403 protein-coding genes, 6 tRNA genes, 1 pseudogene and 2 riboswitches (2 of these 412 running past the window's edge) are annotated in these 456855 nt (G+C 65.4%); of the genes and pseudogenes, 228 read left to right on the top strand and 182 right to left on the bottom strand.

Going from position 1 to position 456855, the window contains the following annotated elements; all coding sequences use genetic code 11:
- On the top strand, positions 1 to 15 hold the 3' portion of the coding sequence (locus G6P88_RS04190) for a hypothetical protein (protein ID WP_165321979.1). 306 nt of this gene lie to the left of the window's left edge; only the last 15 of its 321 coding nucleotides appear in the window; its start codon lies beyond the left edge, outside the window; the stop codon is at positions 13 to 15.
- A gap of 15 nt (positions 16 to 30) precedes the next feature.
- Here G6P88_RS04190 and bla read toward each other — a convergent pair whose 3' ends face one another.
- From bla to G6P88_RS04160, 6 genes are all read right to left on the bottom strand, one after another.
- Positions 31 to 930: a class A beta-lactamase gene (gene bla, locus G6P88_RS04185; RefSeq protein ID WP_165321978.1), complete on the bottom strand. Its 900-nt coding sequence runs from the start codon at positions 928 to 930 to the stop codon at positions 31 to 33.
- A gap of 87 nt (positions 931 to 1017) precedes the next feature.
- Positions 1018 to 1773 carry a hypothetical protein gene (locus G6P88_RS04180; RefSeq protein WP_165321977.1) on the bottom strand — a complete coding sequence of 252 codons (756 nt, stop codon included), beginning with the start codon at positions 1771 to 1773 and terminating at the stop codon, positions 1018 to 1020.
- A 13-nt stretch (positions 1774 to 1786) separates the two neighbouring features.
- Positions 1787 to 2386, bottom strand: a complete 600-nt coding sequence (locus G6P88_RS04175; protein ID WP_165321976.1) for a TIGR02466 family protein — start codon at positions 2384 to 2386, stop codon at positions 1787 to 1789.
- A 62-nt stretch (positions 2387 to 2448) separates the two neighbouring features.
- Entirely contained in the window at positions 2449 to 3372 is a 924-nt protein-coding gene (locus tag G6P88_RS04170) for a S41 family peptidase (protein WP_165321975.1), read from the bottom strand.
- Positions 3373 to 3376: 4 nt separating this feature from the next.
- A complete protein-coding gene (locus G6P88_RS04165) occupies positions 3377 to 4315 on the bottom strand; it encodes a hypothetical protein (protein ID WP_165321974.1) in 939 nt (312 codons plus the stop codon).
- Positions 4316 to 4328: 13 nt separating this feature from the next.
- On the bottom strand, positions 4329 to 4658 hold the full coding sequence (locus G6P88_RS04160; RefSeq protein WP_165321973.1) for a hypothetical protein: 330 nt from the start codon (positions 4656 to 4658) through the stop codon (positions 4329 to 4331).
- Positions 4659 to 4814: 156 nt separating this feature from the next.
- On the opposite strand from G6P88_RS04160, the gene G6P88_RS04155 reads away from it, so the two are divergent.
- On the top strand, positions 4815 to 5207 hold the full coding sequence (locus G6P88_RS04155) for a hypothetical protein (RefSeq protein WP_165321972.1): 393 nt from the start codon (positions 4815 to 4817) through the stop codon (positions 5205 to 5207).
- A 158-nt stretch (positions 5208 to 5365) separates the two neighbouring features.
- Here G6P88_RS04155 and G6P88_RS04150 read toward each other — a convergent pair whose 3' ends face one another.
- Entirely contained in the window at positions 5366 to 5620 is a 255-nt protein-coding gene (locus G6P88_RS04150; protein WP_165321971.1) for a hypothetical protein, read from the bottom strand.
- Between the two features lie 200 nt (positions 5621 to 5820).
- Between G6P88_RS04150 and G6P88_RS04145 the strand changes: the two genes are divergently transcribed.
- Positions 5821 to 7590 (top strand): acyltransferase family protein, encoded by a 1770-nt coding sequence (locus G6P88_RS04145; RefSeq protein ID WP_165321970.1) that lies wholly within the window; start codon positions 5821 to 5823, stop codon positions 7588 to 7590.
- 72 nt (positions 7591 to 7662) lie between these two features.
- Here the strand turns inward: G6P88_RS04145 and rpsI are convergent, their stop codons facing one another.
- From rpsI to G6P88_RS04130, 3 genes are all read right to left on the bottom strand, one after another.
- The gene (gene rpsI / locus G6P88_RS04140) at positions 7663 to 8226 is read right to left on the bottom strand and encodes a 30S ribosomal protein S9 (RefSeq protein WP_165321969.1); all 564 of its coding nucleotides are present in this window, start codon (positions 8224 to 8226) and stop codon (positions 7663 to 7665) included.
- A complete protein-coding gene (rplM, locus tag G6P88_RS04135; protein ID WP_165321968.1) occupies positions 8226 to 8705 on the bottom strand; it encodes a 50S ribosomal protein L13 in 480 nt (159 codons plus the stop codon). Before rplM ends, rpsI begins: the two co-directional genes overlap by 1 nt.
- Before the next feature lie 132 nt (positions 8706 to 8837).
- Entirely contained in the window at positions 8838 to 9905 is a 1068-nt protein-coding gene (locus tag G6P88_RS04130; protein WP_206335853.1) for a COX15/CtaA family protein, read from the bottom strand.
- Positions 9906 to 10004: 99 nt separating this feature from the next.
- On the opposite strand from G6P88_RS04130, the gene G6P88_RS04125 reads away from it, so the two are divergent.
- The 5 genes from G6P88_RS04125 to G6P88_RS04105 all read left to right on the top strand — a co-directional run bounded on the left by G6P88_RS04125 (position 10005) and on the right by G6P88_RS04105 (position 15353).
- The gene (locus G6P88_RS04125; RefSeq protein ID WP_226946718.1) at positions 10005 to 12263 is read left to right on the top strand and encodes a xanthine dehydrogenase family protein molybdopterin-binding subunit; all 2259 of its coding nucleotides are present in this window, start codon (positions 10005 to 10007) and stop codon (positions 12261 to 12263) included.
- Complete coding sequence (hemH, locus tag G6P88_RS04120; protein ID WP_165321965.1) at positions 12260 to 13276, top strand: ferrochelatase; 1017 nt, start codon at positions 12260 to 12262, stop codon at positions 13274 to 13276. Before G6P88_RS04125 ends, hemH begins: the two co-directional genes overlap by 4 nt.
- 97 nt (positions 13277 to 13373) lie before the next feature.
- Positions 13374 to 14096, top strand: coding sequence for an acetoacetyl-CoA reductase (gene phbB, locus G6P88_RS04115; protein ID WP_165321964.1), 723 nt, complete (start codon positions 13374 to 13376; stop codon positions 14094 to 14096).
- A gap of 10 nt (positions 14097 to 14106) precedes the next feature.
- A complete protein-coding gene (locus G6P88_RS04110) occupies positions 14107 to 14340 on the top strand; it encodes a ribbon-helix-helix domain-containing protein (protein WP_226946717.1) in 234 nt (77 codons plus the stop codon).
- 167 nt (positions 14341 to 14507) lie between these two features.
- Positions 14508 to 15353, top strand: coding sequence for an LLM class flavin-dependent oxidoreductase (locus G6P88_RS04105; protein ID WP_226946716.1), 846 nt, complete (start codon positions 14508 to 14510; stop codon positions 15351 to 15353).
- Between the two features lie 44 nt (positions 15354 to 15397).
- On the opposite strand, the gene G6P88_RS04100 is transcribed toward G6P88_RS04105, so the two are convergent.
- The 5 genes from G6P88_RS04100 to G6P88_RS04080 all read right to left on the bottom strand — a co-directional run bounded on the left by G6P88_RS04100 (position 15398) and on the right by G6P88_RS04080 (position 24894).
- On the bottom strand, positions 15398 to 16369 hold the full coding sequence (locus tag G6P88_RS04100) for a ferredoxin reductase domain-containing protein (RefSeq protein ID WP_165321961.1): 972 nt from the start codon (positions 16367 to 16369) through the stop codon (positions 15398 to 15400).
- 131 nt (positions 16370 to 16500) lie between these two features.
- Complete coding sequence (locus tag G6P88_RS04095) at positions 16501 to 21162, bottom strand: NAD-glutamate dehydrogenase (protein WP_165321960.1); 4662 nt, start codon at positions 21160 to 21162, stop codon at positions 16501 to 16503.
- A gap of 203 nt (positions 21163 to 21365) precedes the next feature.
- Positions 21366 to 21749 carry a response regulator gene (locus G6P88_RS04090; protein ID WP_165321959.1) on the bottom strand — a complete coding sequence of 128 codons (384 nt, stop codon included), beginning with the start codon at positions 21747 to 21749 and terminating at the stop codon, positions 21366 to 21368.
- Positions 21746 to 24235 (bottom strand): CHASE3 domain-containing protein, encoded by a 2490-nt coding sequence (locus G6P88_RS04085; RefSeq protein ID WP_165321958.1) that lies wholly within the window; start codon positions 24233 to 24235, stop codon positions 21746 to 21748. Before G6P88_RS04085 ends, G6P88_RS04090 begins: the two co-directional genes overlap by 4 nt.
- Positions 24232 to 24894 (bottom strand): response regulator transcription factor, encoded by a 663-nt coding sequence (locus G6P88_RS04080; protein WP_226946715.1) that lies wholly within the window; start codon positions 24892 to 24894, stop codon positions 24232 to 24234. Before G6P88_RS04080 ends, G6P88_RS04085 begins: the two co-directional genes overlap by 4 nt.
- Before the next feature lie 321 nt (positions 24895 to 25215).
- Between G6P88_RS04080 and G6P88_RS04075 the strand changes: the two genes are divergently transcribed.
- Together G6P88_RS04075 and purU are read left to right on the top strand one after the other, a co-directional pair.
- The gene (locus G6P88_RS04075; protein WP_165321957.1) at positions 25216 to 25641 is read left to right on the top strand and encodes a hypothetical protein; all 426 of its coding nucleotides are present in this window, start codon (positions 25216 to 25218) and stop codon (positions 25639 to 25641) included.
- Positions 25642 to 25701: 60 nt separating this feature from the next.
- On the top strand, positions 25702 to 26556 hold the full coding sequence (gene purU, locus G6P88_RS04070) for a formyltetrahydrofolate deformylase (RefSeq protein ID WP_165321956.1): 855 nt from the start codon (positions 25702 to 25704) through the stop codon (positions 26554 to 26556).
- An 18-nt stretch (positions 26557 to 26574) separates the two neighbouring features.
- Here purU and G6P88_RS04065 read toward each other — a convergent pair whose 3' ends face one another.
- Entirely contained in the window at positions 26575 to 29211 is a 2637-nt protein-coding gene (locus tag G6P88_RS04065) for a M1 family metallopeptidase (RefSeq protein ID WP_165321955.1), read from the bottom strand.
- A gap of 187 nt (positions 29212 to 29398) precedes the next feature.
- On the opposite strand from G6P88_RS04065, the gene G6P88_RS04060 reads away from it, so the two are divergent.
- A complete protein-coding gene (locus tag G6P88_RS04060) occupies positions 29399 to 30073 on the top strand; it encodes a hypothetical protein (RefSeq protein ID WP_165321954.1) in 675 nt (224 codons plus the stop codon).
- 9 nt (positions 30074 to 30082) lie between these two features.
- Here G6P88_RS04060 and G6P88_RS04055 read toward each other — a convergent pair whose 3' ends face one another.
- From G6P88_RS04055 to G6P88_RS04045, 3 genes are all read right to left on the bottom strand, one after another.
- Positions 30083 to 31255 (bottom strand): hypothetical protein, encoded by a 1173-nt coding sequence (locus G6P88_RS04055; RefSeq protein WP_165321953.1) that lies wholly within the window; start codon positions 31253 to 31255, stop codon positions 30083 to 30085.
- Positions 31256 to 31450: 195 nt separating this feature from the next.
- Positions 31451 to 33268 carry a sensor domain-containing diguanylate cyclase gene (locus G6P88_RS04050; protein WP_165321952.1) on the bottom strand — a complete coding sequence of 606 codons (1818 nt, stop codon included), beginning with the start codon at positions 33266 to 33268 and terminating at the stop codon, positions 31451 to 31453.
- 143 nt (positions 33269 to 33411) lie between these two features.
- Positions 33412 to 33960: a glutathione peroxidase gene (locus G6P88_RS04045; protein WP_165324886.1), complete on the bottom strand. Its 549-nt coding sequence runs from the start codon at positions 33958 to 33960 to the stop codon at positions 33412 to 33414.
- Positions 33961 to 34109: 149 nt separating this feature from the next.
- On the opposite strand from G6P88_RS04045, the gene metZ reads away from it, so the two are divergent.
- From metZ to G6P88_RS04030, 3 genes are read left to right on the top strand one after another with little or no spacing between them, the layout of a single operon-like run.
- Positions 34110 to 35318, top strand: a complete 1209-nt coding sequence (metZ, locus tag G6P88_RS04040) for an O-succinylhomoserine sulfhydrylase (protein WP_165321951.1) — start codon at positions 34110 to 34112, stop codon at positions 35316 to 35318.
- A gap of 2 nt (positions 35319 to 35320) precedes the next feature.
- A complete protein-coding gene (apaG, locus tag G6P88_RS04035) occupies positions 35321 to 35719 on the top strand; it encodes a Co2+/Mg2+ efflux protein ApaG (RefSeq protein ID WP_165321950.1) in 399 nt (132 codons plus the stop codon).
- A gap of 13 nt (positions 35720 to 35732) precedes the next feature.
- The gene (locus G6P88_RS04030) at positions 35733 to 36518 is read left to right on the top strand and encodes a LysR family transcriptional regulator (protein WP_165321949.1); all 786 of its coding nucleotides are present in this window, start codon (positions 35733 to 35735) and stop codon (positions 36516 to 36518) included.
- Between the two features lie 7 nt (positions 36519 to 36525).
- Here G6P88_RS04030 and G6P88_RS04025 read toward each other — a convergent pair whose 3' ends face one another.
- The 4 genes from G6P88_RS04025 to G6P88_RS04010 form a co-directional block, all read right to left on the bottom strand.
- Positions 36526 to 37644, bottom strand: a complete 1119-nt coding sequence (locus G6P88_RS04025) for an NAD(P)/FAD-dependent oxidoreductase (RefSeq protein WP_165321948.1) — start codon at positions 37642 to 37644, stop codon at positions 36526 to 36528.
- The gene (locus G6P88_RS04020; protein WP_165321947.1) at positions 37623 to 38336 is read right to left on the bottom strand and encodes a methyltransferase domain-containing protein; all 714 of its coding nucleotides are present in this window, start codon (positions 38334 to 38336) and stop codon (positions 37623 to 37625) included. The genes G6P88_RS04025 and G6P88_RS04020 overlap by 22 nt, the downstream gene beginning before the upstream one ends.
- Complete coding sequence (locus G6P88_RS04015) at positions 38336 to 39394, bottom strand: type III polyketide synthase (protein WP_165321946.1); 1059 nt, start codon at positions 39392 to 39394, stop codon at positions 38336 to 38338. Before G6P88_RS04015 ends, G6P88_RS04020 begins: the two co-directional genes overlap by 1 nt.
- A gap of 91 nt (positions 39395 to 39485) precedes the next feature.
- Positions 39486 to 40961, bottom strand: coding sequence for a sigma-54-dependent transcriptional regulator (locus G6P88_RS04010; RefSeq protein WP_165321945.1), 1476 nt, complete (start codon positions 40959 to 40961; stop codon positions 39486 to 39488).
- Positions 40962 to 41115: 154 nt separating this feature from the next.
- Here G6P88_RS04010 and G6P88_RS04005 point away from each other — a divergent pair, with 154 nt between their 5' ends.
- The 5 genes from G6P88_RS04005 to G6P88_RS03985 all read left to right on the top strand — a co-directional run bounded on the left by G6P88_RS04005 (position 41116) and on the right by G6P88_RS03985 (position 45065).
- Positions 41116 to 41259, top strand: a complete 144-nt coding sequence (locus G6P88_RS04005) for an aa3-type cytochrome c oxidase subunit IV (protein ID WP_165321944.1) — start codon at positions 41116 to 41118, stop codon at positions 41257 to 41259.
- 4 nt (positions 41260 to 41263) lie between these two features.
- The gene (locus G6P88_RS04000; RefSeq protein ID WP_165321943.1) at positions 41264 to 42385 is read left to right on the top strand and encodes an NAD(P) transhydrogenase subunit alpha; all 1122 of its coding nucleotides are present in this window, start codon (positions 41264 to 41266) and stop codon (positions 42383 to 42385) included.
- Positions 42386 to 42403: 18 nt separating this feature from the next.
- Positions 42404 to 42694 (top strand): proton-translocating transhydrogenase family protein, encoded by a 291-nt coding sequence (locus tag G6P88_RS03995; RefSeq protein ID WP_165321942.1) that lies wholly within the window; start codon positions 42404 to 42406, stop codon positions 42692 to 42694.
- 21 nt (positions 42695 to 42715) lie between these two features.
- Positions 42716 to 44131, top strand: a complete 1416-nt coding sequence (locus tag G6P88_RS03990; protein WP_165321941.1) for an NAD(P)(+) transhydrogenase (Re/Si-specific) subunit beta — start codon at positions 42716 to 42718, stop codon at positions 44129 to 44131.
- Positions 44132 to 44342: 211 nt separating this feature from the next.
- On the top strand, positions 44343 to 45065 hold the full coding sequence (locus tag G6P88_RS03985) for a hypothetical protein (RefSeq protein WP_165321940.1): 723 nt from the start codon (positions 44343 to 44345) through the stop codon (positions 45063 to 45065).
- Positions 45066 to 45206: 141 nt separating this feature from the next.
- On the opposite strand, the gene G6P88_RS03980 is transcribed toward G6P88_RS03985, so the two are convergent.
- Positions 45207 to 45698, bottom strand: a complete 492-nt coding sequence (locus G6P88_RS03980; protein ID WP_165321939.1) for a 2OG-Fe(II) oxygenase — start codon at positions 45696 to 45698, stop codon at positions 45207 to 45209.
- A gap of 45 nt (positions 45699 to 45743) precedes the next feature.
- Between G6P88_RS03980 and G6P88_RS03975 the strand changes: the two genes are divergently transcribed.
- Positions 45744 to 45902, top strand: a complete 159-nt coding sequence (locus G6P88_RS03975) for a hypothetical protein (protein WP_165321938.1) — start codon at positions 45744 to 45746, stop codon at positions 45900 to 45902.
- A gap of 740 nt (positions 45903 to 46642) precedes the next feature.
- On the top strand, positions 46643 to 46810 hold the full coding sequence (locus G6P88_RS03970) for a hypothetical protein (RefSeq protein ID WP_165321937.1): 168 nt from the start codon (positions 46643 to 46645) through the stop codon (positions 46808 to 46810).
- A gap of 77 nt (positions 46811 to 46887) precedes the next feature.
- On the opposite strand, the gene G6P88_RS03965 is transcribed toward G6P88_RS03970, so the two are convergent.
- Positions 46888 to 48612 (bottom strand): asparagine synthetase B family protein, encoded by a 1725-nt coding sequence (locus G6P88_RS03965; RefSeq protein ID WP_226946813.1) that lies wholly within the window; start codon positions 48610 to 48612, stop codon positions 46888 to 46890.
- Here G6P88_RS03965 and G6P88_RS20250 point away from each other — a divergent pair.
- Both G6P88_RS20250 and G6P88_RS03960 read left to right on the top strand, forming a co-directional pair.
- Complete coding sequence (locus G6P88_RS20250) at positions 48520 to 48921, top strand: hypothetical protein (RefSeq protein ID WP_226946860.1); 402 nt, start codon at positions 48520 to 48522, stop codon at positions 48919 to 48921. The two genes, G6P88_RS03965 and G6P88_RS20250, sit on opposite strands and share 93 nt — an antisense overlap.
- A 106-nt stretch (positions 48922 to 49027) precedes the next feature.
- A complete protein-coding gene (locus G6P88_RS03960) occupies positions 49028 to 50278 on the top strand; it encodes an MFS transporter (RefSeq protein WP_165321935.1) in 1251 nt (416 codons plus the stop codon).
- Positions 50279 to 50386: 108 nt separating this feature from the next.
- On the opposite strand, the gene G6P88_RS03955 is transcribed toward G6P88_RS03960, so the two are convergent.
- The 4 genes from G6P88_RS03955 to G6P88_RS03940 all read right to left on the bottom strand — a co-directional run bounded on the left by G6P88_RS03955 (position 50387) and on the right by G6P88_RS03940 (position 54894).
- A complete protein-coding gene (locus G6P88_RS03955) occupies positions 50387 to 51271 on the bottom strand; it encodes an OmpA family protein (protein WP_165321934.1) in 885 nt (294 codons plus the stop codon).
- 242 nt (positions 51272 to 51513) lie between these two features.
- Positions 51514 to 52800 (bottom strand): nucleotidyltransferase domain-containing protein, encoded by a 1287-nt coding sequence (locus G6P88_RS03950; RefSeq protein ID WP_165321933.1) that lies wholly within the window; start codon positions 52798 to 52800, stop codon positions 51514 to 51516.
- A gap of 125 nt (positions 52801 to 52925) precedes the next feature.
- Positions 52926 to 53762 carry an S-formylglutathione hydrolase gene (fghA, locus tag G6P88_RS03945; RefSeq protein WP_165324885.1) on the bottom strand — a complete coding sequence of 279 codons (837 nt, stop codon included), beginning with the start codon at positions 53760 to 53762 and terminating at the stop codon, positions 52926 to 52928.
- A 19-nt stretch (positions 53763 to 53781) separates the two neighbouring features.
- Entirely contained in the window at positions 53782 to 54894 is a 1113-nt protein-coding gene (locus G6P88_RS03940; protein WP_165321932.1) for an S-(hydroxymethyl)glutathione dehydrogenase/class III alcohol dehydrogenase, read from the bottom strand.
- Between the two features lie 93 nt (positions 54895 to 54987).
- Here G6P88_RS03940 and G6P88_RS03935 point away from each other — a divergent pair, with 93 nt between their 5' ends.
- Entirely contained in the window at positions 54988 to 55890 is a 903-nt protein-coding gene (locus G6P88_RS03935; protein WP_165321931.1) for a LysR family transcriptional regulator, read from the top strand.
- Between the two features lie 4 nt (positions 55891 to 55894).
- Here G6P88_RS03935 and G6P88_RS03930 read toward each other — a convergent pair whose 3' ends face one another.
- Together G6P88_RS03930 and G6P88_RS03925 are read right to left on the bottom strand one after the other, a co-directional pair.
- The gene (locus G6P88_RS03930; protein ID WP_206335852.1) at positions 55895 to 56209 is read right to left on the bottom strand and encodes a YMGG-like glycine zipper-containing protein; all 315 of its coding nucleotides are present in this window, start codon (positions 56207 to 56209) and stop codon (positions 55895 to 55897) included.
- 107 nt (positions 56210 to 56316) lie between these two features.
- Positions 56317 to 57822 (bottom strand): fatty acyl-CoA synthetase, encoded by a 1506-nt coding sequence (locus tag G6P88_RS03925; protein WP_247710566.1) that lies wholly within the window; start codon positions 57820 to 57822, stop codon positions 56317 to 56319.
- Positions 57823 to 58084: 262 nt separating this feature from the next.
- Between G6P88_RS03925 and G6P88_RS03920 the strand changes: the two genes are divergently transcribed.
- Positions 58085 to 59197 (top strand): sensor histidine kinase, encoded by a 1113-nt coding sequence (locus G6P88_RS03920; RefSeq protein ID WP_165321929.1) that lies wholly within the window; start codon positions 58085 to 58087, stop codon positions 59195 to 59197.
- A gap of 12 nt (positions 59198 to 59209) precedes the next feature.
- Here the strand turns inward: G6P88_RS03920 and G6P88_RS03915 are convergent, their stop codons facing one another.
- The gene (locus G6P88_RS03915; protein WP_165324883.1) at positions 59210 to 60331 is read right to left on the bottom strand and encodes a dipeptidase; all 1122 of its coding nucleotides are present in this window, start codon (positions 60329 to 60331) and stop codon (positions 59210 to 59212) included.
- Complete coding sequence (locus tag G6P88_RS03910) at positions 60321 to 61664, bottom strand: amidohydrolase family protein (protein WP_165321928.1); 1344 nt, start codon at positions 61662 to 61664, stop codon at positions 60321 to 60323. Before G6P88_RS03910 ends, G6P88_RS03915 begins: the two co-directional genes overlap by 11 nt.
- A gap of 236 nt (positions 61665 to 61900) precedes the next feature.
- Between G6P88_RS03910 and G6P88_RS03905 the strand changes: the two genes are divergently transcribed.
- Together G6P88_RS03905 and G6P88_RS03900 are read left to right on the top strand one after the other, a co-directional pair.
- Complete coding sequence (locus tag G6P88_RS03905; protein ID WP_226946812.1) at positions 61901 to 63571, top strand: DUF6311 domain-containing protein; 1671 nt, start codon at positions 61901 to 61903, stop codon at positions 63569 to 63571.
- The gene (locus G6P88_RS03900; protein WP_165321926.1) at positions 63568 to 64953 is read left to right on the top strand and encodes a serine hydrolase domain-containing protein; all 1386 of its coding nucleotides are present in this window, start codon (positions 63568 to 63570) and stop codon (positions 64951 to 64953) included. Before G6P88_RS03905 ends, G6P88_RS03900 begins: the two co-directional genes overlap by 4 nt.
- Positions 64954 to 64991: 38 nt before the next feature.
- Here G6P88_RS03900 and G6P88_RS03895 read toward each other — a convergent pair whose 3' ends face one another.
- The 6 genes from G6P88_RS03895 to G6P88_RS03870 form a co-directional block, all read right to left on the bottom strand.
- Positions 64992 to 66317, bottom strand: a complete 1326-nt coding sequence (locus tag G6P88_RS03895; protein WP_165321925.1) for an amidohydrolase family protein — start codon at positions 66315 to 66317, stop codon at positions 64992 to 64994.
- Positions 66318 to 66342: 25 nt separating this feature from the next.
- On the bottom strand, positions 66343 to 68160 hold the full coding sequence (locus tag G6P88_RS03890; protein WP_226946714.1) for a DUF885 domain-containing protein: 1818 nt from the start codon (positions 68158 to 68160) through the stop codon (positions 66343 to 66345).
- Between the two features lie 36 nt (positions 68161 to 68196).
- Entirely contained in the window at positions 68197 to 69708 is a 1512-nt protein-coding gene (locus tag G6P88_RS03885; protein WP_165321924.1) for a tannase/feruloyl esterase family alpha/beta hydrolase, read from the bottom strand.
- Positions 69709 to 69810: 102 nt separating this feature from the next.
- Positions 69811 to 72096 carry a TonB-dependent receptor gene (locus G6P88_RS03880; RefSeq protein ID WP_165321923.1) on the bottom strand — a complete coding sequence of 762 codons (2286 nt, stop codon included), beginning with the start codon at positions 72094 to 72096 and terminating at the stop codon, positions 69811 to 69813.
- A gap of 100 nt (positions 72097 to 72196) precedes the next feature.
- Entirely contained in the window at positions 72197 to 72685 is a 489-nt protein-coding gene (locus G6P88_RS03875) for a hypothetical protein (RefSeq protein WP_226946713.1), read from the bottom strand.
- A gap of 120 nt (positions 72686 to 72805) precedes the next feature.
- On the bottom strand, positions 72806 to 74068 hold the full coding sequence (locus G6P88_RS03870; protein ID WP_165321922.1) for an amidohydrolase family protein: 1263 nt from the start codon (positions 74066 to 74068) through the stop codon (positions 72806 to 72808).
- A 270-nt stretch (positions 74069 to 74338) separates the two neighbouring features.
- Between G6P88_RS03870 and G6P88_RS03865 the strand changes: the two genes are divergently transcribed.
- The 3 genes from G6P88_RS03865 to G6P88_RS03855 are packed head-to-tail and all read left to right on the top strand — an operon-like array spanning position 74339 to position 77843.
- On the top strand, positions 74339 to 76162 hold the full coding sequence (locus G6P88_RS03865; protein ID WP_226946712.1) for a DUF885 domain-containing protein: 1824 nt from the start codon (positions 74339 to 74341) through the stop codon (positions 76160 to 76162).
- Positions 76159 to 76410, top strand: coding sequence for a DUF3311 domain-containing protein (locus tag G6P88_RS03860; protein ID WP_165321921.1), 252 nt, complete (start codon positions 76159 to 76161; stop codon positions 76408 to 76410). Before G6P88_RS03865 ends, G6P88_RS03860 begins: the two co-directional genes overlap by 4 nt.
- Complete coding sequence (locus G6P88_RS03855; RefSeq protein WP_165321920.1) at positions 76407 to 77843, top strand: sodium:solute symporter family protein; 1437 nt, start codon at positions 76407 to 76409, stop codon at positions 77841 to 77843. The genes G6P88_RS03860 and G6P88_RS03855 overlap by 4 nt, the downstream gene beginning before the upstream one ends.
- Here G6P88_RS03855 and G6P88_RS03850 read toward each other — a convergent pair.
- Complete coding sequence (locus G6P88_RS03850) at positions 77826 to 78773, bottom strand: LysR family transcriptional regulator (protein ID WP_165321919.1); 948 nt, start codon at positions 78771 to 78773, stop codon at positions 77826 to 77828. The two genes, G6P88_RS03855 and G6P88_RS03850, sit on opposite strands and share 18 nt — an antisense overlap.
- A gap of 177 nt (positions 78774 to 78950) precedes the next feature.
- On the opposite strand from G6P88_RS03850, the gene G6P88_RS03845 reads away from it, so the two are divergent.
- From G6P88_RS03845 to trpA, 16 genes are all read left to right on the top strand, one after another.
- Positions 78951 to 79871 (top strand): dihydrodipicolinate synthase family protein, encoded by a 921-nt coding sequence (locus tag G6P88_RS03845; protein WP_165321918.1) that lies wholly within the window; start codon positions 78951 to 78953, stop codon positions 79869 to 79871.
- A 3-nt stretch (positions 79872 to 79874) separates the two neighbouring features.
- Complete coding sequence (locus tag G6P88_RS03840) at positions 79875 to 81053, top strand: NAD(P)/FAD-dependent oxidoreductase (protein WP_165321917.1); 1179 nt, start codon at positions 79875 to 79877, stop codon at positions 81051 to 81053.
- 2 nt (positions 81054 to 81055) lie between these two features.
- The gene (locus tag G6P88_RS03835) at positions 81056 to 81328 is read left to right on the top strand and encodes a (2Fe-2S)-binding protein (RefSeq protein ID WP_165321916.1); all 273 of its coding nucleotides are present in this window, start codon (positions 81056 to 81058) and stop codon (positions 81326 to 81328) included.
- A complete protein-coding gene (locus G6P88_RS03830) occupies positions 81321 to 82691 on the top strand; it encodes an FAD/NAD(P)-dependent oxidoreductase (protein ID WP_165321915.1) in 1371 nt (456 codons plus the stop codon). Before G6P88_RS03835 ends, G6P88_RS03830 begins: the two co-directional genes overlap by 8 nt.
- Positions 82692 to 82774: 83 nt before the next feature.
- Positions 82775 to 83263, top strand: a complete 489-nt coding sequence (locus G6P88_RS03825) for a VOC family protein (protein ID WP_165321914.1) — start codon at positions 82775 to 82777, stop codon at positions 83261 to 83263.
- A 21-nt stretch (positions 83264 to 83284) separates the two neighbouring features.
- Complete coding sequence (locus tag G6P88_RS03820) at positions 83285 to 83689, top strand: RidA family protein (RefSeq protein WP_165321913.1); 405 nt, start codon at positions 83285 to 83287, stop codon at positions 83687 to 83689.
- 101 nt (positions 83690 to 83790) lie between these two features.
- The gene (locus G6P88_RS03815; RefSeq protein ID WP_165321912.1) at positions 83791 to 84021 is read left to right on the top strand and encodes a hypothetical protein; all 231 of its coding nucleotides are present in this window, start codon (positions 83791 to 83793) and stop codon (positions 84019 to 84021) included.
- A 12-nt stretch (positions 84022 to 84033) separates the two neighbouring features.
- The gene (locus G6P88_RS03810; protein ID WP_165321911.1) at positions 84034 to 84729 is read left to right on the top strand and encodes an aspartate/glutamate racemase family protein; all 696 of its coding nucleotides are present in this window, start codon (positions 84034 to 84036) and stop codon (positions 84727 to 84729) included.
- 259 nt (positions 84730 to 84988) lie between these two features.
- A complete protein-coding gene (locus tag G6P88_RS03805) occupies positions 84989 to 85897 on the top strand; it encodes a hydrogen peroxide-inducible genes activator (RefSeq protein ID WP_165321910.1) in 909 nt (302 codons plus the stop codon).
- A 394-nt stretch (positions 85898 to 86291) separates the two neighbouring features.
- Complete coding sequence (locus G6P88_RS03800) at positions 86292 to 86465, top strand: HP1242/YdcH family protein (RefSeq protein WP_165321909.1); 174 nt, start codon at positions 86292 to 86294, stop codon at positions 86463 to 86465.
- Between the two features lie 137 nt (positions 86466 to 86602).
- On the top strand, positions 86603 to 88873 hold the full coding sequence (locus G6P88_RS03795; protein WP_165321908.1) for a TonB-dependent receptor: 2271 nt from the start codon (positions 86603 to 86605) through the stop codon (positions 88871 to 88873).
- A gap of 68 nt (positions 88874 to 88941) precedes the next feature.
- A complete protein-coding gene (locus G6P88_RS03790) occupies positions 88942 to 89676 on the top strand; it encodes a tryptophan synthase subunit alpha (RefSeq protein ID WP_165321907.1) in 735 nt (244 codons plus the stop codon).
- The gene (locus G6P88_RS03785) at positions 89669 to 91132 is read left to right on the top strand and encodes a xylulokinase (protein ID WP_165321906.1); all 1464 of its coding nucleotides are present in this window, start codon (positions 89669 to 89671) and stop codon (positions 91130 to 91132) included. Before G6P88_RS03790 ends, G6P88_RS03785 begins: the two co-directional genes overlap by 8 nt.
- An 89-nt stretch (positions 91133 to 91221) precedes the next feature.
- Complete coding sequence (locus G6P88_RS03780) at positions 91222 to 92199, top strand: AraC family transcriptional regulator (protein ID WP_206335851.1); 978 nt, start codon at positions 91222 to 91224, stop codon at positions 92197 to 92199.
- A gap of 105 nt (positions 92200 to 92304) precedes the next feature.
- Complete coding sequence (locus tag G6P88_RS03775; protein WP_165321904.1) at positions 92305 to 93489, top strand: pyridoxal-phosphate dependent enzyme; 1185 nt, start codon at positions 92305 to 92307, stop codon at positions 93487 to 93489.
- Positions 93486 to 94307 carry a tryptophan synthase subunit alpha gene (gene trpA, locus G6P88_RS03770; RefSeq protein ID WP_165321903.1) on the top strand — a complete coding sequence of 274 codons (822 nt, stop codon included), beginning with the start codon at positions 93486 to 93488 and terminating at the stop codon, positions 94305 to 94307. The genes G6P88_RS03775 and trpA overlap by 4 nt, the downstream gene beginning before the upstream one ends.
- On the opposite strand, the gene G6P88_RS03765 is transcribed toward trpA, so the two are convergent.
- Together G6P88_RS03765 and G6P88_RS03760 are read right to left on the bottom strand one after the other, a co-directional pair.
- A complete protein-coding gene (locus tag G6P88_RS03765; RefSeq protein ID WP_165321902.1) occupies positions 94282 to 95484 on the bottom strand; it encodes an MFS transporter in 1203 nt (400 codons plus the stop codon). The genes trpA and G6P88_RS03765 overlap by 26 nt on opposite strands.
- Before the next feature lie 112 nt (positions 95485 to 95596).
- The gene (locus tag G6P88_RS03760; RefSeq protein ID WP_226946711.1) at positions 95597 to 97705 is read right to left on the bottom strand and encodes a PQQ-dependent dehydrogenase, methanol/ethanol family; all 2109 of its coding nucleotides are present in this window, start codon (positions 97703 to 97705) and stop codon (positions 95597 to 95599) included.
- A gap of 312 nt (positions 97706 to 98017) precedes the next feature.
- Here G6P88_RS03760 and G6P88_RS03755 point away from each other — a divergent pair, with 312 nt between their 5' ends.
- Together G6P88_RS03755 and G6P88_RS03750 are read left to right on the top strand one after the other, a co-directional pair.
- Positions 98018 to 99157, top strand: a complete 1140-nt coding sequence (locus G6P88_RS03755; RefSeq protein WP_165321901.1) for an aminotransferase class I/II-fold pyridoxal phosphate-dependent enzyme — start codon at positions 98018 to 98020, stop codon at positions 99155 to 99157.
- Between the two features lie 43 nt (positions 99158 to 99200).
- On the top strand, positions 99201 to 100061 hold the full coding sequence (locus G6P88_RS03750) for a trypsin-like peptidase domain-containing protein (protein WP_226946710.1): 861 nt from the start codon (positions 99201 to 99203) through the stop codon (positions 100059 to 100061).
- A 24-nt stretch (positions 100062 to 100085) separates the two neighbouring features.
- Here the strand turns inward: G6P88_RS03750 and G6P88_RS03745 are convergent, their stop codons facing one another.
- Together G6P88_RS03745 and G6P88_RS03740 are read right to left on the bottom strand one after the other, a co-directional pair.
- Positions 100086 to 101369, bottom strand: a complete 1284-nt coding sequence (locus G6P88_RS03745) for a glycoside hydrolase family 130 protein (protein WP_165321900.1) — start codon at positions 101367 to 101369, stop codon at positions 100086 to 100088.
- Positions 101370 to 101418: 49 nt separating this feature from the next.
- On the bottom strand, positions 101419 to 103707 hold the full coding sequence (locus tag G6P88_RS03740; RefSeq protein ID WP_165321899.1) for a glycosyltransferase family 4 protein: 2289 nt from the start codon (positions 103705 to 103707) through the stop codon (positions 101419 to 101421).
- A gap of 215 nt (positions 103708 to 103922) precedes the next feature.
- Between G6P88_RS03740 and G6P88_RS03735 the strand changes: the two genes are divergently transcribed.
- Both G6P88_RS03735 and G6P88_RS03730 read left to right on the top strand, forming a co-directional pair.
- Entirely contained in the window at positions 103923 to 104810 is an 888-nt protein-coding gene (locus G6P88_RS03735) for a bestrophin family protein (RefSeq protein ID WP_165321898.1), read from the top strand.
- Positions 104811 to 104949: 139 nt separating this feature from the next.
- Complete coding sequence (locus tag G6P88_RS03730; protein ID WP_165321897.1) at positions 104950 to 105420, top strand: Dps family protein; 471 nt, start codon at positions 104950 to 104952, stop codon at positions 105418 to 105420.
- Between the two features lie 54 nt (positions 105421 to 105474).
- Here G6P88_RS03730 and G6P88_RS03725 read toward each other — a convergent pair whose 3' ends face one another.
- Positions 105475 to 106617 carry a glycoside hydrolase family 130 protein gene (locus G6P88_RS03725; protein WP_165321896.1) on the bottom strand — a complete coding sequence of 381 codons (1143 nt, stop codon included), beginning with the start codon at positions 106615 to 106617 and terminating at the stop codon, positions 105475 to 105477.
- Positions 106618 to 106842: 225 nt separating this feature from the next.
- On the opposite strand from G6P88_RS03725, the gene G6P88_RS03720 reads away from it, so the two are divergent.
- The 5 genes from G6P88_RS03720 to G6P88_RS03700 all read left to right on the top strand — a co-directional run bounded on the left by G6P88_RS03720 (position 106843) and on the right by G6P88_RS03700 (position 111170).
- The gene (locus G6P88_RS03720; protein ID WP_165321895.1) at positions 106843 to 107772 is read left to right on the top strand and encodes a hypothetical protein; all 930 of its coding nucleotides are present in this window, start codon (positions 106843 to 106845) and stop codon (positions 107770 to 107772) included.
- Between the two features lie 49 nt (positions 107773 to 107821).
- Positions 107822 to 108229, top strand: a complete 408-nt coding sequence (locus G6P88_RS03715; protein ID WP_165321894.1) for a very short patch repair endonuclease — start codon at positions 107822 to 107824, stop codon at positions 108227 to 108229.
- A gap of 31 nt (positions 108230 to 108260) precedes the next feature.
- Positions 108261 to 109634 (top strand): DNA cytosine methyltransferase, encoded by a 1374-nt coding sequence (locus G6P88_RS03710; protein WP_345719193.1) that lies wholly within the window; start codon positions 108261 to 108263, stop codon positions 109632 to 109634.
- The gene (locus tag G6P88_RS03705; protein WP_165321892.1) at positions 109627 to 110427 is read left to right on the top strand and encodes an endonuclease; all 801 of its coding nucleotides are present in this window, start codon (positions 109627 to 109629) and stop codon (positions 110425 to 110427) included. Before G6P88_RS03710 ends, G6P88_RS03705 begins: the two co-directional genes overlap by 8 nt.
- Positions 110428 to 110693: 266 nt before the next feature.
- The gene (locus G6P88_RS03700; protein WP_206335850.1) at positions 110694 to 111170 is read left to right on the top strand and encodes a hypothetical protein; all 477 of its coding nucleotides are present in this window, start codon (positions 110694 to 110696) and stop codon (positions 111168 to 111170) included.
- Positions 111171 to 111221: 51 nt separating this feature from the next.
- Here G6P88_RS03700 and G6P88_RS03695 read toward each other — a convergent pair whose 3' ends face one another.
- The 3 genes and pseudogenes from G6P88_RS03695 to G6P88_RS03685 all read right to left on the bottom strand — a co-directional run bounded on the left by G6P88_RS03695 (position 111222) and on the right by G6P88_RS03685 (position 112215).
- A complete protein-coding gene (locus tag G6P88_RS03695) occupies positions 111222 to 111398 on the bottom strand; it encodes a hypothetical protein (protein WP_247710564.1) in 177 nt (58 codons plus the stop codon).
- Between the two features lie 40 nt (positions 111399 to 111438).
- A pseudogene (locus G6P88_RS03690) lies at positions 111439 to 111855 on the bottom strand (glycoside hydrolase family 130 protein); the annotation flags it as partial.
- A gap of 273 nt (positions 111856 to 112128) precedes the next feature.
- Positions 112129 to 112215 (bottom strand) — tRNA-Leu (locus G6P88_RS03685).
- A 105-nt stretch (positions 112216 to 112320) separates the two neighbouring features.
- Between G6P88_RS03685 and G6P88_RS03680 the strand changes: the two genes are divergently transcribed.
- The 6 genes from G6P88_RS03680 to G6P88_RS03655 all read left to right on the top strand — a co-directional run bounded on the left by G6P88_RS03680 (position 112321) and on the right by G6P88_RS03655 (position 122583).
- Positions 112321 to 113256, top strand: coding sequence for a complex I NDUFA9 subunit family protein (locus G6P88_RS03680; RefSeq protein WP_165321889.1), 936 nt, complete (start codon positions 112321 to 112323; stop codon positions 113254 to 113256).
- 11 nt (positions 113257 to 113267) lie between these two features.
- Complete coding sequence (locus G6P88_RS03675; RefSeq protein WP_165321888.1) at positions 113268 to 114068, top strand: undecaprenyl-diphosphate phosphatase; 801 nt, start codon at positions 113268 to 113270, stop codon at positions 114066 to 114068.
- Positions 114069 to 114227: 159 nt separating this feature from the next.
- Positions 114228 to 115679, top strand: coding sequence for an NAD(P)-dependent oxidoreductase (locus tag G6P88_RS03670; protein ID WP_165321887.1), 1452 nt, complete (start codon positions 114228 to 114230; stop codon positions 115677 to 115679).
- Entirely contained in the window at positions 115676 to 116434 is a 759-nt protein-coding gene (locus G6P88_RS03665) for a DUF2059 domain-containing protein (RefSeq protein ID WP_165321886.1), read from the top strand. The genes G6P88_RS03670 and G6P88_RS03665 overlap by 4 nt, the downstream gene beginning before the upstream one ends.
- Positions 116434 to 120972 carry a glutamate synthase large subunit gene (gltB, locus tag G6P88_RS03660; RefSeq protein WP_165321885.1) on the top strand — a complete coding sequence of 1513 codons (4539 nt, stop codon included), beginning with the start codon at positions 116434 to 116436 and terminating at the stop codon, positions 120970 to 120972. The genes G6P88_RS03665 and gltB overlap by 1 nt, the downstream gene beginning before the upstream one ends.
- A 330-nt stretch (positions 120973 to 121302) precedes the next feature.
- On the top strand, positions 121303 to 122583 hold the full coding sequence (locus G6P88_RS03655; protein WP_165321884.1) for a TIR domain-containing protein: 1281 nt from the start codon (positions 121303 to 121305) through the stop codon (positions 122581 to 122583).
- A 38-nt stretch (positions 122584 to 122621) separates the two neighbouring features.
- On the opposite strand, the gene G6P88_RS03650 is transcribed toward G6P88_RS03655, so the two are convergent.
- Positions 122622 to 123566: a toll/interleukin-1 receptor domain-containing protein gene (locus tag G6P88_RS03650; protein ID WP_165321883.1), complete on the bottom strand. Its 945-nt coding sequence runs from the start codon at positions 123564 to 123566 to the stop codon at positions 122622 to 122624.
- Between the two features lie 500 nt (positions 123567 to 124066).
- A complete protein-coding gene (locus G6P88_RS03645) occupies positions 124067 to 124312 on the bottom strand; it encodes a hypothetical protein (protein ID WP_165321882.1) in 246 nt (81 codons plus the stop codon).
- Between the two features lie 248 nt (positions 124313 to 124560).
- Here G6P88_RS03645 and G6P88_RS03640 point away from each other — a divergent pair, with 248 nt between their 5' ends.
- Both G6P88_RS03640 and G6P88_RS03635 read left to right on the top strand, forming a co-directional pair.
- The gene (locus G6P88_RS03640; protein WP_165321881.1) at positions 124561 to 125232 is read left to right on the top strand and encodes a glutathione S-transferase family protein; all 672 of its coding nucleotides are present in this window, start codon (positions 124561 to 124563) and stop codon (positions 125230 to 125232) included.
- Positions 125233 to 125331: 99 nt separating this feature from the next.
- Entirely contained in the window at positions 125332 to 125709 is a 378-nt protein-coding gene (locus tag G6P88_RS03635) for a hypothetical protein (protein WP_165321880.1), read from the top strand.
- 63 nt (positions 125710 to 125772) lie between these two features.
- Here the strand turns inward: G6P88_RS03635 and G6P88_RS03630 are convergent, their stop codons facing one another.
- Both G6P88_RS03630 and G6P88_RS03625 read right to left on the bottom strand, forming a co-directional pair.
- The gene (locus G6P88_RS03630) at positions 125773 to 126252 is read right to left on the bottom strand and encodes a lyase (RefSeq protein WP_165321879.1); all 480 of its coding nucleotides are present in this window, start codon (positions 126250 to 126252) and stop codon (positions 125773 to 125775) included.
- Between the two features lie 119 nt (positions 126253 to 126371).
- Positions 126372 to 127697, bottom strand: a complete 1326-nt coding sequence (locus G6P88_RS03625; RefSeq protein WP_165321878.1) for a M20/M25/M40 family metallo-hydrolase — start codon at positions 127695 to 127697, stop codon at positions 126372 to 126374.
- 194 nt (positions 127698 to 127891) lie between these two features.
- Between G6P88_RS03625 and G6P88_RS03620 the strand changes: the two genes are divergently transcribed.
- Positions 127892 to 129259: a DEAD/DEAH box helicase gene (locus G6P88_RS03620; protein ID WP_165321877.1), complete on the top strand. Its 1368-nt coding sequence runs from the start codon at positions 127892 to 127894 to the stop codon at positions 129257 to 129259.
- A gap of 48 nt (positions 129260 to 129307) precedes the next feature.
- On the opposite strand, the gene G6P88_RS03615 is transcribed toward G6P88_RS03620, so the two are convergent.
- The 3 genes from G6P88_RS03615 to ligA form a co-directional block, all read right to left on the bottom strand.
- Positions 129308 to 130471: an aminotransferase gene (locus G6P88_RS03615; protein ID WP_165321876.1), complete on the bottom strand. Its 1164-nt coding sequence runs from the start codon at positions 130469 to 130471 to the stop codon at positions 129308 to 129310.
- Positions 130472 to 130476: 5 nt separating this feature from the next.
- Entirely contained in the window at positions 130477 to 132357 is a 1881-nt protein-coding gene (locus tag G6P88_RS03610) for a CHASE3 domain-containing protein (RefSeq protein ID WP_165321875.1), read from the bottom strand.
- A gap of 63 nt (positions 132358 to 132420) precedes the next feature.
- Positions 132421 to 134532 (bottom strand): NAD-dependent DNA ligase LigA, encoded by a 2112-nt coding sequence (gene ligA / locus G6P88_RS03605; RefSeq protein WP_165321874.1) that lies wholly within the window; start codon positions 134530 to 134532, stop codon positions 132421 to 132423.
- Between the two features lie 144 nt (positions 134533 to 134676).
- Here ligA and G6P88_RS03600 point away from each other — a divergent pair, with 144 nt between their 5' ends.
- Positions 134677 to 135087 (top strand): FKBP-type peptidyl-prolyl cis-trans isomerase, encoded by a 411-nt coding sequence (locus tag G6P88_RS03600; RefSeq protein ID WP_165321873.1) that lies wholly within the window; start codon positions 134677 to 134679, stop codon positions 135085 to 135087.
- A gap of 7 nt (positions 135088 to 135094) precedes the next feature.
- Here G6P88_RS03600 and recN read toward each other — a convergent pair whose 3' ends face one another.
- The gene (gene recN, locus G6P88_RS03595) at positions 135095 to 136756 is read right to left on the bottom strand and encodes a DNA repair protein RecN (RefSeq protein WP_165321872.1); all 1662 of its coding nucleotides are present in this window, start codon (positions 136754 to 136756) and stop codon (positions 135095 to 135097) included.
- A gap of 155 nt (positions 136757 to 136911) precedes the next feature.
- Between recN and G6P88_RS03590 the strand changes: the two genes are divergently transcribed.
- Together G6P88_RS03590 and G6P88_RS03585 are read left to right on the top strand one after the other, a co-directional pair.
- Positions 136912 to 138474: a hypothetical protein gene (locus G6P88_RS03590; protein WP_165321871.1), complete on the top strand. Its 1563-nt coding sequence runs from the start codon at positions 136912 to 136914 to the stop codon at positions 138472 to 138474.
- A 228-nt stretch (positions 138475 to 138702) separates the two neighbouring features.
- Positions 138703 to 140535, top strand: coding sequence for an alpha/beta fold hydrolase (locus G6P88_RS03585; protein WP_165321870.1), 1833 nt, complete (start codon positions 138703 to 138705; stop codon positions 140533 to 140535).
- 102 nt (positions 140536 to 140637) lie between these two features.
- On the opposite strand, the gene G6P88_RS03580 is transcribed toward G6P88_RS03585, so the two are convergent.
- Positions 140638 to 141510 (bottom strand): alpha/beta hydrolase, encoded by an 873-nt coding sequence (locus G6P88_RS03580; protein ID WP_165321869.1) that lies wholly within the window; start codon positions 141508 to 141510, stop codon positions 140638 to 140640.
- Between the two features lie 98 nt (positions 141511 to 141608).
- Here G6P88_RS03580 and G6P88_RS03575 point away from each other — a divergent pair, with 98 nt between their 5' ends.
- Positions 141609 to 142034 carry an OsmC family protein gene (locus G6P88_RS03575; RefSeq protein WP_165321868.1) on the top strand — a complete coding sequence of 142 codons (426 nt, stop codon included), beginning with the start codon at positions 141609 to 141611 and terminating at the stop codon, positions 142032 to 142034.
- 106 nt (positions 142035 to 142140) lie between these two features.
- Here the strand turns inward: G6P88_RS03575 and G6P88_RS03570 are convergent, their stop codons facing one another.
- Positions 142141 to 142359, bottom strand: coding sequence for a hypothetical protein (locus G6P88_RS03570; RefSeq protein ID WP_165321867.1), 219 nt, complete (start codon positions 142357 to 142359; stop codon positions 142141 to 142143).
- 195 nt (positions 142360 to 142554) lie between these two features.
- Here G6P88_RS03570 and G6P88_RS03565 point away from each other — a divergent pair, with 195 nt between their 5' ends.
- From G6P88_RS03565 to G6P88_RS03550, 4 genes are all read left to right on the top strand, one after another.
- On the top strand, positions 142555 to 143847 hold the full coding sequence (locus G6P88_RS03565) for a homoserine dehydrogenase (protein WP_165321866.1): 1293 nt from the start codon (positions 142555 to 142557) through the stop codon (positions 143845 to 143847).
- A 97-nt stretch (positions 143848 to 143944) separates the two neighbouring features.
- Positions 143945 to 144919 (top strand): class II fructose-bisphosphatase, encoded by a 975-nt coding sequence (gene glpX, locus G6P88_RS03560; protein WP_165321865.1) that lies wholly within the window; start codon positions 143945 to 143947, stop codon positions 144917 to 144919.
- Positions 144920 to 145011: 92 nt separating this feature from the next.
- Positions 145012 to 146778, top strand: coding sequence for a single-stranded-DNA-specific exonuclease RecJ (gene recJ, locus G6P88_RS03555; protein WP_165321864.1), 1767 nt, complete (start codon positions 145012 to 145014; stop codon positions 146776 to 146778).
- Positions 146779 to 146854: 76 nt separating this feature from the next.
- Positions 146855 to 146930 (top strand) — tRNA-Glu (locus G6P88_RS03550).
- A gap of 117 nt (positions 146931 to 147047) precedes the next feature.
- Here G6P88_RS03550 and G6P88_RS03545 read toward each other — a convergent pair.
- From G6P88_RS03545 to G6P88_RS03510, 8 genes are all read right to left on the bottom strand, one after another.
- The gene (locus G6P88_RS03545) at positions 147048 to 148877 is read right to left on the bottom strand and encodes an AsmA family protein (protein ID WP_165321863.1); all 1830 of its coding nucleotides are present in this window, start codon (positions 148875 to 148877) and stop codon (positions 147048 to 147050) included.
- Between the two features lie 55 nt (positions 148878 to 148932).
- Complete coding sequence (locus G6P88_RS03540; protein WP_165321862.1) at positions 148933 to 149418, bottom strand: pyridoxamine 5'-phosphate oxidase family protein; 486 nt, start codon at positions 149416 to 149418, stop codon at positions 148933 to 148935.
- 82 nt (positions 149419 to 149500) lie between these two features.
- On the bottom strand, positions 149501 to 151768 hold the full coding sequence (locus G6P88_RS03535) for a CHASE2 domain-containing protein (RefSeq protein WP_165321861.1): 2268 nt from the start codon (positions 151766 to 151768) through the stop codon (positions 149501 to 149503).
- Positions 151719 to 152885 carry a FecR family protein gene (locus tag G6P88_RS03530; RefSeq protein WP_165321860.1) on the bottom strand — a complete coding sequence of 389 codons (1167 nt, stop codon included), beginning with the start codon at positions 152883 to 152885 and terminating at the stop codon, positions 151719 to 151721. The genes G6P88_RS03535 and G6P88_RS03530 overlap by 50 nt, the downstream gene beginning before the upstream one ends.
- Before the next feature lie 10 nt (positions 152886 to 152895).
- Positions 152896 to 153645 (bottom strand): response regulator transcription factor, encoded by a 750-nt coding sequence (locus G6P88_RS03525; protein WP_226946709.1) that lies wholly within the window; start codon positions 153643 to 153645, stop codon positions 152896 to 152898.
- Between the two features lie 353 nt (positions 153646 to 153998).
- Positions 153999 to 155270, bottom strand: coding sequence for a DUF445 domain-containing protein (locus tag G6P88_RS03520; RefSeq protein WP_165321859.1), 1272 nt, complete (start codon positions 155268 to 155270; stop codon positions 153999 to 154001).
- 94 nt (positions 155271 to 155364) lie between these two features.
- Positions 155365 to 158451 carry an efflux RND transporter permease subunit gene (locus tag G6P88_RS03515; protein ID WP_165321858.1) on the bottom strand — a complete coding sequence of 1029 codons (3087 nt, stop codon included), beginning with the start codon at positions 158449 to 158451 and terminating at the stop codon, positions 155365 to 155367.
- 14 nt (positions 158452 to 158465) lie between these two features.
- Positions 158466 to 159638: an efflux RND transporter periplasmic adaptor subunit gene (locus tag G6P88_RS03510; RefSeq protein ID WP_425594468.1), complete on the bottom strand. Its 1173-nt coding sequence runs from the start codon at positions 159636 to 159638 to the stop codon at positions 158466 to 158468.
- A gap of 214 nt (positions 159639 to 159852) precedes the next feature.
- On the opposite strand from G6P88_RS03510, the gene G6P88_RS03505 reads away from it, so the two are divergent.
- Together G6P88_RS03505 and G6P88_RS03500 are read left to right on the top strand one after the other, a co-directional pair.
- The gene (locus tag G6P88_RS03505) at positions 159853 to 160593 is read left to right on the top strand and encodes an SIMPL domain-containing protein (RefSeq protein WP_226946708.1); all 741 of its coding nucleotides are present in this window, start codon (positions 159853 to 159855) and stop codon (positions 160591 to 160593) included.
- Positions 160594 to 161074: 481 nt separating this feature from the next.
- The gene (locus tag G6P88_RS03500) at positions 161075 to 161335 is read left to right on the top strand and encodes a hypothetical protein (protein WP_206335849.1); all 261 of its coding nucleotides are present in this window, start codon (positions 161075 to 161077) and stop codon (positions 161333 to 161335) included.
- Here the strand turns inward: G6P88_RS03500 and G6P88_RS03495 are convergent.
- The 4 genes from G6P88_RS03495 to G6P88_RS03480 form a co-directional block, all read right to left on the bottom strand.
- The gene (locus G6P88_RS03495) at positions 161332 to 162105 is read right to left on the bottom strand and encodes a DUF6065 family protein (RefSeq protein ID WP_165321855.1); all 774 of its coding nucleotides are present in this window, start codon (positions 162103 to 162105) and stop codon (positions 161332 to 161334) included. The two genes, G6P88_RS03500 and G6P88_RS03495, sit on opposite strands and share 4 nt — an antisense overlap.
- Positions 162106 to 162246: 141 nt before the next feature.
- Positions 162247 to 162495 (bottom strand): GlsB/YeaQ/YmgE family stress response membrane protein, encoded by a 249-nt coding sequence (locus G6P88_RS03490; protein ID WP_165324875.1) that lies wholly within the window; start codon positions 162493 to 162495, stop codon positions 162247 to 162249.
- Between the two features lie 173 nt (positions 162496 to 162668).
- Positions 162669 to 162968, bottom strand: coding sequence for a CtrA inhibitor SciP (sciP, locus tag G6P88_RS03485; RefSeq protein ID WP_165321854.1), 300 nt, complete (start codon positions 162966 to 162968; stop codon positions 162669 to 162671).
- Positions 162969 to 163079: 111 nt separating this feature from the next.
- A complete protein-coding gene (locus tag G6P88_RS03480) occupies positions 163080 to 163358 on the bottom strand; it encodes a hypothetical protein (RefSeq protein ID WP_165321853.1) in 279 nt (92 codons plus the stop codon).
- A 212-nt stretch (positions 163359 to 163570) separates the two neighbouring features.
- Between G6P88_RS03480 and mnmA the strand changes: the two genes are divergently transcribed.
- Positions 163571 to 164695, top strand: a complete 1125-nt coding sequence (gene mnmA / locus G6P88_RS03475) for a tRNA 2-thiouridine(34) synthase MnmA (protein ID WP_165321852.1) — start codon at positions 163571 to 163573, stop codon at positions 164693 to 164695.
- Between the two features lie 15 nt (positions 164696 to 164710).
- Here mnmA and G6P88_RS03470 read toward each other — a convergent pair whose 3' ends face one another.
- From G6P88_RS03470 to G6P88_RS03455, 4 genes are read right to left on the bottom strand one after another with little or no spacing between them, the layout of a single operon-like run.
- On the bottom strand, positions 164711 to 165505 hold the full coding sequence (locus G6P88_RS03470; protein WP_165321851.1) for a PhzF family phenazine biosynthesis protein: 795 nt from the start codon (positions 165503 to 165505) through the stop codon (positions 164711 to 164713).
- On the bottom strand, positions 165502 to 166392 hold the full coding sequence (locus G6P88_RS03465; RefSeq protein WP_165321850.1) for a cation diffusion facilitator family transporter: 891 nt from the start codon (positions 166390 to 166392) through the stop codon (positions 165502 to 165504). The genes G6P88_RS03470 and G6P88_RS03465 overlap by 4 nt, the downstream gene beginning before the upstream one ends.
- Before the next feature lie 10 nt (positions 166393 to 166402).
- Entirely contained in the window at positions 166403 to 166981 is a 579-nt protein-coding gene (pdxH, locus tag G6P88_RS03460) for a pyridoxamine 5'-phosphate oxidase (protein WP_165321849.1), read from the bottom strand.
- A gap of 37 nt (positions 166982 to 167018) precedes the next feature.
- Positions 167019 to 168398 carry an aminotransferase-like domain-containing protein gene (locus tag G6P88_RS03455; RefSeq protein WP_165321848.1) on the bottom strand — a complete coding sequence of 460 codons (1380 nt, stop codon included), beginning with the start codon at positions 168396 to 168398 and terminating at the stop codon, positions 167019 to 167021.
- Positions 168399 to 168514: 116 nt separating this feature from the next.
- On the opposite strand from G6P88_RS03455, the gene G6P88_RS03450 reads away from it, so the two are divergent.
- From G6P88_RS03450 to G6P88_RS03425, 6 genes are all read left to right on the top strand, one after another.
- Positions 168515 to 168682, top strand: coding sequence for a hypothetical protein (locus G6P88_RS03450; RefSeq protein ID WP_165321847.1), 168 nt, complete (start codon positions 168515 to 168517; stop codon positions 168680 to 168682).
- A 28-nt stretch (positions 168683 to 168710) separates the two neighbouring features.
- Entirely contained in the window at positions 168711 to 169295 is a 585-nt protein-coding gene (locus G6P88_RS03445; RefSeq protein ID WP_226946707.1) for a LysE family translocator, read from the top strand.
- Positions 169296 to 169347: 52 nt separating this feature from the next.
- The gene (locus tag G6P88_RS03440) at positions 169348 to 171456 is read left to right on the top strand and encodes a prolyl oligopeptidase family serine peptidase (protein ID WP_165321845.1); all 2109 of its coding nucleotides are present in this window, start codon (positions 169348 to 169350) and stop codon (positions 171454 to 171456) included.
- A gap of 80 nt (positions 171457 to 171536) precedes the next feature.
- The gene (locus G6P88_RS03435; RefSeq protein WP_165321844.1) at positions 171537 to 174848 is read left to right on the top strand and encodes a transglutaminase family protein; all 3312 of its coding nucleotides are present in this window, start codon (positions 171537 to 171539) and stop codon (positions 174846 to 174848) included.
- A gap of 8 nt (positions 174849 to 174856) precedes the next feature.
- Positions 174857 to 177394: a circularly permuted type 2 ATP-grasp protein gene (locus G6P88_RS03430; protein WP_165321843.1), complete on the top strand. Its 2538-nt coding sequence runs from the start codon at positions 174857 to 174859 to the stop codon at positions 177392 to 177394.
- Positions 177395 to 177417: 23 nt separating this feature from the next.
- A complete protein-coding gene (locus tag G6P88_RS03425; RefSeq protein WP_165324874.1) occupies positions 177418 to 178296 on the top strand; it encodes a transglutaminase family protein in 879 nt (292 codons plus the stop codon).
- Here the strand turns inward: G6P88_RS03425 and G6P88_RS03420 are convergent.
- Positions 178293 to 178739: a DUF3429 domain-containing protein gene (locus tag G6P88_RS03420; protein ID WP_165321842.1), complete on the bottom strand. Its 447-nt coding sequence runs from the start codon at positions 178737 to 178739 to the stop codon at positions 178293 to 178295. The genes G6P88_RS03425 and G6P88_RS03420 overlap by 4 nt on opposite strands.
- A 113-nt stretch (positions 178740 to 178852) precedes the next feature.
- Between G6P88_RS03420 and G6P88_RS03415 the strand changes: the two genes are divergently transcribed.
- The 3 genes from G6P88_RS03415 to G6P88_RS03405 are packed head-to-tail and all read left to right on the top strand — an operon-like array spanning position 178853 to position 181282.
- Positions 178853 to 179233, top strand: a complete 381-nt coding sequence (locus tag G6P88_RS03415) for a thiol-disulfide oxidoreductase DCC family protein (protein WP_165321841.1) — start codon at positions 178853 to 178855, stop codon at positions 179231 to 179233.
- Positions 179230 to 180552: an ABC1 kinase family protein gene (locus tag G6P88_RS03410; protein WP_165321840.1), complete on the top strand. Its 1323-nt coding sequence runs from the start codon at positions 179230 to 179232 to the stop codon at positions 180550 to 180552. Before G6P88_RS03415 ends, G6P88_RS03410 begins: the two co-directional genes overlap by 4 nt.
- The gene (locus G6P88_RS03405) at positions 180542 to 181282 is read left to right on the top strand and encodes an SDR family NAD(P)-dependent oxidoreductase (protein ID WP_165321839.1); all 741 of its coding nucleotides are present in this window, start codon (positions 180542 to 180544) and stop codon (positions 181280 to 181282) included. The genes G6P88_RS03410 and G6P88_RS03405 overlap by 11 nt, the downstream gene beginning before the upstream one ends.
- 36 nt (positions 181283 to 181318) lie before the next feature.
- On the opposite strand, the gene ilvD is transcribed toward G6P88_RS03405, so the two are convergent.
- Entirely contained in the window at positions 181319 to 183172 is a 1854-nt protein-coding gene (gene ilvD / locus G6P88_RS03400) for a dihydroxy-acid dehydratase (RefSeq protein ID WP_165321838.1), read from the bottom strand.
- Between the two features lie 101 nt (positions 183173 to 183273).
- On the opposite strand from ilvD, the gene G6P88_RS03395 reads away from it, so the two are divergent.
- Entirely contained in the window at positions 183274 to 184197 is a 924-nt protein-coding gene (locus G6P88_RS03395) for a LysR family transcriptional regulator (protein WP_165324873.1), read from the top strand.
- On the opposite strand, the gene G6P88_RS03390 is transcribed toward G6P88_RS03395, so the two are convergent.
- Positions 184166 to 184759 carry a hypothetical protein gene (locus G6P88_RS03390; protein WP_165321837.1) on the bottom strand — a complete coding sequence of 198 codons (594 nt, stop codon included), beginning with the start codon at positions 184757 to 184759 and terminating at the stop codon, positions 184166 to 184168. The genes G6P88_RS03395 and G6P88_RS03390 overlap by 32 nt on opposite strands.
- Positions 184760 to 184836: 77 nt before the next feature.
- Positions 184837 to 185052: a hypothetical protein gene (locus G6P88_RS03385; RefSeq protein WP_226946706.1), complete on the bottom strand. Its 216-nt coding sequence runs from the start codon at positions 185050 to 185052 to the stop codon at positions 184837 to 184839.
- A gap of 291 nt (positions 185053 to 185343) precedes the next feature.
- On the opposite strand from G6P88_RS03385, the gene G6P88_RS03380 reads away from it, so the two are divergent.
- Complete coding sequence (locus G6P88_RS03380; protein ID WP_165321836.1) at positions 185344 to 185517, top strand: hypothetical protein; 174 nt, start codon at positions 185344 to 185346, stop codon at positions 185515 to 185517.
- A gap of 9 nt (positions 185518 to 185526) precedes the next feature.
- On the opposite strand, the gene G6P88_RS03375 is transcribed toward G6P88_RS03380, so the two are convergent.
- Positions 185527 to 187038, bottom strand: coding sequence for an ABC1 kinase family protein (locus tag G6P88_RS03375; RefSeq protein WP_165321835.1), 1512 nt, complete (start codon positions 187036 to 187038; stop codon positions 185527 to 185529).
- 1 nt (position 187039) lies between these two features.
- Positions 187040 to 188128, bottom strand: coding sequence for a zinc-binding metallopeptidase family protein (locus G6P88_RS03370; protein WP_165321834.1), 1089 nt, complete (start codon positions 188126 to 188128; stop codon positions 187040 to 187042).
- Between the two features lie 170 nt (positions 188129 to 188298).
- On the opposite strand from G6P88_RS03370, the gene G6P88_RS03365 reads away from it, so the two are divergent.
- The 6 genes from G6P88_RS03365 (at position 188299) to pgeF (ending at position 193287) form a co-directional block, all read left to right on the top strand.
- Positions 188299 to 189258: a DnaJ C-terminal domain-containing protein gene (locus G6P88_RS03365; protein ID WP_206335921.1), complete on the top strand. Its 960-nt coding sequence runs from the start codon at positions 188299 to 188301 to the stop codon at positions 189256 to 189258.
- A 47-nt stretch (positions 189259 to 189305) separates the two neighbouring features.
- On the top strand, positions 189306 to 190229 hold the full coding sequence (locus G6P88_RS03360) for a YihY/virulence factor BrkB family protein (RefSeq protein WP_165321832.1): 924 nt from the start codon (positions 189306 to 189308) through the stop codon (positions 190227 to 190229).
- Positions 190230 to 190239: 10 nt separating this feature from the next.
- Positions 190240 to 191043 carry an enoyl-ACP reductase FabI gene (fabI, locus tag G6P88_RS03355; protein ID WP_165321831.1) on the top strand — a complete coding sequence of 268 codons (804 nt, stop codon included), beginning with the start codon at positions 190240 to 190242 and terminating at the stop codon, positions 191041 to 191043.
- Between the two features lie 113 nt (positions 191044 to 191156).
- Entirely contained in the window at positions 191157 to 192230 is a 1074-nt protein-coding gene (aroC, locus tag G6P88_RS03350) for a chorismate synthase (RefSeq protein ID WP_165321830.1), read from the top strand.
- A complete protein-coding gene (locus G6P88_RS03345; RefSeq protein WP_165321829.1) occupies positions 192227 to 192520 on the top strand; it encodes an acylphosphatase in 294 nt (97 codons plus the stop codon). Before aroC ends, G6P88_RS03345 begins: the two co-directional genes overlap by 4 nt.
- Complete coding sequence (gene pgeF, locus G6P88_RS03340; protein ID WP_165321828.1) at positions 192517 to 193287, top strand: peptidoglycan editing factor PgeF; 771 nt, start codon at positions 192517 to 192519, stop codon at positions 193285 to 193287. Before G6P88_RS03345 ends, pgeF begins: the two co-directional genes overlap by 4 nt.
- Positions 193288 to 193353: 66 nt before the next feature.
- Here the strand turns inward: pgeF and G6P88_RS03335 are convergent, their stop codons facing one another.
- The gene (locus G6P88_RS03335) at positions 193354 to 194130 is read right to left on the bottom strand and encodes a DUF1134 domain-containing protein (protein WP_165321827.1); all 777 of its coding nucleotides are present in this window, start codon (positions 194128 to 194130) and stop codon (positions 193354 to 193356) included.
- Positions 194131 to 194286: 156 nt separating this feature from the next.
- On the opposite strand from G6P88_RS03335, the gene G6P88_RS03330 reads away from it, so the two are divergent.
- From G6P88_RS03330 to G6P88_RS03300, 7 genes are all read left to right on the top strand, one after another.
- Positions 194287 to 194379, top strand: a tRNA-Ser gene (locus G6P88_RS03330).
- Positions 194380 to 194710: 331 nt separating this feature from the next.
- Positions 194711 to 195037, top strand: a complete 327-nt coding sequence (locus tag G6P88_RS03325) for a hypothetical protein (protein WP_165321826.1) — start codon at positions 194711 to 194713, stop codon at positions 195035 to 195037.
- Between the two features lie 304 nt (positions 195038 to 195341).
- Positions 195342 to 197738 carry a CaiB/BaiF CoA-transferase family protein gene (locus G6P88_RS03320; RefSeq protein ID WP_165321825.1) on the top strand — a complete coding sequence of 799 codons (2397 nt, stop codon included), beginning with the start codon at positions 195342 to 195344 and terminating at the stop codon, positions 197736 to 197738.
- 59 nt (positions 197739 to 197797) lie between these two features.
- On the top strand, positions 197798 to 199312 hold the full coding sequence (locus G6P88_RS03315; protein ID WP_165321824.1) for an acetyl-CoA acetyltransferase: 1515 nt from the start codon (positions 197798 to 197800) through the stop codon (positions 199310 to 199312).
- Positions 199313 to 199374: 62 nt separating this feature from the next.
- Entirely contained in the window at positions 199375 to 200307 is a 933-nt protein-coding gene (locus tag G6P88_RS03310; protein WP_165321823.1) for a LysR family transcriptional regulator, read from the top strand.
- Between the two features lie 225 nt (positions 200308 to 200532).
- Positions 200533 to 201321, top strand: a complete 789-nt coding sequence (locus tag G6P88_RS03305; protein ID WP_165321822.1) for an enoyl-CoA hydratase-related protein — start codon at positions 200533 to 200535, stop codon at positions 201319 to 201321.
- Positions 201322 to 201466: 145 nt separating this feature from the next.
- A complete protein-coding gene (locus G6P88_RS03300; protein WP_165321821.1) occupies positions 201467 to 203707 on the top strand; it encodes a TonB-dependent receptor in 2241 nt (746 codons plus the stop codon).
- Positions 203708 to 203777: 70 nt separating this feature from the next.
- On the opposite strand, the gene G6P88_RS03295 is transcribed toward G6P88_RS03300, so the two are convergent.
- The 3 genes from G6P88_RS03295 to G6P88_RS03285 are packed head-to-tail and all read right to left on the bottom strand — an operon-like array spanning position 203778 to position 206151.
- Positions 203778 to 204557, bottom strand: coding sequence for an SDR family NAD(P)-dependent oxidoreductase (locus tag G6P88_RS03295; protein WP_165321820.1), 780 nt, complete (start codon positions 204555 to 204557; stop codon positions 203778 to 203780).
- Positions 204554 to 205372: an SDR family NAD(P)-dependent oxidoreductase gene (locus G6P88_RS03290; RefSeq protein WP_165321819.1), complete on the bottom strand. Its 819-nt coding sequence runs from the start codon at positions 205370 to 205372 to the stop codon at positions 204554 to 204556. The genes G6P88_RS03295 and G6P88_RS03290 overlap by 4 nt, the downstream gene beginning before the upstream one ends.
- Positions 205369 to 206151 carry an SDR family NAD(P)-dependent oxidoreductase gene (locus G6P88_RS03285; protein WP_165321818.1) on the bottom strand — a complete coding sequence of 261 codons (783 nt, stop codon included), beginning with the start codon at positions 206149 to 206151 and terminating at the stop codon, positions 205369 to 205371. Before G6P88_RS03285 ends, G6P88_RS03290 begins: the two co-directional genes overlap by 4 nt.
- Positions 206152 to 206307: 156 nt before the next feature.
- Here G6P88_RS03285 and G6P88_RS03280 point away from each other — a divergent pair, with 156 nt between their 5' ends.
- Positions 206308 to 207726 carry an aromatic ring-hydroxylating oxygenase subunit alpha gene (locus G6P88_RS03280; protein WP_165321817.1) on the top strand — a complete coding sequence of 473 codons (1419 nt, stop codon included), beginning with the start codon at positions 206308 to 206310 and terminating at the stop codon, positions 207724 to 207726.
- A complete protein-coding gene (locus G6P88_RS03275; protein ID WP_165321816.1) occupies positions 207723 to 208493 on the top strand; it encodes a ThuA domain-containing protein in 771 nt (256 codons plus the stop codon). Before G6P88_RS03280 ends, G6P88_RS03275 begins: the two co-directional genes overlap by 4 nt.
- Positions 208494 to 208514: 21 nt before the next feature.
- Here the strand turns inward: G6P88_RS03275 and G6P88_RS03270 are convergent, their stop codons facing one another.
- The 3 genes from G6P88_RS03270 to G6P88_RS03260 all read right to left on the bottom strand — a co-directional run bounded on the left by G6P88_RS03270 (position 208515) and on the right by G6P88_RS03260 (position 211355).
- A complete protein-coding gene (locus tag G6P88_RS03270) occupies positions 208515 to 209279 on the bottom strand; it encodes an SDR family NAD(P)-dependent oxidoreductase (protein ID WP_165321815.1) in 765 nt (254 codons plus the stop codon).
- Positions 209276 to 210100, bottom strand: coding sequence for an SDR family NAD(P)-dependent oxidoreductase (locus tag G6P88_RS03265; protein WP_165321814.1), 825 nt, complete (start codon positions 210098 to 210100; stop codon positions 209276 to 209278). The genes G6P88_RS03270 and G6P88_RS03265 overlap by 4 nt, the downstream gene beginning before the upstream one ends.
- A 139-nt stretch (positions 210101 to 210239) precedes the next feature.
- A complete protein-coding gene (locus G6P88_RS03260) occupies positions 210240 to 211355 on the bottom strand; it encodes an acyl-CoA dehydrogenase family protein (protein ID WP_165321813.1) in 1116 nt (371 codons plus the stop codon).
- A 256-nt stretch (positions 211356 to 211611) separates the two neighbouring features.
- On the opposite strand from G6P88_RS03260, the gene G6P88_RS03255 reads away from it, so the two are divergent.
- Positions 211612 to 212277 (top strand): helix-turn-helix transcriptional regulator, encoded by a 666-nt coding sequence (locus G6P88_RS03255; protein WP_345719191.1) that lies wholly within the window; start codon positions 211612 to 211614, stop codon positions 212275 to 212277.
- Positions 212278 to 212289: 12 nt separating this feature from the next.
- On the opposite strand, the gene G6P88_RS03250 is transcribed toward G6P88_RS03255, so the two are convergent.
- Positions 212290 to 213909, bottom strand: a complete 1620-nt coding sequence (locus G6P88_RS03250; RefSeq protein WP_165321812.1) for a GMC family oxidoreductase — start codon at positions 213907 to 213909, stop codon at positions 212290 to 212292.
- Positions 213910 to 214038: 129 nt separating this feature from the next.
- Between G6P88_RS03250 and G6P88_RS03245 the strand changes: the two genes are divergently transcribed.
- From G6P88_RS03245 to G6P88_RS03215, 7 genes are read left to right on the top strand one after another with little or no spacing between them, the layout of a single operon-like run.
- Positions 214039 to 214434, top strand: a complete 396-nt coding sequence (locus G6P88_RS03245) for a Zn-ribbon domain-containing OB-fold protein (protein ID WP_165321811.1) — start codon at positions 214039 to 214041, stop codon at positions 214432 to 214434.
- Positions 214431 to 215576 carry a thiolase family protein gene (locus tag G6P88_RS03240; protein WP_165321810.1) on the top strand — a complete coding sequence of 382 codons (1146 nt, stop codon included), beginning with the start codon at positions 214431 to 214433 and terminating at the stop codon, positions 215574 to 215576. Before G6P88_RS03245 ends, G6P88_RS03240 begins: the two co-directional genes overlap by 4 nt.
- Entirely contained in the window at positions 215576 to 216784 is a 1209-nt protein-coding gene (locus G6P88_RS03235) for an acyl-CoA dehydrogenase family protein (protein WP_165321809.1), read from the top strand. Before G6P88_RS03240 ends, G6P88_RS03235 begins: the two co-directional genes overlap by 1 nt.
- 34 nt (positions 216785 to 216818) lie before the next feature.
- Positions 216819 to 217790: a thiamine pyrophosphate-dependent dehydrogenase E1 component subunit alpha gene (locus G6P88_RS03230; protein ID WP_165321808.1), complete on the top strand. Its 972-nt coding sequence runs from the start codon at positions 216819 to 216821 to the stop codon at positions 217788 to 217790.
- A gap of 16 nt (positions 217791 to 217806) precedes the next feature.
- On the top strand, positions 217807 to 218820 hold the full coding sequence (locus tag G6P88_RS03225) for an alpha-ketoacid dehydrogenase subunit beta (RefSeq protein ID WP_165321807.1): 1014 nt from the start codon (positions 217807 to 217809) through the stop codon (positions 218818 to 218820).
- An 11-nt stretch (positions 218821 to 218831) separates the two neighbouring features.
- A complete protein-coding gene (locus G6P88_RS03220; protein WP_165321806.1) occupies positions 218832 to 220277 on the top strand; it encodes a 2-oxo acid dehydrogenase subunit E2 in 1446 nt (481 codons plus the stop codon).
- Positions 220278 to 220293: 16 nt separating this feature from the next.
- Complete coding sequence (locus tag G6P88_RS03215) at positions 220294 to 220830, top strand: VOC family protein (RefSeq protein ID WP_165321805.1); 537 nt, start codon at positions 220294 to 220296, stop codon at positions 220828 to 220830.
- A gap of 50 nt (positions 220831 to 220880) precedes the next feature.
- On the opposite strand, the gene G6P88_RS03210 is transcribed toward G6P88_RS03215, so the two are convergent.
- Positions 220881 to 221306, bottom strand: coding sequence for a nuclear transport factor 2 family protein (locus G6P88_RS03210; RefSeq protein ID WP_345719190.1), 426 nt, complete (start codon positions 221304 to 221306; stop codon positions 220881 to 220883).
- Positions 221307 to 221407: 101 nt separating this feature from the next.
- Between G6P88_RS03210 and G6P88_RS03205 the strand changes: the two genes are divergently transcribed.
- The 6 genes from G6P88_RS03205 to G6P88_RS03180 all read left to right on the top strand — a co-directional run bounded on the left by G6P88_RS03205 (position 221408) and on the right by G6P88_RS03180 (position 225879).
- A complete protein-coding gene (locus G6P88_RS03205; RefSeq protein ID WP_226946705.1) occupies positions 221408 to 222418 on the top strand; it encodes an NADP-dependent oxidoreductase in 1011 nt (336 codons plus the stop codon).
- Positions 222419 to 222431: 13 nt separating this feature from the next.
- Positions 222432 to 223178: a glucose 1-dehydrogenase gene (locus G6P88_RS03200; RefSeq protein ID WP_165321804.1), complete on the top strand. Its 747-nt coding sequence runs from the start codon at positions 222432 to 222434 to the stop codon at positions 223176 to 223178.
- Positions 223179 to 223190: 12 nt separating this feature from the next.
- A complete protein-coding gene (locus G6P88_RS03195) occupies positions 223191 to 223541 on the top strand; it encodes a Rieske (2Fe-2S) protein (protein ID WP_165321803.1) in 351 nt (116 codons plus the stop codon).
- Between the two features lie 83 nt (positions 223542 to 223624).
- On the top strand, positions 223625 to 224053 hold the full coding sequence (locus tag G6P88_RS03190) for a nuclear transport factor 2 family protein (RefSeq protein WP_165321802.1): 429 nt from the start codon (positions 223625 to 223627) through the stop codon (positions 224051 to 224053).
- A gap of 6 nt (positions 224054 to 224059) precedes the next feature.
- Positions 224060 to 225073, top strand: a complete 1014-nt coding sequence (locus G6P88_RS03185) for an NADP-dependent oxidoreductase (protein WP_165321801.1) — start codon at positions 224060 to 224062, stop codon at positions 225071 to 225073.
- Positions 225073 to 225879 carry a ThuA domain-containing protein gene (locus tag G6P88_RS03180; protein ID WP_165321800.1) on the top strand — a complete coding sequence of 269 codons (807 nt, stop codon included), beginning with the start codon at positions 225073 to 225075 and terminating at the stop codon, positions 225877 to 225879. Before G6P88_RS03185 ends, G6P88_RS03180 begins: the two co-directional genes overlap by 1 nt.
- 27 nt (positions 225880 to 225906) lie before the next feature.
- Here G6P88_RS03180 and G6P88_RS03175 read toward each other — a convergent pair whose 3' ends face one another.
- Positions 225907 to 226671 carry an SDR family NAD(P)-dependent oxidoreductase gene (locus G6P88_RS03175; RefSeq protein ID WP_165321799.1) on the bottom strand — a complete coding sequence of 255 codons (765 nt, stop codon included), beginning with the start codon at positions 226669 to 226671 and terminating at the stop codon, positions 225907 to 225909.
- Positions 226672 to 226740: 69 nt separating this feature from the next.
- On the bottom strand, positions 226741 to 229008 hold the full coding sequence (locus G6P88_RS03170) for a TonB-dependent receptor (RefSeq protein ID WP_226946704.1): 2268 nt from the start codon (positions 229006 to 229008) through the stop codon (positions 226741 to 226743).
- A gap of 154 nt (positions 229009 to 229162) precedes the next feature.
- Here G6P88_RS03170 and G6P88_RS03165 point away from each other — a divergent pair, with 154 nt between their 5' ends.
- Both G6P88_RS03165 and G6P88_RS03160 read left to right on the top strand, forming a co-directional pair.
- Positions 229163 to 230176, top strand: coding sequence for an NADP-dependent oxidoreductase (locus G6P88_RS03165; protein WP_165321798.1), 1014 nt, complete (start codon positions 229163 to 229165; stop codon positions 230174 to 230176).
- Entirely contained in the window at positions 230173 to 230889 is a 717-nt protein-coding gene (locus G6P88_RS03160) for an SDR family NAD(P)-dependent oxidoreductase (protein WP_165321797.1), read from the top strand. Before G6P88_RS03165 ends, G6P88_RS03160 begins: the two co-directional genes overlap by 4 nt.
- A 36-nt stretch (positions 230890 to 230925) precedes the next feature.
- Here the strand turns inward: G6P88_RS03160 and G6P88_RS03155 are convergent, their stop codons facing one another.
- A complete protein-coding gene (locus G6P88_RS03155; protein ID WP_165321796.1) occupies positions 230926 to 231687 on the bottom strand; it encodes an SDR family NAD(P)-dependent oxidoreductase in 762 nt (253 codons plus the stop codon).
- A 140-nt stretch (positions 231688 to 231827) separates the two neighbouring features.
- Here G6P88_RS03155 and G6P88_RS03150 point away from each other — a divergent pair, with 140 nt between their 5' ends.
- Entirely contained in the window at positions 231828 to 232634 is an 807-nt protein-coding gene (locus tag G6P88_RS03150) for an SDR family NAD(P)-dependent oxidoreductase (RefSeq protein WP_165321795.1), read from the top strand.
- A gap of 25 nt (positions 232635 to 232659) precedes the next feature.
- On the opposite strand, the gene G6P88_RS03145 is transcribed toward G6P88_RS03150, so the two are convergent.
- The gene (locus G6P88_RS03145; RefSeq protein ID WP_165321794.1) at positions 232660 to 234288 is read right to left on the bottom strand and encodes an AMP-binding protein; all 1629 of its coding nucleotides are present in this window, start codon (positions 234286 to 234288) and stop codon (positions 232660 to 232662) included.
- Between the two features lie 134 nt (positions 234289 to 234422).
- Here G6P88_RS03145 and G6P88_RS03140 point away from each other — a divergent pair, with 134 nt between their 5' ends.
- The 5 genes from G6P88_RS03140 (at position 234423) to lpdA (ending at position 240253) form a co-directional block, all read left to right on the top strand.
- The gene (locus tag G6P88_RS03140; protein WP_226946703.1) at positions 234423 to 235601 is read left to right on the top strand and encodes an aromatic ring-hydroxylating oxygenase subunit alpha; all 1179 of its coding nucleotides are present in this window, start codon (positions 234423 to 234425) and stop codon (positions 235599 to 235601) included.
- Between the two features lie 111 nt (positions 235602 to 235712).
- Positions 235713 to 236915, top strand: a complete 1203-nt coding sequence (locus G6P88_RS03135) for a cytochrome P450 (RefSeq protein ID WP_165321793.1) — start codon at positions 235713 to 235715, stop codon at positions 236913 to 236915.
- 161 nt (positions 236916 to 237076) lie between these two features.
- Positions 237077 to 238396 (top strand): aromatic ring-hydroxylating oxygenase subunit alpha, encoded by a 1320-nt coding sequence (locus tag G6P88_RS03130; protein ID WP_165321792.1) that lies wholly within the window; start codon positions 237077 to 237079, stop codon positions 238394 to 238396.
- Positions 238397 to 238400: 4 nt separating this feature from the next.
- Positions 238401 to 238829 (top strand): nuclear transport factor 2 family protein, encoded by a 429-nt coding sequence (locus tag G6P88_RS03125; protein ID WP_165321791.1) that lies wholly within the window; start codon positions 238401 to 238403, stop codon positions 238827 to 238829.
- 11 nt (positions 238830 to 238840) lie between these two features.
- On the top strand, positions 238841 to 240253 hold the full coding sequence (gene lpdA / locus G6P88_RS03120; RefSeq protein WP_165321790.1) for a dihydrolipoyl dehydrogenase: 1413 nt from the start codon (positions 238841 to 238843) through the stop codon (positions 240251 to 240253).
- 688 nt (positions 240254 to 240941) lie between these two features.
- Here the strand turns inward: lpdA and G6P88_RS03115 are convergent.
- A complete protein-coding gene (locus G6P88_RS03115) occupies positions 240942 to 241850 on the bottom strand; it encodes a LysR family transcriptional regulator (RefSeq protein ID WP_165321789.1) in 909 nt (302 codons plus the stop codon).
- Positions 241851 to 241935: 85 nt separating this feature from the next.
- On the opposite strand from G6P88_RS03115, the gene G6P88_RS03110 reads away from it, so the two are divergent.
- The 5 genes from G6P88_RS03110 (at position 241936) to mmsB (ending at position 247465) form a co-directional block, all read left to right on the top strand.
- The gene (locus G6P88_RS03110; RefSeq protein WP_226946702.1) at positions 241936 to 243441 is read left to right on the top strand and encodes a CoA-acylating methylmalonate-semialdehyde dehydrogenase; all 1506 of its coding nucleotides are present in this window, start codon (positions 241936 to 241938) and stop codon (positions 243439 to 243441) included.
- A gap of 136 nt (positions 243442 to 243577) precedes the next feature.
- Positions 243578 to 244723: an acyl-CoA dehydrogenase family protein gene (locus G6P88_RS03105; RefSeq protein WP_165321788.1), complete on the top strand. Its 1146-nt coding sequence runs from the start codon at positions 243578 to 243580 to the stop codon at positions 244721 to 244723.
- Positions 244720 to 245784, top strand: coding sequence for an enoyl-CoA hydratase/isomerase family protein (locus tag G6P88_RS03100; protein ID WP_165321787.1), 1065 nt, complete (start codon positions 244720 to 244722; stop codon positions 245782 to 245784). The genes G6P88_RS03105 and G6P88_RS03100 overlap by 4 nt, the downstream gene beginning before the upstream one ends.
- Before the next feature lie 12 nt (positions 245785 to 245796).
- Complete coding sequence (locus G6P88_RS03095) at positions 245797 to 246570, top strand: enoyl-CoA hydratase-related protein (RefSeq protein ID WP_165321786.1); 774 nt, start codon at positions 245797 to 245799, stop codon at positions 246568 to 246570.
- 4 nt (positions 246571 to 246574) lie between these two features.
- Positions 246575 to 247465 carry a 3-hydroxyisobutyrate dehydrogenase gene (mmsB, locus tag G6P88_RS03090; RefSeq protein WP_165321785.1) on the top strand — a complete coding sequence of 297 codons (891 nt, stop codon included), beginning with the start codon at positions 246575 to 246577 and terminating at the stop codon, positions 247463 to 247465.
- A 70-nt stretch (positions 247466 to 247535) separates the two neighbouring features.
- On the opposite strand, the gene G6P88_RS03085 is transcribed toward mmsB, so the two are convergent.
- Positions 247536 to 249314: an ABC transporter transmembrane domain-containing protein gene (locus tag G6P88_RS03085; RefSeq protein ID WP_165321784.1), complete on the bottom strand. Its 1779-nt coding sequence runs from the start codon at positions 249312 to 249314 to the stop codon at positions 247536 to 247538.
- 194 nt (positions 249315 to 249508) lie between these two features.
- Here G6P88_RS03085 and G6P88_RS03080 point away from each other — a divergent pair, with 194 nt between their 5' ends.
- From G6P88_RS03080 to paoC, 6 genes are all read left to right on the top strand, one after another.
- Positions 249509 to 250729: a polyhydroxyalkanoate depolymerase gene (locus tag G6P88_RS03080; RefSeq protein WP_165321783.1), complete on the top strand. Its 1221-nt coding sequence runs from the start codon at positions 249509 to 249511 to the stop codon at positions 250727 to 250729.
- Complete coding sequence (locus G6P88_RS03075) at positions 250719 to 252284, top strand: tetratricopeptide repeat protein (RefSeq protein ID WP_165321782.1); 1566 nt, start codon at positions 250719 to 250721, stop codon at positions 252282 to 252284. Before G6P88_RS03080 ends, G6P88_RS03075 begins: the two co-directional genes overlap by 11 nt.
- Positions 252281 to 253282 (top strand): N-acetyl-D-Glu racemase DgcA, encoded by a 1002-nt coding sequence (gene dgcA / locus G6P88_RS03070; protein ID WP_165321781.1) that lies wholly within the window; start codon positions 252281 to 252283, stop codon positions 253280 to 253282. The genes G6P88_RS03075 and dgcA overlap by 4 nt, the downstream gene beginning before the upstream one ends.
- A gap of 184 nt (positions 253283 to 253466) precedes the next feature.
- Positions 253467 to 254021 (top strand): 2Fe-2S iron-sulfur cluster-binding protein, encoded by a 555-nt coding sequence (locus G6P88_RS03065; RefSeq protein WP_165321780.1) that lies wholly within the window; start codon positions 253467 to 253469, stop codon positions 254019 to 254021.
- The gene (locus G6P88_RS03060) at positions 254018 to 254959 is read left to right on the top strand and encodes an FAD binding domain-containing protein (protein ID WP_165321779.1); all 942 of its coding nucleotides are present in this window, start codon (positions 254018 to 254020) and stop codon (positions 254957 to 254959) included. Before G6P88_RS03065 ends, G6P88_RS03060 begins: the two co-directional genes overlap by 4 nt.
- A gap of 2 nt (positions 254960 to 254961) precedes the next feature.
- A complete protein-coding gene (gene paoC, locus G6P88_RS03055) occupies positions 254962 to 257169 on the top strand; it encodes an aldehyde oxidoreductase molybdenum-binding subunit PaoC (protein WP_165324865.1) in 2208 nt (735 codons plus the stop codon).
- Positions 257170 to 257186: 17 nt separating this feature from the next.
- Here the strand turns inward: paoC and rimO are convergent, their stop codons facing one another.
- Positions 257187 to 258524 carry a 30S ribosomal protein S12 methylthiotransferase RimO gene (gene rimO / locus G6P88_RS03050; RefSeq protein ID WP_165321778.1) on the bottom strand — a complete coding sequence of 446 codons (1338 nt, stop codon included), beginning with the start codon at positions 258522 to 258524 and terminating at the stop codon, positions 257187 to 257189.
- 56 nt (positions 258525 to 258580) lie between these two features.
- On the opposite strand from rimO, the gene G6P88_RS03045 reads away from it, so the two are divergent.
- On the top strand, positions 258581 to 259273 hold the full coding sequence (locus tag G6P88_RS03045) for a YoaK family protein (RefSeq protein WP_226946701.1): 693 nt from the start codon (positions 258581 to 258583) through the stop codon (positions 259271 to 259273).
- On the opposite strand, the gene G6P88_RS03040 is transcribed toward G6P88_RS03045, so the two are convergent.
- The 3 genes from G6P88_RS03040 to serS all read right to left on the bottom strand — a co-directional run bounded on the left by G6P88_RS03040 (position 259252) and on the right by serS (position 262528).
- Positions 259252 to 260379 (bottom strand): M23 family metallopeptidase, encoded by a 1128-nt coding sequence (locus tag G6P88_RS03040; RefSeq protein WP_165321777.1) that lies wholly within the window; start codon positions 260377 to 260379, stop codon positions 259252 to 259254. The genes G6P88_RS03045 and G6P88_RS03040 overlap by 22 nt on opposite strands.
- A gap of 110 nt (positions 260380 to 260489) precedes the next feature.
- The gene (gene surE / locus G6P88_RS03035; protein WP_165321776.1) at positions 260490 to 261254 is read right to left on the bottom strand and encodes a 5'/3'-nucleotidase SurE; all 765 of its coding nucleotides are present in this window, start codon (positions 261252 to 261254) and stop codon (positions 260490 to 260492) included.
- Positions 261251 to 262528, bottom strand: coding sequence for a serine--tRNA ligase (gene serS, locus G6P88_RS03030; protein ID WP_165321775.1), 1278 nt, complete (start codon positions 262526 to 262528; stop codon positions 261251 to 261253). The genes surE and serS overlap by 4 nt, the downstream gene beginning before the upstream one ends.
- 220 nt (positions 262529 to 262748) lie before the next feature.
- On the opposite strand from serS, the gene G6P88_RS03025 reads away from it, so the two are divergent.
- Both G6P88_RS03025 and dksA read left to right on the top strand, forming a co-directional pair.
- Entirely contained in the window at positions 262749 to 263294 is a 546-nt protein-coding gene (locus G6P88_RS03025; RefSeq protein WP_165321774.1) for a hypothetical protein, read from the top strand.
- Positions 263295 to 263544: 250 nt separating this feature from the next.
- Entirely contained in the window at positions 263545 to 263910 is a 366-nt protein-coding gene (dksA, locus tag G6P88_RS03020; RefSeq protein WP_226946700.1) for an RNA polymerase-binding protein DksA, read from the top strand.
- Positions 263911 to 264006: 96 nt separating this feature from the next.
- Here dksA and G6P88_RS03015 read toward each other — a convergent pair whose 3' ends face one another.
- Positions 264007 to 264204: a YdcH family protein gene (locus G6P88_RS03015; protein WP_165321772.1), complete on the bottom strand. Its 198-nt coding sequence runs from the start codon at positions 264202 to 264204 to the stop codon at positions 264007 to 264009.
- 220 nt (positions 264205 to 264424) lie between these two features.
- Between G6P88_RS03015 and G6P88_RS03010 the strand changes: the two genes are divergently transcribed.
- Positions 264425 to 264580 carry a YdcH family protein gene (locus G6P88_RS03010; protein ID WP_165321771.1) on the top strand — a complete coding sequence of 52 codons (156 nt, stop codon included), beginning with the start codon at positions 264425 to 264427 and terminating at the stop codon, positions 264578 to 264580.
- A gap of 20 nt (positions 264581 to 264600) precedes the next feature.
- Here G6P88_RS03010 and G6P88_RS03005 read toward each other — a convergent pair whose 3' ends face one another.
- From G6P88_RS03005 to G6P88_RS02995, 3 genes are all read right to left on the bottom strand, one after another.
- The gene (locus tag G6P88_RS03005; protein WP_226946699.1) at positions 264601 to 264981 is read right to left on the bottom strand and encodes a PilZ domain-containing protein; all 381 of its coding nucleotides are present in this window, start codon (positions 264979 to 264981) and stop codon (positions 264601 to 264603) included.
- A gap of 119 nt (positions 264982 to 265100) precedes the next feature.
- A complete protein-coding gene (locus G6P88_RS03000) occupies positions 265101 to 266273 on the bottom strand; it encodes an acetyl-CoA C-acetyltransferase (protein ID WP_165321769.1) in 1173 nt (390 codons plus the stop codon).
- A 91-nt stretch (positions 266274 to 266364) separates the two neighbouring features.
- On the bottom strand, positions 266365 to 267357 hold the full coding sequence (locus G6P88_RS02995) for an alpha/beta fold hydrolase (RefSeq protein ID WP_165321768.1): 993 nt from the start codon (positions 267355 to 267357) through the stop codon (positions 266365 to 266367).
- Positions 267358 to 267451: 94 nt separating this feature from the next.
- On the opposite strand from G6P88_RS02995, the gene phaR reads away from it, so the two are divergent.
- Positions 267452 to 268009, top strand: coding sequence for a polyhydroxyalkanoate synthesis repressor PhaR (gene phaR / locus G6P88_RS02990; protein ID WP_165321767.1), 558 nt, complete (start codon positions 267452 to 267454; stop codon positions 268007 to 268009).
- A 79-nt stretch (positions 268010 to 268088) separates the two neighbouring features.
- Here phaR and G6P88_RS02985 read toward each other — a convergent pair whose 3' ends face one another.
- Positions 268089 to 268889 (bottom strand): class I SAM-dependent methyltransferase, encoded by an 801-nt coding sequence (locus tag G6P88_RS02985; protein WP_165324863.1) that lies wholly within the window; start codon positions 268887 to 268889, stop codon positions 268089 to 268091.
- A 56-nt stretch (positions 268890 to 268945) separates the two neighbouring features.
- Between G6P88_RS02985 and G6P88_RS02980 the strand changes: the two genes are divergently transcribed.
- On the top strand, positions 268946 to 269146 hold the full coding sequence (locus G6P88_RS02980; protein WP_206335848.1) for a hypothetical protein: 201 nt from the start codon (positions 268946 to 268948) through the stop codon (positions 269144 to 269146).
- Positions 269147 to 269153: 7 nt separating this feature from the next.
- Here the strand turns inward: G6P88_RS02980 and G6P88_RS02975 are convergent, their stop codons facing one another.
- From G6P88_RS02975 to G6P88_RS02935, 9 genes are all read right to left on the bottom strand, one after another.
- Complete coding sequence (locus G6P88_RS02975; protein ID WP_206335847.1) at positions 269154 to 270713, bottom strand: TadA family conjugal transfer-associated ATPase; 1560 nt, start codon at positions 270711 to 270713, stop codon at positions 269154 to 269156.
- Positions 270714 to 270796: 83 nt separating this feature from the next.
- Positions 270797 to 272593, bottom strand: coding sequence for a M10 family metallopeptidase C-terminal domain-containing protein (locus G6P88_RS02970; protein ID WP_165321764.1), 1797 nt, complete (start codon positions 272591 to 272593; stop codon positions 270797 to 270799).
- Between the two features lie 189 nt (positions 272594 to 272782).
- Positions 272783 to 273046, bottom strand: a complete 264-nt coding sequence (locus G6P88_RS02965) for an ATP synthase F1 subunit epsilon (RefSeq protein ID WP_165321763.1) — start codon at positions 273044 to 273046, stop codon at positions 272783 to 272785.
- A gap of 3 nt (positions 273047 to 273049) precedes the next feature.
- Complete coding sequence (locus G6P88_RS02960) at positions 273050 to 273238, bottom strand: eL24 family ribosomal protein (protein ID WP_165321762.1); 189 nt, start codon at positions 273236 to 273238, stop codon at positions 273050 to 273052.
- A complete protein-coding gene (atpD, locus tag G6P88_RS02955) occupies positions 273238 to 274689 on the bottom strand; it encodes a F0F1 ATP synthase subunit beta (protein WP_165321761.1) in 1452 nt (483 codons plus the stop codon). Before atpD ends, G6P88_RS02960 begins: the two co-directional genes overlap by 1 nt.
- 27 nt (positions 274690 to 274716) lie before the next feature.
- Positions 274717 to 275601, bottom strand: coding sequence for a F0F1 ATP synthase subunit gamma (locus G6P88_RS02950; protein WP_165321760.1), 885 nt, complete (start codon positions 275599 to 275601; stop codon positions 274717 to 274719).
- Positions 275602 to 275657: 56 nt separating this feature from the next.
- Positions 275658 to 277187, bottom strand: coding sequence for a F0F1 ATP synthase subunit alpha (gene atpA, locus G6P88_RS02945; RefSeq protein WP_165321759.1), 1530 nt, complete (start codon positions 277185 to 277187; stop codon positions 275658 to 275660).
- Between the two features lie 2 nt (positions 277188 to 277189).
- Positions 277190 to 277744, bottom strand: a complete 555-nt coding sequence (locus tag G6P88_RS02940) for a F0F1 ATP synthase subunit delta (RefSeq protein ID WP_165321758.1) — start codon at positions 277742 to 277744, stop codon at positions 277190 to 277192.
- A 250-nt stretch (positions 277745 to 277994) separates the two neighbouring features.
- Positions 277995 to 278450, bottom strand: coding sequence for an Hsp20 family protein (locus tag G6P88_RS02935; protein ID WP_206335846.1), 456 nt, complete (start codon positions 278448 to 278450; stop codon positions 277995 to 277997).
- A 192-nt stretch (positions 278451 to 278642) separates the two neighbouring features.
- On the opposite strand from G6P88_RS02935, the gene G6P88_RS02930 reads away from it, so the two are divergent.
- Positions 278643 to 279584 (top strand): acetyl-CoA carboxylase carboxyltransferase subunit alpha, encoded by a 942-nt coding sequence (locus tag G6P88_RS02930; protein ID WP_165321756.1) that lies wholly within the window; start codon positions 278643 to 278645, stop codon positions 279582 to 279584.
- Positions 279585 to 279643: 59 nt separating this feature from the next.
- Complete coding sequence (locus G6P88_RS02925; protein WP_165321755.1) at positions 279644 to 281089, top strand: M48 family metalloprotease; 1446 nt, start codon at positions 279644 to 279646, stop codon at positions 281087 to 281089.
- A 115-nt stretch (positions 281090 to 281204) separates the two neighbouring features.
- Here the strand turns inward: G6P88_RS02925 and G6P88_RS02920 are convergent, their stop codons facing one another.
- The gene (locus tag G6P88_RS02920) at positions 281205 to 281372 is read right to left on the bottom strand and encodes a Flp family type IVb pilin (RefSeq protein WP_165321754.1); all 168 of its coding nucleotides are present in this window, start codon (positions 281370 to 281372) and stop codon (positions 281205 to 281207) included.
- Positions 281373 to 281504: 132 nt separating this feature from the next.
- Positions 281505 to 281705, bottom strand: a complete 201-nt coding sequence (locus tag G6P88_RS02915) for a Flp family type IVb pilin (RefSeq protein ID WP_165321753.1) — start codon at positions 281703 to 281705, stop codon at positions 281505 to 281507.
- A 94-nt stretch (positions 281706 to 281799) separates the two neighbouring features.
- Here G6P88_RS02915 and G6P88_RS02910 point away from each other — a divergent pair, with 94 nt between their 5' ends.
- Positions 281800 to 282207, top strand: a complete 408-nt coding sequence (locus G6P88_RS02910) for a (deoxy)nucleoside triphosphate pyrophosphohydrolase (RefSeq protein ID WP_165321752.1) — start codon at positions 281800 to 281802, stop codon at positions 282205 to 282207.
- Here the strand turns inward: G6P88_RS02910 and G6P88_RS02905 are convergent.
- From G6P88_RS02905 to miaA, 6 genes are all read right to left on the bottom strand, one after another.
- Complete coding sequence (locus G6P88_RS02905) at positions 282204 to 283277, bottom strand: hypothetical protein (RefSeq protein WP_165321751.1); 1074 nt, start codon at positions 283275 to 283277, stop codon at positions 282204 to 282206. The two genes, G6P88_RS02910 and G6P88_RS02905, sit on opposite strands and share 4 nt — an antisense overlap.
- Before the next feature lie 55 nt (positions 283278 to 283332).
- Positions 283333 to 283950: a YceI family protein gene (locus tag G6P88_RS02900; RefSeq protein WP_165321750.1), complete on the bottom strand. Its 618-nt coding sequence runs from the start codon at positions 283948 to 283950 to the stop codon at positions 283333 to 283335.
- A gap of 96 nt (positions 283951 to 284046) precedes the next feature.
- Positions 284047 to 285066, bottom strand: a complete 1020-nt coding sequence (gene ilvC / locus G6P88_RS02895; protein ID WP_165321749.1) for a ketol-acid reductoisomerase — start codon at positions 285064 to 285066, stop codon at positions 284047 to 284049.
- Between the two features lie 120 nt (positions 285067 to 285186).
- Positions 285187 to 285702 carry an acetolactate synthase small subunit gene (gene ilvN, locus G6P88_RS02890; RefSeq protein WP_165321748.1) on the bottom strand — a complete coding sequence of 172 codons (516 nt, stop codon included), beginning with the start codon at positions 285700 to 285702 and terminating at the stop codon, positions 285187 to 285189.
- A 33-nt stretch (positions 285703 to 285735) separates the two neighbouring features.
- Positions 285736 to 287490: an acetolactate synthase 3 large subunit gene (locus G6P88_RS02885; RefSeq protein WP_165321747.1), complete on the bottom strand. Its 1755-nt coding sequence runs from the start codon at positions 287488 to 287490 to the stop codon at positions 285736 to 285738.
- A 61-nt stretch (positions 287491 to 287551) separates the two neighbouring features.
- On the bottom strand, positions 287552 to 288499 hold the full coding sequence (miaA, locus tag G6P88_RS02880; protein ID WP_165321746.1) for a tRNA (adenosine(37)-N6)-dimethylallyltransferase MiaA: 948 nt from the start codon (positions 288497 to 288499) through the stop codon (positions 287552 to 287554).
- On the opposite strand from miaA, the gene serB reads away from it, so the two are divergent.
- Positions 288492 to 289370 (top strand): phosphoserine phosphatase SerB, encoded by an 879-nt coding sequence (serB, locus tag G6P88_RS02875; protein ID WP_165321745.1) that lies wholly within the window; start codon positions 288492 to 288494, stop codon positions 289368 to 289370. The two genes, miaA and serB, sit on opposite strands and share 8 nt — an antisense overlap.
- Before the next feature lie 9 nt (positions 289371 to 289379).
- Here the strand turns inward: serB and G6P88_RS02870 are convergent, their stop codons facing one another.
- On the bottom strand, positions 289380 to 290459 hold the full coding sequence (locus G6P88_RS02870; RefSeq protein WP_165321744.1) for an SPOR domain-containing protein: 1080 nt from the start codon (positions 290457 to 290459) through the stop codon (positions 289380 to 289382).
- Between the two features lie 175 nt (positions 290460 to 290634).
- On the opposite strand from G6P88_RS02870, the gene G6P88_RS02865 reads away from it, so the two are divergent.
- Positions 290635 to 291738, top strand: a complete 1104-nt coding sequence (locus tag G6P88_RS02865) for a tetratricopeptide repeat protein (protein ID WP_165321743.1) — start codon at positions 290635 to 290637, stop codon at positions 291736 to 291738.
- Here G6P88_RS02865 and G6P88_RS02860 read toward each other — a convergent pair.
- From G6P88_RS02860 to G6P88_RS02845, 4 genes are all read right to left on the bottom strand, one after another.
- Positions 291730 to 292959, bottom strand: a complete 1230-nt coding sequence (locus G6P88_RS02860; RefSeq protein WP_165321742.1) for a dihydroorotase — start codon at positions 292957 to 292959, stop codon at positions 291730 to 291732. The genes G6P88_RS02865 and G6P88_RS02860 overlap by 9 nt on opposite strands.
- Positions 292956 to 293906: an aspartate carbamoyltransferase catalytic subunit gene (locus tag G6P88_RS02855; RefSeq protein WP_165324862.1), complete on the bottom strand. Its 951-nt coding sequence runs from the start codon at positions 293904 to 293906 to the stop codon at positions 292956 to 292958. The genes G6P88_RS02860 and G6P88_RS02855 overlap by 4 nt, the downstream gene beginning before the upstream one ends.
- A gap of 63 nt (positions 293907 to 293969) precedes the next feature.
- Positions 293970 to 294425, bottom strand: a complete 456-nt coding sequence (gene ruvX, locus G6P88_RS02850; protein WP_165321741.1) for a Holliday junction resolvase RuvX — start codon at positions 294423 to 294425, stop codon at positions 293970 to 293972.
- Positions 294422 to 295537, bottom strand: coding sequence for a DUF3089 domain-containing protein (locus G6P88_RS02845; protein ID WP_165321740.1), 1116 nt, complete (start codon positions 295535 to 295537; stop codon positions 294422 to 294424). Before G6P88_RS02845 ends, ruvX begins: the two co-directional genes overlap by 4 nt.
- Before the next feature lie 180 nt (positions 295538 to 295717).
- Here G6P88_RS02845 and gatC point away from each other — a divergent pair, with 180 nt between their 5' ends.
- From gatC to tig, 6 genes are all read left to right on the top strand, one after another.
- Entirely contained in the window at positions 295718 to 296005 is a 288-nt protein-coding gene (gene gatC / locus G6P88_RS02840; RefSeq protein WP_165321739.1) for an Asp-tRNA(Asn)/Glu-tRNA(Gln) amidotransferase subunit GatC, read from the top strand.
- Entirely contained in the window at positions 296005 to 297492 is a 1488-nt protein-coding gene (gene gatA / locus G6P88_RS02835; protein ID WP_165321738.1) for an Asp-tRNA(Asn)/Glu-tRNA(Gln) amidotransferase subunit GatA, read from the top strand. The genes gatC and gatA overlap by 1 nt, the downstream gene beginning before the upstream one ends.
- The gene (gatB, locus tag G6P88_RS02830) at positions 297489 to 298973 is read left to right on the top strand and encodes an Asp-tRNA(Asn)/Glu-tRNA(Gln) amidotransferase subunit GatB (protein ID WP_165321737.1); all 1485 of its coding nucleotides are present in this window, start codon (positions 297489 to 297491) and stop codon (positions 298971 to 298973) included. The genes gatA and gatB overlap by 4 nt, the downstream gene beginning before the upstream one ends.
- Before the next feature lie 80 nt (positions 298974 to 299053).
- Complete coding sequence (locus tag G6P88_RS02825; RefSeq protein ID WP_165321736.1) at positions 299054 to 302194, top strand: hypothetical protein; 3141 nt, start codon at positions 299054 to 299056, stop codon at positions 302192 to 302194.
- A gap of 148 nt (positions 302195 to 302342) precedes the next feature.
- Positions 302343 to 302427, top strand: a tRNA-Leu gene (locus G6P88_RS02820).
- 69 nt (positions 302428 to 302496) lie between these two features.
- Positions 302497 to 304104, top strand: coding sequence for a trigger factor (gene tig, locus G6P88_RS02815; protein ID WP_165321735.1), 1608 nt, complete (start codon positions 302497 to 302499; stop codon positions 304102 to 304104).
- Between the two features lie 62 nt (positions 304105 to 304166).
- Here the strand turns inward: tig and G6P88_RS02810 are convergent, their stop codons facing one another.
- Positions 304167 to 305513, bottom strand: a complete 1347-nt coding sequence (locus G6P88_RS02810) for a hypothetical protein (protein ID WP_165321734.1) — start codon at positions 305511 to 305513, stop codon at positions 304167 to 304169.
- A 131-nt stretch (positions 305514 to 305644) separates the two neighbouring features.
- Here G6P88_RS02810 and clpP point away from each other — a divergent pair, with 131 nt between their 5' ends.
- Both clpP and clpX read left to right on the top strand, forming a co-directional pair.
- Positions 305645 to 306301, top strand: a complete 657-nt coding sequence (gene clpP / locus G6P88_RS02805; RefSeq protein ID WP_165321733.1) for an ATP-dependent Clp endopeptidase proteolytic subunit ClpP — start codon at positions 305645 to 305647, stop codon at positions 306299 to 306301.
- Between the two features lie 264 nt (positions 306302 to 306565).
- Positions 306566 to 307837 carry an ATP-dependent Clp protease ATP-binding subunit ClpX gene (clpX, locus tag G6P88_RS02800; protein WP_165321732.1) on the top strand — a complete coding sequence of 424 codons (1272 nt, stop codon included), beginning with the start codon at positions 306566 to 306568 and terminating at the stop codon, positions 307835 to 307837.
- Between the two features lie 73 nt (positions 307838 to 307910).
- Here the strand turns inward: clpX and G6P88_RS02795 are convergent, their stop codons facing one another.
- Entirely contained in the window at positions 307911 to 308894 is a 984-nt protein-coding gene (locus tag G6P88_RS02795; RefSeq protein WP_165321731.1) for a tetratricopeptide repeat protein, read from the bottom strand.
- 188 nt (positions 308895 to 309082) lie between these two features.
- Here G6P88_RS02795 and G6P88_RS02790 point away from each other — a divergent pair, with 188 nt between their 5' ends.
- From G6P88_RS02790 to G6P88_RS02775, 4 genes are all read left to right on the top strand, one after another.
- Entirely contained in the window at positions 309083 to 311536 is a 2454-nt protein-coding gene (locus G6P88_RS02790; RefSeq protein ID WP_165321730.1) for a cyclic nucleotide-binding domain-containing protein, read from the top strand.
- The gene (locus G6P88_RS02785) at positions 311536 to 312414 is read left to right on the top strand and encodes a hypothetical protein (RefSeq protein ID WP_165321729.1); all 879 of its coding nucleotides are present in this window, start codon (positions 311536 to 311538) and stop codon (positions 312412 to 312414) included. The genes G6P88_RS02790 and G6P88_RS02785 overlap by 1 nt, the downstream gene beginning before the upstream one ends.
- A gap of 10 nt (positions 312415 to 312424) precedes the next feature.
- Positions 312425 to 314248 carry a cytochrome c3 family protein gene (locus G6P88_RS02780; protein ID WP_165321728.1) on the top strand — a complete coding sequence of 608 codons (1824 nt, stop codon included), beginning with the start codon at positions 312425 to 312427 and terminating at the stop codon, positions 314246 to 314248.
- A 126-nt stretch (positions 314249 to 314374) separates the two neighbouring features.
- On the top strand, positions 314375 to 315244 hold the full coding sequence (locus tag G6P88_RS02775) for a phosphodiesterase (RefSeq protein WP_165321727.1): 870 nt from the start codon (positions 314375 to 314377) through the stop codon (positions 315242 to 315244).
- A 15-nt stretch (positions 315245 to 315259) separates the two neighbouring features.
- On the opposite strand, the gene G6P88_RS02770 is transcribed toward G6P88_RS02775, so the two are convergent.
- Positions 315260 to 316708, bottom strand: coding sequence for a glycosyltransferase family 2 protein (locus G6P88_RS02770; protein ID WP_165321726.1), 1449 nt, complete (start codon positions 316706 to 316708; stop codon positions 315260 to 315262).
- Between the two features lie 111 nt (positions 316709 to 316819).
- On the opposite strand from G6P88_RS02770, the gene G6P88_RS02765 reads away from it, so the two are divergent.
- The 5 genes from G6P88_RS02765 (at position 316820) to G6P88_RS02745 (ending at position 321329) form a co-directional block, all read left to right on the top strand.
- The gene (locus G6P88_RS02765) at positions 316820 to 317395 is read left to right on the top strand and encodes a cytochrome b (protein WP_165321725.1); all 576 of its coding nucleotides are present in this window, start codon (positions 316820 to 316822) and stop codon (positions 317393 to 317395) included.
- A gap of 63 nt (positions 317396 to 317458) precedes the next feature.
- On the top strand, positions 317459 to 318079 hold the full coding sequence (gene folE, locus G6P88_RS02760; protein ID WP_165321724.1) for a GTP cyclohydrolase I FolE: 621 nt from the start codon (positions 317459 to 317461) through the stop codon (positions 318077 to 318079).
- Between the two features lie 21 nt (positions 318080 to 318100).
- Positions 318101 to 318577, top strand: a complete 477-nt coding sequence (locus G6P88_RS02755) for a hypothetical protein (protein WP_165321723.1) — start codon at positions 318101 to 318103, stop codon at positions 318575 to 318577.
- The gene (locus G6P88_RS02750; RefSeq protein WP_165321722.1) at positions 318574 to 319944 is read left to right on the top strand and encodes a cryptochrome/photolyase family protein; all 1371 of its coding nucleotides are present in this window, start codon (positions 318574 to 318576) and stop codon (positions 319942 to 319944) included. Before G6P88_RS02755 ends, G6P88_RS02750 begins: the two co-directional genes overlap by 4 nt.
- Positions 319945 to 320048: 104 nt before the next feature.
- Positions 320049 to 321329 carry an SAM-dependent methyltransferase gene (locus tag G6P88_RS02745; protein WP_165321721.1) on the top strand — a complete coding sequence of 427 codons (1281 nt, stop codon included), beginning with the start codon at positions 320049 to 320051 and terminating at the stop codon, positions 321327 to 321329.
- Between the two features lie 45 nt (positions 321330 to 321374).
- On the opposite strand, the gene G6P88_RS02740 is transcribed toward G6P88_RS02745, so the two are convergent.
- On the bottom strand, positions 321375 to 322085 hold the full coding sequence (locus tag G6P88_RS02740; RefSeq protein WP_165321720.1) for an SDR family NAD(P)-dependent oxidoreductase: 711 nt from the start codon (positions 322083 to 322085) through the stop codon (positions 321375 to 321377).
- Positions 322086 to 322101: 16 nt separating this feature from the next.
- Complete coding sequence (gene purF / locus G6P88_RS02735) at positions 322102 to 323562, bottom strand: amidophosphoribosyltransferase (RefSeq protein WP_165321719.1); 1461 nt, start codon at positions 323560 to 323562, stop codon at positions 322102 to 322104.
- A 147-nt stretch (positions 323563 to 323709) separates the two neighbouring features.
- Here purF and hisI point away from each other — a divergent pair, with 147 nt between their 5' ends.
- The 4 genes from hisI (at position 323710) to G6P88_RS02715 (ending at position 326242) form a co-directional block, all read left to right on the top strand.
- The gene (hisI, locus tag G6P88_RS02730; RefSeq protein WP_165321718.1) at positions 323710 to 324090 is read left to right on the top strand and encodes a phosphoribosyl-AMP cyclohydrolase; all 381 of its coding nucleotides are present in this window, start codon (positions 323710 to 323712) and stop codon (positions 324088 to 324090) included.
- A gap of 99 nt (positions 324091 to 324189) precedes the next feature.
- A complete protein-coding gene (locus G6P88_RS02725; protein ID WP_282097778.1) occupies positions 324190 to 324603 on the top strand; it encodes a MerR family transcriptional regulator in 414 nt (137 codons plus the stop codon).
- Positions 324604 to 324695: 92 nt separating this feature from the next.
- Positions 324696 to 325160, top strand: coding sequence for a DUF1465 family protein (locus tag G6P88_RS02720; RefSeq protein ID WP_165321717.1), 465 nt, complete (start codon positions 324696 to 324698; stop codon positions 325158 to 325160).
- A 50-nt stretch (positions 325161 to 325210) separates the two neighbouring features.
- Positions 325211 to 326242 (top strand): LacI family DNA-binding transcriptional regulator, encoded by a 1032-nt coding sequence (locus tag G6P88_RS02715; RefSeq protein WP_165321716.1) that lies wholly within the window; start codon positions 325211 to 325213, stop codon positions 326240 to 326242.
- 10 nt (positions 326243 to 326252) lie between these two features.
- Here G6P88_RS02715 and G6P88_RS02710 read toward each other — a convergent pair whose 3' ends face one another.
- The 4 genes from G6P88_RS02710 to rsmI form a co-directional block, all read right to left on the bottom strand.
- Positions 326253 to 326852 carry a DedA family protein gene (locus G6P88_RS02710; protein WP_165321715.1) on the bottom strand — a complete coding sequence of 200 codons (600 nt, stop codon included), beginning with the start codon at positions 326850 to 326852 and terminating at the stop codon, positions 326253 to 326255.
- A 4-nt stretch (positions 326853 to 326856) separates the two neighbouring features.
- On the bottom strand, positions 326857 to 327810 hold the full coding sequence (gene gshB, locus G6P88_RS02705; RefSeq protein WP_165321714.1) for a glutathione synthase: 954 nt from the start codon (positions 327808 to 327810) through the stop codon (positions 326857 to 326859).
- Positions 327811 to 327878: 68 nt separating this feature from the next.
- Positions 327879 to 328229, bottom strand: coding sequence for a YraN family protein (locus G6P88_RS02700; RefSeq protein WP_165321713.1), 351 nt, complete (start codon positions 328227 to 328229; stop codon positions 327879 to 327881).
- Positions 328226 to 329110, bottom strand: a complete 885-nt coding sequence (gene rsmI / locus G6P88_RS02695) for a 16S rRNA (cytidine(1402)-2'-O)-methyltransferase (protein WP_165324860.1) — start codon at positions 329108 to 329110, stop codon at positions 328226 to 328228. Before rsmI ends, G6P88_RS02700 begins: the two co-directional genes overlap by 4 nt.
- Positions 329111 to 329122: 12 nt before the next feature.
- Here rsmI and G6P88_RS02690 point away from each other — a divergent pair, with 12 nt between their 5' ends.
- Entirely contained in the window at positions 329123 to 330307 is a 1185-nt protein-coding gene (locus G6P88_RS02690) for a penicillin-binding protein activator (RefSeq protein WP_165321712.1), read from the top strand.
- A 273-nt stretch (positions 330308 to 330580) separates the two neighbouring features.
- Here the strand turns inward: G6P88_RS02690 and hemW are convergent, their stop codons facing one another.
- The 3 genes from hemW to rph are packed head-to-tail and all read right to left on the bottom strand — an operon-like array spanning position 330581 to position 333115.
- Entirely contained in the window at positions 330581 to 331744 is a 1164-nt protein-coding gene (hemW, locus tag G6P88_RS02685; RefSeq protein WP_165321711.1) for a radical SAM family heme chaperone HemW, read from the bottom strand.
- A 25-nt stretch (positions 331745 to 331769) separates the two neighbouring features.
- Positions 331770 to 332402, bottom strand: coding sequence for an RdgB/HAM1 family non-canonical purine NTP pyrophosphatase (rdgB, locus tag G6P88_RS02680; RefSeq protein ID WP_165321710.1), 633 nt, complete (start codon positions 332400 to 332402; stop codon positions 331770 to 331772).
- The gene (rph, locus tag G6P88_RS02675; RefSeq protein WP_165321709.1) at positions 332399 to 333115 is read right to left on the bottom strand and encodes a ribonuclease PH; all 717 of its coding nucleotides are present in this window, start codon (positions 333113 to 333115) and stop codon (positions 332399 to 332401) included. The genes rdgB and rph overlap by 4 nt, the downstream gene beginning before the upstream one ends.
- Before the next feature lie 120 nt (positions 333116 to 333235).
- Between rph and hrcA the strand changes: the two genes are divergently transcribed.
- Positions 333236 to 334255 carry a heat-inducible transcriptional repressor HrcA gene (gene hrcA, locus G6P88_RS02670; protein ID WP_425594487.1) on the top strand — a complete coding sequence of 340 codons (1020 nt, stop codon included), beginning with the start codon at positions 333236 to 333238 and terminating at the stop codon, positions 334253 to 334255.
- A 25-nt stretch (positions 334256 to 334280) separates the two neighbouring features.
- On the opposite strand, the gene G6P88_RS02665 is transcribed toward hrcA, so the two are convergent.
- Positions 334281 to 334595: a PilZ domain-containing protein gene (locus G6P88_RS02665; RefSeq protein ID WP_165321707.1), complete on the bottom strand. Its 315-nt coding sequence runs from the start codon at positions 334593 to 334595 to the stop codon at positions 334281 to 334283.
- A 196-nt stretch (positions 334596 to 334791) separates the two neighbouring features.
- On the opposite strand from G6P88_RS02665, the gene G6P88_RS02660 reads away from it, so the two are divergent.
- Positions 334792 to 335592: a cytochrome b/b6 domain-containing protein gene (locus G6P88_RS02660; protein ID WP_165324859.1), complete on the top strand. Its 801-nt coding sequence runs from the start codon at positions 334792 to 334794 to the stop codon at positions 335590 to 335592.
- Positions 335589 to 336347, top strand: coding sequence for a molybdopterin-dependent oxidoreductase (locus tag G6P88_RS02655; protein WP_165321706.1), 759 nt, complete (start codon positions 335589 to 335591; stop codon positions 336345 to 336347). The genes G6P88_RS02660 and G6P88_RS02655 overlap by 4 nt, the downstream gene beginning before the upstream one ends.
- 8 nt (positions 336348 to 336355) lie before the next feature.
- Here the strand turns inward: G6P88_RS02655 and G6P88_RS02650 are convergent, their stop codons facing one another.
- From G6P88_RS02650 to G6P88_RS02635, 4 genes are all read right to left on the bottom strand, one after another.
- Entirely contained in the window at positions 336356 to 336928 is a 573-nt protein-coding gene (locus G6P88_RS02650; RefSeq protein ID WP_165321705.1) for a DUF1993 domain-containing protein, read from the bottom strand.
- A 49-nt stretch (positions 336929 to 336977) separates the two neighbouring features.
- Positions 336978 to 337916, bottom strand: coding sequence for a DMT family transporter (locus G6P88_RS02645; protein ID WP_165321704.1), 939 nt, complete (start codon positions 337914 to 337916; stop codon positions 336978 to 336980).
- A gap of 85 nt (positions 337917 to 338001) precedes the next feature.
- On the bottom strand, positions 338002 to 339543 hold the full coding sequence (locus G6P88_RS02640) for a 2-isopropylmalate synthase (protein WP_165321703.1): 1542 nt from the start codon (positions 339541 to 339543) through the stop codon (positions 338002 to 338004).
- A gap of 223 nt (positions 339544 to 339766) precedes the next feature.
- The gene (locus G6P88_RS02635) at positions 339767 to 340636 is read right to left on the bottom strand and encodes a methyltransferase domain-containing protein (protein ID WP_165321702.1); all 870 of its coding nucleotides are present in this window, start codon (positions 340634 to 340636) and stop codon (positions 339767 to 339769) included.
- An 87-nt stretch (positions 340637 to 340723) separates the two neighbouring features.
- On the opposite strand from G6P88_RS02635, the gene G6P88_RS02630 reads away from it, so the two are divergent.
- The 5 genes from G6P88_RS02630 (at position 340724) to G6P88_RS02610 (ending at position 343238) form a co-directional block, all read left to right on the top strand.
- Positions 340724 to 341458 (top strand): double zinc ribbon domain-containing protein, encoded by a 735-nt coding sequence (locus tag G6P88_RS02630; RefSeq protein ID WP_425594486.1) that lies wholly within the window; start codon positions 340724 to 340726, stop codon positions 341456 to 341458.
- A 51-nt stretch (positions 341459 to 341509) separates the two neighbouring features.
- The gene (grxC, locus tag G6P88_RS02625) at positions 341510 to 341767 is read left to right on the top strand and encodes a glutaredoxin 3 (RefSeq protein WP_165321701.1); all 258 of its coding nucleotides are present in this window, start codon (positions 341510 to 341512) and stop codon (positions 341765 to 341767) included.
- Positions 341767 to 342594: a carbon-nitrogen hydrolase family protein gene (locus G6P88_RS02620; RefSeq protein ID WP_165321700.1), complete on the top strand. Its 828-nt coding sequence runs from the start codon at positions 341767 to 341769 to the stop codon at positions 342592 to 342594. Before grxC ends, G6P88_RS02620 begins: the two co-directional genes overlap by 1 nt.
- Positions 342591 to 343091, top strand: coding sequence for a DUF1178 family protein (locus G6P88_RS02615; RefSeq protein WP_165321699.1), 501 nt, complete (start codon positions 342591 to 342593; stop codon positions 343089 to 343091). The genes G6P88_RS02620 and G6P88_RS02615 overlap by 4 nt, the downstream gene beginning before the upstream one ends.
- A gap of 70 nt (positions 343092 to 343161) precedes the next feature.
- Positions 343162 to 343238: transfer RNA gene (locus G6P88_RS02610), tRNA-Arg, on the top strand.
- A 6-nt stretch (positions 343239 to 343244) separates the two neighbouring features.
- On the opposite strand, the gene G6P88_RS02605 is transcribed toward G6P88_RS02610, so the two are convergent.
- Entirely contained in the window at positions 343245 to 344990 is a 1746-nt protein-coding gene (locus G6P88_RS02605; protein ID WP_165321698.1) for a hypothetical protein, read from the bottom strand.
- Between the two features lie 119 nt (positions 344991 to 345109).
- Here G6P88_RS02605 and G6P88_RS02600 point away from each other — a divergent pair, with 119 nt between their 5' ends.
- Together G6P88_RS02600 and G6P88_RS02595 are read left to right on the top strand one after the other, a co-directional pair.
- On the top strand, positions 345110 to 346423 hold the full coding sequence (locus G6P88_RS02600; RefSeq protein ID WP_226946698.1) for an NADH:flavin oxidoreductase/NADH oxidase family protein: 1314 nt from the start codon (positions 345110 to 345112) through the stop codon (positions 346421 to 346423).
- 158 nt (positions 346424 to 346581) lie between these two features.
- Positions 346582 to 348324: an N-acyl-D-amino-acid deacylase family protein gene (locus tag G6P88_RS02595; RefSeq protein WP_165321697.1), complete on the top strand. Its 1743-nt coding sequence runs from the start codon at positions 346582 to 346584 to the stop codon at positions 348322 to 348324.
- A gap of 172 nt (positions 348325 to 348496) precedes the next feature.
- Here G6P88_RS02595 and G6P88_RS20175 read toward each other — a convergent pair whose 3' ends face one another.
- The 4 genes from G6P88_RS20175 to G6P88_RS02575 all read right to left on the bottom strand — a co-directional run bounded on the left by G6P88_RS20175 (position 348497) and on the right by G6P88_RS02575 (position 353560).
- A complete protein-coding gene (locus tag G6P88_RS20175) occupies positions 348497 to 348706 on the bottom strand; it encodes a hypothetical protein (protein WP_206335844.1) in 210 nt (69 codons plus the stop codon).
- Positions 348707 to 348782: 76 nt separating this feature from the next.
- Positions 348783 to 351395 (bottom strand): DEAD/DEAH box helicase, encoded by a 2613-nt coding sequence (locus G6P88_RS02585; RefSeq protein ID WP_165321696.1) that lies wholly within the window; start codon positions 351393 to 351395, stop codon positions 348783 to 348785.
- 1 nt (position 351396) lies between these two features.
- On the bottom strand, positions 351397 to 352965 hold the full coding sequence (locus G6P88_RS02580; protein WP_165321695.1) for a site-specific DNA-methyltransferase: 1569 nt from the start codon (positions 352963 to 352965) through the stop codon (positions 351397 to 351399).
- Between the two features lie 521 nt (positions 352966 to 353486).
- Positions 353487 to 353560: transfer RNA gene (locus G6P88_RS02575), tRNA-Gly, on the bottom strand.
- Positions 353561 to 353656: 96 nt separating this feature from the next.
- Here G6P88_RS02575 and G6P88_RS02570 point away from each other — a divergent pair.
- The 4 genes from G6P88_RS02570 to G6P88_RS02555 all read left to right on the top strand — a co-directional run bounded on the left by G6P88_RS02570 (position 353657) and on the right by G6P88_RS02555 (position 357142).
- Positions 353657 to 354040, top strand: coding sequence for a DUF983 domain-containing protein (locus tag G6P88_RS02570; protein ID WP_165321694.1), 384 nt, complete (start codon positions 353657 to 353659; stop codon positions 354038 to 354040).
- A gap of 70 nt (positions 354041 to 354110) precedes the next feature.
- Positions 354111 to 354815, top strand: a complete 705-nt coding sequence (gspN, locus tag G6P88_RS02565; protein ID WP_165321693.1) for a type II secretion system protein N — start codon at positions 354111 to 354113, stop codon at positions 354813 to 354815.
- A 56-nt stretch (positions 354816 to 354871) separates the two neighbouring features.
- Positions 354872 to 356944: a protein-disulfide reductase DsbD family protein gene (locus tag G6P88_RS02560; RefSeq protein WP_165321692.1), complete on the top strand. Its 2073-nt coding sequence runs from the start codon at positions 354872 to 354874 to the stop codon at positions 356942 to 356944.
- Between the two features lie 9 nt (positions 356945 to 356953).
- On the top strand, positions 356954 to 357142 hold the full coding sequence (locus G6P88_RS02555) for a DUF1289 domain-containing protein (protein WP_165321691.1): 189 nt from the start codon (positions 356954 to 356956) through the stop codon (positions 357140 to 357142).
- Here the strand turns inward: G6P88_RS02555 and G6P88_RS02550 are convergent.
- The 3 genes from G6P88_RS02550 to G6P88_RS02540 all read right to left on the bottom strand — a co-directional run bounded on the left by G6P88_RS02550 (position 357129) and on the right by G6P88_RS02540 (position 362672).
- A complete protein-coding gene (locus tag G6P88_RS02550; RefSeq protein ID WP_165321690.1) occupies positions 357129 to 358676 on the bottom strand; it encodes an alkaline phosphatase D family protein in 1548 nt (515 codons plus the stop codon). The two genes, G6P88_RS02555 and G6P88_RS02550, sit on opposite strands and share 14 nt — an antisense overlap.
- A 136-nt stretch (positions 358677 to 358812) precedes the next feature.
- Entirely contained in the window at positions 358813 to 360921 is a 2109-nt protein-coding gene (locus G6P88_RS02545; protein ID WP_165321689.1) for a TonB-dependent receptor, read from the bottom strand.
- 347 nt (positions 360922 to 361268) lie between these two features.
- Positions 361269 to 362672 carry a methyl-accepting chemotaxis protein gene (locus G6P88_RS02540; protein ID WP_165321688.1) on the bottom strand — a complete coding sequence of 468 codons (1404 nt, stop codon included), beginning with the start codon at positions 362670 to 362672 and terminating at the stop codon, positions 361269 to 361271.
- 162 nt (positions 362673 to 362834) lie between these two features.
- Between G6P88_RS02540 and G6P88_RS02535 the strand changes: the two genes are divergently transcribed.
- Complete coding sequence (locus G6P88_RS02535) at positions 362835 to 363302, top strand: VOC family protein (protein WP_165321687.1); 468 nt, start codon at positions 362835 to 362837, stop codon at positions 363300 to 363302.
- 45 nt (positions 363303 to 363347) lie between these two features.
- Here G6P88_RS02535 and bglA read toward each other — a convergent pair whose 3' ends face one another.
- From bglA to G6P88_RS02490, 9 genes are all read right to left on the bottom strand, one after another.
- Positions 363348 to 364973 (bottom strand): beta-galactosidase BglA, encoded by a 1626-nt coding sequence (bglA, locus tag G6P88_RS02530; RefSeq protein WP_165321686.1) that lies wholly within the window; start codon positions 364971 to 364973, stop codon positions 363348 to 363350.
- Positions 364970 to 366940, bottom strand: a complete 1971-nt coding sequence (gene glgX / locus G6P88_RS02525; protein ID WP_165321685.1) for a glycogen debranching protein GlgX — start codon at positions 366938 to 366940, stop codon at positions 364970 to 364972. The genes bglA and glgX overlap by 4 nt, the downstream gene beginning before the upstream one ends.
- Entirely contained in the window at positions 366937 to 368400 is a 1464-nt protein-coding gene (gene glgA, locus G6P88_RS02520) for a glycogen synthase GlgA (RefSeq protein ID WP_165321684.1), read from the bottom strand. The genes glgX and glgA overlap by 4 nt, the downstream gene beginning before the upstream one ends.
- Positions 368401 to 368406: 6 nt before the next feature.
- Complete coding sequence (gene glgC, locus G6P88_RS02515) at positions 368407 to 369687, bottom strand: glucose-1-phosphate adenylyltransferase (protein ID WP_165321683.1); 1281 nt, start codon at positions 369685 to 369687, stop codon at positions 368407 to 368409.
- The gene (gene glgB, locus G6P88_RS02510) at positions 369687 to 371846 is read right to left on the bottom strand and encodes a 1,4-alpha-glucan branching protein GlgB (protein WP_165321682.1); all 2160 of its coding nucleotides are present in this window, start codon (positions 371844 to 371846) and stop codon (positions 369687 to 369689) included. Before glgB ends, glgC begins: the two co-directional genes overlap by 1 nt.
- 78 nt (positions 371847 to 371924) lie before the next feature.
- Entirely contained in the window at positions 371925 to 374393 is a 2469-nt protein-coding gene (locus G6P88_RS02505; RefSeq protein ID WP_165321681.1) for a glycogen/starch/alpha-glucan phosphorylase, read from the bottom strand.
- Between the two features lie 98 nt (positions 374394 to 374491).
- Positions 374492 to 375736 (bottom strand): amino acid permease, encoded by a 1245-nt coding sequence (locus G6P88_RS02500; protein ID WP_226946697.1) that lies wholly within the window; start codon positions 375734 to 375736, stop codon positions 374492 to 374494.
- A gap of 62 nt (positions 375737 to 375798) precedes the next feature.
- Entirely contained in the window at positions 375799 to 378156 is a 2358-nt protein-coding gene (locus tag G6P88_RS02495) for a TonB-dependent receptor (RefSeq protein ID WP_226946810.1), read from the bottom strand.
- 106 nt (positions 378157 to 378262) lie between these two features.
- Positions 378263 to 380173 carry a tetratricopeptide repeat-containing sulfotransferase family protein gene (locus tag G6P88_RS02490; protein WP_345719185.1) on the bottom strand — a complete coding sequence of 637 codons (1911 nt, stop codon included), beginning with the start codon at positions 380171 to 380173 and terminating at the stop codon, positions 378263 to 378265.
- A gap of 134 nt (positions 380174 to 380307) precedes the next feature.
- On the opposite strand from G6P88_RS02490, the gene G6P88_RS02485 reads away from it, so the two are divergent.
- The 3 genes from G6P88_RS02485 to G6P88_RS02475 all read left to right on the top strand — a co-directional run bounded on the left by G6P88_RS02485 (position 380308) and on the right by G6P88_RS02475 (position 385662).
- Positions 380308 to 381651: a Xaa-Pro dipeptidase gene (locus tag G6P88_RS02485; RefSeq protein ID WP_226946696.1), complete on the top strand. Its 1344-nt coding sequence runs from the start codon at positions 380308 to 380310 to the stop codon at positions 381649 to 381651.
- A gap of 133 nt (positions 381652 to 381784) precedes the next feature.
- Entirely contained in the window at positions 381785 to 384601 is a 2817-nt protein-coding gene (locus tag G6P88_RS02480) for a TonB-dependent receptor (protein ID WP_165321679.1), read from the top strand.
- A complete protein-coding gene (locus tag G6P88_RS02475) occupies positions 384601 to 385662 on the top strand; it encodes a phytase (RefSeq protein WP_165321678.1) in 1062 nt (353 codons plus the stop codon). The genes G6P88_RS02480 and G6P88_RS02475 overlap by 1 nt, the downstream gene beginning before the upstream one ends.
- A gap of 4 nt (positions 385663 to 385666) precedes the next feature.
- Here the strand turns inward: G6P88_RS02475 and G6P88_RS02470 are convergent, their stop codons facing one another.
- The 5 genes from G6P88_RS02470 to G6P88_RS02450 form a co-directional block, all read right to left on the bottom strand.
- On the bottom strand, positions 385667 to 386890 hold the full coding sequence (locus G6P88_RS02470) for a hydrolase (protein ID WP_165321677.1): 1224 nt from the start codon (positions 386888 to 386890) through the stop codon (positions 385667 to 385669).
- A complete protein-coding gene (gene astD, locus G6P88_RS02465) occupies positions 386887 to 388290 on the bottom strand; it encodes a succinylglutamate-semialdehyde dehydrogenase (RefSeq protein WP_165321676.1) in 1404 nt (467 codons plus the stop codon). The genes G6P88_RS02470 and astD overlap by 4 nt, the downstream gene beginning before the upstream one ends.
- Positions 388287 to 389291, bottom strand: coding sequence for an arginine N-succinyltransferase (locus G6P88_RS02460; protein ID WP_165321675.1), 1005 nt, complete (start codon positions 389289 to 389291; stop codon positions 388287 to 388289). The genes astD and G6P88_RS02460 overlap by 4 nt, the downstream gene beginning before the upstream one ends.
- Positions 389292 to 389357: 66 nt before the next feature.
- Complete coding sequence (locus G6P88_RS02455; RefSeq protein WP_165321674.1) at positions 389358 to 390632, bottom strand: N-succinylarginine dihydrolase; 1275 nt, start codon at positions 390630 to 390632, stop codon at positions 389358 to 389360.
- A complete protein-coding gene (locus G6P88_RS02450) occupies positions 390629 to 391642 on the bottom strand; it encodes an arginine N-succinyltransferase (protein ID WP_206335843.1) in 1014 nt (337 codons plus the stop codon). The genes G6P88_RS02455 and G6P88_RS02450 overlap by 4 nt, the downstream gene beginning before the upstream one ends.
- Before the next feature lie 94 nt (positions 391643 to 391736).
- Between G6P88_RS02450 and G6P88_RS02445 the strand changes: the two genes are divergently transcribed.
- Both G6P88_RS02445 and G6P88_RS02440 read left to right on the top strand, forming a co-directional pair.
- Complete coding sequence (locus G6P88_RS02445) at positions 391737 to 392363, top strand: trimeric intracellular cation channel family protein (RefSeq protein WP_165321673.1); 627 nt, start codon at positions 391737 to 391739, stop codon at positions 392361 to 392363.
- A gap of 81 nt (positions 392364 to 392444) precedes the next feature.
- The gene (locus G6P88_RS02440) at positions 392445 to 393089 is read left to right on the top strand and encodes a hypothetical protein (protein WP_165321672.1); all 645 of its coding nucleotides are present in this window, start codon (positions 392445 to 392447) and stop codon (positions 393087 to 393089) included.
- 20 nt (positions 393090 to 393109) lie between these two features.
- Here the strand turns inward: G6P88_RS02440 and sppA are convergent, their stop codons facing one another.
- The 5 genes from sppA to G6P88_RS02415 form a co-directional block, all read right to left on the bottom strand.
- Positions 393110 to 394990, bottom strand: coding sequence for a signal peptide peptidase SppA (sppA, locus tag G6P88_RS02435; RefSeq protein ID WP_165321671.1), 1881 nt, complete (start codon positions 394988 to 394990; stop codon positions 393110 to 393112).
- A 67-nt stretch (positions 394991 to 395057) separates the two neighbouring features.
- Complete coding sequence (locus tag G6P88_RS02430; protein WP_165321670.1) at positions 395058 to 395885, bottom strand: transglutaminase family protein; 828 nt, start codon at positions 395883 to 395885, stop codon at positions 395058 to 395060.
- 1 nt (position 395886) lies between these two features.
- Positions 395887 to 396822 (bottom strand): alpha-E domain-containing protein, encoded by a 936-nt coding sequence (locus G6P88_RS02425; RefSeq protein ID WP_165321669.1) that lies wholly within the window; start codon positions 396820 to 396822, stop codon positions 395887 to 395889.
- Complete coding sequence (locus G6P88_RS02420; protein WP_165321668.1) at positions 396822 to 398267, bottom strand: circularly permuted type 2 ATP-grasp protein; 1446 nt, start codon at positions 398265 to 398267, stop codon at positions 396822 to 396824. Before G6P88_RS02420 ends, G6P88_RS02425 begins: the two co-directional genes overlap by 1 nt.
- A gap of 187 nt (positions 398268 to 398454) precedes the next feature.
- Positions 398455 to 400503, bottom strand: coding sequence for a lytic transglycosylase domain-containing protein (locus G6P88_RS02415; RefSeq protein ID WP_165321667.1), 2049 nt, complete (start codon positions 400501 to 400503; stop codon positions 398455 to 398457).
- Between the two features lie 46 nt (positions 400504 to 400549).
- On the opposite strand from G6P88_RS02415, the gene dapA reads away from it, so the two are divergent.
- From dapA to G6P88_RS02375, 8 genes are all read left to right on the top strand, one after another.
- Positions 400550 to 401425: a 4-hydroxy-tetrahydrodipicolinate synthase gene (gene dapA / locus G6P88_RS02410; RefSeq protein WP_165321666.1), complete on the top strand. Its 876-nt coding sequence runs from the start codon at positions 400550 to 400552 to the stop codon at positions 401423 to 401425.
- A 151-nt stretch (positions 401426 to 401576) separates the two neighbouring features.
- Complete coding sequence (gene smpB, locus G6P88_RS02405) at positions 401577 to 402059, top strand: SsrA-binding protein SmpB (RefSeq protein WP_165321665.1); 483 nt, start codon at positions 401577 to 401579, stop codon at positions 402057 to 402059.
- 14 nt (positions 402060 to 402073) lie between these two features.
- Positions 402074 to 402646, top strand: coding sequence for a DUF2062 domain-containing protein (locus tag G6P88_RS02400; protein WP_165321664.1), 573 nt, complete (start codon positions 402074 to 402076; stop codon positions 402644 to 402646).
- A 57-nt stretch (positions 402647 to 402703) separates the two neighbouring features.
- Positions 402704 to 404725, top strand: coding sequence for a M13 family metallopeptidase (locus G6P88_RS02395; RefSeq protein ID WP_165321663.1), 2022 nt, complete (start codon positions 402704 to 402706; stop codon positions 404723 to 404725).
- A gap of 42 nt (positions 404726 to 404767) precedes the next feature.
- Positions 404768 to 407176, top strand: a complete 2409-nt coding sequence (locus G6P88_RS02390; RefSeq protein WP_165321662.1) for a hybrid sensor histidine kinase/response regulator — start codon at positions 404768 to 404770, stop codon at positions 407174 to 407176.
- 116 nt (positions 407177 to 407292) lie between these two features.
- Entirely contained in the window at positions 407293 to 408366 is a 1074-nt protein-coding gene (recA, locus tag G6P88_RS02385; protein WP_165321661.1) for a recombinase RecA, read from the top strand.
- Positions 408367 to 408383: 17 nt separating this feature from the next.
- A complete protein-coding gene (locus tag G6P88_RS02380; RefSeq protein ID WP_165321660.1) occupies positions 408384 to 408740 on the top strand; it encodes a VOC family protein in 357 nt (118 codons plus the stop codon).
- Between the two features lie 36 nt (positions 408741 to 408776).
- Positions 408777 to 409403: a glutathione S-transferase family protein gene (locus G6P88_RS02375; RefSeq protein WP_165321659.1), complete on the top strand. Its 627-nt coding sequence runs from the start codon at positions 408777 to 408779 to the stop codon at positions 409401 to 409403.
- Positions 409404 to 409427: 24 nt separating this feature from the next.
- Here the strand turns inward: G6P88_RS02375 and G6P88_RS02370 are convergent, their stop codons facing one another.
- Positions 409428 to 410264, bottom strand: coding sequence for an FkbM family methyltransferase (locus G6P88_RS02370; RefSeq protein ID WP_165321658.1), 837 nt, complete (start codon positions 410262 to 410264; stop codon positions 409428 to 409430).
- 363 nt (positions 410265 to 410627) lie between these two features.
- On the opposite strand from G6P88_RS02370, the gene G6P88_RS02365 reads away from it, so the two are divergent.
- The 22 genes from G6P88_RS02365 (at position 410628) to G6P88_RS02260 (ending at position 432819) form a co-directional block, all read left to right on the top strand.
- On the top strand, positions 410628 to 411326 hold the full coding sequence (locus tag G6P88_RS02365; RefSeq protein WP_206335842.1) for a LytTR family DNA-binding domain-containing protein: 699 nt from the start codon (positions 410628 to 410630) through the stop codon (positions 411324 to 411326).
- A 112-nt stretch (positions 411327 to 411438) separates the two neighbouring features.
- A complete protein-coding gene (alaS, locus tag G6P88_RS02360) occupies positions 411439 to 414102 on the top strand; it encodes an alanine--tRNA ligase (RefSeq protein WP_165321656.1) in 2664 nt (887 codons plus the stop codon).
- Between the two features lie 85 nt (positions 414103 to 414187).
- Positions 414188 to 414419: riboswitch (cobalamin riboswitch) on the top strand.
- 268 nt (positions 414420 to 414687) lie between these two features.
- On the top strand, positions 414688 to 415296 hold the full coding sequence (gene cobO / locus G6P88_RS02355; RefSeq protein ID WP_165321655.1) for a cob(I)yrinic acid a,c-diamide adenosyltransferase: 609 nt from the start codon (positions 414688 to 414690) through the stop codon (positions 415294 to 415296).
- Between the two features lie 2 nt (positions 415297 to 415298).
- Positions 415299 to 415937, top strand: a complete 639-nt coding sequence (gene bluB / locus G6P88_RS02350; RefSeq protein ID WP_165321654.1) for a 5,6-dimethylbenzimidazole synthase — start codon at positions 415299 to 415301, stop codon at positions 415935 to 415937.
- Between the two features lie 46 nt (positions 415938 to 415983).
- Positions 415984 to 416217 carry a hypothetical protein gene (locus G6P88_RS02345; RefSeq protein ID WP_165321653.1) on the top strand — a complete coding sequence of 78 codons (234 nt, stop codon included), beginning with the start codon at positions 415984 to 415986 and terminating at the stop codon, positions 416215 to 416217.
- Positions 416211 to 416984, top strand: a complete 774-nt coding sequence (locus G6P88_RS02340; RefSeq protein WP_165321652.1) for an ABC transporter ATP-binding protein — start codon at positions 416211 to 416213, stop codon at positions 416982 to 416984. Before G6P88_RS02345 ends, G6P88_RS02340 begins: the two co-directional genes overlap by 7 nt.
- A gap of 29 nt (positions 416985 to 417013) precedes the next feature.
- Positions 417014 to 417207: riboswitch (cobalamin riboswitch) on the top strand.
- Positions 417208 to 417334: 127 nt separating this feature from the next.
- Positions 417335 to 419308 (top strand): TonB-dependent receptor plug domain-containing protein, encoded by a 1974-nt coding sequence (locus tag G6P88_RS02335; protein WP_425594467.1) that lies wholly within the window; start codon positions 417335 to 417337, stop codon positions 419306 to 419308.
- Positions 419309 to 419425: 117 nt separating this feature from the next.
- Entirely contained in the window at positions 419426 to 419833 is a 408-nt protein-coding gene (locus G6P88_RS02330) for a DUF1636 domain-containing protein (protein WP_165324852.1), read from the top strand.
- Positions 419830 to 420843, top strand: a complete 1014-nt coding sequence (gene cobT, locus G6P88_RS02325) for a nicotinate-nucleotide--dimethylbenzimidazole phosphoribosyltransferase (RefSeq protein WP_165321650.1) — start codon at positions 419830 to 419832, stop codon at positions 420841 to 420843. Before G6P88_RS02330 ends, cobT begins: the two co-directional genes overlap by 4 nt.
- Positions 420840 to 421409: a histidine phosphatase family protein gene (locus G6P88_RS02320; RefSeq protein WP_165321649.1), complete on the top strand. Its 570-nt coding sequence runs from the start codon at positions 420840 to 420842 to the stop codon at positions 421407 to 421409. The genes cobT and G6P88_RS02320 overlap by 4 nt, the downstream gene beginning before the upstream one ends.
- 26 nt (positions 421410 to 421435) lie before the next feature.
- Positions 421436 to 422125: an adenosylcobinamide-GDP ribazoletransferase gene (locus G6P88_RS02315; protein ID WP_345719184.1), complete on the top strand. Its 690-nt coding sequence runs from the start codon at positions 421436 to 421438 to the stop codon at positions 422123 to 422125.
- Positions 422122 to 423117 (top strand): threonine-phosphate decarboxylase CobD, encoded by a 996-nt coding sequence (cobD, locus tag G6P88_RS02310; RefSeq protein WP_206335918.1) that lies wholly within the window; start codon positions 422122 to 422124, stop codon positions 423115 to 423117. Before G6P88_RS02315 ends, cobD begins: the two co-directional genes overlap by 4 nt.
- Positions 423110 to 424048 carry an adenosylcobinamide-phosphate synthase CbiB gene (gene cbiB, locus G6P88_RS02305; protein ID WP_165321647.1) on the top strand — a complete coding sequence of 313 codons (939 nt, stop codon included), beginning with the start codon at positions 423110 to 423112 and terminating at the stop codon, positions 424046 to 424048. Before cobD ends, cbiB begins: the two co-directional genes overlap by 8 nt.
- Entirely contained in the window at positions 424036 to 425508 is a 1473-nt protein-coding gene (locus G6P88_RS02300; RefSeq protein WP_165321646.1) for a cobyric acid synthase, read from the top strand. Before cbiB ends, G6P88_RS02300 begins: the two co-directional genes overlap by 13 nt.
- Positions 425505 to 426020, top strand: coding sequence for a bifunctional adenosylcobinamide kinase/adenosylcobinamide-phosphate guanylyltransferase (cobU, locus tag G6P88_RS02295; protein WP_206335841.1), 516 nt, complete (start codon positions 425505 to 425507; stop codon positions 426018 to 426020). Before G6P88_RS02300 ends, cobU begins: the two co-directional genes overlap by 4 nt.
- A 161-nt stretch (positions 426021 to 426181) precedes the next feature.
- A complete protein-coding gene (locus G6P88_RS02290; RefSeq protein ID WP_165324849.1) occupies positions 426182 to 426496 on the top strand; it encodes a DUF1330 domain-containing protein in 315 nt (104 codons plus the stop codon).
- A 90-nt stretch (positions 426497 to 426586) separates the two neighbouring features.
- A complete protein-coding gene (locus G6P88_RS02285) occupies positions 426587 to 427984 on the top strand; it encodes an MFS transporter (RefSeq protein ID WP_226946695.1) in 1398 nt (465 codons plus the stop codon).
- Positions 427981 to 428937, top strand: coding sequence for an alpha/beta hydrolase (locus tag G6P88_RS02280; RefSeq protein WP_165321645.1), 957 nt, complete (start codon positions 427981 to 427983; stop codon positions 428935 to 428937). The genes G6P88_RS02285 and G6P88_RS02280 overlap by 4 nt, the downstream gene beginning before the upstream one ends.
- Entirely contained in the window at positions 428934 to 430433 is a 1500-nt protein-coding gene (locus tag G6P88_RS02275) for a flavin monoamine oxidase family protein (RefSeq protein ID WP_165321644.1), read from the top strand. The genes G6P88_RS02280 and G6P88_RS02275 overlap by 4 nt, the downstream gene beginning before the upstream one ends.
- Positions 430434 to 430489: 56 nt before the next feature.
- Entirely contained in the window at positions 430490 to 431521 is a 1032-nt protein-coding gene (locus tag G6P88_RS02270) for a DUF3089 domain-containing protein (protein ID WP_165321643.1), read from the top strand.
- 18 nt (positions 431522 to 431539) lie between these two features.
- The gene (locus G6P88_RS02265; RefSeq protein WP_226946694.1) at positions 431540 to 431914 is read left to right on the top strand and encodes a c-type cytochrome; all 375 of its coding nucleotides are present in this window, start codon (positions 431540 to 431542) and stop codon (positions 431912 to 431914) included.
- An 8-nt stretch (positions 431915 to 431922) separates the two neighbouring features.
- Complete coding sequence (locus tag G6P88_RS02260; protein ID WP_226946693.1) at positions 431923 to 432819, top strand: alpha/beta hydrolase family protein; 897 nt, start codon at positions 431923 to 431925, stop codon at positions 432817 to 432819.
- A 76-nt stretch (positions 432820 to 432895) separates the two neighbouring features.
- Here G6P88_RS02260 and G6P88_RS02255 read toward each other — a convergent pair whose 3' ends face one another.
- Positions 432896 to 433273, bottom strand: a complete 378-nt coding sequence (locus G6P88_RS02255; protein ID WP_165321641.1) for a hypothetical protein — start codon at positions 433271 to 433273, stop codon at positions 432896 to 432898.
- Complete coding sequence (locus G6P88_RS02250; protein ID WP_165321640.1) at positions 433270 to 434499, bottom strand: class I SAM-dependent methyltransferase; 1230 nt, start codon at positions 434497 to 434499, stop codon at positions 433270 to 433272. The genes G6P88_RS02255 and G6P88_RS02250 overlap by 4 nt, the downstream gene beginning before the upstream one ends.
- Before the next feature lie 141 nt (positions 434500 to 434640).
- On the opposite strand from G6P88_RS02250, the gene G6P88_RS02245 reads away from it, so the two are divergent.
- Together G6P88_RS02245 and G6P88_RS02240 are read left to right on the top strand one after the other, a co-directional pair.
- Positions 434641 to 435735 carry a DUF1838 family protein gene (locus G6P88_RS02245; protein ID WP_226946692.1) on the top strand — a complete coding sequence of 365 codons (1095 nt, stop codon included), beginning with the start codon at positions 434641 to 434643 and terminating at the stop codon, positions 435733 to 435735.
- 106 nt (positions 435736 to 435841) lie between these two features.
- The gene (locus G6P88_RS02240) at positions 435842 to 437032 is read left to right on the top strand and encodes an MFS transporter (RefSeq protein WP_165321639.1); all 1191 of its coding nucleotides are present in this window, start codon (positions 435842 to 435844) and stop codon (positions 437030 to 437032) included.
- Between the two features lie 10 nt (positions 437033 to 437042).
- Here the strand turns inward: G6P88_RS02240 and G6P88_RS02235 are convergent, their stop codons facing one another.
- Positions 437043 to 438584: an FAD-binding oxidoreductase gene (locus G6P88_RS02235; RefSeq protein ID WP_165321638.1), complete on the bottom strand. Its 1542-nt coding sequence runs from the start codon at positions 438582 to 438584 to the stop codon at positions 437043 to 437045.
- A gap of 162 nt (positions 438585 to 438746) precedes the next feature.
- Here G6P88_RS02235 and G6P88_RS02230 point away from each other — a divergent pair, with 162 nt between their 5' ends.
- From G6P88_RS02230 to G6P88_RS02210, 5 genes are read left to right on the top strand one after another with little or no spacing between them, the layout of a single operon-like run.
- Positions 438747 to 439319, top strand: a complete 573-nt coding sequence (locus G6P88_RS02230; protein WP_165321637.1) for an ureidoglycolate lyase — start codon at positions 438747 to 438749, stop codon at positions 439317 to 439319.
- 4 nt (positions 439320 to 439323) lie between these two features.
- Complete coding sequence (locus G6P88_RS02225) at positions 439324 to 439680, top strand: hypothetical protein (RefSeq protein WP_165321636.1); 357 nt, start codon at positions 439324 to 439326, stop codon at positions 439678 to 439680.
- Positions 439681 to 439699: 19 nt separating this feature from the next.
- Positions 439700 to 440884, top strand: coding sequence for a class I SAM-dependent methyltransferase (locus G6P88_RS02220; RefSeq protein WP_165321635.1), 1185 nt, complete (start codon positions 439700 to 439702; stop codon positions 440882 to 440884).
- Position 440885: 1 nt separating this feature from the next.
- Positions 440886 to 441962, top strand: a complete 1077-nt coding sequence (locus G6P88_RS02215) for an LLM class flavin-dependent oxidoreductase (RefSeq protein ID WP_165321634.1) — start codon at positions 440886 to 440888, stop codon at positions 441960 to 441962.
- A 1-nt stretch (position 441963) separates the two neighbouring features.
- The gene (locus G6P88_RS02210; RefSeq protein ID WP_165321633.1) at positions 441964 to 442965 is read left to right on the top strand and encodes a DUF1838 family protein; all 1002 of its coding nucleotides are present in this window, start codon (positions 441964 to 441966) and stop codon (positions 442963 to 442965) included.
- A 4-nt stretch (positions 442966 to 442969) separates the two neighbouring features.
- Here the strand turns inward: G6P88_RS02210 and G6P88_RS02205 are convergent, their stop codons facing one another.
- From G6P88_RS02205 to G6P88_RS02195, 3 genes are all read right to left on the bottom strand, one after another.
- Complete coding sequence (locus tag G6P88_RS02205; protein WP_226946691.1) at positions 442970 to 443770, bottom strand: alpha/beta fold hydrolase; 801 nt, start codon at positions 443768 to 443770, stop codon at positions 442970 to 442972.
- A gap of 149 nt (positions 443771 to 443919) precedes the next feature.
- Positions 443920 to 444312, bottom strand: coding sequence for a Cap15 family cyclic dinucleotide receptor domain-containing protein (locus G6P88_RS02200; RefSeq protein WP_165321631.1), 393 nt, complete (start codon positions 444310 to 444312; stop codon positions 443920 to 443922).
- Positions 444309 to 445268: an alpha/beta fold hydrolase gene (locus G6P88_RS02195; protein ID WP_165321630.1), complete on the bottom strand. Its 960-nt coding sequence runs from the start codon at positions 445266 to 445268 to the stop codon at positions 444309 to 444311. Before G6P88_RS02195 ends, G6P88_RS02200 begins: the two co-directional genes overlap by 4 nt.
- Positions 445269 to 445437: 169 nt before the next feature.
- Between G6P88_RS02195 and G6P88_RS02190 the strand changes: the two genes are divergently transcribed.
- The gene (locus G6P88_RS02190; RefSeq protein WP_165321629.1) at positions 445438 to 446283 is read left to right on the top strand and encodes a DUF1838 family protein; all 846 of its coding nucleotides are present in this window, start codon (positions 445438 to 445440) and stop codon (positions 446281 to 446283) included.
- 45 nt (positions 446284 to 446328) lie between these two features.
- Here G6P88_RS02190 and G6P88_RS02185 read toward each other — a convergent pair whose 3' ends face one another.
- From G6P88_RS02185 to G6P88_RS02170, 4 genes are all read right to left on the bottom strand, one after another.
- Positions 446329 to 447645: an MFS transporter gene (locus G6P88_RS02185; protein ID WP_226946690.1), complete on the bottom strand. Its 1317-nt coding sequence runs from the start codon at positions 447643 to 447645 to the stop codon at positions 446329 to 446331.
- Positions 447642 to 448658, bottom strand: coding sequence for a phosphotransferase enzyme family protein (locus G6P88_RS02180; protein WP_165321628.1), 1017 nt, complete (start codon positions 448656 to 448658; stop codon positions 447642 to 447644). The genes G6P88_RS02185 and G6P88_RS02180 overlap by 4 nt, the downstream gene beginning before the upstream one ends.
- Positions 448633 to 449481, bottom strand: a complete 849-nt coding sequence (locus G6P88_RS02175; RefSeq protein WP_165321627.1) for an alpha/beta fold hydrolase — start codon at positions 449479 to 449481, stop codon at positions 448633 to 448635. The genes G6P88_RS02180 and G6P88_RS02175 overlap by 26 nt, the downstream gene beginning before the upstream one ends.
- 163 nt (positions 449482 to 449644) lie before the next feature.
- Complete coding sequence (locus tag G6P88_RS02170; protein ID WP_165321626.1) at positions 449645 to 452209, bottom strand: TonB-dependent receptor; 2565 nt, start codon at positions 452207 to 452209, stop codon at positions 449645 to 449647.
- Between the two features lie 359 nt (positions 452210 to 452568).
- Here G6P88_RS02170 and G6P88_RS02165 point away from each other — a divergent pair, with 359 nt between their 5' ends.
- The 3 genes from G6P88_RS02165 to G6P88_RS02155 are packed head-to-tail and all read left to right on the top strand — an operon-like array spanning position 452569 to position 455775.
- Positions 452569 to 453903 (top strand): MFS transporter, encoded by a 1335-nt coding sequence (locus tag G6P88_RS02165; RefSeq protein ID WP_165321625.1) that lies wholly within the window; start codon positions 452569 to 452571, stop codon positions 453901 to 453903.
- A 13-nt stretch (positions 453904 to 453916) separates the two neighbouring features.
- A complete protein-coding gene (locus G6P88_RS02160; RefSeq protein WP_247710562.1) occupies positions 453917 to 454921 on the top strand; it encodes a Gfo/Idh/MocA family protein in 1005 nt (334 codons plus the stop codon).
- Positions 454918 to 455775, top strand: coding sequence for a formylglycine-generating enzyme family protein (locus G6P88_RS02155; protein WP_206335840.1), 858 nt, complete (start codon positions 454918 to 454920; stop codon positions 455773 to 455775). The genes G6P88_RS02160 and G6P88_RS02155 overlap by 4 nt, the downstream gene beginning before the upstream one ends.
- 9 nt (positions 455776 to 455784) lie before the next feature.
- On the opposite strand, the gene G6P88_RS02150 is transcribed toward G6P88_RS02155, so the two are convergent.
- Positions 455785 to 456855: the 3' portion of a carboxylesterase/lipase family protein gene (locus G6P88_RS02150; RefSeq protein ID WP_165321622.1), read on the bottom strand. 480 nt of this gene lie beyond the right edge of the window; only the last 1071 of its 1551 coding nucleotides appear in the window; the start codon falls outside the window, past its right edge; it ends in the stop codon at positions 455785 to 455787.

Genomic DNA, 456855 nt, shown 5'->3' with positions numbered 1-456855 from the left:
GCCGACGGGAACTGAGACGCTCGCTGCCGGTCATCTTCGATCGACAGTTCGCGCAGCCAATCGCCCAACCTCCGCCAACACCCCCGCAGACGCACCACTCTCCCCCGCGAAGGGCGCCCGCGTCTCATGATAGGCGGCGACGATCAGCGGCACCGCGCCCGCCGGTCCCCCGAACGCCACGTCGACATAGATGCGCCGCTCGGGGCTGGTCCATGTGCCGGTCTTGTCGCCGGCGTCCCATCCGGCGGGGAAGCCGGCGCGGAGGCGGTCCAGGCCGGTGGCGCTTTCGCGCATCCAGCTTTTCAGCGTCTCGCGGCTGGCGGGGCTGAGTGCGGGGCCGAGCAGCAGGGTCGCCGCCGTCTGCGCCATCGCGCGCGGGGTGGTGCTGTCGAGTCGGCTGCCGGGGGGCACGTCGTTGAGCGCGGGTTCGGTGCGGTCGAGGCGGCTCATCCTGTCGCCGATCGAGCGCCAGAAGCGGGTCAGCGCCTCGGGACCGCCGAAGCGGCGGAGCAGGATGTTGGCGGCGGGATTGTCGCTGGTGACGAGCGTGCCGCGCGCCAGTGCCTCGACGGTCAGGCCCGTCTTCGTGGCGGGGCGGGTGACGGGGCTGTGGGAGAGGAGGTCGGCTTCGGTCCAGTGTAGCGTCTCGTTCAGATCGATCAGCCCGCGCTCGGCGCCCGCCAGGATCATCGCGGCGAGCGACAGCTTGAACGCGCTGCACTGCGCGAAATAGTCGTCGGCGCGCCAGCCGGTGCCGCGCCCCGTGGTCGGATCGAGGATATAGGCGCCCAGCCGTCCGCCCGCGCGGCGCTCGATCGCGGCCAGCGCCTCGCTTGTTGCTCTGCCTTCGCCGCGCGGCCGGTGGTGGGTGCAGCCCGCCAGCGACAGGGCCAGCCCGCCGCCGAGCATCGTCCGTCGATCGAAATCCATCAGGGCGCCCCCGCTGCGCTGTTCCGTCAGCGCGCAGCGAAGCCGAAAAGGGCGAGACTGTCGAGGGTATCGACCGGGTGGCGCCCTTCAAAGAGAGGCGGGCGGTGCGTCGATCGCGGCATAGTCGCGGTAGAGCGCGAGCAGGGCGGGGCTCACCGTTTCCGGTGGGCGGTACCAGCGCGTCGGCTCGATCGCCGTCACTTCGGCCGGCAGCCGATCGATCAGGGGCAGGACGCCGCGAAAGGCCTGCGTCTCGCTGCGGTCGCCGATCAGTTCCTCGAAGGCGTAGCGGTCCTCACGCTCCTCGACCGTCAGCCGGGCCATATGGCCCGCCTTGATCCAGAAGAGATTATACCAGCACCAGCCATAGCGTGAGGGAAAGAGGCCGGCGCGGGTCAGCGCGGGATCGCGGAGGAAGGCGTCGAGATCGGCGGCGAGGGCAACATGGCTGTGCAGGCGGAACAGCCCGTTCTTGGTCTGGGAGAGGTCGCCTATACCCTTGCTGTGGCAGTAGAAGATCGGCTCGTCGGGCGGCAGCGTTTCGGCCAGCGCCTTGAGCGCGCGGAAGCCCGGATATTCGAAGCGGTTGTGCCGGTCGGCCTCGACCGACAGCGGATCGACCGCGAAGCCGTGCGCGGCGATGCGCGCATGGACCGCCTCGTCCCATTTTCGGGGGGCGACATAGGGGACCAGCACGCGGGCGCCATCGGCCAGGCGCGCCACCAGCTGTTCCAGCCAGCGCATCTGCCCGTCCATATAGGCGAGCCGCTCAGCGACGATGGCGTCCTCGCTCGCCTCGTCACCGAGATAGCCGAAATAGACGATGTGGCGTCCGCTGGACATCGGCGGCGGGCCGTCAGCTATAGTTGAAGCTGATGCTGATCCGGTCGCCCTTGGCGCCATTGGGGGGCACCTCGTGGCGCAGCCAGCTTTCCCACAGCAGGATCATGCCCGGCTTCGGCTCGGCATAGACGAAGGCGCGGTCCTCCTCGGGCGCGTCGGGGCGGCGGGGCGGGGCGGCCATCATCAGCGGCAGCCGCGGATCCTCGAACTTCAGCCCGCCCGAGCCCTCGGGCACGGCGACGTAGAAGGTGCCGGAGATGGTGCTGTGCGGGTGGATATGCCCCGAATGGGTGCCGCCCGGCTTCATCAGGTTGACCCACAGGCTGTCGAGCCGGAGCTTGCGGCCGAGATCGAGGTGCAGATCCTCGGCAAAGCGCGCGACGTGGCGGTTCAATATCTTGGCGAGGTCGGCGAAGGCCGGGTCGCGTGCGGGCAGATCGTTGAGCGAGGCATAGGAGGTATAGCCGCGATAGCCCTTCTCCTTCGACCAGGCCTTGCCGGCGCGGTCCTCGGCGGCGAACGAGCGCACGGAATGGTCGAGCTCGGCGAGCAGGGTCTCGTCCTCGACAAGGGCGTCATAGATGCGGGTGACGAACAGCGATCGGATGGCCATGGCCCGCACAAGCACGGGCGTGCGGCCGGTTCAAGTCCCGTTGCGCCGCGCGGGGGCCAGGCTCAGCGCGGTGGGGTCGCCGCCAGCAGGGCTTTGGCCTTCTTCAGCGCGGCGTCGACCGGCTTGCGGTCGACGGGGACGATGTGGCGCGGGGTGAAGCCGCGCCCCTCCAGCCGGGTGCCGTTCGCGGTGCGGATGTCATATTCGGCGACCGTCAGCATGCCGCCGCCGGGGAGGCCATGCTCGACCCCGCCCGTGACTGCGCCCGCCGTCTTCTGCCCGATCGAGACGGCGCGCCCGCTTTCGGCTAGAAAATAGGCCAGGATCTCGGCGGCGCTCGCGGTGTCGGGGCCGACGATCACGGCGAGCGGGCCGCGATAGGCGCGGGGACCGGCGCCGCGCGTATATTCCTCGATCTCGCGGCGGCCATTGAGCCGGATCAGCAGCTGCTTGCGGTCGGTGAACAGGCCGGCGATCTTGTCGAGAATGTCGTCCCGCCCGCCCAGATTGTCGCGCAGGTCGAGGATGACGCCGCGCAGGGCCGGGGCACGCTCGATCTGGTCGCGCAGCCATTTGTCGTCGCCGCCGTCGAACTGGTTGAGCGTGACCAGCAATATCCCGCCGTCGAGCATGGCCGCCGCGCGCGCAGGGGGCAGGTCGCGCTCCTCGGGCGGCTCCTTCTCCCAGCGGATCTGGCCGGGGCTGGTCGCATAGACATGGCTGTCCTCGAGCTGGTCGAGCATGCGGTTTACGACGGCGTAGAGCTGCTGCTCGTCCTTAGCCGCCAGCGCCTGCGGGTAGAAGCGGTCCCGGATCGCGTCCCAGTCGTTGCCGCCCATCGAACGATCCCAATAGCGGTCGGCGACGATCGACCAGGCGCGGTCGAAGACCCGGGCGTTGAGATCGTCTCCACGGCCAAGCACGGGCGTCGAAGCGCTGGCGAGGCAGCAGAGCGCCAGGACGAGGCGGGACAGGCGGCTCTTCATCGTGTCAGTTCGCCGCGCAGCGCAGGCTGAGGCGGTTGGTGCGGCGGTCGATCTCCGCGCGGTCGCAGCGGTCGAGCCGGTCGCGCCCAATCAGGACGGCCGGCCACGCTTCCTGCTGTGGCACGCGGCGCTTGACCATGATGTCGCCGGCCTTGTCCGGGTCGCGCGGATATTCTTCGCCGCCGCCGAAGTCGGCGGTTCGTACGATCATATCTTGATATACGAAGCCCCCGACATTGGCCGGACTGTCGAACCGCAAGGTCGAGGCGGGGCGCTTGATGCCGAATGCGGCCTCGATCTCGCCGGCATCGTCGAGCCGACCGCCATGTGCGCGCGCGAGGATCGCGCCGGCCGAGCCGGTGGCAACCGTCCGTTCCTTCTCCAGCGAAAATTGAACGAAGATCGCATCGGCGCCCACTGTCTGACGCGCCTGGGGACCATGGATCATATTGTCGTCCAGCGTATAGTCGGTCACCAGCGTCGCGTCGCTGTGGCGGCTGCCTCTTTCCATCACGATGCTTTCATAAGGCAGGAGGCCCAGGCCGATCTCACCATCAACGTCTTTGCAGCACTCCCGGCCATGCGAGGCGAGGGTGACGATCATCTTGCGGCCGTTGATCCGAATCTTTGCGGCCGCCTGAAGCCCGCGCAGCCTTTCCCTGCCGACCAGCGCATCGAAACCGCTCTCGAACGCGAACCCGCGGCTCGGCGGGTCTGCTTCGATGCGGCGAACGGCGTCGGGATTGAGCTCGATCAGCCGCTTCTGGTTAAGCGACACGCGCAGCCTGAGGGGTACGTCTCCGACGGCGAGAGTGATGATCGGCGCATCCATGTCGAGCCGCAGTTCGCCAGACAGCGGCAACTTCTGGGCCGCATCGGCCGGCCGGAGGGGAATGGCCGCCGCCGCAACCGCGATAAATGCGGCAGCAGCAAGCGGCATCATGCCCGACTTTGCGTCAGTTGGCGCGGTACGACCGGTAGGCGGGGGCCGCCGGAGCCGCGCTGTAGGCCCGGCTCGTGCTGCTGCGCGGCGAACGGTAGCTGCGGCTGCGATAGGTCCGGCGCTCCTTGTTTATCAGCGTGTTATAAAGCACGCCGCCGGCACCGCCGACAAGCGCGCCTTCGCCGACCGAAAGACCGGGGATGACCGCGCCGGCGATCACGCCGCCCGCCGCGCCGATGCCGGCGCCGCGCAGGATGTGGTTGGCGCTCTGTGCCGAGGCGGGGGCAGCAGCGACGCCAAGCGAGAGCAAAGCGGCGCTGCCAATAAGTGCGAACCTGTTCATGGCAGTACTCCTTCTTCCATTTCCACCGCCAACGGACGAATTACTGACCGGTTCCCCCGTTCATCTAGGGGCAAGGAAAGAGCACGTCCGGTGCGTCTGCTCATTGAAGGTTCATTTGCTGAACCGCATATTGACCGCAGTCATGGAGGTATTTCGATGCGCGCTAAACTGTGTCTTATCGGCGTCGTGCTGATGGCTTCGGCCCTCCCCGTGCAGGCGGCGCGGCCCTCACCCGAGGCGAGGCTGGCGAAGACCCTCGAGGGCCGCGTGGCGGGCAAGCCCGTCACCTGCATCCCGCAGCGGCAGATCCAGTCGACCGAGATCTTCGAGCGGACCGCGATCGTCTACAAGATGGGCCGCACCTGGTACGTCAACCGGCCTGTGAACGGCGCCAATTTCCTCGATCGCAACGATGTGCTGGTGACCGACACGCGCAGTCCCGACCTGTGCAATGTGGATATCGTACGCCTGCTCGATCCCGGCACGCGTTTCCAGAGCGGTACGGTCGGGCTAGGCAATTTCGTGCCCTACAGCAAGCCGAAGTCCTGATCGGAAGACGGCAGGGCCTGGGCAGCGTCCGGGCCTGCACCGTCGCCGCAGCGGCGTCGCGCCTTTATCTGCCAGGTGACATCGGCTGACAGTTCAGAAAGCCGCGCAGCTCAACAAGATTGAGCGCTCAACCTGATGCAATCGGATCGAAAACCGCTTTAGTCGGCGTGCTCGGTCCGCGTCGCGGCGTGATAGGCGACCTCGCGCTGCACCTCGGCCATGTCGGACCCAGCGACGAGATTGATGTCGCTCGCCTTGCGAAAGCGGATGTGGACCGGGCCTTTCATTTGGCGGGGCGCCGCGCTCTCGGCCGATGCGGGAGGGGCGTCGATTGCGGACACCGGGCTCTCACCCTGCGCGAAGGCGGCCGTCGCTGTAGACGCCGCAATCAGGAACAGCACAACCCGCTTCATCGACTCACTCCGTACCGGCACCGCGAACACCCGGTGCTGCCTCCCGATAGTGCAGGGCTTGTCATCGGGGAAATGACGAAATGCTCTTACACTGATCGATTTAACAACTGTTGACGAATCCCATGGCAGATTGGCGTTCGGCGGGCACGACCGCTATTCGTCTAACCGCAGTTCGGCCCGGCCGGACCTGAGCGGGGGGCATGTTGGATCATCGCGGTGAGATAGACGGGCTTCGCGCGGTCGCCCTCCTGCCGGTGATGTTCTTCCACGCGGGGCAGAAAGCCTTTGCCGGGGGCTTTCTCGGCGTCGACGTCTTCTTCGTCATCAGCGGCTATCTGATCACATCGCTGCTCACCGACGAGAGCCGCCGCGACGCGCTGTCGCTGCGCCATTTCTATGAACGGCGCATCCGACGGATCGTGCCGATGCTCTATCTGGTCATGCTGCTCTGCGCGATCGGGGGATGGTTTCTCATGCTGCCCGACCAGCTGGAGAATTTGGGCCAGTCGCTGGTCGCCACGACATTGTTCTCGAACAATCTTCTGCTCGCGGCGACGACGGGCTATTGGGATATCTCGATCACGCTCAAGCCGCTCGTCCACAGCTGGTCGCTCGGGGTCGAGGAGCAGTTCTACCTGCTGCTGCCATGGCTGTTCGTGCTGGTCCGGCGGCGCGGCGCGATACTGGCCTGGCTGATCACGCTCGCGCTGGCGAGCCTGCTGCTCGCCCTTGTCCTCTCACGTCATTTTACGGTGGCTGCCTTCTATCTGTCTCCGCTGCGCTTCTGGGAGATCCTGGCGGGATCGCTCTGCGCCTGGCGTGGACGTGTGCCGTCCTCGGCCAGAAGCGACCTCGCCGCCATTCTCGGCCTGATGCTGATCGCGGCAGCCATGGCTGGGGCGGCGCGCAACATGGCTTTTCAACTGCTGTGGATGGTCCTGGCGGTGGCCGGCACGGCGCTCTTCCTGTGCGAGGCCTCCGCGCACCGGGGCGCGGGCAGGCTGCTGGCGTGGCGCCCGGTCGCTCTGCTCGGCCTGATCAGCTACAGCGCCTATCTGTGGCACCAGCCGGTCTTCGCCTTCACCCGGATGATAGTGCGCGAGCCGCCCTCGCCGGCGCTGCTTTCGGCTATGATGCCGGGCATCCTCCTGCTCTCCTATGCAAGCTGGCGCTGGATCGAGCGGCCCTTTCGTGCGGCGGACAGGGTGGCAACGCGGACGCTGCTGTGGGCGTTCGGCGGCACGAGCCTCCTGCTGCTCGGCGTCGGCGTGGCTCTGCATGTCGGACGCGGCTATCCGACGCGAATTTTTCCGCCCGAGCCGGGCATCATTGCCGACACCTATATCGAATATAACCGGCAGGCGTTCCGCTATCGCAAGGCGCGTTTCGACGGCGGTCGACCCGTGCGGCTGCTGGTCGTCGGCAACAGCTTTGGTCGCGACATCGTGAATATCGTGCGCGAGGGCTGGGGAGAGAAACGGATCGAGATCGTCTATCGAGACGACCTGGACGTCTGCAGCTTTCGCGATGGCGATGCCTGGGCCAGAAAGCTTGTAGCCAGCGCCGATGTGCTGCTGTTCAATGGTGTTGGCCGTCGCGAAGGCGAGGCGTGCGTGACCCAGAGTATCGGCTGGGCCCGACTGCACGGCAAGCAGCTTTTCTATGTCGGGACCAAGAGTTTCGGGACGAACATCAATTGGTTGGCGACAGTTCCGCAAGAGCGACGGTCATTGTTGCTCAACACGCCCGACCCGGTGGTCATGCTCAACGATGTTCGCTCGGAGGCGCTCGTCCCGCCAGCCTATTTCGTCAGCCTGATGCGGCCGATCATGATCGGCGCCAAGGTGCCTTTCACCGATGAGCACGGCCGGCTGCTGTCTGCGGACACAACGCATCTCACCCGGGCCGGCGCACGCTATCTTGCCCGGCATCTTCGGTCGGATCCCAGATTGAGAAGGGCGCTCGGCTGAACGAGAAGGGGCTGAACGAAAAAGGGGCCGCCGTTGCCGGCGACCCCCATATTCGGTTCCGGAAAGACCGGATCAGCGCTTCGAGAACTGGAAGCTGCGGCGGGCCTTCGCCTTACCGTACTTCTTACGCTCGACCGCGCGGCTGTCGCGGGTGAGGAAGCCGGCTGCCTTGACGGGCGCGCGCAGGACCGGCTCATACTTGGTGAGCGCCTGGCTGATGCCATGCTTGACCGCACCGGCCTGGCCGGAGAGGCCGCCGCCCTTGACGGTGGCGATGACATCATACTGACCTTCGCGGCCGGCGACCGAGAAAGGCTGGTTGATGACGAGACGCAGCGTCGGGCGAGCGAAATAGACTTCCTGGTCGCGACCGTTGACGGTGACCTTGCCGGTGCCCGGCTTCAGCCAAACGCGGGCAACGGCGTCCTTGCGGCGGCCGGTCGCATAAGCGCGGCCATAGGCGTCGAGTTCCTGCGCACGAAGCGGGGTGTTCGACTGGACGACGACCGGAGCGGCGGCTTCGCCGGTCTCGGCGGCGGGAGCCTCGGTGCCTGCGGCAGCGGCCGGAGCAGCCGGAGCGGCGGCCGCGCCGGTCAGCGCGGCGAGGTCGGAAAGCGACTGGCGGTTATCGGACATTATGCGCCCACCTTGTTCTTGCGGTTCAGCGAAGCAATGTCGAGAACCTCGGGATTCTGTGCGGCATGCGGGTGCTCACCGCCCTTGAAGATGCGCAGGTTGCGCATCTGCTGGCGACCGAGGGGACCGCGCGGGATCATCCGCTCGACGGCCTTCTCAAGGACGCGCTCGGGGAAGCGGCCGCCGAGGATCTTGTCCGCGCGGGCTTCCTTGATGCCGCCGGCATAGCCGGTGTGGCGATAATAGACCTTCTGCGTCAGCTTGCGGCCCGTGAAGCGGACCTTGTCCGCGTTGATCACGACGACATTGTCGCCGCAGTCGATGAACGGGGTGTAGCTCGGCTTGTGCTTGCCGCGCAGGATGTTGGCGATGATCGAGGCGACGCGGCCGACGACCAGCCCTTCCGCATCGATCAGATGCCACTTCTTTTCCACCGTGGCGGGAGTCGCCATCTTGGTGGTCTTCATGAGCGCCTTCATGGGCCTGGGACCTTCTGTTTCTTTCGTTCTGAAAATGAACGACGCCGCCCCGCGAAGAGACGGCGTTGACGGCGCGCTAATGCGCGGAGAGGCCAATTGAGTCAAGTAAATTGGGCCTGAATTAATGTGGTATTATGATACCTTCAGGCGGTCCAGGCCATGCGTGGCCCACAGCAGGCTGGCCAGCAGCAGCACCGCGACCCCCTGATGGGCGACAGCGACGACGATATCGACGCCGGTCATCAGCGTGGCGATGCCCAGCAGGATCTGGAGGACAAGGAAGGTGGCGATGGCATGGACCGCGCCCTTGGCGCCCGCTGCCTTGGCTTGTCGGGCGAGCAGCAGTGCGGCGAGTGCGGCGACCCAGGCCCACCAGCGGTGGATGAACTGGACGACGATCGGATTGTCCCAGAGATTGGCAAGGCCGAGCACGGAGTTCCAACCGCCCTGCGGGAACCAGTCGTCCCCCATTTTGGGCCAGGTCGAGAAGGCATAGCCGGCGCGCAGGCCCGCTACGAAGGCGCCGAGCATGATCTGCGTCGCGAGGATGCCGATCGCGAAGAGGCCGATCGCCGCCGGTCGCGCGGGACGGGCGGCGGGATTGCGCGCCAGCCGGAACAGATCGAGCGCGGTCCACACAAGCGCCGAGAAGATGGTGAGTGCGGCCAGGAGGTGGACCGCCAGACGCAGATGGCTGACCTCGGTCCGTTCGGACAGGCCCGAATAGACCATCCACCAGCCGATCGCGCCCTGCATGCCGCCCAGCGCGAAAATGCCGACCATGCGCCAGCCATAGCCGGCAGGGATGGCGCGCCGCCACCAGGCGACCAGAATAACCACCGCGAGCACCGCGCCGATGCCGCGCGCGAGCAGCCGGTGGACATATTCCCAGAAGAATATCTCCTTGAAGCCGTCCAGCGTCATGTGGAGGTTGAAGGCGGTATATTGGGGGATTTGCTTGTAGTTATCGAACTCGGCTGCCCACTCCGCGTCGTTGAGCGGGGGCAATATGCCGCTGATCGGCTTCCATTCGGTGATCGATAGACCGGATTCGGTGATGCGCGTGATCCCGCCGACGACCACGATCATGAAGACGAGGGTCGCCACGACGAGAAGCCAGGCGCCCAGGGCGCGCGGCTGCGGGTTGGAGGAGGCGGGGCGCGAAAGCATCGACATGCGCGCCCCATGCGCCAGCGTCATCGCCGGATCAAGCAGTCCCAAGGGGAAAAGCATGCGGGGCAGGCTGCCTGCCCCTTCATGAAGCTGGCATCGCGACGGCGGCCCGCCTATCGTGGGTCGATGCATGGAAGGACGGACCGCGAAGGCGAAGCGGTAAAAGCGCGACCGGGGATAACCCGCCGGAAGCTTCTGATCGGCGGCGGCGTCGCGGCGGGGCTGGTGGTCGGCTGGGCGATCTGGCCGCGCAACTATGCTCCCAATCTGCGTGCGGCGCCCGGCGAGACGATCTTCGACGCCTTTCTGAAGATCGGGGCCGACGGCCGCGTGACGGTCGTCGTGCCGCAGGCTGAGATGGGGCAGGGCGTCTATACGTCGCTGCCCCAGATCCTAGCCGACGAACTGGGAGCCGACTGGCGTACGGTGGCGGTCGAGCCGGCGCCGATCAATCCGATCTACGCCAATATCGGTGTCGTTCGCGAAGGCATGGAGCAGGCCCTGCCGGGGTGGTTGCACGGCGTAACCGCCTTTGCGGCGCGCGAGATCGCGATGCGCGCCAATCTGACGATGACGGCCGGATCCTCGTCGATCCGCAGCTTCGAGCCGCGGCTGCGCGAAGCGGGGGCGGCGGCGCGCAGCCTGTTGTGTAAGGCGGCCGCCGAACGATGGAAGATCGACTGGAAGGCCTGCGATACGGAAGCGGGCTTCGTGGTCCGCGGCAACGACCGGCTGCGCTTCGGCGAGCTAGCGGCTGCCGCTGCGCTGCTCGAACTGCCGAAGGAACTCCGGCTGCGGGAGCCGGATGAACGGACGCTGGTCGGCAAGGACGTTCCCCGTCTCGATCTGCCGTCCAAGGTCGATGGCAGCGCGCAGATGGGGGCGGACATCCGCCTGCCCGGAATGCTCTATGCCTCGATCGCGCATGGCCCCTATGGCGCCGTGCGTCCGGCGAAAATGATTACCGGCGATGCCGACGCGGTGCCCGGTGTTTCTGCGGTGCTCACCAATCCGGGCTGGGTCGCGGTGGTCGCAAACAACTGGTGGGCGGCGGACCGTGGTCTCCAGGCACTTGCGATAGAATGGGAGGCTGCCGGGCCGAAGCCCGACGACGCCTCGATCCGCAAGGCGCTGGCCGCCGCGCTCGACGGCAAGGAGCGCAAGCGCTTCGCCGAGCGCGAGAAGCCCGATGACGTCCTGGCCGGTGCCGGGGTGGTGACAGCCACCTATTCGGTGCCCATGATCCCGCAGGCGCCGCTGGAAACGCTGACCGCGACAGCGCGTGTCGGCGAAAGCGGGGTGGAAGTGTGGGTCCCGACCCAGTCGCTTCCCTTCACCCGCGCGGCGGTGGCCAAGGCGCTCGGCCGCGACGAGGCCAGCGTGACCGTCTATCCGACGCTCGTCGGCGGTGGCTTCGGTCGGAAGATCGAGGTCGATGCGGCGGTCGAGGCCGCGATCATCGCATCGAAACTGCGCAAGCCGGTGCAACTCGTTTGGCCCCGGCGCGAAGATATCCAGCACAGCCGCTTCCGACCGCCTGCGCTCGGACGGCTCCGCGCCAAATTGGGGCCGGCGGCGTCGATCGCCGGCTGGTCGGCGACGATCGCGACGCCCTCGTCCAATATGGAGATGATGGACCGTCTCGGCGGTAAGCCGCGCGCGGCGTCGTTCGATCCGGATCAGGGCGCGGTCGAGGGTGCCGTGCCGGCCTATGCGATCGCGGCGCTGGCGGTCGAGCATGCACCCGTCGATATCGGCGTCGGGACCGGCGCCTGGCGTTCGGTCGCTAACAGCTACACGGCCTTTTTCACCGAAAGTTTCATCGACGAACTCGCGCTGTCGGCCGGACTGGATCCGCTGTCTTTCCGCATGCAGGCCCTGACGAAACAGCCCCGGCTCGCACGCTGCTTGCAGACCGCTGCCGCGCTCGGCGGCTGGCAGGGCGGGGAAGCCGGAACGGGTCAGGGATTCGCGCTGCACAGCTGCTTTGGAAGCCATGTGGCGGTGATGGCCGAGGTGCGCGCCGAGGGGGGCGACATCCGCGTCACCAGCCTGACCATCGTCGCCGATGTGGGCAAGGTGATCCACCCCGACATCGTCCGTCAGCAGTTGGAGGGCGGTGCGACCTGGGGCTTGGCCAACGCATTCGGCGCGCCGGTTTCGCTGGCCGAAGGGATGGCTACGGCGCAGAATTTCGACGGCCTCAACCTGCCCACGCTCGCCACCACGCCCGAGATGCGGGTCGAAATCATCCCTTCGGAGGAGCGCGTCGGCGGTGCCGGTGAGATATCGGTCCCACCCGTCGCGCCCGCTATCGCCAATGCCGTCTTCGCTGCCACCGGCAAGCGACTTCGCCACCTTCCATTGAGCCTGTCCGACGCATGAGCCATCTTCCTTCAGACCATCCCCCCGTGCCGGCCCGCCGCGTCGGTGTCCTTCTCGTCAATCTGGGAACGCCGGACGCGCCGACACCGGCGGCCGTGAAGCGCTATCTGCTGGAGTTCCTGTCGGACCGCCGGGTGGTGGAGATACCGCCGGTTATCTGGCAGCCGATTCTTCGCGGGATCGTCCTGAACGTCCGGCCGCGCAAGTCCGCGCATGCCTATTCCCAGGTGTGGACCGAGGATGGCTCGCCGCTCGCGTCGATCACCCGCCGCCAGGCCGAAGCCCTCGCGGCCCGATTGGGCAACGAGGTGCTGGTCGATTATGCGATGCGCTACGGCAATCCCTCGATCGCATCGCGCCTCGAGGGGCTGAAGGCGCAAGGCTGCGACCGGATTTTGCTCGCGCCGCTCTATCCTCAATATAGTGGGGCCACGACAGGCAGCGTTGCCGACAAGGCGTTCGAAGCGCTTGGTACGATGCGCTGGCAGCCGGCGATCCGGACGCTGCCGCCCTATTACGACAAGTCCGTTCATATCGAGGCGCTGGCCGCCTCGGCGCGGGACGGCATCGCCGCGCTCGATTTCGAGCCCGACGCCATCCTTGCGACCTTCCACGGCATGCCGGAGCGGACGCTGCACCTCGGCGACCCCTATCACTGTCAGTGCCAGAAGACGGCGCGGCTTTTGGGCGGTGCGCTGGGCCGCGAACTGGTCGTATCCTTTCAGTCACGCTTTGGGGGCGGCAAATGGCTGGAACCCTCGACCGAGGACATGCTCGCGCGCTTGGCCCAGGACGGAAAGCGCAAAATCGCCCTGATCGCGCCCGGCTTTGCGGCGGATTGTCTCGAGACGCTCGAGGAACTGGCCATTCGCGGCAAGGAGCAGTTCGAGGCGGCCGGCGGCGAGCGTTTTGCCTTTCTGCCCTGCCTGAACGACACGCCGATCGGGATGACGATGCTCGAGCGCCTGGTGCGCGATGAACTGCAAGGGTGGGTGGCCTCGCCGGTAATTTGATTTACCCCTGAAAGGGGTTAATTTTCTTGTCGTTGCGCGCTTCCGCTCGTCATCTTCACGCTCTAGCATCGCCTTCGAATCTGTTGGGAGAAGCTATATGGCGCGTGTTGCGATCGTTACCGGAGGAACCAGGGGCATCGGCGAGGCGATCAGCCTCGCGCTCAGGGACGCGGGCGTCGTCGTCGCCGCCAATTATGCCGGCAATGACGAGCGTGCGCGCGCCTTCACCGAGCGTACCGGCATAAACAGCTACAAGTGGGACGTCGCCGATTATGACGCCTGCCATCGCGGTGTCGAGCAGGTCGAAGCGGAACTCGGCCCGGTCGACATCGTCGTCAACAATGCCGGCATCACCCGCGACGGCACGCTGCTGAAGATGACCTACCAGGATTGGAAAGAGGTCATGGACACCAATCTCGGCGGCTGCTTCAACATGGCCAAGGCGACCTTCCCCGGAATGCGCGCCCGCGGCTGGGGGCGGATCGTGAACATCGGCTCGATCAACGGTCAGGCCGGCCAATATGGCCAGGTCAACTATGCCGCCGCCAAGTCGGGCATCCACGGCTTCACCAAGGCGCTGGCGCAGGAAGGTGCGAAGTCGGGCGTGACCGTGAACGCGATCGCCCCCGGCTATATCGACACCGACATGGTCGCCGCCGTGCCGCAGGACGTGCTCGCCAAGATCGTCACCAAGATTCCGGTCGGCCGTCTCGGCCATGCCGAGGAAATCGCGCGCGGCGTCGCTTTCCTCTGCGCCGAGGATGCCGGCTTCGTCACCGGGTCGACGCTGTCGATCAACGGTGGCCAGCACATGTATTGATCGAAACAGGGTGGCGGGTCCGGTAAAGCGTTCGGTCAACATCGCCGGACACGCCACTTCGATCACCTTGGAGCCGATCTTCTGGGAAGCGCTGCTCGCAGCGGCCCGGGAAGACGGGCTTCCCCTCAATGCCCTGGTCGCACGCATCGATGCTGAACGCGTCCAGGATGACGATCTCCCCAATCTCGCCAGCGCCATCCGCGTCTGGCTGTTCCGCCGCGCGACCGCCGGCATCGCCGGCTGATACCCGGGCGCTCGCTCCGCTGACCCTTGTCGGCAATGGCCGGATGCCGGTCTTGACTAGGCGCCGGGCGCCCTCGACAAACGCGTAAACGGGAAGAGCCGAGGGGTCGCATAGGGCCATCGAGCGAACGGGAGAGCGGTGAGATGCGTTTCCATTTTGCGGAGTCCATGACCAATCCGGAATATTATATTCCGCTGGCCCGCGCTGCCGAGGAGGCCGGCTATTTCGGCTTCGTCATCCCGGACAGTCTCATCTACCCCAAGGCTTCGGATACGGCCTACGCCTATACCTCGGACGGCGGGCGGGAGTTTCTCGAAAACAAGCCCTTCCTCGAATCGTTCATCGCCGCCACGGCGATGGGGGCGGCAACGGAGACGCTGCACTTTACCACCAATGTGTTGAAGCTGCCGGTGCGGCCGCCGGTCTATTCGGCAAAGCTTGCCTCGTCGATCGCGGCGGTCACGCGCAATCGCTTCTCGCTGGGCGCGGGCCTGAGCGTATGGCCCGAGGACTATGCCGTGATGGGCGTTCCCTGGGAGAAGCGGGGCGAGCGCTTCGACGAGTGCATCGCCATCTTCCGGGGGCTGACTGCCGGCGGATATTTCGAGTTTCACGGCCAGCATTACGATCTGCCGCCGATCAAGTTGAACCCCATACCGACGCAACCGATAGAGGTTCTGATCGGCGGGCATAGCGATGCGGCGCTCAAGCGTGCCGCCAGGAACGACGGCTGGATGTATGCGGGGGGCGGCATCGATGCCCTGATCCCGCTGATCGAAAAATATCACGCCTTTCGCGAGCAGGCGGGTCGGGCCGACGCGCCCCACAAGATATTCGCCACCGACATGGGCAGTGTCACGATCGACACCATAAAGCGCTACCAGGATCTGGGTGTGACCGACCTCGCCGTGGCTTTCCGCAATCTCTACGCGGTCGAGGAAGACAGCCAGCCGCTACAGGACAAGCTGGACGATATGCGACGCTTCGCAGACGCGATCGTCGCGCAGTTCTGATCATAGGGCGGCGGCGGCACAGGGGGGCGGCCGTCCGCCAGCCATTAGTAGACCGACTGCTTGTACAGGCCGGCTTCGGCCATCGCGTCGAGGACGTCTCCGCCGAGGATGGCCGTCAGGGTCGCGTGCACGTCATCGCCCATAAGGCTGCTGCCGCAGACGTAGATGGCGCATCCCGCCAGCGCCCAGTCTATCACGGTCATCCGCGCATCCTCGATCTGGTCGGTGACGAGCCTCTGCTCCTCGCCATCTCCGGGGAAGACGAGGTCGCACCGCTCGAGATGGCCGGTCGAAACCCATTGGGTGATCTCTGCCGCGAGCACCTGGTCGTCGGCACTGTTGCGGTCGCCGAAAATCAGCCAGTTGCGCGAGCCGGCCGGGCGAGCCTTGATCTGGGCATGGAGGCCGGCGATCCCGGTCGCGTTGCCGATCAGGATCAGCGGGACATCGGCGGGCGGTGGCAGAAAGTCGGCGCTGTCGCTGATCGCGATCCGGACCTCGTCGCCAGGCTGGATCGACTCGCACAGCCAGCGCGACCGTCGCCCGCCCTGAGGTGCCTGGAGGGGAACAAGTCGCACGACCAGTTCGAGCATACCGTCCTCTGCCGGGGAGCCGATCATGTAGCTCCCGACCGGCGCGTCGGCCGGAGAGTCAGGGTCGTCAAGATTGCCGGCGGGGCCACAATAGACGCGGGCCACGGCGCCGGCGCGCCAGGAGGAACTAGGCGCATCCTGCGTGAACCGCAGCCGATATAGAGGGCCGCCGGCCGAATCCGGGTTCGCAAGCAGTCGCTCGGTGAGCCGCCATGAGTGAAAGGCGTCCCTGTCCAGAAGCGGTTGTGCGCGGACGTTGTCGAGGCCACGTTCGGCTGGCTTGCCGCCGTCGGCCGCAGGCCGCGGATCGGGAGGTTCGAGCCCCGAACCATGCGTGCGTTTCAGCACGGCGAAGGTGATGAACGCGAACAGAAGGACCGCAAGGGCCGCCGGTATCAGCAGGATCAGATTGAAACCGGTCAACGTGCTCTCTGCTCGAAGGGAAAGACAGGGCTGCGCCCCGCGACATTCGCCTAAACCGTAGGGACAGGCGAAGCGGGGTGCAAGCATCCTGCATCGGGATTATCGCTGGCCGCCGCGAGAGGCGGCCAGCGTCATCTCGCGAGCAGGGCGCGAGCCTGGGTCGCCAGCTGGGCGAGCATCGCCGCGCTCGGAGCCGCCGCCACGCGCGCCCGGGCGATCGTCCGGCGGAATTGGTCGACACGCGCGCCATGGCTGGCGAGCCATTGCGACACGGCCTCGGCTGGACCGCGGCTACCGTGGCGCGACAGGAAGTCGAGCCGGATCTGGCCGAACTCGCGCGTAAGGCCCGCGACAAGCAGACGCTCCCATGGATCCGCACTGCGGAAGCGGGCGGAGGCGACCTTCGCCCAGTCGAGCCCCAACTGCTCGCCCAACTGGACATAGGCGCGGGTCACCTCGACCTCATCGGCGGACAATGTGCTCGCGAGCGCAGCGGTTCCAATCGCGCCGTCCATCTCGGCGACGCGCATCAGCCCGTCGATGACGGCCGGCTCCACCCTGTCGGCGTCGATCCGCTGGCGCAACTGGTCGGACTGCTGGCGCGCTTCCGCTTTGAGCAGTTCGCCGCGCGATGCATCGAGGCGCTGAAGCCCCGGCTGCAACATCGCCACGACGGTCCCGATATCGGTTCCGGACGCGACGCTGCGCAACAGATCGGCGACATGCGAACGGGCGGCATCGGCGAGGGTCGTCAGAAGGGTCAGGCGAAGCTGCTCTTCGACCTCAGCCGTCTCGATACTCTCGAAAATCGCTTCCAGCCCGAACAGCGCATCGGCGGTGAAATAGGCGGTTGCGACCTGCGACAGGGCTACGCCTTCCTCCTCGGCGATCTCGAACGGAGCGACGATGCCGAGCCGGTTGATCACGCGGTTGGACATCTTCGTCGCCAAAATCTGCGGACGGAGGCGGTGCGCGCGGATCGCGTCGGCGAAATCCGAGCGCATCGCCTCGGGGAAGCTCGCGAGCAGCAGCGGTTCCAGCGCCGGATCGTCGGTGGCGTCGCTCGCCTCGATCGCATCCTGCAGCGCCAGCTTGCCGTGCGACAGGAGGATCGCCAGCTCGGAGCGGGTCAGACCCTGGGCATCCTGAGCGCGGCGGAGCAGCATGTCGTTTCCGTCAAGCCCGTCGACGGCGCGGTTGATGCGGCCCGCATCTTCGAGGATCTCGATCACGCGGAGTTGCGAGGGGAGGGCGTCAGCGCCGCCGCGCTCGGCAAGCGACAGGGCCAGCGTCTGAAGGCGATTGTCCTCCAGCACGATCCGCGCGACGTCGTCGGTCATGCGGCCGAGCAAGGCGTTGCGCGCGTCGAAGGGGAGGCGCCCCTCATTCATCTCGCGGTTGAGCGCAATCTTGATGTTGACCTCATTGTCCGAGCAGTCGACGCCCGCCGAATTGTCGATGAAGTCGGTGTTGATCCGGCCGCCCTTCAGCGCAAAGCCGATGCGGCCCGCCTGGGTCACGCCGAGGTTGGCGCCTTCGCCGATGACGCGTGCGCGGATGTCCTCGCCATTGACGCGATGCGCCTCGTTCGAACGGTCACCCACTTCGGCATTGGTTTCCGAGCGGGCCTTCACATAGGTGCCGATGCCGCCGAACCACAGAAGATCGACCGGGCTCTTCAATATCGCTGCGATCAGCGCAGAAGGGTCGAGCACGTCGTCCTGGATATCCAGGGCGGCCTTGACCTCGGCGGAGATCGGAATCTCCTTCTGGTCGCGCGGGAATATGCCGCCGCCCTTCGAAATCAGCTTCGCATCATAATCCATCCAGCTCGAGCGGGGCAGGGCGAACAGGCGCTGGCGCTCCGCGAAAGACTGCGCCGCGTCGGGATTGGGATCGAGGAAGATGTGACGGTGGTCGAACGCGGCAACAAGGCGGATCGACTCCGACAACAACATGCCGTTGCCGAAGACGTCGCCCGACATGTCGCCGCAACCCACGACGCGAACGGGGTCTTTCTGCACGTCGATGCCCATTTCGGCGAAGTGACGCTGGACCGATACCCAGGCGCCGCGCGCGGTGATGCCCATCGCCTTGTGGTCATAGCCATGGCTGCCGCCGCTCGCGAAGGCGTCCCCCAGCCAGAAGCCGCGCTCTACCGCGATCGCATTGGCGACGTCGGAGAAAGTCGCGGTGCCCTTGTCCGCCGCGACGACGAAATAGGGATCCTCGCCGTCGCGGATCACGACCTTGGCTGGATGGACGACCTTGCCATCGACGATATTGTCGGTGACCGACAGCAGTGAGCGGATGAAGATGCGGTAACTTTCGGTACCTTCGGCCAGCCAGGCGTCGCGATCGGAGGGCGCCGGCAATTGCTTCGCATAGAAGCCGCCCTTCGCGCCGGTCGGCACGATGACAGCATTCTTGACGACCTGCGCCTTCATCAGCCCGAGGATCTCGGTACGGAAATCGTCACGCCGGTCGGACCAACGCAGTCCGCCGCGAGCAATCGGGCCGCCGCGCAGGTGGATGCCCTCGACACGAGGGCTGTAGACCCAGATCTCGCGCCACGGAACCGGCGCAGGCAGGCCGGGAATGCCGCTGGAATCGATCTTGAAGGCGAGTGCTTCCTGAGCGGCGGGGGAGAAGGCGTTGGTCCGCAGCGTGGCGCGAACGACCGCCCTGAAGCGACGCAGCATGCGATCGTCGTCGATCGCGCTGACCTGCTTCAGGCCGGTTTCGATCGCGGCGTGCAGTCGTTCGGCCTGCTTGTCGTCGCGCTGGCCGGGTTGGTGGAGCGCGCGGAAATAGGCGATGATGTCGCGCGCAACCCCCGGCGCCTTCTTCAAAGCCTCCACGGCGGTGCCGAGGCCGTAGGAAAAGCCGGTCTGGCGCAGATAGCGGAACCAGGCGCGGAACAGCACGGTCTCTTCGGGCTGGAGGCCGACGGTCACGATCAGTTCGTTGAACAGGTCGTTTTCGGCGCGGCCCTCAAGCGTCGCGGCGATCGCCCCTTCGGCAATCTCGGCCCGCTCGAGCAACGGCCCGGTTCCGTCGGCATCGGCGACGTCGAGCAGGAAGTCATGGATATAGCCGATTTCGCCGCCGTTGAGCGGCGTCGGGATTTCCTCGAGTACCCGAAAGCCGAAATTCTCCAGCACGGGGACCGCTTCGGACAGAGGTATCAGCGCGCCCTTGCGATAGATCTTCAGCCGCAGGCGGCCGGCCGGATCGCGCTCCTTTCGATAAAGGCGGCATCCGCGGGCCTGTCCGTCGGGCAGCGCATTGAGGCGCAGAATGTCGATCGCCGCGTCTGCCGGCGTCGAATGGGTGCGATAGGTGCCCGGAAAGGCCGCCGCATAGTCGATCGCCAGCCGGGCCGCCCGGTTGGCGGGCTCGACCTCGGCAAGCTGCGCTTCGACCGCGGGCTCCCAGCCGCGCAACATCTCGGTCAGGCGGCGGTCGAGCGGCTCGCCATCGGGAACCTCCGCATGGGGCGGAAGGTCGAACATGTAGCGGATCTGCGCGATATCGCCTTCGCCGAGCTGCAACGACCAGTTGGCCAGCGTCGCGCCGGTCGCCTCGCCGAGCATGTCGGCTATGGCGGTGCGGCTGCCGGTGGTCAGCAGTTCGCGGGGCAGCCAGACGATGGCGACGAGATGCTCGCCGAGCGTCGTCCGCACCAGTTCGAGGCGCGGGCGGGGACGATCGACCAGCGACATGGCGCTGAGGACGACGCGCTCCAGCGCATCGGCGGGCAGGGCCAGGACGAGATCGGGCGGCAGTTCGGACAGCGCGTGGTGCAGCGCCTTGCCGGCATGGCCACGCGGGTCGAAGCCCAGCTTCTCTTCAAGCGCGGCCAGGCGCGTCCGCAGCACGGGGATCTCGTCGACCGGCGTGCGCAACGCAGCGCTGGTCCACAGCCCCGCGTGGACCGAAAGCCCCTTGATCGTCTTGCCCTCTCTGACCGGGCAGATGATCAGGTCGAGCGGCGCCCGGCGGTGAACGGTCGAACGGCAATCGGACTTCAGCACCAGCGGGGCACTGCCGCCTTCCTCGAACCAGGCGAGCGCGGCTTTCGCCGTATTCTCGCGCCAAAGTCGGGGCTCGCCGACCCGCATGATGCCGAGCGGCCGGCTGGCGCCGTCCTCGCCGGTTTCGACGCGATGGCCCAGCAGCGTCAGGTTGCCATCGAGGAGCCAGCGCAGCAGCGCGGCACCTTCCCCGTCGGGCAGCAGTTCGGCGTCGTCGCGCATCGCGACCTGCATCGCCTGCCAGTCGCGCACCGCTGCACGGACATCGGCGAGGACCGACCGGATTGTCTGGGCCAGCGCCTGGCGCTCGCGTGCGTCGACGCGGTCGGCTTCGAGATAGATGAGGGATTCCCGGCGCTCGCCCACGGTTCCATTCGGCAGCAGCGCGGTCAGTATCCCGTCTTCGTCGCGACGGACGGCCGTGACCGGGTGGAGCAGTCGCCTCACTTCGACATTGTGGTTGGCCATGGCGGCCGAAACGGAATCCACGAGGAATGGCATGTCGTCATTAACGATCGCGACCCGCATCAACCGCCGGCCGTCGCTGGTTCCGCCAATGCTCTGCACGAGGATGGCGGGGTGCCCGGGCTGACGCTTATGCGCTGTCTCCGCGACGAAGCGGGCAGCGGCATCGAGCTGGTCCTCGTCCATGCCGGCGAGTTCGCCCGGCAGAGCGCCGCTGGTCAGGACCTTGGCGAAGATTGCGGGGAAATCCTGGCTGTCCCGGTTGGAAAGATCAGCCGCTTCGATGTCCATTTAGTCCGCTCCTGCTCGCCGCGTCCGGTCTTGGCCGGATCACGAACGGGAAAACTCTCCCGGATATGGTCTCCTAGCCGAACAGTCTCAAGACATGGTTGCGATTGTTACGGAAAATGCAATCTCCATGCGGAGCCTGGGATAGCCTGCGCGCTTTTTCGCGTGCGGGCGCCGGATCGTGCAATTTTATGCCGTTTTCTGGATCAGTCGTTCAGCAGCTCATGCACCTGCGGGGCGAGCTGGAGCGGGTCGAAGGGCTTGGTGATCACCCCGAGCGCTCCCGCCGCCAGATAATCGTCGACGTCCTCGGGCCGCGCTCTGGCCGTGACGAACACGACCGGAATCGATGCGGTTCGCTCATCCTGCCGCATCGCGCGGAGAAGATCCGGGCCGCTCATTCCCGGCATCATGACGTCGATCATGGCAAGGTCGGGCCGCCAGTCGTCCGAGGCGAGCTGGCTCAGGGCCTCATCTCCGGACTCCGCCGCGCGCACTTCGAAACTGGGGTCGATCCGGAGCGCCATCTGCACGATCAACCGAATGTCGCTTTCGTCGTCCACATAGAGAATGCGGGTCGTGTCATTCATTGCGGACCTCCATGGCGGTCGACGATGTCGAGGACGGTCGTGGCGAGGCGAGACAGGGCACGGCGGGACTTTACGATCACCGCATCGGCGAGCCTGCGCGTCTCCTCGTCAATCTCCTGGGCGGAATAGACGATGATCGGCAGCGGTCTCTTCCAGCGCTTGACGTCGGTGAGCAGGCGCTTGCCCGATCCGTCGGGGAGACCCAGGTCGAGCACGATCGCGTCGGGCAGGCGTTCCGCCAGGATCTTGTCGGCAGAGCGCAGGCTGGTCGCGTTGAGCAGCAGGCCGCGCCCGGCCAGAGCTGTGGCGAACAACTCGCGCGTGTCGTCGTCGTCGTCGACGTGGAGGATGACCGCCTTGCGGTGGTCGGCGCGACGGATGGCCCGCTGCACGATCTGCACCATCCTTCGTGGATCGACCGGCCGCTGCAGCCAGGCCGCGATCGGGCGGTCGCTGCCATCCATCGGCGGCGGCCGATCGGTGATGACGATGATGGGGGTCGGATGCTTGGCCCGTGTTCGCGCGAGACCGAAGCGCCGCACTGCATCGATGCCCTCGATCTCGCCCATAGCCGGGTTGAGGATGACCGCCTCATAGGGCTGCGACCGGGCGTGGGCGATGCCGTCGCGCACCGTCATCACCAGATCGCTCGCATAGCCCTGGGCGTTGAGCATCGACTGGATCGATCGCCCATGCTCGGGCTCCTGCTCGCACACCAGCAGCCGGACGGCATTGTCGGACTCGGTCAGGCTGGCGGTATCCCGGGGTATGCTGAAGGCGAAGATCGCCCCCCCCTCGGCGCGATTCTCGAAGGATATGTCGCCGCCATGGCTCCGCACGATCTCGCGCGAGATGGCGAGGCCGAGTCCGGTGCCGCCCACCTTTCGGTTGGCCGGACGGTCGGCGCGGGCAAAGCGGTTGAAGATCGACCCGGCGAAGTCCGGCGCGATGCCCGGGCCGCTGTCCGTAACCTGGATAACATGGTCCTCGTCGCCGGGAAAAAGCTCGAACTTCACGGTCGAGCCTTCGGGCGAGAATTTGATCGCATTCGACAGGAGGTTGCCCGCTACCTGAACCAGCCGGTCCTGGTCGGCGCAGGCCATGACAGGATGGCTTGGCGCCCGGCAGTCGATCGTCACCGAACGGCGCCCGGCCAGACCCTGCATCGTCTCGACCGCCTTGTGCATCACGTCGCGCAGGTCGACCACCGCATAGTCGAAGGCCATCCGCCCTTTGCGAATCTGGTCGATGTCGAGAATGTCGTTGATCAGGCGGATCAGGCGCTGGCTGTTCGTCTCCGCGATCTCGGCGAGGCGTTGCGCATCTTCGGGCAGCACCCCGGCGGCACCGCTGCGCAGCAGCCCGAGCGAGCCGACGATCGACGTCAGCGGCGTCCGCAACTCATGGCTGACGGTGGATATGAAGTCGTCCTTGAGCTGGTCCACTTCCTTGCGGCTCGTCGCATCGCGCAGCGCGGCGACGATATGGACGCCGTCGGGCAATTCCATCGTCCCGAGGACGACGTCGAGGGCGATCGTCTCGCCCGCGCTGGTTCGCCCGACGACGTCGATCAGTTCGGTCTTGGTCAGCCGCCCGTCGCGCACGCCCAGCCGCGACAGGAACGAGCCTTCGCCCGGCGCGATGTCGATCAGCGTAGAGATGTCGCGGCGCAGCAGTTCGGCGGCATTGTAGAGGAACATGCGCTCTGCGGCCGGATTTATGGTTTCGATGCTGCCGCTCGGATTGATCAGGATGATCGCGTCGGTCGCGCTTTCGAAGATCGCCCGCTGGCGCGCGGCGATGTCGGCGCGCTCGCGGTTGAGCAGGTGGCGCATCCGCCGGTCGCGGCCGATCCAGATGCCGACGCTGCCGGCGAGCAGGGCGCTGATCAGCACCGAGGCGAGAACCTGAACCCGGATTTCGTCGTAGCGCCGCTCCTCCTCGTCCATCTTCCGGACAAGGGTTGCGTCGGTACGGCGGTTCATGGCTTCGACGAGCATCCGCATGCGGTCCATCAACCGCTTGCCTTCCCCGCGCTTCAGCGCTTCGGCCGCCGCCGCCATTCCCTCGCGGTCTCGCACGCTGATCACACGCTGCAATTCGCCAAGCTTGGCGGTGGTGAGTTGCGACAGCAGGGCAATATCTTCGGTTTCGCGAGGCGAAGCGGCAAGCGCCCGGACCTTCTCGATCTGGCGCGGCAGCCGCGCGCGTGCGTCGATATAGGGCCCGAGGAAGGCGCGATCGCCGCTGATCAGATAGCCGCGTTGCCCGGTCTCCGCATCCTTCAGCAGCGACAGGAGCTCGGTTACTTCGCGCTGATGGGACTGGGCCCGGTAGATGGTCAACCGCGTACTAATGTCGTGGCGCGCCTCGTGTTCGACCCAAAAGCTGAAGCCTGCGAGCGTCAGCGGGGCGAGCGCCGCGACACAGGCGATGGACAGCCAGCCTGGCTTGAGGTCGGAGCGGCGCCCCCGGGCTCGCGTCATTCAGGCTGCAGCAGCGGCCGCATCGCCAGGATCGCCTGGGTGCGGTTGGTGACTCCCAATTTCCGGAAGATCGCGGACAGATGCGCCTTGATCGTCGCTTCTGACACGCCCAGGTCACCAGCAATCTGCTTGTTGAGGTCGCCGCTCGCCAGCGCCAGCAACACGCGCCGCTGCGCACCCGAAAGCGATTCGAACCGCTTGCGAAGATCGTCGACGCTGGCATCGACCGAGCCGCTCTGGGGGAATACCCGGCCGCCATTCAGGATCATTTCGATCGAGGCCAAAGTCCGTTCCAGCGGCAGCCGTTTGGAGAGGAATGCCGATGCGCCGACCGCCTGCGCGGTCGACACCATCTGTTCGCCGTCATGCGAGGAGATGATCGCGATCGGCGTCCGGTCCAGCAGATGCTGGAGCCTAAAAAATCCACCGAAGCCGTTGGAATCGGGGAGTTCATAATCGAGAATCAGCAGCCGGTAATGACCGTTTCCACGGATCAGTTCCTCGGCTTCCGCGATCGAACCCGCCGTGTCCACGACCATGCCCGAGTGCCGCGCGCTCATCGAAAGCTGAATAGCTTCCCGAATGAGCGGATGATCGTCCGCTACCAAAATCCGCCCGTTAGGCACAGACCGTCCCCGATACGCATAACCGCCGAACAAGGAGCCGGCGATCCACTCCTCTCTGACTTTTCTCTCAGGCCCCACGCCACTGGAGAAAAGCTCCTAAGACTTTAGTATAACCATCAAGGCTGTCAGGGAAGAAGGCAAATCTAGGTGATTCTCCTAATCGATCCCGAAGAGCTGTTAACGCCGCTTCTGTCGGCTTGTCTGGCAAGTTCTGCGCCGGTCTTGCGAACGATTGCGGACCCTGATCCCGACGATTTGGATTTTTGCGATTGTGTCGCAATACTAATTGCAGGTCGGCTCGCGGAGCGCTGGATCGCGCCGCTTCGCCGCATAGCCGGCACCGGAGTGCCGGTTGTGCGCATCGATGAAGCACGGGAGGGGGGCGACCCTGGGAGCGAGGAGGGCTGGTATCACCGGCTTCCGTTTGCTTTTGACCTCGCGGCGCTCCGGCGCGTGCTTCCTGCGGCAGTGGGGGAACATCTGCGCGCAGATGACGGCGGCGCGATAGACCGTCTCGGCGTGCTGCTCGGCAAGGACGCGGCGGCCGACATGGTCGCTCGCTTCCACATCGGCCTCGCCGAGGGCGTCGCGGCGATCGAGGGCGGAGCGGACATGGCGCCGATCGGGCACCGGCTGGGCGGCATGGCGGGAATGCTCGGCTTCCCGTTGCTGTCGGCGGCCTGGCTGGGGCTGCAACGCGATCCGCGGCTCTGGCCTGCGGCACGGGCGATCACGGCGGAGGCCCTTCGCAAGGTGGGCATCGACCTCGCACAGGCTTGACCGCTGCCACGGGTGCCGCCAAGCGACAGGCGCGCAAAGCCGTTTCGCTGGGAAGCCCTGATGTCCGAGACTTATATCCTGACCCTGTCCTGCGTCGATCATCCGGGGATAGTGGCCGCCGTCTCCACCTCGCTCGCCCGCCATGGCGCCAACATCATCGAGGCGCAGCAGTTCGACGATCTGATGACGGGTCGTTTCTTCATGCGGGTCGAGTTCGCGCTGGTCGGGGGTGCCGATCTCGCCCAGGTCGAGGCGGGCTTCGCGCCGGTGGGTGCAGACCATGGCCTCGACTATCGTTTCCGCGCATCTTCGGCCCGCAAGCGCGTGCTGTTGCTGGCCAGCAAATTCGATCATTGTCTCGCCGACCTGCTCTACCGCTGGAAAATCGGCGAACTGGAGATGGAGCCGGTCGGCATCGTCTCGAACCACCCGCGCGAGACCTATGCCCATCTCGATTTCGGGACGATTCCCTTTCACCATCTGCCCATTAGCAAGGGTGACAAGCCGCAGCAGGAAGCGCGCATCAAGGCGATCGTCGAGGAGACGGGTGCCGATCTGGTGGTGCTCGCCCGCTATATGCAGATATTGAGCGACGACCTCGCCGCCTTCCTGACCGGGCGCTGCATCAACATCCACCACAGCTTCCTGCCTGGCTTCAAGGGCGCCAAGCCCTATCACCAGGCGCATGCGCGCGGGGTGAAGCTGATCGGGGCGACCGCCCATTATGTGACGGCCGACCTCGACGAGGGGCCGATCATCGAACAGGACACCGAGCGCGTCAGCCACCGCGACACGCCCGACGACCTGGTTCGCAAGGGCCGCGACATCGAGCGGCGCGTCCTCGCCAGCGCGGTCCGCGCCTTTCTCGAAGACCGGGTGCTGATGAACGGGGCGACGACCGTCGTCTTTTCCTGACGGCCGCCGCCCGATCGTTCAGCGGAAAGCGGCGAGGATTTCCGCGCCGCGCTTGTCGCGCAATATGCCGCAGCTGTGGATCTGCTCGACCGTCCGGTCGAGGCTCAGCGCTCCACGCTGGTGCTTTTCGACCTGCGGGCGGAAGTCCTTCTCGACCTTGGCGGCCTTGTCGACAGAGCAATAGCGGATCGGCAGGCTGGGCAGCCGGCCGGCGGCGAACAGCCCGGCATTCTTGACCAGATCGTCATAATGGGCTGCGACATAGGCGTAGCTCATCTCGACCGTTTCGGGCTCGAGCGCCAGATATTGCAGGATCGACAGGCGGTCCGGGTTGCGCAGCCGCTCGTCGTCGAGCTTGCCGAGCAGCCAGCGTCCGGTTTCTGCCTTGCCGGTCGATGCGAGCGCGCCGATCGCGCTGTCGCGGAACAGCGTGTCGTCGGTCTTGGCCGCCCGCTCGAACAGCGCTTCCGCCGCCGGCAGACCGCCCTTGGCGAGATAGGCGCCGAGCGCGGCACCGAGATAGGACTGGTCGAGCGCCTTCGCGTCGCCGGCCATCCAGTCGCTCGCAGCCTTGGCGAGCCGAGTCTGGAGCGCCGGATCCTCGGCCTCGCCTGCCAGCAGGCCCACCAGGTCCGACCTTAGCTTCTGCAGGTCCCCATCGTCGCTGGCATGGGCACCGGTCGCGGGATCGAAGCCGATCGCGGCGAGCCTGGGGCCATAGACATCGGTCAGGAAACGGCGATAGCCGGGCAGGGCATCACCCGCGATCAGCCCGCGCTGGCGCAGGCCCGCGAGACGCAAGCCGCCATCGACTGCGGCGACCGAATAGTCGTTGGCCGCCATCGCGCGGGCTGCGTCGAGCAGCAGCGACGGGGGCAATTCGCCCGCGCGGAAGCCCGCCCACAGGCTGTCGGTCAGCGCCAGCGCCTCGCCCGGCGGTAGCGTTCCTGCGCCTGCGATCATCGTCTTCCATTCCCCCTCGGGCAGCGAGAAGCGATAATAGCCCGTCCCGCCTGCATTGGGGATGATCATGCCCGGCGCGCTGATCGGCAGCACCGTCGAGGGCTTGTCGAGCAGCGAACATTGCCGCGTCTCGCCCACGCGTACGCACAGCGGGATGATCCAGCTCTGCGCCGGCAACTCGGTGCCGAGCAGGGCATAGCGCTTCTGGCTGACCGCGAGGCCGCCGCTCGTGCGCTCGACGCGGACGACGGGCACGCCCTGCTGGTCGACGAAGCTCTTGAGCGAGGCGAGCACGCGCGGGTCGTGCGCGGCATCGGCGAGCGAGCCGAAGAACTGGTCGGTGTTGGCCGTGCCATAGGCATAGCGCTTCAGGTGCAGCCGCACCCCGTCGCGGAATTTCTCGTCGCCCAGATAGGCGGCGATCATCGCGACGACCTGCCCGCCCTTGCCATAGGTCACTTGATCGAACGCGCTGTCGATGTCGCCATTGGTCGGGATCGGCTGGTGGATCGGTCGGCCCGCCTTCAGCGCATCGGTGTTCATTGCCGCGAAGGCCTCGTCGATCGCGCCCGCGCCGATCTTCAGGTCGGGGCGCCATTCGTCGCCGATGCGATAGCCCATCCAGTTGGCGAAGCTCTCGTTCAGCCACAGATCGTCCCACCAGGCGGGGGTGACGAGATCGCCGAACCACTGGTGCGCCAGTTCGTGGGCGACGACCATGCCGAAGGTCTTCTTCTGGTCGGTCGAAGCGCCGCGATCGAGCAGCAGGATCGTGTCGCCATAGATGTCGGCGCCCGCATTCTCCATCGCGCCTGGCATCACCGGCGAGCCGATCTGGTCGAGCTTGGGGAAGGGGAAGCCGGAGTCGAAATATTTTTCGAGCAGCGACACGATCGGCTTGGTGTTTTCCAGCGCGAAGTCGAGCTTGTCCTTATAGGGCTGGGTGCCGACGATGCGGATCGGTAGTGGTTCGGCGCGCTGCGCGGTCGCCGGCACCTCGCCCGACGCGGTCGAGAAGGGGCCGACCACGAACGCCATCAGATAGGTGGGCAGGGGCCGGGTCGCCACGAACTCATGGCGGATCAGATCGCCCGCCTTCACGCTGCGCGCGACCGGCGCGTTGCTGAGCGCGGTCAGTCCGGGCCGGGTGGTGATCGAAACGGTGAAGGGCGTCTTGTAGCCGGGCTGGTCGAAGCCGGGGAAGGCGGCGCGCGCGTCGATCGACTGGAACTGGGTCCAGGCATACCACTGGTCCGCGACCTTGATGCGGTACAGCCCCGCCGGGCCGTCGCCGAAGGGCGCATCATAATCGAAGCTCAGCACCGCCTTGCCGGCGGGCAGCGGGCTCGCGAAGTCGAGGCGCAGCACCCCCGACGGGTCGACCTCGGCATGGCGCGCGGCGATGGTCCTGCCGCCGACGCGGGCGACGACCTTGCTCATCTTCAGGTCGCGGGCGTGCAGGTAGAGGAAGCTCGACTGCGCCTTCAGCGTCACGTCGATTTCGGCATGGCCCGAAAAGCGCTCCTGATCGGGCAATATGGTGAGGTCGAGCCGATAGGCGGTCGGGGTAGCGGTATCGGACAGGATGCCGCGCGGAACGGAAGCGGTGGTTTCGGTCGGGGCCGCAACGGCGGCCTGGGCGAGCGGCAGCGACAAGGCGGTCAGGGCGACCGCGGCAAGCAGAGTCTTCATTCAGGCACCCTCTTGATCTACTGATCTGCTGCTATACCAAGATAATACAGTCGGCAAGCAGCCCCGAAAGGGCGCTCCGGCGCCCTATCGTTGCACAGGTGCAGAATCGTGCGGACAAGCGGTCCGGTCCGTGATTATGCTGGCGGCGGTGGGCTACTGGTTCCGAGTGTCTGGAGGTGGTCGCGCAATGGTGACGAAGGCGGTGATAGGCGCGCTGGCGCTGGCGGCGGGGCCGGTGCAGGCCGAGCCGGGCATCCGCACCGTGCCGGTGATCTTTTCGGGCGGCGCGACGCGGCAGGTGATCCACGGCACGATCCGCGGCTATGACGTGATCGACTATAGCCTGCGCGCCGCCGCCGGGCAGACGCTGAGCGTGCGCTTCAGTACCAGCAACCGGTCGAGCTATTTCAACGTCGGTGTGCAGGGCGCGCCCGAGGCGCTGTTCAACGGCGCGATCTCGGGCAACCGTTTCTCGTCGGTGCTGGCGGCGAACGGGACATATGCGGTGCGCGTCTATCTGATGCGCAATGCCGCCCGCCGCAACGAGACGGCCCGCTACACGCTCACCCTCGGTCTCGCCGGTACCGCGCCGGTCGCGACCGCCGGGCTTTGGCCGCCGGGCCGGGGCGGGACGATCGATCGCGCGGTCCGGCCCGCCTTTTGCCGGGGCGAGGTGTCGGGCATGTATGCGGTGCGCAGCGTGATGGTAAAGGCGGGCCCGATCGTCGTCGTGCCGGGGGAAGGCAGCGCGATCGACGGCAGCGTCGACAAGGGCGCCGAAGGCATCAGGCGCTTCCGCTGCCGTTTCGATGCGCGGGGCCGCTTCATCGACGTGATGGCGATGACCAGCGACGGCGAATGATCGTCACCGTCAGGCCGCAGCCGGAACCGGCCTGACCGATCCCAGCCGCGAGACGACCAGCAGCACTAGCGACAATGCAAGCCAGGCCAGCGCGGCCGTCGCCGCAGCGCCCGCGCCATGGCGCTCGACCAGCGGAGCCGCGCCGAGTGGGCCGATCACCGTGCCGCCAAGCTGTGCCGTGCCCACCAGCATCGCGCCGCGCCCGCTCGGATCAACCGCGAGGACGGCAGGCATCTGGAAGGGCGGAACGAAGATCCAGACGAAGCCGAAGGCCGCCGCCGCAGCGAGCATGACGATGCTCGATCCGCCCTGCGTCAGCAGCAGCACCGCAACGCCCGCAATGGCGATCCCGGCGATCCAGGCGGCCATCGCGCCCAGGCGCGGCGCCAGGATCGCGGCGAGCAGCCCGCCCGCGATCTGCGCGGCGATGCCGACCGACACCGCATGGCCCGCCGTCCGCGCATCGAACCCGGCGCCGCGCAGCACGGGCAGCAGATAGACCCACAGGGACATGATCCCCGCCAGGAAGGCGGCGATCGCGAACAGCGCGACGATCGCTCGACCGCCGGGCAGGCCGCGCGCCGCATGGCCCGCGCCGGGCAGCGCATCGGCGAGCCAGGGCAGCGCGAACAGCATTGCGATGTTCATCGCGACGAGGAGTCCATAGGCACCACCATGTCCGAAGGCGGGGGCGACGACCTCGCCGATCGCTTGCGACAGGGCGAGGGCCAGCACAGACTGCGCGGTGACATAGATGGCGAAGAGACGCGCGGGCTGCGCCGCGCGCGAGAACACCCCGATCAGAGCCCAAAGCAGCACGCCCGCGCCCGCGCCGTTGACGAAGCGCAGCGCGACGATGACGCCGCCTTCGGTCACGGTGGTCCCGCCATTGGCGATCAGCATCGCCGCGATGGCGAGCCCGGCCTTGGCGCGCAGGCGGGTAAGCGGCAGGCACAGCGCCGCGAGCGTGCTGGCGATCGCCATTCCCGCCGCCTCGGCGGTGGCGGCAAGGCCGATCTGCCCGATGTCGAGCTTGCCCGCCGCGCGCAGCAGTTCGAGCAGCAGCGGCTGAAGCGCCGAGATGCACCCCGCGCCGATGCCGAGCAGGACGAAGGGTAACCAGGCGACCTCGGGCGGCGCCGAAGCTTGCGCTGTGTCGGAAATCGTCCTGCCGTCGCTCATCGCCTCACCCCTCCGTCGCGCTGGACAGGCGGCCGCGACGTGGGCGCACGCGCGGTCCATCGACCGCCGGCCTTGCATCCCATCCTCGCCCCGCCTGTTCCTGCGGTGAGGGGGCAGCAAGCCAGATGTGGGCGGGGTCGTCAATCTTCTTACAGCTAGCTGTAAGAATAGGGGGTGGGTGTTGCGACGTGCCTGTCAGGCGGCGGCGTCGATGCGGTCGGGGTCGAAGGGCCGGGCGCCGCCCGCGACGACGACCCGGTCGCGGCCGGATGACTTGGCGGTCAGCAGTGCGCCGTCGGCGACGCGCAGCAGGCTGGCCGCGTCGGATTGTTCGGGAAAGGCGGCGACCCCGATCGACACGGTCACCGGGGGCAGCGAGCGGCCGCGATGGGCCAGTGCGACCTTGCGGATCGTCTGGCGGATCGCCTCGGCCCGTGCGGCGGCCTGTGCGGCATCGGCGCCGGGCATCAGCAGCGTGAACTCCTCGCCGCCATAGCGGCAAGCGAGATCGCCCTCGCCCGCATGGGCCATCAGCGCATGGGCGACATGCTGCATCACCAGATCGCCCGCATCATGACCATGGTCGTCGTTGAAGCGCTTGAAATGGTCGATGTCGATCATCAGTGCGGCGAGCAGCGTCCTGCGGCTTTCGGCCAGTGCGCGTTCGCGGTTGAAGCTCTCGTCGAGATGGCGGCGGTTGGCGAGGCCGGTCAGCGGGTCGCGGGTCGCCATCGCCGACAGCGTCGCGCGCAGCTGGATGTTGGCGAGCGACAGGCCGACATTCTCGCTGATCAGGTCGAGATAGAGCTGTCGGTCCGCGTAGCGGCCGTCGGGCTCCACCGATTCCAGATAGAGCATGCCCACCACGCCGCCCTGCGCGGTCAGCGGCAGGCACAGCGCGTCGGACCCTTCGGGATCGTCCAGATGCTGGCAGCAGACATCCTCGCCGCGCAGGTTGCTGCGATGTGGATGCCCGCGCCGCAGCGCCCAGCAAAAGGTCGGGTCGAAATCGGACAGGGTCAGCACCGGCTCCTGCCAGCGGCCGATCGACAGCAGCCGGCCATGAGTCTGGTCGTGCACGAACAGCTGCCCGGACAGGTCGGGAAAGGCCTGTGGCAGAAAACAGGCGACCACCTCGGCCAGTTCGCCCTCGCTGTCGCAACCCTGCATGCGGTGCATCATCCGCGCGATCAGGTCCTTGATCCGGCGGTCCTCGTCGCGCTCGCGTTCCAGCCGTTCGCGCTCGATACTGTCCTGACGGAACAGGCGGACGGCCCGCGTGACCTCGCCGATCTCGTCGCTTCGGCGATCGTCGGGAAGGTCGGCGGCATAGTCGCGCCGGGCGAGCCGGTTGACGACGGCGGTCATCTTCGTGAGCGGGCGTGCCACGCGCCGTGACAGGACGAAATAGAGCACGCCGAGGAACAGCAGGGCGGTGAGCAGCAGCAGCGCCTGCGCGACCGCGTCCCACCGGTCGGCGCGGGCGCGGGCGAGCGCGATCTGTCCATCGAGATCGGCGCGGACCGCCGCCATGAAGACGGCCGTGGCGCGCTCTATGCCCCGTTCGAGCGCCATATAGCGGGTGCCGTAGAGCAGCGCGCGGGCCTCGGCCGGCCGATCGGCCTCGACCGCCGCTATCGCCTGCCGCTCGAGCGCCTCGATCCGATCGAGATTGCGCTCCGCCTCTTCGAGCGCCGCGCGTGCCGGGGCCGGCATGGCGCGAAGCCGCAATTGCGCGACCACGGCATCGATCGCCGCCGCGCCCCGCAGGTCGTCGAGCCAGGCCTGCTTGTGCTCGGGCGCACGCCGGACGGCGTAGAGCCGCACTTCATCGCGCATCCTGTCATCGATGATCTGCAACTGGTCGGCGACGTGGCGATAGCTCTCGCGTTCCTCTATCGCGACCCGCTCGAGCCGGCCCGCGTCCGCCGCGACCATGAACGCCGCGCCCGACCCGAAGGTGAGCAGCAGCGTGGCGCCATAGGCCCAGTTGGTGATCGTCGCGATGCGCATGAGGCGTCCCTTAGTCCCAGGCTGCTTTACACCGCGCTAATGCAAGGCGCACGCCGCGGATTGTCCTAAGGGGGTAAGGCACTACCCGCCTAAAACGGGGACACCGCCTTTCCCGTGGGGAGCACGGGAAAGGCGTCCGACAATCACTTCGCGAGTTCGGCCTCGATCGCCTCGACGATGATCGCGTCGTCGGGGGCGATGTCGGGGGCGAAGCGGCCGGCGACGGTGCCGTCCTTGGCGATCAGGAATTTCTCGAAATTCCACAGCACGTCGGTGTCGTTTTCGGGAACGATGCCATAGCCGGCCAGACGCTCCTTGAAGCTCTGATCCTTGAACGTCTTGTCGGGCTTGGCCTCGACCAGCTTGGCGTAGAGCGGGTGCTGGTCGTCGCCCTTGACCGAAATCTTCGAGAACATCGGGAAGTCGACGCCATAATTGGTCGTGCAGAACTCCTGGATCTCCTCCTCGGTGCCCGGCTCCTGCGCGCCGAAATTATTGGCCGGGAAGCCCAGGACGACGAGGCCCTTGTCCTTATACTGCGCGTAGAGTTGCTCGAGCGCGGTATATTGCGGGGTCAGGCCGCACTTCGACGCGACGTTGACCGCGAGCAGCACCTTGCCGGCATAGTCGCCCAGCTTGGCGTCGTCGCCCTTGATCGTCTTCAGCGGGATTTCCTGGATATCGGTCGCCATCATCGACTCTCCTGCGATTTGAACCGGAGCGGTATCCATTTTGGTGTGGCCCGACGCAAGCGTCCTGTGGCCGAAATCGGCGTCCTTTTGCGGCCCACCGTGACAATGCTGCCGTTGACGGGGCGGGGCCGGGGCGGCAAAGCGGCGACATGAAGAAGCTCACCGGCCAGGACCGCTCGATCACCACCACATGGCGTCCCGCGACCCAGGCGGTCCGGGGCGGCACCGCGCGCTCGCATTTCGGCGAAACGAGCGAGGCGATCTTCCTCACCTCCGGCTTCACCTATGACTGTGCCGGCGATGCCGCCGCGCGCTTCGCGGGCGAGCAGCAGGGGATGACCTATTCCCGCCTGCAGAACCCGACGGTGGAGATGCTCGAGGAACGCATCGCCCTGATGGAGGGCGCCGAGGCCGCCCGCTGCATGGCGTCCGGCATGGCGGCGATGACCGCTGCGCTGCTTTGCCAGCTTTCGGCGGGTGACCATGTCGTCGCCGGACGCGCCGCCTTCGGTTCGTGCCGCTGGCTGACCGACACGCTGCTACCCCGTTTCGGGATCGAATCGACCATTGTCGACGGCACCGACAATGACGCGTGGAAGGCTGCGATCCGCCCGAACACCAGGTTGTTCTTCTTCGAGACCCCGGCCAATCCCACGCTCGACATCGTCGATCTGGAGGCGGTGTGCCGGATCGCGAAGGATGCCGGCGTGCTGACGATCGTCGACAACGCCTTCGCCACTCCGCTGCTGCAGCGGCCGCTCGACTATGGCGCCGACATCGTCGCCTATTCGGCGACCAAGATGATGGATGGGCAGGGCCGCGTCCTCGCCGGCGCCGTCTGCGGCACCAAGGAGTTCATCGACAATACGCTGCTGAGCTTCACCCGCAACACCGGGCCGACCCTGTCCGCGTTCAACGCCTGGGTGGTGCTCAAGGGGATGGAGACGCTCGACCTGCGCATCCGCCGGCAGAGCGAGAATGCGCTGCAGGTGGCACAGTTTCTGGAGAAGCGGGTGCCGCGCGCGCTCTATCCGGGCCTTGCCAGCCATCCGCAGCATGCGCTGGCGATGAAGCAGATGTCGGCGGGCGGCACGATCATCGCGGTCTATCTCGACGGCGGACGATCGCAGGCGCATGGTCTGCTCGACGCGCTCGAACTCATCGACATTTCGAACAATATCGGTGATTCCCGCTCGCTCATGACGCATCCGTCGTCTACCACTCATGCCGGTCTGTCGGCCGAGGTGCGGGCGGCCATGGGAGTCGAGGAAGGCATGCTGAGGCTCAACGTCGGACTGGAAGATCCGCTCGACCTGATCGACGATCTCGACCGCGCGCTGAAGGCCGTCGGCCTATGATCATGAAGGCGCTCTTCCCGCATGTCGCGCAGACCCGTGGCGTCGTGGTGCGGGTGGCCGTGTCTTTCATGCCCGAACAGTCGGAACCGGGGCGCGGCCGCTGGTTCTGGTCCTATCATATCCGCATCGAGAATGAGGGCGCGCAGGCGGTACAGCTGCTCACGCGCCACTGGCTTATCACCGACGGGCGCGGCGTGAAGCACGACGTGCGCGGCGAGGGCGTGGTCGGCGAACAGCCCGTGATCGAGCCGGGCCAGTCGTTCGATTATGTGTCGGGCTGTCCGCTGCAGACGCCGACGGGCTCGATGGAAGGCAGCTATCATATGGTCGCCGAGGATGGATCGACCTTCGAGGCGGCGATCCCGCGCTTCCCGCTGATCGGCCCGGCGGTGGCGCTCTGACGGGTACGGCACGATGAAGCGGACGCATCTTCCCCTCAACGGTCTGCGCGTTCTCGACGCGGCGGCGCGGCACCTGTCCTTCACCCGCGCGGCGGACGAACTGGCGGTGACGCCGGCGGCGGTCGGGCAGCAGATTCGTGCGCTGGAGGACACGCTGGGCGTCGTGCTGTTCCGGCGCACGGCCAAGGGCCTTGAACTGACGCCCGAGGGCGAGGCGGGGCTTGACGCGCTGCGGGCAGGCTTCCTTCAGTTCGAGGAAGCGGTGCGCGCGATGCAGGCGGGCCAGTCGTCGAAGACGCTGACCATCGCTGCGCCGCGCGACTTCACCGCCAAATGGCTCGCGCCGCGCCTCGCCGATTTCGGCCGCGACGATCCCGAGCTGCGCTTCGTCCTGCTGTCGGCGGACGAAGGGCTCGATTTCACCCAGGCCAATCTCGACCTTGCGATCGTCTATGCCGAGGGCCCCGGCGACCATGAGGGCGTGCGCCTGGCCGATGGCTCGCTGGTGCGCGTCGGCCTGGCCCAGGGCGCGCCGATCGCCTGGCCGGGCTGCCCGTCGCAGGATCGCGACGCGACGCTGGCTGTCGCCGATGCCGGGCTGGCGATCGATGCCGCCGCCGCCGGCTTCGGTACCGCCCACGTCCCTGCCTTGCTGGTCGAGCGGGACATCATCGAAGGCCGGGTCCGCGCCCATGGCGAGCCGATCCCGTCGCCGCGCGCCTACTGGCTCGTCGCCCCTACGCCGCAATGGCGCCAGAAGAAGGTCAAGGCGCTCGTCGCCACGCTGACCGGCGACTGAGCCGTCCTCAGGGTGATGCGACCTCTTCCCTATCGGTCCGTGTAAGCGCGGCAGCGCGGGTAATGAGGCCGGGGGCTTGGCCCAGAAGCGCCAGCAGTGCACCCGCCAGCATCGGCCGCTCGCCCGTGCGGCGCAGGCTTTCGGCGAGCAGGACGGGGCGGGCGGTCTGCCGCGCGAAGCCGGGCTGATAAGTGACAGCGCCCGCCGGTCCTTCGCGGAGATAGTCGCGGGCGGCGCGGGCGGCGCTAGCGAGCGCGATGGCCACCCCGTCTCCGGCCAGACTGGCGATGACTGCCGCCTGATCGCCCAGCCGGAACAGTCCGGGCGTGGTCTGTCGCGCCCGCCAGCCATAGGGCACGCGAGCTATGCTGACCCAGGGGCCGACCGAGGTTGCACCCGCGAAGCGGTCGCCCAGAACCGGTGTCTCGCAGGCGATCTCCTCGATCAGACGTGCGGGGTCGCCGCCTGCTGCCTTGAGGCGTGACTGCGCGACCGACAGGCAGAGATTGGCGCCGCCATCCTCCTGCAGCAGCAATCCGGCATAGCCGTGGCGGAACAGGTGGAGTTCGATCACGCCCGTCAGACCGTGGAGAAGCGCTTCGCCGGGTTCGAGCCGGGTCCGCAGCCCAAGCGCAGGATCGTTCCCCATGGCGACGGGCCGCGCGGCACCGCGCAGTTCATGCTTGCCCGTCGCGAGGAACAGCGCGTCGCCCGTAAGCGATGCGCCGTCCGCCAGATCGACCGTCAGTCGGTCGGGAAAGGCCTGCCGGATGGTCACGCCGCGTTCGATCCCGGCACCGGCCGCGGCGGCAAGCGTCAGCAGATGCTCGTCCAGACAGGCGCGCGACAGTCCTGCAGCCTGAAACGGCAGGGGGGCTTCGGCCACGCGGCGTCCGGCAAAGATGCGGGCGCGGGTGATCGGATGCGCCCCCAGCCCTTGAACGTCGATGCCGAGTGCGGCGAGCGACGCGATCGCGTCCCCGCCCATGAAACCGCCGCAGACCGGATCGGCCCGCTCGCGCTGGCGGTCGACGAGCAGCGGGCGCCGACCCGCCCGGGCGAGTTGCAGCGCGACGGCCGCTCCGGCCGGTCCGCCGCCCGCGATCAGCGCGTCCGGTCTAAGCATATCCGGAACGGGAAGCGGGTGTGGACGGTGGCACTTGCCGGCGGAAGCCCGGCTTCGTCGAGAATCGGCCGCCATTCGGCAGGCCGAAAGGCGCGCGCGATCGACAATTGGCCATCCTCGCGCACGATCCTGTGCCAGCCCATCGCCCGAGCGAGCAGCGGATAGCCGAGATAGGCGAAACGGTGCCGATGGAGGTCGTTGATGTGCCAGCCCAGCCGGGCATGGCGCTCCATTGCGCGCAGGAATTCGACGAGCTGATCGTGGCTCATATGGTGGGCGACCAGGCTGCTCACTATAAGGTCATAGCCTTCGCGCGCTTCGCCGGAGTCGAGATGCTCGCGATAGTCGCCGGTCAGAAACTCGATGTCATAGCGATCGGGTGTAGCCCTCCAGGCGATCCGGGCGCTCTTGGCGTTGAGGTCGATCCCGGTCATCACCGCGGTCTTGCCGCGCTTTTCCGCCCAGCGCGCGATCTTGCGCAGCAGGTCGCCATCGCCATAGCCCACGTCGAGCAGGGTGAAACGATCGCGCTCGCCGACCACGCGGGACACGAAGTCGAGCGTGGGACGCGCCGCCAGCGTCCAGCGGTTTACCCGCGCCAGATCGGTCAGAACGCGCGCATAGGTGGCCGGGTCGAGATCGGCGGCATCCATCTGCTCGCTTTCCTGCGCAGGGCTGGCGAGCGAGCGCATCAGGCGCTGCGCAACGCAAAACCCTCGGCGGCGAGGCCGGGCCCGAAAGCGACGGCCAGGCCATCGAGCGGCCTTTCCTGGGCCAGCATGTCGGCGAGGACGAACATCAATGTAGAGGACGACATATTGCCCCAGCGACGCAATATGTTCCGCGAGACAGTCAACGCGTCCGGGGCGAGCCCGAAGCCCGACTGGACCGCATCGAGGATCGATCGCCCGCCGGCATGGACCGCCCAGTCGGTTGGCGCATCCGGTGCCCGGTCGCCGAGGATCGCGCGGCGCAGCTGCGGGTCGGCGAGCGCGCCGGCGATGCGCGTCGGCACCTCGCCCGACAGATGCATGACGAAGCCCTCATTGCCGATGTCCCAGCGGATAAGCTCGCCGCTCTCGGGTAGGGTCGCCGCAAAGAAACGGTCGATCGCGATGCCGGCGGGTTGGGCCGAAACGATCGCGGCGGCCGCCCCGTCGGCGAATTGCAGTTGTGCCATCAGCGATCCGACGTCGCTGCTGTCCTGCATGTGGAGCGAGCAGAGTTCGACCGTGACGACCAATATGCGGGCGCTTTCGTCTGAGCGGGCGATGTGATGCGCGACGCGCAGCGCGGCGACCGCCGCATAGCAGCCCATGAAGCCGACAAGGGTGCGTTCGATCGAACCCGACAGGCCCAGACGCCGCGCGATGATCTGGTCGACCCCCGGCGCGACGAAGCCGGTGCAGCTTGCCACGACGAGATGGGTGATGTCGCCGAGCGGAACCCGTGTCGAGAGATCGTCGATCGCCCGCAGCGCGAGTGCGGGAGCTTCGTGCGCGTAGCAGGCCATGCGTTCGGCGGTGGAGGGCATCGCAGCGCCGTAGAAGCCGCCGGGGTCGACCTGCGATCCGCCAGCGGGCGAGGGGGGCAGCACCGTGTAGCGCTCGTCGATCGCGGATCGTGCCGCCATCCGCCGGAAAAGCGCCTGATCGCGCCCCTCGAGCCGACCTGCCGCCCAATCGACGAAGGTCTGGTGAATGGCGTACGGCGGTACGGCGGTGCCGATGGCGTGGATATGGGCGGTCATGGCAGGGCAACGCACGGCATCGGCGCTTTGTCCCACGTCATGGGAAGCGGCACAAGCGCCAGTCGCGGGCCGGTGATCGAACCGGGGCGGGTCAGCCGGCCTGTTCGATCCCCAGTTCGCCCAGCTTGCGGTAGAGCGTCGATCGCCCGATGCGCAGGCGCCGGGCCACCTCGGTCATGCGGCCACGATAATGGCCGATCGCCAGACGGATCAGGTCGGCCTCGATGTCCTCGATCGGTCGCACATGGCCGTCCGGTCCGAACAGGGGCAGGCTCGTCGGAACGGGCGCCGGTGCGCTGGACGCGAAGTTCGATGCTGCGGCGACCGGCATGTCGTCATTGGCGGGCGGGGCAGGGGGCGCCGCGCGTGCCTGCCGTATCTGGGGAAAGTCCCGTTCGCGCAATATCCCGTCCTGGCAGAATATTGCCGCCCGGAACAAGGCGTTGTGTAACTGCCGGACATTGCCCGGCCAGTCATGGTCGCGCAGCAGCGCGAGCGCTTCGCCATCGAGCGAGAGCGAGGGCAGGTCGAGTTGCCGCGCGATTCTCTCGAGCAGATGGACGGCCAGTGCACCGATATCCTCGCGCCGCTCACGGAGAGGCGGCAGCAGAACCGGCACGACGGCCAAGCGGTAGAACAGGTCTTCGCGGAATCGTCCCGCCACCACGTCCTCGGACAGGCGCCGATTGGTGGCCGCGACGACCCGGACGGTGATCCGCGTTGCGGTGGCGGCACCGATCGGCCGGATCTCGCCGGACTGGAGCACGCGCAGCAGCTTCGCCTGTGCATCGGCCGGCAACTCGCCGATCTCGTCGAGGAAGATCGTGCCGCCATCGGCTGCCGCGAACAGGCCGCGTCGCCGTTCGAAGGCGCCGGTGAAGGCCCCCCGTTCGTGCCCGAACAGCTCGGATTCGACGAGATTGGCGGGTATTGCTCCACAATTGACGGTTACGAGCGGGCCGTCGCGAACCGCCGACGCGCGGTGGATCGCCTGCGCCAGGACCTCTTTGCCTACGCCGCTCTCGCCTTCGATCAGGATTGCGGCGGGGGTGGCCGCCGCGCGCATCGCGGTGTCGAGCGCGCGCCGGAAACCGGCAGCGGTCCCGACGACGCCGTCGAAATCGAGCGGTTCGGACCATTTTTCCGCCAATGGGCGCAACTCGCCCTGCTGGCGTGTCGCGGCTGGCACCGATCCGTCGAGGGCGGCGATCAGGGTCGCCGAAGCCAGCGGCTTGATCAGCACGTCATGAGCACCGGCCCGCATGGCGCGCACAGCGAGATCGGCCGAATCTTGCGCGGTGATGACGATGAGCGGGAGCGAGGGCAGCGCCTGGCGCAGATCGGTGACGGAGGCCATGGCGTCACCATCCGGCGACCAGAGATCGACCAGCATGGCGTCGACCCGATGCCCGCCGGCTGCTGCATTCTCGGCCGATCGCTTGGCGGATTCCGTATCGACGGCACGGAAGACGCGCCACCCCGCACGTTGCGCGACAGCGCTCATCAGGCCGGCCTGGGCAGGCTCGGCATCGACCAGCAAGAGCCCCGGGGGACCGTCGCGACGCATCCGCTACTCCTTCTGGGCAGGGGCGTAGCAAAGAAAAGCTAAGCAAAATTAAACTGGTACAAATGGCGGGCGCCCCGACGGCATTTCTCCTTGAGGCGCTGTTGCCCTCGGACTAGAAGGACGCGGAAAATACCGTCTTTGCGAGGGGTGGAATATGTCTGACGATCATGGTGCGCCGATGGACTACAAGGCTCACAACAACACCTATTCGGGCTTTCTGGGCCTGCTGAAGTGGGGCACGATCCTCAGCGCGGCCACCGGACTGTTCGTTGTCTTCCTGATCGCGCCCAAGGGCTGATCCCTTGAGGATAGCGGTACTTAAGGAGGCGGCCGCTGGGGAAACCCGGGTATCCGCCACCCCCGAGACTGTGAAGAAATTCATTGCGCTCGGGGCCGAAGTCGCAGTCGAGGCCGGGGCCGGAGTCACCGCTTCCATCGCCGACAATGATTATGCCGCGGCCGGTGCCGTGGTCGGTGATCGCCCGTCGACGCTGGCCGGTGCGGACATCGTCCTGGGGATACAGGGGCCGGACCCGGATTCGCTCGGCGGCGCCAAGCCCGGTGCCTGGGTCGTCGCGGGGATGAACCCCTTCGGTGAGCGGGCACGGGTCGACGCCTACGCCGCCAAGGGCTTCGAGGCGCTGGCGATGGAGTTCATGCCGCGCATCACGCGTGCGCAGTCGATGGATATCCTGTCGTCACAGTCGAACCTCGCCGGCTATAAGGCCGTGCTCGTCGCGGCGAACGAATATGGCCGCGCCTTCCCGATGATGATGACGGCGGCGGGCACGGTTTCCGCCGCGCGCGCCTTCATCATGGGCGTCGGCGTTGCCGGCCTCCAGGCGATCGCGACCGCGCGGCGGCTTGGGGCGCAGGTCTCCGCGACCGACGTCCGCTCCGCGACCCGTGAACAGATCATGTCGCTCGGTGCCAAGCCGATCTTCGTCGAGAAGGTCGCCGGTATCGAGGGTGAAGGCGCCGGCGGCTATGCCACCGAAATGTCCGAGGAATATCAGAAGGCCCAGGCCGAACTGGTCTCCGCGCACATCGCCAAGCAGGACATCGTCATCACCACCGCGCTCATCCCGGGCCGTGCCGCGCCGCGCCTGATTTCCGACGCGCAGATCGCGACGATGCGGCCTGGCTCGGTGATCGTCGACCTCGCCGCCGAAAGCGGCGGCAATGTCGAAGGTTGCGTCGCGGGTGAAACGGTCGTGCGCCACGGCGTCAAGATCGTCGGCGCAAAGAACATGGCGGGCACGCTCGCGGCGGACTCGTCGGCGCTCTTCTCGCGCAACCTGTTCAACTTCCTCAGCGCCTTCTGGGACAAGGAAGCCAACAAGCCGATCCTCGACGAGGAGATCGGCGACGCGATCCGACTGACGCAGGGCGGCAAGGTCGTCAACGCCCGGCTGCTCGGCTGATCGGGGAAGGGGGAACATATGGACTTCATCTCGATCCTGTCGATCTTCGTCATGGCCTGCTTCGTCGGCTATTATGTCGTCTGGTCGGTCACGCCCGCGCTGCACACGCCGTTGATGGCGGTCACGAACGCCATTTCGTCGGTCATCATCGTCGGCGCGCTGATCGCAAGCGCGACCGCCTCGGGCGGCGCACTCGGCAAATATCTCGGCCTCGTGGCCGTAGTCTTCGCGAGCATCAACATCTTCGGCGGCTTCGCAGTCACCGAACGGATGCTGGCGATGTACAAGAAAAAAGACCGCAAGGGCTGAGTCGGGCAGGGGGATATAGACATGCATGAACTCGCTGCCACGCCCGCCTGGGCATCGCTCGCCTATCTGATATCGGGGGTATTGTTCATCCTCGCGCTGCGCGGACTTTCGAGCCCCGCCACCTCGCGCCGCGGCAACCGCTTCGGCATGATCGGCATGCTGATCGCCGTCGCCACGACGCTGATCCTGCATAACACCGGCCTCGTCGAGATCGGAATCGCCATCGCGATCGGTGGCGTCATCGGTTACGTGACCGCTCAGCGCATCGCCATGACGGCGATGCCCCAGCTCGTTGCCGCCTTCCACTCGCTGGTCGGCCTTGCGGCGGTGCTGGTCGCAGGTGCGGCGTTCCTGAACCCGGCCGATTTCGGCATCGTCGATCAGGTGACTGGGCACATCCTGCAGGTCAGCCGGATCGAGATGGGCCTTGGCGTCGCGATCGGTGCGATCACCTTTTCGGGATCGGTCATCGCCTTCCTGAAGCTCAACGGCAACATGTCGGGCTCGCCGATCATGCTGCCGGCGCGCCATGTGATCAACCTGGGCACGCTCGCCGCGATCCTGGGCCTGATCGGCTATTTCCTGACCGACGACTCCCAGTGGGTGTTCTTCACCATCACTGCGCTCAGCTTCGTCATCGGCTTCCTGCTGATCATCCCGATCGGCGGCGCGGACATGCCGGTCGTGGTGTCGATGCTGAACAGCTATTCGGGCTGGGCTGCTGCGGCGATGGGCTTCACCCTGCACAACACGGCGATGATCGTCACCGGCGCGCTGGTCGGCTCGTCTGGCGCGATCCTCAGCTACATCATGTGCAAGGCGATGAACCGCAGCTTCATCAGCGTCATCGCGGGCGGCTTCGGCGCGGCCCCCGAGGCGTCGGGCGGCGCGGCCAAGGTCGATCGCCCATGGAAGCGCGGTTCGGCCGACGATGCGGCCTTCCTCATGGGGCAGGCGGAGCAGGTCATCATCGTGCCCGGTTACGGCATGGCGGTCAGCCAGGCGCAGCACGTGCTGCGCGAAATGGGCGACGTGCTCAAGGGAGCGGGCGTTCGCGTGAAATATGCGATCCACCCGGTGGCGGGCCGCATGCCGGGGCACATGAACGTGCTGCTGGCGGAAGCGAACGTGCCTTATGACGAGGTGTTCGAGCTCGAGGACATCAACAGCGAGTTCTCGCAGACCGACGTTGCCTTCGTCATCGGCGCCAACGACGTGACCAATCCGGCAGCGAAGACCGACAAGAGCTCGCCGATCTACGGCATGCCGATCCTGGACGTCGAGAAGGCCAAGACCGTGCTGTTCGTGAAGCGCTCGATGGGCGGTGTCGGCTATGCCGGCGTCGACAACGACGTCTTCTACATGGACAATACGATGATGCTGCTCGGCGACGCCAAGAAGATGGTCGAAGAGATCGTCAAGGCGATGGCGCACTAAGTCCATCGTCACGGCAAGGACAGCGAGGCCCTCCTCCGCGACGCGGGGGAGGGCTTTCGCTTATTCGGCGCTCCACGATCGGCAGGCCAGTCGGCCGTTGCGGCTGAGACAATGAACCAGTCCATGCTGCGGAATTGAACCGCTGTCCTGCTTGGCCCATCCTTCGCCCCGCACGCATGCTGGCGTCGCCTAAGACGAAGAGGGGCCTGATATGTTTCGATCCTTTACGCGTACCGCCGCCATCGGGCTTGCCGCTCTCGGCCTTGCCGTATCGACTGCGGCACCGGCTGAAGAGACCAAGGCGGTCCGCGACGCGCAGGGGCTTTGGGCTTACACGCTGCTGAAAGCGGGGCGCAGCGGGCAGGAAATGCCGCTGACGGGCGTGATCCTCTACAAGGATGGCCTCTTCCTCCAGCAGGCAATCTTCGACGGCGAGCCGTTCGAGGCGCAGGGCGCGATGGCGCATGCCGGCACCTTCGGTCCGGGCGAGCGCGGCATCCACATGGTGGCCGAGCAGACGATCGGCATCGATCCGACCAAGCAGCCGGCCCTCAACTTCCGTCGCGACACCCAGCATGAGATCGCGGTCACGCGCGAGGGCGACGCCCTGACGCTCGTCTTCGGGTCGGGCACCGTACAGAAATTTCGGCAGATCGGCCCGGCCGATGGCGACATCTACAAGCTCGAGCAGGGCGCGCTGGCGCTGGTCGATGGATATTTCGTCCTGGTTTCAGGCGACGAGAAAGGTGTCGTGACGGGCTATGGCAAGGCGACCAAACAGGGCGACGGCTATGCGCTCGAGGTCATCCGCTGGTCGGAAGCCACCCCGGCCAAGGCCATCAACCGCAAGGCCGGCGTGATCAAGGCCCGCTTCGATGGCAAGAGCTTCACCCTGGCCGACGGACGCAGTTTCAAGGTGGTGCCAAAGAACTGAACGACGGTTTGGCCGCAGGACCGCCTCGCCGAGGCGTTCCTGAGCCTTAGCGGGCAGCGACGGCCGGCGAACGGATAGGTGCACCCCTTTCCGCTCGCTCCAGAGCCTTTCCGAGAGCCCTCTAATCTCGCACGGCTCCGGTCAGCGGAACCAGATCGAGAAGTTGAACCGCTGCCAGTCCCCGGCCACTTCGGATAGCGGTCTCACACTGTGATCGAGCCCGGTATTGACATCGAAGATGATCATGCGGTTCGGTAGCGGGTCGATGACTATGTCACCTTCGCGGCCATGCATGACGAACTCCCCGCCCATGGCCTGATGCCAGCCATCGCTGAAGTATAGCAGCGCGCAAATGGTGCGTCCGCCAATGGCATCATCATGCCGCCGCGCCAGGTCCCCGCGGACCATCCGGCGAATGAGCAGCTCTTGCAGCGCCGTGGGGCGGTGGCCGGTGATCAGGAGCGCCAGATCGAGAAATGCGGCGCTCGACAACAGGGCCTTGAACCGGACCAGGTCGAGTATGCCTGGGGAGAGTTCGCGTCCAGGAAGCGCTCGTTCATATGCCTGATGCTGGAAGAAGCGCTGCTCGGGTTCGGCCTCGGCAAAGCCATCGGCATCGACCCAGTCGACCACATTTGCGCGCCCTGAACCGCTTGCACCGCGAGACGGTATGACCCCGTGGCGCGCGCTCCAGTCAACATCCGACTGCAGTGCGTCGGCTATTCGACGATATCTCGACGGCAGGAGTACATCGTCGATCACTACCAGTCGGGCATCGCCCTGCGAAAACTTCAGGGCGGCGGCCCGGCAAGCTGGTCGATCGAAAGCAGAGAGTGATAACCAGCCGTCAAGGGGCGGAGCTAGTGCAATCAAATGAAGGCTATCTTTCAAGAGCGGCCGTTGTCAATTCAGGTTTCTAACTAGCATTTTCCCCTGAGCCGCAAAGTGATTATATGTCAAACATCGGGCATTGAAGCGATTCTGGCAGGGGTTTTCGAAAATGGTAAAGTCTGATCAGTCGCCGCAGGAACGGCCGTTGGCAGAGCACGGGCAGGATGACGCTCCTGCGAAGCAGGCATGGAGCGCGCCTTCGGTCACTCTGGTCGACTTGTCCGATTCGACCTTGGCCATGGGGCCGGGAGTTGCTGACGGCGGCTTTTTTAGCTGAGACCCCTCCGCGTTTGGAGGGCCCCGGCAGGAGGCGTTGGCGGTCCAGCCGAGTGGCATAGCTGCCGACGCTGTCTTCGGTTCGGCTTCACGGAAAGCCTATCGCGAATAGGTTTGAGCGTCCCAATCGCTAGGGGAGCTTCTCCCGACGAATTGAAACGTCGACAGCGGCGGATGTCCGCGTGGCCCCTGCCTGGTGCACGTAGGTTGTTGCTGCGATGGGCGATGCCCGAACAATCGCCTTGTCCAGCCGTGTCGGGATGGCGAGGCTCAGCGGCATGTAGAGACCTACAGGACAATCTCGGGCTTTCGCTCCCATTCCGCAATTGCCCTTATGTAATTTCAGATTTCATGTGCTAAACGAAGGGCTTGGCGACTATGGCCTCGATCGAGCGAATGGATATTGTGTAATGACCGAGCAGACCAAGAGCACGCGCGATTGCGATGAACTGGACCAGTTCCACGCTGGGTCCGCCGCAAGGCAGAATTGGCTGGCGCCGTCCTTGTCGGTGATCGATGTCTCCGATGCTACCTACGCTGGCGGCCCTGGCACCACCGATAGCACAATTCTGAGCTGAGGCATCCTATCGGCGAGGGGCAGGGCCAGCGCTCGCCGCAGCCGGACGGCGGGCACTGCGCTGCTCGCCCCCGTGTTTCAGCCATTTCTCCCCTCTACCTTTCGCAGAAAATGGGTCACCGAAAGCCCGCGGAGCAGGCGGTAGCGGTAGCTCGTTGCACGCGCTTCCAGATCGCCGCCTGCCATTTGTGGGATGGACTCCGCCAGTGCGACCAGCCCCGGCGTATCCACCAGTTTCTCTCCGACGGAACTGGATCCCGCGCGATGGGCTTCCTCGATGATAGACGATTGGGCCTCCAACAGGCGGCCGGCCCAGTCCGCGCCCTGCAGGCCTTTCGATCTTGCCAGCCTTATGTCGGCATCGACCCGGTCGGCAAAGGTCCTGTGGTAGAGTCCCTTCAGACGGCCCTGGTCCAGGTAGATCTCGTGCGGAAGGGACAGGCAGAGGTCGATCAGCCGGCGGTCGCTTGTGGGATCGCGCGTGTCGACCCCAAACCGGGCCAGCATTCCTTTGTTCGACAGGGTGACCAGTTCCTGCTGCCAGAATAGCGCCAGCATCTCTGTACGGCGGCCCCGCGACTGCTCCCGGAAAATGGTCTCTGCTTGCCTGGAAAGCGACGGTGCGTGTGCAACCGGCGCGTCGGCGATCTCGTCGGCGAGCGAACTAAACGCGCGCAGATCGCGATGGGGATGCCCGAACAACCGCCTTATCGCCTTATCCAGCCACGCCGGGATGGCGAAGCTCAGCGGCATGTAGAGGATCGTGCGAAAGGCAAGGCCTTTATGCCGTAGCAGCGCGGAGACCGTGCGGAGCCAGGTCCCGATCCGACCTTCTCGCAGGAGGTCGTTGAGCCCCTTGAGGCCGGAACTGCTGATCGTCATGTTGCCGAAGATCGCCATCAGCAGAACCGTTTTTGGAGTGACGCCAGCACGTCGGCAAATCTCGCTGATCCACACCTCGTTGCACAGGTTCAGCGCGGGCATCTCGGCGTAATGGAAGCGTTGGTCGAGATCGTCGCCGATGTGTCGATCCTCGGACGCGACGAGCAGGTGATCGATGTTGTCATGCCGCTGCGCCAGCTTCCGGGCGAGATCGCTCTCGTTTCCGGAGAAGCCTGGCGCGTCATTCAGGGGCAGGCCCGGTTTTGGGACATGGGTGTAGGCGGTGATGCGCTTTCCTGATCGGGCGAGCAAATCTGCGGCGGTGGCTGTCACCAGCGTGCTGTCGAGCCCACCGCTGAGCGTCGTAGTGATCCGCGACGTGCTGCGAAGGCGATCGGCGACGGCACGATCGAAAACCTCGCGAACCCGGTCCAGATAGGGTTGGGGATCAGCCAGAGGCGGAAGCGCCGGGGGAGGCTGGTACCATGTCGAGCTTTCCACTGATCCATCCGCACGGATCTGCACCATATGCCCTGGCTCGACCCGCTTGATGCCGGCGAAGAAGCTGCCTGATCCCTGCATCGGCAACAGCGCCAGATGCCGTGCGATCGTCGTCTCATCGGCGGCGAGAGGCACGTCGGGAAGGGCGTGCAGGCCCTTTGCCATGGACGCTAAGCCGATCCAGCCGTCGCCGCAGTGATAAAAGAGAGGACGACCGCCAGGAAAGTCCCGGACCAATGTCAGCTGGCGTAGATGGCTGTCCCAGATGGCGAAGGCGAAATCGCCGTAAAGCTGCGGAACGGCCTCGATGCCCCAGCGGCTCCAGGCGTGCAGCAGCAGGTCGGAATCGGCCATGAGGGCGAGCCGCTCGGGCGGGATACCGAGCGCGTCGCCGAGTTCCGGGCGGTTATCGAGCCGCAGATCGGCGACCAGCGTGAAACGACCGTCGGAGCTGTTCAGCGGTTGTCGGTCATGCAGGTCCTCGGGCAGCAGCCTCGCCAACTGGCAGGCCAGGGCGATCTCGCCTTCGTCGGCGGCACCGGCCCTGTCTTGGCCATAGATTGCCAGAGCCCGTTGCATCTTCGAGCATGCGGCCGCCGCACCGGCACGGCCATTGAGAGCCCAATAGCCGCAGATCCCCGTCATCGGCCCAGCTTCCGCATGGCAACTGTCCGAAGATCGCGTATCACCTCGATCGATGCCCCATGGAGCAGCTTATTGCCGGGGTGAGGTGTGGACAGGTTGTGCATCACGCTTCTTTAGAAATTCCCCCGCCATAAGTCATCGGCGATCGCCGGGCGTTGCCGTCGGCGCGTTTCGGATACATGGGCGTCGCGTGGACAGGGACCTCAGTCAGCTCGAATCGCTCGGCGATCTGCCGGAGCCGCCGGATGCACGGGACGATGGCGCAGTTGCCGGGATGCGGCGAGGCGAACCTGACTTTGCGAGGGCGCGTGCCGCGCTCTTTCTGGCCGGCTTCGCCACCTTTTCGTTGTTGTGGTGCACCCAGCCGCTCCTGCCTGCCTTTGCTGTTCATTTCGGACTGAGCGCGCCGACCAGCGCGCTGGCCCAGTCGGTTACGGCTGGCGCGATCGCCGGATCGAGCATGGCCGCTGCGGCTCTCTCTCAGCTGGTGACGCGACGGCGGCTGATGTTCGGAGCCATGTTCATCGCGGCCCTTCTGAACCTGGCGGCAGCCGTCGCGCCGGGCTGGTCAACCCTGCTGCTTGCGCGGTTTCTGCAGGGGGTCGCCCTGGGCGGCGTGCCCGTGGTGGCGATGGCCTATCTCGCCGAGGAGATCGACGGGAGGGACCTCGCTCGGGCGGTCGGCCTCTATGTTGCCGGGACAGCGTTCGGCGCGATGGTCGGCCGCGTTGCGGTTGGCGTCATCGCGGACCTGTTCGACTGGCAGGGCGCGATGGCCGTGGTGGGCGGCGTCGATCTGGCAGCGGCCGTTGGCTTCTATCTGCTCTTGCCAATATCCCGGCATTTCCGGCCATCGCGCGCTTTCGCGATTGCCGAACATCTTGGCCGCTGGCGCGAGCAGTTTCGCTCGCCGGCGCTCCGACGCTTGTTCGCAATCGGCTTCGTGCTGACCAGCGTCTTCGTCGTTCCGTTCAACTATGCGGGTTTTCGTCTTACGCGGCCGCCCTATTTGCTGGGCCAGGCCGAGATCAGTCTCATCTTCCTCACTTATGTGTTCGGCATCGCGTCATCAGCGCAGGCGGGCAACCTTACCGCGCGATTGGGAGCGCGTCGCGCGCTCGCCGCGAGCATCGCCGTGATGACCCTGGGCATGACGATCAGTCTTGCCGAGCCGCTTTGGTCCTTCATTGTGGGAATCGTCTTCGTGACGATGGGCTTCTTCGCCTCTCATGCCATTGCCAGCGGTGAAGTAGGACGACAGGCGGGGGGCGCCAAAGCCCATGCCGCGTCGCTTTACCTGCTCTTCTATTATGCCGGCGTGACCTTCACGGGCTGGGGAGCCGGATGGTTTTGGGAGCATGGGGGGTGGCTGGCCCTGACCGTTGCGACGGGCATCATCGGTACGCTCGGCGTATGGCTCAGTCTTGGACAGAGCGACTGAAGCAAGCCTAAGCTCGGCCGGGCCACTACCGCTGCAAAAGGAAAGCCGGAGACCATGGTTGATCTCCGGCTCATATTCAGATCCGGACATGTGGTCCGGAGGACACAATCAGAGATCGTCCACACTCTTGCTCACGAGAATGTTGACGGCAACGCGGCGGTTCTGCGCCTTGCCCTCGGGCGTGTCGTTCGGCGCCAGGGGATCGGCGGTCGCCATGCCGGTCGGGGTGAGCATCCGATAGGGCTTCCAACCGCAGGCCTGCTGCAGATAGTTGATCACCCGCGCGGCGCGCTTCTCGCTCAGCTGCTGGTTGACCTCTTCGGGACCGGTCGAATCCGTGTAGCCGACCACCAGCATCAGCGCGTTCTCGGTCGCCTCGGCCGTGCTCGCCGTCTGGCAGAGTTGCGCCTTGTCCTCGGCCGACAGCTCGGCCTTGCCGGTGTCGAAATGGACGTTGATCGTGTTCTTGATGTTGTACTTGTCGATGTCGCCGAGGCGGCCGCGCAGGGCCTCGGTCGCGGCGATCTGTTCCTCGAAGCGCTGGTCGGTGGCGTTGCGGATCATCGAGGCGGTCTTGAAATCGGCGTTCCGGAAATTGACCTGGCTCGCATAGAGCTCGTTGCCCATGCCGCCGGCGGGCTGCAGCGTCTTCACGGTCACCGGCAGGCCGTTGAGCAACGCGTCGAGGCCGAGCTTCTTGTTGCTGCCGAAGAGCCCGGACGCAGCCTTGACCCGCGTGGCATCACCGACGGCAATCACGGTGCTCGTGCCGTCCGACGACGTAACCTTCAGACGGTTGCCTGTCCGCGCAGAGATGACGCCCTTTATTTCAGGGCCTTCAGTCATCGTCGAAGGGTCTGGAAGAGGAACGCCATCGACGACAATATTCGAGTCGGCAGGACGTTGTTGTTGAGCAGACAAGCTGGCTGAAGCCGACAGGGCCAGCATCACCATCATGAAACGGACTCTCCGGTCCTTGGAATTGACACGCATAGAGCGACTCCTTTGTCTTCCCCCGTGCGCTTTGGGTGTCGATGACTAGCTGTCTGCCAGATTAACGCTGGATGCGGAGCGCGATAACTTGCCGCTGACGAGAGTGGATCGCGCGATGAAAGGAGCGGAATCGATCCCTGCCGACAGGCTGGCACATGTCGTGCCGGAAGGATTCCTACCCTCCTTTGGGGTCGCAATCCTTCGTGAAGGGACGGGATTCGCGGTTGCCTCCCGCGTTGAGATCAGTGCACCGCAGTCGCCGCGTCATGCTGTTCGAGCCAGTCGTGAACGGCCAGCATATGGTCGACGATGGCGCCATCGATATGCTCGACGGACCCGTTGGTGCGATCGAGGCGCTGGCCGATCAGGCCCGGTCTGCGCCTGGTCCCGATTTCCCAGAGCCTGCGCGCATAGAACAGCGGCATGCGCGGCGACGCGGGGTCGACCGGATACATGTTGGCCATCTCCAGCCGCGATGGAAAAAGGCGGCCGAGGAGAAAGGCCGGGAGATTGCCGCTGCGGCGCCGGAGCCGGGCTTGCAAGGATAGCTTGAGGTCTTTGCGCCGACTGGAGTCCTGGAGCATGATGATCCCGGTCGCATCGACCAGCGCAACGGGCACCGAAGACGAATCAGGACCATAATCCGGTTCGGCAATGTCGACGTCCGGCCAATAGCGGCGCGTCAGGGCGAAGCTCAGCAGGGCGCCATGGCGACAATGCGCCCGGTCGGCGAGTGACCAGAAGAGCGACCAGTCTACCCCGCCGCTTCGGATCAGCCAGGCGATGTCACTGAGCAGAAGCGGCCCGTTGTCGAAAGCGTGGCCATAGGCCGCATGTTCGATGAGGTGAAGCAGCGTGTCGGTAGGCGACGGATAAGCGATTTCGCGGCCCGGCTCTCCCAGCCGCACCAGCCTATCCCAGAAAAGAGGATCTTCGCTCGGTTCATAGCCCTCGCCGCGATCGCGATCGTGGAAGAGGCGGAAATGGACTTCCACTGCCATGCCGGTCGCAGGCGAGCGAGCCGGCGGCATCTGGTGCAGGAAGTCGAGCGCTGATTCCGGGCTGCCCTGGCTCTGCTCGATCTGGCTGTAGCCCTTCGACTCCAGCAGGCGCCATGCCTCGACCGCGCGATCGCGTGGGACGAGGATGTCGATGTCGCGCAGCGGCCGGAGTTCGGGCCGGGGATAGGCGGCCCTGCCGAGATAGGCGCCCTTCAATGCGGCGAAGGGTATGCCGGCCTCGAGGAAGAGTGTGCGCAGCCGTTCCAGCTCCGCTGCGGCGCGCAGTCCTGCCAAGGCCTGGGCTCGCCGCCGCTCGCCCATCCGATCGGCGATCAGGCGGGGAAAGCAGCCGGGGTCCTTTTCCAATCTTTGCCCGAGCAAGGGTTCGAGCCGATGCTGGCGTGCCATGCGCAGCACCTCGTTCCATGCCGTGTCATCGAGCGCATCGAATCTAGAAGCATCGATCGGCCGTTCAACCGCGATCAGGTCGAGCAGCAGCAACGCATGGGCCTGCATGCGATCGTTCACGGGCGATCCATGCAGCAAATAGGATGAGGGGCGCAGCGAGGCGTCATGCCTCTCTAGTGACGGCAAATGCCTGCCGGATAAAGGCGCAATTTCAATATCTCGTACCCTATGATCGGGCTATCCGATCATGCAAGACGTGCCGCGTGCCAGCGTAGATGGTCGTCCATGAAGCTCGAGATGAAATAATAGCTGTGGTCGTAGCCCGGCTGCAGCCGAAGCGTGAGGTCGATCCCCGCATCGGCGCAGGCGGCCGCCAGCAATTCGGGCTTGAGCTGATCGGCCAGGAAACCGTCGGCTTCGCCTTGGTCGACGAGCAGTTCCGCCACCCGTGCGCCATCCTCGATCAGGGCGACCGCATCGTGGCGCCGCCAGGCTGCCCGGTCATTCCCCAGATAGCCGGGAAGCGCCTTCTGGCCCCAGGGCACCTGCGACGGCGCCACGATCGGCGCGAAGGCCGAGATCGAGCGGAAGCGCTCGGGGAAGGTCAGGCCGATGGTCAGCGCGCCATGGCCGCCCATCGAATGGCCGGTGATCGCCTGCCGCGCCATATCGGCCGGGAAATGCGCGGCGATCAGCGCCGGCAGCTCCTCCGTCACATAGCTCCACATCCGATAATGCGGCGCGAAGGGCGGCTCGGTGGCGTCGACATAAAAGCCCGCGCCCAGTCCGAAATCATAGGCGCCGGCGGGATCGTCGGCCACGCCCTCGCCGCGCGGGCTCGTGTCTGGTGCGACGAAGATCAGGCCGAGCTCGGCGCAGGCCCGGCGGAACTCACCCTTCTCCGTTACATTGGCATGGGTGCAGGTGAGCCCCGACAGATACCAGACGACCGGCAGGCGCGCGCCCGGTTCGTGCGGCGGAACATAGACCGAGAAGGTCATGTCGGTGCCCGTGGCGGACGATGCATGGCGATAGACGCCCTGCACGCCGCCAAAGGCCCGGTTGGTCGAAAGGGTCTCGATGCTGCTCATGCCGGCGCGATCAGAAAACGACGACCGAGCGGATCGACTTGCCCGCGTGCATCAGGTCGAACGCGGTGTTGATCTCCTCGAGGCCCATGACGTGGGTGATCATCGGATCGATCTCGATCTTGCCGGTCATGTACATGTCGACGATCTTCGGCACGTCGGTGCGGCCCTTGGCGCCGCCGAAGGCCGTACCGCGCCAGTTGCGGCCGGTCACCAGCTGGAAGGGGCGGGTGGCGATCTCCTTGCCGGCTTCGGCCACGCCGATGATGATCGACGTTCCCCAGCCGCGGTGGCAGGCTTCGAGCGCGGTGCGCATCACTTCGGTATTACCGGTGGCGTCGAAGGTGTAGTCGGCGCCGCCGTCGGTCATCTCCACGACCTTGGCGACGACGTCCTCGCGGCTCATGCCCTTGCTGTTGAGGAAGGCGGTCATGCCGAACCGGCGGCCCCATTCCTCGCGGTCGGGGTTGATGTCGACGCCGATGATCTTGCCCGCGCCCGCCAGCTTCGCGCCCTGGATCACGTTGAGGCCGATGCCACCGAGACCGAAGACCACGACGTTGTCGCCGACCTGCACCTTGGCGGTGTTGATCACCGCGCCGACGCCCGTGGTAACGCCGCAGCCGATGTAGCAGCTCGTCTGGAACGGCGCGTCCTCGCGGATCTTGGCGACCGCGATCTCGGGCAGGACGGTGAAGTTGGAGAAGGTCGAGCAGCCCATATAGTGGAAGATCGGCTGGCCCTTGTAGCTGAAGCGGCTGGTGCCGTCGGGCATCAGGCCCTTGCCCTGGGTCGCGCGGATCGCCGTGCACAGGTTGGTCTTGCCGCTGAGGCAGCTTTTGCACTGGCGGCATTCGGGCGTGTAGAGCGGGATCACATGGTCGCCCGGCTTCACGCTGGTCACGCCCGGCCCGACTTCGCGCACCACGCCCGCGCCCTCATGGCCCAGGATCGAGGGGAAGATGCCCTCGCTGTCGAAGCCGTCGAGCGTGTAGGCGTCGGTGTGGCAGATGCCCGTCGCCATGATTTCCACCAGAACTTCGCCCGCCTTCGGTCCTTCGAGATCGACCTCGACGATTTCCAAAGGCTTCTTGGCTTCGAACGCGACGGCGGCACGGGTCTTCATGGCGTATCTCCTGATCTCCTTGCGACATATATTGGTGCAATTCGGCGCGAAATAGCTAATTTCGCAAGTGATTAATTCTGTGAGGCAATAATCATGTCGGACTGGGAGGGGCTGGAGGAAATCGTGGCGATCGCCGACACGGGAAGCTTCGTCGGCGCCGCCCGCAGGCTGAACGTCTCGCCGTCACAGGTGAGCCGGATCGTCCAGCGTCTCGAGGCGCGGCTGAAGGCAGAGCTGTTCGAACGCACCACGCGATCGGTGCGTCCCACCGAGCTTGGCCGGATGCTGGTCGACCAGAGCCGTCGCATCATCGATGAACGCGACGAAGCGCTGTCGATGGCGCGGGGCGAGAGCGAGATGCAGGGGGCGCTGAAGCTCACCTGCTCGACGGCCCTGGGCGAGCGTTTCGCGGCGCCGATCGTCGGTCGCTTCATCCGGGCGCATCCGCGCATTTCGGTGACGCTCGAACTGACCAACCGGGTCGTCGATCTCGTTGCCGAGGGCTTCGACATCGGCATACGAACGGGGCATCCGGTCGACCAGCGGCTCGATGCGCGTCAGATCGGCGCCCGATCGCTTGTCGTCTGTGCCGCACCTGCCTATTTGTCGCACAGGACTCCGCCGAAATCGCCATCCGACCTCGAGGCGCATGACTGCCTGATCGGTACGAGCGGAGTTTGGCATTTCAGCGAAAAGGGCACTCGGCGGACATGGGTGCCCACGGGCCGGTTTCGGTGCAACAGCGGTACCGCGCTTGTCTCGGCGGCACTGGATGGGCTCGGCTTATGCCAGCTTCCCGAGTTCTACGTCCGCGATCATCTTGCGACCGGGCGTCTCGTGCGGCTTCTAGATGGCTATCTCGATGCGCCGGAACCGATTTGGGCGGTCTACCCGCATAGGCGGCATGCTCTACCCAAGGTGCAGGCGATGCTCGCCGCCCTGGAAACCGAACTGAGCGTAGAAATGGCTTCCGGGGCGGCGGATCAGACGCCGTGACGGATCAGCAGCGGTTGCGATCGACGTAGTAGCGGCGGCCACCGTCCTTATAATAGCAATCGCCGCGGCGGTCGCGATAATAGCGGCGGTTCTTGGCGGTCAGCGCGCCGATCGCGCCACCAGCGGCAGCGCCGATCGCAGCGCCTTCACCGACGCCGACGCCGCCCACGACCGCTCCGAGTGCCGCACCGCCGGCCGCACCGATCGCCGCGCCACGCGCCAGGCCGCGTTCGGTGGGATTGCTCGACTGGCAGGCGGACAGGGCAAGCATCGCTGGAATAGCGCACAGCGCGATACGGGATTTGGTAAGCGCGGTCATGTCGAAAACTCCTTCACGACGGCCGGGGAGGGGCACGGCCATGACAGGACAACGTCGGCGGATCGCTTTGGTTCTTTTTCAAAATCTTGCCGGCGGATGGGCGGCGCTCACTCGGCCGCCATCTCACGCAGGTTGCGCTTCAATATCTTGCCGCTGGCGTTGCGCGGCAGATCGTCGACGAAGACGAAGCGCTTGGGTCGCTTGAACCCGGAAAGCCTCTGCGCGCAATGCGTTTCCAGCGCCTCGACGCTCGGTGTCGTTCCCGAGCGCACCACGACGAAAGCCGTCACGGCCTCGATCCAGCGCGGGTCGGGCAGGCCGATGACCGCGACCTCGGAAACATGCGGGTGGGCGTAGATCGCCTCCTCGACCTCGCGCGAAGAGACATTCTCGCCGCCGGTCTTGATCATGTCCTTCTTGCGGTCGACGACGGTGATGAAACCGTCCTCGTCGATCGTCGCCAGATCCCCGCTGTGAAACCAGCCGCCGGCAAAGACGGTCTCGGACAGCTCGGGCTGGCGCCAATAGCCCGATAGCAGCTGCGGGGATCGGTGGACGATCTCGCCCACCTCACCGGGGCCGACGTCGCGCATCTCGTCGTCGACGACGCGTGTCTGGACGTGAAGAGTCGGGCGTCCGGCCGAACCGCGCCGCGTCGCGTGATCCTCGGGCCGCAGCACGGTCGCGACTGGTGCGATCTCGGTCTGGCCGTAGAGGTTCCACAGGCGCAGCCCGGGGATGCGCTCGGAGAGTTCCTCGATCACCGCGACCGGCATGATCGACGCGCCATAATAGCCCTTGGCGAGAGAAGAGATGTCGTGCGCCTCGAATAGCGGCGAGCGCAGCAGGGAAATCCAGACTGTCGGCGGCGCGAAGAAGGCGGTGACGCGGTGTTGTTCGACCAGCGGGATGACCTGCTCGGGGGCGGCGGAAGCGCTGATGATGCTGGTGGCACCGGCCTGCAGGGCGGGCCCGGCCATCGCGTCGAGGGCGGCGCAGTGAAACAGCGGCAGGGCGTGGAGGATGACGGTGTCGGTGGTCCAGTCGCAATCGAACAGGCAGCTCTGATATTGCCAGAGGACGGCGGCATGGCTCAGCATTGCGCCCTTGGGCCGGCTTTCGGTCCCGCTCGTGTAGATGATCTGCAGCAGGTCGTCGGCGTCGGCGCGATCATCGATCGTGGCGCCGGGAATGCGCAGGCTGCTCCACCGCGCGATGGCGCCCGTGGCTTCGGCGCCTTCACCCTCGACGAGGAAGAAGCCTTCGATCCGACCGCCGGCTGCCGCCTGTCGGCCGAGCTCGACCAGCGACGCGTCGGCGAACAGGAAGCGCGCGCCCGAATGGTCGAGAATATAGGCGATGTCGGATGCGCCCAGCATGACGTTGACCGGCACCAGCACCGCGCCGATCCGCGCCACCGCGAAACGGATCGCCAGAAAGGCGTTGCTGTTCCGTGCGAGGATCGCGACGCGATCGCCCTTAGTGACGCCGAGGTCGTCGAGCCCTGCGGCCAGTTCGTCGACGATGGTATCGAAAGTCGAATAGCTCCAGCACTGGTCGCCGAAGACGAGTGCCGCCTTGGATCCGTGCCGCGCGGCCGAACGCCGCAGCATCAAAGACAGGGATTGGGCCTGCGGTGCGATCACGATCGAATCTCTCCCTTGCGGCGCGACCATGATGTCGCTTCCTGCGCGACATTAGCAGGATTGGCGCGGGCCGCGAGGGCCAGCTTGCGGCTGCCGCCTGGCCGGCAAAGCGGTGGCGTCAAAGAAACCCCTGCATTTTCACGATGTTGATCTGGATATTGGGCGAACTATGTTGGTGGGCGGGGGCAGCCGGCTGTTGCCGGTGTCGAACGCGAAGTGGAGTGACGTTATGCGTGGCCTGGTTGACCTCCAGCGCTCCGACATGTCGCGATTGGCGGCCCTGTCGGATTATCAGATCCTCGACACGCCGCCCGAGCAGAATTTCGACGACATCGTCCAGCTGGCTGCGCAATTATGCGGCACGCCGATTTCGCTGGTGAGCCTGGTCGAGACCGATCGTCAATGGTTCAAGGCGCGCGTCGGCCTCGAGCAGCGGGAAACACCGATCGATCAGTCGGTCTGCAGACTTGGTCTCGACAGCGCCGAGTTGCTGATCATCCCCGATCTGATGGCCGACCCGCGAACGGCGGGTAACAGTCTCGTGAATGTCGCGGACGGTGTGCGCTTTTATGCCGGGGCGCCGTTGATCGCGCCGCATGGCGAGGTGCTGGGCATGCTGTGCGTGATCGATCGCACGCCTCGGCCGCAGGGGCTGACGCCCGAGCAGAAGGGCATGCTGGCCACGCTTGCCCGCCAGGTGATCGCACAGCTCGAGCTGCGCCGCGCCATGCTGCGGCGCATGGAAGAGGACATCGAGCGGCGACAGCTCAACGAATTGCTGACCGAGCGGTTGAATCAGACGCTGGCGATGATCCATGGCCTCGCCAGCCAGACCCTTCGAAACGTGCCCAGCCGGGGTCCGGTGGAGTCCTTCCAGAATCGCCTGGATGCGCTGACCGAAGCGCATGAGTTGCTTCAGCGGCGGAAATGGGCAGACGCCGACATGCGGACCGTCGTTGCGAACAGCCTGTCACGCCACGCCTCTTCCGATCGGTTCATGGCTTCGGGCCCCTCTGTGCCGCTGGCTCCCAAAGGGGCAATCACGACCGCGATGCTGCTCCACGAACTGGGTAGTAACGCTGTGAAATATGGCGCGCTGTCCGTCCCTAGCGGCACGGTGCGGGTCGGCTGGGCTGTGTCGGGCGAAGGTGATGACGCTGTCCTCAGGCTGGGCTGGGCCGAGCTCGGAGGGCCGGCGGCCATCACCCCATCGCACCGCAGCTTCGGAGCCAAGCTTATCTCAATGGGGCTTGGCGGGGGCGGGGCCGTGAGCGAGGATTTTGGCGAAGCAGGCTATTGCGCTTCATTCGAGGCCCCTCTCTCCCATCTCCAGAAGGAGTGACGGGCTTCAGCATCAGGCCCCCCAGATGCTTTCCGCATAGCGCAGGAAATTGGCCCCCAAGACCTTCTCTATCCTTCGCGAGGTATAGCCTCGCGCCTCGAGCAGGCGGACGAGCTTGCGGAACTGATCGGGGCCACGGAGGTCGACGACGAAGGGATAGGTGTCCGGGCGTTCGCCCGCAGCGCTGATCCCGGCCGCCCTGCGCTTGGCGATCTCCTCGGCAAGCCGAGCCTCATAGACTTTGAGGTCGTCGATCTGGGTCACGTCGCCATCGGTGCCTACGCCGACATGATCTTCCCCGCAGACATTGATGGCATGGTCGATATGCGCAACCACGTCGTCGGCGCGGGCATGGCCGCTGGGATTCAGGAAGGGCATGAAATAGATGCCGACGAAGCCGCCCCGCTCGGCGACGAGCCGCAATTCCGCGTCGGTCTTGTTGCGCGGCAGATCGGTGAGTGCCCTGCAGCCGGTATGATTGATGGAAATCGGCGCCTTGGAAATCTGGGCGGCTTCCAGGCAGGTCCGCTCGCCGCTGTGCGACAGGTCGACCATCAGCCTCGCATGGTTGAGCCTTTCGACCACCTCCCGGCCGAACGGGGTCAGCCCCCGGTTCTGCGGTGCCATCGACCCGTCGCCCAGATCATTGGCGGGATTGTAGGTCAGTTGGACGATCCGCACGCCCATATCGGCGAATATGTCGACGCGCGAGGCGTCCTTGCCCATCATCGCCGCATTCTGGAAGCCGTAGATCACGCCGATCCTGCCCTCGGCCTTAGCCTTGCGGATGTCCCCGGCGGTCCAGACTTTCAGCAGGTCCCGGGGACGGTCGCGGATGTCCCGGTCCATGGCGGCGACATCGCGAACGCTGATCTCGAACGGATCCTCCGCGCCCGAGACATAGCCCAGCGTGACGTTGACGGCGCTAAGCCCCGAGCCGTGGGCTTCCTCCAGCACTCTCTTGTCGAAACCCCCACCGTTCACATTGGGGTTGCCGAGGCCACCCAGGGCGTTGACGACCACCCAGTTGCGAAGAGGATCGGAAGCCGCCTGGGCCGCCATGGCGGGGCTCACCGCCAGCGCCAGGGTCGTGCCCGCTGCGCCATACAGAAATCGCCGTCTGTCAATCATGATCGCCATGGTCCAGTTCGTCTGACGTGAGTGCGCGAAAGGCGGTGCGCTGGTAGCTGCGCCCGCGTTTGATGACGGCTTCGATCGTGCGGATATTGTCTATGTCCACCACGGGATCGGCTCGCAATATCAAGAAATTGGCCAGCTTCCCCGGCTGGATGGACCCCATGTCCGCTTCCCGTCCCGCCGCACGCGCGCCGACGAGCGTAGCGGCCTTTATGGCCTCGAGCGGCGGCATGCCGACATCCCGTACGAGGAAGATCAGCTCGTCATGAACTTCCGGCCAGGGGTGCGCCGCCTCGAAACTGGTATCGGTGCCGGTTGAGATCGCGACGCCGGCTTTCCAGGCCTGTCTGGTGAGACGGATCGCGGCATTGCCCGTGCAGCGCAGCTTCCGCCGGGTCGGGTCTTTCAGACGTTTCACATCCTCCGCGACGAACAGCGAGCCGGTGGCATCGAGAACGATGCCGCGGGCGCGCATATCGGAAAACAGGCGTGCCATCACGGGGTCGTCGCCATCCTTGGAAAGAAGCTCTTCCCGGATCGGTGTACGATCCTCATAGGCGGCGAGGTTCACCGGTTGCAGCTCGTAAGCCAGATAGCAGGCATGGCTGACACTGTCGGGGCCCGCCGAGATGACCTGCGACGGGCGGGCGGGAAACACCGAGCTGTGCGTCCACACCATCATCCCCTGCTTGTGGGCGGCTTCGGTGATCGCCTTCACGCGGCTTGCCGGAAGATCGGCGTAGATCTTGATCGCGCTGGCCGATGTGCCCCGCGCAAGCGTGACGGCCATGGCGATATCGGTGTCATCCGCTATCGACTGCATCCACGGCGCCTTGCCCAGCGGCACGCCCTTGCTGACCGCTTGTACCCGGTCGTCGCGGAAGAAATCCGGGCCCGCCATCAGCGCGGCATAGACGATGTCGGGCGCCTCGATCTCGCCGGCCAGCGATGCACGGGCCAGCTCCCCGACCGAGCGCAAGTCGTCGGCCATGTCGCGAACGGCGGTGACGCCGCCATAGAGATTGCGCCTGAGTATGGCCTCCGCGCGAATGCGATCGGGCGGCGTCGCGAGGTGGACATGGGTATCGATCAGCCCCGGCATCACGAATTTGCCCGAGAGGTCGATCCTTGGCGTGCCTTCGGGGACAGCGAGTGAGCCGGTGGCGCCGACCGCCATTATCCGATCGCCCTGCACGAGCAGATCCTGATGCGGCCGGGGCGGAGCGCCGGTTCCATCGATGATCGTCGCATCGCTATACAGATTGCCCTCGGCACGAAGTCGCTCGGCCGCCGCGGCGCTGCTTCCGAAGAGGCCCAAGCCGAGCATCATGAACAGGAGCTTCGCAGAGGCTCTGGCCAGTGCGTGCTTCGGATGGCATGCACCACTGGTAGCGGTGTCCGACGATGTCGGGTCCCGGTGCAGGGGGGAAGGGGGCATTTGCGGTACGATCCTATATGCCATCGGGCCCTTTTCATCCTTGTTGGACGCTGTGTGCGAACATTGGCGCATCGGCGTCCGCCTCGCCATGCGTTTTTCCTGATCGCTAGGAGACCGGCGTGAAACTCATGGTCTGGCGCTCCGATGCCTCCATCGTCCTGCTGTTCGCTGTGCTTGCCTTCCTGCTGATTTTCGGACCGGCCCCGCTCGATCCGACGAATATCGCCTGGCTCGCCGATCATGATGCGGCGACCAACTATCTCGGCTGGGCCTTCTATCGTGCCTCCCCGTGGGGCTGGCCGATCGCCGCCAATCCCGCCTATGGAATGGACATAGCCGGCAGCGTGATGATGGCGGACGCCAATCCGTTGCTGGCGATGCCGTTCAAGCTGCTGGGCCCGATGCTGCCAGAGCCTTTCCAATATTTCGGCTGGTGGCTGCTCGCCTGCTTCATACTGCAGGCCCTGTTCGCGCGGGCGATCGCCGTCAGGATCGGCGCCGATCCCGGGCAGCGGCTGGCGATGGTGCTGCTTTTCCTCTTCACGCCCTGCTTCCTTGCCCGGGCGGTCACGCCGGCCATCTTCCATCTGACGCTGTGCGGCCAATGGCTGATCCTCGCGGCGATCTGGCTTTATCTATCGCCGCAATGGCGGGGGAGGGCCTGGGGCTGGGGCGGGCTGCTGACGCTCTCGATCCTCATCCACCCCTATCTTCTGGCGATGGTCGCGGCGATCTGGGGAGGCGATCTCTGGCGCGGGATCGTCGGTGCAAGCGGGCCGGCGTTGCGGCGTCGCTTGATCGAGGCAGCGGCGAGCGTCGGACTTATGGCGTTGGTGGCCTGGCTGTCCGGCGTGCTCTGGTTGGCGCAGACGGGAGACGGTTCAGCCCATGCGATGAGCGTCGAATGGGGCTTCGGCATCTACAAGGCCAACCTGCTGTCGCCCGTCGATCCGCGCGGCTGGTCCTGGCTGTTGCCGGACCAGGCGACGACGGCGGAAGAGGTGGAGGGCTTCGCCTATCTCGGCGCGGGGGTTCTTGCCCTGCTCGTCGCGGCGCTGGTCGTCGCCCGCCATGTGCCGGCCTGGCCGCGGTGGCTGCCGCATCTCGGCCTCGGTCTCGCGCTTGCGTTGCTCGCCTTGCTTGCGATCACCCCCTATGTCGCCCTCGGCTCCCACGTGGTCCACGTCCCCTGGCCAGCGCCGCTGGAAGCGCTCGGGCACATGTTCCGCAGCAGCGGACGCTTCGCCTGGCCACTGGTCTACTGGCTGATGGTCGCCCTGTGCTGGATCGTCATCCGAGGGGCGCGGCCGAGGGTGGCGACGATCGTCCTTTGGGGGGCGGCGCTGGTGCAGATCGTCGATGGCAGCGCTGGCTGGTGGGGGCGGACCGACGCCTTTGCCCGGCACGGCGACCGCTGGCCGACCGCGTTGACGTCGCCCTTCTGGGGGGAGGCTGCCAGCCGTTACCGCTCGGTGCGGATGATCGTGCCGCGCAACCGCTATCCCTTCTATCGTGACATCAATGCCTGGGCCCTGCGCTACGGCTTGCAGACGGACGTCATCTATCTGGCCCGCTACGATGCCGGATCGTTCAATGCCCTCCTGCGCCGTCGGGCCGCGCAGTTGCGGACGCTGCGCCTGCCCGCCGACACGCTCTGGATAACCGACGGTGTCGCCGCTTCGGATCTGTCGCGTCTCGCGCGGTCCGGGCAGGGCAGGGTGGCGACGATCGACGGGGTTCCGGTCTTTGCGCCGGGTATGAAGGCGCAAAGATGGCAGCTGAAAGGGGACGAAGAGTGAAGGCTGGGCTTTCGGGGACGATGTTCGTCGGTTTTGCCGCGCTGGCGGCGGCTGCCTTCGCGCAGCCGGCGGCCAAGGCGGCGCCATCGATGGACGCCCTGCTTGAAGAATGGCGCGACGCCTTCAACGCGGGCGACCCTGCGAGGATCAAGGCCTTCTATGCCGCGCGCAACGACGATCCCAACCCGATGTTCGCGCTCGAGAGTGCAGAGGATAGCTGCGGCGTCAGCCTCGATAAGGTCGTCGAACGGTCCGACAAGGCCATGACGCTGTTGCTGCGGCAAAAATGCCTGCCCGGCCTGTTGCGGCTGAAGCTGGAGCGAGCCGATGCCGATCCGGCCAAGCTGAAGACCGTGGACTTGCGTCCGTTGCCGCTGCCGGGGAGGGGCGCCGTCGAGGCGGTCGCGTCGATCGCGCAAAGGCTGACCGCGCGCGACGCCTTTGCTGGCGCCGTCATCGTCCAGCGCGGCAAGGACAGGCTGCTGGCCCAGAGCTGGGGCATCGCCGATCGCAGCGACAATCGCGCGGTTACCCTCGACACGCCGATGTTTCTGGCCTCGGCGGGCAAGATGTTCACGGCTGTCGCCATCCTCCAGTTGGTCGAGGAGGGCAAGGTGGAGCTCGACGCTCCGCTGGGCCGCTACCTCACCGACTATCCCAATGCGGCGATGGCGAAGGTGACCATCCGCCAGTTGCTGACCCATCGGGGCGGGACCGGCGACATCGGCATATTGGAACGCGGCGAAGGAGCCGATCGGGCTAAAGTCCGCACCATTGCCGATATGATCCGGCTGAACGGGGATCGCGCACCGGCCTTTCCGCCGGGCAGCAAGGACGACTATTCGAACTATGGCTTCATCCTGCTCGGTGCGATCATCGAGAAGGTGACGGGGGAGGCCTATCAGGATCTTGTCGCGAGGCGGATATTCGCGCCGGCGGGAATGACCGTGAGCGGCTTTCCCGACCGCGATCATTTGCAGGGGGTCGCGGTCGGCTACACGACCTATTTCGGCGAGGAGAAGGTACTCCTCCCCAATCTCGACAGCCTTCCCTGGCGGGGGGCATCGGCAGGCGGCGGGGTCGCCAGCGCCAATGACATGTTGCGCTTCTTCGACGCCTTGCGCGCGGGAAAGCTGCTGGGGCCGGCGATGCTCAAGCTCGCCACGACCGCAGGTGCCACGCCCTGGTATGGCCTCGGCTTCGTCGTCAATCCCGACACGCCGCCGAGTTGGGGCCATGGCGGCACGTCCTATGGCATGGACGTGGCGACGCATCATTATCCGTCGGTCGACACGACCTTCATCTGCCTCGGCGCGCGCGACATGGTCTGCAACAGGCTGATCTTTGCCTGGTATTTGCGGACCTTCCCGCCGCAGGACTGAGCCGGACCCGCTTCCCGTCGCGGATCCGGCTTTCCGGATCAGTCGGCCAGCGTGCCGTGGGCGTCGTCGCGATAGATGCGGCCGTTCTTCATCACGAAGCTGATCGTGCGCAGCGCGGAGATATCGGCGGTCGGATCGCTGTCGACCGCGATGATGTCGGCGGCCATGCCGGGAGCCAGCCGGCCGACCTGGTCCTCGATGCCGAGCAATTTAGCGGTCTGGGTAGTGCCCGACTGCAGGGCCTGCAGCGGGGTCATGCCGGCCTTCACGTAAAGCTCGGCTTCGGCCACCGTTGCGGTGGTGCCGCCATTGGGTTCGAACGGAAACTGGTCGGTGCCGAGGCCGATATTCACGCCCAGGCGGATCGCCTTCTGGAGCATGGCCCAATGGTCCTTGCCGGTCGAATCCACCCGCTCGAGATACCATTCGGGCGAGCCGATCTTCTTGTAGAACTCCTTGGCGCCTTCCTGGGTGACGACGGCGGTGGGCACGAGCCAGACGCCCTTGGCCTTCATCTCCTTCAGATTCTCGTCGCTCAGATGATAGCCATGCTCGAAGCAGTTGATGCCCATGGCGAGCGACTGCTTGGCGGCCTCGGCCGAGCCGTTATGCGCGGTGACCTTGATGCCGTTGCGGTGCGCCACCTCGATCAGGGTCTTGAGCTCCTCGTCGGTCATCGGCGCGGCCGAGATGCTGCCATGGGTGTCGGCGATGCCGCCCGAAATGGCGATCTTGATCCAGTCGGCGCCTTGCTTGATCTGCTCGCGCACGGCGTGCGCCAGCGCATAGGGGCCGTCGGCCTCGAGCGAACCATGGCCGCCGGTCGGCACGATGATCTCGCCCGCCGTCTTGATGCGCGGGCCGATGATCTCGCCCTTCTCGATCGCGCGGCGGACGGCGAAGTCGACGCCATGATCCTCGCCGACGAGGCGGAGCGTGGTCACGCCTGCGAGCAGGGACTTGCGCGCATTGGCCGCCATGCGCAGCGCCAATTGCGGGTCGGTCTCGTTCGCCAGCGCCGCACCCTCGGCACCCGGCAGCTTGAGGCCGAGATGGACGTGCATGTTCATCAGGCCGGGGGCGAGCCACTTGCCACCCATGGAGACGATCTCGGCGCCTTCGGGGATCTTCACCGAAGCGGCGGTGCCGGTCGCGATGATCTTGCCGTCACGCACGATCAGGACGCCGTTGCGGATCGGCGCGCCGCCGTCGATCGACACGATATTGGCGTCGGTCAGGGCGATCGTCTTGCTGCTCGCCTGCGCCTTGACGGGTTCGGCGGAGGTTGCGGCATAGGCGGTGGCCGGCATGGCGATCCCCGCGAGGAGGGCAAGGACCGCAATTCGGAATGTCTTGGTCTTCATGTCGTCGATTGTCCTGGATGGAGTGTCAGGCGGAAGCCCACTGCGCGACGGCCTTTTCGAGGACCGCCATCGGCATCGGGCCGGAGGTTAGGATGAGGTCATGGAAGCCGCGCACGTCGAAGCGGTCACCCATTGTCGCGCGGGCGGCTTCACGGGCGGCAACGATGCGGTTGGCGCCGACCTTGAAGCTGCACGCCTGCCCCGGATAGACCGCGTAGCGCGTCACCTCACGCTCGGTCGCCAGTGGCTGTTCGCCGGCATTGTCGACCATCCAGGCGACCGCCTGGTCCTTCGTCCAGCGCTCGTGATGGATGCCGGTGTCGACGACGATCCGCGCCGCGCGGAACAGCTGCGACTGGAGTTCGCCGATGCGGCCGAAGGGGTCATTGTCGAAGATGCCCAGTTCCGCCGCGACCTGCTGCGCATAGAGCGCCCAGCCTTCGGTATAGGCGGAGAAGCGCACGACCTTGCGGAACAGCGGCAGGGCCGGGGCATGATTGAGCACGCTATATTGGAAATGATGGCCCGGCACCGCTTCGTGATGCGTCAGCGTGGGCAGGCGCCAGGTCGCATGTTCGCTCGGATGCTGGAGATTGAGCGAATAGACGCCCGGTTCGCCCGGAGCGCCCTCGCCATAGAAGGCGCCCGGCGCGCCGGCTTCGATCGCGGGTGGGATGCGGCGGACGATGACCGGATCGACCGTCGAGATGCCGAAGGCCTGCGGCAGCCGCGCGGTGATGTCCTTGATATAGCCGTTGGCGAGCGCGAGCAGCTTCTCGCGGCCGGCATCGTCGTCGCTGACCTTGAAGCGGGCGTCCTGGTTGAGTGCCCCGATGCGCGCGCCGACCGATCCCTGCGACATCCCCTGCGCCTTCAGCAGGCTGTCGATCTGCTCGATCAGCTGGCGGCACTGTTCGAGACCCAGCTTGTGGAGGTCGCCCGGCGCGATGTCGGCGGTGGTGTTGGAGCGGACCGCCGCCGCATAATAAGCGTCGCCATCGGGCAGGCGCCAGACACCGGCGGTATCGACAGCCTTGGGGGCGATCGCCTGGAACGCGGCGATCTGCCGGTCGAGCGCGGGGACGATCCGGTCGCGGAAGATGCTCTCGGCGCGGGCAGCGTCGCCCTGGCGGCCGAGCGCAGCGAGCTTCTTCAGCGCGGGGGCGAGCAGTGCGGATTCAAGCGGTTTGCCGTCGCGCAGGCCTTTGATCTGGTTGATCGTCTTGGCGATCACGAAGCTCGGCGGGATGATACCCATGGCGGCATCATGGCGGATGCGTTCGCTCTCCTGATCCAGCGCGGTGGCGAGTGCCGCCAGACGGCTGTACCAGGCGTCGGCATCGGCCGCGTCCTTGATCGGATGGCGCCCGCCGATGAAATCCGGCAGCCAGTAATAGGCGCCGTTCATCTGGCTCACCACATAGGGGCTCGGCCGCAGGTTCATGTCCATATAGCCATAGCGGCCGAGCATGTCGTCGAGCGTCTCATAGACATAGAGCGCGACGTCGCGGTCCAGCGCCGAGCGCGGCGAGAGCGTGTCGGCGGAGATGGCGCGCAGTTGTCGCAGGCCCTGCTTCACCGCGGCGCGGTCGCTTTCGCGTGCGGCGAGCGAGCGGTCGTCCAGCCGCGCGCGCAGATAGGCGTTGGCGCCCTGGTCATAATCATTGCCGGTGGCCTCTTCGGGCGAGCGCCGCAGAAAGGCTTCGGTGTGGCGCTGGAGCAGCGCCTGAAGCGCCGCATCGCCCGAACCGGTGGCCGCCCAGACGCCCTGCATCGGCCCGACGAGGCTGAGGGCGGTGGTGCCGGCGGCGGCATGAAGGAAGCGGCGACGATCGATCAACACGGGAACACTCCTCGGGAAACGGAAAACAGGATTATCTTATTGGACCTTGTAGGTCGGAAGCATCTCCACCGCGCTTTCGCTGCCGGCGGGTGCGGGGAAGCTCTGGATGAAGGTCGCGCCATCGGATGTGGTCGCGGGCGACCGATGCGCGGCGCGCAATGTGGCTGGCGCGACGTCGCGCTCCACCCAGTCCTCCATCGCCGCGATATAATCGATCGCGAAGCGGCCATCGCCACCCCAGCAATGCTCCATGCCGGGCACCATGACGAGCCGGGCAAAGGCTTCGGTGGAGGCGGGGCCGCCCATGGTGCGGGTGACGGCGCGATAATAATCGACGCTGTTCAGCGGGGCGACGCGGGCGTCGGCCCATCCATGATAGATCAACAGCTTGCCGCCGCGGCCGCGATAGGCGCGCAGGTCCGGATTGGACGCGGAGTAGAGAACCTCATACTCACGCAGCCGGTCGGGGTCGCGGTCGAAGTCGAACGCTTTCGCTTCCCAGCCTGGACCGAAATCCGACTGGATGTAGCGCGTCGTGTCGGTGCCTGAGCGGGTGGCTGAGGCGGGCCCGCCGATCGAGAGGAAGGCGCGCCAGCCCATCTCCGATCCCGGCAGGAAGCCGCCGCCGAAATAGACGGGCTGGCCTTTCGCGTTCACCGGGCCGGCATAGACTTTTCGCGCGGCCTCGACCTGCTCGGCGGTGAGGCAATCGCCTGCCTTGCTCTTGCAACCCAGCGTCGCAGGATCGAAGGCTGCAAGCGGGTTGCCGATGACGCCATCCTTCCGACCGTCGGCGGCATCCAGTGCCGCGACGGCGCCCCGGTGCAATGTCGCCAGACTGCGGTCGTCGAAGATCGGGCTGCCGTCGGCGCGGGCGAGGCTGTTCAGCGTCCAGACGAAGCTCATCGAGGTTCCCGCCTCGCTGATCACCGGTGCGCCGGCGATAATTCCGTCGAAATCCTCAGGGAAGCGCTGGGCCGAGACGAGCCCCTGGCGGCCGCCGGTCGAGCAGCCCATGAAATAGGAGCGTTTGGCAGGCTGCGCATAGAAAGCGCTGACGATCGCTTTGCCGGCCAGCGCGGTCCGGTGCGTGGCGCGATAGGCGAAGTCGAGCTTCGCCTCCAGGTTGCGCCAGGCCCATAGTCCGTCTCCGGCGCCGGACCTGTGGCCCATGTCGGACAATATGCAGGCATAGCCGCGCGCGGTCGGATAGTCGCATTCGCGCGCCCAAAGGGACTCGCCGGCCATGCCGCAGGACCCGGTGCAGCCCGCGTAGAAGAATTTCCCGTTCCAGCTCGAGGCGGGCAGGGTGATCTGGAAATGGGTGTTCGGCGACACATAGCCGCGCACGCGGCAGAGCTCGGTCGTCGACCCGCTCGGGGCGATCAATTCCGAAGAGAGAATATGGGCCGGCATTTCCGCCGGAAGATCGAGGGTTGCGGTCGGGAGTTTGGCGCAGGCGGCCTGGGCATCGGTCGTGATAGCGCTCGCGGGCGAGGCGCCAACTGCAAGGCAGGCGAGTAGCAAGACCATCAGCCAGTGCCGCATCGGCTTCCTCCCTGCCCAGACATCCTCGCCCCCACGAGGAAATTCGATCCTTGTCAGAAGAAGAGGGGCGGCGACCCGATGGCCGCCGCCCCTTCGTCATTGTCAGAACTTGTAGCCGACATTCACGCCGAACTGGCGGAAGGACGGTTCGACCTGAACGCCGCTGTAGAAGGCCTTTTCATAGGCGTTCGCGTAGTACTTCTCCTTGAAGAGGTTCTCGACGAACACGGTGGCGCGGAACTTCTCGGTCTCGACGCCGAGGCGGACGTTCACATTGTGGTAGCTCGGGCTGAGGAAAGGCTCACCCGCCACATTCTTGTACAGATAATAATAAGGGTTGGAGATCATGTTCGAACGATAGTTCCACTCGACGCGCGCGAAGGATTCGAGCTCGTCGGTGATCGGAAGGTTGTACTGGGTCTGCGCGCCCAGCGTCCATTCCGGAGCGTTCGTCAGCTGCTGGCCGCTGACATCGAGCACGATGCCGTCGATCAGGGCGTTCTTCCAGTCCTTATACTTCGACTTGTTGTAGCCGACTTGGCCGCTCAGCTTCCAGAAGTCGGTCAGCTTCGCGTCGAAGCTCGCCTCGATGCCGTAGCTTTCGGCTGCGGCGGCGTTGTCGATGCCGCTGACGCCGCGGAGCAGGCCGGTGACCGGATCGATGAACTGGAAGCGGATCGTCTGCTGAATGTCCTTCCAGTCCATGTAGAAGGCGGTGACGTCGACGCGGACGCGCTTGTCAAACAGATCGAACTTGGTGCCAAGTTCATAGTTCCACAGCGTTTCCGGATCGAACTCGTTGCGCAGCTGAGCCGCGTTCGCGGTCTGCGTTCCGCCCGACTTGAAGCCGCGCGACGCGGTCGCGAAGATCATCCAGTCGGTCTGCGGCTTGTAGCTGATCGTGAACTTGGGCGAGACGTCGTCGAACTTCGCCGAGCGGTCGTTGACGCCGGTCAGGATGGTGTTCGAGCGGGTCTGCGAGTCGTTGGTGACCTTCTCCTTCGAATAGCGGACGCCGGCGGTTGCGGCCCACTGGTCGGAGATGTTCCAGGTGCCCTGAGCGAACAGCGCGAAGTACTTCGACGTGCTGTAGCCATCTGCGCCGGTCACCTCGAGGCCGTTGCAGCGTCCGCCGGTCGAGGCCGGGCAGAGCGGGCTGTTGGCACCATGGAAGGTCGACTGGTCGCTCAGGCCGCTATCCTTGCCGACCACGGTGCCGATGCTCCAGTCGAGCGTCTGCTTGCCGTTCGAGGCGAGGCGGAGTTCGCCGCTGGTCGACTTGCGGGTAACCTTCAGGTCTTCGTAGAAGAAGTCGGGGCTGCCGCCGTCGACGTCGCCATAGTTGAACAGCGACGACTTGAGGTGGCCGAGGACGCTGGTCAGCGAGACGGGGCCCATGTCCCACACCGCGCGCGAGCTGATATAGTCGTACTTGGTTCCGACCTTCTGCGGGCGGTTGAAGTTCACGCGGTTGATATTGTTCGGATAGAAGCCGACGCCATCCGGATTGCCGATGACCCCGGCGGCCTTGCCGTAATAGACCGATGCCCAGGTGCGCGTGACGAAGCCGGTCGGCACGCCGTTGCGCATGCCGGTCGCCTCGTTCGAATAGCTGTACATCAGATCCCAGGTGAAGTTCTCGCTGGGGGTGAAGCGGCCCTGGATACGGCCGGTGTAGAATTTGCTGTCGTTGCCGCCGCCAATCGGGTTGATGTTCTTGATGTAGCCGTCGGACTTCTCATACTGGCCGGCGGCGCGGATCGCGAACAGGCCCGGCGAGATCGGCACGTTGATCACGGCCTGGGCGCGCTTGGTGTCGAAGCTCGAATAGCCGACTTCGACTTCGCCTTCCCAACGGTCCACCGGCTTCTTGGTGGTGACGTTGATGGCGCCGCCGACTGCGTTACGGCCGAAATAGGTGCCCTGCGGACCGCGCAGCACTTCGATACGCTCGAGGTCGACGATCTGCGGGTTGCTGGTGCCGGCGACGACGTTGAAATCGTCGATGTAGAAGGCATAGCTCGACTGGCGAACGTCGGCATAGGGGTTCAGCTGGTTCGAAATGCCGCGGATCGAGAGGTCCTTGCGATCGCGCGAGCCGTTGCTCTGGAAGGAGACGTTCGGGGTCATCGCGAAGAAGTCTTCGACGCCCTGCACGTTCTGGGCCTTCAGCTGCTCGGCCGTGACCGCGGTGATAGCGATTGGAACGTTCTGAATCGATTCCGCGCGGCGCTGCGCCGTCACGATGATTTCACCCTCGGACGCGGCAGCGTCCGCAGCGGACTGTGCATAGGCCGGAGCCGCACCCATGGCGACGGCAACCGACACAAGCGCGGTGCAGCCGCGCATGCGCCGACTGATCTTCGAGTAGAAAGAAGCGTCCATCATCTTACCCCTTTTTGATGAGCCCGCGATCTTTGATCTACGGTGCTCCGATCCTTGGTAGAAATCCCCTCTCGCCGGGCCCCACGCCCGGCTGAAGCTCAGTTCATTTCGTCCAGCATTGTGGGTCGACCGGCTGCTTCGCCGTGTCGACCGGTACGCGCACCAGCGTGATGGCGGCGATCTTGTCCCCGCGCAGATCGGCATGTCCGGCCGCGAGCATGCAGCCGACCTTGCCGTTCCGGCGCGAGCGAATGACATGATAGGTGTAAATGCGCCCGTCCTTCTCGAACACATCCTTGAAGGGCACGACGATCTCGACCAGCGCTCCGCTCGCCTGGATTGCCTGGAAATGCTTGGCCCAGTCGTCGAGGCCGTGGATCACCGTCTCGCCGTTCAGCGTGAGGGTGGCATCGGCCGTGAAATAGCGTGCGAAGTTGTCAGTCGTGTAGGCGCGCGGCGTCCTGAACGCCTGGTTCCACCAGGTGAACATTTGCGACAGCTTGTCGGTGGTCGGAGCGGCGGCCGCGAGCGGCGAGGCCGCTGCGAGCAGCGCGGCTGTCAGGGACGTCAGGATCGTCTTGGTCTTCACCATTTCCCCCATCTGCAGCCGGTACCTGACCAAACTGCTGGTTGAGTTTGTCCGTCAGTTACAAAGTTGTTGCAATGGCACCGAATAGGCGCGTTTGTTGCGCATCTTGCAAACTAGAGTGTTTCAATCCTTTGCAGGTCCGCTGACGATCGGCTTTCCGCCCTTCATCACGAAACTGATCGTGCGCAGCGCGCGAATGTCGCGGGTCGGATCGCCGTCCACCGCGACGATATCGGCGAGGTAGCCCGGCTTGAGCAGCCCCACCTCCTTGTCGACGCCCAGCATGCGCGCCGGCTCGATCGTCGCGGCGCGCAGCGACTGGAGCGGCGTCATGCCCGCATCGACATAGAGTTCGGCCTCGCGGATCGTGGCGGTCGTGCCCTCATTCGGCTCCCACGGATATTGGTCGCTGCCCAGCGCGATCGGCGTTCCGATCCTGATGGCGTTGCGCAGCGTTTCCCAATGCGCCTTGCCGACCGAATCCACACGGGCGAGATACCAGTCGGGCGAACCGATCTTGCGATAGAACTCCTTCGCCCCCTGCTGGCTGACGACGATCGTGGGGACGAGCCAAACGCCCTTCAGCTTCATCTTGGTGAGCACGGGCGGGGTGAGGAAATAGCCATGTTCGAAGCCGTCGATGCCCGCATCGAGCGCCGCCTCGGCCGCGAGAGGAGAGCCATTGTGTCCGGTCACCTTCACGCCGTTGCGATGCGCGACCTCGATCGCGGTCTTGAGTTCGTCGTCGGTGAAGGGCGACGCCGCGATTTCGCCATGGGTGTCGGAAATGCCGCCCGAGATGCCGAGCTTGATCCAGGTCGCTCCGCGCTTGACCTGCTCGCGCACCGCGCGGGAGAATTCGGCCGGGCCATTGACCTCGGTCGAACCATGTCCGCCCGTCGCGACTATCGAGGAGCCGGCGGTGTGGATGCGCGGACCATCGAAGGTGCCGCCGTCGATCATCTTCTTGACGGTGAAATCGACCCCGTCCTGCGCGCCGGTCAGACGGATCGTCGTAACGCCCGATCGCAGCGACTTCTGCGCATTGTCGAGCATCCGCAGCGCGATCGAATCCTTGCCCTCATCATAGACCCGCGCGGCGCCCGGCAGGTTGAGCGCGAGATGGACGTGCATGTTCATCAGCCCGGGAACCAGCCATTTTCCGTCGAGTGGGATGGTGCGCGTGCCGGCAGGAATCAGCGTCGTGGCGGCCGGGCCGATCGCCTTGATCCGTTCCCCGTCGATCAGCACCACGGCATTCTGGACGGGGGCCTTGCCGTCGAGGTCCACCACATTGGCGCCCGTCAACGCCACCATCTCGGCGATCGCAGGCGTGGCGAGGCCCAGGCTGGCGAAAAGGCAGATCGCTCCCATGCGTGGCGTCATTGCTGTGGCTCCCTCTGTTCCTGTGTTCGTGCGGCGGCAACAGGCCCGCCGGCCCATTTCGGCAGCATGCGCGCACGAACCGTGCAAACAATGCATCAATCTGCGATAGTTTGTTGCGATATCCGCAAAATCGACATTGCAATGTCATGGAAGTCACGGAAAACGGGCATATTTCCGTCATCCGGCCGGGTTGCGAGCTGCTTGCCGTGGGGGCGCGGATTTGCATTCTGCGCGCAGGGTTCCGACCGCATCATGCACGGGGGGATAAAGATGACCGTCTTCCAATCGATACAGCCTTCGCGGCGCGCGATGCTCGCCCTGCTCGGCGCAGGGGCTGCGGCCGCAGCCGTGCCGACCTGGGCTGCCGGCACTGGCGACGCCGGGCGCAAGCTGCGCGCGCTGCTCGAGAAGAGCGACGAGGCCGAGGCGTTGCTCGATCCCATCTCGGAATCGCGCAAGGCGAAGGCGGTTCGCGGTCCGCTCTTCGTCGATCCGCTCGGCGATTTCTATGCGTCCAGGCTCAAGGCGAACAAGACCGCCGAGCTGCGCGAGCTGCAGACGATCGACCGGGCCGCGCTCTCGCCGGTCGACCAGATCGCCTATGACGTCTTCGCCTATAAGACACGGCAGACGCTCGAACTTTTCGAGACGGGCCTGTTCGAGGTGCAGCGCAAGGCACCCTTCAACCCGTCCTTCGGCCTGCAGGTCGAGTTTCCCGACTTCGTATCGGGCGGCCCCGCGCCTTTCGCGACGGTCCAGGATTATCAAGCGGGCCTCGAACGGCTCGACGGCTTTGCCGGCTATCTCTCCAATTCGGTCGTGCAGGCGAAGCGCGGCCTCGACGCGGGCTATCGCCAGCCCCGGATCGTCATCGAAAATCTGCTGAAGCAGGTCGATGCCCTGCTGGCGACACCGGTCGAGAAAAGCCCTTTCTGGTCGGCGATCGATCGCATTCCGGCAGGTTTTTCGTCAGCCGACAAGGCACGCTTCACTGCCGCCTATCGCAAGGCGATCGATGAAAAGGTCTATCCGGGCTACCGCCTGTGGCAGAGCTTCCTGCGCGAGACCTATCTGCCGGTCGCGACGGCGGAGCCGGGGCGCTGGGCGATGAAGGACGGCGATCGCCTCTATGCGTGGGAGCTGGCCCGCCACACCACGACGCGCAAAACGCCGGACGAGATTCACGCGCTCGGCCTGTCCGAAGTCGCCCGTATCCGCGCGGAGATGGACCGGGTCCGCGAGAAGGTCGGTTTCTCCGGCGATCTCAAGGCGTTCTTCGAATATGTTCGGACCGATCCTAAATTCTACTGCAAGACGCCCGACGAATTGCTCGGCCGGTTCAAGGCGATCGAGGACCGTATCTGGCTGCGCATTCCGGAGCTGTTTCACGGCCGACCGAAAGCCCCGTTCAAGGTGGCCCCGCTGCCCGCTCTCGGCGACCAGCGCGGCACCGGCTATTATCGGCCGGGCCCGCCCGACGGGAAGAGCCCGGGCATCCTGTTCTTCAACATGTCGATGCTCAACACGCGACCGATCCCGACGCTGGAGACACTGACCCTGCACGAGGGCATTCCCGGGCACCATTTCCAGATCACGCTGGCGCGCGAGAATGAGGCTTTGCCGCCTTTGCTCCGCTACGGCTCGTCGACCGCCTATAGCGAGGGCTGGGGCCTCTACGCTGAATCGCTCGGACCGGAACTCGGCATGTTCGGCGATCCGATGCAGCTGTTCGGCCATCTCGACATGGAGATGCTGCGCGCGGTGCGGCTGGTGGTCGACACCGGTATCCACGCCATGCGTTGGGACCGTCAGAAGGCGATCGACTATATGCTCGACAACACCTCGATGGCGCCCCGCGACGTAGCAGTCGAGATCGACCGTTACATCGCCTATCCGGGCCAGGCCTGCGCTTACAAGATCGGCGAACTCAAGTTCCGCGAGCTGCGCAACCGTGCGACCGCCAAGCTTGGCAGCCGCTTCGATATCCGCGACTATCACCAGCAGGCGCTGGAAACCGGCAGCCTGCCGATGGACGTGCTCGAAGCGAAGGTCGACGGCTGGATTGCCGCTGGCGGGGGAAAGACAAGCGCATGACTACTGCAGGCTACGGACACCGCTGGCTGTTTCTGATACCCTTTCTTTGGCAGATCGCGGCTGTCCCGCTGGTCAACGACGTTGCGTGGCGGCCGCTGTCGCTGCCTTTCCCGATGGCGTGGCAGATGGTGGGCATCGTCATCACCACGATCGTCATCGCCATCGTGTTCCGCCTCGACGAGCGCATCGACGGGAACGAGGATGGCGCTGACGGCGAGGGGCTCCAGGGCGGGGACCACCACGCATGATCCTTGCTCTCACATTGGCGATCGTGCTCGGGACCGTGATCGGCGCGGTGCTCTACAGCCGGCGGCAGGCGCGCGCGAAGACGATGGCGGAATGGGCCGTCGGCGGCCGTCGCTTCGGCATCCTCATCTTCTGGTTCCTCAACGCCGGCGAGATCTACACGACCTTTGCGGTGCTTGGCATTTCGGGCTTCGCCTGGGCCTATGGCGCGCCCGCCTATCTGGCGCTGACCTCGGTCTCGCTGGCGGCGGTGATCGGCTATTGGCTGATGCCGCGCATCTGGGCGGCGGGGCACAAGGACAATCTGGTCACGCAGGCGGACTTTTTCGCCGCTCACTACAAGGCGACGTGGCTCGGCGTCGTCGTCGGTCTGGCCGGCATCGCCGCACTGATCGTCTATGTGCAGATCCAGATCACCGCGCTCGGTCTGATCCTGCGTCTGACGCTGGGGCAGGACGTGTCGCCCGCATTGGCCGCGATCATGGCGGCGGTCGTGATGGTCGCCTTCGTCTTTCTGGCTGGTCTGCGCTCGGCCGCCTTCGCGGCGGGCGTGAAGGACGTCCTGATGCTGGTCGTCGTCGTCGTGCTGTGCGGCGGCGCGGCCACGGCGGTCGGCGCGTCGTCGATCATGGACATCTATACCCGCGTGCAGGACAGTTTTCCCGCAGCCGGCAGTTTCCCTGGTCTGAAGCCCGAAGCGGGGCTCGACAGCGTCTGGCTGATGACCTCTGCGCTCAACGTGGCGATCGGCAACTGGATCCTGCCGCACCTCTTCCAGCTGTGCTTCTCGGCCGGCAGCCGCAAGACGATCCGGCGCAACGCGGTGCTGCAGCCGATCTATTCGCTCTCCTATTTCTTCATCATCCTGCTCGGCTTCGCCGCCCTGTTGGCGGGTACCCAGCCGCCGGACGGCGACAGCAACGCCGCCCTGATCACCTTCGTCGCCGGCCATTATCCGCCCTGGGCCGTCGGCCTGTTCGCGGGGACGGCGTGTCTTCTGGCGCTCGTGCCCGGATCGGTGCTGTTGCTGACCGCAGGATCACTGTTCAGTCGCAACGTCCTCAAGCCGATGCTGCCGTCGCTCACCGACCGCGCCGCGCTGCTCGCCTCGCGCTTGTCGATGCTGGTCTTTGCGGGCACCGCCGTGTGGCTCACCTTGGGGGCGTCACGCTCGCTGGTCGAGATCGGGCTGTCGGCCTATGCCGCGATCGGCATGCTCGCACCGGGCGTCTATTTCGCCTTTATCTGGAAGCGGGCGAACGCGGTGGGCATCATGGCGGGCATCGTCGTCGGCTATGCCGCGCTGCTGCCGCAGATGCAGCCCTTCTGGAACGATGTGCTGCCGCATTGGGACACCGGCCTGGTCGCGATGATCGTCAATGCTGCGGTGGCGGCGCTGGTCTCGGTGGCGATACCGTCACGAGACCGGCGCTAGATCCTCCTCGACGAGCGAGGGCGTCGCCTGCGCCGGCGCCCAGTTCTTGAGGCTGTTTTCCAACTGCGACAGGAGGCGCGCCGGTGCGCCGTCCAGCTGACGGCCTAGCCGGTGGATCAGGCTTACCGACGAATGCTCGAGTTCGGGATCGAGCAGCGGCCGCGCGACCAGGCTGCCTTCGGCAAGCTCGGTCAGCGCGGAGATGCGCGGCAGCACCGTGACCGCGCGCCCCGCCTTGGCGACGTCGCGCATCATCTGGATCGAGGTCGTGACCAGCATCGGTTCGAGCATGATCCGCGCGCGCCGCTCGGCATGCAGCAGGGTCGAGCGGATACGGAAGCCCTTGGGCGGCAGGCACAGGTCGAAGCGGCTGAGATCCTCGAGCGTGATCGCGCTGAGGGCCGCTGCCGGGTGGTTCGGCGCGCACAGGACGGTCAGCGGCTGGCTGACCGACAGGCGCGTTCGGATCTTGGGTTCGTCGGGCTCATGCAGGATCATGCCGATATGGACTTCGTCCTCCAGCACCATGCGGACGATCTCCGAACTCGCGCAGCTATGGACGGTGATCGCGATACCCGGATTGCGGCGCTGGAACTGGTCGATCGTCTTGGCGAAGGCATTGCCGATGAACCCTTCGCCGATCGCCAGCACGATGTGCCCGGCCTTCACCTCGCGCAATTCCTGCAGGCGGTTCATCAGCCCTTCGCGATCGGCGAGCTGCTCGCGGTGGAAATCGAACACCAGCCGCCCGGCATCGGTCAGCCGGATCGACCGCCTTCCGCGCTCGATCAGCGAGACGCCCATGGCACTTTCGAGCTGGCTGATCTGGCGGCTGATCGAGGATACGGCGACGCCGATCTTCTCGCTCGCCAGGCGCATAGAGCCGAGCGTGGCGGCCTCATAGAAATAATGGAAAGCGTTGTCCCACATATCCCGCTCCGTTTTCGTGCCGCGATGCAACAGGAAAGCGGGGTGTAACGCAAATGAAAACTTTGCACGCAACGCAACGAACATGGGGATTCATTGCTATTGCTGCGAGCGCGGCTTCGTCGCAACAGCTAGGGACGGCGTGGCAATGCCGTTACGAGCGCCAAAGGGGGCCATGGTTTGAGCAAGCGATCTCGCGTCAACTGGCGGGGCTATATCCCTGCGATCACGACACCTTTCGACGCCGATCGGCAGCTCGATCTGGCCGGCCTCGGCCGGCTGCTCGAGTGGCTCGAGGCAGAAGGCATGCACGGCCTCGTCATCGCCGGCACCACCGGCGAGTGGACCAGCCTCAGCCCGGCCGAGCGCAAGCAGCTGTTCGCAGCCGCTGGCGACCAATTGGGCAAGCGCCTGCCGCTCATTGCCGGCTGCAGCGCTTTCACCGCACCCGAGGTGGTAGATTTCGCCGAAGCGGCCGCGGCGCATCATTTCGAGGGCGTGCTGGTGACCCCGCCGCCGTACCTCCGACCCAATGCCGACGAGATCGTCGACTTTTACACCGACGTGTCGAAGCGCACCCCATTGCCGATCTGCGTGTATAACTGGCCGCCGGGCACCGCGATCGACATGCCGGTCGAACTGCTCGAGCGTCTGGCCGACATCGAGAATGTCGTGGCGATCAAGCAGTCGACCAGCGACCTGCGCAGCTTCGTCGGCACCTTCTTCGCGCTGAACGAAAAGGTTCGCGTGTTCGGCCATTCGATGGATGAGCACGGCCTGGCGCTGCTGCAGGCGCGCGGCGGCGACGGAACCATGGGGGCCGGCGCGGTCCTGGGCCGCGTCCACCCCGACTTCTACAATCACCTTTGGGCAGGGGAGATAGACGCGGCCCGCGCTTGCGGCGTAAAGGACCGCATGATCCTCGACCATTGGTACACCCGCGAACTGGTCGGCCGCTTCGGGTCCGGGCCGGCCGTGCTCAAGGCCGGGCTCAACGTGCAGGGCCTTCCTGGCGGTTTCGTCCGTCGACCGCTGCGCGATGTCGCCGACGAGCATATCGCCACGATCCGGGAGACCCTGGTCGCCGCCGGGCGGCTCTAGCCGATGGAGCGGTGCGATGTCCTGGTGGTGGGGGGCGGCCTCGTCGGCTGCGCCGCCGCCTGGCATCTCGCCGCTGCCGGAGCGAGCGTCACGCTCGTCGACGCCGCCGATTTTGGCCTGGGCGCGTCGGGGCAGAATGCCGGCTCGCTCCACTTCCAGATCGAACGCCGCTTCCTCGAACAGGGTGATGCGCTCGCCCGACAGGCCGAACAGACCATAGCGCTCAGCCGCATGGCGATCGAGGACTGGCGCGGGCTGGAGGCGGCGCTGGATGCCGATCTCCACGTCGTCATGGACGGCGGCTTCATGGTCGCCGAGACCGCCGAACAGGTCACGATGCTGGAGCGCAAGGTCGAGCGCGAGATCCGCGAGGGGCTGCGCATGCGCCTGCTCGATGGTGATGAGGCCCGGCGGATCGCGCCCTATCTGTCCCCATCGATCCTGGCCGCTGGTTATGCGGCCGACGAAGGCCATGCGGACTCGCGGGCGATCGTACCCGCTTATGCGGCGGCGGCCCGCCGCGCGGGTGCGCGGCTGATCGGCCGGACCCGTCTCGACCGCTTGCAGCGCGTCGGTGGCGGTTTCGAAGCGGGCGCGGGCGATCTGTCGATCCGCGCCGGCCAGCTGCTGGTCGCTGCAGGTGCGTGGACCCCGCACATCTGCGCCATGGCGAACCTCCACGCACCGCTCTATCCGGTCGCGCTGTTGATGAACGTGACCGAGCGCAGCCGCACCTTGGAGGTGCCGCATCTGGTCCAGCATGTCGGCCGGCGCTTGTCGATGAAGCAGACCGGGGCGGGTAATATCCTGATCGGCGGTGGCTGGCCCTCGCGGCTCGCCCGCACGGCCGATGGCGGTTTCGATCCCGGCGTGCGGCCCGAACTGATCGGGGACTCGCTCGCCGGCAATCTGCGCGCCGCGATCGATACCGTTCCGGCGGTTGCCGGGCTCAACCTGATCCGCAGCTGGACCGGCGTCACCGCCGTCAGTGCGGACCAGCTCCCGGTCGTGGGGGAAGTGCCGCGCCTGCCGGGCTTCTGGATTGCAGGCGGAGGCTCGGCCTTCACCCTGGGGCCGACCTTTGCGCGGCTCGTCGCGCAGGCGATCGGTGGCACCCCGGCGCCCGAACTCGACTTCGTCTCGCCGGCGCGGTTCGAGCATCTGAACAGCTTCATGGGGTAGGCATGCGGATCGAACGCGACACCGAGCGAGGGCGCGCCGTGACCCTGTCCGTGAATGGCCAAAGCCTCGCGGCTTTCGAGGGCGAGATGCTGGCGACGGCAATGCTGCACCATGCTGCTGCGTTTCGTCGCGACACGCGTGGTCTGGAGCGGGGCCTGTTCTGCAACATGGGCAGCTGTTCGGAATGCATGGTCACGCTGCTGCCGTCGGGACGGCGCGCGCGTGCCTGTCTGACGCCGGTGTCGGACGGCATGGAGGTGCGGACCGATGGCTGATCGAGTCGATATCCTGATCGTCGGCGGCGGGCCGGCGGGGCAGGCGGCGGCGCTTACCCTTGCCGATCTGGGCGTCGCCGCGACCGTGGTCGACGAGCAGCCGCGTCCCGGCGGGCAGATATTGCGCCAGCCGCCCAAAGCCTTTCGGATTGCCGGTTGGATGGAGGGCGGGCTCTACGCCGATCTTCGCCGCCAGCTGGCCCGTTTCGAGGATATGCCTGCGGTCGACTGGCGGGGCGGGCGCTCGGTCCTTGGCCTGGCCCGGAGCGGGCAGGGCGGCTTCACCGTCACGCTGTCGTCGGCAAGCGGCGTCGAGACGATCGAGGCAGCGCGCGTGCTTGTGGCGGCGGGGTGCCAGGACCTGGCGGTGCCGCTGCCCGGCTGGACCTTGCCCGGCGTCTACGCAGCCGGCGGGGTGCAGGCGTTCCTGAAGAGCCAACGCCTGATTCCCGGAGAGCGGCTCTTGTTCGCCGGTACCCATCCACTGCAGATGGTGATTGCCGCGCAGGTCGTGGAAGCCGGCGGCGCGGTCGAGGCGGTGCTGTTCGCCCAGCAGCAACTCTCGATGGTCAAGGCGGTGGCGGGTGCGCCGCTGACGGCCGCTGCTCATCTCGGCAATCTTCTGGCGGCGGCCGGCGCGATGCAGACCCTGCGTCGTCATGGCGTGCCGGTCCGTTACGGCGTGCCGATCGGACGCATTCTCGGTGAGCGCAGCGTGGAAGGCGTCGAGGCCGGGGGCCGTACATGGTCGTGCGACGCGGTCGGCCTCTGCTTCGGCTTCGTGCCGCAGTCGGCGCTGCCGCGCATGATCGGCGCGCGCATGCGCCAGGCGGGGCCGGCGGGCGGATGGGCCGCGCTGCATGACCGCTGGATGCGCTCGACCGTGCCCGGCCTGTTCGTGGCCGGCGAGACGACCGGCGTGGCCGGTGCGCCGGCGGCGATGGCGGCGGGCGAGGTCGCGGGCGCCGGAATCGCGCTCGACATGCGGCTGCTCGATGAAGCGGGCGCCGATCGGCTCGCATCGGCCGCACGCTCTCGCCGCGAGGAACTCTTGCGCTTCGCGGCGCTGCTGGACCGCATCGCCGATCCGCGTCGCTTCTTTCCCGCCATGGAGCCGGATACGCTCGTCTGCCGCTGCGAGGATGTGCCGCTCGGCCGGATCGAACAGCTGCTCGACGGACGTTCGGCGAACGCCATCAAACTGTCGACGCGCTGCGGCATGGGGGCATGCCAGGGCCGCAATTGCGAACCGACGCTGCTCCGCCTGATCGGCAACGCGAACGACTCTGGTTTCGCCGCACGTTTTCCGGCGCGACCCATCACGATCGCCGATCTTGCGGCGCCGCCGCTTCGTTGCGACTAGAGCAACGATCGGAGCGCCATTCCACGATTGCCGCCGTGCCTTCCGCACGACACATTCGGTGCAATTCTAGCCGGAGACCATCAATGAGCGCGACGCCCGAAAAGCCGCAATTCCTCTCGGTCGATCATATTTCCTGGACAGTTCCCGATCTGGAGGCGGCGGTCGCCTTCTATCGCGACGTCATCGGCGCGGAGGAGCTGTTCCGCCTCGGCCCGCTCGACGCGGCGGATATCCCGCTCGACGATCAGGGCCGCGACTGGATGGCGACGCATGTCAATGTGCCGGGCGCGCGGCTGACGCTGGTCATGATGAAGCTGACCGACAATATGAACTTCCAGCTCGTCCAATATGACAAGCCGGACGATCGCCGGCAGGACCTGCCGCGCAACTGCGATCGCGGCGGCCATCATCTCGGCCTCAAGGTCGACGACGTCGACAAGGCGATCGCCTATCTAACCGCCCATGGATGCACCGCGATGGAGATCATCCACATCACAGACGGGCCGCTGGCCGGTAAGAAGAATGTCTATATGACCGATCCCTTCGGTCACAGCCTCGAAATCGTCGACTAAAGCCAGAGCGGGAGACACAGCATGGCGAACAACCGTATCAACCCGGACTCGATGTATAATTCGCTCGCTTACGGCTTCTCGCACGCGGCCGTGCAGACAAGCGGCAAGACCGTCCATTTGGCCGGGCAGGTCGCCTGGGACAAAGATTGCAATATCGTCGGCGGCGATGACCTTGCGGCGCAGACGCGCCAGACGCTGGCGAACATCAAGACGGTGATCGAGGCGGCCGGCGGTACGATCGCCGATATCGTCCGTCTGCGCATCTATGTGGTCAACCACTCGCCCGACAAGCTGGGCGTGGTGCTGCCCGAGGTGGGCGCCTTCTTCGGCGACGTGACCCCGCCGCCAAACACCTTTCTGGGCGTCCAGGCGCTGGCCCTGCCGGACTTCCTGATCGAGATCGAGGCGACCGCCGCGATCGACTGAGCGAAATGGATCGTCCGGGGGAGGGGGTAAGGCCTCTCCCGGCGATGCCGCACTATCGGGCCTCTGGCATGGCGCCGCGAAACGCGCCAGAAGGCCTCCCTATGAAGGCCTATCAGCTCCAGGATCTGCTTCTCGACACCCTCGTGCGCCAGCATGGCGGCGAGCGCAGACGTTGGCGCAGCGCGCTCGGCGCATTGCGGCTCCACGACATCGAGACCCACCCCCATTGCAACTGGAGCCTGGCCCCATCGGGCAGCGCGGGCCAGAACGCCAAGATCGAGCGGCTGCTCGATGACGTCCGGGCGCGCTATCCGATCGTGACCGCCGACTGAGAAAGGGCCGCGATGAAGACGATTGGCCTGATCGGCGGGATGAGCTGGGAAAGCTCTGCCGAATATTATCGGCTGCTGAACCAGGGGATAAGGGAACGCCGGGGGGCCACCGCCTCGGCCCGCTGCATCCTCTGGTCGTTCGATTTCGCGGAGATCGAGCGGCTGCAGCATGAAGGCGACTGGGACAGCTTGTCGGCGCTGATGGTCGACGCGGCACAGCGGCTCGAACGTGCCGGAGCCGACCTTCTTCTGCTCTGCACCAACAGCATGCACCGTACTGCTCCCGCAATAGAGGCAGCGGTCGCGATACCGCTGCTCCATATCGCCGATCCGGCGGCGGAGAGCATCCGGACGGCGGGACTGTCGCGCGTCGGCTTGCTCGGGACAGCGTTCACGATGGAGCAGCCCTTTTATCGAGATCGTCTGGCGAAGCGTCACGGGCTGGAGGTGATCATACCGGAGGCGGACGACCGAGCGATGGTTCACCGCACCATCTACGAAGAACTCGTCGCGGGTCGGGTTCTGGGGGAATCCCGTGCGGCCTACCGCGACGTCATCGCGCGCCTGGTCGATGCGGGCGCCGAGGCTGTCATCCTCGGCTGCACCGAGATCATGTTGCTCGTGCGACCGGAGGACAGCGCGGTTCCGCTGTTCGACACCACCGCACTCCATGTTCAGGCTGCGCTCGAAGCGATGCTGGCCGATTAAGGTGACGGGGAGCGCCTGAACCTGTGGAACTGGTGGGAGGGTTTGCGGCGCGCCGAGCAAAGGGGGACAGGGCGCGCCGCCGACCTCTTCAGCCCCCCGGTCGTGCCAGCGGGGAAATGGGGGGGCGGGGTCGCGCACCGGCGGTCGAGTGATCGAGCAAGATACCGCCGATGCGCGTCATCCTTGTGCCCGGTGTTACGTTCCCGATCCAATCGAAAGAGGGTCGCCCGATCGATAGAGATCATCTATCATCCTTGCTATGCCTACGGTCCGTCAGCTCGAATATCTCGTTGCGGTCGCCGATCTGCTCCATTTCGGCAAGGCGGCGGACCAGTGCGGCGTGTCGCAGCCGACCCTCAGCCATCAGCTGACGGCGCTCGAGAAGCGACTTGGCGGCAGGCTGGTGGAACGGAGCGGCTGGACGGTGGAACTGACCCCGCTCGGTCGACAGATCGTCGAGCGCGCGCGGCGAGTGCTGGTCGAAGTGGGTGAGATTCGAAGCGTGGCGCGGCGCGCGCGCGAGAAGATGGTCGGTATCATCCGTTTCGGAGTGACGCCTACCCTCGGACCTTATCTGATGCCGTCCATCGTCGGGGCGCTCAATCGCGAGGAACCGGATCTGCGCCTCTACATCCGTGAGGGCATCCCTTCGGAACAGGCGCTCGAACTGTCGCGCGGACGGCTGGACATGATGGTGGGGCCGCTGCCGCTCAGTGCGGAGGGGATCGAACTCGAGCCGCTGTTCCGGGAGCGCATGATCATCGTCGTCCCGCCCAACCATCCGCTCGCCGAGCGCGAGGTCGTGAAGCGCGAGGATCTGGCGGGCGAGCGCTTCCTGTCGCTTGACCCCCGCCATCATTACCACCGTATGGTCGAGCGCATCTGCGACGAGCTCCGCGCCGTGATTCTGCGCGATTATGAAGGCACCAGCCTCGACAGCATCCAGCAAATGGTTGGTTCCGGCATCGGTCTGGCCGTCCTTCCCGAACTCTATCTTCGTTCCGAAGTCGGCGGCGATGCGCTGGTGCGACGGGTTGAGCCCGTCGACTGGACCAGCACGCGTTCGATCGCAGCGGCCTGGCGCACGCGCGCAGCCAATGAGGATAGCTATCGCTCGATCGCGCGCCGCATCCAGCTGACCGCTCGGGCGATCCTCTCGGCGGATTGAACGACGCGTCGGAAAACTCTTGCCGAAAGCTTAACCGGCCCGATAGATTTTTTCTATCGTTTACCCCCGATCCTTTCAATTGGCTTTCGAGGCGCTTTCCCGGCATTTCATCGGTCACGGGCCGGGAGGCGCCAAGACAGTAGGCAGATCGGCGAGCGTCGATCGAACGACCGTCAGACCTCCGGGGCCGCCGAGAAGTTGGACCAGTACCGCCTCTAGCCAGAGGTTCCCAGTTTGCCGTCGGGTTGGTTTCCCCCAAGCAACCCCACCGACCCGACGGTCACTGACGACGCGCCGCCCTGTCTCCCTGTTGCCGAAGTGGCGGCGCGTCGTCAGACCAATGGCCGGCAGGTGCCTTGCCAACCCTCAACACATCCAAAAGGAGAGAGTGGACATGCACGCCTTGGTCTACCGTTTGTCGCTCGCCCATCGTCGGCTGGAGAAGGAGATCAGCCGCGAAATGCAGAAGGCCGTGCCCGACGATGCCCGTCTATCAAAGCTCAAGAAGCTGCGCCTGGCGATCAAGGACCAGTTGCAGGGCTTCCTGCCCCGCCCGACGACGCACTGACAAAGGTCGACCGGCCCGATATCCACGGAGCGCCGGTCAATAAGCGGATAAACCCCGCCAAGGTTGGATAGACGGAAAGCGCGCCCCGACCTCTTATTCGCCGTCAATCGGTAGAAAGAGATGAAAAGGGGAAATCGATGTCGTCCAACCTTGGCAGAAGCCTGATTACGACTTTGCTTTCGGCCAGTGCGCTGGCTACCAGCGCGCCGCTGTTCGCGGGCCAGGCGGATGCCACCGCCGGCGCGAGCGAGGCGACCGAGATCGGCGACATCGTCGTCACCGCCCGCCGCCGCGAAGAGACGCTGCAGAAGGTCCCGGTGTCGATCACTGCCTTCACTGCCGCCGATCTTCAGGCGAGGCAGGTCGACAATGTCTCCCAGATCGCTCAATCGACTCCCAATCTGGTGTTCAACTCGTCGGCGCCGATCTCGGGCAGCAACACCGCCGCGTCGATCTACATCCGCGGTATCGGCCAGACCGACTTCACCCTCGTCACCGATCCCGGCGTCGGTCTCTATCTGGACGGCGTCTATATCGCCCGCTCGGTCGGCGGCGTGCTCGACCTGGTCGACGTCCAGCGCGTCGAGGTGCTGCGCGGGCCTCAGGGTACGCTGTTCGGCAAGAACACGATCGGCGGCGCAATCAACATCACTTCGCAGCCGCCGAAGGACGAGTTCGGCGGCACGGTCGAGTTGCGCACCGGCAGCCGTAACCGCATCGACGGCAAGGCCGTGGTCGATCTGCCGGTCAACGACACGCTGGCGCTGCGCGTCTCGGCGGCGACGCTCAACCAGGACGGTTTCGTCAAGAATGCGGGCGGGCCCAAGCTCGGCAACACCAAGGCGCTACTCGGTCGCATCGCGCTGCGCTGGAAGCCGACCGATGCGCTGACGATCGATCTCGCAGCCGATGGCACGCGGCGGCGCGAACAGGCGCAGGCGCAGAAGCTGCTCGATTTCAATCCGAACGCCGGTGCGCCGACCTTCGGCCCCTATAATGGGGTGATCGCACCCGCGCTCGGGCTACCGCAGTTCGATGCGCGCTTCACGGCGGGCGGACCCTATCAGACCTTCCGGGGCCGCAACCCGAATGCTATTTCCGACCTGGACCTGTGGGGGGTAGGGGGCACGGTCGCCTATGAGATGGGCGACGTCACGCTGAAGTCGATCACGGCCTTCCGCAAGTTCGATAGCCAGTTCGGCCGCGACACCGACAATTCGCCCTTCACCATCGTCGAAACCTATGACGACATCAGCCAGCAGCAGTTCAGCCAGGAGGTCCAGCTCTATGGCTCGCTCATCGACGACCGTCTCGACTGGCTCGTCGGCGGCTATTATTTCACCGAGAAGGGTGACAATCTCAACAATGTCTACACCTCGGTCATCCTGATCAAGAGCGGTGGCGCGGTTAAGAATGACAGCCTTGCCAGCTTCGCCCATCTCTCGTTCAAGGCGACCGACAAGCTGCGGCTGACGGCCGGTGCGCGTTACACCGACGAGACCAAGCGCTTCACCCCCGACCAGCAGGTCATTTTCTACGACTATACCCAGTCGCTGTTCGGCGGCGCCGGCTTCACCGACGGCCAGCGCATCCTGCCCAAGGTCCAGTCGAAGCGGAAGTTCAACGATTTCTCGGTCCTTCTCGGTGCCGACTATCAGTGGACCGATCGCCTGATGACCTATGTGTCCTTTTCGCAGGGCTTCAAGTCGGGCGGATTCAACCAGCGCGTCTTCCCGCCGCGCGCCGTTCCCGGCTCGTTCGATCCCGAGACGGCCGACGTCTACGAAGCCGGCCTGAAGACCTCCAATGCGGCGGGTACGGTCCGTTTCGACCTCGCCGGCTTCTACACCCGCTACCGGGACATCCAGGTCCGCGTGCTGGACGTGATCGCGCCTGGCACCGGCAATGCCGCAGCCGGGCGTGTATACGGCGCCGAGGCGGAACTGACACTGCGCCCCGTCAAGCCGCTGACGCTGCAATTCTCGGCCGGCTATCTCGACACGGGCTACACCAAGTTCGCCGCCGATTTTGATCCGTCTCAGGGCATCGACAAGGGCGACAGCTTCGTCAACTCGCCGAAATGGTCTCTCGCCGGTTCGGCCAGCTATGTCGTGCCGCTGGGCGAGATCGGCGACCTGACGGTGCGCGGCGACTGGAGCTACCGGTCGAAGACCTACAGCGACGCCGCGAACAGCGAGAACATCGCCCAGAGCGGATACCACCTGTTCAACGCAACCCTGATCTACGACACGCCCGACAAGCTCTGGCAGGTTGCGGCCGGTATCCGGAATATCACCGACAAGCGCTATCTGCTCACTGGCAACAATGAGTTCGGTGGCTTCGGCTATGTCGAAGGCGTGTTCGCCCGGCCGCGCGAGTGGAGCCTTTCGGTCCGCAGGTCTTTCTGATCTGCGACGGTCCTCTCGAACCGCTGCCGACAGCCGACATGAGCTTGAACCTACAGGAAAGGGTACCCTTGAGCGGGACCACAAAACTCGATCGGCTGGCCGCACGCGGCCGGCCGATCCTCGCCTGCTATTTCGTGATGGGCGACGAGGATTTCGACGACGCCCTGCGCGACATCTATGTCGAGGAGGGCGTCGACATCTTCGAACTCGGCATCCCTTCGGTCGACCCCTATCTCGACGGCTCCGACATTGCCGGTGCCATGGCGCGGGTCATCGGCGCAGGCGGCGATGGCTATGACCGGATCGCTGAAGTTTCGGCCTGGCTGGCCACACATCCGTCGGCATCCGCCGGGGTCTGCATGGCCTATGCCGATCTCGATGTGGCGCGGGTTGCCGGGCTTCCGCTCGACGGTGCGCTCGTGATCGGCGATGCGGACAGGGCGATCACCGTAGCGGGCGTGCCGCAATGCGGCCTGCTACCGCTCGACCAGGACCGCTGGGACCTGGACGCGGCGCGCAGCTGGGACGGCTATGTCATGATTCAGGCGGCGGACGGCAAGACCGGACCGCGCGACACGCTGGACCCCCGGCTTGCCGAGACGATCGCCTCCGCACGGCGGGCGGCTATCGTTCGCCCGCTGCTGGCGGGCTTCGGCATCGGAACCCCGCAACAGGCGCGCGAGGCTGTCGATGCGGGCGCCGATGGGGTCGTTATCGGTTCGATGTGCGTGCGCAATGTGCGGCGAGGCAAGAACGAGATCCGGCACTTCCTGCGCGACGTCAGGAGCGCGCTCGATGCCTGACGACGGCTATATTCTGGGTATCGATCTCGGCACCACCTCGCTCAAGGGCGCCTTGTACGGGCGCGACGGCGAACTGCTTGCGACCTGTGGCACGACCTATCCGACCAATCGAGCCGTAGAGGGACGGGTCGAACAGAATGCCTGGGATTGGATGATGGCACTGTGGCAGGTGGCCGACCGGTTGATGGAAGGCCGCTCGCCCGCCGAGCTCACCGCGATCGGCATCTGCAGCCAGGTCAACACCTATGTCTTCGTGGACGAGGAGGGTACCCCGCTGGCCCCTGCAGTGGTGTGGCAGGACGTACGGGCGGAAGAAGAGGCGGAGCGCCTGAACCAGCTGGTCGGCGAGGAGCGTCGGGCCCGATGGTGGCCGTCCGGCATGGCGGTCAGCGCCAGTCACATGCTGCCGCAAATGGCCTATATGGCGCGTCATCGTCCCGATCTGTGGGCGCGGACGGCGAAGATCCTGTCGCCGAAGGATTTCCTGCTCCGCCAGTTGACCGGAAGCTGGACGGCCGATCCCTTTGCCTGCTTCGACGCGGTCGATGCGTCGGGGGCCTATATCGACGAATATCTCGCGCTGGTGCCGGGAGCTGCGGACAGGGTTGCTCCGCTGCGGTGCTTCCGCGATGTTATCGGCCGCTTTCGCCACGCGCATTGGCCCGATTGTTCGGCCCGCATCGTCAACGGCACCATGGATGCCTTTGCCTGCCTGTTCGGATCTGGCGCGGCCGGTCCGGGCGAGGGCTGTTACATCAGCGGGACCAGTGAGATCGTCGCGCTGATCGGCGCGCAGCCGGGCGGCCGGGCGGGAATCGTGAGCTTTCCACCGATCGACGACTGGTATGTCCAGGCCGGCCCGACGCAGAGCGGTGGCGACACGCTGCGCTGGATGGCGCAACTGCTCGGCACCGATCATCAGGGAGTCCTCGACCGCGCCGCGCAGGCCGATCGTGCGGGGGCCGGCGATGGCGTCCTGTTCCTTCCGCATCTGGAGGGCGAGCGCGCGCCGCTCTGGGATGCCCATGCGCGCGGCGCCTTCCTTGGGATGAGCTCGCACGACGGGGCGCCGCAATTGTCGCTGGCGGCGCTGGAAGGTGTTGCGCTGTCGGCACGGCTGATCTTCGAGGGTGCCGCCGAGGCCGCGGGCGCGCATCCGGGATCGCTGTATATCGGTGGCGCGGGGAACCGGTCCGACCTTTGGGCGCAGATACGGGCCGACGTGCTTGGCGTGACCCTCAGGCGCGTCGAGTGCCTCGACACGGGAGCGGTCGGCGCTGCGATCGTCGCGGGGCTGGGTATCGGTCGCTACGGGTCGATCGCGGAGGCATCGGCTTCACTGGTTCGCGTCGAAAGGGATTTCGTGCCCGATCAAGAAAAAGCAAGGCGATACAATAGGATGGCTGAGCGCTATCGCAGTGCTTACGAACAACTCAAGCCATGGCATTCGCTCTAGTCGGCGAACGTCATATTTTAGACTTGAACGGTCTGGCTTTTCGCGACAGGCTCGATTGCCGAACAAAGTGAATGGAAAGGAGGACGTGCATGATTTCCGCGCAATTGCCCCTTTCTTCGCGGGTCGCGATGGTTTCGACCGATCTGGCCGAGTTCAGCAGCTATCTGGCCGGATCCTATTGCAGCCACCGGACCTATTTGCGTGATCGTGATCATCGCGTCGATGCCCGGCATCATCGCGTCCCGCTCGCGAAATTGTCGCTCAACTATCTGCAATATGGTGCAGAAGTGCATATTGATGCTGGGCTGTTCGAGACGTTCTTCATGCTCGAACTGCCTTTGTCCGGCTGGACCGACCTCGAGCATTGCGGGCGCGCGGTGCGCAACCAGGTGGGGACTGCGACGATCGTGTCGCCGACCGAATGGGTGCGGTCGGTCTGGTCCGCCGATTGCGGCCAGCGCATGGTCAAGATTTCGCGCTCGGCGGTCGAGAAGCGGGCGGCCGACCTGCTCGGCCGCGGGCTGACGCAACCGGTGGTGTTCGAGCCGCTGATCGAACTCGACGGCGAACCGGGCCGTTCGATTGCGCGGCTCGCCAATTTCCTGTTCGACCAATATGAGATGGACCCTGGCCTGCTGGGCGAGCGGCGCGTTTCGAACGAGATCGAAAGCGCGCTGATCTCGCTGCTGCTGCTGGGGCAGCCGAACAATTATAGCGAGGCTTTGCGGGCTTCCGCGACGGGAGCGCTCCCGCGCCACGTCAAACGGGCGCTCTCCTATATCGAGCAGAATCTGCGCGAGGACATTACGATGGAAGCGCTCGTCGCCGCTGCCGACGTCAGCGCGCGGGCGCTCTACACCGGCTTCGAGCGCTTCGTCGGCACGCCGCCGCTGCTCTACATCCGCAACCGTCGCATGGAAGGCGTGCGGGAGGCGCTGCTCGACGCGAGCGCCCCGACCACGGTGAGCGAACTGGCGCTCGAATGGGGCTTCACCCATCTCGGCCGCTTCTCCGCCGAATATCGCAGGCGCTTCCAGGAGCTGCCGTCGGAGACCCTGCGCCGCTGACGGCGGCATCCGTCGGCTGCCGGCTCTATCCACTTATTGCGCGGGGCTTTTTGTTTCGTCAGCCCCGGTCTGGACCCACGCCTGCGTCGCCTGTTCAACGGGACGATGCACATAATCCCGAATAACCAGCCGCACGATATTCCCAGGGGCAAGTTCCGTGGCGCGGGTGACGAGCTGTTCGGTGGCCAATTCGTCGTGGCGGCGCTGCTGCCCGTGCTCGACCGGCTGGATTCGACCTTCACTGACGTGCTCGACGATCCGGAATTCCGCCGCGATCTGGACGCGCTTCTCCTGGATCATGTCTGCCGACCGACCCCGCTGACGCGGCTGGAGGCGACCAGCGGGCAGGGCGCGTCGATCTTCCTCAAGCGCGAGGATCTGAGCAGCGGGCAGGGGGCAGGCGCTGCGGCGGTCGTCGGCCAATGCCTGCTGGCGCGGCGCATGGGCATGACCGAAGTGGTGGCCGACACGGGATCGGGCGAGCATGGCGTTGCCGTCGCCGCAGCAGCGGCGCGGCTTGGGCTTAAGGCTACTATCTATATAGGGCGGGGTGCGGCGGGCACCTATCGTGCCATGATCGACCGGATGCGCAGCCTCGGCGCGCAGGTCGTGCTGGTGTCCCCCGACATATCGGTCCTGCATGGGGCAATGAGCCGCGCCTTGCAGCACTGGATGGGGGATGCGGAGCGCTGCCTCTACATTGCCGGGGCACCGGTCGGTGCACATCCCTATCCGACGATCGTCCGACATTTCCAGGGTGTTATCGGTACCGAGGCACGGGCGGCCTTGCTGGATCGCACGGGCAGGCTGCCCGACATCGCCATTGCGGTGATGGATGGAGGGGCGGCGGCCTCCGGGCTTTTCTCTGCCTTTCTCGACGATCCAGAAGTTTCCTGCCTGATCGCCGAACCCGGCGAGGCGGGCGGCGCTCTGTCGCAGGGGCGGCCGGGCATCTTTCACGGAGCGCGCACGCTGTTGTTGCAGGACGACGATGGACAGATCAGGCGGATCGGCTCCGCCGCTGCCGGCGCGTCCTATTCAGCGGCGGGCCCCGAACTGGCGGCCTGGCTGCGCGCGGGTCGGGTCGGGGTCCGTCCAGTGTCCGATGCTGACGCGGTCGACGCGATGCGTCGTCTCGCCTGGGAGCATGGACTTGCTCTGTCGTTCGAAAGCGCCTTCGGCGTCGCGCTGGCTTTGTCGGAGGCGGTCCGGTTGCCCCTCGGCGCCGCGATATTGTGCGTCACGGCGGCGGCAGGGGTCGTCGACCACCATCTTCTGGACGTCGCATGATGCCGCAGACCTCCCGGCTCATCCGGCGCTTCGCCCTGCGCGCCGCCGAGCGCCGTACTGCTTTGATTTTCTATCTCGTCGCAGGAGACCCTTCAGTCTCGCTGTCACCGCGCCTGCTGCACGCTCTCGTCGAAGGCGGCGCCGACGCGATCGAACTGGGCTATCCCTTTGCCGACGCAATATTGGACGGCCCGGTCATCCGTCGCGCCAACCGCCGCGCGCTCGATGCGGGTAGCAGCGTGGACGCCACCCTCGATATCGTCCGCCGATTTCGGGAGGGCGATCAGGATACGCCGCTGATCCTGATGGGCTATGCCAACCCGGTCCTGTCTCGTGGGGCCGACGGTTTTGCGGCGATAGCCGAGGCGGGCGCCGATGGCCTGATCCTGCCTGATCTGCCCCCGCGCGAGGCTGTGGCCTATCTGCCGGGCCTGCGGGAAGCGGGGCTGGTCCAGATACCGTTGCTGCCTGCCGGGGCGGTCGCCGATGCTCCACTCCTCCGCACGGCGGGCTTCGGCGGCTTCCTTTATGTGATCCCGCAGGCTGGCCCCACCGGAGGAGCCGCGGCCGGGAGCGAGGACGTGCGGCAGGCGGTCGAGCGCGGGCGAACGCTGTCCGATCTGCCCATGGGGGTTGGTTTCGGAATAAAGACCCCGGACATCGCCCGTGAGTTCGCCGCGCATGCCGATGCGGTCATCGTGGGTTCGGCGCTGGTCGACTTTATCGACGCGCGGGCGTCGGCGTCGACGCCGCAGCAGCTGGCGGCGGATGTCCGCGCTTTCTGCGAGAGTTTCAGGCGGGCGATCGACGGCGCCTGATCAGGACGAACGCGGTGAGGGTCGCGATCAGGCAGAGTGCGGGGGCAAGGGTCGACTGCGGATAGAGATCCGCGATCGGCTCGCTTCCCCGCAATGCTCCGATCGCATAGGAACCGATCCCCACGCCCACCATCATCGCCGCGGTCAGCATCGATGCGATCCAGGAAATGGCCTGTGGCGTAGGAGCCGCCGCAAAGGCGACGAGCATCGGGAAGAAGGCCGAACAGGACAGGCCCGCAGCCGCGAAGCCGATCAGCGCCTCCGCAGGGCTGCCGACCATCGGCAGGGCAAGCTGGGTCAGCATGATCGCCAGTGGCAGCGACAGCAGGAAGGCTGCGGGGGGCAACCAGCCCGCGATCAGCGTCGCCAGCAGCCGGCCTGCGGTCAGTGCCGCCCAGAAGCAGGTGAGGGCCAGCGCCGCTGCCTGGGGATCGAGACCGCGTTCGTCGGTCAGGAACACGATCGCCCAGTTGGAGAAGGTGCCTTCCGCGATCGAGTAGAACATCGCTGCCGCAGCACAGAGCCAGAAGAACAGAGAGCGGGACGGGTGAGACACGCTTGTCGTCCGCAGCTCTTGCCGTGGGGGAACAGGCAGGGGTGCCCTTATGCTGAGCAGCGCGAGCAGGCCGGCGGTGGCGGCGAGCGCGACCGGCCCGGCAATCCACAGGCCGACGCGGTCGAGCGCGGCGAACAGGATCGGGGCCAGCGTCAGGCCGGCGCCGGCGCACATGTGCAAGGCCGTCACTGCGGCGCCCTGGCGCGACGGGAAGAGAAGCGCGGCGAAGGCGTTGAGCGGCCCACCACCGAAACCGAAGCCAAAGCCGAACAGCGCCGTGGCCGCCATCACCATCGGCAGTGCCGCGCCAGTGGAGGCGCTTGCCGACATCGCCAGCAGCGTTTCAGCGAGGCAGAAGGCGAGCAGCGAGACGATGTACATCGCCTTGAGCGAGACCCGGCCTTCTGCGGCACCGCCCGCCAGCGCTCCACCGACCGCGGCGATCAGCTGCGGCAGATAGATCGCTCCATAGGCCTCGTTCGAAAAGCCGTGGATAGAGCGGAGGACGAGACTGCTGGCCGGAAAGGACACCAGCGTAAGGCCGATCACCAGCCCGCCCAGATAGACCGAGATCGCGGCGGTCAGATTCCCGCCCGCCTTGTCACCGATCGCCACCGCCATGCCGTCCCCCTCGCCGAAACCGGAAAGGAAGAGGCTAGCGCCAGGACGGCCCCGGCTCTGTCCATCGGCGGCACAACCTGTCCAACGGCTGCACCGACCGATGATCGGTGGTTCAGCTGCCCTCGCTCTCCTTCAGCGCGGCGGCGCGCATGCCGAGATAGGCGCGGATTTCCTCGACCTGCTCGGGCTTCAGCATGTCGCGGAAGCTGATCATGCCACGTTGCTGCAGGATGCCGTCGAGCACCACCTGATGGAACAGTTCGCGGCTGGCGATGGTCGGCGAACGGCGCAGATCGGGGATCACCCCCGCCGAATAGCCACCAGGGCCGTGGCAGAGGCTGCACTGGCCCGCATAGAGGGCGAGGCCGCGTTCCGCTGCGCCGGCCGGGAAGCTGTCGCTGACGAGTTGCGCGGGCATGACCGGCTTCTGATAGGGCGGCAGGCTTGCCTTGCCGTCGAGCTTGAAGACGAGGATCCGCCCATTGGGGCGCTTGTGCGGATTGGGCGCGAAGGGCGAGCTGACGCCGAAGCTGCCGCCGAGACCCGCCATCACCGCGATATATTGTTCGCCGTCGAGCGAAAAGGAGATGGGGGCAGCGATCACGCCATTCTGTGCGTCGAAGCTCCAGAGCTTCTTGCCGTCCCTCGCGTCGAACGCGGAGAAAGTGCCGTCGGGCTGCCCCTGGAACAGCAGATTGCCGGCCGTCGAAAGGATGCCGCCATTGGACGGGGCCGGGTGCTCGACCGTGAAGCGGGCTTCCTGTTTGACCGGATCCCAGGCGAGCAGGCGCCCTTTGGTCGCCGCGCGGGCGGCTGCGAGCTGCGCGTCGCTTTGCGGCCCGAGCAGGGAGCGCGATCCGTTGCCGAGATTCCAGTGACCGGGGCGATAAGTGAAATTCTTGTCGTCGGCATAGCCGAAGCCCATCAGCTGGACCGGGATATAGACGAGGCCGGTCTTCGGGCTGAACGACATCGGATGCCAGTTATGCGCGCCGAAAGCGCTCGGCATCGCCAGGAATTCCTTGCCTGACTCGGTGTACCGCGCTTCGGGGCGGACCAGCGGGCGCCAGCTCTTCTCGTCATAACCGTCGGCCCAATTCACGGGCACGAAATTCTTGATCGAGACGGGCTTACCGGAGGCGCGGTCGATCACGTAGAAGAAGCCATTCTTCGGCGCATGGAACAGCACCTTGCGCGGCTTTCCCGCCACCGGCATGTCGGCCAGGATGATCGGCTGGGTGGCGGTGAAATCCCATTCCTCGCCGGGCACTTCCTGGAAATGCCATTTATAGGCGCCGGTGTCGGGATCGAGCGCGACGATCGAGGAGAGGAACAGATTGTCGCCCTCGTCGCCGGAGCGGACGCGGCGGTTCCAAGGGCTGCCATTGCCGACGCCGATCAGGATCTGGTCGAGCTCCTGATCATAGACGATCGCGTCCCAGACGGTGCCGCCGCCCCCAACCTCTTTCCAGGCGCCGTTCGGACCCCAGCTTTTGTTGCCGATCTTTTCGAAGATCGCGTCCGACGCGGCACCATCGGGCTTACCGTTCGGATTGGGCACGGTGTAGAAACGCCATACCAGCTTGCCGCTGTTTGCGTCATAGGCGCTGACATAGCCGCGCACCCCATATTCGGCGCCGCCATTGCCTATCAGCACCTTGCCGCGCACGACGCGGGGAGCCCCGGTGATGGTGTAGGGGCGGCTGGTGTCGGTCGTCTGCACGTCCCACAGCACCTTGCCGCTGGCGGCATCGAGTGCGATCAGGCGGCCGTCGAGCGCGCCGACGAACACCTTGCCTTCATAGACGGCGACGCCCCGGTTCACGACGTCGCAGCATGCGTCATAGCCCTTGCGGCCGTTGACGGCGGGATCATAGGACCAGAGCAGCTTGCCGCTGCGCGCGTCGAGGGCGAAGACCTTCGACCAGGCGCTGGTGGTGTACATCACCCCGTCGACGACGATGGGGTTCGCTTCCTGGCCGCGATCGGTGTCGAGGTCCTGATACCAGGCGAGCTTGAGCCGTCCGACCGTCGATGCGTCGAGCTGATCGAGTGGGCTATAATGGTCCTCGGCATAGTTGCGGCCGGTGTTCAGCCAGCTGCCGGGTTCCGCATCGGCCTTCTCGAGCCGTTGTTGGGTGATCCATCCGGCCCTGTCCGCCGCGCCGGCTCCCGCTGCGATCGCAAAAGCCACCGCTGCGACGGCTGCGCCCTTCGCCAAGCGATTGCCCATACCGGCGAATCGGCGCGTCGCGCCCAAGGCCTGTCGTCCCGCCACCCTGACTCTCCTCTCCATTGTCCGGGAAGCGCCGTTCCGCTTTCCCGGGGCAGGCTCCGCCCTATTTTACGGTACCTGGTTCCGTTATCATGATGCGGGATCGCGGGCTGGTCAATCTGCGCTTATGCGATTGCGTCGATCCAACCCTTGCCGAAATGCGTATGGAGCTTGCTGAAACTGGCAAGGGTCGCGGCAGGAGGCGGCTCGGCGGGTGACGCCATTGTCTGCATCGCGCAATGGCCTTAGCAGACGCGCATGATCGCCCAGGTTGAACCCTTCCACGCCATCGCCATAAGCCGGATCGCCCATGCCCTGTCGACGGCAGGGCAATCGATCATCCACATGGAGTTCGGCCAGCCATCGACCGGCGCCCCCGCCGAGGCGATCGCGGCTGCGCACGACATCCTCGACAATGATCCCATGGGCTATTGGGAAAGCATGCCGCTGAAGGAGCGGATCGCCCGCCTTTATGCCGAACGGCATGGTGCCGAGGTCGATCCCGAGCAGGTCATCCTCACCTGCGGCGCCTCGCCGGCCTTCGTGCTTGCGCTGTCCTGCCTGTTTCGACCGGGCGCGAGGGTCGCCCTGGCGCGTCCCGGCTATGTCGCCTATCGCAATACGCTGCGCGCCATGTACCTGGAGCCTGTCGAGATCGCGTGCGGGCCTGAGGAGCGCTACCAGCTGACCGCGTCTGCGGTCGCTGCGCTGTCCCCCGCGCCGGACGGGTTGATCGTCGCCAGCCCTGCCAACCCTACCGGAACGGTTATCGCACCGGACGAACTGGCGGCGATCGCGGCGATCTGCCGCGAGCGGGGCATCCGGATCATATCGGACGAAATCTATCATGGGCTCGGCTATGGCGTGCCGATTTCGTCCATGATCGAGCATGATCCCGATGCCCTGATCGTCAACAGCTTCTCCAAATATTACAGCATGGCGGGCTGGCGGCTGGGCTGGCTGGTGGTGCCGCGCGAGCTGATCCCTGCGGCACGGGCGCGGATGGGCAATTTGTTCCTGACCCCGCCCGTTCTGGCCCAGCGCGCGGGGCTGATCGCCTTCGACTGTCGCGACGAACTGGAAGGGCATCTGCGAACCTATGCCCGCAACCGCGACCTGCTGCTCGATGCCTTGCCGGCGATGGGGCTGCGGCAGATCGCTCCCCCCGACGGCGCCTTCTACATCTATGCCGACATCAGCCATCTCACCGAGGACAGCATCGGCTTCTGCGAGCGGCTGCTGCGCGAAACCGGGGTCGCAACAGCGCCCGGTCTCGATTTCGATCCCGTCGAGGGGCATCGCTTCATTCGCTTCAGCTTCGCGGTGTCGACCGTCCTGATCGAGGAGGCGATCGGCCGGATGATCCCCTGGTTCGAGGCGCAGTCCCGCATCGACTGACCGGCCTTTCGGGGCGGAACGCCTCTGGAAAATCGCGGAACGCATGATCATCTGCCATCCGGCTTGTCCGGTACACAGGGAGATGGGGACTATGCACAAGGCGGCGGTCGCGGCAGCTTTTCTTCTGGGATCGGCAGCCCTGATACCGGCATGGCAGGAGCGTGGCGCCAGCCCCCAGCCGGCCAATGGCGTTGCCCTGGCGGCTTCGGGCGATCCCGTGCCGCTCGACCGGCTAAGCGTCGCGCCGCTGGTGAAACGGGTTTCGCCCGCCGTCGTCAACATCGCGGTCGCCTATCCCTCGCCCTATGCCCAGAATCCGCTGCTGCGCGATCCCTATTTCCGGCGCTTCCTGGGCGTTCCCGACTCGGCGGTGCAGCCGCGCATGTCGGCGGGTTCCGGCGTGATCATCGACGCCGCGCGTGGGCTCGTTCTCACCAACAACCATGTCGTCGGCGGCGGATCGGCGATCCTCGTCGTCCTGCAGGACAAGCGGCAATTCCAGGCCGAGCTTCTCGGCACCAGCCCGCAGGCGGATCTCGCCGTGCTCCGCATCCCGCCGGAAAAGCTGGTCGCGGCGCCGCTGGCTGCGACCGACAGCGCCGAGGTGGGCGACTATGTGGTCGCGATCGGCAATCCGTTCGGCCTGGGCCAGACCGTGACGGCGGGGATCGTCAGCGCATTGGGGAGGGGCTTGACCCCGCAGAGCGGCATTGGCCTGATCCAGACCGACGCGCCGATCAATCCCGGCAATTCGGGCGGGCCGCTGATCAACATGCGGGGCGAGGTCATCGGCATCAACACCGCCATCCTCGCGCCCGGTGGCGAAGGGAATATCGGCATTGGATTCGCTGTTCCCGCCAGCGTCGTGCGCTCGGTGCTCGGCGAGGCACGGCGGGCGATCTGATGGGGAGCCTTGAGGCTGCCCACATCATAACTTGTCGAGCAGTTCCTTGATCGGCAGGAAGGCGAAGGCCACCGAACTGTCGGCGACGCCATAAGGCAGGAAGAGATACTCGCCGTGGCGCAGCGCGCCGCAGGTATAGACCACATTGGGGACATAGCCCTCGCGATCCTCGTCCATCGGAGCCAGGATGGGGTGCTGCGTGCGACCCATAACTTTCGACGGATCGTCCCGGTCGAGCAATATGGCGCCGATCGAATATTTCCGCATCGCGCCGACACCGTGGGTCAGCAGAAGCCAGCCTTCGTCCAGCTCGATCGGCGCGCCGCAATTGCCGATCTGCACGAACTCCCAAGGAAAGGCTGGCGCCAGCAAAAGGTCGCCCTCCTCCCAATGACCGATGTCATCCGAGCGCAGCAGGAACAGATTCTGGCCATCCTGCCGACCGATCATCATGTAGCGGCCGTCGATCTTGCGTGGGAACAGCGCCATGCCTTTATTGCGGGCCGCCGCGCCGCGCATCGGGATCAGGTCGATCGACCGGAAATCGCGCGTGCGCATCAATTCCGACTGGATGTCCCGCCCCGAATAGGCGGTGTAGGTACCGATATATTCGGTGCTTCCGTCGTCATGGACGAAATGGGTCAGTCGCAGATCTTCCAGCCCATTGCGCTGCGCGGGCGTCATCGGAAAGATGACCATGCCCGAAAGCGTACTGTCGCGATGGCGTTCGACGGTGATGGGTCCGTCCTGGTCGCGGATGCCATCCGCATCGGGCGCATCCGCGGCGGTGGCGAAGGGCGGCTCGGGCGCAAGCTCCAGCTCGCGGCTGCCGGTGATCAGTCCCTCACGAAAGGCAATCGAGCTGATATGGCCCTCGCCCACCGCGCGAAGCGACAGCAGGATACGAAGCGTGTTCGATGACAGCCCGCTCTGGTCGGGGTGCGGCACCACGCTGGGGTTCATGAGCGCCGCTGCGGCATAGCTATATTCGTGGCAGAAATAGGCCCCGATCAGCTGCTTGCGCTCATCCTCCAGCTCGCGCAGGTCGACGCCCATCTGCACCGCGATCTGTTCGAAGCGGGTCGAGAAGACGCGGCGCGTCTGCCAGTGGCGCGCTTCGAAATCATACATGACGAGTGCCAGCTGACGGCGCGTCTCCTCCATGTCGAGCGAAAGCACTGCCTTGACCAGGCGTTGGGCGCGCCCAGGCTCCGAGCCATTGGCCTGCCAGGCGAGGTGGAAGGGGCGAACGACGACGCGCGAAGCGTCGGCAGCCAGACGGAGGCGGTGTGTATATTCAGCGAGCATAGGCTCCCGAGCGTTGCTTGGGCCCGCTCCCCGCTCTCCATGACTCCCTTCAGGCAGCCGTGCGAGCGGGTCCGGAATCCCGTTTCTCGGACAGCGAACGCATGGAGGCGTTGGCTAGTTGCAGAGCCAGAATGGATTCTGCGCCCTGATTGCGATTGACGCCGTGGGGCATCAGGCCGTCATGACAGCCGCCATCGATTCCGTCGGCCACGGGCAGGCCGAGGTCATTGTCGCCGATGAACCAGCCATAAGCGCGCCAGGCATGATCGACCCAGCAGCGGTCGTCACTGACGCTCAACGCCGCGGTGCACGCATCGATCATCGCCTGAGCCTCGAGCGGCTGCTGATCGAAAGGCAGAGGAGCGGAATAGGGACGCTGGAAACTGTCCGTGCCGATCGGGCGGAAGGCGCCGCGCCCATTGGTCTGGACTTTCGCGATCCACTCCAGCGTCTCCAGGCCGAGGTCGATCGCCTCGCGATCGTCGAGCAGGTGGCCGATGCGCAGCAGCGCCTCCGGCAGCCGCGCATTGTCATAGGCGAGAACCGTCTCGAACCACGCCCAGTCGGGGCGGCGCGATGTGACCAGCAGGGACTTCAGCATGTCGCTGCTCGCTTCAAGCATGGCAGTCGCCGCGCGATGCCCCGGATAGATGCTGAGGATGTCCACCGCGCCCAGCGCCGCGAAAGCCGATGCGCGCGGGGATATGAGCTGGGCTGCAAGCGGCGCGGCTTTGTCGAACAGATCCGCCGCCCATCCCCTTATGCCGGCGTCGGTCGCGGTGGCGGCCGCGCAGCCGAGCGCCCACAAAGTGCGGCCGTTGCTGTCTTCGGAGCCCTCGCTTTCGCACCAACTGCGATCATAATTCATGAAGTTGCGGAACCGGCCCCGATCCGGATTCCAGGCATGGCTGATGAACGCGGAATAAGTGGAGGCGAGGGGCCCGGTTACCGCCTCCATCTCCTCGCCGAGCCGGCACATCAGGATCAGCGCGCGGGCGTTGTCATCGATGCAATAGCCGTGGTTGCGGTCGGGCACGGTATGTATGCCATGCTGCAGCATGCCCGTCCCGTCGGTCATGCGCTTGACCGCCTCTATGCTCGGGCGCAACGGGCGGCCGCTGGTGAAGCGGCTGACATGCGGGCGGACACGGTTGGCCGCTTCCATCAGCGCCACGGCCCGCTCCACAGCGCGCGGCCACAGCAATTCGCGTCCACGGGCATAGGCGCGGCCAGCGAGCGCCTCGCGCGCCCCATCGTCGTCGAGCAGGTTGAGCACCGCTTCGGAGAGCGCGGCGGAATCGCGCGGCGGCACCAAAATGCCATGGCCGTCGGCGAGCAACTCGGCCGCATGAAGATAGGGGGTGGAAACGACGGGCTTGCCGAGGCCGATCGCATAAGACAGCGTCCCCGAAGTGATCTGCGCCATGTTGAGATAGGGCGTCACATAGACGTCGCTCGCCCCGAGCCAGTCCAGCAGTTCTTCCTGATCCAGAAAGTCGCCGACGAAGCGGACATTGTCGGCGACGCCCAGATCGGCGGCCTTCTGCTCCAGCGACTCCCGCAAGGCTTCGCCCTGCTCCCGGATCAGATTGGGATGGGTGGCGCCGATCACCACATAAAGAGCCTCGGGGTGACGCGCGACTATGGCCGGCATGGCATCGATCATGAAACCGATGCCTTTGTCGGGCGCGAGTAAGCCAAAGGTCATGATGACCTTGCGGTCGGCGAGACGGAAGCTTTGCTTGGCCTGCTCCGGGACAATATGCGGGCGGTCCGGCACGCCATGCGGGATGACCGAGACCCGTTCGGGCGATACGCCATAGACCGTTTCGAGGATCGTCTTGCCGCGCTCGGCCATTACGATCAGATGGGCGCAGCGATCCAGAAGCCGGTCGAATGCCAGGCGCTCTTCGGCCGAGGGCTTCTCGAGCACGGTGTGCAGAGTGGCGACGACGGGCAGGGTGGAGCGTTCGAGCAGGCGCATGACATGATCGCCGGCAGTGCCGCCGAAGATGCCGAATTCATGCTGAAGCCAGATCGCCTGCGCACCGCTCGCTTCGATCAGGCCTGCTGCCAGGCGGTAGGCGGCGGGATCGTCGGCGGCGATGGTGTGCACATTGGCGGGATATTCGATGCCCGACCGGTCATCCATCGCATAATGGTCGACGACCAGCCCGGGGAAGCGATCCCGCAGGGCGTCCACGACGTGCGACGTGAAGGTGGCCAGGCCACAGCGGCGGGGCAGGGCGTTGCCCACGACGGCGATATGCTCGATCGTTCCTGGCGCGGCCCGGCTTCCGAGGGCGGCCTTCAGGATGGAGCGGATCTGTTCTTGCATCTGCTGTGCTTCCTTCCCCGGCTGTCGACAGGGATAGAATGATGCTGCGGCGCAATAGTTTCATTGGTTTCGGGGGCGATGCGCCACAATTCTTAACGGATGAGGAACGGGCGGTCCGCAGCGCGCTTTTGCACGAAGGAAACAAAAGGGGGGCGCAAGGATTATAGGCCGCGCCGCCGGACGATCGGCGGTGGAGCTGGATAGCATAATCACCCATGATCATCGCCGATGTCCCCCGTCTGACGCAGATTGCCCGCGAAGTGTGGAAGCCTGCGCTTCTCCTTTTCCTGTGGGACGTGATCGTCACCATCACCTATTATGTTCTGCCGTTCCGGGCGCCTGGGCTGCCGCTAACACTCTTTGGTTCGGTCCTTGCCCTGTTTCTCGGCTTCCGAAGCAATTCGGCCTATCAGCGATGGTGGGAGGGTAGGGAACTCTGGGGGCAGATGATCAACGCCAGCAGGAGCCTGGTTCGTGCTGCCAAGGCCTATCTCTCGCTTCCCGAGGCCGAGGCCGTGCGGCGCGAGGTCGTCTTCCGTCAGATCGCCTATGTCCACGCCCTGCGCTGCCAGCTGCGGCGTCAGCCCATGGACGGCAATGTTGAAAGGTTCCTGCCCGATGGGCCTGCTCAGAAGTCGTTGCAGCGCACAAACATCGCCAACGGGCTGATCGAGGGCATGGGAATGCGGATCGAGCAGGCGCGAGCCCATGGCTGGATCGACACGATCCAGCAGGCGTCGCTCGAGCGGGTAATGGTCGACATCTCCAATGCGCAGGGCGGAATGGAGCGGCTCAAGAACACGCCGCTGCCCAACCAATATCGCTTCTTCCCTGTGCTGTTCACCCACCTCTTCTGCATCTTCCTGCCGATCGGGCTGGTCGAGACGCTGGGCTATGCCACCCCCTTCGGATCCATGATCGCGGGCTTGATGTTCCTGGCGGTGCTCGCCATCGGCGACGATCTGGTCGATCCTTTCGCCAACGACGTGCATGATCTTCCGCTGTCTGCGATGTGCCGGACGATCGAGATAGACCTGTTGCAGGCGCTGGGCGAACCGGCGCCCGAGCCGCTGGAGCCCGATCGGCGCAACATCCTCTGGTAGTCGAGCGGCGGACGAAAGAGGCTTTCCACAGCACGTCTTAGCGCTTGGGTGGACGCGGCTGGCGGGCTATTCACGCGGTGGAGATCCCGCCGGGTGCGTGCGGCGGGGCAAAGCAGGCCTCGAAGCTCAGGAGACGTCCATGGTGAACATCGGAATAGACGAACAGGATCGGAAGACGATCTCGGAAGGGTTGGGGCGTCTGCTGGCGGACACCTATACCCTCTATCTGACCACCCATAACTTCCACTGGAATGTTACTGGGCCGATGTTCAACAGCCTCCATGCCATGTTCATGGCGCAATATACCGAGCTGTGGAACGCGGTCGATCCGATCGCGGAGCGCATTCGTTCGCTCGGCTTCCCCGCCCCCGGCTCCTATGCTCAATATTCCGAGCTGAGTTCGCTGCCGGACGCGCCGACGGTCCCGCCCAAGGCACTCGAGATGGTGGCGATCCTGGCCAAAGGGCACGAGGCCGCGGCCCGTACCGCCCGCTCGCTCTATCCTGCGGTCGAGGCCGCCAGCGACGAGCCGACCGCCGACCTGCTGACCCAGCGTATCGGTATCCACGAACAGACCGCCTGGATGCTGCGCGCCCTGCTCGAAGAGTAAGGCGCGCCGCCGCCGCCGCCCCTGATCGCAGCGGGGCGGCGGAGCGGTTGCCGGTCACGCGAAGGCCGATGCCGGCAGATGCGTGATTCGGCAGGCGAGGTCGGCCTCGCCCGAGGCGACGATGAAATGCCCGTCGGCCTCGACGATGCCTGTCGTGAAGACCACGTCCCGCAGATAGAGAAGCGCTTCGAGCGGTTTCGTCAGTTCGGGATTGGCTTCGAGCAGGGGAGCTTCCTGCGTCGCCAGGACGACCGATGGATCGTCCGGATCGAGCAGCGACCAATAGGTCCGATAGATGCCGACGACCTCCTTGGGTTCGACGCCATGCCACAGGCTCAGCCATCCCCGACGCCCATTGATGCTGGTTAACAGGGGCGGAGCGCCGCCGCCCATGCGTGCAGTCGCTACGGTGCCGGCCCGCGCGCGAAGGCCCGGCCGGCGGCAGGGCTTCCAGTGCAGCGCGTCGGGAGAACTCGCGAGGTTGATCGAAGGTCCGGCACGCCACGGGCTGTCCGGCGGATAGGCGAAGAAATGGTCGCCGAGGGGCCGGGTCTGCGCCCAATACTGGCCGTCGATCAGGCCTTCGAAGATCAGCATGTCCTTGTTCTGGTGATCGAGCACGATATCCTCGAATGACCAGACGAAACCGTCCTGCGAACTGTAGAGCGTGGTGGAGTGGCGCTCGGGGCTGACCGAGCAGGTGGTCATCAGATAGCGGCCGTCCACGCGGCTTATTCGCGCATCCTCGATGCCATAGCATTGGTAGCTGCCTTGGGGTGCGATCGCCCGGTCATAATGGATCGCGCGCACATCGAGCCCGTCGGGGCTCAATTCCACCGGCAGCAACCAGGACAGCGAGGTGAGCGCCAGGATCTTCCAGCCGCCGCCATGGAGTCTGAACAGACGCGGATCGGCGGTGTCGGCGAGTGCAAGGGGCCAGGCATCGACGACATAGCCCTTGTCCTCGTCCCAGCGGATCGAGTGGACATGTCCGTCCCGGATCGGGTTCCGGAGCGCTTCGGCCACGCGGACCATCATCAGCAGGTTCCCGCCCGGCAGCCGCGTCAGGCCCGGATTGAAGGCGCCGAGCACATAGGTCTCGACCCCCGCGCGCGCCATTCCGGCCGCCAGCGGCGATCTCGACAGATCGACGTCGGCCGGAGTGAAGACGAGCGTGTCGACGGGAAAGCAGGTCATGTCGCGCTGGCCTTATAGGGGAGCCGGGGCACTCCCGGAAACGCCCCGGAGCCGGCCTTGTGCCGTTCGGGCTGGAACGACGGCGGCGTCACGCGGTTCCTCGCGAGCCTCGATAAGCGCTTGGTTCCGTAACGCGATGTTATATTCGGTCGAGAATGACGATCAATAGTTGGGACTGCGAAACAGCGATAGTTCGGGGTAGTTTGATCTTTTCAGGGAGACGGTATGGCGTCCGACAAGTCGGTGGTAATCGAGAGAATATGGGATGTCTTGCAGGCCGAGGGAAGCGGCCGGTCGACAGTTTACTTCCAAGATGTCACCGACGCGATCATCCATTGCAACCGCGTCGATGGCAAGAATCGCAGTGCGACGAATCCCGCGAATTTCATGAAGGATCTGATTCGTGGCGACAACGCTTCGAAGAACTGGCCGGATAAGCTGTGCGCGCTGCGCATCGGTGCCCGGCAGCGTGTCGGTAAAGATCGCGTCTTCGAGTTTCAGCCCTATACCAACGACCAGACCGAGCCATTCCCCAATGTCCACATGCCGACACCGGCTATGGTACCGGAGCCAATACAATCTTTGAGTCTTCCCTTGGCCTCCAAGGCCCTCGGTCGGCGCGATGAGTCGTGGCTCGTTCAGACAGCCGTCGCGCTCCACGTCTTGGAACACCATTTCGCGCGGCGCTCGACCTTGGGCGTGATCGAACTCGTGCATCTTCAGACCGGCGTGAAGCTCGCCGAAAGCGAAGTGGACGGAATGTTCCGAGCGATCATCGAGCGCGAGGGTCAGCGAGAGCATTTGTTGATCACTTGCGAGGCTAAGCAGCAGGGCGAGAGGATTCTCGAGCATCAAATTGTCGAACAGATTGTCGCCGCATATGCCAGCGTGAGAGACAGTGTTCCCGAGGAAGAATTGAAAATCTCCGCGATCGTGCCGGTCGCTATCAAGGCGATACCGCCCCAGGGAGATATTTATGTGGTCGAGTTCGAACGCTGGTCTCCAGCCGAAGCGGAAGCCGAGGAAAACGCGATGAAGGACTTGGTGCCGGCATCCGCGGGCCTTTACCGTCTCAGTCCGCCCGTTCCGGGCATCGGCTTCAAGCTGCCGCGTCCACACAAGTCGCGTAGAAAATCCAAAGCATCGTCGGTTTAGTGGGATCGAGACGCGGAGAATGTTTCCGTCAACGGTGTTTTGAACGTCGATGGTCGACAACCGAACTGAGCAAAGCCGAAGCGCGCTGATGTCGCGCATCGGATCGAAGAATACCGCACCGGAACTGGTCGTGCGCCGTCTGTTGCACGCGATGGGCTTTCGGTACAGGTTGCATAGGAAGGACCTCCCAGGCACGCCGGACATCGTGTTTCCGAGCCTCCGTAAGGCGATTTTTGTTCACGGGTGCTTTTGGCATGCTCATGGCTGTCGGATCGGACAGCCGCCGAAATCGAAACCCGAATTTTGGGGGCCTAAGCTCGCGCGAAATAAAGCGCGCGACGCCGAAAAAAGCGCTGCGCTCCGAGAAGAGGGATGGGACGTATTGACGCTGTGGCAATGTGAGATCAAAGAGAGAACATTGTTACAAGAGCAGCTGCTCGCGTTTTTGACCCGATAGACGGAATTTCGATCGACTTCGGCAATCGGCAATGTTAGGATCGCGACAGAGTAAGCGTATTTCCGAGGAAATTTCGATGCGACCGATAGGAATCGACCTCTTTGCAGGAGCCGGAGGAATGAGCCTGGGCTTCGAACATGCGGGCTTCGATGTCGTAGCTGCCGTGGAGATCGATGCCGTTCACGCGGCCGTCCACGAGTATAATTTTCCGCATTGTTCGGTGATTCCGAAGTCGGTCGTGGGCCTTAGTGCTGAAGAGATCAGAGAGACTGCTGGCATCGGCAATCGTAAGGTCGACGTCGTTTTCGGCGGCGCTCCGTGCCAAGGCTTTTCCATGATTGGAAAACGTGCGCTCGAAGACCCCCGCAATGCTCTTGTTCGCGAGTTTGTGAGAATCGTCGTCGACCTGGATGCCTCGTACTTCGTCTTCGAGAACGTCAAAGGTCTGACCGTCGGTCGGCATAAGGCGTTTCTGGAGGAGCTAATCGAGCTTTTTCAGAATAGCGGCTACGACGTACGCCTGCCTTGGCAAGTGCTCGATGCCGCCAATTACGGCGTGCCGCAGCATCGGCAGCGTCTGATCCTGATGGGGGCTAAACGCGGATTACCCGTTCCCGTTTATCCAAAATTACGGACTGCGGCGGCCGACAAGCCGAACAAGCATGCTGCGCCTGTAGGACCGACCTGCGAGCAGGCCTTGGCCGATCTGCCGGACGCCGACGAGTTCGAAATTCTCAATCACACCGATGAAGTGCCGACAAAGAAGTGGGGCACTCCGAGCGCTTTTGCGCGCGAGATGCGCTGCTTGGACAACGACGCGTGGCATTTCGGACATGTTCGCGATTGGAATCCCGGTGTGCTTACCTCCAGTACGCGCACCGGCCACACCCACATTTCTCGCCTTCGGTTTGCGGGTGTAGCACCAGGCAAGGTCGAGCCAATTTCGCGCTTTTTCCGTCTCGACCCGAACGGTCTCAGCAATACGCTTCGAGCGGGCACCGATGGCGCTCGCGGCGCATTCACCAGCCCACGGCCTATTCACTACAAGTACGCGCGCTGCGTCACCGTCCGCGAAATGGCACGCCTGCACGGCTTCCCGGATTGGTTCCGCTTCAACGAGACGAAGTGGCATGGCGCGCGGCAGATCGGCAATTCGGTCCCGCCACCGCTGGCGCGCGCTATTGGCGACGAAATCGTTCGCGCACTCGGCGTTACGCCGACGCGACCTGCCAAGGTGCTGACGCTGGGCGAGGACCGACTGCTTCGTATGGACGCCGGATCGGCAGCTGCCTATTTCGGCGTGGCGGCACCTAGCTCGAAACGAGACCGCAAGAGTGGCGCCACGAAGAGGAAGCAGCACGAAACGGAGGCGTGGCGTCTTTCCCAGGAATCTGCCCTTGGCTGAGCAAGCATCGGCGTCGGCGGGGAATGTCTATCGCGCGCTTATCGAGCGGATATTCCTCGATAGGTATAGCGAAGGGGCAACCTCATTCGAGTTTGATCGGGACGACATCCCGGATACTGCAGAGGCGCTCGGCCTGAGTCGCCCCAAGAACGTCGGCGATGTGATTTATTCGCTTCGCTATCGGACCGCCATGCCGGCGAGCATTCTCGCGACCCAGCCCGACGGGATGGAGTGGATCATCGAGGGTGCAGGGCGTGCCAAATACAAGTTCGTGCTCGTGCCGTTGAACCGAGTTTTGCCGCGCGCTGATATGGCGGTAATCGCGGTTCCGGATAGTACGCCGGAGATCATTCGCGCCTATGCGTTGGACGACGAACAGGCGTTGCTCGCCATCGTCCGATACAATCGACTTATCGACATTTTCTTGGGCCTCACGACCTACAGCCTTCAGAACCACTTGCGTACGACGGTGACGGGTATCGGCCAGATCGAGATCGACGAGCTCTATCTCGGGCTGGACAGGTTCGGGTGCCATTATGCCATTCCGGTGCAGGCTAAGGGTGGCACCGATCAGATTTCCGTTGTCCAAACCAAGCAGGACATTGCTTGGTGCAAGCAGCGCTTCCCCGGCGTGCGGCCGCGTGCGATCTCCGCGCAGTTTATGGATGGGGAAAAGGTCGCCATGTTCGAACTGACCGTCCAGGGCGATCAGGTGGTCGTGGTCGAGGAGAAGCACTACATTCTGACCTCGGCCGAACGGCTGGATCGAAATGCGCTTACGGATTATCGCTAGCGCGTGACCTGGGAATTCCTCTTGCGCATTATAGTCGGGACCGATCGTTGACCGGTTGGAAGCCCCGTCGCTCTCCGCGTTACTCGCGCGTCGAGGGTCCGCAGAACCGTTCCCCGGCTGTCATGTCTCAGCGCGTGGAGCCTGCCGACAGCCTTGACGATTTCCCGACCCCGCGTTGGGCCACCCGCGCGCTCCTAGAGCATGTCCTGAACGATTTCGAACTGGGCGCTGCAAGCTGCTGGGAGCCGACGTGTGGGAGAGGCTTCATGGCGTCTACGCTCGCCGAGACATTCGCGTCCGTGCGCAGCAGCGATATCTCGCCATATGGCTACGGGGCCCAGCTGGACTTTCTGGAAGTGCCCTCGGAAAGTATCGACGAGGCAAGCAGGCCGGACTGGATCGTCACCAACCCACCGTTCCGGTTGGCGGAAGAATTCGCCCGTCGAGCTGTAGCATTGGCACGCGTTGGCGCCGCGATGTTGGTTCGCACGGGCTTTATCGAGGGCGCTGGTCGATACGAGCGACTGTTTCGAGACTGCCCCCCAGCTATATTTGCCCAATTTGTCGAGCGAGTGCCGATCCTGCGCGGGCGCGTGGACGCTACGGCATCGACCGCAACGGGATACTGCTGGCTGGTCTGGCTCAAGCAGGTTCAGGGGCGGCCATCCTTGTTTTGGATTCCCCCTTGCCGGAAACGCCTCGAACGCCAAGGCGATTACGACGATCCGCGTGAGCAGAGCTGATGCTACGGTCCGACCGTCAGACCGCGACAAGCGCTCCCGGTGTTTGGCGACCTAGTCTCGATTGGGCTGCATCTGATATCGGAAAGCAGTCGAGTGGATTTTCCGGAGGGGGATTAGTCTGATCAGCTCCGATGGGATTTCGTTGTTAGAAATCAGGAAACGAAGATCGTGCTCGAAGCTTATGAGGAAGCGGTCGAACAACCAATGCGCGATGACCGATAGAACCATTCCGTTTTGAACAATGTCGGGGCCGCCATCGCGCACCGACCACCGCACGGTCATAATGGACCGCGCGCACGTCGAGCCCGTCGGGGCTCAGTTCCACCGGCAGCAACCAAGACAGCGAGGTGAGCGCCTGGATCTTCCAGCCGCCGCCGTGGAGGGTGAACAGACGCGGATCGGCGGTGTCGGCGAGTTCGAGCGGCCAGGCATCGACGACATAGCCCTTGTCCTCGTCCCAGCGGATCGAGTGGACATGTCCGTCCAGGATCGGGGTCCGGAGCGCTTCGGCCACGCGGACCATCATCAGCAGGTTCCCGCCCGGCAGCCGCGTCAGGCCCGGATTGAAGGCGCCGAGCACATAGGTCTCGACCCCCGCGCGCGCCATTCCGGCTGCCAGCGGCGATCTCGTCAGATCGACGTCGGCCGGAGTGAAGACGAGCGTGTCGACGGGAAAGCGGGTCATGTCGCGCTGGCCTTATGGGGGAGCCGGGGCACTCCCGGAAACGGCCCGGAGCCGGCCTTGTGCCGTTCGGGCTGGAACGACGGCGGCGTCACGCGGTTCCTCGACGGCCTCCGCTCTCGCCACGGATACTGCGACTTGGGCGGCGACAAACCGACGCGGAAAAGCACGCTTCTCGGCGTGGTTTATATGTTCTGATGATTGAATCCGGACTGCCGGCGGGAGCCTGGTAAGGGTCGGTGGCTATCGGATTTATCGCGTGATCTGCGGAAAGGATGGTGCCCAGGAGAGGACTCGAACCTCCACGGCCTTGCGGCCACTGGCACCTGAAGCCAGCGCGTCTACCAATTCCACCACCTGGGCATTTCCGGTTGCGGAGCCGGGCGGATAGCGGCGCTCCTTGTGCCTTGTCAACAGCTTCCTTGCAGGGCAATGCGGAGAAAATCGCAGCATCAAGGGAATATGGGCATGAGCCGTCTTGTCACTCTGTTCGGAGGTGGTGGTTTCCTCGGACGTTATGTTGCGCAGGAGCTGCTGAAGGCCGGCGCGCGCGTTCGAATCGCGGAGCGTGATCCGTCCAACGCCCACTTTCTGAAGCCGCTGGCCGGGCTGGGACAGATCCAGTTCGTTCCTGCCAGCATCACCAATGCCGCCAGTGTCGAGCATGCGATCGCCGGCGCCGATTCGGTCGTGAACCTTGTCGGCATCCTCAAGGGCGACTTCACCGCGATTCACCGCCGGGGTGCCGAGACCGTCGCGAAGGCTGCGGCTGCGGCCGGTGTCGAATCGCTCGTCCATATCTCGGCGATCGGCGCCGATCCCGAATCGCCGTCGGCCTATGGCCGCAGCAAGGGCGAGGGCGAAGCCGTAGTGCGCGAGGCCTTCCCGCAGGCGACGATCCTGCGTCCGTCGATCGTGTTCGGGCAGGAAGACGGCTTCCTCAACCGCTTCGCGGCCATGCTGTCGCTGCCGGTCGTGCCGGTGCTGCGCGGCGCAGTGAAGTTCCAGCCGATCTGGGCAGCCGATGTGGCGCGCGCCGTCGCGGGAGCGATCCTCGATCCCAAGCGCCATGGCGGCACTACCTATGAACTGGGCGGGCCCGAGACGATCTCCATGCTCGAGCTGCACCACTGGCTCGCCAAGGCGACCGGCCGCGCGCCGACGATCGTGCCGATCCCCGATGCGCTCGGCGGACCGCTCGTGAGCGCCATGAGCCTCCTGCCGGGTGCGCCGATCACGCGCGACCAGTGGCTGATGCTTCAGGCCGACAATGTCGTATCGCAGGGCGCGCAGGGAATCGAAGCCTTCGGCATCACGCCCACGCCGATGGAGGCGGTGGCGCCTGCCTGGCTGGTCAATTTTCGTCCGAGCGGCCGCTTCGGCACCACCACCAAGCCGGCCTGATCGATCGCATCATGGACATGTCGCTATTGTCGATCGTCCTCCTCGGCATCGTCGAGGGGCTGACAGAGTTCATCCCCGTATCCTCGACCGGCCACCTGATCCTGGCCGGGGAGGTCATGCAGGTGCCGCAGGGGACGGAGACTTTCGACATCGTCATTCAGCTCGGCGCGATTCTCGCGGTGGTGGTGCTCTATCGCCAGCGCTTCGCCGCCGTGCTCGCCGGGCTGGCGCGGCGCGATCCGGCTGCGGTGAGCTTCACGCGCAACGTGCTCGTCGGATTCCTGCCATCGGCGGTGATCGGCGCGCTGGCCTATGGCGCGATCAAGGCGATGCTCAACACTCCGATCATCGTCGCGGTCGCGCTGATCCTGGGCGGGGTCGCGATCCTGCTGATCGAGCGCAGCGTGCAGCGCGTTACCTGCGATACGGTCGAGGCCATGCCGGCACGAACGGCGCTCGCCATCGGCTTCATCCAGTGTCTGTCGATGATCCCGGGCGTCAGCCGCTCGGGTGCGACGATCATGGGGGCGCTGACCATGGGGGTCGAGCGCCGGACTGCCGCCGAATATAGCTTCTTCCTCGCTATCCCGACGATGGTCGGCGCCACCACGCTCGCCTTGTGGAAGGCGCGGCACGAGTTGGGAGACGCACAGCTCACTTCTATCGGGATCGGCTTCCTCGTTTCCTTCCTCGTCGCGATCATTGTCATTCGCTGGTTTCTGAATGTGGTGACACGGCATGGCTTCGCGCCTTTTGCCTGGTATCGCATCGTGGCGGGCAGCATCGCATTGATCTGGCTGGTTTTTAGATAGGTCCGATACGGACTTATAATATGTCGTATGAGGTGGAGCGGATTCCAGATCAGACGAAATCCACAGAATATAGGTAATATATCCTGACATATTGCGCGTTTTGCGCGTGACTCTGCCCTGCGGCTGTGAGATTTGCCCTCCCGAACCGGAGGGCAAGCCATGGCCGATGAGCCTATGTTGAAGTTTGTGCGTGTCGATCAGGATTATCCCGACAAGCGGGAAGCCGACGCGCGCATTAGCGACTTTGCCGAGATCGCGGCGCGCTATGGCGACGGCAAGGCGGAGGAGCAGGCGTCGCGCTGTTCGCAATGCGGTGTGCCTTATTGTGCGACCCACTGTCCGCTGCACAACCACATCCCCGACTGGCTGCGCCTGACCACCGAGGGGCGGTTGCGCGAAGCCTATGAGCTGTCCAACGCAACCTCGACCATGCCCGAGATTTGCGGCCGGATCTGCCCGCAGGACCGGCTGTGCGAGGGCAATTGCGTCATCGAGTTCGCCGGGCATGGCGCGGTCACCATCGGCTCGGTCGAGAAATATATCACCGATACCGCCTGGGAGCGTGGCTGGGTCGAGCCGGTGCAGGTCGGGCCGGCTCGCGGCCAGTCGGTGGGCGTGATCGGGGCGGGCCCGGCGGGCCTGACCGTCGCCGAACTGATGCGCGCGCGCGGTTATGACGTCCATGTCTATGACCGGCACGATCGTGCGGGCGGATTGCTGACCTATGGCATTCCGGGCTTCAAGCTCGAAAAGCCCGTGGTCATGCGTCGCGTGCAGCGGCTGATCGATGCCGGCATCGTCTTCCACCAGGGGTTCGAGGTCGGCCGCGACGCGACGCTCGCCGAACTGCGCGAGCGCCATGACGCGGTGCTGATCGCGACCGGCGTCTATAAGCCGCGCGCGATCAAGGCGCCCGGCGTCGGCTCGACCGGGATCGTCGAGGCGCTCGATTATCTGACCGCGTCGAACCGCAAGAATTTCGGCGATGCCGTGCCCGCCTTCGACGAGGGCCTGCTCGACGCGAAGGGCAAGAAGGTCGTCGTCATCGGCGGCGGCGACACCGCGATGGACTGCGTCCGCACCGCGATCCGCCAGGGCGCGGAGTCGGTCCGCTGCCTCTATCGCCGCGACCGCGCCAACATGCCCGGCTCGCAGCGCGAGACGAAGAATGCCGAGGAAGAGGGCGTCGAGTTCGTCTGGCTGTCCGCGCCCGAGGCGTTCGACGGCGACGGGCAGGTGGCCGGCGTCCGCGCGATCAAGATGCGACTGGGCGAGGCCGATGCGTCGGGCCGGCGCACGCCCGAAGCCGATCCGGGCAGCGAGTTCCGCCTGGAAGCCGACCTGGTCATTAAGGCGCTGGGCTTCGATCCGGAGGATCTGCCGGTGATGTTCGGCGCGCCGGAGCTTTCGGTGACGCGCTGGGGCACGCTGCGCGTCGACCATCGCACGATGCAGACCTCGGTCGAGGGCGTGTTCGCGGCGGGCGACATCGTGCGCGGGGCCAGCCTGGTCGTCTGGGCGATCCGCGACGGGCGCGACGTCGCCGAGCGGATGCACAAATATCTGCGCGAGAAGGCCAAGGTCGCCGCCAGCGAGGCGGTGGCGGCATGAGCGGCAAGCTGCCGGGACGGCGAAGCCTCGCGCTAGCGGTGTCGCTGGCTGCGCTGTGGTCGCCCTCAGCGCTGCTCGCCGCGCCTTCGGCGACGAAACCCGTGGCCGGGGCGGAGGCGACGACTGCGGCCGATCCGGTCGCGCTTGAGGTCGCCACGCGGATCGCAGGGCGCATCCTGCCCGACGGGACCTTCCAGAAGGTGATGGACGCCTCGATCAGCCAGATGTCGAAGTCGATGATGGACAGCATGCTGGCCATGCCGCTCAATTCGCTCGCGCAGGCCATGGGGCAGGACCCCGCCAAGCTGAAGGCGCTCGGGTCGGCAAAGCTCAGCGATGTGCTGCAGGTCATGGACCCCGCTTTCGGCGTCAGGACCGAACGATCGATGCGCGTCATGGCGAGCGAGATGGGCAGGCTGATGACCGCGATGGAGCCCAGCTTCCGCCAGGGGCTGGCCGAGGCCTATGTCGGCCAGTTCCAGCTGGCCGAGCTGCGTGAGATCGACGCCTTCTTCCAGACGCCGGCGGGCAGGGCCTTCGCCGAACGCTCGATGACGATACAGACCGATCCGGCCTTCCAGTCGCGGATGCAGCAGCTGATTCCGTCGATGATGAAGGCCATGCCGCAGATCATGAAGAAGATCGCCGAACAGACGGCGGATCTGCCCGCGCCCAAGAAACCGCAGGATCTTACGCCTGCCGAGCGGGAGAGGCTCGCGATTTTGCTGGGGCTCGACCCCGCGGAGATGAAGTGATGAGCAGCACCGAAAACGACTGGATGGCCGCAGAGCGCGAGCGGCTGGCCCGTGAGGGCATGTACCGGCCCGAATATGAGGGTGACGCCTGCGGCGTCGGCCTGGTCGCAGCGACCGATGGCAAGGCCTCGCGGCGGGTGGTGTCGGCGGCGATCGATGCGCTGAAGGCGGTCTGGCACCGCGGCGCGGTCGATGCCGACGGCAAGACCGGCGACGGCGCCGGCATCCATGTCGACTTGCCGGTCCGCTTCTTCGACGATGCGATCGAGCATGCCGGCCACCGGCCGCTGCCCAATCGCCTTGCGGTGGGCATGGTGTTCCTGCCGCGCACCGATCTGGGCGCGCAGGAAACCTGCCGGACGATCGTCGAGAGCGAGATCATCGATTTCGGCTACACCATCTATGGCTGGCGCCAGGTGCCCGTCGACGTGTCGGTGATCGGCGAGAAGGCCCTGCAGACGCGGCCCGAGATCGAGCAGATCATGATCGCCGGGCCGATGCCCGACGCGATGAGCCTCGAGGAGTTCGAAAAGAACCTCTACCTCATCCGCCGCCGGATCGAGCGCAAGGTGATCGAGGCGCAGATCCAGGGCTTCTACATCTGTTCGCTGTCGGCGCGGTCGATCGTCTACAAGGGCCTGTTCCTGGCCGAAGAGCTGTCGGTCTTCTATCCCGACCTGAAGGACGAGCGCTTCGTCAGCCGTGTCGCGATCTTCCACCAGCGCTATTCGACCAACACCTTCCCGCAATGGTGGCTGGCGCAGCCCTTCCGGTCGCTTGCCCATAACGGCGAGATCAACACGATCCGCGGCAACAAGAACTGGATGAAGAGCCACGAGATCAAGATGGCCTCGCTGGCGTTCGGCGAGCATTCGGACGAGATCAAGCCGCTGATCCCGGCCGGCGCCTCCGACACCGCCGCGCTCGACGCGGTGTTCGAGACGATCTGCCGATCGGGCCGCGATGCGCCGACCGCCAAGCTGATGCTCGTGCCCGAGGCGTGGCAGAACAGCCCCGACATGCCCGCAGAGCTGCGTGCGATGTACAGCTATTTCGGCTCGGTGATGGAGCCGTGGGACGGCCCGGCCGCGCTGGCGATGACCGATGGCCGCTGGGCGGTGGCGGGCGTGGACCGTAACGCGCTGCGCCCGCTGCGCACCACGCGCACGGCGGACAATCTGCTGATCGTCGGCTCGGAGACCGGCATGGTCGTCGTGCCTGAAAGCACGATCGTCGCCAAGGGCCGCATGGGCCCGGGCCAGATGATCGCGGTCGACCTGCATGAGGGGCGGATCTATGGCGACGCCGAGATCAAGGCGCGCATTGCCGCCGAGAAGCCCTATGGCGAATGGGTGAAGACCTTCCGGACGCGCGCGGACCTCGCCGCGCCGGTCGAGGATATGATCCCGCGCTGGCCGCGCGCCGAGCTGCTGCGCCGCCAGGTCGCCGCCGGCATGTCGCTGGAGGACATGGAGCTGATCCTCGCCCCCCAGGTCGAGGATGCGAAGGAAGCGATCGGGTCGATGGGCGACGATACGCCGCTCGCGGTCATTTCCGACAAGCCGCGCCTGATCAGCCATTTCTTCCGGCAGAATTTCAGCCAGGTCACCAACCCGCCTATCGACTCGCTGCGCGAGACGCAGGTTATGAGCCTGAAGACGCGCTTCGGAAACCTCGCCAACATCCTCGACAATGAGGGGCAGCAGGCGGATGTGCTGGTGCTCGAAAGCCCTGTGCTCCACTGCCGTGACTGGCATGCGCTGAAGGACCATTTCGGCGCGCAGGCGGCGGAGATCGACTGTACCTTCGACGCCCATGGCGGGCCCGATGCGCTCCGCCAGGCGATCGCCCGCGTCCGCGCCGAGGCCGAGACGGCGGTGCGCGAGGGCAAGGCCGAGCTGTTCCTGACCGACGAGCATGTCGGGCCGGACCGGATCGCCATCGCGATGGTGCTGGCGGCCGCCGCCGTCCACACTCACCTCGTCCGCAAGGGGCTGCGTTCCTATGCGTCGGTAAACGTGCGTTCGGCCGAATGCCTCGACACCCATTATTATGCGGTGCTGATCGGCGTCGGTGCGACCACGGTGAACGCCTATCTGGCCGAGGCCGCGATCGCCGACCGCCATGCGCGCGGCCTGTTCGGGGATCGCTCGCTCGAGGAGTGCCTGAAGCGCCACCGCAAGGCGATCGACGACGGCCTGCTCAAGATCATGTCGAAGATGGGGATCGCGGTGATTTCCAGCTATCGCGGCGGCTATAATTTCGAGGCGGTCGGGCTCAGCCGCGCGCTGGTCAACGACTTCTTCCCCGGCATGCCGGCGAAGATATCGGGCGAGGGCTTCAACTCGCTCCAGCTCAACCTGAAGCTGCGCCACGACGCCGCCTTCGACGACACCGTGGTCGCGCTGCCGGTCGGGGGCTTCTATCGCCAGCGGGCAGGGGGCGAGGCGCATGCCTATTCGGCGCAGCTGATGCACCTGTTGCAGACCTCGGTCGCGACCGACAGCTATTCGACCTATCTGCAATTTTCGCGCGGTGTGCGCGATCTGCCACCGGTCTATCTGCGCGACCTGCTCGAGTTCAACTGGGCGCGCGAGGGCATCCCGATCGACTCGGTCGAGCCGATCACCGAGATCCGCAAGCGCTTCGTGACGCCCGGCATGTCGCTGGGCGCGCTCAGCCCCGAGGCGCATGAGACGCTGGCGATCGCGATGAACCGGATCGGCGCCAAGGCGGTGTCGGGCGAGGGCGGCGAGGACAAGAGCCGCTACACGCCCTATGCCAATGGCGATAACGCCAACTCGGTGATCAAGCAGGTCGCATCGGGCCGCTTCGGCGTCACCGCCGAATATCTAAGCGCCGCCGAGGAGCTGGAGATCAAGGTCGCGCAGGGCGCCAAGCCGGGCGAGGGCGGGCAGCTGCCCGGCTTCAAGGTGACCGAGATGATCGCCCGCCTGCGGCATTCGACGCCGGGCGTGACGCTGATCTCGCCGCCGCCGCACCACGACATCTATTCGATCGAGGATCTGGCGCAGCTGATCTACGACCTGAAGCAGATCAACCCGACCGCGCGGGTGGGCGTCAAGCTGGTCAGCTCGGCCGGCATCGGCACGGTCGCGGCGGGCGTCGCCAAGGCGCATGCCGACGTCATCCTGGTCGCCGGCCATGTCGGCGGCACAGGCGCCAGCCCGCAGACGTCGGTGAAATATGCCGGCACGCCGTGGGAGATGGGGCTGTCCGAGACCAACCAGGTGCTGACGCTCAACGGCCTGCGCCACCGCGTCAAGCTGCGCACCGATGGCGGCCTCAAGACCGGCCGCGACATCGTCATCGCAGCGATCCTGGGCGCCGAGGAGTTCGGCATCGGCACGCTGTCGCTGGTCGCGATGGGCTGCATCATGGTGCGCCAGTGCCATTCGAACACCTGCCCGGTCGGCGTCTGCACACAGGACGAGGCGCTACGCAAGAAGTTCGTCGGGACCCCCGAGAAGGTGATCAACCTGATGACCTTCATCGCCGAGGAGGTGCGCGAAATCCTCGCCAAGCTGGGTGTACGCTCGCTCGACGAGATCATCGGCCGCACCGAGCTGCTCCGCCAGGTCAGCCGCGGCGCCGAGCATCTCGACGATCTCGACCTCAACCCGGTGCTGGCGAAGGTCGACGCGCCGGCCGACAAGCGCCGCTTCAACATCCCGACCTTCCGCAACGAGGTGCCCGACAGCCTCGACGCGCAGATGATCGAGGATGCCAAGGCGGTGTTCGAGCGGCGCGAGAAGATGCAGCTGACCTATACGGTGCGAAACACGCACCGCGCGGTGGGCACGCGCTTCTCGGCCGAGATCACCCGGCGCTACGGCATGTCCTCGCTCGCCGACGGCCATGTCCACATCCGCCTGCGCGGATCGGCCGGCCAGTCGCTCGGCGCCTTCGCGGTCAAGGGCATCACGCTGGAGGTGTTCGGCGACGCCAACGACTATGTCGGCAAGGGCCTGTCAGGCGCGATCATCGCGGTTCGCCCGATGGTGTCGTCACCGCTGGAGACCAAGTCGAACACGATCATCGGCAACACCGTCCTCTACGGGGCGACCGCCGGCAAGCTGTTCGCGGCGGGGCAGGCGGGCGAGCGCTTCGCCGTCCGCAATTCGGGCGCGACCGTGGTCGTCGAAGGCTGCGGCGCCAATGGCTGCGAATATATGACCGGCGGCATCGCCGTGATCCTCGGCCGCGTCGGCGCCAATTTCGGCGCGGGCATGACCGGCGGCATGGCCTTCGTGCTCGACGAGCATGGCGACTTCGAACGCAACGCCAACCCGGACAGCATCGTCTGGCAGCGCTTCGGATCGGTCCGCTGGGAAATGCGCTGCAAGGCGCTGATCGCCGAACATGCCGAACGCACCGACAGCAAATGGGCCCACTCGGTTCTCGACGACTGGGACCGCTGGCGCACGCGCTTCTGGCAGGTTTGCCCGAAGGAGATGGTCAACCGGCTCGATCATCCGCTCAACGACGTGGAGAGCGAGATCGTCGCGGCGGAGTGAGGGTGAGGGCCGTCGGTCTTGGGGGAGGCCGGCGGTGGTTGGTTTGGGGGCGATCTCAAAGGCTCTGGGAGGGGCTCGTCGCCGAGCGGAGTAGCACGCGCTCAGGGACAGGGATTTGGGCTTTGCTGCCGTTCCGACGTGATGTGCCGGACGACGGGGTTTGGTCAGAAGCCGACATCCAGTGATTGCCTAAGCAGAATTGCAAGATGACGTTAAATGGGCCGACTACGGACAGGCAGCTATCGGGTCACCCGGCCGCAAAAGCGGACCGGGTTGCGGACACTTCGCCAACCGCTATGTTCAGAGACAAGCAGTTAGGGGGCTAGCTAAATGGTGAGAGGTAAAACAACCGAAGCGACTTCGGCCAACGGACAAGCACCGACAGCGTCACCTAAGAAATCTAAGGCTTTCACCCCGCCTGTGGGTCCGGCAAGCCCGGGCTCTAAGCGCAGCTATCTCAAGCAGGCTGATGTTCCCAACCTCTCGTTGGATGATGCGCTGCGCATACCTCAGGCAATCTTTGATCACTACGCGGGTCGAGCGACCGCTCCATTTCACGTTGCTAAGGCGCTAAGCGTTGATCCTAAGGGCTCGCAGATGCGCCTTCTGTCTGGTGCGAGCATCGCATTTGGATTGATCGAAGGCGGGGCACAAGCCGCTACCATTAGCGTGACTGAGCTTGCTCGGCAAATTATTAGACCCCGCGCGGAAGACGAAGACGTCATAGCCAAGCGGGAAGCCGTGCTACGCCCGAGAGTATTCGGTGACTTCTTAAAGCGATACGATCAGAGCCCGTTTCCGCGACACGACATTGCACTCAACGTTTTAGAAGAGCTTGGCGTCCCACGTGATAAGACCGATGAGGTACTTGAGCGTCTAGATGCCAGTGCAAAATCAGTGGGTTTTATAGAGCAGATTAACGGCAAGGCTTATGTAAGCCTCTCCAGCGCAGCGGGCGGCGATCCGACAACAAACGGCGTCACTGAATTAACAGAACATCCCAAGCAGGAGGTAGCGGAGCCGGTTATCCCGCCTACGCGTCAGCCTTCCGAGATACCCGTTTTTGAACCACAAAGAACGCCGGCGCCGTCGCCGATTTCTCTCGCTTCGGGCGCGTCTATGAAGGCGGCTGTTGAGGATGATTTGCGACGTCGGCGGGTATTCATAACTCACGGCAAGGACCGGGCGCTAGTCGATCCAATTCGCAAGCTCTTGGAATATGGCGAACTAGAGCCGATTGTTTCCGTCGAGCGGCAATCGGTCTCGAAGCCGGTACCCGAAAAAATCATGGATGATATGCGGCGCTGCGGCGCTGCAATTATCCATGTCGATGCAGATAAGGTTCTGACCGACGACCAAGGTGCAGAACATGTGCTGCTCAATCCCAATGTTCTAATTGAGATTGGGGCCGCTATGGCTTTCTACGGCCGGCGCTTCATTCTGCTGGTAAGGGAGGGAGTGAAGCTGCCCTCTAACCTTCAAGGGCTTTATGAGGTTCGGTATCCGGGCGATACAATGGATGCAGCTGCCACTATCAAGTTGTTGGAAGCCATGAAGGATATAAAGAATTACGCGCTTCCAAGCGACATAGAGCCGGAGACGGAAAGCTGAACCTGCCAATCAGCCTCCGGCGACCCGGCGCCGTTCAGCTACTCCTTCTTTTTCACCGCGGTAGTGACGACCTGGGTAATCATGCTGATCAATTGTGGATCAATCTGAGAGACGTCTAGGTGAGCAAAAGCTGATGAGCGGTCAATATTCCAGTTTGCAAACACCTCTTTCAGTTCGGTCCAAGTCACGCGATCTGGAAAGGCGTTTAGATAAAAACGCCCGAACATGATGGCGTGAATTCGGTCGGATGCCTTGAGCGCTTCGGTAGTGTATGATTTTCCAAGGGAGAAAGCGTATCGCGAACAGGCACCTAGAAAGCCGACCACGACCACGTTCACGACGACAGCGCGAGCCAAGCTGAGCCAGTCGCCCGGGATGGATGCGTGCGCGACGAATGTCCATAATGCGACCGCAATGCCTGACAGAAGGGCCACATAACCGGCCGCGTACCAGCCGCGTGCCGCGCACGCATTTCGACTCTTGATCGCGTCCTGTGCCTTGATGGCCTCATCGATGTATTGCGGGGCGTTTTGTTTGATACGCGTTGCCGCGACTTCCGCTTTGACCTCCCGCGCAAGCGAAAGTCCATGCTGGCTCGATATGCTTTTTGAAATCTGGGCCACAATAGCATCAACATCGCGATCGGGGGCAAAAAGGATCTGAATGTCTTGGAGCACGAGCGGAACTTCAACTTGGTCGATCGCGATCGGGATCACCAATGGCTTGCCCGTAGCGCCAGCAAATGCCCGCGCGGCGCCCAGTTCCATCATCGTGTAGGCTGAACTCGGTGTATTATGAGACAGTAACGTCAAAAACACGTCGGCGCTTTTCAGCCCTTCGTCCAGTGTCGAGCGCCAGTCACGACCGGCGGTCAGAACGTCATCGTCAACCGTGATCTCGTGACCGTCCTGCTTAAGGCGATTGACTAACGCTCGCATAAACTCGCCGTCTTTGCGGCTGTACGATACGTAGATTCTGGCCATTTGCTTGCCCCCTGATGCGCGCATACGATGCGCTTGGCCAGTCTGTCGATTCCCAAGGCGGGCGTTCACGGCAAGCTTATGTCCTACTGCGATGCCAGCGGGGCAAATGTCGAACGTCGGGTCCTGACGTCGTGCCGTTCGACACGTCGCATGCGACTGTCAGCAATGACCCAAACGTTACTGATTGGAGCTAAATAGCGGACGGTTGGCTATCGGGATCGGGGGGGCAGCGCCTTGTATGACCGCTACCAGGCATTCTCGACCAGCCAGTCTGCGCAGTCGAACCGGCGGCTTTCGGCGTGAGCCGACATAGCTAGCGCAGGATTGGAACGGCGTATTTTGGTCGTGAGCGGCCATTGGTTGCCCGAAGCTCGGATGTCTGGGGCAGATCATATCGCGCCTATTCACTGCCCGCACGCGCGTCTGACGCACCGGCGCTCCCCTCAATTCCCCTCGGAATCTACCACGAACGTCACCGGCTTCCCGCGCGTCTTCGGGTCCTAGCTGACCGACAGGGCTGCGCGCACGTAGCGGGCGATCGTCGCGTTGTCGAGTTGCAGGCGGCTGCGGGGCAAGCCTTTGAGCAGGCGCTTGGGTGAGGGAAATTCGACGAGGGCTTCGCGCCGGACGTCGCGCTCCTGCAGAGAGATCGTCATGCCCTTCCAGCCCTCGTCATCGGACAGATGGGGTTCGCGGTGGAGGTTCCATTCGTAGAGGACGCCGTCGACCTGGACAGCGCCGCCCATGCTTTGAGACTTAGACGTGGCCGCGTCCCGTGCATGAGCGATGTGCCAAAGCCTAGCTCGTTGGGCAGGCCGGGCCGATTGGGCAGGGACATGCGGCGGACTGGCACAAAGGAACGATCGTGGTGGACTGCTGGTCGAATGATTCCGTCGGGTCGGATGGTGCCCGTTCTCCCATCGCTCCAATAATCGCCCGCACCCCCATCTCCGCTGCTGACATATGCGCGCCATGCCGATAATCATGCGGCTCCATGTGGCAGCTTTATCAATTCCCGCTCTGTCCCTTCTCGCGCAAGGTCCGGCTCCAGATGGAGGAGAAGGGCGTCGCCTATGATCTCGTCCGCGAGTCTCCCTGGCTGCGGCGCGACGAGTTTCTGGACCTGAACCCGGTCGGGCAGACCCCGGTGATGGTCGATCCGGCGAACGGGACGGTGCTGATCCACAGCTGTGCGATCTCCGAATATATCGAGGAGACGGTCGAGGCGGCGCCGATGATCCCCGGCGGGTCGGCGGCGCGGGCCGAGATCCGGCGGCTGGTCGCCTATTTCGACGAGAAATTCTATGCCGACGTGGTCGGCCCGCTGCTGCACGAACGCGCGCTGAAGCGGATCGTCCACCGCGCCTCGCCCGATGCCGGCGTGTTGCGGCAGGCGATGAAGGCGGTGAACGACCATCTCGACTATATCGACTATCTGGTCGGCAGCCGCCGCTGGATCGGCGGCCCGCTGCTCAGCCTCGCCGACCTCGCCTGCGCTGCGCATCTGTCGGTCGCCGACTATCTGGGCGGGATCGACTGGCGCGGGCATGACGAGACCAAGCAATGGTATTCGGGCATGAAATCCCGCCGCTCGCTGCGCGTCGTGCTGGCCGAGCGGATGGAGTTGGTCGGCCCGCCCGAGCATTATGAGAAGCCGGATTTTTGATGGGTCGTGTAGGGGCGTAAGCGGGGAGCGATTTCCTAAACGCGCACCGTCTGAAAGCGACCCCATTGCGGACATTCGGGTCGCCCTTAGAAACGAGCAATGACCACCGACTCCTTGCCTTCGCTGCCAAGCTTTTTCATCGAGCGCCTGGAATACGACATCGCGAGCTTGCGTGTTTGGCTTTCGGTTGACGGGAGGGTCGCGCTCAAGGTGACCTTTGAGCAGCCAAGGGCCTTTCGGTCTTTCAGCGAGAGCGACTACTGGCACTACCTAAACGATGTCGGCGGGCGTGCCCTCGTCTGTTCGAGCGATAGCGGCTGCGGTATCCTGATGAGCGAAACAACGCCTTATTTGCTGGACTATCGCGAGCATGCTCGCGAGCAAGAGCATGAAGAAACCTTTTCCTGCGTGATTGTAAGCCCACAAGAGTGCGTCGAAGTCATCTGCTTCGAAGAGCCGACAATTCTTAAGTTCTGAATATCCTTTTTTCTATCTTTTGGCCGAAAGCAGAATTCCCACTGCCGACCCCATTGCGGACATTCAGGTATTCGCCTGTCCCGCTAATTCGCAAGCGCGTATGGCATCCTCTATGGTGCTGTTGATCCACGACGCACCACCCCGTCCCGCCCATGCGCGTAAACCTTCGAGCAAGGAGGCATCAGCAAGGAAATGAGCCGCCTGAAACGTCGCGTATGCGCATTCTTCCCGCATCAACTCGCGCCGAACCAACGGCAGTGCGCGGTCTCGATCTCGCTCCGACAAGCCTTGGAGAGCTTCTCCTCGGACACAAGCATCGGTGTCTTCTGCCGCTGAAAGTAACGCGGCAAGAACCTCGGCGGTGTCGGGGCCGTGCCCAGCCAAGACCATTGTCGCCCAGTCGCGATTGCTGACGATTTCATCTCTCGTATAGGCGATCAGAAGCTTCAGGTTATGATCCGCCATGACGCTGCCGGTCAGCGGAATGTCTTCGTTCGCCACCATCACGATGAAGTCGGCTTCGGGCAGGTAAGGCTCGTCCATTCCAAGCCCATTAGCCACAATGTCTTAATGACCGCTTCCTACCCCAATTCGGTCGTACAGCTGGCAAGAACCTTCGCAATAAAGCCGACCCCCAAGTCGAACCTCTACCCGTCCGCGCCTCAACGCTTCGCGCGCGGCTCCGCCGCGAGCCGCGACATCAGGATTGCCGCGCGTTTCGCCTGGAGCGGGATCGAGGTCAGGTCGACCGTCTCGCCGGGTGCATGGTCGCCGGTGGAGTAGGGGCCCATGCCGGCGAAGCTGTCGACGTCACTGGCGACGAAGCTGACGTCGCCGGCGCCGCGCTTGAGCGGGTCGAGCGGGGGCATGTCGGGCAGGCCCAGGTCCTTGTTCACGCCGTTTAGCGCCGTCAGGATCGCGCGGTTGCCGTCGGTCGGCGCCATCGCCGGATAGCCGCCTTTCTCGAATTCGATCGCGGCCGAGGTGCCGGGCAGGTGCTGCGCGACGATCGCCGCCATCTTCGCCTTCACCCGCTCGGTCTGCTCCTGCGACAGGGTGCGCAGGTCGCCGCGCGCCTCGGCGATGGGGGCGATGATGTTGCCCTTGCCGGTCGCGGTCATGCGGATGCCTTCGGCGTCGGTGGACTGGGTCGATCCGCCCGCGATCAGGCCGACATTGTAGGTCAGGTTGGTTTCGGGCAGGTCGCGGCGGAAGGCGTCGAGGATGCGGACCAGTTCATAGATGGCGCCATAGCCCACCTTTTCGCTGAAGATGCCGCTCGAATGGCCGCTGTTGCCGGTCGCTTTGACCGTCCAGCTGTTCGACGAGCGGCGCGCGATCGAGCCCATGTCGCGGCCATTGTCGCGCACCAGCCCTTCGAAATCGAGCGCGACGTCGGCGCGCTTGCCGGCCGCGATCAGGTCTGCGCGGGCGATCTCGACCGGGTCGCCGACATCCTCCTCGTCGCCGGTCAGGACGATCTCGATACCGGCTTTGGCCAGCGTGCCGGCCGCCTTCATCGCGCGCAGCGCCGCGAGCATCACGACCATGCCGCCCTTGTCGTCGCCGACGCCGGGGCCCTCGGCCTTGTCGCCGCCCTTGCGGGCGAAGCGCTGGAACGGGCTGTCGGGCTCGAACACCGTGTCGAGATGGCCGATCAGCAGCAGCCGCTTGCCGCGTCCATTGCCCTTGTGGGTGGCGATGATGTGCCCCGCGCGGCCGGCGGCGGTCATCGGCACCCAGCGCACGTCGAAGCCGAGCGGCGCCAGCTGCGCCTTCATCATCTCGCCGACCTTCGTCACGCCGGGCAGGTTGCGCGATCCCGAGTTCACGTTGACCAGCTGTTCGAGCAGCGCGACGGTGGCGGCATTCTCTGCCTCGACGGTGCGGGTCATGGTCTTCTCTGCGGGAGTGAGCGCCGCCTGGGCGGGGAGGGCGGTGGTCGCCATCAGCAGGGAAAGCCCGAAAAACCGACCGATACGCGCCATCGAAAACACCTCGCCTTGCATTTGCCACGATCATGGAGCATATGCTGCACCGCGTCGATGCCGTTTTGCGGTGTCGGGACCGTAGCAGCGTGAACTCCTGCCCTCTTACAAGGACAGGCCGGCTCGGCCCTCAGGCACGCATATCAGCTCAGGCTTCCCTATTCACGCGGGTCGTCATGCGAACCCGCTGTCGCATGGACTCCGTCCGTGCGCCCGCACCATTTGAAAGTGCATTTGTGACCAAATTTTCCGATCTGGGCCTCATCGAGCCGCTGTACCGCGCGCTTTCCGCCAAGGGCTATGACGTGCCCACGCCGATCCAGGCCCAGGCGATTCCGCCGCTGCTCGAGGGCCGCGACCTGTGCGGCATCGCGCAGACCGGTACCGGCAAGACCGCCGCCTTCGCGCTGCCGTCGCTCCACCTGCTCACCGAAAATCTGAAGCATACGCCGCCGCAGGGTTGCCGCATGCTCGTCCTGTCGCCGACGCGCGAACTGGCCAGCCAGATCGCCGAGAGCTTCGTCCAGTACGGCAAGAATCTGCGGCTGAGCGTCGCCACCGTCTTCGGCGGCGTGCCGATCAACCGCCAGATCCGCCAGCTGCAGCGCGGTGTCGACATCCTCGTCGCGACGCCGGGCCGTCTGCTCGACCTGATCGACCAGCGCGCGCTGAACCTGAAGTTCGTCGAGATCTTCGTCCTCGACGAGGCCGATCAGATGCTCGACCTGGGCTTCATCCATGCGCTCAAGCGGATCGATCAGCTTCTGCCGAAGAAGCGTCAGTCGCTGTTCTTCTCGGCGACCATGCCCAAGGCGATCGCCGAGCTGGGCGACCGCTTCCTGAACAACCCGGTCAAGGTCTCGGTCGCTCCGGCGGCGACCACCGCCGAGCGGGTCGACCAGTTCGCGACCTTCTGCAACGCGCAGGAGAAGCAGGCGCTGCTGACCATGCGGATCAAGGCCGAGCCGATCGATCGCGCGCTGGTCTTCACCCGCACCAAGCATGGCGCGGATCGTGTCGTGCGCAACCTGCGCGCCGCCGGCATCCCCGCCGAGGCGATCCACGGCAACAAGAGCCAGCCGCAGCGTGAGCGCGCGCTGGGCATGTTCCGCACCGGCGAAGTCCGCATCCTGGTCGCGACCGACATCGCCGCGCGCGGCATCGACGTCGGCGGCGTCAGCCATGTGTTCAACTTCGAGCTGCCGAATGTGGCCGAGCAATATGTCCACCGCATCGGCCGCACCGCGCGCGCGGGTGCTGCGGGCGTCGCCATCGCCTTCGTGGCGGATGACGAGCGGCCCTATCTGAAGGCGATCGAGAAGCTGACCCGCATCAAGCTCGAGATCGAACCGCTGCCGGAGAATTTCCTGGCCGAGAAGGCGAAGCTGCCGAAGCCGGTCGCGGCACCGGCCGCACCCGCGAACAGCGGCGAGCGTGGTCCCCGTCGTCGCGAAGGTGGCGAGCGGGCGGGCCAGCCCCAGCCGGCCAAGCGTCGTTTCAGCCGTCCCAAGGGCGCGCCGGGCGCGCACCGCGCTGCGGTCAAGAAGTTCGGCAGCCGCTGAGGCAAGTCGGACAGGCGTAAGGAAGGGGCGGCCAATTGGCCGCCCTTTTCATTTCGTGGCGGTGAGGCGCTGGCGCATCGCGCCCAGCCGCTCGATCGCGGCGTCGAGCGTGGCGTCGTCCTTGCAATAGCAGAGGCGGACGATGTGGCGCACATGGCGTTCTTCGTAGAAAGCGGAGACGGGGATGGTGACGACGCCACCCTCGCGTGCCATGCGCTCGGCAAAGGTGACATCGTCCAGCGCGATGCCCGACGCCGGCAGATCGACCGACACGAACCAGGTCGCCTCGCTCGGCAGCACGCGATAGCCCGCGCTTTCGAGACCGCGCACCAGCCTCTCCCTCGACCGCGCGAAATCCGCGCGCATCGTCTCGAACCACTCCGGCGGCTTGCGCAGGCCATGTGCAACTGCCGTTTGCAGATTGGGCGCCGTGGTGAAGGTCAGGAACTGATGCGCCTTGGCAATCTGCCGCGCGAGCGTCGGGGCGGCGATCATCCAGCCGACCTTCCATCCGGTCAGCGCGAAGATCTTCCCGGCGGATCCTATCTTCACCGTGCGTTCGCGCATGCCGGGCAGGGCGATCATCGGCACATGGTCGCGCCCGAAGCGGACATGCTCCCACACCTCGTCGCACAGCGCATAGGCATCGAAGCGGATGCAGCGCTCGGCGATCATCGCCAGCACATCGCCGCCCAGCATCGTTCCGCTGGGATTGATCGGGTTGTTGATCACCACCAGCCGGGTACGCTCGTTGAACGCCGCATCGAGCGCTGCAGGATCGAGCGACCAGTCGCGCGGGTCGAGATCGACCATGTGGGGAATGCCGCCCGCGCGTCGCACCATCGGCACATAGGCGTCGTAGAGCGGCTGGAACAGGACGACCTCGTCGCCCGGCGCCACCAGCGCCAATATGCCGGCCGCGATCGCCTCGGTTGCGCCCGAAGTGACGATCACCTCGCTCTGCCAGTCGAGGTCGAGGCCCTGATGGTCGCGATAATGATCGGCAATGGCCTGGCGCAGATCGGGCAGGCCGGCCATCGGCGGATATTGGTTATAGCCGTCGACCAGCGCCTCGGCGGCGACGCGGCGGACGTCGTCGGGGCCCGGCGCGTCTGGAAAACCCTGGCCGAGATTGATCGCGCCTGTTTCGCGGGCAAGCGCCGACATCGTCTCGAAGATCGTCGTCGGCAGCGCAGCATAGACCGGGTTCATGGATGTCAGACGGGCCGGTTGAAGCCGCCGCCGTCGAGAACCTGCCGCACCTTCAGCGCCAGTTGCATGAGGGTGAAGGGCTTCGACAGGAAGGCGACGCCGGCGTCGAGCATCCCGTTATGGACGACGGCATTGCGCGTATAGCCGGTGGTGTAGAGGATTTTGATGCCGGGCCGCATCTTCAGAACCTTTTCCGCCAGTTCGCGCCCGTTCATCTCGGGCATGACGATGTCGGTGAAGAGCATGTCGATCACCGGCTGCTCCTCCAGCGTCCGGATCGCCTCGGCCGCGCTGGCGGCGGAGATCACCGAATAGCCAAGGTCGCGCAGCGCATCGACCGAGAAATGGCGCACCCGCTGTTCGTCCTCGACCACGAGGATCGCCTCGCCTTGCTTCGCGCGGGGCGCCTCGTCGCTGTCGAGGATGTAGCGGCCATTCGCATCCTGCAGCGGGTCCTGGCTGCGCGGCAGATAGAGACGTACCGTCGTTCCCTGGCCGGGCTCCGAATAGATCGCTGCATGGCCACCAGTCTGCTTCATGAAGCCGAATATCTGGCTGAGGCCCAGGCCGGTGCCCTTGCCCACCGCTTTGGTCGTGAAGAAGGGGTCGAAAGCGCGCTTCAGCACATCGGGCGACATGCCGCTGCCGGTATCGGTCACCCCGACCATCACATATTGGCCGGGCCGGACCTCCGGATGGATGCGCGCATATTCGTCGTCCAGATAGGCATTGGCGGTTTCGATCGTCACCTTGCCGCCGTCGGCCATCGCGTCGCGCGCGTTGACCACGAGATTGACGATCGCATTTTCGAGCTGACTGGGATCGGCAAGGCAGCGCCACAGGCCGCCTGCAAGCACCGTCTCGATCATATACTGCTCGCCGATGGTGCGCTTGAGCATTTCGGACATGCCGGCGACCAGACGATTGGTGTCGATCGTCAGCGGCGCGAGCGGTTGCTGGCGCGAGAAGGCGAGGAGGCGCGCGGTCAGACTGGCAGCGCGCTGAGCTCCTTCATGCGCGTTGTCGATATAGCGTATCAGCCTGTCGGTATCGCCACCGATACGTCGCTTCGCGAGATCCAGGCTGCCGATAACGATCGCGAGCATGTTGTTGAAATCATGAGCGATACCGCCGGTCAGCTGCCCGATCGATTCGAGCTTCTGCATATGCAGGATCTGCGCTTCGGCCTTCTCGCGGGCTTCCACCTGTACGCGCATAGCCTGTTCGGCGGCGAGCGCCCGGTCACGCTCCGTCAGCAATTCGCGCTCGCGCGCGTTGCTGTCGCGGATCAGGGCTGCGGCGACGATCAGGACAAGGATGACAGTGGCGACAAGCACCAGGCCGAGGCTCATGACGAGTTGTTCGGTCTGAGCGCGCCGCTCGGCAAGAAGGCGTTCTTCTTCTGCGAGCATGCGATTGATGATGTCGATGACTCGCTGAATGCGCACATGGCCTTCGCCCGAGGCGACAGCGGCGACGGCTTCCATCCGTCGGCCTCGGTCGAATGCCCCGATGCCATCCTTCGCAAAGCTCAGCTTCGCCCGCACGGCCGCCCGCAATGTGGCGACATTCCTGATCTGCCGGGGATTGTCGCTCACCTCGCGCTCGATCTGGTCCAGCGCCGGTTCGATCCGCGCCGACAATTGCGCAACGCGCTCGCGCAAGGCCGGCGCGCCCACCAGCAGATAGCCGCGATGCTCGGACTCGATCGCGCGCATCCGATCGGCCATCCCGGTCAGCAGCACTTCGACCCGCAGCGAATGCGCCGCCCATCCGCCGGCGCGGCTCTGCGCGCGCGTCAGATAGATCGCGCTGGCCGCGGCAATGATCGCGACGATCAGGCCTCCGAGCAGAAGATAGGGCAGGCGACGAGGCGAATGGGCCATGCCCGCCTTGTAGAGCCGGGCATTTCGCCTGCAAGCGATATTCCCCCGCGCCTCCAGATCGCATTACTCGGCGTCGGCGACGATCCTCGCCCAGCCGGCCTCGTCGATCACCTCGATGCCGAGCTCTGCCGCCTTCTTCAGCTTCGAGCCTGCGCCGGGGCCTGCCACCACCAGATGCGTCTTGGCCGATACCGATCCTGACACCTTCGCGCCGAGGGCTTCGGCCTGCGCCTTGGCCTCGTCGCGCGACATCGTCTCGAGCGTACCGGTGAACACCACCGTCTTGCCGCTGACGGCGGATTGCCGCGTCTCGTGGACGACATCGGCGGGCTTCAGCTGGCTGAGCAGGTCGTCGACAGCCTCGCGATTATGCGGCTCGGCGAAGAAGTCGACCAGTGCAAGGGCGACCTCGGGGCCGACCCCCGGCGTCTCGACGATGGCGGCCAGCTCCTTGGCAACGCGCGCGCCGAATTTCTCGTCGGGTTCGCCGACCGCCTGCACGGCTTCGTCGCGCGCGGCGATGGCCCGCTCGATCATCGCCCTGAGCGCGTCCCAGCTGCGATAGCGCCGGGCCAGATCGCGCGCGGTGACCTCGCCGACATGGCGGATGCCCAGTGCGAACAGGAAACGGTCGAGCGGTGGCGCACGCTTGGCATCGATCGCGGCGATAAGGTTCGACGCGGATGTCTCGGCCCAGCGCTCGCGTGTCGCCAGCTGCTCCTTGGTTAGCCGAAAGATATCCGCCGGGGTCTGGACCAGGCTGTCGCGGAAGAAGCTCTCGATATGCGTCAGGCCGAGGCCCTCTATGTCGAGCGCGTGACGGGAGACGAAATGGCGCAGGCGCTCGACCCGCTGGGCTGGGCAGATCAGTCCGCCGGTGCAGCGATAGTCGACCTCGCCGGGCTCGCGCTCGGCGGCCGATCCGCATTCGGGGCAGGTCGTCGGGAAGGGCCAGCTTCCGCGCGTCTCGTCCCGCGACAGATTTTCCACGATCTGCGGAATGACGTCGCCGGCCCGCTGCAGGACCACGCGGTCGCCCGGCCACACGTTCAGGCGGCCGATCTCGTCGGCATTGTGGAGCGTGGCGTTGGTGACGACGACGCCGCCGACCGTCACCGGTTCCAGACGCGCGACTGGCGTGAGCTTGCCGGTGCGGCCGACCTGGATGTCGATGGCGCGCAGCAGAGTCTGTGCCTGTTCCGCCGGGAATTTGTGGGCGATCGCCCAGCGCGGCGCGCGCGCGACGAAGCCCAGCCGTTTCTGCCAGTCGAGCCGGTCGACCTTGTACACGACACCGTCAATGTCGAAGGGCAGGTCGGCGCGGCGCGCCTCGATGCCCCGATAATGCGACAGCGCCTGCGCCGCGCCGTCGACACGGATCAGGTCGTCCGAGACGGGCAGGCCCCAGCTTGCGATCGCGTCCATCACGCCCTTCTGCGTATCGGCGGGCAGCGCGGAGGCCTCGCCCCAGCCATGCGCCAGAAAGCGCAGCGGTCGCGCGGCGGTGATCGACGGGTCCTTCTGGCGCAGCGACCCGGCAGCGGCATTGCGTGGATTGGCGAATTGCCGGGCCTTGTCCGGATCGTCGGCATCGGAGAGCAGGCGGGCGTTGAGTGCGGTGAAATCGTCCTTCGCCATATAGACCTCGCCCCGCACCTCGAAGATGTCCGGCACGGCACCCTTCAGCGTCTGCGGGATGTCGGCGATGGTGCGGACATTGGCGGTGACATCCTCGCCGGTCTGTCCGTCGCCGCGCGTCGCAGCCAGCACGAGCCGGCCCTTGTCATAGCGCAGCGAGCAGGAGAGGCCGTCGATCTTAGGCTCTGCCGTCAACGCCACCGCCTCTTCGGCACCGAGACTGAGATAGCGGCGGACGCGACCGACGAAATCCTCGACATCCTCATCGGCAAAGGCGTTGTCGAGGCTGAGCATCGCCACGGCATGCGGCACCTTGGCGAGGTGCGAGGAGGGGGCGGCGCCGACGAGCCTGGATGGGGAGTCATCGCGGACAAGCAGCGGGAAGGCCGCCTCGAGCGCGGCATTTTCCCGCATCAGCGCATCATAAGCGGCGTCGCTTATCTCGGGCGCGTCCTCGCCATGGTAGAGCGCGTTGTGCCGGGCGATCTCGGCCGCGAGGAAGGCGAGCCGTTCGGCGGCTTCGGATTCGGTCGTCATCCGCTTCTTCTAGGCGGGCGGACGAGGCGGGCCAAGCGTCTCGGATCGCCCCTTCGGACATGGGCTTGGCAGGCGTTCGGCGGCTGCCTATCGATAGGCAGCTTTGGCGTTCAACTGAGCGCCCTATGTTGAGGACAAATAGCAATGCGCTTCGCCAAACATCTGATCGCACTGGCAATCATCGGTGCATCGGCGGGCGTCTCGGTCGAGGCGCGGACCCTTGCCGGAGGCACCCAGGTCGAGGACATCGTCGTCGGCAAAGGGCCGGAAGCCGTCGCCGGGCGATCCGTCACGGTCCATTATACCGGCTGGCTCTATCGCGGGGGCAAGCGATCGACCAAGTTCGACAGCTCGGTCGGGAGCGAGCCCTTCACCTTCTTCCTTGGCGCCGGCGAAGTCATCAAGGGCTGGGACGATGGCGTCGTCGGCATGAAGGTCGGCGGCAAGCGCACGCTGATCCTGCCGCCTGCCGTCGCTTATGGTTCGGAAGGCGACGAAACGATCCCGCCCAACAGCTGGCTGATCTTCGATATCCAGCTTCTGAAGGTCGAGTAACGGCGCGTCAGGCCACTTCGAGCAGGCGCATGGCCTGCGCCCGGGCCTCGGCGGTGATTTCGGCACCCGACAACATGCGGGCGATCTCTTCCTGACGCTCGGCTTCGTCGAGCGGCCGCACGCCGGTGCGCGTGACGAAGCCGTCATGGCTCTTGGCGATCAGCCAATGATGCGCGCCGCGCGCGGCGACCTGCGGGCTGTGGGTCACGACGAGCAATTGTGCACCGCGCGACAGCCGCTGCAGCCGCTCGCCGATCGCGCTCGCAACGGCACCGCCGACGCCGCGGTCGATCTCGTCGAAGATCATCGTCGTGGCGGAGCCCTGCTCGGCGAGCGCTACCTTGAGCGCGAGGATGAAGCGCGACAATTCGCCGCCGCTGGCGATCTTCATCAGCGGGGCGAAGGGAGCGCCCGGATTGGTCGAGATCTCGAACTCGACACGGTCGCGGCCCGCAGCGGTCCATCCGCTTTCGGGCAGCGTCTCGACGACGGTGCGGAACCGCGCGGCGTCGAGCTTCAGTGGCGCAAGCTCGCCAGCCACGGCGACATCGAGCCGCGCGGCGGCCTCGCGGCGGGCCTGGCTCAGCTGCTCTGCAGCCTCGACATAGGCCGCCCGTGCATTGCGGGCCGCCGTCTCCAGCGCGGCGAGGCCAGCGTCTCCGGCTTCGATCCGGTCGAGCCGGGCCGCCAGTTCGTCGCGGAGCGCAGATAGGCCCTCGGGCTCCACCCGATGCTTGCGAGCCAGCGCGCGCAGCTCGAACAGGCGGGTCTCCACCGTCTCCAGCCTTGCGGGGTCGAAGCGCATCGCCTCGGCGGCGGCGGCGAGCTTGTCCTCTGCCTCGCCCGCCTCGATCACGGCGCGATCGAGCGCCTCGAGCGCCTCGGCGAGCAGCGGATGTTCGGGCGCGATGCGGTCCAGCCTGCGCGCCGCCTGACGCAGCGCCGCCAGCCCGCCGTCAGAGCCTTCGAGGTGCGCGCTGACCGCCGTAAGATCGTCGGCAAGGCGGGCGCCCTTCTGCATGTCGGCACGCTCGGCTGCGAGGATGGCTTCCTCGCCGGGCTCGGCGCCGAAACGGCTCAGCTCCGCGACCGCATGGTCGAGCCATTCACGATCGCGCGCGGCATTGTCCAGGTCGGTCCGCGCGGCGTCCAGCGCATCCTCGGCCTGGCGCCACGCAGCATGAAGACCGGCGATGCGTCCCACGTCGAGCCGCCCGAAGCTGTCGAGCAGCAGGCGGTGTCCGCGCGGATTGATCAGGCCGCGATCGTCATGCTGGCCGTGAATCTCGACGAGCATCGCGCCGAGTTCGCGGAGCGTGGCCGCCGATGCGGGCTGATCGTTGACGAAGGCGCGGCTGCCGCCATCGGCCTTGACCACCCGGCGGATGACCAGCGCCTCGCCCGGCTCCGCCTCATAGCCATTTTCCGCGAGGAGGGCGAAGGCGGGATGGTCGGCCGGCAGGTCGAAGCCGGCCGATACGATCGCTTGTGCCGCGCCGGTTCGGACGAGGCCGCTGTCGGCACGCGCCCCGAGCGCAAGTCCCAGCGAATCGAGCAGGATCGACTTGCCCGCGCCGGTCTCGCCGGTCAGCGTGCCCAGACCGGGGCCGAACTCCAGATCGAGCGCCTCGATCAGCACGACATCCCGGATCGCCAGCGTGGTCAGCATGGGACATGTGTAGAACAGCGGCGGGAAGGCGCCAAGGGCGGATGTCGACAGCCGATGCATCGCCACGCGCTTTGGGGCAGGGGCTTTCGTCCAGGCGAGCCCGATCCTATAGCTGCAACCGGAGCGAAGAAGCGGGGGCGAATGTGCGGTTGTTCATGAGGCGTCTCGCGGTGCTCGGCTTCGCTGGTGCAGCCTGTGCCGCTCTGGTCGCGGTCACACGCTACGATAAGGGGGCGGCGCCGGGCGCTTCCTTTGGCGACAATGTCATTGCGGCGCCGGCGACGGCGGCAGCGCCTCTGCCCAAGCAGAAGACCGCGATCGGCCTCAATCTCTCGACGGTGGCTTATTGGACCGCCGAGCGTTCCTTCATGAACCTCGCGGCCGGCGGTGGCTGGAGTTCGATCATGGGCGGCTGGTCAGAGATGCCCGCCAACCGCCTCGACGCGCGCGGCACGGTGCTGTCGCTGCGTCCCGGCGAACAGGCCGCGCTGGCGCTGACGCGCCCGCCGCGCAGCTACGATGCCGATCTGGCCGTTCGCTGCACCTATAAGGGACAGGGAAAGGTCGCCGGCGTCGCGACCTTCAACCTGCGCGCGAGCCCCGGGCGGATCGACTTCATCTGGCGGCCCGACGTCCGCACCGCCTATTTCAAGATCGAGGAAACCAACCCCGCCGATCCGGTCCGCGCGATCGACTGCCGCGAGGCCGATGCCGATCCGCGTGCCCTGTTCGATCCGGCCTTCGTCAAGGAACTCTCGGCCTACAAGGCGGTGCGCTTCATGGACTGGTCGCTGGCCAATCTGAACGAAGCGGGCGACTGGTCGCGCCGCACGCCGGCCGACGCCTTCATCCAGCAGTCGCGGCAGGGTGTCGCGGTCGAGCATATGGTCGCGCTCGCCAATGAGGCGGGCGTCGATCCCTGGTTCACGCTGCCGTGGAAGGCGGACGCGCTCTACGTCGCCAGCTTCGCACGCTATGTGCATGAGCATCTCGATCCTAAGCGCACCGCCTATATCGAGGTCGGCAACGAAATCTGGAATCTCGATTTCCCGGCGGCACGGCAGGCACGAGACGAGGGCATGAAGCTGCGTCTGTCGGCCGACGAGAACGAGGCGCGGATGCGGCGCTACGCGCAGCGATCGATCGAGGTCTTCACCATCTGGGAACAGGTCTATGCCGACCGTCCCAAAGGCATCGTGCGGATTCTGTCGGGGCAGAATGCCTGGCCGGGCCTTGTCGAATATGCCCTCAACTACAAGGACATGGCGAAGCATATCGATGCGCTGTCGAGCGCGCTCTATTTCGCACAGACCGTACTCGCCGACCCCAAGACGCCGACCAGCGATCTCGGCCCCATCTTCGCCGCCATCGATGCCTCGATCCCCGAGACGTTCAAGACCGCGCGCCAGTTCAAGCAGATGGCCGACGCGCGGGGGCTGCGATACATCGGCTATGAGGGCGGGCAGCACGCGACCTATAACGGCCCGGACAAGACGCTGATGGAGCGGCTCAACCGCGACCCGCGCATGGGAGCCTCCTATCGCCGCTTCCTCACCGGCTGGGACCGGGAGTTCGGCGACCTGCTGATGCTCTACCACTCGACCAGCCCGATCGGCACGACGATGCATTTCGGCATGGCCGAGCATAGTGGCCAGCCGCTGTCGGAGACCCCGAAGCGCAAGGCGGTACTCGACGCGATCGCCGAACTGCCGCGCTGAGCGGGAATGCGACGATTGGTCGTATGGAGAAGGAAGGCTACCCAGTAGCGCGCCACGAGCGGATTTTCGCAGGCTGGAATGTCGGCTTGTGCGATCTTCTGTTCTGGTGCCGCGTCAGCCCGGCGGCACGCATGATCCACCTGTCGGATGTTATGCACTGCTCGCTTCTGCAGGCGCGATAGGGGCGGCAAGCAGAGTCGTCTGGCGGCGCTGCGAGGACAAGCGGGAATGGGCAAGAAATTCTATGTCTGCGTAGCCGGCGGCCAGATTCACGGATGCAGGGCAGGGGTGGGCGAAACGCCGGTGATCCTCTTGCACCGAACGCCTGTTTCCTCCTCAAGCTTTTCACTCGTCATGAAATATCTGGAGCGTGCCGGGCAGGCATCTGTGGCGCTGGACACTCCCGGTTTCGGTCAAAGTTTCACGCCGCAGGGCGCTCCGAACGCGCGCGACTATGGGCTCTGGTTGCTTGAGGCGATCGATGCCCTCGGTATCGATCGCTTCCATCTCGTGGGACATCATACCGGCACGCATTTCGCTGCCGAGATTGCGGCGATGGTGCCCGAACGCTGTCTGTCGCTGATATTGTCGGGCGTCATGATGGCTGATCAGGATGAGCGCGCGTCGACTCGGGAAGACATGGCGAGTGTGCCGGCTGTCGATCGCGATGGCACCTACATCACCGACACATTCGCGCTGATGCGCTCGCTGTTTCTCGATCCTGTGCCCGAACTCGTCCATGCCGAGACCCTTGGAGCGCTGGTGGCCGGACGGGGACGCGACCTGGCCTTCGACGCGATCTTTGCTCAGGACTTTGGCGCTGTTCTGGCGAGGGTCCTGAAAGAAGGCCGCACCGCCGTGCGCGTAGTGCAGGCGAGCGACGATCCCTTCACCCTGAACGGGATGTTGAGCAAGGTACGGCAACAATTTCCGAGCGTGCCGGTCGAATTGATCGGCCCCGCTTTTCTCGCAACGCCCGAACGGCAGAGCGGTGCGTTCGCCCGTTCGATCCTGCGTTATACAAAAGGTACGGAAAGCATGAACGATCGCAATCGGCGCTACCATCTCGTCCGGAGCGCCGCCGGCTACGACCTCGTCAGGAGCGACGCCGACACACCCGAGCCTGGCGTCGGTGAGATAGTGGTTCGTGTCCACGCCGTATCGATCAATCGGCGCGATATCGGCGTCCGCGATCTTTCCTATCCGGTCAACGGCGCCGACCATTTCACGCCTCTCTCCGATGCAGCAGGCGAGATCGTGGCAGTAGGGGAAGGCGTGACGCGATGGAAGGCAGGCGACCGTGTGGCGTCTGCATTTCTGCAAAACCAGCCAGCGGGACGCCTTACTCTGCCTGGCGTTCTGTCTGCATTGGGCGCTGGGGGACCCGGCGTTTTTGCCGATCACGTCGTTCTTTCCGAAAGTGGGGTCGTCGCGATTCCGGACCATTGGAGCTACGAGGAGGCCGCATGTCTGCCATGCGCCGGCGTTACCGCGTGGTCTGCGTTGCGCCCCCTCGGCAACGTCCAGCCGGGTGACAGCGTGGCGGTAATCGGAACCGGCGGTGTGGCGTTGTTCGCGATTCAGCTTGCTGCAGCAATGGGCGCACGGCCGATCGTCCTGTCTTCCAGCGAGGATAAGATCGCGCAAGCCCGATTGCTCGGTGCCGTCGATGCCATCAATTACCGCGAGTGCCCGGAATGGGGCGATGAACTGCGCAAGCGGACCAATGGCGCCGGCGTAGATCATGTGATCGAGCTTGGTGGCGCGGGTACATTGCAGAAATCGGTTTCCGCTTTGGGGCTGAACGGGCATTTGGCCCTCATCGGGGCGCTCGATGGATTTGGCGGGACGATCGACGCCTTGCCCCTGATCTTCTCGGCTTTGCGCCTGAGTGCGGTGATGGTCGGCTCGCGCAAGGAACATGAAGACCTCGTGGAATTCATGGTCAGCAAAGGGCTGAAGCCCGTAATCGACAGCAGCTACCCCTTTGATCAGGCGGAGGCCGCTTACGCACGGGCCAATCACGGCGCCTTTGGCAAAGTGGTGGTCACCCTTGATTGAAGCGACAGGCCCCGCAGCCGTCTTAGGCCTTGGGGGCTTTGTCCTGGCGAAGCTTGCCGCGCTGAAGATCGTGGCGAGCGTTCACTCCCTTGCTGATCCGACCTACTTCGCCGTCACCCGGTGGGCGAAGGCGGCGATGTCCTTGAGCACCGGAACGTCGCCCCGGAAAGGCTTGGCGAGGCCGGTGACGATGCCGACATGGCCGGTCTTGGGATAGACGCGGAGCTCGGACTCGGTGCCGGCCGCCTTCAGTCGGCGCGAGAGGTTGATCGAGTTCTTCGGCCAGACTGTGCCGTCCTCCCCGCCGTGAAGCAGAAGCGTCGGCGGCGAAGAGGCAGAGGCATAATGGATCGGCTGGGTCTCGTCCGCGCGGGGCCAGGCGCCGAAGGTCCGCTCGACGACATCGCCCTTCAGCGGCAGGAAGTCGTAGGGACCCGCCAGCCCCGCGAAACCGCGCACGGCGGCGCGATCCGCGCCCAGCCATTGGGGATCGAGCGCGAGCATGGCGGCATTATAGGCACCGGCGGAATGGCCGACGAGAACGATCCGGTCGGGGTCGCCGCCATATTGCGCGGCATGGGCTCGGGCCCAGTGGACCGCGGCGGCGCAGTCCTGGAGAAAGCCCGGGAAGCGCACTTCGGGGACCAGGCGATAATCGGGCACGATCGTCAGGAAGCCCTGACCGGCAAGCGCGCGGCCCGCGAAATGATAGCCTTCGCGCGTCCCGTCCGCCCAGGATCCGCCATAGAAGAAGACGATGATCGGCAGCTTGCCGCCTGAAGCCCGATCGACTGGCGCATAGATGTCGAGCATTCGGCGCGGGCCTTCGCCATAGGCGACGTCCCCGGCGACTTTCCGGCTGCTGCCATCCTTGGGCATCACTGCGTCGAAGGTACGCAGCGGCGAACAGGCCGCGATCGCCAGCGCCCCGCCCAGAACAAGGGCGAGCCCCGCCACGGTCAGTCTTGTCATCATCCCTCCGCACATATCGGATATGACGCACTACGCCAGCGGGGTCGCTTCGGTTGCGTCGTGCGTTGTCGCGCCGGACATCAACATGAAAGGAAGAAGTGATGATCGTTCGTAGCGGATCCGCCACCTATTCGGGTCTCGGCAAGGACGGGAAGGGGCATGTCTCGACCCAGTCGGGTATCCTGTCCGACCAGCCTTATGGTTTCAACACCCGATTCGAGGACGGCAAGGGCACCAATCCCGAAGAGCTTATCGCGGCGGCGCATGCGTCCTGCTTCACCATGGCGCTGAGCTTCGCCCTTGCGGGTGCGGGCTACACTGCGGGCGAGCTGAAGACCGAGGCCAAGATCTCGCTCGACAAGGACGGCGCCGGCTTCAAGGTCACGCGCTCGGCGCTTACGCTGGTGGCGCAGGTCGACGGGATCGACGAGGAGGAGTTCGGCCGCATCGCCGACGAGGCGAAGGCAAATTGCCCGATCTCGAAGCTGCTCAATGCGGAGATCACGCTCGACCGCAAGCTGGTCTGACCGGCGCGGCAATGAAAGAGGCTCCGGCGCTATGCGCTGGAGCCTCGATCGATTGGAAAGGGTGATTGGTAGGTGTGGGGAGCAGGTCAATTCTCCCAGTGCAGGATCAGCGCTGCTGATCGCGATCCGGCAGCCGGTCCTGTCCACCGGATTGCTGCCCGCCTGACCGATTGCCGCCCTGCTGGGCATCGTCCTGTTCGCGGCGCTGGTCCTGGCGCTGCTTTTCGATCTGGCCCTCGCGCTGCTGGTCCTGCTGACCCTGCGAGCCGCGGTCCTGATCCATCTGCTGATTGCGGTCGTTGCCGCCCTGGCGATTCTCGCCCATGGCATCGTCTCCTGTGATCATCCCGGATGCGGGATGCAGGTAGAACGGGCCAGCAGCGGGCTTCGTTCCGGTCCATGCGCCCAAATGATTGAAAATACGATATTATGTCTGCGAAACGACGCGATGCACATTGTAGCGTTGCGATTGACCCGTCTCGCCCCTAGGACGCGGGCGTCAGTGAGTCAGGGGATAGCTATGTCGCAGCCGTTGAGGGTGGCGCTCGCGGGCCTGGGTACGGTCGGTGCCGGGGTCGTCAAGTTGATCGACGAGAACCGCACGCTGATCGAGCGCCGGGCCGGGCGTCCGATCGAGGTCGTCGCGGTTTCGGCACGCGACCGGTCGCGCGATCGCGGTATCGATCTCGCGCGTTTCGCGTGGGTCGACGATGCGACGACGCTGGCCGCCGCGCATGACGTCGACGTCGTGGTCGAGCTGGTCGGCGGCGCCGACGGACCCGCGCTGACGCTGGCGCGCGAGACGCTGGCTGCGGGCAAACCCTTCGTCACCGCCAACAAGGCGATGATCGCGCATCATGGCATCGAACTCGCCACCATCGCCGAGAAGCAGGGCGTCGCGCTGAAATATGAAGCGGCGGTCGCGGGCGGCATCCCGGTGATCAAGGGGCTGCGCGAAGGCGCTGCCGCCAATGTCATCAGCCATGTCTTCGGCATCCTCAACGGCACCTGCAATTATATCCTCTCCGAGATGGAGGAGAAGGGCAGCAGCTTTGCCGAGGTCCTCGCCGAGGCGCAGCGTCTGGGCTATGCCGAGTCCGATCCCAGCTTCGACATCGACGGCGTAGATGCCGCGCACAAGCTGTCGATCCTGTCCAGCCTGGCCTTCGGTACGGCGGTCGACTTCGGTTCGATCGCGGTGACCGGCATCCGCCACGTGATTGCCGCCGATATCGCCGAGGCTGCCGCTCTCGGCTATCGCGTCCGCCTGGTCGGCCATGGCGAGGCCAACGACAAGGGGCTGTTCCAGCGTGTCCACCCCTGCCTCGTCCCGCTCAGCCACCCGCTCGCCCATGTCTCAGGTTCGCTCAACGCGGTCGTGGCGCACGGCAATTTCGTCGGCCAGCTCTTCTTCCAGGGGCGCGGCGCTGGCGAGGGGCCGACCGCGTCGGCGGTAGTCGCCGACCTGATCGACATCGCACGGGGCGAGACCGGGCCGGCCTTCGCCATGCCCGTCGCGGCCCTTGCAAAGCCCGCCCCGGCAAAGGCGGGCGACCGTCGCGGTCGTGCCTATCTGCGCTTCACCGTCGCCGACCGCCCGGGCGTGCTGGCCGAGCTGACCGCGGCGATGCGCGATGCGGGTGTCTCGATCGAAAGCCTCATCCAGCGCGGCGCGTCGGAGGATGGCAATGTGCTGATCGCGATGGTCACCCATGTCGGTCCCGAGCGGGCCGTGGTCGATGCGCTCGACCGGCTGGAAGGCTCCCAGAGCCTTGCCGGCAAGCCGATGCTCATGCACATTCTCGACGACTGATCGTTATCGCGCGCCCGGCCGCGCCGGGCTTCTCGACTTTGTAACCGGCCTCGCCTAAGCGCATCGGCCGAACGATAAGCAGAAAAGGCATTCCTTGATGGTGATGGCAAGCAAGGCCCTCGACCGGGTCCTCGTTCTGGAGATGGTGCGTGTAACCGAGGCTGCGGCGATCGCCGCGTCGAAGCTGATCGGCCGTGGCGACGAGAAGGCCGCCGACCATGCGGCGGTCGAAGCGATGCGCGAGGCGTTCAACGGCCTCGACTTCGACGGCACCGTCGTGATCGGCGAGGGCGAGCGCGACGAAGCCCCGATGCTCTACATCGGCGAGAAGGTCGGCTCGGGCATCGGCACCGGCCCGAAGATCGACATCGCGCTCGATCCGCTCGAAGGCACCACCATCACCGCCAAGGCCGGGCCCAATGCGCTGGCCGTGCTGGCGATCGCCGAAGAGGGCGGCCTGCTCAACGCGCCCGACGTCTATATGGACAAGCTCGCGATCGGCCCCGGCTATGAAGCCGGCATCGTTGGCCTCGACCGCAGCCCGACCGAGAATGTCAAGGCGCTGGCCAAGGCCAAAGGTGTCGAGCCCGACGAGATCATCGCCTGCGTGCTTGATCGTCCGCGCCACGAAAAGCTGATCGCCGAGCTGCGCTCGCTTGGTTGCGGCATCGTCCTGATCCCCGACGGCGACGTCGCGGGCGTGATCGCGGTGACCAACCCCGACACGACGATCGACATCTACATGGGCTCGGGCGGCGCGCCGGAAGGCGTGCTCGCGGCGGCTGCGCTCAAGTGCGTCGGCGGCCAGTTCGAGGGCCGTCTGCTGTTCCGCAACGAGGACGAGAAGTCGCGCGCGCGCCGCTGGGGCGTCACCGATTTCGACCGGATCTACAAGCTCGACGACCTGGTGAAGGGCGACGCCATCTTCGCCGCGACCGGCGTCACCGACGGTTCGCTGCTCGAAGGCGTCAAGCGCCGCGCCAACGGCCTGATGACCACCGAGAGCGTCGTGATGCGCGCCTCCTCTGGCACCGTCCGCTGGGTCAAGGGCGAGCACCGCAAGACCCGCTGATCCTGTTCGGGCAAGCGGCAAGAAACAAGGGGCGTCCACCGCATCGGCGGGCGCCCTTTCCTTTGGGGGCGGCAAGGCGCTAAGGCAGCGGCATGCGATCCCCCGTCCTCAACGTCACCCGTTCGATCCTCGGCCAGCCCTGGCATTGGCGGGGCGGGGCGGTCGATGGGATCGACGCCAATTTCGAACCCGACGATCTGGTCGCCCAGCTTCTGATGGCGCGCGGCTGCCCGCGCGACGCGATCGAGGCGCACCGCACCCCGACGATCCGCGCCTTCATGCCCGATCCGTCGATCTTCCGCGACATGGACCGCGCGGCCGAGCGCCTTGCCGACGCGGTGCAGGCGGGGGAGAAGGTCACCATCTTCGGAGATTATGACGTCGACGGGGCGACGTCGGCGGCGCTGCTGATCCGCCTGCTGCGGATGCTGGGGCTGGAGGCGGGTGCCTATATCCCCGACCGGCTGATGGAGGGCTATGGCCCCTCGGGCGAGGCCTTGCTGCGGATCGGGGAGGGCGGCTCGCGCCTGATCGTCACGGTCGATTGCGGCGCGCAGGCGTTCGAGGCGCTGCAACTGGCCAGCGACGCCGGGATCGAGGTGATCGTCGTCGACCACCACAAATGCGCCGTCGCCCTTCCGCGCGCCTTCGCGCTGGTCAATCCGAACCGTCTGGATGAGGATGAGGGCGCCGCGCATGGCCATCTGGCGGCGGTGGGGGTCGCCTTCCTGCTCGGCGCCGCGCTGATCCGCGTGCTGCGCCAGCGCGGCTGGTTTGCGACGCGTCCCGAGCCGCGCCTGATGGACCTGCTCGACATCGTCGCGCTGGGCACCGTCGCCGACGTGGCATCGCTGCGCGGGCTCAACCGGGCCTTCGTCGCGCAGGGGATCAAGGTGATGGCCGGGCGCCGCAATATCGGCCTCGCCGCGCTGATCGAGGCGTCGCGGCTCGAACGCGCGCCGACCTGCACCGATCTGGGCTTCGCGCTGGGCCCGCGCATCAATGCCGGCGGTCGGGTCGGCAAGTCCGACCTGGGCGTGCGCCTGCTGACGACCGAGGACCGGGACGAGGCGCGCGTGATCGCCGCCGAGCTCGACCGCCTCAACGAGGAACGCCGCACGATCGAGAAGCTGGTGCAGGAACAGGCCGAGGAAATGGCCGACCGGCTGGCGAACCGCTCCGTCCCCGTCGTGGCGGGCACGGGCTGGCATCCGGGCGTGATCGGCATCGTCGCAGGGCGCCTCAAGGAAAAGCTCGGCCGCCCCGCGATCGTCATCGCGCTCGACGAGGCCGGGATCGGCAAGGGTTCCGGCCGCTCGATTTCGGGCGTCGATCTCGGCGCGGCCATACTCGCGGCGAAGGACATGGGCTTGCTCGTTGCCGGCGGCGGCCATGCGATGGCGGCGGGGGTCACCGTGGCGCCGGGCGGGGTCGATGCGCTGGCCGACTTCCTCGACGACCGCCTTGCCTCAGATGTGTCTCGCGCCCGCGACGACCGTGCGCTGCTGCTCGACGCGGTGGTGGCGCCCGGAGGGGTCACCCCGTCGCTGGTCGAGGCGCTGGAGGCCGGAGGCCCCTATGGCGCCGGCTGGCCCTCTCCGCGTATCGCGGCGGGCGCCGTGCGCGTGATCCGCGCCGATGTGGTCGGCAATGGCCATGTCCGCACCGTCGTGTCGGGCCGCGATGGCCGCTCGATCAAAACGATCGCCTTCCGCGCGGCCGACAATGCGCTGGGCCAGTCGCTGCTGGGCGCCGGCGCCGACCGGACGCTGTGGATCGCGGGTCGCCCGAAGATCGACGACTGGGGCAACCGCCCCGCCGCCGAGCTCCACGTCGAGGATGCCGCCTGGGCCGACTGAGATATTTGCACAATATCGACGAACCGCCCTTGACCATCTCCGGCACCTGCCCTAATCGGCCCGCCACACGCTGCACGGCCCCATCGTCTAGCGGTCTAGGACGTCGCCCTTTCACGGCGAAAACACGGGTTCGAGTCCCGTTGGGGTCACCACCGCATCAGCCTGGATCAGCCAGGTTCCTTCGGCGAGCGTGCTCTCTAATCCTGGTAGCGCCAATGTGAACTGGGTCTCATCGCCTTGTGCGGCGATGATTTGATTCTTAGCGGCATTTACCCCACGGCCATCGCGCGCTTGGTCAGCGCCCCACAGGCCGCATCGCCCGCTACCGGCTCCTTCTTCCCGTCCATCGCACGTCCGATGCTCTTCAGAATGGTGCCGACAGGGCCGCCCTTGGGCAGTGCGATCTGAGGTTGTTTGAGAGTCCCGCCGATCGTGATCGGGCCGTGCAGCTTCAATGCGCTGTCCTGCTTTCCGGTGCCGCGCATCGTCAGCATCATATGTTCGCCGTTCAGATTTACGCTACCGCTGATGTCGGTGCGCGCGCGGGTGGTGTCGATCAGGATCGGGTTGGCGGTGGCCATGCCCCCGCGCACTTCGAGGCGGACGATCGCGCAGCGCAGGCTCGCCTGCTTCGCCTTGTCGAGGGTCAGCCCCTTTAGCAGGTCCTGGCCCAGCAGCGCGGCGGTGCGGGCGGGCAGGGCGCCGTTGCGGGCGACGATGCCGATCTGGCCGTTCGAGCGGGCGATGGCGGCGCGGATCGTGCGGCCCGTGCCTGTCAGGCGCAACCGGCCATCCAGCCGTCCGTCGACCTGCGTGTTCGGTGCGAAGTCGGTCAGGCGGCCATTGTTGAGATGAAGCGCCATCGTCATCACCGGTCGTCCGCTGCGCTGGTCGACGCGAAAGCTGCCCGCCATCGTTCCGTGGCTCAGGCCGAGCTTGAGGTCGTCGATGCGGAGCAGGCTGTGCTGCAGGTCGAGCGTGCCGCTGAGCGACCGGAAGGGAGAAGGACCCGGCCAGAGCAGCTTGTCCGCCTTCAGCGTCAGCCGTCCGTCGGTGCGCGCGACATTGTGAAGGTCGATCGCGGTATCGGGGAAAACGCGCGGGCCCGCCTTGGCGCGCTTCGCCGCAGCGATCGCCCGGCCGCGCGCATCAGACAGGTCGTCGAAGTCGAACTGCCGCGAATAGACATCGCCCTCGATGATGCTGCGGCCGTCCCGCTTGCGGATCGTGGCACCGCCGGCGATGTGCGAGCGGCCGATGTTGCCGTTCAACGCGGTCACCGCCCAGTCGGTGCCATCGCGCCGCGCCTGGGCTGCCAGCCGTACCGGCTGCGTTCTGGGCAGGCCCGCCTCGATGATCGCATCGACATAGGAAAGATTGGCGGCGCGCGCCGAGACGGTCAGTGCCATGTGGCGGATGTCGAGCGGCCGATCCATCCGGCCCTTCGCCCGCATCGTCAGCGCCGCGCCCGCAATATCGGCCTGGAACGGCCAGGGAGACGTTCCCGTCACGGTAGGGCCGGAGGCGGTCATTCGCACGGGAGCGCCCAGCACGGTGCCGCTCCCGTCAAGTTTCAGCCCGCCCGAGTCCACGGTCAGGGCGGCGTTCAAGGTGCGGTCGCGCTTGGCGTCGCGATAGATGAGGCGGCCATCGGCGATGCTGAGGCCGTCGATCATCGGGCCACTACCGCTGGCGGACGAGGCTTTCGCCTTCACGCCCTTCCAGCTTTCCCGGCCGTCCGCCGAGCGGACGAAGTCGAGGCGCATCCCGTCGACGCGAACGTCGCGCAGACGGGCGCGTCCGGTGAGCAGGGCGGGGAGGGACACGCCGAAATCGGCCTGGCGGATCGCAACGGTAGACCCGGGTCCGGCCCAGTCAGCCTGAGGGATGGTCAGGTCCCGTATGCGCAGGCGCGGGCTCAGCGAGAAGGCGTCCAGCCGCTCAAGCGACGCGATCCGGACGGAACGGCCATAATGGTCCGACAGACGGCGTTCGGCCTCCCCCCGGAGCATGCTCCAGGGGAAGGCCGCGAGGCCGATGGCCGTGAAGGCCGATAAAGCTGCCGTGCCGATCAGCGCGGTGCGAACCGCCGGCGTCAAGCGACGCCCCGCGACCGGGGGCGGACAGACGGTTCGATCATCGCGCCGTGCGGGATCAGCTGTTGACGGCAGTCGTCGAAACGCGGGCGTGGCTGCCCTCTTCGCTGGGCTCGATCTTCGCGCCGAACAGCATCTTGATCTTGCCCGACAGCGACATGTCCGATTCCCACAGTTCGGCATCGGCGATGTCGAAGCGCAGCAAAGCGAGGTTGGGATCGGTCTTGCCGCCCGGGAACCAGCTTTCGACGGGCTTGGCCCAGAGCTTGTCGATCATGGCCGGATCATTGTCGACGGTGGCGGTGCCCGCGAGGCAGGCGAAATAATCCTGCCCCTTGGATACGAACTGAACCATCGCCTTGCCGCCCTTAGCGAGACGGTTGTCGCGGCCGATGAAGAAATAGAGCCGGTCGACCTGGTCCTTGTCGAGCATGACCGTCAGCGGTTCGAAATGTTGATTGTCCCCGGTAAGGCCCGCCATCACATAGGGGCCGTCGCTCATCTTTTTCCAGAGCGTTTCCTTGAGCTTGGCAACGTCGGTCATGTCATTCTCCTCCAATGTCGGAAGGAGAACGAAAAGACCCCGTCATGGTTGCGTCATCAGAGCGCAGTTGCGCGACGCGGGCCTATTCCTCGTCGGCGAACGGGTCGAAGTCGCTCTTGCGCAGGTCGATGGTGAAGGTGGTGCCCTGGCGCGGCGTGCTGTCGCAGGCGATGCGCCCGCGATGCCGGCCGATCACCGTGCGGACGAAGGCGAGGCCCAGGCCGATCCCCTCGCGCGATCCCTGCTGGAAGCGCTCGAACAGGCGCGACCGCTCTTCCTCGGTCATGCCGATGCCCTGGTCGACGATCGCGAGGATGATGCGCTCGTCGCGCTCCTCCAGCACGCAGCGGACGACCATGCCCTCGTCGCTATATTTGATCGCGTTGCCGACCAGATTCATGACCGCGCGGGTCAGCAGCTGGCGATCGCCGTCGACCATGTGCGGCATGTCGTCGGCGCCCTCGACCATCACCTTGATGCCGCGCGCGCGGGCAGTGGGCCACAGCGCGTCGGCTGCGTCGATGGTCACGTCGTTCAGGTCGATCGGCTCCATCGTCAGCGGCTTCGCCTCGGCGCGGGCCAACTGGACGAAGTCCTCGGCGAGCTGGAGCGTGTGGGTGGCGAGATTCTCGATCCGCGTCGCGATCGGCTTAGGCACGCCCGTTTCGGGTCCACGCAGCAGCGACAGGATCGCCGACTGCGGCGCGCGCATGTCGTGGCTCAGCAGCTGCAAGGCCTCCTCGCGATGACGTTCGGCCTGCTTTAGCGGGCTGATGTCGACGACGCGGATGATCCAGCCGACCTGAGTGTCGGTCGCGTCTCGCTGGGCGACATAGCGTATCTCGAAGCAGCCCCCGTCCTCGGTCACCGCTTCGCCTGCGCCCGTCGCCGGGGCATCGGGTGCGAAGGGGGAGATGTGGCCGCTGTCGGCCGAGCGGAAGCAGTCCATCAGCAGGCGGGCATCGCCGCCGGTTTCGGCTTTGAGCCCCAGCCGGCGGGCAAGGCGGCGGCCCTCGACATTCGACAGCGCCAATGTGCCGTCGAGGCCGGTCACATAGACGGCGTCGGGCAGGCGGCCGATCGCGTCGGACAGGAATCGGCGAAGATCGCGCAGCCGGTCGATCGCGTCGCCGAGCAGACTGGTCTGCAAGGTGATCTCGCGCTCGCCGCCCACGCGGCGCTGGCGGGGCAGGGCGTCGCTCTCGGACTCCAGAATGCGCAGCTCGGCGGTCATATAGCCGCTGATCGCATGCAGTCGCCGCCAGCCCCAGAGCGGATAGCCGAACAGCAGGGCGATGAGTGCGGCCGATGGCGGCAACCAAAAGTTGAGGAAGGCGAAGAGCGCCAGGGAAAGGAGCGGCAAAGCCAGCAGGAGCGCAAGTGCCAGATTGGCATTGGCACCTGGGCTGAGGCGCAGGAAGGCGAGCAGCATGATCCACAGTGCAGCGAGACTCGTCACCAGCGTGACGGTCTGCGACGCGGGCGTTATCGCTTTCTGGCGCAGCAGGGCGTCGAGGAGTTGTGCCTGGATCTCGACGCCGGGCATCTGGCTGGTCGCGCCGGATGTCGGGGTCGGATAGCTGTCGCCCATGCCGTCGGCGGTCGCACCGATCAGCACGTGGCGACCGGTCAGCATTTCCGGTGGCACGCGGCCCTCGATCAGGTCGACGAAGGAAATCGTGCGAATATGGCCTGCAGTGCCACCATAAGGGATGAGGACGGGCCGCGCCTGCCACAGGCCATCCTTGCCGATCGCGCCGCCCTGGGGCTTGAGCCCGGCCATGACGGCGGCGAGCTGTAGCCAGGATCGGCCTTCCCCGCCTTCCTCCAGATAAGCACGCCGGATGACACGGTCGCCGTCGAAGTGGAGGTTCACCTGCACGATGGCGGTCGCGGCATCCGCGAGCGGCCCGGCGGGCAGGGCCATCGCATAAGGCGCGCCATTGGGGCCAGGCACGTCGATCACCATCGGCAGATAGGTCGGCGAGCGGCGGACGGCCGCCGCCAATATGCCGTCTTCCCCGGTCGGTTCGACGAAGAGGACGTCATAGCCGACCGCGCGGACCTTGGCCTCGGCGAGCCGGTCGAGCGCGGCCGCGTGCAGCCTGCGCGGCCAGGGCCAGCGCCCCAGCGCCTGGAGGCTGCGATTGTCGATGGCGACGATCACGATGTCGTCGGGGGGCGGTCGTCCTGCTGCCGTCAGGACATTGTCATAGATGATGTGATCGAGGCGCTCGGTCAGTCGCCCCAGCACCAGCGCGACGACCAGCGCGGTCGCAGCCAGCGCGACGGCGACCCACTCAACGTAGAGACGTGGGGGCGGTGCCGTCTGCGCTTGTCGATGGGGCATTGCCGCTCATGGCTGCTGAAGTGGGCTGGCGAGGATGATCGACATGCGCATGACGCTCTTCGTCGACGCGGGTCCAGGGCAGATCGAGGGCGCCGACGCGTTGGCCGAGCGCATAGGTGGCAGGCATGCCTTCGAGGCCGGATTCGGCAATGGCCGAAAGGCGGATGAAGAACTGCGTGCTGGCGAGATTTTCGAAGCTGATCGTCGGCGCATCGGCGGTCGAATCCGCGAACACCGCCTGGAAGCCGATGTCGGTTGCCAGCTGGAAGCGATATTTGCGCGCGCCATCGACCGGCTTGGCGGTGATCAGCACGCCCCCCGTCGGGGTCTGTGCGACCGTGTCGAGACCGGGCGGGGCGAGCAGGGGCACAGGCTTATCGACCCCGGTGGGGGTCGCCACCACGCCATAGCCGCGCGGCACCTGAGCGACATCCTCGTCCTCGGCATCCTTGCCGACCTCGACGGTGCCGCCGACGACCTCGGTCAGCGCCTTCTCGCCGCTCTCGTCGAGCGCGACCCGGAAGTCGGTTCCGCGCACCGCCGACACCGACAAGGGGGTGGTGACCTGGAAATCGCTGTTGGGATCGCGGATCGGCGTCACCGTCGCGCGGCTGCGACCCGCTTCCAGCCGGAAGCGGCGCTCTATACTGCCGGTCAGCAGGATCCGGCGCAGGCGCGACACATGGATACGGCTCTGCGACGGCAGCGAGATCGCGCTGCCGTCGGGCAGGGTGACCGTCACGAAGGCATTGGGGCCGGTCTCCAGCTTCTGACCCTGGCGGACCTGGGTGCCGACCTCGACCTGCTGCCCGTCGATCGTCGCGGCGCCGCGAAAGGAGGTGATGACCCCCGCGATCGTTTCGATCCGCAGCAGCGGCTGCGGGATGAGCAGGGTAGACCCGATCGGCAGGCGGCGCGGATCGGCGACCGCGTTGAGCTTCTGGATCGAGACATAGTCGTCGCTCACCAGATAGTCGCGGGCGAGCCCCGACAGCGTATCCCCGGGACGCACCGTGTAGCGGAAATACTGGTCCGCCGCAGGCGCCTGCGCAGCGACCGGGCCCGCAGCCCATACCGCCAGCGCCGTCGCTACCCCGAGGAAGAACCTGCTCCGCACGATGTCTGCCTTACTCCGTCTCGGGCTCGAGCGCTTCGAGCCGATAGCCGTAGCTGTACACGGGTATCAGGCGAAAGCCACGCTCCGGACGCAGGCCCAGCTTCGCCCGGATGCGCGAGATATGCGCGTCGAGCGTCCGGGTCGGCAGATCGGGGTTGCGGCCCCACACGATCTCCAGAAGATAGGAGCGCGACAGCGGGCGGTGCATATTACGAAACAGCGTCGCCGCCAGCTCGAACTCCTTGGCGGTGAGCACGATATTCTCGTCCTCGACGCTGATCGTCTGGCGCGCCGGGTGCAGCGTGTAGGGGCCATAGCTCTCGTTCGCGGCCACCGCCTCGCGCGGGCCGGTGCGGCGATGGACGGCGGCGATCCGCGCCAGCAGCACGGGCGGCTGGACGGGCTTGATCACATAATCGTCGGCCCCGGCGTTCAGGCCGGCCACGATATCCTCGTCGGTGTTGCGGTTGGTCAGCAGCAGCGAGGGGATCGGCTTGTCCATATTCTCCCGCATCCAGCTGATGATCTCGGGCCCGCTCTTGTCGGGCATGTTCCAGTCGAGGATCACCAGGTCGAACGTGTCCTGCCGCAGCTTCGTGATCAGCGTGCGGGCGTTGGGAAATTCATAGGCGAAATGACCGGCCTCGATCAGTGTCTGCGTGACATAGGCGCGCGCTGCGGGCTCGTCGTCCAATACGGCGATCCGCATGCTATCGCCCGATGTCTTGCTGGGATCGTTGGTCGGCATCCCAGCCTTCATGCCTATGCGCCGACGCGATTCCAAGTGTGTCGGGGTCTGCTCCACCCATGTTCATGTCTCCCTTTCGCCCTTCGGGACGACATGGCTTTAGCGGATGCGACCGGGGCGCAAATGATTGTATTTCCAAAGTTACAATTGTTTACAGGCACATCGCTGGTTAATCGTCCTATGACCATAAGCGGTGATGCCGGCGGCTCGATGATCGGGGGTGCCGGGTGGAAGGGTTGCTCCCCCTCCAGGCCGGCCGGCCTGTCTCGCCCTGACAGGCACAGGATCGCGGCCGTCGGCATTGCCAACCCCGAACATCGCAGGGATCGATTCGCTGCCGCCACGAACGGGCGGCGCCGACGGACTCAGAGCAGCGTCGAAAGCAGGTGCAGGCCGACGCCGATGAGGCCGCCCACGATGGTCCCGTTGACCCGGATATATTGCAGGTCGCGCCCCACCGCATTTTCGAGCTGTGAGGTCACGGTGCGCGCGTCCCAGCCGCGGATCGTATCCGACACCAGCTTGACGATGCCGTCGCCATAGTCCGCCACCAGTCCGACCGTGATCCGCCGTGCGAAACGGTTCAGCGTCCGTCGGAGCTGGGCGTCCGTCTGCAGCGTCTGGCCGAGCTGGCGCAGTGCCGCGCCGAACTGCCCGCCGATCGCCGCATCGGGATTGCGCGCGCTCTCGATCAGCTTCAGCCGCGCATTCTGCCACAGTGTGTCGAGCCATGCGGCGACTGCGGGGCTGGCGAGAATCTCCGCCTTCATCGCGGCGACCCGCTCGCGCATGACGGGATCATTTTGCAGCCGCTCGGCCAGCTGCTCGAGACCTTCCTGTGCCTTGCTGCGCAGCGGATGCTCGGGGTCGGTCGCCATGTCGTCCAGCAGCTTGTGCAGCCCTTCGACTATCGCCCCCGACAATTTCTCGTCGAGGCCGGTCCAGCGCATGAACTTGCCCGTCCGCGACTGTACCATGTCGTGGATCATCGTCTCGTTATGCAGCAGGATGCGGCTTGCCCAGCCGATCAGCCCGTCGAGCATCTCGGCATGGCGATTTTCCACGATCGCGGCATCGAGCGTGCGGCCGATCAGCGGAGCGATGTCGAACGCCTTAAGCCGGCTCGCCAGCGCGCCCTTCACCATCGCACCCAGCCGGTCGTCGCCCAGCGATTCCAGGATGGTGGCAAGCGCGCGGCCGATGCCGCCGCGGGTGCGGCCGGGGGCGGGGGGCTGGGCGAGCAGCCGACCGATCGCGGCGGCAACGTCGACTGCCTGCATCCGCCGCGCGACGACCGATGCTGTCAAGAAATTGACGCGCAGGAAGGAGGCGAGATTGTCGCCGATCCGGTCCTTGTTGCGCGGTATGATCGCCGTATGGGGGATGGGCAGCCCCAGCGGATGACGGAAGAGCGCGGTCACCGCAAACCAGTCGGCCAGACCGCCGACCATCGCCGCTTCGGCGAAGGCGCGCAGATAGCCCCAGGCGGCGGGTTCGCCCGGTGCCTCATGCGAGCGCGCCAGCAGATAGAGCCCCGCCATCAGGACGAGCAGGCCCGAGGCGACGACGCGCATGCCGCGCACGCCGCCCTGCGCGGGATTGAAGCGGTCGAGCCCGGTCGCCTGGAAGATGTTCATGCGGTCTAAATGGCCGTTGGGCCGGATAGTTCAACCGAAACGAACGCCGCCTCCACGATCCGCGCGAGACGCGGGAGGCGGCATCGTCGGTTCGTCACTCGGCGGCGTGTGGCGTGGCCTTCGCCTCATGATCGGCGGGGGTGATCAGGAACTTGCCCAGCTTAGGCCCGATCCATTTCTCCAGATCGTCCGCCAGGGTGAAGCCGGCGGGCACGATGACCAGCGTGAGCAGGGTCGACATGGCGATGCCACCGATCACGCAGACCGCCATCGGCGCGCGCCAGCTGCTGTCGCCCGACAGGCCCAGCACGATCGGCAACATGCCCGCGATCATCGCGACCGAGGTCATGATGATCGGCTGGGCCCGCTTGTGGGCGGCTTCGAGGATGGCCTCGGTGCGGCCGACGCCACGCCGCATCTCTTCGATCGCGAAGTCGACCAGCAGGATCGAGTTCTTCGCGACGATGCCGAGCAGCATCAGCAGGCCGATATAGACGGGCATCGAGATCGACATGCCCCAGATCTTGAGGAACAGGATTCCCCCGAGCGGTGCCAGCAACAGCGAGCCCATGTTGACGAAGGGCGGCAGCACCCGCTTGTAGAGCAGGACGAGCACTGCGAACACCAACAGCACGCCCGCGCCGACGGCGATGGCAAAGCCGGCGATCAGGTCGCCCTGCATTTCCTGCTCGCCGAACTTGATCTCGCGGATGCCGGTCGGCAGCGCCTTCATGATGGTCGACTTGTAGATATAGCCATAGGCTTCGCCGCTGACGACGCCGGGCGTCAGGTCGGCGCCGACGACGAGGCGGCGGACCTGATTGTAGCGGCGGATCTTCGACGGGCCGGCACCGAAGGAAATGTCGGCGACGACCTTGAGCGGGACCGAGGTGCCGAAGCTGGTCTGCACTGGCAGATTTTCGATCGCGGCGAGATCGCGACGGGAATCCTCGCTCAGCGAAACCCGGATCGGAATCTGGCGGTCGCTCAGCGAGAATTTCGCCATGTTCTGCTCGATGTCGCCCAGCGTCGCGATGCGGATCGCGTTGCTCAGCGCGGCGGTCGTCACGCCCAGATCGGCGGCGAGGTTGAGGCGCGGCTTGATGATCAGTTCGGGGCGCTGGATGTCGCCGTCGATGCGCGGATCGCGCATCAGCGGGCTCTTGCGCATCTGCCCGATCAGCGTGTTCGCGGTCTGCTGAAGCACGACCGGATCGTCGCCCGCCAGCATGACCGTTATGTCGCGTCCAAACCCGCCGCTCTGCGACTGGAAGTTCACGCGCGCATCAGGGATCTTCGCCAGCAGCGGCGCGGTCTCGCGTTCGAACTCGATGCTCGACCGCTCGCGGTCCTTGGCAGGCTTGAGCGTGACGTAGATCGTCGCAAAACGGGTGTCACCATTGTCGCCGATGTCGGCGAAGGCGTTCAGCACCTCGGGCTGGCTGCGCAGGATCGCGGTCGCCTGGTCGGCCACGCGCTGCGTATCCTCGGCAACGCGGGCGCCGGGCGTTAGCTCGATCTTCACCGAGCTGTAATCGATGTCGAGCGGCGGCTGAAACTCGGTCGGCGTGGTCGCGAACAGCGCGATCGTCAGGATGAAGGAGAGTACGCCGAGACCGATCGTCTTCCAGCGATTGCGCAGCGACCATTTCAGCACGCCGATATAGCGGTCCATCATCGGCCCGCCGCCATGCTGCTTCACGCCTTCGGCTTTGAGGAAATAGGCCGCGACCATCGGCGTGATCAGACGCGCGACGAGGAGGCTCATCAGCACCGCCACGGCGACCGTTAGGCCGAATTGCTCGAAGAACTGGCCCGGAATGCCCGGCATGAAAGACACCGGCAGGAAGACTGCGACGATCGCCATGGTCGTGGCAACGACCGCAAGACCGATCTCGTCGGCGGCGTCCATCGAGGCCTGATAGGCGCTCTTGCCCATGCGCATGTGCCGGACGATATTCTCGATCTCGACGATCGCGTCGTCGACAAGGATGCCGGCCACCAGGCTCAAGGCGAGCAGGCTGATCGTGTTGAGCGTGAAGCCCATCAGGCTCATGAACCAGAAGGTCGGGATGGCCGAGAGCGGGATTGCGATCGCGGAGATCAGCGTGGCGCGCCAGTCGCGCAGGAAGAAGAACACCACCACGACCGCGAGCACCGAACCCTCGATCATCGCGTCGATGGCGGAGTGATATTGCTCCTTGGTGTACAGGACGCTCGTATAGAGCTCCTTATACTCGACCTTGGGGTTCTCCTTGCGCAGTTCGTTGAGAACCTTGACGACATTGTCATAGACCTCGACGTCCGACGCCCCCTTGGCCTTCTGGATGCCGACCGACAGCACCTGACGATCGTTCATCTTGGAGATCTGGCGCTGCTCGCCGAAGGAATCGCGCACGGTGGCGATGTCCGCCAGGCGCACGGTGCGCCCGTCGGCGACCGAAATCTGCGTCTGGCCAAGTTCATAGGCCGAGGTCGCGTTGCCGAGCACGCGGACCGACTGTTCGGCCCCCGCCAGTTCGGCCCGCCCGCCAGCGGCATTGAGGTTGGTGGTGCGCAGGATGTTGTTGACCTGCACGGCCGTCACGCCCTGCGCCTGCATCCGGGCGGGATCGAGCACGACACGGATCTCGCGCGAGACACCGCCGCCGCGGAAGACGCCGGCAATGCCTTCGATCGCCTGCAGCCGCTTGATCACCGTGTTGTCGGTGTACCAGCTGAGCTGTTCGAGGGTCATATCGAGACCCTCCACCGAATAATAAGCGATCGGCCCGCCATCGACGTCGATGCGCTTGGTCACCGGCTCCAAAATGCCCTCGGGCAATTCGGACCGGATCTTGGAAACCGCATCGCGGACGTCGTTGACCGCGCGGTCGACCGGGGTCCCGAGCTGGAACTCGATATTGGTGCCCGAGAGCCCTTCGCTGACATAGGAGGTGATCGACTTGACGTTGCCGATTGACGACACCGCCGCCTCGACGCGCCGGGTGATCTGCGTCTCCATCTCCGTCGGCGCGGCGCCGGGCTGCAGGATCTCGACGCTGACGCCGGGGAAGCTGATGTCCGGCATCTGGTTGATGTCGAGCCGCGCGAAGCTGATCAGCCCCGCGAGCGTCAGGCCCAGGAACAGGACGATCGGAGGAATGGGGTTCCGGATCGCCCAGGCGGAGATGTTGTTCATCGCGCGTTCCTAGTTCAGCGGGCGGCGGGGCGGTTGGACATCTGCGGGGTGACCTTGTCGCCGGGGTTGAGGAAGGCGCCTGCGGAGAGGACGACCTTTTCATTGCCCTGCACACCCGAGAGCACCACGACGCCGGCATCGGAGACGTCGCCCGTCTTCACGTCGCGACGGACCACCTTGTTGTCGGGCCCGACGACGTAGACGAAGGAGCCCTTGTCGTCGTGCAGCACGGCCGACTCGGGCAGCTGCGGGGCCTTGACCGAGCCGCTGCGAATGGCCGCACTTGCAAAGCCGCCCGGACGAAGCGCGGGATCGTAGCGCAGCTGGATGCGGGCGGTGCCCTGACGCGTCTGCGGATCGATCACGGGCGAAATCTGCCAGACCGTACCGGTGAAGGCGCGGCTGCCGCCGATCGGCGTCACCTGCGCGGTGTCGCCGACCTTGAGCCGGGCGATATCCTGTTCGGCCAGCTGGGCGCGGATTTCGATCTCGCCATCCTTGGCGACGCGGAACAGGGCGCCGGCTCCGGCACCCACCACCTGTCCGGGCTCGACCGCGCGCGTCAGGACAAGGCCGGAGGCGGGCGAGCGGATGCTGAGGCGGCCGATCTGGGCACGGCTCTCACCGAGCTGTGCTTCGGCAACGGCCACCCGGGCGATGGCGGCGTCACGGGTCGCGGTGCGGCGATCGATGTCGGCCTTGGAGATGAAGCCGCGCGCGACGAGTGCCTTGGCGCGATCGAGTTCGGCCTGCGCGAGCTGCGCGTCGGCCCGCGCGACGCGTACCGAGGCGGCGAGCGAGGCGGCCTGCTGCGTCTGGACGGATCGCTCGATCACGGCCAGCGTCTGCCCGGCCTTCACCCAGCTGCCCGGCTCGACCAGCACGGCCTGGACCATGCCGCCTTCGCCGGCGATCCCGACCGGCATTTCGCGCTTGGCTGCAAGCGTGCCGGTCGCCGAGATCGTGGTCACCACATCGGTGCTGCCGGGAACGATCACCGTCACGCCCGGCGCCGGAGCGGCAGGAGCGGCGGCCTTCTTGCCGCCGAACAGGACATAGGCGATCAAGCCGGCGGCGATCACTGCGGCAGCGATGGCTCCAGCGATAGTCCAGCGGCGCCGACGAGCCTGCTGCTCGTCGAAATCATATGCCCTGTAGTCGGTCTGGATGCCGGATTCGACGTTCATCCCCATAATCCCGTTATCGGCCGCGCGGGCCCCCTTCGCCTCGATCCAGCTGTATTATAGTAATACATCACCTCGCTCAAGAGGCGAGCGGCTGCGGCAAGATCGCCATGGATCATAACGGTCCCGAAAGGCGTTCATGCCGCGTGCAGCGAGGATCAACCAAAAGATCGATAGCACGCACGGGGAGTTGCGGCAAAGCAGGAGCAAGACCAATATGACAGTAAGTTTTTCCCGGTTCGGTGGAGCGGCGCTCCTGGCAGCCGCGGCGGCAGCGCCGCTGATGGCACAGCAGCCCATGCTGCCCCCCGGCCATCCGCCCGTGATCGGGACTCGGCTCGACATCGTCGCGTCGGGCGAGGTCAACGCGGTTCCCGACATCGCCACCGTCGGCGCCGGTGTCGTCACCCAGGCGCCGACGGCCGCCGAAGCGATGAAGGACAATGCGCGGCGTGCGGCTGCGACCGTGGCGGCGATCCGCAAGGCCGGTGTGGCGGAGCGCGACATCCAGACCACCTCGGTCTCGCTCAGTCCGCAATATCGCTATGCCGACAATCAGCCGCCGGTGATCACCGGCTATCAGGCCTCGTCGCGTGTCAGCGTCCGCTTCCGCGACATCAAGGCAGCCGGACCGGTTCTCGATGCGCTCGTCGCGGCCGGCGCGAACCAGATCGATGGCCCCTCGCTGTCGATCGACAAGCCCGAGCCGCTGCTGGACAAGGCGCGTGAACAGGCCGTTGCCACGGCGAAGCAGCGTGCGGACCTCTATGCCCGCGCAGCAGGCATGCGCGTGAAGCGCATCCTCGCGATCAGCGAAGGCTCGAGCGAACCGATGCCGGTCTATCGTCCGATGGCGCCGATGGCGATGGTCCGCAAGGAAGCCGCTGCCGACACGATGATCGAGGCCGGTGAGCAGAAGATATCGGTGAGCATCTCGGTCACGTTCGAACTCGAATGACCGATCAGGCGGTGGCGCGGGTCCGACCCGACGTCACCGCCGCCCGCCGGCCTTCCAGCCCCCACGCGTTTCCGGCCGGCGTCCTGCCGGGCGGAAGCCCCGGTCAGTCGGCCTGCGCGGCGAGGCACGGCGGATTCGGCCGACAAGGTCGGCTATAATCACGCTCGCAAGGAAGGCGAGGAAGACCCCCGCGATGAACCATCGGATGACTGCGCTTTCCATGGCGGATGCTCCGGCGAATGGCTTCAACGGCACGCAAAGCTGAACCAGCTACGCCTCGCTGTAACCGATCGTCCAGGCGACCGGTCCATCCCCGATACGGTCCTTTTACGCTCGTTGCGTGCCCGGATCAATGCCGACCTTTCCAGCATTTCCTCGCGCGGGCAGCGACGTCAGGATGCAACGATCTTTCCTGCCCCTGATAACGAAAGCGCGCGATGAGCGATCGGATGCCGTCACGGGCGCGGCGATGGGGGACGACATGCTGGTGCGATTTTCGATCGGGGGGGAATGCCTGTTCGAAACCGAACTCGACTGCCTGCCCGCGCAAGGAGCGGAGATCATCTTCGTCGCCGCGTCGACGGGGCGTGGAATCCCTGCGGGGAGCCTCGTCGCCGGTCGCGTATCGATCGGGGCGCATCCGATCTTCGATTTCAGCGCGGAGCCGCCGCGGGTGATCCTGTCGCTCGATCAGGCGCAGGTCATGCCGCCGCCGGGAAGCGGCGGGGAGCCTGCGAGCTAGCTCCCGCCTTCTCCGCCGTCGGGTCTGACGACCGAGAAGGGCTTGAGCCGTATCTTGGTCCGATGATCGTCGGACGCGACCTCGCCGCCGCCGACCGTCTGGCCGCGATAATAATGTTTCTGCCATTTGTCGCCGCTCGTCGGCGATTTGGGATCTTTCAGATCGCTCAGGAAGCCGGCGCGGCTGGCCGACCAGGCCTGGAACTCGGCATAAAGCTCGGGATCGTCCTCGATCGCCCGGAATTCGGGTTCGAACCTTTCGATGTCGCCGCGCCGGATGGGATAGATATGACAGAAGACCTCGCCCGGCTCGAAGCGGATGACCGTCTGCGGCCGCGTGAACTGCCAGTTCATGGTGAAGGTAAAAGGGGTCCAGTCGGTTTCGACCACTCCCGACAGCGGTGCGATCGCATCCTTCGGACGGTTGATCGGCCCCTGGACCATCAGATCATAGCCTGGCTCCGTCCGGAACACCGCGTTGATATGAAAGGTGACGATGCCATGGCCGAAATGGCTGATCGCTGGCACTTCGCCCGCGACATCGGGCTCGATCCTGATCGCGTCGAGACCCGGATTGCCGTTCCACCAGGCGGAAAAGCCCTGCGTGCAGAGCAGTTCCCAGCCATGGGCATTGGCGATGTTGAGCGGAAGGCAGCGATAGGCATAGCGCTGGCTGGTGGCGTCCATCCAGTCGCGCTCGTGCGGCGCGGGTCGGATGGCGAAAGGCTTGCGCGGAAGTCCGTAGGCCGTGAGCTTGGCGCGGTTCGCCATGGATATGCCCCCTCGAGTCTCTGTCGCCCTGTGCGTGTGGCACTCAGTAGAGCGAGGGGTGGCGTCTTCAAACTGTTCTGATGGCGGGCGGTGCCGGCCAAGGGAGAAGCGGCCGGCGGAAATGCCGGCCGCTTCGGGCAATCAGCGGACGCTGCCGCGACGGATCAGGTTGACGATGGCGAGCAGGATGACCGCGCCCAGAAAGGCCGAAAGCCAGCCATAGATGCCGCCTCCGCCCAGGGTCGGGCCGAACAGCACGCCGCCGATGAAGGAGCCGATGATACCGACGACGATGTTGAGGATGATCCCCTGCTGTCCGTCGGTGCGCATCACGATGCTGGCGAGCCAGCCGATGATGCCGCCAACGATAAGAAAAATGATGAAGTCGATCACGTTGTCCTCCTGCGTGCCGTTTCGGGTCCGGTCCCCGCCGGATCTCCTGCCAACACTACGTGCATCGTCGCAGCTTGTTCCGTTCGGCAACAGTCGAGAAGCATAGCGCAACATAAGAAAAGGGCCCGCCCCCGGTGGAGGCGGACCCCGATATTCGCCGTGTGGCGCGATCAGTATTTCTGTTGTCGTTCGTAGAGGGACTTGTAGTGCTGGATCCGCGTCACGCGGAGGCCGGGCATGCCCGATCGCTCCACGGCCCGTTGCCAGCCGGCGAATTCCTCCACGCTGAGGCCGTAGCGTTCACACGCTTCATCGACCGTCAAAAGGCCGCCGCTGACCGCTGCCACGACCTCGGCCTTGCGGCGCACGACCCATCGCGTCGTGCCGGCCGGAGGCAGGCTGTCGAGCGTGAGCGGTTCGCCGAGAGGACCAATGACCTGGTGCGGGCGGATCTTCTGATTCTCAAGCATGCGATACCTCGAACATGGTCCGTCGACCGTGACTGTTTCCCCGCCGCCGTTTTAATGAACGCGCTGCAAAGGAAAGTTTTCGCGGTAAGGTAAATGCGGTGATCATCATGTTCACCGCGCTCTTCCGCTGAAAAGCGCAGCGGCAGCTGCATGAAAGCTGCCCTGCGCATTGCCCGTCGCCGTTGGCTGCCCTGGCCCCGAAAGCAGGACGGCGACCGCTGGATGGACGGGGTCGATCGGCTCCTCATATGCGTCGTCGGACAGGGCGAGCCGCGCCGTGGGCGTGGCGGCCTGATGTTCGGCGATAAGGGCGCAGAGCGTGGCGAAGTCCAGCGGAGCTTCGACCGATTGGGCTTTGTCGATGCGGAATTCGTTGATGTTGATCTTCATTCCGACACCTGCCCATTCCCGTGACACACCAAGAAACGGCGGGGCGGAGCGAATCTTTAGGGCTGAAACGAACTTTAAGACCCGGAATTCTCCGTAGCCCCCCGGCCCATGGGGAGCGGTGAGCGCTATTTAGCATATTGATTCACCGCCTTTTCCTCCAAAAAGCCCAAAATCCGCTGCCGACGGCGGCACCTTCTGCTATGGGCCGCGCGATGGACGCGGATTTTCAGCTCGAACAGGCGGTCGACGGCTCCCTCAAGGGCGCCCGGATCGTCGTCGCCATGTCCGGCGGCGTGGACAGTTCGGTGGTCGCGGCTCTCGCTGCCGCCAGCGGTGCCGAGACGATCGGCGTGACGCTCCAGCTCTACGACCATGGCGCCGCTGTCGGCCGCACCGGCAGCTGCTGCGCCGGACAGGACATACGCGACGCGCGTGCCGTCGCCGACCGGCTGGGCATCGCCCATTATGTCTTCGACTATGAAAGCCGCTTCCGGGAGTCGGTCATGTCCGACTTCGCGGACGAATATGCGGCAGGCCGGACGCCTATCCCCTGCGTGCGCTGCAACCAGAGCGTGAAGTTTACGGACCTGTTCGGCATCGCCCGCGATCTCGGCGCGGACTGTCTTGCCACGGGCCATTATGTGCGCCGTGTGTTGGGGCAGGGTAGGCGGCCCGAACTCCACCGTGCCGCCGATCCTGCGCGCGACCAGAGCTATTTCCTGTTCGCGACGACCCGCGACCAGCTCGAATATCTCCGCTTTCCGCTGGGCGGGCTGCCCAAGCCGCGCGTGCGCGAGATCGCAGCCGAGATCGGTCTCGGCGTGGCCGCCAAGCCGGACAGCCAGGATATCTGCTTCGTGCCCGACGGCGACTATGCGTCGATCGTCAAGAAGATGCGCCCCGAAGCGGCCGAAGACGGCGAGATCGTCGACCTGTCGGGACGCGTCGTCGGACGGCACCGCGGGCTCATCCACTTCACCGTGGGCCAGCGTCGCGGGATCGAGATCGGGGGCAGCCCCGAGCCGCTTTATGTCGTGCGCCTCGAGCCAGCCACGAAGCGGCTGGTGGTCGGGCCGCGCCGCGCCCTGGCAGTGTCGGCGGCCAGGCTGGAGGATGTCAACTGGATCGGCGAAGGCCATGACGGCCCGCTGACCGCCAAGGTGCGCTCGCTGGCGAAGCCGGTGCCCGCCCGTTTCGAGGGCGGCCTGCTCAGCTTCGATCAGCCTGAATATGGCGTCGCCCCCGGGCAGGCGGCGGTGCTCTATGCCGGAGACCGCGTTCTGGGTGGCGGCTGGATCGAGGAAACCGTGTCCGCCCGGCTGATGGACGCCGCCTGACCGCTCCGCGTCGCGTCAGCCGAGGGTGAAGACCCCCTCGATGACGGTCACGCATCGCCCGCCGAGATAGACCCTGTCGTCGGCCAGCTCGACCTCGATATGGCCGCCGCGCGTCGACGCCTGATAAGCGGAGAAGCGCGTCCTTCCGAGCCGTCCGGCCCAATAGGTCGCGAGCAGGCAGTGGGCCGAGCCCGTCACCGGATCCTCGTCGATGCCGGCGCCCGGCGCAAAGACGCGGCTGACGATGTCGGTGGAATCGCCGGGTGCGGTGACGATGAAGAGAAGGTCGTCGAACGACCGCATCGCGCGGAAATCGGGGTTCAACGAACGGATCGTCGCCTCGTCCGCAAAGCGGAACAGCGCATAGCCGCCGTCGCGCCACAGCATCTCTTCGGGCCGCGCGCCCAGCGGCGCCGCCTGGGCGGAGAGATCGGCGGGGGACATCTCCCAGGCCGGCAAAGCGAGGCGATAGCCGTCGCCAACGCGGTGTACCTCGAGCACGCCCGACTTGCGGGTGGCGAAGCGAACGCCGTCGGGAGCGCCTTCGCGCGACAACAGGGCATGGCCGGTCGCGAGCGTCGCATGGCCGCACAGGGCCACCTCCACTTCGGGCGTGAACCAGCGCAGTTCGAAATCGGCTTCGGGCCCGGCCCAGGGAACGATGAAGGCGGTCTCCGCCAGATTATTCTCCGCCGCGATCGCCTGCAGCGTCGCGTCGTCGAGCCAGGCTTCGAGCGGCATCACCGCGGCTGGATTGCCGGTGAAGGGGCGGTCGGCAAAGGCATCGACCTGCTGGAAGGGGATTTTCATGAGCAGCGTTCCTCGCCCTGTTCCCGATGCCCGGCCGGGTCGGGGTGGATCAAAATCTCGACGCCCGGAAAGGCGTCGCACAGCTTGGCCTCGACCTCGTCCATCACGCGGTGGGCCTCGCCCACGGTCATGTCCGGATCGACCCAGACGTGGAACTGGACGAAATCCTTGTGGCCGGCGGTACGGGTCTTGAGATCGTGGATGCCGTGAAGCTCGGGATGGCGCGATGCCACCTCGATGAAGGCGCGACGGCGATCTTCGGGCCATTCGCGGTCCATCAGCTGATCGATCGCCGTGCGCGAGGCGCCATAGGCGCCGTAGAGCAGCCACAGCCCGATCGCCATGCCGGCGATCGCATCGGCGCCCGCGATTCCCAGCTCGGCCTCGATCAGCAGCGCCGCGATCACCGCGGCGTTGAGCAGCAGGTCGCTCTGATAATGGATGCGGTCGGTGCCGATCGCGAGCGATCCGGTGCGCGCGATCACCCGGCGCTGATAGGAGATCAGCAGCAGGGTGAGCAGGAGGGCGACGACCGACACCCATATGCCCGCCATCGCTTCGGTCGGACGCTCGCCCGCGACCAGCTGCTGGATCGAATGCACGATGATCCAGAAAGCCGACAGGCTGATCAGCACCACCTGGAAAAAGGCGGCGATGGCCTCTGCCTTGCCATGGCCGAAACGATGCTGCCGGTCTGCCGGCATCGCCGCCAGCCTCACGCTGTAGAGCGTCACCAGCGAGGCGATCAGGTCGAGCGCTGTGTCGGCCAGCGAGCCGAGAACGGCGGCCGAACCCGTCTGCCAGCTGGCATAGCCCTTGAGCAGGATCAGCGTACCGGCGACCGACACCGAAGCCATGCCGGCGCGGACATTGGCCGACATGGTCATGCGGCGACGCTCATGGGTAAAGCATGCCTTTGTTCCAGCTTTCGCCCTCGCGCAGGAACAGCCGGCGCTCGTGCAGGCGATGGGGCCGATCGAGCCAGAATTCGATCCGCTCTGGCACGACGCGGAAGCCCGACCAGTGCGGCGGACGCGGAACCGGCTGGCCTTCGAAGCGGCGGGCCATCTCGTCATAGCGCGCCTCGAAGGTCTCGCGGCTGTCGAGCGGGCGCGATTGCTCGGAAGCCCAGGCGCCGAGCTGAGAGTCCCGGTGGCGGGTCGCAAAATAGGCGTCGCCCTCTTCGGAGCTGACCTTCAGCACGGGGCCTTCGATGCGGACCTGGCGGCGCAGCGACTTCCAGTGGAACAACAGAGCGGCGCGTCCGGTCTCGAAGATCTGCCCCGCCTTTCGGCTCTCATAATTGGTGTAGAAGACGAAGCCGCGCGTATCATGCCCCTTCAGCAGCACCATCCGGACGGAGGGCTGCCCGTCCTGGCCCACGGTCGCCACCGCCATCGCTTCGGGATCATTGGGTTCGCTGGCTTTGGCTTCGGTGAACCAGTCGGCGAACAGGGCAAAGGGATCGGTCGTCATCGTTCGTTCGTCCAGAAGAATCGGTCGGGGAGCGGCCTCATACCACGGCTGCGGCGGGTTCGGGGTGATCCGCGTCAAGTCCGCCGGCCAGCCGGTCGAGCGCGGTCCGCAGCTGTGCGCGGTCCGCCGCCGGCCCCAGGCACAGCCGGATGCCCGATATCAGTCGCGGCTCGATCAGCGGCGCCGAAGGCGGCGTGACCTGTACGCCTGCCCGCATTGCGCGGGCGGCGATGCGCTCGGCATCCAGCTCGGGCAGGGGCAGCCAGAGATGCGGGCAGCGCCGATCGGCAGGCGGCACGAACAGGTCCCCGAGCACAAGCCGGGCAATGTCGCCGCGCGCGGCCAGTTCCTCGGAAATTTCCGCGACGATCTCGTCGGCGCTGCCGTCCTCCATCCACTGGCAGGCGATGGTGGGTCCGATCGAGCAGGGCGCATAGACATGCGCGCGGACCTGGCGCAGCACCCGGTCGAGCAGTTCCGCATCGGGCAAGATCAGGTAACCGGTCCGCAGACCGGGGGCGAGCGCCTTGGATGTTCCGTTGATGTAGAGGGTCCGGTTGGGCGCGTAGCTGGCGAGAGGTGGGGGCGCGAAGCCGGCGGCGAAGGCCGAGTAGAGATCGTCCTCGACGATCCACAGGCCGTGTCGGCTCGCCAGCGCGGCAATGTCGCGGCGGCGCGCGTCGCCCATCGTGCGGCCGGTGGGATTCTGCAGCGTGGGCATCGTGTAGAGAACGCGCGCGCCCGTCTGCGCGGCGCGTTCGAGCGCGTCGGGCCGGATGCCCTGTTCGTCCATATCGAGGCCGACGAGCCTCAGGTCGCAGGTCTGCGCGATCGAGCGGACGCCGAAATAGGTGGCGGATTCGGTCAGCACCGTGTCGCCTGGCCGGCAGAGCGCACCCAAGGCGTAGAGCATCGCCTGCTGGGCGCCATCGGTGATGACCATGCGATCGGCGCGGGCGTCGCCGAGCCCGCCGACGCGACGGATCCAGCCGGCGGCGGCTTGCCGGTGGCGTTCCTGTCCGGCCGGCGGCGCATAGTCGAGCAGCGACGCCATGTCGCCGCGACGGGACAGGCGCGCGAGCACCGCGCTCAGGCGTCGCTGGGCCGGGGCGGAGGGCGGGAGATTCCGCGCGAGGTCGATCGGCGCGGCACCGGCGTCGGCGGTGGTCGCGCTGGTCCGCCGGTCGGCCACGAAGCTGCCGCGTCCCACCGTCGCATTGAGCAGGCCGTGGCGTGCGGCCTCGCCATAGACCGCCGTCACGGTGCCGATGCCGATGCCCAACCGGTGGGCGAGCTCGCGATGGGGCGGTAGCCGGGTCCCGGGCGGCAGCGTGCCATTATCGATGTCGCGGCGGAGCGCATCGAGCAATCGCCCAGAAACCGTCGCATGGCCTTCGTCGAGCGTCGGAACCCACATGGAGCGCACCTATAATGTCACAGTGACAAATCTCGAATTGAGAATCGATACAATAGGTCGCAATGGCGGGCTGTCAATCCGCTCAAGGTCGACTCGGGAGGGTCGAGGAGGTGCCTGTGCTTCGTATTTCGACGATGGCTGTCGTGACATTCTGGCTGGTCGGTTCGATCGCGGTCTTCGCCGCGTCGCATTTTGCCGGGCCTCCGAAGCAGGAGCGAACCGAGGCTGGACAGGTGATGATGACCGATGCCGCTTATGGCGTCGCCCGACAATTGGGCCGGTGACATGTCGCCAGAGCTTCTGATCGCACTTGTGACATTCTGCTTTGTGTCGAGCGTGACACCCGGCCCGAACAATATGATGTTGCTGTCCTCGGGCGCGACCTTCGGCTTTCGCCGGACGGTGCCGCATATGGTGGGTATCAGCGCGGGATGCGTCGTGATGGTGCTCCTGCTCGGCTTCGGCCTGGCCGGGATCATCGGCCGCCTGCCGTGGCTCTATCGGTTCCTGCATGTCCTCTCGGCCGGTTACCTGCTCTATCTGGCCTGGCGGATCGCGACGTCGGTCAGCGTAGGCGGTCGGTCGGCGGGGGCGCGGCCGCTGACCCCGCTCGACGCGGCCGCTTTCCAATGGGTCAATCCCAAGGCCTGGGCGATGTGTCTCGGCGCGACGACCAGCTTCGCGCGGCCCGACCATCTGACAGGTGACGTCATCCTCATCGCTACGGTCCTCGCGCTTGTCGGCTTTCCCGCGATCACCCTGTGGGCGGGGGGAGGGACCGTCGTCCGCCATCTGCTCGACCGACCGAAGGCGCTGCGCGCGTTCAACCTGGTCATGGCGGCGCTGCTCGTCGCATCGCTCGTGCCCGGGCTGATCGAGTTGGTCGAAATGGCTTGATCGCAAGCGGTTGGAAGGACATTCTCGGACATCCTATCCAGAGGTTCCTCCGATGAAATCCCATCTTCTGGGCGGTGCCGCCCTGTTCTGCGCGTCGATGCCGGCGACCATGGCGATGGCGCAGACGGATGCTGTTGCCGATCCCTATACGGCGCTCGAGCAGGTCGACGGCGCCTCGGCCATCGCCACAGTTCGCCGTTGGAACGACCGCTCGCTCGCGGAACTGGAGAAGCAGCCGGGGTTCGAGACTTATCGCAGCCGTGCGCTCGCGCTGCTCTCGGACCGTCAGAAGATTGCGGTGCCCGATCAGGTGCTGGCGGGCCGGGTGCTCAATTTCTGGCAGGATGCCGAACATCCGCGCGGGCTGTGGCGGCTGGCCTCGGTCGACAGCTTCACCGCCGGCAAGCCGGAATGGCGGACGCTGATCGATGTCGGCGCGCTCGGTAAGGCCGAGGGGCGCAGCTGGGCGTTCAAGGGCGCGACCTGTCTGGCACCGGCCTATGTCCGCTGCATGGTCGCCTTGTCCGATGGCGGTGGCGACGCGGTGGTCGAGCGCGAATATGATCTCGACCGCGCCAGCTTCGTCGAGGGCGGCTTCGTGGTGCCGGAAGCGAAGACCAGCCTCGCCTGGGACGGGCCCGATGCGCTCTATGTCGCGACCGATTTCGGCGAGGGCAGCAAGACCGACTCCGGCTATGCGCGTATGGTGAAGCGCTGGAAGCGGGGGACTCCGCTGGCGGCGGCGGCGCAGGTCGCCGAGGGCGAGCGTACCGACGTGTCGATCAGCGCGCGCAGCGTCCACGACGGCAGCCGGAGCTGGTCCTGGGTCGACCGCCGCACCGACTTCTTTCACGGCACGATCCGTCATGTCGCAGCCGACGGTCGGCTCGTGTCGTCTCCGCTCCCCGATGATGCGGAGGTCAACGATGTCATCGACGGGCGCTTGATCGCGACCCTCAAGAGCCCGTGGCAGGGCCGGCCTGCGGGTGCCATCATCGCCTATCCGATCGCAGAGCTTCTGGCCGGCCGCGCTCCGGCGATCGAGACGGTCTTCGTCCCCACCAAACGTCAGGCGGTCGAGGAGGTCGAGGCAGGCGGAAAGGCGCTGTGGATAAAACTGCTCGACGACGTGTCGGGCCGATTGATCGCGCTGCGCCGAAGCGACGACGGGCGCTGGGTGGCGACGACGGCGGCCTTGCCCGACAAGGCGACCGTCCACATAAGGGCGGTCTCCGGCAAGGATGACCGCGCTTTCGCGACAGTCGAAGCGATGCTCACTCCTCCGGCGCTTTATGCGGCTGCGGCCGATGGCAAGGCGGACGTCGTCCAGGCACTGAAACCGCGCTTCGACGCAACCGGCATGACGGTCGAACAGCGCTTTGCGACCTCGAAGGACGGCACGCGGATTCCCTATTTTCTCGTGCGCAAGGGCGGGGCGACTGAGCCTGTGCCTGCGCTGATCCATGCCTATGGCGGGTTCGAGGCGGCGCAGACCCCGGTCTATCTGGTCAACGAACCCTACCGCTCGGGGCCAGCCGGCCTGTTCTGGGTCGAGGAAGGCAATGCCTATGTTCTCGCCAACATCAGAGGCGGCGGCGAATATGGGCCCGCCTGGCACCAGGCGGCGCTGCGCGAGAAGCGGCAGAACGCCTATGACGATCTCTACGCCGTCGCCGAAGATCTGGTGAAGGCGGGGATCAGCGCAAAGGGCCGCATTGCCGTGTCCGGCCGATCCAATGGCGGATTGATGGCGGGAGTCGCGATGACCCAGCGGCCCGACCTTTTCGGCGCTGCCGTAATCGGATCGCCGCTGCTCGACATGAAGCGCTATTCGCACCTGCTGGCCGGCGCCTCGTGGATGGGCGAATATGGCAATCCCGACGTGGCGACGGACTGGACCTTCATATCGCGCTATTCGCCCTATCAGGCGCTGAAGGCGGGGGTGAAATATCCGGTGCCCTTCCTCTACACCTCGACCCGAGATGATCGCGTTCATCCAGGCCATGCCCGAAAATTCGCCGCGAAGATGGAAGCGATCGGCGCACCCTTCCTCTATTTCGAGGCGCTGGAGGGCGGGCATGCAGCCGGTGTGGAGCCCAAGGAAGACGCGCTGCGCGCCGCGCTGGTGACGAGCTATCTCAACCTGCAACTGCCGCGCTGACGGTACGCGCCCACCGTCAGCAACAAAGCCGTCACAACTCTTCATTGCACTGCACAACGGGATGTGCTGACACTCGGGCCATGATTCAGGCGGCGTTGCATCACCAGACGGTCTATCGCTACGACCGTCCCGTATCGCTCGGTCCGCAGGTGGTTCGCCTGCGGCCGGCGCCGCACAGTCGCACGGCGGTCAACAATTTTTCGCTGCGCATAACGCCCGAAAATCACTTCATAAACTGGCAGCAGGACCCGCACGGCAACTGGCTCGCGCGGCTCGTCTTCCCGGAGAAGGCGACCGAATTCTCGATCACGGTCGATCTGATCGCCGATCTGGTGGTGGTCAATCCGTTCGACTTTTTCGTCGAGGATTATGCCGAGCGTCGCCCGTTCGTCTATGACGAGCGGATCGCCGCCGATCTGGCCGCCTATTTCGACGTGGAGGCGCAGGGGCCCGCTTTCGACGCTTTCGTCGCGCAGTTCGATGGCGTCGAGACCCGCACGATCGATTTCCTCGTCGAGCTCAACGTCGCGATCAACCGGCAGGTCGGCTATGTCATCCGCATGGAGACGGGCGTGCAGACGCCCGAGGAGACGCTGCAGATCGGCACCGGCAGTTGTCGCGACTCCGCATGGCTGCTGGTCCAGGCCGCGCGCCGGCTGGGCTTCGCAGCCCGCTTCGTCTCGGGCTATTCGATCCAGCTGACGCCCGACATCGTTCCGATCGACGGTCCCAAGGGCGTCGCGGCGGACGTGTGCGACCTGCATGCCTGGGCAGAGATCTATGTGCCCGGGGCAGGATGGATCGGGCTCGACGCCACTTCGGGCATGTTCGCGGGCGAGGGCCATATTCCGCTCGCCGCGGCTCCGCATTTCCGGTCGGCCACCCCGATCGAGGGCTTCCTGCTCGAGCCGGCCCATGTCGATTTCCATTTCGACATGTCGGTCCAGCGCATCGCCGAGGCGGTGCGGATCACCAAGCCGTTCACCGAGGATCGCTGGTCGGCGCTCGATGCGCTGGGCGAGAAGGTCGATGCCGATCTGGTTGCGCAGGACGTGCGGCTGACGATGGGCGGCGAGCCGACCTTCGTCGCGCTCGACGACCCCGAGGCGCCCGAATGGAATGGCGACGCCGTCGGCCCGACCAAGGCCGGCTATGCCGATCGGCTGATCCGCAAGATGCGCGAGCGGTTCGCCCCGGGCGGGATGCTGCACCATGGCCAGGGCAAATGGTATCCGGGTGAGAGCCTGCCGCGCTGGGGCTATTCGGTCTATTGGCGCACCGATGGGCTGCCGGTCTGGAAGGATGCCGCGCTGATTGCGGCGGGCGATACGGACCGGGACGTCGGCGAGGCCGAGGCGCAGGCCTTTCTTGCCGCGCTGGCGGACGATCTGGGCGTGGGCCGGGACATGGTCATGCCGGCCTTCGAAGATCCGGTCGAATGGTCGGTGAAGGAAGCGCAGCTTCCGGCCAATGTCGATCCGACCGATCCGAAGATCGACGATGCCGAGGCGCGGGCCCGCATGGTCAAGACCTTCGAGCGGGGTCTGAGCCGGCCTTCGGGCTTCGTCCTGCCGATCCAGGCGTGGAATGTGCAGCAGGCGCCGGTTCCGGGGCGGTGGCGGTCGGAACGCTGGCAGCTGCGGCGCGGGCGCCTGTTCGCGGTGCCGGGCGATAGCGCGCTCGGCTATCGCCTGCCGCTCGGCTCGCTGCCCTTCGTGCCGCCCTCGGACTATCCCTACCTCCATCCGCGCGACACCACCGAGCCGCGCGAACCGCTCCCCGATTTCTACCAGCAGCGCACCCAGGCGGTGGCGCCGTCAGCGGACGGCCTGGCACGGCAGGACCGGCAGGAGCAGGTGCCGATCGAAGGTGCCGTGCGGACGGCGGTCACGGTCGAGGCGCGCGACGGCTATCTGTCGGTCTTCCTGCCGCCGACCGAGCGGCTGGAGGATTATCTGGATCTCGTGGCGGCGGTCGAGGTGACTGCGTCGCGCATGGCGATTCCGATCCGGCTCGAAGGCTATTCGCCTCCGCCCGATCCGCGCCTCAACGTGCTGAAGGTGACGCCCGATCCCGGCGTCATCGAGGTCAATGTGCATCCGGCCGGCAGCTGGCGGGAGGCAGTGGAGATCACGACCGGCCTCTATGAGCTTGCGCGCGAGACGGGTCTCACCGCGGACAAGTTCATGATCGACGGTCGCGCGATCGGCACCGGCGGGGGGAACCACATCGTCCTCGGCGGCCGTTCGGTCACCGACTCGCCCTTCATCCGTCGACCGGACCTGCTGAAGAGCCTCGTTCTCTACTGGCAGCGCCATCCGTCGCTCAGCTATCTCTTTTCCGGACTCTTCATCGGCCCGACCAGCCAGGCCCCGCGCCTCGACGAGGCGCGGCACGACGGGCTATACGAACTCGAGATCGCGCTGGCGCAGGTGCCCGGACCCGACGAGGGGGCCCCTCCGGCGCCGTGGATCGTCGATCGGCTGTTCAGGAACCTGCTGGTCGACGTGACGGGCAATACGCACCGGACCGAAATCTGCATCGACAAGCTGTTCTCGCCGGATGGCCCGACCGGGCGCCTGGGGCTCGTCGAATTTCGGGGCTTCGAAATGCCGCCCGAGCCGCGCATGAGCCTGGCGCAGCAATTGCTGCTGCGCGCACTGACGGCCTGGCTGTGGCGCGAGCCGCAAAAGGGCGGGCTGGTTCGCTGGGGCACCGCGCTGCACGACCGGTTCCTGCTGCCGCACTTCGTCTGGGCGGACTTCATGGAGGTGCTGTCGGACCTGCGCCATGCCGGCTATGATTTCGATCCGGCCTGGTTCGAGGCGCAGCGCCAGTTCCGTTTCCCGGTCCACGGCACCGTCTGTGCTGGCGGTGTGACGCTCGAAATCGCTCACGCGCTCGAGCCCTGGCATGTTCTGGGCGAGACCGGGGCGATCGGCGGCACCGTCCGTTATGTCGACAGTTCGACAGAGCGGTTGCAGGTCAGGGCGAGCGGGTTGGTGCCCGGCCGCCATGTCATCGCGGTCAATGGCCGGGCGGTACCGATGACGCCGACGGGCGTTCCGGGGGAGGCGGTGGGCGGCGTGCGCTACAAGGCGTGGAAGCCGGCCAATTGCCTCCATCCGCTGCTGGAGCCCGACGCGCCGCTGACGTTCGACGTGCTCGACCGCTGGAATAACCGTTCGCTAGGAGGTTGCGTCTATCATGTCGCACATCCCGGGGGACGCAATTACGATACGATGCCGATCAACGATCTCGAAGCGGAAGCGCGGCGGCGGGCGAGGTTCCAGGATCATGGCCACACGCCTGGCACGGTTTCGATACCGATGGCCGAGCGCCCCAGCGAATTTCCGATGACGCTCGATCTGCGCGCGCCACCGATCTTGTAGGGGCCGTCATGCAGGGGGAGATGATGGCGGAACTGCCCGGAATGCCGAGCCTCGGAGAAGGCTGGCTTCAGTCCTACATTGCCAAGGCCGGGGCGGCCGACGTGGTGCGGGGCGATGTGGGCCGGGGCGCGCGCTGGTGGCAGAGCCTGTTCGATGGCGTGGCGCGCCAGAGTGAAGGCCGGCTCGACATGCTGCAGCAGCGCATGGTGCGTCAGGTGCGCGAGCTCGGCACCGCCTTCCGCTTTCCCGGCGAGGAGGTCGAGCGGCCCTGGCCGGTATCGACCATGCCGCTCCTGATCGGCGAGGACGACTGGGCGATCATCGCGGCGGGGGTCGCCCAGCGCGCCGACCTGCTCGAACGGACGCTCGACGATCTGTTCGGTGAGCAGACGCTGATTGCGGGCGGCGCGCTGCCTGCCGCGCTGGTCACCGGCAACCGCGCCTTCTGGCGCTCGCAGATCGGGATCAAGCCGCCCGGCGGCTATCATCTCCACATCTATGCCGCCGATCTCGGACGCGACCCGAGCGGGCAGTGGCGCGTCCTCGACGACCATGTCCGCGCGCCGGTAGGCGCCGGCTACGCCTTGGAAAACCGGCTCGCCTCGACGCGGCTTTTCGGCGCATTGCAGACGCGGCTCCACGTCGAGCGGCTTGCCCCTTTCTTTTCAGCCTTCCGCGAAGGGCTGTCGGCTGTCTGCCGCCGCTCGGAACCGCGCATCGGCCTGCTGACCCCGGGTCGCTACAATCAGAGCTATGCCGAACAGGCGCATCTCGCCCGTTATCTCGGCCTGCTGCTTGTCGAGGGCAGCGATCTGGCGGTGCGCGAGGACGGGCTGTTCGTCCGGACGATTGAAGGCCTCAAGCGCGTCGATGCGCTGTGGCGCCGGATCGACTCGCGCTTTCTCGATCCGCTGGCGTTCGACGCGGGATCGGCGATCGGCGTACCGGGGCTGATGGATGCCATGGCCGCAGGGCAGGCGGTGATCGCCAACGCGCCCGGCGCCGGCGCCGTCGAGTCGACCGCGATGGCGGCCTTCCTGCCGACTCTCGCAAGGCGGTTGATGTCGGAGGACCTGATCCTGCCCAATATCGCCACCTGGTGGTGCGGGCAGGACGTGCCCCGCGCGCAGGTCGAAGCGCGGCTCGACGAGTTGCTGATCGCGCCGGCCTTTAGCGAGACGCCCGTCGGGCTGCGCCGTGGCCGCCCGGTGCTGGCCTCGACGCTGTCGTCCGACGATCGCGCGCGTCTGCTCGAAGACATGCGCCGGCGGCCGATGGACTATGTCGGGCTGGAGGATGTGCACCTGTCGACCGCGCCGGTGGTGCTTGACGGACAGCTGGTCCCGCGTCCCTTCACCCTGCGCGTCTTCGCGGCGCGCGACGCCAATGGCGAATGGACCGTGATGCCGGGTGGTTTTGCGCGGATCGGAGACGAGTCCGATGCGCGCGCCACCGTCATGGGGGAGGGTGCCTTTTCGGCGGATGTCTGCGTCGTGGGCAACCGCGCGGTCGAACCGGTCTCGCTGCTGCCGCAGAAACTGCCGATCCGCCGCAATCCGGGTACGCTGCCCAGCCGCGCCGCCGACAATCTTTTCTGGCTCGGCCGCTATCTGGAGCGCGGCGAGGCGACGCTGCGGCTGATCCGGGCGACGCTGGGTGGGTCTATCGTCGCCGATGGCGGCGCCGCGCTGGTGCCGCTGACGCTCGACCGTTTGGGTACCATGTTGATCTCCTCCGGCGCGGCGGCTCCGCTCGTCCATGAGGACGACGAGGATGAGGACGATCTGTTCGCGGAGGATGTCGGCGAGACGCATGATCTGCGCGAGCTCGCGCTGTTCGCGCTCGACGGCGATAGTCCCGCCAGCGTTGCGACGCTGATGCGCCACGCGCGCAGCATCGCCAGCGGGAGTCGCGACCGGCTGTCGGCCGATGTGTGGCGGCTCGTCGATGCGCCCATGCCTCGCGCGCTGTCCGAAGATGCTGAGGCGACGCTCGCCCGCGCGATCGAGCTGCAGGAGCGTTTCCTGGCGCTCGCCGGACTCGCCGCCGAGAATATGGGGCGGACGGCGGGGTGGCGCTTCCACGACCTGGGCCGGCGCATCGAGCGGGCGCTGTGGGGCTGTCGCCTGGTGCGCTGCTTCGGGGGCGACGACGCTTCGTCGGACGATCTCACGACGCTGCTCGACCTTTGCGACAGCCAGATCAGCTATCGCGCGCGCTATCTGACCGGCCTCTCGCTCGAGCCGGTGCGCGACCTCGTCGCGCTCGATCCCTATAACCCCCGGTCGATCGCCTATCAGCTTGAGAAGATGGCGCTCCATTTCGGCCAGCTTCCGGCGCTCGGCGACGACGGCATGGCAGAGCCCCACCAGATGATCTTCTACCGGGTCGACGCGGCCATCCGCACCGCGACTGCCGACACGCTCGATGCCCAGAAGATGCTGGGGATCGAGAATATGCTGGCCGAACTGTCCAATGCGATCAGCAGCCGCTTCTTCCTGCAGGGCAGCGAAGGTCTTCGCATGGCCGGCATGACATTGGCTTGATCGGGGGCCTGATCGGGATGACGATGCGCTACAAGGTCAGCCACAAGACACGCTTCCGCTATGCCCATCCGGTCGCTTTCGCGCGGTGCAACCTGCGGCTGCAACCGGTCGAATGGTCGGGGCAGACGGTGCACGACCACCGGCTGGAGCTGTCGGCGGGTGCGCGCATCGCCTGGACGCGGCCGATCGGCTATCTGGGCCATGTGACGCGGATGGTGGTCGACAAGCCGTCGCGCGAGATCGTGATCGAAAGCCGGTTCCAGATCGAGGTGGACCGCCCGACGCCCGAGCCTCGCGCCGACGACCCCACGGTCGCCGAGATCACCGCACTGGTCCGCAGCTCGACCGACCTTGGGCCTGAGGGGCCGGCCAATTATATCTATCCGTCGCCGTCGATCCCGCTCGATGCCGAGATCACGGCCTGGTGCGCGGAGGATCTTGCGCCTGATCGCGGGATCGTGGAGGCCGGACTGGCGCTGGCGACGCGCATTCATGCGAGCTTCACCTATGACGGCAGCGCGACGGCGGTCGACACCGCCCCGATCGAGGCGTTCGAGAAGCGCCACGGCGTGTGCCAGGACTTCGCCCAGATCATGATAGCCGGACTGCGTGGCGTGGGTCTGCCTGCCGCCTATGTGTCGGGTTATCTGCGCACCATCCCTCCGCCGGGCAAGGCGCGTCTCGTCGGCGCCGACGCTACCCATGCCTGGGTGGTGATCTGGTGCGGTCCTGCGCGCGGGTGGATCGGCTTCGACCCGACCAATGCCTGTCTGGTCGGCAGCGACCATATCGTCACCGCCATGGGACGCGACTATGCCGATGTCGCGCCGATCGACGGCGTATTCACCGGGCAGGACGGGCAGAAGATCGACGTCGCGGTCGATGTCGAGCCGATCGTCTAGGCAAAAGCCAGCACAAGTGTGAGCAGGCCGAGCCCGGTCGCCATGCGGATACGAAGGCCGATCCAGCCATCGGGCACATGATAGCGATGGGCGAGAGCGCGGTCGACTAAGGGCGATGCAAGCAGCAGCACAGCGAGTATGACCAATGACGGTCCGGGCCAGCGCCAGCCCATGCACCAGGGCAGGAAGGTGGCCCAGGCGGCCAGACTGGGAAGCACCGCCAACAGATAGGGCCAGCTGGCGCGCTCATTGGCGAGCAGTGCCGCCATCCACCAAAGGCCGCCGAGGAATGACAGGATCAGCCCGGCGTAGAGGCATCCTGCGGCAAGCCCGATCCAACGGCTTTCCCCGCCGCTGAGCGCCATGATCACGCACAGCGCCTGCGGCAGGATGCCGGACAGGCCAAAGAGGACGAGCGGGCGGGGGAGTGAAGTCGGAGCCATCGCCAGACCGTGGCGTTGAGCTTGCGATGAACAACATGGTCTTTAGGGCAGGTAAGCGGCGATGGCCCAACGGGCAGGTCGCCGCAGAGGCCGGCAGGGTGCATGGCGGATATATGGCTGACCCGAAAAGCAGCGCCGTCGATGCGAGCGCCCCAGCCGTGACCGTCTGGTACGATGGCGCCTGCCCGCTCTGCACGCGGGAGATCGCGCTGATGCGGCGGCTCGACCGCAAGACGCGCATTCGCTTCGTCGACGTCGCCGATCCTTCGTCCAGTTGCCCGCTCGATCGCGGCGAACTGCTCGCGCGGTTCCATGCCGAGGAGCAGGGCCGGATGCTGTCGGGGGCCGCAGCCTTCGCAGCCATGTGGCGGGCGATCCCTCTTCTGCGGCCCATCGGGCTGCTCGCGCGCTACCGCCCGGTCGAGCGACTGCTGGAACGGCTGTACCTGCACTTCCTGCGCTGGCGACCGGCGCTGCAAAGGAGATTCGGATGAGCGACGCTTCCTATCGTCGCGTGCCGACGGCCCGGCTGTCACGCTTTCTGTCCCTGGGGCAGATGGCGGGCGGGGTCGCGGGTGGCGTGCTCGCCGAAGGCGCGCGACGGCTTTCGCGCGGCGAACGCCCGCAACTGTCCGATCTGATCCTGACGCCTGCCAATGCCCAACGCGTGACCGAGCAACTTTCCCGCATGCGCGGCGCGGCGATGAAGATGGGGCAGATGATTTCGATGGATGCGGGCGACATATTGCCGCCCGAGCTGACCGCGATCCTGTCGAAACTGCGCGAGTCCGCTCACCGCATGCCCCCGTCGCAGCTGGACTCGGTGCTGCGCGCCGAATGGGGCAAGGATTGGCGACGCCGCTTCGAGCGCTTCGACGCCACGCCCATGGCTGCCGCCTCGATCGGCCAGGTCCATCGCGCCACGCTCCCGGGAGGCCGGGCGCTGGCGGTGAAGGTACAATATCCCGGCGTTGCCGCCAGCATCGACGCGGATGTCGATAATGTCGCCGGCCTGCTGGGGATGACCGGCCTGCTGCCCGAAACACTCGACATCGCGCCTCTGCTGGAGGAGGCGAAGCGCCAGTTGCACGAGGAGGCCGATTATCGCCGTGAGGCCGAGCAGATGAAGCGCTACGCCGCTCTGCTCGAAGGCGAGGAGGGCTTCGCGATTCCCCGTCCGATCGACGATCTGTGCGGGGATTCGATCCTGGCGATGGACTATATGCCGGGCCAGTCGATCGAGACGCTGCGCGACGCTCCGCAGGCGATGCGCGACACCGTGATGGCGCGGCTGTTCGGCCTCGTGCTGCGCGAGCTGTTCCGCTTCGGATACATGCAGACCGACCCCAACTTCGCCAATTATCGCTGGCGGCCCGACAGCGGCGAGATCGTGCTGCTCGACTTCGGCGCGGCCCGCGCGGTGGAAGAGAGGACGGTCGCAGGCTATCGTCGGCTGATGGAAGCGGGGCTGTCCGAAGACCGCGATGCGCTGCGCGCCTCGCTTGTCGAGGTCGGCTTCGTCGCACAGCAGACGGTAGAGCGTCATGGCGCCACCCTCGACGCCATGATCGACGTGATGATCGCGCATCTCGGCCAGCCGGGCCTGTTCGACTTCTCTGATCGCTCCTTCGTGGAGCCTTTGCGCCGCCATGGGCGGACGATCGCCGCCGATCGGGCCGCCTGGCATATTCCTCCGATCGACACGCTGTTCGTCCAGCGCAAGATCAGCGGTACGGCGTTGCTGGCGATCCGCATGGAGGCGAAGCTGCCGCTTCGGGACATGGTGGCGGAGGCGATCGCGGGTGGGGAATGACGATCTCCGCGCCGGTCAGGCGGCCATCGTCTTCGGGGCCAGCGGCGGGATCGGTCGCGCGCTGGTAGAAGCTATCGCCGCAAGCGGGCATTTCGCTGCAGTTCACGGCGGAGGTCGCAAGCCACCGCAGGGGCTGCCCGACATCGTTCGCCCCTTTGCCTTCGACCTCTCCGACGAGGAATCGATCAAGGCGGCGATCGGCGCTGTCGAGCAGCCGATCGGGCTGGCCATCGTCGCGACGGGCTTATTGCACGACGCGGATCGCGGTCTGTCTCCCGAGAAGAGCTGGCGCGCGATCGACGGGGCAACGATGGCGCGGCTGTTCGAGATCAACACGATCGGCCCGGCACTCATCGCGAAACATGTCATTCCCCGACTGCCGCGTCAGGGCAGGGCGGTCTTCGCGGCGCTGTCGGCTCGGGTCGGTTCGATCGGCGACAACCGTCTTGGTGGCTGGCACAGCTATCGCGCGAGCAAGGCCGCGCTCAACATGCTGCTCGTCAACTTCGCCATCGAACTGGGCCGCACGCATCCCGACGTGATCATCGCGGGCTTGCACCCCGGAACGGTCGATACCGGCCTGTCCGAGCCCTTCCAGCGAGGCGTCATCCCCGAGAAGCTGTTCACGCCGGAAAAGTCGGCCGACTGTCTGCTGTCGGTGCTGGATTGCCTCAAGCCCGCGCAGAGCGGCCGCGTCTTCGCCTGGGACGGTCAGCCCGTACCTTGGTGAAGGACCGGGCACCCCACGCGAGGGCACCCGACGCCATCAATGCTTTTCGATCTGGCTCACATCGCGCACCGCGCCGCGCGCGGCGTTGGTGGTCAGCGCGGCATAAGCGCGCAGCGCCGGTGACACGGCGCGCTTGCGGCCGAAAGGCTTCCACGCCTTGTCGCCGCGCGCGACCATCTCCTCGTGCCGCGCGGCCAATTCGGCCGCGTCGACGTCGAGGGTGATGCCGCGATTGGGGATGTCGATCAGGATCGGATCGCCGGTCTTGACCAGCGCGATCAGCCCGCCTTCGGCCGCTTCGGGCGAGACATGGCCGATCGACAGACCCGAGGTGCCGCCCGAGAAGCGCCCGTCGGTGATCAGCGCGCAGGCCTTGCCGAGGCCCTTCGACTTCAGATAGCTGGTCGGATAGAGCATTTCCTGCATGCCGGGGCCGCCCTTGGGGCCCTCGTAGCGGATCACCACCACGTCGCCCGCCTTGACCTCATTGCCGAGGATTCCGGCCACGGCGGCGTCCTGGCTTTCATAGACGCGTGCGGTTCCGTGGAAGGTGAGGATGCTGTCGTCGACGCCGGCGGTCTTCACGATGCAGCCTTCGGGGGCGAGATTGCCGAACAGGACGGCGAGGCCGCCGTCCTTCGAGAAGGGATGCTCGGCGCTGCGGATCACGCCATTCTCGCGGTCGAGGTCGAGTTCCTTCCAGCGGTTGTTCGTGCTGAAGGCGACCGTGGTACGGACGCCGCCCGGCGCGGCCTTGAAAAATTCGCGGACGCTGTCGCTGCTCGTCCGGCCGATGTCCCACCGCGCGAGCGCATCGGCGAGGGTGGGGGCGTGGACGGTCGGCAGGCTCGCGTCGATCAGGCCGGCTTTTTCCAGTTCGCCGAGGATCGACATGATCCCGCCGGCGCGGTGGACGTCCTCCATATGGACGTCGTTCTTGGCCGGCGCGACCTTGCACAGGCAGGGCACGCGGCGCGACAGCCGGTCGATGTCTGCCATGGTAAAGGGCACCTCGCCTTCATAGGCGGCGGCGAGCAGGTGGAGCACCGTGTTGGTCGATCCGCCCATGGCGATGTCGAGGCTCATCGCATTTTCGAAGGCGGCGAAGCTGGCGATCGAGCGGGGAAGCGCGGTCGCGTCGTCCTGTTCATACCAGCGGCGGGCAAGATCGACGATCGTGCGGCCCGCCTCGCGAAACAGTTTCTCGCGGTCGGCATGGGTGGCGAGGACCGAGCCATTGCCCGGCAGCGACAGGCCCAGCGCCTCGGTCAGGCAGTTCATCGAATTGGCGGTGAACATGCCCGAGCATGAGCCGCAGGTCGGGCAGGCCGACCGCTCGATCACCGCGACCTCCTCGTCGCTATATTTGTCGTCCGCCGCGACGACCATCGCGTCGACCAGGTCGAGCGCCACGGTCTGTCCGCGAATGTCGGCCTTGCCGGCTTCCATCGGCCCGCCCGATACGAAGATCACCGGGATGTTGAGCCGCATGGCCGCCATCAGCATGCCCGGTGTGATCTTGTCGCAGTTGGAGATGCAGACGATCGCGTCGGCGCAATGCGCATTGACCATATATTCGACGCTGTCGGCGATCAGGTCGCGGCTCGGCAGCGAATAGAGCATGCCGTCATGGCCCATGGCGATACCATCGTCGACCGCGATGGTGTTGAACTCCTTGGCGACGCCGCCCGCCGCCTCGATCTCGCGCGCTACCAGCTGGCCAAGGTCCTTCAGATGGACGTGGCCGGGCACGAACTGGGTGAAGCTGTTGGCGACGGCGATGATCGGCTTGCCGAAATCCTCATCGGTCATGCCCGTGGCGCGCCACAGGCCGCGCGCGCCGGCCATATTCCGGCCATGGGTGCTGGTGCGTGAACGGTAATGCGGCATCGATCGCTCCGGGTTGGTCGCCTCTCGACCGACAGCGCTACGCCTGTCGCCTCATGTCGTAAAATATATTATAGAGCCTTTATTGGGTCGTAGGAGATATGATGGATATCCGGCAGCTTCGTCACTCTCTGACGGTCGCCGAAACGCTCCACTTCGGGCGCGCGGCCGAGCGGCTCGGCATGACGCAGCCGCCGCTGAGCCAGTCGATCCTCGCGCTGGAACGCGAACTGGGCGCCAGCCTGTTCCTGCGGTCGCGCCGCAGTGTCGCGCTGACGCCGTTCGGGCGCCAGTGGCTCGACGAGGTGCGGCCGGCGGTTGCGGCGATCGACGGGCTGGCGGATGCCGCTCGGCGGCTGCTTGCCGGGCAGGCGGGGCGGCTGTCGCTGAGCTTCGTCAGCACCGCCGATTACAGCGTCCTTCCCACGATCGTGCAGCGTTATGCCGCCGCTTTTCCCGACGTGCGCATTTCGTTGCAGGAAGCGACGAGCGATGTGCAGATCGACGCCTTGCTGGAGGGGCAGGCCGATGCAGGGATCATCATCCCCAGCCTTTCAGCCTTGCCGGCGCGGCTTAGCTATCGGCCGTTGCTGCATGAGCCGCTGATCGCGGCCGTTCCCGAGGCCTGGGTCGAGGAGGAGCGCCTCTCGATCGAGCGGGGGCGCATCCTGGGCCATGGCTGGATGGACGAGCCGCTGTTGCTGTTCCCCGCACGCGTGTCGCCCGACTTTCACGAGCTGGTGATGGGCTTCTACCGCGCACAGGGCCGCGAGCCCGCGATCCGGCAGGAGGCGATCCAGATGCAAACGATCGTCAGCCTCGTCTCTGCGGGCATGGGCATGGCGCTGGTGCCGAGCTCGATGCGCCACCTTGCCCGCACGGGCACGCGCTATCTGGAGCTGGCCGGGCCGGCTCCCATGCTGGAGACCGGGCTCGCCTGGCTATCCGCCAACCGCGCGCCGACGCTGCTGGCGCTGATCGAGGTCGCCGCCGGGATCAGCGGATCGGACGGACTTCGACGACCTTGAGGTGCGAAAAGAGCGTGCCGCGCGGGACCATCGCCTGGAATTGCGACCAGCGGCCAGCGAGGTAGCGGCAGCTCTTCGGATCGACCTGCGGCCCGATCGGGCCGATCTTGACCGGGACCGGCGTGACCACCTCATAGGTGACGACCCGATCGACCTGCGGCTTCCAGTCGTCGCGAACGGCCAGGCGTTCGCGCACGTCTTCCACGCTGGTGATCCGGTCGAACGTACCGAAGTTGCCCGGCATTTCCGGGGTCTGCGTCCCGCCGATCGCCATCTGGAAGCGGGTGCCGGCCGGCAACACGCTGTCATAGGCGCTGTACCAGTCGGGCCAGGGCGAAGCGCCACCGACAAGAAGCGCATAGGCTTTGGTCGCAGCCTCGTCATCGGCGAAGCGCCAGCGATTGGCGTCCCACCAGACCTTGCCCGGCGGGCTCTCGACCGAGTCCGCTCCCTTGCCGCATGTCGCTGCCGGAACCGCCGATGCGGTCCGCATCGTGCCCGTACCCGCGCAGGCAGCGACGAGCAGCAGCAGCATGGGCGCAGAGCGCTTGATAGCCTTCATGTTTCGTACCCCCAACGACTCCCCGGGGTCTTGTTAGCCGGGGAGGGGGAGTGATGCGAGCCTGTTTCCGGCGATACTTAGTCGCGCAAAGGGGGCTCCGAATTGCCCCAGCGGGCGCGCTGGGCGCGTTCGCGCTGAACCTGGGCGGGCGATTTCATGGCGCGAAAGCCGCGCGCGTAGCGCCGGCGGCGCTTTTCGCGCCACTCGTGGACGACCGCGATCACGACCCAGCCGACAATGACCGACCCGAAGAGCGACAGGGCGCCCCACTGGATGATCGGGTCGTTGAACACGGCAAAGCTCCTGCGCTGCGCCCAATATCGGGGTGGACGCCACTCTAGCAGCTCCACGCTGAAGCAGATGTAAACGACTGTAATGTGCAGCTGGTTTACAATTACGCAGCGTCGTTGCGCGCCGGTCCTTGACTCCGGGAAAGCGTGCCCCATCTTCGAAAAGCGGGCCGGGCCCCTCTGGCGATCCTGCGGGATCGCGATGTCGGACCGCATCGGGTGATCTCGATGCCGGGTCCAGTCTATTTGCCCGCCACAGCTCCCCCGATCGATGACCATCGAAGGGAACTGACCATGTCTGCAATGATGTACCGCCTGACCGACATCCGCCACCGTATCGAAGAAGAGATTCGCTCCGAGCTGTCGCGCCGCACGCCGAGCGGTCTGCGGCTGCTGCGGCTGCGCCGCCTCAACGCGCTGGTGCGTGAACGGCTTTCGGCGCGGCTGAGGAGGTTCGCACCGGCCTGACCGCGCAGCTTAGCGGAGGCCGATCGCTGCCGCGATCAGCGCCGAGCCGGCGAAGACGGCTGCTGCCAACCAGCGCAGCGCAGAGACGATGGCCACTCGCGAAGGATCGGGCCCCGTCTCCGGCACCGGGGCCTCGAGACGCGCGACCGCCGCCCGGATCAGCCTTGGCGCATCATCGCCCGCTCGCAGCAGTTCGCGCCCGACCGACTGGAGGGTCGTCTCCCAGCGCGCAGGGGACAGACGATGCATCGCAATGCGCAGGCTCGATCTCTCGATTGCCTGCGAGAGATCGAAATCGGGGACGATTGCGGACAGAACGCCGTCGATCGTCATCAGCGCCTTGAAGATCAGCAGGAGATCGGCGGGCAGGACGAGCTTTTCCTGGCGCATCAGCGTCATGAAATCGGCGACCATCGCAGCAAGCAGGATCCTCTGCCCGCCATGCCGCGCGATAAGGCGTTCGGCCGTGCGCCGAATATTCCCCGCCGGCACCGTGCCCGTCGACCAGCGCTGCAACACATTGGCTATTTCGTCGGGGTCGGACGCCGTAATGGAGCGCACGAAATCGATGAACTCCTCCCGACGTTTCGGCGAGACATGGCCGAGCATGCCGAGGTCGAGCAGTGCGATCCGGTTTCCGGTCAGGCAGAGCAGGTTTCCGGGATGCGGGTCGGCGTGAAAGCGTCCGTTGATCAGCACCATGTCGAGAACCAGATCGGCGCCGAGCTCCGCGATCGCGCCCGGATCAATGCCGGCCGCGCGCAGTGTCTCGCCACTGCGGGGCGGTACGCCGTCGACATGATCCATCACCAGCAGTGTCTCGGAGGTCCACTGCCAGTGGATCGCCGGTATCACCACGCGGGGATCGTCGCGGAAGTCGTCGCGTAGCCGCTCCGCGTTGCGCCCTTCATTCGCGAAGTCCAATTCCTCGAGGATGGCGTCCGCCAGGCTGCGGACGAGATCGGTCGGCGCATAGCGGCGTATCTCCGCGTTGCTCGCCTCGGCCATCGCGGCAAGCTGCGCGAGGAGCCGCACGTCGGCACGCATCTGCCGGTCGATTCCCGGACGCCGGATCTTCAGAACCACCGCCTGGCCATCATATATCGTCGCCCGGTGAACCTGGGCCATCGAGGCTGCCGCAAGCGGAGTGGTCTCGAATGAGGCGAAGGCTGTTTCGGGAGATTCGCCAAGGGCTTGTTCGACCAGATTTCGAATTTGCTCGAACGGGAGCGTTGGCGCCTGGCTGTGGAGGCGTTCGAGCTCGCTGATCCATTCGGGCGGAAGCAGGTCGCTGCGCGTCGCAAGGATCTGGCCGAGCTTCACGAAGGTCGGGCCCAGCGCCTCGAAGGCGAGGCGCGTGCGGCGAGGCAGATCATCGGCACCGGCCGCATCGTCGCCCGACGTGCTGCGGTCGAGGCCGAGCCGGGCCAGCAACAGCCCCAGCCCGAAGCGTGACGCGACGGCCAGTATCTCCGCGAGCCGCTCCCGGTCGCGTGCGGCCACGCGCAGGATGTTCAGCATATCAGGCGATCGATCTGCCGGACGCCTTGGCGATCAGCCGGTTCACATAATCGATCTTGGCCGTGACCGCGGGCGACAGATGGAAGGGATAGAGGTCGGGTTGACCCATGCTGCGGTTGATCGTGTTGAGCGCAAAGCTCCAGGGAAGCATCTGCTGCCCCAGCGCCTCGGTCGATGCCCGATAGGGGTCGAAGTCGATTTCTCCGGCGGGGGTGGCGTCGGGGCCGTCGAGTGGTGCCATTCGCATGTCGAATCCGCGCACCGAGGCGAGCGTATCGACCATGTGCAGATAATGCGCGAAGGTTTCGGCAAAATCCTCCCAGGGATGCGACGTCGCGTAATAGCTCACATGCTCGTCGGTCCAGATCTTCGATCCGCCCGCGGCATAGTGATCGGCAAGCGCCTGTGCATAATCGATGCGGTCGTCGCCGAAGACCGCGCGGCATACCTCGAGTTCGGCCGGATCGATCTCGACGAGCCGCGACCAGTAATGATGACCTACCTCGTGACGGAAATGGCCGAGCAGGGTACGATAAGGCTCGCCCATCCGCGTGCGCGCCCGCTCGCGTTCGGCGTCGTCGGCCTCGATCAGGTTGAGGGTAATCAGCCCGTCGTCATGGCCGGTATAGACTTGCGGTTCGCCTCTCTCCTCGGCTGAGGGGTCATAGAGGAAGTCGAAGGCAAGCCCCTGTATCTTCCCGATTTCTTCTGCCTTGGTTTCCAGCGGAAGGCCGAGCTTGAGCAGGGTGTGGAACAGACGCCTTTTGGCGGCCTCTATCCGCGCCCAGCGTTCCGGAACGGAGGGAATGCTGAGATCGGGAATAGTCCGGTTGTGGCGGCACGCGCGGCAATAGGGCGTTTCGTCGGCCGCAGGGACGAGCCAGTTGCACACGCCATGATCGTCATTATTGGCGCAGACGGCGACCGCATGCGGTTGGCCCGTTGCGTCGCGCCACGTCGTCGCCCCATCGCCAAGAAAGAGGAAGCCGTCGCTATCGGGATCATAGCCGAGCGTGAACCCGCAGCTTGGGCAGATCCTTGCCTCGAAATGCAAGGGGCGGTGGCAGTTCGGACAGGGGAAAGGCGCCATGGGTCAGGCAACTCGCTTGCAGTTGGGTCGATCTGGCCCCAGAACGCGGGCGATGCCGGGCAAGTTGCCGTCCGGTCCATCAATTTTTCTCTTGCGGAACGGCAAGACGGTACACATCTCACTTGTGGCATTTTTGCAACAGGTGCGACGTTAGGATGACGACGACGACGATGGCTGATCTCTATTCGATGCTTGGGCTGAAGCGCGGCGCGGACGAGGCCGAGATCAAGAAGGCCTATCGCAAGCTCGCGAAAGAGCTGCACCCGGACCGTAATACGGACAATCCGAAGGCGGCCGAGCGCTTTGCGGAGGTGACGGCGGCCTATGACCTGCTGTCCGATCGCGACAAGCGTGCGCAATATGATCGAGGGGAAATCGACGAACAGGGTAATCCGCGCGGTCCGTTCGGCTTCGGTGGGCGCGGCGGCGGCGGGTTCAATCCCGGTGCCGGCCCCGGCGGCGCGAGCTTCGACTTCGGCGACGGCGCCGACTTCGGCGACATATTTGAAGGCATATTCGGCCGTTCGCGCGGGGCGGGCGCCGGGCCGGGGGCTGGCCGGCGGGGCGGCTTTGGCGGTTTCGGTACGCAAGGCGGCGGGCGCCCGCTGCGCGGCGCCGATGTGTCCTATAAGCTCAGCGTTCCGTTCGAGGATGCCGCCGCGCTGAAGCCCCAACGGATCAGCCTGCCCAGCGGAAAGACGATCGACGTCAAGCTGCCCAATGGCGTCGAGACCGGGACGCAGATGCGGCTCGCCGGCCAAGGCGACGAGGGCCCGGGTGGCAGGGGCGACGCGATCGTCACGGTCGAAGTGCGTCCGCACCGCTTTTTCATTCGTGATGGCGACGATGTCAGGCTGGACCTGCCGGTCGCGCTGGAAGAGGCGGTTCTGGGAGAAAAGGTGCGCGTGCCCACCGTGGACGGTGCGGTCATGCTGGCCATTCCGAAAGGGACGGCCTCGGGCAAGACGCTGCGCCTGAAAGGCAAGGGCTTCCACCGCAAGGATGGCAGCCGCGGCGATCAGCTGGTCACGGTCATGATCGACATTCCGCAGGGAGACGCGGAACTGGAAGCCTTTGTCGAGCGCTGGAGCGGCAAGGGCCAGCGCAATCCGCGGGCCCAGTTCGAATAGGCGAAGGAACGGGCGAGTGACGGCAGGGGTTTCGGGACGGTTTCACGATGCAGGATGAATCCCCCGAAGCCCGCCGCCAACGCCCCCTCGAAACCCATCTCGACCAGCTCCGCCCCGGCGGTCGAATCTTCCTGGTGCTCAAGCGCGCCGCGATCGGCGTCTATTCGGACGGGTTCATCCATGCCGGCAACATCGCTTATCTCGCGCTGTTGACGATGTTTCCCTTCTTCATCGTCATGGCCGCGCTGGCGCAACTCGTCGGTCGGACGCCCGATGTGCAGCAGGCTGTCTATGGCTTTCTCGCAACGGTCCCCCCCTCGGTTCGGGATCTCGTCGCGCAGCCGATCAACGATGTGCTTGCGGCAAACAACCAGGGCACGCTGCTCTGGTTCGGTGCGCTGATCGGTCTGTGGACCGTAGGGAGCTTCGTCGAGACGATCCGCGATATTCTCTATCGCGCTTATGGCGTGAAACCGAGCAAGAGCTTCTGGCATTATCGGGCTGGCAGCATCCTGATCATCGTCACTTCGGTGATCATGGCGATGGCGGCGTTCAGTGCGCAGGTCGTCCTGACCGGCGTCGAGCAGTTCGTCGTAAGGCTGCTGCCTTTCGCCAAGGGAATCACCGCCCTGATCGGCGTGTCCCGTCTGGCACCGCTGGCGATGCTCATCGGCGCCCTCTATGCGCTGTTCACCGTGCTGGCGCCGGCCCGCTATCGGCTGGCGGCTTGCCCGAAATGGCCGGGGGCGCTGTTCACGGGCAGCTGGTGGATGGCGGTGACGATGCTGTTGCCGATCGTCGTGAGCGCTTTCGGTGGCTACGGGCGGACATATGGTAGCCTGGCCGGCGTTATTGTGACCCTGCTTTTCTTCTGGCTGGTGGGGCTCGGCCTCGTCTTTGGCGCCCATCTCAACGCGGCTCTAGCCGAAACCCCGGAAACTTCTGTAAAGGAAGCCGCGCCGAACGAATAAGGGAGTTGTCGTGGCCGGTTTGATGATGGGGAAACGCGGGCTGATCATGGGCCTCGCCAATGATCGCTCGCTGGCTTGGGGCATCGCAAAGGCGCTTCACGCTCAGGGTGCCGAGATGGCCTTCAGCTATCAGGGCGAAGCGCTTGAGCGGCGTGTGCGCCCGCTGGCCGAGCAGGTCGGCTCCGACTTCCTGATCGAGTGCGACGTCTCGACGGCCGAAGGGGTCGACGCGGCCTTTGCAACCCTCGCGGCGCGCTGGCCGAAGATCGACTTCCTCGTCCATGCCATCGGATTCTCGGACAAGAACGAGTTGCGCGGCAAGTTCGTCGACACCAGCCTCGAGAACTTCCTGCTGACGATGAACATCTCCGCCTATAGCTTCGTCGCGGTGACCCGCCGGGCCCGACCGATGATGGCCGAGGGCGGATCGATCCTTACGCTCAGCTATTACGGCGCAGAAAAGGTCGTGCCCCATTACAATGTCATGGGCGTGGCCAAGGCGGCGCTGGAGACCAGCGTCAAATATCTGGCGATGGACCTCGGACCGGAGAATATTCGCGTCAACGCCATTTCTGCGGGGCCGATCAAGACGCTGGCGGCCAGCGGCATCGGCGATTTCCGCTACATCCTGAAGTGGAACGAATATAATTCTCCGCTTCGTCGCAACGTGACGATCGAGGATGTGGGCGGCGCGGGGGTCTATCTCCTGTCCGACCTCGCCTCCGGCGTAACCGGCGAGATCCATCATGTCGATGCCGGCTATAATGTGATCGGCATGAAGGCCGAGGACGCGCCTGACATCGCGCTGGCCTGAACGAAAGGGGGCCGCGTGCAGCGGCCCCGAATGAACGGAACAGAGACAAGCATCATGAACGGGCTGCAGGCACGAACATCATCGCGCGGCGCGCGCCGGACGGAGGCGCTCTGATGTCCTTCAACAGCTTCGGCCGCGTCTTTCGCTTTTCCACCTGGGGCGAAAGCCATGGCCCCGCGATCGGCGCGATGGTCGACGGCTGCCCCCCGGGGCTGGAGATCAGCGAGGCGCTTATCCAGCCCTGGCTCGACAAGCGCCGGCCCGGAACGTCGCGCTTCACCACCCAGCGGCAGGAGCCCGATCAGGTCCGCATTCTGTCCGGTGTTTTCGAGGGCAGGACGACGGGCACGCCGATCAGCCTGATGATCGAAAATGTCGACCAGCGGTCGAAGGACTATTCCGAAGTCGCGCTCGCCTATCGGCCCGGCCATGCCGATTATGTTTATGACGCCAAATATGGCTTTCGCGACTATCGCGGGGGCGGGCGCAGTTCGGCGCGCGAGACGGCCTCGCGCGTGGCGGCGGGGGCCGTGGCGCGGCTCGTCATCCCAGAGGTTCGCATCCGCGCCTATCTGACCGAGCTTGGCGGCGATGCGATCGACCGTGCAGCGTTTGACGATGCCGCAATCGACGAAAATCCCTTCTTCTGCCCCGACAGGGCGGCCGCCGCACGGTGGGAAAAGATCGTCGACGAGGCGCGCAAGGCCGGCTCGTCGGTCGGTGCGATCGTCGAATGTGTCGCCGAGGGGCTGCCTGCAGGCTGGGGCGCGCCGCTCTATGCCAAGCTCGACAGCGAGCTGGCGTCGGCCTGCATGTCGATCAACGCGGTCAAGGGCGTCGAGATCGGCGACGGGTTCGAGGCGGCACGGCTGACCGGAGAGACCAATGCCGATCCGATGCGCCCCGGCCCGGACGGCCAGCCGGAGTTCCTTGCCAATCACGCAGGCGGCGTCGCCGGTGGCATTTCGACCGGGCAGCCGCTGATCGTACGGATCGCTCTGAAGCCGACCTCGTCCATCCTGACCCCGGTCGAGACCATCGGGCGCGACGGGCAGGCCGCCGACATCCGCACCAAGGGGCGCCACGACCCCTGCGTCGGCATCCGCGCCGCGCCGGTGCTGGAGGCGATGGTGGCGCTCGTCCTTGCCGACCAGAAGCTGCTCCACCGCGCCCAGGTCGGCGCGTGACCGGGACCGAGGCGCGGATCGCCCGCCGGGTCCGGATATCGGGCAAGGTGCAGGGCGTCTGGTTCCGCGCCTGGACGGTCGAGCAAGCGAACGATCTCGGCCTCGCCGGCTGGGTCCGCAACCGGCTCGACGGGTCGGTGGAGGCGGTCGTCAGCGGCGTATCGACGCAGGTCGAAGCCTTCATCGAGCGTTGCCACCGAGGATCTCCGGCGAGCCGCGTCGACCGGGTGGAGGTAGAGGAAACGCCCGGCATCGTCGCCGCAGGCTTCACGCAGAAGCCGACCGTATGAGCGATCGTCCCATTCCCATCCGGGTCGCAGCGCTTGCCGGCCTGGCCCATGGCTTTCTAGGTCGTGAGGGGGGTGTTTCGGAGGGCATCCACGCCGGCCTGAATGTCGGTCTGGGCTCCGACGACGATCGCGGCGCGATTCTCGAGAACCGCCGCCGCGCGGTGGAGGCGGTCGCACCCGGCCATCGCCTGGTCACGCTGCACCAGGTGCATTCACCCGATGTGGTGACGGTGACGGAGGCGTTTCCCGATGATGCCCGCCCCCATGCCGACGCATTGGTGACCGCGACGCCGGGGTTGCTGCTCGGCATATTGACGGCGGATTGCGTGCCGGTGCTGTTCGCAGATCGCGAAGCGGCTGTGGTCGGGGCGGCCCATGCCGGATGGAAAGGGGCCATAACTGGCGTGACCGACCGGACGCTCGATGCGATGGTGGCCCTGGGCGCCGATCGCGCGCGGATCGTTGCCGCGATCGGGCCCTGCATCGCGCGGTCCTCCTATGAGGTCGACGAGGCCTTCGTCGCGCGGTTCACCGATGCCGATCCGGAGAATGAACGCTTCTTTGCCGATGGCCGCCGGCTCGGCCATGCCCAGTTCGATATCGAGGCCTATGTCGCGCATCGCCTGGCGGCGGCGGGGGTGGGGCGGGTGATCGCGCTGGGCGAGGACACCTACGCGCAGCCCGACCGCTTCTTCAGCTTCCGCCGCGCTACCCACCGGGGCGAGCCCGGCTATGGCCGGCAGATTTCCCTGATCGCTCTGCCCTGAAACGCAAAGCGCCGCCGGGTCGGGAACCACGGCGGCGCCAAGCCTGTCGGATGTCGCGAGCGCACCTCAGAAGGGCAGCATCTTCGACTTCTTGGTGAAGTTCATATAGCCGACATTGACGCCGAGCCGCCAGCCGACGCCGAGGCGGATCGGGATCAGTACGACGTCGCCGCGGCGCAAATAGGTCGCGGTGAAGCCGCCGATAACATAGGCGGTACCCTCGACGGCCGGGAAACGCTGAAAGATATCGGCGCTGTCGTAGAGATTATAGACAAGCACGAAGCTTTTCGCGCCGTTGGCGCCGAGATCGAAGCCGAGCGAAGGCCCGGTCCAGTAGATCGGCTGCTGCCCCTCTACCTTGTGGAATAGCGTGCCCGAACCATAACGGACACCGACGATGACCGCGCCGCCGGCCTCGCGGCCTGCAATATAGGCATTGGGCTTGCCCTGCTCGGCGAAGATCTTCTCGATAAGCTTGGCGAGACCCTGCGCACCCTTGCCAAAGGTTCCCTCGGCCGCGCTCAGCACGTCGTCCTGGGCATAGGTCCCGCCTTCGACCGCCTCGACAGCCTGGGCGCGGGTGGAATTGGGCATGGCGCCGCCTTCGACGCGTACGGCGTCCGCAGCCGGTGCCATATCGCCCGGGGCGGGTTCGCCAGCAGGATCCATCGCAGGGGCCGAAGCAGGTGCGCTGACGGTCGTTCCGTAATTGGCTTCGCTGGCCGGCACGGCGGCAAGATCGCTCGCCTGGTTCGGATCCATCGTCCGGACCTGCGCCTGGGCCGTCGCCGACATCGCCATGGCAATCGCCGCGCTGAAACCCAGCGTCATGTTCTTGAACATCCCATCCTCCGGATATCTGCCTCGGCTGCCCGCCTTAAAGCGTCTTTTGGCTGTCGCTGCAATGAACGCCCACCTGAATATTACTGGCGAAATTTTGCTGACGGAGCCTGTTGATCCCGCCGCACCCGCCCGCTATAGCCCGGCCTCTGCCGACCCGGAGACGTGGGTGAGTGGCTGAAACCAGCGGTTTGCTAAACCGCCGTACCGGTAAATCTGGTACCGAGGGTTCGAATCCCTCCGTCTCCGCCAGAAACTTCTGAAAAGTAAGAGGTTTCTATAAGGTCGTGCGCCAGCCATTTCGCCGGTCATATAAGGCACTCCCAGAGGCTTCTCGTCGCCGGGCTCGACACGTTCACGCGACACATTCAAATGATATACGCCTCGCCTGGATCGGCAATCGCCGACAAGATCGGCGATTGATCCAAAACGGATTGGTTGAGCCATTCGCATTGGAATTGGCCGATCGAGACGGCATTCTGTCGCCATCGGAGGTGAGGGAGCGGCTATGCGAAGAGCAATATTGGCAGCGGCAGCGGTCTTATCTCTGGTCGGCATATCAACCGATGCAGAGGCGAAAAGCATGGCCGAAGTGTTTGCGCAATGCCAGGACCAACGGCCATTTGCGGAATATGGCGCGTGCGTGAAGTCGGCCTATGCCGCCAAAGGCGATCTCCGTAACTCTGGTCCGGTGCTGGCCTTTTTTGCCTATTTTGACGAGCTCATCGAAAATTTCGAAAAATCGCAGGGCACGGCGGAGCCTATGACCGAGGCAAAGGCCCGGGCAGAGACTTTCCGCATATGGCAGGCGACGATAGAGGCGGATGACAAATCGCGGCGCGGGCAGTCCGGTCGGGCCACATCGTGCACCCCGACAACCAACGGCGCGATGATGTGTATAGAGCTTTGACCAAGTCGTCGGCGTACCAGTGAGGTCCCGCGCCACTGAGGGCCGTTGCGGGAACTTACTCGAAATGCATTCAGATCGGCAGATGCCCGACAGCCTGTTGTCGAGGATAGTGCAAGCCGTGCGACGTCCCTCGGCGTCGCTGGCCGATCATGGCCGCTATGGCGTCGCCCTTGATAAGAATCCGTTATGAACGGTGAAGGATTGCGTATTGGACAGTCCGGGCGTGTCCCCGGCAGTCTTCCGACAAAGAAACACATATGTCGGGAAGCGGGATGCGGCGCAGCACAAGCTGTCGGGAAGGGCGATGAGTCGCCAGGAAAAAGGTCTGTCGGCGGAAGGGCCGCTCGACGGTCTTTTGGTCGTCGACCTGCTGGGTGCAGGGTTGGGCAAGATCGGCCGCATCTTCGCCGATCTCGGCGCGCGGGTGCTGTCGCCGGACTGGGACGGCCGCGACGTGCCCGCTGTCGCCGGCAATGCGGCGCTGACGGCAGAGGTCGCGAACGCCGGGAAACAGCGCGTGTGGCTGGACGAGACTGCGGCCGCCCGCACGACGCAATGGATCGAACTGCTGGCCGATGCCGATCTGCTGCTGCTGCCAAGCCCCCTGCCCGTGGACGTCGGCATGAACGCGGAGGAACTGGACGCTGCGCTTCCCACAAGAGCCGTCCGCATGACGGTCAGCCCGTTCGGGCTCTGGAATGCGCATAGCGACTGGCAGGCGACGGATCCCGTACTTCACGCCCTGTCGAGCGAGCTTTCGCGATCGGGAGTGGCGGGACGCGCTCCGCTGCTACCGCCGGGAGAGCTGGCGCTCGAATGCGCTATGTCGCAAGGCGCTTTCGTCGCGATGTCTGCGCTCTTTGCGGCGCAGCGGACAGGGCAGGGAGACCGGATCGATTTCTCGCTTCTCGACGGCGCGGTGCAGGCGCTCGATCCGGGATTCGGGATAGCGGGCAGCGCCACGCTCGGGCGCTCGGCCGCAGCGCTTCCCCCGGGGCGTCCGGCTGCCGGGACCCTCTATCCGATCCATAGCTGCGCCGATGGGAAAGTCCGCATCTGCGTCCTCGCGCCGCGCCAGTGGCAGAACATGTTCCGCTGGATGGGCTCGCCGCCCGCCTTTGCCGGGCCGGAGTTCAATCGCCTCGACGTGCGCCAGGCGTCCGCACCATTGCAGGAGGCGATGGCGGACTTCTTCGCCGTCCGCACGAAGGCGGATCTCGTGGCCGAGGGGGCGGCGCGAGGAGTGCCGATCTCCGCCGTGCTCACACTCGAGGAGTGTCTGGCGACCGATCATGTCCAGGCGCGGGGCGTGCTTGTGGAAGCCGCGCTGGCCGACGGACGTCGCCTGCGGCTTCCGAAAAGCCCGATCGCATTCGGTGCGGCACCCGGCGGGGCGGATGCCGGCATTGCAGCGCGCCGGCCTGCAGCCACCGCGGCACGTCCGACGCCGGAATTGCCGCTGACCGGCCTGAAGGTGCTCGATCTGGGGGTGATCGTCGTCGGAGGAGAGCAGGGGCGGCTGCTCGCCGATCTGGGTGCCGACGTCGTCAAGGTCGAGAGCGCGGCCTTTCCCGACGGCACGCGGCACAGCTATCTGCCGACGGGATTGTCGGTCGGCTTCGCGGCGGGCCACCGCAACAAGCGCAGCCTGGGCCTCGACCTGCGGCATCCGGACGGCAAGGCGCTGTTTCTGCGCCTTGCTGCGGAAGCCGATGTAATCCTGTCCAATTTCAAGCCGGGCACGATGGAGGCCCTTGGCTTCGATCATGCGACGATCGCGACGGTCAATCCCGGCATCGTGATGATCGACAGCAGCGCGTTCGGATCGGACGGCCCCTGGGCGGCGCGGATGGGCTATGGCCCGCTGGTGCGCGCGGCGTCGGGCCTTACCAGCAAATGGTGCTATCCCGACGATCCTTCGGCCCATAGCGATGCGGTCACCATCTATCCGGATCATTCGGCGGCGCGCTATGGCGCCATCGCGACCCTGGCTCTGCTGCATCGACGCACGAAGACCGGGCGCGGCGGCACGGCATCGATCTCGCAGCTCGATGTGATGCTCGACCACTTCTCGGCGGAGATCGCGGCCCGTGCGGCCGGAGCGGAGGGCTGGGAAGAGCCCGTCGACGCGCCCTGGGGCGTGTTTCAGGCACAGGGCGACGACCAGTGGTGCGTCGTGACCGTCCGGCAGGATGCGGACTGGCGCGCGCTGGCGGCAGTCATGGGACGAACCGATTGGCTGGAGGACGAGGATCTGTCCCAGCGCGCCGGCCGGCTCCGTCGACGGGCGGAGATAGAGGCCGGTCTGGCTGCCTGGATGCTGGCACAGGACGCCGAAGCAGCGATGCGGCTGTTGCAGGAGGCGGGTGTCCCAGCCGCGCAGATGCTGCGTATCGCCGATCTTCCGGGCTTTTCCTATTATCGGCAGCGCGGCTTGTTTCGCGTCGATCGCCATCCCTATCTCGAGGAAGACGTGATCGCCGAGCGGTTTCACGCGCACTCCCGGAATGTTCGAGCCTTGCCTGCCATGCCAGCGCCGCTGATGGGCCAGCATAGCGCAGAAGTGGTCCAGCATTGGCTGGGACTGTCGGTGGCGGAGACGGAGGTGCTGTTCGCCTCCGGTGTCCTGCAGGGCGTGGATCCGGCGATCGAGCAAATGCTCGCCGCCGGGCTCGGGCGGGGCGAGCGATCACCGGCCTAGCGGATCGACGCGGACGCCCCGGGGCGATCGCGCAAGAGATAGTGATTGAGGAGGAAGGCATGAATTCCAGCGTCGACGAAAGCCGCATTCCCGTAATCATCGGTATTGGCGAGGTGCTCGACCGGCCGGCCAACGATCTGGAGGGCCTCGATGCGTTCGAGCTGATGCTGGCGGCGCTCGAGGAGGCCGAGGCGGACAGCGGGGTCGACCTGCTCGAAAGCCTCGACTGGCTGGGCGTCGAGGACGAGATTTCCTTCCCCGATCCGGCACCGCAGGAGCGCGTCGCTGCCCTGCTCGGACGTCGCCCCCCGCATCTGCTCAAGACCTTCGAGGCGAGCGGCGACGGACCGATCAAGCTGATCAACGATGCCGCCAATCTGATCGGACGCGGCGAGATATCGCTTGCTGCCGCGGTTGGGGCCGAAGCACTGCGCACGGCTGCCAAGCGGGCGCAGGCCGATATCGCCGCCGGACGCGAACCGCCGAAAAGCTCGATCGCCGAGGTCGCCCTCGCCAATGCCAAGCCGCTCGCGCGGAAACATGGCCTGTTCACCCCGATCGATGTCTACCCGCTCTACGAAAATGCGGCGCGCGCCGCCTGGGGCCAATCGCTGGCCGAAGGGCAGGCGGAGAGTGGCAAGATCGGCGAAGGCTTCGCCGCCGTGGCCGCCGCCAATCCCTATGCCTGGATCAGGAAGCCCGTCGATGCTGCGACGATCGCCACTGCGACGCCCGACAACCGGATGGTCAGCTTTCCTTACACCAAGCTGATGGTGGCCAATTCGAGCGTCAACATGGGTGCGGCGGTGATCATCGCCAGCCTCGCCAAGGCACGGGAACTTGGCGTTGACGAGAGCCGGCTCGTGTATATCGGCGCGGGAGCCGCGGCGCATGAGGATGAGGATTTCCTCCGCCGCGACAGCTATGCACGGGCGGCGAGCCTCGAGACGACCGTCCATGCCGCGCTCGAGCGCAATGGCGTCGCTGCGCAGGATATCGATCATGTCGAACTCTATTCCTGCTTTCCGATCGTGCCGAAGCTGGCGCGCCGCGCGCTCGACTGGCCGCTAGACCGTCCCTGTTCGGTCTATGGCGGCCTGACCTTCGGCGGTGGCCCGATCGGCAACTGCATGATGCACGCGGCCGCGCGGATGGTCGCGAAGCTGCGCGAAGGCGGGCGTCATGGTCTGATCGTCGCCAATGGCGGCTATGCCACGCATAGCCATTCGATGGTCTTCAGCCGCGAGCCCGTGCCGGCGGGGACCTTCCCCCAGGATTATGATGTCCAGGCGCTGGCCGAGGCGCGGCGCGGGCCCGTGCCGGATCTGCTCGACGACTATGAAGGACCGGGCGAGATCGAGACATATACCATACCCTTCGACCGGCACGGCCAGCCGCGCCACGCCACAGTCGTCGGCCGCACGGCTGAAGGGGCGCGTTTCGTGGCGCGGGTGCCCGAGACCGACAGCGCAACCGTCGCCTTCCTGATGGCCGAGGATTCGCAGCCGATAGGCGCGAAAGGGATAGTATCGAAAGGGGGCGATGGTCTGGCAATCTGGACGATGTCCGGATGATCTGACCATAACCGGACGGGAGGGCGCCGGCCAACGGCGCCCCACGGACGGGGAGGACAGAGATGACGCCCATCGATATCCGGCAGGTCCGCATGTTCGTCGCGGTGGCCGACAGCCTGTCCTTTACGAGGGCGGCGGAGACGCTGCATGTCGCGCAGCCCTGGCTGTCGGTCCAGATACGCAAGCTGGAGGAACAGATCGGTTTCCAGCTGTTCCTCCGCAACAGGAACCGCGGGGTGCTGCTGACCGATCAGGGGCATGCCTTTCTCAAACCCGCCCGCAGCTATGTCGAGGCCGCGAACATGGTCGCCGAGGCCGCACACGAGATGCGCGCCAACCAGGCGCTGTCGCTGAAACTGGGGGCGCCCGATTTTTCGGCGGAGATACCCGCCCGGGAAGCACTGCTCGATCGTTTCCTCCGCCGTCATCCCCGGATCGAGATGGAGATCGTCAACGCCTGGTCGTCGCAACTGCTCGATGGCCTGTTGCGGCATGAGATCGATCTGGCCTTCACGGTCGGGCCGTTCGAACGCGATGGCTGCGAAGTCCTCGACCTTGCCCATTTTCGCTGGGCGCTGCTCCTCGACAAGGAAAGGGCGGCCGCCTGGGGCCCGGAAATCTCGCTGGATTCCCTGCGTGGTCAGCAGATTGCCAGCTTTCGGCGCAACATAAACCCGATCTTCTACGACAGCATCGCCGCCCGCCTGTCGCGGCATGGGATCGAAATCCTTCCGCTGCCCGAATCCTCGCTCGCCGGGATCAGGCAGCATGCGATGCGCTCGCATGTCCCGGTCCTGATGAGCGAATGGCATGCCGCCTCCAATCACGGCCCCGATCTGACCGTGTTGCCCTTGGCCGACACCGACTTCACCGTCGCACTCCACCTGGTCAGGCGCGAAAATGACGATCGATCGGCGGTGCGTGCTCTCTGGCAGCTGGCACGTGAAGTCGCCACAAATGGCGTTGATATCAAAATCGTCTCAAACACGGTCTGATACATATTAGACGCGATGGGCATCGCTACCCTAGCGTCCCATCATAAGCCGGGTGCCCAGGAGGTTCCGGCAAGTCGAGGAAGAGGACGCCAGCCGCGCATCGCGCGCAGGCCCAGGCACGCTACGGCTTCTTTCGAAGTCGTGCGCCGGCGAAAGCTGCTCTTCCGACATCGATGGATTGCCCTGCGTCGGGCGTGTTGCGCCTGTTCTGGTCTGGAGAGAGAAATGATCGATATCGAAGATGATGTGGTGCTTTTCGAAGTCGTCGAGCAACATATCGGACTCGTGACGCTCAACCGGCCCGCCAAGCGCAACGCCGTGAACGGCGCGGTGGCGAGGGCCCTGGATGCGATCGTCAAGCGGACCGAGGCGGATCCCGCGATCTGGGCGGTGGTGATCACATCGGCCGAGGGGCCGACCTTCTGCGCGGGCGCCGATCTTGCCGAGGTCGCCGCGGGCCGTGCCGACGAACTCAGCACGCCCGACGGCGGCTTCGCGGGTTTCGTCGAGGCGAAGCGCGTCAAGCCCTGGATCGCGGCGGTGAAGGGCAGCGCGCTGGGCGGCGGGCTCGAAATCTCGCTCGCCTGCGATCTGCGCGTGGTGTCGACCGAGACCATCGTCGGGCTGCCCGAAGTCAAGCGCGGTCTGATCGCGGGTGCCGGCGGGATCTATCGTCTGCCGCGCCAGCTGCCGCGCGCCATCGCGCTCGAGATGATCGCGACCGGCGAGCCGATCGGTGCCGCCAGGGCCGAAGCACTCGGCCTCGTCAACCGCGTCGTGCCGGCCGATCAGGTTCTGGAAGCGGCGCTGGGCCTCGCCAGGGCGATCTGTGCCAATGCGCCGATCGCCGTTCGCGAGAGCCTGCAGGTTGCCCGGCTGGCGGCCGAAGTGCCGGAGGATGTGTCGATCGCCGCCACCCGGCAGGCGTTCGAGCGGCTGGTGGTCAGCGAGGATTTTGCGGAAGGGCCGCGCGCCTTCGTCGAGAAGCGGGCGCCCCGCTGGACGGGACGCTGACGGCGCGCGTCGCGCGACGGGATCGGGAAGGTGTCGAGTTGAATGATGGGGGGCGTCGGCATGGCCGGCGCTCACCGGAGAAGTGTGCGCGTCGCCGGTGAGAGCCGGCTTTCCATAGCCAGAAATAGCAAGGGGATGGTCTGAAATGAGAAACGGGGTTTTGCTCGCAACCACGGCATTGGCGCTCGCCGCGGGACCGGCGTGGGCGCAGACGTCGCCACAGGCGACCGATGCGGGAGGCATCGAGGAGATCATCGTTACCGCTCGCCAGCGCGCGGAGTCGCTGCAGTCGGTGCCGGTCGCGGTCGCCGCGATGGACGGCGCGATGATCGAGCGTACCTTCATTCCCGACGTCGATTCGATCGAGCGCTTCATGCCGAACGTCGAACTTGGCCGGCATCCATTTACCGGCGGCGGCATGTCCGCTTCGATCCGCGGCATCAGCTTCGGTGATCTCGATCGTTCGTTCGAGCCGGCGGTGGCGGTCTCTGTCGATGGTGTCTTCCTGGCGTCCAACACCGGCGCAATGATGGATACGTTCGACATCGACGCGGTCGAGGTTCTGCGCGGTCCGCAGGGCACGCTGTTCGGTCGCAACACGATCGGCGGCGTGATCAGCATCAAGCGTACCAAGCCGACGATGGACTGGGGCCTGAAGGGCCAGATCACGGTCGGCAGCTATGGCGTTCGCGAATATAAGGCGATGGCTAACGCGCCGATCATCAAGGATGTGCTCGGCCTGAAGATCGGCGGCTATCGCGAGCGCAGCGAAAGCTTCACCCGACGCGCCAGCGATGGCAAGCGCGAGGATGGTCTCGATCGCTATTCGCTGTTCGGGGCGCTGCGCTTCAACCCGAGCTCGGCCTTCGACGCCACGCTGTCAATCGACCATATCAACGACAAGTCGAGATATCCGAGCCTCGTCCCGCTGTCGGCGCCCGGCCAGACCTTCTGCGTCGCCTTCGGCGCCTGTATCGGCACCCAGGGCCAGCGGATCGAGGACAGCGGCTACAAGCTCGCGCTCGACGACTATCCCTTCGAGGCGCGGCTGAAGCACACGGCGGTGACGCTGAATGCCAAGCTGGATGTGATCGACGGCGTGTCGATCGAGTCGATTACCAACTACACCAAGCAGAAGGACGCGCTGAACGTCGAGAATACGGGCGGCGCGCCACTGGCGAACGGCGCGCACATCTTCGTGTCGCTGCGTGACCAGAAAGCGAACCAGTTCAGCCAGGAAGTCCGTGCGGTCAGCGACCTGGGCGGTGCCGTCGATTTCGTCGCGGGCCTCTATTACATGAAGTCGGAGTTCGACCTCGTGCAGCAGGCGATCGTCACGGGCAACCGGTCGCAATTCTTCGACGCGGGCCAGGACCTCGACGCCTATGCCGCTTATGCGGAGGCCTATGTCGAACCGATCGACAAGCTGCGCCTGACCCTCGGCGGACGCTACACACACGAGAAGAAGAAATTCTACATCAAGTTCCGCAACCCGACGACGGGTGCGATAACCGGTCAATGCCCGGACGCGACCTCGGCTTATGCGCCCTGCGCGGATCCGTCGGTGACGTTCAGCAAGTTCACTCCGCGCGTCACCGTCGACTATCGCTTCACGCCGGACATCATGATCTATGCCGGCTGGTCGCGCGGCTACCGTTCGGGCGGATGGAACAGCCGGGCGACGGTCACCACCGCAATCGGGCCCTATGAGCCCGAGACGGTCGACAGCTACGAAGCCGGCCTGCGCACGACCTTCTGGAACAACCGCGCCCGCGCCAATGTCACGGTTTTCCGCGCCAAGTATAAGAACAAGCAAGAGGAGGTGATCACCGCCTCGCCGATCAATCCGCTGATCACCCAGACCCAGGTGCAGAATGCGGCGTCGGCGACGTTGCAGGGCGTCGAGGGCGAATTCCAGTTGGCGCCGACCCGCTGGCTGAACCTGCGTGCGGCGGTCGGCTATATCGACGGCAAATATGATGCCTTCCTGTCGGGCGGGGTCGATATCCGCAACCAGCGTAACCTGCGCTACGCGCCGAAATGGTCGGTCAGCTTCGGTGGTGACGCCACCATTCCGGTCGAGGCGACGGGCGGTGAGATCCTGCTCAACGCCAACTACAAGTGGACCGACAAATTCGCGACCTCGGTCATCCGCGATACGACGGGGCTGAACCGCGATTTCATCGACGCCTATGCGACGGTCGACGCGTCGATCGGCTATCGTCACGAACTGGACGACCGCAAGAACGTCACGCTGTCGGCGTTCGTGCAGAATGCCTTCCACAGCAATGGCCGGCTCTATCGCAAGGTCATCACGGGCCCGTTTGCCTTCGCCAGCCGCGAAGTCGCACGGACCTGGGGGCTGACGCTGGGCTTCAGCTACTAAGGAACCAGGATAAGGGGGTGTCGCAGGCGGAGGCTATCGTCTCCGCCTGCGGTACACGTCACGATCGCGATCAGACCTGGCTGAAGCCGCCGTCGATGAGGAATTCGGAGCAGGTCACGAAGCTGGCCGCTTCCGAGCAGAGAAAGACCACGCCGCCGCCCATTTCGTCGGGCCGCGCCAGGCGACCGATCGGATGGCGCGCCTTGATGGCCGCTTCCGACACTTCGCGGGATGGCACCGCGCCCAGTTCGATATAGCGGTCGATGATCGATCCCAGCATACCGGTATCGACCCCGCCCGGATGGACGCTGTTGACCCGGATGTTGTAGCCGAGCGCCGCGAACTCGGCGCCCAGGCACTTGGAGAGCATCTTCACGGCAGCCTTGCTGGTGCAATAGGCCGCGTTGAATGCAGCACCGCGCAGGCCGCCGACGCTGGAGAAGTTGACGATCGAGGCGCCGCCCTTGCGAGCCTTGCCGCCTTCCTTGAGCAAGGGCAGCAGCGCCTGCGTGCCGATGATAACCGAGTCCACGTTGATCGCGTTGACGCGGTGCCATTCGGCGAGCGGGGTGTCCTCCATCTTGCCGACGATCGACAGGCCGGCATTGTTCACGAGCGCGTCGAGGCGACCATAGTCGCGCTCGATCAGCGCGGCGAGAGCGGCCCAGTCCTCGGCCTTGGTGACGTCATGACGCATGACGCGGTCGGCGCCGATGTCCGCCGGAGGCTCGTTGAGGTCGGTGGCGATGACGATGGCGTTGGCCGCCTTCATCGCCTTGACAATCTCCCGGCCGATCCCGCCGGCCGCACCGGTGACCACGGCCACCACATTGTCGAGAGCGATCGTCATTGCGCGGTCCATCCGCCGTCGACGACCAGCTCGGCGCCGGTCACATAGCTGCTGTCTTCGCTCGCCAGGAAATAGCAGGCGCCGGCGATCTCCGACGGATCGGCGAGGCGCCCGCTCGGCGTCGTCGCGGCCATGGTGTCGATCAGGTCCTGCGGCTTTTCCGCGACGCCCTGGTCCACCCAGCGCTGGAAACCGGCGTTGAGCAGGGGCGTGAGCACGAAGCCCGGATGCACCGAGTTCGCCCGGATCGGGGTGCGCTTCTGCGCAAACTCGATAGCGATGCCCTTGGTGAAGAGGCGAACCGCGCCCTTGGTCGCATTATAGGCCGACACTTCGCTATAGCCGACGAGGCCCATGATCGAGCTGATGTTGATGATGCTCGACCCGCCCTTGATGCTGGCGCCGCTTTCGGCGAGCATCGGGGTGAAGGTGCGCGTGCCCAGGAACACGCCGTCGACATTCACCGCCATGATCCGCCGCCAGGCCTCCATGGTCAGCGTCTCGACCGGCCCGGTCAGGTCGGTGCCGGCATTGTTGACGAGGATGTGAAGGCGACCATGCTGCTTCTTCACATGGTCGAGCGCCTGCGCCCAATCCTCTTCCCGGGTGACATTGGCCGCAACATAGCTTGCAGCCTGCCCGAGCTTCGCCATCGTCTCCTTGACGACGTCGCTGTCCGCCGCGTCGAGGTCGGACAGGACGACTTCGGCGCCCTCGGACAGGTAACGCTCGACGACGGCGAGGCCGATGCCGCGCAGACCGCCCGAGATGAAGGCGACCCGTCCCTCGAGACGCCGTGCTCCACTGTTGCTCATACGCCCATCATCCCCGCAGTGCTGGCGCCGTCGATCACATATTCGGCACCTGAAACGAACGCAGCCTCGTCGGATCCCAGCCAGGACACGAGGCCGCAGACTTCCTCGACCGTCGCCATGCGGCGAAGCGGTGACATGCCCTCATAGGCGGCACGCGCACCGGCCTCGTCGCCCGATTTGGCGATGATCTGCTTGATAAGAGCGGTCTCGACCACGCCGGGCAGGACGGCGTTAACACGGATCTTGTAGCCCTTGGCGCCGCAATGAAGCGCAGCCGACTTGGCCAGCGCGATCACGGCCGACTTCGACACCGAATAGCTGACATAGTTGCCGAGCGCGCGATGCGCGTTCATCGACGAGTTGATGATGATCGATCCGGTCGGACCGCCCGGATTGTCGCGCATCGTGCGGATCGCATGCTGCACGGTGAGCATCACGCCGGTCTGATTGACCCCGATGACCTTGTTCCACGCCTCGATCGAGACGTCTTCGATATTGGTGTCGCCCTGCTCGGTGCCGGCATTGGCGAAGGCGATGTCCAGTCGGCCATGGGCGCTGCGGATGCGATCCATCAGCACGGGCCAGGCCTCGGCATCCTCGACCCGGTGCGTTTCGAAGGTCGCACCCGTCTCGGCACAGAGTTCTTCGGCAGCCGCGGCGTTGGAGCCGGTGAAGACGACCCTGGCGCCATCCTCGACGAAGCGGCGAACGGCGCCCGCGCCGATGCCAGAGGTACCTCCGGTGACGAGTGCCACCTTTCCTTCAAGCCGTTTTGTCACGGCACTCTCCCAAAACTATACTGTCTGCAAAAACCAGAGCATCTGTTTCGCGGATTTGGAGGCCCGTGCAACCTATGCTTTCGATAAGGTGACGGGGAGGGCGCCCGCGGGGCAAAACCGGCAAAACGGATAATCTTTAGGATGAAGGATTCGACCATGGCCGAACGTGATCCCAAGCAGGGCGGCGGCTTCGAGCGTTGCCCAGGAACCAGCTGGGAAGACCTGATGGCTCAGGACTCCCGTACGGCCCCGGCGATATTGACGCAGGAGAGCTACGAATATCTCGGCTCCGATCCGATCCCGGCGGAGCGCTATACGAGCGAGGCTTTTGCCCAGCTCGAGCGCGAGCGGATGTGGCCCTATGTCTGGCAGTTCGCAGCGCGCGAGGAAGACCTGCCCGAGCCGGGCGATTTCGTGGTCTATGAAAATGCCGGCCGGTCCTTCCTGATCAGCCGCCAGGACGACGGCTCGATCAGAGCCTTCCACAATGTCTGCCTCCATCGCGGCCGCAAGCTGCGCACCGACGATGGCAGCGCCGACACCTTCCAGTGCCCGTTCCACGGCTTCACCTGGAAAAAGGACGGCAGCTTTTCCCACATGCCCTGCTCGTGGGACTTCAAGCATCTGGATCCCAAGGATCTGACGTTGCCGGAGGCCGAGGTCGGTCGCTGGGGCGGTTACATCTTCCTGCGCGAGGAGCCGGGTGGCCCGACGCTCGAGGAATTTCTCGCTCCGCTGCCCGAGCATTTCAAGCGCTGGCGGCATGAGGAATGCACGACCGTAATCTGGGTGGCGAAGGAAGTTCCCGCCAACTGGAAGGTAACCGCCGAGGCTTTCATGGAAGCCTGGCACACCGTCGTCACCCATCCGCAGCTGCTGCCCTTCTCCGGTGACGCCAACAGCGCCTACTGGTTCTGGGGCGACAATGTGAACGTCAACCTGGTGCCCTTCGGCGTCCTCAGCCCCCATCTCGATCCCGAGGGCAAGAGCCAGCAGTGGATCGTCGACGAGTTCATCAAATATAATGGCCGTTCTGCGGACAATTATGATCCGTCAGGCGATCCTTATGCGGTTTCGGTTCCCGATGGGCAGACGGCGCGTGAGGCGCTCGGTGCCGCGATGCGCAAGAGCTATGAGGAGCAGACCGGCTACGACCATTCGGAGGCGACCGACGCCGAGCTGCTCGACGCGCTCGTTTACAACGTCTTCCCGAACTTTGCCCCCTGGGGCGGTTACATGCCCAACATCGTCTATCGCTGGAAGCCGGGCAAGACGCCCGACACCTGCATCATGGAAGTCCGCATCCTGTCACGCGTAAAGAAGGGCGAGCCGATCCCGCGCAGCTGCGAACTGCACATGCTCGGGCCCGACGAGCCCTGGACGGCGGCGGCCGAACTCGGGGGCCTCGGCCCCGTGTTCGAGCAGGATATGGAGAATCTCCCGTTCGTACAGCAGGGCCTCCACTGTTCGAAGAACGGCAAGGTCCAGCTGGCTGATTATCAGGAGATCCGCATCCGTCAGTTCCAGCAGACGATGATGAAATATATCAACGGCGAACTGGGCGCGCGTAAATGAGCGACGCGGGTACGGAAGCGCGCCCACCGCGCATCGACTGCGTGCTGATCTGCGGCGGTGTCTGGCACGATATGGACTTCGCCCGGCTCGAGCTGCTCAAGCTGCTGGCCGAAGACCAGAGCGTGCGCACCCGGGTGTTCGAGGATTATGAGAATGTCGAGGCGATCGCGGCCGCGGATATTCTCATCACCTACACTTGCGATGTCACGCCCTCGCTCAAGGCGCAGGAGGTCCTGCGCGACTGGCTCGCCAAGGGCGGTCGCTGGTATGCGCTGCACGGGACCAATTCGGTGCTTCGTCTGCTCGAAAACGGCCTGTGGGACGCGCCGCGCTGGGCGCCGCTGATGATGGACATGCTCGGCAGCCAGTTCATCTCGCACCCGCCGATCGCGCCTTACCGGGTGACCGTCGCCGATCCGGAGCATGAGCTGGTTCGGGGCGTCGAGCCCTTCGACACGACCGACGAGCTCTACCATCTGGAGACGCATGGCGACCTCCATGTGCTGCTCGAGACCGAATGCACCGAGCCGGGCACGGGCTTCGTCGAGGCGGCCGATGCATTGGGAACCCAGCCGGTCTTCTACATCAAGCAGCATGGCAAGGGCGCGGTGCTTTATCTGACGCTAGGCCACTGCCGCGGCCATTATGACCTGCAGCCGATGCTGGACTGGTGGCCGACGGTCGACCGCTGCGCCTGGGATTTGCCGGTCTTCTACGACCTGCTCCGGCGCGGCATAGGCTGGATCAAGCAGCGCGAGACCGCCTGACATCGACGTTATGGCGAGCGATCAGCTGTCCCAGCTCGGGACCGCGATCGCCGCCATTCGCGCCGATGCTGCACCGTCGACCGGGATGACCGCGCCGTTGACGAAGCTGGCTTCGTCGGTCGCAAGGAACAGGGCGACGGCGGCGATTTCCTCCGGTCGCCCGAAGCGGCCCGGCAGCAGCCCGTCGACATAGGCGTCGAGGCCACCCTGCAGTGTATTCGCCCAGGCGACGATCGGCGGGGATTCGATCGCACCCGGAGCGATGCAGTTTATGCGGACGCCGCTGCGGGCATTTTCCACAGCCGCGCTGCGGGTGAGGTTATGAACGCCGGCCTTGGCGGTGCCATATGAAGCCATGCCCGGCGCGCCGCCAAATCCTGCCCCTGAAGAGATGTTGATGATGCTGCCCGATTGCTGGCGCAGCATCGGACGCAGCGCTGCGCGTATGCCGTAGAAGGTGGACGACAGCGAGATCGAGATGGCCCGGTCCCAGTCGTCGTTGCCGGCATCCTTCAGCCAGCCATGGACGGCAGCACCGACATTGTTGACCATGATGTCGAGGCGCTCGAACCGCGCGAGTGCATCGGCGACCAGTGCGTCCACTGCGTCGGGATCGGTAACGTCGCATGGGAAGGGGAAAATCCGATCGGTTCCTTCGTCCGGCTTCCGCGGCTCTATGTCCGCCGCCAGTACCTGCGCGCCCTCTGCGGCGAAGCGCGCGGCGATCGCCGCTCCGATCCCGCTCGCCGCACCCGTCACGATCGCAACCCGGCCCGCGAGCTTCATGGCATATAGACCCCGCCGCTGACCGAGATCAGCTGGCCGGTGACATAGGAGGAGACATCGGACGCGAGATAGAGCGCGAGTCCGGCGATGTCTTCGGGCCGTCCGAGGCGCTGCATCGGCAGCGAGCTCATGTTGAACAGCGTCCCGTCTTCGAGCGCCTGCTGCATCCCCTCCGGCGTGCCCATGTCGAGACGGTGCCAGAAGCTGCCCGAAGCGATATCCTCATTCTTGTGGGGAACGATCCAGCCGGGAGCGATCGTGTTCACCCGTGCGCCTTGGGGCCCCCATTCATAGGCGAGGAGCTTGGTGAAGCTGTTCACGAAGCCCTTCACCGCGCCATAATGGACGATGTTCTGCGCGGCTTCGCCCAGCAGTGAGGAATTGGACGAGATGTTGATGACGCTCCCCGTCTTGCGGGAAAGCATGTCGTCGGCCACCGCGAGCGTGCAGTTGACGACCCCGTCTATGTTGAGGGCGATTTCCCACCGCCGGGTTTCGTCATCGAGATCCTTGAAGGCATAGGTGCTCTTCACGCCGCCGGCATTGTTGACCAGCACATCGACGGGACCGAACTCCCGATGGGCGACGGCAATCATGGCGTCGACGCTGGCCCGGTCGGTCACGTCGGTTCCGACGGGCAGAACACGGCCGCGACATCCTTTTGCGGCGGCGATGCCGGCCAGCTTCTCGCCCGTCGCGACGTCGCGCGAGGCGGAGACGACGTTCGCACCTTCGCGGGCGAACTCCACCACCAGCCCGTGGCCGATGCCGCCGCTCCCGCCCGTCACGACGACGGTCTTGCCGGTCAGGCCCAGATCCATGCTTCATCCTCTCCGTTTGGCGCAGCCTGTGACGGCTGCTGCTTCATGGCGAGGCTAAGCGGGGCGGTGAGGGGAGATAATGGCCGAGTTGATCAAAAAACCGTGGCTTTTCGATCAACCCTGCCAGGTCGATCGGTCGTCAGGCGTTGCCGGCGAAGCGGTCCAGCGCCGTTTCGGGGTCGTCGGGCCAGCGCGAAAGCACCAGCAGGCGCTTATGCCCATGGCCGATGATCAGCTCGTCGCTGACGCCCATGCCGCCGTGGAACTGCATCATCTCATGGCCGAGTTCGATCGAAGCCGGCGAGATGAAGGCGCGCAGTCCGAGCACCGCATCGTGGAAGGCCGGCTGGCCCCAGGAGACCAGCGCAAGGTTCATGAGCGCGCGGGCCTGTTCGATCGAGGTATATTGCGCGACCATCCTGTGCTGGATCGCCTGAAAGCTTGCCAGCTTGGCGCCGAATTGTTCGCGCGTGCGCAGATATTCCTGCGTTTCCGCGAACAGCCTTTCCATGATGCCAAGCGCTTCCGCCGAGCGGGCGAGACTGACCAGATCGTCGATCTCGGCGAGCGCGGCCATGCCACCTTCGAGGCGGTTGCCGGCATCGATCAGAATATCGCGGAGCTCGAGGGCTACCGCCATCGACCCGTCTGCCATGCGCCAGCTGCGATAGGTCAGGCCTGCGCTGTCGGCCGGCACCAGATAGAAGGCGACCTCGTCGAGCGAACTTGCAGCGCCGCCGGTCCGTGCGCTGACGATATAGGCATCGACGCCCGAACCTGCCGGGACGAACGGCTTGCTGCCGCTCAGGCTGATACCGCCGTCGGACAGTGTCGCATGCGTCTCCAGCCACAGGGCACTGCCGCGCGAACCGAGTTCCGCATGCGCGATCGCAAGGCGTTTCGAGCCGTCGAGCACGCCCGGTAGCCACGCATCGCGCAGCGCCGCCGGCGCGGTAGCCGCAAAGAGCCGGCCCGCCAGAAGGATGTTCTCGATCAGCGGCTCTACGACCAGTCCGCGTCCGAGAGCCTCGGCTATGGTCGCGATTCCCGTTGCGTCGAGCGACAGGCCGCCCAGGTCTGCATCGAACGGCGCAGCCAGGAGGCCGAGTTCGCCGAGCAGCGCCCAATTGGCGGGCGAGAAGCCGTGCGCCTCGTTGAGATAGGCGCGGCGGCTGTCCAAATCATAATGATCGACGACGAAACGTTCGGCCAAGGCCTTCAGCATTTCCTCGTCTTCGGAAAGATCGAAGTTCACCTGACATCCCCTTCTTGGCGCCTTCCTATCATCAAGCTGTCATCAACCGTGCTGGGCAAAAGATCAGGTTGCGGGCGGGGTGTGGCGATTGTCTAAGCGCTCCGGCTTGGCTAGGGTGCCTATCGGGAAGCCGCAAGCCGACCAGAGGAGATGGATTCTGCTTACGCAGGCGCGCATAGACGCTGTCCGGGTTTCCAGCCAACAGGACATACGCCGCGCGGCCGAAGCGCTGCATAATATCGCCATGGAATGTGGGATGCGTGTCGCGCCCGCCCATGACATCGCCGGGCGACGCACCCCGGTCGATGCAGAGGGAAATATCCTGGCGCAGGACGTGTTCGGCTGGTCGGGCGAAAAGGTCTGGTGGCGCAGCACGCGGATCGCGCTCGATTCTCCGCTGACCAGTGCCTGCCGGTTCGAGAGCGAGCCCTTCTGGGTCAGTGCCGAGGGCTTCTTCACGCGCCAGCCCAACGCCTATTTGGATTCGATCGACCTCACCAATTTCGAGCATAGGGCGATGACCCGGGCCGCCATCGTCGTGCCGGTGCATCTCCCTTTCGGGCAGATCGGCGCGGTAAGCTTCAATCCGCTCGACAAGACCAAGCTCGACCTGTCCGAAGAGTTTCTCGCTTATGGCGACGCCTTCGGCATCTATGCGCGCACCTTCATCGGCACCTATGTGCATGTGATGGGGTCGACCCAGGCGCTGCCGCCCGAGACGCGGCTGTCAAAGCGTGAGGTGGAATGCCTGCGCTGGGCGGCGATCGGCAAGACCGACCTGGAAATCAGCATGATCATGTCGCGCAGCCGCGCGACGATCCGTTTCCACATCCACAATGCGTCGCTCAAGCTGAACGCGGTCAATCGCAGCCAGACGGTCTTCAAGGCCGCCCAGCTGGGCTATATCTCGCTCAACGAATAGACCGGGCCGGCGTCAGGGCCGGTCTGCCAGCACCATCGCCGCGCCGCGCAGGCCGAGCGCCATCGCGGGTGCATTGGTGTTGCCCGTCACATGCCATGGCATCACCGAGCAGTCGGCGACGCGAACGCCCTCGACCCCGTTCACGCGCAGCCGGGGATCGACCACCGCATGGGCATCGCTGCCCATGCGGCAGGACCGGATTCCGTGCAGCCCGCAGCTCGACAATGTGCGGAAGGCGGCCAGCAGTTGCTCGTCGGACTGCGCTTTGGGGCCGGGGATGATCTCCTCGCCCACCATCTCACAGAGCGGCGGCTGTGCCATGAAGGCGCGCATCTTTCGCATGAGGCCGATCGCCGAAGCGCGATCATGCTCGGTGCTGAGCCAGTTCGGCAGGATTTCGGGCGTATCGCTGCTACGGGGGCCGGTGATGCGCAGCGATCCCTCGCTCGTCAGCCGCAGCAGCTGACCATAAATGGTAACGCCGGGCCGACGGTCGATCTTGTCGAGGGGGACCGGATTATTGTCGTCGCCGACGGCGAAGGTGTAGCCGCCCAGGTAGAATTGGGCATCGGTCCGCCCGTCGGGATGAGCGACGTTGCAGAAAGCACCCACCTCGAACGGGCCCGTCGCCATGACGCCGTCCCGGCGCAGTATGTAGCGGGCCATGGCGGCGACCAGCCCCAGGCCGAAGAAATTGCGGTGGCTGCCAGTTCCCCGGAGCAGGCGATAGGGGGTCGACATCGACAGATGTTCGATCATCCGTTCACCGACGTCGGGCGAATGGGCTATGGTCTCGACCCCAGCGACGCGCAGACGTTCGCCATGGCCGATACCGGAACGCTGGAGGAGCAGGGGGCTCTCCATCGCTCCGGCCGAGACGATCACCTCGCCGCGGCAGGCGAAGCGCCGTGGCTGGCCCGCGACGACGGCCTCGACGCCGACGGCGCGCCGTCCTTCGAAGATGATGCGTTCCGTCATTGCGCCGGTCACGACCTTCACGTTCGGTCGCCGCCGGGCCGGAGCGAGGAATGTATGCGCCGCGCTTTGCCGCCGTCCCTTGCGGATATTGTGACTGTAGAGGCCGACCCGGGGCCCCGCCGTCGCGTTCAGATCATCGACGCGCCTGAGGCCCAGGGCGACCCCGCTTTCGATCATCGTCTCGGTCAGCGGATAGCTGTAGATGGAAGGATCGACATGGACCCGCCCGCCACTGCCGCGCATCGGTCCGGGCCCGGCGGCATGGTCTTCAAGCGCAAGAAAGGCTTCGGTCATCGATGCCGCGTTCCAGCCCGTGGCGCCGGCGGCTTCCCAGTCGTCATAGTCGGCCGGTTCGCCGCGACTCCAGATCATGCCATTGACCGCAGACGATCCGCCAAGCCCCTTGCCGCGAATCCAGACCTCGTTGGTGGGCCCATTTTCTTCGCGCGGCTGTGCTACGGGATAGGCCCAGACATGATCCGGGTTGGTCACCAGCTTCGCCACGCCCTTGGGCAGGGTCACCCAGAAGCTGTCATTCTCGCCGCCGGCTTCGAGGACGAGCACCGTAGATCGCCTGTCCGCGCTCAGCCGTTCGGCCATGACGCAGCCGGCCGAGCCGGCGCCGACGATGATGTAATCCCACGCTTCCGACATAGCTCTCTCCTGCGGGGACAGGTGTCACAGCGCGAGGTCCGGGCCACCCTAGCGTTTTGACGAGTCGGAATTAGGCGGCGGCGGGGCGTAAAGCACCAATACCGGAATCGATACCGGATCGGGAGCGAGATGCACGTCATAGCTGAAGGCCTTTTCACCGACGAAGCGACCCCCCGCCTGATAGGCGGCCGGCACCGCCAGTCGGGACGCATCGTCTTTCCCTGCCCGCAGGGCGAGGAGTTCGAGCCCTGGCCGCTGGGCCGGGAGGGAACGCTCTGGTCGTTCACGGTCCAGCGCTACCGTCCCAAGTCGCCGCCTTATGCGGGACCGGAGGCCTTCCGCCCCTGGATTGTCGGCTATGTCGAGCTGCCCGGTGAGGTCATCGTCGAGTCCCGCATCGTCAATATCGGCTTCGACGAGGTCCGGATAGGCATGGATCTCGAACTGACCTTCGTCCCGCTCGATCCCGATGCGGCCGAGCCGGTCATGATCCACGCCTTTCAGCCCAAGGGAGCAACCGCATGAGCGACGTCTACATCGTCGGCATCGGCATCCACCCGTTCGGCCGCACCGACGGTCTGTCCGGACTCGATCAGGGCGTCTACGCCGTGCGCCAGGCGCTGTCCGACGCCGGCCTCGACTGGCCGCAGCTCCAGTTCGCCTATGGCGGCTCGGATGCGGCGGGCAATCCAGACACGATGGTCGAGCGGCTCGGCCTGACCGGCATGCAGTTCATCAACGTCCGCAACGGCTGCGCCGCGGGCGGTTCGGCGCTGTTCTCGGCGCAGATGGCGATCAAGTCGGGCGAGTTCGACCTCGGCCTCGCGGTCGGCTTCGACAAGCATCCGCGCGGCGCGTTCAATGCGATGCCCGCCGAATATAATCTGCCCGACTGGTATGGCGAGGCGGGCTACATGATCACGACCCAGTTCTTCGCGAACAAGATCACCCGCTACATGCATGAGCATGGCATCTCGGCGACGTCGCTGGGCCGGGTGGCCGAGAAGGCCTTCCGCAATGCGGTCCATGCGCCGCATGCCTGGCGCCGAGCGGAAGTGCCGCTCGACGAGATCATGAACGCGCCGCTCGTGAGCGACCCCTACACCAAATACATGTTCTGTTCGCCGGCCGAGGGTGGCGTCGCGTTGATCCTTGCGAGCGAGAAGAAGGCCCGCGAGCTCGGTCGGCCGCTGATCAAGCTCAAGGCCGCGACGATGCGGACACGCCCGCCCGGCTCGTTCGAGGTTTTCGCCCCCTGCATCGATATCGAGCGGGGCGGCTCGGCGACGAATCTGGCCTCGGCGGCGGCCTTCGAGGCGGCCGGGCTAGGGCCGAAGGATATCGCCGTCGCCCAGCTGCAGGATACCGAGGCGGGGGCCGAAATCATGCACATGGCCGAGAATGGCTTCTGTGCCGATGGCGAGCAGGAGGCGTGGCTGGCCGAAGGGCGTACCGAGATCGGCGGCGCCCTGCCGGTCAACACCGACGGCGGATGCCTGGCCTGTGGGGAGCCGATCGGCGCCTCCGGCCTTCGCCAGGTTTATGAGAATGTTGTGCAGTTGCGCGGCGACGGGGGCGGGCGGCAGGTGCCGAACGATCCGAAGACGGCCTATAGCCATGTCTATGGGGCGCCTGGCGTTTCCGCGGTAACGATATTGGAGCGTTGATGGATATCGAACTGTCCCCCGCCGATGCTGCCTTCCGCGACGAGGTTCGGGCCTTCCTGGCCGAGAAGCTCCCGAAGGCGGTGCATGAAGGCAGTGCCGCGACGCCGTCGGTCTTCGTCGAACCCGATATCGGTCAGGTGTGGAATGCCGTCCTGCACGAAAAGGGCTGGCTCGGCTATCAATGGCCGAAGGAATATGGCGGTACGGGCTGGACGCCGCTGCAACGCTATCTGTTCGAGAAGGAATGCGCGCTTGCTGGTGCGCCTAACCTGACCGTGCTGGGGCTGAAGCTCGTCGCGCCGGTGATCTGGACCTTCGGCCGCGAGGATCAGAAGCACTATTATCTGCCCCGGATCCTGTCGGGCGAGGATTACTGGTGTCAGGGCTTCTCCGAGCCGGGCAGCGGATCGGACCTCGCCTCGCTCCAGTGCCGCGCGGTGCTCGACGGCGACCGCTACGTCGTCAACGGATCCAAGATCTGGACGACCCACGCGCATCACGCGAACAAGATGTTCTGTCTGGTCCGCACCGACGCCACCGGCCGCAAGCAGGCTGGCATCAGTTTCCTGCTGATCGACATGAACCAGCCGGGCATATCGGTTCGCCCGATCCTGACGCTGGGCGGCGACCATGAGGTCAACCAGGTCTTCCTGGAAGATGTCTCCGTTCCGGTTTCCGACCGGGTGGGCGAGGAGGGGCAGGGCTGGGCGATCGCCAAGTTCCTGCTGGAGAACGAACGCGGCGGCTCCTGTCATGCGCCGAAGCTGTCCTACGACCTCGATCAGATCGAGGCGCTGGCCAAGGATCAGCCAGACGGCCGTGGCGGCGCGCTCAGCGATGACCGCGACTGGCGGCGGCGGCTTGCCAAGCTCCGGATCGGCGTGCAGTCGCTGGAAATGATCGAGCTGAAGATCATCTCGGAGATCGCCAAGGGCCGGGCGCCGGGACCGCAGACGTCGCTGACCAAGCTTCTGGCCTCCAATCTGCGGCAGGATATCGATCTGCTCGCCGTGGACCTGTTCGGGCCGGCAGGTCTGCAGCTGGAACTGGCGCGGCCGCTCTACGGCGACAACGCACCCGATCCGCTGCTGTCGCGTGCGGCGCAGCTGGCATCGCCGCGCTATCTGAACAGTCGCGCATGGACTATCTTCGGCGGCACCAACGAGGTGCAGGCCAACATCATCGCCCGGTCGGTGCTCGGGCTTTGATGCGGAAACCGGAATAAAAGAGCGAGGAGCGGGAATGCAGCTGAGCAGGGAAGCCTTACTGGGCGCCTATCGCAGAATGAAGGTGATCCGCGAGTTCGAGGAACGCCTTCACGTCGAGATCCAGACCGGCGAGATCGCCGGCTTCACGCATCTCTATTGCGGCCAGGAAGCGGTCGCGGTCGGCGTGTGCGATCATCTTTCGGTCGACGACAAGATCGTCTCGACCCATCGCGGCCACGGCCACTGCCTCGCAAAGGGCTGTGACGTGAACGGGATGATGAAGGAGATCTGGGGCAGTCGCGAGGGGCTCTGCAAGGGCAAGGGCGGTTCGATGCACATCGCCGACCTCGATCAGGGCATGCTGGGCGCGAACGGCATCGTCGGCGCCGGTGCGCCGATCGCAGTCGGCGCTGCCATCAGCCTGAAGATCGACGGTCAGGGCAAGGTGGCGATCACTTTCTCCGGCGACGGCGCCTGCAACCAGGGCACGACCTTCGAGGCGATGAACATGGCCGTCGTCACCAAGGCGCCGTGCATCTTCGTGTTCGAGAACAACCATTATTCCGAACATACGGGCTTCGAATATTCGGTCGGCACGGCGAAGGACATCGCCAGCCGCGCCGAGGCCTTCGGCATGAAGGTGTGGCGCGGCGACGGCACCGACTTCTTCTCGGTCTATGAGACGATGCGCGAGGTCCTCGACTATGTCCGTGCCGGCAACGGTCCGGCGGCGGTCGAGTTCGACACCGAGCGTTTCTTCGGCCATTTCGAGGGCGACCCCCAGCGCTATCGCGGCAAGGGGGAACTCGAGCGCATCCGCGAGACCCGCGACTGCCTGAAGCGTTTCCGCGAGAGCGTCACCGGCGCGAAGCTGCTGACCGATGCCGACCTCGATGCGATCGACGCCGAGGTGATGGACACGATCGAGGCTGCCGTCGAGGCGGCGCGCGCCGCCGACCGACCCACGCCGCAGGACGTCCTCACCGACGTCTATATTTCCTACTGAGGCGGGAGCGCGAACTATGGCAAGAATGATGTATCGCGATGCCGTCGTTTCGACGATCGCAGAGGAAATGGAACGTGATCCCAGCGTCGTCATGCTGGGCGAGGACATTGTCGGCGGCATGGGTACGCCGGGCGGTCCGGAAGCGATCGGTGGAATCTGGTCGACCTCGACCGGGTTGTTCGGCAAGTTCGGCGCGGACCGCGTGATCGACACGCCGATCTCCGAAAGCGCAATCATCGGCGCGGCCGCCGGCCTCGCGCTGTCGGGCAAGCGTCCGATCGCCGAACTGATGTTCGCCGACTTCATCGGCGTCAGCCTCGACCAGATCTGGAACCAGCTGGCGAAGTTCCGCTACATGTTCGGCGGCAAGAGCCGCTGTCCGGCGGTGATCCGTATGGCTTATGGCGCCGGCTACAACGCCGCGGCCCAGCACAGCCAGTCGGTCCATCAGATCCTGACCGGCATGCCCGGCCTCAAGGTCGTGATGCCGTCGACGCCGGCGGACGTGAAGGGCCTGCTGCGGACCGCGATCCGCGACGACGATCCCGTCATCTTCCTCGAGCACAAGGCGCTCTACGGGATGAAGGGCGAGGTACCCGACGATCCCGACTTCACCATTCCCTATGGCCATGCCCGCCTCGCCCGCGCGGGTCAGGACGTGACGATCATTTCGTCGGGCCTGCTGCTGGGCTTCTGCGAAGCGGTGGCGGACAAGCTGGCCGCCGAGGGCATTGGTTGCGACGTGATCGACCTGCGCACCACCAGCCCGCTCGACGAGGAGACGATCCTCGATTCGGTCGAGGTGACGGGCCGCGTGGTCGTGGTCGACGAGGCACCGCCGCGCTGCGGCCTTGCCGGCGACATCTGCGCCCTGATCGCGAACAAGGCCTTTGCCAGCCTCAAGGCGCCGCCCGAAGCGGTTACGCCGCCGCACACGCCCATCCCGTTCGCCCGCGAACTGGAGAGCGCCTATCTGCCCTCGGCCGACAAGATCGAAGCCGCGGTGCGCAAGACGCTGTCCTGGCGCTGAGAGGGGACGACATGGCTGACATCCGTCCCTTCTGTATGCCCAAATGGGGCATCGAGATGACCGAGGGCAACATCGCCGAGTGGATGGTCAAGGAGGGCGAGGCCTTCACCAAGGGCCAGACCATCTGCCTGATCGAAACCGACAAGATCACCAACGAGGTCGAGGCCGAATATGATGCGGTTGCCCGCCGCATCCTGATCGGCGCCGGTGACGAGGCGCATCCGGTCGGCGCGCTGCTTGCGGTCTTCGCCGATGCGGCCGCGACCGACGCCGAGATCGACGCCTTCATCGCTTCGTTCAAGCCGGCGGACACGCAGGTGGCCGCAAAGCGTGGCGATGCGGCCCCGGCGGCTGCGCCTGAACCGGTCGCCGCGCCCGCCGCTGCACCTGCGCCGACGCCGAAGAAGATCGAGACCAACCGGCCGATCAGCCCCGAGGCGCTGAAGCTGGCCGAACAGCATGGTGTCGATCTGGGACCGATCGAGGGATCGGGCCGCAACGGGCGGATCACCTTCCAGGATGTGTATCAGGCGATCCAGCCCGATGCCCGCCCGACACTGAAGGGGCCGGCGACGGTCTATGACGAGAGCGACAAGATCTTTGCCTCGCCGCTCGCCCGTCGCCTGGCGGCCTTACATGGCATCGACCTGGCCGGGCTGACCGGTACGGGTGCCCGCGGTCGTATCTCGAAGGCCGATGTGCTCGCAAAGGTTCCGGCTCCGGCTGCGTCGGCAGGGCCGACTCCCCTCGGTTCGCCTTTCGTGCCGGTCGCCAATTCGCCGCAGGTCGTACCGTTCGACAAGGTCCGCCGGATCGTGGCCCAGCGGCTCGGCGAGGCGAAGCGCGAGATTCCGCACTTCTACCTCAAGGTCAGCGTTGCCGCCGACGCGCTGCTTGCGCTGCGCAAGACGGCCAATCTGGTCCTGGGCGTCAAGGCGTCGGTCAACGACTATATCGTCTGGGCAAGCTCCAAGGCACTCGCCCGCCATCCCGACGTCAACGTCCAGGTCCATGGCGAGAGCGTCCACCGCTTCGCCCATGCCGACGTCGCCATCGCGGTGGCGAGCCCCAAGGGGCTGGTGACGCCGATCGTTCGGCAGGCGGATCGGATGCGGATCGACCAGATCGCGGCCGAGACCCGGCGTCTGATCGACAAGGCGCAGGCCGGTCGCCTCGGTTTCGAGGACATGGATGGCGGGACCTTCTCGGTCTCGAATCTCGGGATGATGGGCATCGAGGAGTTCTCCGCGATCATCAATCCGCCGCAGGCCGCGATCCTTGCGGTCGGTGGGGTCACGCGTCAGGCGCAGGAGGAGGACGATGGCTCCATCTCCTTCGCCAGCCGGATCGCGCTGACGCTCTCGGTCGACCATCGCGCTATCGACGGTGCCGCCGGCGCCTCCTTCCTCGCGACGCTCAAGGGATTGATCGAAGATCCCGAAACCCTGTTCGCCTGATCCGGAGAAACGAGCAATGACCAGTGTTTCGAAGATCAAGGCGCTGGGCGACGTCGTCCAGATGGCCTATCTCCCCAAGGACTTCGATGCGGCCCTGAAATATTGGACGGAGACCGTCGGGGTCGGGCCGTTCTTCCTGATGGAGAATGTGCGTCTCGGCGAGATGAAATATCGCGGGCAGCCGACCGAGTCCGTCTTCTCGATTGCCATCGGCTATTGGGGCGACATCCAGATCGAGCTGATCCGGCCCGAAAATGATGCGCCTTCGATCTATAATGGCGACTATGCCGTCACCGATCGGATGCATCATATCTGCATCTTCGTGAAATCGATCGAAGAGGCGCGCCGTGCCTGTGCCGAGGTTGGGGCCGAAATCCTGGTCGAAGGCAAGGTCGGCGAGGATGGCGAAGTCATCTATGTCGATGCCGGTGGCGGTCCCGGCACTGTCATCGAACTGCTGCAGCCGATGGGCGGCTCGGAAGGGCTGTTCGACATGATGCGCGATGCTGCGCGCAACTGGGACGGCAGCGAGCCCCTGCGCAAGCTCGGATAAGAGAAGCGGTCGGCCCGCCGGGCGGGCCGACCGCTTCCGAACGAAAAGGATCAGGCGGCTGCGGCCGCCTTTTTCTTTGCCTCGGCAGCGGCGTTGAAGCTGGCCGGGTCGAAATAATAGGGCTTGATCTCGCAGCACTTGCCGTCGCGGAAGCGGAAGAGTTCGCAGATCTCGGCAGGCGGGATCGACGGGTCGGCGAAGCGGATCGACAATATCGTCACGGCATAGTCGCCGCCGACGGTCGTCTGGACGCGATCGAGGCCGCCGGCATCGACCAGCCCGAAAACAGTCGTGAACAGTTCCTTCAGACCGTTCTTGCCGCGATAGGTGCCGGCCATAGGCAGCGTGTCGGCCTCGGTCACGACGAAGTCGTCGGTCACCATGTCGGCAACGCGGTCCCAGTCGCCTGCGCCACAGGCGGCGTAGAGATCGTCGACATAGGCTTCGATTTCTTGCGGGGTCATGCTCATGGTCATCCTCCTGACGATATATTTGACCGCATTGTCCCGCAGCGACGCGACGACGGAACCTAGCGTAATGGCTAGCCATGCGCCGCCGCGAGGGGCGCTAAAGCGACATGATGGAGAAGATCAGGCAAATCACGCTCGCCCGCCGTCCGGTGGGCGCCCCCGTCGCGGAAGACTTCCAGCTCAAGGAAGCTCCCATGCCCTCGCCGGGCCCCGGCGAAATTCTTGTTCGGATGCGGGTCGGTTCGGTCGACCCGGCGATCCGCGGCTTTCTGGACGATCGGAAGAGTTACATGCCACCGGTCGCGATCGGCGCGCCCATTGCCGGCATGTCGCTGGGCGAGGTCGTCCGTTCGAACAATCCCGATTATCCGGTCGGTTGCATCGTCCGTGCCTTTGCGACCTGGTGCGACCATTATGTCATCGGAGCCGATGCGCTGGGCCTGGAGATCGTGCGTCCGGCGGAGGGCGTCGACCTCCATCATTATATGGGCGCACTCGGTCCGGTCGGCCTGACGGCATGGGTCGGCCTGTTCGCCGTGGGCGAGGCCAAGCCGGGCGAGACCATCGTCGTCAGCGCGGCGGCGGGAGCCACCGGTTCGACGGTCGTGCAGATCGCCAAGGCGCGTGGCTGCAAGGTCGTCGCGCTGGTCGGTAGCGCGGAGAAGGTCAAGGTGGTGCGCGACCTCGGGGCCGACGCGGTCATCGACTATCGTGCGACCCCCGACATCGCGGCCGAGATCGCCAAGGCTGCGCCCGAGGGCGTCGATGTCTATTTCGACAATGTCGGCGGCGAGACGCTCGAGGCGATCCTGCCGCTGATGCGCCTCCATGGCCGCATCGCCGTGTGCGGGATGATCTCGCAATATAATGACGCCGACAATCCTCCTGGCGTGAAGACGCTCTGGCAGCTGGTGGTGAACCGGCTGAAGATGCAGGGCTTCATCACCTACGACTATGCCGATCGACTGGAGCAGGCGCAGAGCGAACTCGACCAGTGGGTGCTCGAAGGCAAGCTCAAGCCGCTCGCCAATGTCCGCGACGGGTTCGAGAAGCTGCCCGAGGCCTTCATCGATCTGATGGAAGGCCGGACGGTCGGCAAGACCATCGTCCGCATCTGACGGGGAGGCGACCATGGCGGGACGACTTCAAGGCAAGCGCGCGCTGGTGACCGGCGGCGCTTCGGGGCTCGGCGAGGCGATCGTCCGCAGCTATGTGGCCGAGGGTGCCGATGTGATCATCGCCGACATCGACGCGGCGGCCGGTATGGCGCTGGCGGACGAACTCGGCGGTGCCAACCGCTTCGCGTCGCTCGACGTCTCGTCGCAGGCGAGCTGGGAAGCGATGCTGGCGGACATCGACCGGCTCGACATCGTCGTGAACAATGCCGGCATCACGACCTTGGGCAGCATCGAGGAGGTTACGCTCGAGCAGTTCGTCCACGAGTTCAATATCGATGTTGTCGGCGTCTTCCTGGGTACCAAGCTGGTCATCCCCAAGATGCTCCCAGACGGCGGCTCGATCATCAACATGAGCTCGATGGCGGGCGTCCGTGCGCAGTCCAATCTCGCGGCCTACAACGCCGCCAAGGCGGCGGTGACGCATCTCACCAAGTCGTGTGCGGCGCTGTTCTGTGAGAAAGGCTATGGGATTCGCTGCAATTCGGTCCATCCGGGCGCGATCCACACGCCGATCATCGACAAGGTGCTGGCACAGTCGGAGGATCCCGAGGCGCTGTACAAGTTCTTCGTCAAATCCCACCCGATCGGACGTCTCGGCAAGCCGGAGGAGATTGCGGCAATCTGCGTCTATCTAGGCAGCGACGAATCCGCCTTTGCCACCGGCGCCGAGTTCCGTATCGACGGCGGCAGCACGATCTGAACGAGATGATGAATGAGTGAGACCTGGCAATTCCTGACTGAAGAAGCGTCCTTCCCCGAAGAGGGCAAGCTGGCGGCCAAGCTGGCCGGCTGGCATGTCCTGGTCGCGAAGACCGACGATGGGTTTCGCGCGGTCAACGACCGCTGCACCCATCAGGCGGCCCTGCTGTCGGGCGGCAAGATCCGGCGCGGCGCAGTGATGTGCCCGTTGCATGGCGCCCGCTTCGAACTGGCGACGGGGCGTTGCATGGGCGGGGCCTATAAGGACCTGCGAACCTTTCCGGTTCGGATAGAGGACGGCCGCATCGAGGTCCAGGTGCCTGACGAGGAGCCGTCGATGGAAGAACGGCCGATCACGGTCTGACGGCCCCCCTCGCACAAGCGACAGGTTTGCCGCACCGCTTTGGGCTTTAGGGTTCCCGGCAACGACATGCTGGGAGAAGATCGATGCCCTTTACAGGCCCTGCCGAAGACCGTCTGGCCATTCGCGAACTGCTCGAGACCTATGCCGACGCGGTGACCCGCCACGATGCGACCGCCTGGGGCGCGACCTGGGCCGAGGATGGTGAATGGTCGCTGCCCGACTATCCGGAACTCGGCACGACGAAGGGGCGGCAGGCGATCGTCGCCATGTGGACCGAGGCGATGAAATCCTATCCCGGCATCATGTTCGAAGCCTGGCCGGGCTCGATCGAGATCGACGGCGACCGCGCCACGGTGCGCAGCTACACGGCCGAGGTCTACGACCAGGGCGATGTGACGATGCGCGATCGCGGCGTTTATGAGGATGTCTGCGTCAAGATCGACGGACGCTGGTTGTTCAAGAGCCGTTCCTTCCGCAACATTCACCGCCAGCACGGCCCCAGGGGAATTTGAGCCGGCATGGCAATTTCCAATCGCTTCTGGCGGCTCGACGCCCATCCGGTCGGTACTGATTTCGCATCGGCGCTGAGCCTCCAGCAGGAGGAACTGGCGCCGCTCGGCGAAGGGCAGGTGCGGGTGCGTGCGCAGTGGCTCTCGCTCGATGCCGGCACTCGGATGTGGATGAACGGCCGGACCGACGGCTATCAGCCGCCGCTGCCGCTCGGCGCGCGCATGGTCGGCCTTGTGCTCGGCCGCGTCGCGGAGAGCCGGGACGCCGCCTTTCCGGTCGGTGCGTTGGTCCGTGGCTTCGGGACGTGGGCCGACTATTCGGACATGGTGCCGGCGCTGTCGGGTCTCGAGATTGTCGACGATAGCATTCCCGACGTCCGCGAGCATTTCGGCGCACTGGGCATGAACGCCTGGACCGCGCTGGTCGGCGTCCAGGAAGTTGCGAAGGTCCAGCCGGGCGAGGTTCTGGTGGTTTCGGCCGCGGCCGGCGCAACGGGAAGCCTTGCCTGCCAGGTCGGGCACAATCTGGGCGCGCGCGTGGTCGGTATTGCGGGCGGCGCCGAGAAGTGTCGCTATCTGACCGAGGAACTCGGTGTCGAACGGGCGATCGACTATCGCAGCGAGGATGTCGCGGCGGCGCTGGCGCAGGTCGAGGGCGGCATCAACGCCTATTTCGACAATGTCGGCGGTCCGATCCTCGATGCCGTCCTGCCGAACATGGCGCATTATGGCCGGGTCGCGATCTGCGGCCTTGTTTCGGCCTATGACAATGACCGGGCCTCGCCGGGACCGGCGCAGTTCGAGCAGGTGCTGATGCGCCGCCTGCGGATCGAAGGCTTCTTCATTCCCGACTTCCTGCACCGCGGTGCCGAGTTCCTGCCGCAACTGCGTGCGTGGCACGATGCGGGCAAGCTCACCGTCCGCTTCGACGAAGGACAGGGGCTGGATAATGTCCTGAGCGCCTACGCGCACATGCTGAGCGGTGGCAATATCGGCAAGGTTCTGGTCAAGCTGTTCGACTGATGCCGATCATCCACCACCATGCGCCGATCAACTGCCTCGTCGCGGTGCGCGGCCATCCGTTCGATCGGACGGCCTTCGATGCGGTCTTCCAGTCGCTCGACGGAATCTCAGCGACGATGGTCGATCAGCCCGCTGCGGCGCGGTTGATGAACCCGGACGGCATGCGCGGCTTCGACGTGCTCGTCCTCTACGATATGCCGGGGCTCGATTTCGAGGCGGGTGAGGGGGCTCCTGCCTATCTGGATCCCGAGCCGGGCGTGAAGGAAGGATTCCGCGCGCTGCTGGAGCAGGGGACGGGTATAGTCGCGCTTCATCATGCGTTGGCCGGCTGGCCGCTCTGGGGCGACTATCACGACTGGCTGGGGGGCCAGTTCCTCTATCATCCCGGCAGGGTGCGCGGGCGTGAGATGCCCGACAGCGGGTATCGGCACGAGGTTACCCACAGCCTATCTGTGGTCGACCCGGCGCATCCCGTGACGGCGGGCCTGCCCGCCAGCTTCACCTTCACCGACGAACTCTATCTCGCGTCGGTATTCGAGGAGGATGTAACCCCGCTGCTGCGCTCCGATGCGCGGTTCGACGACGGCGCCTTCTGGTCGGCGGACCTTGCCGTGCGCGGGCAGATGCACAGCGCGGAGGGATGGTCGCATCCCCAAGGGTCCAATCTGGTCGGATGGGCCCGGCAGGTCGAGGCGAGCCGGCTTGTCTATCTTCAGCCGGGCGATGGCCCTTCGGTCTATGACGACGCGAATTACCGCCTGCTAGTTGGCAATGCCATAAGGTGGACGGCGGCGCGCCCGGCCTGAGCGCGCCGCACATCCCGTGACTCAGGGTCAGAGGGCGGTCATGCCGCCATCGACCACGAACTCGGCACCGGTGACATATTTGGCCTCGTCCGAAGCGAGGAACAGGTTCACATTGGCGATGTCGAGCGGATCGCCGAGCCGGCCCATCGGGATCGACCCCTCGACCGAATCATAATTGTCGGCATTGTCGGTCTGCGCCACGCCCATCATGTTTGTCGCGATCATGCCGGGATGGACCGAGTTGACGCGAATATTCTCGCGCGCGCATTCGACCGCCACCGTCTTGGAGAAGAGGCGGACGCCGCCTTTCGCCGCGGCATAAGCCGAACAGGCCGGAACGCCGACGAGACCGGCAACCGACGAGATGTTGATGATCGAGCCGGTCGACTTGGTCTTGCGCATCAGTGCGACGGCGCGATGGGTGCCGTGATAGACGCTGTCGAGACAGACCGCATTCTGGAGCTTCCAATCGGCGAAGCTGAGGTCGCCGATCATGCGGAGGACGGCGATACCCGCATTGTTGACCAGGATGTTCAGACGGCCCTGATCCGCCTCGATCTTTGCAAAGACGGCATCCCAATCGGCTTCGCTGGTGACGTCATGTGCCATCGCCGCCGCCTGGCCGCCCGCCTGGCGGATCGATTCCGCCACCGCCTCGGCACCAGCGCCGTCGCGATCGGTGACATAGACGAATGCGCCTTCCTCGGCGAACCGCTTGGCGGTCGAACTGCCGAGACCTGGAACCGACGCACCGCCGGTGACCAGTGCGATCTTGCCTTCAAGTCTTCCCACGAGATCCTCCTAAAAATCGGGCGCGGCCATTTCTGACCGCGCCCAGTATTCTACCAAGGAGAGTAGAACTCAGAACTTCACGCCAAGGGTCGCGCCGTAGTTGGCGGGCTCGATGGCGGAAGCAAAGCTGAACAGACCCGCGACGGTGAAGGCGGCATTGGTCCGCTTCTGGTCGAGGATGTTGCGGCCGAAGACCGTCAGATAGGCGTCCTTGCCCGCGAGCGAGAAGTTGGCCGTGACTGCCGCATCGAGCAGGTTCTGCGTCTTGACCCGAACGCGCGGATCGTTGCCGTTCACGATGACCGGACCGGTCGTCAGATTGCCCGAAATGGCGCCCAGCGAGATCTGCTGGTCATAGGGGCTGATGTGACGCAGGCCGACATTGCTGACGACCTTACCGAAGCTGGTCGGCACGGTGTATTCGGCCCCGAGCGAGCCCGAGAACTTCGGCGCGTAGATCAGGTTGTTGCGCGAATAGTCGAACGGGATCGGCAGGCCGCTGACCGGCGAGACGTTGCCGACGACGAAGTTCTTGAACTTCGAGTCGAGGATACCGACGGTTGCCGTCAGGCGCAGGCCATCGGTCGGGCGTGCGGTCAGGTCGGCCTCGATGCCCTTGATCGTGGCGGAGCCGACGTTCGAGGTGATCGTCTGGTTGCCGGTCGGGCCGCCAGGGATGGTCGTGTTCTGCTGCAGGTCTTTATACTTCGACACGAAGCCGGCGGCGTTGAAGGTCAGCTTGCGATCGAACAGGTCGAACTTGCCGCCGATTTCGTAGCTGTCGACCGTTTCCGGCTGATAGGGCGTACCGGCAGTGGCAGCCGTTGCCGCGCGGGGGCTGAAGCCGCCCGAGCGATAGCCGCGCGACCAGCTGGCATAGAGCATGGTGTCGCGGTTCGGGCGGAAGTCGACGCCGACCTTCGGCGTGAACTTCTTGAAGGTGCCGTCGCCGGTACCGATCACGCCAGCCTGGCGGAAGCTGTTGGTCAGTTCCTTCTGGTCACGCGTCCAGCGACCGCCGAAGGACAGGCGCCAGCGATCCGCGAAGGCCCAGTTGAAGTCGCCGAAGGCCGCATAGGACTCGGTCTTGCCGATGACGTTCTGCGGGTTGGTGTCGAAGACGTCCGGGCTGATGGTTTCGTTGAAAGCACCGACGCGGGAGAACTGCGTCAGGTTGTAGCGCGAGTTGAAATAGAAGCCGCCGACGACATAGTCGAAATTTTCTCCGATATCACCTGCGAAGCGAAGCTCCTGGCTCCACTGGCGATAGTTCTGGCGGCGGAGGACATAGTAGAAATCAGACGAAACGGCGTCGAAGTCCTGAGTCTGAAACTCCTTGCCCTTGCGCCAGCCGGTGATCGACGTGATCTTCACCGCGCCTGCATCATAGTTCATCTCGAGCGTAGCGGCCGGTGCCTTGTAGGTGCTGGTCGCGGGGCTCACGAAGACCGTGTAGAGGTCGCTCGTCGTGTTGCGGTTGCACTGGTTAGCCGGTGCAAAGGCGCAGATGAGGTCGCTGCTATTAGAGATGCTGCTGTTGACCGGCTGGAACTGCTGGTCGAGCTTCTCGACCGTCAGCAAGGCCTCGAAGTTGCTGTCGACGGGCTTCAACAGCAGGGCGGCGCCGAAATTATCGTTGTTCGAGCCGCCGGCGCGCTTGCCGGTGATTCCGTTCCGATAATAGCCGTCGCTCTCATTGTGGAAATACCAGGTCTTCAGGCCGATGCTCTCGCCGTTGCCGACGTTCAGCACGCCACGGGCCTGCCAGGTGTTCCACTTCGAATAGGAGATTTCGGCCTTGCCGCCGAACTCCATCGTCGGGCGCGTGCGGCGGATGTTGATGACGCCGCCGATCGTGTTGCGGCCGAACAACGTGCCCTGCGGGCCGCGCAGCACTTCGATCTGGCCGATGTCGAACGTGTCGAGCAACTGGCCGGTGTTGGTGCCGACGAACACGCCGTCGATCACGACGCCGACGGTCGGCTCCTGCGACTTTTCGATGTCGGCATAGGTCAGGCCGCGGATCGAGAGGTTGGCCGCCTGCGCGCCCGAGTTCTGCTGGGTGATCAGCAGGTTCGGCGCGGCGCCCTGAAGGTCGCCGATGTTCATCGACGCCTTGCTTTCGAGCATCGCGGCGTTGACCGCGGTGATCGCGACCGGCGTCTCCTGCAGAGATTCGTTGCGGCGGCGAGCCTCGACGATGATCTCCTCGACACCGACCACCTCGTTCTCGGCGGCGGGGGTTGCCTGTCCAGCAAAGACAGGTGTGCTGAAGCCGGCAGCGGCAGTCGTTGCCAGCAGAGCAATGGTGAAATAACGATTCATGGGAACACCCACGGTGCATCTCCTCCCAGTAAAAACAGCCCGTTTGACTGATCTTGTTCTTGAGGGGTCTATGCACCGAACCGCGGCAGGCGCTTAACTGCCAAATGTCACAGGTGCGTCAATCCGCAGTGCGGGTGACGAGAGGCGCAACATTGGAGAGGTCAGAATGACAGGAAACCGCCGCTTTCTCTTGGTCCGTCGTCCGCATGGCACCCCCGTTCCCGAAGATTTCTCGCTGGTCGAGGAAAGCATCCCGGAGCCCGAGCAGGGCGGTCTGGTCGTCCGCAACCATTATGCATCGCTCGATCCGGCGCAGCGCGGATGGATGGACGATGCTCCGAGTTACATGCCGCCGATCCCGCTGGGTGCGCCGGTACGGGCCTCGACCGTCGGTGTCGTCCACTCCTCGGCCAACCCTGACTTCAAGCCCGGCGACTGGGTGCTGGGCCTGAACGCGCTCGAGGATTACAGCGTGGTCCAGCCGGGCGGCTTCACCAGCAAGATCGACGTCTCGATCGTCGACAGCCCCTCCAAATATCTGTCTGCCATGGGTGCGGTCGGCCTGACCGCTTACTTCGGCCTGATCGAGGCGGGACAGCCGAAGGCCGGTGAGACCCTGCTCGTTTCGGGGGCTGCGGGGGCCGTCGGATCGGCGGTCGGCCAGATCGGCAAGATCCTCGGTTGCCGGGTGATCGGAATCGCGGGCGGCCCGGACAAGTGCCGCCGTCTTCTGGAGGATTACGGCTTCGACGTCGCGATCGACTATCGCGGCAAGGATGTCGCAACTCTGGCGGCGGAAATCCGCACCCATGCGCCGAATGGCGCCGACGTCATCTTCGAGAATGTCGGCGGCGATGTGATGGACGCCGAACTGATGAACCTGGCCATGGGCGCGCGTATCGTTCTGTGCGGTCTGATCAGCGAATATAATTCCGAGCAGAAGATCGGCATCCGCAATCTGTGGCAGGTGCTGGTCCAGCGCGCTGTCATCAAGGGCTTTCTGATCGCCGATTATGTCCCGCGCTTCGGTGAGGGTGGGGCGCAGATGGCGACCTGGATGGCCGAGGGGCGCCTGCGGATCGATGAGGATCTTCAGGAGGGGCTGGAGAATGCCTATCCGGCGTTCATGCGTCTGTTCTCCGGTGCTAACACCGGCAAGCTCGTGCTGAAGATCGCATGAGCGGCGGGCGGCTTGCGGGGCTGCGGGCGCTCGTTACCGGGGCCGGTTCGGGAATCGGTGCTGCCACCGCCCGCCGGCTCGCGGCCGACGGCGCCAGCGTCTTCACGGTGGATCTCGCGGGAGAGGTCGACCTTGCGGTGGACGTGACCGGCGAAGGCGCGAACGCGGCGATCGTCGCGGCGGCGACAGCGGCGCTCGGCGGGCTCGATGCGATTGTGCCCTGCGCGGGCGTTTCTGCCTTTCTGCCGCTCAAGGGACATGATGATGCCGCCTTCGATCGGACGATGGCGGTCAATGTCACAGCGGTCTTCCGCCTGGTGCGGGACGCACTTCCTCACCTCAAGGCGAGTGGGCGTGGTCGGATCGTTATGATCGGGTCGGTCGCCTCGGCCTTCGGTGATGCCGGGCTGGTCGCCTATGCTGCCTCGAAACATGCTGTGCTCGGCATGGCGCGGGCCATGTCCGGCGAACTGGGGAGCAGTGGCATCACGGTGAACTGCGTGATGCCGGGCGCGATCGAGACGCCCATGACGGCGCCGGCGTTCACCGACATGCCGCAGTACCGCACCCATTGGGAGGCGAAGGCGGCGCTCGGACGGCTCGGTCAGCCGGAGGACATTGCCGACGTCATCGCCTTCCTCTGCAGCGAGGATGCGCGCTTCGTGACGGGGCAGGGGCTGCTGGTGGATGGCGGCGCCATGACGCGCATGTGATGCGCCGGCGCCGCCTCCCGGGTCAGAATCGCGCGATCAGAACTGGACGCGCTTGGTGAAGCCACCGTCGACGACCACATTGGTGCCGGTGGTGTAGGACGAGGCCGGGCTCGCCAGGAACACGACGGTCTTGGCGACCTCTTCCGGTCCACCCCAGCGGCCGAGAGCGAACTGCTTCTCGGTCGCATCGTGCAGTTCGGGAGCGGCGCCCTGCAGGAACTCCCAGTTGCCGCCCTTGAACTTGATCGGGCCGGGCGAAACCGTGTTGACGCGGATGTTCTTGGGGCCGAGCGCCTGGCTCAGCTGGCCGGCATAGACGATCAGCGCGCCCTTGATGGCGTTGTAGCCCTGGGGAACGATGAAGGTCTCGAGCCCTGCGGTCGAGGCCAGGATCACGATCGAACCCTCGCCCGACTTGGCCAGATGCGGCTCAAGCACTTCGGCACCGATCACCGAACCCATGATGTCGTAGTTCAGCGACTTTTCCCAATCGCCCGTGGCGCCTGCGCCCGAGGTCGAGATCATGGGGACGAAGATGTCGCATCCGCCGAGCTTCTCGGCAGCGGCCGACAGCCAGGCGCGATAGGCGTCGTGACCCGATTCCATGTCGAAGGCTTCGCCGACGATCTTGCCACCGTGCTTCGAGAGGGACTCGACCGTTTCGGCGACCTGATCGGCGTTGCGCGAACAGAAGGCGACGTCGGCGCCCTCGGCCGCGAACAGCTCGACGGTGGCCCGCCCGATGCCGCGGCTACCGCCGGTGAGAATGACTTTCTTGCCTTTCAGCCCCAGATCCATGGCTCTAATCTCCTTCGTTATGGCTGTGTGTGCTCTTCCATGCGGGGGCGAAGCGTGGCGCGGCCACTCCCCTTTTGAACAGGCCGGACCGCTGCACCGGCATGATAACCCCGCGTCAAACTGTGGACAGGAGAGATGCCATGGGACGTCTGGCAGGTAAACGCGCCTTGATCCTCGGGGCTAGCAGCCCCGACAATATGGGCCAGTTCATGGCCCGCCGCTTCATCGCCGAGGGCGCGACCGTTTTCGTGGCCGGCCGCAAGGCGGATGTTCTGGAAGCCTTCGCGAACGAAACCGGCTGCGGCTGGGCCACATGCGACCTGACCGATCCGGCCAGCGTCGATGCACTGGCGGACGCGGCCGCTGCGGCGATGGGCGGGATCGACATCGCGATCAACTCGACCGGCTGGGGCTTGCTCAAGCCGTTCCTCGATACCACGCACGACGATCTGCTGGGCATGACGGCGCTGCAATTCGTCGGCCCCTATCATTTCTTCCAGGCCATGATCCGCAAGATGGCGCGCAGCATGGGTGGGCAGGGCGGTTCGATCATCCAGATCAGCTCGGCCACCGCGAAGATCATGCTCAACGATCACGCCGCCTATATGGGCACCAAGGCCGGGACCGATCATGTCGTCCGCTGTGTCGCGCACGAGTTCGGCAAGGAGGGTATCCGCGCCAACTCGCTCTCGCCGGGCCTCACCGAAAGCCCGATGACGGAAGAGGCGATGTCGGTACCGGGTCTGCACGACGCTTTCCTGGCGGGCTATCCGCTCGGCCGGATCGGGACATCGGACGATATCGCCGCCGCGGCCGTCTGGCTGGCCAGCGACGAATGCTTCATGACCGGCGAGAATCTCCAGGTGAACGGAGGCCTGACGCTGCGCCGAAATCCGACCAACGAGGAGATCGCTGCAAGCGTCGGTCGGGCGACCGGGGCCGCCTGACGGGCGAGGGCCGGCAGCCGACCGATCAGGCGGCTGCCAGCCTTTCCTTGATGTCCGCGCGCAACTGATCCTTGCGGATCTTGCCCGACGCGGTGCGCGGAAAGTCCTCGACGAACACGAAGCGCTCCGGAATTTTCTGCTTGGCCAGGCCGCTGGAGGCGACGTGCGCCGCGAGGTCCTGAGCCGTCGGCACAATATCTCGCGCAATCACATAGGCGCAGACGCCCTCGCCCAGGCGATCGTGGGGCATGGCCACCACGCTGGCTTCCCGGACCGCCGGATGGGTGTGAAGAACATCCTCTATCTCTTTGGCAGAGATGTTTTCTCCACCCCGAATGATGAGGTCCTTCTTGCGGCCCGTGATGGTGATCGCGCCTTCCGCAGAGCGGACGCCAAGATCGCCGGTCCTGAAATAGCCATCGGTGGTGATCGCCTCGGCAGTCTGCTGCTCGTCGGCATAGGCCAGCAGCATCGCCGGCCCGCGCGCGAGGATTTCGCCTTCCTGGCCATCGGGCAGGTCATTGTCGTCCCCGTCGACGATCCGGACCTTATAGTCGACGATGCAGCCGTCGGTGGTGGCTGCCAGATGTTCGTCGTCGGGCCAGCCGAAGCTGACGAGCGGGACCTCGGACGCGCCGAAGACGCGGAAGGCGTGGCAATTGGCGAAGGCCGCATTGGCGGCGGGAATGACCTCTGCGGGGACAGCCGCGCCGCCGCAGGCGAAGAAGCGGAAGCTCTCGAGGCGTTTTCCCGCGGCGCGTGCGGCGGCGGCCAACTCGACGAGAAAGGGCGTCGCCGCCACCGTCCCGACGACGTGGTGCCGGTCGATGAGAGCCAGCGCTTCATCCGCGTTCCAGCTTTCCATCAGGATCGTGCTGATGCCGCAGATGAAGGGGGCCTCGAGCCCGTTGGCATAGCCGGACACATGGGTGACGGGGGAGGGCATCAACGTAGCCTCGCCGTCCTTCAGCCCCCAATAGGCGCCGCTCTCGCGTACGATGTGCTGCAGGGTGACATGGCTGTGGAGCACGCCCTTGGGGCGCCCCGTGGTGCCTGAGGTGTAGAGCACCATCTTGACGCCCAGCGGATCGACGGAGGGTCGCTCGAAAGGCAGCGTGCGGCCTTCGCGCAGCAGCGCGGCGAAATCGTCCGCACCCTCGCCCCGGACGGTGAAGACGTGGCGCAGCGCCGGCAGGGACGGCTGGATCCGTTCCGCCATGGCGGCGTAGTCGAACTTTCGGAAGCTGCTCGCAACGAAGAAGGCCGAGGCGTTGCAGTCGCCCAGCATCAGAGTGACCTCATGGTCACGATAGATCGGCACGATCGGGTTCACCACGAGACCCGAAAGGGCGGCGGCCAGATTGATGATTGCTGCTTCGTGCCAGTTGGGAACCTGGAACGCGACGACATCGCCCGGCCTGAGTCCCCGGGCGTGCAGCGCAGCTGCCAGCGCGGTTGCATCCGCGACCAGGCTGGCGCGGGTAAAGCGCTGCTCGCCTTCGATGATCGCCGGAAAATCAGGCGCGGCTTCGGCCCGCTCGACCGCCAGGTCGAACAGCGTCCGGCGGTCCCAGACCTCTCCCTCTGCCCATTGTTGCTGATGCGGGGCCGGCAATTTGAGCCAGTGCCACGGCGGATCCATCCTCTCTTCCATGATGTGGCTCTGCCACGTCCCCCGGCGGCCGTCCAATTGTTCAAAATATCAGGAACCTGTTACCTGTCCCAGCTTGTCGGGCGGGGCAGGCTGCGCGAGACAGCGGGCAAAAGCTATAAATCAGGAGCCTGACAGTGGACCGTATCCAGCGCATCGGCGACGTTGCCGAAATCATGCTCGACTATGTCGAGAACAAGAAGACCTATCAGGCGGACCACACCATGCGGGTGCCGACCCGCAGCTACACCGACCATGATCAGTGGCGCGCAGAGATGGAGCTCATCTTCAAGCGAGTGCCGCTGATGCTGGCATTCACCGCCGAAATGCCGAATCCCGGCGATTATAAGGCGATGGAAGCGGTTGGGCTGCCGATCCTGATCAGCCGCGACAAGGAGGGCAAGGTTCGCGCCTTCCTGAACGTCTGTTCGCATCGTTCTGCGCCTGTGGCGTCCGAAGGCCGTGGCAACTGCCCCCGTTTCGTGTGCAAATATCATGGCTGGACCTTCGGCCAGGACGGTCGCCTTATCGGGGTCGCGGAGTCGCGCACCTTCGGCGATGTCGACAAGGCGGGACTCGGCTTGCGCCGCCTGCCGTGCGAAGAGAAGGGCGGCATGATCTTCGTCTGCCTGACGCCAAACGCGCCGATGGATCTCGATCGTTATTTCCGCGGCTTCCTCGACGATTATGAGGCACTCGATTTCGGCAAGTGGACCTATCTGGGTTCGCGCGTGATCGAGGGGGCCAACTGGAAGATCGCATTCGACGGCTATCTCGAAGGCTATCACTTTGCCTCGCTCCATCCGGAGACGATCTTTCCGCGCACGCCGTCCAACTGCACCCATTATGAAGGCTTCGGTCCCAATATCCGCATCGGCTTCCCGCAGAAGCGGATCGCGGAAGCACTGCGCGACATTCCGCGCGATCAGTGGGGGATGCAGGAGAATAACGGGTTCGACTTCGTCCGGATCATGTTCCCCAACGTGTCGACCTTCATCGCGCCGGAGATCACGCAGGTGGCGCAGCTCTTCCCCGGGCCGACGCCGGAACAGAACCGCACCGTTCTGAACTATCTGCGCCGCGATCCGATCCGCGACGAGGAGGACCGTGCGCAGGTCGAGACCATGATCGATTTCTTCCGCGATGTGACCTACAAGGAAGATTATCTGATCGGACTGGAAATTCAGCGCGGGCTCGAAGCCGGGGCGCATGACGACCTCGTCTTCGGCCGTAACGAGCGCGGCAATCAATATTTTCACGAATGGCTGAACTGGTATCTCGAGGACGATCCCACCCGTCCCGAACCGAAGCTGTAAGGAAAGAGCGTCCGGGCCGGTGGCCCGGGCGCTTGTTATTTGTGCCGGACCGGCACCCCGCGTCAGAGCCGGCGGACGACCGGCGGACGCACCAGTGAGAGGATGAGGATCATGGCGACGCTCGCACTCGACATTCCCGACCATATCGACCCGAGCCTCGTGGTCGACGTCGACATCTATCATGTCCCGGGACAGGTCGACGATTTTCACAAGGCGTGGAAGACCTTGCAGCAGGCGTCGCCGCCCGTCGTATGGACGCCGCAGAACGAGGGACATTGGATTGCGCTGTCGGGCCCGGTCCTGGCGGAAGTGCAGTCGGACCACGAGCGCTTCTCCAACCAGATCATCGTCATCCCGAAGTCGGTCGGGAAACTGCACCAGCTGATCCCGACGACGATCGATCCGCCCGAGCACCGGCCCTATAGGAAGCTGCTCAACTCGGGCATGTCGCTCGCCAAGGTCCGGGGCCTGCACGAGACGATCCGGGCGACCGCGATCGAACTGATCGAACCCTTCGTGGGCCAGGGGCGCTGCGATTTTACCGCTGCCTATGCCCAGGTCTTCCCGATCAGCATCTTCATGGCGCTGGTGGGCGTGCCGATGGCCGAGTCCGGTCACATCCGCTACCTGGCCGAGTGCATGACCCGACCCAACCCGCCGATCCCGTTCGAGGAGGCGAAGCAGGGCTTCTTCGATTATCTCGGCCCCATCCTCGATGCGCGGCGTGCATCGCCGGGCGAGGATCTGCTCAGCCACATCGTGACCGCCGACATCGACGGCCGCCAGTTGAGCGTGGACGAGTCGCTCGCGCTCGCGACGCAGGTTCTGATCGCGGGCGTCGACACGGTGGTGAACTTCCTCGGCTTCACCATGCTCCACCTGGCCCGGAATCCGGAACTGCGCCACGAATTAGCCGGGCTGGAATTCCCGCAGGTGCTTGCGGCGACCAACGAGCTGTTCCGCCGTTTCGGCCTGGTGACGATCGCCCGCACGGTGCGCCACGACATGGAATTCCACGGTGCATCGCTCAAGGCGGGCGACCTGATCTGCATCCCGACACAGGTCCATGGGCTCGACGAAACCGTTAACCCGGATTCGCTGACGGTCGACGTCGCCCGCAAGGGCTGCCGTCACTCGGCCTTCGGCAGCGGGCCGCATATGTGCCCGGGGCAGGAGCTGGCGCGCGCGGAAGTCGCGATCACGATCGCCGAATGGCTGCGCCGCATCCCCAATTTCCATCTGGCGGAAGATGCCGATCCGCGCTGTTCCGCGGGGATCGTCGGACAGATCAACCGGGTCGTCCTCGAATGGTAGCCAAGGCCTGTGCAAATGGCGAGTGGCATGGACGGAGTGGCATCCCTAGCTTGGTTAGCGGATAGAGGCCGTGCCGCATCGGGATGCAGGTCCGGTCGTGGAGGAGAATCACGCGGAAGCCGGGCGACCGGCCACCGCTCCATGATTTGAAGGATGCTGGAATGACCGCCGAACAGATGATGTCGCGCTACTCGAAAGAGTTCGATCCTCCCGTGCGCGGCGATACGATCACCGCCGACCGCTATATCTCGAAGGACTGGATGGACCGGGAGATGAAAAATCTCTGGCCCAAGGTCTGGCACCTGGGCGGTGTCCTCGCCGATCTCGAAGAGCCCGGCGATGTCATCCGGCACAACTTCGCCAAGGAGTCGGTGATCATGATCCGTCAGGAAGACGGGTCGATCAAGGCGTTCTACAACAGCTGCCCGCACCGGGGTAACCGCCTCGTCCTCGGCGATGTCGCCAGCGCTCCGCGCATCACATGCGGCTATCATGGCTGGCAGTTCGATCCGGACGGCACGCTCGTCAGCGTGCAGGATCCCGACGATTTCCCGCAGGGCAATCCCTGCGGCAAGACCAAGCTGACCGAGCTGCGCTGCGACACATGGGGCCCGTTCGTTTTCTGGTGCATGGACGACGATGTCGCCCCGCTGCACGAATGGCTCGCGCCGTTCCCGGAGCGGCTTGCCGGCTATGGCCTCGAGAACTGGGTCCGCGTGCTGAATGTCTCGGCGGAGTGCGAGTTCAACTGGAAGATCGTCCGCGACAATTTCAACGAGAGCTATCACCTCCCGACGATCCACCCGGAGCTGGCGACCTTCATCAATGACGGTCTGCCCGATACGCTGTTCGAGATGTACCCCTCGGGCCATAACTCGATGTGGATGAAGGGGCATCAGGCGACCACCCGCAAGGACTATGCCTCGGGCGATGTGCCGACCCCGCTCGATGCGGTGGCGCAGGCCTGGGGGATCGATCCGGCCGACTATAAGGGGCGGACCTCGGAGATCCGCCAGGCCGTGATCGAGGCCAAGCGCAAGCTGGGCGCCGAGCGTGGCTATACCAATTATGTGAACATGTCCGACCAGCAGCTGGTCGATTATTTCCACTGCACGCTGTTCCCGAACTTGACGATCACCATGTCGCCCGAGCAGTGCCAGATCCTGCGCACCGAGCCGCACCCGACCGACCCGGAAAAGTGCGTTTTCCAGCATTGGTGCCTCTATCCGCCGGTTCCCGGCATGAAGGAGGTCGAGACCCCCGTCGGAACGGCGCCGCTGCAGCATGACGCGATCGCGCGGCACAGCGTCTATGGCGACGGCGTCTCGGTCGGCTATGTCGCCGACCAGGATCTGTCGATCGGCACGACCCAGCAGCAGGGCCTCAACTCGCGCGGCTTCAAGGGCTGCCTGCTGCCGAACCAGGAAAAGCGCGTTCAGCGCTTCCACGAGCTGCTTAACGACTATGTGCTGAAGGACTGATCGGATGACCGCTTTGACACCCTGCTCCGTCGAGGAGAGGGGCGCGCTCGAAGCGGTCGCCATCGCCTATTGCAGGGCGGTCGACCGGATCGGCGACATCGAGGGCGTATTGGCTCTGTTTACACCGGACGCGGTCTATGACCTGTCCGGGATCGGCATGGGCGAATTTGTCGGGCATGACGGGATACGCGGCTTCTTCGCGGCTGCTTTCCCCACGATGACGCATGCGGCCCATTATGTGAGCAATTTCGCCGTTCTGGCGTTCGATGCGACCAGGGCGGAGGCGGAGGGCTATGTCCACGCCTTCGCCCGCAACATCGACGGCTCGATGATCGACGTGAAGGCCTGCTACCGCTTCGCCTTCGCGCTCGGCGACACCGGATGGAAGATTTCTGGGCTCTCCATTCGCCTTCTCCTTCCCCCAGCCAGCTGAGGCAATTTTCCATGGCAGACGCATATGACCTGATCGTTCTTGGATCTGGTCCTGGAGGATATGTGGCGGCGATCCGTGCGTCGCAGCTGGGGCTGAAGGTTGCGATCGTCGAGCGCGAGCTTTTGGGCGGGATCTGCCTGAACTGGGGGTGCATCCCGACGAAAGCGCTGCTGCGCTCGGCGGAAATCTTCCACCATATGAAGCATGCCAAGAGCTTCGGGCTGGAGGCGAGCGGGGTTTCGGCGGACCTGTCTGCGGTGGTGGCGCGATCGCGCGGGGTTGCCAAGCAGCTGAACCAGGGCGTCACGCACCTGATGAAGAAGAACAAGATCACCGTGCACATGGGCGAGGGCCGGCTGGTGGCGCCGGGCAAGCTCGTGGTGAAGGGCGACAAGGGCGAGGTCGAGCTCTCGGCCAAGCACATCATCGTCGCGACGGGTGCGCGCGCGCGCGACCTGCCCTTCGCCAAGGCGGACGGCAAGCGGGTGTGGACCTATCGCCATGCGATGACGCCGACCGAGATGCCCGCGCGTCTGCTGGTGATCGGCTCTGGCGCGATCGGGATCGAGTTCGCCAGCTTCTACAACGATATGGGCGCCGAGGTGACGGTCGTCGAGATGATGGATCGGATCGTGCCGGTCGAGGATGCCGACGTGTCGGCCTTCCTGGAGAAGGCGCTGAAGAAGCAGGGCATGACGATCATGACCGGGGCGGGGGTCGAGGCGCTCGACGTGACCGGCTCGGGGGTGAAGGCGAAGCTCAAGGCGAAGGACGGCAAGGTCAGCGAGGCCGAGTTCAGCCATGTGATCGTGGCGGTCGGGATCGTACCGAACACCGAGAACATCGGCCTCGAGGCGGTCGGCGTGAAGGCGGAGCGCGGGATCATCGCGATCGACGGGCTGTGCCGGACGAACGTGCCGGGTATCTGGGCGATCGGCGACGTGACGCCGGGTCCGTGGCTGGCGCACAAGGCGAGCCATGAGGGCGTGATCGCGGCCGAGGCGATCGCACAGGCGCTGGGCAACAAGGACGTCCACCCGCATGCGATGGACAAGGCGAACATCCCGGGTTGCACCTATTGCCACCCGCAGGTGGCAAGCGTGGGGCTGACCGAGGCGAAGGCGGTCGAGGCGGGGCATGAGGTGAAGGTCGGGACGTTCCCCTTCGTGGGCAACGGCAAGGCGATCGCGCTGGGCGAGGCGGAAGGCTTCGTAAAGACGGTGTTCGATGCGAAGACGGGCGAACTGCTCGGCGCGCATATGGTAGGCGCCGAGGTGACCGAGATGATCCAGGGCTATGTCGTGGGCAAGACGCTCGAGACGACCGAGGCCGAACTGATCAACACGGTCTTCCCGCACCCGACCATCAGCGAGGCGATGCACGAAAGCGTCCTCGCCGCCTATGGACGCGCCCTGCATATCTGAAGCCGATCGACGGCGAGTGTATCAGAACGGGGCGTTACCGCGCCGATCCGCATGTTCGGCGCACAAGCGAACGTGGTGATATCGCTGACGACGCTCTATGGTGCCTCCACTGTGGCGAGTGGGGGCTCAATGTCGCGATCCAAAGTACAGCGTTACCGAAACCGTAGACGTGCCAAGCGCATCGCGCTGATTGCGGTGCTTTTCCTCAGCGTTATTGGCAGCGTCCTGATCGCATTCGCCGTGGTCAATCGGACGGGTGGAGACGGCGGCGGGGGCGCTGACGTAGAGGCTGCGCCCTGAGCCAGTGAAGCCGCTCAGCTGCCGGGATTGGGCCGGTAAGCGCCCTCAGTAGGTCCGGTCGTCACCATCGAGGTGGCGGCGGCAGAGCGACTCTTGCGGACAGCAGATTTGAGGCTGCTCTGTGGATTAGCCGTAGCGGTCGGTTCGGACGCGCTGGTCCTGTTGTCGGAGGGAGGCGTGTCGGTCGGCAGTGGGGCGTTCGACTGCGATGCGGTGGATGGTTCGACCCTGTTCGGGGTCGTTTGTGCGAAGGCGGGCGCCGTCAGTACGGAAGTGACCGCGACAAGGGCGGCCAGGGTCGTGCGGTTCATGTCGAGCTCCTCGTACAGCGGGCCCTGTGCCCGTCCTGCTGCAACGAGCGATTCGGGATTTCGATCCCGGCTCGGCGTCAGGCGGCTTCGCCGAGCAGCTTCGATCGCTGTGACTGGACCATCGCCGACAACCACTCGACGAACAGTGCGGTGCGGGGAAGGCGCCGGCTGTCCTGGTGGGTCACGAGCCAGAAGGAGCGGGTGATGGCGACCGACGGCAAGACACGCTGCAGCAGGGGATCCCGGTCGCCGATGAAGCAGGGGAGCACGCCGACGCCCGATCCCGCTGCCAGCATGCGGTACTGCGCGTTGATCGAAGAGGAGCGCAGCCGGGCCTCGATCCCCGGAGAGATGTCTTCGAGATAGTTGAGTTCGGGAGAGTAGAGCAGATCGGGCACATAGCCGATCATCCGGTGCCCACCGAGGTCGGCAGGATCCTCGATCGCGCCATGCTGCGCGACATAATCGCGGTTGGCGTAGAAGCGCAGTCGATAGTCTGTCAGCTTCTTGGTTACCAATGGACCGCGCTGGGGGCGGGCCAGCAGGATCGCGACGTCGGCTTCCCGCCGGGATGGATCGAGGAAGCCGCTGTTGGCGGCAAGATCGATCGTCAACTGCGGGTGGCGTTCGGCGAAGTCGCCAAGATGGTGGGCGATCAGCCAGGTGCCGAAGCCTTCCGAAGCACTGATCCGCAGGCGACCGCGCAACTCGCGCGCTCCGGCCGCGACGTCGCCTTCGGATATCGCCTCCGCCTCGCGTTCCATTGCCTCTACGCGGGTAAGCAGGCGCCGCCCGGCTTCGGTCAGCATATGGCCTTCGCGGCCCTGCACGAACAAAGTCTGGCCGCCCAGCTCGACTTCCAGGCGTCGGATCCGTCGGCCGACAGTGGTTGCGTCGACGTCCAGCTGGCGCGCCGCGGCGGACAAAAGCCCCGTACGCGCAAGCGACAGGAAAAATTGAAGGTCGTCCCAGCGCATGGCCTGCATTTATGCAGCTCTATGCTGCACGGCAAGGGCTTGCGTCGGACGCGCATGAGGCAGAGAGACGGCGCCAGTTTCAGGAGAGATGAACATGGCGACCCAATTGCGTGAGGTTTCCCATTTCTTCGCCGATGGCTCGAACAGCCCGGCGGAGCGCTACAGCGACATTTTCGATCCCAACAGCGGCGCCGTGCAGGCGCGCGTCGCGCTCGGCAGCGCGGACGATCTCGAAAAGGCCGTCGCGCTCGCGCAGGCGGCACAGCCGGCCTGGGCGATGACCAATCCGCAGCGCCGCGCCCGCGTGATGTTCAAGTTCAAGGAACTGATCGAGAAGAATATGGAGGAGCTGGCGCACCTCCTGTCGTCCGAACATGGCAAGGTCATTGCCGACGCCAAGGGCGACATCCAGCGTGGTCTGGAAGTCATCGAGTTCGCCTGCGGCATCCCGCATGTCCTGAAGGGTGAGTTCACCATCGGCGCCGGCCCCGGCATCGACGTCTATTCGATGCGCCAGCCGCTCGGCATCGTCGCCGGCATCACGCCGTTCAACTTCCCGGCGATGATCCCGATGTGGATGTTCGGCGTCGCGATCGCGGTCGGAAACGCCTTCATTCTGAAGCCGTCCGAGCGCGATCCGTCGGTGCCGGTGCGTCTTGCCGAGCTGATGAAGGAAGCGGGCCTGCCCGATGGCATCCTGCAGGTCGTGCAGGGTGACAAGGCGATGGTCGACGCGATCCTCGACCATCCCGAGATCAAGGCGGTCAGCTTCGTCGGTTCGTCCGACATCGCCCATTATGTCTACCAGCGCGGCGTCGCGGCCGGCAAGCGCGTCCAGGCGATGGGCGGTGCAAAGAACCACGGCATCGTCATGCCCGACGCCGATCTCGATCAAGTGGTCAACGACCTCGCTGGCGCGGCCTTCGGCTCGGCCGGCGAGCGCTGCATGGCGCTGCCGGTCGTGGTTCCCGTCGGTGACGACACCGCCGAAAAGCTCCGCGCCAAGCTGATCCCGGCGATCGAGGCGCTGCGTGTCGGCGTTTCGACCGACAAGGACGCCCATTATGGCCCCGTCGTGACCGCCGCGCACAAGGCGAAGATCGAAAGCTACATCCAGATGGGTGTGGACGAGGGCGCCGAACTCGTCGTCGACGGTCGCGGCTTCACCCTGCAGGGACATGAGAAGGGCTTCTTCGTCGGTCCGACGCTGTTCGATCACGTCAAGCCGAGCATGCAGAGCTACCAGGAAGAAATCTTCGGCCCGGTCCTGCAGATCGTCCGCGCGAAGAATTTCGAGGAAGCGCTCGCGCTGCCGAGCCAGCATCAGTACGGCAATGGCGTCGCCATCTTCACGCGCAACGGCCATGCGGCCCGCGAGTTCGCGGCGCGCGTCAATGTGGGCATGGTCGGCATCAACGTGCCGATCCCGGTGCCGGTCGCCTATCACACCTTCGGTGGCTGGAAGCGGTCCGCCTTCGGCGACACCAACCAGCACGGCATGGAAGGCATCAAGTTCTTCACAAAGGTGAAGACCGTGACCCAGCGCTGGCCCGACGGCGGCGCCGGTGATAGCGCCTTCGTCATCCCGACCATGGGGTGACGACGTCGCTCCCCTTCGTTGGGGAGCGACCGAGCCGCCTCGGCGGCGTGCGAAGGGGCGGGAGGGCGCAAGGCGCCCCCCGCTGCTTCCCGGCAGACCCAGTTCGCCTGTGGGCAAGAGAGGACCACGACCTTCGATGACCGACCAGTTCGACCTGACGGAAGACCAGCGCGCCATCCAGGACATGGCGCAGAAGTTCACCGCCGACGCGATCACGCCGTTCGCCGCCGAATGGGACGAGAAGCACATCTTCCCGCGCGAGACGATCCAGGCAGCGGCCGCCCTAGGTTTCGGGGGCATCTATGTCTCCGAGGAGTCCGGAGGCATCGGCCTCGGCAGGCTCGAGGCCGCGCTGATCATGGAAGCGATGGCCTATGGTTGTCCGTCCACCTCGGCCTTCATCTCGATCCACAACATGGCGGCGTGGATGATCGACCGCTTCGGATCGGCCGAGCTCAAGGCGAGCTATCTGCCCGACCTGATCGCGTGCGAGCGGATCGCCTCCTACTGCCTCACCGAGCCCGGTTCGGGCTCCGATGCCGCTGCGCTCAAGACGCGCGCCGTGCTCGATGGCGACCATTATGTCGTCTCGGGCTCCAAGGCCTTCATCTCCGGCGGCGGCGAGAATGAGGTCTATGTCGTCATGGTCCGCACGGGTGCGGACGGACCCAAGGGCATTTCCTGCCTCGTCATCGACAAGGACATGCCGGGCGTCAGCTTCGGCGCGCAGGAAAAGAAGCTGGGCTGGCATTCGCAGCCGACGGCGCAGGTCAATTTCGACGGCGTCCGCGTACCCGTGGGCAACCGCCTGGGTGCCGAAGGCGAGGGCTTCCGCATCGCGATGATGGGCCTCGATGGCGGGCGGCTGAACATCGGCGCCTGCTCGCTCGGCGGAGCGCAGCGCTCGCTCGACGAGGCGATCCGCTACACCAAGGAGCGCAAGCAGTTCGGCCAGGCGATCGCCGACTTCCAGACGGTGCAGTTCACCCTGGCCGACATGGAGACCGAGCTTCAGGCCGCCCGCATGCTGCTCTATGTGGCGGCGGCGAAGGTTACCGCCAACGCGCCGGACAAGACGCATTTCGCGGCGATGGCCAAGCGCTTCGCGACCGACACCGGCTCGGCCGTGGTCGACCGCGCGCTGCAGCTGCACGGTGGCTATGGCTATCTGCAGGATTATCCGATCGAGCGCTTCTGGCGCGACCTGCGGGTTCACCGCATTCTCGAGGGCACCAACGAGATCATGCGCCTCATCACCAGCCGGGAGCTTCTGCGCCAATGACCGAGTCCACGCCGCCGGAGGTGTTCACCTTCGTCGAAGGCCGCACGGGCCGCATTCGCCTGAACCGCCCGAAGGCGATTCACGCGCTGACCCACGGCATCTGCACGACGATGATCGAGGCGCTGACCGCCTGGGCCAATGATGATGCGGTGGACCTGGTCATGATCGACCATGCCGAAGGCCGGGGCTTCTGCGCGGGCGGGGATATACGCCTGATCGCCGAGAGCGCGGCCGAGGACGGTGTCGCGGCGCGCGCCTTCTTCCATGAGGAATATCGCCTCAACCATCTGCTCTTCACCTATGCGAAGCCTACCATCGCCTTCATGGACGGCATCACCATGGGCGGGGGCGTCGGCATCTCGCAGCCCTGCACCTTCCGCATCGTGACCGACCGGACCGTCTATGCGATGCCCGAGACCGGGATCGGCCTGTTCACCGACGTGGGCGGCGGCCGCTATCTGTCGCGCATGCCGGGGCGCATGGGCCAATATGTCGGCCTGACCGGCGCGCGGCTTAACGGGGCCGAATGTCTCGCGCTGACGCTGGGCACGCATTATGTCGCGTCCGAAGGCGTCGAGGCGCTGAAGACCGCGATCCTCGCCAATCCCAAGGCGATCGATGCGGCGCTCCGCAGCGCGGTGACCACGGTTCCCGAGGCGCCGATTCTCGACCATCGGGCCGAGATCGACCGTCTTTTCGCGTCCGAGCGCTATGAGGACATTCTTGCTGCCCTGACGGCGGACGGCTCGGATTGGGCACAGGCGACCCTCAAGACGCTGTCGGGCAAGTCGCCGCTTTCATGCAAGGTGGTTCTTCGCCTGCTGGCCGAAGCCGCGCGCATCGAGGATTTCGCCGCCGAGATGGCGATGGAATATGCGGTGGGCGCGCACATCATCCGCCATCCCGATTTTGTCGAGGGCGTTCGCGCCTTGATCGTTGACAAGGACAATGCACCGCGCTGGAACCCGGCCACCGCCGAGGGCGTCGCCGACGAAGTCGTCGATGCCGTCTTCGCGCCGCTTCCGCCGGCCGAGGCATGGTCGCCTCTGCCCCAAGCCTGAAAGGGATACATCATGTCCTACGAAACCATCCTCGTCGAAACCCAGGGGCCGGTGACGATCATCCGTCTCAACCGCCCGGAAGCGCTCAATGCGCTGAACACGCAGGTCCTCGCCGATCTGATCGACGCGTTCGGCAAGTATGACGCCGACCCTGCGCAGCGCTGCGCGATCCTGACCGGCAGCGAGAAGGCTTTTGCAGCTGGCGCCGACATCAAGCAGATGCAGCCCAAGGGCTTCTCCGAAATGTATGCGGAGAATTTCTTCGCCGGCTTCGAGCGCGTCACTGCGACCCGCAAGCCCTGGATCGCGGCCGTATCGGGCTTCGCGCTGGGCGGCGGATGCGAGCTGGCGATGATGGCCGACATCATGATCGCGGCCGACAACGCCAAATTCGGCCAGCCCGAGATCAAGCTGGGCGTGGCGCCCGGCATGGGTGGATCGCAGCGCCTGACCCGCGCCGTCGGCAAGTCCAAGGCGATGGACATGTGCCTGACGGGCCGCATGATGGACGCGGCCGAGGCCGAGCGTGGCGGCCTGGTCAGCAAGGTCGTACCGCTTGCCGACCTGATGGACGAGGCGCTGAAGATGGCGCAGGTGATCGCCGGCATGCCGCCGCTCGCCGCCATCGCGAACAAGGAAATGGTCAACGCTGCTTTCGAAACCGGGCTCGCCATGGGCCTGCTGTTCGAACGGCGGATCTTCAACGGTCTGTGCGCGACCGACGACAAGGCGGAAGGGATGACCGCCTTCGTCGAGAAGCGCCCGGGCAACTGGACGGGAAAATAAGCATATGGCGACGGTCGGTTTCATCGGGCTCGGCAATATGGGCGGCGGCATGGCCGCCAACCTTGCCAAGAAGGGGCATGACGTGCGGGCCTTCGACCTGTCGAAGGACGCGCTCGATCGGGCGGCCGCGGCCGGCTGCCTGCCGGTCGCTTCGGCAGCCGAGGCGGTTGCGGGTGCGGACTATGTCGTGACGATGTTGCCGGCCGGCCAGCATGTCCGTTCGGTCTATGAGAACGACATCTTCGCGGCCGTGCCGGCATCGGCGCTGCTGATGGACTGCTCGACGATCGATGTGGGCAGCGCCCGCGCGGTTGCGGCAGCGGCCACGGCGAAGGGGCTCGCCTTCGTCGATGCTCCCGTGTCGGGCGGTATTGCGGCGGCCAATGGCGGGACGCTGACCTTCATGGTCGGCGGCAGCGCCGAGCATTTCGCGCGGGCCGAGCCGGTTCTCGCGCTGATGGGCAAGGCGGTGATTCACGCCGGCGGTCCCGGCTCGGGCCAGGCGGCGAAGATCGTCAACAACATGATCCTCGGATCGACGATGGTCGCGACCTGCGAGGCTTTCGCGCTCGCGCAGAAGCTCGGCCTCGATCTCCAGACCTTCTTCGACATCTCGTCCAAGGCGAGCGGTCAGAGCTGGTCGATGACCAGCTATTGCCCGGTTCCGGGCGTCGGGCCGCAGACCCCGGCCGACAATGGCTATGAGGGCGGCTTCGCCTCGGCCCTGATGCTCAAGGATCTCAAGCTGGCGGTCGAAGCCGCGCAGAGCGTCGGGGCCAGCGTCCCGATGGGGAGCAGCGCCGAGAGTCTGTATCAGGCCTTCGCCAATCTCGGCGGAGCGGGCAAGGACTTCTCTGCCATCATCAAGATGCTCGACGGCAGCTTCAAGGCCTGATCCGCTAAGCCCGCTGCGGAAAGAACAGGGGTCGCGACGGACAGTCCGTCGCGGCCCTTTTCTTTGGCTGTCAGGCGTGGGCTTCGCTGAACTGCAGCCGGGCGAGCCGGGCATAAAGCCCGTCCTGTGCGCTGAGGCTGGCATGATCGCCTTCCTCGACGATGCGGCCCTGGTCCATCACCAGGATTCGGTCGGCCGCCCGCACGGTCGCGAGGCGGTGGGCGATCACGATCGTCGTCCGTCCCTCCATCAGGCGTTCCAGTGCGTCCTGAACGAGCTTCTCGGACTCGGCGTCCAGTGCCGAGGTCGCCTCGTCGAGCAGGAGGAGGCGGGCGTCGCGTAGCAGGGCGCGGGCGATGGCAATGCGCTGCCGCTGGCCGCCCGACAGCCGCGCGCCGGCTTCGCCCAGAAACGTATCGAGCCCTTGGGGAAGCTCGCGCAGGAAGCCCGCCGCATTGGCCGCTTCTGCGGCTGCCCAGATCGCCGCATCGTCGGCATCCCAGCGGCCGTAGCGCAGATTGTCGCGGGCCGACGCGCCGAAGATCACAGTCTCCTGCGGAACCACGGCGAGCCGGCGGCGGATCTCGGCCGGATCGGCGTCGGGCAGGGCGACCCCGTCCAGCCGGATCGCACCGCCCTCCGGATCGTAGAAGCGCTGCGCGAGCTGAAGGATCGTCGACTTGCCGGCGCCTGAGGGGCCGACGACAGCGACCATTTCACCGGGTTTTACGGAGAAGCTGACATCGTCGAGCGCCTTCACCTCAGGCCGGGTCGGATAACGGAAGGTCACATGGTCGAAGGCGAGGCGACCGATCGCCGGTGAGGGCAGGGCGATGGGCTTGGCAGGGGCCCTGATCTCGGGTTCGGCCGTCAGCAACTCCGACAGGCGCGATGCCGCGCCGGCGGCACGGAGAATGTCCCCATAGACCTCCGCCAGCGCGCCGAAGGAGCCTGCGACGATCCCGCCAGTCATGATGAAGGCCGCGATCGAGCCGCCCGACAGGCGGCCGCTGGCGACGTCGATCGCGCCCTGCCACATGACCAGGGTGATCGACCCGAAGATAAGGCCGATGATGATGGCGGTCATGACCGAGCGAACGGTGATGCGACGACGCGCGGTGCCGAAGCCCTGCTCGACGACCTCGCCGAAGCGTTCGGCTTCGCGGCGCTCCTGTCCGAACCCCTGGACGATCTTCATCGCGCGCAGCGTCTCGGACACGGTGGCGCCGACGTCGGCGATGCGGTCCTGCGACGTCTGGGACAGGCGGCGGAGGCGACGGCCCATGAAGACGATCGGCAGGATGACGAGCGGGATGCCGAGCATCAACATACCGGCAAGCTTCGGCGCCAGCGCGAACAGATAGAGGATGCCGCCGATCGCGAGGAAGATATTGCGCAGCGCAACCGAGATGGTGGTGCCCACAACCTGCTCGATGATCGCGGTGTCGGCCGTCAGCCGGGACGCGATTTCCGAGGGGCGATTCTCCTCGAAATAGGCGGGAGCCAGGCGGAGCAGATTGGCCTGCACGCCGGTGCGGATGTCGGCGACGACGCGTTCGCCGAGCCAGGAGACGAAGTAGAAGCGGGTCGCCGTCGCCAGCGCCAGGACCAGGACGATCCCCATCAGACCCCGGAAATAGGGCCCGACGTCGCCGCCGGAGGCAATGAATCCCTTGTCGATGACCAGCCGGAAGCCGCCGGGGATCGCCAGCGTCGCCGAGGCTGCCACGATCAGCGCCGCCAGCGCTGCGGCGATGCGGCCGGGATAGCGTGTGGCGAAACGCCAGATCATCGCCAGTTCGCCCAGCTTGCGTTGGGACTTCGGGGGGAGTTCGTCGCGTCTAGCCATGGTTGGGCCCTAGCAAGCTGCGCCTCCCGGCTCAATCGACCATAGGTGTCGCGGATCGTCATCGGCGCGATGCGCGTTGGAAAGCTTGTGGCAATCCAGCCTTGCTAAACCTAAATGAGAATGGCGCCCGTTGCCGCGCTGCGGTATTCCGGCGACGGTTTGCGAGACGCTTTGCGCAATATGCGGAGATGTGAATGCTGTACGACGCCTATGAGTTTCAGCGGACCCTGATGTCCGCCGCCAGCGCATGGGCCAATATCAGTGCGCAATGGCTGCAGAATCCGCTGAACCCGATGTCCTATAGCAACATGGCACCGATGATGGCCTCGGGACTCGACGTCTTCGCCCATGCCTCGGCATCGCGCGGCAAGCCGGATTTCGGTTTCACCGAGGTCGAGATCGACGGAAAGACGGTGGCCGTAACCGAGGAAATCATTCTTCGGAAGCCCTTTGGCCAGCTCAAGCGGTTCCGGCGGCGCGGTATCAGCGGCCAGCCGAAGCTGCTGATCGTCGCGCCCATGTCGGGCCATTACGCCACGCTGCTGCGCGGAACGGTGGAGCGGATGCTGCCCCGCCACGATGTCTATATCACCGACTGGCGCGACGCGCGGCTCGTGCCCGTGAGCGATGGCCGCTTCGACCTCGACGATTATGTCGACTATCTCGTCGAGTTTCTCGAGAAGCTCGGCCCGGGCACGCATATGCTCGCGGTGTGCCAGCCGTCGGTGCCTGCCTATGCGGCTGCGGCGATCATGGCGGCGGACGGCAATCCCTGTCGCCCGGCGTCGCTGACGATGATGGGCGGTCCGATCGATACGCGCGAGGCGCCGACCGCAGTCAACACCGTGGCGACACAGCGGCCGCTTGCCTGGTTCGAGCAGAATGTCATCCACACCGTGCCGGTTTTCTATCCGGGGGCAGGACGACGCGTCTATCCGGGCTTCCTGCAACTGACCGGCTTCATGGCGATGAACCTCGGCAACCACCTCGTCAGCCATTGGAGCATGTTCAAGCATCTCGTCGAGGGCGACGAGGAGAGCGCGGACGCGACCAAGGCCTTTTACGACGAATATCGTTCGGTCTGCGACATGACCGAGGAATTCTACATCCAGACGATCGACCAGGTCTTCCAGCGGCATCTATTGCCCAAGGGCCAGTTCATGCACCGCGGCAAGCTGGTGGACCCGGCGGCTATCAAGGATATCGGGCTTCTCGCGATCGAAGGCGAACGCGACGATATCTCGGGCATTGGCCAGACCAAGGCGGCCCTGTCGCTCGCGACCGCGCTGCCCGACGAGAAGAAGCAGTATCTTCTTGCAGAGAAGGTCGGCCATTACGGCATCTTCAACGGTCGGCGCTGGCGCGAGAAGATTGCGCCGGTCGTGGATGCGTGGATCGCCGCGAATGCGCGATAGGCGCGGGTGGCGCCTCGGCCGGGTTTGCGCAGCAGCCCTGCTTGCGACAGCGGGGCTGATCGGATCGTCCATCGGTCTGGCAGAGCCTGTGGCAACATCGAAGGCCGACCTTGCGGCCGCGCTCGTCGGCGCGCGGGAGGCGGCGTCGCGCGAGGATTGCAAGGGCGTCCTGGCGATACTCGATCCGGTCGCAGCGAACTTCACCGGCGACGACCGCAAAATGGTCCAGCGGATGCGGCTCCTGTGCCTTGCGCGGGAAGCGCGCTTCCTCGAAATGGCGGCGGTCCAGCGGGAGCTGGCCGAGGCCAGCCCGCGCGATGGGCTCGTTCTCGCTTATGGCGTGATAGTCGCCGCCGGAGAAAACCGGTTCCGCGATGCGGCCGATCAGCTGGCCCGACTGGCGCGGCAGACACCCGGCTCGCTCGACGTGCTGACCGGGAGCGGGGTGCGGGAGATCGCCCGTCGCCTCGGCAGCGACAGGTCGCCCGAGGCACAAACGGCCCGTGGCGACATGGTGATTGCGCTCGCCCAGGCGAATTGGGAACCCGCCGACGTGCCGGATCTCGGCACAGCGCTGGCTGGCGAAGCGGTGGGAACCCTGGTCAAGGCGAACAGGATCGACGAGGCCGACGCCTTGCTCGACCGGATCGACGACCCGGAGACGCTGTCTTCCTTGCTGATCGACCGCGACTATGCGCCGCTCTGGCCATCGGTCGAGCGCCGCCTTGGCCCCTCAGGCAAGATCGCCCTGGAGGGGTACGCGCTGGAGAAGCTGGCCGATTATGGCGACATGCAGGACTCGGAGCCGGCGCTGCGCGATGCGGCCAATGCGCTGTTGCTGCTCGGTCGTGCGAAGGAAGCAGCTGACCTGACGGCGCGCTCGGAGATCGCCGAGGGCATGAGCGAACAGCGCATGGAGATCGCCATGCTCCATGGGCGTGCCCTCGCGCTGGCGGGACGCGAGGCGGAGGCCGCCGACTATATGTCGACGCTCCTGACCCTTGATCTGGTCAAGACGCCGGATGCTGGGCCCGCGCTGATCACCTATGCCGAATATCTCGACGAGATCGGCCGCCCCGCTCAGGCGCTGGTCATCGCTCGCGCGATCCAGGTCAAGGGCAAGGGTATATTGAGCGATTTCGCGATGCGCTGGATAGACCGCAGCGAGGTCTGTGCGCTGGGGGCGCTGGGGCGTGGCGCCGAGGCGGCGGGTCCGATCGAGCGGCTCAAGTCGCTCGCCTGGCAAAATCACGCAGCCACGATCGAAGCGCTTCTCTGCCTGAAGCGTGACGCCGAAGCGGCGCAGCTGGCCGTGAAGGGGCTCGCCGATGATCAGGTGGCAGGCGAGTTGATCGTCCAGTTTCAACCGACCGGGGCCTTGTGGGCTGCGCCGCCGTCGCGCCTGCGCGATCTCTGGGCCGGTCTATTGGCACGACCGGATGTTCGCGCTGCATTCGAGAAGCGTGGTCGCATCGCGCCCAAGACCTATTGGCCGTCGCGCGAGCCGCAGCCGATCCCGAGGCGTCGCGTCGACAATTCCTCTTCGCTGACATGACCGAGGCGCGTTTCGCGGCTCGCCTCGCCGCGCGGATCGAGACCTGGCCGGTAGCCGGTAGTTTCGTGATTGCGCGCGGTGCAAAGACGCATGTGGATGTCGTTGCCGTCGAACTTTCCGACGGAACAGCCATCGGCCGGGGCGAGGCAACGGCCATCTATTATCATGGTGAAACGTCGCAGTCGGTACTCGACCAGGTGCTGGCGCTGGGACCCCGCATCGCGGATGGGATCGGGCGGTCGGAATTGCTGCGGATCATGCCGCGCGGTGCGGCGCGCAACGCGATCGATTGTGCGCTGTGGGATCTGGAGGCGAAGCGCGACGGCCGTCCGGCCTGGTCGCTGGTGGGTCTGGACGCGATCGCGCCACGCGCGTCGGCCTTCACCATATCGCTGGGGGATGCAGCGCGCATGGAGGCCGATGCACGCGCTGCCGCGCCGACCTATCCGCTGCTGAAGCTCAAGCTGGCTGGCGAGGGCGACATCGACCGGGTGGCGGCGGTGCGCCGGGGTGCCCCCGATGCACGGATCATCGTCGACGCCAATGAAAGCTGGACCGGACGCGACATTGCGGCGGAAGCCGCTGCGCTGCTGCCTCATGGCGTAGAACTAATCGAGCAGCCGGTGAAGGCGGGACATGATCATCTGCTGGACGGCATCGCCTCGCCAATCCCCTTATGTGCGGACGAGAGCTGTCAGGACCGGGCCGACATCGCCCGTTGCGTAGGTCGCTATGACGCGGTCAACATCAAGCTGGACAAGGCCGGTGGGCTCACCGAGGCGCTGCTGCTCGCAGACGCCGCGCGCGCGGAAGGGCTCGACCTGATGGTGGGCTGCATGTTGTGCACATCGCTCGCCATCGCCCCCGCGATGGTCGTGGCACAACAGGCGCGCTGGGTCGATCTCGACGGGCCTCTGTTGCTGGCAGCCGACCGCGAATCGCCGATCCGCTTCGATCGGGGTGTGGCACACCCCCCTTCGCCGGCGCTGTGGGGCTGAACTGCGTCGATGGCCGTGGCTTGGCCGCTTCCCCAAAGGCTATGATGATGTTGCGCGCAAACGAAATGAACCTGTAGCGCGCAGTGGCGTTGGGTGTGCTTGACGTCAGTGCGTTCTGGTCCGTTCCATGGGCGGGAAGCGCGCGAAGGTCGAACATCTTATGTTCCGATTGAGGGAGTGATCTATGACGCAGCAAATGGCGGCCGCGGAGCGGTCGACCGGACCGGCGGCCGTGACGGTCTCCCTCCGGGTGAACGGCGCCGGGCATAGCGTCGATCTCGACCCGCGCACGAGCTTGCTCGATCTGCTGCGCGAGCATCTGAGGCTGACGGGCACCAAGAAGGGCTGCGACCATGGACAATGTGGTGCCTGCACCGTCATCGTCGACGGGCGGCGGATCAACAGTTGCCTCTCACTTGCTGTGATGCACGACGGTGAGGATATCGTCACGATCGAGGGTTTGGGCACGCCAGATGCCCTGCATCCGATGCAGCGGGCCTTTGTCGAGCAGGACGGATATCAGTGCGGCTATTGCACGCCCGGGCAGATCTGCTCGGCCGTGGCCGTGCTGGACGAAATCGAGCGCGGAGTGCCCAGCCACGTCACCGCCGATCTCCTCGACGTTCGTATCTCCGACGAGGAACTGCGCGAGCGGATGAGCGGCAATATCTGCCGCTGCGCCGCCTATCCCAACATCATCGCAGCGATCCGGCAGGTCGCAGGGGAGACGGCGGCGTGAGGCCCTTCGATTATCACCGGGCGACGGATGCGGCCGATGCCGCGCGTCTGGCATCGGCACATCCGGGCGCACGCTTCATTGCCGGCGGGACCAATTTGCTCGACCTGATGAAGGTTCAGGTGGAGCAGCCGGCGCAACTGATCGATATCAACCGGATCGGCCTCGATCGCATCGAGGATGAGGACGATGGCGGACTGCGGATCGGCGCGCTCGTCCGCAACACCGATCTCGCCGCGCATGATCGGGTGCGGACCGACTATGGGGTTCTGTCGAGGGCGCTGCTGGCCGGTGCATCGGGGCAATTGCGCAACAAGGCGACCACCGCCGGCAATCTGCTCCAGCGCACTCGCTGCCCTTATTTCTACGACGTCAGCAAGCCGTGCAACAAGCGCGTGCCGGGTTCGGGCTGCTCGGCCATCGGCGGGATGAGCCGGGGCCTGGCTATCGTCGGTGGTAGCGAGCATTGCATCGCCACGCACCCGTCCGACATGGCTGTCGCCATGCGGGTCCTCGACGCCAGGGTGGAGACGGTGAGGGCCGATGGAAGCACGCGAACGATCGCGATCGCCGATTTTCACCAGCTGCCGGGCGAGACACCGCATGTCGAAACCGCGCTGGAGGCCGGAGAGCTGATCACCCATGTGACGCTTCCGCCGCCTCTTCCGGGGCGGCATGTCTACCGCAAGGTTCGTGACCGGGCCTCCTATGCCTTCGCGCTGGTGTCCGTCGCGGCGATCGTCAGCGGCGACGACCGGCGCGTGGCGATCGGCGGGGTCGCCGCTAAGCCGTGGCGCATGGAGGAAGCGGAGAAGCGTGGCGGCGCCGACGCGATCGGCGATGCCCTGGAGGCGGAAGCGAGGCCGACAGAGCAGAATCGGTTCAAGCTGACCCTGGCGCGGCGGACGCTGGCGGCAACCCTGACGGAGGCATCGGCATGAGCCTGAAGTTCGAAACCCCCGCAGGCGCCAATCCGATCGATCGGGAGCGTGTCGTCGGTCGGCCGCTCGATCGGGTCGATGGGCCGCTGAAGGTGAGCGGCAGAGCACCCTATGCCTATGAACGTCACGATGTCGCGCCAGAGGCCGCCTATGGCTGGGTCGTCGGTGCGACGATCGGAAAGGGAAGGATCCGTTTCATCGACAGCCGGGCCGCCGAGGCAGCACCGGGCGTGATCGCGGTCCTGACATCGGCCAATGCAGGTTCGCTCGGCAAGGCGCGGTCCCACGCGGTGCACCTGCTGGGTGGCCCCGCGATCGAGCATTATGACCAGGCGGTGGCGGTGGTCGTCGCCGAAAGCCTCGAGCAGGCACGCGACGCCGCCTTCCTCTTGAAGGTCGATTATGTCGCCGAGGACGGGCGCTTCGATCTGGAAGAATCCATTCCGCACGCCAGACCCGCTCCGCGCGGCTTCGCGGGTCCGGGGGTAAGCCGCACCGGCGATTTCGAGGCCGGCTTCGCAGCGGCGCCCGTGCAGCTCGACGAGCGCTATACCACGCCAGACCAGAGCCATCAGATGATGGAGCCGCACGCGTCCACCGCTCTGTGGGACGGCGATCAGCTGACGCTGTGGACCTCGAACCAGATGATCGCCGACGCGGTCGACGACATGGCGGTGACGCTGGGTATCGCCAAGGAGAAGATCCGGATCGTCTCGCCTTATGTCGGAGGCGGATTCGGCTCGAAGCTGTGGATCCGGGCCGATGCCCTGCTCGCGGCCGTTGCGGCCCGCCATATCGGCCGCGCGGTGAAGGTCGCGCTCACCCGCCCGCACATCGCCAACAATACCACCCACCGGCCGGCGACGGTGCAGCGTATCCGCCTGGGTGCCGATAGCGACGGGCGAATCGTCGCGATCGGCCATGAAAGCTGGTCGGGCAATCAACCAGGGGGCGGAACCGAAAGCGCCGGCATTCAGACCCGGCTGCTGTATCGCGGCGAGAACCGGCTGGTCGCCCATTATCTGAGCGAGCTGAACCTGCCCGAGGGCAATGCGATGCGCGCGCCGGGCGAAGCCGCGGGCATGCTCGCACTCGAAGTGGCGATGGACGAGCTGGCGGAAAAGGTCGGGATCGATCCGGTCGAGCTGCGCATCCGCAATGACGTGCAATATGATCCTGAAAAGGGCCCCGAGCGTCCCTTCTCGAGCCGCCCTTTCATCGAATGCCTGCGCGTCGGCGCCGACCGCTTCGGCTGGAAGGAGCGGCCGGCGAAGCCTGCGAGCCGCCGTGAAGGTCAGTGGCTGATCGGCATGGGAATGGCCGCCGCCTTCCGCGGTAATCTCGTGACTTCGTCCCAGGCGCGCGTCGGCATCGAGACCGACGGTCGGGTCTGGGTCGAGACCGACATGACCGACATCGGCACCGGCAGCTATACGATCATCGCGCAAACTGCGGCCGAAATGCTGGGCGTCGATATCTCGGATGTCGACGTGCGCCTTGGCGACAGCACCTTTCCGAAGTCGGCCGGATCTGGCGGGCAATGGGGCGCGAACAGCGCGACCGCCGGGGTCTATGCGGCCTGCCTGTCGCTTCGGCGGGAGATCGCACAGAAGGCGGGCTTCAACGAGTCCGAGGTCGACTTCGCCGATGGTCATGTCGTGTCGGGGAACCGCCGGGTTCCCCTGGGCCAGGCAGTGGGGCCGGACGGCATTGCGGTAACCGACGGAATAGAGTTCGGGAGCCTTTCCAAACGCTATGCCCAGGCAACATTCGGGGCGCATTTCTGCGAGGTGGGAGTCGACGCCTTCACCGGCGAGATCCGCATCCGCCGTCAGGCGGGTGCCTTTGCTGCAGGACGCATCCTCAACCCGAAATCGGCACGCAGTCAGGTCATCGGATCGATGACGATGGGAGCGGGAGCAGCGTTGATGGAAGAGCTCGTGGTCGATCCACGCTTCGGCTATTTCGTGACGCGCGACCTGGTCGACTATCATGTGCCGGTCCATGCCGACATTCCCGAGCAGGACGTGCACTTTCTGCCCGAGCTCGACGACAAATCCTCGCCGATGAAAGCCAAGGGTGTGGGGGAACTCGGCATTTGCGGCGCCGGTGCGGCGATTGCCAATGCGGTCTATAACGCGACCGGAATCCGCCTGCGCGACTATCCGCTCACGCTCGACAAGCTGATCGACCGGCTTCCGCCGCCCTGACCGGTAGCGGTGCCCGGTCAGGCGGGAAGGGGCACCCCAAACAGATCGTGGTCGTCGGCTTCCTCGATCTCGACGCGGACGACATCGCCGGCTGTCAGATGGCCGGCGTCACGCAGATGGACTTCACCGTCGATCTCCGGCGCGTCGGCTTTCGATCGGCCGGTGGCGCCACCTTCCTCGTCGACCAGATCGATGATCACGTCGAGCGTGCGCCCCACCTTCGCTTCGAGCTTGGCGGCCGAGATGGCGGCGCATTTTTCCATGATGCGGGCGTAGCGCTCTTCCTTAACCGCTTCGGGCACCGCACCCGGCAGGTCGTTCGCCGTCGCTCCGGCGACCGGTTCGAACCGGAAGGCGCCGACGCGGTCGAGTTGCGCCTCGTCCAGCCAGTCGAGCAGATAGTCGAAGTCCGCTTCGGTCTCGCCCGGAAAGCCGACCACAAAGGTCGAGCGTATCGCGATGTCGGGACAGATCGACCGCCAGGCGGCGAGCCGTTCGAGCACCTTAGCATCGTTCGCAGGCCGCTTCATCGCACGCAGGACAGAGGGGCTGGCATGCTGGAAGGGGATGTCCAGATAGGGCAGGACCAGACCTTCGGCCATCAGCGGGATCACCTGGTCCACATGCGGATAGGGATAGACATAGTGCAGCCGGACCCAGGCACCGAGCCGCCCGAGTTCGCGCGCCAGATCAGTCATATGGGCACGGACTTCACCGCCGCCCTTCAGCGGATAGCTGGCATGGCGCAGGTCGAGCCCATAAGCCGAGGTGTCCTGACTGATCACCAGAAGCTCGCGCGTCCCAGCCGCGATCAGCTTTTCCGCCTCTCGCAATATGGCATCGGGGCGCCGGCTGACGAGATCGCCGCGGATCGACGGGATTATGCAGAAGCTGCAGCGGTGATTACAGCCTTCCGAGATCTTCAGATAGCTATAATGGCGCGGTGTCAGCTTCAGCCCGGATTCCGGCACCAGGTCGACATAGGGCGAGGGCGGCATCGGCGCCGCCTCATGGACCGCGCCGACCACCGACTCATATTGGTGAGCGCCCGATATCGCGAGCACATTCGGGAAACGAGCCCGGATCGCATCGGCCTCGTCGCCCATGCAGCCGGTGACGATCACGCGGCCATTTTCGGCGATGGCCTCGCCTATCGCCTCCAGGCTTTCCTCCTTGGCGCTGTCGAGGAAGCCGCAGGTGTTGACCAGGACGACATCGGCCCCGGCATAGTCCGCCGAAAGGCCATAGCCTTCCGATCGGAGCTTGGTGAGGATGCGCTCGCTGTCGACCAGATTCTTGGGACAGCCGAGCGAGACCATGCCGATCTTCGGCGGGGAGGGGATTTCGATTGCCATGGGTGGCGCGCACATAAGCCTTTTCGTCGCGAAAGGCGAGAGGCGGTTGACGCGCGATGTCGAAGCGGGGCTATGACGGCAGGATGATGCGTTACGGCATATCCGCATGGGCTCTTGCGGTCACGTTGGCGGCGCTCGCCGGCTTCATCGATGCGATCGGTTTTCTGCGCAGCGGCGGCCTGTTCGTCTCGTTCATGAGCGGCAATTCGACGCGGCTTGGCGTGGACCTGCTCGCGGCGGGACCGGTCGCCAGGCTGGCGGCGCTGCTGATCGCGAGCTTCGTAGCAGGCGTGGTCGCGGGCAGCATGGTCGGGTTTCGCTGGCCGCACCGCCGCAAGGGGCTGGTCCTGTCGCTGGTCGCGCTGGTCGTCGCCGCTTCGGCCGGGATCGAGACGATCGGCGGAAGCGAGATCGCGACACTGGTCCCGCTCGCCATGGCGATGGGCATCGTCAACAACGTGTTCCAGCGCGACGGTGATGTGACGATCGGCGTCACCTATATGACCGGTGCCCTCGTGCGCTTCGGCCAGAGGCTGGGCGAGGCGCTGCGCGGCGGCGACCGCTGGGCCTGGCTGCCCTTTCTGCTGCTCTGGGCCGGCCTCGTCGTCGGCGCGATAGCGGGCGCCTTCGCCTTCGCGCGGGTTGGGGCCGTCGCTTTGTGGTTCGCCGCCATCGTTGCCGCGCTGCTCGCGATCTGGGGCGACCTTCTTCAGCGGACGGGGCGGGATCAGCCCCGCGACGGCAGGTAGCTGAGCGGGTTGACCGGCTTCAGCCCGTTGCGGATCTCGAAATGAAGCTGTGGTTCGGCGCTATAGGGGCTGGCCCCGCTGCGCGCGATCGTTTGGCCGCGCACGACCTTCTGGCCGCGGGTCACCGTGATGCTGTCGGCATAGCCATAGGCGCTTATCCAGCCGTCGCCATGGCGCAGCAGCACGAGCGTGCCATAGGCGGGGATGTCCCGGCCGACATAGGCGACCACGCCGTCCGCCGCAGCGGCGATCGGGCTGCCCCGCTCGACTGCGATGTTTATGCCGTCATTGGTCTGGCCGCTCCCGATCTTTCCGAAAGCGCGCAAAATCTTGCCCTTGACCGGCCAGTCGAAACGCCCGCCGAAGGATCGAGGTTCGGCCACGGCGACCGTCGGCGCCACGGTGCGTGGCGTCGTGACAGGCGGCTTGGGCTGCTCGCGCGTTGCTAGCGCAGGCTCCGACCCTGAGATCAGGTCTTCGATATCGACCCTGAAGGCGGCGGCCCGCTCATCGGGCGACATGCGCGCCACCTCGACCTCGCTGGGCACCAGAAGGCGTTGGCCCTCGCGCAGGATATAGGGCTCTTCAAGCTGGTTGCTCTGGGCGATCCGCAGCCAGTCGACGCCATAGGCGCGCGCGATAGCGATGCCGGTCTCGCCCTTGCCGACCCGGTGATAGCGCCCGCCGGGTATCTTCAGCTTTTGGCCGACGAGGATCTTGAACGGCGGCGAGATGTCGTTGACCCGGGCGATGGCTTCCGATGCAGCGCCCGTCTTCTCGGATATTCCGCGCAACGTGTCGCCGCTGCGCACGACATAGACGGACGACGGCACGTCGACCGCCGAGGGCGTAACCGTTCGAACCTGCCATGCGGGCGGCGGCGAGGGCGGGGCGTCTTCCGATACGGCGGGCGGCGGTGGCGCCGGAACCGAGGGCGTGGCCGCCGCGCCCGTCGCGGTCGGGGCGGGGGCGGCCCCGGGCCGGCCAGCGCGCGTCGGTGGAGCGCTGCGTCCCACCTCGGCCCGATCGGGCGAGGGAATGCAGGCCGATGTCAGCATCAGCGCGGTCACGGCGAAGGCGGCGGGGCGGCGGGGAGGCTGAGGCATAGGATCCTGTTAGCAGCCCCCAAGAGGCATTTCACCCCGGCTTGCATCCGGCTGGCGGCGGAAGGTGCCGGTCCGTCCGTTACGGCAACGCCCGGGCATGCGATCCGCGTTCAGCGATAGAGCGATTCGAGCTGTGACAGCGCCGCGCGGTCGGTCATGTCGCAGTGGAGCGGAGTAACCGTCACCCAGCCATCTGCGGCGGCTTCCAGGTCGGTGTCGTGCGCGGGCGTATGCGGCATGCCGGCGAGCTTCAGCCAATAATAGTCGAAGCCGCGCGGATCGGTCCGCTGAAGTATTTCGGTCTCGCCATAATCGCGCAGCCCCTGGGGAACGACGCGGACCCCCAGAACCTGATCGGGATCGCGCGCGGGGAAGTTGATGTTGACGAGGCTGCGCGGCGACCAGGGGGCATCGAGCAGCGGACGCAACACCCGTTCGCCCCAGGCCTCGGCAGTGGCGAAGCTCACATTCGGACCAGCCCCGGTCTTCGCATAGACCTGGCTGAGCGCGATCGACCTTATCCCCGCCAGAGCGCCTTCCATCGCGGCCGAGACCGTGCCGGAGTAGCTGACATCCTCGCCCAGATTGGCGCCGCGATTGACGCCCGAGAGGATCAGGTCGGGTGGACCGTCCTTCATGACATGCGCCAGCGCCATCATCACGGCGTCGGTCGGCGTGCCCGAAACGGCATGGCGGCGCTCGCCCAGCTGCCGCAGCCGCAGAGGCCGCGTGAGCGTCAGCGACCGGCCGGCGCCCGATTTCTCGCTCAGCGGGGCGACTACGGTGACGTCGTCGGACAGGGTGCGGGCAATGCGCTCGAGCACGGCCATGCCCGGCGCATTCACGCCGTCGTCGTTGGTCAGGAGGATCTTCATGCCGGGCGCAACTCCGACAAGCCGCCCATATAGGGGCGGAGAACATCGGGTATCGTCACCGACCCGTCGGCCTGCTGATAATTTTCGAGGACGGCGACGAGCGTTCGACCGACGGCAAGGCCCGAGCCGTTGAGCGTATGGACGAAACGCGTACCCTTGCTCTCCCCGGCGGGGCGGAAGCGGGCATTCATGCGGCGCGCCTGGAACTCGCCGCAGTTGGAGATGCTGCTGATCTCGCGATAGCGCCCCTGACCGGGCAGCCAGACTTCGAGGTCATAGGTCTTGCGCGCCGAGAAGCCCATGTCGCCCGTGCACAGCAAGACGCGGCGATAGGGCAGGAGCAGCGCCTCGAGGATCGCCTCGGCCGCGCGAGTCATTTCCTCATGTACCGCCTCGGATTGTTCCGGGGTCGTGATCGCGACCAGTTCGACCTTCTCGAACTGGTGCTGGCGGATCAGGCCGCGGGTGTCGCGGCCAGCGGCTCCGGCTTCCGAACGGAAACACTGGGTGAGCGCGGTCAGCTTCATCGGCAGCGCGGGCTCGGCGAGGATCTGTTCGCGCACGAGATTCGTCAGGCTGACTTCTGCTGTCGGAATGAGCCAGCGCCCATCGGTCGTCCGGAAGAGATCGTCGGCGAATTTCGGCAATTGCCCCGTGCCGAACATGGCGTCGTCCCGGACGAGCAGGGGCGGCACGACCTCGGTGAAGCCGGCTTCGGTCTGGCGATCGAGCATGAAGGCGCCGAGGGCCCGCTGCAACCGCGCGATCCCGCCCTTGAGGACGGCGAAGCGCGCGCCGGAAATGGCGGCGGCGCTCTCGAAATCGAGGCCTAGAGGGCCGGCGAAGTCGGCATGTTCCCGGGGCTCGAACTCGAAGCTCCGCGGGTCGCCCCAGCGATGCTGCTCGACATTGTCCTGCTCGTCGGCGCCGTCGGGCACGTCGTCGGCGGCCAGGTTAGGCAGGGCGGCCAGCGCTGCCGCCAGCTCCGCCTCGACCTCGGCGCCTTCGCTCTCGAGCGCCGGCATGCGCTCCTTGAGTGCGCCGACCTCGGCCATCAGCGCGGCGGCCTTGTCCTCGTCCTTCTGCGCCTTGGCCTGCCCGATCGCCTTCGACGCCTCGTTACGGCGCGTCTGCGCGGTCTGAAGCTCGGTCGCAATGGCTCGCCGACGCTCGTCCAGCGCGAGGAGCGCGTCCGTGGCAGGGGCGGCGCCACGGCGGGCAAGAGCGGCGTCGAAGGCGGCAGGATTATCCCGGATGAGGCGAATGTCGTGCATGTTGGCCCTATGACCATCTTGGGCCGCCCGCGCAACATAGGGCGTGTCGTCGGACGGGCCGTCAGCGTCCTCAGACCCAGCCATCTCTGCGGGAGAACGTCGCCGGAGATCGTTTCGCCTCACGATAGTGTCGATTCGCCGTAACGACCGGGAACGACCGTCATGCTCCGCGCGTCGATCCTTCGATACGTTGATTATGTTCGACAAAAAGGAGTGAGATGTGACTTTGAGAGCAGCCTTTCTTGCTTCGGCCCTGATGATGGCAGGCGCCGGTTCCGCTCATGCCCAGGACGCCACCGCACCTGCGGCGGCAGCCAAGGTGAACGTGACACAGGGCGCCGCCGTGATGGACGCCAAGGGTGGCGCGGTCGGAACGATTGCCTCGGTCACGGGTGACGTCGCGGTGATCGATACCGGTATGGTCAAGGCAAGCGTGCCCACCTCATCCTTCGCGCAGAGCGACAAGGGTCTGCTTATCGGCATGACCAAGGCCGAGCTGGAAACCGCTGCTAAGGGCGCTTCCGCCGATCAGAAGGAGCAGTTCCTCGCGTCGCTGGCGCCTGGGCTCGCGGTGAGCGATGCGAGTGGCGGCGCGGTCGGAACGATCGAGGCGATCGAAGGCGACATGGTGACGATCGCCACGCCGAATGCAAAGGCAAAGCTGCCGAAGGCGTCACTGGCGCAGGGTCCCAATGGCCCGGTGATCGGGATGACGCAGGCGCAGCTCGAAGCCGCCGTGAAGGCAACGACGCCGCCCGCCGGCTAACTCGAACCGACAGTGATGAAAAATCTGCGCCCGCGTACAGCCTCCCGGCTTGTGCGCGGGCGTTGGCCTGTCTATAGCCGCGCAGACGTCGGGGATATGGCAGAAAACGGCCGAGTCCGGCGTGCCCAAGGGGAACAGCGGAGAGTCATATGGCGTCGTCGCTGCAACGCGTTTCGATTGTCGGGAACCAGTAAACGTGTCTTCTGTGGATCTGGACGACGACTACAGGCCATCGCCTGACGAGCCTTTCATGAACGAAAGGCAGCTTGCCTATTTCAAGGCGAAACTCCTCGCCTGGAAGGACTCGATCCTCAAGGAGTCGGCGGGCACCCTCCAACAGCTGCAGATCGATTCGCTGCGCGAACCGGATCTGACCGATCGCGCATCGAGCGAGACGGACTGGTCCATCGAGCTGCGCACCCGCGATCGTCAGCGCAAGCTGATCTCGAAGATCGACGCGGCGCTGCGCCGGATCGAGGATGGCGAATATGGCTATTGCGAGGTCACTGGCGAGCCGATCTCGCTCGGCCGCCTGGAGGCTCGCCCGATCGCGACCATGACCGTCGAGGCGCAGGAGCGCCACGAGCGGAACGAGAAGGTCAGCAGGGAGGACTGAGGTCCTCTTTTTTTATGTCCGTAAGAGAGAGGGCGATGCCCCTCCGGCGGAGGCCTTTCCGCCCGGGCGCTGACCGTTGCCGGCGTTAATTGACAATCATGCGATGATATCGGGAATCAGCATATCCTCAAGCTGGCTGATCTCGTCCTTGATCCGGAGCTTGCGCTTCTTGATCCGCGCCAGCTGCAATTGATCCACGGCCGGAGCAGCCTGGAGGGCGACGATCGCGGCTTCGAGGTCGCCATGCTCCTGTCGCAGGATGTGAATGCGGCGTTCGATCAATTCACTGTCCAAGACGACTCGCTCCGCAACAGGCTTTCCTTAACGCGATTCTAGCGGCGAAACCCGCTCGGGCTCAAGTCCGTGACGTCGTCGAACGGCTTGTCGTGCTTTTCCTGCATCTTACGCCCGGTGGAGGCCAAGGCTCGGGCAAACCGAAATTTTTAACCAAGACAGCATCGCCGAATCGTGATTTATTCACAGGCCCAAGACGAGGTGAAAGGAGACGCTATCTATGTCGACTACCCATTCGTCCGCCATGTTGGCGAAGCATGCAGGCATCGAGGCCAGGATCGCGGCAGAAAGCCGCCGGCCTTCTCCGGACATGATGCTGATCAACGAACTGAAAAAGCAGAAGCTGAAGATCAAAGAGGCTTTGGCCCGCCTTTGAGAGCGCAGGAGGATTGAGGGTCAGTCGATCCTCAATCCAGGCCTGCGGACCCGGCCGATGTCGACCAGCTTGCGCAGATTGTCGTCATTGCCGCTTACGACCTGTCGCCGGGCCTTTTTAGGGTCGATCACGCCCTTGAACGTGATCCCCATCCGCCCTTCTCGAACCCACACGATTTCGCCCTCGACCAGGCCGACGCCGCGTATGTCGAGCTCGACGGTCGCGCCCTGATCATAATCGAGCTCCGAATCCGCCATCAAACCCGTCGGCGACAGATTGCGGATCCGGATCGGCTGGGTCTGGCGGGCATAATCGCCCGCCGCACGCATCGAGGCCATCAGCAGGAGGCTGTCGCGCTTACGCGTGCGCTTGCCCGCGGGTGCGGGGTGTTCCCCGGCCATGTCGCCCATGATCATCCTCGAAACTGCCAGTTCCCGCGATTAAAGCGCAGACAGGTTGAGGAGGGGTAAACGGCAGCGATGGACCGCCGGGCGACGGCGGTCCATCGGGCGTCTCGTGGTCAGCGCTCGATGCACATGGCGATGCCCATGCCCCCACCGATGCACAGCGTGACCAGACCCTTGCGGGCGTCGCGCTTTTCCATCTCGTAGAGCAGCGTGGTCAGGACGCGCGCTCCCGACGCGCCGATCGGATGGCCGATCGCGATCGCGCCGCCATTGACGTTGACGATGTCCGGATTCCAGCCGAGCTCCTTGCCGACCGCCAGAGCCTGTGCCGCAAAGGCTTCATTGGCCTCGATCAGGTCGAGGTCCTCGATCGACCAGCCGGCCTTCTGCAGGGCCAGCGTGCTGGCCGGAGCCGGGCCGATGCCCATGATCGAGGGATCGACGCCGCAGGTCGCCCAGCTGGCGATCTTGCCGAGCACCGGTGCGCCACGCTTTGCCGCCTCCTCGGCGGTCATGAGGACGAGCGCTGCCGCGCCATCGTTGATCCCGCTGGCGTTACCGGCGGTAACCGATCCATCCTTCTTGAAGGCCGGTTTCAGGGCGGCCATCGCATCGAGCGTCGCGCCCGCGCGAATATATTCGTCCTGATCGACGATCGTCTCGCCCTTGCGGCTCTTGACGGTCACGGGCACGATCTCGTCCGCGAAGCGGCCGCCGGCGCGCGCCGCCTCTGCCTTGTTCTGGCTCGCTACGGCGAAGGCGTCCTGCTCCTCGCGGGCGATCTGGTATTTCTCGGCCAGATTCTCCGCGGTGATTCCCATATGGTAGCCGTTGAAGGCGTCGGTCAGGCCGTCGACGATCATCGTGTCGATGAGCGTCGCATTGCCCATCTTCGCACCGTTCCGCATGTGCTGCGCATGCGGCGACAACGACATATTCTCCTGACCGCCGGCAACGACGATCCGCGCATCGCCGCAGCGGATCGACTGTGCCGCCAGCGCTACCGCACGCAGGCCCGACCCGCAGACCTGATTGATGCCGAAGGCGGTCGCCTCCTTGGGAATGCCCGCGTTGATCGCGGCCTGCCGCGCCGGGTTCTGCCCCTGGCCGGCCGTGAGAACCTGACCGAACACGACCTCGTCCACCTCATCGGCGGCGACTCCGGCCTGGCGCAGGGCTGCATCGATGGCGATGCGCCCCAGTTCATGCGCGGGCGTGGCGGCGAAGGCGCCGAGGAAGCTCCCGACGGGGGTGCGTTTCGCTCCGGTGATCACGATATCGGTCATGGTCGAGCTCCTGCTGTCTGCCGCGCGTGCGAAGGGCTCTGAATGGCCCGATATGATCGACTCACGCGGGATTTTGTCCGCGTGTCGACTATCAGGAGTTTTGCAGCTGCGAAACCCATCGGTCGATGTGTTGCCACAGCGAGCCCGGCGCCTTTCGCCCGACCACCATGCCGACATGCCCTTCCGCGAGAGAGATGCGCTCGCCATGCGGAAGCGCGGTCGCCTCGGGCGTGATCCGGTCGATCGTCGAAGCGATGTTCAGCACCGGCATGCCGAGGCTCTCCGCGCCGATCGCCTTGCCGGCGACGCGCCATTGGCCCTGGCCGGTCGCATTCTCGACCATCAGCGTCTTCATCAACTGGCGCCCTGCCGCAAAGCTCATCGGAGGCCCGTCATTCGCCCAGTCCTCCACCGCGACATAATTGTGCGCCTCCTCACTGGCAGGGTCCCGGGCGGAAAAATCCTCGAACTTGGCGATCGTCCTGGTGGGGTCGATCCGCCAGAAGATCTGCTGCAATATTTCCGCGGGAAGCAGGCCGAGCCGCTCCGCGGCGGGCGCGGCACCTTCCCACAGGTGCAGCAGATCGTTTCGCGTCTGCGAAGAGAATCCGTCGAAATTCCAGGGCGCAGCAATCAGGATCAAGGCGCGCGGCGCCCTCAGCGCGGCAGCGGCGATGCTCATCGTCCCGCCAAGGCAATAGCCTGCCAACACCGCATCTGGTCCGACGAGATCGAGCGCGGGCAAAATATAGCGTTCGACATGGCCGCCAATGTCGAGATCGGCTTCGTCGGGGCCCGGGGTTCCCCAATCGAGCAGCAAAGGCTGCAGTCCGCGCGCGGCCAGGCCCCGCATCATCGAATTTTTCAGACTGAGATCAAGGATCTCGCAGCCGTTGATCAACGAAGGTACGAACAGGACGGGCCGCCCCGAGGTCGCATAGCCATGGATCCGCACCCGTCCGTTCTGGCCGACCAGCCTGGGCGCCGGAGCGCGCGGCGTGCGCGGGGCCGATTGATAGGCGCGCAGGCCAGCCAGTGCAGCCTTCATCCGGCCTGGATCATGGCCGGTTTCGCTGCGCAGCATGTCGAGGAACAGGGGAAGGGGGCGCGGCCTGTGTTGCGGCGCGGAAAGATTTGGTGCTATGCTCCCGCCAGAACTGTTGGGCAGGCGGGGTATCATGGCGAAATCATCGGACGGCTCGGGCACGGTCATCATCAAGAAATACGCCAATCGTCGGCTCTACAATACCGAAACTTCGAGTTACATCACACTCGACCATCTCGCGACGATGACGCGCGAAGGCCGCGACTTCAAGGTGATCGACGCCAAGTCCGAAGAGGACATCACGCACAATGTGCTGACCCAGATCATCATGGAGGAAGAGAATCGCGGGCAGACCATGTTGCCGGTCAGCTTCCTCCGTCAGCTGATCTCGCTTTATGGCGATTCGATGCAGTCGATGGTGCCGCAATATCTCGAAGCGTCGATGGATGCGTTCCGCCGCAACCAGACGCAGTTCCGTCAGGCAATGGAAGGCGCCTTTGCCGGCGGCCCGTTCGCCGAGATCGCGAAGCGCAACATGGAAATGCTCGAAGCCGCCGCCAGCGCCTTCAAGCCGCCGCGTACCGCAGCGACGAAGGATGAGGCGGTTGCGGAGACCGCGCCGCGCAATGAAGTCGAAGCCCTCAAGGCGCAACTTGCGGCCATGCAGGAACAGATCAACAAGCTGAAATGAGCACTCCGGCCGGCTCTGCCGGTCGTCGACCCATGGATATCGGGGCCGTCGCGAAGATGTTCGCGACGGCCCTTGTTCTTCAGCTTGCGGGTTTGACGAACTTGAGCGTCATTCGGTCGCTTTCGCCGATCGCCAGATATTTGGCGCGATCGACCTCTCCCAGGCTCAGCGTCGGGGGCAGGGTCCAGACGCCCTTGGGCCAATCGTGCGTGTCCTTCGGATTGGCGTTGATCGGGGATTCGCCCGCAAGCTTGAACCCCGCCGCGCTGGCTAGGCGGATGATCGTCGAGCGCTTTAGGTAGCCGCTTTCCTTCTCCTTCGCGCTGTCCATCTCCTCGGGCAGGCGATGGTCGACGACGCCGAGGATGCCGCCCGGCTTCAACGCCGCGTAGAAGTCGGCAAAGGCCTTCGCTGCCACCGCATCGCCCGCCATGATGAGGTTGTGGACGTTGCGGAAGGTCAGGACACGGTCGGCGGTTCCGGCAGGGAAGGTCGAGGCTTCGGTGGGGCTGAACGGAACGACCTCGACCGTGCCGAACCAGTCCTTGTTGCGATCGAGCATGGCCTTGGCGGCGTTGAGGCCGCGTTCCGACGCCGGTGGCATCGCCACATAACGGCCATTGCCCTTGAGCATGGGCGCCAGAATCTCGGTGTACCAGCCACCTCCCGGATAATATTCTACCACCGTCTGTCCGGGCGAGACTTCGAAGAAGGCCAGGGTTTCGGCGGGATGGCGATAGGCATCGCGGGCGCGGTTCGTCTCGCTCCGGCGATTGTCCTCGAGCGCCTTGGCAAGCGCGGGAGAGGGGGCCGGAGCCGCAACCGCCAGGGACGGTACGACGAGCGAAAGGCCGAGGGCGACGAGAAGCGGGTAGCGCATGGGCATCTTACTCCCGATATGGTTTTGACGACCCATCATGACGGAGCCCGAACAAGGTGCAATCGGATTACGCATGGCCGACATTGTGCTTCGCCTTACTGACGGTGCTATCCATCGCTGCCGACTGGAAAAATCATCGCCAGCGCGACGCCGATCGCGAGCGCGGGCGAATCGCTTGGATACCGTGGTCGCTGCTGGCGGTCCTGTCGCTGTTGCTGACGGCGGTCTTCGCCGCCTGGTGGCTGAGGGGCGAATGAGCTCCGTTCAGAGGCAGGCTTCGAGAAGCGCCTGATCGAAACCGAACTGCCGGGCTTTCTCGATGGTGTAGGGGCGCAGGCCGGTGGGCACGAACTCGCCGATGATCTTACCTTCGGTATCTTCGGCGTGATATTCGAACTTGAACAGTTCCTGGGTGATGATCACCGGGCCTTCCATGCCCAGCACCTCGGTGATGCTCGTGACCCGGCGGGAGCCGTCACGGAGGCGCTTGACCTGGACGATGAGGTCGACCGAATCTGCGATCTGCTTCGAGATGGCTTCCTTCGGCACCTTGATGTCCGACATCATCACCATATTCTCCATTCGAGCCAGCGCCTCGCGCGGGCTGTTCGAGTGGAGAGTGCACATCGAGCCGTCATGGCCGGTGTTCATCGCGGCCAGCATGTCGAAACATTCGGGGCCGCGGATTTCGCCCAGGATGATGCGGTCGGGGCGCATGCGCAGCGCGTTGACGACCAGGTCGCGGATCGAGATCGCCCCCTGGCCTTCGAGATTGGCGGGCCGCGTCTCCAGCGGGAGCCAGTGCGGCTGCTGAAGGCGCAGTTCCGCCGCGTCTTCGATCGTGATCACGCGTTCGCCGGGGTCGATCATCTTCGACAGCGCATTGAGCATCGTCGTCTTGCCCGAGCCGGTACCGCCGGAGATGACGACGTTGAAGCGGCTCGCGCCCGAGATCTTCAGCATCGTCGCCATGCGCTCGCTCATCGAGCCACTGCGCGCCATCATGTCGAGCGTGATCGGCTTGGACGAGAATTTGCGGATCGAGATCGCGGTGCCGCGCAGCGACAGCGGCGGCACGATCACGTTGACGCGGCTGCCGTCGGTCAGACGCGCATCGGCGAGCGGAGTCGTCTGGTCGACGCGGCGGCCGACCTTCGACACGATCCGCTGGGCGATCTGGAACAGATGCTCCTCGTCGCGGAAGTTGACCTTGGCGAGCTCGAGCTTGCCCTTGCGTTCGACATAGGTCTGGTCGGGTCCGTTGACCATGATGTCGGTGATGAGCGGATCGCTGAGCAGTTCCTCCAGCGGCCCGAGGCCGAGCAGTTCGTCGATCAGGACCTTTTCGAGTGCGAACTGCTCGCGCCGGTTCAGCGTGATGCGCAGTTCAGCGAGCACCTCGCCGATGATCGGCCGGAATTCCTCGGCGAGTTCATCCTTGCTGAGCGAAGCTGCCGCTTCGGGATCGACGCGCTCGAGCAGGCGCGGGAGTACCTGTTCCTTGATCTTGTGGATCGAGGCTTCGAAGCCTTCGACACGTGAGCGCCCCGCATCACCCGATGCCGCCTCGCGAATGGCCAGACGGGTCATCGCGTCGATCTGGCGGCTGCCTGCGGCATCCTCCTCGCTGGCGGCGATCGGATCGTCGAAGCTGGGCAACCCTGCGAAGGGGTCGCTGCCGGCACCAGGAAAGGCACTTTCGAGAGGCGGAAATTGCGAGCCGCCCGCCAAAGGGGAGGGGGCATCGCCGTGCATCGGGCGCGCCACGCCAAAGGCGGGCTTCGCCCCATGCGTCATTGCGCCTCTCTTGCCGAACGCACTCATTCACCCTGCCTCTCGGCCGATCAACCCTGGCAGGAGATAAGGCGAAAACTCCTCAGAATCGGTTAATTTTCAGGCGTCTGCGGTTAGCCAAAGTCGGCGAGACCGATCAGCCCCGCGTCATTCAATCCCGAAAGCCGGATGGCTTCGAGAGGAGTCGTCGGCCCCGTATCGTAGAAGAGATAGACGTCGCCACCGATCGTCGTCGCGACCAGGGCCGTCGATCCTGCTGCGTTGATGATCTGCACCGCAGATGCCGCCGTGGCATCGAGCGATCCGGTCGCCGAGAGAAGCGTAACGCTGGTGGGCGTGAATCCCAGGCGAATCCGGTCGATCCCATCCGCGAAGTCGGTGATCGAATCGAGTGCGGACGAGAGGAAGGCCGCATCGCCATTGGCATAGAGGAACAGATCTGCGTCGCCGCCGCCGGTAAGCCGGTCGATCCCGTTGCCGCCGGAAAGCGTGTCGGCGCCGAGATCGCCGATCAACAGGTCGTCGCCGGCATCCCCGGATATGCTGTCATTGCCCTGTCCGCCGCGAAGCGAATCATTGCCATTGCCGCCCGCAATGCTGTCATTGCCGAGGTTGCCGTTCACGCTATCGTTGCCGTCGCCGCCATCGATGCGGTCATTACCCTGACCGCCGAAGATACGGTCCGAGCCCGTCTGGCCATAAAGACTGTCGTCGCCGGCATTGCCCTGCAGATAGTCGCTGCCCGCACCCGCGTTCAGCGTGTCGGCACCGTCGCCGGCCAGCGCCGTCGCGGCTGCGCCATAAAGATGGTCGTTGCCGCTGCCTCCCGTGATCGAATCCGCACCCAGCCCGCCCATGACGACGTCGCTGTTGTCGTTGGCGGTCGCAACGTCATTGCCGTTGCCGAGGATCAGGCTGTCGATGCGCGTGTCATAGGCGATCGCGATATTCTTGGTGAGGCCCGCGACGCTGCTGAAGCTGCCGGCGCGCAGATCGACGGTGGAGTCCTGGGAAAAGCCCGACAGGTCGAGCGTATTGCCGACGCCCTTGTTCCACAGGGTGACGATCGGGCGGCTGTTCTGCGTGAAGTCGAAGAATTTGCCGATGTCCCCGCCGATATTGCTGTTGAAGCCATAGGTCTGCCCACCCGAGAGGGGGGTGTTGACGGCGACGCCATAGATGCGCTGGATCGCGAGGATGTCGAGCATCATCGGCGTCGTCGGGTCGTTGCCATAGGACAGGCCATTGCTCGAACGCGACGTCCCCCAGCGAAACGAACTGTCCGGATCCAGGTAGGACATGATTGTCCAGGCGCGGTTGTCGTAAATCGTGTTGGCGGTTTCCGAGATCGAGGCGCCCTCATCATAGGGGCCGCCATGGCCGAGACCGAGGACATGGCCCCATTCGTGGATCAGCGTCGTATAGGGATAGCCGCCATATTCGGAGAACGCCGCGCCGAGCGGGCCGAAGCCGGGCGTGCTCGTGTCGATCGCCATCCCGCCTTCGGTCGCCCGTCCAACCCGTGCGGTCCCGGTCGCGCCGGGGAAAAAGGTCGATTGTCCGCCCGATGCCGAGCCGTCCGTCGCCCGGCTCAGCGTTATGTCCGCACTGCCGACGCTGCCCGCTACGAAGGTGATATTGGCGACGGCCGACCACAACGCCGCCGTCTGCACAAAGGCCTGCTGTTCGACGCTCGACCAGTTCGAAGCGGGATCGAAGGCATAGCTTATCGTGGCCCCCGTTCCCGCGGTTCCGGGGCCGAACTTGGCTGTATAATTGGGGCTGGAACTATAGGTTGCGGGGCTGTCGTTGTTCCAGGTCCAGAAACTCCGGGCGACGAGAATGCCGCTGGCATCTATGCCCGTCATAAAGGTGATCTGGCTGTCCTGCGTCGCGTCGATATTCGCCATAGGGCCCACCCTGTTCGCTCTATCTACGGGATGTAGCGCGATATCGTTGCGATACGCATCCACATCCTTTAGCGACCCGTCACTTGGTTCCGCTGTTCGTCGCGAATATCGCGCGGAAAATCGCTACAGAAACAAAAAAGCCCGGCCGCCGAAGCGCCGGGCTGATTTTTGCGCAAGGAAAAGGGTTCCTCAGACTTCGCTGGCCTTTTCGGCCAGCACGGTCAGACCCTTCTCGTTCACCTCCGCGAACCCACCTTCGACATGAATGCGTGCCGCGATGGTGTTCGGTCCGGAATAGATCGCCAGTTCACCGGCCCTGACGGTCGACATGAACGGCGCGTGCCCGGCGAGAACGCCGAAATCGCCCTCGGCTCCCGGGACCACCACCATGTGCACGTCTTCCGAGCGGAGGAGCTTTTCCGGGGTGACGAGTTCGAAATGCAGATCTGCCATCGATCAATCCTGTCTGGCTTGCAGGACAAGGTCGAAGGCCGTGGTGGCTTTCTCGAACTTGTCCCGGCAACCCGGGTTGCAGAAGCCGACCACCGCGCCGCGATAGCGGGTCAGCGAATCTGCCGCGATCGGTTTTCCCGACCAGGGGCAGAGTTCGTTGACCGCATCCTCGATGCGCGGCCGGTCGTTCATCAGGCCGCTTCGGCGGCCAGCTTCTTCGCCTTTTCGACCACTTCGTCGATGCCGCCGACCATGTAGAAAGCGGCTTCGGGAAGGTGGTCATATTCACCGTCGACGACGGCCTTGAACGACTTCACCGTGTCCTCGATCGACACGAACTTGCCGGAGATGCCGGTGAAGACTTCGGCGACGTGGAACGGCTGCGACAGGAAGCGCTGGATCTTGCGGGCGCGCTGGACGGTCAGCTTGTCCTCTTCCGAGAGCTCGTCCATGCCGAGGATCGCGATGATGTCCTGCAGCGACTTGTACTTCTGCAGGGTCTCCTGAACCGCACGGGCGGTTTCATAATGCTCCTGGCCGACAACGCGCGGCTCGAGGACGCGGCTCGTCGAGTCGAGCGGATCAACGGCCGGGTAGATGCCCAGCTCGGAGATGGCGCGCGACAGCACGGTCGTGGCGTCGAGGTGGGCGAAGGAGGTTGCCGGAGCAGGGTCGGTAAGGTCGTCCGCGGGAACGTAGATCGCCTGCACCGAGGTGATCGAGCCCTTGTTGGTCGAGGTAATGCGCTCCTGCAGAGCGCCCATGTCGGTCGACAGGGTCGGCTGATAGCCCACGGCCGAAGGAATACGGCCGAGCAGAGCCGACACTTCCGAACCCGCCTGGGTGAAGCGGAAGATGTTGTCGACGAAGAACAGCACGTCCTGGCCTTCAACGTCACGGAAATATTCGGCGATCGTCAGGCCCGACAGGGCGACGCGAGCGCGGGCGCCCGGCGGCTCGTTCATCTGGCCGAACACCAGAGCGACCTTCGAGCCCTCGGGGGTCGGGTTGCCGTCGGCGTCCTTGGCGATGACGCCCGCGTCGAGGAACTCGTGATAGAGATCGTTGCCCTCGCGGGTACGCTCGCCGACGCCGGCGAACACCGAGGTGCCGCCATGGCCCTTGGCGATGTTGTTGATCAGCTCCTGGATGAGCACGGTCTTGCCCACGCCGGCGCCGCCGAACAGGCCGATCTTGCCGCCCTTCGAATAGGGGGCCAGCAGGTCGATGACCTTGATGCCGGTGACGAGGATGCTGGTCTCGGTCGACTGGTCGACGAACAGCGGGGCCTCGGCGTGGATCGGGGCGCTCAGGTCGGTGTCGACCGGACCACGCTCGTCGATCGGCTCACCGACGACGTTCAGGATGCGGCCCAGCGTGCGGGGCCCGACGGGAACGCGGATCTGCGAGCCGGTGTCGGTCACGGCCTGGCCGCGGGTCAGACCCTCGGTCGCATCCATGGCGATCGTGCGGACGGTGTTCTCGCCCAGGTGCTGCGCGACTTCGAGGACGAGGCGGTTGTCGCCGTTCTTCGTCTCGAGCGCGTTCAGGATCGCGGGGAGGGTGCCGCCGTCGAAGGTCACGTCGACGACGGCGCCGATGACCTGGCTGATGCGCCCGACATTGTTGGTGGTGGTAGCCATGTTGCGTTTCCTTGCTGGCCTGGTTCGTTAGAGCGCTTCGGCGCCCGAGATGATTTCGACGAGTTCGGTGGTGATCGCGGCCTGACGGGTCCGGTTATACTGGATGGTCAGACGGTTGATCATGTCGCCGGCGTTGCGGGTCGCGTTATCCATCGCCGTCATGCGGCTGCCCTGCTCGGACGCTGCATTTTCGAGCATCGCCCGGAACAGCTGGATGGCCACGTTGCGCGGGAGCAACTCGGCGAGGATTGCTTCCTCGTCGGGCTCATATTCCACCGCGGCGGACGCACCCGAAGCCGCCGTGCCCGTGGCGGGCGTGAGCGGGACCGGGATGATCTGCAGCTGGGTGGGCTCCTGAACCAGTGCCGACTGGAACTTCGCGAAGAACAGGTGCGCCACGTCGAACTCACCGGCGGCATAACGCGCGATCAGGTCTTCCGAGACCTGGTGCGCGTCGGCGAAAGCGACGTTCTTGATGTGGGTCTGGTCGACCTGGTGCACGATCTTGCCCGGATAGAGCCGGGCGATGACCGCGCGGCCCTTCTTGCCGATCAGGTAGAACTTCACCGTCTTGCCCTGCGCGAGCAGAGCGTCGGCGGCCTTGCGGGCCGCGCGGACGATGTTCGTGTTGAACGCACCGGCGAGGCCCCGCTCGGACGTCGCGACGACGAGCAGGTGAACCTGATCGTTACCGGTTCCGGCAAGAAGCTTCGGGCTCTGCGGGCCGACGGTCACCTTCGAGGCAAGGCTCGCCATCACGGCATTGAGCCGCTCGGCATAGGGGCGCCCGGCCTCTGCCGCCTGCTGCGCACGACGCAGCTTCGCGGCGGCGACCATCTTCATCGCCTTGGTTATCTTCTGGGTCGACTTCACCGAAGTGATGCGGACCTTCAGGCTCTTCAGACTGGGCATTTACTGTCCGTCTTTCTTCGATATGCGGCGCCGGATTTCTCCGGCGCCCCAAGCGTTTAGGCGAAGGTCTTCACGAAAGCGTCGAGCGCGGCCTTGAGCTTGCCCTTGGTCTCGTCCGACAGATCCTTGGTGGTGCGGATGTCGGTCAGGATATCGGCATGACGCGACCGGAACTCCGACAGCAGGGCCGCTTCGAAACGGACCACCGAGGTGACGGGGAAGGCGTCGATATAGCCGTTCACGCCCGCGAAGATCGACACGACCTGCTCCTCGAAGGGGAGCGGGTTGAACTGCGGCTGCTTGAGCAGCTCGGTCAGACGGGCGCCACGGTTGAGCAGCTTCTGCGTCGAGGCGTCGAGGTCCGAACCGAACTGCGCGAAGGCAGCCATTTCGCGATACTGAGCGAGCTCGAGCTTGATCGAGCCGGCCACCTTCTTCATCGCCTTGGTCTGTGCGGCCGAGCCGACGCGGCTGACCGACAGGCCGACGTTGATCGCCGGACGGATACCGGCGTTGAACAGATCGGTCTCGAGGAAGATCTGGCCGTCGGTGATCGAGATCACGTTGGTCGGAATATAGGCAGACACGTCGCCGGCCTGGGTCTCGATGATCGGCAGCGCGGTCAGCGAGCCGTTGCCGTTGGCGTCGTTGAGCTTCGCGGCGCGCTCGAGCAGGCGGCTGTGCAGGTAGAACACGTCGCCCGGATAGGCTTCGCGGCCCGGCGGACGGCGGAGCAGGAGCGACATCTGACGGTAGGCGACGGCCTGCTTCGAGAGATCGTCATAGACGATCAGGGCGTGCATGCCGTTGTCGCGGAAATATTCGCCCATGGCGACGCCGGTGTAGGGCGCGAGATACTGGAGCGGAGCGGGATCCGACGCGGTCGCGGCGACCACGATCGAATATTCCATAGCGCCATTTTCTTCGAGCGTGCGGACGAGCTGCGCGACGGTCGAGCGCTTCTGGCCGACGGCGACGTAGATGCAGTAGAGCTTCTTGCTCTCGTCGTCGCCCTTATTGGCTTCCTTCTGGTTGATGAAGGTGTCGATCGCGACGGCCGACTTGCCGGTCTGACGGTCGCCGATGATCAGCTCGCGCTGGCCACGGCCCACGGGGACGAGCGCGTCGAGCGCCTTGATGCCGGTCTGCACGGGCTCGTGCACCGACTTGCGCGGGATGATGCCGGGCGCCTTGACCTCGACGCGGCTGCGCTGATCGGAGACGATCGGGCCCTTGCCGTCGATCGGATTGCCGAGACCGTCGACCACGCGACCGAGCAGGCCCTTGCCGACCGGGACGTCGACGATGGTGCCGGTGCGCTTGACGACGTCGCCTTCCTTGATCTGGCTGTCCGAACCGAAGATCACGACGCCGACATTGTCGGCTTCGAGGTTCAGGGCCATGCCCTTGATGCCGTTGGCGAACTCGACCATCTCACCGGCCTGGACATTGTCGAGACCGTGGATGCGGGCGATGCCGTCGCCGACCGACAGCACCTGGCCGACTTCGGAGACCTGCGCTTCGGTGCCGAAGCTGGCGATCTGGTCGCGGATGACCTTCGAGATTTCTGCGGCGCGGATATCCATGTTCAGCCTTTCATCGCAATCGCGAGGGAGTTCAGTTTGGAGCGGATCGAACCGTCGATCTGGCGCGAGCCGACCTTGACGATCAGGCCGCCGAGAATCGACGGGTCAACGGTGAGGTCGACCGCGACGTCGCGGGCGAGCTGGGTCTTGAGCTTGGCCTTGAGCGCCTTGACCTGGGTCGCGGTCAGCGCGCGGGCCGAGGTGACCTCCGCGGTGATTTCGCCGCGATGGGCAGCCGCGAGATTGTTGAAGGCGCGAATGACCTGGCCGATCTGTCCGAGGCGGCGGTTCTGCGCCAGCACGCCCAGGAACTTCGTCGTCAGGGGATCGATCCCCAAAGCTGCCGCCGTCGCCGCGACAGCCTTGAGGGCTTCCGCACGGGTCACGAGCGGGCTGGTGGTCAGCCGACGGAAATCATCCGAATCGGCGAGAGCGCCCTTCAGCGTTTGAAGGCTCGCGGAAACCGCATCTATCGCCTTCTCGTCACGCGCCAGATCGAACAGCGCAGTCGCATAACGTCCGCTGAGGCTAGCCTGAATACCGCCGGAATTCTCCACGCGCTTTCAATCCCCCATAGTTGGTTCGGCCCATGCGAAAAAGGGGCCGCCAGAAGCGTCCCCCCACGGGTTGCGGCGCGGTTAGCAGGGGTATCCCCACTATGCAAGGCACGAAGGCGGCTAAGTTACGGTGACGTGAACGGAGCGCTCTTTCGACGGCCAGGGAGGGGCTGGCGGCGACCGATCCCACGCGAATCGAAAAAGCCGGACCTTTCGGCCCGGCTTTCCTTTACCGTCCCTGGCGAAGGGCTCAGGCGGCCTTGGCGTCGATCACGGCGGTCGGTTCGACGCCGTCGATGGCTATGCGCCGCGGCTTCTTATGCTCGGGAATCTCGCGCACGAGGTCGACGTTGAGCAGACCGTTCTCATAGCCTGCGCCGGTGACCTTGATCGTGTCGGCGAGCTGGAAGCGACGCTCGAACGCGCGCTTGGCGATTCCGCGGTGCAGGAACTCGCGCTGGCCTTCCTCGGTCGCCTCGGCCGCGCGGCCGATGATGATCAGCATATTGTCCTGCACGGTCACGTCGATCTCCTCGCGCGTGAAGCCGGCAAGCGCCATCTGGATGCGGTAGGCGCCGTCACCGGTCTTCTCGATATTATAGGGCGGGTAGCTGTCGCTGTCGCCGCGCGCGAAATCGACCAGCCGGTTCAGATTCTCGAAGCCGATCGAAGAACGGAGAAGGGGAGCGAAATCAAGAGTACGCATAGGGTCCATGTCCTCATAAAGCGATTGACCTTAGTACCCGCGGGAGACCCGCCGGGTTGTCGTGCCGCCCCGGGTGGCGACGGCCGACACGATCGAGATAGGAGGGCCTCATGGACCTTCAAGGGGTGGCCGCGATCGGGAGGGAGAGGCGCCTTCGTTGACTGGGGGCGCAGGTCCGCCTAACCGGGGCGCATGGTAGCCTATCTCGAATTCGAAAAGCCGATCGCCGAGCTTGAGGCGCGGATATCGGAACTCCGCTCGACCGCCGATGCGGGGTCGCTCGACATCGACAGCGAGGTCGCGAAGCTTGCGGCCAAGTCCGAAAAGCTGTTGCGCGACACTTATGCGAAGCTCTCGCCCTGGCAGAAGACGCAGGTCGCCCGTCATGCCGAGCGGCCGCATTTCAAACATTATGTCGCGGGCTTCGTCAGCGATTTCGTGCCTTTGGCCGGCGATCGCGCCTTCGCCGACGATCAGGCGATCATCGGGGGGCTCGGCCGCATCGGCGACCGCAAGGTCATGGTGATCGGCCATGAGAAGGGCGACGACACGGCGTCGCGCATCCGCCACAATTTCGGCATGGCCAAGCCCGAGGGCTATCGCAAGGCTATCCGGCTGATGGAACTGGCCGACCGCTTCGGCCTGCCGGTCGTTTCGCTGGTCGACACATCGGGTGCGTTCCCCGGCGTGCAGGCGGAAGAGCGCGGGCAGGCGGAGGCGATCGCCCGCTCGACCGAGGCCTGTCTGGCGCTGGGCGTGCCGATGGTCGCTGCGATCGTGGGTGAGGGCGGTTCGGGCGGCGCGATCGCCGTTGCCGCCGCCAATCGCGTGCTGATGTTCGAACATGCCGTCTATTCGGTGATTTCGCCGGAAGGTTGCGCCTCGATCCTGTGGCGCACCGGGGACAAGGCCGCCGACGCGGCCGAAGCGATGAAGATGACGGCCGCCGACCTGCAGAAGCTCGGCGTCGTGGACCGGATCGTGCCCGAACCGGTCGGCGGCGCACATCGTGATCCCGCCGCTGCCATTGCTGCGCTGGGCGACGCGATCGGCGAGGAGCTCGACAAGATGGCGGGCAAGAAGCCGGCGACGCTGCGCGCGGCCCGCCGGGACAAGTTTCTCGCCATCGGCTGACGGCTCGTAACGGAACCGTTCCGCGGCGGGAGCTTTATGCGTTGCGAAGGAGGGCACGCATGAAAAAATTACTGATCTCGGCCTGTGTCGGTCTGGCCGTTCCTGTCGTTTCCGTCCCCGCCGCAGCGCAGACCCAGTCGATCTCGGCGAGCGACCGGAAGACGGGCGCAGAGGCGCATCCGCAGCTCGTCCAGGAATTCGGCGGCGCGATGAAGGGCCCGGCAGCGGACTATGTCTCGCGCGTCGGAAAGAAGATCGCGGTGCAGTCCGGCCTGTCCAATTCCGAACGCGACTTCACCGTCACACTGCTCGATTCGCCGGTGAACAACGCCTTCGCCATTCCGGGCGGCTATGTCTATGTCACGCGCGGCCTGCTCGCGCTGATGAACGACGAGGCGGAACTGGCATCCGTGCTGGGTCATGAGGTCGGCCACGTCGCCGCCCGCCACTCGGCCAAACGTCAGCAGACGGCGACCATCACGTCGGTGCTGGCCGGCATCGTTGGCGCGGTGGCAGGGAATTCCGGTGTCGGTAGCCTCATCGGTCGCGGGGCCGGCGTCGGCGCCGACCTGATCACCAAGGGATTTTCGCGGACCCAGGAATATCAGGCCGACGATCTCGGCGTGCGCTATCTCGCCAACGCGGGCTACGATCCGCTGGCCTCGTCCGACATGCTCGCCATCCTGGGCAATCAGCAGTCGCTCGAGGCGCAGCTCACCGGGCAGAAGAACAGCTTGCCGACCTGGGCAAGCACGCACCCCAATTCGGAGGATCGCGTTCGTCGTGCGGCGTCAAAGGCCGATGCGACGGGCAAGTCCGGCCGCGGCGCGCGCAACCGCGACGCCCTGCTCGACGCAGTGGATGGGCTTGCCTGGGGCGAGGACCCCGCCAAGGGCTATACCGAGGGGCGCGAGTTCCGGCTGCCGACCCAGCGGCTCGCTTTCACCGTGCCCAGCGGATACAGCCTGAACAACGGAGATGCTGCGGTCACCATTTCGGGGTCGGGCGGTCAGGCGACCTTCTCGGGCGCGAAGATCGGCCAGAATGGCCTCGACGGCTATGTCGGCCAGGTTTTCGCAAGCCTTCAGGCCAATATGCGCTACGGCGAGATACGGTCCGGCAAGGCCAATGGCATCGATTTCCGCTATGCCTTTGGCACAGCCAGCAGCAATGCGGGTCCGCTCGATGTCGGCGTTTTCGCCTATCGGCCGGACAATGGCGGCGTAGCCTATCATTTCGTGACCATGGCGCGGTCGGGGCAGGGCATCGGTCCCTTTCAGCCGCTGGTCGAAAGCATGCGCCGCTTGTCGGCTGCCGAGGCAGCCGCCGCCAAGGGCTACCGGGTGAAGGTGGTTCGCGTGAAGGCGGGCGACACGCCAGAGACGCTCGCCCGACAGATGGCCTTTACCGATGCGCAACTGGAGCGCTTTCTGGTCCTCAATGCGCTCGACCGGGGAGCCCGGCTGCAGGCGGGGGATCGAGTGAAGATCATCGTGCGGAGCTAAGCCGGATCATCCGCCCGGCGAATGCCGCTCAGCGCATATCGTCCGAATCGAAAGGGCGACCGGTTTTGCGCCGGTCGCCCTTGATAAAAGTCAGCTAAAAGGCCGGAAGCCGGTCTCAGCTTGCTTTCATGTTGTTGGAGACGTTGGTGAACGTCTTCTGGAGCTGGTTGCCTAGGCTCGTCATGGCGGTGATCGCGGCGACGGCGATGAGCGCGGCGATCAGGCCATATTCGATCGCGGTGGCGCCCTTGGTGTTCTTCAGCAGCTTGGAAACGAACTTCATCACTCTTACTCCCGAGTCCCGAATTCGGGTGGTTTGCCCGGCCCGGCTGGCCTTCAACCATGGGGCCAACAAACGCACCATATTGGATGAGTTACTGTCATTCGGTTAACGCGGTGCAGCATCGCGTCGGGATCAGACCGAGGAAACCTGGTTGGAGATGTCGTTCCAGCGGGACTGGACCGCTCCGCCCAGCGAGACAACGGCACCCATCACGGCCAGGAATACGAGGGCGAGGATCAACCCATATTCGACCGCGCTGGCACCCTTTTCGTCTCGCAACAGGGCCCGGAACCGGGCGTTGCGACGGCAGCGGTGCGAAAACGGAGGCTTCATGTCGGTCCTCGTTGAACAGGCCTGGGGCTGCGCTTTGCACCGCCACGGTTATTCCGTAAGCGCTACGATTTAAGAATCTCCTAAGGATGTTGTCATGATCGACGCTCGCACGCTTTTCGTGGTCGCCGCGGCGCTGGTGGACGGAGACGGCCGGGTCCTTGTGCAGCAGCGGCCGGCGGGCAAGGCCATGGCCGGGCTCTGGGAGTTTCCCGGAGGCAAGGTAGAGTTCGGCGAACGCCCCGAAGTCGCGCTGATACGCGAACTGCGCGAGGAACTCGGCATCGATGTAGAACAGGCCTGTCTCGCACCTGCCTGCTTCGCGAGCGAGCCGCTGGGCGACCGGCATCTGGTCCTGCTGCTCTATATCTGTCGCAAGTGGCGCGGGATGGTCCAGGCGATCGAGGCGCCGGCGATCAAATGGGTGCGGCCGGTCGAACTGCACGGGCTGGACATGCCCCCTGCGGATCGCCCGCTGATCGGTCTGCTGGAAGCGCTGGTCTAGGGCTCGATCAGGGGCAGTAGCGGATCGGCGGGGTCTGAAACGACCGTTCGGGTCGGCCGGGCGTCGTTGAGGCCAATTCCGACGCCTTCGACCCGCCCCGCCGAAATGTCGGACAATATGCCGAGCACAGGGGTCGGATCCGTTCCCGGGCCGAGCGGAAGGACCATGAGCGCGCCGCAGGGCTGGAGGTCGAGCCCGGCTTTGCGAAACCGTATTCTGACGGCATCGAGCGCCGGTTGCCGCCCGGACAGGATGATCGCATCCTGAAGCGTGGCGGCGGGGCAGGTGGCGTCGGCCAGCGGAAGCTGAATCCTTGGGCGCCGACCGCGCATCACCGTTTTGGCATAGCGTTCATCCAGCCGCTTCAGGGCCGACTCGGCGTCCTGGCGTAGCTGGCGGACCTCGTCGGAGCCGGGCAAGGCGCCCGAGCGCTCGATCACCTGGCGCAGCAGGCTGGCGATGCTCTCCACCGCTTCCGGATCGTCGCCGACGCGCGATGGGAGTGAGCGGATTTCGGCGAGCGGGACGAGACTGCTGAGAGTCTCGGCGGCCGCTGGCCCGAGGCGACCGTAGCGAATCCGGTACGCTTGTTGATAGGCGACGTCGGCCCAGCTTGCGGGGTCTTCGGGATGCAGCAGGCGCTCCACTTCCGCTCGCTGCATCAGGGCCGTGGCGACGATAGGATCGTCACCGCCAACGGAGAGGCGGAAGCCGTCGATCGCCTGTTGCAGCAGGTCAAGGATGAGCGCGCCGATATCGTCGTCGAGGGCTGGCGTATCGCGGTAGACGAACAGAGCGAAGTCCTGGGTCATCCTGGCCCGCTGTTCGACATTGCGGACAGTGCGGATGCGACGGAGGAACTGGCGCTGCGCCTCGACGACCTTTCCATCGCGGACGAGCCGCGCCTCTTTCGGCGCTATTCCGGGGGCTTCGGTGGTGGCGGGGTCTTCCGGAGGGGGGACGGGCGCCACCTCTTGCGCCCGCGCCGGTCCCATGACCGCAGCCAAATGGGCGGCCATGAGCATCGCGGCATGCACAGCGCGGCTTTTGCGGTCCCCGGCCCTGATCATCGGCGGATCAATGGAGCGGGGCGGGGCGGCTGTCCAGAGCCGCCCCGTCGCGTGGTCAGGCCTCGGGCTTCTCGAAGGCGACGCTGATCTCCAGCGGAACCGCATCCGGCACCAGCGGAATGCCGTAGCTGACGCCGAAATCGCTGCGTTTGATCGTGGTGGTCGCGTCGAAACCGATCGTGCGCTTGCCCATCATGGTGCCGGCGCCGACGAAGACGGCGTCGAGCACGACCGGCTTGGTCACGCCCTTGATCGTCAGATTGCCGCTGATCTTCGCGGTCTTGCCCATCACTCGGATAGAGGTCGATTCGAAATGGGCGGTCGGATATTTCGCCGCGTCGAAGAAGTCGGCGGCCTTCAGATGTTCGTCGAGCTTTTCGACGGTGGTGGTGATTCCCGACATCGGTATGTCGATCGAGACCTTCGCCTTGGTGGGGGCCTTGGGATCGATCGTCATCGATCCGGTCAGCGAACCGAACATGCCGCGATAGGTGCTGAAGCCCAGATGATTGACGGTAAACGTCACCTGGCTGTGGCCAGGATCGACGGCATAGGTGCCGGCAGTGACGCGGCGGACGTCGGACGCCCCCGGAGGCGCTTTCGGCATCTGCGCAGAGAGGGGAAAAGCGACGATCGAAATGCCCATGACGAGGGCCAAGGTGGTGGTCTTCATGCAATCCTCCCGGAAACGAGAACGGGCGACAGACTATCGCCTGCCGCCCGTTCAACAATCGCCTAAACCGAAACGGTCCGTTTCGGCATTGCTCGCTTAGTTCTTTTCTTTGTCGACGAGCTTGTTCTTGCCGATCCAGGGCATCATCGCGCGCAGCTCGGCACCGACCTTCTCGATCGGGTGCTCGGCGACGAGCTTGCGGCTCGCCTTCAGTTCGGGCTGGCCGGCGCGGTTGTCGAGGACGAAGCGCTTGACGAATTTGCCCTTCTGAATGTCGTCGAGGACGCGCTTCATCTCGGCCTTGGTCTCCGAGGTGATGACGCGCGGGCCGGTGTGGATGTCACCATATTCGGCGGTGTTCGAGATCGAGTAGCGCATGTTGGCGATGCCGCCCTCATACATCAGATCGACGATCAGCTTCACCTCGTGCAGGCACTCGAAATAGGCCATTTCGGGCGCGTAGCCTGCCTCGACCAGCGTCTCGAAGCCGGCCATGATCAGGTGGCTGAGGCCGCCGCAGAGCACCGCCTGCTCGCCGAACAGGTCGGTCTCGCACTCTTCCTTGAAGGTCGTCTCGATGACGCCCGAACGACCGCCGCCGATCGCCGAGGCGTAGGACAGCGCGACGTCGTGCGCGTTGCCGCTCGCATCCTGCGCGATCGCGATCAGGCAGGGGACGCCGCCGCCACGCTGATATTCGGAGCGCACGGTGTGGCCCGGGCCCTTCGGCGCGATCATGAACACGTCGATGTCGGCGCGCGGTTCGATCAGGCCGAAATGGACGTTCAGGCCATGGGCGAAGGCGAGGGCTGCGCCCGGCTTCATGTTATCGCGCAGATCGTCATTGTAGATCGCGGCCTGATGCTCGTCGGGCGCCAGCACCATGATGATGTCGGCCCACTTGGCGGCGTCGGCGTTCGACAGAACCTTGAAGCCGGCACCTTCGGCCTTCTTGGCGGTCGCCGAACCCGGGCGCAGCGCGATTGCAACCTCGGTTACGCCGGAATCGCGCAGGTTCTGGGCATGGGCATGGCCCTGGCTGCCATAGCCGACGATGGCAACCTTCTTGCCCTTGATGAGGCCGATGTCGGCATCACGATCATAATAGACGCGCATGATGTGCTTCCCTGTGACGCGGCCCGGCATCCGGATGGAGACGGTCGCCTGTTTTGAAAATGTGATTGGCCCCGTAACGGGCAGGTGCCCGTCCGTCGAGCCTGCTTGTTCCTGTCGCCGTTAAAGCGCCTCTTTGCCCCGGGCGATTGCCGCGACGCCGGTGCGCGACACCTCGACCAGGCCGACCTCGCGCATCAGCTCGAGGAATTTGTCGATCTTCTCCGTTCCGCCGGTGACCTCGAAGATGAAGCTCGAGATCGTCGCGTCGACCACGCGGGCGCGGTAAACCTCGGCCAGGCGCAGCGCTTCGATGCGCTGGTCTCCCGTTCCGACGACCTTCACCAGGGCTAGTTCGCGTTCGACATGCGGGCCGAGCGCCGTCAGGTCGGTGACCTTGTGGACCGGAATCATGCGGTCAAGCTGGGCGACGACCTGCTCGATCACCTCGGGCGTGCCGGTGGTGACGATGGTGATGCGGCTGATTTTCTCATCCTCGGTGACGTCGGCCACCGTCAGGCTGTCGATATTATAGCCGCGCGCCGAGAACAGGCCGGCGATCCGGGCGAGGATGCCGGATTCGTTGTCCACGGTCACCGACAAGGTGTGCCGTTCGGTTTCTTGTTGCTTGATGTGCATATCGGATCTCTTGTCGAAGGGGTGGGGGAGGGATCAGACGAGCGCCTTGGCCTCGTCGTCCATCTCGCCGACCACCTCGTCGGCCTCCAGGATCATGTCGGTGTGCGCCGCCCCGCTCGGAATCATCGGGAAGCAGTTGGCGAGCTTGGCAACGCGGCAGTCGACCATCACCGGGCCGTCATGCGCGATCATCGCCGCGATGCCTGCTTCCAGATCGACTGGATCCTCGATGCGAATGCCCTTCCAGCCATAGGCTTCTGCCAGTTTGACGAAGTCGGGCAGGGCATCGCTATAGGATTCCGAATAGCGCCCGGCATAGGTCAGGTCCTGCCACTGGCGCACCATCCCCATATATTCGTTGTTGAGAATGAAGATCTTCACCGGAAGGCGATATTGCGTCGCCGTGCCGAGCTCCTGAATGTTCATCTGGATCGACGCCTCGCCGGCGATGTCGATCACCAGGGCATTCGGATTTCCGAGCTGCGCTCCGATCGCGGCAGGAAGGCCATAGCCCATGGTACCCAGACCGCCCGAAGTCAGCCACTTGTTCGGCGCATCGAAGTCGAAATGCTGGGCAGCCCACATCTGATGCTGACCAACCTCCGTGGTGATGATCGGCTTGCGCTGGTGCGTTGCCTCCCACAGCTTGCGGATGGCCAGCTGCGGCATGATCTCCTTGGTCGAGGCCGGATATTTCAGGCACTTGCGCGCGCGCCACTCGTCGATCTGCGCGAACCAGCCCGACAGGTCCTGGGCGCTGTGCTGGCGCGCCTTCCACAGCTTGACCATGTCCTCCATCGCGCGGCCGACGTCGCCGACGATGCCGAGGTCGACACGCACGGTCTTGTTGATCGACGACCGGTCGATGTCGATGTGGATCTTCTTGGAATGGGGCGAGAAGGCGTCGAGCCGGCCCGTGACGCGGTCGTCGAACCGCGCGCCAAGACACAGGATCAGGTCGGCGCGGTTCATTGCCATGTTGGCTTCATAGGTGCCGTGCATGCCCAGCATGCCCAGCCATTGCGGGCTGGAGGCCGGAAACGCGCCGAGCCCCATCAGCGTCGATGTCACGGGCGCGCCGGTTATACGGGCGAGCTCACGCAGCACCTGGCTGGCGAGCGGGCCGGCATTGATGATGCCGCCGCCGGTGTACAGGATCGGCCGCTCGGCTGCGGCGAGCATCTCGACGGCGGTTTCCAGCAGTGCAGTGTCGGCCTTGACCTGCGGGCGATAACCCTTGTGCGGCAGCGCCTGGATCGAGGGCTTGCGATAGGCTGCGCTCGCCACCTGCACGTCCTTCGGCAGATCGACCACGACAGGACCCGGTCGGCCCGATGTGGCGATGTGGAAGGCCTCATGGATCACGTCGCCCAGCTTGGCCGGGTCCTTCACCAGATAATTATGCTTGGTGCAGTGGCGCGTGATGCCGACCGTGTCGCATTCCTGGAAGGCGTCGGTCCCGATCAGCGGCGTTCCGACCTGGCCGGTGAGGATCACCAGCGGGATCGAATCCATCAACGCGTCGGCGATACCCGTCACGGCATTGGTCGCGCCCGGACCCGAGGTGACGAGCACCACGCCCGGCTTGCCGGTCGAGCGGGCATAGCCCTCGGCTGCGTGGACGGCGCCGGCCTCGTGGCGCACGAGAATGTGGCGAATGCGCTTCTGCTTGAAGAGGGCATCATAGATGGGGAGGACAGCGCCGCCCGGATAGCCGAATACGACCTCCACGCCCAGGTCGGTCAACGCCTGGAGCAATATGTCGGCACCGGTCATCTCGGCAGTCATGTCAAATCCCCTTGTGCGCCGCAGCGCGCTAGTTGAAGGCGGGCTGCCTAAAGGCAATAAACTATAGTGTCAACGTCTCTTCGTGTAATTTAATTGCTATTTTATCGTTCAGGGTGTCATCGAGTTGCGCTTCGACCGTCGACCATGCTGACGGCGGCTGGTGACGGAACCAGGTATATTGCCGCTTGGCATATTGGCGCGTCGCTGCCTGCCCCTGAGTCACCATGGTTTCGCGGTCGATCCTCCCGTCGATCCAGGCGGCGATCTCGGGCACGCCGATCGCGCGCATGGCCGGTAAAGCGGGATCGAGCTTCCGCTTCACGAGCCTTTCTACCTCTTCGATGGCCCCCTGTTCCAGCATGGCTTCGAAGCGCCGATCGCAACGGTCGCGTAGCCACTGTCGGGGGGGCAGAAGGATGCGCGCGGCGACCGAGATCCGGTCGGCAATCCCACCCTCCAGCTTCGTCTGCCACTGGGAGAGCGACATGCCCGTCGATCGCACGACCTCCAGCGCGCGCGCGATCCGGCTGGCATCGTTCGGGTGAAGATGCGCCATGGACAGGTCTTCGCTCTGCAGGGCTGCATGGGCCTCGGCAGCGGGCAGGGCGCGCACTGTCGCCCGGATGTCAGGGTCGATCGGCGGCACGGGGGCGATGCCGAACAGCAGCGTGCGCAGATAGAGACCGGTACCGCCCACCAGGATCGGCAGCCGACCGCGGCTGGCCGCCTCCTCGATCGCGCGCCGGGCATCCTGTGCCCAGTCCGCCGCGCTGCAGGCGGTCGCGGCGTCGCGATAGCCGAACAGCCGATGTGGCGCACGCGCCTCCTCGGCCTCGTCGGGCCGGGCCGACAGGACGCGCAGATCGGCATAGACCTGGCTGGCGTCGGCGTTGATCACCACGCCATCGGCCAATTCGGCAAGCCGCACCGCCAATGCGGACTTGCCGCTGGCCGTCGGCCCCGCAATAAGCGCGACCGGAATCTTCGATGGGGAATTGCTCGTGTTCATCGCCACCTTGATAGCATCCGAACGGCTCTCCGCAGGGGATATTTCGGCCGCGCTCGACCATGTTCGCTCTGCGGGAGGTCGTCCGGTCGGCAGCGATTGGTTGGAGGACGGCATTGCCTGCGACATCCGCTTCGACGGGGACGCCGTCGCGGTGCGCGCGGCGCTCGAGGACGTCGTCGCCGGCGTCGACGTCATCGTGCAGGTCGAAGCCGAACGTCGGCGAAAGATGCTGGTCGCCGACATGGATTCGACGATGATCACGATCGAGTGCATCGACGAACTCGCGGATTATGCCGGGATCAAACCCCAGATCGCCGAAATCACCGAGCGCGCAATGCGCGGCGAGCTGGACTTCGAGGGAGCGCTCGACGCGCGCGTGGCGTTGCTCAAGGGATTGGACGCATCGGTGATCGATCGCTGCCATGCCGAACGTGTCGTTATAATGGGCGGTGCCCGCGAACTGGTGCGCACGATGCGGGCCAACGGCGCAGACTGCTATCTGGTGTCGGGCGGGTTTACCGCTTTTGCCGACCGTGTCGGCGAAGAGATCGGCTTCACCCGCGCTCTCTCGAACATATTGGAGATCGTCGACGGCAAGCTTGCCGGAACCGTCGCCCGTCCGATTGTCGGCGCGTCGACCAAGCGCGAGACGCTGCTTGCCGAAGCGGCGGCGCACGGCATCGCGCCCGAGGCCTGCCTCGCGGTCGGCGACGGGGCCAACGACATTCCTATGATCCAGGCAGCGGGCCTGGGGGTCGCCTATCACGCCAAACCCAAGACGGCGGCGGCAGCAGGCGCGCGCGTCGACCATTGCGACCTGACCGCTTTGCTCTACGCGCAGGGCTATGCGCGTAGAGAGTGGGTCATCTGAGCGGCGGGTTCAGGGCGCTACAGCGAAACAGGTGGTGCCCGTCGCCTTGACGGCCGCGCAGGCTTGCTGCGCGGCTGCGCGTGAGCCCAGCGGTCCTGCCTGAAGCCGGGTCAGCGTCTTCACTGGCGTGTAGGTCGGCGTCAGTGCCTTGAGACCTGCCTTGGCGGAGAGCGATGTCCAGGCATTGCGTGCCGCGTCGGCGCTCGAGAAGGCGCCGAGCTGAATCTTCCACCCGCCACCAGCGGCCGCCACGACCGGCTGTGTGGTGCGGGCGGGAGGGGAAGCGACCGCCGCCGGCTTCGTCGCCACCGACTTTGCGGGGGCAGGCGATGGCTCGGCTGCTGACGGGGCCGCGACGCTCGGGGCCTTCCATGGCGCTGTGGGTGCTGTCTGTGCCATTACCGGGGCGGGAGCGGGAGGCGTTGTCGAAGGCGGCACGCTTGTCTGTCCTACCGGCGAAGGAACGACGGTGGTACGCATGGTCAGCGGCGTGTCGGCCGGGCCGGACATCTCGTTGCTTCGGAGCATGGCGGTGCGTTCGATTTCGCGCGCGATGGCGATGCCCGCCTGCTTCTGGTTGTCGGGGATGACCTGTTCCATCTGCATCAGGCTCTGGTTCGCTGCGCCGACCTTGGCGGCCTGGGCGCGGAGCATGAAGGCATAGGCGCGTGCCCAGTCCTTGGGCAGCAGATCGCCGTTGAAATAGGCGGTGCCAACGACATATTGCGCTCGGCCCTCGCCGCGATCGGCTGCCTTGCGCAGCCAAGTCATGGCCTCTTCGCGCTGGCCGCCCTGGAACAGCATCAGACCGAGCAGGGCCTGCGCCTGTTCATGGCCGGAGGCGGCGGCTTTGCGATACCAGGACAGAGCTTGGGCCTGATCGACGGGGACACCGCGACCCAGCTTATATGCCTGGCCCAGGTTGAACTGCGCATCGGGCTCGCCCGCTTCGGCGGGCCCGCGCCATTCGCCGATCGCCTTGGCATAGTCGCCGGCCTTCCAGGCATCCACGCCTTCCTTGACGCCGGCAAGAGCCGGAGCGCCCACAGCCATGCCGACCAGCGCAAGGCCCAGCACAAAGCTCTTCATCGTCAACCGCCCCCGATTTTCTGCCGGCATCTTCTAAACCGTTGATAGCGCGAGATGGCAGGCTGTCGATAGCCCCCAACGCGTCGCCCCCGGCATCGCCATGTGTGCATTAACCATAGCTTAGCGCCGGCCGTTTAGCTTTCCCCCGACTTCCTTTGGGCGGGGATGACGGAGCATGGTGCGCAACAGCAATATGGCGGGTTTGGGGGCGGTATTGCTGCTGCTTCCCGGAACGGGGAGCGCTACGCCGCCGTCGGCCGAACACGCCCTATCCGCCCCCCTCGCGGCGGAGCAGGACAATATATCGCGCTCCGATCAACCGCTGGTTCGCTCGGCAGAGAATGAAGTTCGCCATCACCCGGCGCATGCACAGGCGCGCTATATGCTGGGTGGTGCTTATCTCGCGGCCGGTCGCTTCCTTTCCGCTGAACAGGCATTGGCGGATGCCCTTCGCCTCGATCCGGAGCTGAACGGAGCGTCGTTCAAACTCGTCATGGTGCAGCTTGCGCTGGGCAAGAAGGCCGATGCCCTGACGCGGATCGATGCGATGGCTGTGCAGGGGCGCGAGGCGGACATCGGTCTTGCCCTTGCCCTCGCGGGCGATATCGACCGCGCACGACAACTGCTTGGCGACGCGGCGCGCGATGAACGGGCAAGCCCGCGCATCAGACAGAATCTCGCTTTCGTGGAAGCACTGGCCGGCCGGTGGGCGAACGCAGCGGCGATCGCGGCGCAGGACGTACCGCCGGAGCGCATGGCTGAGCGGCTGCGTCGCTGGGCCATGATCGCGCAGCTTCGGGATGCGCCGGCCCTGCAAATGGGGGCATTGATCGGGGTCGTGCCGCAGGCCGATCCCGGCATGCCGGAGCAGCTGGCCCTTCTGGATGATCCGATCCGATCGGCATCGGTCGATTCTGCGAAAGCCAACAGCGCCGGACCGAATATGATGGCGGTCGACCACAGGCTGGAGCAGGACGGCGTAAGGCCGACGGCCTATTCCGGGCCGCCCAGAATGCGATCAACCCGGGCCACCGAAGCGAATCCGACCGAAGCCGTGCCGTCCGCTGCGCCCGCCGCCGGTAATGGTCGCTCTCTCTACCGCGCCGGCTCGCGGCGGGGGATGACGCTGTCGGGGCGCGCAAATCGCTTTCCCGTGCGGCTCGTCGCCGTCTGTGCGTCCGACACGATGCCGGTGCTCGGCCACGGTCAGCTGAAGAGGATCAGCCTGTACGGGACGCCACGCTCCTTTCGCAGGCGCAGTAGCCTGCGATCAGCCTAAAGCAACGCCGCCCTTGATCGTCTGAAGCACCTTTCCCTGCACCGGCAGCCCGTCGAACGGCGTGTTGCCGGCGTGCGAAGCCATGGCGTCCGAGACGATCCGCCAGGGCTTGTCGGGATCGAACAGGATGAGATCGGCTTCCGCGCCGACGGCAAGCGATCCGCCCGGAAGGTCGAGCAGGCCAGCCGGCGCCGTCGACAGCAGTTCGATCAGTCGCGGCAGCCCGATGCGGCCATCCCTGACCAGCGACAGCGACAGTGCGAGGAGCGTCTCCGCGCCCGACATGCCCGGCTCCGCATCGGCAAAGGGGAGCCGTTTGGCTTCGGGACCGAGCGGATCATGGCTGGAGCAGAGAAGATCGATCGTGCCATCGGCCAGCGCCTCGAGTGCGGCCTGACGATCATCTTCGGCGCGAAGTGGGGGCGAGAGGCGAGCGAAGGTCCGGAAGCCTCCCACCGCAATGTCCGACAGCAGCAGATGCGCGGGGCTGACGCCGCAGGTGACGGGCAGGCCGCGGAGCTTGGCGTCGCGAACGAGGTCGAACGCGCGCCGGGTCGTCAGCTGGCGGAAGTGGAGACGCGCGCCGCTCTGTTCGGCAAGCATTATGTCGCGCGCCACCGCCATGGCCTCGGCAATGGCGGGCGCGGCAGGCAGGCCCATGCGGGTGGCATATTCGCCCTCGGTCGCGACTGCTCCGGCGGTCAGACCGCCATCCTCGGCGTGACTGACCACGACCAGACCCAGAGCGTTCGCGTAGGATAGCACCCGGTGCATGACGCCGGCATCGGCAATCCACTGTCGCCCGGTTGCGACGGCGCAGGCGCCGCCGGCTTTCATCAGGCCGATCTCGGCCAGTTCGGAGCCTTCGAGCCCCTTGGTGGCGGCCGCCAGCGGGTGGATCCACAGGTCCGGTTTTCCTGCCGCTGCGGCGCGCTGGACCAGCGCGCTGTGGTCGAGCGGCGGCGACTGATCGGGCATCAGCACCGCGCGGGTGATGCCGCCCGCCGTAAAGGCCTTCATGTCGATCGAGAAGACGCCAAGATCGATCAGGCCCGGAGCGACATGCGCGCGGCCCGCGTCAATGACGCTCACGTCCGATGGGGTATCGAACAGGCCGACCGCGGCGATCCGGCGGTCGCGGATAAGAATGCCGCCGTTCGTTATCGTTCCAGCGACGGGATCGACGATGCGCGCATTGAGGATGGCGAGCGAAGCGGTCATGCCCAGCCCTCCACGCCGCGCCGCTTGCGGGTCAGCACGTCGAGGCAGGCCATGCGGACGGCGACGCCCATCTCGACCTGTTCTGTGATTGCCGAACGCGTCGGGTGGTCGGCGACGCTGCTGGTGATCTCCACGCCCCGGTTCATCGGGCCCGGATGCATGACGAGTGCGTCGGGCGCCGCGCGCTCCAGGCGCTCGGGGGTGAGGCCGTAAAGCGCGTGGAACTCGCGGGGGGACGGAAGATAGGCGCCGTCCATGCGCTCGTTCTGAAGCCGGAGCATCATCACCACATCGGCTCCGTCTAGACCTGCGTCGAAATCGCTGAAGGGGATCGCGCCCATCCGGTCGATCGCCGCCGGCATCAGCGTCGGCGGAGCGATCACGCGGACTTCGGCGCCCAGAGTGGTCAGCGCGAGGATGTTCGAGCGCGCGACGCGGCTGTGCAGGATGTCGCCGCAGATCGCCACGACCAGCCCGGCGATCCGGCCCTTGCGGCGGCGGATCGTCAGCGCGTCGAGCAGCGCCTGGGTCGGGTGCTCGTGGCGCCCGTCGCCGGCGTTCAGCACCGGACAGTCGACCTTGTCGGCGATCAGCTGGACCGCGCCCGACGACTGGTGCCGGATCACGATCATGTCGGCGCGCATCGCGTTGAGCGTCATTGCGGTGTCGATGAGGGTCTCGCCCTTCTTCACGCTCGACGCGCCCACCTGCATGTTGACGACGTCGGCACCCAGGCGCTTGCCCGCGATCTCGAAGGACAGCAGGGTCCGTGTCGAGTTTTCGAAGAAGGCATTGATCAGCGTCAGCCCCGACAGGCGATCGTCATGCTTGCTGGTTGCGCGATTGAGCGCGATCCACTGCTCGGCTTCGTCGAGCAGGAACAGGATCTCATGGGGCAGAAGCCCGTAAATGCCGGTGAGATGGCGGTGCGGAAAGGATAGTGACATCAAAGCCGCGCCATAGGGCAGGGCGGGGCCGACCTCAAGCGGCCATTGGGCCGTGATCGCGCCTCAGATCATTGCGTCGATCGCACCCTGCAGAATGTAGGACGCGGCCAGCTTGTCGACCAGTTCGGCGCGACGGGCGCGGCTCGCATCAGCGTCGAGCAGGGTGCGGGTGACCGCCTGGGTCGACCAGCGCTCGTCCCAGAGCAGGATCGGGAGGTCCATCGCCTCGACGTTGCGGGCGAAGGCGCGGACCGACTGGGTGCGCGGCGAATCGCTGCCGTCGAGATTGAGCGGCAGGCCGATCACCAGGCCCTTGACCAACTGCGCGGTCGCCAGCTGGCGCAGCTTGGCCGCGTCCACGCTGAACTTCGTGCGCTGGACCGTCTCCGCCGGGCTGGCGATCGTCCAGCTGGCATCGCACAGGGCGATGCCTATCGTTTTTGTGCCGACGTCGAGCCCGGCGAGGCGCCCGCGTTTGGGCAGCGCCTCCCGGAATTCGAGGGTGGACGTGGTTATCATCGGCCGAGGAACGCTGCGCCGCGCCGCGCGGCATCGGCACGTATGTTCGCCCAGAACAGCGCATAGTCGAACACATGATAGTTGTTGCCGGGCATGACGAACCGGTCGAAGCCCTTGGGCGGCGCGCCGATCAGCAGCACGCCCGACGAATCGCAGCGCGCGCCGACAACTCCCGGCTTCAACGTCGCACCCATATAGTCGCCGCTCGGCATCAGCGCGCCGCAATTTGCAGCGGGAGCGGCGGCGCTGGCAGGCAGGCCGGTGAGCGGGTTGACGCACAACATCGTGGTGCTCTTTCGCGGAGCGCCCGTCAGGCCGACCGAGGATTCGAAAATCTGCCGGATCTGGCGGGGTTCGGCGGGTTCGGCGAAGCTTTGCCAGGACAGGATGCAGCCGGATTGATCGGCGCGAGTGCATGCTTCGAGGCCCAGGGCCGGCACGTCCGCCTCCACCGAGATCGGCCAGCCGACGAGATAGGCGGCGACGATGCGCTTGGCGACCGGCTTCCCCGCCACCTTGTCCCTGAGCAGCCGCATCAGGTGCACCGTGCCCTGGCTATGCCCTGCGAGCAGGATCGGCCGGTTGGCGGGCAGCTGGTCGAGAAATGCATCGAAGGCGCGCTCGACATCGCCATAGGCAAGGTCCAGCGCCTTCGCCGCATCGGGGACGTCGGTCATGAAGGTGCCGAGCGTCGCCGAGCGATAACGCGGCGCCCAGATCGCGCCGATGCCGTTGAACGCGCTCGCCTCGCTCCAGGCGAACACGCGCAGCCATTGGCGCGACTCGGCGCTGGCGATCGGCGCGTTCCAGCTGGCCTTGCTGTAATAGGTCGTCGGCGGGACGTAGAAGACGGCGATCTCGGGCTTGGTCGCGGTCGGTGCGACCCCTTCCGGTAGCCAGCGGGCCGGATCGTCGGGCAGGTCGGGTCGCGAGAGCCAGGCGGCGGCGCTGCGATAGTCGGGGGCGGGCCCCGCCGCGGCGGCATCGAAACGTCCACCCGGAACGAAGGTCATGCGCAACAGCTGGTCCTGGAACAGCGACCAGGTCAGTCCGGCGGCCAAGGTGAGCACGATCAACCCCGCGATCAGGTAGAGGAAACGGCGAGCGAGCAAGGACGGCTCCGTCTGCGAGTGCGACATCAGTGACGATCGGGGCAAGTGCGTAGCGGGCAATCGCGCATGCGTCCAATCTGATTGCCACCCCCTGCGGGGCCGAAGCGGAGCCGGGTGTTTCGGCAGCGGTACGTCATGCCACCCTTGCCGCCGCACGGCCCGGATGCTAGCCGCGCGGCCATGTCAGTCGATGCCGCAACCGTCCGCAAGATCGCGAGCCTGGCGCGCATCGCCGTTACCGACGGCGATGTCGAAGCCATGGTTCCCGAACTCAACAACATCCTGGGCTGGATCGAGCAGCTCGGCGAAGTCGACACCGATGGTGTCGCGCCGCTGGCCGCCGTCATCCCCAACCATCAGCGTCTCCGTGCCGACGTCGTCACCGACGGTGACATTCGCGACAAGGTGCTGGCGAATGCGCCGCAGGCCGAACATGGCTTCTTCGCGGTTCCGAAGGTGATCGAATAATGAGCGCTATAACCGATCTGGGCATCGCCGGCCTGCGCGACGGCTTCCGCGGCGGCGAGTTCTCGGCCCGCGAGGTAGCCGAGGCGTTCAACGCGGCGGTTGCGGGTGCCAAGCCGCTCAACGCCTTCATCATCGAAACGCCCGACCATGCGATCGCAGCGGCCGAGGCGGCCGATCGCGCGAGGGGCGCAGGCGAGTTGCTGCCCCTGTCGGGCATTCCGCTCGGCATCAAGGACCTGTTCTGCACTGCCGGCTATCAGACGACTGCCGCGAGCGGGATGCTGGAAGGCTTCGTGCCGACCTATGAATCGACCGTGACCGCCAAGCTGTTCGCGGCGGGGGCGGGCATGCTCGGCAAGCTCAACCTCGACCAGTTCGCTATGGGCTCGTCCAACGAGACGAGCGCTTTCGGCAATGTGATCTCGCCGTGGCGCCGGAATGACGGCGGCAATGCGCCGCTCGCCCCCGGCGGTTCCTCGGGCGGCTCCTCGTCCGCGATCGCGGCGCGGATCGTGCCGGCGGCGACCGGCACCGACACCGGCGGCTCGATCCGTCAGCCCGCAGCGTTCACCGGCATTGCCGGCATCAAGCCGACCTATGGCCGTTGCTCGCGCTTCGGCATCGTCGCCTTCGCCTCGTCGCTCGATCAGGCGGGGGCCATGGCCCAGGACGTCCGCGACAGCGCCATCCTGCTCGAGGCGATGTCGGGTTTCGATCCGAAGGACTCGACCTCGCTCGACGTCTCCGTCCCGCGCTGGGAAGAGAATTTGTCGAGCGATCTCAGGGGCAAGAAGGTCGGTATTCCAAAGGAATATCGGGTTGAAAACATGCCTGCGGAGATCGACGCGCTGTGGCAGCAGGGTATCGCATGGCTGCGCGACGCGGGCGCCGAGATCGTCGACGTGTCGCTGCCGCACACGCGCTATGCGCTGCCGACCTATTACATCATCGCACCGGCGGAAGCCTCGTCCAACCTCGCACGCTATGATGGCGTGCGCTACGGGCTGCGCGACCTGCCCGACGGCGCCAATCTGCAGGACATGTATGCGGCAACCCGCGCGGCCGGCTTCGGTCCCGAGGTCAAGCGCCGTATCCTGATCGGCACCTATGTGCTCTCGGCGGGCTTCTACGACGCCTATTACACCAAGGCGCAGAAGGTGCGGGCGCTGATCGCCCGCGACTTCGAGGAGGCCTTCAAGAAGGTCGACGTTCTGCTGACCCCGACGGCGCCATCGGCGGCCTTCGCGCTCGGCGAGAAGAATGCCGATCCGCTGGAGATGTATCTCAACGACGTCTTCACCGTCCCCGCAAGCCTCGCCGGCGTACCGGCGATGTCGGTGCCGGCCGGGCTGGACGGGCAGGGGCTTCCGCTCGGCCTTCAGATCATCGGCCGCCCGCTCGACGAGCAGGGCGTCCTCAATGCCGGTCTCGCGATCGAGCAGCGGGCAGGCTTCGCGGCCCGGCCGCAGAATTGGTGGGCGAAATGAGCAGCTATCGTATCCAGGGCGCCACCGGCGAATGGGAGGTCGTGATCGGCCTTGAAGTCCATGCGCAGGTCGTCTCCAACGCCAAGCTCTTCTCGGGCGCTTCGGCGGTCTTCGGCGCGGAGCCGAACCAGAACGTCTCGCTGATCGACGCGGCGATGCCCGGCATGCTGCCCGTTCCGAACGAGGAGTGTATCCGCCAGGCCGTCAAGACCGGCATGGCGATCGGCGCGCAGATCAACCGCTGGTCGCGCTTCGACCGCAAGAATTACTTTTACGCCGATTTGCCGCAGGGCTATCAGATCTCGCAGCTTTACCATCCGCTGGTGGGCGAGGGCACGATCACGATCGATGCCGACGAGAAGGCCGGCATCAAGGAAGCCAAGACGATCGGTGTGGAGCGCATCCATGTCGAGCAGGACGCCGGCAAGCTGATGCACGACCAGCATCCCACGCGCTCCTATGTCGACCTCAACCGGTCGGGCGTGGCGCTGATGGAGATCGTGTCGCGGCCTGACATGCGTTCTCCTGCAGAAGCAGGGGCTTATCTCCGAAAGCTACGATCCATCCTCCGCTATGTCGGCTCGTGCGATGGCAATATGGAGGAGGGCTCCATGCGTGCCGACGTCAATGTGTCGGTGCGCAAGGTGGGCGAGCCCTTCGGCACCCGCACCGAGACGAAGAACGTCAACTCGGTCCGTTTCGTCATGGCGGCGATCGAGACCGAGGCGAACCGTCAGGTCGACGTGCTCGAAAGCGGCGGCAAGATCGTTCAGGAAACGCGCCTCTACGATCCCGACCGCAACGAAACGCGCTCGATGCGGTCGAAGGAAGATGCGCATGATTATCGCTACTTCCCCGATCCCGACCTTCTCCCGCTCGAACTGAGCGACGAGTTCATCGAGCGTTGCCGCGCGGAGCTCCCGGAACTGCCGGACGCCAAGCGCGCCCGTTACGAGGGCGAGCTGGGGCTTTCGGCTTACAATGCGGCGGTGATCACTTCGGACGTCGAGACTGCCCGCTGGTTCGAGGCGCTGCTCGATGCGACCGGCAAGACCGGGCCGGAAGTCGGAAAGCAGGCCTCCAACTGGTTGATCTCAGACCTTTTTGGTGCGCTCAACCGCCTCGGCAAGTCGATCGGCGAAAGCCCGGTTACTCCGAAGCAGGGGGCCGAACTCTTGGGCCTCGTCGCCGACGGCACGCTGTCGGGCACGCTGTCCAAGCAGGTGTTCGAGATCATGCTCGAAACCGGCGACGATCCCGCGAAGATCGTCGAGGAGCGCGGGCTCAAGCAGACCAGCGACACTGGTGCGATCGAGAAGGTGATCGCCGACGTCATGGCGGCGAACGCCGACAAGGTCGCCGAATATCGCAGCGGCAAGGACAAGCTGTTCGGCTTCTTTGTCGGCCAGACGATGAAGGCGATGGGGGGCAAGGCCAATCCCGGCGTCGTCAACGACCTGCTCAAGAAGGCGCTCGGCTGAAGATCGGGGCAGACGGGCGACGCTCCGTCTGCCTTCCAACTGTAGAGTGGCGCCGTCTCCGCGCTGCGCTATGATCGGCCATGATCTATGGCGATCCCGGCTCCGTCATTCCGCTGAACCTTCCTGCGGGAAGCGGCGATTATCAGCTGTCGGTTCCGGACGGGCTTCCACTCGCGCGCGAGGTCGCTACCGTCTCCAACCGCGCCGTTCGGGTGGACTGGACCTTCGCCGGTCCGTCGACCGTCGCGATCGGGCAGGGCGACGCGCTGTCGGGCCGGATCCCGCTCGTCTCCAGCGGCCCTGCGCTGTCGGGGCCGGCGGGCATCAGGCTCAACAAGGACAGCTCGCTTCATTCCAAGCCGCTGGGACTGGACTTTCCGTCGAGCGGTGATCGGCTGAGCTCGCAGGCGCCAAGCCGGTTGCGCTGCTCCTTTCGCGGGATCGTCCCCCGGGCGGACGGTGCGCTGCTCTGCTATCTGATGGACTGGGGTGTCGGCGCGGTGCTTCTCACGACGCGCTATGGCTCCGACCAGCTCGAAGCGCTGATCACCCGCGACGATGCAGCCGAAGGCGGCTTCTTCAGTACGGTGCTGCGCAAGCCAGGGACCGAGCAACTGCTCGAGCTCGAATGGCGCGATGCGCCGGGGAAACCTGGCGGCTTTCTGTCCTTCTTCATCGACGGCAAGCCGGCAGGCGGCCCTTTCCCGACGAAGATCAAGCCGCGCTTGACCCCGGCGATGGATCTGTGGGTCAATGCCGTGCTCGGCAATGCACGACAGGCGGCAGACGGCATGGTGGTCAAGCAGATCGCGCTGAGCTTCGATCGTCCTGTCACCAACCTGTCCTATCCATCTGTTTCCACGGGACCTTTCAAGGGTTTGGATCTGCCGAAGCTGGTCGTCGACGCCCGGGCGGTGGCGCAGCCCCAGCCGCCCCGCACATTGGCGTGGCGCGCGCCGGATGGATCGGTCGGGACGATCGACATCACCATCGGTTCGCTCGAGGTGCCGCCGGGTGCAGCGTACAAGGCGGTGCTTGAGGACTGGTCTTCCGGACGGGCGGTCGATCATCCCGATGTACTGGTGATGACGCGTCCAGTCGCTCAGAATTGCCGCTTCGAGGATGCTGCGTTGGGAGCGGCGGTTCCGGCCTGGACCGAATGCCTGCCACAGGGGCCGGTCCCCGTCATCGGCGGCATTGCCTATCGCTGCGAAGCGATCCGCAGTGGCGACTATGTTCAGTTCCAGTTCGGCTATGACTGGGACGAAAGCGTCATGCCGGACAATCCGTTTGGCGATCCGTTAGGCCGCAATGCCTATATGGTCCCGCACAAGTGGCGGATCGTGGACCGCGACGACAGGGTGATCGCGACGGTGCAACGCCCGGACGGTGGTCCGCTCAATGGGCTCGACATTCCGCGTCATTATGGCGGCCCCAGCGACGGGCGCGGTTGCGCGATGGTGGGCAAGGAGAATCGCTGGTATCCGCACGGCACGGTGCGCTCGGGGATCATCTGGCGCAGCCGCGATCCCGGCAGCCACGATCAGGGCCTGATCCGAGCCTCGGTGCCGCTGCTCGACCTCAGCATCCCTTTCGGCAGTCATCTAGACTATTCGGTCAACGGCTATGACCTGCGCATCTTCAGCGGTGGCGCAGGTAATGAAGGGCAGGCCAACGGCTTCGGCAATATCCGCGTCATCCCCTGGAAGCAGAGTGATTACCGGACGATGGTCGGCCGCGCCGGTCGGACGCGCGATCCCTATCCGAGCCTGCTCTACACCGCCAATTCGATGGCGGCGAACGCGGCGCTTTGGCTGGAATATACGCCCTTCAACATCCAGGGCCGGTCGCCGGTGACAGGGTCGGGCGGTATCCGCGACGATCGCCAGATCATCGCCGAACCCGTCGTCTGGCACATGAACCTGCCCAATGGGCTCAGGCCGCACGACGGCACGCCCTGGCGGTCGATCGCGCTCGACTATCTGACCGGCTATGTCTCGGACGCGGTGCATTCCTTCGAGAAGGGCCGCAACATACCGCTGTTCAAGGGCAATCCGCGGCGCTCGATCAAGCTGCGCAACCATTATTATGGTCCGGGCGACCAGGGGCTGCCGGCGTCGCAGGCCTGGTACCAGCAGGGCGGGCGCGTCGCGGGGTGGCTTCAGAGCGTGAACCCTTTAAAAGTGTCGGTGCCTTATGCCGGCGACGCGCCCGATCGGCCCTATTTCGGGACATTCCAGGTCGACAAGCTTCACGGCCACCAGTTTCCGGGATGGGGGAGCCTGCTGTTCAGGACGCCCGAATTCGCCTTTCTCGGCCATCGCTTCTGGGACCAGAACCGTCTCTACTCCAACGACATCATCGGCGATCAGTGGCTCGCGCTCTGGTCTTCGCGCGAGGGCGCCTGGGCCTTCATGCATGCGGCGCTCGCCTGGAAGACCGCCAGCGCGGGCTCGACACGGCTCTATAGCCGGAAGGAGGTCCTTGATTTCGCGGTGTTCGACTTCGAGGCCTTTCACGACCGTTATTATGCGAGCACGCCGGGCTTCCTGAATCCGCCCGACAATCTGATGCCCGAGGGAAGGGTCGACATGCGGCTCGCCGTGTTCGCCGCCGCGCCTTTCTTCGGCATCGTCAATCAGGAAGAGGACAGACTGCTGCACCAGCACGAGTTCGGCATCGGCTATTGGCTGACCGCGCTCGCCGCCGGCGAGAAGCTCGGGTTCAATGCCGCTTTGCGCGCCGCCTCGCCCAAGGTGCGGACGATCGTCGACTGGCTGATCCGCATGCACCGGATTCGCGTGGTCGGGCGGATCAACGAGGGGGCGCTGCACCCGCCGCTCGGGGGGACCGATTATATGCTCGGCATCTGGTCCGCCGACCATGTCCGCGCCGTGGGCGGGGAGGTTGCCCGTTTGCCGCGCAGCTATCGCGAGCTGGCGCGCCTTTGGGGGCAGGCGCCGAGTTGGGACGTCTTCATCGGCGATCAGGGCCCGATCCGGCGCGACGGGCAATCGATGGATCAGCTGATCGCGGCGCCATCCTATCTCCGCTATCTGCTCGGCCAGGAAGGCGAGGATATCGTCGCTGCCCAGAAGACGGCCAATGGCTGGCGCGAGCAAAAGAAAGCGGAAGAGCTGAAGCGTGGCGAGATGGCCGGGGAGGGATGGTTCCACTTCCTCCAGGCCACGAACAACCCCGCGCTGCCGGTCCAGCGCTGATCGTCGGGACGATCTTCATGACCTTGTCATGCGGCCCGTTCGCGGCTTCTCCGGCCTGTCGGACGGACGTCGCAACCGCCCCGTCATGCGCCGGGTTGTACTCGTCTCGCATGTTGCTATAGAGCGCGCCGACCGGCGGTCCTTTTTTGCGGGCGTGGCGGAACTGGTAGACGCGCTGGATTTAGGTTCCAGTATCGCAAGATGTGGGGGTTCGAGTCCCTTCGCCCGCACCAGCTTCCGCCTTTGTCAGCGTGAAGCGGGATCGACCAAGATTTTCTCGAGATAGAGGTTGGATGCGACCCATGCAGACTGTCGAAACGCTCAATGAGGGCCTGAAGCGCGCCTATACGCTGACGATCCCGGCCAATGATGTCGCCCAGCGCATCGAGGCCGAGATCAAGTCGATCGCGCCGCAGATCCGCATGCCCGGCTTCCGCCCCGGCAAGGTTCCCGCGAACCTGATCAAGAAGATGCATGGCCCGGCGATCGAACAGGACGTGCTCAACAAGGCGGTGCAGGACGGCGTTCAGCAGCTGCTGGCGGAACAGAAGCTGCGTCCGGCGATGCAGCCCTCGGTCGAGCTGGTCGACGGCGAATATGAGGCCGGCAAGGACGTCGCGCTGAAGGTCGAACTTGAAGTGCTCCCCGAGGTGCCCGCGCCCGCGATCGACGGCCTCAAGCTCGAGCGTCTGACCGTCCCGGCCGCCGCCGATGAGATCGACAGCCAGATCGAGCGCATCGCGTCGCAGCAGAAGCAGTATCAGGACGCGATGGAAGGCCATCCGGCGGTCGAGGGCGACCTGGTCGTCATGGACTTCGCCGGCAGCGTCGACGGCGTCGCCTTCGAAGGCGGCACCGGTACCGGCATGTCGGTCGAGCTCGGCTCGGGCCGCCTGATCCCCGGCTTCGAAGCGCAGCTGGAAGGCGTCAAGAAGGGCGAATCGCGCTCGCTGAACGTGACCTTCCCGGAAGATTATGGCGAGAAGTCGCTGGCCGGTAAGGCCGCGGTGTTCGAAGTCACCGTGACCGACGTTCGCGTTCCGGGCGAGACCAAGATCGACGACGAGTTCGCCAAGACGCTGGGCCTCCAGGGCATCGACCAGCTGCGCGAACTGGTGAAGGGCCAGATCGAGCAGGAGCTCAATGGCCTGACCCGCACCCACATGAAGCGCAAGCTGCTCGACCAGCTCGCCGCCGGCCATGACTTCCCGGTCCCGCCGTCGATGGTCGAAGCCGAGTTCTCCCAGATCTGGCAGCAGCTGGAGCATGAGGCGAGCCATGAGGAAGATCCCGAAGCCGCCCGCGCCGACATGGAGAAGGATCGCGACGATTACCGCGCGATCGCCGAGCGTCGCGTTCGTCTCGGCCTGCTCCTGTCCGAAATCGGCCAGCAGAACGGCGTCGAAGTCAGCGCGCAGGAAATGCAGCGCCTGATCCAGCAGGCCGCCTTCCAGTATCAGCCGAAGGACCGCGAGCGCTTCGTCCAGTATCTGCAGCAGGACCCGATGGCCGCCGCGCAGCTGCGTGCGCCGCTATATGAAGACAAGGTCATCGACTTCCTGTTCGGCAAGGCCGAGATCACCGACCGCGAAGTGACGCGTGAAGAGCTCGAAGCCGCGATCGAGGCCGACGACGACACGATCGGCAAGGGCCATGTCCATGGTCCGGACTGCGACCATGACCATGATCACGACCATGGCCATGCGGAGCCCGCAAAGAAGCCGGCCGCCAAGAAGGCTGCTCCGAAGAAGGAGAAGGCCGACGAAGCAGCGGTAGAGGAGCCGGCCGCCGAAGCTGCGCCCGCGCCGAAGAAGGCTCCGGCCAAGAAGGCAGCTGCCAAGGCCGAGGACGGCGAAGCCGCTCCCGCCAAGAAAGCTCCGGCCAAGAAGAAGGCCGCTGCGGCCGAGTAATCCGCCGGACGACAGTCAGCGAAGAGGCCGGGCAGCGATGTCCGGCCTTTTTGTTTGGGCGGTTACCGGGCGAGGGGCCTGCGATGGAGGATCGCCATCGCGAACAGTGCGAAGCCGCTGGTGATCGTCCAGACGAACAGTCGGTCCATGAACCAGGCGTGGATCGCAGTGTGTTGCCAGAGCAGGCCCAGCATGGCGACGATCGCGAGGTTGGACAGGAGCAGGTGTAGGGTACGCGCCCTGAGGGTCGGATCGCCGCTGGCGAGCAGCAAGCGGGCGCTCCAAGCGCCGAAGCCGATCGCGGTCGCGAGCATCGCGCCTGCCAGAACATGCATCCCGGCTGCCAGCGAGTTGAGCCCCTTCACCAATGACTTGACGAGCTTGATCGGTCCGAGATCGGGCTGCTGTTCGCCCATGCCCAGCCGGACGCCCAGTTGCGAGGCACTTTCTCGGAAGGATTCAAGCCCGAATACCGACAGGGCGAGCAGCAGCTTCAGGGCCATGCAGGTCGCGACCGCAGCGCAGAAGGCGCCGAGCGCCTCGACGATCTGTTCGGCAATTTCGCGCGGTGGGGCGTCGCGGAGTGCAAAGGGCAGGCCGCCGATGATGATGGCGAGGCCGAAGGGAATACCCCCGGTCAGGAACTCGAAAATGGCCGTTGCGGCGCCAAAAAGGGCGGCGGCGATCAGCGAGCCCCGACGGCCAAGACCGCCGCGCGCCGATGCGATGGCGAGGAACAGCAGATAGACGAGAATGGCCGCGTCTGATGGCGCATGGCTCAGCGACTGGCCGTAGGATTCGAGCCCGAACCAGCGCGACAGGGCGAGAAAGACGATCAGCCAGATCAGGCTTTCGGTCGGTCGGCGACCGCGGGCCAGCGCCGCCATCGCGATCAGGATGCCCGCGATGACGAGCAGGGTCTGGAGCAGGTGATAGGCGGTGCGTATCTGCTCGACCGAGGCCAGCGGCAGCAGATAGCGCGCCAGCATCGTGTGGCCGTGGATATATTGATGATAGTAGAGCCCGGTGCGTCCGGCTGCATGATCGCCGAACGCATAGGCGCGGAGCGCACCGCACATCGTCTCGTCGGTGCGCTGGACCGGCTTTATGGGGCTCACCGCCAACCGGTCTGCCGGCGCCTGCTGGTCGATCGCCATGTAGAGGATCAGGCAGTCATTATATTGGTGGCGTCCGATGTCGGTGTTGCCGACGAGCCAGTCTTCATTCTGCAACGCCGCATTGTCGAACGCCGCCCGAACATGGGCTTCAGCCAGTGGTAGATCGCGACCGAGACTGGCCCGGTTGCCGAGCGCGAACAATGCGAAAAGGAGCAGGCCCGCAATGATCCCGACCGCTGCCCCCAATGATCCTTTCCGCAAGAGGGCGCCAAACCGCATCGTCTTCAGCATCTATCAACCCCCCGCATGCCACCATCTTGCCGATCGGTTACGGCAGCGCCAGTGATTTCAGGACCCTCTTGAAACCCCGGCGGCAAAGGCCGATGTTGGGCAAGATACAAAAACGAAGGACCAATTCATCCATGCAGAATCCGTTCGAAACCGGCCAATTCCTGAATCCGGAGTCTGGCGCGCTGGTTCCTGTGGTGATCGAGCAGTCGAACCGCGGCGAACGGAGCTTCGACATCTATTCGCGCCTGCTGCGTGAGCGAATCATCTTCGTTACCGGTCAGGTCGAAGACCATATGGCCTCGCTGATCGTTGCCCAGCTGCTGTTCCTCGAGTCGGAAAATCCGAAGAAGGACATCTACATGTACATCAACTCGCCGGGCGGCGTGGTGACGGCGGGTCTCTCGATCCACGACACGATGCAGTATATTCGCCCGCGCGTCGGCACGGTGTGCATCGGCCAGGCTGCGTCGATGGGCAGCTTCCTTCTGGCGGCCGGCGAGCCCGGCATGCGCGTGGCGCTGACCAATTCGCGCATCATGGTCCATCAGCCTTCGGGCGGTGCACAGGGCATGGCCGCCGATATCGAGATCCAGGCGCGCGAGATCCTGCGGATGCGCCACCGCCTCAACTCGCTCTACGCGAAATATACCAAGCAGCCGCTCGAGGCGATCGAGGCCGCGATGGACCGCGACAAGTTCATGGAGGCCGACGAGGCCAAGGCCTTCGGGATCATCGACGAGGTGTTCGACAAGCGGCCGAGCCCCGCCGATGAGGCGGCCGCCGCCTGACACACAGCCGGTCAGAACTGGCTGAAGGCGAGGCGCGCTCCCTCGGATCACGAGGGGCGCGCCTTGCATTTTACGATGCTGCCCGCGATGGCGGCGGCAATGGCCCGACGTTGCGGTCTCCCGCATCGCGGCTTGCGTCCTTCCCGAAGGTACCCATATCGCTGGGGAACCGTCGGGGTGATCATCGCTTCTTAAGATGGTTGTGAGAAGGGGGAGGACGTGTTTAGGATGCGACCGATCCCCAGTGGAGTCAGGATCTAGTTTATGACGAAGTTGACCGGCGGCGACTCGAAGAGCACCTTGTACTGCTCATTCTGCGGCAAGTCGCAGCACGAGGTTCGCAAGCTGATCGCCGGCCCCACGGTGTTCATCTGCGACGAGTGCGTGGAACTCTGCAACGACATCATCCGCGAAGAGACCAAGGGTGCCCTGGTCAGCAAGAAGGATGGCGGCGTTCCCACCCCGCATGAGATCTGCGAACATCTCGACCAATATGTGATCGGCCAGGCGAAGGCCAAGCGGGTCCTCTCGGTCGCGGTCCATAACCATTACAAGCGGCTCAACCACGGCGCCAAGGGTGCCGAGGTCGAACTCGCCAAGTCGAACATTCTGCTCGTCGGCCCGACCGGCTCGGGCAAGACGCTGTTGGCCCAGACGATGGCGCGTCTGCTCGACGTGCCTTTCACCATGGCCGATGCGACGACGCTCACCGAAGCAGGCTATGTCGGCGAGGATGTCGAGAACATCATCCTCAAGCTGCTCCAGGCCTCGGATTACAACGTCGAGCGCGCCCAGCGCGGCATCGTCTACATCGACGAGATCGACAAGATCAGCCGCAAGGCCGACAATCCCTCGATCACGCGCGACGTGTCGGGTGAGGGCGTTCAGCAGGCCCTGCTCAAGCTGATGGAAGGCACCACGGCGAGCGTTCCGCCGCAGGGTGGCCGCAAGCATCCGCAGCAGGAGTTTCTGCAGGTCGATACGACCAACATCCTGTTCATCTGCGGCGGCGCCTTCGCCGGTCTCGAGAAGATCATCGGCGACCGTCTGCAGGGCAAGTCGATCGGCTTCGGAGCCTATGTCGCGGCTCCCGAGGAGCGGCGTACCGGCGAGACGCTGCAGCAGTGCGAGCCTGAGGATCTGCTGAAGTTCGGCCTGATCCCCGAATTCGTCGGCCGTTTGCCCGTCATCGCGACGCTGATGGACCTCGACGAGGAAGCGCTGGTCGAGATCCTGACCCAGCCCAAGAACGCTCTGGTCAAGCAGTATCAGAAGCTGTTCGAGATGGAGGGCGTCAAGCTCGGCTTCACCGACGACGCACTGGTGGCGGTCGCCCGCAAGGCGATCACCCGCAAGACCGGCGCGCGCGGCCTGCGGTCGATCCTCGAAGGGCTGCTGCTCGATACGATGTTCGACCTGCCGTCAATGGATGGCGTGGACGAGATCATGGTCGACAAGGACGTGGTCGAGGGCCGGAAGGATCCGGTTCGCGTGTTTTCGAAGAAGAACAAGGAAAAGGCTGGCGACGCCGCCTGAACCATCTTCTCCGATCAGAAAAAAAAGGGGCCCCGGGCGATCATGCCCGGGGCCCCTTTTTCATAATCGGTCGTCAGTTTTGCAGGCCTAGCGTACGGGCTGCTTCCTCGAACCGTGCGACCTGCGCCGCGTCGCCGGCGAATGCCGCCTTGGCTTTGGCGAGCGCCTGGCGAGCGCCGTTCGGATCCTTGAGCACAAGCCGGGCGCGCATCAGGCGTATCCAGCCATCTGCATCGCGCGGATTATCCTCCAGCCTTGCGGCGAGCCGGGCAACCATGCCACGAGCCATCTCGTCCTGCTGGGTCGGGGTCATACGGCTTGCCGCCTGCAGGTCGGCCGAACTCGGGCCCGGGATTCCTGCCGCCGCGATCTGGCCGCCCGCGCCGAGGGACGCAGCGGCTTCGCTCTCTGCGGCAGGCGCGGCGGGCGCGATGGGCTTCATCCTGCCGGCGATATCGATGCCGTGCTCCTTGGAGATGCGTTCCGCCAGATCACGCACCGGCTGCAGCCACGGCGCGTCGGCGGGGCTCTCGTTCACGATCGCAACGAGATCGTCGAGCGCCTGCTTATGGCTGCCGCTTTCGTTCTTCTCGATGGCCAGGAAATAGCGGGCGCGGAAGTCCTTGGGGTCGAGCTTGAGCGCGGTCTCGAAGGACTTGTGCATCTCGGGGGTGATCCGGCCTGGGCCGGTCAGCACCTGGACCTCGCCCAGCGCGGACCACGCCTCGGCGTCCTTCGGGTCGAGTTCGACCGCGCGGGCATAGGCCTTCACCGCGTCCGGATAGCGTCCGACATGATAATAGGCCTGTCCCAGAAGGTGCCAGCCGCGAGCATCCTGCGGATTGTCCTTCAGCTTCTTCTCGAGTCCGGAGATCATAGTCTCCACCTCGGGAACCGCGGTCGCCTCAGCCGTCGGCGTCGTGCTGTCGTCTTGGCCGGCGCGGGACCGGAGGACGGCTACCACGACCGCTGTCAGCGCGACCAGCGCCGCCAGAATGAGCGCGACCCGCGCGAACGGCAGAGAAAAGCCCTTGTTCGGGCCACTGTCCTTCGTCACATTTCTCTCCAGAATAGAAGGCTATGGGCTTTGACAGCCTATGCTAAGGAAAGTCTAGCGGAACGCGTCGAAGCTGATAGAGTGGTTTTGGGGCAGACGTAGCGTTTTCCGGAGGGCAGCCGGGGAGAGCCTATGTCGAGACTTGGCCGCTGGCTCGGCGGCGAGGGAAAACGGGGCAGGGGGAATCAGTGGCGGATACCTACCGGATAGCCATCGTTGGCTCTGGGCCGGCGGGGCTCAGCGCTGCGGCACACGCAGCGAAGCTCGGGCTGTCGCACGTCCTTCTCGAGAAAACCGACCACCTTTCCGATACGATCTACAAATATCAGAAGGGCAAGCATGTGATGGCCACGCCGAGCCAGCTCGTGCTGCGCTCGGACGTGGATTTCGACGCCGGCAAGCGTGAAAAGATTCTGGGCATCTGGGACGAGCAGGCGGCCGCCGTGGGCATCAATGTCCGCCTGAAGAGCGAGGTAAAGGCCATCACCGGGCAGAAGGGCGACTTCACGCTCCTGCTGACCGACAAGACGGAGATCAAGGCCGAGGCGATCATCCTGGCGATCGGTACCCAGGGCAATCCCAACCTCCTTCGCTGCCCGGGTGCAGAGGGCAGCGGCGTCACGGTCCAGTATCAGCTCGACGATCCCGGCGAATATGTCGATGAACATATCACCGTCGTCGGTTCGGGTGACGCCGGTATCGAAAATGCTCTCGGCCTCGCGCAGGACGTCGCGCAGGGCAATATCGTCACCATCCTGAACCGCTCGGCCGATTTCAGCCGCGCCAAGGGGGCCAACGTCAAGCTGCTGATGCAGGCGCGTGACCAAGGTCGTATCAACGTGATGACCGATACGGCCCCCAACCGCATCGAAGCGGGCCATCTGGTGCTCGACACGCGCGATGGCGAAGCGCGCATCCGCTGCGACCGCATCATCGCCCGCATGGGCTCGGCCGCGCCGCGCAAGTTCATCGAGGAATGCGGCATCCAGTTCACGAGCGCCGACCGCGAGGCCTTTCCGACGCTGTCGCCGCAGTTCGAGACGACGAACCCCGGTATCTATGTGATCGGTGCTCTGGCGGGATATCCGCTGATCAAGCACTGTATGAACCAGGGCTATGACGTCGTTGAGTTCATCAACGGCAATACGTCGCTCAAACCCGCTGACGAGCCCATTCTGGAAGGCAAGTTCGTCAACCTGCCGGTTCGCAAGTCGGTCGACGAGTGGCTCGAATTCATCCGGACGCAGGTGCAGATCCTCAACGATCTGTCGCCTCTGCAGATGCGGGAGTTCATGCTCGACTCGGACGTGCGCTTCTACGGCAAGAACGAGATCATCTTCGAGAAGAACGCCCCCGGATCCTCGCTGTTCTGCATTGCGCAGGGATCGGTCGACATCCCGTTGCCCGATGGTCGCTCGACCGGCATCGTCATTCCTGAGGGTTCGATCTTCGGCGAGGTCGGCCTGGTGTCGGGCCGCCGTCGCGGTTCGACCATCCGCTCGATCGCCGAGACGATCGTGGTCGAGATTCCGCGCAACGCGATCCTTAAGCTGATGGCCTCGGTGCCCGGCGTGAAACGTGCGGTCACCCGTATCTCGACGGAGCGTCAGTTGCTCCAGATGTGGCAGTCGGGGCTCCAGTCGGCCGACCTCGCTGAATTGCTCGAGACCGCCGAGATCAAGGGTGTCCGGGCCGGCGAGGCGATCTTCCGCGAAGGCGAGGAGGGGACCGACGTCTATGTAATCCGGTCGGGTTCTGTCGTCGTCGAGAAATCGATCGGCGGCAAGCCGGTGTTCCTTTCGTACGTCCCCGCGGGCAATTATGTCGGCGAGCTCGAACTGTTCGACAATGGCATCCGCAAGCAGACCGTCCGCGCGGCGGTGAAGTCCGAGGTCATCAAGCTCGACGGTGCTGCCTTCCATCGCCTGCTTGAAGCAAAGCCCCAATTCTTTGCCCGCGCCAGGACAGCGATCGGGGAGCGCGAGGATCTCGCGTCGTTCATCGAAGCGAAGAAGGACAGCTTCGCCACCGTCGTGGACATGTATAGCTCGATCGCCAATTTCCTCGTCGACAATGGCGTGGGCGAGGCGACCGACGTGCTGTTGATCGACGAAAATCTCTGCGTCGGCTGTGACAATTGCGAAAAGGCCTGCGCCGACAGCCATGAAGGCATTTCGCGGCTCGACCGCGAGGCGGGGCGCACCTTCGCACACCTTCATGTGCCGACCAGCTGTCGTCACTGCGAGCATCCGCATTGCATGGCCGACTGCCCGCCGACCGCCATCCATCGCGGACAGGACGGCGAAGTCTATATCGACGAGACCTGCATCGGCTGCGGCAATTGCCAGCGCAACTGCCCCTACGGCGTGATCCGGATGGAGAAGGAGCCGCCGAAAAAGCCGAGCCTGTGGAAGTGGTTCCTGTTCGGGCAGGGCCCGGGCCCAGGCGAACCCAGCCATGAATGGGCCTATGCCAATGCGACGCCGGGTGTCGAAAAGGCAAAGAAGGCCGTGAAGTGCGACATGTGTTCCGGGATCGAGGGTGGGCCGAGCTGCGTCCGCGCCTGCCCGACCGGCGCCGCGATCCGCGTCGCGCCCGAGGAATTCCTGACAGTCGCCCGTTTGCAAAGGGATGATGCCTGATGGCGAGCAAGCCTCTTCGTCAGGCGACCTCGGGTCGCGAGCGCGCCTCGGATCATGAGGGCTTTCTTCGATTTCAGCGCTACAAGTGGCTGAAGATCGCAGCGGCGATCAGCCTTCTGTGCCTGTTCGTCTACGCGATCAACGACGTTCAGCCCAAGCCGAACGGCGGCAGCATCTACGGCTATGTAACTGGTACGGCCGGCGTCGCCTTGATCCTGTGGCTGTCGATGCTCGGTGTTCGCAAGCGCGCGATCACGCCCGGCCGCTGGTCGCTGAAGGCCTGGACCTCGGCGCATGTCTATCTCGGACTGGCGCTCATCTTCATCGGCACGCTGCACACAGGCTTCGACTTCGGCTGGAACGTCCATACGCTGGCCTATGTGCTGATGCTGCTGGTTATCGCCTCGGGCGTGTTCGGCATCGCAGCCTACGCTACACTGCCGCAGGCGCTCTCCGCGAACCGCGGCGAGACGACCCAGATCCAGATGCTCGACAATCTGCGGATGATCGACCGCCAGTTGAACGAAGCTGCCCAGCCGCTCGATGCGGAAGGCGCTGCGATCGTACGCATGGCGCTTGAGGACGATCCCTTCGGTGGCGGCCTCGTCGCCCGGTTGACGGGGCGCTATGGACGGTGCGGAACGCGCGCGGCACTTGCGGCGGTGCGCGAGCACAAGGGGCGGCAGGAAGCCGCTGCGGATCCGCTCGACCATGTGGAGATATTGCTCGAGCGGAAGAAGTCGTCGCTATCGCGCATCCGCAAGCATCTGCGCTACAAGGCGTTGCTCGAAATCTGGCTCTATGTGCACGTGCCGTTGACCTTCGCCCTGATCGCGGCGTTGCTCGTCCACATCGTTTCCGTCTTCTATTACTGGTGAGATCGCGCAGATGAGCTTCATCGTTCGCACGGTAGCGCGCACCGCCGACGGGCGTGACATTGTCCGGCCCAAGAGATTCGACCAGGCCGAGCTGAGCATCGGCCGCAGTCCTTCCAGCGACATTCACCTGCCCGATCTGGCGGTCGTTTTGAATCACGCCGTGATTCGCCTCGTGTCCGGGGGGATGATCGAGGTCGCGGCGACGGCCGGGATGCCCTTCGTCGTCGACGGCAGGTCGACCGAGCATCAGCGCTTCGCTGTATCGCCTGGCGCCAATGTCCGGATCGGCAGCCATTCGCTGACGATCGAGCCGGGCGAGGGCGAGGAACAGGGCCTGGTCATCGTGACCGTCGAGCGCGTAGGCGCGATCTCCAACGCCTCCGAAGAGAAGGAGGAGGCACGAGTCTTCTCGCTCGCTGCCGTTCTCCCGGGAAAGCGCGCGCTCGCCTGGGCCGGCGCGTTGCTGGTTCTCGCGCTGTTTCTCATCTGGCCGCTGACGTCGATCAACACCCAGCCAACCGACGCGACCCGCAAGGTCGCGTTCCATGCCGATGAGTTCTGGACTTCCGGAAAGCTCTCCCGCGCCCACAAACCGCTCGAGAACAATTGCCAGGCCTGCCACGTCAAGCCGGGCGAGTCGGTCCGCGACAGCGCCTGCATCGCTTGCCACACCACGGTCCACGATCATGGCGACCCGGCCAAGTTGAGCGGCGCCAAGGGCCCGGTCGGCATCGTGACGGGAACCAAGCAGTTCGTCGGGGGCTTTTTCGGGATCAAGCCCGGCCGTTGCGTCGAATGCCATACCGAGCATCAGGGCGAGACCGCCATGCCGGTGACCGACGAGCGCTTCTGCACGACCTGCCATGATGGGATGAGCAGCCGGATCAAGACGGCGCTGAAGGATGCGTCCGATTTCGACGAGCATCATCCGCAGTTCGCGCCGACGGTCCGGTCGATCGGCCCGAACGGCCTACCGATGTTCAGCCGCGTGTCGCTCGACCAGAATCCGAAGGAATATAACGGGCTGAAATTCCCGCACGACATCCACCTTTCGAAGTCCAACGGCGTCGCGCAGATGGCGAAGACACTGGGCAAGGCCGAAGGCTATGGAGCACCGCTGGACTGCGCCAGCTGTCACGTTCGCGACGCGACCGGGGCCAGCTTTGCGGCCGTCGATATGGAGCCCGCTTGCGGCGCATGCCACTCGCTCGCCTTCGACCGGGTCGGCGATACCGTCCGTACGCTGCGCCATGGCGATCCCGCGCAGGTGATCGCCGATATTCGCGCCTTCTATCGCGGCGGTGCTCCCCGCGCTCCGACGCTCACGGGCATGGAGCGCAGGCGTCCCGGCGACTTCACCGCGTCCGCGCAGCGCGTCAATGTCGCGCCGACCAGCGCGTTGCATGTGGGCACTGCGGATCAGGCGATCCGGTCGGTCTTCTCCAAGGGCGGGGCCTGCTTCGACTGTCACGTGATCCGCGAGACGGGCAACCGGGCGACCCCCTTCGCGGTCGCTCCGGTGAAGTTGACGAGCCGCTATCTGAAGAAGGGCTGGTTCGACCATTCGGCGCACGAGACCGAGAGCTGCACCAGCTGCCATGCTGTGAACCTGTCACGGTCGGCGAACGACGTGAACCTGCCTAAGCTGTCCACCTGCCAGGAATGCCACGGCAGCCAGGATGCCCATAAGGAAGTGCCATCCTCCTGTGCGCTGTGCCACGATTATCATCGGACCGAATTCGCCCCCTCCGCTGTCCGCAAGAGCCGCGAACGGGGTAAGGCTGCGGAGCATATCGAGGAAAAGGCGCTCAAGCGCGCGGGAACGGGAGTCTGAACGGAGCTTTACCCTCTTTTACGATCGGCTGTGTAGGAGATCACAGCGGCCGTTCGCTGGTCGTGGTGACCTTCAGCGGCGTTTGAGTTGGGCCGAGGGTTTTTCGGCGGAGTAGAGGGTGCTTTCATGCTGTTCGCGCAATTGACCGACTTGCACATCGGGTTTGAGAAGAACAACCCGGACGAGTTGAACTTCCGGCGTGTCGCGGCAGCGATAGACTATGTGAAGGGCCTCGCCCTGCCGCCCGACCGTTTGTTCCTGACCGGTGATCTGACCGACCATGGCGACCGCGAAAGCTATGAGCGGCTGCGCGATCTGATCGCCAGCTGCGCTTTCCCGGTTCACCTCTGCACAGGCAACCATGATGATCGCGCCGCAATGCGCGAAGTGTTTCCCGACCTTCCGATGCAGGACGGGTTCGTCCAATATGTGATCGACGAGCCGGGCGTCCGCATCATCGTCCTCGACACTCTCGACCCAGGCCACCATGGCGGGGCCTTCTGCCATCGTCGTTCGGCGTGGTTGAAGGCACGCCTCGCCGAGGTCCCCGGACTGCCTGTCCTGATCGTCCTGCACCATCCGCCGATCGAGACGGGCATTCCCTGGATGACGGCCCACCCAACCGAACCCTGGGTCGTGATGCTGGACAAGGCGATCGGCGATCGGCCCAACGTCACGATGATAACGGGGCATATCCATCGTTCGATCACGACCCAGTGGCATGGCCGCATGCTGGCGGTCGCTCCGTCGACCGCGCCGCAGGTCGCGCTGGAAATGGCGCCGATCGATCCGGCCTGTCCCGACGAGCGGCCGATGATCGTCGCTGAACATCCAGGCGTCGCCCTTCATCTTTGGAATGGCGAGGGATTCGTCACCCATCACGCGCAGGTCGGCGCACCCGACGTGCTTGCCCGCTTCGACCGTCGGCTTCAGCCGCTCGTCCAGGCGCTTGCGGAGGAGCATGAGGCCGCGGAGCCCGGCGCCGCGGCTGCCTGATCCGGCGTCGCCGGCCTATTCGGCCGGCGCGCGTGCCAATATTCCGCCGCGCCTGGCCGATCCCCAGGTCGAACTGCGGCCCAGAAAGGCGATCCAGCCCCAGGCGGCGCCCAGATGGCGCAGCAGCTGGAAGCTGAACGGCTCGATGAAGGAAGCGAGGAGGACGCGGCTCCAGCCCTCGGGCAGCATGCCGCCCGACCAACGCCGATAGAGCGCGATCGACCAGAGATGAAAGCCGAGGTCGATGATGATCTTCGCGAGCATGGCGATCAAAATCGGCCCGACCACCGGCAGCCTGCCTGCGATCAGGAATTTGGCGAGCAAGGCGAAAGCGACGAGGCCGTAGAGTGGCTGCACCGTGTCGAGCGCCTTGACCGGCAGCATCATCGTTCCGAGCCGTCCGAAGCGGGCATTGCCCACCATGTCGCGGTTCCAATATTGCGTCTGAAGAAAGCCGCCGAACCAGCGGCGGCGTTGCCGCAGAAAAGTACCGATCGTCCCCGGGGCGTCGGTACTGGCAAGAGCTTCTCCCAGCACGCGGATCTTCCAACCGAGATCGTGATCCACCGACCAGCGGTGCAGCCGGTGGATCAGTTCATAATCCTCCACCAGGCAATCCGGATCGAAACCGCCCACCGCGACGACGGCGTCGCGGCGGAAGCCAGCGAAGGCGCCGGATATGAGCAGGAGCCCGTCGACCCGCATCCAGGCGAAGCGCGATATGAAATTGCGGACATATTCATAGGTCTGGAACCATTCGAACAGCCGGCCGGACAGGCTGCGATCGCATATCGGCCGCAGCAGCCCGGTCGCGGCGACCAGCGCCGGTTCGCGGTGGAAGGCCGTCCGCATAGCCTCGATCGCATCGGGAGCGAGCAGAGTGTCGGCATCGACCGTCAGCACGATCTCGCATTCGACCCGTTCCAACGCGGCATTGAGGGCCCGGGCCTTGCCGCCGTGGGGAAGGCGGATCCAGCGGAGCTGCGGCACGCGAGGCGACTGGGCGACGTCTCCGATCGAGACATGCTGATAACCGAAACTGGCCCGCATTCGTTCTGCGGTGTCGTCGGACGAACCGTCGTCGACGATCCAGATCTGGTCGGGGGGCGATGACTGGCGCAGCAAGGCGTGAACGGTCGTCTCCAGCACCGCCGCTTCATTATGGGCGGCAACCAGGACCGCGAGGTCGGGTGCCTTGCCTTGCGGCGAGCCCGTTGGCCGGAGATGGCGAAGCGGCGCGATCCGCGAGCCGACGAACATCAGCAGAAGAGTGTCATAGCCGAGATAGGCAAGCCCGACCGACCAGGCGAGCACGCCTGACTGGTGCCAGGCCTGGGTCGTCAGCAAGACCAGTAGCAGCAGGGCGCCGCCATGAAGCGCGACGCTGGCCGGCGTCACGGGGCGGCGGTTCAGTCGCGGGGAAAAGGCGAGAAAGCGGTTTCGCAGCGTGTCGGCAGTTTTCATGCGCGGGGTTGTTTCCGAAACGACATAGGGTCGATATGCACCGACAGACAGGTTGCGAGCCCTATGGGCGTCGCGTTTCTGCGGTGCAATACGAACTTGGGAGCATGATCGATGGCGGATGAACCGGGGCTTGCGGGCCGCTATACGACGCCGGCGATCGTAGCCCATTGGCTGATTGCGGTGCTCATGATCGGCAACCTCGTCCTGGGCCTCTTCGCGGAGAAGCTGCCGGAGGCGGATATCCGTTTCGCGATCGATACGCACAAGTCGCTGGGGATCACGGTGCTTGGCCTCGTTCTCCTGCGGATACTGTGGCGTCTGGGCCATATGCCGCCGCCTTTTTCAGCGGGCATGGCGACGTGGGAACGGGGCCTGGCGCATGTCGCCCATTTCGGGCTCTATGCGATCATGCTGTTCATGCCGCTGACGGGCTGGATGCACGACAGCGCCTGGAAGGCGGCACCCGAAGTCCCGATGAAGTTGTTCGGGCTGTTCGAATGGCCGCGACTGTCCTTCATCATGACGCTTCCCGACGCGCAGAAGGAGCGCCTCCACTCCCTGCTCGGCGAGATGCACGAAATTGGCGGTTATGCGTTGATTATCCTGTTGATCCTGCACATTGCAGGCGCATTGAAGCATCAGTTCATAGACGGTCATCCCGAATTTCGACGGATGTGGCCACGCTAATATGCTTACATTCGTACGGACCATGGGCTATTCGGTCCGCAAACGAACAAGATGGGATGGTGGATGTCTGATATTCGTGACCATGGGGCGGCAGATGGCAACGCATTGCCGCAAAAGCTGGAAGTCCCGCAGGATGTTCAGGAGGCGATTCGTACGCTGATCCGCTGGGCCGGCGACGACCCCGACCGGGAAGGCTTGCTCGATACGCCCGCTCGCGTGGGTCGGGCATGGCGGGAATATTGCAAGGGCTATGAAGAAGATCCTTCGCTGCATCTCAGCCGCACCTTCGAGGAGGTCGGGGGCTATGACGAAATCGTCCTGCTGAAGGACATTCCGTTCCAGTCGCATTGCGAACATCATATGGCGCCGATCATTGGGCACGCCCATATCGCCTATCTGCCGCGTAACCGGGTGGTCGGCATCTCCAAGCTCGCGCGCGTGCTGCAGGGCTTCGCGCGTCGGCTGCAGATCCAGGAAAGGCTCACGGCCGAGGTGGCGGACTGCATCTGGCACCATCTGGAACCTGCCGGGGTCGCGGTGGTCATCCAGGCCAGCCATGCCTGCATGACTGCGCGCGGCGTCCGCACACCGGGCGTCGGGATGACGACGAGCCGGATGATGGGCGTCTTCCGTGAAGATGACCGCAGCCGTAAGGAAGTGCTGAGCCTGATGGGGCTCGGCTGATACTCTGCATATGAGGTGGTGATGAAGCATGGTCTCCTGCTGCTGACGATGTTGCTGCCCGCGATCGGGCAAGCGGCAGTCCCCGCCAAGCCGAAGCCGGCCGAGGCGACGGCGCCGAGGGCCCCGGCCGCGGCCCCGTTGCCGCTGGTCCCCGGCTCGAGGAAGATCTCGCTGTCGCCCGAGGGACGCACCATCGCGGCGCGCGTGTTCGGCGAAGCCGATCCGCGCACCGGGCAGATTCAGACCGAGTTGGGTCAGCTCAAGCAGCAGAAGCTCGACGTCGTCGGCGCCGCGTCGATTGATGTCGACAAGCTGGAGGCGATCGTTCGCAAGGAAGAGCTTTTGCAGAGCGAGCTTCGCACCCGCCAGAATGACCGTCTCCTGTCTCTGCTCAGGGCCTTGCCCGAAGGGGACAGGGCGGCGCTGGTGCAGGCGCTCGTCAACCCGGCCAAGCCTCAGAACTCAGGCGGACCCGCGCCCGCCAAGCCCGCAAATTGAAGGCGCCATCGCTCGTCTGGTTTCGCCAGGATCTGCGGATCGCCGACCAGGCGGCCGTGGCCGAGGCGACGCAGGAAGGCCCTTGGCTCGGCGTCTATGTCCTCGACGACGCGGTCGCGGGGCATTGGTGTATGGGCGGCGCGCAGCGCTGGTGGCTGCACCACAGCCTGACGGCGCTTCAGGAGAAGATCGCCGAGCGGGGCGGGAAGCTGATCCTGCGATCGGGCGACACGCTGGACCATCTGCGTGACATCGCGGAGGCGGTGGGTGCCCGGCGGATTCACGGCCTTCGTCATTACGAGCCCTGGTGGAAAGACCTCGAAGCGCGCGTCGGCAAAACGTTCGATCTCACCCTTCACGACGGCACGCGTCTCGCCCCGCCCGAGGGCGTGCTGACCGGATCGCGTGGGCGCTACCGGATCTTCACCCCGTTCTGGCGCGCGCTGAAGGAGCAGATGCCCCCGCCCAAGCCATCGGCAGCCCCCGCAAAGTTCGAAGCGCCCACGGCGTCTTTGCGGAGCGAACCGCTGAAGGCGTGGAAGCTCCTGCCGACCGAACCCGACTGGTCGGGCGGGTTTTCCGGGTGGACGCCGGGCGAAGAAGGGGCGCGCAAGGCGCTCGATCATTTTCTGCCCAGGCTCGATCGCTACGATCATGATCGCGACATGCCGTCGGTCGATGGCGTTTCCCGCCTGTCCCCGCACCTGCATTTCGGGGAGATTTCGCCCGCGACCTTGTGGTTCAAGGCGGCAGCCCGGTCACGGGCCAATGCCGAGCCCTGGCTTCGGCAGATCGCCTGGCGCGATTTCTGCGCCAACATCATCGACATTCAGCCTAATTATGGCGACGCCCCGGGTCGGGACGCATTCGGGGATTTTCCTTGGCGCACCGGTGCCGCCGCCGACAAGGATTTTCACGCCTGGACCCGGGGGCGCACGGGCTATCCGATCGTCGACGCCGGAATGCGTGAGCTCTGGGCGACCGGCTTCATGCACAATCGCGTGCGGATGATCGCCGCGTCCTTTCTCATCAAGCATCTGCTGATCGACTGGCGCCGGGGCGAACGCTGGTTCTGGGATACGCTGCTCGACGCCGACTATGGGAGCAACGCGGTGAACTGGCAGTGGGTGGCCGGATCGGGGTTCGATTCCAATCCTTTCGGGCGGATCATGGCACCGCTCGTCCAGTCGCCGAAATTCGATGCCGGCGGCTATATCCGTACATGGGTTCCGGAGATCGCGATGATCAAGGGTGATGCCGTTCACGACCCTTATGAAGCGGGCCTGTCCCCGCCCGGCTATCCGCGCCAGATCATCGGTCACAAGGAAGCCAGGGCGCGGGCTCTCCCGGCGGCGCAAAGCCGCTGACGGATATTTCTCGCTTCTTTGCAACAAAGCCTCTCGCGGCTCCGTAAGCCTGCATATAAGCGGATCGGACCGCGCCGAATTGGGGATAGGACGGACAGATTCGAATGAATGCCGAGCCGCCGCTGCGGGGTCAGCACCTGCTTCTCGCCGATCGCCGTTTCGCTACCGGGGCCAGCTGGCTCGCGCGACTGCTGTCGCCCGGTTTTCAACGGCTCCTCGACACGATCGATCGGGGCCTTGAGGAAGGCGCCATCGAGGCGACCCTGCCGGATGGCAGCTTTCGCGTCCTGGGCGGTCGACGGCCGGGACCGGTCGCGGTGGTCGAACTGAAGACCTGGCGACCGCTGGTCCGGCTCGTCACGACCGGCTCGGTGGGCTGGTATCGCAGCTGGGCCGAAGGCGAATGGACGAGCCCCGACCCGGTTCCGATCTTCGACCTGTTCATGCGTAATCGCCATCCGCTCGGCGAGCTCGGACGGGCACAGGGACCGCTGCGCCTGTTCAATCTCGTCTGGCATGCCTTCCGGCGCAACAGCCGCGCCAATGCCCGCAAGAACATCGCCTTCCACTATGATCTGGGCAACGACTTCTATGAGCAGTGGCTCGATCGGACGATGAGCTACTCCTCGGCGCTGTTTGCCGAACCGATCGAGGCAAGCGAGAGCCTGGAGGCCGCGCAGCATCGTAAGGTAGCGGCGCTGCTCGATCGCCTGGACCTCCGCCCCGGCTCGCGCCTGCTCGAGATCGGTTGCGGGTGGGGCGGCCTCGCCGAGATCGCTGCTGCCGATTATGGCGCCGACGTTACCGGCATCACGCTATCGGTCGAGCAGAAGGCCTATGCCGATGCGCGCATAGCTGCTGCAGGACTGTCTGACCGGGCCCGGTTCGAAATCTGCGACTATCGCGACGTTCCCGGCCAGTTCGACGCCGTGGCCAGTGTGGAGATGGTCGAGGCCGTGGGCGAGGAATATTGGCCCGCCTATATGGAAGCGATCGCACGCGCGCTGAGGCCGGGCGGTCGGGCGGCTATCCAATATATCGACATCGACGATGCGATCTTCGAAAGCTATCGCACCGACGCCGACTTCATCCAGACCTATATCTTCCCTGGTGGCATGCTCATTTCCGAGAGCCGATTCCGTGCGGCGGCCGAGAAGGCCGGGCTACGCTGGGAGCAGGACAGCCTGCACCGCTTCGGCTTGCACTATTCGGAAACGCTGCGCCGTTGGCGGGAGAGCTTCGACCGGGCGGTCGCCGCCGGAGCCCTGCCCAAGGGCTTCGATGACGCCTTCGTCAAGCTGTGGCGCTTCTACCTGATGTATTGCGAGGGCGGGTTCGCGGGCGGCGGGATCGACGTCGTTCAGGTGACGCTGGTCAAGCCCTGAGCCTGCATGATCGCTGAGGGGGAGGGCGACCGCTCGCCCTCTTCCTCAGGCTTCGACGCGGATGCGCTTGCCGGTCTCGTATTCTTCGGTGACCAGAGCCAGGATTGCGTTTGCCACCGTCTCGGGGCTCTTAAGCGTCGACTGGTCCTCGCCCGGATAGGCCTTGCGGCGCATGGCCGTGGCCGTGGCGCCCGGATCGACGATGGCGACGCGAACTGCGCTGATGTTGGCATTCTCCGCGCCATAAGCGAGCAGGAGATTGTCGAGCGCCGCCTTCGATGCGCCATAGGCGCCCCAATAGGCACGTGGCGCAGCGCCGACGCTGCTCGTGACGCCGATCAGCCGACCCGCTTCGCTGGCGCGCAGCAGCGGATCGAAGGCCGCGATCATCTGCTGCTGTGCCATCACGTTGAGCGTGAGCAGGCGGGCAAATTCCTTGGCGTCGATCGCGGCCACCGGCGCAAGCGTGCCCAGCATGGCTGCGTTGAGGACGAGGATGTCGAGCGACGACCAGCGTCCGGCAATCGCCTCGGCCAGCCGGGCGATGCTGTCATTCTCCGCCAGATCGACCGGGGCAATGGTGGCGCTGCCACCCGCCTTGTGGATCCGCTCCTCGACTTCCTCCAGGCCGCCCGCAGTCCGGGCGACGAGGATCACATGGGCGCCAGCCGCTCCAAGGGCTTCCGCCGTGGCGGCACCGATGCCGCGCGAAGCGCCCGTGACGAGCGCGGTCTTCCCGGAAAGGGCGTTGGTCATGCGAAAGTCCGTCGGTTCAGGCGACGACGCGCTCGCCGTTCAGCGCGAGCTGATCGGTCGGCGTCATTTCCTCATGGTCGGTGAGATGCGTCGGATAGTCGCCGGTGAAGCAGGCGTCGCAATAGGTCGGCGCCGTGTCGTCGCGCGAAGGCTCGCCCAGCGCCTTGTACAGGCCGTTGATCGACAGGAACGCAAGACTGTCAGCACCGATATAGGAGGCCATCTCGGCGACGTTCATCTGCGCCGCGAGCAGCTTGGCGCGCTCTGGCGTGTCGACGCCGTAGAAGCAGCTGTGCCGGGTCGGGGGGCTGGCGATGCGCAGATGGACTTCGCGTGCTCCGGCATCGCGGAGCATCTGCAGGATCTTCACGCTGGTCGTGCCGCGCACGATCGAATCATCGATCAGGACGAGCCGCTTGCCATCGATCAGGGCTCGGTTCGCATTATGCTTCAGCTTCACGCCCAGATGGCGAACCTGGTCGCCGGGCTGGATGAAGGTGCGCCCGACATAATGCGAGCGGATGATGCCGAGCTCGAACGGAATGCCCGACTCCTGAGCATAACCGATCGCGGCCGGCGTTCCCGAATCGGGCACGGGAACGACGAGGTCGGCGTCCACAGGGCTCTCGATCGCGAGCTGGGCACCGATGCTCTTGCGAACCGAATAGACCGACGAGCCGTCGACGATCGAGTCGGGGCGCGAGAAATAGACATGTTCGAAGATGCAGGGGCGGGGGCGCATCTCGGCGAAAGGGCGGATGGAGCGTATGCCCTGTTCGGACACGATCACCAGCTCGCCGGGTTCCACCGACCGCAGGAAGGTCGCTCCCACGACGTCCAGCGCGACCGTCTCGGACGCAAAGATATAGGAATCGCCGACCCGGCCGAGGACCAGCGGGCGAACGCCCAGCGGATCGCGACACGCGATCATGCCCTCGGGCGTCATGCAGATCAGCGAATAGGCGCCCTCGACCTGCTTGAGCGCATCGATGAAACGATCGAGCAACGTGCGATATTTGGACATCGCGACGAGGTGGATGATCGTCTCGGTGTCGCTCGTCGACTGAAAGATGGAACCGCCACGAACGAGCTCGCGGCGCAGCTTCATCGCGTTGGAGATGTTGCCGTTATGCGCGATCGCGAAGCCGCCCGAGGAAAGCTCGGCGAACAGCGGCTGCACATTGCGGAGAGCCGTTTCGCCGGTCGTCGAATAGCGGACATGCCCGCAGGCGACTCGGCCCGGCAGACTCCGGATCACCTCGTCCCGGTCGAAATTGCCGGCCACATGGCCCATCGCACGATGGGTGTGGAAGGCATGGCCGTCCCAGCTCGTGATGCCGGCAGCTTCCTGCCCCCGGTGCTGCAGGGCGTGAAGCCCCAGAGCAACCATGGCTGAGGCCGTCTCGGCGCCCCAAATCCCGAATATTCCGCACTCTTCGCGCAGTTTGTCGTCGTCAAAAGGATGCGTGGTGAGCATCGCGAAATCCCATCGCGTTGGCCGGATAGCGGCGCATATAGTCACAGGCTGAGCGTTTGTCGCCCCACTGTCACAAGTTTATTCTGAACCCTGCGGAATTCGAGGCAGGCTCTTGCCTGAAGGGCCGCTTTGGCTCATCGGCACGGCATGGAACAGGACCGTGAAAAGGGCGCCAGGCTGCTGCCCCGTTTCGATGCCGCCGGACTTATCACGGCGGTGGTGACCGATCACAGGACCGGTGAAGTGCTGATGCTGGCCCATATGAACGCCGAAGCGCTGCAGGCCACCGTCGCGACCGGCGAGGCGACCTTCTTTTCGCGCTCGCGCAACCGGCTGTGGAAGAAGGGCGAGACGAGCGGCAACGTCATGCGCGTCGTCGAGGCGCGAATCGACTGCGACCAGGATGCCGTCTGGCTGCAATGCGAACCGGCGGGGCCGGCCTGCCACACCGGTCAGCGGAGCTGCTTCTATCGCCGCATCGAAAGCGACGGCGAGACGCTGGAAGACGTTCATTCTGCAGAAAAGTGAAGCCGCTTAGACTAAAGTTGCAATCGTTTGTGTAACTGCGATTGCAGCGCCGGGCCCGCCTGCCGTACGGGCAAGGGATAGTCTTGTGAGGTATGAGAAGTGGCTTCCAACAGTGCATCCGCCGTCCGCCACCGGGACGAGCACACCCCCGACAGTTTCACAATCTCGGAGATGTCGCGCGAGTTCGACATCACGCCGCGCGCGCTGCGCTTCTATGAGGAAGAGGGGCTGATCGCCCCGCGTCGCGAAGGTGCGGCGCGCATCTACTCGCGGCGTGACTGGCGGCGCGTGGGGCTGATCCTGCGCGGCAAGGCGGTCGGCTTCAGCCTGGACGAGATCGGCGAACTGCTCGATCTCTATGATCCGCGCGACAAGGGCGCGGCCCAGCGCGCGGCGGCGAAGCGCTACTGCGAACTCAAGGAAGACGAATTGCGGCGCCAGCGCGAGGCGATCGAGTCGAAGCTCGGCGAACTCCAGCGTTTTGCGGTGCAGCTCGACGGCAAATGTAACTGAATTCCCGACATTCGTGGTTAACGACGGCGAAAGGAGGGGCGTTAACCCTCTTTTCGTTTTCGGCCGTGCGGGACCCATGTCATGTTCGACTCATGAACGATGGTCCTCGGGAGATTCGGCTGCGTGGCAGGCTCGTGGAGAGCCTCTACACCGAAGCCATGCTGCTGGCTGACGAGGCCCGGGCCTATTTCGAGCATCGTGGCCGCGAGGATCGCGAGACGCTGGACCCGCTGGGCCGGGTCACGATGAGCTGCGAATCGCTCAAGGTCACCACGCGATTGATGCACGTGCTCGCCTGGCTTCTGACGGAGCGGGCGATCGAGCTCGGCCAGATGAGCGACGAGGAGGCGCTGGCCTCGGCGCGGCGCCTCGGCGATGCAGCCGGCTCCGAGCGGATTGTCCTCGATGGATTGCCAGCCCAGGCGCGGATGCTCGTCGAATCGAGCCTCGACCTCTACGCGCGGGTCCGCCGCCTCGAAGGCGAGGCACCCGATCTGCCCGGCCCTGCCATCAGCCCCGCCCTCAGCCTGCTGGACCGGCTCGAACGGGCCTTCTAAGGAAGAGCCCTGAAAGCTGCGGCCGATCCGGCCGCCCAAGGGGCGCATCAATGCCAAATGACGTGAAGTCTGGAGCCAGGGGCAAGGGCGCGGTTAGCAGCATATCCGATCTGGCGCGCCTTGCAGGCGTTTCGGCGTCCACCGTTTCGCGGGCTCTTGCCGGCAGCAAGATGATCAGCCTCGACACGCGCACCCGGATCAATGCGCTGGCCCGCGAGCATGGGTTTCGTCTGAACCAGATGGCGCGAAACCTCCGCCTGAAGCGGACCAACGCGATCGGGATCGTCTTCCCGCTGGGGCATGAAGTCGGCCAGCATGTCTCCGATCCCTTCTTCATTACGATATTGGGCCATGTCGCCGATGCCGTGACCGATCGCGGCTATGACCTGCTCCTCACGCGCGTCATTCCGACCGACAAGCTATGGCTCGATTCGCTGGCCAATTCCGGCCGGCTCGACGGTGTGATCGTGATCGGCCAGTCGAATCAGGAAGACGTGCTCGAGGAAGCTGCGGACAATTATTCGACGCTGGTCGTCTGGGGCGAGTTTGCCGAGGGCCAGAAATATTGTTCGGTGGGCACCGACAATGTCGCCGGGGGACGGATCGCCGCCCGTCATCTGATCCAGAAGGGCAGGCGCCACATCCTGTTCGCCGGCCATGCCGACGTTCCCGAGATCAGCGCACGCTATACGGGCTTTCTCGATGCGCATCGCGAAGCCGGGATAGAACCGGCAGGGGTATTGCCGGCCTCGCTGACGCCGGAAGGCGCCTATCAGCTGTTCGCGGATCATCTCGCGGCCAATCGCGCTCCGGACGGCATCGTCGCCGCCTCGGACGTCATCGCGATGGCGGCCGTTCGCGCGCTGGCCGACCGGGGACTGGCCGTCCCGGCGGACGTTTCGGTGATCGGCTATGACGATGTCCCGACCGCCGCGCAATTCAGCCCGGCACTGACGACCATCCGTCAGGACATCAGGCGTGGCGCATTCGAGATGGTCGACCGGCTGTTCCGCCGGATCGCCGGGGATGCCTGTGACTCGGTCGTGATGGAGCCGGAACTGGTGCTGCGCGCTTCGGCCTGACCCCCTGCGGTCAGCGCGACCGCCGCCATGTCGCCAGGCGCCACAGATACAGCCCGGCCATGAGGATCAGCGCCGCCGTCGCAGCGACGTCGAGCCAGGCCTCCATCTGCGAGAAGCGGGTGCCCAGCACCCAGCCACCAAGGGCCAGCATCGCCGACCAGCCGATCGTGCCGAGCGCGGACGAGAGGGCGAAGGGCAGTATGGGCATGCGCAGCAGACCGGCGGGCACCGAGATCAGCGAACGAAGGGTCGGCATCATCCGCCCGACGAAAACGATCAGATAGCCGTGGCGCGCAAACCATCGCTCGGCGCGATCGACCTCTCCCCAGTCCATCGTCAGCCAGCGGCCATATCGTTCGATCAACGGGCGAAGCCGGTCCATGCCTAGGCCGCGGGCGAGCAGGTACCAGAGCAGGTTGCCGAGCATGGCGCCCGCCGAACCAGACAGAATGGCGCCGGGGAGCGAAAGAATGCCTTTCGCTGCCTGCAGGCCGGCCATCGACATGATGACTTCGGACGGAATGGGTGGGAAGACCGTCTCCGCCAGCATGAGCAGGAAGAGGCCGAAATAACCCCCATCGGCGATCAGCCGCTGGATCCAGTCGCTCATCCGATTATCGAGCGCGCAGGCGTCCCTCGATGGCGTCCCAGATCAGCGCGGCAGTGTTGGTACCGTTGAAGCGGTCGATCGCGACGATCCCGGTGGGGGAGGTGACGTTGATCTCGGTCAGGTGCCCGGCGATGACGTCGATGCCGACGAACAGCAGACCGCGCGCGGCGAGGTCGGGGCCGAGTGCCGCGCAGATTTCCTCTTCGCGTGGGGTCAGTTCGGTCGCATCGGCGCGTCCCCCGGCGGCCAGATTGGACCGGATCTCGCCGGCCTTGGGCAGGCGGTTGATCGCGCCGGAAACCTTGCCGTCGACCAGCACGATCCGCTTGTCGCCCTTGGTCACGTCGGGAAGGAAGGCCTGCACCATGAAGGGCTCGCGCCACACCTGTCCGAACAATTCGGTCAGCGCGGCAAGATTGGCGTCGTTCCGGCCGACATGGAACACCGCCGACCCGGCATTGCCGTAGAGTGGCTTGACCACCACCTCGCCATGTTCGGCATGGAAGGCGCGCGCGTCGTCGAGCCGCCGGGTGATCATCGTCGGCGGCATGAAGCGCGCATAATCGAGCACGAACAGCTTTTCGGGCGCGTTGCGCACAGAGGCCGGGTCATTGACGACGAGGGTCTTGTGCTGGATCCGCTCGAGCAGATGCGTGGCGGTGATGTAGGCGAGGTCGAACGGCGGATCCTGCCGCATCAGGACGACGTCGATATCGTCGGCCAGATCGATGACCTCGACGTCGCCAACCGCGAAATGGTCGCCCGCGACGCGCTGAAGTTTCAGGATCGGACGCGCCGGTGCGGTCACCCGCCCGTCGCGATAGCAGAGGTCGCCCGCCTGATAATGCCAGAGCTTGTGCCCGCGTTCGAGCGCGCCGAGCATAATCGCGAAGGTGGAATCGCCCGCGATGTTGATCGTCTCCAGAGGGTCCATCTGGACGGCGACATTGAGGGTCATGGCGGGCTCCGTAAGTTGCGCCGCTTACCTAGGGGTTCGCAGGTCGTTCCGCTACCCCCGCAGGAAGGTCAGCCATGCCAGACGTTGCGCAGATGCACAGGCAGCCGCCATGGCCGCAGCAGGATCACGTCGATCCGCACTTCCTCGGCGCCCTTGCCATAGCGCGGCAGAAGCGCATGGGCGGCATCGACCACACGTCGCAGCCGCTGCTCGTCGATCGCGAGGTCGAGCGCTTCCTGCGTTCCGCGCGTTTTGACTTCAACGAAGGTGAGCGTCCGGCCACGGCGCGCAACGAGGTCGACTTCTCCTCGGCCCGTTTTCACGCGGCGACCGACGATCCGCCATCCCTGGAGACGCAGCCACCAGGCGGCGGCGGCCTCGCCATGGCGGCCCTGGCGCTCGGCCGCCTGCCGGCTCACTCCTCCTCGTCCTTCATCTCCATCGCGCGGGCGTAGAGGTCGCGGCGGTTGAGGCCGGTCGCGCGGGCGACTTCGCCGGCGGCCTTGGCGGCTGGGAGGTGCTGGAGGGCCGTGCGGAGCAGGGCTTCAGCGTCGTCCTGGGTGGCGGCGGGCGCCGGGCCGGGCGGGCCGACGACGATCACGATCTCACCCTTGGGGCCGGACTCGGCATAGCGTTCGGCCAGCACCGACAGAGGGGCGGCGACGCTCTCTTCGAAGCGCTTGCTGATTTCGCGGACGACGGCGGCTTCGCGGTCGCCGAGCCCTTTGGCAAGGGCGGCGAGGGTCGCGCCGAGGCGCGGTCCCGATTCGTAGAGGATCAGCGTCGCGCGGATCGCGGCAACCTCCTCGATCGCTTCGGCGCGGGCCTTTTCCTTGGAGGGCAGGAAGCCGAGGAAAAAGAAGCGATCGGTCGGAAGCCCTGCCAGCGTCAGCGCGGCGACGGCGGCGCAGGGGCCGGGGATGGTGGTGACGGCAATGCCGGCGGCGCGCGCGTCGCGGACCAGCTTGTAACCGGGGTCCGAGATCAGCGGCGTGCCCGCATCGGACACGAGCGCGACCGGCGCATGGGCCATGCGTTCGACCAGCCCGGGGCGCACCTTGTCGGCATTATGGTCGTGATAGGGGGTCATCGGCCGCTTGATGCCGAGATGGTGCAGAAGCTTGGCCGTGACCCGGCTGTCCTCCACCGCAATCGCTTCGACGCGCGATAGGATCGACGCGGCGCGTGGGGACAGGTCGCCCAAGTTGCCGATCGGGGTGGCCACGATATACAGGCCTGGGGGGAGGGGTGCTTCGGATGCTTGCGCATCGGTCGCGTCCGTTTCGACAAACTGGTTCATAAGGCGAAACAGATGGCAGAGGCTGTTGCACATAGGCAAGCTGGACATGCATGGCTCAAGGGAGCTGTGCTCGGCCTGGCCGCCCTGCTCGCGGGCTGTCAGGGCATGGTTCCAAAGGGTAGGCCGGGGCCGGCAACCCCGCCGCCGGTCGCTCAGGAGCAGGAAAGCGAGCTTCCGAAAGATAGTGCCCGGCATCGCGTGGCGCTGCTCGTGCCGCTCAGCGGCGCCAATGCCGCGGTCGGCCAGTCGATCGCCAATGCGGCGACGATGGCCCTGATCGATACCGGCAACAAGTCGATCCGCATGACGACCTATGACACGGCCCCGGGCGCGCTGGCTGCCGCCAATCGGGCGATCGCCGATGGAAACGCCCTGTTTCTTGGGCCTTTGCTGTCCGAGGATGCCGCGTCGGTCGCAGCGGTTGCGCGCAAGGCGGCGATTCCCGTCGTCTCCTATTCCAACGACGTTTCGGTTGCGGGGAATGGTGTGTTCGTCATGGGCTTTTCGCCGACTCAGTCGATCGAGCGGGTGATCCGTTTCGCGCGCGGCAAGGGCCTTCAGCGTTTCGCGGCGCTGGTGCCGACCGGCCAATATGGACGTAACGCATCGACGGCGATCATCCACTCGATCGAAGGCGCCGACGGCAATCTGGTCGCGATGAAGAGCTATGAGCGGACGGGAGCGTCGCTCCAGAAGGCGGTGGCCGAGCTTGGCCGGACCCAGCAGGAATGGGATGCGGTGCTGGTGGCCGACAATGCCCGTCTCGCCGCAACGGCGGTTCCCATGCTGCGCAAGGTGTCGCCTGCGAAGATGCGAATCCTGGGGACCGAGCTGTGGGCGGCGGAACAGTCCGCGCTGACGGCACCGGCGCTATCGGGCGCCTGGTTCGCAAGCGTGTCGGACGCACGCTATCGGCAATTGGCGGCGGCCTATCGCCGCCAGTTCGGCAAGGCGCCGTTCCGTCTCGCGAGCCTCGGCTATGATTCGATGCTGCTGGTCGTGAAGATCGGGGCCGACTGGAAAGTCGGTTCGAAATTCCCGGTTGCGGCGCTGCGGGACAAGGATGGGTTCGTCGGCGTCGACGGTGCGTTTCGCTTCGGCATGAACGGTGTCGCCGAGCGCGCGCTGGAAATCGGTGAGGCAAGCCCGGCTGGCGTCAAGACGATCTCGCCGGCGCCGGTCAGCTTCGCGGAATGAGGCAGGGCGGCTAAGAAGGGTGTTGGCGGCGGAAGTGCCTGGGCACGATCCGCCGCCGACCTTGCTTAGAGCGCGACGACCACACCGATCGCGAGCGCCTGTGCTGCGATCGCGAGGATCGCAGTGGTCGCACCTTCAAAATAGCGCATTTTTCTTTTCCTGCGAACATGTTTTGTTATCTCGCACATGCGATTGTGCGATGCAGCGCGCTCTATGCCTGTCATCGGTCTGACGCAATTTCGTAACAAGTCGGCGCAGTTGCAGAATGTGCAATCAGGCGCTGACGACCTCGGCCAATACTCCGTCGAGGAGGAGCGAACCGGCGTCGGTTACCCGCAGGCATTCGTCGCCGAAAGTCACGAGACCCTGGTGGCTCAGCCGGATGATGGCCTTTCTGTCGACCAGGGCATCGATCGGCATCTGCGATAGCCGGGCAATCCGGGCGAGATCGACGCCCTCGGTCAGGCGCAGGCCCATGATCAGCGCCTCCTGCGCCCGTTCGCGCCCGCTCAGCGGTTCTTCCACCTCAATGCCATGGCCGATTTCGTCGACCCGCCGCAGCCAATTCTCCGGCTTCCTGCGCCGGGCGGTGGCGACGCCGTCGCGACGCCCATGCGCGCCGGGGCCGATGCCGCAATAATTGCCGTAGCGCCAATAAGTAAGATTGTGGCGGCTTTCGGCGCCCGGGCGGGCATGGTTCGACGTTTCATAGGCCGGAAGACCGGCCGCCGTCATGCGTTCCCTCGTCGCTTCGAACTGAAGTGCAGCGGCGTCGGGGTCGAGAGGGACAAGCTCGCCGCGCGCAAAGCGCGTCGCGAACTGCGTGCCCGGCTCGATCGTCAGCTGATACAGCGAAACATGCTCGGTTCCGAAGTGGAGCGCCCGCTCAAGCTCGTCGAGCCAGGCTTCGAGCGTCTGTTCCGGACGCGCATAGATGAGGTCGATGCTGACCCGCTCGAACGCCGACTGGGCGATCGAGAGCGCGTGCAGGCTTTCGTCGACACTGTGGGCGCGACCGAGCCACGCCAGTGTCGGATCGTCGAGCGCCTGAAGGCCAAGCGAAACCCGGTTGACCCCAGCGGCCGCGAGGTCGCCGAAGCGCGCAGCCTCTACCGATGAGGGGTTGGCCTCAAGCGTCACCTCGATGTCGCGTGCCATCGTCCAATGTCCGGCGGCTGCGTCGATCAGAGCGGCGACGGTCGCCGGTGGCATCAGCGAAGGCGTGCCGCCGCCGAAAAAGATCGAGGTCAGCCGCCGACCCGGAAGACGGGAGGCCTCATGCGCCAGGTCGGTGAGGAGTGCGGCCCGCCACGCGGCCTGATCGACCTGTTCGCGGACATGGCTGTTGAAGTCGCAATAGGGGCATTTCGACACGCAGAACGGCCAGTGGACGTAAAGCGCCAGGTCGTCGTCCCGCACCTGTGCCGTCCGCGCCATTGGCGTCACCGGGATCGCCGGGCGGTCAGAAGACCGCCGCGACGAGTTTGGCAAAGGCGTCCGCCCGGTGGCTCATCGCGTGCTTGGCCTTCGGCTCCATCTCGCCGAAGCTGATGTCATGCCCGAGCGGCTGGAACATCGCGTCATAGCCGAATCCATTCTCGCCGCGCGGGGGCCAGATCAGCAGTCCGTCGACCCGTCCCTCGAAGCTTTCGACATGGCCATCGGGCCAGGCAAGCGACAGAGCGCAGATGAAATGCGCGTCGCGTCCAGCCTCCGGTCCCTGCTCCTCCAGGCGCGCATGAACCCGGCGCATGGCCTCGCCGAAATCGCGGCTGCCATCCTCGCGCTCCGCCCAGCGCGCCGAGAAGATGCCGGGGTCGCCACCCAGGGCCTCGACGCACAGGCCGCTGTCGTCGGAGAGTGCCGGCAGGCCGGTCAGGTCTGCGGAGAAGCGGGCCTTGAGCTCGGCATTGGCGATGAAGGTCGTGCCGGTCTCCTCGGGTTCGGGCACGCCCAGCGCGCCGGCCGACACCGTTTCGATCCCGAACGGCGCGAGCAGTTCGGCGATCTCGCGCAGCTTGCCCTTGTTGTGACTGGCGATCACCAGCTTCCCGGGCGCCAGCTTGCGGTGGACGATGTCGGCCGGGCCGTTCACCGGCCGGTCGCCTTGCGCTGTGCCGCGAAGATCTCGCCGCAGCCGATACGGGCGAGGCGCAGCAGGCGGAGCAGGGCTTCCTCGTCATAGGTCGCGCCCTCGGCGGTCGCCTGGGCCTCGGCGATATTGCCATTGTCGAGCAGCACGAAGTTCGCATCGGCATGAGCGTTCGAATCCTCGATATAATCGAGGTCGAGAACGGGGGTGCCTTCGTAGATGCCGCAGGAGACCGCCGCGATCTGGGCGGTGATCGGGTCCTCGCTCAACGCGCCCGACGCTAGCAGCTTGTCGACCGCCAGCCGCAGCGCAATCCAGCCGCCGGAGATCGACGCCGTCCGCGTGCCGCCATCGGCCTGGATGACGTCGCAGTCGATCACGATCTGCCGTTCGCCCAGCTTCTCCATGTCGACGACCGCGCGCAGCGAGCGGCCGATGAGCCGCTGGATTTCCTGGGTCCGGCCCGATTGCTTGCCCTTGGCGGCCTCGCGGCTGCCGCGCGTGTGCGTAGCGCGCGGGAGCATGCCATATTCGGCGGTGACCCAGCCCTGACCCTTGCCGCGCAGGAACGGCGGCACCTTTTCCTCGACCGAGGCGGTGACGAGCACGCGGGTGTCGCCAAAGCTGATCAGGCAGGAGCCTTCGGCATGGACGGTGAAGCCGGTTTCGATGCTGATAGCCCGCATCTGATCGGGCGTGCGGCCGGATGGGCGCATGGGAATTCCTTCTTGCTATGTGCCGCCCCCTTAGGCGCGCGTCGAAGAAGTTGGAAGCCTGTTGAGCAGGCGGCTTCCATTCCCTATCTTCACGATGTGAACGCCGTGCCCCTGTCCGAAATGTCGACCCGAGCGCGCGAGGTCTTTCGCGTGGTCGTGGAAAGCTATCTCGGTAATGGGCAGCCCGTCGGGTCGCGTACCATTTCCAAGCTGGCGGGCCTGAACCTGTCTCCGGCGTCCATTCGCAACGTCATGCAGGACCTGGAGGAACTCGGCCTCCTCGAGGCACCACATACATCGGCGGGGCGGATGCCGACCCAAACCGGCCTGCGCCTTTTCGTCGACGGCATGATGCAGACGGCCGAGCCTTCGGCCGACGAGCGCGCTGCGATCGAAGCGCGCGCGGCCAGGGGCGGGCCGGTCGAAGAAGCGCTGGCGCAGACCAGTGCGATTCTGTCCGGGCTTTCCGCCTGCGCCGGGATCGTGCTCGTTCCGCCGCGCGAACTCGTCCTGCGGCAGTTCAGCTTCGTTCCGCTATCGCGCGAGCAGGCCGTGGCGGTGATGGTCGGGCAGGACGGCAGCGTGGAGAACCGGGTCGTCGATCTGCCGCCGGGTGTCCCTCCTTCGGCGCTTGTCGAGGCCGGCAATTTCATCAACGATCGGCTTGCAGGACTGTCTCTGACCGAGGCCAAGGCAAGGATCGAGGCCGAACTCAAGCGGGGCCGTGCGGCGCTGGATGCGGCCGCTGCGTCGCTGGTCACCCAGGGCCTCGCCGTGTGGTCGCAGGACGGCAGTGCGCGGCCGGTCCTGATCGTGCGCGGGCAGGCCAATCTGATCGATCCGGCGGCGGCCGACGATCTCGAACGCGTTCGGCAATTGATCGACGAGATAGAAGGCAAGGAGGAGATCGCCCGCCTGCTCGACAGCGCGCGTGGCGGTCAAGGCATCAAGATCTTCATCGGGGCGGAGAACAAGCTGTTCTCGTTGTCGGGTTCTTCGGTGATCGCCGCGCCCTATCGCGGCGGTGATGGCCGCGTGCTCGGCGTGGTGGGAGTGATCGGCCCGACCCGACTCAACTATGCCCGCATCGTGCCGATGGTCGATTTCACGGCGCAGGCGCTGACCCGCATGCTCGCCTGACAATGGCGTCGGCGGCGGGAGGCGTTCAGTCCTGCTGGGCGCTCTTGGACACGAGCCCCTGCACCACGTCTTCGGGAATCGACTCCTCGAACTGCACGCCGAACCGGTTGCCTTCGACCCAGCGGACGATTCCCGGCACTTCGAAAGCATGGCGTTCGAGCAGCAGGCGGCATCCGACGGGCAGGGGCGGGGTAGCGCTGAGCATGGCGCCGCCTTGCGAGACGTCGAGGAGGACGCAGTTCAGCTCGCCATGGACCGAATAGAGATTCGCGGCCAGCATGATCCGGTGTCGGCCGAAACGCCGCACGTCCGTCTGTTGCTGTTCGCTCACGGAAGCCATCGCCGTCCGTCTGTCCTTGTCCCGTTATGACCGGATGGGGACAGTGCCCGATCATCCCTAATGAATCGCTAAACGAAACGGTGTACGGTCCCTTACCCGTGGAATTCCGGAGCAAGAGCGGTCTGTGGTGCGCATCGACGATCCAGAGGATGAAGCCCGAGCAGAGCCTCTTGGAAAGCCTTCATCAGCGACGCAGCTGCCGCTTCTGGTCAAGCGGCATCGCTGGCCGACGAGGCTTTGGCATTGGGTCAACGCCGCCACGATGCTCGTCATGCTGATGAGCGGTCTGATGATCTTCAACGCGCATCCGCGCCTCTACTGGGGCGATTATGGCGCCAATAGCGACAAGGCATGGTTGCAGATCGGCTCGCGCGGGGACAAGGGGCTGCTCGTGCTGGGCCGGGAGCGGTTCGAGACGACGGGTGTGCTGGGGCTATGGAAAGATAGCGCGGGCATCGAGCGTCGTCGGGCCTTTCCTGGCTGGGCGACGATACCGACGAGCTACAGCCTTGCCGATGCACGGCTCTGGCACTTTTTCTTCGCCTGGATATTGGTTGGATCGGCGCTTCTTTTCTTCGCGGCAAGCATCGTCAACGGCCATTTCAGGAAGGACCTCCTGCCGCGCCGCCACGAGCTTGGACTGCGGCACCTCTGGTCGGACATCGTTGCGCATGCGCGGCTGCGTTTCCCGCGCGGGGAAGCTGCAAAGCGCTATGGGATTCTGCAGAAGATCGCCTATCTCTCTGTTATAGCTTTGTTATTGCCAGTCATCATCTTGACCGGACTGACGATGTCCCCCGCGATGAATGCCGCCTGGCCCTGGTTGCTCGAGCTGTTCGGCGGACGGCAGTCGGCGCGCTCGATCCATTTTCTATGTGCTGCCGGCCTCGTCGCCTTCTTCATCGTCCATATCGCGATGGTGATCCTCGCAGGCCCGTTCAACGAAATACGGTCGATGGTGACGGGCTGGTACAAGCTACCGGAGGAGCGGGCATGACGATCACGCGACGCCGCCTGCTGGCAGGCTTTGCCGCAGGGACCGGCGGTCTGCTCCTGGGCGGATGCGACCGGATCAACGCTCTGCCCTCGGTACGAACGGCTTTGAAGTCTGCTGAAGGTCTGACGATGCGATCGCAGCGGCTGATTGCCGGACGCGACGCCCTCGCGCCCGAATTCTCGCGTGCGGACCTCTCGCCGGTCTTCCGATCCAACGGAACCTTCCAGCCGGCGGGTGCCGATTATGAAGCGCATAAACAGGCGGGTTTTTCCGATTGGAAGCTGACCATCGATGGCCTGGTCCGGAGTCCGCTTTCGCTCTCCATGACGCAGATCCGCTCTATGCCCGCGCGCACCCAGATTACGCGGCACGACTGTGTGGAGGGGTGGAGCGCGATCGGCCAGTGGACCGGTGTGCCGCTCAAACTGCTTCTCGACATGGCCGGGCTACGCGACGGCGCCCGCTATCTGATCTTCCGGTGCGCCGATCGTTATGGCCCGATGCCCTATTATGAGAGCATCGACCTTATCGATGCCTTCCACCCGCAGACGATCATGGCCTGGGGCTTGAACGGCGCGCTGCTGCCGGTGGGCAATGGCGCGCCGCTGCGGTTACGGGTCGAACGCCAGCTGGGGTACAAGCACGCAAAATATGTGCAGTATATCCAGGTAGTTGCTGGCCTGAGTGAATATGGGCTGGGAAAAGGTGGCTATTGGGAGGACCACCATGACTACGCCTGGTATGCGGGCATCTGATCGGGGCGTTACGTCGTGGGCATAGTGCCGGGCCGAATATAGGCGAACATCTGCGGGACGTAGTCGGGCTTGCCGAGCGGTACGCCATGGCTGCGCAGGATCGCATAGGCGGTCGTGCTGTGAAAATAGAATTGGGGGAGCGCCCAGTCGCGGGCATAGCTCGTGCCGTCCATGTCGAAGATCATGCCGTTCGGCAGTTCGAGTGCGATCGGTTGTCCCGCATGGGCATCGAGCGCATCCGGCGTGACCGATCCCAGTAGATCGATCGCCCCTGCGATGTGCATCCGTGCCTCTTCGAGCGTCTCACCGTCCCCACCTGGGCTCCAGGCACCCGCTCGGAGGGCCAGCAGTTCGTCGGGCATGGCCAATCCGCGCAGGCGCCACACTGGCTCCTGTGCCTGGAAGCAGGCAAAGCGGAGCTGCGAAGCGAGCGGATACATGTCGGGCGCGAGCCGGAGCGCGAGAATATCGTCGGGGTTCCGGCCTTCTGCGGTCCAATGGTCGGCCGCCTTGCCCAGCCAGCCGTCGAGCGCCCGGAGCATCTGGCGGAAGGTGGGAATGAGCAATGCCGTGAGCGCCATGTCGTCCTCCTGATAGTGGGCGACGGGCTGCGCCGATCGGCGTGACCTGTCAACGCGCTCGACGCTGGCTCCGGGTTTCGATCAGGGTGAACAGTCCGGTGCCGCCGATGACCAGCAGCGTCCCGACCGCTTCGGGCCAGCCAAAGGGTTCGGCCAGGATCGCCACGGCGAGAATGATGGTAAGGAGAGGGCTCACGGTCGAGATGATCGCCGTTCCCTGCGCGCCGATCCGCGCCGTGCCGGCCGACATCAGAAAGGTCGGAACGACAGTCGAGAAGATCGCCAGCGCGACCATCAGTCGCCAGGCTGGCGCGGGTGCTGCCAGCTCGCCGATATCGCGGGTGAGCAGGAATTGCGCGATCAGCGAAACCGACGCCGCGCTCATCGCGACGGCGGTGAACAGCGCCGGGCCGCAGCGCAGGATCAGCTCGCGGGCGAACAGTTGGTAGAGCGCGAAGGTCGCCGCGGCGCCGAACACCAGCGTCGCGCCCGTCAGCATCGATGGGCTGAGCCTTGCCGGCTCGGCGCCGAACATCACGGCGAGCCCGGCATAGGCAAGCCCGGCACCGCCCAGCGCATGGGCGCGCAGCCGGTGGCCGAAGATCATCCGCCCGAAGATGATGACGAGAAAAGGATAGGTGAAGAGGATCAGCCGCTCGGTCTGGGCCTCAAGCGTCTGCAACCCCTCGAAGTCGAGCCAGGACGAGCAATGATAGCCGAGTACCCCGATAGCGGCAGCGAGCCCGAGCGATTTCGCGTCCGGCCGGTCGGCGGGCAGGCGGCGGATCCACTCGAACAGGCCTACGCCGAGGAAGATCGGCAGCGACAGGCCCATGCGGATCGCGAGCAGCGCGGTCGTGTCGATGCCGTAGACATAGATCAGCTTGATGAGAATGCCCTTGAGCGCGAACAGAAGGGAGCCCGTCGCGGACAGGGCGAAGCCGATCAGCCGCCAGCGAACGCCATGATCGGCGGAAGGCTTCATCATCTTCGCTTTCTTCGAAAACGGGGGAAAAGGGGAACGGCTTCGACCCGATTGGGTGAAGCCGTTCCCGTTTGGCCGGCTTGGAGGCTCAGCCGACCCTGGCGTCCACCGGCGCGCGGCCGCGCTTCACCATCATCTTGTTGAGCGCGTTCACATAGGCGCGGACCGAAGCGACCATCGTATCCTGATGCGCGCCGCGACCGCGCGTCGTGCGGCCATTTTCAGACAGCAGGACGGAGACTTCCGCCTGCGCGTCGGTGCCGCCGGTGACCGCATGGACCTCGTAGCGCTCGAGCACCGAGCTGTCGTGCGGGACGATCAGACGGATCGCGTTGAAGAGCGCGTCGACCGGGCCGTTGCCGCGCGACGTAACGGTCTTTTCCTCGCCATCGACTTCCAGCGTCAGGATGGCGCGCTGCGGGCCGTTCGATCCGCAATAGACCTCGACTTCCTTCACCTGGATGGCGTCGTGACCGCGCAGAACCTCGTCGTCGACCAGCGCGATGATGTCCTCGTCATAGACAGCCTTCTTGGCATCGGCGAGCTGCTTGAACCGGCCGAAGGCGTCCTGGAAGGCGTTGTCGCCCAGCGTATAGCCCAGCTCTTCGAGCTTCTGGCGGAAGGCGGCGCGGCCCGAATGCTTGCCCATGACCAGATTGCTGTGGGTCAGGCCCACGCTCTCCGGCGTCATGATCTCGTAGGTCGAGCTGTCCTTGATCATCCCGTCCTGGTGAATGCCGCTTTCATGCGCGAAGGCATTGGCGCCGACGATCGCCTTGTTCGGCTGCACCTGGAAACCGGTGATGCCCGAGATCAGCCGCGACGAACGCGTGATCTCGTTCGCGACGATGTTCGTGGCGTAGGGCATCACGTCCTGCCGGACGCGCAGCGCCATCGCGATTTCCTCGACGGCGGCATTGCCGGCGCGTTCGCCGATGCCGTTGATCGTCGATTCGACCTGACCCGCGCCGGCCATGACGGCCGCCAGCGTGTTGGCCACGGCAAGGCCCAGATCATTGTGGCAGTGGGTCGAGAACACCGCGAGATCGGCATTGGGCACGCGATTGATCATGTCGCGGAACATCGCGCCATAGGTTTCGGGCGTGCCGTAGCCGACGGTGTCGGGCAGGTTGATCGTGCGAGCGCCGGCGGCGATGGCGACCTCGATCGCGCGAGCGAGGAAATCGGGCTCGGAGCGGGTGGCGTCCTCGGCCGACCATTCGACGTCCGGGCACAGGTTGCGCGCCATCCGGACAGTCCGGTCGATCGCCTCCAGCACTTCTTCGGGCGACTTGTTCAGCTTAACCCGCATGTGGAGCGGCGAGGTGGCGATGAAGGTGTGGATGCGCGGTGCCACGGCATGTTGCACGGCTTCCCAGGCGCGCTCGATATCGGCCTGTGCCGCACGGGCGAGGCTGGCGACTGTCGCCTTCTTGCACTGGCGCGCGACCTCCGAAACGGCTTCGAAGTCGCCGGGGGAGGCAATGGCAAAGCCGGCTTCGATGATGTCCACGCCCAGCGTCTCGAGCTGGGCTGCGACCTGCAGCTTTTCCTCGAGGTTCATCGAGCAACCGGGAGACTGCTCCCCGTCGCGCAGGGTGGTGTCGAAAATCTTGATATTCTTGGTCACGGTACCTGCTCCTGTGCAGGGTTGTCATTCGGGGTGATATTCTGACCCTTAGACGCCGTGGCTTGTCGGGCCGATCCTGGCCACAAGCGGAAACGCGCGCCTAAGGGCGCGTAAGTCGAAGCAGGAGAAGGGCGCTGAACCGCGTCATATGCGGCGCTCCATACACGCAGGGCGCGGCGTAAGTCCATAGGCTTTCACCAGGCTGCGCCGCAGGGGCCAAGGATTATCGCGGCTTTGGCGCCCGGAGCGCGTCGGCCAGCGAGGCGGTGGCGCTGCCGCGCCGGGCCGGCTTTGGCTGTCCCGGGTCGGGCGCCCATCCCGACAGATAGACGATCTCGAAGCGCTCGCGCACCCGACCATCCGGGTCGGTGGCCCGCTGAAAGGCTTCGAACAACGCCCCCAGCCAGGCGCGACCGCCGGACAGGTGGCGTGGACGGGAGAGCAGGATGTTGCCGCCTGCCATGCCGCGCAGATCATGAAGGAGCTTTATCGGATCGCCGTAACCGACATCGAGCCGCTCGCCGTCGGCCACCGGAAGCGCAAAGCCCGCGCGCGACAGGAGGTCGCCTGCCGAGCGCACGTCGACCTGCGGGTGAATACGCGGCGCTACCCCGCCGCCTGCCGCTTCGTCGGCTTCCATCAGCGCACCGCGCAGCCAGGAAAGGCTTCCCGCACCGAGAAAGGCCCCGAGAAACAAGCCGTCGGGACGCAGCGCGCGCCGCGCAAGCGAGAGCGCGCCCGGCAGGTCGTTGACACCGTCGAGTGTCCCCAGCGCCACGATCAGGTCGAAGCTGCCATCGGCGAAGGGGAGGCGATCCTCGTCGCACTGGATTCCGCCGCTGGCTCGGGCGAAGGCGAAACCGGGATCGGCGGCGAAGAGCCGGCGGTCTGGCGCGGTGAAATAGGCTGACAGGCGTCCGTCGTGACAGCCGAGGAGCAGGGCGCGATCGAAACGGCGGGTGACCATCGCCAGCCGTTCGGCAAGCTCGCTTGCCATATGATCGATCAGGAAGTCATGCGCCGCGAAGTCCTGTGCGGCGCGGTTGCGGCGCAGGCGCCGCAGGCGGCGGTCGAAAATCTCGGGCTGATCCATGATGCGCGCTTGTGCCGCCGTGCGTCGTGCGTGACAAGCGGCGTTGGTGGCCGGCACGGGCAGCGGGGGCAGGGCGGCATGGGCGTGATGCGTGCGATGGCGGGCATGACCGATGCGGCGCTGCGTTTCGCGCTGCCCCCGCGCTGCCCCGGCTGCGGCACGATCGCAGCTGGGCCCCATCAGTTCTGTCTGGATTGCTGGACGGCGATGCGGTTCCTTGGCGCGCCGCAGTGCCGACGGTGCGGCGAGCCGTTCGAGATCGACCCAGGCAAGGACGCGGAGTGCGGTGCCTGCCTTGCCGATCCGCCCGCCTATGACGCGATGCGTGCGGCGGTCGTCTACGGGCCGATCGCGCGGGCGCTGGCGCTCAAGCTCAAATATGGGAGGCGGCCGGGCATCGCGCGGACGGTTGCGATCCAGATGCGGCGACATTTGCCGCCCGGAGACGACTGGTTGCTCGCGCCGGTCCCGCTCCACCGCTGGCGAATCTGGAGCCGTGGCTATAACCAGTCCGCGCTGATCGCCCGCGCGCTCGCCGAGGAGGGAAGGCACAGCCTGGCACTCGATCTGGTCGAGCGCACCCGGGCAACCCCTCCGTTGCGGGGCCAGGGGCCTGTCGCGCGGGCGAAGACGGTTCGCGGGGCCTTTGCGGTACGCGACCGCACCCTGGTCAAGGGGCGCAAGGTGCTGCTCATCGACGATGTCTACACCACCGGCGCGACCGCCAATGCCTGCGCCCGGGCGCTCAAGCGGGCAGGGGCGGCCCGGGTCGAACTGCTCTGCTGGGCGCGCGTGGTGCGTGACGACGATCCCGCGCGTTGACAATCGGGCCCGGCGACAACATCTCGGGCGAAAGCAAGGAAATCGAGGCTCATGGCAAAGGTCGAAATCTACACCAAGGCGTTCTGCCCCTATTGCTCGCGCGCGAAGTCGCTGCTGCAGAGCAAGGGAGTCGATTATGAGGAATATGATATCAGCATGGGCGGCCCGAAGCGCGCCGAGATGATCGAACGCGCCAAGGGCGGTTCGACCGTGCCCCAGATCTTCATCGACGGCAGCCCTGTCGGCGGCTGCGACGATATCCACGCGCTCGACCGTGCGGGCAAGCTCGACCCGCTGCTTGCCGCCTGATGCGCATTGCCGTCCTCCAAAGCCGCACCGGCATCGATCCGGAGGCCAATGCCGCGCGGCTCGTTGCCGCGATGGCGGAGGCGAAGGCCGGCGGGGCGGACATGCTCTTCACCCCCGAAATGTCGGGCCTGCTCGACCAGGATCGGAAGCGCGCCGCCGAACATCTCAGCGAGGAGGGCGATGATCCGGTCCTGGCGTCGGTGCGGACTGCGGCGCGTGACCATGGCCTGTGGGTGCATCTTGGTTCGCTGGCGCTGAAAGGCGGGAGTGGCGGGCGGCTCGTCAATCGCGGCTTCGTCATCGACGACCTGGGTTCGATCCGGGCGCGCTACGACAAGATGCACCTGTTCGACGTCGACCTGCCCACCGGCGAAAGCTGGCGCGAATCTGCGGCCTATGCGCCGGGCGAACGGAGCGTCATCGCGACGACCCCCTGGGCGCGGATCGGCCTGTCCATCTGCTACGACATGCGCTTTCCCGACCTGTACCGCGCGCTGAGCGATGCGGGGGCCGAGATATTGTCGGTCCCAGCGGCCTTCACCGTTCCGACCGGCAAGGCGCACTGGCACGTCCTGTTGCGCGCCCGTGCGGTCGAAGCCGGCGCCTTCGTCGTCGCAGCCGGCCAGACCGGGCGGCACGAGGACGGGCGCGCGACCTTCGGTCATTCGCTGGTGGTCGACCCCTGGGGCGAAGTGCTGCTCGACATGGGGGAGAGCGAAGGCATCGGGTTCGCCGACATCGACATGGACCGGCTCACCGACGTGCGCGCCCGCGTTCCCGCACTGCGCCACCGTCGGCCCATCGGTGCGGTGGAGACCTGCTCATGATCGTGTTCGATCTGGCCTGTCGTCCCGCCGGCCATGTGTTCGAGATCTGGTTCGGGTCCTCGGCCGATTATGAGGATCAGAAGGCGAGGGGACTGGTGTCCTGCCCCTATTGCGGATCGTCCGAGGTCGAGAAGGCCGTCATGGCGCCGAATGTCGCGCCCAAGGGCAATAGCCGGTCCGACTCTGTTAGCCGTGCCGTGGTGCCGGCCGCTGCTCCCGGCGGCGCGGTCGTGCCTGCTGGCGCCAATCTGCCGGCGCCCGAGCAGTTCAAGGAGATGGTCGCCAGGATCGCCGAGATCCAGGCCAGGATCCTCGAAGGCTCCGAATATGTCGGCAAGGGCTTCGCCGATCGCGCGCGGGCGATGCATCTGGGCGAGGAGGACAGCCGTCCGATCCATGGGCAGACCAGCGCGGATGAAGCCAGGGCCCTGATCGAAGAGGGCATCCCTGTCGCTCCGTTGCCGCTGCCGGTTCGTCCGCCGGGCAGCGAGAACTGACCCCCGCTGTCGCGCCTCATGGCGCCCGCTCTGGACCCGGCGCAAGCGCCTCGCTATGAGCCTTGGCCGGGACTCCGTAGCTCAGCAGGATAGAGCGTCTGCCTCCTAAGCAGAAGGTCGCGCGTTCGAATCGCGCCGGGGTCACCATCCTCCTCATAGCCCCACCAGCTTGAGCGCGGCATCTGCGGCGCCCTCGAGGCCGTGGCGGGGGGCTCCGCCGCCTGCTCCCGCCAGCGGCGCTTCCTCGACGATCAGCAGGCCCGCGCCACCTTCGACCCGGTCCTTGAACAGCGGCTCGCGTCCCAGGAAATAGGGCCAGAAGGTTTCGGTTCGCGCGACGGCATAGTGGAGGTCGGCGGAAAAGCCGACGAGCTGTGCCTGCCCAAAGATGCGTCCTTTTTCAGCAGCTTCCACACGGATCCCACGACGTCCTTTGAGGATGAGGCGGCCGGGGCCGTGAAACTGGAGGTAGCGCAGCTGCAGGGTGAGCCAGGCGGCGAGCGAGAAGAAGCGCCAGTGGCTGGTGATGCGTAACGGCCGGCCGGCCGGATGGACCACCGCTGCGAGCGCGCGGGGCTGAAGCACGCAGCCTGCGCCGTCGGGAAGATCGAGGATCAGCACCTCGGCCAGCGGATCGCGCACGGCCGAAACGGTGGTAAGCGCGCCAGCCCCGGTTATCCGGGTGAGGAAGCAGAGACCGGTGACGAGGCTCGACAGCGGGTGGCGCCAGTCGAGCAGCCAGCGCGTCGCCTTGCTGCCGTCGAGCGAGGCCGACTGGAGATAGTCCTGCCGCACGAGCAGTTCCTCATTGGCGTCGAGGCGGATCGCAACCGAGGTCGAGGAGGGGCCCGGCAGCGGGATTGCGACGGGCTCCGCACCCGAAACACCAGCGGATGGGCTGCGCAGGGCGATCGAACGGCGGCGCTCGGCATAGGGCGCCAGCAGGAAGAAGAAGACGAGGCGGATCGCATAAGGGGTCAGGATGATGGCGAGCAGGGCCCAGGCGGCGGCGGTCAATATGCGCCCGAGATGGAGCCGATCGGCCCAGAGATACAGACGCTCGCTCCAGCTCGACGCCCATGCCGCGCGGGCAGTAGCGAGCTCGGCGTCGAACTGCGCCGTCCAGATCCGCGTGCGCTCGGCGGTTGCGATGGCGAGGTCGTCGGCCGTGCGGGTGAGGCCGTCGCGCGCCTCTCGCGCACGGCGTGCGGCGGCCTGTCGGGTGTCGAGCAGGGTCTGTCGCCGGGCGGCATCGGCGCAGGCTCCGTCGGCGGCGCGGACGAGGGCGCGATGTTCGTCATTGTCGAGCCAGGCGCGCCACCGCCAGCGCCAGCGTGCCTCATAACTCTTGCGCGCGGCCTGCGCCTGGTCGCAGGCGACCTGTGCCTGTCGGAGCGCGGTTGCCTGCGCTTGCAGGTCGAGCGCGGTGGCGACCATATTGCGGTCGGCGAGCAGCGCGGCGCGGGCCGCGCGCAGCCCAGCCAGTTCCTGTTCCGCCAGCAGCCGATCGAATTGGTCGCGTTTCGCCCGGAGGAGCGCGTCATTGCCCTGCGCCACGAGGATCAGCGAGGAGGGCGTGGCGGCGATCCGGCGGTCGAGCGCCTGCCGCTGTGCCTCGACTTCCACAATCCGGGCGTCGATCGCCCCGAGTCCGCCCTGCCGCGCCGCATCGACCCGGCGGGAGACCTGCGCGGCGGCGCCGGCGACAGCGGGCTGCAGCGTCCGGCGGGCGTCCAGCAATGCGGCGTGGTGGAGCCGGGCCTGGCGGTCGCCCTCCACTTGTTGCCGAAGCCAGGGAAGCGCGATGGCCGCAAAGCCGATCGCCGCCACGAGCAGCGCATAGAGGAGAAGCCGACGCCCGAACCACCGGACGATCCGCAGGACGAGATCGAGCATCATCGCCTCTGCATAGCCCGTGGCGAAAAAAGGAACCAGCTTACCGAAATTGCGGTTGAGCCGGCGCCGAAAATCGCAACAGTGGCGCGGACAGCCGTCACGGCGCGCCGAGGGGACAGGGGATGAACGACATGACGCCGGTCAGGATGCCGATCGCAGAGCCGCTGCGCCTGCCCTGTGGGGCCGTCATCCCCAACCGGCTCGTCAAGGCGGCGATGACCGAAGGGCTGGCGACTCCGCAGGGCGTGCCGACCGACGATCTCGCCCGGCTCTATGGCGTCTGGTCGCGGGGCGGGGCGGGGCTGCTGCTGACCGGCAATGTCGTGATCGACCGCGATCATCTCGAACGGCCGGGCAATGTCATCCTCGATCGCGTGCCCGACCGCGAGACGATGGCGCGCTACGAAGCCTGGGCGGCGGCAGGTACCGAGACCGGCAACGGGCTGTGGATGCAACTGAGCCATGCCGGGCGCCAGACACAGAAGGGCGTGAACCCCGCGCCCAAGGCGCCCTCGGCGGTGGCGCTGCGCGTGCCGGGCGGGCGTTTCGCGACCCCGGTTCCGTTGACCGAGGAGGAGATCGAGGATCTGATCGGCCGCTTCGCCACCGCCGCCCGCGTGGCCCGCGATACCGGCTTTACCGGGGTGCAGCTGCACGCGGCGCATGGCTATCTGATCTCGCAGTTCCTGAGCCCGCTGGCCAATCTGCGTACCGATCGCTGGGGCGGCAGCCTCGACAATCGTGCGCGCTTCCTGCTGGAGAGCGTACGCCGGGTACGCGCGGCGGTGGGGCCGGACTTTGCGGTCTCGGTCAAGCTCAACTCGGCCGATTTTCAGCGGGGCGGCTTCGCCTTCGACGAGAGCCTGACGGTCGCGCGCTGGCTGGAGCAGGAGGGTGTCGACCTGCTTGAGATATCGGGCGGTTCCTATGAGCAGCCGGCGATGATGGACCTCGACGGCATCGGCGAGCGTGAGGAGCCGCGCGGTATCGCCCCGTCGACGGCAGCGCGCGAAGCCTATTTCGTCGACTTCGCCAAGGCGATGAAGGCCGAGATCAAGGCGATGCCGTTGCTGGTGACCGGCGGCTTCCGCAGCCGGGCGGCTATGGACCATGCGCTGACGACGGGCGCCGCCGACCTGATCGGGCTTGCCCGCCCGCTCTGCGGCGCGCCCGACGCCTGTCATGCGCTGCTCGCCGGGGCCGATGCCGTCCCGCGCTATGAGGATCAGCTGTCGCTGCTGCCGGGCTGGCTGGGTTGGCTGCGGTCGATCAAGCTGGTCGACGGCATCGCCGGTTTCGCCGTGCAGTTCTGGTATTACGGGCAGATCGACCATCTCGGCCGAAAGGGCAGCACCGCGCCCGACATGTCGGTCTTCGCCGCGCTTCGCCAGGTCGAACGCGACGCCGGCGCCTGGATGGCCGCGCGCGAGCGCTAAAGCAAGCTGGGCCGTTCTGGCTCATTCGGTCGCCGTCATGGGATCATCAGGCGAGCTATATCCCGTTGGCATGGATGCCGGCGGCGCTGGCCGCGCCTATCATCTGCGGGCGAAGGGCATGAGGATAACCGTCCGCGCCGCATTCGGGAGAGAGAGCCATGCAAGACAAGTATCTGATCAAAAACGGGACCGTCGTCGACGGCACCGGAGCGCCCGCCTACAAGGCCGATGTGCGCGTGCGCGGGCAGCAGATCGTGGCGATCGCGCCCGATCTCGCCCCGGAGAAGCGTGAGCGCGTGATCGACGCCACCGGCTGCTACGTCACACCGGGCTTCATCGAGGCGCACAACCATTATGACGCGCCGATGTGGTGGATGCCGACGCTCGATCCGATGCCGGGCTATGGCGTCACCACCTCGATCAACGGCAATTGCGGATTCGCGGCGGCGCCGGTGCATGACGATCCGGCGGTGCGGCAGGAGATGATCGACATCTTCTCCTTCTTCGAGGACATCCCCGAAAAGCCGTTCCGCGAAATGCTGCCCTGGGACTGGAAGACGTGGAGCGAATATAAGGCGTCTGTCGTCAAGCATGTGAAGACGCCGGTCAATTTCGGTGCCTTCGTCGGCCATATCGCGATCCGCCTGGCCGTGATGGGCCTCGAAGCCTGGGACCGGACCGCGACCCCGGCCGAGATCGAGCAGATGTGTGCCCTGCTGGAGGACGCGCTGTCCGCCGGCGCGCTTGGCCTGTCGAGCAACCTGCTCGACCATGACAAGAACGACCGACCCATCCCGACGCGCAAGGCCGACGATGCCGAGTTCGACGCGCTGTTCGCCGTCATCGCCCGCCATCCGGGCGCGCTGGTCCAGGTCATCGTCGACTTCTTCATGCGCCTCGACGGCCTGCAGAATTCGGAGCGGATGAGCGCGCTGGCCAAGAAGCACGGTATCCGCATGCAGATCGGCGGCAGCGTGCCGACGCTCGCCTTCCAGTCCTTCGCGATCGAGGGGGCCGAGGCGCTTCACGCGCGCAACAAGGCCGAGGGCAATGACGTGTGGCCGGGCTTCCACGTGATCTCGCCGACCACGATCGTCAGCTTCAATTCCTCGCTGCTGTTCGCCCAGTCGAACAATTATGTGTGGAGCGAGCTCGTCCAGGCCAAGGGCGAAGAAGCGAAGATGGCGCTGCTCGAAAGCCCCGAATGGCGGGCGCGGGCGCGCGAATCCTGGGCGCAGACCTTCCCGATCTCGCCGATCGGCCGGGCCGAGGACATCTTCTTCATGGAGAGCGCGACCGGCGTCGGCCCGATCACCGGCACGCTGCGCGACTATATGGACGCCAACGGCATCGACCACCCGTCGGACGCGCTGGCCGACTGGCTGCTCGACAACGGCACCGACTCGATCATCAAGACCGCCGACTTCCCCAACAATGAGGAAGCCCTCGACAAGCTGCTGACCGACCCGCAGGCGGTGGGCAATCTGTGCGATTCCGGCGCGCATGGGCAGATGTTCTGCGGCGTGGGCGACAATGTCCTGTTCCTCACCCGCTATGTCCGCGACCGCAAGCAGCTGACGATCGAGCAGGGGATCGAATATCTGAGCGGCCGCATCGCCCGCCACTTCAACCTCGCCGATCGCGGCACGCTGAAGGTGGGCAAGAAAGCCGACATCGTCGTGTTCGACCTCGCCGAGATCGAGCGCCGGCCCGACGAAAAGGCGTGGGATGTGCCCGACGGGGAGGGCGGCACCACCTACCGCTACACCCGCCAGCCCGCACCGATGCGCCTGACGATGGTGAACGGCATCCCCACCTTCGACCGCGGCGCCTTCGCCGGCCACTTCCCGGGCGAGTTCATCGGCCCCGAGGTCGAGGCACTGGCGCAAGCGGCGGAATGAGGATGCGCTCCCCGGCGGGCATTCCCGCCTGCCGGGGAGTGACTTGAAAGAGCCGAAGACATCGCCGATTTCCTTACGACTGGGGTGCCGCTGTTCAATCCGTGGGAACAGTTGGCCTGAGGGTTCGTCCGAAGGCTACTAGCTACGGCGGCTTTCGAGCCGCCAAAGTCCGTCAGGAGTTCTCCGCCTCGCGTTTCGCGGAAAGCCGCGCGACGATGTCATGCGCTGCCCTCGTACGGCCCGCTTCGATGTCCTGCTGGCCCAGAGCGAGGAGCTTCAGCAGGGCGAGCGATTCTTGATGCGGGTCGGGACAGATTGCGTTCTGTGGAGCAGAATTGGCTTCGACCTGGCTGATAGATGGATTTCTGGGCGGAACGGACATGGGTGATCCCGTCAGCAAGGGTGGTGATCAGAATAATCCACCGAAACGCCACTAAGGCAAGATTGGAAGGTCCGCCTCAGCCGCCCAAACCGAGCTTGTGCAGGATCTGTTCGGTGACGCCACGACCGGCGTCATCCTGTTTGACCGCCATCAGGAACAGCAGCTTTCCGCCGCTCGTTTCTTCCGCCTTCAGGCCGATATTGTTCTTCTCGGCGGAGTCGTCGTCCAGGCGACCCTTATATTCTATTACAAGCTGTCGTCCGTCTTTCAGTTCGGCCACGAAGTCAGGGTAGAAAAAGTCGGTCGATGTGGGTAGCCGGTAGGCACCTGGGGCCCGGTCGACATTGCGAACCCAATGCTTGATCGCGTCCAGCCGATCGATTGCCTGTGCGCACTCGAATTCCTCGCCCTTCGCCTTCAGGTCGCCGATCGCTGCATAATAATGCTTCCGGAAGCGGAAACTGCCCTGGTAGGGATTTCTGGCCTCGTAGCGGTACGGGTCGAAGCGGTGGAGCGCCGGGCCGGGGCTGTCTGGCAGTCCCGTTCCGTCGAGGAACAACTGGACGCCGCGTCGGCCTGTCTCTGCGCGCAGTTGTGCGACGCGCGCCAGCACGGCGCGTTTCAGAGCATATTTTCCCCGTACCAGTGCGGCGAGGGGAATGCCGCGATCTTGAACCAGCCTGAAGACGACGCGCCTGCAATATTCCAGGTAACTTTCCTGCCCGGTGTGCAACTGGCGGGTTTCCTTGTCGAGAAAGCGCGCCAGGGCTGCCGCGTCCCAATGCGTTGCGCCGTCCAGCGCAAGCTCCAGCGAGGTCGCGACGTGGCTGTAGACGAGCCGGTCGCCCTCGATATCGAACTCGTAACTGTCCGGCTGTTCGGTGAGCGTGAAGCCCGGGAGGTCGGCGTCATGCGCGAGCAGATCCCAGCCTGCCAGATCGACGAAGGATTCCGGATAGGCCAGCTCCAGTTCGTCCTGCACCATGATGTGCAATTGCGGCACGGCGAAGGGGACGCCGCGCGCTGCCGGTGACTTGGCCGTTTCGGTCTGCTGGATGTTGCGCTCCACTGCCTCGACGGTACCCGGTGCGATCGGTTCCATGGCGTTGGCGATCTCTCGCTTCACCTCGTCGCTGGCATCGGACGCGATAACCACCAGGACTTTGCCCGCGCCGTCATCGGCCATGCGCAGGGCGTCGCGCGCTTGGGCGGACCAGCCGCTCACATCGGGCCGTTCCTGCACGGTCAGCTTCACCGGTTCCGGAATCCGATAGAGCGGGCCAATGTCTCCGCCTTCGAGCGAGAATTGCTCGGGCATGTCGAGAATGGCCTCGCGGGCGCTACGTTCATCGAAGCCCATTTCGATCAGGCGGTCCATCAATCCGCTGGCGGCCTCTGCGAAGGACCTCTCGGACACATGGGCATAGGCCCGGTTCAACTCTTCCGACGCTCGCCGGGTGGCGAAGGGCATTCGCAGCACCCGGCCCAGCAACTGCTCCACCGCGCCGGCTGCGCGGATGCTGGCGAGCGAACAGAACACATAGGCATAGGAGCAATCCCAGCCCTCTTTCAGCGCCTGCACCGTGATGACATGTTCCACCTTGCAGGTCGGATCGAACAGGTTGACGCCGTCCAGTCCGCGCTGGTCGCCCGTGGCGATGACGACGGCCTCTTCGGGAATGCGCTCCACCTCGATCAGATGCGCCTTCACAGCCTCCACAGTGGCTTCATTACCCTCGGCTGCGGGCTGCGCCTGATAGAGCGCGATGGGGCGGATGCCCGCAGGGTCCTTGGCCGCAATGCCGGCCAGCCACGCCCGGTTCTGTACGGCATGGGCTATCGCCTGTTGCCAACTGCCATGCTGTGACAGATGGACCGGCATCTTGATCATGTCCTCCGCCTTCAACTCCATGGCGGTAGCGACGGCGATGACGTTCGATTTGGGCTTGGGCGTCGCCGTCAGTTCGATGATCGCGGCGGGATTGAGCCGGGCCTTGGTGCCGCCCGACAGCCCGGTCATGAAATTATGCGCTTCATCCAGGATCATCAAAGGCCGCTGGCGATACAGGACATTGGCGAAGGACAGCGCGATCTCGCCCCGGCGCGGGCCCTTTTCCACCACGTCCAGCCCTTCGCCCATTCTGGCGTCGCGGAAATGATCCTCCAGGTTCTCGTCGTCGGCATAGACGTTGCGGTCGCTTTTGTCCTCGACGCGGAACGCCTGATAGGTGGCGACGATGATGACGGTCTTTTCCAGAAAATCCTTCGGCCGGATTTGCCGCCGCTCGGAAATGTCGAACACGGCAACGGCTCCGCCAAAGGCTTCCTCCAGCGCCATGCGATAGGGGTGGCGCGGCTGTTTCAGCGCATCCAGCGTCTGCACCTGAATGGCGCTCGATGGCACCAGCCAGATAACCGGGACGAACGGCCGGTCCATATAGCTGTCCGCCGCTACCTTGATCGCATGCGCCGCGAGCAAGGTCTTGCCGCCGCCGGTGGGCAGGCGGAGGCAGCAATAGGGCGTGGCTTCCAGACCGTCGACCGGCGTGTAGCCGCCGCGCCCGTAGCTCCCGAGGTCGGCTCCCGCCACCGTTTCGGCATAGGCTTGCGCCGGTGCCTTGACCTTCGCAGTGGCGAGAAACCGGCGCAGAGCGTCCAGCGCCCGGTCCTGATAGAGCTTCAGTTCCATATCAGCGCGCCTTCACGTCATAGGGGGTCTGCTTGAAGGTCACGCCTTCGGCCTTCAACCGCACCGCGCCGATGCGGCTGGCCTCGCCATAGACGGTGAGCGGCCCGTCATGCCCCGCCATCGCGCGGATCGATGCCAACAGGGCCCCGGTCAGGACATTGCCGCCGGTCACGCTCCTGTCGCCAAGGATGCCGTTATACAGCAGGGCGAAGCCCCGCGCGCCGTGGGTGCCGAGATAGGGGCTGTCCGCCGCGCCGTGATAGGGCACGCCCGTTTCCGAAAACCACACATGCGCGGCCAGCGCGGCAAATTTGATGCCGGGGCGCAAGCGGCCCTCTTCATCGAACACCTCTTCACCCAGCCGATAGAAGGCGAAGCCGCCGCCGCCCTGCCATTCGACGGATTTGGAAATCCCGCCCTGTTCGCCGTCGATCACTTTGACCAGACGCGGCGCGCAGTGGCTGACGGCGTGATCGCCCATCTCGACGCCGATCCAGCGCCGGCCCATCTTGTGCGCGACGGCTGCCGTGGTGCCGGAACCAAGGAAGCTGTCCAGCACCAGGTCGCCAGGGTTGCTGGCGACGTGAATGATGCGCTGGAGCAATTCCTCTGGCTTTGGTGTCTCGAACGACGCCTTGTAACCAAAGATCAGCTCGATTTGTCTGCTTGCGTGCTGATTGAATGCCAATTCTGTCCAGACCGACGATGTGGTCATCCCACTTTTGGCTTCGGACAGAAACAGCTTGCGCATCGGCGTTCTTGCATCACCTTTCACACCCCAGAACAACCGCTTATCAGCCTGCAGGCGAGCCATCTCCTCTCGATTGTGGCGCCAGCATGTACCCTCTCGAGGGTACACCTCCTCTTTGGTGAATGGGTTGGTGATCGGATAGATCAGGCTCGAAACCGAACGCCCGCCTTTGCCGTTAGCGGTTGTGTCGATTTTCCGAAATGGGCCTCGAGGGTCGATGCCGTCAGGGTCGGGATATTCGCGATACTGGGAGTTAGCCTTCTCGGAGCGCGGCATCAGGTTGAATAGTTCCTCGGCTCGCGATCGGCTGTCTCCTTGTTTTCTGCTTTTCCCCCACACTAGGATATGCTCGTGAATCGACGCGATGGTCCGATCATTCGGAGGCCCATCTCGCTTCTGCCAAGCAATGTCGATGATGAAGTTCTGACGTCCGAATATCTCATCCATCACGACCTTGAGATAATGCCCTTCATTATCGTCGATCGACACCCAGATACTGCCCTCTTCCGCAAGCAAATCGTGCAGTAATTCAAGCCGGGGATAGATCATCGCTAGCCACTGGCTGTGCTCCAAATTGTCGTCATAATGGTCGAAGTCGCTGCGGGTATTATAGGGCGGGTCGATATAGATGCATTTCACCCGGCCTTTATAATAGGGCAGCAGCGCCTTGAGTGCATCCAGATTATCGCCCTGGATCAGCATGTTTCCGGCAGTTTGGTCGCCATGCGACATCGCCGGGTCCGCCTCCAACAACCGATAGGGCACCGCCGCCGCGCGTTTCAGATCCTCGTCGCGCGTCAACCATGTCAGACTCGGCATTCAGGCCCCCTTGTTGGTCAGGCTGGCGTAGCAGCCTTGCGTGCCGGCCGCCAAGCGATGCAAAGGCTTAGCGGGCCGAACGGCAATGCAGAGCGGCTAATGGAGCCGGTCGGGAATGACAATGTCGGCCGTGGCTTACGACCGCAAACCGACCAACGTCTCATCCACATACACGACCAGCCAATCGGGCAGTTCGGCCTTCACGACCAGTGCTATGGCATATCCCTCCGCGTTGAAGGCGCCCCAATCCGGATGATGGCACTCTCCGCTATAGCCTTCTGCCCTGTCGAGCTTGCAATAGCAGTCGACCTACCGCCGGAGCCGGGCATGGAGTTCATCGCTGATCCGGAACCCGTCGAGGGATTCCCGCGGCGTTCCGGGCAGGTGCCAGACACCATCGCTGGCCCAATCCGCCATTATGCGGACGGCTTTGATGGGGAGCATCGTCAAGGGGAACCTACGATATGCGAACGCGCCGTGCGAAATGCCCGGTGCTTCTTCGCATGTCGGTGTCAAGCCGGTGGAGCGGGTGAAGGGAATCGAACCCTCGTCGTAAGCTTGGGAAGCTTCTGCTCTACCATTGAGCTACACCCGCCCGGCGCGGACCGGATGCCACAGGCGGTCGGCGGCGGTCAATGAAATTGATCGCGGGCGGGGTTCGCGGGGGCGGGCGATCTGCTATGGGTCGGGCATGAACCGACCATCGACCGGCGGCGAGCGCGATCTGCGTGGTGCCATAATGCGCGGGCTGCGGATGCGCTGCCCCGCCTGCGACGGGGCGCCGCTGTTCCGCCGCTATCTGAAGCCGGTGCCGCATTGCCCGTCCTGCGGGCAGGACTGGACGCTGCACCAGGCCGACGACATGCCCGCTTATCTGGTCGTGCTGATCCTCGGCCATCTGCTGGTGCCGATCGTCGTCATGGTCAACGCCAGCTATGATCCGCCACTGATGATCGAGATGTTCCTGTGGCCGGCGATCGCGCTGGTGCTGGCGCTGCTGATGCTGCAACCGCTGAAGGGCGGGGTGATCGGCTTTCAATGGGCGCGGCGGATGCATGGTTTCGCGCGCGGCTGAGCGACATATGGCATGAGGGGCGCGGGCGCAGCGGCCGGGACGGTCGGCGCCTGCGAAGACGGGGGATGGGATGAAGACGATTTTCGGGTTCCTGGCGATCGCGGCCGCGCTGCTGGTCGGACTGCTCTATGTGCCGCTCGCCACGGCGATCGACGTGCTGCAATTGCGCAAGGTCGGGTTCGAGGCGACGCAGGTCGAGGGCAATTTGTGGGAGGGCCGGATCTACGAGGCGAAGCTCGCCAAGATCAATCTCGGCGACGTGATGACCCGCCTGTCCTTCGAGGATCTGAGCAAGGGCCGGCTGCGTCTGAACATGGAGGGCAGCGACGAGGTGTCGCGGCTGAAGGGCGTATTCAGCTTCGGCTGGGGCGGTCTCGGCATCGACGATTTCAACGTCGGCCTGCCGATGATGGCCGGGCCGCCGCCGATCGGCAGCGTCACCCTGATCGTCGACGGGCTGAAGGCGGCCTTTCCGGGCGGCGAGTGCCAGGACGGGCGGGGCGAGGTGCGCGCCTATCTGTCGGGCGCGCTGCCCGCCGTCGGCCTGCCGAGCGAGATGAGCGGCCCGGCGCTGTGCCGCGACGGCTATCTCGCCTTCGATCTGGCCAGCCCGAGCGGGCGCGAGCGCGAGGAGGTGACGATCCTGGCGCCGAACAAATATCGGGTGAAGCTGTTCATCAAGCCGGTGTCGCCGCGCGTCGAGCAGGTCATCCGCGCCAAGGGCTTCGTGCCGACCGAGGACGGCTATGCCTATGAGGAAGAGCGGACGATCTGAGCCAGCTTCCCTCCTGGGCGCTTTCCTATGACGCGCGACGGGGCCATAAGCCCGGCATGAAGACCATCCTGCCGATCCTGTCGCGCTGCGTCGCGCTGCTCCTGCTGGCGCTGGGGGCGTCGACGGCGTCCGCCGCGCATATCGCGGTGAAGCTGGTCGCCGAGAGCAGCCAGCCCGCGCCGGGCGCGCGCAGCGCCGTCGCGCTGTCGATGACGCCCGAGGCGACATGGCACGGTTATTGGGAAAATCCGGGCGACGCGGGTGCGCCCGTCACGGTCGAATGGGCGCTGCCGCCCGGCGTCACGATCGGCGCCTTCCGCTATCCGGTGCCCGAGCGGCTGATCGTCTCCGGCCTGATGAACTATGTCTACGAGCGGCCCTATGCGCTGATCGCGCCGCTGTCGGTGGCGAAGTCTGTGAAGCCGGGCACGCGGCTGCGCGTGACGGGCAAGCTGCGCTGGCTCGCCTGCTCGCCCACCATCTGCGTGCCCGAGCAGGGAACTGTGGCGCTCAATCTGGTCGCGGGCAGCGGCGCGGTGCAGCCGGCGATGCGCCAGAGCTTCGATGGCTGGCGCGCGAAGCTGCCGCTGCCGCTGGGCCAGCCCGCCAGCTTCGAGAAGCGCGGCGAGAGCGTCCGGATCGCGATCCCCTTCCCGCGCGGGCGGCCGGTGGCGAAACCCTATTTCTACCCCTCGACCGACGGCGTGATCGACTATGCCGCGCCGCAGACCGTGAGCCGGCGTGACGATCGCCTGATCGTCGAGACGAAGGCGGCGCGCGGTGCCGCCATGCCGCAGCGGATCGAGGGCGTGATCGCGATCGGGCCTGATCGCGGCCTGTCGGTGGTCGCTCGGCCCGGTACCGTGCCGGCGGCCGGCGTGCCGATCGCGGCCGAGGGCGAAGAAGGCTCCGGTGGCAGCTGGCGGCTGTTCGCGCTGGCGTTGGGCGGCGCGATCCTGGGCGGGTTGCTGCTCAACGCCATGCCCTGCGTCTTCCCGATCCTGAGCCTGAAGGCGCTGAGCCTCGCGCGCAGCGGCGAGACCGACGGGCAGGCGCGGCGCGAGGCGCTCTCCTATTCTGCGGGCGTAATGCTCAGCTGCGTAGCGCTGGGGCTGCTTCTGCTGGCCTTGCGCGCGGCGGGGACGACGGCGGGCTGGGGTTTCCAGCTGCAGGATCCGCGGATCGTGTTCGTGCTGCTGCTGCTCGTGGTCGCCATCGCGCTCAACCTCGCGGGGCTGTTCGAACTGCGTGCGATCGGGATCGGCGACGCGATGACGCGCGGCTCGGGCGCTAAGCCCGCTTTCTGGACCGGCGTGCTGGCCACCGTGATCGCGACCCCGTGCAGCGGGCCGTTCATGGCGGGCGCTGTCGCGGCGGCGCTGACGCTCGCGCCGGTTGCGGCGCTGGCGGTGTTCGCGGGGCTCGGCTTCGGCCTGGCCCTGCCGTTCCTCGCGATCGGCTTCGTGCCCGCGCTACGGCGTCGGCTGCCCAAGCCGGGTGCCTGGATGAACCGGCTGCGGCGCATATTGTCGGTGCCGATGTTCCTGACCGCGCTCGGCCTCGCCTGGGTGCTGGGGCGGCAGGCGGGGGTCAATCCGCAGGTCATGGCGCTCGGCGCCGCGCTGCTGCTCGGGCTCGCTCTGTGGTGGGTCGGGACGCGGCAGGCCGAGGGCAAGGCGCGCAGCTGGCTGCCGGTCGCGCCCGCGCTGGCGGCGGCGGCGGCGCTCTTTCTCGTCCTGCCGGCGCAGGGCGGTGGCGCGACAGTCGAGGGCGCTCAGCAGGCCGAGGCGGGCGAAGGGAGCGACGCCCGCTTCGACGAGACGAAGCTCGCGGCGTTGCAGGCGGCGGGCAAGCCGGTCTTTCTCTATTTCACGGCCGACTGGTGCCTGACCTGCAAGGTCAACGAACAGGCCGCGATTGCGCGACCCGCCGTGCGCGATGCCTTTGCCAAGGCCGGGGTCACGGTGATGGTCGGCGACTGGACCAATGGCGATCCCGCGATCAGCCGCTTCCTCGAGGCGCAGGGGCGCTCGGGCGTGCCGCTTTACCTCTTCTACCGTCGTGACGGCGGGGTGGACACGCTGCCCCAGCTGCTCACCCCCGGCATGCTGACCGCGCTGGCAGCCTGAGACAAGGCCATGGCGATCGCCTCACCCTGCACCGGCATCTGCCGGATCGAGCCGCGCAACGGGCTGTGCGAAGGTTGCCTGCGCACGATAGACGAGATCATAGCCTGGCCCGCTGCCGATGATGCGACCCGGCGGGCGGTGCTCGATCGTCTTCCAGAGCGGGCCGAGGCCGGGCGCGAAGGCTTCAGGACAGACTGATCGCCGGCCGGCCGCGTTCGACACTGGCGGTGGCGAGCGTCTCGATCGGGGAGCCCGGTGCCGTGACCTTGTCGACACCCCGGAACCGTGTCTGCCACAGATCGCGGCGGACTTCGCAGACCGCATAGCCGCGCCGGTCGCTCGAATAAGCGAGGAAGGGGTTGTTGCGGCGGATCGCGTCGGCGGCAGCCGGCTTGATCCAGCGATCGCCGCCCGAGCTGATCGAACTGATCACGCATTCGACCGCGACCGGCTTGCGCTGTCCGGCGTCGCGACGAAGGACGCCGGCGAAGTTCTGATGCTCGTCCCCGGTCAAGACGATCGCATTGCCGAGCCCGTCGAGCGTGCCGAGCAACCGCTCGCGCGCGGCGTCATAGCCGCCCCAGCTGTCGAGATTGCGCAGATGCGGACCCGTATCCTCGGTGCGGCGATCGAGCGGCATGACCATCACCTGTTGCGCGAGCAGGTTCCACCGCGCCGTCCCGCTCTTGAGATCCTGTGCGAGCCACTTTTCCTGTGCGTCGCCCAGAACCTGCGCGTCCTTGCGCGCCACATCGGGGCAGACGGGTTCGAACCCGCCCTTGCAGGGCAGGGGAGAGCGATATTGGCGGGTGTCGAGGAAATGCGCGTCGAGCAGGTCGCCGATCCGCGCCTTGCGGTAGAGCTGCATCGCGCTGCCCGACGGCATCGAACTCTTTCGCAGCGGCATATGCTCATAATAAGCCTGCATCGCGGCCGCACGGCGGAAGGCGAACAGCGCCGGATCGCGCTGCCCGGGACTGACCGACGACGTCCAGTTGTCGACCACCTCATGGTCGTCGAAGGTGGTGAACCAGCTGTGCTGGCGGTGCGCCGCCTGCAGGTCGGGGTCCATCTTATACTGGGCATAGCGCCGGCGATAATCGCCGATCGTGTAGCAGTCGGTGCCGACATGGTCGCGGACATGGACGCGCGGGCTGCCGTCGCGCTCATAATTCACCTGCCGCGGGCGGTCCTCGTAGACATAGTCGCCATAATGCCAGACGAAGGCGACATCCTCGCGCGACAGATGGTCATAGGCGGTGAACAGGCCATCCTCATAATTCTGGCAACCCGCGACCCCGAAGCGGATGGCGTTGAGCTTCGCGCCCGGCAGGGGCAGGGTACACGCGCGGCCCAGCTGGGTCTTGTCGCGTCCCGCGACGAAGCGATACCAATAGGGCCGGTCGGGCTGGAGCCCGGTCAGCTCGACGTGGATCGAGTGGCCGAGTTCGGGCCAGGCGGTCTCGCGGCCCTGCGCTGCAACGCGCTTCATCGCCTCGTCTTCATAGACATACCAGTCGACCTCGACCGGACCGGTCGGCATTCCGCCATGTTCGTCGAACGGATCGGGGCAGAGCCGCGTCCAGATCACGAAGCCGTCATGCGACGGATCACCCGAGGCGATGCCCAGGCGGAAGGGGAAGGCGAGGAAGAGTTGCTGCGCCCGCAGGATGGCAGGGGCGGCGAGGAGCCCGGCGGCGGAGCCGAGGATGAGCTGGCGACGCGATATCATGGCTTTTCCCTGCCGGTTACCGGTTGCACCCTTATGACGGCACCGGGCGAGCGACAAGAAAGGGGAAATGAGCCGCCCGGAAAAACGTCACGCCGATCGTCCGTGGACGACCGGCATGACAGGCGGGGGTACTCGGTCAGATGCCGATACGGGCGGTCACGCGGATGTCGCGGCCGGCAAGCGGGGCGAAGTCCTTGAGATAGCTCGCATGGCGGCGCGCATCGACATCGAAGAGGTTGTGCGCGGTAAGCGACAGCGTCGTATCCGGACGGTCGGCGAAGGGACGCAACGTCAGCGAGGCGTTGACCATCGTGTAGCTGTCGGTCGGCGTCTCGAAGACCGCCAGACGGCGCGCCTTGTCGGCCCATTCGACCTCGACCCGACCCTCGATCCGATCGCTGACCGCGCTCAGACCGCCGAGCAGGCGGAGCGGCGGGATGCGCGGCGCGGGACCGAAATTGGTGATCCTCGCGCGAACGACGTCGCCCAGCGCATCGGCCTTGATGGTATAATCGCCGAGCGTGGCGAGATCGGCGCTGGCCTCGACTTCGGCGCCGTAGAAGCGCGCCTTGGCCTGCTGGTAGACGAACACGGGCAGGCCGTCCTCGATCTGACCGTTGAGGTTGTCGAAGATGAAATTGTCGAACCAGTTATAATAGACCGAGGCGTGGAAGGTGTAGCCCTGGCCCTGGCCGTGCAGCACGCCTTCGAGGCCCCAGCTACGCTCGGTCTTGAAATCGGGATTGCCGATCTCGAACGCCTCGGTGCCGGCATGCGGCCCGTTGGCGAACAGCTCTTCCGCCGCCGGTGCGCGTTCTGTGCGCGACAGGTTCGCGCCGATCCGCCAATTCTCGGACAGCTTGTAAGACGCGCCGAGCGAGCCCGACACGGTGTCGAAGTTGCGGCTGCCGGAGAAGAATTGCGGCTGATCCTCGAACGGGCTCGCCGACAGCCAGCTCTTCTCGTAGCGCAGCCCGCCCTCGATCTTGAACTGGCCGAAGTCGAGCTGCTGCAGCGTGAACAGGCCGATCTGCTGGGTCTGGTTGCGCGGCAGGAAGGCCTCGTCGCCAACAACGTTGAAGTCGCGCACGAAGAACTGACCGCCGGTCGCGCCGTGCCAGATGCCGCGATCGGCCTGGACCAGTTCGACGCGGCCTTCGAGACCGTTATTGTAGAAGGCGGTGCCGACCGAGCCGTCTTCCTCCAGTTCGAAATGGCGATAGCGCGCATAGCCGAGGCGGGCGCGGACCGTCTGGATCAGCGATCCACCGGTGTCGATCTCCGCGCGGGCGTCGATGCGGTTCTGGACCAGGCTGAGCCGGGGGCCTTCCTGCTCCTCGCCGGGCAGCGTCGCATAGCGGACGGGCACGCCGTAGAGGCTGTCATAATGGCTGTAGGAAATGCCGTAATGGCTGTCGCCGTCGACATAAGCGAGGCCGACGCCGGTGGTCCAGGTCTTGGCGGCGCTGTTCGGCAGCTTGCCCTTGATCGCGGCATTGGCGGCGAAGTCGATCGGCTCTTCCGCATCGGGATCGGCTGGCAGCTGCGCCGAGGCCAGCGCTTCGGCGCGGGCTTCCGGGCTCAGTGCATAGCCGCCGATGCGCATATTGCCGGTCTTCAGATAGCTGCCGTCGACATGGGCGACGAAGCCGCCGCCGATCGGCGCATCGACCGCCGCTGCGGCCGAACGCTCGTTCGACGCGCTGCCATAGGTCAGCAGCGCATCGGCATGGATCGCCTCGGGGACGCTGCGCGGGATGCGCTTGTCGAGCACGTTGACGACGCCGCCGATCGCGGCCGAGCCATAGAGCAGCGCCTCAGGACCGCGCAGGATCTCGATGCGCTCGGCGAGCAGCGGGTTGATCGCGACGGCGTGGTCGACGCTGGTGTTCGACACGTCGATCGAGCCGATGCCGTCGGTCAACACGCGCACGCGCTCGCCCTGAAGGCCGCGCAGGATGGGGCGCGACGCATTGGGACCGAAGGAGGTGGCGGAAGCGCCGGGCGTGTGCTCGATCGTCTCGCCGATGGTCGGCCGGATCGCAACGGTGAGGGCGGTGCCGGTGAGGACCGAGGTGCCCGACAGCACGTCCATCCGGCTACTCATCAGCGGCGCGGTGACGATGATGTCGGACGCGGGCTGGCGATGAAAGCTGTCGCTCGCTTCGTCGGCATAAGCGACGGTCGGGAGGACGGCGATGGCGAGTGGCGAAATCGAGAGGACGAGCCGCGCTTTAAGCGTCATGATATACTATCCCTTTGCCCTGTATGGCGTGGGGTTAGCGCGGAGGTGATATCATATCAAGCGGTTATGCGGCGGTGCGAAAAACTTTAATGTGCAACCATTCAGTCCAGACTCAGCATCCGCCGACGGTTGCAGGCTGAAGGCCTCATAACGGCAGCCCTGGCCGCCGCATCAATCGCGTGATCGCCGGATGGGCTTCGCAAACTCGTCGCGGAGCCATTATCGCCGTCAGCCTGCTCCCCTGGACCAGCCGATTCCATCCGCGACGATCCGGTCCCCGGATTCACAAAGGCGCCGGCCGCTGGGGGAAGATCGGCCGGCGCCAGGGGGGCAGGGAAGGCTTTGTGCTAGAATTCCTGCCAGTCGTCCGATGCCACGGCCTGCGCACGACCGCCCACAGCCGCGAGCCGAACCGGTTGGAGCACCGGGACGGGCCTTGTCACTGCCTTTCGCGCAGTCTGCTGTCCGACGTCGAAGCGTGAAATCGCGTCCAGAAGGCTTCCAGCCTCTTCGTTCAGCGACGAAGCGGCCGCCGTCGCCTCCTCGACCATCGCCGCATTCTGCTGCGTGACGTGGTCCAGCTCCAGCACCACGGCGTTGACCTCGCCGAGGCTGGCGGCCTGCGACTCCGCTGCACGCGCGATGGTCGACACGAGGGCGCTGACATCGTTGATCCGGTTGGTGATCGTCTGCAGCGAGGCTCCGGCGGCCGATACAAGCTGAACGCCATTGGCAACCTCCGCAACGCTGCCGTTGATCCGGCCCGCTATGTCCTTTGCGGCTTCGGCAGCACGTTGCGCGAGTGCCCTGACTTCGCTGGCCACGACGGCAAAGCCCCTGCCGGATTCTCCGGCGCGGGCGGCTTCAACGCCGGCATTGAGCGCCAGAAGGTTGGTCTGGAAAGCGATCCCGTCGATCACGTTGATGATCTCGACGATTTCGCGCGAGGACCGCTCTATGCTGTGCATCGCAGTGACCGCTTCTTCGGCGATTCTGCTGCCATGCGCGGCTTCGTCCCTGGCTTGTCCGGCCGCTTCGTCGGCCCTGACCGCGTCGGCGGAGGTCGCAGCGACCGTCTGGGTGATCTGCCCCACCGAAGCAGAGGCTTCTTCCAGATTGGCAGCCTGGATTTCGGTGCGGCGGGCGAGATCGTCCGATGCCTTCCGGATCTCGGTAGCCCCGGTATGGACGCCTTGGGTCGCCTGGCTCGTAGCCGACATGGTTTCATGCAGATTTGTGATGGCCGTATTGAAATGCTCCCTGAGCACTTCATAATCTTCCGGGAAGCGTTTATCGAGACGGAAGGTGAGGTCGCCCTTCGCGAGGGCGCCTAGGCCGCTGCCCAGCGACCCGATCACATTCTGCTGCGTCTGCTTTGCGATCAGTTCCGCTTCCGCATTGGCCTGAACCTGTGAGGCATTGTCGCGGAAGATCGCCATGGCCCTCGTCATACGCCCCACACAGTCCTGGTTTTCGGTGAAGTATACGCGGCTGTCGAGATCGCCGGCGGCCAACGCTTCCATCCGCACAACCGTCGTTACATATGGATCGCAAATGAGCTTCTTGAACATGAACGTCATTGCGACGATCACGGCGCTCACCCCGGCTGCGACGAGCACCGGCATCGAGCTTATCTCGGCGCCCAGCGATATCATGATTATAACGCCACCGGCGGCTACCGACAGATTGGCGATGGCGATGCAGTCGAACTTGTTGCGTATCGGCGCATCGTTCACAAACCAGTTGAACATACCCAGCTCCTCATCCTACAAACCTTTGCATAAAATATGTGGGTTAAGATATTCCCCTTAGTGGACTAGGTAAGGCCCGCAGTTTTGGGGCGGCTGCGGCAAATGCCTGGTGGTCGCCGCAGGTTCGTTGGGCCAGTGTGTGCCAAAGTCTGGAATGCCTCGATGAAGGACCCGTTCGACAGACCGACCTTATGCGTCGGCATATTCTATCGCGACCCGCTCTCCGCACTTGCGTGGCTCGAACGAGCGTTCGGCTTCAGGCGTTCGATGGTGATCGCCGACAGGGACGGTCAACTTGTCCATGCTGAGATGCGCTTTCACGAAAGCTGCTTCATCGTCGACGGCGAATGGTGCGACGACATCGCGAGCCCGCTTTCGAAGGAACGCCGCAATACCCAGGCATGCTATGTGCGGCTATCAACAGGACTGGACCAGCATTGCGCCGTTGCCCGTGGAGCGGGGGCGGAGATAGTGCAGGAGCCCGAGGACCAGAGCTATGGCGATCGGACCTACCGCGCGCGCGATCCCGAGGGGCATTTGTGGACCTTTTTCCAACCCGTGCATGTGATTTCGCGCGAGCAACTGGAGACGTTGACGGGCTGGTCGATCGACGGCTGGCATCCGCACTGATAGGATGGAGGGGCAGCGATCCTTGCGGATTGCCCTGTTTGACCGCTAGAGCCTGCGCAGAAAGGCCCAGCCCAGAGCCGGCATACGGATCTTCTTCCGGTTCGAGGTGATGCCGGGCGAAGAGCATCGTTCGACGAACGCTGTGACGAAGTCGGGCGGCAGTGACCAATCGAGCGGCTCTCGGCTGAAATTGTAAAGGCAGAGCAGTTCGTCTCGGCCGTCGCGACGGACGAAGGCGAGAAAGTCCTCGCCCGCCTCGACGAACTCGAGATCGCCCTTCTGGAGCGCGCGGCTCTCGCGACGAAACGCTAGGACATCACGGTAAAAGTGCAGAACCGAGCGGGCGTCTTTCTCTTGCAAGGCGACGGCCCGGGCACGATGCGCAGACGGTACCGGCAGCCATGGTCGCGCGGTGGAAAAGCCGCCATGCTCGCCGTCGGTCCACGGCATCGGCGTGCGGCAGCCGTCGCGGCCCTTGAACGCCGGCCAGAAGCGGATGCCATAGGGGTCGCGCAGGTCCTCGAAGGCGATCTCCGCCTCGGGCAGGGCCAGTTCCTCGCCCTGATAGAGGCAGATCGCCCCGCGCAGCGCAATCAGGATCGCGAGAGCCATCCGGGCAACGCGCGCCGGATCGTCACCCTTGCGGGCGAAGCGGGTCGCGTGGCGCGGCACGTCATGGTTGGACAGCGCCCAGCAGACCCAGCCGTCGCGGGTGGCATCGTCGAACTTCTCGACCGTCGTCCTGAACATGGCAGGGGAGAAGTCGCTGCCGAACAGGTCGAACGTATAGCAGAAGTGAAGCTTGTCTCCGCCGCCGGTATAGAGCCCGACCGTCGCAGGAGAACGATCCCCGTCGCCGACCTCGCCGACCGCGACGCTGCCCGGATATTCGTCGAGCAGCGCGCGGATCTGCTGGAGGAAGGGCAGGTTTTCGGGCTGGGTCTTGTCGTAGAGATGCTCCTGAAAGCCATAGGGGTTGGTGTCGGGGACATCGTGGCCCGCGGCGCGTGGCGCCGGGGGATTGTCGCGCAGAGCTGCGTCGTGGAAATAATGATTGCAGGCGTCCAGCCGGAACCCGTCCACGCCCCGGTCGAGCCAGAAGCGCATGATGTCGAGCAGCGCTTCACGGACCTGCGGGTTATGGAAATTGAAGTCCGGCTGCGACGTCAGGAAGCTGTGCATATAATATTGCATTCGCGTCCCGTCCCATTCCCAGGCGGGACCGCCGAAGATCGACAGCCAGTTGTTCGGCGCGGTCCCGTCGGGTTTTGGATCGGCCCAGACATACCAGTCGGCCTTGGGGTTGGTGCGATCGCGCCGGCTCTCACGGAACCAGCCATGCTGGTCGGAGCTGTGGCTGAGCACCTGGTCGATGATGACCTTCATGCCCAGCGCATGGGCCTTCTCCAACAGAGCGTCGAAATCGGCGAGCGTACCGAACATCGGGTCGACGTCGCGATAGTCGGAGACATCATAGCCCATGTCGGCCATCGGCGACTTGAAGAAGGGCGATACCCAGATCGCATCGACGCCGAGCGACGCGATATGGTCGAGCCGCGCAGTGACGCCCTTGAGGTCGCCGATGCCGTCGCCGTCGCTGTCCTGAAAGGAGCGCGGATAGACCTGATAGATGACGGCGCCGCGCCACCATTCGGGATCACTGCGGGTCATGCGATGTCCTCTTCGGCAAAATAGGCGACGCTTCGTGGTTCGACGGGTGCATTGGCATCGACTTCGGCATCGATCCTCACCCAGCGCCGGCCTTCGGTACAGGCTATGCTGACGGCGGCGGACTCGGCTGCGCGGTTAATCGCAACGGCGATGCGGGCGGGCTGTTCGGGCAACTGGACCAGCATGACGATGCGGCTGGTCGCGGGATCATGCCAGTCGCCCTCCTCGAACGGCCGGCCGTCGAAGTTCAACCAATCGACTTCGTCGGGGCTGACGAACAGCGGGTCGGCCAGCGCGGGATGATCGCGCCTGATCCGGGACAGTCGGGCTACATGGGCCTCCAGATCCTGATCGCGCCCGGACCAGTCGAGCCAGCTGAGCGCATTGTCCTGTGCATAGGCATTGTTGTTGCCCTGCTGGCTCCGCCCGAACTCATCCCCTGCGGTGAGCATGATCGTCCCACGGGAGGCGAACAGCGTTGCGAGGAGGGCACGGAGATCGCGGCGCCGGGCCGCGATTACGGTCGGATCGGCTGTCGCCCCCTCAAAACCGTTGTTCCAGCTGAGATTGTCGTCATGGCCGTCGCGGTTCTGCTCGCCATTGGCCTCGTTATGCTTGTGGCGGTAGGCGGCGAGATCGGCCAGCGTGAACCCGTCATGCGCCGCGATGAAGTTGACGCTGCGGCTGTGCGTTCGACCCGGCCGCGCGAAGATGTCGGAGGAGCCGGCGAGACGCGTGGCGAGATCGCCGATGGTATAGGGGTCACCGCGCCAGAAGCGGCGGACGTCGTCGCGATAACGGTCGTTCCATTCCAGAAATTCGGGGGCGAAATTACCGAGCTGATAGCCTCCGGGCCCAATGTCCCAGGGCTCCGCGATCAGGATGCGGTCGGCCAGCAATGGATCGGCGCGTATAGCCCGAAACAGCGCCGCGTCTGGCTCGAACCCATCGGGCACGCGGCCAAGGATCGGCGCCAGATCGAAGCGAAAGCCGTCAACCCCGGCCGCCGCCACGAAATTGCGCAGGCTGTCGAGGATCAGCCGCCGCGTGGCAGGATGATCGCAGGCGAGCGTGTTGCCGCAGCCGCTGTCGTTGGCGAGCGATCCCGGCTCGTCGCGCAGCGTTCGGAAATAGGCGCGGTTGTCTATCCCGCGCAGCGACAGGGTCGGGCCGTGCCGGTCGCTCTCGCCACTATGGTTGAAGACGACGTCGAGGATCACGCCGATGCCCGCTTCGTGCAGCGCACGCACCGTATCGCGCAGCTCGACGATACCCCCGGGCGCCAGGCGCGGGTCGAGCGCCATGAAGCTGACCGGGTTGTAGCCCCAGCTGTTGATCAGACCGAGCGGGGGCAGATGCCGCTCGTCGATCCAGGCGGTAACCGGCATCAGTTCGACGGCGTCCACGCCGATTTTGTGCAGATGGGCGATGATCGCCGGGTGGGCGAGCGCTCCGATCGTCCCACGCTGTGCAGGATCGATGTCGGGGTGCAATTGCGTGAAGCCCCGCACGTTGATCTCGTAGACAAGCCCGCCCGGCCGGAAGATCGGCGCTGTCCGCAGGTCCCCGTGCGGAAGGTCCGTTACGATCGCCTTGGGCATCATGGGGGCGCTGTCGCAAGCCTCGGCGCGTGGCGAGGCGAGGCGCGGGTCATAGCGATAGGGCCGATCGATCGCCCGGGCATAGGGATCCATCAGCAGCTTGGCGGGATCGAACCAGTCACCTTGCGTCGGATCATAAGGACCGTCGGCCCGGAAGCCATAGCGCGCACCGGACGCGAGACGAGGGACGAAGGCTTCGAACGTGTCCGCCGCTCCGCGCGTCATCGCTATGCGATCGGTTTCGACCTCGCCCGCCGCATCGAACAGGCAGAGCCAGGCGGCGGTGGCACGCTCGGTCCACAGTGCGAAGCGGACGCCGTCGGATTGCGGCACGGCGCCGAAACGGTGGAGCGGTCCCTCGCTCATCGGGTCGCGGCCTGGGCGACGAGGTCGGTGTACAGCGCAGCATAGCGTGCGCTGCTGCGTTCCCAGCCCCAGTCGGCGCGCATCCCCTGTCGCCGTATAGCCTGCCACAGGTCCGGGGCCGCATGGAGATGGACGGCGCGCGCGATCGCATGGCGCAGAGCGTCACCCGAGCCGGGCTGGTGGAGCAGGCCCGTCGCACAGCCGGCGTTGAGCGCGGCGTCATTGGCGTCGATGATGGTATCGGCGAGCCCCCCGGTCCGCGCGGCGACGGGGATGGTGCCATAGCGCAGGCCGTACAGCTGGGTCAGCCCGCAGGGCTCGAAGCGCGAGGGGATGAGGATCGCATCGGCGCCGGCCTGGATCAGATGGGCGAGGGGTTCGTCATAGCCGGTGACTACGCCGATCGCGCCCGGATGGCGGGAGGCTGCGCCGAGCAAGGCATTCTCCATCGCACCGTCGCCCGAGCCGAGCACGACGAGCCGTCCGCCGAGCCCCACGAGATGACCTATCGCGTCGACGATCAGGTCGATGCCCTTCTGCCAGGTCAGCCGGCTGATCACGGCGAAGATCGGGCCACGGCCGGGCTTCAGTCCGAAGCGCTTCTCGAGCGCCCTGCGGTTGCTGCTGCGGCCTCCCAGCGCCCGGTGGGAGAAGGGCGCGGCCAGTGCGGGATCGGCCATCGGGTCCCATTCGCGCGTGTCGATCCCGTTGACGATGCCCAGCACGGCATCGCCACGCGCGCGCAGCAGACCGTCGAGCCCCATGCCGGCATCGGGGGTGCGGATCTCGTCGGCATAGCTCGGGCTGACGGTGGTGACGGCATCGGCATATTGAAGGCCAGCCTTCAGAAAACCGACGCCGCCATAATATTCGACCCCGTCGAGCGCAAAAGCGCTGGGGGGCAGGCCGAGTTCGGGAAAGATCGCGGCGTCGAAGCGCCCCTGGAAAGCGAGATTGTGGATCGTCACGACGACCGGAAGATCGGGGCGGCGGCCGTGGCGGACATAGGCTGCCGTCAAGGCTGCCTGCCAGTCATGCGCGTGGACCACGTCGGCGGCCCAGCCCTTGAGCGCGCCCGCGGCAATATCGGCGGCGACGGCCGCCAGCGCAGCAAAGCGGCGCCAATTATCCGCCCAGTCATGCCCGGCGAGGTCGCCATAGAGACCGCCATCGCGCGTCCCGAACAGCGCGGGGGAGTCGAGCAGCAGCAGGTCATGGCCCTGATGCTGCGCGGCCAGCACCCGCGCCGGTCCGCCAAACAGTGTCTTGTAGCTGTGCACGGGCCGCAACCGGATGCGGGCGAGCGCACGCTGCACCTGCGGATAGGCCGGCAACAGCGAGCGGACCTCGACGCCATGGCCAGCGAGCGCGAGCGGCAAGGCGCCCGCGACATCGGCAAGCCCGCCGGTCTTGATCAGCGGATGAAGTTCGGAGGTGACCGACAGCAGGCGCAGCGACATTGTTGGTCAGGCCACCAGCCGGTCGATCATGTCCTGGGTGATCAGGCAGACGCCTTTCTCGGTCCGGCGAAAGCGCTTGGCGTCGGCGATCGGATCTTCGCCGACGATCAGGCCCTTGGGGATCTGGACGCCCTGGTCGAGCACGACACGATGCAGCCGTGCCTCGCGGCCGATCTGGCAATCGGGCATGACGACCGCCTCGGTGATCGAAGAGTAGCTGTTCACCCGCACCCCCGAGAAAAGGAGCGCGCGGTGGAGCGAGGCGCCCGACACGATGCATCCCCCGGCGATCAGCGACGAGGTGGCGGCACCGCGTCGGCCGTCTTCATTGTGGACGAACTTTGCCGGCGGCATGACCTCGGCATAGCTCCAGATCGGCCAGTCGCGTTCGTAGATGTCGAGCTTGGGCACGACATCGGTCAGGTCGATGCTCGCTTCCCAATAGGCATCGATCGTGCCGACGTCGCGCCAATAGGCCTCGGGCTCGCTCTCGGCCCTTACGCAGCTCTGCGAAAAGAGATGGGCGACCGCCTTGCCGTGCTTGACGATATAGGGGATCAGGTCCTTGCCGAAGTCGTGGCTCGAGGTGGCGTCTGCCGCATCGCGGCGGAGCAGATCGGCGAGGAACTTCGTCCGGAAGACGTAAATACCCATGGAGGCGAGCGCGGTGCCGGGTTTGCCGGGCATGGCGGGCGGATTGGCGGGCTTCTCGACGAACTGAACGATCCGGCCCTTTGCGTCGACCTGCATGACGCCGAAGCCTGTCGCTTCGAGCCTGGGCACTTCGAGGCAGCCCACCGTCACGTCGGCGCCGGCATCGACATGCTGGCGCAGCATCAGCTCATAGTCCATCTTGTAGACATGGTCGCCGGCGAGGATGATCATATATTCCGGATCATAGGCCTCGATAATGTCGAGGTTCTGGTAGACCGCGTCGGCCGTCCCCTCATACCATTGGGTCTCGGACACGCGCTGGCTGGCGGGCAGGATGTCGAAGCTCTCATTGCGTTCCGGCCGAAGGAAGTTCCAGCCGCGCTGGAGATGCCGGATCAGCGAATGCGCCTTGTACTGCGTTGCGACGCCCATGCGGCGAATGCCCGAGTTGAGCGCGTTCGAAAGGGCGAAGTCGATGATCCGCGCCTTGCCGCCGAAATAGACGGCGGGCTTGGCGCGGCGGTCGGTCAGCTCATGGAGGCGGCTGCCGCGCCCGCCAGCGAGGACATAGGCCATGGCATCGCGCGCGAGGGGCTGGCTCCGGCGATCGCTTTTCGAAATGCTTCCGACCATCACTCTCCCTCCAGCATCAGGGTCGCGAGCGGCGGCAGGACGAGCGAGGCCCAGCCGTTCGCGTCCGCGTCAATATAACCCTGGTTTCCGACATTGCTGCCACCATAGAGAGCGGCATCGCTATTCAATATCTCGCGCCAGCGACCGCCATGAGGCAGGCGCATGCGATAGCCGGCGTGCGCCACCGGGGTCATGTTCGACACCAGCACGACCGGCTTCTCACCCGGCGCATTCCGCTGCCAGGCGAAGACCGAATGCGCGGCATCGTCGACGACCAGCCAGGCGAAGCCTTCGGGCTCGCAGTCGCGCGCATGGAGGGAAGGGCGATCGCGATAAAGCCGGTTGAGATCGCGGACGAGCAGGCGGACGCCGGCATGGGCCGGTGCCTCGAGCAGGTGCCAGTCGAGCGAGCGCTCCTCGCTCCATTCGGCGCGTTGTGCGAACTCCTGTCCCATGAAGAGCAGCTTCTTGCCGGGATAACCCCACATCAGCGCGTAATAGGCGCGAAGATTGGCGAATTTCTGCCAGTCGTCGCCGGCCATCTTGGTCAGCAACGAACCCTTGCCATGAACCACCTCATCATGGCTGAGCGGCAGGACGTAGTTCTCGCCAAAGGCATAGAGCAGCCCGAAGGTGATGTCGTCATGATGGTGCCGGCGGTGCACCGGATCGCGCGCCATATAGCGAAGCGTGTCGTGCATGAAGCCCATGTTCCATTTGAAGCCGAAGCCGAGGCCGCCTTCATGGACCGGGTGCGAAACCTTCGGCCAGCTGGTCGATTCCTCGGCGATGGTGAAGCTGCCCGGGTGCTGGTGGTAGAGTTCGCGGTTCATCGCCTGCAGGAAGGCAACCGCTTCCAGATTCTCGCGGCCACCCTGCTCGTTGGGGAGCCACTCGCCCTGTTTGCGCGAATAATCGAGGTAGAGCATCGAGGCGACGGCATCGACGCGCAGACCGTCGACATGATATTTCTCCGCCCAGAACAGCGCGTTATTGACCAGGAATGCCGCCACCTCGCGGCGGCCGAAATTGTAGATTGCGGTGTTCCAGTCGGGATGAAAGCCCTTGCGCGGGTCTTCATGCTCGTAGAGCGCGGTGCCGTCGAAGCGGGCAAGGCCGTGCGCGTCGGTCGGGAAATGCGCAGGTACCCAGTCGAGGATCACGCCCAGACCTGCGCGGTGGGCACCGTCGACGAAACGTGCAAAGCCTTCGGGCGTGCCGAAACGGGCGGTGGGCGCGTAGAGGCCCGTCGTCTGGTAGCCCCAGCTCGGGTCGTAGGGATATTCGCTGATCGGCAGCAGCTCGACATGAGTGAATCCCATGTCGACCGCATAGGGGATCAGCCGCTCGGCGATCCGATCCCAATCCAGGAAACCGCCATCCTCGGCGCGTTGCCACGACCCCAGATGGACTTCGTAGATCGACATGGGCTGCCGCCGCGCATCGGCGCGCCGCCAATAGTCGCGATGGACATGATCGCCCCAGCGATGCGCGAGGGGCGCGGCCGTGATCGAAGCGTTGGCGGGCCGCAATTCGCTGCGAAAGGCGAAGGGGTCGGCCTTGAGCGGAAGCAGTTCACCATCCGCGCCGACGATCTCATATTTATAGGGCTGTCCCTCGCCGAGACCGGGGATGAATATCTCCCATATGCCGGTATCGCGGCGCAGGCGCATGACATGGCGTCGCCCGTCCCATTCGTTGAACAGGCCGACGACCGACACGCGCCGGGCGTTGGGCGCCCAGACGGCGAAGTGCATGCCCGTGGCGCCCTCATGCTCGATGTGATGCGCGCCCATGCGGTCGAACAGGCGGAGATGCGAGCCTTCCGCGATGTAATAATCGTCCATCGGGCCGAGCACCGGGCCGAAGCTGTAGGGGTCGGTCATCGACCAGCTCGCCTCGCCAGCCTTCAGCTCATAACGCAGCGGGCGCGGTTTCCGGATAGACAGCCGGCCTTCGAACAGACCTGCGGGATGGATCAGCGAAAGGCTTCCGATGCGGCGCCCTTCCAGGTCCGCTGCCTCAGCCTTCTCGGCGCCGGGCACGAAGATCCGTGCGATCAGCCCGCGATCCGACCGGTGGATGCCAAGCACTGCGAAGGGATCGGCATGGCGGCCTTCTACCAGTGCGGCAATCTCATCAGGGGGCAGTCGGGTCACGCGATCGGTTGCCTCGCACGCTCGTCGGGGAGCTGTGGCCCCATCATGGGCGCCACAGCGCAGCGGAGCAACATGCGATCAGAGCACGCCCCAGATTTCATGGGCATATTGCCGGATGGTCCGATCCGACGAGAACCAGCCCATGCCGGCGACGTTGCGGATGGCGATCGCGTTCCAGGCCGCGCGGTCGTCCCATATCCGGTCGACGCTGCGCTGCGCGGCAGCGTAACTGTCGAAATCGGCGGCGACCATGAACCAGTCATGCTCGTAAAGGCCAGCCACCAGTTCCTTGTAGCGGTCCCGGTCGTCGGGCGAGAAAACGCCCCCGGAAATGGCGTGGAGCGCCTGACTTAGCTCGCGGGAGCTTTCGATGATCGCGCGCGGCTGGTGACCCTCGGCGCGGGCCTTGCCGACCTGATCGGCGGTCAGGCCGAAGATGATCATGTTTTCGTGACCGACATGGTCGCGCATCTCGACATTGGCTCCGTCGAGGGTTCCGATGGTCAGCGCGCCGTTCAGGGCGAACTTCATGTTGCCGGTTCCCGAGGCCTCCATGCCCGCGGTCGAGATCTGCTCCGAAAGGTCGGCAGCCGGCATCATCATCTCGGCCAGCGAGACGTTGTAATTGGGCACAAAGGCGACCTTGAGCAGGCCCTGGACGGCCGGGTCATGGTTGATCACCCGGGCCACGTCGTTGGCCAGCTTTATGATCAGCTTCGCATTGTGATAGCTCGGAGCCGCCTTGCCGCCGAACAGCTTGACGCGCGGAACCCAGTCGCGCTCGGGATGCGAGCGGATCTGGTCATAGAGCGCGACCGCCTCGATGATGTTGAGCAGCTGCCGCTTATATTCGTGGATGCGCTTGATCTGGGTGTCGAACATTGCTGCCGGGTCGATCTTCAGGCCCATACGTTCGCGCAGCAGGTTCGACAGGGCGACCTTCTTCGCCAGTTTCACCGCAGCAAATTTGTCGCGGAAGGCTGCATCCTCGGCAAAGGGCGCCAGCGCACGCAGCGCCTCGGCATCGTCGAGAAACGCGTCGCCGATCGCCTCGCGGATCAGCGCGGTCAGCTCGGGATTGCACTGCATCAGCCACCGACGCGGGGTGATGCCATTGGTCTTGTTGTTGATCCGGTCGGGATAGAGGCGATGAAAGGCCGCGAAGACGGTTTCCTTCATCAGTTCGGTGTGTAGCGCCGAGACGCCGTTGACGCTGTGCGAACCGGCAAAGGCGAGGTTGCCCATCCGGACGCGGCGTTCGCCGGCCTCGTCGATCAGCGAAATGGCCGAGATCGTGCCGTCGTCGAAGCCATGATCGCGCCGGGCCGAGATCAGCAGTTTGGCGTTGATCGCATAGACCAGCTGCATGTGGCGGGGCAGCAACTGCTCGAACAGGTGGATCGGCCAGCTTTCCAGCGCTTCTGGAAGCAGGGTATGGTTGGTGTAGCCAAAGGTGCGACGGGTGATGTCCCACGCTTCGTCGAAATCCAGATTGTGGAGATCGATCAGGATCCGCATCAGTTCCGCCACCGAGACGGCCGGATGCGTGTCGTTCAGCTGTATCGCCGCCTTGTCGGGCAGCGTCCGGATATCGCCGAAATACTGAATGTGCCGGCGCACGATGTCCTGGAGCGAGGCCGAGGAGAAGAAATATTCCTGTCGCAGGCGGAGCTCCTGGCCTGCCTGATGCGAATCTGCCGGATAGAGAACGCGCGTCAGCGCCTCCGCCTTGTTGCTCTCGCGCAGCGCGCCGATATGGTCGCCTGCGTTGAAGGCGTCGAGCAGGATCGGGTCGATCGGCTGCGCGGTCCACAGGCGCAGCGTGTTGACGCGCTTGCCGCGCCAGCCGACGACGGGCGTGTCGAAGGCGGTCGCGATAATGCGGTCCTGCGGTTTCCAGCTGCGCGCATGATCTCCGCTGCCGTCGGCCGCCGCGAGGTCGACGACGCCACCGAAACCGATTTCGTAGCTCGCCTCGCGGCGCTCGAACTCCCAGGGGTTGCCATGGGCGAGCCAGGTCTCGGGCAACTCCACCTGCCAGCCGTCTGAGATCTCCTGCCGGAACATGCCGTTCACATAGCGGATGCCATAGCCGTAAGCGGGGATGTCGACCGACGCGAGCGACTCCATGAAACAGGCGGCCAGCCGGCCGAGACCGCCATTGCCGAGCGCTGCGTCGGGCTCCAGCTCGCGGATCAAGTCGATGTCCACCCCGAGCGAGGAGAGCGCTTCCCGCATCTCGTCCATCAGGCCGATGTTCGAGACGGCGTCGCGCATCAGCCGCCCGATCAGGAATTCGAGGCTGAGATAATAGACGCGCTTGCCGCCGGCCTCATAGGTTTCGCGGGTACTCTCGATCCAGCGGTCGATCACCCGGTCGCGGATCACGAGGATGGACGCGGCGAGCCAGTCGTGGCTCTTCGCGGCGGCGGCATTCTTGCCGATCCGGTATGTCAGGCGCTCGATGATCTCCTCGGCGAGGGCGTCCGGCTCCGTGCTGCGCTGGGCAGGCTTGGGCAGGGTGGCACTGCTGTTGGCGCGGTTCATGGTCGCGACTCCCCGAGGCTATGTGTTTCGCGGTTGAGTGTATCGTGGCGTAAGGCCGCCGCAACTCATTTGCTGCACTGCGATAAAATCAATGTTGGTCAGGCGGGCTGCTTGCTTTGCCGCATCAGGAACCAGACCGGCAGGCCGAGGACCAGGAGGAGGGCTCCCCAGAGATTTGCTTCAAGCCCGGCACCGACCAGCGCCCAAAGGCCATAGATTCCGGCCGCGACGGCAACCCAGCGCTTGACCCCGCCGATGCGCAACGCGGCCGCCGCGACGACGATGTACATGACCAGCGCGGCCGTGGTCGCAATCAGCGCGACAAAGGTGAAAAGGTTCACCGTCGTCTTGCTTGCATTGAGCGCGAGGATGGCGGTGACGAGGCTGCTCGACAGGATATGCGCGCGAACGGGAACGCCATTGGGTGCGAGCCTGGCAAGACCGCGGGGAAAGACCCCGCCAGCCGCCATCGCCGCCGGCATTTCTCCCTGGAGCAATATCCAGCCATTGAGTGCACCGAGCGCGCTGATCATCGCGAATGCGGCGACGATGTGCGCGGCATTGGCACCCCAATAGCGCCCGATCACGTCGGCGAAAGGCGCTGCCGACCGCGCGGCTGTCTCCGGCGCAAGCAACAGAATGACGGCTGTGCAGGCGAACAGATAGATGAGCCCGGTGACCGCGGTACCGCCGAAGGTCGCGCGCGGGATGGTCTTCTCTGGCTCGGACACCTTTCCGGCGGGGACCGTCGCAGATTCCAGCCCGAGAAAGGCCCAGAGGGTGAGCGTGCCCGCCGTGGTGATCGCGGCGAGCCCGATTTCGGGACGGTGTGGATCGGGCAGGGAGAGGCCCCCCTGCGGCGCCGCGATGGCGGCGATGATCACGACGGCGATCAGCGGCAATATCTTGAGGAGGGTGGAGACGAGCTGGACCCAGCCCGCATTGCGCGTGCCGCTGATGTTGATCAGGGTCATCGTCCAGACCAGCAGGATCGTTATCGCGGTCGACCAGAGCGCATTGCTGGCGAGGGCCGGTATGAAGGAGGACAGATAGCTGACCGTCGCGACCGCGATCGCGCCGTTACCAACGAACAGCGATATCCAGTAGGACCAGGCGATGAAGAAAGCGATGTCCTTGCCGAACGCCGCCCTCACATAGACATAAGGGCCACCCGCCTGCGGCATCTGCCGGCACAGGCCGGCAAACACCGCAGCGATGGCAAGGCTGCCGGCGATGGTGATGCCCCAGGCCGGGATGACGTTCCAGCCATAAGGCGCCAGGCTTGCCGGCAGCATGTAGACGCCGGACCCGATCATGTTGCCGACGACCAGAGCGGTCGTCATGACGAGGCCCAGAGGTCGGGCGGCGGCGTCTTGCGACCCGCCGCCCTTTCGATCCTGTCGGCTCAATATTCGAAGCCGAGGCGAAGACCGATCGTCTGGGGCCGAACGAAATAGGCATAAGGCCTGATCGTGCATTGGCCGCATGGCACCGCACGGGTCGTCTGGCCACGGCTGTCGAAGGCGTTTGTAACGAACAGCTCGGCGTTGATGGCGCCGAAGTCCATGCCCGCGGAGAAGTCGGCCGTGGTGTAGGAAGGCAGGCGGCCAACCGCATTGGCGAAGGCTGTGCGCAGGTCGGACGAAGCCGAGCTTGCATGGGTCACGACGCCTTGGACGTGCGCCTTGTTCGCACCGACGGTGAAGTCGTAGCGGGCCGTGCCCGTCGCCTTGAACTTCGGTGTAATGGGCAGCCGGCTGCCCTTGGCGGTCAAGATGGAGTTGCCCGTCGCCGGATCGCAGACGCCGGTGGGATCGTCCGCCGCGCAAAGGTTCTTGCGCGTCTTGGCGTCGAGATAGGTTCCGCTCGCGACCAGCGTCAGGCCCTGGATCGGTCGAGCGGTGATATCCATCTCGATGCCTTTGATCCGGGCGTCAGGCCCGTTCCTGATTTCGGTGAAGCTGTTGGCACCAAGATAGGAGAACTGGAACTTCTTCCAGTCTTCCATGAACACTGCGCCGTTGAAACGCAGCTTACCGTCGAGCGTCGTGAGCTTCCAGCCCAGCTCATAATTGGTCAGATAATCGGCGCCATAAGGCGGCACGGTGGCGCGCCGGTTGATGCCGCCCGGACGGAAGCCGCGCGACCAGGTCGCATAGACCAGCGCGTCGGGCGTGACTTTCCACGACAGGTTCAGGCGGTGGGTCGTGCCGTCGCCCTTCGCGTGCTTGGGCTTGAGTGTGTTGCCCGATACCTCGCCAAGATTGGTGCAGGGCGATCCCGCAATAATCGGGCCCAAGAAGGCCCCATTCGCGTCGCGATAGCAGGCAGCCACGCCGGTGCGGCCGCTATAGCCAGTGCCGAAGCCGAAGAAGCCGTAGAGCGAGTTGTCATATTTGAAGACACGCAGGCCGCCAGTGGCTGTCAGGCTGTCGGTGATGTCGTAGCTGACTTCACCGAACGCCGCATAGTCGCGGTCGACGCGCTTCTGATTGGTCAGCCAGATCGTCCCGGGGAAACCGTTGACCGAGGTCGCCGGATCGAGCCCGAAGATCTGATAATCCTGGAGGATTGCATGGGTCTGCCGCTGATAGAACAGGCCGCCGATCACGCGGAACGGCTTATCCGACGGGGAAGCAAGGCGCAGTTCTTGGCTGTGCTTCTTGTAGCGGTCATTGCCCAGGATGTGCTGCGACGGATCGATGAAGGCGCCGGCGCTGTTGGTGAAATAGCTGGCGAAGCTCCCGCCGGTCTGCGCGTAAAGGATGTCGTAGGCGACCGCATAGTCGGTATAGTCGCTGAACTGGTTTATCTCGCGATCGAGATAGGCCGCCGCATAGGTCAGGTCGAAATCGGCGATCTTGCCTTCGACCGTCAGCGCGGCCTGCCAGAACCGATCGTTGCGATATTCGTCGCCGAAATGCTGCACCTGCAGGTCGCCGACCTGCTGGTCCGAGCCGAAAAAGCCCTTGGCCTTGGTCTTCTGGTACAGGAAGGTTGGCGTCACCGTCCAATCATCGTCCAGATCGATCTGCAGCGCGGCGCGACCGCCATAGCTTTCGACCGTGTTATAATCCTTGTCGACATCGGCGGTGTTGTTGATCGTCACGCCGCTGGTAAAGCTGCGCGTGCCGGGGACATTGTCGATGAACCCGGCATCCTTCTGATAGAAACCGACGAGGCGGATCGCGACATTCTCGCTGATCGGCTGGTTGACATAGCCTTCGAGCTTGCCGCCGGTGCCGCCTTTCTTGACGTTGTTGATCTCGGCATCCGCGCCGGCGGCGAAGCCGCCTGTGTCGGGCTTGTTGGTGATGATACGGATCGTACCGGCCTGCGACGATGCGCCGTATAGCGTGCCCTGCGGCCCCGACAGCGCCTCGATCCGCGCGACGTCATAGATGTGGACATCGAGCGTACCGCCGATCGTCGTGATCGGCTGCTCGTCGAGATAGACGCCGACCGAGGGAAGCGAGCCCGAATGGTTACCGTCGCCGCCGCTGGCGACGCCACGGAAATAGACGGTCGTGCTGCCGGGCTGGTAGCTCTGGAAGCTAACGCTGGTCAGCAGCTTCTGATAATCCTGAAAGCTGGAGACATTGTAGCGTTCAAGCGTCGCGGTGCCGAGCGCGGTGATCTGGACCGGCACGTCCTGTAGATTTTCCGACCGCTTCTGCGCCGTGACGATGATTTCGCCATCATCCGTGACGGCTGATTCCGGCGCGCTTTGGGCGAAGGCCGGTGTAAGCGCGGTCGTCGCCATCACCGCCGCGCACGCTCCGGCAAAACCCCGAAGCCGTTTCCTGTTCAAGTCTCGCATTGCAAACCCCTTTTTCTTTCGTTCGTCTGCGATCAGTTTTTTGTTCTGCTTATCTCTTTCCATAGTCGTCCGGCAGGCTGCCGAGCGCTTCGACCAGCGGTCCAAGCCGGTCGACGAAACGCTGCCACTGGTCGACAGCGTCGCGGAAGATCGGTTGACGGACCTGTTCCGAACTGGGCGTCCGGATCGCGCGCTGGGTCTTGTGAAACTCGAGGCAGGCCGGCTCGAAGGGCAGCCTCGCAAAATCGAGCAAGCGTGCGATTTCCGACGCAGCGTCCTCGACCATGTCCTCGTAGAAAACGCGGTGCACGGCGCCGCGGATCACCCTGTCGAAATGGGCCATCAGCCGCACATAATCGGCATGGTAGCGGCCAAGATCGGCGAGGTCGTATCCATAGGCCTGGCCGCGCGCGAAATTCTGCTTGAACACCGACCAGCAATTGCCGAGCGGGTGCCGTCGCGTATCGATGATCGTCGCGCGCGGAAGGATCAGCCGAATGAGCCCGACATGCGCCCAGTTGTTGGGCATCTTGTCGATGAAGCGCGGACGGTCGCTGTGGCGCTGCACGCGGGTGCGCTCTAGATATTCCTCGCCAAGCGCACGCACCTCGTCCCGCGACAGCTCCGCAAGCGCCTCGGGATAGAGAGACACTTGGCCGCGACGCGCATGGCCGCTCAGACGTTTCGCGATCGCGCCGATATCGGGCAGCTCCGACGTTCCCTCGACCGCGCTGTGGCTGGCCAGGATCTGCTCAAGAAGGGTGGAGCCCGATCGGGGCATGCCGAGGATGAAGATCGGGTCCTGCGCATCGCAACCCCAACCCGCGCGTTCGGCGAAGAACGCCGGCGTGAAGAAGGCGACGGACCGGTCGACCTGCTCGCTGGTCTCTTCGGCGCGATAGGGGACCATGCGTCGGCGGAGCGTGTTGCCGGCCAGATAATGGTCGAACGCAGGCCCGTCCTCGCCGCGATCCTCATGCGCCTTGCCAAGCGCGAAATCCAGCTGGGCGCGGTCTTCGGGACGCAGTGCAGGCGAGGCGAGCGCGGCCTTCATCGCGGCGATGTCGGCATCGTCGAAGCGGAAAGTCTTGAGATTGGCAAGGCTCCACCAAGCCTCGCCGGTTTCCGGCCGCAGGGCGACGGCGCGGCGATAGGCGGCTATGGCTTCCGGCGTGCGCCCGACGGTCTTGAGGCCATGGCCATGGCTCAGCCAGAGCCAGGGATGGCCGTCATGTTCGGCAAGGAGTTGCTCGTACAGCGCGATCGAACGGTCATGCTCGCCCAGTTGCGCGAGCACCGCCGCCCGCAGGTTGAGCGCGGCACGGTCGGCAGGATTCTTGTCCAGCAGCCGGTCGACTTCGACCGCCGCGTCGGCAGGCCTCGCCTGGCGAAACAGGATCAGCGCGAGATTATGGCGCGCAGCATCGAACTCGGGTGCGAGTTCGAGCGCGCGCCGGAGCAATGTCTCGGCATCGCGATAGCGTCCGATACGGCCGGCGACTTCGGCCAGCATCCGGATCGCGGCGATGTCGGTGGGGCGTTCGCGCAGCGTCTGGCGCAGGAGGGCCTCAGCCGTGGGAATGTCGTTGGTGACGAGAGCGTGGCCGGCCTCGATGAGGCGCGGATCGGTCGCTGCCGCTGCAAGTTCGCGTGCGGTGGCAGCCTGCGCCGCCGCGTCATCACCGGCGGCCCGGTGGAGATCGGCAATCATCCGCCAGCCGGGCGCATGGTTCGGCACAAGGGCTACGAGTTTATGAGCCGCGGCGAGGGCGGCTGCGGGATCCCCGGCGCGCTGGCAGGCCTGGGCAAGCAACAGAAGGGCGTCGGGTTGACGCGGAATGACCTTCAATATTTCGCGTGCCTGATCGGCTGCCATTTCAGGCGCGTCGGCGAGCATGCTGCGGGCATGACCCAGCGCCGTTTCGAGACTGGACGTCGTCGCTGTGGCCCCTGAACCCACGCACTGCCCCGCAAGCTTTGGAGAGCACAGAAGAAACCGGTGCAGGGAGAGTGTCAACAAGGATGTTAGCTGTTGCGGAACGCCGTTCGTCGCCGCACAAGGCCGTGATGCAAAAGACACAGTCAGGGAGATCGATGATGCGTCACGCCTTGTTCGCCGGAGCCGCCGCAATCCTGTTTTCGGTGGCCGGCCCGGCCATGGCACAGGAGGCGAGGGTGGTCGCGATCAAGGCTGGACGGCTTGTCGATACGGCCAAGGGCGTCGTCCTGACCGATCAGGTCATTCTCGTTTCCGGCGGCAAGGTGACCGCGGTCGGACCGGCGGCCTCGACGGCGATTCCAGCCGGCGCCGCGACGATCGACCTGTCGGGCAAGACCGTCTATCCGGGGCTGATCGATACGCATACCCACGTGACGGGCGATCCTACGACCGGTCCCTATGAAAGCTATCATCTGTCGGTCCCCCGTCAGGCGGTGACAGGTGCTGCCAATGCCCGCAAGACGCTGCTCGCGGGCTTCACCACCATTCGTGACGTCGGCTCGTCCGGCTATTCGGACGTCGCGCTGCGCGACGGCATCGATGCGGGCGAGATCCCCGGACCGCACATCTTCGCCTCGGGCCCTGCGCTGGGCATCACTGGCGGCCATTGCGACGACAACCATCTGGCTCCCGAATATAAATATGAAGGGGAGGGCGTCGCCAACGGGACCGACGCGGTGCGCGCAGCCGTCCGGCGGAACATCAAATATGGCGCCGATCACATCAAATATTGCGGCACGGGCGGTGTCTTCTCGCGCGGCGACAAGCCCGGTGCGCAGCAATATACGCAGGAAGAGGCGAATGCCCTGATCGCCGAAGCGCATCTGCACGATCGTCCCGTCGCTGTGCACGCGCACGGCGCCGACGGCATCAAGGTCGCGATCCGCGCCGGCGCGGACTCGATCGAGCATGCGAGCCTGATCGACGATGAGGGCCTCAAGATGGCGAAGGCCGCCGGCACCGTCCTGTCGATGGACATCTACAACACCGAATATACCCAGTCCGAAGGGCGCAAAAATGGCGTGCCCGAGGAATCGCTGCAGAAGGATCGCGACATCGGCGACATCCAGCGCGAGAATTTCCGCAAGGCGGTCAAGATGGGCATCAAGCTCAGCTACGGCACGGATGCCGGGGTCTATCCCAATGGCGACAATGCCCGCCAGGCAGCGATCATGGCGCGCTACGGCATGACGCCGATGCAGGTGCTGCAGTCGGCAACCGTGGTGGGTGCAGCGCTCGTTCGCAAGCCGACGACCCTCGGGCAGATCGCGCCAGGCTTCTCGGCTGATATCGTCGCGGTCGATGCCGATCCTCTCGCCGACATCAGGGCGATCGAGAAGCCGAGCTTCGTCATGAAGCAGGGCGATGTCTATCTGGGCGATGCTTCGACATGCGCCGCCGCACCCTCGCGCTGGGGATGCGCTTCGCCGTCGCGGTAACGCTCATTGCATCCGCCGCGACGCTTTTCTGCGCGTCGCGCTGGATGTGCCATCGAACTGCAACGCATCTTTCATGCTGTCGTCACCCTGAGAGCCGAGAGGCGCCTCCCATAGGATTTCGAGGGAGGCAGATATGTTCAGGGGTCTGTTCGGCGCGAGCCGGGCCGCCATCGCGCTCGGGCTGATGGCATCGGGCGCTGCTATGGCCGGCACCATCGTCGGCGTGGTTTCGGACGCGTCGGGAACGCGCGCTCTGGAGAGCGCACAGGTGCGCATCGTCGAACTGAAGCGGGTCGCCGAGGCAGGGCGTGACGGCAGCTATGTCTTCGCCGACGTGCCGGCGGGCACTTACACGATCGAGGCGCGCTATGTCGGCGCCGCGACCGTCACGAGCAGTGTCGTGGTGCCCGAGACCGGCGACGTCCGCGCCAACCTCGCCCTGGGAGGCGATGAAGCCGGATCGATCATCGTGATCGGCCAGCTTGCCAACCAGGCGAGCACGCTGTCACGCCAGCGCGCGGCCGACGGCGTCGAAAGCGTCCTGACCCGCGACGCGATCGGCCAGTTCCCGGACCAGAATGTCGCCGAATCGCTGCGCCGCCTGCCGGGCATCAACATCCTGAACGATCAGGGCGAAGGCCGCTTCGTCTCGATCCGTGGTCTCGATCCCGAGCTGAACGCGTCGACCGTCAACGGCGTTCGCCTGCCGGCGCCGGAATCGGATGTGCGCTCGGTCGCGCTCGACGTGATTTCCAGCGACATCATCGAATCGATCGAGGTGAAGAAGTCGCTGACCCCGGACATGGACGCCGACACGATCGGCGGCTCGATCGACATCAAGACGACCAGCGCCTTCGATCGCAAGAAGGATCTGTACAAGATCTCGGCCGAGGGCAGCTATAACGAGCTGACCGATAAGACGTCGCCCAAGGGCAGCTTCGATTTCTCGACCCGGATCGGCGAGGATTTCGGCATTTCCGGCGGTCTGTCCTATTATCGCCGGCGCTTCGCGACCGACAATGTGGAGATGGATGGCTGGGACATCGACGATGCCGGCAATGCCTATGCCGACACGGTCGAATATCGCGACTATGACGTGACCCGGAAGCGTGTAAGTGCCTCGCTGTCGTTCGACGTCCGCGTCGGCGATTACACCAAGCTCTACGCGCGCGGCCTCTACAGCCAGTTCGACGATCAGGAATATCGCCGCCGTCTCACCTTCGAGATGGACGAGGCGCCGAGCAGCAGCACCGCCAATGGCGCGACCTTCCTGTCCGACGATGGTGAGATCAGTGTCCAGCGCGACCTTAAGGATCGCTTCGAATCGCAGAAGATCCGGACGCTTTCGCTGGGCGGCGAAACCGACACCGGCGTGTGGAAGGCGGTCTATTCCGCGAGTTGGGCCAAATCGAGCGAGCGGGAGAACGGCTCGATCGATCCGGTCGTGTTTGAGCGCAAGTTCGAAGATCCGGGCGAGTTCGGCGTCAGCTTCGACTATAGCCGTCCGAAGTTCACCGGCTACAGCGTCACCACCGGTCAGGCGGCCTTCCTCGACCCGTCCGAATATGAGTTCGACAAGGTCGAGCGGACCACGTTGAGCGATTCGAAGGACGAGGAATTCGCGATCAAGGGCGATCTGTCGCGCGAGTTCGCGATGGAGAATGGCGTCTTCACCGTCCAGGCGGGCGGCAAGCAGCGCTGGCGCAAGAAGAGCTATAATGCGCAGTTCGACATCTATGACGGCTATACCACCGACCTGACGCTCGAGGATTTCCTCGGCGAACAGGATTATGGGCTGGCATCGATCGATCCGGTTCCGGCCAAGCGCAGCTTCCGCCGCTTCTTCGACAATAATATCGGCGGGTTCGAGCTCAACGATCTCGACACGATCCAGGCCTCCGCGGAATCCGACTACAGCGTTCGCGAGGACATCACCGCCGGCTATCTGCTCGGCCGCTGGGACAGCGCGAAGCTGCGGTTGATCGGTGGCGTGCGCGTCGAGCGGACCCGCAATCGCATCGGCGGCAATCAGGTCACTCTGGTCGCCGAGGGCGAGGAGTTCGGCGGGGTCACGGTCGATGAGGACAGCGTGTTCGTCGACGCGCAGACCTTCAAGCGGACCTATACCGACTGGCTGCCGAGCTTCACCGTCCGCTACGAGCCGGTCCGCAACCTCGTGCTCCGTGCGGCGGGCTATAAGAGCCTGGTTCGCCCGAAGCTGTCGCAGCTCGCACCCCGTGGGATCATCGAGGACAATGAGGGCGAGTTCGGCAATCCCGCGCTCAAGCCCTACAAGGCCTGGAACGGGGACCTCGCCGTCGAATATTATTTCGGCCGCAACGCCGCGATTTCGGCCGGCCTTTTCTACAAGAATATCAAGGACTATGTGGTCGAGGTCGTCAATCAGGACGTCGCCTATAACGGTCTGATCCTCGACGAGGCGACCACCTTTGCCAATGGCCCGAAGGCAACGGTGAAGGGATTCGAGTTCAGCTACAGCCAGGCCTATACCTCGCTCCCGGCACCGTTCGACGGGCTGCTGACCCAGATCAACTACACCTATACCGATGCCAAGGGCCGCGTTGGCACCGATGGTGACATTACCGATCTGCGTCGCATCCCGCTGCCTGCCTCGTCCAAGCACACGTTCAACGTCGTGCTCGGCTACGAAAAGGGGCCGCTCAGCCTGCGCGCGGCCGGCACTTTCCGCGACAAATATCTCGACGAGCTCGGCGACGATGCGACCACCGATCGCTATGTTTCCAACCACTTCCAGCTTGATCTGAGCGGCAAATATCGGATCACCGACAACATCCGCGTTTTCGCGGAATGGGTGAACGTGTTCGACCGGCCTTATTTCGCCTATCAGAATCTCGACGATCGCCGTCGGCTTCTCCAGTATGAAGAATATAGCTGGACGGCCAAGTTCGGCGTGACGGCGAGCTTCTGATGCGCGGTTTCAGCATAGGCCTCTTGCTCCCGCTTCTCGCGGGATGCGCTGCCCGGGAGATACCCGTCGAACAGCGTATCGCCATGGCATCGCCGGCGGTCTCCGTCTCGGCACGCGGACAGACCGTGCCGGTCGGCACGTCGAATGCCGACGCGGCGGACGATCCCGCCATCTGGCGCAACCCGGTCTCGCCGGCCGATAGCCTGATCGTGGGGACGGACAAGAAGGCTGGCCTCTACGTCTATGGTCTCGATGGCCAGCGTCGCGATTTCGTCGATGCGGGCCGCGTCAACAATGTCGACCTGCGCGACGGCATCGCGATGCCGGGCGGGGCCGGCGTTCTGGTTGTCGCCAGCGACCGAAACGACATCACGCAGGCGAAGCTGGCGCTGTTTCGCCTCGACACGGCCACGGCCAGGCTGACCCCGCTGGGCACGCTTCCGGCGGGCAGCGGCGAGGCCTATGGCGTCTGCCTCTATCGCGAAGGCGCGACGCTGCACGCTTTCATCGTCCTCAAGGACGGGACGGTGAACCAGGTCGCGATCGACGCCAGCTCGGCACAGCCGACCGGGCGCATCGTCCGCACGCTGAAGCTCGGCACCCAGTCCGAGGGATGCGCGGCTGACGACCGGACCGGCCGGCTCTATGTCGCCGAGGAGGATGTCGGCCTGTGGCGCTTTGACGCCCGTGCCGACGGCGCCACAAGCCCGGTCAAGGTTGCGGCCGCCGATGGGCGCAACATCGTCGCCGATGCGGAGGGTGTCGCCATTGCCCCGATCGGTGCCGAAGGCGGATATGTCATCGTGTCGAGCCAGGGCGACAATGCCTATGCGGCCTATAGGTTGAGCGACGACAGCTATGTCGGCCGTTTCCGGATCGCCAAGGGAGCGGTCGGATCGGTCGAGGAAACCGACGGCATAGACCTGATGCTCGGCGACTTCGGTCCCGGCTATCCGGGCGGTTTGTTCATTGCCCAGGATGGCCATAATGACGGGCAGGCGCAGAACTTCAAGCTGCTCGCTTGGCGCGACATAGCCGCCGCTCTGGGACTGGCCGACTGAGGCTCTAGAGGGCGCTGCCCTCGGCGAGGCGAAGCATGACGAGGGTCGAGAGCATAGCCCGCTCGGGCAGGCTCTCGACGATCAGATATTCGTCCGCCGAGTGGATCGCGCCGCCGCGCACCCCCATGGTGTCGACGACCGGCACACCGCAGGCGGCGATGTTGTTGCCGTCGCAGACCCCGCCGCTCGGCCGGTGTCCGATCGGCCGGCCGAGGAGCGCCGCGCTGTCTTCGACGAGAGCGAACAGCTTCTGTGCCCGCGCGTCGAGCGGTTTCGGAGGCCGGCCGAAGCCGCCGTGCAGATGGATCGTCACGCCATGTGCGGCTTTGACGGCAGCGATCGTCTCGGCGATCAGGGCTTCGGCCGCGTGCTGGTCTTCGGGCAGGGCCGGGCGGAGGTTCACGCGCAGCACGGCGCGGTCCGGCACCATGTTGTTCGGTCCGCCACCGTCGATCTTGGCTGGGTTGATCGACAGGCCCGGTCGGCGGGCCTGGTACAGGCGGAGAGCGAGGTCCGCGGCCGCGACGAGCGCGTTGCGTCCGTCTTCCGGATTGCGCCCGGCATGGGCAGAACGGCCGGAGACGATCAGCGAGAAATTGCCGCTCCCTGGCCGCGCCCCGGCCAGCGTACCGTCCGGCAGGGCCGAAGGCTCATAGGTGAGCGCTGCAAGCTTGCCCTGCGCCGCGCGCGCGATCAGCGCGGCGGATCCGGGAGAGCCGATCTCCTCGTCCGAGTTGATCACCACCTCATAGCCGATGCGCTCGCGCAGCGGTGATGCTTCGACGCCGCGCAGTGCCGCCAGCATGACGGCGATGCCGCCCTTCATGTCGGCGACGCCAGGACCGTTGAGGATCGCGCCACCGTCCAGGTCGGTCAGTGCCTGAAAGGGGTGATCCTCGGCGAAAACCGTATCCATATGGCCGGTAAGCACGAGCTGGACCGGAGCCTCCGGCCGGACGCGGAGGTGGAGGTGGCGGCCATAGGCGACCGGCCGGATGGTCCCTGCTGCGTCGACATTCTCACCCGGAACCGCGTCGACGAGGTCGATTGCGCCGGGCAGCATCGCAAAAGCTTCCGCGAGCAAACCGGCCTGTCGCGCAAGCCCGTCCATGTTGCGCGACCCGCTGTTGATGGCGCTCCATTGCCGGACCTGTGCCAGCATCGGAGCGTCGGCGGCCAGATCCAGCGCCCCGCGATGCGTCTCGACGATCGCATCCCGGTCGCTCATAGCAGCCGAGCCCCAAGTTCTGGGGTCAGGTCGAGCACCGCCTCGGCCTCGAAACTCGCGACCGGGTAGGCGCAATAATCCGCCGCATAATATGCGCTTGGCCGATGGTTGCCCGACTCGCCGAGCCCCCCGAAAGGCATGTTCGCCGCCGCACCCGTCGTCGGACGGTTCCAGTTGACGACGCCTGCGCGCGAGCGGTGCAGGAAACGCTGCCACAGCGCGCCATCGTCGCTGAGCAGGCCTGCCGAGAGGCCGAAGCTCGTGGCATTGGCTGCATCGATTGCTGCATCGAAATCGGGCACGCGGACGATTTGCAGGATCGGCGCGAAAATCTCCCGATCGGGGACGTCCAGGCCTGTCACGTCGTACATGCCGGGCGTGACGAAGGCTTCGCTGCGGTCGAGCCGCTCGAACGGCAGCAGCGTCCGCGCGCCAAGCGCCTTGAGGCGCTCGACCGCCTCGAGAGCGTTGCGGGCGGCGTTCGGCGAGATGAGCGGGCCCATATAGGGCTCGGCCGGATCGTCCCATGCGCCGATCCGCAGCCGTGCCGCCAGTGTATGGACAGCTTCGATCGTCGAATCGCCCTCATGCCCCTCGGGGAGGATCAGGCGGCGCGCGCAGGAACAGCGCTGGCCGGTCGTGACGAAGGCGGACTGCACGATTGCAGCCGCCATCGCGTCCGGATCGCCCCAGGCAATCAGAGGATTGTTGCCGCCAAGTTCGAGCGCCAGCACGACATGTGGGCGGTCGATCATGGCGCGACGAAAATGCTGGCCGGTTTCGGCTGAGCCGGTGAACAGCAGGCCGTCGATATCGGCCGAAATCAGCGCGGCACCTTGCTCCCGCCCGCCCTGGACAAGATGGAGAATGTCGGGCGGCACACCGGCATCGTGCAGCGCTGCGACCATGTTCGCGCCGGTCAGCGGAGCTTCTTCGGATGGCTTGAACACCACCGCATTGCCCGCCAGCAGGGCCGGGACGATATGGCCGTTGGGCAGATGGCCGGGGAAGTTATAAGGGCCGAGGACCGCCATCACGCCATGCGGTCGATGGCGCAGTATGGCCCGGCCGAAGCCGGTCTCCGCCTCGCGCGATCCGGCGCGTTCGGCCTGGGCGGCGATCGATACCGCGACCTTGCCGGCCATGGAGCCGAGTTCGGCGCGGCTTTCCCACAGGGGCTTGCCGGTTTCGCGCGATATGACGCGGGCAAGGTCATCCGTCCGCTCGGTGAGAATCTCCGCATAACGGCGCAGAACAGCGATCCGCTCGTCGAGCGGTCGATCTGCCCAGCCCGACAGCGACGCGCGCGCGGCCACGATCATCGGTGCAATATCGCCCGGCGGCGTCGCTTCGCCTTCCCACACGAGCTCGGCCGTGGCCGGATCGAAGGAGCGGATCACTGCCTTACTCTCACGACGTCTCCTTCGCCGACGTGCAATGCGTCGATTGCCTCATCGTCGAGCATCGCCGCATCGCCGTCGATCCGCACTTTCGTGCGGACCGCGCGAAAGCCGGTGATCGAGTCCACCGACACCAGAAGCTCCGGAGCGTCGCCGACATCGCCCTGCCGGACGGAAAGGCGCGCAGACCGCTCGATCGTGCGGATCGCGTCGCGTGGCGCGGAGTAGGTCGGCCCGCCATCGAAGATGTCGACGAGGCCGGACCCACGAAAGCCTTCATGCTCCAGCATAGCCCGCGCCGCTTCGCCCTCTACGTGGACCCGGCCGATCGCATCGGCGGCGCTGGCCGCTATCAGTTCCACATAGATGGGATGACGTGGTGCCAGGTCGAGAATGAACTGCCCGTCGGTCGACATCACCATATGATCGGCTTCGTCGAAGGGCAGGCGGAAGAACTTGCTCGCAACGCCTTCCCAGAAGGGACAGGTGCCGTCCGGCGCGAAATAGCCACGCAGCTCAGCCATCACCGTTTCGGAGAAGCGCTTCGGATCGGCACCGATGAGCATGTAGCGCGAGCGCGCAAGCAGGCTGCCGGCGCCGCCCGATCGCCTCTCCGGACGCAGATAGAGCGAACCAACTTCGGTCCAGCCCGCACATTCGTTGACCAGCACGAGCGCCTGATGGTCGAAGCGGGTGTTGATGGCGGAAGAGAATTGCGCGAGCGTCATCACCCGGAAAGAAAAATGCGGGCGGCCCACACCGACGGCCGCCCGGACGCCGCACAGCCCCTCGATCCGGCCGGTCTCGCTGTCCTCGAGCATCAGCGTGTACCAGGCTTCGCGCGGCGCGCGCTCGCCGCGAAAGCTGGCCTCGGACAGGGTCAGCCGGTTGAGGAGCGTCGCCTCGTCCTCGGGCAGGCTGGTGAAGCCGCGACCTGACAGGATCGCAAGCTCCATCAGCGCATCGAGATCGGGAATCGCCGCCGGGCGGACGATCAGCATGCGGGGGCCGGGGGATAAGAAAGGCAGGTTATCATCGCATGCTTGTGCGTCATTGCGGGGCCAAGTTCAAATGCGCGTGAGCAGGTCGTCGAGCGCGTCATGGGCGCGTCCCACGTTCTCCCACAGCTCGGGAAGGCAGAGGTCCGATACGGCGATCTGCTCAGGCCAATGCTGATCGACCAGGGTGCAGAGCGCCTCCCACCGCCGCTCGTCGAGCAGGAAGCGCTGGTCGATCGCGTCGCGTTGCGCTTCGGTCACCGGCACGCGCAGCCGCAGGCAGGCCGGGCCACCACCGTTGCGCATGCTCTCGCGGACATCGACCACGATCGCCTGCGCGATCGGGTTGTTTCCGGCGACGATCGCCTCGACAGCGGTCCAGACACGCTCATGTTCGCGCGCCTCGGACGGCAGGATCAACGCCATGCTGCCATCCGGCAAGGTGACGAGCTGGGAGTTGAACAGATAGGAGCGGATCGCATCGTCCAGCGTGATGCTGTCGACCTCGACCGGAACGAAGCCGGGCACCGCCTCGGCGAGAGCGGCGAACAGGCCGTCCCGGTCTTCGAAGGCTTCAGCGTGGCACAGCAGCACATATTCATTGGCGACGGCGACGACGTCATTGTGGAAGGCGCCGGCCTCGATCGCTCGCTGCGACTGCAGCATGTGCAGCGCGGGCGCACCGGAAAGACGCGCAACCGCCTCGCCGGCGCGCCTGGCCTGGCGTTCGGGGAAGCGGCTGCCACGCTGGGCCCCATGAATGAAGACGTTGAGGCCGCGGGTGCCGTGCTGCGGCGTCAGCCGCATATGGTTCGCCGCGCCTTCGTCGCTGAAATGCTGCGTGGCGGGGAGGGCGGGATGAACCCCGAAACTGCTCTCGTCGGCAAAAATGCGGCGCAGCATCGCGAAGGTGTCGACGGCTTCGAAGCTGCGGTGAAGCATGGTTGCCAGATTGGCCGTCACGAAATGGACGCGTCCGTCGGCGCTGTCGGCCGAGGCGATGACGGTCGCCGCATTGGCTGCCCACATGGCCGAGGCCGAGCAGATATTATTGAAGAGGAGAGGGTCCTCGCGCGCGGCAGCCGACAGGATCTCGACATCCTTGCCCTGAAAGCCCAGCGCACGGAGTGCCGCGATGGCGGGACGCCGCGGGGGCGGGAAGAAACCCTGGACGAGGCCGAGGTCCATCAGCTTTCGCATCTTGCCGAGCCCCTGAAGCGCCGCAGCGCGAGGCTGGGAGACCGCACCGGCATTTGTGGCACTGGCGATGTTGCCCGGCGACAGCCCGGCATAATTGTGGATCGGTCCGATCAGACCGTCGAAGTTGATTTCGATGCTTTTCATAGGGGCAGATATCCGATCGGATCATGTGCGGCGAGGTGCAGCAGGCGGGCGCTCCCGGGGTCCGTGCGGACCTGTCCTCCGGCAGCTTCGACGGCTGCGGGGACGCAGCAGAAATCGGGTCCGCTACCCTTGACCAGCAGATGGTCGCGGACGTCATGCGCGATGCTGTCGCCCGCGAACAGGCCATGATGAAGGTCGCGGACGGCCCGCAGCTGGTCGATCTCCGCGATCAGCGTGGGGCCGGCATCGAAGATGTCGACATAGCCCTCCTCACGGAAGCCTTCCTCGATCAGCAGGGAGCGGGCGGCCCGGCCGTCGTCATGGACCTTGCCGATGACGGCCTGTGCCTCGCTCGACAGCATGTTGACGTAGATCGGTGCGCGGGGGCCGAGGTCGGCGATGAACTGGTTGCCGGTGGTGGCGTTGATATGGTCGGCCTCGGCGAAAGTCATGGCATAGAAGCGGCCGCCCACGGCGTCCCAGAAGGGCGAACGGCCCTCGTCCAGCCATCCGCGAAGGTCGGCGACGACGCGGTCGCCGAACAGGGCGCGATGGGTGGCGATGAAAAGATAACGGCTGCGTGCCATCATCCGTCCGAAGCCGCCCTTGCGCAGATCGGGATCGACCATGAGCCCGCCGACCTCGGCGCAGTCTTCCAGGTCGTTGGTCAGGGTGAGAACCGGGAAGCGCAGCATCCTGCCGTCGATGCTCGAACGCTGCGTCGTGTGGCTGATGCGGTAGCTGTAGAAGGGCCAGTCGACGCCGAGCCGCGGGAAGACCATGCCGCAGCCGCGGATGCGGCCCTTTATCTCCAGACCCAGGATGATCGCGCCGCCCAGCCGTTCGCCGGCAAGGAGTTGCTGGCTGCGATAAACCTTCGCCTCGAGCGTGGCCCGGTCGGGCGGGAGATTGGTGAAGCCGGGGCCCGCCATGCGGGCAAGGCCAAGCAGCGCATCGAGATCGTCGGGCCGCACCGGCCGGATTCGCGGGATCGCCATGGAATCGGTCATCGGCAGCGATAGTATCAACCGAAACGATCAAGTCCAGACGGCGGGCTTGCTGTCTCGCCTTGCCTATCGGCCTTTTGCACATCACAGCGGGAAGATGCATATGCCCGATCTCCTGATGGTGCGCTCCGCGCTGCCGTTGCTCGATATCTTCGGGATTGCCATCTTCGCGGTCAGCGGTGCGCTTGCGGCTGCCCGGCGCGGGCAGACGATCGTGACCTTCACCTTCTTCGCCGCAGTGACCGGCACCGGCGGCGGCACGCTACGTGACCTGCTGATCGGAGCGCCGGTCTTCTGGATCCATGACAACCGCGCCCTCGCGGTCTGCCTGCTCGCCGCGCTCGCCGTGTGGATGACACCGACGCGGGTCTGGCCGGTCCGCGCGCTCGAATGGTTCGACGGTATCGGGCTTGCTGCCTATGCGGTGTTCGGATCGTGGAAGGCGCTCGCTTATGGGATACCACCGCTGGGTGCGGCGACGATGGGGGTCGTCACCGCCTGCATGGGCGGGATCGTCCGCGACGTTCTTGCAGGCGAACCGTCGATCCTTCTCCGACCCGAGCTCTATGTCACGGCAGCGGCCTTGGCTGCGGGGCTGTTCGTCGTGCTGACGCTGCTCGGCGTCCCGCTCTTCCTCGCGGCCGCATTTGCCGCAGGTGCCGGTTTCGCGTTGCGCGCGCTGGCGATCGCGCGGGGACTTTCCCTTCCCGGCTATCGGGACTGACGCCTCGTCCGTTCCGATCGGTTCAGGAACCGCCTCTGCGCTGAGGCGTAGTTAAGGACCTGTAACGGTAAGGATGTAGAGATGCGTAAAGCGACGATCGCCCTTTCGGCGACATTGGCTCTGTTGGTGGGGTGCGGCCCGAAGAAGCTGGCCCTGCCGAGCGACCCGATCGACCGCGCGGCGACCTGCGCCATCGTCAGCGCAGCCGGTGCGCGCGCCGGCAACAGCGACATCAAGGCCGACCTGGACTTCGCGGCCCAGACACGCATTCTCCATTATGCAATGCTGGCGGCATCCGACGGCAATCGCTTCGACACCCCGCGGGCCTCGGCCGTCGTTTCACGGATGAGCGATCTGGAAGGCTCGGTGACGTCAGGCAGGTGGCAGGACCTCGTCCAGCCGTGCAACGAGAGCTTTCCACTCGCGGCCAAGGGCGGAGCGGTCGAACTGCCCACGCAACGCTTCGAAGCGGCGATCGGCTGCTATGCGCTCGCCGACTTCCTGACCAAGTCGGTCACGAGCAAGGCGCCCGCGACGGAGGCGACCATGTCCGAGCTGATGACCATGCGCCGCAATCTGGACGCGGCGATCGGCGATGGCCTGAAGGCGCGTGGCGCTAGCAAATATGAGAGCACGCTGGAGCTCAAGCAGGAAGCCCTTGTTCGCATGACGCGTCTTGGTCCGCCGCACGAGACCGCAAAGGCCTGCACGGCACGCTTCGGCTGAATGGCATGGGCCGAGTGATCCTAGCGGAGCAGCCACGCCATCAGGCTGCGCGCCTCGCTTATGTCCCTGGCGCGGGGCGTCGCGGAGACGGTCTGACATTCGAGGCAGCGCAGCTGCATCGACGGCCCCATGAGCAGTGCCTTTGCCGTGCCAACCGCTTGCAGCATCTGCCGCTCGGGCCGGCCGAGGATGACCGACCAGGGGTCGGCGGACAACCGCGCCTCGCGAGCGTCCTCCGGTGCCGCGAAATCGCGCAGCACCTGCCTCCACGGTGAAAGCGGCTCCTCGATGTAGAGCGGCCGTGCACTCGCCGGATCAACCTTGGCCAGTTTGGCTGCGGCAGCGATGGCGTCGTCGACGCTGCCGAATTCGTCGACAAGTCCGATCTGGCGCGCTGCCACGCCGGACCAGACACGCCCTTGGGCGATCTGGTCGACCCGCGCGGGCGTCATCTTGCGCGACTGAGCGACGAGCCCCACGAAACGCGTGTAGATGTCCTTGATCGAGCCCTGGACCATCGCATCGAACTGGGGCGACGTTCCGCGCAGCACATCGGGCTCGCCCGACAAGGGGGTCGTCTTCACACCGTCGGCGCCGATGCCCAACTTTTCGAGCGATCCCTGAAAGGTGGGAATGATCCCGAACACGCCGATCGATCCTGTGATCGTCGACCGGTCGGCGATGATGCGATCGGCCGGCGTCGAGATCCAGTAGCCGCCGCTCGCCGCCAGTCCGCCCATCGAGACAACGACCGGAAGCCCCATCGCCTTGGCCTCCAATATGGCCGAGCGGATGCGATCCGCGCCCGTCACCGAGCCACCGGGAGAGTCTATCCGCAGCACGAGCGCCTTGATGCGCTTGCGGGCGAGCTCTTCCTCCAGAAGTTGGGCGATCGTGCTGCCGCCGGCAGTGCCCGGCGGCGCGTAACCATCGACGATCTCGCCAGCGACGGTGAGGACGCCGATCGGGGTGCCACTGGACTTTTCCGGATTGGCGGCGACCCAGCGATCGAAATCGACCGTCTTGAAGCCGTTCGGCATGTTGCCGGCATCGTCGCCAGCGATCGCCGCGATGCGGGACCGGAAGGCGTTACGGTCGCCTAGCTTGTCGACCAGACCGTTATCGACAGCCGCCTGCGACATCTTGCCACCGGAGGCTCCGATCAATGCCGTCGGGCGGGCGACATAGTCGGCGATGCGGGCTTTCGGCCGAGCCTTGCGCACGTCGGCCTGCCATTCCGCCCAGATCGCGCCGTAAAGCGCCTGGCTCGCTTCGCGCGCCTCGGGCGACTGATCGTTGCGCATGAAGGGCTCGACTGCAGCCTTGTAGGTGCCGACGCGATAGATCTTGGCGGTGATACCAAGCTTGTCCATCAGGCCCTTGTAATAAGGCTGAGACCCGCCGGGGCCGGCGATCGCGACCGCACCGAGCGGGTCGAGCCAGATCTCGGTCGCATGGGCGGCCAGACGATAGCCGTCGTCGGCATAGGCGGTAGCATAGGCGAACACCGGCTTGCCGCCGGCGCGCACCTTGTCGATCGCGGCCGCCGCCGCCGACAATGTCGCGGGTTCGGCGCCGAGGAAGCCGTCGAGATCCAGCACCACGGCCTTGACGCTGGACGAGCGCGAAGCCGCCGCAAGGGCGCGCTCGACATCGCGCAGCCTTGTCTCGCGAACGAGACTGTTGCCGCCCCACAGCAGCGCAAGCGTATCGGTTTCCGACGGCTGCTCGACGAGGCTGCCGGACAGATCGAGCACGAGAGCGCCGGACGAGGGCATCGCGCTGTTCGGTTTCATCGACAGCGCGAAGGCGAGGGTGCCGAAAAAGATCAGCATGGCGATCAGGACCAGGGCGTCCTTGATCCCGACGAGCAAGGCCCAGAGCCCCCGTAGCAATTTCATCGCGTGACCAGCTTTCGTTGCGTTGTCCGAACGCAAATAGGGATGCCGGGACCCGGCGTCCATGGGATCAGCCCTGATATTGCGTCTGCGACCTGCTTACCTCGACACCGACATTCATCACTTCGTGGCCCCCGCCGATCCGCGCGCCGGAAATGGGCGCCGCATCACGAAAGTCCAGGCCTTTTGCGACGCGGACATAACGGTCATTGGGGCACATGTCGTTGGCCGGGTCGAAACCGATCCAGCCAAAGCCCGGCACGTCGACCTCCGCCCAGAAATGCGGGGCGTGGCGATGATCGGAGCCGGGATCCTCGCGATAGATATAGCCGGTCACGAACCGCGCCGCGAAGCCCGCCTCGCGGGCTACGGAGACCAGGACATGCGCAAGGTCCATGCTGCAGCCGTTGCGGGCGTCGAGGATTTCCGAGACCGGCCGCACCACCGTGCTGCGCTGTCTGGAGCAATCGAAGAGGCCGGCCACGGCCGTATTCAGAGCGTGCGCACGGGCCAGCTCATCCCCTGTCTCCGGGCCGTGGCGTGCGGCGAGGTCGACCAGCGCCTCGGGGGCCTTGGTCAGTTCGGTGGACCGACGGAAGACCGCCGATGGCAGCGTTTCCGCGGTCCCCGCCACCACGCCCGCGCGGTCCTCAGTCAGCACCTCGCCCGACACCCGCATGCCGATGCGCTCGATCGGTCCCGCGAGATAGAGCATCGAAACCACATTGCCGAAGCCGTCGCGTGAATGTTTCAGGCGGGCGTCGCAATCCACGTCGATATGCCAATCGACGATGTTCTGCCCGACATGGCTGGTCGGCGTCATCCTAAGCATCTGCACCACGCGCGTCTGCGGGACGGTGAAGCGATATTCGGTCTGGTGATGGATCAGCAGGCGCATGTCAGGAGAACCGGAACTGCTGACCGATCGCCGAGTGAATCCGCGTATTCTCCCGAATGAACGCGGTCAGCCACTCGTGGAGGCCCTGGTTGAAAATCGCATCGATCGTCGTGCGTTCGAGCGCGTTATGCCGGACGCGTGCGAGGCGGTCGGCCTCGCCCTGAAGACCGGTTCGCTTTCCGATGGCATTGAGGTGCCCGATCGCCTCCTCGGAGGAGGCGATGAGCGAGCGGGGCAGTTCGCGCCTGAGGCACAGGAGTTCGGCGACAAGCCACGGCTTCAGGCCCTCGCTGTAAAGCCAGCGATAGGCGGTCACGGCGGACACGGTATGGAGGATCGTCGTCCACTGGTCGCGATCGATCGGACCGCCCACTTTCTCGCCCTCGGGCAGAAGCAGATGATATTTGACGTCGATCAGCCGCGCGGTGTTGTCGGCGCGTTCCATCGCAGCGCCCAGGCCGATGAAGGCATAGGCTTCGTTGCGCAGCATTCGGTGAAGCGCCCCTTCGAATCCTCGCGTTTCGGCGCGGATCTGTTCGACGAGGCTGAGCGTCGCCTGGCTTCCACCGGTCGAGGCGCGGCCGCGCAGGCCCAGCCAGGCCCGGTTGATCGCTTCCCACGCGTCGCGGCTGAGCGCGGTCCGCACCGACTTCGCATTGCTGCGCGCGGCATCGAGACAGGACCGGACCGAATTGGCGTTATCCGCCGACAGGGTCAGATAGCGGCTGATGGCGAGCGGGGTCCGGGTTTCACCGGTCAGCGCGAAATCCTGATCAGCGGCGGCGACGAGCAGCGCGCTGTCCCAGGCGCCCTGGCCAGCGGGTCTTGCGGATAAGGCGTCGAGGCGGATCGTGGCCTCGATGAGCTTCGCGGTGAACTCGGCACGCTCGACATAGCGTCCGATCCAGTAGAGCGAGTTGGCGGTACGCGAGAGCATCAGGCGCGCACCTCCGGGCCGGTGAGGATGAGACTGTCCTTTGTGCCGCCGCCCTGGCTGGAGTTCACTACCAGAGAACCTTCGCGCAATGCGACACGGGTGAGCCCTCCGGGCGTGATCGTGACGCCCTTTGCCCCCGACAGCACGAACGGCCGGAAATCGACGTGGCGCGGAGCCACGCCGGCGTCGGTCAGCGTCGGCACCGTGGAGAGGGCGAGCGTCGGCTGCGCGATATAGCGATGTGGCTCGGCGATCAGCGCGGCTCGGAAGTCCTCGATCTGCGCCTTGGTCGCGGTCGGGCCGACGAGCATGCCATAACCGCCCGAACCGTCGACGAGCTTGACCACCAGCTTGTCGAGATTGTCGAGCGTGTAGCGCAGCGCATCGGCTTCGCGACAGCGATAGGTCTCGACGTTCGGCAGCTTGGCGTCGCCGCCGGAATAATAGCGGACGATCTCCGGCATGTAGCTGTAGATCGCCTTGTCGTCGGCGATGCCGGTCCCCGGCGCGTTCACCAGTGCCACATTGCCCGCCATATAGGCCGCGATGATCCCTGGCACGCCGAGCAAAGAGTCGGGACGGAACACCAGCGGATCCAGGTAATCGTCGTCGATACGGCGATAGATGACGTCGACCTGGACGCGCCCCTCGATCGTCCGCATCCAGACCTTGTCGTCGTCGACCTCGAGATCGGCGGCCTCGACCAGTTCTATGCCCATCGAATCCGCGAGGAAGCTGTGCTCGTAGAAGGCGGAATTATAATGGCCCGGGGTCAGCAATACGCAGGTGGCACCAGCACCCTGATTTCGTGGCGAGACCGACTGGAGGGTCTCCAGCAGGGCATCGGGATAGGAGTCGATCGGTGCGACCTTGAACTGTTCGAACAGCTCGGGACACAGGCGCAACATCGCTTCGCGATTTTCAAGCATATAGGACACGCCCGACGGGGTGCGGGCATTGTCCTCGAGGACCCAGAAATCGTCCGGGCCGGTTCGCACGAGATCGATGCCGCAGATGTGTGCGAACACGCCGTGGGGCGGCTTTGCGCCGGCGAGCATCGGCCGGAATTGTGGGTTGGAGAGGATGAGCTCTTCCGGAACGACCTTGTCGGCGAGGATGCGACGGGGGCCGTAGATATCGGCGAGGAAAGCGTTGATCGCCTCGACGCGCTGGACGAGGCCTTCGGACAGATTGGCCCATTCGCGGCCAGTGAAGATGCGGGGAACGATGTCGAAGGGGATGATGCGTTCGGCGGATTCGTCTTCGCCATAGACGGCGAACGTAATGCCAAGTTGTCGGAAGGCGGCTTCGGCGGCCTTCTGTCTTCGGTCAAGTTCGCTGGAAGGCGTATCCTCTATCCATTGCAATAATTCCGCGAACTCGGGTCGTCCCGCCGGGTCGCCCGGTGTGCCGCGGATCTCGTCGAAAGCGCCTGTCCCTGCCATACAGCTCCGTTATTGTTCGTATCGAACAGGTGGATGGTGCATCGCTTTGTTGCGACGCACAAGAGGTTTTGCGGCTTCGTGGACATGGTGTGTTTCCGACCCCCGCGTCAGCGCCCAACGCAGCATATATTGCACGAGTTCCATCAAGGACTTGGCAGCCGTATCGCCGGTCGAAAGCCGGATCATTTCAGCCCGGTTTGACCTTGCCGAGATAGGTCGACAGCCTGTTCCGATCGGCCCCCCGGGCGCGGGACGGGTTGAGCAGATCGTAGACGACCGCGTTCTCCAGTACCTTCTGCACATAGCCGCGCGTCTCGGCGAAGGGGATCGCCTCGATCCAGTCGACCACGTCGACGCCGGGCAGGCGCGGATCGCCATTGGCGCGGATGAACTTGTTCACATTGCCGGGACCTGCGTTGTAGCTCGCGATCGCCAGCACATAATTGCCGCCATAATAGGACAGCATCCGGTCGAAGAAGGCCGATCCGATCGTGACATTATAGCCGACCTCGCCCAGCTTCGCCGGGTCATAGGGCAGGCCCATCCGCCCCGCCTGTTCGCGGGCCGTAGCCGGCATCAACTGCATCACGCCGCGCGCCCCCGTCTTGCTCGTCGCCTCGCGATCGAACTGGCTCTCCTGCCGGCTGATGGCATGGATCAGCGTCCAGTGGCTGCGCATCGTATCGGGTACCGGAATCTCGGGGAAGCCGATGCGGAGCGGATCGGGGGTCCCGCTGGTCCGGGCGTTGCGCGAGACCATGACGCCCAGATCGGGGCGGCCGATCGATCGTGCCAGTTCACCGGCGAGGATATGGTCGGCATCGCTCGCCGCATTGGAAGCGATGAGCCTGACGAACTGTGTCTGGTCCTTCCACTCTCCCGCGCGACCTAGAAGTCTCACGGCGCGCACGACTTCGCTCGCCTCGAAACTGGCGCGCATCGCGTCGGAAACGGCGGCTCTTGGGGGTTCCGGCGGCAGGGCAATCTCACGCCCTAGCCGCTCTGTCGCGAGCTGTCCGTAGAACTGATCGACGTGAACCGCGGCCTGGGCGAGATAGCTGCGCGCCCAGTCAGGCTTGCCGCCACGCTCCGCCGCGCGGCCGGCCCAGTACCACCCCTTTGTCTGCGTACCCGGCGTCTGCGCGGCGCGGGAATAGCGGTCGAACATCGTCACGGCATCGTCGAAACGGCCCAGTTTCTCCATCGCGACGGTTCCGGCGAGCCACATCAGGCTGGTATAGTCGTCGCGCTCGGCGAAAGGCCGATCGCGGATTCGGGTGCCGGGCGGGAAGGCCTGCTCGGCATGTTTCGCGATGGCCAGCGCCAGATCGAACTGGCTGTCGGCGCGCGCGGCCTGCGCGAAGCTGAGCAGATTGTCGAGGAAATAGGCCGTGTCGAACGGTGCGGCGGTGAGGTTGCGCGACTGCCCCAGCCAGATCCGTGCTGCCATGCTGTCGCCCCGGTCGCGCAGATAGCGCGCCCGCTCGATCATGAAACCGGGATCGTGATTGACCGCATCCCCGGCCGCGTCGATCAGCGCCTGCACGTCTGCATCCTGGCGCACCAGTGCGAGCCGCGCGGCATATAGTGGTCGCCGTGCAGGTGATGTGTTGGCCAGCTGTCGAGCCGCCGGCGTCGTGGCTCGATCGAGCAGCAGCCGTTCCATCCGGCGATCATGGTCGGCGGCGGTCATGCTCGCCCCGAAACGCGCGGTCAGCCGGGCCTCGTCCTCCTGCGTCAGTCCTTTGGTCACCCAGGCGGCTGCCGCGTTGCGCCGTGCTTCGGCCATCCGGCCAGTCGTCGCGAGCGCCTCGGCATAGCGGGCCTGCCCGGCGGCGGTCAGCGGCGGAAAGCGGGTGAAGAAGGTGATCAGATAGGCAGCGTCGAAGCCGCCGGCGTCGATCCGCCTTTCTGCGGCACGGCGCATCGCGCTTTCGCCCGGCCACCCCGGATGCGCGATCAGGAAGGCGGCATAGTCCCGGAAGGGCAGAGAGTCGCTCTGCTGGAGACGGCGCCATTCGGCGATAACGCCCTGCAATATATCGTCGCGCCAAGCCGGCGCACTCTGCACCGGAGAGGGCGTTGCGGGGCGGGGCGCAGGCTCCGGAACGATCGTCGCGGCGATTGCCGCCGTCGAGGCCAGCAGCGCGACGCTCAGAAAAAGGCGGCGGGAGCGTCTGGACAGGGGCGGGTGGGCGAACCTATTGGGCGCAGTCGTTTCTCGGATGGACGTCATCAGGCCACTATGGCGTGCGGGTCCTCCGAGGTGAAGGGAGTGCGTGATGTTCAGCGGGTCGATTCCAGCCTTGGTGACGCCATTTCGCGACGGGACGTTCGACGAGAAGCTGTTTCGCGGCTTTGTCGACTGGCAGATCGAGCAAGGGTCGAGCGCGCTGGTGCCTTGCGGCACGACCGGCGAAAGCGCCACGATGTCGATCGAGGAGCATAATCATGTGGTCCGGGTCTGCATCGAGCAGGCCAAGGGGCGTGTTCCCGTGATCGCGGGATGCGGATCGAACGACACGCTGGTCGCGCTCGAGCATATGAAGTCGGCGCAGGCGGCTGGCGCCGATGCGGCGCTGGTCGTGCTGCCCTATTACAACCGGCCGAACCAGGACGGCATCCTGCTGCACTATCGCTATCTGGCCGAGAATTGCAGCCTGCCGATCATCGTCTACAACGTGCCGGCCCGGACCGTGACCGATATCCTTCCCGAGACGCTCGGCAAATTGTCTGAACTGCCGGGGATCGTCGGAATCAAGGATGCGAGCGGCAAGGTCGAGCGCGTTTCGGCGCAGCGCCTGCACGGCGGGCCCGATTTCTGCCAGCTTTCGGGCAATGACGATATGGCGCTCGGTTTCATGGCGATGGGCGGTCGCGGCTGCATCTCGGTTACGGCCAATGTGCTGCCGGGTCTCTGTGCGCAATTCCAGGCGGCCTGCCTGGAGGACCGTTGGAAGGAGGCGCTGGCACTCCAGGACCGGCTCTTCCCGTTGCATGCCGCGCTGTTCAGCGATGCCTCGCCGGGCCCGGTCAAATATGCGCTGAGCCGCACCTATGCCGACTTCCCCGCCGAGCTCCGCATGCCGATGACATGGCCGTCCGAGGCAAGCCGCGCGGCGGTCGACGCGGCGTTGAAGCATGCAGGAGTGCTATAGAAACTGCCCGAAAGCGCATCTGCTTTACCGGGAACGCCTTGCAGCCGGCGACCACATGCCTACTTTGATCATGGTGACGCCGCCGGCCCGCAAGGGCCCGTCGGATCATCTTCCTCGATAAGGTCCGCCAAGCGCGGGTAGAATGAGATTTATGGCCCGACCGCGTCCGGTGGAGTTCGAGAAGAAGAAAGTGGTCGCCGAGAACCGGCGGGCACGCTTCGATTATTTTCTCGAAGAATTTTTCGAAGCCGGCGTTGCGCTCACGGGCACCGAGGTCAAGTCGCTCCGCTTCGGCGAGGGGTCGATCGCGGAGAGCTATGCTGAGGTCAAAGACGGCCAGGTCTGGCTCGTCAACTCCAACGTGCCCGAGTTCAGCCACGGCAACCGCTTCAATCACGAGCCCAAGCGCCCGCGCAAGCTATTGCTGCACGAGCGCGAAATCGAGAAGATGCGCAACGGCGTGTCGCGCGAGGGAATGACGCTCATCCCGCTGTCGATCTATTTCAACGGACGCGGGCGGGCGAAGGTCGAACTGGCGCTCGCCAAGGGCAAGAAGCTCCACGACAAGCGCGATACCGAAAAAGCCCGCGACTGGAAGCGTGAGCAGCAGCGCCTGCTGCGCGACCGCGGCTGAGGTCGGCGCGGGGGATGTTCGACAGGATCGGCAGATGGTGGCGAAAAAATGCCCCGACGCGAGAGTCGCTGGAGGAGGTCCGTTGGCTGCGTCCCTTCGCGCACCGGATACTTGAGCCGTCGCTGTGGCGCTTCACCCGGAGATCGGTGCCGCGCGGGGTAGCGCTTGGGCTGATCGTCGGCATTTTTCTGATGATCCCGGGCCTCCAGATCATCGGTGCGGCGCTGCTCGCGCTGCCGTGCCGGGCGAATGTGCCGATTGCGGTCGCGATGACCTTCCTCAGCAATCCGGCGACGACGCCTTTCATCCTCTATCTGTCGATCGTCATCGGCAACCGCTTCGTTCATTCGTCGGCAGACGTGGGCACGGTGATGGTGATGATCAACCAGGGCGCCTCTATCGCTGACTGGTTCGCCTGGCTCGCCTCGGCAGCCGCGCCCGCGCTCGTCACCGGATTGTTCGTCATCTCGGTGGTGGCGGCGGCGGTCGGCTATCTGCTGTCGAGCTGCATCTGGACCGCCTGGATCGCGCATAAGTGGAAGCAGCGCGAGAGGCATCGTGACGAGGCGTTGCGACCGGAGATTTGATCCTGACAATCTTGATGGTAAGTATCCGTCATAGTCAGATCATACACCGAGGATTTCATGAAAAAGTTCGCGATCGCGCTGGTGGCCAGCACCGTCCTGGCCTGCGCGCCTCATGCCGCATGGGCGGCCGGGACTGGCAAGCCGACCTACGGAAGCTTCGGCTTCGACACGGCGGGCATGGACCGGTCCATCAAGCCGGGAGACGATTTCTACGCTTATGCCAATGGCGCCTGGGCGCGGAATACCCCGATCCCCGCGGACCGCTCCAATTTCGGCATGTTCACCGTCCTCGACGAGCTGTCGATGAGCCGGAGCAGGGACATATTGCAAAAGGCCGCAGCGGCCTCCGGATCGCGGATCGGCGATCTCTATGCGAGCTTCATGGACGAGCAGGCGGTCGAGGCGGCAGGGATCACACCGCTCCGGCCCGTGCTGGAGTCGATCGCCGCGCTCCCGGACAAGGCGGCTCTTGCTGCCAAGATGGGGGAACTCGTCCGTGAAGGCATCGCGTCACCCTTCGCGATCTATGTCGATCAGGACGACAAGAATCCCGATGCCTACATCGCGATTATGCGTCAGGCCGGCCTGGGCATGCCCGACCGCGACTATTATCTGAAGGATGAGGCTGCGCTGGCCGAGGCGCGTCGCGAGTATCAGGCCTATCTCGCGAAACTGTTGACCCTGGCAGGCGAACAGCAGGCCCAGGAACGAGCCGCGCGGATCGTCGCTTTCGAAACCGGACTGGCCCAGGCGCACTGGACGAAGGTGGATTCCCGCGACAGCACCAAGACCTATAACAAATGGGCGCGTGCGGATTTCGACGCCAAGGCGCCCGGCTTCGACTGGGGTGCCTATTTGAAGGCAGCGGGCCTCGAGGGACAGCAGCAGTTTCTCGTGGGGCAGCCCAGCGCCTTCACCGGGAGCGCCAAGGCGATGGCGGACGCGCCGCTTGGCGTCCTCAAGGACTATCTGCTCGTCGCTACGATCAATGCCTATTCGCCCTATCTGTCGAAGGCGTTCGTCGATGCGGAGTTCGGCTTCAACCAGACGATATTGTCGGGCACCCCGCAGAACAGCGAGCGTTGGAAGCGGGGCGTGACGCTGGTCAAGAACCTGATCGGCGAGGATCTCGGCCAGGAATATGTGAAGCTCTATTTCACGCCGGAGACCAAGGCTGCCGCCGACGAACTGGTGCGCAACGTGATCGCGGCGATGGGTCGTCGGGTCGACGGTCTGAGCTGGATGTCGCCGGAGACCAAGGTCAAGGCCCGGGCCAAGCTTGCCGCCTTCACTCCGAAGATCGGCTATCCGAGCAAGTGGCGCGATTATTCTGCGCTGAAGATCGTGCGCGGCGACCTGCTGGGCAATGCGATGCGGGGTAACGCTTTCGAATGGCAGCATAATCTCGACAAGCTGGGCAAGCCGATCGATCGGACCGAGTGGCACATGACGCCGATGGAGATCAACGCCTATGCCAATTTCGGCATGAACGAGATCGTCTTTCCGGCAGCGATCCTGCAGCCGCCCTTCTTCGATCCGCATGCCGATCCCGCGGTGAACTATGGCGGCATCGGCGCCGTCATCGGCCACGAAATCAGCCACCATTTCGACGACCAGGGCGCGAAATACGACATGAACGGCCGGCTGTCCGACTGGTGGACGGCCGAGGACGTAAAGCGCTTCACCGCTTTGACCGATCGCCTGGTCAAGCAATATGATGGCTATGAGCCGCTGCCTGGCCTGCATGTCCAGGGGGCGCTGACCCTGGGCGAGAACATTGCCGATCTGGCAGGACTTACCGTCGCCCACGAAGCCTATCTCATGTCGCTGAAGGGCAAGCCGGCGCCGGTGATCGACGGCTTCACGGGAGACCAGCGCTTCTACCTGGGCTGGGCGCAGGTGTGGCGGCGCAACTATCGGGAGGCGAATCTGCGCCAGCGCCTGCTGACCGATCCGCATTCCCCGTCGATCCAGCGCGCCTGGGTGGTCCGCAACCTCGACCCCTTCTATTCGGCCTACAAGGTCGGAACGGGCGAGCGGCTCCATTTGTCGCCGCAGGACCGGGTCCGGATCTGGTAAGCGCCGCTTGACGGCGGGCGAGGGGCGGGGGAACTAGGCGCCATGTCGACCTTGTTCCCCGCCAAGCCCATTTCCGCCGGATCGGGCCGTCTGCTCTTCAACGCGCTGCTCCTGCTGCTGACGCTGGTGGCGTCGCTGGGCATGGCGGGGATGATCTGGGGCGCGACCGACGATCTGATGATCGCTGGTCTGTTCATGCTCGCCTTCTGTCTTGGCATCGGCATGATCCTGTTCGTTGCGATGCTTCGGTCGCAGATCCATGTGCGTCCGCTGCGCCAGATCGACATCTCGCTGCTGCGGGGGATCGTCGAGGATGCCGATGCCGGCATCGCGGTCACCGGGGGGCGTGGCGAGCTCATCTGCGCCAACGGCCATTTCGAGAGCTGGTTCGGTGGCCTGCCGACGCCTCCGTCGCTTCCGCTGGACGAGGATGCGCGGAAACAACTCGCGGCAGCGGCGGTGGCTGCGCGACGTGACGGTCAAGCGCGCATTTCGGACCTGGCGAGCGACCGGGGCCTGATCGACGTCGTCGTCCGGCGCGCCGGGAGCACCGATGATCATCTCGTATGGCGGTTCCGGCGCTCGGGCCGGTTCGACATGATCGGCGACGTCATGCGGCTGTTGAGCAGCGACGTCGGTCGCCGGGTCGGCAGTTCGGGCGTCATGGCCGCGCTGGTCGACGGCAATGGCGTGGGCCTGATCGCCAACAAGGTATTCCTGCGGCGGGCGCTCGGTTCTGCCGAGGCCCCCACATCGGGCTGGGCCTTTGCCGACCTGCTGCGGAGCGACGGCGACGTGATCCGCCTTGCTGCCGAGCCGGCATCGGCCGACCCCATCCGCCTGATCCAGATTCCTCTCGGCGATCAGGGCGCGATGAAGGCGACGCTCTTTCTCATGCTGGACGACGCCTCCGCCGCTTCCGAGAACCGCAGCTATGCGACGGGGGAATTGCACGCCTTGCTGGGCATGTTGCCGATCGGCCTGGCCCTTGCCGAGCGTGATGGTCGGGTCGCATTCATGAACTCGGCCTTTCGGCGGGCCGCCGGGCTCGGACCGGACGCGACCGTGGTCTATCCGAGCGACCTGGTGGTCGAGGAAGACAAGGCGGCCGTTTCCGATGCGGTGCGACGCTTCTCGGCGGGCCGGGGGTCCGCCAGCGACCTGTCGGTTCGGCTCAAGGCCCGGTCGGAAGAGAATGTGTCGCTGACGATTGCGGCCGCAAAGGGCCTGGGCGCGACGGCGTCGGTGCTGCTGAGCCTCAAGGACAATAGCGAGGAGTCCAAGCTGAAGCGCCAGGTGGCGCAGGCGATGAAGATGCAGGCGGTCGGCCAGCTCGCCGGCGGCGTCGCGCACGACTTCAACAACATCCTGACCGCGATCATCGGCCATTGCGACCTGATGTCGATGCGCCATATTCCGGGCGACAGCGACTATGACGACATTCAGCAGATCAAGCAGAATTCGAACCGGGCGGCGGCGCTGACCCGCCAGCTGCTGGCCTTCTCGCGGCAGCAGACGCTGCGCCCCCAGATCCTCCAGATCCCGGACATCATCTCCGAGATCAGCAACCTGCTCAAGCGCCTGTTGGGCGAAACGATCCGCCTGGAAGTGACACACGGCCGCAATCTCGGAACCGTGCGCGCCGACCCGGGGCAGCTCGAGCAGGTGATCGTCAACTTGGCGGTGAACGCCCGCGACGCCATGCCGGACGGGGGAACGCTCTCGATCCAGACCTATGGCGTATCGCAGAGCGACGTTCGTGCGCTGGGCATCGAGATCATGCCGGTTACCGAATATACGGCACTCCGGGTGACCGACACCGGCACCGGCATTCCGACCGACAATCTCAACAAGATCTTCGAACCCTTCTTCACCACCAAGGAGGTGGGCAAGGGTACTGGGCTCGGCCTCTCGACCGTTTACGGCATCGTCAAGCAGACGGGCGGGTTCATCTTCGCGGAGAGCGAGATGGGCCGGGGGACGAGCTTCGTCATCTATCTTCCCGTGCACCAGGCCCCGGCAGGCACCGCCGCTGCGCGCGCACCGGTCAAGGAGGTCAGCACCGAATTGTGGGGGACGGGCACGATCCTTCTGGTCGAGGACGAGGCCATGGTCCGCGCGGTCGCGGAACGCGCGCTCGTGCGGCAGGGATATAAGATTCTGACCGCGACCAACGGCGAGGAAGGGCTGGAGGTTCTGGACGACCGGATGCAGCAGATCGACCTGGTGATCTCCGACGTCGTCATGCCGACGATGGACGGACCGACCATGGCCCGCGCCGCCCGAGAGAAGCGCCCCGATCTCCCGATCATCTTCATGTCGGGCTATGCCGAAGAGCAGCTGCGCAAGTCGATCGACATAGACAATATCGGCTTCCTGCCGAAGCCCTTCTCGGTCCAGCAGATCTGCCAGGCCGCGCGCGAGGCGCTCGCCGATCACGCTCGAAGCTGATCGCACGCACCAGAACAAAATAGGAAAGTTCTCCTCTTGTTCCATCGGAACATCTGCGGTACATAACTTCGGGTTTGAGGTTTCGGATGGCCCGCTCTACGAGGGGAGTACGCACAATGTCGGCGCAGTTGAAGCTCATCGGATCCGAGAAGGAAGCAGCTAATATGGACAGGCAGAAGGCCCTTGAAGCCGCGCTGGCGCAGATCGATCGCGCCTTCGGCAAGGGCTCGGCGATGAAGCTCGGCAGTCGCGAGACGATGCAGGTCGAGGCGATCTCCAGCGGATCGCTCGGGCTCGATATCGCGCTGGGCATCGGCGGCCTTCCGCGCGGCCGCATCGTCGAAATCTTCGGTCCAGAGAGCTCGGGCAAGACCACGCTCGCTCTGCACGCCATCGCCGAGGCCCAGAAGATCGGTGGCACGGCCGCCTTCATCGACGCCGAACATGCGCTCGACCCGGTCTATGCGAAGAAGGTCGGCGTCAATATCGACGATCTGGTCGTCTCGCAGCCCGATACGGGCGAGCAGGCCCTGGAAATCGCCGATACGCTGGTGCGCTCGAACGCGATCGACGTGCTCGTGATCGACTCGGTCGCCGCGCTGGTCCCCCGGGCCGAAATCGAGGGCGAGATGGGCGACAGCCATGTCGGCCTGCAGGCGCGCCTGATGAGCCAGGCGCTGCGCAAGATCACCGGCTCGATCAGTCGCTCTCGCTGCCTCGTCATCTTCATCAACCAGATCCGCATGAAGATCGGCGTCATGTACGGCTCGCCCGAGACGACCACTGGCGGCAACGCGCTGAAATTCTATGCATCGGTGCGTCTCGACATTCGCCGTACGGGCGCGATCAAGGATCGCGAGGACGTCGTCGGCAATGCGACGCGGGTCAAGGTCGTCAAGAACAAGGTCGCTCCGCCGTTCAAGCAGGTCGAGTTCGACATCATGTATGGCGAGGGCGTGTCCAAGGTCGGCGAACTTCTCGACCTGGGCGTCAAGGGCGGGCTGGTCGAGAAGTCGGGCGCCTGGTTCAGCTATGATTCGATCCGCATCGGCCAGGGCCGGGAAAATGCGAAAAATTATCTGCGCGAGAATCCCGAACTGGCGGCTAAGCTCGAGGCCGCGATCCGTGGCAATGCCGAGGGTGTCGGCGAGGCGTTGATGGCCGGTCCGTCGGAAGACGACGACATCTGAGCGAAGGATCGTGCGCTGTGACTGCCCGGCTGAACTATGTCGAACTGCCCGTCGTCTCGGTTGGCGAGAGCAGGCGCTTCTTCGAGGCGGCGTTCGGCTGGTCGCTGACCGACTTCGGGCCGGCCTATGCCGGCACCGTCGCGGCGGGGGCCGGCGGCACGAGCGACCTCGGCCTCAACGGGCATGGCGATGACGCGCCCGCGGCCCCGTTGCCGGTCGTCGAGGTGGACGATCTCGAGGCCAGCCTGGCGGCCGTCGAAGCCGCCGGTGGCGTGGTGACGCGGCCGATCTTCGCCTTCCCGGGCGGTCGCCGCTTCCACTTCCGCGAACCTTCCGGTAACGAGATGGCGGTCTATGTGAACGAGCCGGGCTGACGGGGCGGAGCCGGGCCGCATCGCGGGAGCCGTGCCTTGACCATCATCGTCCATCATCTCGAAAATTCCCGGTCCCAGCGTGTGCTCTGGATGCTCGAGGAACTGGCGCTCGATTATCAGGTCAAACGCTACGAGCGGGACCGCAAGACGATGCTCGCGCCGCCCGAGCTCAAGGCTGTCCACCCCTTGGGCAAATCGCCCGTGGTCGAACATGACGGGCGGGTCGTCGCCGAAACGGCAACCATCCTCGAATATCTGGTTGCGCTCGCCCATGGCGGGCTGGGGCCGCCCGACGATGCCGACGGCGCGCTGCGCTGGCGCTATTTCCTCGACTATGCGGAAGGCTCGCTTATGCCGCCGCTGCTGCTCAAGCTGGTGATCGACCGCATGGGGCCATTCGGTTGGCCCGCACGCAAGATCGTTACCGGCATGGCGATGACCCATATCGACTATGTCGAGCGCGAGCTCGTTGGTCGTAGCTGGTTCGCCGGCGACGAATTCTCGGCGGCCGATATCATGATGAGCTTCCCGCTCGAGGCAGCCCGCCAGCGCCTCCAACTCGACGGGCGGCGCCCCAATATCTGCGAATGGCTCGACAAGATCCACGCGCGCCCGGCCTATGTCGCTGCGCTGGAAAAGGGCGGCCCCTATGCCTATGCCTGATCTGCGGCGCTTGGTGCGCAGGAACTATCGGGCATCGGTGCGGCGCAATATGATCGCAGACTGATAGGGCAGCGTCGCCAGCCTGGAGATATCGAGTGGCCGCTCGCTATGGCGCTCCAGAACGAAGGCACGCAGGTTCATCGCCCTGATCTCGTCGACGAACTCGCCGATATCGAATCCAGCCGCTGCGATCTGTCCAGGCGACCATTCCATCACGATTGAAAGATCGCGATTATCGCGAATGACGTCCCCCGCTCCACGCAGGGCAAGCGGCTCCGCGCCTTCGACATCGATCTTGATGACATCGACGCGGCCGTGCAGGCGCTCGGCGAAATCGTCTATGCGTCGGCCCTGCACCCGAAAGGGCTCGACCGGAGGTTCGCCGAAATGGGTGGTGAAGGACTCTCCGACATCGACGATGCTGGTGTTGCCTGACCGCGAGGTGCGACGGAACAGCGTGACTTCGGTGTCGCGGTCGCAGACTGCCGCCCAGATCACGTCACCGACCTCGTGCAGCCCGTTGATGAACAGATTGTCGCGCGCAAGCTCTGAGATATGGCGGTCGGCTTCGATGCCGAGCACGCGTCCTCCGGGGCAGAAGCGCGCCATCAGGCACGTATAATAGCCGAAGTTCGAGCCCACATCGATACAGTGGCTGTCCGCGCGCAGGTGTCGCAGCAGATAATTCGTCACGTCGGTTTCGAACTGGCCTGTCACGATGAACCAGGGGCTGAAAAGTCGATCGTCGGCCTCGACATAATAGGCGATCGTGCGGTCGCCGACGCGCGTTCCGACGAGAACGCGATTGTTGCCGATATAGGTCACGGTCGGTCTGAACTCGGCGGCAAGCCGCTCGTTCATCGCGGCGAGCAGGGCGTTAAGGCGTCCTCTCGACCCCTCATGCCGCAATCGCGCCTGTTTCCTCAACCACCGCAGCACCATCCACACTCTCCCTTGGACCGTCAGGTTGTCGTGACTGTCATCGATGCGAAGGGATCGCGAGCGCGGCTTCGCGAATGGGCGGTTGGGCGAGCGGGCGAATGGAATACCTTACGGCACTTGCCGTCGAGTGGGGCTTTGCCGCAAAACGGAAGAATGGAATCACACACCCTTCTGAGGCGTCCGGACAAATGGGCTAGTGTGCTAGGCTGGGCAACCCTCGCTGGGCTGGAGTTCGGTCTTCTTGGCCCCTTTGGAAGTTACGAATCGGACGTCTTCCGGCGCATGGCCTATTGGACCGGCCTGTTCTGGATCGGCAGCCTCATCCTCTGGCCGACCATGATCGCGGCGCTGGATACAGGCCGTCGGCGCGGCTTCCCGCCGCTGTTCTGTTTCTTCGCCTCGGTGATCGTCACCTGCGTCCCATTGGCCCTGCTCGGCGCCCTCCAGACCTACGTCTTCTGGCCCCGCCGCGCCGCGGCCATGTCGATGTTCGACTGGTACGGTCTGACGATCATGGTCGCGCTGCCCGCGATGGCCGCGCTGACGTGGATCGAACTGGGACGCAGCAGGCCCGGTTCCTGGCGAGGGGAGCACGACCTTGCACTTGTGCCACCGTCTCCTCAACCGGCTGTGTCAGCAAAGCTGCCGCAGATCGAAGGATCGGCCGGCGTCCCCGACCATGTCCTCGCCATCGCTCTGTGCCTGCAGATGGAGGACCATCATGTCCGTGCACATCTTCCGGTGGGGTCCAGCCTTCATCACGCGGTCCTGCGCGACGTGGTCGCTGCGCTTGATGAACAACGGGGGCTTCAGGTCCACCGCTCCTGGTGGGTGGCCCGCGATGCGGTAAGCCGGCACGAAAAGGATGGACGCTCGGTCGCGCTTCTGCTGACCAACGGGCTCCGCGTACCGGTGGCGCGCAACCGCATAGCCTATCTCCGGGCGCAGGGCTGGCTCATGGACGAAGCACCCGACGCCTGAGCGACGAGGCCGCCGTCTTCGGGCAGATGATAGGACGGAAGAAACACGTCGCTGCAGCGCCCTTGAACCATCACCGCTTGAGAAGCGGCTTGCTCTCGCCTAAGTCGCCTGCATGACCTCGACCAACGACATCCGCCGCTCCTTTCTCGATCATTTCGCGCGGGAGGGACATGAACTGGTCCCGTCGGCGCCACTGGTGCCGCACAATGATCCGACGCTGATGTTCACCAACGCGGGCATGGTGCCGTTCAAGAACGTCTTCACCGGCCTCGAGAAGCGCGGCTATACGACCGCAACCTCCTCGCAAAAATGCGTGCGCGCCGGCGGCAAGCACAATGATCTCGACAATGTCGGCTACACCGCGCGGCATCACACCTTCTTCGAGATGCTTGGCAACTTCTCGTTCGGCGACTATTTCAAGGAACGGGCGATCTCGCTCGCCTGGAACCTCATCACCGGCACCTGGGGCATTTCGCCCGACAGGCTGACCGTCACGGTCTACCACACCGACGACGAGGCGTTCGGGCTGTGGAAGAAGATCGGCATGCCGGAGAGCCGGATCATCCGCATTCCGACCTCCGACAATTTCTGGTCGATGGGCGATACCGGCCCGTGCGGCCCATGTTCGGAAATCTTCTACGACCATGGCGACCATATCTTCGGCGGCCCTCCCGGCAGCCCGAACGAGGATGGCGACCGCTTCGTCGAGATCTGGAACCTGGTCTTCATGCAATATGAGCAGGTCGACAAGGAGACCCGGATCGACCTGCCCAAGCCGTCGATCGACACCGGCATGGGGCTGGAACGCATTGCCGCGGTGATGCAGGGCGTCCACGACAATTATGACACCGACACCTTCAAGTCGCTCATCGCTGCCTCCGGCGAACTGACCAGGAGCGCGACCGATGGGGATTTCAAGGCGTCGCACCGCGTCATCGCCGACCATCTCCGTGCCTCGGGCTTCCTGGTGGCCGATGGCGTGCTGCCGGCGAACGAAGGGCGCGGCTATGTGCTGCGCCGGATCATGCGCCGCGCGATGCGCCATGCCCATCTGCTGGGCGCGGCTGAACCGCTGATGCACCGCCTGGTGCCGAGCCTGGTTGCCGAGATGGGCGCCGCCTATCCGGAACTGGTCCGCGCGCAGCCGTTGATCGAGGAGACGCTGAAGCTGGAGGAGACGCGCTTCCGTCAGACGCTCGCCAACGGCCTGAAGCTGCTAGACGAGGCGACTGCGGGGATGAAGGCCGGCGACGTGCTGCCCGGCGAGGTCGCGTTCAAGCTCTACGACACCTTCGGATTTCCCTATGACCTGACCGAGGATGCGCTGCGCGCGCAGGATCTGTCCGTCGATCGCAGCGGCTTCGACAGCTCGATGGCCGAGCAGAAGGCGGCCGCCCGCGCCGCCTGGAAGGGGTCCGGCGAAAAGGCCTCCGACGAGATCTGGTTCGACATCGCCGAGGAGTTCGGCGGCACCGAATTCACCGGCTATGTCAGCGAGGAAGGCGATGGCCAGTTGCTGGCGATCGTCAAGGACGGCCAGCGCACCGACCAGGCATCGGCCGGGGACGAGGTCGTGCTGATCACCAACCAGACGCCTTTCTATGGTGAAAGCGGTGGCCAGATGGGAGATGCCGGCACGATCACCGGTGACGACGGACTGGAGATCGCGGTAGAAGATACGGCCAAACCGCTTGGCCGGCTCCACGCCCATCGCGGCCGTATCCTGTCGGGCACCCTCAAGGTCGGTGCCGCGCTGCATCTGTCGGTCGACGGCGAGCGCCGGGCGCGGATTCGCGCGAACCATTCCGCAACCCACTTGCTGCATGCGGCGCTGCGCAACCGCCTCGGCGGGCATGTCACGCAGAAGGGCAGCCTGGTGGCTGCGGATCGGCTGCGGTTCGACTTCTCCCATCCCAAGGCGCTGACGCCGGAGGACATCGCTGCGGTGGAAGCCGAAGTGAACCGCCACATTCGTGAGAATGACGACGTCACCACAAGGCTGATGACGCCCGACGCGGCGATCGAGGCCGGCGCGATGGCGCTGTTCGGCGAGAAATATGGCGACGAAGTCCGCGTCCTGTCGATGGGCACGCTCGGAGCCGATGCGCCGGGCAAGAATTATTCGGTGGAACTGTGCGGCGGCACCCATGTCTCCGCGCTGGGCGACATCGCCCTGTTCAAGATCGTAGGCGAGAGCGCCGTGTCTAGCGGCGTCCGCCGTATCGAGGCGCTGACCGCCGAAAGCGCGCGGCAATGGTTCACGCAGCGCGACGAAAAGCTCAAGGAGGCAGCGGCCGCCCTCAAGACGTCGCCCGACGAGCTACCCGCCCGCATCGCGGCGCTGGTCGAGGAGCGGCGCCGGCTCGAACGCGAACTGGCGGATGCCAAGAAGGCGCTGGCCCTCGGCGGTGGCGGCAAGGCAGAGGCCGCCGGTCCCGAAAGCATCGGTGGCGTGGCCTTCCTGGCGCAGCATGTCGAAGGCCTCGACCCGAAGGGCCTGCGCGGCCTCGTCGACGAGGCGAAGGCCAGCCTGGGTTCGGGCGTGTCGATGATCGTTGCGGTCAACGAGGGCCGCGCGAGCGTCGCGGCCGGTGTGACCTCCGATCTGGTCGACCGTGTCAGCGCAGTCGATCTCGTCAAGACCGCCGTCGCGGCGCTGGGCGGGCAGGGCGGCGGGGGGCGGCCGGACATGGCACAGGGCGGCGGGCCGGACGGTGCCCGAGCTGCCGATGCGATTGCGGCGGTCCGGACGCAGCTGGCGCAGCTCTCCGCCTGAGCTTCTGCCTGTAAGCGTCGACGCGCCGGCTTGGCAGGCGCGCCGCCTTCTCTTATGACATCCGAGAGACCGGAGGATTTCTCCGGCCTCGCCAGATCGCGCCGGTGCCCGAAAGGGCTTAAAATGGGAACGCGGTGAGGGTGCTGACGCTCCCGAATCCGAGGCTGTCCCTGCAACTGTAAGCGGCGAGCGCGATGTGCAGCGTGCCTTCCCTACCGGGGCGGCACAGGCCACTGGATCCCGATGGGTGTCTGGGAAGGCCGCACATCATGCCCTGACCCGTGAGCCAGGAGACCTGCCAGCGCTCGGTCGCTCTTGCCTGGTCCAGGGGATGGCCACGGCACGGTTTTTTCTCCGTTTGAGCGACGAAGCAGTGCGGCCGGGGCCGCGCGGCCGGTTCTTCCGTCGGCGCTGGCGCCTGTCCGGGGAAGACGGCCGGTCGTCGCACGGGCGGATTCCACCGTCTGCGGCCGCGCGCCCCGCCTGTCGTCGACGGCGCCGGGGAAAGATGATGCCCGAACGAGCCTTCACCGCGATATCCGCTTCGACGTCCAGAAACCCCAGTCCCCTAAGGGAGCAGGCCGCATGAAGGCCCGTACCGACGAAGAGCATAAGGAGAAGATGGTCCGGCTCCAGGCCGCCCAGGAGCGCAAGATCGCTGGCAAAACCGTCGAGAAAGGACTGATCGTCGTCCACACGGGCACCGGCAAGGGCAAGACCTCCGCCGCCCTTGGCATGGTCATCCGGGCGATCGGCCACGGCATGAAAGTCGGCGTGATCCAGTTCGTGAAGGGCGCGATGGGCAGCGGTGAGAAGGTCGTGTTCGATCAGTTTCCCGAACTGGTCGAATTCAAGCCGATGGGCGAGGGCTTCACCTGGGATACGCAGGATCGCTCCCGCGACATCGAAGTGGCGCGCGCTGGCTGGGATGAGGTGAAGCGCATGATCGCCGATCCGACCTACAAGCTCGTGCTCGCCGACGAGCTGAACATCGTGCTGCGCTATGGGTATCTGCCCGTCGAGGAAGTGATCGAGGTGCTGCGGACGAAGCCGCCAATGACGCATGTCATCGTGACGGGCCGGAACGCGCCGCAGCCGCTGATCGACATGGCGGACCTTGTCACCGACATGACCCTGGTCAAACACCCCTTTCGCGATCAGAACGTCCGCGCCCAGCCCGGCATCGAATATTGACCATGTCCGAGCCGTGGCCGCCGGAGCTTCCCGACGCGTTGGAGTTGTTGCTGCGCTGGCGGCGCGACGTCCGGCATTTTCGTGACACGCCTTTGCCCGAACCGGTGGTCGCCGATCTTCTCCGCCTTGCCCAGCTGGCGCCCTCGGTCGGCAATGCCCAGCCCTGGCGCTATGTGCGCGTCCGGTCTGCAGGCGTGCGGGCGGCGCTGGCCGAGCATGCCGATGAAGAGGTCGCCAAAGCGGGGCGTCGATATGGCGACCCGCTCTTGCGGGCCCGCTATGCCGCGCTCAAGCTTCACGGTCTACGCGAGGCACCCGAAATCCTGGCGGTCTTCTGCGACGAGGAGGGGGAGCGCGGCCGTCGCCTGGGGGCGGTCACCATGCCCGAGGCCCTGCGCTATTCGGTCGTCCTGTCGATCCACACGCTGTGGCTCGCAGCGCGGGCGCGGGGAATCGGCCTGGGGTGGGTCTCAGTCTTGCGTCCCGATCATGTGGCGACGCTGCTCGGCGTCCCGACGGCGTGGACATTGGTCGGGCTGCTGTGCCTGGGCCATGCCGAGGCTGCGGACGACCGGCCGGAACTCGAGCGGCGGGGGTGGCAGGATCGCGCCGCCTGGCAGGAGAATGTCCATGTCGTGTGATTGCCGCCGCAATCGCCTGCGGGACGCGGAGATGGTCCGGGGTGCCATGGACGATCCACGCTTGCGACATGCTGATAACACGGATGCCGTCCATCAGTCTTCGGTTACCGGACATGGAACCACGCCGCTGATACTCGGCGGCGCGTGGCGCTTGACCCTCGCCGACATGCTGGTCCGCCTGCTACCCACTTACTACAAATGCAAACCGGCTGTGGTGACGGCCTTTCGGGGTGTGTCGGTCTTCATCGCCCATCCTCTCCGGGAGCGCCGCACATGGTGACGATCTCTCTTCGCGACCTCGTGCTGGCCCTGGATGACAGGGAGGTGGTCAGCGGGGTCACCGCCGATCTGGCCGGCGGTCAGCTGATCGGGATCATCGGCCCCAATGGCGCAGGCAAGTCCACGCTCGTTCGGGGGATGCTCGGGCTGCTCCCGGCGGTATCGGGCGAAGTCAGGGCCGACGGGCGCCGGATCGAAGATATTCCCCCGGGCGATCGGGCGCGCAAGCTCGCCTATCTCCCGCAGGGCCAGAATCTCCACTGGCCGCTGACCGTCGAGCGTCTGATCGCGCTTGGCAGGCTGCCCTATATCGGCCCGCTGTCGCGGATGAGCGAACTCGATCGCGAAGCGGTGAACGAGGCGATGCAGCGGACCGAGGTCGTGCATCTCGCACAGCGCACGGTGACCGAACTTTCCGGCGGCGAACGTGCCCGGGTGATGATGGCGCGCGCGCTGGCGGTAGGGGCGGGCGGATTGCTGGCCGACGAACCCCTCGCAGCGCTCGACCCCGGGCATCAGATCGACATGATGACCCTTCTGGAACGCGAGGCACGGGAAGGTGCGCTGGTCGTCGTCGTGCTCCACGACCTGACGATGGCCGCCCGCCATTGCGGCCGGTTGTTGTTGATGAATCGCGGAAGGGTCGTCGCCGACGGGCCGCCCGATGCTGTGATGACCTCGAGAAACCTGTCGGAAGTCTATGGAATCAAGGCCTATCTCGACCACGCAGACGGGGTGCAGTCGGTGATCGCCCTGGGCCGCGGATAGACGATTGACGCCCGCCGCTGCACTGCGGTAACGACCCGCTTGCGACAGGTTCCCCGGAGACGGGGATGAAAAGGGAACGGGGTTCGAGACCCCGGCTGCCCCTGCAACTGTGAGCGGCGAGCCATCGTGCCACATGCCATTGGGATCGATCGATCCTGAGAAGGCGGCGCGAACACGGCGTTGACCCGCAAGCCAGGAGACCTGCCCGTCGCGGTCGTCCTTCGCGCGGACAGGGTGTGCCGGGCGGACGGGGGTAAACCCGAGAGACGACATGTCTGGACCGTGCCTCGCGCGGGGATGTGTCGTGCCTTGATGGCCGGAACACCCCTAGCAGGCGCGGCCCCTTCGTCATGGGGTGCCCATTTGTGCTGAAACAACTGTCTTTATTCTGCCTGCTTCTCTCATCCGCGACTTCGGCTGCTCTGGCTGACGATGGCCAGGAGGCTCCGCCGCCGGACCCCGCTACCGATGCGGAAGCCATTCTGGTTACCGCGACCCGGCTTCCGCTGAGCCTGGACCGCGTGCCGGAATCGATCACGCTGCTCGACAAGGCCGCGATCGACCGCAACCAGGACATCGGCGTCAGCGAGTTGCTGCTGCGCACGCCCGGCGTGAGCATCCACCGCAACGGGGGATACGGAAGCTCCACGTCGCTCCGCATTCGGGGCGCAGAAAGCGACCAGACCGTCGTCGTGATCGATGGCGTGAAGCTCAACGATCCCTCGTCCACGGGGGGTGGGTTCAACTTCTCCAATCTCCTCATCGGCGATGCCGCCCGGATCGAGGTGCTGCGCGGTCCGCAGTCGATCCTGTGGGGCAGCCAGGCAATTGGTGGTGTCGTCAACATCGTGACCCCGCTTCCCAAGGCTCCGCTGGAAGGCAGCTTCGACCTTGAGGCGGGATCGCGCGAGACCGCGAGCGCCCGGGCGGCGCTCGGCGGCAAGCAGGGTCGGTTGACCTGGCGGGTCGGCGCGCAGGCCTTCACGACCGACGGCATCTCGGCATTCGCCTCGTCCTTCGGCGGCCGCGAACGCGACGGCTATCGCAATCGCAACCTGTCCGGACGCGCCGAACTGGAGATCAGCGAGACCATCAGCGCCGATGTGCGCGGCTATTATTCGCGCGGGCGGAACGAGTTCGACGCCGTCGGTGCCGACAACCCGGCCTATGGTACGAACCGGGAGTTCGTCGGCTATGCCGGGCTGAACGTCGACATGTTCGACAAGCGCCTGCGCAACCGCTTCGCTTATGGCTATACTGATACCGACCGCGACAATTACGACCCGCGCAATCAGCGGACTAAGACCTTCGACGCCGCCGGGCGCAACCAGCGGTTCGAATATCAGGGCAGCTTCGCGATAACCGAGCAGGACATCCTCCTCGTCGGGGTTGAGAACGAGCGCTCCCGCTTTCGTAGCGTCTCGCCGCCCGCAGCGCTGTCGACCCCAGTGCCGGCGCCGGTGCGCGGGAAGAGCGAGATCACTGGCATATATGGACAACTCAGCCTGCAGCCGGTCACCGGCCTGACGCTGAACGCCGGCATGCGCCATGACGACCATGCGCGCTTCGGCAGCAAGACGTTGTTCTCGGCGGGCGGTATCGTCAACCTGCCGACGGGCACGAGGATCAGGGCCAGCTATGGCGAAGGCTTCAAGGCGCCGACCCTGTACCAGCTCTACTCCGAATATGGGAACGACGCGCTCGCACCGGAACGCGCGCATGGTTGGGAGGCGGGCGCCGAACAACGCCTGTTCGGCAACAAGCTCCAGATCGGCGCGGTCTGGTTCGACCGGACGAGCCGCGATCTGATCGTTTATATCGGCTGCGCGAGCAGTTCCAACACGCCGCTCTGCTTCCAGCCCGGCACGTCGATCCGTCGGCTCGGCTATTATCAGAACGTCTCACGGGCCAAGGCGAGGGGCCTGGAGGCTCAGGCCAGCCTGAATCCGCTGGCCGGCTTGTCGATCGATGCCAACTATAGCTGGACGATCGCCGAGGACCGCTCCCCCGGCAGCGCCAATTTCGGCAAGTGGCTGCCTCGTCGCCCGCGTCAGCAGGCCAACGGGTCGATCAGCTATGCGTGGCCGTTCGGACTCACCACCGGAGTTGCGGTGCGCTGGTCGGGTCATAGCTACGACAATGCGTCCAACAGCCAGCGGCTGGACGACTATATGCTCGTCGATCTCCGTGCCGAACTCGCGCTTTCGGATCAGGTTCGCCTGTTCGCCCGCGCCGAAAACCTCTTCGACGAAGGCTATATGACCGCCTACCGCTACGGGGCGCTCGGTCGCAGCATTTATGCCGGTGTCAGGGGGCGGTTTTGATGTTCGGCTCCCCCACGAGCATTACCGACGCATCGCGGGGGAGCGTCGGCGGCCACATTCATGGGATGTGGCCGCTTCCCGCGAACAGGACCGGCACCGCAAGCGGAGGGCATCATGATGCTTGAGCCGACAGCGACGGGCCCCTCGATCGTCATCTGTGCCACGTGCAGGGTCTCGAGCGATTTGCGCGAGGACGGCAGCGGCAGGCGCGGCGGCGCGCTGCTTGCCGAGGCCATGCTCGAAATACAACGCCGTGACAGCCGCTATGAAGGGCTGGGCATCCAGACGATGGCCTGCTTCTTCGCGTGCTCGGAGCATATCTCCGTCCATCTGCGCGCACCCGGCAAGATATCCTATGTCCTCGGTCGCTTCACGCCCGACGCGGAGGCAGCGAGGGCGATCCTCGATTATGCATTGCTCTACGCCGACAGCACTCATGGTAGCGTCCGCTACGCCCAGTGGCCCGAGGGCGTGAAAGGCCATTTCATCTCCCGCTCTCCTCCGGAAGGCTTTGTATTGCGATGAGTTTCGCTTCGGTCGAGGCAGTCGAACAGGCCCTGCAGAGCATCGGCGAACCGGATAGCGCCGTGATGGCAGCCGCCAGGCGACGTCAGGACAGCCTGACAAAGCCGCGGGGTTCCCTTGGCCGCCTCGAAGATATCGCCCTGTTCATGGCAGGCTGGCAGGGCCGCGCGACTCCTCGCCTCGACACCGGCAAGATCGTCGTTTTCGCGGGCAATCATGGCGTTGCGGGGCTCGGGGTGAGCGCCTTTCCGGTGGCCGTAACCGGGCAGATGGTCGCCAATTTCAAGGCCGGAGGCGCAGCGATCAACGCGCTGGCGGCGGTCGCCGGTCTGGCGCTGGACGTGGTCGCCCTCGATCTGGACCAGCCGACGGCCGACTTCACGCTCGGGCCGGCCCTTTCGGTGGACGAATGTCTTGCGGCAATGTCGGCCGGCGCACGGACGGTCGAATCCGGTCTCGACCTCATCGTCCTGGGCGAGATGGGCATCGGCAATTCGACCGCGGCCGCGGCCCTGGCCGCGCGCAGCTTTGGCGGCTCGGCGACGCAGTGGACCGGCCCCGGCACCGGCCTCGACGGTGAAGGCATAGCGCGCAAGATCGCGGTCGTCGAAGCCGGTCTGGCCCGTCACCGCGATGCACCCGCCACGCCGTTCGAAACGCTGCGACGCCTCGGCGGGCGCGAGATCGCGGCCATTGCCGGAGCGGTGCTGCGCGCCCGGCAATTGCGTATCCCCGTTCTTCTGGACGGCTTCATCTGCTGTGCCGCCATCGCGCCATTCGCTTCGGAAAATCCGGCGATCACGGCCCATTGCCTCGCGGGTCACCGCTCGGCCGAGCCAGGCCATATCCGCCTGCTCGACCGGCTCGGATTGCGCCCGCTGCTCGATCTCGACATGCGGCTTGGGGAAGCCAGCGGCGCAGCGCTTGCCGCGACGCTCGTCCGCGCAGCACTCGCCACCCATTCTGGCATGGCGAGCTTTGCCGAAGCCGGGGTCGAGGACAGGGAATGAGACCCTTTTCGCTGCACCTGTTGCGCCACGGCGCAACCGCGGACGGAGGACGTTTCAACGGGCGGACCGATGTCGCGCCGAGCCCGTCGGGGATCAGGGCTTGTCTGGAGCAGGCCGCCGATCTGCGGTTCGATCTGGTCGTCAGTTCGGACCTGAGCCGCTGCGCGGTCGCCGCCGAGCGGATCGCCGAGGCCCATGGCGCACCGCTTCGCCTCGATCCGGCGTGGCGCGAGCTCGATTTCGGGCGCTGGGACGGGGTACATCCCGGGGACGTGGATCCCGCTGCTCTCTCGCGCTTCTGGGGCGACCCCGACCTGCATCCGCCGGAAGGCGGGGAACGCTGGTCCGAACTGGTCCGCCGCGTCGGGGATGCCGTGTCGGCCTTGGAGCGGCAGTCGACTCTGGTCGTTGCCCATGGTGGATCGATCCGCGCCGCGCTGGCGCATCTCTGCGGCTTCGACGTTCGTCAGTTATGGGCTTTTCAGATCGGAAATGCGTCGCTTCTGAGCATCGAAATATGGCCTGGGGACGGCGGCGCTGCCCAGATTGTCGGGCTCCGTCCATGAAAGGGCTGATCGCCGCTATACTCTTCATGACGCGTTTGCCCTTGCCGGCAAGCCTGGCCAGGCAAGCGGATTTCGACCGCGTCATGGCCTGGCTGCCGGCAACCGGGCTGGTTGTCGGGCTTCCTGTGACGGTGATGGCTTGGGCAGTCGCGCCGCACGACGCCTGGGTGGCTGCGCTGCTGGGTCTTCTCGCCTGGATCGCTGTGACCGGGGCGCTGCATCTGGACGGGCTGGCCGACGTCACCGACGGGCTGGGTGCCGCGCATGGCGATCCGGCGCGGCTGTCCAAGGTGATGGCCGACCCCCATGTCGGAAGCTTCGGCGTCGTCGCCATCGCGGCACAGGTTGCGACCAAGCTTGTGCTGCTCCATGCGGTCGTCGAAGCGCAGAACTGGCTCGCCCTGCTACTGATCCCGCTGGCCGCACGGATCGGGCCGGTCGCATGGACGCTGAGCCTTCCGTCCCTGCATGGCGGCCTCGGTTCGCGCCTGCGTGCGGGTGCGCATCGGGTGCATCTGCTGGCCTGGTTGACCCTGTTGGCGGCATTATCCGTCGTGGTTCCGCCGTTGCTGGCGTTGGTACCGGCGCTCGCCGGCTGGCATTTCTTCGTCGCGCGACGGCTGGGCGGGATATCGGGCGACAGTCACGGCGCCGGTATCGAGCTGACCGAAACTTGGCTGCTCTTGTCCATCATCGCAGCGGGCTGGGTGCGATGATGGACCGCTGGACCTGGCATGGCGGCGGGCTGTCAGCCGCCCGCCGGCATTTCGGCGGCCATGCGGAGGACTGGCTCGACCTCTCGACAGGCGTCAACCCCAAGCCCTGGGCATCGTCGGAGCCTGTCGCGATCGACTGGACCCGGCTGCCGGACGAAGAGGCGCTGGAGGATCTGGAGCGCGCCGCCGCGGCGCATTTCGGATGCACCGACGAGCATGTGTGCGCGGTCCCGGGGACGGAGCTTGCCCTTCGCCTGATCGGCCGGCTTTTGGGCGGGACGGGCGAGGTCCTGGCCCCATCCTATCGTAGCCACGTCGAAATGTTCGACACCGCGCGCTGCATCACGCTGGAGCAGGCCGCTGCTTCCGGAATGGGCGGGGGAGAAGAGGGGGTGCTCGTCCTGGCCAATCCCAATAATCCCGACGGTCGGACGATCGATCGCGCGTCACTGCTGGCGCTCCATCATGCCGTGCCGCGACGCTGGCTGCTGGTCGACGAGGCCTATGCCGATGTCTGTCCCGAGATGAGCCTGGCCGGAGACGTTCCGGACGCGGAGCGCCTTGTAGTGCTGCGCTCCTTTGGCAAATTCTTCGGCCTCGCCGGGCTTCGTCTCGGTTTCGTCGTGGCGCCACCCGCGTTCCTGGCGCGGTTGCGTGCGGTGCTCGGGGCTTGGCCGATCAACGCGGCAGCCATCGCTATGGCCGGCAGCGCCTATCGCGACCGATCCTGGATCGGCGCTGCGCGGACCCGACTTCCGATTGAGGCGGCGAAGCTCGACCGGGTGCTGCAATCGCATGGCTATGCACCCCAGGGGGGCTGCCCGCTCTTTCGCCTCGTCGAGACCGAAGACGCTGCTTTTCTGTTCGAGCGCCTTGCCCGTCACCACATCCTCGTCCGGCCCTTTGCCGAGTATTCCCGCTGGATACGATTTGGACTGCCGGACAGCGCGCTTTCGCTCGAAAGGCTCGACCGGGCGCTAGGCGATGGCTGACCCCGTTGCGCTCGTCGCGCTGATGCTGGACGCGGCCCTCGGATGGCCCGACCGGCTATATCGATGGCTGGGTCATCCGGTCGGTGGCTTCGCCAGGCTGATCGCCCTGTGCGAGAGACGGTGGAACCGCCCTGAGCTTGGCGACCAAAGGCGTCGCCTGCTCGGCATGCTGTCGGTGCTGCTTCTCGTGGCGGTCGTCGGCGCTGGTCTGGCGTTGATGGAAGGGGTCCTTCGATCGCTGATGGGATCGCTCACCTGGATCGCCTTTGCGCTGCTGGCATTCCCCGGGCTCGCCCAGCGCAGCCTGTTCGACCATGTGCGGCCCGTCGCACGCCGTCTCGCAGAGGGCGACCTGCCTGCGGCGCGCGAGGCGGTCGGCCGGATCGTCGGCCGCGACGTCGATGAGCTGGACCCCGCCGGCGTCGCGCGGGCGGCGATCGAGAGCCTGGCCGAGAGCCTTTGCGACGGCGTGGTCGCTCCGCTCTTCTGGCTGCTGGTGGGCGGACTGCCGGGCCTGTGGATCTACAAGGCGGTCAACACCGCCGACAGCATGATCGGCCATCGCGAGGCGCGCTGGCGTGCCTATGGCTGGGCGGCGGCGCGTCTGGACGACGGGCTGAACCTCGTGCCGGCCCGCATCTCGGGAATGCTGCTCTGTATCGCGGGCGCGGGTGGATGGCGGACGCTGTGGCGCGACCATGGCAACCACGCCTCGCCCAATGCGGGCTGGCCCGAGGCGGCGATGGCGGGCGCGCTGGGCCTGCGCCTGGCGGGCCCCTTGCGCTACGACGGCGTCATGCTGGACAAGCCCTGGATCGGCAGCGGCCGCACCGACGCGACCGGAGCGGACATCGACCGGGCACTGCGCCTTTATGTCAGGGCGTGCGGGCTTCTTTGGATCGTGGCGGGAGGTATCGCATGGCTGCGTTGATGCTGCAGGGCACGGGATCGGACGTGGGCAAATCGGTGCTCGTCGCCGGGCTGTGTCGCGCGTTGGTCAGGCGGGGGCTTTCGGTGCGTCCGTTCAAGCCGCAGAACATGTCGAACAACGCCGCTGTCACGATAGACGGGGGCGAGATCGGGCGGGCCCAGGCGTTGCAGGCGATCGCCTGTCGCGTCCAGCCCCACAGCGATTTCAACCCGGTGCTGCTGAAGCCGCAGGCGGACCGGACCTCGCAGCTGATCGTCCATGGCAAGGTCCGGGGAACGCTGGGCGCGGCCAATTTCCGCGAGGCGCGCCGACCGCTCCTCGACGAGGTGATGCAGAGCTTCCGGCGGCTCGAACAGGATTGCGATGTGGTCGTGGTCGAAGGCGCCGGGTCGCCGGCCGAAATCAACCTGCGCGCCGGCGACATCGCCAATATGGGCTTTGCGCGGGCCGCCGGAGTGCCGGTCCTGCTGGTTGGCGATATCGACCGCGGTGGGGTGATTGCCGCGATCGTCGGCACCCGGGCCGTGATCGATCCGGACGACGCGGCGATGATCAGGGGCTTTATCATCAACAAATTCCGGGGCGATCCCATCCTGTTCGAGGATGGCTACCGCCAGATCGAGGCGCTGTCGGGGTGGAAGGGCCATGGCGTGCTGCCCTGGGTAGCGGCGGTCGCGCGACTGCCGAGCGAGGACGCAGTCATTCTCGAGCGGGACGGCCGGCCAGGGCGGCGCGACCGCCTGCTTGTCGCCTGTCCGATCATCCCCCGTATCGCCAATTTCGATGACCTCGATCCCCTGAAAGCCGAGCCGGCTGTGGAACTCGTCATGGTTCCGCCCGGGCGTCCGCTGCCGGCGGAGGCGGCGCTGGTCGTGTTGCCGGGTTCGAAGGCGACGATCGCCGACCTCGCCGCGTTCCGTGCCGAAGGCTGGGACATCGACCTGCGCGCCCATGTGCGGCGGGGCGGGCACGTCCTCGGCTTGTGCGGGGGCTATCAGATGCTCGGGCGGTCGATCGAGGATCCCGAGGGGATAGAGGGTCCGGCGGGGCGGGTCGAAGGGCTGGGCCTGCTCGAAGTCGGAACCCGCCTCGCCCCGCACAAGGTTCTGCGCGAAGTGGGCGGGATCGCGCTGGGCGCGCGGCTAAAGGGGTATGAGATGCATATGGGCGTGACGCGCAGATCGGCCGGGGTGCTGCCCTTCGTTCGCTTCGACGACGGCGGCGAGGATGGCGCGGTCGATCCATCCGACCGCATCTTCGGCAGCTATGTCCATGGGCTGCTGGCAGAGGGTGCTTTCCGGGCGGCATTGCTGCACCGCCTAGGCGCAGCATCGGACGGGTTGGACCACGGACAGCGCGTCGACGCCGCACTGGACGAACTGGCCCAGGCGATCGAACGGCACCTCGACGTTTCGGCTATGGTCGAGCTGGCGCGGGCGAGCGGAAGCAGGACGGCATGACCGTGCAGCATCTGCTCGTGATCGGAGGAGCGCGGTCAGGCAAGAGCCGTTACGCCCAGCAACGTGCGGAAGCGACGGGCCTACGTCTGTTCTTCATCGCGACGGCACAGGCTTTCGACGCCGAGATGCGCGATCGGATCGATCGCCATCAAGCCGATCGTGGCGCGGACTGGGAGACCATCGAATGCCCGCTCGCGCTGGCCGAGGCGGTTGTGGCGCATGCGGCCGAGGACGCCGTGCTGCTGGTCGACTGCCTGACCTTGTGGACCAGCAATCTGATCCTGTCCGACGCGGATTGCATCTCTGCTACGACCCGTCTCGTCGCGGCCCTCGAACGGGCACGGGGGCCGGTCATCCTCGTGACCAACGAGGTCGGCCTCGGTATCGTGCCCGACAATGCGCTGGCCCGGCGTTTCCGGGACGAGGCCGGCATCGTCAACCAGCGCGTCGCGGCAGCGGTGGCGGAAGTCCAGCTTTTGACAGCGGGGATCCCGCTGCGCCTGAAGGGTTGAAGCGCTCCGCTTATCGCCGAAGCTGTGCAGTGCCGGCGCGGCGTTTGCCCCACCCTGGCCAAGCGAAGATGCGAGCAGCACAAGCGACCTGGTCGTTCGCCTGTCGGAGATTGTCACGGGGGACATGACGGGCGCAGGGGCGCCGCGCAAAGCAGGCGGCTCTGCATCATCCAGGAGTCGAGCCCACGCCCGCATGGTTCATCATCACCGCCCATGTTCATGATCGCGAACCCTTCATGTCGCGCTATTCGCCTGCGACGGCCAAGCTCGCGGAAGCGATGGGCGGCAAATATATCGTACGCGGCCGCGGCGGGCAGGTGCTGGAAGGCGAGGGGCCGGACGGCGCGGGCGGCATCGTCATCGAATGGCCCGACCGCGAGACCGCGCTGCGCTTCTGGAACTCGCCCGAATATGCCGAGGTCAAGAAGCTGCGCGAGGGACTGGCAGATATCAGCGTGATGCTGGTCGAGGGCTGACCGCAGGGCGGATAGAGCGCAGGGCGCGTCTCTCGCCATCGATCTCCGGCGGCAGTCTTCCGCGGATCCAAGACACTGCGGAGTAGCTGTGTGGGCGACGCGCCAGGCCTGACCGACAAGCCAGTACGACCCTGGGCCATTCGTGCCGGGTCGTTCCTCGTCCCGGTGGCTCATGCCGCCGGCCAGAATGTCGTGACGGTCCTGGGACTGCGCTATCTGACCGATAATCTCGGCATGGCTGCAGGAGCAGCCGGGCTGATCTTTGCCGGCGTGAAGATCTATGACGGGTTTCTCGATCCTGCGGTGGGCGCGTGGAGCGACAATGCCCTAACCCGCTGGGGCAGGCGGTTGCCTTTTCTGATGGCCGGCGGCATCGCCATGCCGCTCGGGCTCGCAATGCTTTTCGGTATTCCGGATTTCGGTTCGATCCTTGCCACCCAGATCTTCGTCACGCTGGCCCTCGCGCTGCACGCCTCAGGCTTCACCCTGCTGACGATACCCGGTTTCGCGATGGTGATCGAAAGCTCCGCCGATCCTCATGAGCGCACGCGGCTGATGGCGTGGCGGACCTATGGCAATGCGGTGGGGACGCTGCTCGGGTCGACGCTTCCTGCCTGGATGCTGGCGCGGACGGGTGCGGACCGCGCAGGGCATCTCGCCATGGCCCTGACGGTGGGTGCGGTGGTCCTGATCGCCACCTCACTGGCTGTCCGCCTGCTGTCGACTGCCCCGCGCACCGTCGCGGCGCCCGATGCTCCGCGCGGCGTCGACCTTGGCCGGCAGGCGCGTCTGGCCTGGGCCAACCGGCCTTTCCGCATCCTCGCACTGGCGCACGTCCTGCTGCTGTTCGGTACCGCCATCGGGTCGGCCGCACTGGCCTATTTCAGCCGGCATGTGCTCAAGGTCGGCGACGGACTGCTGGGTACCTATTTCATGGCGTCCACCGTGGCCCTGGTCGTCTCCATGCCGGCCTGGGTTCGGCTGTCGCGCTCGGTCGGAAAGAAGCCCTGCTATATCGCCGCGATGGGCCTGTTCGCGGCGTCGCACCTCTCGTGGATGTGGGCCGTTCCCGGAGAAGGACAGGTCGCGATCATCACCCGCGCCCTCGTGAGTGGTCTTGCAGGCGGAGGCATGATCCTTTGCGCCTACGCCATGCTGTCGGACGCGGTACGCTGGGATTATGTGCAGAGCGGGCAGCGGCGGGAGGGCGCCTTCGCCGGTTTCACGACCTTGTTCGACAAGCTCTCTTCTGCCGCCGCGCTTGCTGCGATGGGCGCTTTTCTGTCCGCCATGGGATATGTCCCTTCGGCTGCAGCCGGCGCCGTCCAGGGCGAGGGCGCCATTCTTGCGATACGGCTGTGCGTGTCCGCTATCCCGGCCGCTGCCATGGGCGCCGCGATACTGGCGGTGCTCCGCTATGACCTCGATCCAGTGAAGCTTGCCGCGGCCGAAGCGGCGATGATGCCCCATGCGGAGACAGTCCGATGATGCGGAATATTCTGGCCATGATGGCGCTTGTCCTCGCAGCGCCGATCGCCGCCCAGCCCACCGAAGGGGAATTGCCGCCGATGCCCGTGTGGCCGAAAGGCCCGCCGGCGATGAAGGGCTGGCCCGGGCTGGCCAAGGTTCCGGTCCAGGAAGAGGCGCGCGACAATGGCGAGACGCTGTGGAACGTGACCATTCCGACATTGCAGCCCTTTCTGCCTGACCCGGCCAGAGCCAATGGCATGGCGGTGGTGGTCGCTCCGGGAGGAGGCTTCCGCCTGCTGGCCATCAACCATGAAGGCACCCGCGTGGCCCGCTGGCTTGCCGCACGAGGCGTTGCGGCATTCGTACTCAAATATCGTCTGATCCAGTCGCCCCCCGGCGAGACCAACGAGGCGATGCGCAAGCGCGTGCAGGAAACGCTGGCACCGGGTGTCGGCGGCGATCCGGGCGTGGAGGATGCGCTGGAGGCTCTCCGGATCGTGCGGGCCAATGCAAAGACATGGCGGATCGATCCGCATCGCGTCGGCATAATGGGCTTTTCGGCGGGCGGGCATGTCGCCGGTATGGCGATGTTCGCGGCTGAGCCCAGGGACCGGCCCGACTTTGCGGGGCTGATCTATGGTTTTCCATTCGGATCGACCAATCCGCCGATCCCCCCGGCCAATCTGCCCTTCCCGGAGGGAACACCGAAGGAGCCGTGGCTCCAACCCAAGCCTGTTCCCGCACCCGGGCGCCTTCCTCCGATGTTCCTCGCCATGGCGCAGGACGATCTGGCAGTCGGGGTCGGCTTTCGCAGCTTCTACGACCAACTTTTCGCGGCCGGCTATCGGCCTGAAGTCCACCTCTACGAGCGTGGCGCTCATGGCTTCGGCATGGCGACGCGCGGCACAACCGCGGACCACTGGATCGACGAATTCGGTTGGTGGCTCGATACGGAGATCAAAGGCAAATGACCGTCAACCGTCGCCAGTTCCTCTACTCCGGTCTCGCCGCAGGCGCGGCTATTGGGTTGCCGCGCATGGCGCTGGCTGCCGAGAAGGCCGACGTCGTCATCATCGGCGCCGGGCTTTCGGGTTTGCGCTCCGCCGAAATGCTCGTCGAACAGGGCCTCAAGGTTGTGGTGCTCGATGCCAATACCCGCGTCGGCGGTCGGGTCCAAACCGTCCAGACGGTCGATGGTCCGATCGATGTGGGGGCGAGCCAGGTCGGTCGCGGCTATGCGCGCGTTCTCGATGCCTGCCAGCGGCATGGGCTCAAACTGATGAGCGAAGACCGTGATCTGCTGACCTTCGGAAGCCATTTCGCCGGCCAATGGATCGACGGCAAGGCCTGGTCGGGCAATCCGCTTAACCAGTGCGTCGGAGATGAGCGCAACATCCCGCCGAACCTGATCGGTCAGGCGCTATCGTCGAAGTATAATCCGCTTCAGGAACTGGACGACTGGCTCAATCCGCGTTTTGCGGAGTACGACATCTCGCTGCGCGAACTGCTGACCCGGAAGGGGCATAGCGCTCAGGCTATCGAGCTGGCGGCTTATTCCGCGCCGGGGATCGGGATCGACGAGACCTCGGTGCTGCGGATGTGGCAAGAGGAGGTACGCGGCCGGATCGACCGGCGCATAGGCGAGGCGGAGGCGAGCGACGATAAAGGGCCGAAGCGCGAACATCCCTTCGGCGAAGCCAACGACCACAGGTCCGTAGGGGGGCTGTCGGCGATCAACAACATCGTCGGCGGATGCAGCGCGCTGCCACTCGCGATGGCCGCAAAGCTGGGCGATCGGGTGCGCCTCGGCAAGCGCGCGATCGGCATCGCGCTGTCCGACGCGGGGGGGACCGTGACGTGCAGCGACGGCAGCGTCTATTCCGGCCGCTTCCTGATCTGCACCATTCCCTTTTCCATGCTGCGCGAGGTCGAGATCACGGGCAGCCCCAATCCGATCGCGCGGCAGGCGATTACGACCATGCCTTATGCGAACACCGCACGGCTCTACGTCACCGTCGAGCGCCCCTTCTGGAAGGAGGACGGCTTGCCGCCATCGATCTCCAGCGACGGACCAATGGGCATGTTCTGGGCGATCGACAATCACGGCGGGGAGGGCGCGCACCGCGGCATGTTCGTCCTTGTCGGGCGCACGGCGCAGGCGGTTTCGGCACTGGACCGCGCGGAGGCGGAGGCGATGCTGCTAGGCGAACTCGCCCGTCTGCGCCCTGCGTCCAAGGGTGCGATCCGGGTTGCGACATGGAAGGACTGGCTGCGCGATCCGTTGCAGCGCGGCTGCGGATTCAGCCTCGCGCCGGGTCAGGTCAACGGCTTCGCCCGCGACATGATCAAGCCGTGGCAGGTGATGCACTTTGCCGGCGAACATACCCGACGGACCGATTTTGGCATGGAATCGGCGATGGAAAGCGCCGAACGTGCCGCGATCGAGGTCCTCGAGCGCACCGCTTGATCGCGCTGACGCTCGACGAGGAGCCATATGCGACCAATATCTGACGAGGGGCGGGCATGAAGTTTCGACGGATCGCGGTCATGATGGCAGGCATGGCGGCAATAGCAGCGCCGGCAGCCGAGCCGCTTGCCCCCGATTATGCGCAGGGCCGCTACTGGAGCGCGGTGAATAGCCTGCCGCAGGGCGTCGCGCCGAACACCGCCCTACGCGGCGTCGATGTCTTCTGGATCCATCCGACCACGACCCGCTCGACGACCGACTACAACCATGATCCGCTTGATCCGACCGTCCTGAAATGGACGGAGGAGAGCGCCGTTCAGCGGCAGGCGAGCGCCTTTTCCGCTTGCTGCCGCATTTTCGCGCCGCGCTACCGGGCGGCGACCACGAAGGCGCTGATGGACCCGACGCGCCGCGAGGCCGCCTTTGCATTGGCCTATTCCGATATCGAGCGAGCGTTCGACTGGTATCTGGCGCATGAGAACAAGGGGCGACCTTTCATCATCGCAGGGCACAGCCAGGGTGGAGCTCACAGCGCGTCGCTGCTTGAGAAGAGGATCAAGGGAACCGCGCTGCAAGGGCAACTGGTTGCGGTCTATATCATCGGCATCAACCTGATGGACGGTGATCTCGCCCCGCGCTTCGCTGGCGTTCCGCTGTGCTCGGAACCGGCGCAGACGGGGTGCTTCGTCCAGTGGAACTCGATCCTCGCGGAAAGCGACGTGGCGCCGACCCTCAAGGCCTATGCCGCAGCCTTCGCCGCGCAGAATGGGGGCCGGGTTGGGGGGAGCCCCCTATGCGTGAACCCGGTCACCTTCGACCGGCGTCGCCCGGTCTCGCCAGCGGCCGAAGCGAAGGGGGCGGTCGTCGGCAACCCCGGCTTCGGCGCGATGGGGCCTCTCAGGGCGGGAGCCGTCGCCGCCGAATGCCGGGATGGCCTGCTGATCGTGCGGCCTGCGGCCGAACTGGCGCTCAAGCCGCTGCCGGGAGGATCGATGCATTTTCACGATGTCGGCCTGTTCTGGGCCGACCTTTCCGCCAATGCCGCGCTTCGCGCCCGCACCTGGCTCAAGACGCATAAGCGCCATTAACTCATGGAAGCAAAATCGATGCTGAAACTCATTGCCCCTCTTCTCGCTCTCGCTGCGCTATCGGCGCCGGCACAGGCGCAGGATGCCGCTGCGGGCAAGCGCGCCTTCCTCAAATGCGCCGCGTGCCATTCGATCAAGCCGGGCGATCCGAACAAGATCGGCCCAAATCTGTCGGGGGTGGTCGGTCGCAAGGCGGGTTCCGCGACGGGCTTCCGCTATTCGGCGGCGATGAAGGCAAAGGGCGCCGGAATTACATGGGATGCCGCGACGCTCGACAAATGGCTGACCCGTCCGTCGGCGGTTATCCCCGGCACCTCGATGGCCTTTGGCGGCATTCCCAATCCCGCCGAGCGCGCGGCGCTCATCGCCTATCTCAAAAAGCCGCAACCCTGATGGACCGCATGATGATCGACCGTCGCAACCTTCTGGTCGGTGCCGGGGCGCTCTTTGCGGCTGCCCCACTTTGCGCCTCTGCCAATAAGCCCGTCGCGGAGCGCCGGTTCACGCTGAGTGGGCCGGGGGGGCGCGAGATCAGCGTCAGCGAGTGGAGACCGCAGCGACGCGTCAAGGCGCTGGTGCTGTTCAGTCATGGGGCAGCCTCGTCACCCCGCTTCTACGAGGCGCTGTTCGCGCCCTGGCTCGACGCCGGCTTTCACATTCTGGCACCGCTGCATGTCGATTCCACGGAGCATCCAAGGCTCAAGGATTTTCCGGGTCTGGCCAGCTGGAAGGCCAGGATCGAGGATATGCGGGCGCTGTCAGCCCATGTCGGAGATCGCCCCTGGATCGCAGCGGGACACTCCTATGGCGGGCTCGTCGCGCTGACCATGGGCGGTGCGGCGGCCATTCCGCCCGCGGGGATCGACGGACCCTTGTCCGATCCCAAGGCCCGCGCCGTCGTCGCCTTCAGTCCGCCAGCGCCGATTCCGGTGCTCTGCACGGCCGAGGGCTACGGCAAGCTTGCGGTTCCTGCGCTGATCCAGACGGGAACGAAGGACATCGTACCGGGTATCACGAGCATCGACGGCGAGGGCTGGCGCAGCCATCTCGTGCCTTATGAGGCGGCTGCGCCGGGCGGCGACCGCTATGGCCTGGTGCTGGAAGGCGTCGATCATTATTTTGGCGGCGCGATCTGCCGATACGATCTTCCGGGACCCAGGCAGGTCGAGCGGCTTGCCGATGCGGCGAGTATTTCAGCGCTGTTCATCGATGCCCATGGCCGCCGCGATCCTACGGCTGCGCGGCGCCTGAACGCGCTAGTGACCGATGCGCTGCCGAGGCGGCTTCTTCATAAATAGGTCGGGATCCCCCTGACGAAAAAGGCCGCGCCGGGAATTGCTCCGGCGCGGCCTTTTTTGTGCCTCTGGTCTGCGATCAATCCTGCAGGGCGATGTCTGCAATGGTCTGGTTGAAACCCTCGGCGGTGTGCGCCTGTGCCGCTTCGTCGGCATCCTTCAGCTGGAGGTAGAAAAGGCGGCGCAGAAAGTCCTGCCGGCGGGCCTCGCGCTCTTCAAGCGCGGCCTGATCGAGTTCCAGCGTCTCGATCCCCGCGGCGAGATCGAGGCCGGACGCCTTGGCGACGCGTTCCGCGCTGTCGAGCCTGTCGCGGAGGACCGACAATTCGTTGGCCAGCGTCATGATCATGGCCATCGCCTGATCGAGGCCCGGTGTGTCGTAAAATTCGGGGCGCTTGCCACGGGCGTGGCGGATGACGTGGGGACGTTCCTGGGTCATGTCTTGGGCTCCGGTCATGCCGCCATTTTCCTGTCCATCGGCTTGCGGGCAATCAGCACTTCCCAGCCGCCGCCGGGGGCGAATTCGCCGGCGGTGAACTCGCGCTCGGCCACCGCTTCGCTCGCTTCCTGGCTATAGCCCTCGGCAGCCGCAGCAAATTCCATCACCGCCATGGGCGCGGTATCGAAGCGCACGTCGGCGCGGTCGAAGCCGGCCTTCTCGGCCAGCGCGAACTGGTCCATGTCGCGCATCGCGCCCCAGAAGGGCTCGTTATTATACCAGGTCTCGTTGTCGAGGATGAACTGGGTGAACGGGTCCATCAGATCGAACGGCGGGAGATCCGCGTGGATCATCAGGCCCCCCGGTGCGAGCACGCGATGCGCCTCGGCGAAGATTTTGGGCATGGCCTTGCCGGACGTTTCATGCAGCAGGATGTGGCTGACGACGAGGTCGAAATGGCCGTCGGGGAAGCTCGTCTCCTCCGCGTTCATTTGCGCATAGTTGACCTCGAGGCCCATCCCGGCCGCACGGGCATGGGCGTAGCGCACACACGGGCCTCCGACGTCGATGCCCCAGACCTCGGCCTCGGGGAAGAGCTCCTTATAGGGCAGGGTCGAGTGGCCGACCGTGCAGCCCATGTCGAGGATTCGGCGCGGCTTGAACTCGGGCATGTGGCGCTTGAGGTAGTTCACCACCGAGCGGCCCATGTCGTCATTGTTCGGGCCGGTGTAGCCCATCGCGTAAAGGTAGACGCCGCGATCATAGAGAGCGCCGACCGAGACATCGTCTTGGCAGACCTCGCTGCAATAGCCGCCGGGCATGCAGTGGATGTCGAGCGCAGTCACATAGCGCGGCGGCGTGAAGCCCTCGGGGATTACCAGCTGGGCCTTTGCGGCTGCGGACAGTTCGCGGGCTTTGGCGATAAGGTCGGGCAGCTGGCGATCGATCGAACCGTTGACCGACTCCCATAGCAATTCCTGGGCTATGCGGTTCGCGGCGGCATAATGCTGGAAATAGATATCCTCGACCATGCCGCTGCGAATGTCGCGGCGATCGGCGGGCGGGCGGCCGTGCGTCCTCTCGAACTTTTTGGCGACGCGCGTCTGATAGACCGGGGTCAGGCCGGGCAGCAGGGTGGACTGAATGAAGCCCTTGAAGCTCTTGGCGAACTCCTGCCGCGCCGCTTCGTCTGCGGTGGCCTTGGGCAGGATCGGATGATCTGCCTGCTGGAATGTATTGAGCATGGAGGCGACTCCGTCTGGATCCTTTGCGCACAGGGAACATGGCGCCTCTTGACACCTTGCGGCAAGGCTTGCCTCGAATGGCTGTCCGCGTGGCGGATAGCATGGGGCCGGACGCTGCGGATGATTTGATATCGCGCGACTTTGACCATAGAGATTCCCCCCAACCCCGAGGAATGGGTGCCGATGGACGATCATAATTTCTCACGCCGCGAAAGCCTTGGTCTGGCCGCCCTGATGGCCGGCATGGTCGGCATGCCCGCCGCTGCGGGCGCCGCCGCGACGAAGGGTGCAAAGCCCGGTGGCAAGCCGAAGATCGACTTCATCACGAAGATCGACTTCAAGGATCCGAAATGGACGCGCGACACCTATGCGCGGATCGATGCCGACATCGATCCGACCAAGGAGAAATGCGGCTGGATCAAAGGCAAGGCCTATGGCGTTCGTCCAAACGAAAAGGTCCGGCCGCTGTTCGGAGTCGAGGGTTTCAGCTTCGTCCGCGTGAAGCGGCTCGAGGACGGCTCCTACCGCCGCATGCTGCGCGAGATCGTGTTCTACCGGAACCTGGAAACCGGCGAGATCATGAAGGAGTGGGACAATCCCTACACCAACGAACGGGTGACGGTGGTACCGATCGCCAACGATCCGTTCAACTTCACGATCAGCGAGTTCCAGCCCGAAGCGCCGTCCTATGGCGGCTTGCAGAAGAGCGAGCCGAAGAAGATCCCCTTCCTGCAGGATTGGGAACATGGTCCCAACGGCACGATGATCCTGCACACCGGGATCGACATGCAATATCCCAATGCGCTGCAGCCCGACAAATGGGTACGCGAGAGTTCGGGCGTCATGAACCGCGTCTCGGAACACTTCATCTATGTGGTGAAGAAGGAAGACGTCGAGAATCCTTATCTGACGCATATTCCGCATATCGGCGCCTGGAGCCGGATCACCCCGTGGCTTCCCTGGATGCTGATGGGACAGGCGGAAGGCCATATCAGCTACTTCACCCACTTCCAGACTGCCGAGAATGGCGAGAAGGACCTGCCGGCCGATCTGGTTGCTGCCGCACGGGCGATGGACGAGAAATGGCTGCACTCGCCGACCGAAGATTACGGTCCGTCGCTGTCGAGCCTCGAAAATTACGCACGCGAGCAGAAGCCTGCCCCCGTGCCGGCCGGGTGGAGCCCGCCGAAGCCGCCGGCGCCGCCCGCGCCCTTCCCGGTGAAGGCGCCCGCGTGATCGACTATCGGGCGGCGCCCTCTCTTGCCATCCGACCAGGCCTCCGCGCGACCGTCCGTGTCGCGCGGAGGCCTTTCCGTTTATGCACACAGGGGGAATGGCCGCGATGGCGCATGGACTGACCATCGAAGGACGACGGGAACTGGCCGAGGGCTGGCCGATCATCCTGGCCGCGGCCCTCGCCATCGGCGTCGGCATCATGGGCATCGGTTTCTATTCGCTTGGCCTGTTCGTGCAGCCTCTCCAGGCCGAGTTCGGGTGGAGCCGCGCGGAGGTTTCAGGTGCCGCAGCCAGTCAGCAGTTCGGCATTTTTCTGTCCGCTCCGCTGGTCGGATGGTTGGCGGACCGCTGGGGGGCACGCCCGATCGCCATCGCCAGCTTCGTGGCGACGCCGCTGGCGCTGATCGCGCTGTCGCGGGTCGGCAATTCGATTGCCGTGTGGGATTCGCTGTGGCTGCTCGTGTCGCTGGCGGGGGCAGGGACCACCCCGGCCATCTGGGCGCGGATCGTCTCGCTGCGCTTCGATCATTCGCGGGGGCTGGCGCTCGGCCTGATGCTGATGGGCACCGGCACGGCGGCGATGCTGGCACCCGCGCTGTTGGGCCCGGTCTTCGCCGAGCAAGGGTGGCGAACGGCGGTACTCGTCATGGCAGGTGCGACGCTGCTGATCGGCCTACCGGCCAGCCTGATCGTCGGGACGGCGGACCGTCCATCCGCTGGCGAAAGGCTGCGCGGACGTTTCGAGACGAACCGTCAGACGCTGACGCTGCTCGCTATCGCCTTTCTGCTGGGACTGATCGTCGCCGGTCTTATCGTCCATCTCGTGCCGATGCTGGTCGATCGTGGCATGGCGCAGGCCGATGCAGCGCGCATGGCGGCCGCCGTCGGCGTCGCCGTCCTCGTTGCACGGCTGGTCGTCGGCTATCTGTTCGACCGCTTCCATGCGCCCTATGTCGCCGCGCTCTTCCTTCTGTCGCCGGTGATCGCCGCACTGCTCTTGCAGGCGGGAGGCCCGGTGCTGGTCGCGGCTCTGATGCTCGGGCTTGCCGCAGGCGCCGAGGTCGACATGCTCGCTTATTTTACCGGCCGCTATGCTGCTCTGCGAAACTATGGCGCGACCTATGGCGGGGTGCTGGGGCTGTTCTGCCTGGGGGCTGGGCTGGGGCCGATGCTGTTCGGCAAAGCCTATGATGCACTGGGTGGCTATGACGCAGCCCTGCTGATCTCTGCGGCGACCCTGCTCGTCGTGGTCGGGATGATTGCGACGCTCGGCCGCTACCGCGCTCCGGCCGACTGAAGCGGGGACTTCAAAGCCCCAACGCGCCGGGGTTCATCAGCCCCTGCGGATCCAACTCGCGCTTCACGGCGCCCAGTAGCGCTTTCGCCCGCTCTGACAGGCGCGACTGATAGGGATAGGCGCGGCCGACCTGGAAATGCCCGGCCCCGAAGCGTTGAAGCAGGGCGACAATGGTTTCCTTGACCTCGTCGGCATAGGCCTTGGCCTGGGCATTGGCCGGATAGTCCTTGATGCTCGCGATATGGTCTGCACCCAGCGTCGCCAGATGATAGTCGGTACGTGCATCAGGCCAGTAGAGCGCGATCTCGTAAAGGAAGCCCGATGGGCCGACGGGAGAGAACATCGTGCCGGTCCAGACGCCGAGACGGTCCATCTCCGCCTTGCGCTCCGCCAGCAGGGTGTGGAAGGCATCGTTGAAGGCAACCGCCTGATCATGCGCCAGAACACCGTGGATCGGCACCCAGCGCTCACCGCCGGGGCCGAGGATATTGAACAGTGGCGCAAAGGGCACCGACCGGACGAAAGTCGGCACCGTATTCGCGATCTCGCGACCATGGGCGCTCACGATGCGCCGGAGCTGGACGGCCTTGTGGGCGGCATCCTGCGCGTCGAAGCCTTCGACGATGAAGTGACACATATATTGACCGGCGCGCATGGGGTTCTCGCCCGCCAGCGCCATCTTCACCAGGGTCGCAACGCCCTTCAGCTTGTCGGGCGCCTTCTGCATGACCTGAAGGGCGATCTTCAGCCGTGCGCTGATCCCTTCCTGCCGAGCGATCTGGCCCTGCGACAGTGCAAGGTCGAGGCCGAAATGGCTGTCGTCGAGGCGAGCCAGCTGCGCCTTGCGCACCCCGGCATGATAATCGGCGAAGCTGTCGAAGGCGAAGGAGACCGCCTCGGCATGCTGGAGGATCGGCAGCAAGGGCAGGCGGATCCGCGCTTTCACCCCGAACGCGCCGCAATCGCCGGTAAACAGGCCGGTGAGATCGGGGCCGTAATGGCGCATGGCGTCGCAGGCGTTGGTCGTCAACAGGTCGCCATTGGCGAGAACGACGTCGAATCCGATGACCGACTGAGCGGAAATGCCGTGAGCAGTGCTGCCGTGGCTGAGCGTATTCTGGCTCATCGATCCACCGACGGTGGCGGCAAGGCCGGAGAAGGGGCCCCAGAAGGGCGTGCGCAGCCCCTTCGTTTCGAGGGCCGCCTTGAGATTGGCCCAGGTCACGCCGGCGCCGACAGTCACGATGGCGTTGGGTTCGTCGATCGAAATGGCGTCGAGCGCGCCGGTGTCGATCAGCACATGGCCGCCCTCCGGGCGAATATAGCCGTCGGTATAGGAGGCGCCGCCGCCGCGCGGGATCATGGCCACGCCCGCAGCGGCGCAGAGACGGACCGCCTGTTGCAGCGCCTCGACTGTCGTTGGCCGCACGGCTGCGAGCGGCAGTCCGCCCGTGCGATAGACGTCATTGGCGAAATAGCGCAGCCTTTCTTCGCCGGTCTCCACCGCATCGGCGCCCAGCGCCTGCCTGAGAGAGTCGATGAGATCGGTCATTGCCTAGAGCCCCGCGCTTCGTGCCTTCGCCGCCGTCATGCCATGCGACCCGTGGCAGCGGAACCGGCGCGGCATTCTATCCGGTCTGCGAACAGATGTGCCTGCGGGGATGAGGAGCGCCGAGGCTGCCGCATCATGCCGTCGATCGCTACCGCAGGAATCATGATGACGACCGCAGCAGAGACAATCACGCTGACTATCGAGCATGCAACGCCCGAGGCGCTTGCACCGTTCGGGCAGGTGATCGGCCGCGTCCCTCATGTTTCGCCGGTCTCGGTCGATTTCTACAAGGGCGCGGTGAAGATGAGCTATCCGGCGCGCTTCTCCTGCGAGCATCCGGTGGAGATCACCGTCGCGCACATGGACCGCCGTCCGGGCGAGGTCCGTTACATGGAGCGGCATTTCCAGCATACGCAGGTGTTCATTCCACTGGCCGGAAAGCCTTTCGTGGCGGTGATGGCGCCGCCGTCTGCAGGCGAGTTGCCGGCACTCGACCAGGTCCGCGCGTTTCTTTTCGACGGCAGCGCGGGCTTCTCGCTGCATCTCGGCACGTGGCACGAGTTTCCTTTTGCGGTAGAAGACGGGACCGACCTCGTCGTGATCCTTTCGAGCCAGACGGGCTATGATCTGAAAGGCAAGGACGCGGTGACCGAGGAGGCCCACGGACCCGACCTCGACAAGAAGGACATCGTGGCGCGCACGGGCCACGTCTTCCGTTTCGACATTCCGGAGTAGACCGATGGCAGAACGCGTAAATCTCGACCGCAAGGTCTTTCCCAAGGGCAGCCAGCCTGTCGTCTTCGGCGACCAGACGACCGACGCGCTGGCCGGCATGGTGCTGGCTCTGCTTGGCGAGGTCGTGGTTCTGAAGGACCGGCTCGACGCCAATGAGCGGCTGCTGAAGGCGGCGGGGCTGCATGGTCCCGCAGATATCGATGCTTTCTCGCCCGACGCCGAGGTGCGCGCACATCGCGGCGCCTATCGACAGGCGATCTACGACCGTGTGCTGGGCATCGCACGTGACCGGCTGCTGCCGGAAGCGCTCGCCGAACAACAGGCCTATGAGGGCGAAGTCGCCCGCGTCGCCGCCGACTGATCTTCAAAGGAACGATCCCATGTCCGAGATGAACCATCAGCACTTCGGCCACGCGGTGATGCCGCAGGCCACCCATGACGAGCAGGCGATGGAGGATCACTTCCTCGCCATGCGCATGTGGACCAACCGCAATCTCGACCCGCTCGACCGTCGTCTGCTCGACGAAGTGATCGTGCCGCAGATTACTGCGAAGACCGGCGCCACGCCGAAGGCAAGCGCGCAGGTCCGCCAGGCGCTCGAGGCACATCCCCTGCACCAGCTCTGGCTGACGCTCTCCCTGTTCTACCAGGATCGCATCTGGCAGGTGCTCGACGGTGCGATCGATCGCCAGTTCGACGAACTCGCCGCCAAGGTCGAAGCACAGGTCGCGACGCCCAAGGGCAGCCTGCGCCTGAACCCCGACCTGGAAATCCCGCGCTACATTGCCGCGATCGACCATCACCGCATGCCGGGCAGCTATACAGTCGATACGGCTGACAAGGATTTCCGCGCCGGTGCGCTGTACGATCGCTTCGCCTCGACCTATCTGCGTAACCTCAACGGCGGATGGAAGAATGACGGGCGCGGCCACACGCTGGCCAGCCACGTCCATGATTTCTATCCGGATCTTAAACCACGCCGCATCCTCGATCTTGGCTGCTCGGTCGGGCATTCCACTGTCGCCATCGCCCAGGCTTTCCCGGACGCCGAGGTCTATGCGATCGATGTCGGCGCGCCGATGCTGCGCTATGGCCATGCCCGCGCCGAAGCGATGGGCGTCGCCATCCACTTCAGCCAGCAAAATGCCGAAGCCACCGATTTCGAGGATGGCATGTTCGACCTCGTCACCTCGTCCGCGCTGATGCACGAGACGTCGGCCAAGGGCATGCGCGCGATCATGAAGGAATGCTTCCGCCTGCTCCGGCCAGGTGGCGTCATGTGCCATGTCGACGTGCCGCCCCGGCACGAGCATCTGTCGCTGTGGGATCAGATGCGCTGCGACTTCGAAAGCCATTACAACAACGAACCTTTCATGACCTCGCTGGCGCGCACCGACTGGGTGCAGGTCGCCGAAAAGGCGGGGTTCGAGCGAGATGCTGTCGCTGCCGGCTATCGCAAGGGCACCTTCTTCCTGAAGCCTGAACGATCCGACTTCTTCACCGAAGGAGACCCCAACGGCCGGACGCTGCTCGGCTCCTGGTATGCCTGTTCTGCGGTAAAGTAACATGCCGGTAGAGATTAACGGCCTGCTCAACCACAATATTTCGAGCGAAACCCATCCGCTGCCGTTCGAAACCTTCGATCCCGAAGGCATCGCCCGCATGGCGCGGCTCCACGACGAATGGGGCTATGACAAGGTATTGGTCGCCAATGCGGCGTCGATGCCCGACAATTTCACCATCGCCGGCTATGTGGCCGCTCAGACCAAGCGCCTGGGCGTCATGCTGGCGCACCGGCCCGGATTCATCCCGCCGACCATGGCGGCTCGAATGCTCGCCACGCTCGACCGGCTGATGCCCGGCCGCGTCGGCGTCCATATCATCACGGCGGCGAGCGACGAGGAGACGCAGGCCGACGGCGACTATCTGAGCAAGGTCGAGCGTTATGACCGGGCCCGCGAATATATCGGTCTGCTCCGGCGGATGTGGACCGAGCAGGCACCGTTCAGCCATGAGGGAGACTGGTTCCGCTTCACCAACGGCTTTGCCGTGGTCAAGCCGACCGACACCGAAATCCCGGTCTATTTTGGTGGGATGAGCCCGGCTGCGCTCGCGGTCGCGGGCGAATGCTGCGATTGTTTCGCGACCCTGTCGGACACGGTCGAGGGTATGACCGAGGTGGTGGCGAAGGTCCGCGCCGAGGCCGCGCGCCACGGTCGTGATCCGCGCTTCCTGATGTCGATCCGCATCGTCATGGCCGATACCGAGGAAGCCGCCTGGGCGCGGGCCGACGCGATCCGCGATGCGGTGGCGGCGAACATGGGGAAGCTGGCGGTCAATGCACCCGCTGCCAAGGCCGACGGCTTCCGGAGAACCGAGGCGATCGCGGCGCGGGGCGACCGGCTGGAAAAATGCTTCTGGAACGGTATCAACCAGCTGCGCGGGGGACAGAGCAATTCGGGCGCGCTGGTCGGCACACCCGAACAACTGACCGATGCGCTGATGGATTATTACAAGGCTGGCGTGTCCGCCTTCATCCTGCGCGGCTTCGATCCGGTCGAGGATGTCGTACGCATCGGCCGAGACCTGATCCCGGCCTTCCGCGCTGCCGTGGCGCAGCATGATAGGGAGTTGGTGGCCTGACATGCTGATCGACACGATGACCGGCGCCGTGACCCGACGCGGCCTGCTCAGCGGTATGGGATTTGCCGCAGGAGCTGCCGTTCTCTCCGGGCCGGGGATCGCGTCTAGGGGCGGCGGCCCGGTCCGTCCGCTCGACATTCAGGATCCGCGCGACAATCTTTATGGCTTCGCCAAGATGTGGGGCACGATCGGCCCCAAGCCCGTCATCAGCGCCTATCAGGGCGTCCAATATGCCGTCGTGAAGGGCAAGCGCGCCAAGCCGCTGTTCGGCTTTCAGGGCTTCGCCAATATCCGCAACCTGATCCTGCCCGATGGCAGCGTGAAGGTCATGGGCAAGGAATGCGGCTATTTCACCGACCTCGCCAGCGGTGCGATCATCGACGTCTGGGACAATCCCTGGACCGGAGAGCGGGTCGAAACCTGGCCCTTCCTCAACGACAAGTTCCGGGGGACGCTGGGCCTCACGCGCAAGGTCTATGAGGTCAACGGCAGCAGGACCGTCAATAACGATGCCCAAGGCGGCAGCGACGCCGAGCCTTTCCGGCTGCCCTGGCAGGTGATCGGCGACCAATATCTTCTGGGCTGGGACTATGCCCATGAATATGTGAACCCGGTCACTCCCGAGGGCTGGCCGAAGGCGTCGTCGGGTCGAGTCGTCAACCCGTCCGAGCATTTCGTTCTCTATACACCGCGCGCCGAGATCGACGACCGCTCGGTGATGTCCGCGCGCTATCAGGGGGGCTTCATGCGGCAGGGGCCGTGGTGGCCGTGGATGAAGATGGGGCAGTCCGGCGTGGACGGCGTACTGATCGGTCGCATGCACTCCTACAAGATCACCGGCTCGCATGACGACATCCCGCGCGCCGTTCTCGACCGCGTCGTGAAGGATCGTCCCGATCTGCTCGACGACCCGACCGACGGACCGGACGCCGGCGTGGTGGACACGTTCGGCAAATATGCGCGGGACGTGCCGCCCGAGGTTCCCGGCTACAAAAAGCCCTGACCCGTCAGTCGCGGGCGACGCGCTCGATGAACGGCATGGCCTTGTCGAGCGCGCGCACCGGGCAGTCGAGCGGCATCATGTGGCCGCAGCGGTCGACCACCACCATATGCTTGTCCTTCGCGGCGGCAAGTTCAAAGGCCTTCGCCCCCTCGCGATCAAGCCGTGTTTCATGGTCGTCGGCCGACCAAAGGAGCAGCGTGGGGGCGGTGATTCTGGGCAGATCGTCCGGTGTCCGGCTCGTCGGCGTGGACCGGGCTGCTGCCATGGCGGCACCGGGACGCTGAAGGACGCGGTTGTTCAGCAGCGTCCATTCCTCGGCCAGCGCCGGCGTTACCACCGACATATCCGTCACATTGTGGAGCAATATCTGTCGCCAATATTCGGGCACATGGTAGCCCGGGTGGCGGGCATCATCCGCAAGGGCGTCCTTGAGGGTCTGCGGCAGGCCCGCCATGTCGAACTGCACCGGACCCACGGCGATATTGTTGAGGATGACGCCTGCCACGCGTTCAGGGTGCGCTGCCGCATAGGCCGCCGTGGGAACGCCGGCGCTCGACGTTCCGACGATGAGGAAGCGTTTCGCGCCGGCAATCTCGGCCAGTGCGTCGATGACACGAAAGCGGTGCTCGAGCGAATAGTCTGCCGCCGGATGCGGGCCGGATAGCCCCATGGGCGACTGGTCGTAGCGGATGACGGTGTAGCGCCCGCGTAGGCGCTTCGCCCATGCATCCCATTGCCGCAGGCTGGCGAAGGAGCCATGCAGCAGCAGGATGGCCGGTCCGCGTCCCTCGACGACATAGTGCACTGTCTCCCCGTCGATCTCCACGAAACGGGAGGCGGGCAAAGCGTAACGTGCCCTCAGTTCGGCGTCGGTCGGACTTGGAGGGCGATCGGGAACCGGGGCTTGGGCCGTCAGCGCGCTGAATGCCGCCAATGCGGTCCATAGTCGTCGCATCAGACCCGCTCCGCCGCCAGCTTCATGATCACATACCGACCGTTATAGTTGCAGGACGATCCCTCGGCGCGGATCAGATCGGCGTCGAACGTCAGTTGCGACAGGCCGAAAAATTCGTGCGAGGCGGTCGCTTCATGCTCGGGGTCCGCCTCATAGCCATAGCGCAGGCGCCAGGCGCCGTCCGGCAGACGCTCGAGCTTTTCCGCAAAACTCAGCGATCGTGAATTGCGCCCGCCGCTCGCGCCGCCCTTGGTCGACATGATCACGCCCGGTGCGGTATCGCCATGGACAACCTCCATGTCGGCGTCCCATTCGTAGAGCGTGGAACCGTCGGGGGCGAGGGTGGTGCCATGCAGCGCCCACTGCCCGTAAATGTCGGGGGATGTCGTCATTTCACGGTCCTGTCGAGCCATGTGCGCAAGTCGCGCGCGGTATCCCGGGGCAGTTCGAGCATCGGATAATGGCCGACGTCGGGATAGTGGATCACATCGACCTTCGCTCGCTCGAACTGGGAGACCGCCTTGGTCGCGAGATCCTTGGGCAGCACCGGATCGCGATCGCCCCACTGCAGCAGGATCGGCGCGGTGACTTGCGCCGCATCGCCCGCAGCGCCCTTGGCCCAGACGGCTTTCTTGTTGGCCTCCCAATATTCCTTCACCCGCGCGAAGCCGCCAGGGATCGTGTTGGTCTGGTAATACCAGTCGACCGTCTCATCGGTCAGGCGCTCGGGCCGCCCGTACAGTTCGGAAAGCGATTGGCGATAATAGGCGCGCGGATAATAATTCGGGACGAGCGTTTCGTGCGTCCAGATCATCGCCCACATCAGCCGGCTGAAATCGGTCGTTGGTGGCGCCTCCAGGGGGAGGGCGGAGAGCGCCAGCGCGGTCACCTGCTCGGGATGGCGGGCGGCATAGAGCGTGGAAATCGTCGCACCGCTCGACGTGCCGACTATCGCGAAGCGCTCGAGCCCCTTGGCCGCGACGACCTTCTCCAGCAGAGCCACCACTCCCGGCATGCCCGTCGAGGGAGCCGTATCCGTCGACAGCCCATAGGGTGGCCAGTCGAACCGAATGACCCGATATTTGTCCTTCAGCGCATCGGCCCAGCCATCCCACTCGCGCAGATTGGTCATCGAGCTGTGCAGCATGATCACCGCAGGCCCGTCGCGCGGACCTTCGTCGCGCATGTGAAGCGTAGCGGTGCCGATCTTCTCGAACGTCGATGGCGCCGTGGCCTGGGTCGCCCTGACATTCTCATAGGACGGATTCCACAGCCCCATCCGCATCGAACCGAGCACGGCCGCAATGGCGATGATGAGCAGACCGACAAGCTTGATCAGGCGTTTCATGGGTTCTCCTCGCCGGGCCGTGATGGGCAGCAGCCTATGGTGCAGCCGCCACAGCGCGATGCGCCTTTGGCGCCTGTCCGCAAGTCGGATAGACCGGCCGTCAGGCTGGCTCGTCTGTCACGGTCACAACAGCCTGCCACGGTAGAACCAAAGCCTGGGGGACAATGAGATGATCGACCGCCGCGACCTGCTCACCGGGCTGAGCGCAACCGGGGCACTGCTGATGGCCGGAAGGCCGGCGCTTGCGGCGGGTAATCCGCTCGACGTCACCAGCCCCGAAGGCCGGTTGCGCACCTTCATCATGATGCGCGGGGCGCTGGACGAGGGACTGATCACCAGCTGGGTCTCGGCGCGCTATTATGGCGTGGTCGAGGATCGCATGGATCCGCTGTTTGCGGTCGTGTCGGCGGTCTTCTCTCGCTACCGCCAGGTCGCCGATGGCTATGAGGCGGTCAACTTCGAACTGGCCTGGTTCACCGATCCTGTAACAGGCAAGGCTCTGGACCTCTGGAAGAACCCCTATACCGGAAAAGACTGCAAGGTACCGACCGGGGGATTGCCGCCGTCGAAAATCCGCTTCGGCAGGGATCTGTCTTTTCACATCGCGCGAGAGGTTCCGGGCCTGCAGATGGAGCACGATGTATTGCCGTTCGACGTCCGCGGCGACGATGTCTGGGTGACCGAACGATCGCGCACCGCGATGAGCTTCCCCGGTGCGCAGCGGCCTTTCCGCTATTCCGAAAGCAACACCTTCCACGCCAAACGGCACGACCTCATCCGCCCCGGCGCGACCCGCGTGACCAGCGAGGTGAGCTTCACCAATGTCTGCTCGTGGCGCCCATGGATGGAGATGGGCGACCGCCCCGGCCATCTCACCGCCACCGGCATAGGCCGTCAGAATGCGACGATGGAATCGCTCCCGCCTGCCTTTCTCGAGGCTACCGCCGCACGACGGCCGGACGTCTTGAAGGCTCCGGCAGCGGTTCTGCAGCCCTTGTGGGACGCCAGGGCCTAACTACCGGGGGCGCCGCTGGGCCAGGCCCGGCAGCGCCCGATTTCCTTAGACAGGCCGACGGCGCCCCATATTTCTCTCCGCCAGAGCATAGAGGCCGCTGGCAGCGATCACGCAGGGGATCACCACGAGGGCGATGGACCAGCCGACTTTGGCCGGATCGCCAAACCCACGCTCGGTAATGGTGGCCACGAGCAGGGGGCCGAGCGTCGCACCCAGCAGGGTGTTCAACACGAGCGTGAGCGAGATGGCACTGCCGCGCATGTTCGAGGGAACCAGCGTCTGCAGGGTGGCGAACATTACCGTTCCCACGCAGGCGAAGATCGCGTTGGAAGACGCCACGAGAATCGCCGCAAGGCGAGGATCTCCGGCGAGGACCGCCAGGCCCGAGGGGATCGCGCAAAGAGGCGCGAACCTGAGAATCACGAAGCGGGCTCCGTCGCGCCCCTGCCGCACCGCTCGGTCCAGCAGCCATCCGCCGAGCAGGGGACCCGTCGCCGAAAAGGCCATGGCGAAAGGTCCCAGCCATGCGCCGAGGAAGGCCGGACTGACGCCGTAGCCGCGCAGCAGCAATGTCGGTGTCCAGGCACCGGCGCCGTAAGCGGCCGTGAAGCAAATCGCGAAGCCGAGATAGAGCGGTAGCGTTACCCCGCGATGGGCCCATAGCCAGCGCAGTTCCGCAGCGCCCGCTATGCCTTTGGCCGATGCCGGGATTGCGGCGCCCTTTCGCTCGGGTTCTCGGGTCAGCAGCGCCAGCGCTGCCGCCACCCCGATCCCGCCCGCGCCGAACAGGACGAAGGCGATGCGCCACGGAGCGAGTGTCTCCAGCACGGGGAACCCTGCAAAAGCGCCTCGCGCGGCATGAGTAAGGACCAGACCCGTGAGCGTGATGGCCAGCCCGTTCGCGAGGCCCTGACCCATCATATAGAGACTGATCGGTCGCCCGCGACGGTCGGGCGGGAAGAGATCGGCGATGAGCGAGATGGCGCAGGGACCGAGTGCCGCTTCACCGAGACCGACCATCAGCCGCGCGGCGAAGAGCGAGCCGAAGCCCTGCGCCAGGCCGCTCCCGATCGTGGCGAGGCTCCAGAGGGCGATGCCGGCCGCGACCAGCCTCTTGCGCGAGACCCGGTCGGCGAGCAGTCCCATCGGCATGCCCATGACGGCATAGAAAAGCCCGAAAGCGAGCCCCTGAAGCAGGGCGACCTGCTCGTCGCCGATGCCGATGTCCTGTCGTACCGGGTCGACCACGATCGCCAGCACGCCGCGGTCGATGACCGAGAAAACGCCCGCGAGGAACAGCAGCCCGACCATCCCCCACGCGCGGGCGGGGGATGGCCAACGGGTCTCAGCGGCGGCGTTCACAACAGGCCCGCCGCACGGGCGCGGGTCTTGATGTAATCGCCGAGCCAGTCGAGATTGCGGAAGCGCAGGGTACCGCGCCCGACAGCGGTCGAGCTGTGTGCCATACCGGCGACGAGGCGCAGCGCCTTGGCCATGAGAAACACTTCCCCTGCGGCAATTTCTTCCGCCGTGAACGGACGAACCGACTGGTAGCCCGCTTCAAACGCGTCGCCATAGGCCGGGTCGAAACCGTAGAAGAGGTTGCCCCAGACGAAGTTCTTCACATCCTGCATGAGGAAATCCTCTCCCGCAGCGTCGAAGTCGAGAAGCGTGATTGCACCATCATCGGTGACGTGGACGTTCGACGGATGAAAATCGCGGTGGCACACGCCGAGCGGTATCTTGCCCGATGCCGCATATTCGTCGAGCCGTCGGTCGAGATTGGCCGCGATGACGGGATAATCGCGCAAATCGTCGGGTCGATCATAAACGAAGTCGATCAGCGCCGGCATGCAGATATTATAGTCCTTGGCCGTCTTCGTGCTGAACCTGTGCTCTGCCCCGGCCCAGTCAAATCCGGCCAGATGCATATGCGCGAATGCCGCGCCGATCCGGTGCGCAGTATCGGTCGAAAGCCGTTCGCCGAACTTTACACCCGGCGCCCAGTCGTACATCGCGACCGCGCGGACGCCTTCGGGGCTGTCCACCTTGAAATAGAGCGCACCATCCAACTGGGGCACCGCGACCGAAGCCGGGAAGCCCTGCCGGCGCAGATAGTCGAGGAAGCCCAGTTCATAAGCGACATCGTCGGGTTCTCGGTAAGTCTTGCGCCAAACGCGCAGCGCATATTTGGCCTGCGCGTCCTGGACGAGGTAGACGTCGTTCATGCCCCGATAGAGCAGGAAGCAGCTGACCTCGCCCACCACCGCATAGCGGGTACGGACTTGAGATGCGATCCAGTCCGGATGGAGGACCGAATGAGATACCCCAGCCTGGGGCAGGACGGCGTCAGTGGAGGAAAGAGCGTATTTCATGGGCCAGTATCTCCGGCGCGATATCGAAAATGTCGCGGTCGAGATCGGGCAGTTCCCGCACGACCGCATAAGGAAGGAGCCGGGCCGCCTCTAGCGAGACGGCACGCAGATCCTCGGCGGGTTGCAGGACCAGGACGGGGCAGGGGACCTGTGCGAGACGGGCAAAGTCCCATCCCCACACGCCCTTGTAAGCCCAGGTGAAACGATCGAGCACGGCAGCCTTGTCGGCAAAGTTCAGCACGGCCTTCGCCAGCGGCACCCGGCCGTCGCGCGACGCGACGACATAGGTCCACAGGCGCTGGAGCAGGTCGAGAACGACCTTGCCTTCCTCGTCCGGGGGCGGAAACGCCTCGGTCTCGGCCAGCTTCCTTGCGCGGGTGGGCGCATCGTACATCGGGATACCTGTCATCACCGCGCTGCGCACCCTGTCGGGGCGAAGAATGGCGAGTTCGGCTGCCAGCAGCGTGCCGGTGTGGAAACCGTAAAGATCCACATTGTCCAGCCCCAACGAATCCAGCGCGTCCGAGAATGCCTCCGCATAACCCGCCATGCCCGGCGGCGCAGGCGGAGCATCCGACATGCCATAACCGGGCGTGTCGAAGGCAAATATCCTGCGGTCGGTGGCGAGTTCGGCGATCAGCGGCTCATACTCGAAGCTTGAGGACGGATTCTGGTGCAGCATGACGAGCGCAGGCATGCCCGGCGCGATCTTTTCATCGTCCGGTCCTGCGGTGCGATAATGCATATGGCCAAACCGGCACGCGGTATAGCCACGCCGGATGAAGCGGGCGTTGGGCGGTTTCGAGGCGAAGGCGGACGTCATATGTCGGTTCGAAGGATGCCCGGTCTTCGAGTGGCAGCGCATCTCTTCGCGGCTTTGTCCGCTGTGCGGGCAGGATCGGCGTCTTGACCTGAAATCAACCCAAAAGAAAAGGGGCGACGCCGATGGCGCCGCCCCCGAGTATCGACCTCGATGGTCGGAGGGATCAGAACTTGTAGCTTCCGCGGATCCCGACCGTACGGAGCTCGGGCAGGCCCACGTTCAGATAGCCGAAGGCGGCACCCGACAGGGCAAAGCTCGGCTCCAGCAGGTTGTTCTGGGCGACGGCGGTATAGTCCTTGTTGTTGAACAGGTTGGTGACGAACGCCTCCAGCCCGAACTTGCCTTTGTTGAAACCGATGCGGCTGTTCACCTGCGTGCGGCTCTTGATCCAGGTGATGTTGGCTGCGTCGACGAACTGCCGCGACTTGTAGGAAAGGTCGGAGCGGACGAACCAGCCCATGTCTTCTGCAAGCTTGCCCGTATATTGCACGCCGATATTGGCGGAATATTTCGACGTCAGCGGCAGCTGGTTGCCCCTGAAGCCGTCGCCCGTCACACCGGTCAGCCGGGTGATCGACGGATCGGCGAAGGAGCGGATCGAGCTCTCGTTGACGGCGCCCGACGCGTTGATGGTGACGCCGTCAATCGGTTCCGCATTGATGTCGAGTTCGAAGCCCTTGACCCGCGTCTTGCCGGTGTTCGCGACGCCGCTGACGATCGAGGGCACGGCGTTGGGAACCGTGGTGTCGAGGAAGATGACCGAGCGGTTGTTATGCTGGTCGGTCCAGTCGGCGAGATAGGCTGCGGCGGTGACGTAGAGCCGCCCGTCGAGGAACTTGCCCTTGAGGCCAAGCTCATAGTTGGTGAGCTTCTCGGGGCGAACCACGACCCCAAGGCCGATGCTCTCCGCTGCCGCGAACTCGCCAGCCGTTCCCGACAGGAACGAGGTGTTGAACGAGCTTAGCGTGACGTTCGCCGCCTTCGACCAGGACGCGTAGACCATGACGTCCGGGTTGACGTCATAGTTGACGATGACGCGCGGCATGAAGTTGTCGAACGACTTGTTGAAGAAGGAGGTCAGCGGCGCGAACGTGCCGGCGGGCAAGCCGTAGGTGCTGGCTGCGGCGGCGCCGATCGTCAGCGGGCGGCCGCCGACATAGGCATAGACCTTGTCGCGCTGCCAGCGTCCTTCGGCGCTGATGTTGAGTGCTTCGGTGACATCATAGCTGACGCTGCCGAACACGCCCCAGGTTTCCGCGCGGCCCGGCGGCGTGAGCGTGCTGGTCGACCGTGCCCCGGCGAACTGCTCTTCGTTGAACACGCTCAGCAGCGCGCCTGCTGACTTGGTGTCGAGATAGCTGGCGCCGAGCATCGCCTTGATCGCACCACCTTTGTCATAGGATGCGCGAACTTCCTGCGAAAAGTCCTTGTTCTTGCGCTCGACGAGGAAGGGGAAGGTCCAGAAGGTTCGCAGGCCGTTGGCTGCCGTCGCGACAGGATTACGAAGCAGCGAGCTGTCGTAATTGTCGAGGTCGGCCATCTGCGAATAGAGCTCGTTATTGTAGCCCGTCAGCGACGACAGGGTGACACCGGTATCGCCGAGCTCATAATCGACGTTCAGGTGAAGATGGTAATATTCGCGGACGAGGCCGTAGCCGCGGGTGCCCTTTTTCGGGTTCGTGACGCGCTGCGTGGGATTGGCGAGAATGCGGGCGAGCAGAGCGTCTTCGACCGTGTTCTGCGCGGGGCTGAAGCCAGCTGGCAGCGAGGGGAGGGCGCCGCAGATGAACGGATTGGTGCCGTTAAGCGTGCAGTTGGCGAGGCTCGGTACGATCACCGTGCCGGCGGTGCTACCACTGCGGGCCGGAATGTTGACGCTGCCGTTGTTGGCGCGGATTTCGTAAGCGGACAGCATGCCCTGCGCCGACGGACCGTCATCATCCTCGGAATAGAGGCCCATGGCCTTGATCTTGAGCGAGTCCGACGGCGTAAGCTCGATCTGTAGCGTTCCGGTGCGGGTCTTCTGATCGCCGAGCGTCTCGTTCGGATTGGCGGCGTTCTTGTAGGAGCCGTCCTTCGAGAAGCTGCGTCCGGTAATACGGAAGCTGAGGATATCCGGCACGACCTGCCCTTCGAGCGCGACCGAAACGTCGTAGTTGCTGCGGGTGCCGCCCATCGCCGTGATCGAGCCGCCGAACTCCTTGCCCGGCGACTTCGTCACGACGTTGATCGCGCCGGCAAAAGCATTGCGACCGAAATAGGCGTTCTGCGGCCCTTTCAGCAGTTCGATCCGGGCCGGATCGATCACCGCATTGAGCGCGGTGGCAGAGGCGACCGGCACGCCGTCGATGAAGCTGGCGGTCAGCGTCGAGGTCGTGGTCGACGGCGTCATGCCGCGCAGCGAGATCTGCTGGAAAGACCGGTCGTTGCGGCCGGAATTGGTGTTGGATACGTTGATGCCGGGCGTGTTGAGCACGACGTCGTTGACGCTGGTGATGCCGCGCTGCTCGATGTCCTTGCTGGTCAGCGCCGAGATCGCGATCGGCGTGTCGAGCAGGCTTTCTTCGCGCTTGCGGGCCGTTACGACGATCACGCCGAAACCGCTATCGTCCGCCGCCGCCTGCGCTTCGGCCTCTGCCGCGAACGCAGGCGGCGGCGCAACAATCGCGGTGCCTGCCAAGGCAATCGACAACATGGTGAGCGAAGTGGACTTGACGTAGCGTTTCATGTTCTGCCCCCTATCCGACGCCGAATTATTTCGAAGTCGCAAGAATATCTTCCGGAAAATCCCGGCTGTTTCAGTGTTTGAAGCAGTTTATGGGCCGTCCAGCTGCGAGTAAGCCGGAAATTCGGCGAGCCTGCTTTCGGATTATGAGGCTTGATCCGATCCCCTCCATTCACAACGATCAGACTTGTGAGTATCCGCCAATCGGAGATTCTGCTATGGCCCGAGCGGCGGCGGCCATTGCGCGGCAACTTGGCTCCCGATCCGGGCGAGATCTTGCGGATGCCCGACCCGCAGGGGCCTCGACGGATGGGGAGATCGTCCGAATGTCTTTTACAGATCAATCACATGGCGCATCGGGCTTGACCAAGCCGGTCAAGGCCGGCTTCGCGTTGGGGCAGGTGGCGGGGCAGTTGTTCCGCGATGCGCCTTCTCTTCTGCTGCTCTTCTATCTGACGAATGTGATGGGCATTCCGCCTGCTATCGCCGGCGCCTCGATATTCGTGCCGAAGGTGGTCTTCGGCGTCATATTCGATCTGTGGATCGGCGTCGCCTCAGACCGCATGGCCACGCGCTTTCCCCGGCGCAGGTGGCTGCTCATCGGCGGGCTGGCGGCGCCCTTCGCGATGCTTGGGCCTTTCGCCGTGCCCGACGCCGCGCTGGCTATCCAGGTGGCTTGGGTCTTCGTGACCTTCAGTGCCTATATGGCGGTCTACTCGACCTTCTCGGTACCCTATCTCGCCCAGTTCACGGAAATGTCCTCCGATCCGGTCGAACGGACCGAGCTGATGGGCTGGAAGCACGGCTTCACCGGGCTGGGCGTCCTGCTTTCGTCTTCCTTTGCGCCGATGCTCGTCAATGCCCTTGGCATGGACCGGCAGGGGCATCTGATCACGATGGTCGTGCTCGGGCTGATTGCGATGAGCTGCCTGCTGGTGGCGTGGCGTTTCGCGGCGCGCATTCGCGAACCGCGCGGTGGCGCCAAGGCGTTCGCGCTGAAGGACCTGCCACGGGCCTTCGCCGATCGGCGCTTCGCGATATTGTGCCTGTCTGCGGTGGTGATGACGGTAGGGGCGGGGATTTCCTACGCCGGATTCCCGTTCTTCGTGAAATATGCGATGGCGCGGCCGGAACCGCTGCACGACATCGGCGTGATGTCGGCGATCATGGCGGTGGCGGTCATGGCGGGTTCGCCGCTGTGGGTGATGGTTGCGCGCCGAATCGGCAAGAAGCGGACCTATGTTATCGCGGCCAGCGGCCATGGCCTCATCACGCTTCTCTGGGGTCAGATGGCCGACGTTCCAATGCCGGTGGCATGGGCGTTGGCGGCCATGATGGCGGCGTGCAACGCCGGCTGGGGTACGATCGTGCTCTCGCTCCTGTCGGATTGCATCGCCCACGCCCGCGACGAGCATGACGAAAATCGTGCGGGCACCTATTCGGCGATCTGGTCGGTGATCGAGAAGGCGGGGATCGCCTTCGGCGGAACCCTGGTTGTGGGTGCGCTGCTATCCGCCTGGGGCTTCGACGCGACCGCCGCACGGGCGGGCATCGCGCAGTCTGCCGAGGCGATTACCGGCACGATCATGGCCTATTCGGTGGTACCTGGCGTAACCAAGCTGATCGCGGCGTTCATCATCTGGCGTTTCGTGCATGAAAAGCCGAAAGCGCCTGAGGGAGCATTGGCCCATGCCTGAGCCGCTCGGACTTTTGCTGATCGGCTGCGGCCGGATATCGGGCGCGCATCTGGCCGCGCTCTCAGGGCTCGAGAACGAGATCCGTCTCGTCGCCACCGTCGACAGCGACACGGCGGCGGCAGAGCGCGCGGCGGCGCCTTTCGCGGCCCTTGCCCTGACCGATGTTGCGCAGGCCCTGGCCCTGCCGCAGGTCGACGCGGTCCTGATCGCCAGCCCCAACGCCCTTCATGGGCCGCAGAGCCTGGCGGCACTGCAAGCCGGCAAGCATGTGCTTGTGGAAAAACCGCTGGCCGAAAGCGGGATGGAGGCACGGGCGCTGGCGACCGAAGCAGAGCGACGCGGGCTGGTGCTCGCCGCAGGGCATACCTATCGCCACAACGCTGCCGTTGCCACGCTCATCGATCGAATGCCGGAATGGGGCCCATTGCGGGCCGTTGAAGTGTCGTCCTGCGTGTTCTGGGACGGCCCCCAAGCGCCATGGTGGGCAGAACGCACAGCCGAGGAGGGGCTGATCCTCTCGCTGTTCGCGCCGCATTCGCTCGATTTCGTCCAGCTCGTCATGGGCCAGGATGATCCCCTCCGGGTGCAAGTGGAAGCCGCGCGCTGGCAGATGGGCTGGCAGGGCGAGGACGAGGCGATGATCCTGCTCGGTTACCCGGGTAGGCGCATGGCCAGCGTCCATATCTCCTACAACCAGCGCCGTGTGTTCGACCGCAAGGTGCTCCATTTCGCGCACGGCGTGGCCGAGATCGTGGATGGCGAAATCCTGAAATGGAATGGCGAGGTCCTGGTCGCGCCGCCGGCAGGAGTGCTGATCGAGCCGACAGCCATGGGTGGCCGAAAGCTCGGCCATTTCTTTGCACAGCAGCTGCGGGAATTCGCTGCTGCCGTCCGGCGGGAGCCGCATCGCTGCCCGACCGGCAAAGACGCCGCGCGCCTGATTGACCTGATTGACCGGGTCAAGGCGGCCGCGCGCGCCACGAGTGCCGACGCCGTCGATCCACCGCTCGGGGGATGATCATGCTGTTCCTGCTTGCGGCGCTGGCCGCCGATGCCCCGCCGGCCAACGGCTATGTTCCTCCCAAGCGGGCAGCGCCTGCGCCGCGCTTTCCGCCCGTCGTCGCCGGCGCGGCCTTTGCCGACTGCCGGGACTGCCCGGAGATGGTCGTAATCCCACCGGGCGAGTTCGTGATGGGATCGACGGCGGACGAGCGGCGCACCTTGGGCGTACTCGCGATGTTCGACCGGATGGAGGAACCGCGACACCGCGTCACCATAGGCTATCGCTACGCCGTCGGGCGCTATGCGGTCACGTTCGATGAATGGGATGCCTGCGTGGCCGATGGTGGCTGCAACGGCTATCGGGCCGACGATGCAGGGTGGGGGCGTGGCCGCCGCCCGGTGATCAACGTGAACTTTGCCGACGCGCAGGCTTATGCAAGCTGGCTGTCGCGGCGGACGGGCCAGCGCTATCGCCTGCTATCGGAAGCCGAGTGGGAATATGCCGGGCGGGCAGGCACCGATACATGGTATCCGTTTGGCAACGCGATCGACCCGTCCAGAGCCAATTACGGCAACCACCATGACCGCACGACGCCGGTTGGCTCCTATCCACCGAACCGCTTCGGCCTCCACGATATGACCGCGAATGTCGCGCAGTGGGTGGAGGACTGCCACCATGATGATTATGTCGGCGCACCGCTCGACGGGTCGGCGTGGATGGGTGGCCCCTGCACCTTGCGCAATGTGCGTGGCGGCGGTTGGAGCCTGTCCGGGTGGAGCGTACGTGTCGCCCAGCGGATCGGGGATCCGCCGGGCGCGCGCAACGATCATCTCGGCTTCCGCGTCGCCAGGGAGCTGCCGCAGGATTAGGCCGGAGGATCAGGGCTTGGTCTTCGCGAACGCCTCGATCAGGTCGAGCTTCTCCTTGAACGGATCGGCGCCGGCTTCGGCCGTGCCGTCAGGCTTGTGCTGCAGCAGAGCTTCGCCCTTGAGCTCATAGGCGGGCCAAAGCGGAAGCGACTGGCCGTTGGGATTCCCCGACTTCGCGAAGTTCACGACATAGGCATGGGCAAGAGCCGCGGCCTTGCGATCCTGCGCGGTGGTGGAGGGACCATAGCGGGCGTCGACGGTGTTGAAGAAGTAGGGAATGTCGGTCGCGTGTGGCGCCCCCGCCTTCCACTCGCCACGCTTGCTTTCCGCAACATAGCCGAAACGATAGACGAACGCTTGCTGCCCCGCCGCCAGTGCGTGGCGGGCGACGAAGCGGGCGGGCTCCGCCATATATTGGTCGCCCGTCAGATGGCGCATCGCGTCGCCGAACTCGGTGGTGCCGTCGGGATCATAGGCCTTGCGCAGAGCAGCCCCCCGCGCGCCGAAGCTTGCAAAGAGCGCATCCTTGTCCTTTGCGGCGGTGATCCCGCCATCGGCGCTGGTCATTCCGATCATCACAGGGACGGGTGCGATCCTCCCCGCGTCCATCAGCCTGTCACTCGGACCCGCGATCACCGAGCCCTCGGCCACCAGCCCACCGACATAGGTGGGCGGCGTGGCGAAGCGGTCCGCGAAGAGGTTGCTGCCCTGCACGGTCGGGGCGGGGAGGGCCCGGATCGCGGCGAGGCCTGTAGCCCCTCTGTCGGTCACACCCTGGCTTCGCGCGAAATCCACGCCGACCTGCTCGCCCTTTGCCATGGACGCGGTCGGAAGGAGTGACCGGCCGCCGCCCGACATGGCGATGGCGCCCTGGAACAGGCCGCGCGCCGAGGGCATGGTCATGAGGTTGATCACGGCCGTGCCGCCGGCGCTTTCGCCGATGATGGTTACCCTTGCCGGGTCGCCGCCGAAGCTGGCGATATTTTGCCTGACCCATTTGAGAGCCGCGACCATGTCCTCCATCGCGAAATTGCCGACCGGCTTGCCGGCCTCCGCCGTCAGCGCTGGATGGGAGAAAAA

It is taken from the genome of Rhizorhabdus phycosphaerae, from assembly GCF_011044255.1.
Classification (GTDB): Bacteria; Pseudomonadota; Alphaproteobacteria; order Sphingomonadales; family Sphingomonadaceae; genus Rhizorhabdus; species Rhizorhabdus phycosphaerae.
Note: the sequence above shows the minus strand (reverse complement) of the source record. Positions and strands in the feature narration are given on the sequence as shown.

Excerpts from the sequence above, each read along its gene's own strand:
- G6P88_RS03990 (WP_165321941.1), top strand. The coding sequence starts at position 42,716 with ATGCATGAACTCGCTGCCACGCCCGCCTGGGCATCGCTCGCCTATCTG.
- G6P88_RS03180 (WP_165321800.1), top strand. The coding sequence starts at position 225,073 with ATGCCGATCATCCACCACCATGCGCCGATCAACTGCCTCGTCGCGGTG.
- serS (WP_165321775.1), bottom strand. The coding sequence starts at position 262,528 with ATGCACGACATTCGCCTCATCCGGGATAATCCTGCCGCCTTCGACGCC.
- purF (WP_165321719.1), bottom strand. The coding sequence starts at position 323,562 with ATGCTCACCACGCATCCTTTTGACGACGACAAACTGCGCGAAGAGTGC.
- G6P88_RS03245 (WP_165321811.1), top strand. The coding sequence starts at position 214,039 with ATGCACGTCATAGCTGAAGGCCTTTTCACCGACGAAGCGACCCCCCGC.
- G6P88_RS02500 (WP_226946697.1), bottom strand. The coding sequence starts at position 375,736 with ATGACGACCGCTCTGGTCGTCGGCAACATGATCGGGTCCGGCGTCTAC.
- G6P88_RS02320 (WP_165321649.1), top strand. The coding sequence starts at position 420,840 with ATGAGACCCTTTTCGCTGCACCTGTTGCGCCACGGCGCAACCGCGGAC.
- G6P88_RS02475 (WP_165321678.1), top strand. The coding sequence starts at position 384,601 with ATGCGCGGTTTCAGCATAGGCCTCTTGCTCCCGCTTCTCGCGGGATGC.
- G6P88_RS03080 (WP_165321783.1), top strand. The coding sequence starts at position 249,509 with ATGCTGTACGACGCCTATGAGTTTCAGCGGACCCTGATGTCCGCCGCC.
- hemW (WP_165321711.1), bottom strand. The coding sequence starts at position 331,744 with ATGGCGCGGACGGCACAGGTGCGGGACGACGACCTGGCGCTTTACGTC.
- G6P88_RS04105 (WP_226946716.1), top strand. The coding sequence starts at position 14,508 with ATGACCAATCCGGAATATTATATTCCGCTGGCCCGCGCTGCCGAGGAG.
- G6P88_RS03230 (WP_165321808.1), top strand. The coding sequence starts at position 216,819 with ATGCAGCTGAGCAGGGAAGCCTTACTGGGCGCCTATCGCAGAATGAAG.
- G6P88_RS03955 (WP_165321934.1), bottom strand. The coding sequence starts at position 51,271 with ATGCGTGTCAATTCCAAGGACCGGAGAGTCCGTTTCATGATGGTGATG.
- G6P88_RS02865 (WP_165321743.1), top strand. The coding sequence starts at position 290,635 with ATGGTGCGCAACAGCAATATGGCGGGTTTGGGGGCGGTATTGCTGCTG.
- recJ (WP_165321864.1), top strand. The coding sequence starts at position 145,012 with ATGCGATCCCCCGTCCTCAACGTCACCCGTTCGATCCTCGGCCAGCCC.
- dksA (WP_226946700.1), top strand. The coding sequence starts at position 263,545 with ATGAACGAAAGGCAGCTTGCCTATTTCAAGGCGAAACTCCTCGCCTGG.
- G6P88_RS03190 (WP_165321802.1), top strand. The coding sequence starts at position 223,625 with ATGCCCTTTACAGGCCCTGCCGAAGACCGTCTGGCCATTCGCGAACTG.
- G6P88_RS03315 (WP_165321824.1), top strand. The coding sequence starts at position 197,798 with ATGAATTCCAGCGTCGACGAAAGCCGCATTCCCGTAATCATCGGTATT.
- G6P88_RS02200 (WP_165321631.1), bottom strand. The coding sequence starts at position 444,312 with ATGACGACATCCCCCGACATTTACGGGCAGTGGGCGCTGCATGGCACC.
- G6P88_RS03435 (WP_165321844.1), top strand. The coding sequence starts at position 171,537 with ATGATTCAGGCGGCGTTGCATCACCAGACGGTCTATCGCTACGACCGT.
- G6P88_RS02910 (WP_165321752.1), top strand. The coding sequence starts at position 281,800 with ATGATCGACGCTCGCACGCTTTTCGTGGTCGCCGCGGCGCTGGTGGAC.
- G6P88_RS03075 (WP_165321782.1), top strand. The coding sequence starts at position 250,719 with ATGCGCGATAGGCGCGGGTGGCGCCTCGGCCGGGTTTGCGCAGCAGCC.
- G6P88_RS02535 (WP_165321687.1), top strand. The coding sequence starts at position 362,835 with ATGAAGGACCCGTTCGACAGACCGACCTTATGCGTCGGCATATTCTAT.
- G6P88_RS03745 (WP_165321900.1), bottom strand. The coding sequence starts at position 101,369 with ATGCTCGCTGAATATACACACCGCCTCCGTCTGGCTGCCGACGCTTCG.
- G6P88_RS04015 (WP_165321946.1), bottom strand. The coding sequence starts at position 39,394 with ATGACCGCCCATATCCACGCCATCGGCACCGCCGTACCGCCGTACGCC.
- G6P88_RS02190 (WP_165321629.1), top strand. The coding sequence starts at position 445,438 with ATGATCGACCGCCGCGACCTGCTCACCGGGCTGAGCGCAACCGGGGCA.
- bluB (WP_165321654.1), top strand. The coding sequence starts at position 415,299 with ATGTCCGAGCCGTGGCCGCCGGAGCTTCCCGACGCGTTGGAGTTGTTG.
- rplM (WP_165321968.1), bottom strand. The coding sequence starts at position 8,705 with ATGAAGGCGCTCATGAAGACCACCAAGATGGCGACTCCCGCCACGGTG.
- G6P88_RS03985 (WP_165321940.1), top strand. The coding sequence starts at position 44,343 with ATGTTTCGATCCTTTACGCGTACCGCCGCCATCGGGCTTGCCGCTCTC.
- lpdA (WP_165321790.1), top strand. The coding sequence starts at position 238,841 with ATGGCAGACGCATATGACCTGATCGTTCTTGGATCTGGTCCTGGAGGA.
- G6P88_RS02180 (WP_165321628.1), bottom strand. The coding sequence starts at position 448,658 with ATGAAATACGCTCTTTCCTCCACTGACGCCGTCCTGCCCCAGGCTGGG.
- G6P88_RS02740 (WP_165321720.1), bottom strand. The coding sequence starts at position 322,085 with ATGACCAACGCCCTTTCCGGGAAGACCGCGCTCGTCACGGGCGCTTCG.
- G6P88_RS03645 (WP_165321882.1), bottom strand. The coding sequence starts at position 124,312 with ATGGGCGGCGCTGTCCAGGTCGACGGCGTCCTCTACGAATGGAACCTC.
- G6P88_RS02650 (WP_165321705.1), bottom strand. The coding sequence starts at position 336,928 with ATGGCGCTCACGGCATTGCTCATTCCCACCTTCCGCCAGATGCTCCGG.
- G6P88_RS03335 (WP_165321827.1), bottom strand. The coding sequence starts at position 194,130 with ATGTTCAAGAACATGACGCTGGGTTTCAGCGCGGCGATTGCCATGGCG.
- G6P88_RS02485 (WP_226946696.1), top strand. The coding sequence starts at position 380,308 with ATGATGCGTCACGCCTTGTTCGCCGGAGCCGCCGCAATCCTGTTTTCG.
- G6P88_RS02780 (WP_165321728.1), top strand. The coding sequence starts at position 312,425 with ATGAGCTTCATCGTTCGCACGGTAGCGCGCACCGCCGACGGGCGTGAC.
- ruvX (WP_165321741.1), bottom strand. The coding sequence starts at position 294,425 with ATGATAACCACGTCCACCCTCGAATTCCGGGAGGCGCTGCCCAAACGC.
- G6P88_RS03905 (WP_226946812.1), top strand. The coding sequence starts at position 61,901 with ATGGTCTGGCGCTCCGATGCCTCCATCGTCCTGCTGTTCGCTGTGCTT.
- G6P88_RS03570 (WP_165321867.1), bottom strand. The coding sequence starts at position 142,359 with ATGGGCGAGAATCGCCAGGGCGGCAACGACCGCAATCAGCAGATGGAT.
- G6P88_RS03380 (WP_165321836.1), top strand. The coding sequence starts at position 185,344 with ATGTCTGCAATGATGTACCGCCTGACCGACATCCGCCACCGTATCGAA.
- hemH (WP_165321965.1), top strand. The coding sequence starts at position 12,260 with ATGAGCCATCTTCCTTCAGACCATCCCCCCGTGCCGGCCCGCCGCGTC.
- G6P88_RS03700 (WP_206335850.1), top strand. The coding sequence starts at position 110,694 with ATGGCGTCTACGCTCGCCGAGACATTCGCGTCCGTGCGCAGCAGCGAT.
- G6P88_RS02655 (WP_165321706.1), top strand. The coding sequence starts at position 335,589 with ATGACGATCACGCGACGCCGCCTGCTGGCAGGCTTTGCCGCAGGGACC.
- G6P88_RS04060 (WP_165321954.1), top strand. The coding sequence starts at position 29,399 with ATGGTGACGAAGGCGGTGATAGGCGCGCTGGCGCTGGCGGCGGGGCCG.
- surE (WP_165321776.1), bottom strand. The coding sequence starts at position 261,254 with ATGAAGATCCTCCTGACCAACGACGACGGCGTGAATGCGCCGGGCATG.
- recN (WP_165321872.1), bottom strand. The coding sequence starts at position 136,756 with ATGCTGACCACGCTGGCGATCCGGGATGTCGTGCTGATCGAGGCGCTC.
- gltB (WP_165321885.1), top strand. The coding sequence starts at position 116,434 with ATGAGCAGCACCGAAAACGACTGGATGGCCGCAGAGCGCGAGCGGCTG.
- gatB (WP_165321737.1), top strand. The coding sequence starts at position 297,489 with ATGAGCAGCTATCGTATCCAGGGCGCCACCGGCGAATGGGAGGTCGTG.
- G6P88_RS02275 (WP_165321644.1), top strand. The coding sequence starts at position 428,934 with ATGACCGTCAACCGTCGCCAGTTCCTCTACTCCGGTCTCGCCGCAGGC.
- G6P88_RS03935 (WP_165321931.1), top strand. The coding sequence starts at position 54,988 with ATGTCGGACTGGGAGGGGCTGGAGGAAATCGTGGCGATCGCCGACACG.
- G6P88_RS02915 (WP_165321753.1), bottom strand. The coding sequence starts at position 281,705 with ATGAAGCCTCCGTTTTCGCACCGCTGCCGTCGCAACGCCCGGTTCCGG.
- G6P88_RS03310 (WP_165321823.1), top strand. The coding sequence starts at position 199,375 with ATGACGCCCATCGATATCCGGCAGGTCCGCATGTTCGTCGCGGTGGCC.
- G6P88_RS03045 (WP_226946701.1), top strand. The coding sequence starts at position 258,581 with ATGTCGAAGCGGGGCTATGACGGCAGGATGATGCGTTACGGCATATCC.
- G6P88_RS02445 (WP_165321673.1), top strand. The coding sequence starts at position 391,737 with ATGCATATGCCCGATCTCCTGATGGTGCGCTCCGCGCTGCCGTTGCTC.
- G6P88_RS03125 (WP_165321791.1), top strand. The coding sequence starts at position 238,401 with ATGACCGCTTTGACACCCTGCTCCGTCGAGGAGAGGGGCGCGCTCGAA.
- G6P88_RS03780 (WP_206335851.1), top strand. The coding sequence starts at position 91,222 with ATGATTTCCGCGCAATTGCCCCTTTCTTCGCGGGTCGCGATGGTTTCG.
- G6P88_RS02710 (WP_165321715.1), bottom strand. The coding sequence starts at position 326,852 with ATGAGCGACTGGATCCAGCGGCTGATCGCCGATGGGGGTTATTTCGGC.
- dapA (WP_165321666.1), top strand. The coding sequence starts at position 400,550 with ATGTTCAGCGGGTCGATTCCAGCCTTGGTGACGCCATTTCGCGACGGG.
- G6P88_RS03875 (WP_226946713.1), bottom strand. The coding sequence starts at position 72,685 with ATGGTGAAGACCAAGACGATCCTGACGTCCCTGACAGCCGCGCTGCTC.
- G6P88_RS02195 (WP_165321630.1), bottom strand. The coding sequence starts at position 445,268 with ATGAAACGCCTGATCAAGCTTGTCGGTCTGCTCATCATCGCCATTGCG.
- gatC (WP_165321739.1), top strand. The coding sequence starts at position 295,718 with ATGTCAGTCGATGCCGCAACCGTCCGCAAGATCGCGAGCCTGGCGCGC.
- G6P88_RS02885 (WP_165321747.1), bottom strand. The coding sequence starts at position 287,490 with ATGACTGCCGAGATGACCGGTGCCGACATATTGCTCCAGGCGTTGACC.
- G6P88_RS02785 (WP_165321729.1), top strand. The coding sequence starts at position 311,536 with ATGGCGAGCAAGCCTCTTCGTCAGGCGACCTCGGGTCGCGAGCGCGCC.
- ilvN (WP_165321748.1), bottom strand. The coding sequence starts at position 285,702 with ATGCACATCAAGCAACAAGAAACCGAACGGCACACCTTGTCGGTGACC.
- G6P88_RS02225 (WP_165321636.1), top strand. The coding sequence starts at position 439,324 with ATGGCAGAACGCGTAAATCTCGACCGCAAGGTCTTTCCCAAGGGCAGC.
- G6P88_RS03215 (WP_165321805.1), top strand. The coding sequence starts at position 220,294 with ATGACCAGTGTTTCGAAGATCAAGGCGCTGGGCGACGTCGTCCAGATG.
- bla (WP_165321978.1), bottom strand. The coding sequence starts at position 930 with ATGGATTTCGATCGACGGACGATGCTCGGCGGCGGGCTGGCCCTGTCG.
- cobO (WP_165321655.1), top strand. The coding sequence starts at position 414,688 with ATGAAGGCCCGTACCGACGAAGAGCATAAGGAGAAGATGGTCCGGCTC.
- recA (WP_165321661.1), top strand. The coding sequence starts at position 407,293 with ATGTCGGCGCAGTTGAAGCTCATCGGATCCGAGAAGGAAGCAGCTAAT.
- G6P88_RS03185 (WP_165321801.1), top strand. The coding sequence starts at position 224,060 with ATGGCAATTTCCAATCGCTTCTGGCGGCTCGACGCCCATCCGGTCGGT.
- G6P88_RS03880 (WP_165321923.1), bottom strand. The coding sequence starts at position 72,096 with ATGATGGACGCTTCTTTCTACTCGAAGATCAGTCGGCGCATGCGCGGC.
- G6P88_RS02240 (WP_165321639.1), top strand. The coding sequence starts at position 435,842 with ATGGCGCATGGACTGACCATCGAAGGACGACGGGAACTGGCCGAGGGC.
- mmsB (WP_165321785.1), top strand. The coding sequence starts at position 246,575 with ATGGCGACGGTCGGTTTCATCGGGCTCGGCAATATGGGCGGCGGCATG.
- rpsI (WP_165321969.1), bottom strand. The coding sequence starts at position 8,226 with ATGTCCGATAACCGCCAGTCGCTTTCCGACCTCGCCGCGCTGACCGGC.
- G6P88_RS02505 (WP_165321681.1), bottom strand. The coding sequence starts at position 374,393 with ATGAACCGCGCCAACAGCAGTGCCACCCTGCCCAAGCCTGCCCAGCGC.
- G6P88_RS02985 (WP_165324863.1), bottom strand. The coding sequence starts at position 268,889 with ATGCGCTACCCGCTTCTCGTCGCCCTCGGCCTTTCGCTCGTCGTACCG.
- G6P88_RS02370 (WP_165321658.1), bottom strand. The coding sequence starts at position 410,264 with ATGAACGAGCGGCTTGCCGCCGAGTTCAGACCGACCGTGACCTATATC.
- G6P88_RS02230 (WP_165321637.1), top strand. The coding sequence starts at position 438,747 with ATGATGACGACCGCAGCAGAGACAATCACGCTGACTATCGAGCATGCA.
- G6P88_RS03585 (WP_165321870.1), top strand. The coding sequence starts at position 138,703 with ATGGGCAAGAAATTCTATGTCTGCGTAGCCGGCGGCCAGATTCACGGA.
- G6P88_RS02430 (WP_165321670.1), bottom strand. The coding sequence starts at position 395,885 with ATGCGCCTGCTGATCCATCACCAGACCGAATATCGCTTCACCGTCCCG.
- G6P88_RS02495 (WP_226946810.1), bottom strand. The coding sequence starts at position 378,156 with ATGGCGACGACCGCGCTTACACCGGCCTTCGCCCAAAGCGCGCCGGAA.
- hrcA (WP_425594487.1), top strand. The coding sequence starts at position 333,236 with ATGTCGACCCGAGCGCGCGAGGTCTTTCGCGTGGTCGTGGAAAGCTAT.
- G6P88_RS03620 (WP_165321877.1), top strand. The coding sequence starts at position 127,892 with ATGGACTCCGTCCGTGCGCCCGCACCATTTGAAAGTGCATTTGTGACC.
- G6P88_RS03870 (WP_165321922.1), bottom strand. The coding sequence starts at position 74,068 with ATGACGCCACGCATGGGAGCGATCTGCCTTTTCGCCAGCCTGGGCCTC.
- G6P88_RS02615 (WP_165321699.1), top strand. The coding sequence starts at position 342,591 with ATGATCGTGTTCGATCTGGCCTGTCGTCCCGCCGGCCATGTGTTCGAG.
- rph (WP_165321709.1), bottom strand. The coding sequence starts at position 333,115 with ATGCGCCCATCCGGCCGCACGCCCGATCAGATGCGGGCTATCAGCATC.
- G6P88_RS03805 (WP_165321910.1), top strand. The coding sequence starts at position 84,989 with ATGCCTACGGTCCGTCAGCTCGAATATCTCGTTGCGGTCGCCGATCTG.
- G6P88_RS03240 (WP_165321810.1), top strand. The coding sequence starts at position 214,431 with ATGAGCGACGTCTACATCGTCGGCATCGGCATCCACCCGTTCGGCCGC.
- G6P88_RS03885 (WP_165321924.1), bottom strand. The coding sequence starts at position 69,708 with ATGCGGCACTGGCTGATGGTCTTGCTACTCGCCTGCCTTGCAGTTGGC.
- G6P88_RS04155 (WP_165321972.1), top strand. The coding sequence starts at position 4,815 with ATGCGCGCTAAACTGTGTCTTATCGGCGTCGTGCTGATGGCTTCGGCC.
- G6P88_RS02335 (WP_425594467.1), top strand. The coding sequence starts at position 417,335 with ATGGGGTGCCCATTTGTGCTGAAACAACTGTCTTTATTCTGCCTGCTT.
- cobT (WP_165321650.1), top strand. The coding sequence starts at position 419,830 with ATGAGTTTCGCTTCGGTCGAGGCAGTCGAACAGGCCCTGCAGAGCATC.
- G6P88_RS03505 (WP_226946708.1), top strand. The coding sequence starts at position 159,853 with ATGACAGTAAGTTTTTCCCGGTTCGGTGGAGCGGCGCTCCTGGCAGCC.
- G6P88_RS02470 (WP_165321677.1), bottom strand. The coding sequence starts at position 386,890 with ATGAGCGACCGGGATGCGATCGTCGAGACGCATCGCGGGGCGCTGGAT.
- G6P88_RS03720 (WP_165321895.1), top strand. The coding sequence starts at position 106,843 with ATGGCGTCCGACAAGTCGGTGGTAATCGAGAGAATATGGGATGTCTTG.
- G6P88_RS02340 (WP_165321652.1), top strand. The coding sequence starts at position 416,211 with ATGGTGACGATCTCTCTTCGCGACCTCGTGCTGGCCCTGGATGACAGG.
- G6P88_RS04130 (WP_206335853.1), bottom strand. The coding sequence starts at position 9,905 with ATGACGCTGGCGCATGGGGCGCGCATGTCGATGCTTTCGCGCCCCGCC.
- G6P88_RS02570 (WP_165321694.1), top strand. The coding sequence starts at position 353,657 with ATGAACCGACCATCGACCGGCGGCGAGCGCGATCTGCGTGGTGCCATA.
- G6P88_RS03940 (WP_165321932.1), bottom strand. The coding sequence starts at position 54,894 with ATGAAGACCCGTGCCGCCGTCGCGTTCGAAGCCAAGAAGCCTTTGGAA.
- G6P88_RS04055 (WP_165321953.1), bottom strand. The coding sequence starts at position 31,255 with ATGAGCGACGGCAGGACGATTTCCGACACAGCGCAAGCTTCGGCGCCG.
- G6P88_RS03210 (WP_345719190.1), bottom strand. The coding sequence starts at position 221,306 with ATGACCATGAGCATGACCCCGCAAGAAATCGAAGCCTATGTCGACGAT.
- G6P88_RS03290 (WP_165321819.1), bottom strand. The coding sequence starts at position 205,372 with ATGAGCAACAGTGGAGCACGGCGTCTCGAGGGACGGGTCGCCTTCATC.
- G6P88_RS03500 (WP_206335849.1), top strand. The coding sequence starts at position 161,075 with ATGCTGGTGCGATTTTCGATCGGGGGGGAATGCCTGTTCGAAACCGAA.
- G6P88_RS03105 (WP_165321788.1), top strand. The coding sequence starts at position 243,578 with ATGACCGACCAGTTCGACCTGACGGAAGACCAGCGCGCCATCCAGGAC.
- G6P88_RS02460 (WP_165321675.1), bottom strand. The coding sequence starts at position 389,291 with ATGCTGATCGTCCGCCCGGCGGCGATTCCCGATCTCGATGCGCTGATG.
- G6P88_RS03930 (WP_206335852.1), bottom strand. The coding sequence starts at position 56,209 with ATGACCGCGCTTACCAAATCCCGTATCGCGCTGTGCGCTATTCCAGCG.
- G6P88_RS02280 (WP_165321645.1), top strand. The coding sequence starts at position 427,981 with ATGATGCGGAATATTCTGGCCATGATGGCGCTTGTCCTCGCAGCGCCG.
- G6P88_RS04010 (WP_165321945.1), bottom strand. The coding sequence starts at position 40,961 with ATGCGTCGCGACGGTCCCCCGGGGCTCTTGCTGGTCGATGCCGAGCCT.
- apaG (WP_165321950.1), top strand. The coding sequence starts at position 35,321 with ATGAAGGCGCTCTTCCCGCATGTCGCGCAGACCCGTGGCGTCGTGGTG.
- sppA (WP_165321671.1), bottom strand. The coding sequence starts at position 394,990 with ATGAAATTGCTACGGGGGCTCTGGGCCTTGCTCGTCGGGATCAAGGAC.
- G6P88_RS02210 (WP_165321633.1), top strand. The coding sequence starts at position 441,964 with ATGCTGATCGACACGATGACCGGCGCCGTGACCCGACGCGGCCTGCTC.
- G6P88_RS03590 (WP_165321871.1), top strand. The coding sequence starts at position 136,912 with ATGAGGCGTCTCGCGGTGCTCGGCTTCGCTGGTGCAGCCTGTGCCGCT.
- G6P88_RS03480 (WP_165321853.1), bottom strand. The coding sequence starts at position 163,358 with ATGAAGATCAACATCAACGAATTCCGCATCGACAAAGCCCAATCGGTC.
- glgA (WP_165321684.1), bottom strand. The coding sequence starts at position 368,400 with ATGTCGCTGCGCCTGCTGTCGGTCACCTCCGAACTTCATCCGCTGATC.
- G6P88_RS02975 (WP_206335847.1), bottom strand. The coding sequence starts at position 270,713 with ATGAGTGCGTTCGGCAAGAGAGGCGCAATGACGCATGGGGCGAAGCCC.
- G6P88_RS03220 (WP_165321806.1), top strand. The coding sequence starts at position 218,832 with ATGGCTGACATCCGTCCCTTCTGTATGCCCAAATGGGGCATCGAGATG.
- G6P88_RS04145 (WP_165321970.1), top strand. The coding sequence starts at position 5,821 with ATGTTGGATCATCGCGGTGAGATAGACGGGCTTCGCGCGGTCGCCCTC.
- G6P88_RS03495 (WP_165321855.1), bottom strand. The coding sequence starts at position 162,105 with ATGGCGAACCGCGCCAAGCTCACGGCCTACGGACTTCCGCGCAAGCCT.
- G6P88_RS03100 (WP_165321787.1), top strand. The coding sequence starts at position 244,720 with ATGACCGAGTCCACGCCGCCGGAGGTGTTCACCTTCGTCGAAGGCCGC.
- G6P88_RS03650 (WP_165321883.1), bottom strand. The coding sequence starts at position 123,566 with ATGGCCAGAATCTACGTATCGTACAGCCGCAAAGACGGCGAGTTTATG.
- G6P88_RS03755 (WP_165321901.1), top strand. The coding sequence starts at position 98,018 with ATGATCGCCCAGGTTGAACCCTTCCACGCCATCGCCATAAGCCGGATC.
- G6P88_RS03455 (WP_165321848.1), bottom strand. The coding sequence starts at position 168,398 with ATGTGGGTTCCGACGCTCGACGAAGGCCATGCGACGGTTTCTGGGCGA.
- smpB (WP_165321665.1), top strand. The coding sequence starts at position 401,577 with ATGGCCCGACCGCGTCCGGTGGAGTTCGAGAAGAAGAAAGTGGTCGCC.
- G6P88_RS03970 (WP_165321937.1), top strand. The coding sequence starts at position 46,643 with ATGACCGAGCAGACCAAGAGCACGCGCGATTGCGATGAACTGGACCAG.
- G6P88_RS03825 (WP_165321914.1), top strand. The coding sequence starts at position 82,775 with ATGAGCGCGACGCCCGAAAAGCCGCAATTCCTCTCGGTCGATCATATT.
- G6P88_RS03135 (WP_165321793.1), top strand. The coding sequence starts at position 235,713 with ATGGCGACGCTCGCACTCGACATTCCCGACCATATCGACCCGAGCCTC.
- G6P88_RS03325 (WP_165321826.1), top strand. The coding sequence starts at position 194,711 with ATGGCCGAAGTGTTTGCGCAATGCCAGGACCAACGGCCATTTGCGGAA.
- G6P88_RS02690 (WP_165321712.1), top strand. The coding sequence starts at position 329,123 with ATGGCAGAGGCTGTTGCACATAGGCAAGCTGGACATGCATGGCTCAAG.
- G6P88_RS03695 (WP_247710564.1), bottom strand. The coding sequence starts at position 111,398 with ATGGTTCTATCGGTCATCGCGCATTGGTTGTTCGACCGCTTCCTCATA.
- alaS (WP_165321656.1), top strand. The coding sequence starts at position 411,439 with ATGACCTCGACCAACGACATCCGCCGCTCCTTTCTCGATCATTTCGCG.
- atpD (WP_165321761.1), bottom strand. The coding sequence starts at position 274,689 with ATGGCTACCACCACCAACAATGTCGGGCGCATCAGCCAGGTCATCGGC.
- G6P88_RS02595 (WP_165321697.1), top strand. The coding sequence starts at position 346,582 with ATGCAAGACAAGTATCTGATCAAAAACGGGACCGTCGTCGACGGCACC.
- G6P88_RS03615 (WP_165321876.1), bottom strand. The coding sequence starts at position 130,471 with ATGAACCCGGTCTATGCTGCGCTGCCGACGACGATCTTCGAGACGATG.
- G6P88_RS03510 (WP_425594468.1), bottom strand. The coding sequence starts at position 159,638 with ATGAACGTCGAATCCGGCATCCAGACCGACTACAGGGCATATGATTTC.
- G6P88_RS03085 (WP_165321784.1), bottom strand. The coding sequence starts at position 249,314 with ATGGCTAGACGCGACGAACTCCCCCCGAAGTCCCAACGCAAGCTGGGC.
- G6P88_RS02935 (WP_206335846.1), bottom strand. The coding sequence starts at position 278,450 with ATGCGTACTCTTGATTTCGCTCCCCTTCTCCGTTCTTCGATCGGCTTC.
- G6P88_RS03670 (WP_165321887.1), top strand. The coding sequence starts at position 114,228 with ATGGCCGATGAGCCTATGTTGAAGTTTGTGCGTGTCGATCAGGATTAT.
- G6P88_RS02860 (WP_165321742.1), bottom strand. The coding sequence starts at position 292,959 with ATGACCGCTTCGCTCGCCATCCTCAATGCGCGCATCGTCGATCCCGTC.
- G6P88_RS04090 (WP_165321959.1), bottom strand. The coding sequence starts at position 21,749 with ATGAATGACACGACCCGCATTCTCTATGTGGACGACGAAAGCGACATT.
- ilvC (WP_165321749.1), bottom strand. The coding sequence starts at position 285,066 with ATGCGCGTCTATTATGATCGTGATGCCGACATCGGCCTCATCAAGGGC.
- G6P88_RS03095 (WP_165321786.1), top strand. The coding sequence starts at position 245,797 with ATGTCCTACGAAACCATCCTCGTCGAAACCCAGGGGCCGGTGACGATC.
- G6P88_RS02395 (WP_165321663.1), top strand. The coding sequence starts at position 402,704 with ATGAAAAAGTTCGCGATCGCGCTGGTGGCCAGCACCGTCCTGGCCTGC.
- G6P88_RS03740 (WP_165321899.1), bottom strand. The coding sequence starts at position 103,707 with ATGCAAGAACAGATCCGCTCCATCCTGAAGGCCGCCCTCGGAAGCCGG.
- G6P88_RS02600 (WP_226946698.1), top strand. The coding sequence starts at position 345,110 with ATGAACGACATGACGCCGGTCAGGATGCCGATCGCAGAGCCGCTGCGC.
- rimO (WP_165321778.1), bottom strand. The coding sequence starts at position 258,524 with ATGGCAATCGAAATCCCCTCCCCGCCGAAGATCGGCATGGTCTCGCTC.
- G6P88_RS02420 (WP_165321668.1), bottom strand. The coding sequence starts at position 398,267 with ATGGCAGGGACAGGCGCTTTCGACGAGATCCGCGGCACACCGGGCGAC.
- cobD (WP_206335918.1), top strand. The coding sequence starts at position 422,122 with ATGATGGACCGCTGGACCTGGCATGGCGGCGGGCTGTCAGCCGCCCGC.
- bglA (WP_165321686.1), bottom strand. The coding sequence starts at position 364,973 with ATGACCCGCAGTGATCCCGAATGGTGGCGCGGCGCCGTCATCTATCAG.
- G6P88_RS02930 (WP_165321756.1), top strand. The coding sequence starts at position 278,643 with ATGGTAGCCTATCTCGAATTCGAAAAGCCGATCGCCGAGCTTGAGGCG.
- G6P88_RS03800 (WP_165321909.1), top strand. The coding sequence starts at position 86,292 with ATGCACGCCTTGGTCTACCGTTTGTCGCTCGCCCATCGTCGGCTGGAG.
- G6P88_RS02255 (WP_165321641.1), bottom strand. The coding sequence starts at position 433,273 with ATGACCGGAGCCCAAGACATGACCCAGGAACGTCCCCACGTCATCCGC.
- G6P88_RS03675 (WP_165321888.1), top strand. The coding sequence starts at position 113,268 with ATGGACATGTCGCTATTGTCGATCGTCCTCCTCGGCATCGTCGAGGGG.
- ilvD (WP_165321838.1), bottom strand. The coding sequence starts at position 183,172 with ATGCCGCATTACCGTTCACGCACCAGCACCCATGGCCGGAATATGGCC.
- G6P88_RS04150 (WP_165321971.1), bottom strand. The coding sequence starts at position 5,620 with ATGAAGCGGGTTGTGCTGTTCCTGATTGCGGCGTCTACAGCGACGGCC.
- G6P88_RS02175 (WP_165321627.1), bottom strand. The coding sequence starts at position 449,481 with ATGACGTCCGCCTTCGCCTCGAAACCGCCCAACGCCCGCTTCATCCGG.
- G6P88_RS03715 (WP_165321894.1), top strand. The coding sequence starts at position 107,822 with ATGGTCGACAACCGAACTGAGCAAAGCCGAAGCGCGCTGATGTCGCGC.
- G6P88_RS02925 (WP_165321755.1), top strand. The coding sequence starts at position 279,644 with ATGAAAAAATTACTGATCTCGGCCTGTGTCGGTCTGGCCGTTCCTGTC.
- G6P88_RS02555 (WP_165321691.1), top strand. The coding sequence starts at position 356,954 with ATGGCGATCGCCTCACCCTGCACCGGCATCTGCCGGATCGAGCCGCGC.
- G6P88_RS03410 (WP_165321840.1), top strand. The coding sequence starts at position 179,230 with ATGAGCGACGCTTCCTATCGTCGCGTGCCGACGGCCCGGCTGTCACGC.
- gatA (WP_165321738.1), top strand. The coding sequence starts at position 296,005 with ATGAGCGCTATAACCGATCTGGGCATCGCCGGCCTGCGCGACGGCTTC.
- G6P88_RS04170 (WP_165321975.1), bottom strand. The coding sequence starts at position 3,372 with ATGAAGAGCCGCCTGTCCCGCCTCGTCCTGGCGCTCTGCTGCCTCGCC.
- G6P88_RS03630 (WP_165321879.1), bottom strand. The coding sequence starts at position 126,252 with ATGGACGAGCCTTACCTGCCCGAAGCCGACTTCATCGTGATGGTGGCG.
- pdxH (WP_165321849.1), bottom strand. The coding sequence starts at position 166,981 with ATGACGACCGATCCCTTTGCCCTGTTCGCCGACTGGTTCACCGAAGCC.
- G6P88_RS02155 (WP_206335840.1), top strand. The coding sequence starts at position 454,918 with ATGATCATGCTGTTCCTGCTTGCGGCGCTGGCCGCCGATGCCCCGCCG.
- trpA (WP_165321903.1), top strand. The coding sequence starts at position 93,486 with ATGATGCCGCAGACCTCCCGGCTCATCCGGCGCTTCGCCCTGCGCGCC.
- G6P88_RS03525 (WP_226946709.1), bottom strand. The coding sequence starts at position 153,645 with ATGAAGGCTGGGATGCCGACCAACGATCCCAGCAAGACATCGGGCGAT.
- G6P88_RS03250 (WP_165321812.1), bottom strand. The coding sequence starts at position 213,909 with ATGTCGGAAGCGTGGGATTACATCATCGTCGGCGCCGGCTCGGCCGGC.
- G6P88_RS03600 (WP_165321873.1), top strand. The coding sequence starts at position 134,677 with ATGCGCTTCGCCAAACATCTGATCGCACTGGCAATCATCGGTGCATCG.
- G6P88_RS04025 (WP_165321948.1), bottom strand. The coding sequence starts at position 37,644 with ATGCTTAGACCGGACGCGCTGATCGCGGGCGGCGGACCGGCCGGAGCG.
- G6P88_RS03265 (WP_165321814.1), bottom strand. The coding sequence starts at position 210,100 with ATGGATCTGGGCCTGACCGGCAAGACCGTCGTCGTGACGGGCGGGAGC.
- G6P88_RS02870 (WP_165321744.1), bottom strand. The coding sequence starts at position 290,459 with ATGAAGAGCTTTGTGCTGGGCCTTGCGCTGGTCGGCATGGCTGTGGGC.
- G6P88_RS02250 (WP_165321640.1), bottom strand. The coding sequence starts at position 434,499 with ATGCTCAATACATTCCAGCAGGCAGATCATCCGATCCTGCCCAAGGCC.
- G6P88_RS02635 (WP_165321702.1), bottom strand. The coding sequence starts at position 340,636 with ATGGATCAGCCCGAGATTTTCGACCGCCGCCTGCGGCGCCTGCGCCGC.
- G6P88_RS03205 (WP_226946705.1), top strand. The coding sequence starts at position 221,408 with ATGATGGAGAAGATCAGGCAAATCACGCTCGCCCGCCGTCCGGTGGGC.
- G6P88_RS02645 (WP_165321704.1), bottom strand. The coding sequence starts at position 337,916 with ATGATGAAGCCTTCCGCCGATCATGGCGTTCGCTGGCGGCTGATCGGC.
- G6P88_RS02855 (WP_165324862.1), bottom strand. The coding sequence starts at position 293,906 with ATGTCACTATCCTTTCCGCACCGCCATCTCACCGGCATTTACGGGCTT.
- G6P88_RS03575 (WP_165321868.1), top strand. The coding sequence starts at position 141,609 with ATGATCGTTCGTAGCGGATCCGCCACCTATTCGGGTCTCGGCAAGGAC.
- ligA (WP_165321874.1), bottom strand. The coding sequence starts at position 134,532 with ATGACGACCGAATCCGAAGCCGCCGAACGGCTCGCCTTCCTCGCGGCC.
- G6P88_RS03835 (WP_165321916.1), top strand. The coding sequence starts at position 81,056 with ATGCGGATCGAACGCGACACCGAGCGAGGGCGCGCCGTGACCCTGTCC.
- gshB (WP_165321714.1), bottom strand. The coding sequence starts at position 327,810 with ATGACCCTCAATGTCGCCGTCCAGATGGACCCTCTGGAGACGATCAAC.
- G6P88_RS03130 (WP_165321792.1), top strand. The coding sequence starts at position 237,077 with ATGACCGCCGAACAGATGATGTCGCGCTACTCGAAAGAGTTCGATCCT.
- G6P88_RS03395 (WP_165324873.1), top strand. The coding sequence starts at position 183,274 with ATGGATATCCGGCAGCTTCGTCACTCTCTGACGGTCGCCGAAACGCTC.
- G6P88_RS03535 (WP_165321861.1), bottom strand. The coding sequence starts at position 151,768 with ATGCCCCATCGACAAGCGCAGACGGCACCGCCCCCACGTCTCTACGTT.
- G6P88_RS03010 (WP_165321771.1), top strand. The coding sequence starts at position 264,425 with ATGTCGACTACCCATTCGTCCGCCATGTTGGCGAAGCATGCAGGCATC.
- G6P88_RS03320 (WP_165321825.1), top strand. The coding sequence starts at position 195,342 with ATGAGTCGCCAGGAAAAAGGTCTGTCGGCGGAAGGGCCGCTCGACGGT.
- glpX (WP_165321865.1), top strand. The coding sequence starts at position 143,945 with ATGGTGATGGCAAGCAAGGCCCTCGACCGGGTCCTCGTTCTGGAGATG.
- G6P88_RS02720 (WP_165321717.1), top strand. The coding sequence starts at position 324,696 with ATGAACGATGGTCCTCGGGAGATTCGGCTGCGTGGCAGGCTCGTGGAG.
- dgcA (WP_165321781.1), top strand. The coding sequence starts at position 252,281 with ATGACCGAGGCGCGTTTCGCGGCTCGCCTCGCCGCGCGGATCGAGACC.
- G6P88_RS03465 (WP_165321850.1), bottom strand. The coding sequence starts at position 166,392 with ATGACCATGTCGGCCAATGTCCGCGCCGGCATGGCTTCGGTGTCGGTC.
- G6P88_RS03815 (WP_165321912.1), top strand. The coding sequence starts at position 83,791 with ATGAAGGCCTATCAGCTCCAGGATCTGCTTCTCGACACCCTCGTGCGC.
- G6P88_RS04005 (WP_165321944.1), top strand. The coding sequence starts at position 41,116 with ATGTCTGACGATCATGGTGCGCCGATGGACTACAAGGCTCACAACAAC.
- G6P88_RS04020 (WP_165321947.1), bottom strand. The coding sequence starts at position 38,336 with ATGCGCTCGCTCGCCAGCCCTGCGCAGGAAAGCGAGCAGATGGATGCC.
- G6P88_RS03565 (WP_165321866.1), top strand. The coding sequence starts at position 142,555 with ATGTCGCAGCCGTTGAGGGTGGCGCTCGCGGGCCTGGGTACGGTCGGT.
- G6P88_RS03255 (WP_345719191.1), top strand. The coding sequence starts at position 211,612 with ATGCGTGTCGCGCCCGCCCATGACATCGCCGGGCGACGCACCCCGGTC.
- G6P88_RS03200 (WP_165321804.1), top strand. The coding sequence starts at position 222,432 with ATGGCGGGACGACTTCAAGGCAAGCGCGCGCTGGTGACCGGCGGCGCT.
- G6P88_RS03920 (WP_165321929.1), top strand. The coding sequence starts at position 58,085 with ATGCGTGGCCTGGTTGACCTCCAGCGCTCCGACATGTCGCGATTGGCG.
- G6P88_RS03305 (WP_165321822.1), top strand. The coding sequence starts at position 200,533 with ATGATCGATATCGAAGATGATGTGGTGCTTTTCGAAGTCGTCGAGCAA.
- G6P88_RS20175 (WP_206335844.1), bottom strand. The coding sequence starts at position 348,706 with ATGTCCGTTCCGCCCAGAAATCCATCTATCAGCCAGGTCGAAGCCAAT.
- G6P88_RS03225 (WP_165321807.1), top strand. The coding sequence starts at position 217,807 with ATGGCAAGAATGATGTATCGCGATGCCGTCGTTTCGACGATCGCAGAG.
- G6P88_RS04125 (WP_226946718.1), top strand. The coding sequence starts at position 10,005 with ATGCATGGAAGGACGGACCGCGAAGGCGAAGCGGTAAAAGCGCGACCG.
- G6P88_RS03680 (WP_165321889.1), top strand. The coding sequence starts at position 112,321 with ATGAGCCGTCTTGTCACTCTGTTCGGAGGTGGTGGTTTCCTCGGACGT.
- G6P88_RS02300 (WP_165321646.1), top strand. The coding sequence starts at position 424,036 with ATGGCTGCGTTGATGCTGCAGGGCACGGGATCGGACGTGGGCAAATCG.
- G6P88_RS03775 (WP_165321904.1), top strand. The coding sequence starts at position 92,305 with ATGCACATAATCCCGAATAACCAGCCGCACGATATTCCCAGGGGCAAG.
- G6P88_RS02745 (WP_165321721.1), top strand. The coding sequence starts at position 320,049 with ATGAATGCCGAGCCGCCGCTGCGGGGTCAGCACCTGCTTCTCGCCGAT.
- G6P88_RS02580 (WP_165321695.1), bottom strand. The coding sequence starts at position 352,965 with ATGCCGAGTCTGACATGGTTGACGCGCGACGAGGATCTGAAACGCGCG.
- G6P88_RS03625 (WP_165321878.1), bottom strand. The coding sequence starts at position 127,697 with ATGGCGCGTATCGGTCGGTTTTTCGGGCTTTCCCTGCTGATGGCGACC.
- G6P88_RS02765 (WP_165321725.1), top strand. The coding sequence starts at position 316,820 with ATGGCGGATGAACCGGGGCTTGCGGGCCGCTATACGACGCCGGCGATC.
- G6P88_RS03665 (WP_165321886.1), top strand. The coding sequence starts at position 115,676 with ATGAGCGGCAAGCTGCCGGGACGGCGAAGCCTCGCGCTAGCGGTGTCG.
- rsmI (WP_165324860.1), bottom strand. The coding sequence starts at position 329,110 with ATGAACCAGTTTGTCGAAACGGACGCGACCGATGCGCAAGCATCCGAA.
- G6P88_RS02390 (WP_165321662.1), top strand. The coding sequence starts at position 404,768 with ATGTCGACCTTGTTCCCCGCCAAGCCCATTTCCGCCGGATCGGGCCGT.
- aroC (WP_165321830.1), top strand. The coding sequence starts at position 191,157 with ATGTCCTTCAACAGCTTCGGCCGCGTCTTTCGCTTTTCCACCTGGGGC.
- G6P88_RS03365 (WP_206335921.1), top strand. The coding sequence starts at position 188,299 with ATGGCTGATCTCTATTCGATGCTTGGGCTGAAGCGCGGCGCGGACGAG.
- G6P88_RS02605 (WP_165321698.1), bottom strand. The coding sequence starts at position 344,990 with ATGATGCTCGATCTCGTCCTGCGGATCGTCCGGTGGTTCGGGCGTCGG.
- G6P88_RS02455 (WP_165321674.1), bottom strand. The coding sequence starts at position 390,632 with ATGAAAAGCATCGAAATCAACTTCGACGGTCTGATCGGACCGATCCAC.
- glgX (WP_165321685.1), bottom strand. The coding sequence starts at position 366,940 with ATGAGCGAGGGACCGCTCCACCGTTTCGGCGCCGTGCCGCAATCCGAC.
- G6P88_RS02170 (WP_165321626.1), bottom strand. The coding sequence starts at position 452,209 with ATGAAACGCTACGTCAAGTCCACTTCGCTCACCATGTTGTCGATTGCC.
- G6P88_RS02900 (WP_165321750.1), bottom strand. The coding sequence starts at position 283,950 with ATGAAGACCACCACCTTGGCCCTCGTCATGGGCATTTCGATCGTCGCT.
- G6P88_RS02440 (WP_165321672.1), top strand. The coding sequence starts at position 392,445 with ATGCGTAAAGCGACGATCGCCCTTTCGGCGACATTGGCTCTGTTGGTG.
- G6P88_RS03430 (WP_165321843.1), top strand. The coding sequence starts at position 174,857 with ATGCAGGGGGAGATGATGGCGGAACTGCCCGGAATGCCGAGCCTCGGA.
- G6P88_RS03005 (WP_226946699.1), bottom strand. The coding sequence starts at position 264,981 with ATGGCCGGGGAACACCCCGCACCCGCGGGCAAGCGCACGCGTAAGCGC.
- G6P88_RS02825 (WP_165321736.1), top strand. The coding sequence starts at position 299,054 with ATGATCTATGGCGATCCCGGCTCCGTCATTCCGCTGAACCTTCCTGCG.
- G6P88_RS02330 (WP_165324852.1), top strand. The coding sequence starts at position 419,426 with ATGCTTGAGCCGACAGCGACGGGCCCCTCGATCGTCATCTGTGCCACG.
- G6P88_RS03420 (WP_165321842.1), bottom strand. The coding sequence starts at position 178,739 with ATGGCTCCGACTTCACTCCCCCGCCCGCTCGTCCTCTTTGGCCTGTCC.
- G6P88_RS03750 (WP_226946710.1), top strand. The coding sequence starts at position 99,201 with ATGATCATCTGCCATCCGGCTTGTCCGGTACACAGGGAGATGGGGACT.
- G6P88_RS02965 (WP_165321763.1), bottom strand. The coding sequence starts at position 273,046 with ATGGCAGATCTGCATTTCGAACTCGTCACCCCGGAAAAGCTCCTCCGC.
- G6P88_RS02630 (WP_425594486.1), top strand. The coding sequence starts at position 340,724 with ATGCGTGCGATGGCGGGCATGACCGATGCGGCGCTGCGTTTCGCGCTG.
- G6P88_RS03415 (WP_165321841.1), top strand. The coding sequence starts at position 178,853 with ATGGCTGACCCGAAAAGCAGCGCCGTCGATGCGAGCGCCCCAGCCGTG.
- G6P88_RS02755 (WP_165321723.1), top strand. The coding sequence starts at position 318,101 with ATGAAGCATGGTCTCCTGCTGCTGACGATGTTGCTGCCCGCGATCGGG.
- G6P88_RS03925 (WP_247710566.1), bottom strand. The coding sequence starts at position 57,822 with ATGCTGCGGCGTTCGGCCGCGCGGCACGGATCCAAGGCGGCACTCGTC.
- G6P88_RS03520 (WP_165321859.1), bottom strand. The coding sequence starts at position 155,270 with ATGAACATCTTCCAGGCGACCGGGCTCGACCGCTTCAATCCCGCGCAG.
- grxC (WP_165321701.1), top strand. The coding sequence starts at position 341,510 with ATGGCAAAGGTCGAAATCTACACCAAGGCGTTCTGCCCCTATTGCTCG.
- G6P88_RS03425 (WP_165324874.1), top strand. The coding sequence starts at position 177,418 with ATGCGCTACAAGGTCAGCCACAAGACACGCTTCCGCTATGCCCATCCG.
- G6P88_RS03730 (WP_165321897.1), top strand. The coding sequence starts at position 104,950 with ATGGTGAACATCGGAATAGACGAACAGGATCGGAAGACGATCTCGGAA.
- G6P88_RS02400 (WP_165321664.1), top strand. The coding sequence starts at position 402,074 with ATGTTCGACAGGATCGGCAGATGGTGGCGAAAAAATGCCCCGACGCGA.
- G6P88_RS03865 (WP_226946712.1), top strand. The coding sequence starts at position 74,339 with ATGACCGTCTTCCAATCGATACAGCCTTCGCGGCGCGCGATGCTCGCC.
- G6P88_RS03795 (WP_165321908.1), top strand. The coding sequence starts at position 86,603 with ATGTCGTCCAACCTTGGCAGAAGCCTGATTACGACTTTGCTTTCGGCC.
- G6P88_RS03855 (WP_165321920.1), top strand. The coding sequence starts at position 76,407 with ATGATCCTTGCTCTCACATTGGCGATCGTGCTCGGGACCGTGATCGGC.
- G6P88_RS03065 (WP_165321780.1), top strand. The coding sequence starts at position 253,467 with ATGACGCAGCAAATGGCGGCCGCGGAGCGGTCGACCGGACCGGCGGCC.
- G6P88_RS03195 (WP_165321803.1), top strand. The coding sequence starts at position 223,191 with ATGAGTGAGACCTGGCAATTCCTGACTGAAGAAGCGTCCTTCCCCGAA.
- G6P88_RS03145 (WP_165321794.1), bottom strand. The coding sequence starts at position 234,288 with ATGGAAGAGAGGATGGATCCGCCGTGGCACTGGCTCAAATTGCCGGCC.
- G6P88_RS03860 (WP_165321921.1), top strand. The coding sequence starts at position 76,159 with ATGACTACTGCAGGCTACGGACACCGCTGGCTGTTTCTGATACCCTTT.
- G6P88_RS02995 (WP_165321768.1), bottom strand. The coding sequence starts at position 267,357 with ATGCTGCGCAGCGAAACCGGCCATGATCCAGGCCGGATGAAGGCTGCA.
- G6P88_RS02260 (WP_226946693.1), top strand. The coding sequence starts at position 431,923 with ATGATGATCGACCGTCGCAACCTTCTGGTCGGTGCCGGGGCGCTCTTT.
- G6P88_RS02960 (WP_165321762.1), bottom strand. The coding sequence starts at position 273,238 with ATGAACGACCGGCCGCGCATCGAGGATGCGGTCAACGAACTCTGCCCC.
- G6P88_RS03725 (WP_165321896.1), bottom strand. The coding sequence starts at position 106,617 with ATGACCTGCTTTCCCGTCGACACGCTCGTCTTCACTCCGGCCGACGTC.
- glgC (WP_165321683.1), bottom strand. The coding sequence starts at position 369,687 with ATGGTCGGAAGCATTTCGAAAAGCGATCGCCGGAGCCAGCCCCTCGCG.
- G6P88_RS02365 (WP_206335842.1), top strand. The coding sequence starts at position 410,628 with ATGGCCTATTGGACCGGCCTGTTCTGGATCGGCAGCCTCATCCTCTGG.
- phaR (WP_165321767.1), top strand. The coding sequence starts at position 267,452 with ATGGCGAAATCATCGGACGGCTCGGGCACGGTCATCATCAAGAAATAC.
- G6P88_RS04050 (WP_165321952.1), bottom strand. The coding sequence starts at position 33,268 with ATGCGCATCGCGACGATCACCAACTGGGCCTATGGCGCCACGCTGCTG.
- G6P88_RS03840 (WP_165321917.1), top strand. The coding sequence starts at position 79,875 with ATGGAGCGGTGCGATGTCCTGGTGGTGGGGGGCGGCCTCGTCGGCTGC.
- G6P88_RS02345 (WP_165321653.1), top strand. The coding sequence starts at position 415,984 with ATGGACGATCCACGCTTGCGACATGCTGATAACACGGATGCCGTCCAT.
- G6P88_RS02425 (WP_165321669.1), bottom strand. The coding sequence starts at position 396,822 with ATGCTCTCGCGTACCGCCAACTCGCTCTACTGGATCGGACGCTATGTC.
- G6P88_RS02480 (WP_165321679.1), top strand. The coding sequence starts at position 381,785 with ATGTTCAGGGGTCTGTTCGGCGCGAGCCGGGCCGCCATCGCGCTCGGG.
- metZ (WP_165321951.1), top strand. The coding sequence starts at position 34,110 with ATGAAGAAGCTCACCGGCCAGGACCGCTCGATCACCACCACATGGCGT.
- G6P88_RS04175 (WP_165321976.1), bottom strand. The coding sequence starts at position 2,386 with ATGGCCATCCGATCGCTGTTCGTCACCCGCATCTATGACGCCCTTGTC.
- hisI (WP_165321718.1), top strand. The coding sequence starts at position 323,710 with ATGGAACAGGACCGTGAAAAGGGCGCCAGGCTGCTGCCCCGTTTCGAT.
- clpP (WP_165321733.1), top strand. The coding sequence starts at position 305,645 with ATGCAGAATCCGTTCGAAACCGGCCAATTCCTGAATCCGGAGTCTGGC.
- G6P88_RS03280 (WP_165321817.1), top strand. The coding sequence starts at position 206,308 with ATGGCCGAACGTGATCCCAAGCAGGGCGGCGGCTTCGAGCGTTGCCCA.
- G6P88_RS04165 (WP_165321974.1), bottom strand. The coding sequence starts at position 4,315 with ATGATGCCGCTTGCTGCTGCCGCATTTATCGCGGTTGCGGCGGCGGCC.
- G6P88_RS03375 (WP_165321835.1), bottom strand. The coding sequence starts at position 187,038 with ATGCTGAACATCCTGCGCGTGGCCGCACGCGACCGGGAGCGGCTCGCG.
- G6P88_RS02770 (WP_165321726.1), bottom strand. The coding sequence starts at position 316,708 with ATGAAAACTGCCGACACGCTGCGAAACCGCTTTCTCGCCTTTTCCCCG.
- miaA (WP_165321746.1), bottom strand. The coding sequence starts at position 288,499 with ATGAACACGAGCAATTCCCCATCGAAGATTCCGGTCGCGCTTATTGCG.
- G6P88_RS02235 (WP_165321638.1), bottom strand. The coding sequence starts at position 438,584 with ATGACCGATCTCATCGACTCTCTCAGGCAGGCGCTGGGCGCCGATGCG.
- G6P88_RS04160 (WP_165321973.1), bottom strand. The coding sequence starts at position 4,658 with ATGAACAGGTTCGCACTTATTGGCAGCGCCGCTTTGCTCTCGCTTGGC.
- G6P88_RS03810 (WP_165321911.1), top strand. The coding sequence starts at position 84,034 with ATGAAGACGATTGGCCTGATCGGCGGGATGAGCTGGGAAAGCTCTGCC.
- pgeF (WP_165321828.1), top strand. The coding sequence starts at position 192,517 with ATGAGCGATCGTCCCATTCCCATCCGGGTCGCAGCGCTTGCCGGCCTG.
- G6P88_RS02920 (WP_165321754.1), bottom strand. The coding sequence starts at position 281,372 with ATGAAGTTCGTTTCCAAGCTGCTGAAGAACACCAAGGGCGCCACCGCG.
- G6P88_RS03635 (WP_165321880.1), top strand. The coding sequence starts at position 125,332 with ATGACCACCGACTCCTTGCCTTCGCTGCCAAGCTTTTTCATCGAGCGC.
- atpA (WP_165321759.1), bottom strand. The coding sequence starts at position 277,187 with ATGGATATCCGCGCCGCAGAAATCTCGAAGGTCATCCGCGACCAGATC.
- G6P88_RS03995 (WP_165321942.1), top strand. The coding sequence starts at position 42,404 with ATGGACTTCATCTCGATCCTGTCGATCTTCGTCATGGCCTGCTTCGTC.
- G6P88_RS03300 (WP_165321821.1), top strand. The coding sequence starts at position 201,467 with ATGAGAAACGGGGTTTTGCTCGCAACCACGGCATTGGCGCTCGCCGCG.
- G6P88_RS02970 (WP_165321764.1), bottom strand. The coding sequence starts at position 272,593 with ATGGCGAATATCGACGCGACGCAGGACAGCCAGATCACCTTTATGACG.
- G6P88_RS03610 (WP_165321875.1), bottom strand. The coding sequence starts at position 132,357 with ATGGCCCATTCGCCTCGTCGCCTGCCCTATCTTCTGCTCGGAGGCCTG.
- G6P88_RS03040 (WP_165321777.1), bottom strand. The coding sequence starts at position 260,379 with ATGCCTCAGCCTCCCCGCCGCCCCGCCGCCTTCGCCGTGACCGCGCTG.
- G6P88_RS03270 (WP_165321815.1), bottom strand. The coding sequence starts at position 209,279 with ATGAAGCTCGCGGGCCGGGTTGCGATCGTGACGGGTGCGGCGAGCGGG.
- G6P88_RS02715 (WP_165321716.1), top strand. The coding sequence starts at position 325,211 with ATGCCAAATGACGTGAAGTCTGGAGCCAGGGGCAAGGGCGCGGTTAGC.
- G6P88_RS03155 (WP_165321796.1), bottom strand. The coding sequence starts at position 231,687 with ATGGATCTGGGGCTGAAAGGCAAGAAAGTCATTCTCACCGGCGGTAGC.
- G6P88_RS04095 (WP_165321960.1), bottom strand. The coding sequence starts at position 21,162 with ATGGACATCGAAGCGGCTGATCTTTCCAACCGGGACAGCCAGGATTTC.
- G6P88_RS02415 (WP_165321667.1), bottom strand. The coding sequence starts at position 400,503 with ATGACGTCCATCCGAGAAACGACTGCGCCCAATAGGTTCGCCCACCCG.
- G6P88_RS03115 (WP_165321789.1), bottom strand. The coding sequence starts at position 241,850 with ATGCAGGCCATGCGCTGGGACGACCTTCAATTTTTCCTGTCGCTTGCG.
- mnmA (WP_165321852.1), top strand. The coding sequence starts at position 163,571 with ATGGACGCGGATTTTCAGCTCGAACAGGCGGTCGACGGCTCCCTCAAG.
- G6P88_RS04065 (WP_165321955.1), bottom strand. The coding sequence starts at position 29,211 with ATGAAGACTCTGCTTGCCGCGGTCGCCCTGACCGCCTTGTCGCTGCCG.
- G6P88_RS03275 (WP_165321816.1), top strand. The coding sequence starts at position 207,723 with ATGAGCGACGCGGGTACGGAAGCGCGCCCACCGCGCATCGACTGCGTG.
- phbB (WP_165321964.1), top strand. The coding sequence starts at position 13,374 with ATGGCGCGTGTTGCGATCGTTACCGGAGGAACCAGGGGCATCGGCGAG.
- cobU (WP_206335841.1), top strand. The coding sequence starts at position 425,505 with ATGACCGTGCAGCATCTGCTCGTGATCGGAGGAGCGCGGTCAGGCAAG.
- G6P88_RS03160 (WP_165321797.1), top strand. The coding sequence starts at position 230,173 with ATGAGCGGCGGGCGGCTTGCGGGGCTGCGGGCGCTCGTTACCGGGGCC.
- G6P88_RS03440 (WP_165321845.1), top strand. The coding sequence starts at position 169,348 with ATGAAATCCCATCTTCTGGGCGGTGCCGCCCTGTTCTGCGCGTCGATG.
- G6P88_RS03000 (WP_165321769.1), bottom strand. The coding sequence starts at position 266,273 with ATGACCGATATCGTGATCACCGGAGCGAAACGCACCCCCGTCGGGAGC.
- G6P88_RS03110 (WP_226946702.1), top strand. The coding sequence starts at position 241,936 with ATGGCGACCCAATTGCGTGAGGTTTCCCATTTCTTCGCCGATGGCTCG.
- G6P88_RS03765 (WP_165321902.1), bottom strand. The coding sequence starts at position 95,484 with ATGGCGGTGGCGATCGGTGACAAGGCGGGCGGGAATCTGACCGCCGCG.
- cbiB (WP_165321647.1), top strand. The coding sequence starts at position 423,110 with ATGGCTGACCCCGTTGCGCTCGTCGCGCTGATGCTGGACGCGGCCCTC.
- G6P88_RS03655 (WP_165321884.1), top strand. The coding sequence starts at position 121,303 with ATGGTGAGAGGTAAAACAACCGAAGCGACTTCGGCCAACGGACAAGCA.
- G6P88_RS03820 (WP_165321913.1), top strand. The coding sequence starts at position 83,285 with ATGGCGAACAACCGTATCAACCCGGACTCGATGTATAATTCGCTCGCT.
- G6P88_RS04180 (WP_165321977.1), bottom strand. The coding sequence starts at position 1,773 with ATGTCCAGCGGACGCCACATCGTCTATTTCGGCTATCTCGGTGACGAG.
- G6P88_RS03165 (WP_165321798.1), top strand. The coding sequence starts at position 229,163 with ATGACAGGAAACCGCCGCTTTCTCTTGGTCCGTCGTCCGCATGGCACC.
- G6P88_RS03850 (WP_165321919.1), bottom strand. The coding sequence starts at position 78,773 with ATGTGGGACAACGCTTTCCATTATTTCTATGAGGCCGCCACGCTCGGC.
- G6P88_RS03515 (WP_165321858.1), bottom strand. The coding sequence starts at position 158,451 with ATGAACAACATCTCCGCCTGGGCGATCCGGAACCCCATTCCTCCGATC.
- G6P88_RS03830 (WP_165321915.1), top strand. The coding sequence starts at position 81,321 with ATGGCTGATCGAGTCGATATCCTGATCGTCGGCGGCGGGCCGGCGGGG.
- purU (WP_165321956.1), top strand. The coding sequence starts at position 25,702 with ATGTCCGAGACTTATATCCTGACCCTGTCCTGCGTCGATCATCCGGGG.
- G6P88_RS02220 (WP_165321635.1), top strand. The coding sequence starts at position 439,700 with ATGTCCGAGATGAACCATCAGCACTTCGGCCACGCGGTGATGCCGCAG.
- G6P88_RS03370 (WP_165321834.1), bottom strand. The coding sequence starts at position 188,128 with ATGGCGCCTTTCCCCTGTCCGAACTGCCACCGCCCCTTGCATTTCGAG.
- G6P88_RS03295 (WP_165321820.1), bottom strand. The coding sequence starts at position 204,557 with ATGACGATCGCTCTCGACAATGTGGTGGCCGTGGTCACCGGTGCGGCC.
- G6P88_RS04030 (WP_165321949.1), top strand. The coding sequence starts at position 35,733 with ATGAAGCGGACGCATCTTCCCCTCAACGGTCTGCGCGTTCTCGACGCG.
- G6P88_RS03710 (WP_345719193.1), top strand. The coding sequence starts at position 108,261 with ATGTTAGGATCGCGACAGAGTAAGCGTATTTCCGAGGAAATTTCGATG.
- G6P88_RS03150 (WP_165321795.1), top strand. The coding sequence starts at position 231,828 with ATGGGACGTCTGGCAGGTAAACGCGCCTTGATCCTCGGGGCTAGCAGC.
- G6P88_RS03895 (WP_165321925.1), bottom strand. The coding sequence starts at position 66,317 with ATGAAGACCAAGACATTCCGAATTGCGGTCCTTGCCCTCCTCGCGGGG.
- folE (WP_165321724.1), top strand. The coding sequence starts at position 317,459 with ATGTCTGATATTCGTGACCATGGGGCGGCAGATGGCAACGCATTGCCG.
- G6P88_RS03910 (WP_165321928.1), bottom strand. The coding sequence starts at position 61,664 with ATGATGCTCGGCTTGGGCCTCTTCGGAAGCAGCGCCGCGGCGGCCGAG.
- G6P88_RS02585 (WP_165321696.1), bottom strand. The coding sequence starts at position 351,395 with ATGGAACTGAAGCTCTATCAGGACCGGGCGCTGGACGCTCTGCGCCGG.
- G6P88_RS02560 (WP_165321692.1), top strand. The coding sequence starts at position 354,872 with ATGAAGACCATCCTGCCGATCCTGTCGCGCTGCGTCGCGCTGCTCCTG.
- G6P88_RS02540 (WP_165321688.1), bottom strand. The coding sequence starts at position 362,672 with ATGTTCAACTGGTTTGTGAACGATGCGCCGATACGCAACAAGTTCGAC.
- G6P88_RS03580 (WP_165321869.1), bottom strand. The coding sequence starts at position 141,510 with ATGATGACAAGACTGACCGTGGCGGGGCTCGCCCTTGTTCTGGGCGGG.
- G6P88_RS02215 (WP_165321634.1), top strand. The coding sequence starts at position 440,886 with ATGCCGGTAGAGATTAACGGCCTGCTCAACCACAATATTTCGAGCGAA.
- G6P88_RS02665 (WP_165321707.1), bottom strand. The coding sequence starts at position 334,595 with ATGGCTTCCGTGAGCGAACAGCAACAGACGGACGTGCGGCGTTTCGGC.
- tig (WP_165321735.1), top strand. The coding sequence starts at position 302,497 with ATGCAGACTGTCGAAACGCTCAATGAGGGCCTGAAGCGCGCCTATACG.
- G6P88_RS04045 (WP_165324886.1), bottom strand. The coding sequence starts at position 33,960 with ATGGCGACCGATATCCAGGAAATCCCGCTGAAGACGATCAAGGGCGAC.
- gspN (WP_165321693.1), top strand. The coding sequence starts at position 354,111 with ATGAAGACGATTTTCGGGTTCCTGGCGATCGCGGCCGCGCTGCTGGTC.
- sciP (WP_165321854.1), bottom strand. The coding sequence starts at position 162,968 with ATGCTTGAGAATCAGAAGATCCGCCCGCACCAGGTCATTGGTCCTCTC.
- G6P88_RS03735 (WP_165321898.1), top strand. The coding sequence starts at position 103,923 with ATGATCATCGCCGATGTCCCCCGTCTGACGCAGATTGCCCGCGAAGTG.
- G6P88_RS03360 (WP_165321832.1), top strand. The coding sequence starts at position 189,306 with ATGCAGGATGAATCCCCCGAAGCCCGCCGCCAACGCCCCCTCGAAACC.
- G6P88_RS03235 (WP_165321809.1), top strand. The coding sequence starts at position 215,576 with ATGGATATCGAACTGTCCCCCGCCGATGCTGCCTTCCGCGACGAGGTT.
- G6P88_RS02545 (WP_165321689.1), bottom strand. The coding sequence starts at position 360,921 with ATGACGCTTAAAGCGCGGCTCGTCCTCTCGATTTCGCCACTCGCCATC.
- G6P88_RS02810 (WP_165321734.1), bottom strand. The coding sequence starts at position 305,513 with ATGCTGAAGACGATGCGGTTTGGCGCCCTCTTGCGGAAAGGATCATTG.
- G6P88_RS03540 (WP_165321862.1), bottom strand. The coding sequence starts at position 149,418 with ATGACCGACGTTGCCAAGCTCAAGGAAACGCTCTGGAAAAAGATGAGC.
- G6P88_RS02905 (WP_165321751.1), bottom strand. The coding sequence starts at position 283,277 with ATGATCAGGGCCGGGGACCGCAAAAGCCGCGCTGTGCATGCCGCGATG.
- G6P88_RS03390 (WP_165321837.1), bottom strand. The coding sequence starts at position 184,759 with ATGAAGGCTATCAAGCGCTCTGCGCCCATGCTGCTGCTGCTCGTCGCT.
- G6P88_RS03785 (WP_165321906.1), top strand. The coding sequence starts at position 89,669 with ATGCCTGACGACGGCTATATTCTGGGTATCGATCTCGGCACCACCTCG.
- G6P88_RS02620 (WP_165321700.1), top strand. The coding sequence starts at position 341,767 with ATGCGCATTGCCGTCCTCCAAAGCCGCACCGGCATCGATCCGGAGGCC.
- G6P88_RS02775 (WP_165321727.1), top strand. The coding sequence starts at position 314,375 with ATGCTGTTCGCGCAATTGACCGACTTGCACATCGGGTTTGAGAAGAAC.
- clpX (WP_165321732.1), top strand. The coding sequence starts at position 306,566 with ATGACGAAGTTGACCGGCGGCGACTCGAAGAGCACCTTGTACTGCTCA.
- G6P88_RS02315 (WP_345719184.1), top strand. The coding sequence starts at position 421,436 with ATGACGCGTTTGCCCTTGCCGGCAAGCCTGGCCAGGCAAGCGGATTTC.
- G6P88_RS02550 (WP_165321690.1), bottom strand. The coding sequence starts at position 358,676 with ATGATATCGCGTCGCCAGCTCATCCTCGGCTCCGCCGCCGGGCTCCTC.
- G6P88_RS03470 (WP_165321851.1), bottom strand. The coding sequence starts at position 165,505 with ATGAAAATCCCCTTCCAGCAGGTCGATGCCTTTGCCGACCGCCCCTTC.
- G6P88_RS02450 (WP_206335843.1), bottom strand. The coding sequence starts at position 391,642 with ATGACCGATTCCATGGCGATCCCGCGAATCCGGCCGGTGCGGCCCGAC.
- G6P88_RS03640 (WP_165321881.1), top strand. The coding sequence starts at position 124,561 with ATGTGGCAGCTTTATCAATTCCCGCTCTGTCCCTTCTCGCGCAAGGTC.
- G6P88_RS04085 (WP_165321958.1), bottom strand. The coding sequence starts at position 24,235 with ATGACGCGAGCCCGGGGGCGCCGCTCCGACCTCAAGCCAGGCTGGCTG.
- G6P88_RS02270 (WP_165321643.1), top strand. The coding sequence starts at position 430,490 with ATGAAGTTTCGACGGATCGCGGTCATGATGGCAGGCATGGCGGCAATA.
- G6P88_RS02265 (WP_226946694.1), top strand. The coding sequence starts at position 431,540 with ATGCTGAAACTCATTGCCCCTCTTCTCGCTCTCGCTGCGCTATCGGCG.
- G6P88_RS02950 (WP_165321760.1), bottom strand. The coding sequence starts at position 275,601 with ATGCCCAGTCTGAAGAGCCTGAAGGTCCGCATCACTTCGGTGAAGTCG.